General features: G+C 65.8%; 413 protein-coding genes and 3 pseudogenes (1 of these 416 running past the window's edge). 215 read left to right on the forward strand and 201 right to left on the reverse strand.

Annotation, left to right across the window (positions count from 1 at the left end; translation table 11 throughout):
* Nucleotides 1-333: 333 nt before the first annotated feature.
* Entirely contained in the window at nt 334-1320 is a 987-nt protein-coding gene (locus ASD71_RS06940) for a tripartite tricarboxylate transporter substrate binding protein (RefSeq protein ID WP_056561428.1), read from the reverse strand.
* Between the two features lie 275 nt (nt 1321-1595).
* Here ASD71_RS06940 and ASD71_RS28610 point away from each other — a divergent pair.
* From ASD71_RS28610 to ASD71_RS07040, 22 genes and pseudogenes are all read left to right on the forward strand, one after another.
* Nucleotides 1596-1718: pseudogene (locus tag ASD71_RS28610) on the forward strand (5-dehydro-4-deoxyglucarate dehydratase); the annotation flags it as partial.
* 108 nt (nt 1719-1826) lie between these two features.
* Nucleotides 1827-2575: pseudogene (locus ASD71_RS06945) on the forward strand (5-dehydro-4-deoxyglucarate dehydratase); the annotation flags it as partial.
* A gap of 1 nt (nt 2576) precedes the next feature.
* Nucleotides 2577-2864: pseudogene (locus ASD71_RS28185) on the forward strand (dihydrodipicolinate synthase family protein); the annotation flags it as partial.
* Nucleotides 2865-3128: 264 nt separating this feature from the next.
* Nucleotides 3129-3854, forward strand: a complete 726-nt coding sequence (locus ASD71_RS06950; protein WP_056561429.1) for a FadR/GntR family transcriptional regulator — start codon at nt 3129-3131, stop codon at nt 3852-3854.
* A gap of 391 nt (nt 3855-4245) precedes the next feature.
* A complete protein-coding gene (locus ASD71_RS06955; RefSeq protein WP_056561430.1) occupies nt 4246-5262 on the forward strand; it encodes an amino acid ABC transporter substrate-binding protein in 1017 nt (338 codons plus the stop codon).
* Nucleotides 5263-5359: 97 nt separating this feature from the next.
* Nucleotides 5360-6568, forward strand: a complete 1209-nt coding sequence (locus tag ASD71_RS06960; protein ID WP_056561431.1) for an aminotransferase class I/II-fold pyridoxal phosphate-dependent enzyme — start codon at nt 5360-5362, stop codon at nt 6566-6568.
* A 30-nt stretch (nt 6569-6598) separates the two neighbouring features.
* On the forward strand, nt 6599-7762 hold the full coding sequence (locus ASD71_RS06965; RefSeq protein WP_082578815.1) for an amino acid ABC transporter permease: 1164 nt from the start codon (nt 6599-6601) through the stop codon (nt 7760-7762).
* A 1-nt stretch (nt 7763) separates the two neighbouring features.
* Nucleotides 7764-8864: an amino acid ABC transporter permease gene (locus tag ASD71_RS06970; RefSeq protein WP_056561433.1), complete on the forward strand. Its 1101-nt coding sequence runs from the start codon at nt 7764-7766 to the stop codon at nt 8862-8864.
* A gap of 18 nt (nt 8865-8882) precedes the next feature.
* On the forward strand, nt 8883-9623 hold the full coding sequence (locus ASD71_RS06975) for an amino acid ABC transporter ATP-binding protein (protein ID WP_056561434.1): 741 nt from the start codon (nt 8883-8885) through the stop codon (nt 9621-9623).
* 462 nt (nt 9624-10085) lie between these two features.
* Nucleotides 10086-10955, forward strand: coding sequence for a VOC family protein (locus ASD71_RS06980; protein ID WP_056561435.1), 870 nt, complete (start codon nt 10086-10088; stop codon nt 10953-10955).
* Nucleotide 10956: 1 nt separating this feature from the next.
* Nucleotides 10957-12066 carry a M14 family metallopeptidase gene (locus ASD71_RS06985; protein ID WP_056561436.1) on the forward strand — a complete coding sequence of 370 codons (1110 nt, stop codon included), beginning with the start codon at nt 10957-10959 and terminating at the stop codon, nt 12064-12066.
* Nucleotides 12067-12101: 35 nt separating this feature from the next.
* Complete coding sequence (locus tag ASD71_RS06990; protein ID WP_056561437.1) at nt 12102-13115, forward strand: zinc-binding dehydrogenase; 1014 nt, start codon at nt 12102-12104, stop codon at nt 13113-13115.
* On the forward strand, nt 13112-13534 hold the full coding sequence (locus ASD71_RS06995) for a PaaI family thioesterase (protein ID WP_056561438.1): 423 nt from the start codon (nt 13112-13114) through the stop codon (nt 13532-13534). Before ASD71_RS06990 ends, ASD71_RS06995 begins: the two co-directional genes overlap by 4 nt.
* A 29-nt stretch (nt 13535-13563) precedes the next feature.
* A complete protein-coding gene (locus ASD71_RS07000; RefSeq protein WP_056561439.1) occupies nt 13564-15210 on the forward strand; it encodes an ABC transporter substrate-binding protein in 1647 nt (548 codons plus the stop codon).
* Nucleotides 15211-15217: 7 nt separating this feature from the next.
* Nucleotides 15218-16189: an ABC transporter permease gene (locus ASD71_RS07005; RefSeq protein WP_056561440.1), complete on the forward strand. Its 972-nt coding sequence runs from the start codon at nt 15218-15220 to the stop codon at nt 16187-16189.
* Nucleotide 16190: 1 nt separating this feature from the next.
* The gene (locus ASD71_RS07010; RefSeq protein ID WP_056561441.1) at nt 16191-17078 is read left to right on the forward strand and encodes an ABC transporter permease; all 888 of its coding nucleotides are present in this window, start codon (nt 16191-16193) and stop codon (nt 17076-17078) included.
* 26 nt (nt 17079-17104) lie between these two features.
* Nucleotides 17105-18646, forward strand: coding sequence for a class I adenylate-forming enzyme family protein (locus tag ASD71_RS07015; protein ID WP_056561442.1), 1542 nt, complete (start codon nt 17105-17107; stop codon nt 18644-18646).
* Nucleotides 18643-19416: an SDR family oxidoreductase gene (locus ASD71_RS07020; RefSeq protein ID WP_056561443.1), complete on the forward strand. Its 774-nt coding sequence runs from the start codon at nt 18643-18645 to the stop codon at nt 19414-19416. Before ASD71_RS07015 ends, ASD71_RS07020 begins: the two co-directional genes overlap by 4 nt.
* A 108-nt stretch (nt 19417-19524) precedes the next feature.
* The gene (locus ASD71_RS07025) at nt 19525-20082 is read left to right on the forward strand and encodes a carboxymuconolactone decarboxylase family protein (RefSeq protein WP_056561444.1); all 558 of its coding nucleotides are present in this window, start codon (nt 19525-19527) and stop codon (nt 20080-20082) included.
* A gap of 22 nt (nt 20083-20104) precedes the next feature.
* Nucleotides 20105-20902 (forward strand): ABC transporter ATP-binding protein, encoded by a 798-nt coding sequence (locus ASD71_RS07030; RefSeq protein ID WP_056566524.1) that lies wholly within the window; start codon nt 20105-20107, stop codon nt 20900-20902.
* Nucleotides 20899-21738 carry an ABC transporter permease gene (locus ASD71_RS07035; RefSeq protein WP_056561445.1) on the forward strand — a complete coding sequence of 280 codons (840 nt, stop codon included), beginning with the start codon at nt 20899-20901 and terminating at the stop codon, nt 21736-21738. The genes ASD71_RS07030 and ASD71_RS07035 overlap by 4 nt, the downstream gene beginning before the upstream one ends.
* A 26-nt stretch (nt 21739-21764) precedes the next feature.
* Entirely contained in the window at nt 21765-22769 is a 1005-nt protein-coding gene (locus ASD71_RS07040; protein WP_056561447.1) for an ABC transporter substrate-binding protein, read from the forward strand.
* A gap of 7 nt (nt 22770-22776) precedes the next feature.
* On the opposite strand, the gene ASD71_RS07045 is transcribed toward ASD71_RS07040, so the two are convergent.
* Both ASD71_RS07045 and ASD71_RS07050 read right to left on the reverse strand, forming a co-directional pair.
* The gene (locus tag ASD71_RS07045) at nt 22777-23865 is read right to left on the reverse strand and encodes a porin (RefSeq protein WP_056561449.1); all 1089 of its coding nucleotides are present in this window, start codon (nt 23863-23865) and stop codon (nt 22777-22779) included.
* Between the two features lie 8 nt (nt 23866-23873).
* On the reverse strand, nt 23874-25037 hold the full coding sequence (locus tag ASD71_RS07050) for a DUF1624 domain-containing protein (protein ID WP_056561451.1): 1164 nt from the start codon (nt 25035-25037) through the stop codon (nt 23874-23876).
* A gap of 163 nt (nt 25038-25200) precedes the next feature.
* Between ASD71_RS07050 and ASD71_RS07055 the strand changes: the two genes are divergently transcribed.
* Together ASD71_RS07055 and ASD71_RS07060 are read left to right on the forward strand one after the other, a co-directional pair.
* A complete protein-coding gene (locus ASD71_RS07055; RefSeq protein ID WP_156395095.1) occupies nt 25201-25512 on the forward strand; it encodes a hypothetical protein in 312 nt (103 codons plus the stop codon).
* Between the two features lie 132 nt (nt 25513-25644).
* Entirely contained in the window at nt 25645-27975 is a 2331-nt protein-coding gene (locus ASD71_RS07060) for a TonB-dependent siderophore receptor (protein WP_056561456.1), read from the forward strand.
* Here ASD71_RS07060 and ASD71_RS07065 read toward each other — a convergent pair.
* Entirely contained in the window at nt 27972-29273 is a 1302-nt protein-coding gene (locus ASD71_RS07065) for a HAMP domain-containing sensor histidine kinase (RefSeq protein WP_056561458.1), read from the reverse strand. The genes ASD71_RS07060 and ASD71_RS07065 overlap by 4 nt on opposite strands.
* Nucleotides 29266-29949, reverse strand: a complete 684-nt coding sequence (locus ASD71_RS07070; RefSeq protein ID WP_056561460.1) for a response regulator transcription factor — start codon at nt 29947-29949, stop codon at nt 29266-29268. The genes ASD71_RS07065 and ASD71_RS07070 overlap by 8 nt, the downstream gene beginning before the upstream one ends.
* 196 nt (nt 29950-30145) lie before the next feature.
* Here ASD71_RS07070 and ASD71_RS07075 point away from each other — a divergent pair, with 196 nt between their 5' ends.
* The 5 genes from ASD71_RS07075 (at nt 30146) to ASD71_RS07095 (ending at nt 35249) form a co-directional block, all read left to right on the forward strand.
* On the forward strand, nt 30146-31285 hold the full coding sequence (locus tag ASD71_RS07075) for an ABC transporter substrate-binding protein (RefSeq protein WP_056561462.1): 1140 nt from the start codon (nt 30146-30148) through the stop codon (nt 31283-31285).
* A gap of 6 nt (nt 31286-31291) precedes the next feature.
* Nucleotides 31292-32374: an iron ABC transporter permease gene (locus ASD71_RS07080; RefSeq protein ID WP_056561463.1), complete on the forward strand. Its 1083-nt coding sequence runs from the start codon at nt 31292-31294 to the stop codon at nt 32372-32374.
* 29 nt (nt 32375-32403) lie between these two features.
* Nucleotides 32404-32856: an azurin gene (gene azu, locus ASD71_RS07085; RefSeq protein WP_056561465.1), complete on the forward strand. Its 453-nt coding sequence runs from the start codon at nt 32404-32406 to the stop codon at nt 32854-32856.
* A 2-nt stretch (nt 32857-32858) separates the two neighbouring features.
* Nucleotides 32859-33650 (forward strand): ABC transporter ATP-binding protein, encoded by a 792-nt coding sequence (locus ASD71_RS07090; protein ID WP_056561467.1) that lies wholly within the window; start codon nt 32859-32861, stop codon nt 33648-33650.
* A 654-nt stretch (nt 33651-34304) separates the two neighbouring features.
* The gene (locus ASD71_RS07095; RefSeq protein WP_056561469.1) at nt 34305-35249 is read left to right on the forward strand and encodes a hypothetical protein; all 945 of its coding nucleotides are present in this window, start codon (nt 34305-34307) and stop codon (nt 35247-35249) included.
* Between the two features lie 64 nt (nt 35250-35313).
* On the opposite strand, the gene ilvA is transcribed toward ASD71_RS07095, so the two are convergent.
* Entirely contained in the window at nt 35314-36885 is a 1572-nt protein-coding gene (gene ilvA / locus ASD71_RS07100) for a threonine ammonia-lyase, biosynthetic (protein WP_082578816.1), read from the reverse strand.
* A 551-nt stretch (nt 36886-37436) separates the two neighbouring features.
* On the opposite strand from ilvA, the gene ASD71_RS07105 reads away from it, so the two are divergent.
* The 3 genes from ASD71_RS07105 (at nt 37437) to ASD71_RS07115 (ending at nt 40621) form a co-directional block, all read left to right on the forward strand.
* Nucleotides 37437-39665, forward strand: a complete 2229-nt coding sequence (locus tag ASD71_RS07105) for an NADP-dependent isocitrate dehydrogenase (protein WP_056561471.1) — start codon at nt 37437-37439, stop codon at nt 39663-39665.
* 289 nt (nt 39666-39954) lie between these two features.
* On the forward strand, nt 39955-40335 hold the full coding sequence (locus ASD71_RS07110; protein WP_056561473.1) for a type II toxin-antitoxin system RelE/ParE family toxin: 381 nt from the start codon (nt 39955-39957) through the stop codon (nt 40333-40335).
* Nucleotides 40319-40621 carry a DNA-binding transcriptional regulator gene (locus tag ASD71_RS07115; protein ID WP_056561475.1) on the forward strand — a complete coding sequence of 101 codons (303 nt, stop codon included), beginning with the start codon at nt 40319-40321 and terminating at the stop codon, nt 40619-40621. Before ASD71_RS07110 ends, ASD71_RS07115 begins: the two co-directional genes overlap by 17 nt.
* Nucleotides 40622-40646: 25 nt before the next feature.
* On the opposite strand, the gene fetB is transcribed toward ASD71_RS07115, so the two are convergent.
* The 5 genes from fetB to ASD71_RS07140 form a co-directional block, all read right to left on the reverse strand.
* Nucleotides 40647-41459, reverse strand: coding sequence for an iron export ABC transporter permease subunit FetB (gene fetB, locus ASD71_RS07120; protein ID WP_056561477.1), 813 nt, complete (start codon nt 41457-41459; stop codon nt 40647-40649).
* Entirely contained in the window at nt 41450-42094 is a 645-nt protein-coding gene (locus tag ASD71_RS07125; protein ID WP_056561479.1) for an ATP-binding cassette domain-containing protein, read from the reverse strand. The genes fetB and ASD71_RS07125 overlap by 10 nt, the downstream gene beginning before the upstream one ends.
* Nucleotides 42095-42158: 64 nt before the next feature.
* Nucleotides 42159-42911, reverse strand: coding sequence for an amino acid ABC transporter ATP-binding protein (locus ASD71_RS07130; protein WP_056561481.1), 753 nt, complete (start codon nt 42909-42911; stop codon nt 42159-42161).
* Nucleotides 42912-42942: 31 nt separating this feature from the next.
* Entirely contained in the window at nt 42943-43596 is a 654-nt protein-coding gene (locus ASD71_RS07135) for an amino acid ABC transporter permease (RefSeq protein WP_056561483.1), read from the reverse strand.
* 130 nt (nt 43597-43726) lie between these two features.
* The gene (locus ASD71_RS07140) at nt 43727-44518 is read right to left on the reverse strand and encodes an amino acid ABC transporter substrate-binding protein (RefSeq protein WP_056561484.1); all 792 of its coding nucleotides are present in this window, start codon (nt 44516-44518) and stop codon (nt 43727-43729) included.
* A gap of 266 nt (nt 44519-44784) precedes the next feature.
* On the opposite strand from ASD71_RS07140, the gene ASD71_RS27570 reads away from it, so the two are divergent.
* Complete coding sequence (locus ASD71_RS27570) at nt 44785-45069, forward strand: hypothetical protein (protein WP_082578817.1); 285 nt, start codon at nt 44785-44787, stop codon at nt 45067-45069.
* Nucleotides 45070-45424: 355 nt separating this feature from the next.
* Nucleotides 45425-46867, forward strand: a complete 1443-nt coding sequence (locus ASD71_RS07145) for a DUF1254 domain-containing protein (RefSeq protein ID WP_056561486.1) — start codon at nt 45425-45427, stop codon at nt 46865-46867.
* Here ASD71_RS07145 and ASD71_RS07150 read toward each other — a convergent pair.
* From ASD71_RS07150 to ASD71_RS07160, 3 genes are all read right to left on the reverse strand, one after another.
* Nucleotides 46860-47546, reverse strand: a complete 687-nt coding sequence (locus ASD71_RS07150) for a hypothetical protein (protein WP_056561489.1) — start codon at nt 47544-47546, stop codon at nt 46860-46862. The two genes, ASD71_RS07145 and ASD71_RS07150, sit on opposite strands and share 8 nt — an antisense overlap.
* A 1-nt stretch (nt 47547) precedes the next feature.
* The gene (locus ASD71_RS07155) at nt 47548-48354 is read right to left on the reverse strand and encodes a hypothetical protein (protein WP_235512035.1); all 807 of its coding nucleotides are present in this window, start codon (nt 48352-48354) and stop codon (nt 47548-47550) included.
* A gap of 127 nt (nt 48355-48481) precedes the next feature.
* Entirely contained in the window at nt 48482-49669 is a 1188-nt protein-coding gene (locus ASD71_RS07160) for an alpha-hydroxy acid oxidase (RefSeq protein ID WP_056561491.1), read from the reverse strand.
* A 157-nt stretch (nt 49670-49826) separates the two neighbouring features.
* Here ASD71_RS07160 and ASD71_RS07165 point away from each other — a divergent pair, with 157 nt between their 5' ends.
* From ASD71_RS07165 to ASD71_RS07180, 4 genes are all read left to right on the forward strand, one after another.
* Complete coding sequence (locus tag ASD71_RS07165; RefSeq protein WP_056561492.1) at nt 49827-50726, forward strand: LysR family transcriptional regulator; 900 nt, start codon at nt 49827-49829, stop codon at nt 50724-50726.
* Between the two features lie 132 nt (nt 50727-50858).
* A complete protein-coding gene (locus tag ASD71_RS07170; protein WP_056561493.1) occupies nt 50859-51527 on the forward strand; it encodes an RraA family protein in 669 nt (222 codons plus the stop codon).
* The gene (locus tag ASD71_RS07175; RefSeq protein ID WP_369818962.1) at nt 51521-52567 is read left to right on the forward strand and encodes a hydroxyacid dehydrogenase; all 1047 of its coding nucleotides are present in this window, start codon (nt 51521-51523) and stop codon (nt 52565-52567) included. The genes ASD71_RS07170 and ASD71_RS07175 overlap by 7 nt, the downstream gene beginning before the upstream one ends.
* 73 nt (nt 52568-52640) lie before the next feature.
* Nucleotides 52641-53630 (forward strand): tripartite tricarboxylate transporter substrate binding protein, encoded by a 990-nt coding sequence (locus tag ASD71_RS07180; RefSeq protein ID WP_056561496.1) that lies wholly within the window; start codon nt 52641-52643, stop codon nt 53628-53630.
* A 109-nt stretch (nt 53631-53739) separates the two neighbouring features.
* On the opposite strand, the gene argC is transcribed toward ASD71_RS07180, so the two are convergent.
* The gene (gene argC, locus ASD71_RS07185; RefSeq protein ID WP_056561498.1) at nt 53740-54666 is read right to left on the reverse strand and encodes an N-acetyl-gamma-glutamyl-phosphate reductase; all 927 of its coding nucleotides are present in this window, start codon (nt 54664-54666) and stop codon (nt 53740-53742) included.
* Nucleotides 54667-54856: 190 nt separating this feature from the next.
* Here argC and ASD71_RS07190 point away from each other — a divergent pair, with 190 nt between their 5' ends.
* Nucleotides 54857-55765: a LysR family transcriptional regulator gene (locus ASD71_RS07190; RefSeq protein WP_056561500.1), complete on the forward strand. Its 909-nt coding sequence runs from the start codon at nt 54857-54859 to the stop codon at nt 55763-55765.
* Between the two features lie 74 nt (nt 55766-55839).
* Here ASD71_RS07190 and ASD71_RS07195 read toward each other — a convergent pair whose 3' ends face one another.
* Nucleotides 55840-57645: a chloride channel protein gene (locus tag ASD71_RS07195; RefSeq protein ID WP_056561502.1), complete on the reverse strand. Its 1806-nt coding sequence runs from the start codon at nt 57643-57645 to the stop codon at nt 55840-55842.
* A gap of 84 nt (nt 57646-57729) precedes the next feature.
* Here ASD71_RS07195 and ASD71_RS07200 point away from each other — a divergent pair, with 84 nt between their 5' ends.
* From ASD71_RS07200 to ASD71_RS07220, 5 genes are all read left to right on the forward strand, one after another.
* The gene (locus tag ASD71_RS07200) at nt 57730-58182 is read left to right on the forward strand and encodes a MarR family winged helix-turn-helix transcriptional regulator (RefSeq protein ID WP_156395096.1); all 453 of its coding nucleotides are present in this window, start codon (nt 57730-57732) and stop codon (nt 58180-58182) included.
* Between the two features lie 119 nt (nt 58183-58301).
* Entirely contained in the window at nt 58302-59465 is a 1164-nt protein-coding gene (locus ASD71_RS07205) for an HPP family protein (RefSeq protein ID WP_056561505.1), read from the forward strand.
* 56 nt (nt 59466-59521) lie between these two features.
* Entirely contained in the window at nt 59522-60961 is a 1440-nt protein-coding gene (locus tag ASD71_RS07210; RefSeq protein ID WP_056561507.1) for a sensor histidine kinase, read from the forward strand.
* The gene (locus ASD71_RS07215; RefSeq protein WP_056561509.1) at nt 60958-61572 is read left to right on the forward strand and encodes a response regulator transcription factor; all 615 of its coding nucleotides are present in this window, start codon (nt 60958-60960) and stop codon (nt 61570-61572) included. The genes ASD71_RS07210 and ASD71_RS07215 overlap by 4 nt, the downstream gene beginning before the upstream one ends.
* Before the next feature lie 116 nt (nt 61573-61688).
* Complete coding sequence (locus ASD71_RS07220) at nt 61689-62177, forward strand: heme-binding protein (RefSeq protein ID WP_056566538.1); 489 nt, start codon at nt 61689-61691, stop codon at nt 62175-62177.
* Here the strand turns inward: ASD71_RS07220 and ASD71_RS07225 are convergent.
* From ASD71_RS07225 to ASD71_RS07250, 6 genes are all read right to left on the reverse strand, one after another.
* Entirely contained in the window at nt 62170-63324 is a 1155-nt protein-coding gene (locus ASD71_RS07225; RefSeq protein ID WP_056566541.1) for a YeeE/YedE family protein, read from the reverse strand. The genes ASD71_RS07220 and ASD71_RS07225 overlap by 8 nt on opposite strands.
* Nucleotides 63325-63360: 36 nt before the next feature.
* Nucleotides 63361-64287, reverse strand: a complete 927-nt coding sequence (locus ASD71_RS07230; protein ID WP_056561511.1) for a sulfurtransferase — start codon at nt 64285-64287, stop codon at nt 63361-63363.
* Between the two features lie 161 nt (nt 64288-64448).
* Entirely contained in the window at nt 64449-66014 is a 1566-nt protein-coding gene (locus tag ASD71_RS07235) for a hypothetical protein (protein WP_056561513.1), read from the reverse strand.
* 141 nt (nt 66015-66155) lie between these two features.
* A complete protein-coding gene (locus tag ASD71_RS07240) occupies nt 66156-66695 on the reverse strand; it encodes a DsbA family protein (protein ID WP_056561515.1) in 540 nt (179 codons plus the stop codon).
* Nucleotides 66692-67195, reverse strand: coding sequence for a redoxin domain-containing protein (locus ASD71_RS07245; protein WP_056561517.1), 504 nt, complete (start codon nt 67193-67195; stop codon nt 66692-66694). Before ASD71_RS07245 ends, ASD71_RS07240 begins: the two co-directional genes overlap by 4 nt.
* Before the next feature lie 64 nt (nt 67196-67259).
* Nucleotides 67260-67778, reverse strand: coding sequence for a Dps family protein (locus ASD71_RS07250; RefSeq protein WP_056561519.1), 519 nt, complete (start codon nt 67776-67778; stop codon nt 67260-67262).
* A gap of 226 nt (nt 67779-68004) precedes the next feature.
* On the opposite strand from ASD71_RS07250, the gene ASD71_RS07255 reads away from it, so the two are divergent.
* The 4 genes from ASD71_RS07255 (at nt 68005) to ASD71_RS07270 (ending at nt 72099) form a co-directional block, all read left to right on the forward strand.
* Nucleotides 68005-69972, forward strand: coding sequence for an ATP-binding protein (locus ASD71_RS07255; RefSeq protein WP_200949365.1), 1968 nt, complete (start codon nt 68005-68007; stop codon nt 69970-69972).
* A complete protein-coding gene (locus ASD71_RS07260) occupies nt 69969-70619 on the forward strand; it encodes a response regulator transcription factor (RefSeq protein ID WP_056561523.1) in 651 nt (216 codons plus the stop codon). The genes ASD71_RS07255 and ASD71_RS07260 overlap by 4 nt, the downstream gene beginning before the upstream one ends.
* Before the next feature lie 116 nt (nt 70620-70735).
* Nucleotides 70736-71116: a response regulator transcription factor gene (locus ASD71_RS07265; RefSeq protein ID WP_056561525.1), complete on the forward strand. Its 381-nt coding sequence runs from the start codon at nt 70736-70738 to the stop codon at nt 71114-71116.
* A 146-nt stretch (nt 71117-71262) separates the two neighbouring features.
* Nucleotides 71263-72099 carry an alpha/beta fold hydrolase gene (locus tag ASD71_RS07270; RefSeq protein ID WP_056561527.1) on the forward strand — a complete coding sequence of 279 codons (837 nt, stop codon included), beginning with the start codon at nt 71263-71265 and terminating at the stop codon, nt 72097-72099.
* A gap of 69 nt (nt 72100-72168) precedes the next feature.
* On the opposite strand, the gene ASD71_RS07275 is transcribed toward ASD71_RS07270, so the two are convergent.
* From ASD71_RS07275 to ASD71_RS07325, 11 genes are all read right to left on the reverse strand, one after another.
* Nucleotides 72169-74406: a rhodanese-like domain-containing protein gene (locus ASD71_RS07275; protein ID WP_056566543.1), complete on the reverse strand. Its 2238-nt coding sequence runs from the start codon at nt 74404-74406 to the stop codon at nt 72169-72171.
* Between the two features lie 113 nt (nt 74407-74519).
* Nucleotides 74520-75449, reverse strand: coding sequence for a CysB family HTH-type transcriptional regulator (locus tag ASD71_RS07280; protein WP_056561529.1), 930 nt, complete (start codon nt 75447-75449; stop codon nt 74520-74522).
* 10 nt (nt 75450-75459) lie between these two features.
* Nucleotides 75460-75810, reverse strand: a complete 351-nt coding sequence (locus tag ASD71_RS07285) for a VOC family protein (RefSeq protein WP_056561531.1) — start codon at nt 75808-75810, stop codon at nt 75460-75462.
* A 121-nt stretch (nt 75811-75931) separates the two neighbouring features.
* Nucleotides 75932-77146, reverse strand: a complete 1215-nt coding sequence (gene metC / locus ASD71_RS07290) for a cystathionine beta-lyase (protein ID WP_056561533.1) — start codon at nt 77144-77146, stop codon at nt 75932-75934.
* Nucleotides 77147-77233: 87 nt separating this feature from the next.
* Nucleotides 77234-78082: an amino acid ABC transporter ATP-binding protein gene (locus tag ASD71_RS07295; protein WP_056561535.1), complete on the reverse strand. Its 849-nt coding sequence runs from the start codon at nt 78080-78082 to the stop codon at nt 77234-77236.
* Nucleotides 78069-78887, reverse strand: a complete 819-nt coding sequence (locus ASD71_RS07300; protein WP_056561537.1) for an amino acid ABC transporter permease — start codon at nt 78885-78887, stop codon at nt 78069-78071. Before ASD71_RS07300 ends, ASD71_RS07295 begins: the two co-directional genes overlap by 14 nt.
* Nucleotides 78877-79614: an amino acid ABC transporter permease gene (locus tag ASD71_RS07305; RefSeq protein WP_056561539.1), complete on the reverse strand. Its 738-nt coding sequence runs from the start codon at nt 79612-79614 to the stop codon at nt 78877-78879. Before ASD71_RS07305 ends, ASD71_RS07300 begins: the two co-directional genes overlap by 11 nt.
* A 39-nt stretch (nt 79615-79653) precedes the next feature.
* The gene (locus ASD71_RS07310; protein WP_056561541.1) at nt 79654-80490 is read right to left on the reverse strand and encodes a transporter substrate-binding domain-containing protein; all 837 of its coding nucleotides are present in this window, start codon (nt 80488-80490) and stop codon (nt 79654-79656) included.
* 100 nt (nt 80491-80590) lie between these two features.
* On the reverse strand, nt 80591-81613 hold the full coding sequence (locus tag ASD71_RS07315) for a tripartite tricarboxylate transporter substrate binding protein (RefSeq protein ID WP_056561543.1): 1023 nt from the start codon (nt 81611-81613) through the stop codon (nt 80591-80593).
* Nucleotides 81610-82551: a TauD/TfdA family dioxygenase gene (locus tag ASD71_RS07320; protein WP_056561545.1), complete on the reverse strand. Its 942-nt coding sequence runs from the start codon at nt 82549-82551 to the stop codon at nt 81610-81612. Before ASD71_RS07320 ends, ASD71_RS07315 begins: the two co-directional genes overlap by 4 nt.
* Before the next feature lie 144 nt (nt 82552-82695).
* Nucleotides 82696-83529: a DUF4189 domain-containing protein gene (locus ASD71_RS07325; protein ID WP_235512036.1), complete on the reverse strand. Its 834-nt coding sequence runs from the start codon at nt 83527-83529 to the stop codon at nt 82696-82698.
* Nucleotides 83530-83832: 303 nt separating this feature from the next.
* Here ASD71_RS07325 and ASD71_RS07330 point away from each other — a divergent pair, with 303 nt between their 5' ends.
* Together ASD71_RS07330 and ASD71_RS07335 are read left to right on the forward strand one after the other, a co-directional pair.
* The gene (locus ASD71_RS07330; RefSeq protein WP_056561547.1) at nt 83833-84399 is read left to right on the forward strand and encodes a hypothetical protein; all 567 of its coding nucleotides are present in this window, start codon (nt 83833-83835) and stop codon (nt 84397-84399) included.
* Nucleotides 84400-84597: 198 nt separating this feature from the next.
* Nucleotides 84598-89988 (forward strand): autotransporter domain-containing protein, encoded by a 5391-nt coding sequence (locus tag ASD71_RS07335; protein WP_082578818.1) that lies wholly within the window; start codon nt 84598-84600, stop codon nt 89986-89988.
* Nucleotides 89989-90040: 52 nt separating this feature from the next.
* Here ASD71_RS07335 and ASD71_RS07340 read toward each other — a convergent pair whose 3' ends face one another.
* The 5 genes from ASD71_RS07340 to ASD71_RS07360 all read right to left on the reverse strand — a co-directional run bounded on the left by ASD71_RS07340 (nt 90041) and on the right by ASD71_RS07360 (nt 95615).
* Nucleotides 90041-91690 carry a PepSY domain-containing protein gene (locus tag ASD71_RS07340; protein ID WP_056561552.1) on the reverse strand — a complete coding sequence of 550 codons (1650 nt, stop codon included), beginning with the start codon at nt 91688-91690 and terminating at the stop codon, nt 90041-90043.
* A gap of 17 nt (nt 91691-91707) precedes the next feature.
* Complete coding sequence (locus ASD71_RS07345; protein WP_056561553.1) at nt 91708-91998, reverse strand: hypothetical protein; 291 nt, start codon at nt 91996-91998, stop codon at nt 91708-91710.
* Entirely contained in the window at nt 91985-92287 is a 303-nt protein-coding gene (locus ASD71_RS07350; protein WP_056561555.1) for a hypothetical protein, read from the reverse strand. The genes ASD71_RS07345 and ASD71_RS07350 overlap by 14 nt, the downstream gene beginning before the upstream one ends.
* Nucleotides 92288-92375: 88 nt before the next feature.
* Nucleotides 92376-94529 carry a TonB-dependent siderophore receptor gene (locus tag ASD71_RS07355; protein ID WP_056561557.1) on the reverse strand — a complete coding sequence of 718 codons (2154 nt, stop codon included), beginning with the start codon at nt 94527-94529 and terminating at the stop codon, nt 92376-92378.
* 198 nt (nt 94530-94727) lie between these two features.
* On the reverse strand, nt 94728-95615 hold the full coding sequence (locus tag ASD71_RS07360; protein WP_056561559.1) for a LysR family transcriptional regulator: 888 nt from the start codon (nt 95613-95615) through the stop codon (nt 94728-94730).
* Nucleotides 95616-95713: 98 nt separating this feature from the next.
* On the opposite strand from ASD71_RS07360, the gene ASD71_RS07365 reads away from it, so the two are divergent.
* The 3 genes from ASD71_RS07365 (at nt 95714) to ASD71_RS07375 (ending at nt 98981) form a co-directional block, all read left to right on the forward strand.
* Nucleotides 95714-96463 (forward strand): SDR family NAD(P)-dependent oxidoreductase, encoded by a 750-nt coding sequence (locus tag ASD71_RS07365; protein WP_056561561.1) that lies wholly within the window; start codon nt 95714-95716, stop codon nt 96461-96463.
* Nucleotides 96464-96736: 273 nt separating this feature from the next.
* Entirely contained in the window at nt 96737-98071 is a 1335-nt protein-coding gene (locus ASD71_RS07370) for an MFS transporter (protein ID WP_056561564.1), read from the forward strand.
* Nucleotides 98072-98240: 169 nt separating this feature from the next.
* Nucleotides 98241-98981 (forward strand): SDR family oxidoreductase, encoded by a 741-nt coding sequence (locus ASD71_RS07375; RefSeq protein ID WP_056561566.1) that lies wholly within the window; start codon nt 98241-98243, stop codon nt 98979-98981.
* Between the two features lie 23 nt (nt 98982-99004).
* On the opposite strand, the gene ASD71_RS07380 is transcribed toward ASD71_RS07375, so the two are convergent.
* Nucleotides 99005-100918: a radical SAM protein gene (locus tag ASD71_RS07380; RefSeq protein ID WP_056561568.1), complete on the reverse strand. Its 1914-nt coding sequence runs from the start codon at nt 100916-100918 to the stop codon at nt 99005-99007.
* Nucleotides 100919-100997: 79 nt separating this feature from the next.
* Nucleotides 100998-102203 carry a S9 family peptidase gene (locus tag ASD71_RS07385; protein WP_056561570.1) on the reverse strand — a complete coding sequence of 402 codons (1206 nt, stop codon included), beginning with the start codon at nt 102201-102203 and terminating at the stop codon, nt 100998-101000.
* 250 nt (nt 102204-102453) lie between these two features.
* Here ASD71_RS07385 and ASD71_RS07390 point away from each other — a divergent pair, with 250 nt between their 5' ends.
* Genes ASD71_RS07390 through ASD71_RS07400 form a run of 3 tightly spaced genes read left to right on the forward strand, consistent with a single transcriptional unit; the run spans nt 102454 to nt 105320 of the window.
* Nucleotides 102454-103107 carry a hydrolase gene (locus ASD71_RS07390; protein WP_056561572.1) on the forward strand — a complete coding sequence of 218 codons (654 nt, stop codon included), beginning with the start codon at nt 102454-102456 and terminating at the stop codon, nt 103105-103107.
* Between the two features lie 13 nt (nt 103108-103120).
* Nucleotides 103121-103420 carry a XapX domain-containing protein gene (locus ASD71_RS07395; RefSeq protein ID WP_056561574.1) on the forward strand — a complete coding sequence of 100 codons (300 nt, stop codon included), beginning with the start codon at nt 103121-103123 and terminating at the stop codon, nt 103418-103420.
* Nucleotides 103413-105320 (forward strand): amidohydrolase, encoded by a 1908-nt coding sequence (locus tag ASD71_RS07400; protein WP_056561577.1) that lies wholly within the window; start codon nt 103413-103415, stop codon nt 105318-105320. Before ASD71_RS07395 ends, ASD71_RS07400 begins: the two co-directional genes overlap by 8 nt.
* Before the next feature lie 71 nt (nt 105321-105391).
* Here the strand turns inward: ASD71_RS07400 and ASD71_RS07405 are convergent, their stop codons facing one another.
* The 4 genes from ASD71_RS07405 to ASD71_RS07420 form a co-directional block, all read right to left on the reverse strand.
* Complete coding sequence (locus ASD71_RS07405; RefSeq protein WP_056561579.1) at nt 105392-106402, reverse strand: tripartite tricarboxylate transporter substrate binding protein; 1011 nt, start codon at nt 106400-106402, stop codon at nt 105392-105394.
* 133 nt (nt 106403-106535) lie between these two features.
* Nucleotides 106536-107648, reverse strand: a complete 1113-nt coding sequence (locus ASD71_RS07410) for a cyclic nucleotide-binding domain-containing protein (RefSeq protein WP_056566548.1) — start codon at nt 107646-107648, stop codon at nt 106536-106538.
* A gap of 165 nt (nt 107649-107813) precedes the next feature.
* Nucleotides 107814-108740: an AraC family transcriptional regulator gene (locus ASD71_RS07415; RefSeq protein WP_056561580.1), complete on the reverse strand. Its 927-nt coding sequence runs from the start codon at nt 108738-108740 to the stop codon at nt 107814-107816.
* A gap of 129 nt (nt 108741-108869) precedes the next feature.
* Nucleotides 108870-109769 carry an alpha/beta fold hydrolase gene (locus ASD71_RS07420; protein WP_056561582.1) on the reverse strand — a complete coding sequence of 300 codons (900 nt, stop codon included), beginning with the start codon at nt 109767-109769 and terminating at the stop codon, nt 108870-108872.
* An 88-nt stretch (nt 109770-109857) separates the two neighbouring features.
* Between ASD71_RS07420 and ASD71_RS07425 the strand changes: the two genes are divergently transcribed.
* From ASD71_RS07425 to ASD71_RS07435, 3 genes are all read left to right on the forward strand, one after another.
* A complete protein-coding gene (locus ASD71_RS07425) occupies nt 109858-110244 on the forward strand; it encodes a MerR family transcriptional regulator (protein ID WP_056561585.1) in 387 nt (128 codons plus the stop codon).
* A gap of 50 nt (nt 110245-110294) precedes the next feature.
* On the forward strand, nt 110295-112043 hold the full coding sequence (locus ASD71_RS07430) for a SulP family inorganic anion transporter (RefSeq protein ID WP_056561586.1): 1749 nt from the start codon (nt 110295-110297) through the stop codon (nt 112041-112043).
* A gap of 62 nt (nt 112044-112105) precedes the next feature.
* On the forward strand, nt 112106-112699 hold the full coding sequence (locus tag ASD71_RS07435; RefSeq protein WP_056561588.1) for an HD family hydrolase: 594 nt from the start codon (nt 112106-112108) through the stop codon (nt 112697-112699).
* Here the strand turns inward: ASD71_RS07435 and ASD71_RS07440 are convergent.
* Nucleotides 112696-113664 carry a tripartite tricarboxylate transporter substrate binding protein gene (locus ASD71_RS07440; RefSeq protein WP_056561590.1) on the reverse strand — a complete coding sequence of 323 codons (969 nt, stop codon included), beginning with the start codon at nt 113662-113664 and terminating at the stop codon, nt 112696-112698. The genes ASD71_RS07435 and ASD71_RS07440 overlap by 4 nt on opposite strands.
* A gap of 14 nt (nt 113665-113678) precedes the next feature.
* A complete protein-coding gene (locus ASD71_RS07445) occupies nt 113679-114194 on the reverse strand; it encodes a GAF domain-containing protein (RefSeq protein ID WP_056561591.1) in 516 nt (171 codons plus the stop codon).
* A 97-nt stretch (nt 114195-114291) separates the two neighbouring features.
* On the opposite strand from ASD71_RS07445, the gene ASD71_RS07450 reads away from it, so the two are divergent.
* Nucleotides 114292-115257, forward strand: coding sequence for a LysR substrate-binding domain-containing protein (locus tag ASD71_RS07450; RefSeq protein WP_056561592.1), 966 nt, complete (start codon nt 114292-114294; stop codon nt 115255-115257).
* On the opposite strand, the gene ASD71_RS07455 is transcribed toward ASD71_RS07450, so the two are convergent.
* The 3 genes from ASD71_RS07455 to ASD71_RS07465 all read right to left on the reverse strand — a co-directional run bounded on the left by ASD71_RS07455 (nt 115250) and on the right by ASD71_RS07465 (nt 118211).
* A complete protein-coding gene (locus ASD71_RS07455) occupies nt 115250-116440 on the reverse strand; it encodes a Xaa-Pro peptidase family protein (RefSeq protein WP_056561594.1) in 1191 nt (396 codons plus the stop codon). The genes ASD71_RS07450 and ASD71_RS07455 overlap by 8 nt on opposite strands.
* 22 nt (nt 116441-116462) lie before the next feature.
* Complete coding sequence (locus tag ASD71_RS07460; RefSeq protein WP_056561595.1) at nt 116463-117446, reverse strand: tripartite tricarboxylate transporter substrate binding protein; 984 nt, start codon at nt 117444-117446, stop codon at nt 116463-116465.
* Between the two features lie 213 nt (nt 117447-117659).
* Nucleotides 117660-118211 (reverse strand): OmpA family protein, encoded by a 552-nt coding sequence (locus ASD71_RS07465; RefSeq protein ID WP_056561597.1) that lies wholly within the window; start codon nt 118209-118211, stop codon nt 117660-117662.
* Between the two features lie 150 nt (nt 118212-118361).
* On the opposite strand from ASD71_RS07465, the gene ASD71_RS07470 reads away from it, so the two are divergent.
* Nucleotides 118362-118799 carry an AraC family transcriptional regulator gene (locus tag ASD71_RS07470; protein WP_156395097.1) on the forward strand — a complete coding sequence of 146 codons (438 nt, stop codon included), beginning with the start codon at nt 118362-118364 and terminating at the stop codon, nt 118797-118799.
* A gap of 2 nt (nt 118800-118801) precedes the next feature.
* Here the strand turns inward: ASD71_RS07470 and ASD71_RS07475 are convergent, their stop codons facing one another.
* Complete coding sequence (locus ASD71_RS07475) at nt 118802-119323, reverse strand: LysR substrate-binding domain-containing protein (RefSeq protein ID WP_235512038.1); 522 nt, start codon at nt 119321-119323, stop codon at nt 118802-118804.
* A 165-nt stretch (nt 119324-119488) separates the two neighbouring features.
* Here ASD71_RS07475 and ASD71_RS07480 point away from each other — a divergent pair, with 165 nt between their 5' ends.
* Nucleotides 119489-120754: a sulfite oxidase gene (locus tag ASD71_RS07480; RefSeq protein WP_056561601.1), complete on the forward strand. Its 1266-nt coding sequence runs from the start codon at nt 119489-119491 to the stop codon at nt 120752-120754.
* Nucleotides 120755-120768: 14 nt separating this feature from the next.
* On the forward strand, nt 120769-121143 hold the full coding sequence (locus ASD71_RS07485; protein WP_235512039.1) for a cytochrome c: 375 nt from the start codon (nt 120769-120771) through the stop codon (nt 121141-121143).
* A 12-nt stretch (nt 121144-121155) separates the two neighbouring features.
* Here the strand turns inward: ASD71_RS07485 and ASD71_RS07490 are convergent, their stop codons facing one another.
* Nucleotides 121156-121533 carry a VOC family protein gene (locus ASD71_RS07490; RefSeq protein WP_056561603.1) on the reverse strand — a complete coding sequence of 126 codons (378 nt, stop codon included), beginning with the start codon at nt 121531-121533 and terminating at the stop codon, nt 121156-121158.
* 256 nt (nt 121534-121789) lie between these two features.
* Between ASD71_RS07490 and ASD71_RS07495 the strand changes: the two genes are divergently transcribed.
* Nucleotides 121790-122446, forward strand: coding sequence for a hypothetical protein (locus tag ASD71_RS07495; RefSeq protein ID WP_056561605.1), 657 nt, complete (start codon nt 121790-121792; stop codon nt 122444-122446).
* A gap of 6 nt (nt 122447-122452) precedes the next feature.
* Here the strand turns inward: ASD71_RS07495 and ASD71_RS07500 are convergent, their stop codons facing one another.
* On the reverse strand, nt 122453-122782 hold the full coding sequence (locus ASD71_RS07500) for a YciI family protein (RefSeq protein ID WP_056561607.1): 330 nt from the start codon (nt 122780-122782) through the stop codon (nt 122453-122455).
* Nucleotides 122783-122985: 203 nt separating this feature from the next.
* Here ASD71_RS07500 and ASD71_RS07505 point away from each other — a divergent pair, with 203 nt between their 5' ends.
* The gene (locus tag ASD71_RS07505; protein ID WP_056561609.1) at nt 122986-123591 is read left to right on the forward strand and encodes a hypothetical protein; all 606 of its coding nucleotides are present in this window, start codon (nt 122986-122988) and stop codon (nt 123589-123591) included.
* Nucleotides 123592-123596: 5 nt separating this feature from the next.
* Nucleotides 123597-124418 (forward strand): alpha/beta fold hydrolase, encoded by an 822-nt coding sequence (locus ASD71_RS07510; RefSeq protein WP_056561611.1) that lies wholly within the window; start codon nt 123597-123599, stop codon nt 124416-124418.
* Here the strand turns inward: ASD71_RS07510 and ASD71_RS07515 are convergent.
* The 3 genes from ASD71_RS07515 to ASD71_RS07525 are packed head-to-tail and all read right to left on the reverse strand — an operon-like array spanning nt 124393 to nt 128055.
* Nucleotides 124393-126099, reverse strand: a complete 1707-nt coding sequence (locus tag ASD71_RS07515; protein WP_056561613.1) for an ABC transporter ATP-binding protein — start codon at nt 126097-126099, stop codon at nt 124393-124395. The genes ASD71_RS07510 and ASD71_RS07515 overlap by 26 nt on opposite strands.
* Nucleotides 126096-127016 (reverse strand): ABC transporter permease, encoded by a 921-nt coding sequence (locus ASD71_RS07520; RefSeq protein ID WP_082578821.1) that lies wholly within the window; start codon nt 127014-127016, stop codon nt 126096-126098. The genes ASD71_RS07515 and ASD71_RS07520 overlap by 4 nt, the downstream gene beginning before the upstream one ends.
* 37 nt (nt 127017-127053) lie before the next feature.
* Nucleotides 127054-128055: an ABC transporter permease gene (locus ASD71_RS07525; protein WP_156395098.1), complete on the reverse strand. Its 1002-nt coding sequence runs from the start codon at nt 128053-128055 to the stop codon at nt 127054-127056.
* Nucleotides 128056-128316: 261 nt separating this feature from the next.
* On the opposite strand from ASD71_RS07525, the gene ASD71_RS07530 reads away from it, so the two are divergent.
* Together ASD71_RS07530 and ASD71_RS07535 are read left to right on the forward strand one after the other, a co-directional pair.
* Entirely contained in the window at nt 128317-129909 is a 1593-nt protein-coding gene (locus ASD71_RS07530; RefSeq protein WP_056561615.1) for an ABC transporter substrate-binding protein, read from the forward strand.
* 13 nt (nt 129910-129922) lie between these two features.
* On the forward strand, nt 129923-131440 hold the full coding sequence (locus ASD71_RS07535; RefSeq protein WP_056561617.1) for an amidase: 1518 nt from the start codon (nt 129923-129925) through the stop codon (nt 131438-131440).
* Between the two features lie 42 nt (nt 131441-131482).
* Here the strand turns inward: ASD71_RS07535 and ASD71_RS07540 are convergent, their stop codons facing one another.
* Entirely contained in the window at nt 131483-132034 is a 552-nt protein-coding gene (locus tag ASD71_RS07540) for a sugar O-acetyltransferase (protein WP_056561619.1), read from the reverse strand.
* 47 nt (nt 132035-132081) lie between these two features.
* Complete coding sequence (locus tag ASD71_RS07545; RefSeq protein WP_056566560.1) at nt 132082-133224, reverse strand: citrate synthase family protein; 1143 nt, start codon at nt 133222-133224, stop codon at nt 132082-132084.
* A gap of 130 nt (nt 133225-133354) precedes the next feature.
* Here ASD71_RS07545 and ASD71_RS07550 point away from each other — a divergent pair, with 130 nt between their 5' ends.
* The 4 genes from ASD71_RS07550 to ASD71_RS07565 all read left to right on the forward strand — a co-directional run bounded on the left by ASD71_RS07550 (nt 133355) and on the right by ASD71_RS07565 (nt 136914).
* Nucleotides 133355-134308, forward strand: a complete 954-nt coding sequence (locus ASD71_RS07550; RefSeq protein WP_056561621.1) for a 2-hydroxyacid dehydrogenase — start codon at nt 133355-133357, stop codon at nt 134306-134308.
* Nucleotides 134309-134334: 26 nt separating this feature from the next.
* Complete coding sequence (locus ASD71_RS07555; protein ID WP_056561623.1) at nt 134335-135033, forward strand: fumarylacetoacetate hydrolase family protein; 699 nt, start codon at nt 134335-134337, stop codon at nt 135031-135033.
* Between the two features lie 59 nt (nt 135034-135092).
* Nucleotides 135093-135857 carry an SDR family oxidoreductase gene (locus ASD71_RS07560; RefSeq protein ID WP_056561625.1) on the forward strand — a complete coding sequence of 255 codons (765 nt, stop codon included), beginning with the start codon at nt 135093-135095 and terminating at the stop codon, nt 135855-135857.
* 82 nt (nt 135858-135939) lie between these two features.
* Nucleotides 135940-136914, forward strand: coding sequence for a tripartite tricarboxylate transporter substrate binding protein (locus tag ASD71_RS07565; RefSeq protein WP_056561627.1), 975 nt, complete (start codon nt 135940-135942; stop codon nt 136912-136914).
* Between the two features lie 131 nt (nt 136915-137045).
* On the opposite strand, the gene ASD71_RS07570 is transcribed toward ASD71_RS07565, so the two are convergent.
* Entirely contained in the window at nt 137046-137789 is a 744-nt protein-coding gene (locus ASD71_RS07570) for an IclR family transcriptional regulator (RefSeq protein WP_056561630.1), read from the reverse strand.
* Nucleotides 137790-137882: 93 nt separating this feature from the next.
* Here ASD71_RS07570 and ASD71_RS07575 point away from each other — a divergent pair, with 93 nt between their 5' ends.
* The 4 genes from ASD71_RS07575 to ASD71_RS07590 all read left to right on the forward strand — a co-directional run bounded on the left by ASD71_RS07575 (nt 137883) and on the right by ASD71_RS07590 (nt 142062).
* Entirely contained in the window at nt 137883-138851 is a 969-nt protein-coding gene (locus ASD71_RS07575) for a tripartite tricarboxylate transporter substrate binding protein (protein WP_056561633.1), read from the forward strand.
* Nucleotides 138852-139020: 169 nt separating this feature from the next.
* Nucleotides 139021-139704 carry an RraA family protein gene (locus ASD71_RS07580; protein ID WP_056561635.1) on the forward strand — a complete coding sequence of 228 codons (684 nt, stop codon included), beginning with the start codon at nt 139021-139023 and terminating at the stop codon, nt 139702-139704.
* A complete protein-coding gene (locus ASD71_RS07585) occupies nt 139701-140648 on the forward strand; it encodes an NAD(P)-dependent oxidoreductase (RefSeq protein ID WP_056561637.1) in 948 nt (315 codons plus the stop codon). The genes ASD71_RS07580 and ASD71_RS07585 overlap by 4 nt, the downstream gene beginning before the upstream one ends.
* 484 nt (nt 140649-141132) lie before the next feature.
* Complete coding sequence (locus ASD71_RS07590; protein ID WP_235512040.1) at nt 141133-142062, forward strand: hypothetical protein; 930 nt, start codon at nt 141133-141135, stop codon at nt 142060-142062.
* Nucleotides 142063-142107: 45 nt separating this feature from the next.
* On the opposite strand, the gene ASD71_RS07595 is transcribed toward ASD71_RS07590, so the two are convergent.
* The 4 genes from ASD71_RS07595 to proP form a co-directional block, all read right to left on the reverse strand.
* Complete coding sequence (locus ASD71_RS07595; protein WP_056561642.1) at nt 142108-143271, reverse strand: diguanylate cyclase; 1164 nt, start codon at nt 143269-143271, stop codon at nt 142108-142110.
* A 244-nt stretch (nt 143272-143515) separates the two neighbouring features.
* On the reverse strand, nt 143516-143995 hold the full coding sequence (locus tag ASD71_RS07600) for a VOC family protein (RefSeq protein WP_056561644.1): 480 nt from the start codon (nt 143993-143995) through the stop codon (nt 143516-143518).
* 122 nt (nt 143996-144117) lie between these two features.
* Nucleotides 144118-144996: a PhzF family phenazine biosynthesis protein gene (locus ASD71_RS07605; protein WP_056561646.1), complete on the reverse strand. Its 879-nt coding sequence runs from the start codon at nt 144994-144996 to the stop codon at nt 144118-144120.
* A gap of 11 nt (nt 144997-145007) precedes the next feature.
* Entirely contained in the window at nt 145008-146540 is a 1533-nt protein-coding gene (gene proP / locus ASD71_RS07610) for a glycine betaine/L-proline transporter ProP (protein ID WP_056561648.1), read from the reverse strand.
* 136 nt (nt 146541-146676) lie between these two features.
* On the opposite strand from proP, the gene ASD71_RS07615 reads away from it, so the two are divergent.
* Nucleotides 146677-147135, forward strand: coding sequence for a MaoC family dehydratase (locus ASD71_RS07615; RefSeq protein WP_056561651.1), 459 nt, complete (start codon nt 146677-146679; stop codon nt 147133-147135).
* Nucleotides 147136-147186: 51 nt separating this feature from the next.
* Here the strand turns inward: ASD71_RS07615 and ASD71_RS07620 are convergent, their stop codons facing one another.
* Nucleotides 147187-147591: a RidA family protein gene (locus ASD71_RS07620; RefSeq protein WP_056561654.1), complete on the reverse strand. Its 405-nt coding sequence runs from the start codon at nt 147589-147591 to the stop codon at nt 147187-147189.
* Nucleotides 147592-147733: 142 nt separating this feature from the next.
* On the opposite strand from ASD71_RS07620, the gene ASD71_RS07625 reads away from it, so the two are divergent.
* The gene (locus ASD71_RS07625; RefSeq protein WP_056561656.1) at nt 147734-148651 is read left to right on the forward strand and encodes a LysR family transcriptional regulator; all 918 of its coding nucleotides are present in this window, start codon (nt 147734-147736) and stop codon (nt 148649-148651) included.
* Between the two features lie 26 nt (nt 148652-148677).
* On the opposite strand, the gene ASD71_RS07630 is transcribed toward ASD71_RS07625, so the two are convergent.
* Complete coding sequence (locus tag ASD71_RS07630; RefSeq protein ID WP_056561658.1) at nt 148678-149562, reverse strand: LysR family transcriptional regulator; 885 nt, start codon at nt 149560-149562, stop codon at nt 148678-148680.
* Between the two features lie 155 nt (nt 149563-149717).
* On the opposite strand from ASD71_RS07630, the gene ASD71_RS07635 reads away from it, so the two are divergent.
* Together ASD71_RS07635 and ASD71_RS07640 are read left to right on the forward strand one after the other, a co-directional pair.
* Nucleotides 149718-150698 (forward strand): tripartite tricarboxylate transporter substrate binding protein, encoded by a 981-nt coding sequence (locus tag ASD71_RS07635; RefSeq protein WP_056561660.1) that lies wholly within the window; start codon nt 149718-149720, stop codon nt 150696-150698.
* Nucleotides 150699-150762: 64 nt separating this feature from the next.
* Nucleotides 150763-151095, forward strand: a complete 333-nt coding sequence (locus tag ASD71_RS07640) for a cupin domain-containing protein (protein WP_056561661.1) — start codon at nt 150763-150765, stop codon at nt 151093-151095.
* A 53-nt stretch (nt 151096-151148) separates the two neighbouring features.
* Here the strand turns inward: ASD71_RS07640 and ASD71_RS07645 are convergent, their stop codons facing one another.
* Nucleotides 151149-151715: a type 1 glutamine amidotransferase domain-containing protein gene (locus tag ASD71_RS07645; RefSeq protein WP_056561663.1), complete on the reverse strand. Its 567-nt coding sequence runs from the start codon at nt 151713-151715 to the stop codon at nt 151149-151151.
* A gap of 286 nt (nt 151716-152001) precedes the next feature.
* On the opposite strand from ASD71_RS07645, the gene ASD71_RS27575 reads away from it, so the two are divergent.
* Nucleotides 152002-152217, forward strand: a complete 216-nt coding sequence (locus tag ASD71_RS27575; protein ID WP_235512041.1) for a hypothetical protein — start codon at nt 152002-152004, stop codon at nt 152215-152217.
* 19 nt (nt 152218-152236) lie between these two features.
* Here the strand turns inward: ASD71_RS27575 and ASD71_RS07655 are convergent, their stop codons facing one another.
* From ASD71_RS07655 to ASD71_RS07665, 3 genes are read right to left on the reverse strand one after another with little or no spacing between them, the layout of a single operon-like run.
* Nucleotides 152237-153559, reverse strand: a complete 1323-nt coding sequence (locus ASD71_RS07655) for a sorbosone dehydrogenase family protein (protein WP_056561668.1) — start codon at nt 153557-153559, stop codon at nt 152237-152239.
* The gene (locus ASD71_RS07660) at nt 153556-154059 is read right to left on the reverse strand and encodes a DUF2231 domain-containing protein (protein ID WP_235512042.1); all 504 of its coding nucleotides are present in this window, start codon (nt 154057-154059) and stop codon (nt 153556-153558) included. Before ASD71_RS07660 ends, ASD71_RS07655 begins: the two co-directional genes overlap by 4 nt.
* A 19-nt stretch (nt 154060-154078) precedes the next feature.
* Nucleotides 154079-155533: an efflux transporter outer membrane subunit gene (locus ASD71_RS07665; RefSeq protein ID WP_056561672.1), complete on the reverse strand. Its 1455-nt coding sequence runs from the start codon at nt 155531-155533 to the stop codon at nt 154079-154081.
* 88 nt (nt 155534-155621) lie between these two features.
* Here ASD71_RS07665 and ASD71_RS07670 point away from each other — a divergent pair, with 88 nt between their 5' ends.
* The 4 genes from ASD71_RS07670 to ASD71_RS07685 all read left to right on the forward strand — a co-directional run bounded on the left by ASD71_RS07670 (nt 155622) and on the right by ASD71_RS07685 (nt 161123).
* Entirely contained in the window at nt 155622-156239 is a 618-nt protein-coding gene (locus tag ASD71_RS07670) for a TetR/AcrR family transcriptional regulator (protein ID WP_056561675.1), read from the forward strand.
* 74 nt (nt 156240-156313) lie between these two features.
* Nucleotides 156314-157420 carry an efflux RND transporter periplasmic adaptor subunit gene (locus ASD71_RS07675; protein ID WP_056561677.1) on the forward strand — a complete coding sequence of 369 codons (1107 nt, stop codon included), beginning with the start codon at nt 156314-156316 and terminating at the stop codon, nt 157418-157420.
* Nucleotides 157420-160524, forward strand: a complete 3105-nt coding sequence (locus ASD71_RS07680) for an efflux RND transporter permease subunit (protein WP_056561679.1) — start codon at nt 157420-157422, stop codon at nt 160522-160524. The genes ASD71_RS07675 and ASD71_RS07680 overlap by 1 nt, the downstream gene beginning before the upstream one ends.
* On the forward strand, nt 160521-161123 hold the full coding sequence (locus tag ASD71_RS07685) for a PaaI family thioesterase (protein WP_369818943.1): 603 nt from the start codon (nt 160521-160523) through the stop codon (nt 161121-161123). The genes ASD71_RS07680 and ASD71_RS07685 overlap by 4 nt, the downstream gene beginning before the upstream one ends.
* 7 nt (nt 161124-161130) lie before the next feature.
* On the opposite strand, the gene ASD71_RS07690 is transcribed toward ASD71_RS07685, so the two are convergent.
* Nucleotides 161131-161838: an acetoacetate decarboxylase family protein gene (locus ASD71_RS07690; RefSeq protein ID WP_056561681.1), complete on the reverse strand. Its 708-nt coding sequence runs from the start codon at nt 161836-161838 to the stop codon at nt 161131-161133.
* Nucleotides 161839-161951: 113 nt separating this feature from the next.
* Here ASD71_RS07690 and ASD71_RS07695 point away from each other — a divergent pair, with 113 nt between their 5' ends.
* From ASD71_RS07695 to ASD71_RS07710, 4 genes are all read left to right on the forward strand, one after another.
* Nucleotides 161952-162356 (forward strand): DUF2946 family protein, encoded by a 405-nt coding sequence (locus tag ASD71_RS07695; RefSeq protein WP_056561683.1) that lies wholly within the window; start codon nt 161952-161954, stop codon nt 162354-162356.
* 181 nt (nt 162357-162537) lie between these two features.
* Nucleotides 162538-164649, forward strand: coding sequence for a TonB-dependent siderophore receptor (locus ASD71_RS07700; protein ID WP_056561685.1), 2112 nt, complete (start codon nt 162538-162540; stop codon nt 164647-164649).
* Between the two features lie 13 nt (nt 164650-164662).
* Nucleotides 164663-166177, forward strand: coding sequence for a PepSY domain-containing protein (locus ASD71_RS07705; protein ID WP_056561687.1), 1515 nt, complete (start codon nt 164663-164665; stop codon nt 166175-166177).
* A complete protein-coding gene (locus ASD71_RS07710) occupies nt 166174-166650 on the forward strand; it encodes a hypothetical protein (protein ID WP_056561689.1) in 477 nt (158 codons plus the stop codon). Before ASD71_RS07705 ends, ASD71_RS07710 begins: the two co-directional genes overlap by 4 nt.
* A 47-nt stretch (nt 166651-166697) precedes the next feature.
* On the opposite strand, the gene ASD71_RS07715 is transcribed toward ASD71_RS07710, so the two are convergent.
* The 4 genes from ASD71_RS07715 to ASD71_RS07730 form a co-directional block, all read right to left on the reverse strand.
* Nucleotides 166698-166895, reverse strand: a complete 198-nt coding sequence (locus tag ASD71_RS07715; protein ID WP_056561691.1) for a hypothetical protein — start codon at nt 166893-166895, stop codon at nt 166698-166700.
* The gene (locus ASD71_RS07720; RefSeq protein WP_056561692.1) at nt 166892-167152 is read right to left on the reverse strand and encodes a hypothetical protein; all 261 of its coding nucleotides are present in this window, start codon (nt 167150-167152) and stop codon (nt 166892-166894) included. Before ASD71_RS07720 ends, ASD71_RS07715 begins: the two co-directional genes overlap by 4 nt.
* Nucleotides 167153-167236: 84 nt before the next feature.
* Complete coding sequence (locus tag ASD71_RS07725; protein WP_056561693.1) at nt 167237-168085, reverse strand: c-type cytochrome; 849 nt, start codon at nt 168083-168085, stop codon at nt 167237-167239.
* Complete coding sequence (locus ASD71_RS07730; RefSeq protein WP_156395099.1) at nt 168082-168507, reverse strand: cytochrome c family protein; 426 nt, start codon at nt 168505-168507, stop codon at nt 168082-168084. The genes ASD71_RS07725 and ASD71_RS07730 overlap by 4 nt, the downstream gene beginning before the upstream one ends.
* 170 nt (nt 168508-168677) lie before the next feature.
* Here ASD71_RS07730 and ASD71_RS07735 point away from each other — a divergent pair, with 170 nt between their 5' ends.
* Genes ASD71_RS07735 through ASD71_RS07745 form a run of 3 tightly spaced genes read left to right on the forward strand, consistent with a single transcriptional unit; the run spans nt 168678 to nt 172516 of the window.
* Nucleotides 168678-169640: a c-type cytochrome gene (locus tag ASD71_RS07735; RefSeq protein WP_056566569.1), complete on the forward strand. Its 963-nt coding sequence runs from the start codon at nt 168678-168680 to the stop codon at nt 169638-169640.
* The gene (locus ASD71_RS07740) at nt 169637-172171 is read left to right on the forward strand and encodes a cbb3-type cytochrome c oxidase subunit I (protein WP_056561695.1); all 2535 of its coding nucleotides are present in this window, start codon (nt 169637-169639) and stop codon (nt 172169-172171) included. The genes ASD71_RS07735 and ASD71_RS07740 overlap by 4 nt, the downstream gene beginning before the upstream one ends.
* Before the next feature lie 3 nt (nt 172172-172174).
* Complete coding sequence (locus ASD71_RS07745) at nt 172175-172516, forward strand: hypothetical protein (protein WP_056561698.1); 342 nt, start codon at nt 172175-172177, stop codon at nt 172514-172516.
* Between the two features lie 32 nt (nt 172517-172548).
* Here the strand turns inward: ASD71_RS07745 and ASD71_RS07750 are convergent, their stop codons facing one another.
* Nucleotides 172549-173502: a cation diffusion facilitator family transporter gene (locus tag ASD71_RS07750; protein WP_056561700.1), complete on the reverse strand. Its 954-nt coding sequence runs from the start codon at nt 173500-173502 to the stop codon at nt 172549-172551.
* A gap of 168 nt (nt 173503-173670) precedes the next feature.
* Between ASD71_RS07750 and ASD71_RS07755 the strand changes: the two genes are divergently transcribed.
* Both ASD71_RS07755 and ASD71_RS07760 read left to right on the forward strand, forming a co-directional pair.
* Nucleotides 173671-174279: an NAD(P)H-dependent oxidoreductase gene (locus ASD71_RS07755; RefSeq protein WP_056561703.1), complete on the forward strand. Its 609-nt coding sequence runs from the start codon at nt 173671-173673 to the stop codon at nt 174277-174279.
* Between the two features lie 25 nt (nt 174280-174304).
* A complete protein-coding gene (locus ASD71_RS07760; protein WP_056566572.1) occupies nt 174305-174910 on the forward strand; it encodes a TetR/AcrR family transcriptional regulator in 606 nt (201 codons plus the stop codon).
* 47 nt (nt 174911-174957) lie between these two features.
* Here the strand turns inward: ASD71_RS07760 and ASD71_RS07765 are convergent, their stop codons facing one another.
* From ASD71_RS07765 to araD, 4 genes are all read right to left on the reverse strand, one after another.
* Nucleotides 174958-175650: an HAD-IA family hydrolase gene (locus tag ASD71_RS07765; protein ID WP_056561704.1), complete on the reverse strand. Its 693-nt coding sequence runs from the start codon at nt 175648-175650 to the stop codon at nt 174958-174960.
* 85 nt (nt 175651-175735) lie between these two features.
* On the reverse strand, nt 175736-176725 hold the full coding sequence (locus tag ASD71_RS07770) for a tripartite tricarboxylate transporter substrate binding protein (protein ID WP_056561705.1): 990 nt from the start codon (nt 176723-176725) through the stop codon (nt 175736-175738).
* 62 nt (nt 176726-176787) lie between these two features.
* Nucleotides 176788-177498 carry a ribonuclease activity regulator RraA gene (locus ASD71_RS07775; RefSeq protein WP_056561707.1) on the reverse strand — a complete coding sequence of 237 codons (711 nt, stop codon included), beginning with the start codon at nt 177496-177498 and terminating at the stop codon, nt 176788-176790.
* Nucleotides 177499-177550: 52 nt separating this feature from the next.
* Nucleotides 177551-179284: an L-arabinonate dehydratase gene (gene araD / locus ASD71_RS07780; RefSeq protein WP_056561709.1), complete on the reverse strand. Its 1734-nt coding sequence runs from the start codon at nt 179282-179284 to the stop codon at nt 177551-177553.
* 136 nt (nt 179285-179420) lie between these two features.
* Here araD and ASD71_RS07785 point away from each other — a divergent pair, with 136 nt between their 5' ends.
* Nucleotides 179421-180110 carry a GntR family transcriptional regulator gene (locus ASD71_RS07785; RefSeq protein WP_056561710.1) on the forward strand — a complete coding sequence of 230 codons (690 nt, stop codon included), beginning with the start codon at nt 179421-179423 and terminating at the stop codon, nt 180108-180110.
* Between the two features lie 88 nt (nt 180111-180198).
* Here the strand turns inward: ASD71_RS07785 and ASD71_RS07790 are convergent, their stop codons facing one another.
* Complete coding sequence (locus tag ASD71_RS07790) at nt 180199-181617, reverse strand: hypothetical protein (RefSeq protein WP_056561711.1); 1419 nt, start codon at nt 181615-181617, stop codon at nt 180199-180201.
* A gap of 150 nt (nt 181618-181767) precedes the next feature.
* Here ASD71_RS07790 and ASD71_RS07795 point away from each other — a divergent pair, with 150 nt between their 5' ends.
* Nucleotides 181768-182229 (forward strand): surface-adhesin E family protein, encoded by a 462-nt coding sequence (locus tag ASD71_RS07795; RefSeq protein ID WP_235512043.1) that lies wholly within the window; start codon nt 181768-181770, stop codon nt 182227-182229.
* A 3-nt stretch (nt 182230-182232) separates the two neighbouring features.
* Here the strand turns inward: ASD71_RS07795 and ASD71_RS07800 are convergent, their stop codons facing one another.
* The 5 genes from ASD71_RS07800 to ASD71_RS07820 are packed head-to-tail and all read right to left on the reverse strand — an operon-like array spanning nt 182233 to nt 186814.
* Nucleotides 182233-183090, reverse strand: coding sequence for an ABC transporter permease (locus ASD71_RS07800; protein WP_200949367.1), 858 nt, complete (start codon nt 183088-183090; stop codon nt 182233-182235).
* The gene (locus ASD71_RS07805) at nt 183087-184277 is read right to left on the reverse strand and encodes an ABC transporter substrate-binding protein (RefSeq protein ID WP_056561712.1); all 1191 of its coding nucleotides are present in this window, start codon (nt 184275-184277) and stop codon (nt 183087-183089) included. Before ASD71_RS07805 ends, ASD71_RS07800 begins: the two co-directional genes overlap by 4 nt.
* Nucleotides 184278-184320: 43 nt before the next feature.
* A complete protein-coding gene (locus tag ASD71_RS07810) occupies nt 184321-185118 on the reverse strand; it encodes an ABC transporter ATP-binding protein (RefSeq protein WP_056561714.1) in 798 nt (265 codons plus the stop codon).
* Nucleotides 185115-186260 carry an acyl-CoA dehydrogenase family protein gene (locus ASD71_RS07815; protein ID WP_082578826.1) on the reverse strand — a complete coding sequence of 382 codons (1146 nt, stop codon included), beginning with the start codon at nt 186258-186260 and terminating at the stop codon, nt 185115-185117. The genes ASD71_RS07810 and ASD71_RS07815 overlap by 4 nt, the downstream gene beginning before the upstream one ends.
* Complete coding sequence (locus ASD71_RS07820) at nt 186257-186814, reverse strand: carboxymuconolactone decarboxylase family protein (protein WP_056561716.1); 558 nt, start codon at nt 186812-186814, stop codon at nt 186257-186259. Before ASD71_RS07820 ends, ASD71_RS07815 begins: the two co-directional genes overlap by 4 nt.
* Before the next feature lie 134 nt (nt 186815-186948).
* On the opposite strand from ASD71_RS07820, the gene ASD71_RS07825 reads away from it, so the two are divergent.
* Nucleotides 186949-187878 carry an AraC family transcriptional regulator gene (locus ASD71_RS07825; protein ID WP_056561719.1) on the forward strand — a complete coding sequence of 310 codons (930 nt, stop codon included), beginning with the start codon at nt 186949-186951 and terminating at the stop codon, nt 187876-187878.
* Between the two features lie 37 nt (nt 187879-187915).
* Here ASD71_RS07825 and ASD71_RS07830 read toward each other — a convergent pair whose 3' ends face one another.
* On the reverse strand, nt 187916-189211 hold the full coding sequence (locus tag ASD71_RS07830; protein ID WP_056561721.1) for an O-acetylhomoserine aminocarboxypropyltransferase/cysteine synthase family protein: 1296 nt from the start codon (nt 189209-189211) through the stop codon (nt 187916-187918).
* Between the two features lie 35 nt (nt 189212-189246).
* Nucleotides 189247-190386: an aminotransferase class V-fold PLP-dependent enzyme gene (locus ASD71_RS07835; RefSeq protein WP_056561723.1), complete on the reverse strand. Its 1140-nt coding sequence runs from the start codon at nt 190384-190386 to the stop codon at nt 189247-189249.
* Between the two features lie 168 nt (nt 190387-190554).
* On the opposite strand from ASD71_RS07835, the gene ASD71_RS07840 reads away from it, so the two are divergent.
* Both ASD71_RS07840 and ASD71_RS07845 read left to right on the forward strand, forming a co-directional pair.
* On the forward strand, nt 190555-191577 hold the full coding sequence (locus ASD71_RS07840) for an amino acid ABC transporter substrate-binding protein (protein ID WP_056561724.1): 1023 nt from the start codon (nt 190555-190557) through the stop codon (nt 191575-191577).
* Nucleotides 191578-191611: 34 nt separating this feature from the next.
* A complete protein-coding gene (locus tag ASD71_RS07845; RefSeq protein WP_056561726.1) occupies nt 191612-193792 on the forward strand; it encodes an ABC transporter permease subunit in 2181 nt (726 codons plus the stop codon).
* A gap of 148 nt (nt 193793-193940) precedes the next feature.
* Here the strand turns inward: ASD71_RS07845 and ASD71_RS07850 are convergent, their stop codons facing one another.
* The 15 genes from ASD71_RS07850 to ASD71_RS07920 form a co-directional block, all read right to left on the reverse strand.
* Complete coding sequence (locus tag ASD71_RS07850) at nt 193941-194408, reverse strand: SCP2 domain-containing protein (protein ID WP_056561727.1); 468 nt, start codon at nt 194406-194408, stop codon at nt 193941-193943.
* Nucleotides 194405-195304 carry a U32 family peptidase gene (locus ASD71_RS07855; protein ID WP_369818944.1) on the reverse strand — a complete coding sequence of 300 codons (900 nt, stop codon included), beginning with the start codon at nt 195302-195304 and terminating at the stop codon, nt 194405-194407. Before ASD71_RS07855 ends, ASD71_RS07850 begins: the two co-directional genes overlap by 4 nt.
* Nucleotides 195295-196311, reverse strand: a complete 1017-nt coding sequence (locus ASD71_RS07860) for a peptidase U32 family protein (RefSeq protein ID WP_056561728.1) — start codon at nt 196309-196311, stop codon at nt 195295-195297. The genes ASD71_RS07855 and ASD71_RS07860 overlap by 10 nt, the downstream gene beginning before the upstream one ends.
* Before the next feature lie 82 nt (nt 196312-196393).
* Nucleotides 196394-197056: a response regulator transcription factor gene (locus ASD71_RS07865; protein ID WP_056561730.1), complete on the reverse strand. Its 663-nt coding sequence runs from the start codon at nt 197054-197056 to the stop codon at nt 196394-196396.
* 14 nt (nt 197057-197070) lie between these two features.
* Nucleotides 197071-199008: a type IV pili methyl-accepting chemotaxis transducer N-terminal domain-containing protein gene (locus tag ASD71_RS07870; protein WP_056561732.1), complete on the reverse strand. Its 1938-nt coding sequence runs from the start codon at nt 199006-199008 to the stop codon at nt 197071-197073.
* Between the two features lie 93 nt (nt 199009-199101).
* Nucleotides 199102-199599 (reverse strand): molybdopterin-guanine dinucleotide biosynthesis protein B, encoded by a 498-nt coding sequence (gene mobB, locus ASD71_RS07875; protein WP_056561734.1) that lies wholly within the window; start codon nt 199597-199599, stop codon nt 199102-199104.
* Nucleotides 199596-200261 carry a carbonic anhydrase gene (locus ASD71_RS07880; RefSeq protein WP_056561736.1) on the reverse strand — a complete coding sequence of 222 codons (666 nt, stop codon included), beginning with the start codon at nt 200259-200261 and terminating at the stop codon, nt 199596-199598. The genes mobB and ASD71_RS07880 overlap by 4 nt, the downstream gene beginning before the upstream one ends.
* A gap of 1 nt (nt 200262) precedes the next feature.
* Entirely contained in the window at nt 200263-201261 is a 999-nt protein-coding gene (gene moaA / locus ASD71_RS07885) for a GTP 3',8-cyclase MoaA (protein WP_056561738.1), read from the reverse strand.
* Nucleotides 201258-202019, reverse strand: coding sequence for a peptidylprolyl isomerase (locus ASD71_RS07890; protein WP_056561742.1), 762 nt, complete (start codon nt 202017-202019; stop codon nt 201258-201260). The genes moaA and ASD71_RS07890 overlap by 4 nt, the downstream gene beginning before the upstream one ends.
* Before the next feature lie 22 nt (nt 202020-202041).
* Nucleotides 202042-202725 (reverse strand): respiratory nitrate reductase subunit gamma, encoded by a 684-nt coding sequence (narI, locus tag ASD71_RS07895; protein WP_056561744.1) that lies wholly within the window; start codon nt 202723-202725, stop codon nt 202042-202044.
* A gap of 18 nt (nt 202726-202743) precedes the next feature.
* A complete protein-coding gene (gene narJ, locus ASD71_RS07900; RefSeq protein WP_056561748.1) occupies nt 202744-203391 on the reverse strand; it encodes a nitrate reductase molybdenum cofactor assembly chaperone in 648 nt (215 codons plus the stop codon).
* A gap of 15 nt (nt 203392-203406) precedes the next feature.
* Complete coding sequence (gene narH, locus ASD71_RS07905; protein WP_056561750.1) at nt 203407-204972, reverse strand: nitrate reductase subunit beta; 1566 nt, start codon at nt 204970-204972, stop codon at nt 203407-203409.
* Nucleotides 204969-208712: a nitrate reductase subunit alpha gene (locus tag ASD71_RS07910; RefSeq protein ID WP_056561752.1), complete on the reverse strand. Its 3744-nt coding sequence runs from the start codon at nt 208710-208712 to the stop codon at nt 204969-204971. The genes narH and ASD71_RS07910 overlap by 4 nt, the downstream gene beginning before the upstream one ends.
* Nucleotides 208713-208908: 196 nt before the next feature.
* Nucleotides 208909-210294, reverse strand: a complete 1386-nt coding sequence (locus ASD71_RS07915; protein ID WP_056561754.1) for a NarK family nitrate/nitrite MFS transporter — start codon at nt 210292-210294, stop codon at nt 208909-208911.
* A gap of 26 nt (nt 210295-210320) precedes the next feature.
* Entirely contained in the window at nt 210321-211580 is a 1260-nt protein-coding gene (locus ASD71_RS07920; protein ID WP_056561758.1) for a nitrate/nitrite transporter, read from the reverse strand.
* A gap of 242 nt (nt 211581-211822) precedes the next feature.
* Here ASD71_RS07920 and ASD71_RS07925 point away from each other — a divergent pair, with 242 nt between their 5' ends.
* Complete coding sequence (locus tag ASD71_RS07925) at nt 211823-213073, forward strand: NnrS family protein (protein WP_056561760.1); 1251 nt, start codon at nt 211823-211825, stop codon at nt 213071-213073.
* Between the two features lie 20 nt (nt 213074-213093).
* Here the strand turns inward: ASD71_RS07925 and ASD71_RS07930 are convergent, their stop codons facing one another.
* The gene (locus ASD71_RS07930) at nt 213094-214050 is read right to left on the reverse strand and encodes a hypothetical protein (protein WP_056561761.1); all 957 of its coding nucleotides are present in this window, start codon (nt 214048-214050) and stop codon (nt 213094-213096) included.
* A 152-nt stretch (nt 214051-214202) separates the two neighbouring features.
* On the opposite strand from ASD71_RS07930, the gene ASD71_RS07935 reads away from it, so the two are divergent.
* From ASD71_RS07935 to ASD71_RS07965, 7 genes are all read left to right on the forward strand, one after another.
* Complete coding sequence (locus ASD71_RS07935) at nt 214203-215390, forward strand: efflux RND transporter periplasmic adaptor subunit (protein WP_056561763.1); 1188 nt, start codon at nt 214203-214205, stop codon at nt 215388-215390.
* Nucleotides 215387-218467 (forward strand): multidrug efflux RND transporter permease subunit, encoded by a 3081-nt coding sequence (locus tag ASD71_RS07940; protein ID WP_056561766.1) that lies wholly within the window; start codon nt 215387-215389, stop codon nt 218465-218467. Before ASD71_RS07935 ends, ASD71_RS07940 begins: the two co-directional genes overlap by 4 nt.
* Nucleotides 218464-221526 carry an efflux RND transporter permease subunit gene (locus ASD71_RS07945; protein WP_056561768.1) on the forward strand — a complete coding sequence of 1021 codons (3063 nt, stop codon included), beginning with the start codon at nt 218464-218466 and terminating at the stop codon, nt 221524-221526. Before ASD71_RS07940 ends, ASD71_RS07945 begins: the two co-directional genes overlap by 4 nt.
* 268 nt (nt 221527-221794) lie before the next feature.
* The gene (locus ASD71_RS07950) at nt 221795-223354 is read left to right on the forward strand and encodes an efflux transporter outer membrane subunit (protein WP_056561772.1); all 1560 of its coding nucleotides are present in this window, start codon (nt 221795-221797) and stop codon (nt 223352-223354) included.
* Between the two features lie 160 nt (nt 223355-223514).
* Nucleotides 223515-224549, forward strand: a complete 1035-nt coding sequence (locus ASD71_RS07955; RefSeq protein WP_235512044.1) for an HlyD family secretion protein — start codon at nt 223515-223517, stop codon at nt 224547-224549.
* Entirely contained in the window at nt 224539-225612 is a 1074-nt protein-coding gene (locus tag ASD71_RS07960; protein ID WP_056561774.1) for a DUF2955 domain-containing protein, read from the forward strand. Before ASD71_RS07955 ends, ASD71_RS07960 begins: the two co-directional genes overlap by 11 nt.
* 42 nt (nt 225613-225654) lie before the next feature.
* Nucleotides 225655-226152 (forward strand): transporter suffix domain-containing protein, encoded by a 498-nt coding sequence (locus ASD71_RS07965; RefSeq protein ID WP_200949369.1) that lies wholly within the window; start codon nt 225655-225657, stop codon nt 226150-226152.
* A 9-nt stretch (nt 226153-226161) separates the two neighbouring features.
* On the opposite strand, the gene ASD71_RS07970 is transcribed toward ASD71_RS07965, so the two are convergent.
* A complete protein-coding gene (locus tag ASD71_RS07970; protein WP_056561775.1) occupies nt 226162-227088 on the reverse strand; it encodes a LysR family transcriptional regulator in 927 nt (308 codons plus the stop codon).
* Between the two features lie 113 nt (nt 227089-227201).
* Here ASD71_RS07970 and ASD71_RS07975 point away from each other — a divergent pair, with 113 nt between their 5' ends.
* Nucleotides 227202-228623 carry a M20 family metallopeptidase gene (locus tag ASD71_RS07975; RefSeq protein WP_056561776.1) on the forward strand — a complete coding sequence of 474 codons (1422 nt, stop codon included), beginning with the start codon at nt 227202-227204 and terminating at the stop codon, nt 228621-228623.
* Between the two features lie 17 nt (nt 228624-228640).
* Nucleotides 228641-229609, forward strand: coding sequence for a tripartite tricarboxylate transporter substrate binding protein (locus ASD71_RS07980; protein WP_056561779.1), 969 nt, complete (start codon nt 228641-228643; stop codon nt 229607-229609).
* Nucleotides 229610-229659: 50 nt separating this feature from the next.
* Here the strand turns inward: ASD71_RS07980 and ASD71_RS07985 are convergent, their stop codons facing one another.
* The 3 genes from ASD71_RS07985 to ASD71_RS07995 form a co-directional block, all read right to left on the reverse strand.
* Nucleotides 229660-230181 carry a YSC84-related protein gene (locus ASD71_RS07985; RefSeq protein ID WP_235512045.1) on the reverse strand — a complete coding sequence of 174 codons (522 nt, stop codon included), beginning with the start codon at nt 230179-230181 and terminating at the stop codon, nt 229660-229662.
* Nucleotides 230182-230356: 175 nt separating this feature from the next.
* Nucleotides 230357-232732 (reverse strand): catalase, encoded by a 2376-nt coding sequence (locus ASD71_RS07990; protein WP_056561781.1) that lies wholly within the window; start codon nt 232730-232732, stop codon nt 230357-230359.
* A gap of 12 nt (nt 232733-232744) precedes the next feature.
* Nucleotides 232745-233359, reverse strand: coding sequence for a hypothetical protein (locus ASD71_RS07995; protein WP_056561782.1), 615 nt, complete (start codon nt 233357-233359; stop codon nt 232745-232747).
* Between the two features lie 284 nt (nt 233360-233643).
* On the opposite strand from ASD71_RS07995, the gene ASD71_RS08000 reads away from it, so the two are divergent.
* From ASD71_RS08000 to ASD71_RS08015, 4 genes are all read left to right on the forward strand, one after another.
* Nucleotides 233644-233994, forward strand: coding sequence for a DUF3325 domain-containing protein (locus tag ASD71_RS08000; protein WP_056561784.1), 351 nt, complete (start codon nt 233644-233646; stop codon nt 233992-233994).
* Between the two features lie 176 nt (nt 233995-234170).
* Entirely contained in the window at nt 234171-236165 is a 1995-nt protein-coding gene (locus ASD71_RS08005) for a ribonucleoside triphosphate reductase (protein ID WP_056561786.1), read from the forward strand.
* Between the two features lie 94 nt (nt 236166-236259).
* Entirely contained in the window at nt 236260-236442 is a 183-nt protein-coding gene (nrdD, locus tag ASD71_RS08010; protein ID WP_056561790.1) for an anaerobic ribonucleoside-triphosphate reductase, read from the forward strand.
* Nucleotides 236408-237235: an anaerobic ribonucleoside-triphosphate reductase activating protein gene (locus ASD71_RS08015; protein ID WP_056561791.1), complete on the forward strand. Its 828-nt coding sequence runs from the start codon at nt 236408-236410 to the stop codon at nt 237233-237235. The genes nrdD and ASD71_RS08015 overlap by 35 nt, the downstream gene beginning before the upstream one ends.
* On the opposite strand, the gene ASD71_RS08020 is transcribed toward ASD71_RS08015, so the two are convergent.
* Nucleotides 237226-238644 carry a PLP-dependent aminotransferase family protein gene (locus ASD71_RS08020; RefSeq protein WP_056561795.1) on the reverse strand — a complete coding sequence of 473 codons (1419 nt, stop codon included), beginning with the start codon at nt 238642-238644 and terminating at the stop codon, nt 237226-237228. The genes ASD71_RS08015 and ASD71_RS08020 overlap by 10 nt on opposite strands.
* Nucleotides 238645-238774: 130 nt before the next feature.
* Here ASD71_RS08020 and ASD71_RS08025 point away from each other — a divergent pair, with 130 nt between their 5' ends.
* From ASD71_RS08025 to ASD71_RS08040, 4 genes are all read left to right on the forward strand, one after another.
* Nucleotides 238775-240064, forward strand: coding sequence for a hydroxymethylglutaryl-CoA reductase, degradative (locus ASD71_RS08025; protein ID WP_056566590.1), 1290 nt, complete (start codon nt 238775-238777; stop codon nt 240062-240064).
* Between the two features lie 69 nt (nt 240065-240133).
* Nucleotides 240134-240613, forward strand: a complete 480-nt coding sequence (locus ASD71_RS08030; RefSeq protein WP_056561796.1) for a hypothetical protein — start codon at nt 240134-240136, stop codon at nt 240611-240613.
* Nucleotides 240610-241995 (forward strand): tripartite tricarboxylate transporter permease, encoded by a 1386-nt coding sequence (locus tag ASD71_RS08035; RefSeq protein ID WP_056561799.1) that lies wholly within the window; start codon nt 240610-240612, stop codon nt 241993-241995. The genes ASD71_RS08030 and ASD71_RS08035 overlap by 4 nt, the downstream gene beginning before the upstream one ends.
* A 123-nt stretch (nt 241996-242118) precedes the next feature.
* Nucleotides 242119-243276, forward strand: coding sequence for a nitronate monooxygenase family protein (locus ASD71_RS08040; RefSeq protein ID WP_056561801.1), 1158 nt, complete (start codon nt 242119-242121; stop codon nt 243274-243276).
* Nucleotides 243277-243289: 13 nt separating this feature from the next.
* On the opposite strand, the gene ASD71_RS08045 is transcribed toward ASD71_RS08040, so the two are convergent.
* Nucleotides 243290-243958 (reverse strand): HAD family phosphatase, encoded by a 669-nt coding sequence (locus tag ASD71_RS08045; RefSeq protein ID WP_056561803.1) that lies wholly within the window; start codon nt 243956-243958, stop codon nt 243290-243292.
* A gap of 44 nt (nt 243959-244002) precedes the next feature.
* Nucleotides 244003-245205: a CynX/NimT family MFS transporter gene (locus tag ASD71_RS08050; RefSeq protein ID WP_056561804.1), complete on the reverse strand. Its 1203-nt coding sequence runs from the start codon at nt 245203-245205 to the stop codon at nt 244003-244005.
* Nucleotides 245206-245310: 105 nt separating this feature from the next.
* Between ASD71_RS08050 and ASD71_RS08055 the strand changes: the two genes are divergently transcribed.
* Complete coding sequence (locus ASD71_RS08055) at nt 245311-246222, forward strand: LysR family transcriptional regulator (protein ID WP_056561807.1); 912 nt, start codon at nt 245311-245313, stop codon at nt 246220-246222.
* Here ASD71_RS08055 and ASD71_RS08060 read toward each other — a convergent pair.
* Together ASD71_RS08060 and ASD71_RS08065 are read right to left on the reverse strand one after the other, a co-directional pair.
* Nucleotides 246213-247013 carry a DUF169 domain-containing protein gene (locus ASD71_RS08060; RefSeq protein WP_056561808.1) on the reverse strand — a complete coding sequence of 267 codons (801 nt, stop codon included), beginning with the start codon at nt 247011-247013 and terminating at the stop codon, nt 246213-246215. The genes ASD71_RS08055 and ASD71_RS08060 overlap by 10 nt on opposite strands.
* Nucleotides 247014-247056: 43 nt before the next feature.
* On the reverse strand, nt 247057-247974 hold the full coding sequence (locus tag ASD71_RS08065; RefSeq protein ID WP_056561812.1) for a LysR substrate-binding domain-containing protein: 918 nt from the start codon (nt 247972-247974) through the stop codon (nt 247057-247059).
* 143 nt (nt 247975-248117) lie between these two features.
* Between ASD71_RS08065 and ASD71_RS08070 the strand changes: the two genes are divergently transcribed.
* The 4 genes from ASD71_RS08070 to ASD71_RS08085 all read left to right on the forward strand — a co-directional run bounded on the left by ASD71_RS08070 (nt 248118) and on the right by ASD71_RS08085 (nt 251311).
* On the forward strand, nt 248118-248867 hold the full coding sequence (locus tag ASD71_RS08070) for an SDR family oxidoreductase (protein WP_056561814.1): 750 nt from the start codon (nt 248118-248120) through the stop codon (nt 248865-248867).
* 41 nt (nt 248868-248908) lie between these two features.
* Nucleotides 248909-249718 carry a nucleotidyltransferase domain-containing protein gene (locus ASD71_RS08075; RefSeq protein WP_056561817.1) on the forward strand — a complete coding sequence of 270 codons (810 nt, stop codon included), beginning with the start codon at nt 248909-248911 and terminating at the stop codon, nt 249716-249718.
* A gap of 370 nt (nt 249719-250088) precedes the next feature.
* Nucleotides 250089-250577, forward strand: a complete 489-nt coding sequence (locus ASD71_RS08080) for a DUF6882 domain-containing protein (RefSeq protein ID WP_056561820.1) — start codon at nt 250089-250091, stop codon at nt 250575-250577.
* Nucleotides 250574-251311 carry a site-2 protease family protein gene (locus ASD71_RS08085; RefSeq protein WP_056561821.1) on the forward strand — a complete coding sequence of 246 codons (738 nt, stop codon included), beginning with the start codon at nt 250574-250576 and terminating at the stop codon, nt 251309-251311. The genes ASD71_RS08080 and ASD71_RS08085 overlap by 4 nt, the downstream gene beginning before the upstream one ends.
* A gap of 196 nt (nt 251312-251507) precedes the next feature.
* Here the strand turns inward: ASD71_RS08085 and ASD71_RS08090 are convergent, their stop codons facing one another.
* The 6 genes from ASD71_RS08090 to ASD71_RS08115 all read right to left on the reverse strand — a co-directional run bounded on the left by ASD71_RS08090 (nt 251508) and on the right by ASD71_RS08115 (nt 259546).
* Nucleotides 251508-253493: a TRAP transporter large permease subunit gene (locus ASD71_RS08090; RefSeq protein ID WP_056561825.1), complete on the reverse strand. Its 1986-nt coding sequence runs from the start codon at nt 253491-253493 to the stop codon at nt 251508-251510.
* The gene (locus tag ASD71_RS08095) at nt 253490-254113 is read right to left on the reverse strand and encodes a TRAP transporter small permease subunit (RefSeq protein ID WP_056561827.1); all 624 of its coding nucleotides are present in this window, start codon (nt 254111-254113) and stop codon (nt 253490-253492) included. Before ASD71_RS08095 ends, ASD71_RS08090 begins: the two co-directional genes overlap by 4 nt.
* Nucleotides 254114-254236: 123 nt before the next feature.
* The gene (locus tag ASD71_RS08100; RefSeq protein ID WP_056561828.1) at nt 254237-255364 is read right to left on the reverse strand and encodes a TRAP transporter substrate-binding protein; all 1128 of its coding nucleotides are present in this window, start codon (nt 255362-255364) and stop codon (nt 254237-254239) included.
* Between the two features lie 267 nt (nt 255365-255631).
* A complete protein-coding gene (locus ASD71_RS08105) occupies nt 255632-257155 on the reverse strand; it encodes an amidase (protein ID WP_056561830.1) in 1524 nt (507 codons plus the stop codon).
* Between the two features lie 12 nt (nt 257156-257167).
* Entirely contained in the window at nt 257168-258148 is a 981-nt protein-coding gene (locus ASD71_RS08110) for a tripartite tricarboxylate transporter substrate binding protein (protein WP_056561832.1), read from the reverse strand.
* Nucleotides 258149-258196: 48 nt separating this feature from the next.
* On the reverse strand, nt 258197-259546 hold the full coding sequence (locus ASD71_RS08115) for a D-serine ammonia-lyase (protein WP_056561833.1): 1350 nt from the start codon (nt 259544-259546) through the stop codon (nt 258197-258199).
* Nucleotides 259547-259666: 120 nt separating this feature from the next.
* On the opposite strand from ASD71_RS08115, the gene ASD71_RS08120 reads away from it, so the two are divergent.
* The gene (locus ASD71_RS08120) at nt 259667-260596 is read left to right on the forward strand and encodes a LysR family transcriptional regulator (RefSeq protein WP_056566593.1); all 930 of its coding nucleotides are present in this window, start codon (nt 259667-259669) and stop codon (nt 260594-260596) included.
* 24 nt (nt 260597-260620) lie between these two features.
* Here ASD71_RS08120 and fhuE read toward each other — a convergent pair whose 3' ends face one another.
* The 4 genes from fhuE to ASD71_RS08140 all read right to left on the reverse strand — a co-directional run bounded on the left by fhuE (nt 260621) and on the right by ASD71_RS08140 (nt 265490).
* On the reverse strand, nt 260621-262816 hold the full coding sequence (gene fhuE, locus ASD71_RS08125) for a ferric-rhodotorulic acid/ferric-coprogen receptor FhuE (protein ID WP_056561834.1): 2196 nt from the start codon (nt 262814-262816) through the stop codon (nt 260621-260623).
* A gap of 103 nt (nt 262817-262919) precedes the next feature.
* A complete protein-coding gene (locus ASD71_RS08130; RefSeq protein WP_056566594.1) occupies nt 262920-263564 on the reverse strand; it encodes a hypothetical protein in 645 nt (214 codons plus the stop codon).
* Nucleotides 263565-263595: 31 nt separating this feature from the next.
* Complete coding sequence (locus ASD71_RS08135) at nt 263596-264825, reverse strand: winged helix-turn-helix transcriptional regulator (RefSeq protein WP_056561837.1); 1230 nt, start codon at nt 264823-264825, stop codon at nt 263596-263598.
* Nucleotides 264826-264902: 77 nt separating this feature from the next.
* Nucleotides 264903-265490, reverse strand: a complete 588-nt coding sequence (locus ASD71_RS08140; protein ID WP_056561840.1) for a M23 family metallopeptidase — start codon at nt 265488-265490, stop codon at nt 264903-264905.
* A gap of 174 nt (nt 265491-265664) precedes the next feature.
* On the opposite strand from ASD71_RS08140, the gene ASD71_RS08145 reads away from it, so the two are divergent.
* From ASD71_RS08145 to ASD71_RS08175, 7 genes are all read left to right on the forward strand, one after another.
* Nucleotides 265665-266531, forward strand: a complete 867-nt coding sequence (locus tag ASD71_RS08145) for a DUF3348 domain-containing protein (protein ID WP_056561841.1) — start codon at nt 265665-265667, stop codon at nt 266529-266531.
* Between the two features lie 10 nt (nt 266532-266541).
* Complete coding sequence (locus tag ASD71_RS08150) at nt 266542-269838, forward strand: DUF802 domain-containing protein (protein WP_056561842.1); 3297 nt, start codon at nt 266542-266544, stop codon at nt 269836-269838.
* Nucleotides 269835-270485 carry an OmpA family protein gene (locus ASD71_RS08155; RefSeq protein WP_056561849.1) on the forward strand — a complete coding sequence of 217 codons (651 nt, stop codon included), beginning with the start codon at nt 269835-269837 and terminating at the stop codon, nt 270483-270485. Before ASD71_RS08150 ends, ASD71_RS08155 begins: the two co-directional genes overlap by 4 nt.
* Nucleotides 270486-270504: 19 nt before the next feature.
* A complete protein-coding gene (locus tag ASD71_RS08160; RefSeq protein WP_200949370.1) occupies nt 270505-271251 on the forward strand; it encodes a DUF2894 domain-containing protein in 747 nt (248 codons plus the stop codon).
* A gap of 72 nt (nt 271252-271323) precedes the next feature.
* Nucleotides 271324-271569 carry a ParD-like family protein gene (locus ASD71_RS08165; RefSeq protein ID WP_056318213.1) on the forward strand — a complete coding sequence of 82 codons (246 nt, stop codon included), beginning with the start codon at nt 271324-271326 and terminating at the stop codon, nt 271567-271569.
* Complete coding sequence (map, locus tag ASD71_RS08170) at nt 271570-272361, forward strand: type I methionyl aminopeptidase (RefSeq protein WP_056561851.1); 792 nt, start codon at nt 271570-271572, stop codon at nt 272359-272361.
* Nucleotides 272362-272456: 95 nt separating this feature from the next.
* Nucleotides 272457-273677, forward strand: coding sequence for an MFS transporter (locus ASD71_RS08175; RefSeq protein ID WP_056561856.1), 1221 nt, complete (start codon nt 272457-272459; stop codon nt 273675-273677).
* A 6-nt stretch (nt 273678-273683) separates the two neighbouring features.
* Here ASD71_RS08175 and ASD71_RS08180 read toward each other — a convergent pair whose 3' ends face one another.
* Complete coding sequence (locus ASD71_RS08180) at nt 273684-274331, reverse strand: GntR family transcriptional regulator (protein WP_056561858.1); 648 nt, start codon at nt 274329-274331, stop codon at nt 273684-273686.
* A gap of 136 nt (nt 274332-274467) precedes the next feature.
* Here ASD71_RS08180 and ASD71_RS08185 point away from each other — a divergent pair, with 136 nt between their 5' ends.
* From ASD71_RS08185 to ASD71_RS08205, 5 genes are all read left to right on the forward strand, one after another.
* The gene (locus ASD71_RS08185) at nt 274468-274683 is read left to right on the forward strand and encodes a rubredoxin (protein WP_056561860.1); all 216 of its coding nucleotides are present in this window, start codon (nt 274468-274470) and stop codon (nt 274681-274683) included.
* A 20-nt stretch (nt 274684-274703) separates the two neighbouring features.
* Complete coding sequence (locus ASD71_RS08190; protein WP_056561863.1) at nt 274704-275453, forward strand: pirin family protein; 750 nt, start codon at nt 274704-274706, stop codon at nt 275451-275453.
* 89 nt (nt 275454-275542) lie between these two features.
* On the forward strand, nt 275543-276118 hold the full coding sequence (locus ASD71_RS08195; protein ID WP_056561864.1) for a tautomerase family protein: 576 nt from the start codon (nt 275543-275545) through the stop codon (nt 276116-276118).
* 2 nt (nt 276119-276120) lie between these two features.
* The gene (locus tag ASD71_RS08200) at nt 276121-276600 is read left to right on the forward strand and encodes a cupin domain-containing protein (RefSeq protein ID WP_056561866.1); all 480 of its coding nucleotides are present in this window, start codon (nt 276121-276123) and stop codon (nt 276598-276600) included.
* A gap of 122 nt (nt 276601-276722) precedes the next feature.
* A complete protein-coding gene (locus ASD71_RS08205; RefSeq protein ID WP_056561868.1) occupies nt 276723-277751 on the forward strand; it encodes an alpha/beta fold hydrolase in 1029 nt (342 codons plus the stop codon).
* Here the strand turns inward: ASD71_RS08205 and ASD71_RS08210 are convergent.
* From ASD71_RS08210 to ASD71_RS08235, 6 genes are all read right to left on the reverse strand, one after another.
* Complete coding sequence (locus tag ASD71_RS08210) at nt 277708-278529, reverse strand: carboxylesterase (RefSeq protein ID WP_056561869.1); 822 nt, start codon at nt 278527-278529, stop codon at nt 277708-277710. The two genes, ASD71_RS08205 and ASD71_RS08210, sit on opposite strands and share 44 nt — an antisense overlap.
* Entirely contained in the window at nt 278526-279683 is a 1158-nt protein-coding gene (locus ASD71_RS08215; protein WP_056561870.1) for a glycosyltransferase family 4 protein, read from the reverse strand. Before ASD71_RS08215 ends, ASD71_RS08210 begins: the two co-directional genes overlap by 4 nt.
* Nucleotides 279658-280614, reverse strand: coding sequence for a glycosyltransferase family 9 protein (locus ASD71_RS08220; RefSeq protein ID WP_056561871.1), 957 nt, complete (start codon nt 280612-280614; stop codon nt 279658-279660). The genes ASD71_RS08215 and ASD71_RS08220 overlap by 26 nt, the downstream gene beginning before the upstream one ends.
* A gap of 167 nt (nt 280615-280781) precedes the next feature.
* Nucleotides 280782-281996, reverse strand: coding sequence for a serine hydrolase (locus tag ASD71_RS08225; protein ID WP_235512046.1), 1215 nt, complete (start codon nt 281994-281996; stop codon nt 280782-280784).
* 15 nt (nt 281997-282011) lie between these two features.
* The gene (locus tag ASD71_RS08230) at nt 282012-283319 is read right to left on the reverse strand and encodes an ATP-binding protein (RefSeq protein WP_056561874.1); all 1308 of its coding nucleotides are present in this window, start codon (nt 283317-283319) and stop codon (nt 282012-282014) included.
* Complete coding sequence (locus tag ASD71_RS08235; RefSeq protein WP_056561876.1) at nt 283312-284013, reverse strand: winged helix-turn-helix domain-containing protein; 702 nt, start codon at nt 284011-284013, stop codon at nt 283312-283314. The genes ASD71_RS08230 and ASD71_RS08235 overlap by 8 nt, the downstream gene beginning before the upstream one ends.
* 354 nt (nt 284014-284367) lie before the next feature.
* On the opposite strand from ASD71_RS08235, the gene ASD71_RS08240 reads away from it, so the two are divergent.
* Complete coding sequence (locus tag ASD71_RS08240) at nt 284368-284733, forward strand: hypothetical protein (protein ID WP_235512047.1); 366 nt, start codon at nt 284368-284370, stop codon at nt 284731-284733.
* Between the two features lie 102 nt (nt 284734-284835).
* Here ASD71_RS08240 and alaE read toward each other — a convergent pair whose 3' ends face one another.
* The gene (alaE, locus tag ASD71_RS08245) at nt 284836-285315 is read right to left on the reverse strand and encodes an L-alanine exporter AlaE (protein ID WP_056561877.1); all 480 of its coding nucleotides are present in this window, start codon (nt 285313-285315) and stop codon (nt 284836-284838) included.
* Between the two features lie 107 nt (nt 285316-285422).
* Here alaE and ASD71_RS08250 point away from each other — a divergent pair, with 107 nt between their 5' ends.
* The gene (locus tag ASD71_RS08250; RefSeq protein WP_056561880.1) at nt 285423-286046 is read left to right on the forward strand and encodes a glutathione S-transferase family protein; all 624 of its coding nucleotides are present in this window, start codon (nt 285423-285425) and stop codon (nt 286044-286046) included.
* Between the two features lie 26 nt (nt 286047-286072).
* Here ASD71_RS08250 and sodC read toward each other — a convergent pair whose 3' ends face one another.
* The 4 genes from sodC to ASD71_RS08270 all read right to left on the reverse strand — a co-directional run bounded on the left by sodC (nt 286073) and on the right by ASD71_RS08270 (nt 290398).
* Nucleotides 286073-286597, reverse strand: a complete 525-nt coding sequence (sodC, locus tag ASD71_RS08255) for a superoxide dismutase family protein (protein WP_056561881.1) — start codon at nt 286595-286597, stop codon at nt 286073-286075.
* 172 nt (nt 286598-286769) lie between these two features.
* The gene (locus tag ASD71_RS08260) at nt 286770-288098 is read right to left on the reverse strand and encodes a DUF445 domain-containing protein (RefSeq protein WP_056561882.1); all 1329 of its coding nucleotides are present in this window, start codon (nt 288096-288098) and stop codon (nt 286770-286772) included.
* Nucleotides 288099-288176: 78 nt separating this feature from the next.
* On the reverse strand, nt 288177-289409 hold the full coding sequence (locus tag ASD71_RS08265) for an AI-2E family transporter (protein WP_082578828.1): 1233 nt from the start codon (nt 289407-289409) through the stop codon (nt 288177-288179).
* A 56-nt stretch (nt 289410-289465) separates the two neighbouring features.
* On the reverse strand, nt 289466-290398 hold the full coding sequence (locus tag ASD71_RS08270) for a LysR family transcriptional regulator (protein WP_056561883.1): 933 nt from the start codon (nt 290396-290398) through the stop codon (nt 289466-289468).
* Nucleotides 290399-290605: 207 nt separating this feature from the next.
* On the opposite strand from ASD71_RS08270, the gene ASD71_RS08275 reads away from it, so the two are divergent.
* The 7 genes from ASD71_RS08275 to ASD71_RS08305 all read left to right on the forward strand — a co-directional run bounded on the left by ASD71_RS08275 (nt 290606) and on the right by ASD71_RS08305 (nt 300117).
* Nucleotides 290606-292726: a 3-hydroxyacyl-CoA dehydrogenase NAD-binding domain-containing protein gene (locus ASD71_RS08275; protein ID WP_056561886.1), complete on the forward strand. Its 2121-nt coding sequence runs from the start codon at nt 290606-290608 to the stop codon at nt 292724-292726.
* Nucleotides 292727-292751: 25 nt separating this feature from the next.
* Nucleotides 292752-293933, forward strand: a complete 1182-nt coding sequence (locus ASD71_RS08280; RefSeq protein WP_056561888.1) for an acetyl-CoA C-acyltransferase — start codon at nt 292752-292754, stop codon at nt 293931-293933.
* 9 nt (nt 293934-293942) lie between these two features.
* The gene (locus tag ASD71_RS08285) at nt 293943-295139 is read left to right on the forward strand and encodes an acyl-CoA dehydrogenase family protein (RefSeq protein ID WP_056561890.1); all 1197 of its coding nucleotides are present in this window, start codon (nt 293943-293945) and stop codon (nt 295137-295139) included.
* Nucleotides 295140-295148: 9 nt separating this feature from the next.
* Complete coding sequence (locus ASD71_RS08290) at nt 295149-296282, forward strand: acyl-CoA dehydrogenase family protein (protein ID WP_056561892.1); 1134 nt, start codon at nt 295149-295151, stop codon at nt 296280-296282.
* A gap of 16 nt (nt 296283-296298) precedes the next feature.
* A complete protein-coding gene (locus ASD71_RS08295; RefSeq protein WP_056561894.1) occupies nt 296299-298227 on the forward strand; it encodes an acyl-CoA synthetase in 1929 nt (642 codons plus the stop codon).
* Nucleotides 298228-298277: 50 nt separating this feature from the next.
* Nucleotides 298278-299261: a tripartite tricarboxylate transporter substrate binding protein gene (locus tag ASD71_RS08300; protein WP_056561896.1), complete on the forward strand. Its 984-nt coding sequence runs from the start codon at nt 298278-298280 to the stop codon at nt 299259-299261.
* A 169-nt stretch (nt 299262-299430) separates the two neighbouring features.
* A complete protein-coding gene (locus ASD71_RS08305) occupies nt 299431-300117 on the forward strand; it encodes a GntR family transcriptional regulator (RefSeq protein WP_056561898.1) in 687 nt (228 codons plus the stop codon).
* A gap of 38 nt (nt 300118-300155) precedes the next feature.
* Here ASD71_RS08305 and ASD71_RS08310 read toward each other — a convergent pair whose 3' ends face one another.
* Nucleotides 300156-301028 carry a LysR family transcriptional regulator gene (locus ASD71_RS08310; RefSeq protein ID WP_056561899.1) on the reverse strand — a complete coding sequence of 291 codons (873 nt, stop codon included), beginning with the start codon at nt 301026-301028 and terminating at the stop codon, nt 300156-300158.
* 138 nt (nt 301029-301166) lie between these two features.
* On the opposite strand from ASD71_RS08310, the gene ASD71_RS08315 reads away from it, so the two are divergent.
* Nucleotides 301167-302687: an MFS transporter gene (locus ASD71_RS08315; RefSeq protein WP_056561900.1), complete on the forward strand. Its 1521-nt coding sequence runs from the start codon at nt 301167-301169 to the stop codon at nt 302685-302687.
* 2 nt (nt 302688-302689) lie between these two features.
* On the opposite strand, the gene ASD71_RS08320 is transcribed toward ASD71_RS08315, so the two are convergent.
* The 4 genes from ASD71_RS08320 to ASD71_RS08335 form a co-directional block, all read right to left on the reverse strand.
* Nucleotides 302690-303973, reverse strand: a complete 1284-nt coding sequence (locus ASD71_RS08320; protein WP_056561901.1) for a cystathionine gamma-synthase family protein — start codon at nt 303971-303973, stop codon at nt 302690-302692.
* 146 nt (nt 303974-304119) lie between these two features.
* The gene (locus tag ASD71_RS08325; RefSeq protein WP_056561902.1) at nt 304120-305109 is read right to left on the reverse strand and encodes a tripartite tricarboxylate transporter substrate binding protein; all 990 of its coding nucleotides are present in this window, start codon (nt 305107-305109) and stop codon (nt 304120-304122) included.
* Nucleotides 305110-305214: 105 nt separating this feature from the next.
* Nucleotides 305215-305634: an aconitase X swivel domain-containing protein gene (locus ASD71_RS08330; RefSeq protein WP_056561912.1), complete on the reverse strand. Its 420-nt coding sequence runs from the start codon at nt 305632-305634 to the stop codon at nt 305215-305217.
* A gap of 5 nt (nt 305635-305639) precedes the next feature.
* Nucleotides 305640-306881 (reverse strand): aconitase X catalytic domain-containing protein, encoded by a 1242-nt coding sequence (locus ASD71_RS08335; protein WP_056561920.1) that lies wholly within the window; start codon nt 306879-306881, stop codon nt 305640-305642.
* A gap of 130 nt (nt 306882-307011) precedes the next feature.
* On the opposite strand from ASD71_RS08335, the gene ASD71_RS08340 reads away from it, so the two are divergent.
* Entirely contained in the window at nt 307012-307938 is a 927-nt protein-coding gene (locus tag ASD71_RS08340; protein ID WP_369818948.1) for a LysR family transcriptional regulator, read from the forward strand.
* Between the two features lie 60 nt (nt 307939-307998).
* Here the strand turns inward: ASD71_RS08340 and ASD71_RS08345 are convergent, their stop codons facing one another.
* The 3 genes from ASD71_RS08345 to ASD71_RS08355 are packed head-to-tail and all read right to left on the reverse strand — an operon-like array spanning nt 307999 to nt 310664.
* A complete protein-coding gene (locus tag ASD71_RS08345) occupies nt 307999-309477 on the reverse strand; it encodes an aldehyde dehydrogenase (protein WP_056561921.1) in 1479 nt (492 codons plus the stop codon).
* 51 nt (nt 309478-309528) lie between these two features.
* On the reverse strand, nt 309529-310128 hold the full coding sequence (locus ASD71_RS08350; RefSeq protein WP_056561924.1) for a thiamine pyrophosphate-dependent enzyme: 600 nt from the start codon (nt 310126-310128) through the stop codon (nt 309529-309531).
* Nucleotides 310128-310664 (reverse strand): phosphonopyruvate decarboxylase, encoded by a 537-nt coding sequence (locus ASD71_RS08355; RefSeq protein WP_056561928.1) that lies wholly within the window; start codon nt 310662-310664, stop codon nt 310128-310130. The genes ASD71_RS08350 and ASD71_RS08355 overlap by 1 nt, the downstream gene beginning before the upstream one ends.
* Before the next feature lie 117 nt (nt 310665-310781).
* On the opposite strand from ASD71_RS08355, the gene ASD71_RS08360 reads away from it, so the two are divergent.
* The 4 genes from ASD71_RS08360 to ASD71_RS08375 all read left to right on the forward strand — a co-directional run bounded on the left by ASD71_RS08360 (nt 310782) and on the right by ASD71_RS08375 (nt 314558).
* Complete coding sequence (locus ASD71_RS08360; protein ID WP_056561931.1) at nt 310782-311714, forward strand: LysR substrate-binding domain-containing protein; 933 nt, start codon at nt 310782-310784, stop codon at nt 311712-311714.
* Between the two features lie 115 nt (nt 311715-311829).
* Nucleotides 311830-312525: an alpha/beta hydrolase gene (locus ASD71_RS08365; protein WP_056561933.1), complete on the forward strand. Its 696-nt coding sequence runs from the start codon at nt 311830-311832 to the stop codon at nt 312523-312525.
* Between the two features lie 69 nt (nt 312526-312594).
* Entirely contained in the window at nt 312595-313563 is a 969-nt protein-coding gene (locus tag ASD71_RS08370) for a tripartite tricarboxylate transporter substrate binding protein (RefSeq protein WP_056561934.1), read from the forward strand.
* A 38-nt stretch (nt 313564-313601) separates the two neighbouring features.
* Complete coding sequence (locus ASD71_RS08375; RefSeq protein ID WP_056561936.1) at nt 313602-314558, forward strand: tripartite tricarboxylate transporter substrate binding protein; 957 nt, start codon at nt 313602-313604, stop codon at nt 314556-314558.
* Nucleotides 314559-314597: 39 nt separating this feature from the next.
* Here the strand turns inward: ASD71_RS08375 and ASD71_RS08380 are convergent, their stop codons facing one another.
* Complete coding sequence (locus tag ASD71_RS08380; RefSeq protein WP_056561938.1) at nt 314598-315518, reverse strand: LysR substrate-binding domain-containing protein; 921 nt, start codon at nt 315516-315518, stop codon at nt 314598-314600.
* 129 nt (nt 315519-315647) lie between these two features.
* Between ASD71_RS08380 and ASD71_RS08385 the strand changes: the two genes are divergently transcribed.
* The 10 genes from ASD71_RS08385 to ASD71_RS08430 all read left to right on the forward strand — a co-directional run bounded on the left by ASD71_RS08385 (nt 315648) and on the right by ASD71_RS08430 (nt 325342).
* Entirely contained in the window at nt 315648-316307 is a 660-nt protein-coding gene (locus tag ASD71_RS08385) for an RraA family protein (RefSeq protein ID WP_056561941.1), read from the forward strand.
* Between the two features lie 40 nt (nt 316308-316347).
* Nucleotides 316348-317028: an RraA family protein gene (locus ASD71_RS08390; RefSeq protein WP_056561942.1), complete on the forward strand. Its 681-nt coding sequence runs from the start codon at nt 316348-316350 to the stop codon at nt 317026-317028.
* Between the two features lie 109 nt (nt 317029-317137).
* The gene (locus tag ASD71_RS08395; RefSeq protein ID WP_056561946.1) at nt 317138-318013 is read left to right on the forward strand and encodes an NAD(P)-binding domain-containing protein; all 876 of its coding nucleotides are present in this window, start codon (nt 317138-317140) and stop codon (nt 318011-318013) included.
* A 59-nt stretch (nt 318014-318072) separates the two neighbouring features.
* Nucleotides 318073-319038 (forward strand): tripartite tricarboxylate transporter substrate binding protein, encoded by a 966-nt coding sequence (locus ASD71_RS08400; RefSeq protein WP_056561949.1) that lies wholly within the window; start codon nt 318073-318075, stop codon nt 319036-319038.
* A 36-nt stretch (nt 319039-319074) separates the two neighbouring features.
* On the forward strand, nt 319075-319746 hold the full coding sequence (locus ASD71_RS08405) for an RraA family protein (protein ID WP_056561950.1): 672 nt from the start codon (nt 319075-319077) through the stop codon (nt 319744-319746).
* A 2-nt stretch (nt 319747-319748) separates the two neighbouring features.
* Complete coding sequence (locus ASD71_RS08410) at nt 319749-320801, forward strand: NAD(P)-dependent oxidoreductase (protein WP_056561951.1); 1053 nt, start codon at nt 319749-319751, stop codon at nt 320799-320801.
* Between the two features lie 96 nt (nt 320802-320897).
* Nucleotides 320898-321557: a GntR family transcriptional regulator gene (locus ASD71_RS08415; protein WP_056561953.1), complete on the forward strand. Its 660-nt coding sequence runs from the start codon at nt 320898-320900 to the stop codon at nt 321555-321557.
* Between the two features lie 313 nt (nt 321558-321870).
* Complete coding sequence (locus ASD71_RS08420; protein WP_056561956.1) at nt 321871-323346, forward strand: aldehyde dehydrogenase; 1476 nt, start codon at nt 321871-321873, stop codon at nt 323344-323346.
* A gap of 37 nt (nt 323347-323383) precedes the next feature.
* Nucleotides 323384-324415, forward strand: a complete 1032-nt coding sequence (locus tag ASD71_RS08425; protein ID WP_056561959.1) for a tripartite tricarboxylate transporter substrate binding protein — start codon at nt 323384-323386, stop codon at nt 324413-324415.
* 18 nt (nt 324416-324433) lie between these two features.
* The gene (locus tag ASD71_RS08430; RefSeq protein WP_056561961.1) at nt 324434-325342 is read left to right on the forward strand and encodes an NAD(P)-dependent oxidoreductase; all 909 of its coding nucleotides are present in this window, start codon (nt 324434-324436) and stop codon (nt 325340-325342) included.
* 532 nt (nt 325343-325874) lie between these two features.
* Here ASD71_RS08430 and ASD71_RS08435 read toward each other — a convergent pair.
* The 11 genes from ASD71_RS08435 to ASD71_RS08485 all read right to left on the reverse strand — a co-directional run bounded on the left by ASD71_RS08435 (nt 325875) and on the right by ASD71_RS08485 (nt 336916).
* Nucleotides 325875-326765, reverse strand: coding sequence for a LysR family transcriptional regulator (locus tag ASD71_RS08435; protein WP_056561963.1), 891 nt, complete (start codon nt 326763-326765; stop codon nt 325875-325877).
* A 143-nt stretch (nt 326766-326908) separates the two neighbouring features.
* On the reverse strand, nt 326909-328312 hold the full coding sequence (locus ASD71_RS08440) for an MmgE/PrpD family protein (RefSeq protein WP_056561965.1): 1404 nt from the start codon (nt 328310-328312) through the stop codon (nt 326909-326911).
* A 58-nt stretch (nt 328313-328370) separates the two neighbouring features.
* On the reverse strand, nt 328371-329174 hold the full coding sequence (locus ASD71_RS08445) for an N-acyl homoserine lactonase family protein (protein WP_056561968.1): 804 nt from the start codon (nt 329172-329174) through the stop codon (nt 328371-328373).
* Nucleotides 329175-329195: 21 nt separating this feature from the next.
* The gene (locus tag ASD71_RS08450; RefSeq protein ID WP_056561970.1) at nt 329196-329909 is read right to left on the reverse strand and encodes an ABC transporter ATP-binding protein; all 714 of its coding nucleotides are present in this window, start codon (nt 329907-329909) and stop codon (nt 329196-329198) included.
* Nucleotides 329896-330693 (reverse strand): ABC transporter ATP-binding protein, encoded by a 798-nt coding sequence (locus ASD71_RS08455; RefSeq protein WP_056561972.1) that lies wholly within the window; start codon nt 330691-330693, stop codon nt 329896-329898. Before ASD71_RS08455 ends, ASD71_RS08450 begins: the two co-directional genes overlap by 14 nt.
* Nucleotides 330690-331697, reverse strand: coding sequence for a branched-chain amino acid ABC transporter permease (locus ASD71_RS08460; protein ID WP_235512048.1), 1008 nt, complete (start codon nt 331695-331697; stop codon nt 330690-330692). The genes ASD71_RS08455 and ASD71_RS08460 overlap by 4 nt, the downstream gene beginning before the upstream one ends.
* A gap of 7 nt (nt 331698-331704) precedes the next feature.
* Entirely contained in the window at nt 331705-332568 is an 864-nt protein-coding gene (locus ASD71_RS08465) for a branched-chain amino acid ABC transporter permease (RefSeq protein ID WP_056561976.1), read from the reverse strand.
* A 20-nt stretch (nt 332569-332588) separates the two neighbouring features.
* Nucleotides 332589-333764: an ABC transporter substrate-binding protein gene (locus ASD71_RS08470; protein WP_156395100.1), complete on the reverse strand. Its 1176-nt coding sequence runs from the start codon at nt 333762-333764 to the stop codon at nt 332589-332591.
* An 84-nt stretch (nt 333765-333848) separates the two neighbouring features.
* Entirely contained in the window at nt 333849-334160 is a 312-nt protein-coding gene (locus tag ASD71_RS08475; protein ID WP_056561978.1) for a DUF4387 domain-containing protein, read from the reverse strand.
* A gap of 15 nt (nt 334161-334175) precedes the next feature.
* Entirely contained in the window at nt 334176-335540 is a 1365-nt protein-coding gene (locus ASD71_RS08480; RefSeq protein WP_235512049.1) for an acyclic terpene utilization AtuA family protein, read from the reverse strand.
* A gap of 11 nt (nt 335541-335551) precedes the next feature.
* Nucleotides 335552-336916 (reverse strand): LLM class flavin-dependent oxidoreductase, encoded by a 1365-nt coding sequence (locus ASD71_RS08485; RefSeq protein WP_082578829.1) that lies wholly within the window; start codon nt 336914-336916, stop codon nt 335552-335554.
* 106 nt (nt 336917-337022) lie between these two features.
* Between ASD71_RS08485 and ASD71_RS08490 the strand changes: the two genes are divergently transcribed.
* Nucleotides 337023-337958: a LysR family transcriptional regulator gene (locus ASD71_RS08490; protein WP_235512050.1), complete on the forward strand. Its 936-nt coding sequence runs from the start codon at nt 337023-337025 to the stop codon at nt 337956-337958.
* A gap of 158 nt (nt 337959-338116) precedes the next feature.
* The gene (locus ASD71_RS08495) at nt 338117-339190 is read left to right on the forward strand and encodes a flavin reductase (protein WP_056561984.1); all 1074 of its coding nucleotides are present in this window, start codon (nt 338117-338119) and stop codon (nt 339188-339190) included.
* A gap of 34 nt (nt 339191-339224) precedes the next feature.
* Here ASD71_RS08495 and ASD71_RS08500 read toward each other — a convergent pair whose 3' ends face one another.
* The 9 genes from ASD71_RS08500 to fes all read right to left on the reverse strand — a co-directional run bounded on the left by ASD71_RS08500 (nt 339225) and on the right by fes (nt 351174).
* The gene (locus ASD71_RS08500; RefSeq protein WP_056561986.1) at nt 339225-340238 is read right to left on the reverse strand and encodes a PleD family two-component system response regulator; all 1014 of its coding nucleotides are present in this window, start codon (nt 340236-340238) and stop codon (nt 339225-339227) included.
* Nucleotides 340239-340272: 34 nt separating this feature from the next.
* A complete protein-coding gene (locus ASD71_RS08505; RefSeq protein ID WP_056561987.1) occupies nt 340273-341283 on the reverse strand; it encodes a chemotaxis response regulator protein-glutamate methylesterase in 1011 nt (336 codons plus the stop codon).
* Nucleotides 341280-343610 (reverse strand): hybrid sensor histidine kinase/response regulator, encoded by a 2331-nt coding sequence (locus ASD71_RS08510; RefSeq protein ID WP_056561989.1) that lies wholly within the window; start codon nt 343608-343610, stop codon nt 341280-341282. The genes ASD71_RS08505 and ASD71_RS08510 overlap by 4 nt, the downstream gene beginning before the upstream one ends.
* Complete coding sequence (locus ASD71_RS08515) at nt 343607-344269, reverse strand: chemotaxis protein CheW (protein ID WP_056566616.1); 663 nt, start codon at nt 344267-344269, stop codon at nt 343607-343609. The genes ASD71_RS08510 and ASD71_RS08515 overlap by 4 nt, the downstream gene beginning before the upstream one ends.
* The gene (locus tag ASD71_RS08520; RefSeq protein ID WP_082578830.1) at nt 344262-345569 is read right to left on the reverse strand and encodes a protein-glutamate O-methyltransferase CheR; all 1308 of its coding nucleotides are present in this window, start codon (nt 345567-345569) and stop codon (nt 344262-344264) included. The genes ASD71_RS08515 and ASD71_RS08520 overlap by 8 nt, the downstream gene beginning before the upstream one ends.
* Nucleotides 345566-346108: a chemotaxis protein CheW gene (locus ASD71_RS08525; RefSeq protein ID WP_056561991.1), complete on the reverse strand. Its 543-nt coding sequence runs from the start codon at nt 346106-346108 to the stop codon at nt 345566-345568. The genes ASD71_RS08520 and ASD71_RS08525 overlap by 4 nt, the downstream gene beginning before the upstream one ends.
* An 8-nt stretch (nt 346109-346116) precedes the next feature.
* Entirely contained in the window at nt 346117-347736 is a 1620-nt protein-coding gene (locus ASD71_RS08530) for a methyl-accepting chemotaxis protein (protein WP_056561992.1), read from the reverse strand.
* A gap of 267 nt (nt 347737-348003) precedes the next feature.
* Nucleotides 348004-349467 carry an amidase gene (locus ASD71_RS08535; RefSeq protein ID WP_056561994.1) on the reverse strand — a complete coding sequence of 488 codons (1464 nt, stop codon included), beginning with the start codon at nt 349465-349467 and terminating at the stop codon, nt 348004-348006.
* A gap of 162 nt (nt 349468-349629) precedes the next feature.
* The gene (gene fes, locus ASD71_RS08540; RefSeq protein WP_235512051.1) at nt 349630-351174 is read right to left on the reverse strand and encodes an enterochelin esterase; all 1545 of its coding nucleotides are present in this window, start codon (nt 351172-351174) and stop codon (nt 349630-349632) included.
* A gap of 237 nt (nt 351175-351411) precedes the next feature.
* Between fes and ASD71_RS08545 the strand changes: the two genes are divergently transcribed.
* Nucleotides 351412-351891: a group III truncated hemoglobin gene (locus tag ASD71_RS08545; RefSeq protein WP_235512052.1), complete on the forward strand. Its 480-nt coding sequence runs from the start codon at nt 351412-351414 to the stop codon at nt 351889-351891.
* Nucleotides 351892-351924: 33 nt separating this feature from the next.
* Here the strand turns inward: ASD71_RS08545 and ASD71_RS08550 are convergent, their stop codons facing one another.
* From ASD71_RS08550 to ASD71_RS08575, 6 genes are all read right to left on the reverse strand, one after another.
* Nucleotides 351925-354195: an ATP-dependent DNA helicase gene (locus tag ASD71_RS08550; RefSeq protein ID WP_056561998.1), complete on the reverse strand. Its 2271-nt coding sequence runs from the start codon at nt 354193-354195 to the stop codon at nt 351925-351927.
* Nucleotides 354192-355838 (reverse strand): VRR-NUC domain-containing protein, encoded by a 1647-nt coding sequence (locus ASD71_RS08555; protein ID WP_056562000.1) that lies wholly within the window; start codon nt 355836-355838, stop codon nt 354192-354194. Before ASD71_RS08555 ends, ASD71_RS08550 begins: the two co-directional genes overlap by 4 nt.
* Before the next feature lie 37 nt (nt 355839-355875).
* Complete coding sequence (locus ASD71_RS08560; RefSeq protein ID WP_056562002.1) at nt 355876-356415, reverse strand: ATP-binding protein; 540 nt, start codon at nt 356413-356415, stop codon at nt 355876-355878.
* 308 nt (nt 356416-356723) lie between these two features.
* Nucleotides 356724-358043, reverse strand: a complete 1320-nt coding sequence (locus tag ASD71_RS08565) for a cytochrome c (RefSeq protein ID WP_056562004.1) — start codon at nt 358041-358043, stop codon at nt 356724-356726.
* Nucleotides 358044-358055: 12 nt separating this feature from the next.
* Nucleotides 358056-359831: a GMC family oxidoreductase gene (locus ASD71_RS08570; RefSeq protein ID WP_056562007.1), complete on the reverse strand. Its 1776-nt coding sequence runs from the start codon at nt 359829-359831 to the stop codon at nt 358056-358058.
* Between the two features lie 3 nt (nt 359832-359834).
* Nucleotides 359835-360548: a gluconate 2-dehydrogenase subunit 3 family protein gene (locus ASD71_RS08575; protein ID WP_056562009.1), complete on the reverse strand. Its 714-nt coding sequence runs from the start codon at nt 360546-360548 to the stop codon at nt 359835-359837.
* A 365-nt stretch (nt 360549-360913) separates the two neighbouring features.
* Between ASD71_RS08575 and ASD71_RS08580 the strand changes: the two genes are divergently transcribed.
* A complete protein-coding gene (locus tag ASD71_RS08580; protein ID WP_056562012.1) occupies nt 360914-361480 on the forward strand; it encodes a hypothetical protein in 567 nt (188 codons plus the stop codon).
* 72 nt (nt 361481-361552) lie between these two features.
* On the opposite strand, the gene ASD71_RS08585 is transcribed toward ASD71_RS08580, so the two are convergent.
* Nucleotides 361553-363325, reverse strand: coding sequence for a triacylglycerol lipase (locus ASD71_RS08585; protein ID WP_056562016.1), 1773 nt, complete (start codon nt 363323-363325; stop codon nt 361553-361555).
* A 627-nt stretch (nt 363326-363952) separates the two neighbouring features.
* Nucleotides 363953-364597, reverse strand: coding sequence for a TetR/AcrR family transcriptional regulator (locus tag ASD71_RS08590; protein ID WP_056562019.1), 645 nt, complete (start codon nt 364595-364597; stop codon nt 363953-363955).
* 125 nt (nt 364598-364722) lie between these two features.
* Between ASD71_RS08590 and ASD71_RS08595 the strand changes: the two genes are divergently transcribed.
* Together ASD71_RS08595 and ASD71_RS08600 are read left to right on the forward strand one after the other, a co-directional pair.
* On the forward strand, nt 364723-365763 hold the full coding sequence (locus ASD71_RS08595) for an MBL fold metallo-hydrolase (protein WP_082578831.1): 1041 nt from the start codon (nt 364723-364725) through the stop codon (nt 365761-365763).
* A 104-nt stretch (nt 365764-365867) separates the two neighbouring features.
* On the forward strand, nt 365868-367481 hold the full coding sequence (locus tag ASD71_RS08600; protein ID WP_056562022.1) for an NAD(P)/FAD-dependent oxidoreductase: 1614 nt from the start codon (nt 365868-365870) through the stop codon (nt 367479-367481).
* A gap of 62 nt (nt 367482-367543) precedes the next feature.
* Here ASD71_RS08600 and ASD71_RS08605 read toward each other — a convergent pair whose 3' ends face one another.
* Together ASD71_RS08605 and ASD71_RS08610 are read right to left on the reverse strand one after the other, a co-directional pair.
* Entirely contained in the window at nt 367544-368164 is a 621-nt protein-coding gene (locus ASD71_RS08605) for an imm11 family protein (RefSeq protein WP_235512179.1), read from the reverse strand.
* A gap of 55 nt (nt 368165-368219) precedes the next feature.
* The gene (locus tag ASD71_RS08610) at nt 368220-369032 is read right to left on the reverse strand and encodes an SDR family NAD(P)-dependent oxidoreductase (protein WP_056562028.1); all 813 of its coding nucleotides are present in this window, start codon (nt 369030-369032) and stop codon (nt 368220-368222) included.
* A 90-nt stretch (nt 369033-369122) separates the two neighbouring features.
* Between ASD71_RS08610 and ASD71_RS08615 the strand changes: the two genes are divergently transcribed.
* A complete protein-coding gene (locus ASD71_RS08615; protein WP_056562029.1) occupies nt 369123-369920 on the forward strand; it encodes an aminoglycoside adenylyltransferase family protein in 798 nt (265 codons plus the stop codon).
* Between the two features lie 179 nt (nt 369921-370099).
* Here ASD71_RS08615 and ASD71_RS08620 read toward each other — a convergent pair whose 3' ends face one another.
* Nucleotides 370100-371239, reverse strand: coding sequence for a hypothetical protein (locus tag ASD71_RS08620; protein ID WP_056562035.1), 1140 nt, complete (start codon nt 371237-371239; stop codon nt 370100-370102).
* A gap of 372 nt (nt 371240-371611) precedes the next feature.
* On the opposite strand from ASD71_RS08620, the gene ASD71_RS27930 reads away from it, so the two are divergent.
* Together ASD71_RS27930 and ASD71_RS27935 are read left to right on the forward strand one after the other, a co-directional pair.
* Nucleotides 371612-372544 (forward strand): DUF4011 domain-containing protein, encoded by a 933-nt coding sequence (locus ASD71_RS27930; protein ID WP_156395102.1) that lies wholly within the window; start codon nt 371612-371614, stop codon nt 372542-372544.
* Between the two features lie 318 nt (nt 372545-372862).
* Nucleotides 372863-374014 carry a DUF3320 domain-containing protein gene (locus ASD71_RS27935; protein WP_056562045.1) on the forward strand — a complete coding sequence of 384 codons (1152 nt, stop codon included), beginning with the start codon at nt 372863-372865 and terminating at the stop codon, nt 374012-374014.
* A gap of 169 nt (nt 374015-374183) precedes the next feature.
* On the opposite strand, the gene guaA is transcribed toward ASD71_RS27935, so the two are convergent.
* Together guaA and guaB are read right to left on the reverse strand one after the other, a co-directional pair.
* The gene (gene guaA / locus ASD71_RS08645) at nt 374184-375776 is read right to left on the reverse strand and encodes a glutamine-hydrolyzing GMP synthase (protein WP_056562047.1); all 1593 of its coding nucleotides are present in this window, start codon (nt 375774-375776) and stop codon (nt 374184-374186) included.
* 100 nt (nt 375777-375876) lie between these two features.
* Nucleotides 375877-377337 carry an IMP dehydrogenase gene (guaB, locus tag ASD71_RS08650; RefSeq protein WP_056562050.1) on the reverse strand — a complete coding sequence of 487 codons (1461 nt, stop codon included), beginning with the start codon at nt 377335-377337 and terminating at the stop codon, nt 375877-375879.
* A 277-nt stretch (nt 377338-377614) separates the two neighbouring features.
* Here guaB and ASD71_RS08655 point away from each other — a divergent pair, with 277 nt between their 5' ends.
* The 4 genes from ASD71_RS08655 to ASD71_RS08670 all read left to right on the forward strand — a co-directional run bounded on the left by ASD71_RS08655 (nt 377615) and on the right by ASD71_RS08670 (nt 380385).
* Complete coding sequence (locus ASD71_RS08655; RefSeq protein ID WP_056566632.1) at nt 377615-378988, forward strand: HdeD family acid-resistance protein; 1374 nt, start codon at nt 377615-377617, stop codon at nt 378986-378988.
* A gap of 100 nt (nt 378989-379088) precedes the next feature.
* A complete protein-coding gene (locus tag ASD71_RS08660) occupies nt 379089-379298 on the forward strand; it encodes a hypothetical protein (protein WP_056566634.1) in 210 nt (69 codons plus the stop codon).
* Nucleotides 379299-379383: 85 nt separating this feature from the next.
* Nucleotides 379384-379761, forward strand: coding sequence for a DCC1-like thiol-disulfide oxidoreductase family protein (locus ASD71_RS08665; protein WP_056562054.1), 378 nt, complete (start codon nt 379384-379386; stop codon nt 379759-379761).
* A gap of 123 nt (nt 379762-379884) precedes the next feature.
* Nucleotides 379885-380385 carry a hypothetical protein gene (locus ASD71_RS08670; RefSeq protein WP_056562058.1) on the forward strand — a complete coding sequence of 167 codons (501 nt, stop codon included), beginning with the start codon at nt 379885-379887 and terminating at the stop codon, nt 380383-380385.
* Here ASD71_RS08670 and ASD71_RS08675 read toward each other — a convergent pair.
* The 3 genes from ASD71_RS08675 to ASD71_RS08685 all read right to left on the reverse strand — a co-directional run bounded on the left by ASD71_RS08675 (nt 380375) and on the right by ASD71_RS08685 (nt 382462).
* Complete coding sequence (locus ASD71_RS08675) at nt 380375-380779, reverse strand: Imm1 family immunity protein (protein WP_056566636.1); 405 nt, start codon at nt 380777-380779, stop codon at nt 380375-380377. The two genes, ASD71_RS08670 and ASD71_RS08675, sit on opposite strands and share 11 nt — an antisense overlap.
* Nucleotides 380780-380912: 133 nt before the next feature.
* Nucleotides 380913-382010, reverse strand: a complete 1098-nt coding sequence (locus ASD71_RS08680) for a PHB depolymerase family esterase (protein ID WP_056562060.1) — start codon at nt 382008-382010, stop codon at nt 380913-380915.
* 29 nt (nt 382011-382039) lie between these two features.
* Nucleotides 382040-382462, reverse strand: a complete 423-nt coding sequence (locus ASD71_RS08685) for a hypothetical protein (RefSeq protein WP_056562063.1) — start codon at nt 382460-382462, stop codon at nt 382040-382042.
* Between the two features lie 188 nt (nt 382463-382650).
* On the opposite strand from ASD71_RS08685, the gene ASD71_RS08690 reads away from it, so the two are divergent.
* The gene (locus tag ASD71_RS08690) at nt 382651-383103 is read left to right on the forward strand and encodes a DUF4189 domain-containing protein (RefSeq protein WP_162253553.1); all 453 of its coding nucleotides are present in this window, start codon (nt 382651-382653) and stop codon (nt 383101-383103) included.
* 42 nt (nt 383104-383145) lie between these two features.
* Entirely contained in the window at nt 383146-383529 is a 384-nt protein-coding gene (locus ASD71_RS08695; protein ID WP_056562068.1) for a hypothetical protein, read from the forward strand.
* A gap of 13 nt (nt 383530-383542) precedes the next feature.
* Here the strand turns inward: ASD71_RS08695 and ASD71_RS08700 are convergent, their stop codons facing one another.
* On the reverse strand, nt 383543-384454 hold the full coding sequence (locus ASD71_RS08700) for a LysR family transcriptional regulator (RefSeq protein ID WP_056562071.1): 912 nt from the start codon (nt 384452-384454) through the stop codon (nt 383543-383545).
* 175 nt (nt 384455-384629) lie between these two features.
* Here ASD71_RS08700 and ASD71_RS08705 point away from each other — a divergent pair, with 175 nt between their 5' ends.
* Together ASD71_RS08705 and ASD71_RS08710 are read left to right on the forward strand one after the other, a co-directional pair.
* Nucleotides 384630-385625 (forward strand): tripartite tricarboxylate transporter substrate binding protein, encoded by a 996-nt coding sequence (locus ASD71_RS08705; protein ID WP_056562074.1) that lies wholly within the window; start codon nt 384630-384632, stop codon nt 385623-385625.
* Nucleotides 385626-385682: 57 nt separating this feature from the next.
* Nucleotides 385683-386648 carry a 2-hydroxyacid dehydrogenase gene (locus ASD71_RS08710; RefSeq protein ID WP_056562076.1) on the forward strand — a complete coding sequence of 322 codons (966 nt, stop codon included), beginning with the start codon at nt 385683-385685 and terminating at the stop codon, nt 386646-386648.
* Between the two features lie 83 nt (nt 386649-386731).
* Here ASD71_RS08710 and ASD71_RS08715 read toward each other — a convergent pair whose 3' ends face one another.
* Nucleotides 386732-387004, reverse strand: coding sequence for a hypothetical protein (locus ASD71_RS08715; protein ID WP_056562079.1), 273 nt, complete (start codon nt 387002-387004; stop codon nt 386732-386734).
* A 181-nt stretch (nt 387005-387185) separates the two neighbouring features.
* Between ASD71_RS08715 and ASD71_RS08720 the strand changes: the two genes are divergently transcribed.
* Complete coding sequence (locus ASD71_RS08720; protein ID WP_056566639.1) at nt 387186-387479, forward strand: hypothetical protein; 294 nt, start codon at nt 387186-387188, stop codon at nt 387477-387479.
* Between the two features lie 68 nt (nt 387480-387547).
* Nucleotides 387548-387814, forward strand: a complete 267-nt coding sequence (locus tag ASD71_RS08725; protein ID WP_235512063.1) for a hypothetical protein — start codon at nt 387548-387550, stop codon at nt 387812-387814.
* A 20-nt stretch (nt 387815-387834) separates the two neighbouring features.
* Here ASD71_RS08725 and ASD71_RS08730 read toward each other — a convergent pair whose 3' ends face one another.
* Complete coding sequence (locus ASD71_RS08730; RefSeq protein WP_056562085.1) at nt 387835-388884, reverse strand: cyclase family protein; 1050 nt, start codon at nt 388882-388884, stop codon at nt 387835-387837.
* Nucleotides 388885-388950: 66 nt separating this feature from the next.
* Here ASD71_RS08730 and ASD71_RS08735 point away from each other — a divergent pair, with 66 nt between their 5' ends.
* The 15 genes from ASD71_RS08735 to ASD71_RS27590 all read left to right on the forward strand — a co-directional run bounded on the left by ASD71_RS08735 (nt 388951) and on the right by ASD71_RS27590 (nt 404829).
* Nucleotides 388951-389727 carry an IclR family transcriptional regulator gene (locus tag ASD71_RS08735; protein ID WP_056562088.1) on the forward strand — a complete coding sequence of 259 codons (777 nt, stop codon included), beginning with the start codon at nt 388951-388953 and terminating at the stop codon, nt 389725-389727.
* The gene (locus ASD71_RS08740) at nt 389724-390701 is read left to right on the forward strand and encodes a tripartite tricarboxylate transporter substrate binding protein (RefSeq protein ID WP_056562091.1); all 978 of its coding nucleotides are present in this window, start codon (nt 389724-389726) and stop codon (nt 390699-390701) included. Before ASD71_RS08735 ends, ASD71_RS08740 begins: the two co-directional genes overlap by 4 nt.
* Before the next feature lie 185 nt (nt 390702-390886).
* Nucleotides 390887-391864 carry a LysR family transcriptional regulator gene (locus ASD71_RS08745; protein WP_056562094.1) on the forward strand — a complete coding sequence of 326 codons (978 nt, stop codon included), beginning with the start codon at nt 390887-390889 and terminating at the stop codon, nt 391862-391864.
* Nucleotides 391861-393342: an NAD(P)/FAD-dependent oxidoreductase gene (locus ASD71_RS08750; RefSeq protein WP_056562097.1), complete on the forward strand. Its 1482-nt coding sequence runs from the start codon at nt 391861-391863 to the stop codon at nt 393340-393342. Before ASD71_RS08745 ends, ASD71_RS08750 begins: the two co-directional genes overlap by 4 nt.
* Nucleotides 393339-394313 (forward strand): ABC transporter permease, encoded by a 975-nt coding sequence (locus tag ASD71_RS08755; RefSeq protein ID WP_056566643.1) that lies wholly within the window; start codon nt 393339-393341, stop codon nt 394311-394313. Before ASD71_RS08750 ends, ASD71_RS08755 begins: the two co-directional genes overlap by 4 nt.
* The gene (locus ASD71_RS08760; protein WP_056562100.1) at nt 394310-395227 is read left to right on the forward strand and encodes an ABC transporter permease; all 918 of its coding nucleotides are present in this window, start codon (nt 394310-394312) and stop codon (nt 395225-395227) included. Before ASD71_RS08755 ends, ASD71_RS08760 begins: the two co-directional genes overlap by 4 nt.
* A complete protein-coding gene (locus ASD71_RS08765) occupies nt 395224-396237 on the forward strand; it encodes an ABC transporter ATP-binding protein (protein ID WP_056562104.1) in 1014 nt (337 codons plus the stop codon). Before ASD71_RS08760 ends, ASD71_RS08765 begins: the two co-directional genes overlap by 4 nt.
* Complete coding sequence (locus tag ASD71_RS08770; protein WP_056562107.1) at nt 396234-397253, forward strand: ABC transporter ATP-binding protein; 1020 nt, start codon at nt 396234-396236, stop codon at nt 397251-397253. Before ASD71_RS08765 ends, ASD71_RS08770 begins: the two co-directional genes overlap by 4 nt.
* Before the next feature lie 74 nt (nt 397254-397327).
* Entirely contained in the window at nt 397328-398899 is a 1572-nt protein-coding gene (locus tag ASD71_RS08775; protein WP_056562110.1) for an ABC transporter substrate-binding protein, read from the forward strand.
* Between the two features lie 3 nt (nt 398900-398902).
* Nucleotides 398903-400249 carry an acyl-CoA thioesterase/bile acid-CoA:amino acid N-acyltransferase family protein gene (locus ASD71_RS08780; RefSeq protein WP_056562113.1) on the forward strand — a complete coding sequence of 449 codons (1347 nt, stop codon included), beginning with the start codon at nt 398903-398905 and terminating at the stop codon, nt 400247-400249.
* 24 nt (nt 400250-400273) lie between these two features.
* Nucleotides 400274-401443 carry a peroxidase-related enzyme gene (locus ASD71_RS27585; RefSeq protein ID WP_082578833.1) on the forward strand — a complete coding sequence of 390 codons (1170 nt, stop codon included), beginning with the start codon at nt 400274-400276 and terminating at the stop codon, nt 401441-401443.
* Nucleotides 401444-401760: 317 nt separating this feature from the next.
* Nucleotides 401761-402615 (forward strand): SAM-dependent methyltransferase, encoded by an 855-nt coding sequence (locus ASD71_RS08790; protein ID WP_056562116.1) that lies wholly within the window; start codon nt 401761-401763, stop codon nt 402613-402615.
* A gap of 17 nt (nt 402616-402632) precedes the next feature.
* On the forward strand, nt 402633-403187 hold the full coding sequence (locus ASD71_RS08795; RefSeq protein WP_082578834.1) for an SMI1/KNR4 family protein: 555 nt from the start codon (nt 402633-402635) through the stop codon (nt 403185-403187).
* A gap of 40 nt (nt 403188-403227) precedes the next feature.
* On the forward strand, nt 403228-403560 hold the full coding sequence (locus ASD71_RS08800) for a hypothetical protein (protein WP_056562123.1): 333 nt from the start codon (nt 403228-403230) through the stop codon (nt 403558-403560).
* 828 nt (nt 403561-404388) lie between these two features.
* The gene (locus ASD71_RS27590) at nt 404389-404829 is read left to right on the forward strand and encodes an autotransporter outer membrane beta-barrel domain-containing protein (protein ID WP_082578835.1); all 441 of its coding nucleotides are present in this window, start codon (nt 404389-404391) and stop codon (nt 404827-404829) included.
* Here the strand turns inward: ASD71_RS27590 and ASD71_RS08810 are convergent.
* From ASD71_RS08810 to ASD71_RS08820, 3 genes are all read right to left on the reverse strand, one after another.
* Complete coding sequence (locus tag ASD71_RS08810) at nt 404744-407950, reverse strand: autotransporter domain-containing protein (protein ID WP_056562129.1); 3207 nt, start codon at nt 407948-407950, stop codon at nt 404744-404746. The two genes, ASD71_RS27590 and ASD71_RS08810, sit on opposite strands and share 86 nt — an antisense overlap.
* Before the next feature lie 612 nt (nt 407951-408562).
* Nucleotides 408563-409270, reverse strand: a complete 708-nt coding sequence (locus ASD71_RS08815) for a hypothetical protein (protein WP_235512066.1) — start codon at nt 409268-409270, stop codon at nt 408563-408565.
* A 34-nt stretch (nt 409271-409304) separates the two neighbouring features.
* On the reverse strand, nt 409305-410054 hold the full coding sequence (locus ASD71_RS08820; RefSeq protein ID WP_056562134.1) for an SDR family oxidoreductase: 750 nt from the start codon (nt 410052-410054) through the stop codon (nt 409305-409307).
* A gap of 325 nt (nt 410055-410379) precedes the next feature.
* Between ASD71_RS08820 and ASD71_RS08825 the strand changes: the two genes are divergently transcribed.
* Complete coding sequence (locus ASD71_RS08825; RefSeq protein WP_235512068.1) at nt 410380-412305, forward strand: DUF4157 domain-containing protein; 1926 nt, start codon at nt 410380-410382, stop codon at nt 412303-412305.
* 45 nt (nt 412306-412350) lie between these two features.
* Entirely contained in the window at nt 412351-412773 is a 423-nt protein-coding gene (locus ASD71_RS08830; RefSeq protein WP_056562140.1) for a hypothetical protein, read from the forward strand.
* Between the two features lie 20 nt (nt 412774-412793).
* On the opposite strand, the gene ASD71_RS08835 is transcribed toward ASD71_RS08830, so the two are convergent.
* Complete coding sequence (locus tag ASD71_RS08835; protein WP_056562143.1) at nt 412794-413822, reverse strand: NADP-dependent oxidoreductase; 1029 nt, start codon at nt 413820-413822, stop codon at nt 412794-412796.
* 112 nt (nt 413823-413934) lie between these two features.
* Here ASD71_RS08835 and ASD71_RS08840 point away from each other — a divergent pair, with 112 nt between their 5' ends.
* The 3 genes from ASD71_RS08840 (at nt 413935) to ASD71_RS08850 (ending at nt 416514) form a co-directional block, all read left to right on the forward strand.
* Complete coding sequence (locus ASD71_RS08840; protein ID WP_056562146.1) at nt 413935-414834, forward strand: LysR family transcriptional regulator; 900 nt, start codon at nt 413935-413937, stop codon at nt 414832-414834.
* 158 nt (nt 414835-414992) lie between these two features.
* On the forward strand, nt 414993-415781 hold the full coding sequence (locus ASD71_RS08845; protein WP_056562150.1) for a DUF899 domain-containing protein: 789 nt from the start codon (nt 414993-414995) through the stop codon (nt 415779-415781).
* Between the two features lie 154 nt (nt 415782-415935).
* Nucleotides 415936-416514: a hypothetical protein gene (locus ASD71_RS08850; RefSeq protein WP_056562154.1), complete on the forward strand. Its 579-nt coding sequence runs from the start codon at nt 415936-415938 to the stop codon at nt 416512-416514.
* Nucleotides 416515-416517: 3 nt separating this feature from the next.
* Here the strand turns inward: ASD71_RS08850 and ASD71_RS08855 are convergent, their stop codons facing one another.
* A complete protein-coding gene (locus tag ASD71_RS08855; protein ID WP_235512070.1) occupies nt 416518-417564 on the reverse strand; it encodes a hypothetical protein in 1047 nt (348 codons plus the stop codon).
* A gap of 142 nt (nt 417565-417706) precedes the next feature.
* Here ASD71_RS08855 and ASD71_RS08860 point away from each other — a divergent pair, with 142 nt between their 5' ends.
* The 5 genes from ASD71_RS08860 (at nt 417707) to ASD71_RS08880 (ending at nt 421335) form a co-directional block, all read left to right on the forward strand.
* Nucleotides 417707-418300 carry a YSC84-related protein gene (locus ASD71_RS08860; RefSeq protein WP_056566652.1) on the forward strand — a complete coding sequence of 198 codons (594 nt, stop codon included), beginning with the start codon at nt 417707-417709 and terminating at the stop codon, nt 418298-418300.
* Between the two features lie 88 nt (nt 418301-418388).
* Nucleotides 418389-418871 (forward strand): nucleoside deaminase, encoded by a 483-nt coding sequence (locus ASD71_RS08865; protein WP_056562157.1) that lies wholly within the window; start codon nt 418389-418391, stop codon nt 418869-418871.
* A 195-nt stretch (nt 418872-419066) separates the two neighbouring features.
* Nucleotides 419067-419726: a hypothetical protein gene (locus ASD71_RS08870; RefSeq protein ID WP_056562160.1), complete on the forward strand. Its 660-nt coding sequence runs from the start codon at nt 419067-419069 to the stop codon at nt 419724-419726.
* Between the two features lie 23 nt (nt 419727-419749).
* A complete protein-coding gene (locus ASD71_RS08875) occupies nt 419750-420232 on the forward strand; it encodes a hypothetical protein (protein ID WP_056562163.1) in 483 nt (160 codons plus the stop codon).
* A gap of 269 nt (nt 420233-420501) precedes the next feature.
* Nucleotides 420502-421335 (forward strand): TetR/AcrR family transcriptional regulator, encoded by an 834-nt coding sequence (locus ASD71_RS08880; RefSeq protein ID WP_082578837.1) that lies wholly within the window; start codon nt 420502-420504, stop codon nt 421333-421335.
* Here ASD71_RS08880 and ASD71_RS08885 read toward each other — a convergent pair.
* From ASD71_RS08885 to ASD71_RS08900, 4 genes are all read right to left on the reverse strand, one after another.
* A complete protein-coding gene (locus tag ASD71_RS08885; RefSeq protein WP_162253554.1) occupies nt 421279-422145 on the reverse strand; it encodes an enoyl-CoA hydratase/isomerase family protein in 867 nt (288 codons plus the stop codon). The genes ASD71_RS08880 and ASD71_RS08885 overlap by 57 nt on opposite strands.
* Nucleotides 422146-422193: 48 nt before the next feature.
* A complete protein-coding gene (locus ASD71_RS08890) occupies nt 422194-422958 on the reverse strand; it encodes an SDR family NAD(P)-dependent oxidoreductase (RefSeq protein ID WP_056562168.1) in 765 nt (254 codons plus the stop codon).
* Nucleotides 422955-424601: an AMP-binding protein gene (locus tag ASD71_RS08895; protein ID WP_056562172.1), complete on the reverse strand. Its 1647-nt coding sequence runs from the start codon at nt 424599-424601 to the stop codon at nt 422955-422957. The genes ASD71_RS08890 and ASD71_RS08895 overlap by 4 nt, the downstream gene beginning before the upstream one ends.
* 65 nt (nt 424602-424666) lie before the next feature.
* Nucleotides 424667-426325, reverse strand: a complete 1659-nt coding sequence (locus ASD71_RS08900) for an MFS transporter (protein WP_056562176.1) — start codon at nt 426323-426325, stop codon at nt 424667-424669.
* 285 nt (nt 426326-426610) lie between these two features.
* Between ASD71_RS08900 and ASD71_RS08905 the strand changes: the two genes are divergently transcribed.
* From ASD71_RS08905 to ASD71_RS08915, 3 genes are all read left to right on the forward strand, one after another.
* On the forward strand, nt 426611-427912 hold the full coding sequence (locus ASD71_RS08905; RefSeq protein WP_056562178.1) for a UDP-N-acetylglucosamine 1-carboxyvinyltransferase: 1302 nt from the start codon (nt 426611-426613) through the stop codon (nt 427910-427912).
* A gap of 113 nt (nt 427913-428025) precedes the next feature.
* Nucleotides 428026-428262: a hypothetical protein gene (locus ASD71_RS08910; RefSeq protein ID WP_056562181.1), complete on the forward strand. Its 237-nt coding sequence runs from the start codon at nt 428026-428028 to the stop codon at nt 428260-428262.
* A 147-nt stretch (nt 428263-428409) separates the two neighbouring features.
* Entirely contained in the window at nt 428410-428994 is a 585-nt protein-coding gene (locus tag ASD71_RS08915; protein ID WP_056562184.1) for a YceI family protein, read from the forward strand.
* A gap of 286 nt (nt 428995-429280) precedes the next feature.
* Here ASD71_RS08915 and ASD71_RS08920 read toward each other — a convergent pair whose 3' ends face one another.
* The 5 genes from ASD71_RS08920 to ASD71_RS08940 all read right to left on the reverse strand — a co-directional run bounded on the left by ASD71_RS08920 (nt 429281) and on the right by ASD71_RS08940 (nt 434975).
* Nucleotides 429281-430576, reverse strand: a complete 1296-nt coding sequence (locus tag ASD71_RS08920; protein ID WP_056562187.1) for an acyl-CoA thioesterase/bile acid-CoA:amino acid N-acyltransferase family protein — start codon at nt 430574-430576, stop codon at nt 429281-429283.
* A 25-nt stretch (nt 430577-430601) separates the two neighbouring features.
* A complete protein-coding gene (locus ASD71_RS08925) occupies nt 430602-431591 on the reverse strand; it encodes a tripartite tricarboxylate transporter substrate binding protein (RefSeq protein WP_056562190.1) in 990 nt (329 codons plus the stop codon).
* Between the two features lie 177 nt (nt 431592-431768).
* Nucleotides 431769-432326, reverse strand: a complete 558-nt coding sequence (locus tag ASD71_RS08930; RefSeq protein ID WP_056562193.1) for a DUF1415 domain-containing protein — start codon at nt 432324-432326, stop codon at nt 431769-431771.
* 69 nt (nt 432327-432395) lie between these two features.
* Nucleotides 432396-433868, reverse strand: coding sequence for a M20 family metallopeptidase (locus tag ASD71_RS08935; protein ID WP_056562196.1), 1473 nt, complete (start codon nt 433866-433868; stop codon nt 432396-432398).
* Between the two features lie 189 nt (nt 433869-434057).
* On the reverse strand, nt 434058-434975 hold the full coding sequence (locus tag ASD71_RS08940; RefSeq protein WP_056562198.1) for a LysR family transcriptional regulator: 918 nt from the start codon (nt 434973-434975) through the stop codon (nt 434058-434060).
* A gap of 160 nt (nt 434976-435135) precedes the next feature.
* On the opposite strand from ASD71_RS08940, the gene ASD71_RS08945 reads away from it, so the two are divergent.
* Entirely contained in the window at nt 435136-436092 is a 957-nt protein-coding gene (locus ASD71_RS08945) for an alpha/beta fold hydrolase (RefSeq protein WP_056562201.1), read from the forward strand.
* Between the two features lie 19 nt (nt 436093-436111).
* Nucleotides 436112-437095 carry a tripartite tricarboxylate transporter substrate binding protein gene (locus ASD71_RS08950; protein ID WP_056562204.1) on the forward strand — a complete coding sequence of 328 codons (984 nt, stop codon included), beginning with the start codon at nt 436112-436114 and terminating at the stop codon, nt 437093-437095.
* 104 nt (nt 437096-437199) lie between these two features.
* On the opposite strand, the gene ASD71_RS08955 is transcribed toward ASD71_RS08950, so the two are convergent.
* A complete protein-coding gene (locus tag ASD71_RS08955) occupies nt 437200-438831 on the reverse strand; it encodes a methyl-accepting chemotaxis protein (RefSeq protein ID WP_056562207.1) in 1632 nt (543 codons plus the stop codon).
* A gap of 227 nt (nt 438832-439058) precedes the next feature.
* On the reverse strand, nt 439059-443108 hold the full coding sequence (gene purL / locus ASD71_RS08960; RefSeq protein ID WP_056562210.1) for a phosphoribosylformylglycinamidine synthase: 4050 nt from the start codon (nt 443106-443108) through the stop codon (nt 439059-439061).
* 361 nt (nt 443109-443469) lie between these two features.
* Between purL and ASD71_RS08965 the strand changes: the two genes are divergently transcribed.
* The 3 genes from ASD71_RS08965 to ASD71_RS08975 all read left to right on the forward strand — a co-directional run bounded on the left by ASD71_RS08965 (nt 443470) and on the right by ASD71_RS08975 (nt 446421).
* Entirely contained in the window at nt 443470-444012 is a 543-nt protein-coding gene (locus ASD71_RS08965; protein ID WP_056562215.1) for a TRAP transporter small permease, read from the forward strand.
* Nucleotides 444009-445307 carry a TRAP transporter large permease gene (locus tag ASD71_RS08970; RefSeq protein ID WP_056562218.1) on the forward strand — a complete coding sequence of 433 codons (1299 nt, stop codon included), beginning with the start codon at nt 444009-444011 and terminating at the stop codon, nt 445305-445307. Before ASD71_RS08965 ends, ASD71_RS08970 begins: the two co-directional genes overlap by 4 nt.
* A gap of 85 nt (nt 445308-445392) precedes the next feature.
* Nucleotides 445393-446421 carry a DctP family TRAP transporter solute-binding subunit gene (locus ASD71_RS08975; protein WP_056562221.1) on the forward strand — a complete coding sequence of 343 codons (1029 nt, stop codon included), beginning with the start codon at nt 445393-445395 and terminating at the stop codon, nt 446419-446421.
* Nucleotides 446422-446756: 335 nt separating this feature from the next.
* Here the strand turns inward: ASD71_RS08975 and greB are convergent, their stop codons facing one another.
* From greB to ASD71_RS08990, 3 genes are all read right to left on the reverse strand, one after another.
* Nucleotides 446757-447308 (reverse strand): transcription elongation factor GreB, encoded by a 552-nt coding sequence (gene greB / locus ASD71_RS08980; RefSeq protein ID WP_056562224.1) that lies wholly within the window; start codon nt 447306-447308, stop codon nt 446757-446759.
* A 67-nt stretch (nt 447309-447375) separates the two neighbouring features.
* Nucleotides 447376-448221: a 3',5'-nucleoside bisphosphate phosphatase gene (locus ASD71_RS08985; RefSeq protein ID WP_056562228.1), complete on the reverse strand. Its 846-nt coding sequence runs from the start codon at nt 448219-448221 to the stop codon at nt 447376-447378.
* A 69-nt stretch (nt 448222-448290) separates the two neighbouring features.
* Complete coding sequence (locus ASD71_RS08990) at nt 448291-449223, reverse strand: alpha/beta fold hydrolase (protein ID WP_056562232.1); 933 nt, start codon at nt 449221-449223, stop codon at nt 448291-448293.
* Between the two features lie 327 nt (nt 449224-449550).
* Here ASD71_RS08990 and cfa point away from each other — a divergent pair, with 327 nt between their 5' ends.
* Nucleotides 449551-450741, forward strand: coding sequence for a cyclopropane fatty acyl phospholipid synthase (gene cfa / locus ASD71_RS08995; protein WP_200949371.1), 1191 nt, complete (start codon nt 449551-449553; stop codon nt 450739-450741).
* A 68-nt stretch (nt 450742-450809) separates the two neighbouring features.
* Here cfa and ASD71_RS09000 read toward each other — a convergent pair whose 3' ends face one another.
* Nucleotides 450810-452432, reverse strand: coding sequence for a GMC family oxidoreductase (locus ASD71_RS09000; RefSeq protein WP_056562235.1), 1623 nt, complete (start codon nt 452430-452432; stop codon nt 450810-450812).
* 889 nt (nt 452433-453321) lie between these two features.
* On the opposite strand from ASD71_RS09000, the gene ASD71_RS09005 reads away from it, so the two are divergent.
* Complete coding sequence (locus ASD71_RS09005; protein WP_056562238.1) at nt 453322-454269, forward strand: LysR family transcriptional regulator; 948 nt, start codon at nt 453322-453324, stop codon at nt 454267-454269.
* 342 nt (nt 454270-454611) lie between these two features.
* A protein-coding gene (gene nirB / locus ASD71_RS09010) for a nitrite reductase large subunit NirB (RefSeq protein WP_056562240.1) crosses the window boundary here: on the forward strand, nt 454612-455129 show its start. 2044 nt of this gene lie beyond the right edge of the window; the window shows 518 of its 2562 coding nt (coding positions 1-518); it begins with the start codon at nt 454612-454614; the stop codon falls past the right edge of the window.

Consider the following 455129-nt stretch of genomic DNA (forward strand, 5'->3'; position numbering starts at 1 on the left):
GGAGATGCCCGGCAAGTWGTTGCAGCATCRCAACGGGTGTCAGACACCTACTGAGACGCCCATTGCAAGCCCCGATTCGCCGCATCAACGGGTATCCACGCATCTCCAAAGCGCCAAGGCGTGCCCAGGGGTGTCTTACACCCTCCCAAAAGGTGTCTGACACCCTAGGGAGATGCCCGGCAAGTTGTTGCCGCCTCGCAACGGGTGTCAGACACCTACTGAGACGCCCATTGCAAGCCCCGCCACCGTGCGCGAATCAAACGTGCCGCCCAATAAAAAAACCTGGCGCAAGGATCGACTCCCCGCGCCAGGCTCACATACCCAACTTCGCAATCACTGCGCCTTCAGCTTTCCATCGGCAATGATCTTGGCCCACTTGGCCTGCTCGGCCGTCTGGAATGCCGTGAACTCGGCGGGCGTGTTCGGCGTGTAGGCCAGGCCCAGTCCCTGCATCTTGGCGGCGACTTCGGGCTTGGCCACGATGTCGGCGATCGTCTTGTTCAGCTTTTCGACCACGGCCGGCGGGGTGTTGGCCGGCGCGTAGATCGCCTGCCAGCTGCTGACGTCGAAACCGGCCACGCCTGCTTCCTGCATGGTGGGCACGTCCGGCAGCACGGCGGTGCGCTTGGCGGACGTGACCGCCAGCGCGCGCACCTTGCCGCTTTGCACGTAGGGCAATGCGACCAGGGCGGTTTCGAACGAGCTGGGGATCTGGCCACCGATCAGGTCCGAAATGGCCGGCGCGCTGCCGCGGTACGGCACGTGCGTCAGGTGCGCGCCCGTCAGCTGCTTGAACACTTCGCCCGACAGATGCTGCGACGTGCCCTGCCCGGCCGAGCCGAAGGCGATCGTGTCGGGGTTGGTCTTGGCGGCCGCGACGACATCCTGCACGGACTTGTAGGGCTCGTTAGCGCCCACCAGCAGCACATTGGAAATGCTGCCCAACAGGATCACGGGCGAGAAATCCTTTGCGGCGTTGTAGTTGATGCTGGGCAGCAGCGACGGATTGATCGCGTGCGTGGCGATCGTGCCCAGCAGCAGCGTGTAACCGTCCGGCTTGGCGCGCGCCACGGCGTCCGCGCCCAGCACGCCGCCGGCGCCGCCCTTGTTTTCAACGACGACGGTCTGCTTGAGCGAAGTGCCCAATTCCTGCGCGATCAGACGGCCCAGGATGTCGGACGTGCCGCCCGCCGCAAACGGGACGACCAGCGTGATGGCCTTGCCGGAGGGCCAGTCATCGGCGGCGTGGACGGGTGCGGCAAACGCGGTGGCGACGGCCAGGACGGCCGACAGGCGGCTCAACAGGGGAAATACCTTCAAACTTGTCTCCTAGAGATTTGGAATTGTCGTGTTTCTTGTACGTTGTCGTACGACAATGAGCGCTGAGAATAGCGCGGGCCAGTTCTCCGTTCAACATAGGGAAATTCCTAGATTCGGAAGAAATGCATGGCTTGTTGTACGACAACATTTCTACCCTGCAACCGTTGTAAGGCCAACTTATATGTTGTACGATGACTGACATCGCGGATCGAATAACGCCGCGGCCACGGCATACCGCCTTTTCAATACCCATTCCTCATATTTGGAAGACAGCCATGACGACTCCCCAGGAACTCAAAGCCATCGTCTCGGAAGGATTGCTCTCCTTCCCCGTGACCGACTTCGACCAGAACGGCGATTTCAACGCCAAGAGCTATGCGGCTCGTCTGGAATGGCTGGCTCCCTAYGGCGCCACCGCCCTGTTCGCCGCCGGCGGCACCGGTGAATTCTTCTCGCTGGCCCCCGAGGAATACTCCGACGTCATCCGCACCGCCGTGCAAACCTGNCGGCGATTTCAACGCCAAGAGCTATGCGGCTCGTCTGGAATGGCTGCTCCCTATGGCGCCACCGCCCTGTTCGCCGCCGGCGGCACCGGTGAATTCTTCTCGCTGGCCCCCGAGGAATACTCCGACGTCATCCGCACCGCCGTGCAAACCTGCAAGGGCAAGGTGCCGATCCTGGCCGGCGCCGGCGGCCCCACCCGCACCGCCATCGCCTACGCCCAGGAAGCCGAGCGCCAAGGCGCCAARGGCGTCCTGCTGCTGCCCCACTACCTGACCGAAGCCTCGCAGGACGGCATCGCCGCCCACGTCGAGCAGGTCTGCAAGTCGGTCAACATCGGCGTCATCGTCTACAACCGCGCCCAATCGCGCCTGTCGGCCGACAGCCTGGCCCGYCTGGCAGACCGCTGCCCGAAYCTGGTCGGCTTCAAGGACGGCATCGGCGACATCGAATCGATGGTCCGCATCCGCCGCAAGATGGGCGACCGCTTCTCCTACCTGGGCGGCCTGCCCACCGCCGAAGTCTACGCAGCCGCCTACCGCGCGCTGGGCGTGCCGGTCTACTCGTCGGCCGTCTTCAACTTCGTGCCCAAGATGGCCATGGAGTTCTATCACGCGATTGCCGCCGGCGACAGCGACACCACCAACCGCCTGCTGGACGATTTCTTCCTGCCCTACCTGGAAATCCGCAACCGCAAGGCCGGCTATGCCGTCAGCATCGTCAAGGCCGGCGCCAAGCTGGTCGGCCACGACGCNCCGGTCTACTCGTCGGCCGTCTTCAACTTCGTGCCCAAGATGGCCATGGAGTTCTATCACGCGATTGCCGCCGGCGACAGCGACACCACCAACCGCCTCCTGGACGATTTCTTCCTGCCCTACCTGGAAATCCGCAACCGCAAGGCCGGCTATGCCGTCAGCATCGTCAAGGCCGGCGCCAAGCTGGTCGGCCACGACGCSGGCCCGGTGCGYGCGCCGCTGACCGACCTGACCGGCGAAGAAATGGAAATGCTCGCCGCCCTGATCAAGAAGTCCGGCGCCGAATAATCGGTTCGCACTGACCGCGTGCGCGACTAGCCGCCAGAACGCCCTCCGCTGGAGGGCGTTTTGCTTCTTGATGCAAAGAAAAGTTGGCGGAATTCATCCCGTATGTTGTCATATGGCCTCTGTGCTTCCTCGCGGCCGCGCGCATCTGGCGCGGCCGACGCCTTTGGGCCGGACACCCAATAGGCTTCAGAGGAACGCGTACACTTGCGGCTGCGCGCCAGGCCGCCAGCCTCGCCCGCAGCGATTTTCCCTATAAGAGAGACAATGCAAACTCCCGCCCGGCCTCCCCGCTCGCGCCTGACCGATTTCGTCATCGAGGAACTGACCAAGCGCCTTGACGGGCGCCAGTACCGCGCCGGCGACAAGCTGCCCTCCGAACACGCGCTATGCGACGAATTCGAGGTCAGCCGCACCGTCATCCGCGAAGCCGTGGCCTCCATGCGCCTGAGCGGCCGCCTGGTCAGCAAACCCGGCATTGGCGTTTTCGTTACCGAAGACCGCGAAAAGCCCATCGACTTTGTCGTGGAGCCCGCCACGGACCCGCGCTGGGCGCTGCACATCATGGAATTGCGGGCCGGCCTTGAAGTGGAAGCCTGTGGGCTGGCGGCGGAGCGCCGCAGCGCGGCGGACCTGGCCGGCATCGTCGAGGCCTTTGATGCCTTCAACCGCGCCACCCGCGACATGGAAGCCGCGGTCAAGGCGGATTACGAATTTCATCTGTCGATCGCCCGCGCGTCCAACAATCCGCACTTTCCGGCCCTGCTAAAGGCGGCGGTGCGCGACGTCATGCTCGATCTGAACATCAAGCACGGCGGCAAGACCCCTGAAGAACTGGAAACGTACGAGATCCGCAACGTACGTGAACACGAAGCCATCCTGACGGCCATCATGCGCCGCGACCCCGGCGCCGCGCGCGCCGCCATGGCCCGCCACCTGGGCGACAGTATCGCGCGCTACCGCAAGCTGCTGTCCCATCCCCCGGCGCTTTAACCCCCGCCTGCCTGCCCGCCCGTGATGCCAATTACGGGAATCCCCTTACTTGTTTACTTGTATGACGGCTGCCATCATACGTCCTATTGCATAACGTAATACGACGCGGCTTCAGCACCGCCTGCGTCTTCCGCGACCCGTAAGACCTGCCGTGCCAGTGCCGCCGATGAGCCCCATTCTTACCCTCCGCAGTACGTACCACCCCTACGCCACGCGCATTCACCGGCGCACCTACTGACCGGCCCCGCGCCGGCGCTCCACCCCCCCTCTTTCCGTACCCCGTCCGACTGCGCGACGCACCCTCTCCGGCTTGCCGGGGCGGACCCCGCACGCTTGGCCGTTTTCGACCCTTCCGCTTTTCAATCACTTTCGATCCCCAGGAGAAATCTCCATGCGCAAGTTTCTGAGCTCCGCCGTTGCGGCAACCCTGCTGTGCGTCGCATCCGGCGCGCAGGCCGGCGTGACCTTCGAGGCCGTCAAGAAAAAGGGCTTCCTGCAGTGCGGCTTTGCCGGCATTCCCGGTTTCTCGGTGCTCGACAGCAAAGGCGAATGGACCGGCCTGGACGTGGACATGTGCCGCGCGGTCGCGGCCGCCATGTTCGGCGATGCCTCCAAGGTGAAGGGCAATGTGCTGACCGCCCAGGCCAAGTTCACGGCGCTGCAGTCCGGCGAAATCGACATGCTGTCGCGCAACACCACGCAGACCCTGACTCGCGACACCACGCTGGGCCTGATTGGGGTGGGCGTGAACTTCTATGACGCCCAGGGCCTGATCGTGAAGAAGGCGATGAACGTCAAGAGCGTGAAGGAACTGGACGGCGCCACCATCTGCGTGCAGCCCGGCACCACCACCGAACTGAACCTGGCCGACTATTTCCGTAGCCGCGGCCTGACGTTCAAGCCCGTGCTGGTCGAGAACTACGACGAAAACTTCCGCCTGCTGGAATCGGGCCGTTGCGACGCCTACACCAACGACAAGTCCAATACCGCCGCCAACATGCGCACGCGTCTGGCCAAGCCCGACGACTGGGAAATCCTGACCGAGAACCTGTCCAAGGAACCCCTCGGCCCCATGGTCCGCCAGGGCGACGAGCAGTGGTTCAACATCGTGCGCTGGTCGCTGAACGCGATGCTGGAAGCCGAGGAATACGGCATCATGTCCAAGAACGTCGATGAAATGTTGAAGAGCACCAACCCGAACGTGCAGCGCATCCTGGGCGTGACGCCGGGCATGGGCAAGAACCTGGGTCTGGACGACAAGTGGGCCTACAACATCATCAAGCAGGTCGGCAATTACGGCGAAAGCTATGACCGCGCGATGGGCAAGGACAGCCCCCTCAAGCTGGAGCGCGGCCTGAACAAGCTGTGGACGCAAGGCGGCCTGATGTACGGCTGGCCGGTGCGCTAAGCACGGGTTTCGCGGCTCCGCCCTGTGCGGAGCCGCCCTTCATTTCCCCGGCCTGCGGGCCCTGCCCGCGCCAGAACACTCTTTACGCAGCAACACCATGAACAGCATCGTCAACGCCCGACTCAAACAGATCAAACCCTCGCCCAGCATGGCCGCCAAGATCGTCGTGGACGAACTCCGCCGCCAGGGCCGCGAGATCGCCGACTTCACGCTCGGCGAGCCCGACATGCCCACGCCCGCGCACATTGCGCGCGCCGGCCAGGACGCCATCGCGGGCGGCGACATCCGCTACACCAGCCCGAACGGCACCGTGGGCCTGCGCAAAGCGATCGCCAACAGCCTGGAGCAGGCCGTGGGCGTGCGCTACGGCATGGACCAGATCACCGTGGGCGCGGGCGCCAAGCAGATCATCGCCGCCGCACTGACCGCCAGCCTGGAGCCGGGTGACGAAGTGATCGTCTGCGCGCCGTACTGGGTTTCCTATCCGGACATGGTGCTGCTGGGCGAAGGCAAGCCGGTCGTCGTCACCGGCCCCGAGTCGCAGGGTTTCAAGCTTGACGCCGCCACGCTGGAAGCCGCGATCACGCCGCGCACGCGCTGGCTGATCCTGAATTCGCCGAGCAACCCCAGCGGCGCGGTCTACAGTGCCACCGAGCTGCGCGCGCTGACCGACGTGCTGCTGCGCCATCCCAACGTGTGGATCCTGAGCGACGAGATCTACGCTCCGTTCACCTACAGCGGCCAGGCCCACGCCTCGCCCGTGCAGGTCGAGCCCAAGCTGGTTGAGCGCACGCTCATCGTCAACGGCATGTCCAAGTCCTACGCGATGACCGGCTGGCGCGTCGGCTACGGCGCAGGCCCCGCCGACCTGATCAAGGCCATGAGCACCGTGATGTCGCAAAGCACCTCGTGCCCCAGCGCGATCTCGCAAGCGGCGGCTCAGGCAGCCCTGGAAGGCGACCAGTCCAGCGTCACGGAAATGGTCGAGATCTTCAAGAAGCGCCGCGACCTCATCGTGAGCCGCCTGAACGCCATCCCCGGCATTTCATGCGCCATGCCGGACGGCGCGTTCTACGTGTATGCCAACGTGCAGGGCCTGATCGGCAAGAAAGGTCCCGACGGTGAACTGAAGACGGACCTGGACGTGAGCCTCTTCTTCCTGCGCGAAGCGGGCGTGGCCGTGATCGACGGCGGTTCGTATGGCCTGTCGCCGTACGTGCGCTTCTCGTTCGCGACCTCCACCGAGGTGATCGAGCAAGGCATGGACCGCCTGACTGTCGCGGTCAGCGCCCTGATGGCGGGCTGAACCGTGGCGCAGCACACCGCTCAACACCCGGTGCAGCGGCCGCCGCGCCGGGTCTCCTGGAATGATCCGGCCACGCGGGCGCTGGTCTACCAGGCGCTGGCCCTGGCGCTCGTCGGGGCCGCCGTCTGGTTCCTGGTGCACAACACGCTGCACAACCTGTCGATGCGCAACATCGCGACGGGTTTCGGCTTTCTCAACCGCGAGGCGGGTTTTGCCATCGGCGAATCCGTCATCGCCTACGCACCCGCCGACACCTATGGCCGCGCCATCTTCGTCGGCGTCCTGAACACGCTGCGCGTGGGCCTGCTGGCCCTGGTCGCGGCCACCATTCTGGGCGTCTTCATCGGCATCGGGCGCCTGTCCAAGAACTGGCTCGTCAACAAGATCACCTCCGTGTACGTCGAGGTGATGCGCAACGTGCCGCTGCTGTTGCAGCTGTTCTTCTGGTACGCGCTCATTACCGAGAACATGCCGGGTCCCCGGCAGGCCCACAATCCGCTTCCGGGCGTCTTCATCTCCAACCGCGGCCTCAAGGTGCCGGGGCTGGAAGGCGCGTCGCTGGACTGGGTGCTGGGCGGACTGGGGCTGGCCATCGTGGCGATCATCGCCGTGGGGCATTGGGCCGCAAAACGCCAGGAAGCGACGGGGCAACCGTTCAAGCTGGGACGCACGGCCATCGGCCTGCTGGTCGCATTTCCGGTCATCGGCTGGCTCGCCAGCGGCGCATCGCTGACGCTGGACATGCCCGCGCTCAAGGGCTTCAACTTCGTTGGCGGCCTGACGCTCTCGCCGGAGTTCGTCGCCCTCTTTCTGGGGCTGACCGTCTACACCTCGGCCTTCATCGCCGAAGTCGTGCGCTCGGGCATTCAGGCCGTCAACAACGGTCAGTGGGAAGCCGCCGGTTCGCTGGGCCTGCCGCGCCGGCTGGTGCTGCGTCTGGTGATTCTGCCGCAGGCGCTGCGCGTCATCATTCCCCCGATGACGAGCCAGTACCTGAACCTGCTGAAGAACAGCTCGCTGGCGGTGGCCATTGGCTATCCGGACATCGTGTCGGTGGTGAACACCACCCTGAACCAGACGGGCCAGGCCATCGAGGGCATCCTGATCATCATGGGCGCCTACCTCACGGTCAGTCTGTCGATATCGATATTCATGAACTGGTACAACAAGCGCATCGCGCTGGTGGAGCGTTGAGATGAGCAGCACTACGCAAACCCTGGCCGCGGACGTCGCGCCGCCCGGCGCGCAAAGCGGCGCCTGGGCATGGATGCGATCCCGCCTGTTCTCCTCGCCGCTCAATATCCTGATCACCGTGCTCCTGGCATGGTGCCTCTTGATGGCCGTGCCGGCGCTGGTGGAATGGGCCTTCATCAAGGCGAGCTTCGACGCCACCAACGCGCAGGAATGCCGCGCCGCGGGCGGCGCCTGCTGGGCGTTCATCGTTGAAAAGCATCGGCTCATCCTCTTTGGCACCTATCCGTTCGACGAGCAATGGCGTCCGCTGATCGCCACCGGCATCCTGATCGCGGTGATCGTGGCCAGCGGCATGCGCCGTTTCTGGAACGGCAAACTCGCGCTCATCTGGACGCTGGGCCTGGCTGCCGTGTCCGTGCTGATGTGGGGCGGCGTGTTGGGCCTGACCTACGTCGAAAACGCCCGTTGGGGCGGCCTGCCGCTGACGTTGATTCTGGCGACCTTCGGCATTGCCTTCGCGTTTCCGATCGGCGTGCTGCTGGCGTTGGGACGCCGCTCGAAGATGCCGGCCATCAAGGCGCTGTGCGTCGTGTATATCGAGCTGATCCGCGGCGTGCCGCTCATCAGCCTGCTGTTCATGTCGTCGGTCATGCTGCCGCTCTTCCTGCCCGAAGGATTCACCATCGACAAGCTGCTGCGCGCGCAGATCGCGATCATCATGTTTGCCGCAGCCTACATCGCGGAAACCGTGCGCGGCGGCCTGCAGGCCATCCCGAAGGGGCAGTACGAGGGCGCGGATTCGCTGGGCCTTAACTACTGGCAGCAGATGCGCAAGATCATCCTGCCGCAGGCGCTCAAGATCGTGATCCCTCCGCTGGTGGGCATCTTCATCAGCCTGTTCAAGGACACGTCGCTGGTCGTGATCATCGGCATCTTCGATCTGACGCTGGCAGCCAAGGCGGCCCTGTCCGACGCGGCATGGCGAGGTTTCGGGGTGGAGGCCTATCTCTTCATCTCGCTCATCTACTTCGTCTTCTGCTATTCCATGTCCAAATACAGCCGCGCGCTCGAGCAGCGCCTGGCCACCGGGCACGCCCGGTAAACCCGAAGGAGAACAGGCATGTCCGATGCCATCATTCGTCTGCAGGACGTGAACAAGTGGTACGGCCAGTTCCACGTGCTGCGCAACATCAATCTGAACGTGGCCCAGGGCGAGCGCATTGTGGTGTGCGGCCCGTCGGGCTCGGGCAAGTCCACGATGATCCGGTGCATCAACCGACTGGAGGAACACCAGAAGGGCCAGATCATCGTCGACGGCACCGAGCTGACCAGCGACTTGAAGCACATCGAAATCATCCGCCGGGAAGTCGGCATGGTGTTCCAGCACTTCAATCTGTTCCCGCACCTGACGGTGCTGGAGAACCTGACGCTGGGCCCGATGTGGGTGCTCAAGCAATCGCGCGCCCAGGCCGAAGCCACGGCCATGAAATACCTGGAGCGCGTACGCATTCCGGATCAGGCCGCCAAGTTTCCCGGGCAGTTGTCCGGCGGGCAGCAGCAGCGCGTGGCGATCGCGCGGTCGCTTTGCATGAACCCCAAGGTCATGCTGTTCGACGAGCCCACGTCGGCGCTGGATCCGGAAATGGTCAAGGAAGTGCTGGACGTGATGGTGACGCTGGCGCAGGAAAGCGGCATGACGATGATCTGCGTGACGCACGAAATGGGCTTTGCCCGCAAGGTCGCCAACCGCGTGATCTTCATGGACCGCGGCGAGATCATCGAGGAAAACAATCCGGATGATTTCTTTGACCATCCGCAGAGCGAGCGGACGAAGCTGTTTCTGAGCCAGATCTTGCACTGAAACGCCGGAACATCGCCGAGCAGTTCTTCAAGCCGCCTTCTTGCAAGGCGGCTTTTTCGTTTGGGGGGATGGCTTGGCGGGGGCCGGTGTCTGACACCCTGTGACGGTCATCATCAACTTGCCACGGCAGGTTGGCGGGTGTCAGACACCTAGCTCGGCGGCACTGCGGCGGGTGTAAGACGCCTGCGGCAAGGTGTCTGACACCCGTATGAGATGGCCTTGAAGCTGCCGCGGCCGTTGGCCGGGTGTCTGACACCGTCTCCCCAATACACCGCACAAAGAACCAGATCAGGGCGCAGCGCGGGGCCATCCCCCCGGAATGCGTATTAGTGATTTGAATATGCCGCTGCAGCCCCGCCGCGGCGAATCAGAAATCAGATATCAACATGAGAATTCAATCGTTCTAGCGTGACGGCGCATCGGCCAGACTGCGTCTTTCTCTAAGCGCATACAGGAATACCGATGTCCCTTCCTTCAGTCACGGGCCTGGACCACTACATCATCCGGGTCAACGACCTGCAGGCGGCGACCGACCGCTACGTCAAGCTGGGATTCAGCCTGGCCCCGCAGGGCAGGCACCATCGCGGCACGCGTAATCAGACGATCATCCTGGACGCGAATTACCTTGAGCTGCTGACCTTCCCCGAAGACCTCAAGGCGCAGGCGCGCTTCGGCGGGTTTGACGACACGTACGAAGGCCCGGTAGCCACCGCCTTGCAAACCACCGACAGCACCGCGGTCCACGCGGAACTGGCGACGCTGGGCATCGACGCCGAACCGCCCATCAGCGGCGGGCGTCCCGTGCATCTGCCCGAAGGCAGCGAAGACGCCGCCTGGAACAACACCCAGTTTCCGGCAGGCCTGCTTGGTGTGCCCGACTTCTTCACGTGCGGTCACCTGACGCGCCATCTGGTGTACCGCCCCGAATGGCAGGACCATGCCAACGGCGCGCGCCGCATCGAGGCCTTGATCGTCGTGCATCCCCAGCCCCGTTCGCTGCGCGAAGGCTACGAACGCATCTTTGGCCCCATCGCCACCAGCGACCTGCCCGACGACGGCCTGCAGGTGCGGCGCGGCAGCCTGCGTATCGACTTCCTTGCGCCCGCCGCCTTTGAGCAGCGCTACCCGCAGGTACGAGTACCCACGAACCTGCCCGCCGCATCGCAAGGCGGATGGTTTGCCGGCTCGGTGATTGGTGTTCGGGATCTGGACCGGACACGCGCGCTGTTCGACGCCAACCAGGTGAAGTACCGGACGAATGCGCGTGGCGAACTGGTGGTGTCGCCGGACGACGCGGGCGGCGCGTTGCAGGTCTTCGTGCAGGAGGTGTGAGATGAGCCAGCCCCTGACCGATTACTGGGACTGCTTTGCCAACGACTATTCGTCCGCGCGCCAAGCCTTCGTCGACGACGCGGCCGCACGCGGGGCCGCGTTGTTCCGCTATGAACATCCCGCGCTGAAGGACCCGCAGGGCGATGCCTTGAGCGTGGACGTGGCCATCCTGGGCCGCCGCGATGCGCCGCGCACGCACCTGGCGATCAGCGGCACCCACGGTTTGGAAGGCGCAGCCGGGTCCGCGGTGCAGCGCGCATGGCTGGCCGCCGACGGCGCGCGGCCCCTGCCCGATGACGTGAACGTCGTCCTGGTGCACGCGCTGAACCCATATGGCTATGCCCACGACACCCGCACCACGGAAAACAATGTCGACCTGAATCGCAACTTCGTCGACCACACGCGCCCCTATCCCGCCAATCCGCACTACGCCACGCTGCATCCGCATCTGATTCCGGCGCAGTGGACCGAGTCCACGCAAGAGGCCGCGGCGCGGGCGCTGGATACGTTCAAGACCACGCACGGCGCGGATGTGCTGTTCAACGTGACCGCCAGCGGCCAGTACACGCATCCGGACGGGCTGGTCTTCGGCGGCCAGGGGCCGGAATGGTCCAACCGCACACTGCGCCGCATCGTCGACGAGCACCTCGCGGCCAGCGAGCGTGTCGCGTTCATCGACTGGCACACCGGCATTGGCGATTACGGCGAGCCCTTTTTCCTGTGCTTCAACGACGAAGACAGCGCGGAGCAAACGCTGGCCGCACGCTGGTGGGGAGCTGAACGCGTGCGCGGCCAGCGTCCGCACGGCTTGGCGCGCCCCGATTATCAAGGGCTGGTGTTCCGCGGCGTGCAGCAGGCGCTGGGCGATCGCCCGCTGGCCGGCGCGGTCGTCGAATTTGGCACGCGCGGCCTGCAGATGCGGTCCGCGCTGCGGCTGGATCAATGGCTGCGCTTCAAAGCACCGCAGGCTCCAGACGACGCGCGCGATGCGCAACTGCGCGCGGACCTGGTCGACGCATTCGTCCCCGTATCCAGCGTATGGCGGCGCAGCGTCGTGGTGCATGGCCTGCACATCACGCGCCAGGCCATCGACGGCGTCGCGGGCTGGTGACTTCTTTCCTCTAAATCCTCCTCTATCTGGCATTCATGAAAGCAATTGTTTTGCGTGAGCACGGCGGCAACGACAAGCTGCGCCTGGAACCCAACTTCCCCGATCCCGTTGCGGGTCCTGATGACGTGGTTATCCGCGTCAAGGCCTCGTCCCTGAACTATCACGACGTCTTTACCCGCCGCGGCATGCCCGGCATCAAGCTGCCCTTCCCCGTCATCATCGGCCTGGACGTGGCCGGCGAGATCGTGAAGACCGGCGAAAACGTGCGCGACTGGAAGGCCGGCGACCGCGTCCTGGTCGACCCGATCGACCGCGTGGACGGCGGCCTGGTCGGCGAGACCATCCACGGCGGACTGGCCGAGCTGTGCCGCGTGCCCGCGCACCAGCTCCTGCGCCTGCCCGACCAAGTCAGCTTCGAGCAGGCCGCCGCGCTGCCGGTGGCCTACGGCACCGCGCTGCGCATGATGAATCGCATCGGCCAGGTGCAGGCCGGCGAAAAGGTGCTGATCCTGGGCGCCAGCGGCGGCGTGGGCGTGTGCGCGGTGCAGCTCGCCAAGCTGGCAGGCGCCGAGGTCATCGCCTGCGCCGGCACCCCTGAAAAAGGCGAGGCCCTGCGCGCCCTGGGCGCCGACCACATCATCCTGTACACCGAGGAAGACTTCCTGAAGGCCGTGCAGGAACGGTTCGGCAAACCCTCGCGCCGGCGCGGCGGCAAGCCGGGCGGCGTCGACGTGGTGGTGAACTTCACGGGCGGCGACACGTGGGTCAAGTCCCTGCGCTGCCTGCGCCTGGGCGGACGCCTCTTGACCTGCGGCGCGACAGCGGGCTTCGATCCCAAGGAAGACCTGCGCTACATCTGGACGTTCGAGCTGCAGATCCGCGGCTCCAACGGCTGGGACCGCGACGACCTGCACGAGCTGCTGGCGCTGGTGCGCGACGGCCGCCTGCGCGTCGAAGTGGACCGTGTGTGGCCGCTGGAACAAGGCGCCGACGCGCTGGCCTCGCTGGAAGATCGCAAGATCGTCGGCAAAGTGCTGGTGGCGTCATGAGCGCGCTGCTGAATGCCGCCGACATCCAGGCCAAGTTCGACGGGTCGCCCTTCATTGCGTGGCTGGACCTGTCGGTGCGCGACGTCGACCACGAACAGGGTGAACTGACCGTGGTGGCGCCCTTCCGTCCGGAGTTCGAACGCGGCGCGCAGAGCGGCCAATGGCATGGCGGCCCGCTGGCCGCCGTGATCGACACGGTGGGCGACTTTGCCGTCGGCATGTTGCTTGGACGCGGTCTACCCACCATCAACTTCCGCGTCGACTATCTGCGCCCGGCCATCGATACGTCGCTGACGGCGGTGGCGCGCGTGCGCCGCAACGGCCGCAGCGTGGGCGTGGCCGACGTCGACCTCTACAACGACCAGGGCGCGCTGGTGGCCATCGGCCGCGCCACCTACGCGACGCTCAGCCAGGGCTGAGCCGCGCATTCAAGACAAGGATTACCGTCATGACACAAGCCACGCGCGCCGGACGGCGCGCCTTCCTGACCCGCTCCGCCGCCGGCGGCCTGGCTGCGGCCAGCCTGGGCGTCGCGCCCCGCACGCTGCTCGCCGCCACCGACCGCCCCGGTTCCGACGCGGGCCCCGCCCGCCGCGGCGGCACGCTCGTCGCCACGTGGGGCGGCCTGGAGCCGCAAGCCCTGTTCGTGCCGGGCGGCGGCGGCTCCAGCCCGTTTCAGACCTCCACCAAGATCCTGGAACGCCTGCTCAAGCTGGATGCCGACCTGAAGTTCCAGCCCGCGCTGGCCCTGTCCGTCACGCCGGCCGCGGACTTTCGCAGCTACACGATCAAACTGCGCGAAAACGTCACTTGGCACGACGGCACGCCGTTCACGTCGGCCGACGTGGTCTATAACGTACTGCAACACTGGAAGCCCATTTCCGCCGGCATTGCGCTCAAGTCGCTGACGGAAGCTACGGCGCCGGATCCGCACACGGTTGTGCTGACCTTCAACGCCCCGGTGCCCGAATTCTTCCTGAAGTCGACCCTGTCGGGCCAATACCAGCTGCTGGTGCCCAAGCACCTCTATGACGGCAAGGACCTCATCACCAATCCGCTGAACAACACGCCGGTGGGCACGGGCCCATGGAAGTACGGCAAATGGGTGCGCGGCAGCCATGTCGAATACCTGCGCAACGACAAATACTGGAACGCCACGCAGCCGAACCTGGACAAGCTGGTGATCCGCTGGTGGGCCGATCCGGCCTCGCGCGGTGCGGCGCTGGAAACCGGCGAACTGGGCCTGGCCTATTCCAACCCGGTGCCCGCGCGCGACATCGACCGGCTGGTCAAGACCGGCAAGGTCGTCGTGGACACGCGCGGCTACCAGAACACCGCCTGGACGGTCACCGCCGAGTTCAATCAGCGGCGCGACATCGTCAACCGCCGCCAGGTCCGCCAAGCCATCCTGCACGCCATCGACCGCCAGTTCATCGTCGACACCATCTACTACGGCCGCGGCAAGCCCGCGATTGCCCCCATCTTCAGCAGCAATCCGCTGTTTTTCACCGAGGACGTGCCCCGCTATGCCTTCGATCCCAAGAAGGCGGCGGCGCTGCTGGACGCCGCCGGCTTGCCGGTCAAGGACGGCAAGCGCTTTACCGTCAACCTGCTGGCCGCGGCCTGGTTCGAGGAAAACGCCAAGCTCGGCCAGTACCTGAAGCAGGCGCTGGAAGACGTGGGCATCGCGGTGAAGCTGGACTCCGTGGACCGCGCCACCGCGCTCAAACGCATCTATGGCGAATACGACTACGACATCGCGGTGTCCAACTTCACGTCGCCGCTGGAGCTGGTGCCCACCGTGACACAGTTCTTCACGACCGACGGCATCGTCAAAGGCGCCGCGTTCCGCAACGCCACGGGCTATTCCAGCCCCGAGATGGATGGCATCGTCGGCAAACTCGCCGTCGAAACCGATCCGCAGGCGCGCCGCAAGCTGGCCGCGCAGTTCGCCCGCCTGGCGTCCACCGACGTGCCGATCGTGCCGCTGGTGGAAATCCAGTCGTTCACGCTGGCCGGCAAGAACGTGCGCAACTTCACGACCGGCGCCAACGTCCAGGGCGAAGCCCTGGCCGACGTCTGGCTGCAGGCCTGAGGACGGCATGGCGATCCGCCTGATCTCGCGCCGGCTGCTTCAGGCCATCCCGCTGCTGCTGGGCGTGGTGGTCCTGAACTTTGCCCTGATCCAGTCCGTCCCGGGAACCTTCCTGGACGTCATGACGGCCGAGCAGCAGGTCACCGACCCGGCGCTGATCGAGCGCCTGCGCGTGACCTACGGGCTGGACGAGCCGCCGGCGGTCCAGCTGCTCAAGTACATCGGGTCGGTCGCGCAGCTGGACCTGGGTTACTCCTACCGGCACAACCTGCCGGTGCTGGACGTGATCCTGGCGCATCTGCCCGCCACGCTGGTGCTGATGCTGGCCAGCATCGCCATTGCCGTGCTGGTGGGCGTAGCGGCCGGCATCGTGTCGGCCGTCAAGGTCAACACGTGGTGGGACAGCGCCGTCTCCGCCTTCGCCGTGCTGTGCTTTGCGGCGCCAAGCTTCTGGCTGGGCATCATGCTGATCATCATGTTCTCGGTGAAGTTGGGCTGGTTTCCGGTGGGCGGCATGGTCACCATCGGGCTGGACGGCGGGCTGTGGCGCCAGGCGCTGGACATCCTGCACCACCTGGCGCTGCCCGCCGTGGCGCTGGGACTGTTCTATTCCGCCGCCTATGCCCGCGTGATGCGGGCCTCGATGCTGGAAGTCAGCCGCATGGACTACGTGCGCACGGCCTATGCCAAAGGCCTGACGCGCGTCGCCGTGGTCTTGCGGCACGTGCTGCGCAACGCGGTGCTGCCGATCGTCACCCTGCTGGGCCTGCAACTGGGCGCGGTGCTCGGCGGCAGCATCGTGATCGAGTCCGTGTTCAGTTGGCCCGGCATCGGCGCCGTGCTGTTCGACAGCGTCATGAGCCGCAACTATCCCGTCGTGCTGGGCATCCTGGTGCTCAGCTCCGTCGTGGTCATCATCGCCAACATCTTCGTGGATCTTGCCTATACGCGGCTTGACCCCCGCATCAAGGCCGCCTGACATGTCCGCTACTTCCGCTGCAACTGATCCTGCCGGCGCGCCGGCCGCGCGCCGCCCGGATGCGTTCGCCGTGCGCTTTGCCCGCAACCGCGGCGCCGTGGCGGGCGCGCTGGTCCTGCTGCTGGTCGCGCTGGTGGCCGCCAGCGCCGATTGGCTTTACCCCGTCAACCCGCTGCGCATCGTCGGCGCACCCGAGATCTGGCCACTCGAGTCCTGGCGTTATCCGCTGGGCACGGACTCCATGGGCCGCGACATCGCCGCACTCATCGCCCACGGCGCCCGCGCCACGCTGCTGATCGGCCTGGTGGCCGCCGCCACCGCCACGCTGATCGGCGTCACCGTCGGCGCGGCCGCCGCCTGGGCGGGCGGTTGGGTGGACGAGGCGCTGATGCGCCTGACCGAGCTGTTCCAGATCATCCCCAACGTGGTCTTCGTGCTGACCGTCGTGTCGGTGCTGGGCCCGCGAATCGAAAACATCACGCTCGCCGTCGGCCTGGTGTCCTGGCCCCCGATCGCCCGCCTGACCCGCGCCGAATTCCTGTCCTTTAAAGAACGCGAGTTCGTGCAGGCCTGCCGCGCCGTCGGCATGAGCCCGTGGCGCATCGCCGCCGCCGAGGTCCTGCCCAATGCGCTGCCGCCGGTCATCGTGATGTCCTCGCTGGTGGTGGCCGGGGCCATCCTTTACGAATCGGTGGTGTCCTTCCTGGGACTGGGCGATCCCAACATCGCCAGCTGGGGCCGGCTGGTGGGCGAAGGCCGCAGCCTGATCCGCTCGTCCTGGTACATCTGCGCCGTGCCCGGCGTAGCCATCATGCTTACCGTGCTGTCGCTGAACCTGGTCGGCGACGGCCTGAACGACGCGCTCAATCCCAAGCTGCAAAAGGGCTGAGCCGCCAACTTCTGGAAGTCTTTCTTATGACGCATTCCCCCCAAAATCTTGGCGACCTTGCCGATCCGCGCCTGCCGTCGGACCTGCCCGCGATCGTCGATCTGCGCCTGCCCGGCGCGCCGTGGCAACTGACCCACGGCGAGGCCGGCCGCCTGGCTGGCGGCGTGGCCGCATGGCTGACCGCGCGCGGCCTGCCGCCCGGCTCGCGCATCGCCATCGCGGCGCTGAACCGCGCCGAGTATCTGCTGGCGTACTTCGGCATCATGCGGGCCGGTTACGTGGCCGTACCCATCAACATCAAGCAGTCGCAGGAGAACATCGACTACGTGCTGCGCGATGCGGACATTGCGCTCGCCTTCGTGGACGGCCCGCGCCGCGCCGGGTTCGAGGCCACCGTGCCGGTGCTGGATTTTGACGACGCCGGCCCGCAGGGGTTTGCCGCGCAGATCGTTCCCGGCACGTTCAACAGCATCACGCCCGCGCCCGAAGATATTGCGCAGATGCTGTACACGTCAGGATCCACCGGCAAACCCAAGGGCGTGCCGCTGACCCATGCCGGCCAACTGTGGGCGCTGACCGCCACGTCCGGCCCCGCGAATCCGGACGCGCCGCAAGCGCGCTATCTGCTCGCGCAGCCGCTGTTCCACATGAACGGCCTGTTCATGTCCAAGCGCGCGTTTGCCAGCAACGGCCTGCTGGTGATCCAGCCCGGGTTCGAGGTGCAGGCCTACGCCGATGCATTGGCACGCTACCGCATCACCATCCTGACCGCCGTGCCCACGATGTTTGCGCGGCTGGTGAAGGACCCCGCCTCGCTGCAGGACCACGATCTGTCAGCGCTGGAGCGCGTGATGCTGGGCTCCGCGCCAATGACGACGGCCCTGTTCGACCGCATCCAGCGCGCGCTGCCCCACGTGCGCATCACGCACGGCTATGGCACGACGGAGGCCGGTCCCGCCGTGTTCGGGCCGCATCCCGATGGCTTGCCCACGCCACCCCTGTCGGTCGGCTATCCGTTGGACGCGGCGCAAGTCCGGTTGACGGGCGGCGCCGGACCGGACGAGGGCGTGCTTGAAATGAAGAACCCCGCCGTGCTGCGCGGCTATCACAACCTGCCGGAAAAGAGCGCTCAGGTGTTGAACGACGGCTGGTACTACAGCGGCGACGTGATGCGCCGCGACCGCGACGGATTCCACTACTTCGTGGGCCGCGCGGACGATATGTTCGTTTGCGCGGGCGAGAACATCTATCCCGTTGAAGTCGAGAAGTTGCTGGAGTCGCATCCCGACGTGCGACAGAGCTGCGTGGTTCCGCTGGCCGATGAAGAGCGCGGCCACATCCCGGTCGCCTTTGTCGTGCGGCGCGCCGGCAGCACGCTGGATGCCGACACGCTCAAGCAGCACGCCCTGGCCAACGGCCCGGCGTACCAGCACCCGCGCCGCATCCGCTTTCTGGACGACCTGCCGTGGGCCGGCACCAACAAGGTCGATCGCAACGCCCTGCTGCTGCAGGCGCGCGCGCTGGAAGCGCGGCAGGCATGGACACAACCCGAAAAGGAGGCCGCATGAGCGCCACACCGGATTCCCTGGCGGGTAAGACCGCCCTCGTCACGGGCGGCAGCCGCGGCATCGGCCGCGCCATCGCACTCGTGCTGGGCCGCCGCGGCGCGCACGTCGCCGTGCACTACCACGCGCGGGCGGATGCCGCCGAAGAAGTCGTCAGCCAGATCCAGGCGGCAGGCGGCCAAGCCTGGACGCTGCAAGCCGACTTGGCAGACCCGGAGGCGGCGGCGCGGCTGGCGCAGGATGCACGCGCCACTTTGCGCGAGCGTACCGGCTCCGAGGGCCTGGACATTCTGGTCAACAACGCGGGCGTGGGCCTGCGCGCCCGGCTGCCCGACGTGACGCCGCCGGACTTCGACCGTGTGCTGCAGGTGAATTTGAAGACGCCGTTCTTCCTGATCCAGCACTGCCTGCCGTTCCTGCGCGATGGCGGCCGCATCATCAATATCTCGTCGATGGGCACGCGCGCCGCCTATCCCGAAATGAGCGTCTACGCGCCGGCCAAGGCGGGCCTGGAGGCGCTGACGCTATTGCTGGCCAGCGATCTGGGCGCGCGCGGCATTACCGTGAATGCCGTGTTGCCCGGCGCCACCGCCACCGATCTGAACCAGCGTGCACGCGACCCGGAACTGAGCCGCGTCATCGCGCAGAGCATCGCACTGGGCCGCGTGGGCCAGCCGGACGACATCGCAGACATCGTCGCTTTCCTGGCGTCCAACGAGGGGCGCTGGGTCACCGGACAGCGCATCGACGCCACGGGAGGACAGCGGCTGTAGTGTCGGGCGATGCCGGCATGCCCATATACATATGTGATATCGGTATTTTTCACGCGGCCGCATGTCTCTTAGGATTCCAGCGTTCTTCTTCCCAACGCTGGAATTGCCTTGTCACGCCTTACTCCTTTGGATCCCGCCAAGCTGGATCCCGCGACCGCCCAACTCTTCAATCAGCTTCTGCAGGATTACGGCCCGTACGCGAACATGCTGAGCGCCTTCGCGCCCCGTCCGCCGGCCTTGAAGCATTTCTTCTCGTACCTGGTCCAGTCGCGCGAGGACGGGCTGATCTCGCCGCGTCACCTGGAAATCGCACTGCTGACCGCGTCCAAGGCGCACGCCTGCCATTACTGCGTCACGCTGCATACACCCAAGCTGGCGGCCCACGGCATCTCGCAGGATGCCATCGACCGTCTGCTGGAGCCGCAGGTGCCGGGCCTGGACGAGAAGGATCTGGTGGTCCGTGATTACGCCGTGCTGGTCACGCTCACGCCGGCGCAGGTCAGCGACGCCTTCTATGCGAAGCTGCAATCGTTCTTCAGCGAGGAGCAGATCGTCGAGCTGACCATCCGCATCGCGCTGTGCAGCTTCTTCAAGCGCTTCAACGAGGCACTGGAAGTTCCGCACGAAGACGTGGTGGCGCTGGAACTGGAGCATGGCGCGGCTTGACGCGGCGTGCAGTCGTTTCGCCATGAGCCCTACCCCGCCCCTGAAACTTGAGATCCGCAATCTCTCCAAGCGCTTCCACACCGACACCGGCCCGGTGCAGGTTCTGGACGACATCAGCCTGAACGCCGCCAGCGGCGAGTTCGTCAGCATCATCGGTCCGTCCGGCTGCGGCAAGTCCACGCTGTTCAACATCCTGACCGGCCTCCTGGAACACGACGCCGGCACCATCGCACTGGACGGCCGCCCGCTGCCCAACCTGCGCGGACGCGTCGGCTACATGCTGCAGCGCGACCTGCTGATGCCGTGGCGCACCGTGCTGGACAACGTCCTGGTCGGCCTGGAAATCCGCGGCGCGCCCAAGGCCGAGTCCGTGGAACGCGCACGCGAGTACCTCGACACCTTCGGCCTGCTGCCCTTCCAGGACAGCTATCCGAAGGCGTTATCCGGCGGCATGCGCCAGCGCGTGGCCCTGGCGCGCACGCTGCTGCCCGACCCCGACGTCCTGCTGCTGGACGAACCCTTTTCGGCACTGGATTACCAGACACGGCTGTTCCTTGAATCCATGCTGGCCGACACCGTCAGCAGGCAGGGCAAGACCGTGGTGCTGGTGACGCACGACATCGATGAGGCCATCGCGCTGTCCGAGCGCATCTTCGTGCTGAGCGCCCGGCCCGGCCGCCTGAAAAGCGAGCACCGGATCGAGCTGGGCACGCGCTCGCCGCTGCATGCGCGCCACGACAGCCGCTTTCCCGGCTACTTCGACCTGCTGTGCCAGGAACTCGACATACAGACCGCCCGCAAGGACGGCACCCACGCATGACCCAGACCTCCGCATCTCTTGCCCAGGGCGTCGCCACGCCCGCGCGCCCGCGTCCGGGCTTTCGCGTTCCCGTCCTGGCGACGCAGCTTCTCATTCTTGCCGTGCTGTTCGGCGCGTGGGAAGCCGCCGTGCGCACCGGCGCCGTCTCGGGCTTTCTGTTCGGATCTCCGGCCGGCGTGGTGCAGGCGGGGTGGAAGCTGATCGTGTCCGGCGAACTCTGGGAGCACGCCAACTACACGCTGTGGGCGTCGGCGGCCGGTTTCGTCGTCGGCACCGTGGTGGGCACCATCCCGGGCCTGGCGCTGTGGTATTCGCCCTATGGCGCGAAGGTGGTCGAACCTTTCCTGGTCGCGATCAACAGCGTGCCCAAGATCGCGTTCGCGCCGCTCGTGATCCTGTGGTTCGGCACGGGCCTGATTTCGAAGGTGGCACTGTCGATCTCGCTGACGTCCATCGTCGCGCTGCTGGCCGCCTTTCAGGCCGCCAAGGACGCGGACCCGGACATCCAGAAGATGCTCGTGTCGCTGGGCGCCACCAAACGGCAGATCTTCGCCAAGGTCGTCGTGCCGTCGGCCACGCCCGCCATCATCGCCACGTTCCGCATCAACATCGGCTTCGCGCTGGTGGGCACGGTCGTGGGCGAGTTCATCTCGTCCAAGTACGGCCTGGGCCACATCATCTTCGTCGCCTCGTCGCTCTATGACCTGAACACGGTCTGGGTCGGCATCTTCTCGCTGATGCTGCTGGGCTTTGTCCTGTATGCCGGCGTGGACATTGCCGAAAAGCGCCTGCTGCGCTGGAAAGACCAGACCTACGCCACTCAATTCAAACTGTGAAGCGCGCACTCTGCCGCTGAGAATCCATGAAAATCCGACCCTCCCTGCGCATCGCCGCTGCCGCGGCTGCCTCCCTGCTGTCCATCTCGGCCATGGCCGCCGACAAGGCCACCGATACGGCCAACGCCAAGGTCACCGACAAAGCCGTCGTCTCCGCCGCGTTCAAGTCCGTGTTCTACCTGCCGGTGTATTTCGCCGAGGAACACGGCTACTTCAAGGACGAAGGGCTGGACGTGCGCATCGACGTCGCGTCGTCCTCGACCAATGCGCTGGCCGCCGTCATCTCCCGGAGCGCCGACTTTTCCCTGCACGGCCCGGAATGGACCGCGATCTCCTTCGGCCGCGGCGCGCCCGTCAAGGTGGTGGGCGGCACGCTGAACCGCCTGGGCGTGTGGCTGACTTGCAAACCGGCCTTCGCCTTTGACGGCTTCAAAAGTCTGAAAGGCGCCACCATCGCCACGGGCGCCATGCCGACCACCAGTTCGTCCGCATTCATCAAGCTGGTCAAGAACGCCGGCCTGGACCCCAAGCGCGACGTGAACCTGCTGGAAGTGCCGCTGGGCAACGAGATCGGCCCGCTCAGTTCCGGCCAGGCCGATTGCGCGGTGCTGTACGAGCCGGGCGCCTCGCAGGCGCAGGCACAGGGCTTCAAGGTGGTTTCCGCGTTCTCGCGCGAGATCGGCCCGTACACGTTCTCGGCCATCTCCACGCGCCAGGACATCGCCCCGCAGGTCTCGCAGAAGTTTGTCTCCGGCATCGACCGCGCGCTCAAGGCCATCCGCACGGACCCGGCCGCCGCCGTGGCCAGCGGCCTGAAGCTTTTTCCCAACCTGGATCCCGCCGTCGTGCGTGCGTCGGTGCAACGTCTGATCGACGACGGGGTGTTCGCCGATTCCGTGGCCGTGCCCGAGCAGGCCTTGAAGGACGCGCTCCAGACCCAGATCGACCTGGGCAATCTGGACCGCATCCCCACGGATGGAAAATGGCTCGATCTCGGCTACGCGGATTCGATTGCCGGGAAGGCGTACTGACGCGCCGTCAGAAGCGGTGGCGCATGCCCACCGCGTACTGGGACTGATGCCAGGACGGATCGTCCCAGGCGCCCCGCATGTAGCCATAGATGGCATACACATTGGTGCGCTTGGACAGGTCGTACACGTAGCCAGCCGAATAGATCTGCTGGGAATGCGTGGCGCCATCGCGTTCAAGCGCGCCTCCGCCCGGCAGACTGCCCTGCCACGATGCCATCACGGTGCTCGCGCCCGTGCGCCAGGCGGCGCCCGCCATCACGCCATGCACCGTGCTGCCCGGAAAGTACACGCGCTGCCCGGGTGACGGCACCGCCGGGATGGTGGATCCGTTGCGCATCACTGACCAGCCGGCGTAAAGCGTGAACGCGTTCACCGTCGCACGGCCCGCGAGCGTGTAGGCGTACGGCCGGCGGTCGGCCCCGGCTCTGGTCATGGCGGCCGATTGCGCCGTCCCATCCGCCCAGCTCGCGCCCTCGTAGGTTGCGGCGATCGAATAGCCCGGCTGATCGAACACCACCGCGGCGCTGTACAGCTTGTTGGTGGATGCGGTCTGAAAGCCGCCGCCGCCGTCGTAGTCCAGGCTGGCGTCCACGCCCGCGCGCAGGCCGCCCACCGACGGGCTCCAGTACGCCACCGTGTTGTCGGCGCGATTGGCGTTGTACGGCAGCAGCGCTGTCTGGGCGCCGGTGATCAGGTACGACGCCAGGAACGCATCGTAGTCCGCCAGCGTGGCGGACGATACCGAGGTCTGCCGCCCCAGCCGCAGATCGCCAAAACCGCCCGACACGCCCACCCACGCCGCGCGTCCAAACAGGCGTCTGCCTTGCGCCGAGTTGCCGTTGGTGGCCAGAAAGCCGCTTTCCAGCAGGAAGTTCGCGCGCAGGCCGTTACCCAGGTCTTCGCTGCCGCGCAGGCCCCAGCGCGAACCGGACTGCACGCCCGACTGCATATTGATCGCCGTGCCGCGCTCCTGCGTGGAAAACCCCGCGATGCTCAGGTCGACGACGCCATACAGCGTCACCGCGTTCTGCTGTGCGTCGGCCGCCCATGGCGCCATCAATGCCGCGACGCCGGCGGCAAACTTGCGTGCTGCCATCGCTTGCCTCACAGGTACTTGAGCCAGGCGATATCGCGGCGCGCGGCCTTCAGGCGTCCGAACCAGCGCACGGGCCAGAACAATGCCGCGGCCAGCAGGATTGAAATCAGCCACACCGACGCCATGCCATCGACGCCGAAGTACTTGCCCTGGTTCAGGCCCCAGATGGCTTCGCCGCCCAGGTACAGGGCTTTCAACACGTACAAGTGCAGCAGGTAGAAGAACATCGGGGCGGCGCCAAACACGCACAGCGCGCGGACCCAACCGGCCGACTGCGCGCGCTCGATCAGCACCAGCAGGCACAGTCCCAACCCCAGCGTCAGCAGCAGGAACATCAGCGACGGCGGATATTTGGTGATGTTCACAAAGCTCATGACGGTATGCAGCGCGTCGTCCTGCACCGCCCACTTCTGCGACTGCCCGTAGCCGTTGAACGCCCGCAGGATCACAAAGCCCGCCACCGCCGCCAGCCCGGCCGACCACAGACGGCGCTGACGCACGGCCGCGTCCGAACCCGGCTGAAACCACGGTCCGGCCGCATACCCGAGCGCAATCACGCCGATCCACGGCAGCAACGGGTAGGACGTGCGCAGGCGCAGCGTGTCGCTCACCTCGATCCAGCCGCGATCATGCAGCACTGCCCACGGCACGTGCATCACGTGACCCGCGGCAAAGTGCACGGCATCCAGCGCGTTGTGGCCAGCGACCAGCACCACGCCAACGACAACCAGCGCCCAGCGCGGCAACCAAAGCAAGGCCGCCAGCGACAGCATGGACAGGCCGATCACCCAGATCACCTGCAGGTACACAACGGACGGCGGAAACTGAAAGGTCCACGCGAAGTTCACCACGATGACTTCGAGCGCGATCAGGAATGCGCCGCGCTTGGCCAGAAACGCGGCCGTGGCGCCGCGGTCGCCGGCCTTCGCGCCGTACAGCCAAGCCGACAGGCCCGTCAGAAAGATGAACACCGGCGCGCACAGATGCGCAAGCAGACGCGAGAAGAACAGGTCCGGCGGCGTGGCGGACACGTCCATCGGGTCGCCAACCTGGTGATGCAGGAAGAAGGTTTCGCGCACATGGTCGAGCAGCATGATGACGATGACCAGGCCGCGCAGAGCGTCAATGGAACGCAGCCGGGTGGCGGCGGGAGGGGAAATGAGAGAAGCCATGGAGGAATGCGGGAGATGCTTGAGATGCCCGCGGCACGCCGGGAGGCGCAGCGCGAAAAAAGCCAGAATAGTAATGTAATAACATTACTATTCCAAGACACAATTCTAGGAGACACCCCATGCCCGCCAGCCCCGCCCTCAACCGGCAAGTTTCGCCCCGTTGGTGCGCGAGGGAAATCTGCGCTACCGCGAGGAAATCCTGGACGGCATCGAGGCCGCGCCGGGGTCGATCGCCGATCTGTGCCAGGGCAAGCACATGGGTAAACGCCTGATCCAGCTGGAGGATGCTGAATGGCCAAGAAGGTTGCAACTGACGCCCGAAGGCCGCGCCATGATCGAGCGCATGCGGGTCAAGAGCGACGTCAGGAGCGAAGCGATTCTGCAAGGCCTCAATGCCGAACAGCGTCACCAGCTTGCCGACATGCTCGGCCTTGTCAAACGCAATCTGCTGGCCTTCGATACCTCGCGCACCTGATCGCGCACGGTCTCCCCGCGGCCCGCCCGCCTGCCTTTTTCTCAGTGCGCCCGATCGCCGCGTCTTAACAGGATCTTGAGACGCGCCTCCCTAGAATCCGGAACGATTCTCATTGAGGCACTCAAGATCGCCATGGCGCAACAACAAAAAGTTCACTCACAGGGCGCGTTGGCGCTGAAAACCCTGGGCATGGCGCTTGGCGCCGCCGCCTCCACGCAGGCTCACGGCCAGACGCCCCCGGCAGACAACGCGGTGCTGCTGGCGCCCGTCACCGTGCAGGCCGACGCCCCGCCCTTCAAGGCGGACCGCGTGCAGTCGGGCAAATTCACCGAGCCGCTGCTCGACACCCCGCAAAGCATCACCGTCGTCCCGCGCGCGGTGCTGGAAGAGCAGCAGGCCAAGAGCCTGCAGGACGTGCTGCGCAACGTGCCGGGCATCACGTTCAGTTCGGGCGAAGGCAATCTGGGCTGGGGCGACATGTTCACGATCCGCGGGTTTTCCGCGGAGCAAAGCATCACCGTGGACGGCATCCGCGACGCGGGCCTGTCCAGCCGCACCGACATCTTCAACCTGGAACAGGCAGAGGTCTTCAAGGGCACGGGCTCCATCGAATCCGGCATCTCGGCCGTGGGCGGCAGCGTCAACCTGGCCAGCAAGGAAGCGCGGCTGGGCTCGTTCTACAAGATGTCCGGCGGCCTAGGCACGGATCATTACCGGCGCATCACCGCGGACCTGAATCAGGAACTGACGGACAGCGCCGCCCTGCGCGTCAACCTCATGCGCCACCACAACGGCGTGGCCGAGCGCGACGTGACGGAGTTTGACCGATCTGGTGTCGCGGCGTCGCTGGCGATGGGCCTGGGTTCCCCCACCCGCGTCACCGTCAACTACCTGCATCAGGAAGACGACAACATCCCCGACGGCGGCGTGCCGATCCAGCGCGGCACCGGCGGCAAGCGCATGCCAAATGTGGCGCGCAACGCCTGGTACGGTGATCCGGGCCTGTACACGGAGCAGACCCGCACCGATCAGGCAACGATGAAGGTCGAACATGACTTCACCAAGGCGGCGCGCCTGACCAACATCAGCCGCTGGCAGCAGACCGACCGCATCGGCGTGCTTGCCCCGGCACGCTTCAATTCCACGTCGCGCACGTCGTACGGCTACGTGGGCGCCGGCCCGCTGGTGCAAAGCGCCGACGGCATTGCCTCGTACAGTGGCTTCACGCCGCTGCGCGATCCCTCGCCCTATGCCCAGTTGCGCGGCAACGACTTCGGCACGTCCAAGCGCTACACCATCCTGGCCAACCAGACCAACCTGAACCTGGACTTCCATACCGGCGGCATCAAGCATGCCGTGGTGACGGGCGTGGAGTTCTACAAGGAAACCTACGGTGACCATGCACGCACGATTCGCGCGCCGTCGATCAATCCGGTGATCGACCTGCGCGACACCGGCGGCACGAACATGGGCGGCGTGGACACCTTGAAGGGCGATTCCGGCAACAAGGCCGAAGTCTTCAACGCCGGCCTGTATGCCGCGGACACCGTGACGTTCAATCCGCAATGGATGCTGCAGGGCGCCTTGCGCTGTGACCGCTACCGCGTCACGCAGACGGCGGGCGCCGCCACGCAGCGCGTCACCGACGGCGCCTTCAGCGGCCGCATCGGTCTGACGTACAAGCCCGTGGAGAACGGCAGCGTCTACGTGTCGTACAGCCAGGCCGCGCAACCGTCCGCGATGGGCGCGTCCACGAACAACAACATCTACGGCGCCACCGGCTCCGACACCTACAAGCCGGCCGTCGCCCGCACGTGGGAACTGGGCACGAAATGGGACGTGGCCGGCGGCGACCTGTCGCTGACGGGCGCTCTTTTTCGCACAGAATTGACGGACTCATGGGAATACGGCGACGACGCCACCGACGTGGTGCGCGCCCTGCCCGCCAAGCGCGTGGATGGCATCGAGCTGGGCCTGTCGGGCAACATCACGCCCCGCTGGTCCGCCTTTGCCGGCGTCAGCGCCATGAAAAGCCGCATCACCAAGGGCGCGAACCAGGGCGAAGAGGCCAAGAACGTGCCGGACCTGACGTTCAACCTGTGGACCACGTACGCGGCCACGGAAGACCTGTCGCTGAGCTATGGCGCGCAGTACGTGGGCAAGCGGCGCTATACGGACAACAAGTACGTCGGCGGCAAGAACAACAACAGCTCCACCGTGTCCGGTCCCTACGGCACGCATCCGGTCTGGGTGCGCGACAACGAGAAGGCGCCTTCCTACTGGCTGCATTCCGTCGCGGCGCGCTACCGGCTGAACAAGAACGTGACGCTGGGCGTGAACGTGGACAACCTGTTCAACAAGTTCTATTACAGCCGCATCGGGGCATCGCTGGACGGCTTCCAGCTCTACGGCGTACCCGGCGCGGGACGCACGGCTCTCTTCACCGCAGACGTCGCCTTCTAAACCGCAAGGCCCGCCGCAGGCCCGGCCAGGTCCACACGGAACTGGCTGCCCTGCCCGGGCCGAGACTGCAGCGACACGCGCCAGCCCTGGTGCTCGCAGATGCGCTGCACCAGGGACAAGCCCAGCCCCAGGTTGCCGTCGTCCAGCTGATCGCCGCGTACGAAGGGGTTGAAGATGGAGGCGTGGCGTTCCACCGGAATGCCCGGACCGTTGTCGTTCACCTGCACGAAATCGGGTCCTGCCGTGACAACGATGCTGGCCTGCGGGCCGGCGTACTGCAGCGAATTGCGCATCAGGTTGGACAGCACCGCGCGCAGCAGCGGCGCGGGAAACAGCAAGGGCGCTTCCTGCGCACCGGATGCTTCCAGCGTCAACTGCATGCCGCGCCGCTGCGCCACCGGCGACCACGCGGCCAACTGGCCTCGTGCGGTGTCCGTCGCGCTTTCACGCGGGAACAGGCCTGCCGCGTCGCCGCCGCGCGCCAGCATCAGATAGGTGTCCAGCCGCTCGCCCATGTCAGCGGCAGCCGCCTCGATCCGGGCAAGACGGGCCTGTCCCGCCGCATCCAGCGCCTGCTCTTCGCGCAGCAGCTCGCAGGAACTGGAGATCACCATCAGCGGCGTGCGCAGTTCGTGCCCCACGTCGGCGGTGAAGAGCTGCTCGCGCCTGAGCGCCTGTTCGAGCTGGTTGTAGGTCGAGTCGAAGGCCGCCGCAAGCTGGCCGATCTCGTCCGGCGGATAGTCTTCGGCCAGCCGGGTCTGCGGCGGCTGCGCGCCGCGGGTATTGACCTGGGCGGCCAACCGCGCAAGCGGACGCAACAGGCGCCGCGTGGCCAGGATGCCCAGGACAAACGCCAGCGCCAGGCTGGCCGCCAGTCCGGTGACCGCGGTCCAATGCGAGGCCGACTGGTTCTGCTCGTACTCGGTGTAGTCGCGCAGCAGCATGTAGCGCTGGCCCTTGAAGTCGTCGACCATCACGTGCCACACGCGATCGTTGCGCTCGATCTTGTGGAAGCCCGGATTCAGCGGCCGCAGCCAATCGGGAAACTCCCCGCTTGCCGGATCGCCGTGAAAGAAGCGGTTGGGCCGGCCCGGGTCGATGCCCGCCAGAAAATCGCCCCGCACCCGCTCCACCGCCATGCCCATGTCGATGCGTTGAAGATGCGCCTCCAGCTTGCCGACGCTCCACACCGACAGCCAGGTCAACAGGCCTGCTACCAGCAGCGCCAGCGCCACATACGTCAGCACAAGGTGGCGCGCCAGCCCGCGCCGCGCCGCGCGCCTGCCCGGGCTAGTCATCGCTTGCGGCACGCAGCTGGTAGCCGATGCCGTGCACCGTGTGCAGCAGCGGCGTGTCGTAGGGCTTGTCGACCACATGGCGGATCTGGTGGATGTGGGTGCGCAGGCTGTCGCTGTCCGGCGGCGAGTCGCGCCACAGCGCCTCCTCCAGCCGGGCGCGATGGACCACCGCCGGGCTGGCACGCATCAGCAAGGTCAGCAATTGCAGCGGAGACGGCGGCAGGCGCAGCGCCAGGCCCGCCCGCGCAAGCGCCAACGTGCCGGTGTCCAGCGTCAAGTCGCCCACGCGCAGCACACGGGCCGCGCCCGCCCCGCTGGCGCGATGCAGCAGCGCCTTGACCCGCGCGGCCAGTTCGGCCAGCGCAAAGGGCTTGACCAGGTAATCGTCGGCGCCCGCGTCGAATCCCGTCAGGCGGTTGTCCAGCGTGTCTCGGGCCGTGACCATGATGACGGGGGTGTTGCACGCGGACTCGGTGCGCAGCCGGCGGCACAGCTCGTAACCGTCCAGCCGCGGCAGCATCAGGTCCAGCACGATCAGGTCGAACTCGCCCGACGCCGCCATCGCGTAACCGCGCTGGCCGTCTTCAGCGCAATCGACGATATAGCCGCGCCGCGTCAGGTGATGGGTGATGTTGGCAAGAATGTCGGGGTCGTCTTCGATGACGAGAACGCGCATGGCGGGACCGCTCGGCGAATAACAATCAATCTCACATTGTAGGGGTGCGCCCAAAGGTCCGGCAGCGGTGCGGCGCCCACGCCACAGGCGTGATGCGTCTTAACGAATTCTTGAGGACGGTTGTCGGACACTGCCCGGCGATAAGAATGGTTCGCGTTACCTGCACCCCGCGGTTGACGCACCTGAAGGATTCGCCATGCGCTCGATTGCCCTTTTCCGCGCGGCCGTGACCGCCGCCGCCCTGTTCTGCGCCCTGTTCTGCGCCCTGTCCGGCGCCCATGCCCGCGAGGTCACCGACCTGGCCGGCCGCGTTGTGACGGTGCCCGACCATCCGCAGCGCATCCTGCTGGGCGAAGGCCGCTTTGCATTTGCGATGGCGTTGCTGGACCGCCACGATCCGGTGGCGCGCGTCGTCGGCTGGCAGGGAGAGCTGAAGCAGCAAGATCCGTATTCCTGGAACCAGCTCGTCACGCGTTTTCCCAAGGCGGCCGACGTGCCCCTGATCGGCAAGACGTCGGAGGCCAGCGTCAGCCCGGAGAAAATCGTCTCGCTGCGGCCTGACGTGGCGATCTTCAGCGTCAGTGGCCATGGTCCCGGCCGGAACAACCCGATGATCCCGGCATTGCAGGAAGCCGGCATCCCGATCGTCTTCATCGACTTCCGCCAGCATCCCGTGCGGAACACGGTGCCCAGCATGCGCATCCTGGGCCAGGCACTGGATCGTGAAGCCGAGGCGGAAGGCTACATATCCTTCTACGAAGACCACCTTGCCCGCGTGCGCAAGGTCGTGGAGCCCGTGCCGCCCGCCCAGCGGCCGCGCGTCTTCGTGGAAATGCTGGCAGGCGTGTGGCCGGCCTGCTGCCACACCACAGGCAATGGCAGCTTCGGCGACCTGCTGGAAGCCGCGGGCGGCGTCAACGTCGCGGCGCCCGTGCTGCCCGGCGCCATCGGCGACGTGAGCCTGGAGTTCGTCATCGACGCCAAGCCCGACGTGTACATCGCCACCGGCAGCCGCTCCGAACCCGGCCGCCCGGGCCTGCTGGCCGGTCCCGGCGCCGATCCGAAGGTGTCCGCCGACAGCCTGGCCACGCTGCTGAACCGCGACGGCATCCGCGACCTGGACGCCGTGAAGCAGCACCGTGCCTTCGGCATCTGGCACGCGTTCTACAACTCGCCCTACAACGTTGCCGCCATCGAGGCGATGGCGAAGTGGCTGTATCCCGAACGCGCCGCCGCGCTGGATCCGCAAGGCACGCTGGACGCGCTGTACGGCCAGTTCCTGGATCTGGACAACGCGGGCGCCTTCTGGACATCCCCAGCCGCCCCGGCAAAGTAGCCCGACATGACCGGTTTCGCCCCCGCCGCCGTATCGCCCGCGGCGTCTGTTCCCGGCGATCCCATCGCCGCGTACCGGCGCGCGGTGCGCAAGCGCGTACTGCTGACCGCCGCGCTGGTGCTGGCCATCATGGCCAGCCTGCTGGCCGACATCGCGAGCGGACCCGCTTCGCTGTCCCTGCCCGAGCTGCTGCGCACGCTGCTGCATCCCGACGTGTCAGACACCGGCACACGCGTCATCGTCTGGCAATTCCGCTTGCCCTATGCGCTGATGGCGTTGCTGGTCGGCGTGGCACTGGGCTTGGGCGGCGCCGAGATGCAGACCATGCTCGACAATCCGCTCGCCAGCCCCTACACGCTGGGCGTCTCTGCCGCCGCGGCGTTCGGCGCGTCGCTTGCCATCACGCTGGACTGGCATCTGCCGGCGCTGCCCGCCGGCATGACCGTTTCCGTGTCGGCCTTCGCGTGCACCCTGCTGTCGGTACTGGTACTGGAACGCGTGGCGCGGTGGCGCGGCGGATCGACGCTGGGCGTGGTGCTGTTCGGCATCGCGCTGGTGTATTCGTTTCAGGCGCTGGTGATGCTGCTGCAGTTCGTCGCCAGCGAGGAGGCCTTGCAAGGCATCGTCTTCTGGACAATGGGCAGCCTGGCGCGCGCCACCTGGACCACCGTCGGCGTCATGGCGGCGGCGCTGGTTCTGGTCATTCCGTTTTCGATGCGCGACGCCTGGAAGCTCACCGCCGTGCGCCTGGGCGAGGAACGCGCGGCCAGCTTCGGCATCGACGTCAAGCGGCTGCGCCTCATCAGCCTGCTGCGCGTCAGCGCGCTGGCGGCGCTGGCCGTGTCGTTCGTCGGCACGATCGGCTTCGTCGGCCTGGTCGCGCCGCACATCGCGCGGCTGCTCTTGGGCGAAGACCACCGCTACTACCTGCCGGGCAGCGCGCTGGCCGGCGCGCTGATCCTGTCGCTGGCGTCCGTGGCGTCCAAGACCGTGCTGCCCGGCGCGCTCATCCCGGTCGGCATCGTGACCTCGCTGGTCGGCATTCCCTTCTTTCTCACCATCGTCGTGCGCGCCCTCAAGCGCGCCTGACGCCACAACCGCAACAAGGACACACCCCGATGAAATTCCGCCTGACGCTCACGCTCGCGGCTCTGATGATCGCCGGCACTGCCCATGCCGCCCCCGCTTGCTCGATCGACGTCGAAGGCCGTCCCGGCAAGCAGTTCGGCCCCGCCCACATCGTCGTGCCAGCGACCTGCCAGGAATTCACCGTGCGCCTCATCCACACGGGCAAGAACAGCAAGGAAAAGGCCGGCCACAACTGGGTGCTGACCAAGACCGAAGATATCGACGCCGTAATGGTCGACGGCATCAAGGCCGGCGCGAGCAGCGACTTCCTGGCGCCGGGCGACGGCCGCATCCTTGCCAAGACGCCCATGCTGGGCGGCGGCGAGACGGCCACCGTCACCTTCCCCGTCAGCCGCCTGCGCGCGGGTCAGTCGTACACCTACTACTGCTCGTTCCCCGCGCACGCGCAGCACATGCGCGGCACACTGGTGCTGCAACGCTGACAATGACGCAGCTACGCATCCAGGCGCTTTCCGCCGGCTACGGCGGGCGTGCGGTGCTGCGCAACGCCAGCGCCGGCCCCATGCCCGAAGGCGCCGTCACCGCGCTGCTGGGGCCGAACGGCAGCGGCAAATCGACGCTGCTCAAGACGCTGGCCGGCCTGCATCCGGTGATGCAAGGCGCAATCTTGCTGGACGGCGAGGACCTGGCAAACGCCAGCCCGGCCCGCCGCGCCGAATGCGCCATGTACATGCCGCAGGCCTTGCCCAAGGGCGTGCACATGACCGTCTTCGAATCCGTGCTGGTGGCCGCGCGCTCCGGCCGCCACGGACAACCCGGCCATGCGTTGATGGAAAACGCCATGGCTGTCATCAACGAGCTGGGCATCGCGCCGCTCGCCAGCCGCCATCTGGACGAGCTGTCCGGCGGGCAGAAGCAGTTGGCGTCGCTGGCCCAGGCGCTGGTGCGGCGTCCGCGCCTGTTGCTGCTCGATGAACCGCTGTCCGCGCTGGACCTGAATTACCAATTTCACGTCATGGACGTGCTGCGCCGCCAGACGCGCCTGCACCGCCTGATCACGTTGGTGGTGCTGCACGACCTGAACATCGCGCTGCGTCACGCCGACCATGCGTTGCTGCTGCACGCAGGCGCGATCGAAGCCGAGGGCCTGCCCCGCGATGTGGTAACCCCGGACACCTTGCGCCGTGTATACCGCGTGCGGGCGCGCGTCGAACATTGCCCGCAGGGCCAGGCGCAGATCCACGTGGATGGACTGGCCGATCGCTCAGCATCGTAGGTCATCGTAGGTGTCTGACACCCTTGCCGCAGCCCTGCATGGTGCCGACCGTCTCACGCGGGTGTCAGACACCGGGCCAACATGCGCCGGCCGTCATCCTCGCGTCGTAGGTGTCTGACACCCTTGCCGCAGCCCTGCATGGTGCCGACCGTCTCACGCGGGTGTCAGACACCGGGCCAACATCGTAGGTGTCTGACACCCTTGCCGCAGCCCTGCATGGTGCCGACCGTCTCACGCGGGTGTCAGACACCGGGCCAACATGCGCCGGCCGTCATCATCGCRTCGTAGGTGTCTGACACCCTTGCCGCAGCCCTGCATGGTGCCGACCGTCTCACGCGGGTGTCAGACACCGGGCCAACATGCGCCGGCCYTCATCATCGCGTCGTAGGTGTCTGACACCCTTGCCGCAGCCCTGCATGGTGCCGWCCGTCTCACRCGGGTGTCAGACACCGGGCCAACGCGCGCCGGCCTTCATCCTCGCGTCGTAGGTGTCTGACACCCTTGCCGCAGCCCTGCATGGTGCCGACCGTCTCACRCGGGTGTCAGACACCGGGCCAACGCGCGCCGGCCGTCATCATCGGTGTCAGACACCCGGTGACTCGGCGCAGACGCACCGGTATATAGTCACCCCTTGTGCCATTCAGGGAGTCCGCCGTGCCCAGCCGCCGCGCCCTCGCGTTTCTGCTCAGCCTGTTTGCCGCGCCCTCCGGCGCCGCCGTGGTCTACGACAATCACGGCCTCGTCGTCGACGTGGCGACCGGCAGCCGCAGCGACTGGAACACCGGTCAGCGCCAGACCACGCGCGCCACCACTATCACCTTCCAGGGCAAGGCCTTGTGCGGCACCGACGTCGGCGCGCTGTTTTATCCGAACAGCACAGCGCCGCAATCCCGCGCATTCTTCTGCCCCGGGCCGGTCGCCGTTCTGGAAACCGACGCAGTACTGGCGTTCTTCACCAGTTCCAGCGCCAGCACCGTGCTTGTGCACTTGCAGGTCGTGAACGGCGCGCTGCGCGTGCAGCGACTGCCGCTTTCCGATAAGCCAGACCGCGACCGCATCCACACCACGCGGTTCGAGGACGCGCGCCTGCCCGGCTGGACGCGCGTGAACTCGGCCTGGAACGAAACCGTGATGATCCGCCATGCGCCGCTCAAGGCGCTGAACCTTGGCCCTGGGAAACTGCTGGACGTCTCCGGCGACGTGGCCTATCTGGCGATCCCCCCAGGCCGGGAGGTCGTCGTGCTGCAGCCGGCCACCCGCGTAAAGGACGCGCACGGCGACCTGCAATACGTCCCCGAAGTCACCAAATTCGTGGACGCGCCGCTCGCATTTCGGGCGGTGCGGCTGAGCGATGGGCGCGAGCTGGCGCGGCTGGATTTCGACGACACTTGCGTGGGTCTGCCTGCCCTGCAGTTCGAACGGTCCGATGCGAAGACCGTTTCCAGCGCATCGCCGGCGGTCGCGTTCGACGATGTGCCGGCGTGGCGTGCAAGCGCATTGGAATTGACCCAGACGCAGGGCCGCGCGACGCTGCGTTTGAAACCGGGCGTGCAATTGCCGCGCAAGCCGGGATGCAACGCCGGCAAAGCGCCTGGTTAGATCCAGGGTTAGACGCCGGGTTGGACGCCCGGCAGATAGTCCGATTGAATGCCCATCCAAACGTTCAGATCAGGAACTGGCGATAAGCCTCGTTATCCGTTTCCTCGGCGTGCGCATAACCGAGCTGCCGCAAGAACCCATCCAGCGCCGCATCATCGGCCACCGGCGCCTGAATGCCCACCAGCGCCGAGCTGAAGTCCGTGCCCTGGTTGCGGTAATGGAACAGGCTGATGTTCCAGTTGGGCGCCATCGCCGACAGGAACTTCATCAACGCGCCCGGGCGCTCAGGAAACTCGAAGCGGAACAGCCGCTCGCCGCCCGCCAGCGGCGAACGTCCGCCCACCATGTAGCGGATGTGCTGCTTGGACACCTCGTTGTTCGTCAGGTCGCTGGCCGAGAATCCTTCCGCCTGCAATGCGGCCAGGATATCGGCAGACTCGCCGCGCCGCGCGATCTGCACGCTGACAAAGATGCGAGCAGTGCGCGCGTCGGCGATGCGGTAGTTGAACTCCGTCACGCTGCGCTGTCCGATCACCCGGCAGAACCGGCGAAAGCTGCCGCGCTCTTCGGGGATGGTCACCGCGAACACCGCCTCGCGCGCCTCGCCCACTTCAGCGCGGTCCGCCACGAAACGCATGCGGTCGAAGTTCATGTTCGCGCCCGACGTGATCGCTACCAACGACTGCCCGCGCGCGCCTTCGCGGTCCACGTACTTCTTCAGCCCCGCCACCGCCAACGCACCCGCGGGCTCCAGCACGCTGCGGGTATCCAGGAACACGTCCTTGATCGCCGCGCAGACCGCGTCCGTGTCCACGAGGATCACTTCGTCCAGGTATTCGCGGCACAGGCGGAAGGTCTCCTCGCCCACCAGCTTGACCGCCGTGCCGTCCGAGAACAGGCCAACATCAGCCAGGATCACCCGCTCGCCCACGCGCAGCGATTGCGCCATTGCGCAAGAATCCTCGGTCTGTACGCCGATGACCTTCACGCCGGGATGCACCGCCTTCACATAGGTCGACACGCCCGCCGCCAGACTGCCGCCGCCGATCGGCACAAAAATCGCATGCAGCGGCTCGGGGTGCTGACGCAGGATCTCCATGCCGACCGTTCCCTGCCCCGCGATCACGTAGGGATCGTCGAATGCGGGCACGAACGTCAGCCCCTGCTCCTGCGCCAGCGTCTGCGCATGGGCATAGGCGTCGCTGTACGAATCGCCAGCCTGCACCACCGTCACGGTCGGTCCGCCGTGGGCGCGCACCGCGTCCACTTTCACCTGCGGCGCCGTCTGCGGGACCACGATGATCGCCCGCACGCCCAGCTTGGCCGCCGAAATCGCGACGCCCTGCGCATGGTTGCCGGCCGACGCCGTAATGACCCCGCGCTCCAGCGCAGCGCGCGGCGTGTTGCGCATCTTGTTGTAGGCGCCGCGCACCTTGAACGAGAACACCGGCTGGTTGTCTTCGCGCTTGAAATGAACGGTGTTGCCCAGCCGGGCGGACAGCCCACGCGCAAGATCCAGCTCGGTTTCACGGGCAATGTCGTACACCCGGGCGGTCAGGATCTGCCGGAGGTACTCCATCGGCGTGGCGGCGCCGGCCTGGAATTCCGAGGGTGCGTGGGGAGAGGTTGCGGACATGGTTTCTCTGCTTGGGTTGCTTGCCCGGCAGAGGCGGCCACAAAAAACCCGCCTCGTGGGGCGGGTGGCTGTGACTGTTGCGGTCGCGCGCTAACCCACCATTCCAGGAATGATGGTAATAATCAGCGAAATGCGGACGGCGCGGAAATTCATGGGGCGTACTTTCCTCTCATCGCGCGGCTTTGTCAAACGCCGATTGCGGACACGTTGAGGCCGAATTCTGCCTGCCCGCGCAATGCGTCCCCCAAAAACCGTCATAAGCATATTGCGGCGCCATCAAGAAATAGAACCATTTCCCGGCGCAATGCGTAGCACGGTATTACAATGGAAGGTTCGTGGCGGTCGCACCTTCCAAGGCGGACCCGGAAACGGCCTTTTCATCGGCCGGCCGGTCCAGCCAAACAATAGGGCGGGCGGCAGTCATGTTGGAGGGACGCTCTGCCTGCGCGTCCTTCCATACGAACCCACTCTCGACAACATCTACCGGCGTACGCCGCATAGCATGTTCGGGTTTGCGCGTTAATCGCCTGAGCCGAACAGATTCAAGGATCATGTCTCTTACTCCGAAGATTATCTATACCCTCACCGACGAAGCTCCGGCACTGGCAACCCGTTCGCTGCTGCCCATCGTCCAGGCATTCGCCAAACCCGCAGGCATCACGGTCGAGACCCGCGACATTTCGCTGGCAGGCCGCATCATCGCCCTGTTCCCGGATTACCTCGAAGACAGCCAGAAGCTGTCGGACGCCCTGGCTGAGCTGGGCGCCCTCGCGGTCAAGCCCGAAGCCAACATCATCAAGCTGCCCAACATCAGCGCCTCGATGCCCCAACTGAAGGCGGCCATCAAGGAACTGCAAGACCAGGGCTACAAGCTGCCGGACTACCCGGACGCCCCCGCCAACGACACCGAACGTGACGTCAAGGCCCGCTACGACAAGGTCAAGGGCAGCGCCGTCAACCCGGTCCTGCGCGAAGGCAACTCCGACCGCCGCGCCCCGCTGTCGGTCAAGAACTACGCCCGCAAGCACCCGCACAAGATGGGCGCCTGGACGGCCGACTCCAAGTCGCACGTCGCGCACATGAGCGAAGGCGACTTCTACGGCACCGAGAAGTCGGCCCTCATCGCCGAAGCCGGCGACGTCAAGATCGAACTGACCGCCGCTGACGGCGCCAAGACCGTCCTGAAGGAAAAGACCCCGGTCAAGGCCGGCGAGATCATCGACGCCGCCGTGCTGTCGACCGCCAAGCTCAAGTCCTTCCTGCAGGCCCAGATCGACGACGCGCGCGCCAACGGCGTGCTGTTCTCGGTCCACCTGAAGGCCACCATGATGAAGGTCTCCGATCCCGTCATCTTCGGCCACGTGGTCTCCGTGTTCTACAAGGACGTCCTGGCCAAGCACGCCGACGCCCTCAAGCAGGCCGGCTTCGATCCCAACAACGGCATTGGCGACCTGTACGCCAAGATCCAGGCGCTGCCCGCCGACCAGCAGGCCGCCATCACCGCCGACATCGACGCCGCCTACAAGACGCTGCCGCAGCTGGCCATGGTGAACTCCGACAAGGGCATCACCAACCTGCACGTGCCCAGCGACGTCATCGTCGACGCGTCCATGCCCGCCATGATCCGCGACTCCGGCAAGATGTGGAACGCCGAAGGCAAGCTGCAGGACACCAAGGCCGTCATTCCCGACCGCAGCTACGCCGGCGTCTACCAGGCCGTCATCGACGACTGCAAGCGCAATGGCGCCTTCAATCCGGTCACGATGGGCAGCGTGCCCAACGTCGGCCTGATGGCTCAGGCTGCCGAAGAATACGGTTCGCACAACAAGACCTTCGTCATCCCGGCCGCCGGCACCGTGCGTGTCACCGACGCCGCCGGCGCCGTGCTGCTGGAACAGGCCGTCGAAGCCGGCGACCTCTGGCGCATGTGCCAGACCAAGGACGCCGCAATCCAGGACTGGGTCAAGCTGGCCGTCACGCGCGCCCGCGCCACCAAGACGCCCGCCGTCTTCTGGCTGGACGAAAAGCGCGCCCACGACGCCCAGGTCATCGCCAAGGTCAAGCAGTACCTGAAAGACCACGACACCAGCGGCCTGGACCTGCGCATCCTCGACCCCGTCGAAGCCACCAAGTTCTCGGTCAAGCGCATTCGTGAAGGCCTGGACACCATCTCGGTCACCGGCAACGTGCTTCGCGACTACCTGACCGACCTGTTCCCCATCATGGAACTGGGCACCAGCGCCAAGATGCTGTCGATCGTGCCGCTGGTCGCCGGCGGCGGCCTGTTTGAAACGGGCGCGGGCGGTTCGGCCCCCAAGCACGTGCAGCAGTTCCTGGAAGAAGGTTTCCTGCGCTGGGATTCGCTGGGCGAATTCATGGCGCTGGCCGAGTCCCTCGACCACCTGGGCCGCACGTACAAGAACCCCACCGCCCAGATCCTGGCCAAGACGCTGGATCTGGCCACGGCCAAGTTCCTGGACGAAAACAAGTCGCCCGAGCGCAAGGTCGGCGGCCTGGATAACCGCGGCAGCCACTTCTACCTGGCGATGTACTGGGCCCAAGCCCTGGCCGCCCAGACCGAAGACCGCGCCCTGGCCACCCAGTTCGCCCCTGCCGCGATCGCGTTCTCCGAAGGCGAAAACAAGATCCTGGACGAACTGAAGGCAGCCCAAGGCAAGCCCCTGGACATCGGCGGCTACTACCAGCCGAACGAAGCCAAGGCCAGCCAAGCCATGCGCCCCAGCGCCACGCTGAACAAGGTGCTGGCCTCGATCGGCTAAGCCCCCTGCCCTTGCTGGCTGGCGTTAGCCGGTTGGCGGGCATGTGAAAAAACCGGCAGTCCCGATGGGGCTGCCGGTTTTTTTTTGTGGTGGGTTGTGGAGGGGGCTTAATAAGTTTTCTGACCCCCTGCAACATCCGCGACTGCTAGCTATCGCCAAAATCCGACTGGCTTACGGTCTGCCAGACCACCTCCTTCGCCTCTTCCGAACGTATGTTCTAGCGAACGCTCGCGTGAAGAATACGCGACATGAACATACCCGTTACGGGTATACTTTGGAGTGTTCGTCCATGGTGGTTTTGAAGCGAAAGGATTTTTCTCGGTGGCAAGCTGGAGAAAGGCTCTCCGACGCCACGCTGTGCAGCGCAGTCCGTGAAATGGAATCCGGTCTTATCGACGCGGATCTGGGCGGCCACCTTTATAAGATGCGTATTGCCCGTCCAGGGAAAGGCAAACGCGACGGATACCGCACGGTGTTGTCCGCGTGTATTGGGAGCCGATACGTGTTCCTGCACGGGTACCCGAAAAACGACAAGGCCAACATCACCGCCGCTGAGAAAAAAGCCCTGCAATTCGCCGGCAAGGTCTTTCTCAGCCTGACGGAATCCGCCCTTTTCAAAGCGCTGCAGGCAGGCGTGTTGTTGGAGGTGAACTGTGACCAAACTCATTGAATCTTTGCGCGACGATCTCGCCGCACTTTACCGGGCCGGGGCTATAGACAAAGTCACGATGCGCGATTTTGACGCGATCTGTCCGGCGCCCGTCCGCCACTTCAGTCCGGGCGACATCAAGCGACTCCGTGAAGACCTACGGTTTAGCCAACCTGTCTTCGCCCTGCATCTGCACACCAGCGCTTCGACCGTCCGGAAGTGGGAGCAAGGCGACACGCGTCCGACCGGCCCAGCCCTTAAACTCCTGAACATCCTGGCGGACAAAGGCTTGCAAGCCATCCTTTGATGCGCTTGATGCGCCTGACGCGCCGTTACCGACGAGGCGCAGATCCTGGCATCAGCCTGTCCAGCCGCAGCCTCCCCCGCTCATCCGTCAGGCGGCGCATCGCACCATAAGCCGCGCCCATCGCCGCCATGCCGCTCGCGCCGCACAGCAGAAACATCAACAGGATCTGATACTTGGCCGCGTCAACAGGGTCCATGCCCGCAATGATCTGCCCGGTCATGATGCCGGGCAACGTAATGATCCCTGCCGCCGACATCTGGTTGATGCTGGGCACGATGCCGCGCCGCACCGATTCGCGCAGCAGCGACGAAAACGCCTGATGAACTGTCGCGCCCAGCGCCAGGCGAGCCTCGATGCCCAGCCTTTCGCGGCGCACACCCGATAGCATCCCATCCAGCGCCAGGCTGGCCGCATTCAAGACGCTGCCCAGCACGATCCCAACCAAGGCAATCGTGTAGCGCGGATCAAACCAAGGGTCCGGACGCAGCGCCGTATTCAGGATGAAAAGGGCCGTGACGAGCGTGGTGCTGACCACCGCCAACGTCCCGACCCATCCATTGCCATGCCCAGTCAACCGCGCCTTCGGCCGGGCCGCTACCTCGCGCGCGGCCAGCGCCATCATCACCGCCACCACCAGCGCCGTCAGCCACGGCGCGGCATGGGCGAACACGATGCGCAGGATCTGACCGACCAGCAGTAATTGCACCACCGTACGCACCGCCGCCCACAACACCTGCCGTTGCAGGTTCAGACGCAGCGCGAAGGAAATGCCGGCGCTCAGCAGCACTAGCAGCGACGCGATCACCAGATCCAGCGCCTGCAGCTTGATCACGTCCATAACGGCTCCATGTGACCTTGCGCCATCCGCCAACGCCGTCGCGCCAGCCGTTCGGCCTGCTCGGCGCTGTGCGTAACGAGCAAAATGCCTGCCCCGGCCGCCAGAACACGCGACAGTTCCGCCTCGACCAGCGCCGTCGCTCCCTGATCCAGCGCGGCGGTGGGCTCATCCAGCAGCAGCACGCGCGGGTTCTGCAACAACGCCCGCACCAGACCCATGCGCTGACGCTCGCCCGTAGACAGTTGATGGACCAATGCGTCCAACTTGGCTTCCGCCAGCCCCAGACGCTCCATGATGGCGATCGCGCCAGCGCGGTCCGCGAAGTGCGCGGACACGTGGTCATCCCACCACCCCGCCTCCGCCTGGCAGTACACCACCAGACGCCGCCACTCGAAACCGCGCATGGCCGAACGGCGACGCCCGTCGAGCTCTGCTTCGCCATGCCCCGGGTCCAGATCCGCAATCTGGCGCAGCAGCAGCGACTTGCCCGATCCCGATGCACCGACCACAGCCGCGCACTCGCCCGCGGCCAGATCCAGGCTCACGGGCGTCAGGCGCTCGCTGTACAGGCCTCGAAGCCTGAGCAACGGCGGCGCATCAGAAACTGCTTTCAGGGAAACCGGCGCGGATTGCATGGGTAGGCATCATATAGAAAAGCCCGCGGCGAGGCGGGCTTTGCAGTGCGTGTGGCGGCTCGGATCAGAGCATATGCGCCAGGAACTCGCGGCTGCGCGCATGCTGGGGCGCGGCAAAAAACTCGGCCGACGGCGCTTCTTCAACGATGCGGCCATCGTCCATGAAAATGACCCGGTGCGCCACTTCGCGCGCAAACCCCATTTCATGTGTCACGACCAGCATCGTCATGCGCTCGTCGGCCAGCTGCTTCATGGTGCGCAGCACTTCGCCCGTCAGCTCCGGGTCCAGCGCCGACGTCGGCTCGTCGAACAGCATGATGTCCGGCTCCATCGCCAGCGCGCGGGCAATGGCCACGCGCTGCTTCTGGCCACCAGACAGGCGCGTCGGATAGTTGTCGCGCTTGTTCGACAGGCCCACCTTGCGGAGCAGCTCTTCGGCCTTCGGCACGATCTCGGCGCGCGACATGCCCTTCACGGTAATCGGCGCCTCGATGATGTTCTGCAGGACCGTCATGTGCGGGAACAGGTTGAACGACTGAAACACCATGCCCATTTTGCGGCAGATGCGGCGCACGTCCCCGTCGCTGGCGTACTGGCTGCGACCACCCGGCACGGCGGCAGCCATGGTCTCGCCTTCGATCTCGATGCTGCCTTCGTCGATGGTCTCAAGATGATTCAGGCAGCGCAGGAACGTGCTCTTGCCCGAGCCCGACGGGCCGATCACCGCGACCACCTCGCCCTGCTCGAGCGTCAGCGACACATCGTCCAGCACGCGATTCGCGCCGAACGATTTGACGATGTGGCGGGCTTCGATCATCACCGGACGCGCGCCGAGTCCGGCCGGAGAATTACTGGTCATATTTTGCATAGCGCTTTTCCATGTGCTGGAAGAACCACGTCAGGAGCAGCGTCATCAACAGGTAGAAGGCGGCGGCGACGAGGAACGGCGTGGTCGTGAAATCGCGCTGCACGATTCCCCGCGCGGTGCGCAGGATGTCGTTGAGCGCCAGCACGTAAATCAGCGAGGTGTCCTTGACCAGCGTGATGGTCTCATTGCTCATGGGCGGCAACACGCGCTGCACCATCTGCGGCAGCACGATGCGGCGCAGCGTCTGCAGGTACGTCATGCCCAGCACCTTGCTGCCTTCGTACTGGCCCCGATCCACCGACTGGATGCCCGCCCGGAAGATCTCAGCGAAATACGCCGCGTAATTCAGCGCAAACGCCACCACTGCGGCCGGAAAATCCGGTAACCGGATGCCGATCACCGGCACGAACGGCAACGCGAAGTAGATGAACAGCATCTGAAGCATCAACGGCGTGCCGCGCATCAGCCAGATATAGCCATTGACCGCGCGGCTCAGCAGCGGCCACTTCGAGATGCGCGCCAGGGCCAACACCAGCCCCAGCGGCACGGCCAGCGCCAGCGTGATGAAAAACAGCGTCAAGGTCACTTTCGCGCCTTGCGCCAAGGGCCCCAGAAGGGAGAGTACGTAGTCCATGCAGTGGGTTCGCGCCGCGAGGGCAAGAGAGAATCATGGGCAAGCCCGCCTGGCCTTGCGGCACTGCGGCGGGCTGCGAACTGCAACGGCAAAGGCGCCCCGGCCGGCTAGGCCGCGGGCGCCTTTGCGCTTACTTGATGATGTTGGCGCCGAACCACTGGGTGGCGATACGGCCGGCGGTGCCGTCCTGTTTCATCGAATCCAGCGTCTTGTCCAGCTTGGCCAGCAACTCGGTGTCGTCCTTGCGCACGCCCACGCCGTAGTCTTCCGTACCGAAGTTCTCTTCCAGCACACGGTACTCGCCCGCACGCTTGCTGATCAGGTAACGGCCCACGACTTCGTCCACGACGATGGCGTCCAGACGACCAGCGGCCAGATCCATCAGCGCGGTAACGTTGTCGCCGAACTTCTTAACTTCCTTGATCTGCGCGGCAACCGGGTCCTTGGCTATCGCGTCGGTGGCACTGCTGCCGTCCTGCGCGCCGATAACCTTGCCAGCCAGGTCATTCTTGACCTTCACCGGCGACGTATTGCCCACGATGATGATCTGGTGGTTGGCCATGTAGGGCGCGGTGAAGCTGATGTTCTTCTTGCGCTCTTCGGTAATGGTCAGACCGTTCCACAGCACGTCGACGCGCTTGCCGTTCAATTCGGCTTCCTTGGCGCTCCAGTCGATCGGCTTGAACTCCACTTCGATGCCCAGACGCTTGCTGGCCTCCTTGGCCATGTCGATGTCGAAGCCAACGATCTGGTTGCTGGCGTCGCGGAATCCCATGGGCGGGAAATTGTCGTCCAGGCCAACGACGACCTTCTTCGGCGTGGCCGGCGCTTGGGCGCCAGCGGCGGGCGCGTTGTCGCTGGGACCGCAGGCCGTGAGCAAAGCGGTTGCGGACACAAGAAGTACAGCAGTCAGTTTTTTCATCGTTGTGAGGGCGCGAGGCGCAGGTTTGAAGAAAGCCGGAAAGGCGGGTATTAAGCCGCGAGGCGGTATTTTAGCGTTGTTGGGGGGATTTGCTGGCGGGGTTGCGTTCCCAAGCTGTCCAGCTACTGGGGACTGGCGGCTACGTGGCGTATTCGGGTGCCAGCGCCCCAAATGCCGGGGACCGTCGACTTTGCATTAAAACAACGCTGTGATGAAAGAACGTATAGTCAAGCTCACGGGCGATGCCAAGTCAGGGACGGAATACGATGAAACATGACCTTAACGATTCGGATATCGAACGATGGCTCAACGAAGGCGGCGTTCAGTTGCCCATTTCAACGGAGGTTTTGGATCCGGGCGTGCTTGATGAGGCGGAAAGACGAGTAATTGCTTGCCTTGGAGCCGCCGTCATAAGCTCTTGGAGCCTCTTTCCCACCGATATAAGACGAACGATCCTGCAAGCAGCGCTCAGCGCATCGACGTATGACGCATCTATGCTGAAACAGAACGTGGCAGGCTTTTTGCGCGGTCGGCAAGGCCCGCTGCGATAAAAGGCATACAGGTGTCACCGAACGCCGACGGGCAATATTTGTCGCTGGACATCGAGGTCGACGACGCGCTTTAGATGCCTGCCTATGGCGACACCCTGCTGTGTTATGCATCATTGCTAGCCAAAAGAACTTCTCCAGACGTCGACTCACGGACCTTCCTGAGGACGTCGCATTACGTGCGACCGGCCGCGCTTTGCCATACCCCCCCCTCGAAATCAGAAACCTTATCCGGAACGCTTTACCGGGTGTTTTCTACTCATATCGTCCTGTTGGCGATTCCGATAGAGTGTCGTTTCCATGACCAGTACTTTTCGTGCGGGCGTCGGAAAGCTCGCTCTGACAGGTGAGGCGCTCAATGACCACAAGACGAGAGTTTCTAGGCTCCAGTGCACTTGTAGCGCTCACTGGCGCGACGCTTGGTCCGGGCCGGGCACGGGCACAGGCAAGCGCGGATCGCCCTGGGTTCTTCGGGGCGAAGGACATCGCGGAGGCGGGGTTCATTTACGGCCTGCCTATCGTGATGAACTACGCCGTCATGCATGAGTACGCGGTGGATCGCGGCTCGGGGCAATTCAAGGCGCCTTTCAACCATATCAAGAACGAACCCAACGTATTCACCTACAAAGACACGGCGATTGTCACGCCCAATAGCGACACGCCGTATTCCTTCGTGTGGATGGACTTGCGGGCAGAGCCGGTGGTGCTTTCCGTGCCGGCGATCGACCCGAAGCGCTATTACTCGGTCATGCTCTGCGACGGCAATACCTACAACTACGGCTATATCGGCACTCGCACCACCGGAAACGAGGCGGGCGACTACATGGTGGTCGGACCAGACTGGAAAGGTGCCGTCCCGGCAGGCATCAAGCGGATGTTTCGGTCCAGCACACAGTTTTCGCTCGCTGGCTACCGCACCCAACTTTTTGGTCCAGACGATCTCGACGGCGTGAAGGCGGTCCAGGCTGGTTACCAGGTGCGAATGCTTTCGGCGTACCTGAACCAGGCGTCGCCACCGGCCGCAACAGCTATCAGCTTTCCCATGATCAACAAAGAGTTGGCGAAGACCAACTTCTTCGAATTTCTGGACTTTGCGCTGCAGTTCGCGCCTCCACAAGCCAACGAGCTTGCAGTCCGCGCGGAACTCGCACGCATCGGCGTGGGGGCAGGCAAGACCTTCAACTTCAGCGATTTGCCGCTGGACCAAAAACTGGAGATCGGTCTTGGCATGAAAGAAGGCCAGCGCAAAGTGGACGAAGCCGTCGCCAGCACCGGAAAGGCGATCAATGGCTGGCGGCTAAGCGGACTGCCGGGCAACAGCGAGCACTACAACGGCGACTGGCTCAAACGCGCCGTCGCGGCTCAGGCAGGCATTTATGGAAATGACCCGGACGAGGCGACTTACCCGTTCACCCGCGTAGACGCAAATGGTCAGACGCTGGACTGCAGCAAGCACAATTACACCCTCACGTTTCCGGCCGGCGCGTTGCCGCCGGTTAATTCGTTCTGGTCGCTGACTATGTACGACGGCAAGTCGCAGCTACTGGTCAGGAACCCGATCGACCGCTACCTAATCAACTCGCCCATGCTGCCTGCGATGAAGGTTGACGCGGACGGGTCATTGACACTCTACATCCAGCACAAGACGCCGGGCGGCGACAGGCAAGCCAACTGGCTCCCCGCTCCCGATGGGCCGGTCTACCTGGTAATGCGGCTGTACTGGCCAAAGGTCAATCCACCCTCGGTCCTGCCAGCCGGGGAAGGGACGTGGCAGCCGCCTGGGGTGCAACGCGTCATCTAGGTTCCGGAGAAGACAGTGCGTCAATGCCAGAGAAAAAGGCGCACTGCCCCGGAAACCCAGGCCGCGCATCACACGCCTTCAGGCATCCTGCCTTTCCTTCTCGAAACCCAGCCGCAACCGACATCCCAAACCCATACGTCGGCGTCGTCACATCAAACCGGCTCTCGCACACCTTCTTCGTGCTGTAAGCAAACGTCATCCCTTCGCGCCGCCCATTGACCGCAAACGACACCTGGAAGCTATTCAAACTGCTCCACCCTGCCCTAGGCAAAACCACGAACCGGTAATGCGTAGCATCCAGGCGCTCACCAAAGATTTTCAGTTGCGCAGACGTCGTGCGTGTCGTAGGCGAGGGGTACGGCAAGGCCAGCAGCGTGCGCGGGTCACCTACCACGCCCAAGTCGAAGCCCACACCCTTCTGATAGAACGGAACGTCGATACTGGGATAGCCGGAATACTCCACCCGCTTCACCGTCGACCCGTACTCCAGCGTCCGAGGCTCGTAGTCCGGCGCCCTTGCAAACGCCACATCCAGCGTCAACACCACCTCCGCCGGATTGGCATCTTCGGTGCGGATATGTTTTTCATATACGTCGGCGTTGCTTGCGCAGCCGGCAAGGGCCGCCGTGCACAGGAGCGTCAGCCACCGCAACCCACTCACCGCGGAAATCGGCGTCATTTCATTGCTCCTTTCTCGGTTGAACCGGCAGCGCAACGGGCTTTAACCCCTGCCCGATAAATTGCCAGTTGCCCTGCCCTTCCTGCCATCGGAAATGCCGGTTGATCCATTCCGCCTTCAGGTTGCCGTAGAGCCGCCGCTGGTCGATGTGTTTGCCTTCGTCGAGCGCCTTGCGCGCACGCGCGGCGCTTTGATCCCACGCTGATTTGAAGGCATCGCGCTGCATTGCCCGGGTGAACGGGACGCTGGCGTAGGGACCCTCGTCCGCCAAGCTCAGGCGGATCTCGTTGTCGAGCAGCACGGCGCCGTGGCGATTGTCTGGCGACACCGACACCAGCAGCGGGGTCGACTGCTGGCGCTCCTTGGGCTGCAGGTGTTCAAACCACAGGACCTTTCCCGTCGACGTCACCAGGGCCCGCGAACCGGCGGTGAACAGCAGCAAGTCCTGACGTCCGGGCTGCGCCAGACCCATGTCCGGGTCGCGCACATCGACGGAGGGACTCAACACCCGCGCGAGCGGCGTGTCGTTCTGCACCGCGATCAGGATGGTGCCCACGCCCATGAAATCGTTCGAGACCGCCAAAAGGATCGGCTGGCCGCCCTGGGTCGGACCCAGCGCCCTGACGTGCGCGAACTTGTACGCGTTCAGAGGCCGGTATGGCTTGCCGCGGAATTTGAGCTGGTGAAGGGTCGAACCCGGATCGCCTTCCAATTCAAAGTCGCCGCCCAGCGGCTGGACGGCGTTCGCCGAGGACGCCATGACGCTTGCTGGCTCCGCCTGCGCGTGGGTCAGCGTCGGCAGCACCATGAATAGCGACAGCCCTAGTGCGAAAGTCGTGCATACCCGCGCAATGCGCGGACCCGGCGGAACAGTTTTCGTAGGAGGCAGCAAAACGGCATCGGCGGCGGCGCCGCATGAAAGTGGTGCCGGCATTCTAGGTCAAATGCACTATCCGCCGCAGATCGCCGCCCGCGCGCTGCAGAAATCCCGCGCTCAACTCCTTTAAATCAACCACCCCCAACAGTCCCATGTTGCGCCGAACTTCTTCGGTGATCAGAGCGATTGCGTGCGCCACGCCGCGTTGGCCCGCGACCGTCGCGGCGTAGTTGAACGGACGGCCGACGAATACGCAGCGCGCGCCCAGCGCCATCGCCTTCAATACGTCCGTGCCTCTCCGCACGCCGCTATCCAGCATCACTTCCATCGGGCCCGCGGCATCCATGATGGCAGGCAAGGCGTGCAGGGGCGACACACTGCCGTCCAGTTGGCGCCCGCCGTGGTTGGAGACGATGATCGCGTCCATGCCCAACGTGCGGGCGGCGCGCGCATCGTCCGGATGAAGAATCCCCTTCAGCACCATGAGCCCTTTCCAGCGACGGCGAATGGCCGACACATGCTGCCAATTCAGGTGGCCTCGATCGGAGAAGTCCCGCAGCACACTGGACGACATGATGGGCGCGCCGCGCGTGGCGTAGTTGTTCTCGAAGTGCGGCATGCCGTGGCGTGCCAGCGTGCGCAGGAAAGTGCCGAACAGCCAGCGCGGATGTGTCAGCCCTTGCCACGCCAGGCCAACGCTCGGCCGCAGCGGTGTGGAAAAGCCGGCCCGCACATTGTTCTCGCGGTTGGCGGCGACGGGCGTGTCGACCGTCAGGACCAGCGTGTTGACGCCGGCGGCCGCCACACGGTCGATGAGCGCGGCGATCTGCGCATCGTCGCCGGGAAGGTACGCCTGAAACCAGGTGTCCGGCGCCGCCTCCATCACGGTCTCCAGGCGGATGAGCGACGAGCCGCTCATGATGCAGGGCACCCCGGCCTCGGCTGCCGCGCGCGCCAGGACGACATCGCCGCGGTAGCTCGAGATTGCCGAAATACCCATGGGAGCCACGCCCACGGGGGCCGCATAATCGCGGCCGAGCACCGTGCACCGCGTGGTGCGAGCGGACACGTCCACCAGTACCTTCGGCCGAAAGGCGAATTCAGCAAACGCGTCGCGATTGGCGCGTTCCGATTGGCCGTCCTCCACGGCGCCCGACACGTACGCGTAAATGGGCGCGGGCAGAAGCGATTTGGCCGCGGCTTCAAAGTCGTGCAGGCTGAGCATGCGGCGCAGGGGATCGGACATGTCGGGCTCCTCCGGCGGCCACCCGGCGAGCGGCCGTCTCTTGTTGTCGGTATCGGCGGGGACTATAGGCGGCCCTGTCGTTTGAATAAAGTGACTTTATCGATAGTCTTCCATACACTTTTATTCACTCTCGATACGGATCCAGGCGACTGCCCCCATGACGCTCAAGCAACTCGAGGCCTTCTACTGGGCCGCCACGTGCAAGAATTTTGCCATCGCCGCGAATCGCCTCAATATTTCGGTTTCATCGCTGTCCAAGCGTATTGGCGAACTGGAATCGTCCATCGGGGCTGAGTTGTTCAGCCGCAGCGCGCGCAGCGCGACATTGACAGCCTTGGGCGAACAACTGGTGCCGCACGCCAAGGACCTGCTACGCAACGCCGACCAGTTCATGCAGCAGGCCAGCAACAACCTGAGCTATTCGGGCCGATGCCGGTTTGGCGCGGGCGAGCTGACGTCACTGACCTGGATGGCCAGGCTCATCGAAGTCATCCAGCTGGACCACCCCAACCTGCTAGTCGAGCCGTTCGTCGGCGTCGGGGAACTGGTCGAGCGCGGCTTGGAGGAAGGCGAACTCGACTTCGCTGTGATCGCCGGCCCCTCGTCCCGTCCGTCCATTGCATCGCGCATCATCGGCAGTGCGCAATTCGAATGGGTCGCTGCGCCGGGCGCCGTGCCTAACCCCGCCCAGATCACGCCGGCCGACCTGCCGAGCCTCACCCTGATCACGCTCCCGCAAAGCTCGGGCGCAATCCGCATTCTCGATGACTGGCTGACCGAACAGCGGGTATCGCCCGGCCGCAACCAGTGCTGCAATGGTTGGGGCGGGATCGCGGCCATGCTGCAGCAAGGCCTGGGGCTGGGCTTCCTGCCCTCGGCCTGGGCTCGCATCCTGATCGAACGAGGCCACTTGCAGGCCCTGCCGGCGTTCCCGCCTTTGCGCCCGCTCACCTACACGTTCCAGTGGCGCCGGGACGATACCCGGCCGATGCTTGAGACCCTGCGCGTGCATGCCGAGGCGTGCCTGGATTTCCACGCGCCCGCCGGCATGATCTGACAGCGAGAAACATTGTCCGCACCACAGGACAGTTTCTGAAAAGCGTTATATCCATCGTCAAATTATTCGCTTTATCTCCTGAATTTGCGGGCGTAGAGTCGCCTCAAACAATCACTCTGGAGACGAGGCGACATGCCGGATTTTGGATTCACCTTGCATGACTGCCCACCCGGTCCCAGCCGCGAGACGCTTGCGGCCTATCAAGACCTGGCGGTGGCAAACATCAGCGACGCGATGAGCCGCAGCACTGGCACGTCGTCCCTGCGGCCGATGCACCGGACCCGGCGGATCCTGGGACGTGCCTTCACCGTGCGCACCCGGCCCGGCGACAACCTGATGGTTCACAAGGCCATTGATACCGCACAGCCCGGCGATGTGATCGTTGTTGACGCGGGCGGCGACATGAGCAACGCCATCATCGGAGAAATCATGGTGGGCTGGGCTGCCAAGCGCGGCTTGGGCGGCTTCGTGATCGACGGCGCCATCCGCGACAGCGAAACCATCGGCGAGGGAGATTTTCCCGTCTATGCCCGCGGTGTCGCGCACCGTGGTCCGTACAAGGACGGCCCCGGCGCCATCAACGTGCCGGTGACCGTGGACGGCATGGTCGTGCTGCCAGGCGACCTGCTGGTGGGCGACGCCGACGGATTGCTGTCGATCCGCCCGGACGAGGCGCCAGCGATTGCGGCACGGGTACGCGCCATTGCCGAATCCGAGGCGCAGGTCTTGAAGGATATCGAGCGGGGCACGCTGGACCGCAGCTGGGTCGACGCGGTCCTCAAGACGCGGGGCGTATTGTGAGCGCTGCCACGCCACGGGGCCCCGCCCGCCTGTGCCGTCTGGACCTGTGGCTCAATCCGGTATTCGACGAAATCATTGGCGCCACGCCAGGCATCGCTTTGTCGGTGCTGCCGGCAAAAGGCGACGACGGGCGCACGCTCGCCGGCTTGAGATCGGCCCACGCCTACCACGTGTCCGCGGCGAAGGACGAGCTGCCGCGCCAATGGTTTGTCAACGCGGCATTGATCGCACAGTGCCCCGACCTCGTGTGTGTGTCATCGGGCGGTGCCGGCTACGACACGATTGACGTGGCGGCTTGCACGGCGGCCGGCATCGCGGTCGTGAATCAGGCCGGCGGCAACGCGGAGTCCGTGGCTGAGCACACGTACGCCCTGTTGCTGGCCGTGCAACGCCGGGTTGTCGAATCGCACAACCGCCTGCGCCATGCCAGCGGATTCTCCCGCGAAGATCTGATGGGCCACGAAATCCACGGCGGCGTCATCGGCCTGGTGGGCATCGGCAAAATCGGCACCTGCGTCGCGCGCATCGCGCAAGGCTTCGGCTTGCGTGTCATTGCCCACGATCCGCTGCTGGACGCCGCGACCATCCGCAGCCGCGGCGCCGAACCCGTTGGGCTGGACGAGTTGCTGTCGGAATCGGACATCGTGTCGCTGCATTGCCCGCTCGACGCGTCCACGCGAGGATTGTTCGACGCCAAGGCCTTTGCGGCAATGAAGCCGGGCGCGGTGTTCATTTCGACGGCGCGCGGAGGCATTCACGACGAGAGCGCATTGCACGACGCACTGCTTAGCGGGCATCTGCGGGGCGCGGGGCTCGACGTCTGGGAACAGGAACCGCCCGATCGTTCGGCCCCGCTGCTCGCGTTGGACAACGTGGTCGCCACCTTCCACACCGCAGGCGTCACGCACGAGGCGCGCCGCAGTGTCGCCCGTTCATCGGCGACGCAGCTTGCCGCGATGCTGCGTGGCGAGCGGCCGCCGCAACTTGTGAATCCGGAGGTCTGGCCCCTGGCCGCCAAACGTATCGCCACGCTGACATAACAACGCGGCAGACGCGCCGGCCCAGGCACAAGGGCCGGCGCGGTGACCGTCAGAACCCCTGAGGGAGACAACCATGCAACAACAAAACAAACGCCGCACGCTGCGCACCCTGGCCACCCTGCTTGCAGGCGCCGCATTGTTCTCCGGCGCCGTGCAGGCTGCCGGATATCCGGACCGTCCGATCAACCTGATCGTGTCATACGGCCCGGGCGGCGGCACCGATCTGGTCGCGCGGATGATGGCGCCCTACCTGCAAAAGCACCTGGGCGGCGACGCACGCATCGTCGTGCTGAACCGGCCCGGTGCGGGCGGCGCGATCGGCTTCGCGGAACTGGCGCGGGCGCAGCCGGACGGCTACACCATCGGCTTCATCAACACGCCCAACCTGTTGACGATTCCCATCGAGCGCAAGACCGCCTTCACCTGGCAGAGCTTTGACCTGCTGGGCAATCTGATCGATGACCCCGGCGCCTTCACGGTCCTGAACGACAACCCGATCAAGAACCTTGCGGACCTGTCCGCCTTCGCAAAGAAGAATCCGGGCAAGGTCACCGTCGGCACCACGGGCACGGGTTCGGACGACCACCTGGCCATGCTTCGGTTCGAGCGCGCGTCGGGCACGAAGCTAAGCCACATCCCGTACAAGGGCGCCGGTGAAGTGCGCGGCGCGCTGGCAAGCGGCGAGATCACCATCGGCGCCATCAACGTGGGCGAGGCGCTTCAGTACCAGAAAGGCGGCACGCCGCTGCGCTTCCTGGGGCAGATGGGCAACACGCGCTCGACCGCGCTGCCGGACGTACCGACGTTCAAAGAACAGGGATTCGATTTCGAATTGGCTTCGCTGCGCGGACTGGCCGCACCCAAGGGGTTACCGGACGACGTGCGCACGAAGCTCGTTACCGCGGTCAAGCGCACGGTCGACGACCCGGAATTCCAGGCCAAGGCCCGCGAAATGTTCGCGCCGCTGCGTTACTTGCCGCCCGCGGAATACGCCAAGGAACTGAAGGCGGGCGAAACGCAGTTCCAGCAGCTCTGGAAAGAAGCGCCCTGGCTGGACAAGTGATACCGCGTGTCAAGGCCAAGCGGCCTTGACACGGCTGCCGCGATTGGCGGCCTGTTCGCATCAGATCAATGGCGCGGCGCCCGATATCCCGCCGCCGCGCCGTCCGGCATCAGCGCATCGCCGCCAGCATCAAATCCAGATTCTGAACCGCCGCGCCCGAGGCGCCCTTGCCCAGGTTGTCGAACACCGCCGTCAGCAGCACCTGGCCGTGTTGCACATTGCCGTAGACTCCCAACCGAAGATCGTTGGTGCCGTTCAGCGCCTCGGGATCCAGATTCGAGGCGGCGTCATCGCGCGGCACGACCTGCACATGCGCCGCGCCGGCGTAGTGCTGTTGCAGGCACGCGTGCAACTGCTCGGCATCCACGCCGGCTGGCAGCAGGCGCAGGTGCAGCGGGATGGTCAGGACAATGCCCTGGCGGAATGCGCCGTATGACGGCACGAATACCGGACGCTGCGTGAGGCCGGCGTGCCCTTCGATTTCGGGCGTGTGCTTGTGCGCCAGCCCAAGGCCGTAGACCTGGAACGCGGGACCGCGCGGGCCGTCGGCGCTTTCGTACGCGTCCACGCTGGCGCGGCCGCCGCCCGAGTAACCGGACACCGCGTTGATGACCGCGGGATAGTCGGCGGGCACGAGTCCGGCCTGGACCAGCGGACGCAGCAGCGCGATGGCGCCGGTGGGATAGCAGCCGGGGTTGCTGACCCGCAGCGCGTGGGCAATGCGATCGGCCTGGCCGGCGCTCATTTCCGGAAAACCGTACACCCAGCCGGCATCCGTACGGTGCGCGGAGCTGGCGTCGATGATGCGCACCTTGGGATTGACGACGGACGCGGCCGCCTGGCGCGCGGGTTCGTCGGGCAGACAAAGGATCGCGATGTCGCTGGAATTGATCGCGTCAGCGCGGCGCTGCGGGTTCTTGCGGTCGGACTCGGGCAGCGTCAGCAGCCGCAGGCCGCTGCGGCCGTTGAGCCGTTCATGGATCTGCAGACCGGTCGTGCCCTGGTCGCCGTCGATGAAAACAAGAGGTTGGGTCATGATGCTGTCCGGGTGGTTCGGCGTTGCCTGATTCGTTCAGGAATGGACCTTATCTTCGATCTGACGGCGAGATAAGAAAAGTCGAATATCATGATCGGTTGATTCAGGTTTTCTGAATGATTCCGACGCGTTTTCGGCGCGGGCGCTTTGGAACACCACATCCGCAACTGATATCCAACCGGAAACTCTCATGCGCGAAATCAGCCTGGACCGTCTTCGCACCCTGGTCGCCATTGCCGACCTCGGGTCGTTCGCCGACGCCGCGCGCGCCTTGCATCTGGCGCCCCCCACGGTCAGCCTGCACGTGTCGGACCTCGAAATCCGCGTCGGCGCACCGCTTCTTACGCGCAAACGCGGTCAGGTCCGGCCCACGGCCATCGGAGAAACATTGCTGGAACGTGCGCGCCGCTTGCTCGCGGAGGCGGACCAGGCGCTGGACGACGTGCAGCGGCAGGTGCAGGGGTTGGCGGGACGCGTGCGGCTTGGCGCGTCCACCGGGGCCATCGCCCACCTGCTGCCGCAGGCGCTGGAAACGCTGGGACGCGACCACCCCGGCATTGACGTGCAGGTGGCGGTACTGACGTCCCAGGAAACCCTGCGGCGGCTGGCCGATGGCTCGCTGGACGTGGGACTTGTGGCGCTGCCCCAGCCTCCCCTTGACGGTCTGGTTCTGCGTCCGTGGCGCCGCGACCCGGTGATGGCCTTTCTGCCCGCGGCATGGAAAGCGCCGGCGCGCCTCACCCCCGCGTGGCTGGCCGAAAGGCCGCTGATTCTGAACGACGCCAGCACGCGGCTGTCGCGCCTGACCGGAGAATGGTTCGCGGCCGCCGGACTCAATCCTCGCGCGCGCATTCAATTGAACTACAACGACGCCATCAAGAGCTTGGTGGCCGCGGGTTATGGCGCGACACTGCTGCCGCATGAGGCCACCGCGCCGCAACCCGACCCCCGCGTCATCATGCGGCCCGTGAGGCCCGCGCTGTGGCGTCCGCTGGGCATCGCGCATCGCGCGGGGCAAGTGGAAGCGGCCACGCAGCACGTGCTGGACGTGTTGTGGGCGCTGCGCGCATCGGGCGGTAAAAGCTTTGCGGCGGCCTAGTCAAACTGGCGTCTGATCCTGCCGGCCGGCATGGCAGCCCGGCGTGGCGGACCAATAAAGCCCGCCGGGCATCATCACCCCGTCTTCCCCAGCCTCCCGGCCGCCGCCGGCGCCCGGCGGAAGAACGCCGCCCGCTGGCTTTCCTCGCGCAACCGGCGCGCGCGCGACCTGAACAAATCCTTGCGGCCCACGATCCCCAGCAGCCGGCCGCTATCCCGATCGACGATAGGCACCCGCCCCGCCCCGGACAAGGCCATCCGGTCCGCGATCTGACTGGCCAGTTCGTCGGCATGCCCGTACACCAGCTCGCGCCCATCCAGCGCTTGCGCCAGCGTCCGCTCGTCAGGCTCGCCTTGCAGCGCCCACGCCAAGGTGTCGGCGCGCGTGACCTCGCCGATCACGATGCCCTCGCCGTCCAGCACCGGATAACTCGTATGGACCGGCTGCGCGGTGGTGAAATGCGCGACGGCGTGCGCCACCGTCATCGTGTCCGGCAGCGTCTGCACGGGCGATGTCATCACGTCTGCGACGCGCAGCAGGTCGAAGGGATCCACGCGGTATTCGCGGCTGATATGGTGGCCCCGGCGCGCGATCTTCTCGGTCAGAATCGAACGCTTGAGCAATAGCACCGTCACGCCGTAGGCAAAGACGCAGGCCGCCAGCACTGGCAGCAGCGCGTGCATGTTGCCGGTCAGCTCCACGGCAAACAACGTGGCCGTCAGCGGCGCGCGCATGGTGCCGCCCATCATCGCCGCCATGCCCACCAACGCCCAGAAGCCGGGATCGGCCTGCGGCAGCGCGGGAGACGCCAGTGCGCCCAGCGCGCCACCGAAGATCAGCAGCGGAGCCAGCACGCCGCCAGAGGTGCCGGAGCCCAGCGCGATCGACCAGATGGCGACCTTGACCACCAGCAGCACCAGCACGGCCTGAAAGGCGAGATCGCCCGCCAGCATGTGTCGAATGTTGTCGTAGCCCACCCCGAGCGCCGCGGGCTCGATCAGCCCGCCAATACCGATGACCAGACCGCCGATGGCCGGCCACCACATCCAGTGGATGGGCAGCTTCTCGAACAGGTCTTCGGCCGCGTACACCAGCGAGGTCAGCACACCGGACCCCAGGCCCGCCAGCACCCCCACGGCGGCGCAGGCCACCAGATGCCACGGCGTGAAGGCCAGCGTGCCGGCATACGCAAAGATCGGGCCGGGTTCCATGATGAAGGCGCGCGTCGCGGCCGCCACCAGCGCCGCCACGGCCACGGGCAGGAAGCTGCGCGGCTTCCACTCGAACAGCAGCAGCTCGACCGCCAGCAGCACCGCGGCCAGCGGCGTGCCGAAGATCGCGGTCATGCCGGCCGCCGCGCCGGCGACGAGCAGCGTCTTGCGTTCGCCGTCGTCCAGGTGGATGGTCTGCGCCAACAGCGAGCCGATCGCGCCGCCGGTCATGATGATGGGCCCTTCGGCGCCGAACGGGCCGCCGGTGCCGATGGACACGGCCGACGACACGGGCTTTAACACGGCCACCTTCGGCTGGATGCGGCTCTTGCCGATCAGGATGGCTTCCATGGCTTCAGGGATGCCGTGGCCACGAATCTTCTCGGAACCGTAGCGCGCCATGAGGCCGATGATGAGGCAGCCGACGACCGGAATGAACACAGAGCCGAGTCCGAGCCGCCCTGTCGTGATAGGCAGGTCGGCAAACGAAAACAGGCCGTGATAGGCCAGATTGGTGCACAGTGCGATGAGGCGGAGCAGAAGCCAGGCGGCAGCCACGCTAGCCAGTCCGACCGGTATGGCGAGGCCCATCAAGAGGACGACGCGACGGTCGGTAGTGAAGTCGCCAAGCCGCAGTCCGGGCTTGGCGGAAGAGGAAATGGGGGGCATGGTCAGGGAGTGGGTTGGAAGAATTCGCACGAAGTTTGCGAAAAGTCATATATATCGTAGCACGACATATATTAGAATCGCCCGGTGAACGCCTCCACGACTCCCACTCGCCTGTCCCCCGCCGACTACGAACTGCTCGCGGATTTCCGCTATGCGCTGCGAAAATTCGCGGCGTTCAGCGAAAGCGCAGCCGCGGGCCTGGACCTGATGCCGCAGCAGCATCAGGCGCTACTTGCCATCAAGGGCACGCGCAAAAACGCGCCCGGACGGCGCGGACTCTATGTCGGCGAAATCGCCGAACGCCTGCTGATCCGGCCGCACACCGCCGCCGAACTGGTGGGTCGACTGGCGCGATTGGATCTCGTCAGCCGCGAAGCCGACCCCGAAGACGGACGCCGCGTCGAGGTCGTGCTGACAGCCAAGGCCGAACGCATGCTGGAAGACCTGTCCGCTTCGCACCTCGAAGAACTGCACGCCATGCGCCCCCTATTGACGCGGCTGTTGACGCGCATGGGCGCCGAGCCCGGCAAGGACTGACCCACCGGCTTTTCATCCAAGATTTGGTCTGCGCGGCATAAGCTCATGCCGCCAGGAAATAAGCCTCGTGATAAATTGTCGCCCCGCGACATATCAATGCGTCGCGAGGAGAGACTGTCTTGGGTGTGTCAATCAAGCGCTGGCTGGGGTCGTTCGCGCCAGCGCCCGTGGGCGTCAATGGACGCGAAAAACTTTACGGTGCGGTAGGCGCCCTGCTCGGTCTGTTCTGCACCGAGTGGGTGGGACGCCACGCGCTGGGCGCGGACAATCCGTGGTTCATCGCCCCAATGGGCGCATCGGCCGTGCTGCTGTTTGCCGCGCCGGCCAGCCCGCTCGCCCAGCCCTGGTCGCTGATGGCCGGCAACCTGGTGTCTGCGCTGATCGGCGTCTTCTGCGCCCAATTCATTCCTGTTCCCGGCATCGCCGCGGCCGTCGCCGTGGCGCTTGCGATTGGCGCGATGTTCTCCCTGCGCTGCCTGCACCCGCCCAGCGGCGCCGTGGCGCTGACCGCCGTGCTGGGCGGTCCTGCCGTTGCCAAGCTGGGTTATGCCTTTGCGATGTGGCCCGTGGCGTTGAACTCCGTCATCCTGCTGTGCATCGCCGTGGTCTTCAACGGCGCGCTGAAACGCAACTACCCCCGCCGCCATGCGGAGCCGGCCGCCGGCCACAACACGCGCGATCTGGTCCCCAGCGCGCGGCTGGGCTTTTCGCGCACCGACCTGGATGAGGCGCTGACCCAGCGCGGTGAGCTGCTGGACATCAGCAAGGAAGACCTGGAAGAGATCGTGCTGGCTGCCGAGCTGCGCGCCAGCGTGCGCCGCTTTGGCGAGGTGCGCTGCGCCGACATCATGTCGCGCGACGTGGTGACGGTAATGGAAAAGGATCCGCTGGACTATGCGGTCCGCCTGTTCGACAAGCACCGTGTCCAGGCCCTGCCCGTGCTGGATTCGGCGGGCCGCTACGCCGGCATGATCGCCCAGGGCGACGTGCTGGCCAGGAAGAGCCGCCTGACGCCGGTTGCCACGGATGCCGAATCGGCGCCGGACCTGCTGGTGGCCGATTGCATGCGCAGCGAAGTGCCGTTTGCCACGCCCGGATTGCCCGTGATCGAGCTGGCGCGTCCGATGTCGGACAGCCTGCATTGTGTGCCGGTGCTGGACGAGGCGCGCCATTTGCAAGGTCTGGTGACGCAGTCGGACCTGGTGGCCGCGTTGTATCAGATGGCGGTGTCCGCCAACTCGCAGCCAGCGGACGGCGCCGGGCCACACAAGCTGGCCGCCTGACCCTCCGTAGCCCTACGGATTCCGGTGCGCGTTACCCGCAAGGCATAATTGCCGGCGTGAATCCCCTCTCGCGCACGCGCGCTTTCATCTGCTGGCTGGTGCTTTTCTGTCTGGGCGCAATCTGGATCGCGCGGCAGGAATACGTGGACCAGTACGAGCGCTTCTTCCAGAGCACCAGCATCGCCCAGCGCATGCTTAGCCAGAAGACGGTGCAGCATGAAGCCGTCCTGGCCACGCTGGCCGCGTTGTCGCATCCCCCCGCCCCCGAACGCCTCTTTCCCAGCCTGCAGCCCGCGATGCCGCAGTTGCTGGGCTTGGGCCACCTGCCCGGCGGCGTCTGGGCGGGCAGCCTGCCCGATCCCGCTGGCCTGTCCCAAGCGGTGGAGCGCGCGCGGCAACTGGGTCGCCCCGTGACCATCGCCGTGGACGACGCGCGCTACTGGTTGGTGTCGCCTTCCGGGTGGAGCCTGCTGATCGACGCGCGCCAGCTCGTGCCGGCCGCCGACTTTCCGCCGGGCCTGGGCAACCTGACCCTGGCCGTGGACCGCAATCCGCTGCCTTTGCTCGACAAACAGCCCCACGACGCGTTGCCCGGCTGGACCCTGGCGCTGCAAAAGCCGCTGGGCGCGGCCAGCCAGCCGTTTCAGATGCGCAGCACCCGCACGCTCACCCCCGGATTCTGGCCATGGACCGCCTGGCTGGCCTGGGCCGCGGCGAGCGGCCTGCTGATGGCTGGCGCCGCCGCCTGGCAACGCTCGCGCGCGGAAGCGCGCCGGCAACAGGAACAGGTGCGTCTGGCGGCCATGGCGCGCCTGAGCACACTGGGCGAAATGGCTGCAGGCATCGCGCACGAACTCAACCAGCCGCTGACCGCCATCCTGGCGCAAACCCGCGCCGCCGCACGCCTGTTGGATGACGAGGACGAGCGTCCAGTCGTGCGCCACGCGCTGCTTGCCAGCGCCGAGCAAGCCAAGCGTGCGGCCGACATCATCAGCCGCATGCGAGCGCTGGTGCAGCCCAGTTCGCCCGCGCGGCGCGAAGCCATCGACCCCGACGCGCTGGTGGCGTCGCTTCGCTTTTTGCGCGAGCCCGAGCTTGCCAGACAGGGCATCCGCCTGACCTGGACCAACGCCAGCCCCGGCGCGCGGCCCCTGGGCGATCGCGTGGCCCTCGAACAGATCCTGCACAACCTCGTGCAGAACGCGGCTGACGCGCTGGACGGCGCTTCGGGTGCGCGCCAGATTGCACTGGAAGGCCGCGCGGCCGACGGCAGCTACCAGTTCAGCGTCAGCGACACCGGCCCGGGCATTGCGGCGGACGCAATGCCGCGCCTGTTCGCCCCGTTCTTCACCACCCGCGACCAGGGCATGGGCCTGGGCTTGGCGCTGTGCGATACGCTCGCTGGTTCGATGGATGGCCGCATTGCCGCGCGCAACCTCAGCCCCGCTGGCGCATGCTTTACCGTCAGCCTGCCGCAGGCCGGAGCCGCCGCATGAATCCCAACGATCATTCCCCGCTGGTCTACCTGGTGGACGACGACGACGCGGTCCGCGACGGGCTTGGGCTGCTGCTGCGCAGCGTCGGCCTGCGCAGCGCGGGCTTTGCGGACCCGATGGCGTTTCTTGCCGCGCTGGCGCAACCGGTGATCGGTTGCGTGGTGCTGGATATCCGCATGCCGGGCATCAGCGGACTGGACGCGCTGGCCCAGCTGGCCGAACGGTCCGACCTGCCCGTGGTCATGCTGACCGGCCACGCCAACGTAGACCTGTGCCGCCGTGCCTTCAAAGGCGGCGCCATGGAGTTCCTGCAAAAGCCGGTCGACGACGACGTCTTTCTCGATGCCGTCCAGGCGGCCGTGCGCACGCACATCGCCAGCCGCGAGCGCCTTGCCGTCACACAGGCGGCGGCGGACCGCCTGGCGCGCCTGTCGGGTCGCGAGCACGAGGTGCTGGAGCGCATCGTGCGCGGCATGAGCAACAAGGAGATCGCGCGCGAGTTCGACCTGTCGCCGCGCACGGTCGAGACCTACCGCGCCAACGTCTTTGCAAAGCTGGAAGCCGAGTCGCTGGCGCAACTCATCCGCCAGTATGCGACCCTGCTCGATTGAAGCGTCGCCTCCGTAACGCTACGGAGGCGCTCGCGTAGTCGGGCGTATACCGCGCCCGCGGCCTTTTGGCCACACTGTCTGCTCCTACCGCAACACCCCCGAAAAGGATGCAGACCATGAAGAAACTGTCGCTTGCCGCCCTGCTCTCCACGCTGGCTTTCGCCGGCGCCGCCAACGCTGCCGTGTTGAGCGAGAACAACCTGTCGATGGCCGATGCGCAAAAGCTCGCGACGGCCACCGTCGCTGCCTGCCAGGCCAAGGGCTACAACGTCAGCGCGTCGGTCGTGGACCGCGCCGGTCTGCTCAAGGCCTTTGCGCGCGCCGACAACGCCGGCCCGCACACCATCGAAGCCAGCCGCGCCAAGGCCTTCACCGCGGTCTCGGCCAAGACTCCCACGCTGACCATGATGGAAAACGCGCAGAAGAACCCCGGCGCGGCCAACCTGACCGACATTCCGGGCTTCCTGCTGCTGGGCGGCGGCGTGCCCGTCAAGGCCGGCAACAGCGTGATCGGCGCCATCGGCGTGGCCGGCGCACCGGGCGGCAACCTGGACGCGCAATGCGCCGACGCGGTGCTGGAAGAGAACGCCGCGCTGTTCAAGTAAGCACGGGCGCAACTGCGGGCGACCTTGCCACCCGCAGCCCCGCCCAGATGCCGGCCAGGCAGGCGGCGCCGAACACCCATCCCGACGCCGCGCCGGCCATCACGCCGGACAACAGCGTCCCGACGGTGCAGCCCAGCGCCGTCATGCCGCCCCAGCCCATCAGCATGCCGCCCGCGAAGTTGCGGGCGATGTCCTTCATGGATGGCAAGCGAGGCCGGAAAGCGCCCGCCGCCAATGCCGCTGCCCACGCACCCGCCACCAATGCCATCACGAAGACGCCGTTGTTGGACAGCAACGCGCGTTTGACCACGGTGGCGCAGCCCGCAAAGGTGTCCAGCCCTTCAAGCCTGTCCGGCAGCCACCCCGACGCCGCCGCGGCCGTGCGGGCAAGGCTCCCCAGTTCCGCCGTGACGCCCAGCGGCGCGATGCGCAAGTAGGCGATAACGCCGATGAAGCCGATCAGAAGACCGCCCACCGCCGGCGGCCAGCGGTCCTGAAGCACGGCGCGCCAAAGCGGTACGGCCAATTGCGGGGCGGATGTCGCGGGCGACGACGCGCGCCGCCCCGCGCGGCTCAATCCCCATGCCAGCGCCACCAGCGCGCCGCACTGAACCAGCACACTCCCCCCGTAGCCCAGGTGCCGAGGCAGCCAGACCACGGGCGCACCCTGGATCAGCGACAGATACAGCGCATTCCACGACGCGAATCCCAGCACAAATCCCAACGCCGCGCCCAGCAAGGCGAAGGGCGACGCGAGCGCACCCTCGCCCAGCCGGTAGAAATGCGCGCTGATGCACGACCCCGAGATCCGCATGCCGATGCCGAAGACGAACGCGCCCGCCACCAGCGCCAGACTGACCGGCCCGATGTGCGCGCCGGGCGGCAGGCGATCCGCCGACGGGATGGGCAGGAAGGCGCCGAACACGGCCGCGTAGCCCAGCACGCCGGTGCCTAGCGCGATCAGCACCGCGTACAGGCCCGCGGTCTCGCGGCGTTCGATGAAGTCCCGCGCGATGCAGTAGAAGCAAAAGCGCGACCGCTGCAGCACGACACCGAACGCCGCGCCCAGCAAGAGCGAAAGCGACAGGCTGCGTCCGCCCTCGGGCTGCGACGATACGAACCATGCCGCCAGAAAAATGGCCGCCATCACCGCGGCGGCCGATACAAAGCGCAAGGCGTTCACTCAGGTCTTGCCCCACACGGTGCCCGCCGGATTGCTGATGGGCGAGCCGACGCTGTTGCCGTATTCCGTCCAGGATCCGTCATAGTTGCGCACGTCGTAGCCCAGCAGCTTGCTCAGCGCAAACCACGAATGGCTGGAGCGCTCGCCGATGCGGCAATACGTGATGATGGGCTTGGTGCCATCCACGCCCGCCGCCTGATAGATCGCCTTGAGCTCGTCCGCGGACTTGAACGTGCCGTCCTCGGCCACCAGCTTGCTCCAGGTGACGTTCACCGCGCCCGGCACGTGGCCCGCGCGCACGGCCAGCTCCGGCACGCCATTAGGCGCGAAGATCTTGCCGTTGTATTCGTCCGCCGACCGGATGTCGACGAGCACGCCGTCCTTCTCCTTGCGTGCGACGGCCAGCACGTCCTGCAGACGCGCGCGCAACGCGGGGTTCGCCTCCTTGACCTTGACCGTGCCGGCCGCGTGGACCTTCACGCTGTTTGACAGGGGCCGCCCTTCGGACTCCCACTTCTTGCGGCCGCCATCCAGGATCTTGACGTTGTCGACGCCATAGATGTCGAATATCCAGGCGCCCCATGCGGCGAACCAATTGTTGTTGTCGCCGTACAGAATCGTCGTGGTGTCCGCGTTGATGCCGGAGCGGGCCAGCAGCGCCTGGAACTGCGGCGGCGGCGCGATGTCGCGGTTGACGGTGTCGACCAGGTCGGTGTGCCAACTGGCGTTGGCCGCGCCCGGGATGTGGCCGCGTTCGTACAGGCCCGGATTGACGCTGACCTCCACCACCCGCACCTTCGGGTCATTGAGGTTCTTTTCCAGCCAGTCCGTCGAGACCAGATACTTGGCGTGCTGCGCAACGGCTGGCGCCGCGGCCAGGGTTGCCGCTGCGGCAAAGGCGCCGGCCAGCAGAGTGCGTAGGGACATCGGATTCTCCTGAAATGGGCTGCTGACGAGCCCTTGGAATCCGGACGATATCGGGTCGCTTCCCAGCCGGGAACGACATTGTTTTTATATTCTGATTACCGATTCAGGTGATTGTCAGGTCATGCATCGGGCAAGACAGCCGGCCTTGCCCGATTCACCGCTCAGTCCTGCCGCTCCCGCGCCACCGCGCGGGACAGGGCCAGGTGCTTGCTCAGCAGCATCGCATCTGCGGCCGCCGGGTCACGGCGCTGCAGGCGCTCGCTCTCCGAAGGCTCCAGCTCCGCGGCGCGCACCAGCGACAACAGGTCGCGCGTCCGGGTTTCGATCACGGGAGTCAAGGTGTCTTCGATCAGCTCGCCCTTCACGTACGCCTGCACCCGCGTCGACAGATTCCGCGTATGCGTGAAGGTCGCTTCCGCCAGCCCGCCCAGTTCGTACCGGATACCGGTCTGACTGATGACCTCGTCCTTGATCTGGAAGAACTTGTAGTTCTGCGAGTCCTTGTCGTTGGACAGCTCCAGCTTCTGCTGCGGCGTGAATGCGATATGGAAGCTGGCGGTCAGATTGGCGCGCTGCTCCTGCTTGACGGCCAGGTCGAATAACGGCCGGCCGCTGACGTTGCTGTTCTGCGAGACCTGATAGGTGAACTGGTCGACTTCGCTGGTCTTGTACGGATTGCTCGCGTCCATGGTCTGCGAGATCGAGGCCGAGAAGTCGGCCACGCCCGACAGCAGGCTGCGGTACGTGTAGCCGGCCGCCACGATGCGCGGCGACTGGCTGGACGGGGCGGCGCCCGCTTCATAGCTTTGGTGCAGTTCAGCGAATGCGTCCTTGAACAAGGACATCAAGGCCTCATCGCCTCGGCCCCGGCTGCGCGCGGCATCGAACTGCTGCAGATAATCGCTGACGGCCGCGGCGCGCTGCTGCGCGTTGCCAAAGAGCGCGGCCTTGCTCACGTCGACGTCGACCTTCACCACGCCGTCGGCGTTCTTGATGGTCAGCGACCGCTGCTTGCTGTCCGCGGAAAAGTCGATGGACTGCGAGACGACGCCATCCGTCGTGGTCGTGGCTTGCAGCGACACCGACGACAGCACCGCGGAATCGAACTTGGCCAGGCTGGACCACGCCATGCGCGGCGGCACCGATGCCAGGCCGTCCACCGTGTCCTGGAACGCCTTGGACAGACCGGCGATGGCCTTGCGCTCGGTCTCGGACAGCTCGCCCTCGGCCACGTCGATCTGCACCCCAATGCCATCCGCGGAGTTGGTCAGGCTGACCTGGACTTTCACGCCGCTGGCCGTCGTGATGCGCAGCGTGTAGGCATCCTCGGCCTGCGCGGCCGATCCTGCCTGCACCGTGCCCAGGGCGTCGATCTGCCCGGCGCCCGGCGACATCCTTGCAGACTGCGAATAATTACCGCCGTCGGTCTGGAACCTGTCCAGCAGCGCCGCGGCCACGCCTTCGAGACGCCCGGCAAGCGTGCGGGCGGAAAGCGTGTCGGCGATGACGGAGGACACCTTGTCCGCCGCCTGGCGCTCCCAGACCACGCCCGCTGCCGCAGGCTGCGACGTGTAGGTCAGCGCGGGGGACGTGCCCTGGCCGAGCGTGACCGTCGTGGATGCGGGCACGGCCGCATTGTCGGCCTTGTCGCCGGCGCGGGTCACGCCGGTGGCGGGCGGCGCCAGACCGATCGTGGTCACGGGGCCGATGGAGGCAACGGATGTCATGGCGTCTCTTCCTCTTGGAGGCCGCGGGCAAGCCTGCCCCCCCGGCCGGGTTTCCTTCGAGAAATGTAACGGCAGCAAATCGCCAGACTTAAGCCCATGGCGTGAACGGGTAGCGGCCGGACGATGCCTGCCGCTACCCGTTCACGCATGCACCGCCGCGCCGCGCGCCGCTTGCGTCAGTGCATCGATGAGGCTGTCCGCGTCCCGCGGACCGTCATACCGCAGGCCGTTGATGAAGAGCGTGGGCGTGCCGTTCACGCCGCTGCGCACGCCGCCGCTGAAGTCCACTTCGATCTTGGAATCGAACGCCCCGCCGAACGCACGCTGCAGCACTTGCGGCGACAGGCCTATTTCCTCGCCGTAGGCGAACAGATCGCTCTCCTTCAACGCGTTCTGGCGCTCGTAGAGCATGTCGTGCGCCTGCCAGAACTTGCCTGCCTGTGCGGCGGCCTCGGCAAACTCCGCCGCCGCGACCGCATCCGGATGCAGTTCCGAAATGGGGAAGTTGCGGAACACGAAGCGCAACCGGTCGCCCAGCGCCTGCTGCACCGCCTTCAGCACGGGATAGGCCTCGCCGCAATACGGACACTCGTAATCGCCATACTCCACCAGCGTCACGGGCGCGGTGTCCGGCCCTGCGGCGTGGTCCTGTGCATTCACGGGAATGAAAAGGCGGCTCATGATTGCACTCCTTGCAAGGCGGGGGCCAGCTTGTCGAGCGCGTCCAGGATGCCGTCGGCGCCCGGGTTGATGCCCAGCGGCGACACATAGCTCCACCGGATGACGCCGTCGGCGTCGATGACGAACAGCGCCCGATCGGCGATGCCCTCCTGTTCGCGGTACACGCCGTAGCGCCGGGCGACCTCGCCCTTGGGCTCGAAGTCCGCCAGCAGGGGGAAATGCAGCTTGCGGTCCGCGGCGAACGCGGCGTGACACCAGACCCCGTCCACCGAAATACCGACCAACTGCGCGCCGGCCTTGTGGAACTCAGGAAGGATCTGGTTGTAAAGCGCCATCTGGTCGCCACAGACAGGACTCCAGTCCGCGGGATAGAACGCCAGGATCAGCGGCCGGCCGCGCAATTCTTCCAGCGCGACCGTCTGGTCCGGCGTGGCGGGCAAGGCGAAGGACGGAGCGGTCGTGCCGGCAGGCAGGACGGCCGCGGGATAGTCGTATGACATGAAACGTCTCCTGGACGCGCCGCGCGCGGCGCTGGGGTCAGGACAGCAATTGACCGGGTTCGGCTCAGCGTGCGGCGCGGGTCGATTCGTACAGGAACCAGGTGCGGCGCTCGGCCTCGTCGATCCAGTTTTCGATCAGGCTGGTCGAGGCGACGTCATTGTGTTCCTCGCACACAGCGTGGGTGGCGCGCAGGAAGCCCGTCAGGCGGCGGTTGTCGTCGGCCAGTTCGGCCAGCATGTCTTCGGGCGTCACGTAGTCGGCGTCGTTGTCCAAGAGACGCTGCAGGCGCTGGATGTGGCCGATCGAACGCAGCGTCGTGCCGCCCACCTTGCGGGCGCGCTCGGCGATGACATCGGTCGCGGCATAGATTTCGTCGCCCTGCTCGTCCAGCATCAGGTGGTAGTCGCGAAAATGCGGACCCGACATATGCCAGTGAAAGTTCTTGGTCTTCAGGTACAGCGCGAACATGTCGGCCAGCAGACCCGTGAGGGCCGCGGCGATGTCGACCCTGGCCTCGGCGCCCAGGTCGGTGGGCGTGCGCAGGGGAGCGGTGATGCGGGTTTGAAGCGAAAGATCGTTCATGGAATTTCTCCGGGTTGGCTTCACGATTCGGGCGTTGATTCCCGATGGAAACCAGAATAGCCACGGCGATCCGCCAGCAAAATCGGCTGATCGTTTTCTCGGGTCATACCAAGGTTTACCCAGGAAATACGCGTGTCTTCTTCCAAAGATCGCTGATAATGTGCGGGTCTCATTGCGTGCCCCCGGATTTCTGCCCGGCTTGCGCGCCCTTACCCAGAGGTGGATCTTGCTCACGTCGACACTCGGCCGCGCACCTGGCCAGCCGCCGCAGCAGTCGCGTCCCGGCGCCCCGGAGACCGCGGGCCCGCATCGCATGCAGTTCCTGTTTCGCGCGGCCGCCCTGCTGCTGGCGCTGATCATTGCGGTGGTCGATACGTTCACCGACTTCGACGGCGCGGTGGCCGTGCTGTATGTCGTGGTGGTGCTGCTTGCGGCACGCACGTTCCGGCGCCTGGACATCATCGTGGCGGGCACCGGCGGCATCGTGCTCACCATCGCGGCCTATCTGAATTCCCACGGTCTGAATCATGTGGGCTCGCCCACGGTCCGGGCGCTGGTCAGCCTGGCAGCCATCGGCATCACCGCGCTGCTCGCGCTACAAAACCAGAGCGCCACCCGCAGGCTCGCGGCGCAAGCGCGCCTGCTCAATCTGTCGCACGACATGATCTTCGTGCGCGACCATCAGGGCGTGATCAACTTCTGGAACCGCACCGCCGAGGACGCCTACGGCTGGCCCGCCAGCATGGCGCTGGGGCGCGTTGCCGATGACCTGCTGCAGACCCGCTACCCGGACCGGCGCGAGGCCATCGAGGCCGAGCTCCTGACGACCGGCAGCTGGGACGGCACGCTGGAACAAAAGACCCAGGCCGGCGCCACGCTGGTGCTGGAAAGCCGCTGGGTGCTGCAGCGGGATCATCATGGCCGCGTCACCGGGGTCATGGAAACGCACCGCGATGTCACCGATCGCAAGGCCGCCTACACCGCGCTGGTCAGCAGCGAACGACGCTACCGCCGCATGTTCGACGCCAGCCGCATCGGTGTCATCCAGGAAGACTGGCGCGCCGTGCGCACCGAGTTGACCGCCCTGGGGTTGATGGACGGTCCCGCGCTCACCGCCCACCTTGCCCAGCATCCCGAATTCATCGGCCAGGTCCGCAAGCTGACCGCGGTCGATGACATGAATCCCGCGTTTCTGGCCATGGTGGGCCGGCCGGGCGCGGCGCCCGAACCCTACTCCGTGGACGACATCCTGTGCGAGGACGACCGCATGTTCGCGCGATCCCTGACGGCATTCGCCCAGGGCGACGCCTTCCACGAGGGCGAGACCGAAGTCGTGCACGCGGACGGCTCGCGCGTGCCGGTGCTGTTCACGATCACCTTCCCGCCCGCCGATGACCTGGACGGCTCCGTGCTGGTCTTCGTGGTGGACATCACTGAACGCAGGCAGGCGCAGGACGCGCTGCTGCTGGCGCAGACGGAACTGGCGCACGCGGCGCGTGTCGCCACGCTGGGCGAGCTGACCGCATCCATTGCGCACGAAGTCAATCAGCCCCTGATGGCCGTCGTCACCAGCGGCGACGCGGGCATGCGCTGGCTGCGCCGTCCCCAGCCCGATCTGCATGAGGTCGAGCTGGCGATGGAACGCATCATTTCCGAAGGCCGGCGCGCCAGCGAGATCGTCAAGCGCATTCGCGCGTTCCTCAGCAAGGCGCCGGTGCAGCAGGCAGCGCTGGATATCGGCGCTGTCATCGAGGAAGCCACGCGCCTGGTGGCGCACGAGCTCACGCGCGAGCGCGTCGCGCTGCAGGTGGACATCGAGCCGGGCCTGCCGCTCATCATGGGCGACCGGATCCAGCTTCAGCAGGTGCTGGTCAACCTGATGGTCAACGCCAGCCAGGCCATGTCCGGCCAGTCTCAGGCACGCCAGTTGTCAGTCAGCGCGCGGCGCCACGACGACGACGGTCTGGTCGCCGTCACCGTGGGCGATACCGGTCCGGGCATCGCACCTGACGACCTGGAACGCCTGTTCGACCCTTTCTTCACCACCAAACCGCAAGGCATGGGCATGGGCCTGCCGATCTGCCGCACCTCGGCGCAGGCCCATGGCGGCAGCCTTACCGTCGATAACACGCCAGGCGCGGGCGCGGCCTTCACGCTGACGCTCGCCACCACGCAGGGGAATCTTTCCGCATGAACAACCGTACCGCCCCCGGCGCATCGCCCGCCGCTGCGCAATCGCAGGTGATCGTCGTCGACGACGAAGCCAGCGTGCGCGCGTCGCTCGACAGCCTGTTCCGCTCGATCGGCCTGCGCACCACCCTGTGCGCGTCGCCCGCCGAACTGCTGCAGACCCAGATCCCCGACGCGCCCGGCTGCATCGTGCTGGACGTGCGCCTGCCGGGCATCAGCGGACTGGACTTCCAGGACCAGCTCATCCGCCAAGGCATCGACCTGCCGATCGTGTTCATCACCGGCCACGGCGACATCCCCATGACCGTGCGCGCCATGAAAGCCGGCGCGGTCGACTTCCTGTCCAAGCCTTTTCGCGAACAGGACATGCTGGATGCGGTTTCGGCCGCCATCGAACGCGACACCCAGCGCCGTTCCCGCGATGCGGCCATGGACGGCCTGCGCGCCCGCTACGAGACCCTCACCCCGCGCGAACGCGAGGTCATGGCGCACGTGGTGTCGGGCCTGATGAACAAACAGGTGGCGGGCCTGATCGGCCTGAGCGAGATCACCGTCAAGATTCACCGAGGCCACGTCATGCGCAAGATGGGGGTCCGATCGCTTGCCGATCTGGTCCGCCACGCCGAGGCGCTGGGCATTTCCGCGCCCTGACCCGTTGATGGGACAAACCTCCGTATGATTTTCGAGGCCGTCGCAAAGGTTCATAAAGGAACCTGCCGGGCATCGGATGCGTATCGTGATCCGACAGGCCCGAAGGATTTTCTTACATGAACCACACTCCCACTATCGCGGTGGTCGACGACGACGATGGAGTCAGGATCGCGCTGTGCAGTCTGCTTCGCTCCCTCGGTTACGAGGTCCGGCCCTACGGCTCGGGACCCGAATTCCTGAACGCCCCGCGCGGCAGCGACCCGGACTGCATGATCACCGATGTGCAGATGTCGCCCATGACGGGCGATCAGCTCCAGGCCGAGCTGATCGCGGCCGGGCGACGCTTTCCCCTGATCTTCATGACGGCCTTCCCCACCGAGGCGGCGCGGCAGCGGCTGCTGGCCCTGGGCGCCTGTGCGTACCTGGACAAGCCGGTGGACGGCGAAGCCATGGCGCGATGCGTGGCCCACGCGCTGCAAGGCGCCCAGTCCGCGTGATCGCAGGTGGTGGCGTATTGGACACATCCGCCACGAAACCCTGCATATACCTTTGTATGACGCGCCAAGCCCAGCGTAGGATGTCCCGGCGGCGCATAAGGCCCTAGTCTATCTCTGCGGTCCAACTAACCCCCGGAGAATCCGACATGAGCACGATCACCACCCCCGACGGCGTTGAAATCTTCTTCAAGGACTGGGGCCCCAAGACGGCCCAGCCCATCATGTTCCACCATGGCTGGCCGCTGTCCAGCGATGACTGGGATGCACAGATGCTGTTCTTCCTCGCCCAGGGCTATCGCGTGATTGCACACGACCGGCGCGGCCACGGCCGCTCGACCCAGGTCAGCGACGGCCACGACATGGACCATTACGCCGCGGACGCCGCCGCCGTGGTTCAACATCTGGACCTGCGCAACGCCGTGCACATCGGCCACTCGACAGGCGGCGGCGAAGTCGCCCGCTACGTCGCCCGCCATGGCGAGCCGCAGGGCCGCGTCGCCAAGGCCGTGCTGGTCAGCGCCGTCCCGCCGCTGATGGTCAAGACCGAGTCCAATCCGGGCGGCACGCCCATCGAAGTGTTCGACGGCTTCCGCAAGGCGCTGGCCGACAACCGCGCGCAGTTCTTCCTGGACGTCGCCTCGGGCCCGTTCTACGGCTTCAACCGCGACGGCGCCAAGGTCTCGCAGGGCGTGATCAACAACTGGTGGCGCCAGGGCATGATCGGCGGCGCCAAGGCGCACTACGAAGGCATCAAGGCCTTCTCCGAAACCGACCAGACCGAAGACCTGAAGGCCATCAGCGTTCCGACGCTGGTCCTGCATGGCGACGACGACCAGATCGTGCCGATCGACGACGCGTCGCGCCTGTCGGTCAAGCTGCTCAAGAACGGCACGCTGAAGGTGTACCCGGGCTTCCCGCACGGCATGCTGACGACGCATGCGGACGTGATCAACGCGGACCTGCTGGCGTTCATCAAGGGCTGATCCCGCAAGCGCGAATTGAAAAAGGAAGGCAGTTGCCTTCCTTTTTTTTCGCCTGGCGGGCGGTTCGCGTTATGCCTGCGGGATCAACCTGATGCCGGCCGTGCCGTCGCGCTCCAGTTGCGCAACCAGCCCAAGTTCCCAATCCAGGTAATCACGGAACCCCTGGTCTCGCGCCGACAGATCGTCGTAAAGATAGGGACTGATGGCCTGATCGTCGTCCCCGGTCAGCACGCCGTCGGCGCCCGTAGCCAGCGCCAATCCCTGTTCCTTCCACCCGCGGGTTCCCGCCAGCAGGTACTGCACCGGGCGCCCGGTCTGATGCGCGAGTTCGGCCGCCACCACGCTGGCAACCACGCCATCCGAAGACGTCAGTACGATGGCGCGCGAATCATCCGCCGGTAGAAACTCGGCCAGCCGATCCGGCGCGGCGAATCGCGCGCCCGGCACGTGCCCGCGCTCATATGCGAGCCGCGACTCCACGTCGAACACGACGGCCTGCCCGGCATCCAGCGCGGCAAGGAGCGCCACGACGCGCAGACCCGCGGCCGGCGGGCGGTGGTGCAGCACGCGCACCGGCTCCGCGCCGCGCTGCTGCGGTGCCAACGCGGGCGGCTCATACAGATAGACCTCCACGGCACCCAGTTGTGCCAGCCACGCCCCGGTAGTCAGCGCACGCACGCCATCCCAGTCCGCAAGCACCACCCGCGCGCCCCGGGTCGCCAGGTATTCGTCGGTGGCCTGCACAAGCTGGCCGCCCGGCGCCCAGCGCCAGCCCTCAAGGTGCCCCGCCTCATACTCCTCGCGCGTACGGACGTCGAACTTGTAAAGCGTCCGAGTCCCCTGCTCCGTCTCGAATTCCTGAAGCGTCGCCGCGTCGATGTGACGGATGCCGGCACGCCGCGCCACGTCGCGCGCCTGCTCGCGCGCGGCGGTCAGAGCCTGCGGGCCGGGCTCCGGCAGCGCGGCGTGGCGGCCATGCGCAAGTTCCCGCCCCGACAGCAGCCATTCCATCGTGCCGTTGCGCAGGGACGCGACACGGTTGGGAATGCCGGCATCGATCAACGTCTGCGCGCCCACGATGCTGCGCGTGCGCCCGGCACAGTTCACCACCACGAAGGTGCCGGGGTCGGGCGCGAGCTCGCGAATACGGTAGACCAGTTCCGCACCCGGCAGGCTGTGTGAAAACGGCAGCGTGAAGTTATGGAATTCCTCGGGCGTGCGGCTGTCCACCACGACGATATCGTCGCCCCGCGCCACCCGCGCATGCAGGTCGTCCACGTCGATCCACGGCGTGTGCTTCTCGTGCTCGATCGCCTCACCGAACGCCTTGCTGAGCACGTTGGTGCCCGAGAACACCTCGCGGCCCTCCTGCTCCCAACCGTCCGTGCCGCCCGCCAGCACGGAAATGTCCGACCAGCCCAGCCGTGTCAACTTGGCGGCTGCCTGGTGCGCCAGGGTCTCGTCGTCGTCGACCAGGACAATGCGCGTGTCACGGCGCGGCACCAGCCGGTCTGCCAACAGTTCCAGGCGCCACAGGGGCGCCGATGCCGCATGCAGCAGATGACGGCGGGCGTAGCGGCCGGACTCGCGCACGTCCAGCACGGCGATCTCCTGCCGTTCCCGCAAGGCATCCTGCAAGGCCTGCGCGGACAGCCGGGCATGGTAGATCGCGGCCGGCGGTGAGAACGTGCGGTAGGCGCCGCCCGTGGTGCTCTCGAACACCACACGGCCGTGCAGGCGGTCCAGCGCCAGGCCATAGAAATGCAGGTGCGCGCCCGGCTCGTTGCCGATCAGCTCGATCGTGTGGACGTCGGCGGGCCCAAGCGCGATCGAGCTGCCCGGGCCCACGTCCACCCGCCGCACGTGGCTGAGCGTATCGCGCTGAGGATCCGCGCTCTCCGAACGCGCAAAGACCTCATTGCGCTCGTTGCCCCTGACGCCCGCGATGATGGCCCAGGTGGTGTGGTCGTGGGGGGGCTGCGCCTTGCCAGGGTTGCCCAGCGACAGGTAAAGCGCGTAGCCGCCGTCGATGTCTTCAGCCAGCCGGTAGATCGACGTCGGGCGACCCGGCACCACGGCAAACGTTTCCGGGTCGAAGAGCTCGCGCCGCAGACCAAACGCCTGCAGCCTCTGGGCGACTTCCTCCAGTTGCGCCGGCGTGGCGTCAACCGGGTTTGGGATCAGCCGCCTGGCCTCGGCGATGAAGCCGCGCACGGCGTGTGCGCGTTCAGCGTGTTTGGGATCGGCCTGCGTGCGTTCGGGCTGACTGCTTTGCGCCGCAACTGCGGCATGCGATGAGTTGTCCATGGTCTGATCCAGCATCGGTGAAGGATGAGTGGCCCAGCCTAAAGTGCGGGACCCGCACCGGACAACGTAAAAATCTGTCTATGGATATGCAGCGCGCGCTGCTCGCCCGCGCATCAGCCCTCGCCCTTGAGCTCGCGCTCCACGACCTCGCGCGTCAACGTGGGCACGAACATCTCGATGAAATGAAAGGCGTACCCGCGCAGCCAGGCGCCCCGGCGGATCGCCAGGCGCGTGAGGTTGATCTCGAACAGATGCCGCGCGTCGATGGCGCGCAGCCGGCTGTCACGTTCGGCGTCCCAAGCCACTGCTGCCACGATGCCCACACCCAGCTCAAGCTCGACGTACGTCTTGATCACGTCGGCGTCCATCGCAGTCATGACGATGTCGGGGGTGATGCCGGCCCGCGCGAAGGCCTCGTCGATGTGCGCCCGCCCCGTGTAGCCGCGCCCGTACGTAATGATGGGATAACGCGATAGCTGCGACAGCGTGACACCGTCGTGCTGGCGCTCCAGCGGATGGCCGCGCGGCACGATGACGCTGTGGCTCCACCGGTAGCACGGCAGGTTCACCAGGCCCGGATAATCGGCCACGGCCTCGGTCGCCACCCCAATGTCGGCCTCGCCTTCAAGCAGCATCTCCGACACCTGTTTGGGCGAACCCTGGTGCAGATGCAGGACCACTTCCGGGTAGCGTTGACGGAATTCCTTGATGACGGGTGGCAAGGCATAGCGCGCCTGAGAATGCGTGGCGGCAATCGACAGCACGCCCGTCCGGCTGTCCGCGTATTCCGCGCCTGCGTGGCGGATGTTGTCCGCGCATTGCAGGATCTGCTCGACCAGCGGCAGGATCAGCTCGCCGGGCGGCGTCAGACCAATCAGCCGCTTGCCCGACCGCACGAAGATGTCGACCCCGACTTCTTCTTCCAGTTCGCGGATCTGACGGCTTACGCCGGGCTGTGAAGTGTGCAGGCTTTCGGAAACGTCGGTCAGGTTGAAGTCGCAGCGCACGGCCTCGCGCACCGATCGCAATTGCTGGAAGTTCATGCTGCGCGCCTCAGTCCAGGATGGCCAATTGATTGCCCGACGGATCCTTCACGTACATGACGCGCGGCAGCACATCGGGCAGCGAGCAGACGGGATGATGGCCCGCCAGGCGGAGCCGCGACAGGATGTCGTCGTAAGCGCTGGCCTTGATGGCCAGGTAGTCGGGTTTGATGGCGCGGCTGACAGCCTCGACCGGCGACAACGACAACGTCGCATCACCAAGAGCGAAACGCAGGCGATCATCGCCGGCGCCCGCCACCTCCTGCAGTCCGATGACCCGCTGGTAGAACTCGCGGACCGCCTCCTGCCGATGCGACAGAAAGGGAAGTTGTACCGATTCGATGGAAAGAATAGAAGACATGCCCTGCCGCCAGCGATGGAACAGGGCAAATGATAGTACCCGGAGGTACAACCGGACAAAGAGGTTGTAATTGCTTCTACATAGCCATAAGCCTTAAAGCGCGCACCTCATTTGCATATGCTCAGGCACTGCGGCGCAAGGCGTCGCGCGTGGCGTCAAAGGCGTGTTCAAGATCATCGATCAGGTCCAGCGGGCTCTCCAGGCCCACATGCAGCCGCACCACTGATCCGCCCGCCTCCCCTTCCCGCCCGTACCGGTGTTCGGCAAGCCGTTCGGGCGCGGCCTCTAGCGCCAGGCTTTCGTACCCGCCCCAGGAAGCGCCGATGGAGAAATAGGAAAGCGAGTCGATGAAGCGCGCGGCGGTTGCCGGATCCGGATGCGCGAAGGCGAACGACACCAGCCCGCTCGCACCGCTGAAGTCTCGCCGCCACAGCGCATGGCCCGGGTCCTCTGGTAGCGCGGGATAGTAGACCCTGGCCACGCCGGGATGTCCGGCCAGATGCTCGGCCACGCGCAGCGCGTTCTGATGATGGCGCGCGAGCCGCACGTCCAGCGTACGGATTCCGCGCAGCGTCAGGTACGCATCGTCGGCGCCGACGGACAGGCCCAGCGCATCGTAAGCCGCGCCGATACGCGCGGCCAGGTCGGCGCTATCGACCGTCACCACGCCCATCATTACGTCGGAATGACCCGCCAGATACTTGGTCGCGGCCTGAATGGAGATGTGCGCGCCCAGCGCCAGCGGCTGGCAATACAAGCCTCCGCTCCAGGTGTTGTCCACCGCGACCAGCACGTCATGACGGCGCGCTTGCGCCGCAAGCGCCGGAAGGTCCAGCACTTCGTAAAGCAGCGAGCCGGGAGATTCCAGATAAAGCAGGCGGGTATTGGGACGGATGCGCGATTCAAGGTCGTCATGCGTGGCCGAGAAGTACTCGACCTCGATGCCATAGCGCTGCAGCAGGGACTTGTCGACCTTACGTACCGGCGAGTAGACGCTGTCCGACACCAGCGCGTGGTCGCCTGGTGCCAGCGTGGCCAGCAGGACCAGAACGATGGCCGACAGGCCGGACGGCGCCAGCACCGTGCGATAGCCGCCTTCCAGCGATTCCACGGCCGCTTCCAGCGCCTGATGCGTGTCCATGCCATGCCGCCCATATGTGGCGTCGCGCTCGCCCGCCGCGCGCCGCCGCTGCAATGCGGCCTGCGCGGCAGTGTCCGCGAACCGGACCGTGCTGGTGCGCACCACCGGCACGTTTACCGGGCCCGAACTGCCCTTCAATGCTGGCGAGCCGGCGTGCACGAGCCGAGTCTCCACGTGCGCGTGACGGCGGCTCATGCGCGCACCGCCATGCGCTTGGGCCGTTGCAGCCGGGCCTGGCCTTCGACCAGGGAAATGAGGTGATTCATGCTCGACTCCAGAAGTTCACACTGCCAGACGCAGGGGATCAAATCGCAGGTACTCGGTAATCGGGTCGGGTTGGCTGACGCGCGCCACGGCCCCCGCCGAGCGTCGTAGAAAGGCCCGCGTGCGATCGCTGTCCGGCGATCCGAAAATCCGCGACGGCGGCCCCGACTCGACGATGCGCCCAGCCTCGGTGAAGTACACGGTATCGCTGACCTCCTCGGCGAATCGCATCTCGTGCGTCACCAGCACGCAGGTCAGCCCGTCGTCGACCAGATCACTGATTACCGTCAACACCTCGCCCACCATCTCCGGGTCCAGCGCAGACGTCACCTCGTCGAACAGAATCAGTTCCGGCCGCAGCGCCAGCGCCCGTGCAATCGCCACCCGCTGCTGCTGCCCACCTGACAGTTCTCCCGGATAGGCGCTCTCCTTATGGTCCATGCGCACCTTTGCCAACAGCTCGCGCGCTTGCGCCACGGCCTGGCCGCGGGGCTGCCCGGCCACCTTGATTGGAGAGATCACCAGGTTCTCCAGCACGCTCAGGTGCGGGAACAGGTTGTATTGCTGAAACACGAAACCCACCCGCTTGCGCAATCCGATGAACTGCGCCTCGGTCGTCAGGGCATCCACACGGACGCCGTCCACGTCGATGGCGCCGCGCTGTGGCCGCAACAGGCCGGTGATGCAGCGAAGAATGGTCGATTTTCCCGACCCGGACGGGCCGATGATGGATACAGCCTCGCCGCGCCCGACATCGACGTCGATTCCTTTCAGGACTTCGGCGTCGCCAAAGGCGAGATGGACGTCGCGCAGGCTCACGAGCGGCGCCCGCGAAGCCGGCTTCGCGGCGGTTTCAATGATGCGCATGGCGACGCTCCAGGTGGCGCGTCCAACGCGCGATGGGATAGCAATAGGCGAAGAAAAGCGCCAGCAGCGTGAAATAGATCAGAATCGTGAAATCGGTGCGATTCACCGTATTGCTGGCGATGGTGGCGGTGTCGACTAGGTCGTGGACGCCGACCAGCGAGGCCAGCGATGTGCTCATGGTGATGCTGGCATACAGGTTCATCCACGACGGCAGCATGCGCCGCACGCATTGCGGCAGCACGATCATCCGGAATATCTGCCCGCGCCTGAACGCAAGCGATTGCGCGGCTTCCCACTGCGCGATGGGGATCGACTGAATGGCCCCGCGGAATATCTCCGCCACGATGGCGCTGGCCGGCAACCCCAATCCGATGACGACCTTGATCCAGTCGGGAAACGGCACGCGCCAGGAAGCAAGGCTTAGCTCGAACGGAAAGACATACGTCGTGAAGTACACCAGCACCAGAATCGGCGCATTGCGAAAGGCCAGGACGTAGCCGCGCGCGAGCCGCCGCAGCAACGATGACGGCGACAACGACAACGCACCCACGAACAGCCCGAGCACCGTGCCCAGGGCCATCGCCAGAACGCTGAGCTGGATGTTCATTCCCAGGCCCCGCAGCAAGGCCGGCGCCCAATGCCAAAGCAGCTTCACCGCCGCCGGCGTGGTGGCGGTCGCCGTCCAGGTCACGCCCAGCACGGCCAGCGCCAGCAGCAGCACAAACCAGGGATCGCGCAGCGGCGCCATCAGAACGCCCGGGCACGCCTCACGCTGCGGCTTCTTCCACGCGAGCTCATTGGCCATAGCCGGGCATCCTCAAACGATTTTCCAGCCAGCGCCCGCCCGCCCCCACCAGCCATGTCAAAAGGCCGAAGTACAGCAGGATCAGCAAAAGCAGCTCAAGCACGTTGTCGCGGTACGACCAGATCATGATGGACTCATAGGTCACATCTCCCACGGCAATCGCCGAGGCGATCGCCGTCATCTTCACCAGATCGACCAGGTTGTTGACCAGCGCGGGCAGCGCAAAGCGCAGCGCAAGCGGCAATTGCACCTGCGTCAATATCTGACGGCTGGAGAATGCAAGCGAGCGCGCGGCCTCCAGCGTGACCGCCGGCACGGCCTCGATGCCCGCGCGCAGCGCTTCCGCATGGAACACGCCTTTGTGCAGGGCCACCACGACCACAACCCAAGCGAAGGGCGAAATCGGGCTTGCCCCGCCCAGCTTCTGCGTGATGAGCATGTTCAGCACCAGAAAGGCGCAGTACAACTGCACCAGCGTGGGCGTATTGCGGGTGACTTCCACGAAGGCCTGCAGGAGCCGGGCCAACCATGCGCGGCGGCTCGTCAACCCCGCGGCGATCAGCACGCCGGACAGGAGGCTGACGGGTATGGTCCACGCGCAGAGCTGCAGCGTCACCAGCAGACCGTGCGCGAAGGCGGACCGCTCCGCCGGCTCCAGCACGAAGGTGTAGTTCAGGCCCAGCGGCCGGAAAAAGCTCACCCACGCCTGCAATACCGTTTCGATCATGCGCCCGCCTCCCTTTGCTGCGTCGATGCGTCGCGGCGCTCAGCTGCCCTGCTTGAACTTGGCATTGAGTTCCTGGAGCAGCGGCTGGGGCGGCTCGATGCCCAGGCGCTTCTCCGTGCCGATCAGCCAGCCGGTGCGATGCCAGTCCTGGATCACCTCGTCGACGGCGGCGATCGTGTCCGTCTCGCCCTTGCGTGTCCATACGACGGAGTTGGCAGGCAGCACCTCGGTCGCGATGGGTGCGTGATACTCCGCCCACTCCGTGTTGCTGCGCAGCAGCGGCCGGATCAGCGTCGAATCATGCACCGCCGCCACGCATTGGGCGCCCCGTAGCGCCAGCAGCGAATCCGAAGAACTCTTGTAGCCCTTGATCACGGCGCCGTAGTCGGCCGCAAGCGGACGGGCGAAGCTGCTGCCTTGCGATACGCACACGGGCTTGCCGCGCAGGTCTTCCCACTTGGCGATGCCGCTGGTCTTCAATGTAGCGGCGGCGCCTCCCACCCTGAAGAAAGGCGTGGGCGCATATCCCAGGATCTCGGCGCGCTCGGGGTTCAGTTCCATCGAGGCGATCAGCAGATCGACCTTGCCGGAGATCAGGAATTGGGTGCGCGTGGCGGTCTGAACCTGCACCAGCTCGGCCTTGACGCCGAGGCCCTTGGCGAGCTGCCGCGCCAGCTCCGGATTCCAGCCCACCAGTTGCTGGGTTGCCGGATCCACCGATCCGAATACGCCACCGTTGGCCAGCACGCCGATCGTGACCGTGCCGCGCTCCTTGATCTTGTCGAGCGTCGCATCGGCGTGCGCGGCGCCGGCGGCAAGCGCCAGCGCCAGGGTGAATGCAGTCCGGGCCGCGCCCGGTGTCTTGTGAATGGCCATATCGGAAGTTATCAGCAGTAGAAGAATCTCCATGCTGAATGCCGCACGGCGGCAAGACAATGAATGCTTTCAGATATGGATATGCGGCGCGTCGCAGGCGCTATTTGAGCTTCACGTCCGCCGTCGCGATGACCTTGCGATAGGTTGCGATGTCCTCGCGCACTGTCTGGTCCACCGCTTCCGGCGTCGTGGCTGCAATGGTGAACCCCAGGTTCTCCAGCAGCGTCGCGGTATCGGGTTCGCGCAGCACGGCCACGACGTCGCGGTTGATGCGGTCCACGATGGCCCGTGGCGTCGACGCCGGCACCGCAAAACCCTGCCAGCTCTCCACCACGTAGTCCGGCAGGCCGGACTCCTGGATCGTCGGCACATCCGGCAAGGCCTTCGAGCGGTACGGCGTGGTGACGGCCAACGCCACCAGCTTCCCATTACGCACGTTCTCGGTCGCCGCGGCCAGCGTGATCAGCATCGCGTCCACATGACCGCCCAGCACGTCCAGCGTTGCAGGACCGCCACCGGGATACGGGATCTGGTTGGTCTTGGCGCCGATCCGCTCGTTGAGCAGTTCGACGGCCAGATGCTGCAGGCTGCCGGTGCCACCGGGCAACGCTAGCGAGATTTCGCCGGGCCGTCGTTTGACCAGCGCCACGAACTCCTGGAAGGTCTTGACGCCGAGCCCGGGCCGCACGACGAGCAACTGCGGGTTGACGACCGCCTTTGTCACCCCCTGCAGATCGCGCACCGGATCATAAGGCAGCTTGCCGGGCTGCAACGCATTCAGCGACAACGCATCGCCGCCAAGCAGCAATGTGTAGCCGTCGCCCTTTGCATGCGCCACGGCCGCGTTGCCGATGGCGCTGCTGGCGCCCGGTTGGTTCTCGACGACGACGCTCTGCTGCCATTTCTCGCCCAGCTTCTGCGCCACGGTGCGCGCCAGCTTGTCCGCGCTGCCGCCCGCCGACACGGGCACGATTATCTTTACCGGGCGGTTCGGATAGCGGTTGACGTCCTCGCCCGGCAGTGGCGCCGAGCCCGCGAAGTTGCTCAACAGTCCTGCACCCAGCACAACTCCGGCAACCAACCCCAAGCCCGCGCGCACGGCCGATTTGCGTTTGATGCTCATGCCGTTGCTCCCGCCTGCGCGCCGCGCTCGACGCCGAACGCGCCAAACGGCTTGCCCAGCACAGCGGTCGAATGCCGCCCATCGATGCCCACGGGCACCTCGCCTTCCAGCGTGATGCGATAGAGCACCCGTTCCGCGTCCAGGTAAGCGAAATCTCCCGGCCCCTGATGCGCGGTCGCGCGGTTGTCCCAGAACGCGATGCTGCCCGGCTCCCAGCGGAAACGCGCCGTGTATTCGGGCCGCGTGATCTCGTCGAAAAACAGGTTCAGCAGATGGCGGCTTTCCTCTTCGGTGACGTCCTTGATGCGGCGGGTGAATCCCGGGTTCACGAACAAGGCGCGCTCGCCCGTTTCAGGAATCACACGCACCACGGGATGCTCAGACACCAGCGGGCTGGCTTGAACGCGCTGCGCATAGACCGTCTGATTATCGAAGTCGCCGTTGTAGCCACCGAACTGATGCCGCGCCCACAGGCCGTCGGCCAGTGCGCGCACCGCCGGAGACAGATGCTCATAGGCCGCCACGAGGTTCGTGAAAATCGTGTCGCCGCCATAAGCCGGAACCTGATGTCCCGCACGCAGGATCGACCCGGCCGGCGGATTGACCACGCCCGTCACATCGGTGTGCCAGCGCTCGCCGCGGCGCCCGGTGATTGACTTGGACGAGATGGTCCGGATCTGCGGAAAGCCCTCCGGCGGATTTGCGTCATACGGGTGCGCGGACGTCGGACGTCCGAACCGCGAGGCAAACGCCAGGTGCTGCGCATGGTCGATGTGCTGGTCCCGAAAGAACACGACCTTCCACCGCAGCAGCGCGGCCTTGATCTGTTCGACTTCATGCGCCGTCAGCGGCTGCGTCAGGTCCACACCGTGGATCTCCGCGCCCGTGAAGACGGAAAGCGGCCGGATATCCAGCCGGGTACGTTCGATTGTGGTCATGTGCTGCACCGTTCCGTGTTGTGTAAAAACAGAATAGGTGCGCCTGGCAACCCCAACAAATACCGATACGCAATGTGAAAATAATGGGAGCAAAAACAAAAACGGGCCCATCGGCCCGTTCTCTAGTTCACGCCCGCCGGCAGATCAGCTCGGCTTTTCATCCTCGCCGGCGTAGCCGTCAACGTACGGGCGGCCGGAGCAACGCACCATCGCCACGCAGGCCGGGCTGCCGGTCTTGGCGGTGCAGGTGGCGCGCGATTCATCTCGAGCCGTCTTCGGATCGGGATTGAGCACAGTGAAGCGGGTGCCGCGCCCCTCGGCGCCCTTGGGCCAAGCCATGCCCACGCAGCTATCGGTGTAGGTCAGCACCTTGCGGCAGCCCTTGCAGTCTTCCCAACTCAGCAGCTGGGACAGCGCATCGTTCTCGTTGGGGTAGCCGTCTGCATAGACGAGTCCGCCGTCTTCGCCTTCGGCAATGGCGCCCCAGTATCCCCGCTGGTCCAGCTTGGAAGACAGGCGCTCCAAATCGGCGGGCGTGGCCTTCACGGGGGCCTGCATGTCGGCGGCGCTGTAACCCGGGCCCACGCATACCGGCATGGTCGTCAGTTGGCATTTGCCGTCGGGGCTGGCGGCCGTGCAGCGCCGGATCGCCTTCTTGGCTGCCATTTCGGGCGACACGCTGTTGCCCGGGTACAGATTCTGAACGGAGTTGCGCGCGTACACGATGCAGCTGTCGGAGAACCAGCTCAACACCTTGCACCCGTTGCCGCCGGCCTTGCGACACTCGGCCAGCGCAGCGGCTTCGGCGGCCTTGCCATCGGTTTCGGGCAACACCCAGAAGATCCGGGAGTGCTTGCCGTCGGTGGCGATGCCGCCGTAGAGCTTTTCGGCGGCGTGCGCCGAGGGAAAGGCCAGCCCCGCCACTAGGGCTAAGGCGGCAAATGCGGCGCGGATCAGGAATTGAAAGCGAGCGGGCATGATCGTCGTGAAGTCCAGTGGATTGGGCGGGAACGATGTTAGCCCAGGGTTCCAGGGTTCCGTCCCTCTATGAAGCCAACCTGTCGGCATATTAGGTAACAAATTTCACAGGTCGGCTTGCGAACTCCGGCCCCTTTTTTCGGTAAAAATGTCGCACTTTCTGGCGCCGGCCGTCCTAGTCTTGGCCGCGCATTTTGCCGCCACGGGCGCCAATCACCGGCAGCCCCGTCACGAACAGAAACAATCCGCGCCGTGTCCTCGCCTGTCGAGGGACCTGCCACCCGGGAGCCTGGACAACACACCATGAAGCCGACACAGCATTCCAACCAAAACCGCGGAAAGTTCCTTCTGTTGACCGGCCTGCTCGTCACGCTGGGACTGACCGGATGCGCGCCGATGCCCACGGGCGGCAGCTCCACGATGCCCTCGCTCAGCCAGGTCTTCAAATCGGGCCTGTCGTTTTCGCCCAGCGTGAACGTGGCCAAGAACATGGAGGGCCGCTCCATCAACGACGCAATCGCGGCGCTGGGCGAGCCGTCCAAGATCCGGGCGGTCGGCAACACGATGGAACTGGAATGGTCGGACTACCAGTCCGCCCCCTACACCGAGTGGGTGGTGGACAGCACCAGCCAGCAGGTCGTGGGCATGATCCCCGCCACCAACACCACGGCGGCCACGCCGGTGTTCCAGAACAGCAGCACCGGCCACTACGCCAACCGAACGCGCATCTATGAATGCAAGGTGCTGATGCGGATGCAGGACAGCGTCATTACCGACACCAGCGTCGACGGCAACGTATGCCCGGAGTTCATTGGCGCGCTGCGCAAGTGGGCGGGCGAGGCCGAGGCGAAGAATTACGTGGTGAATTGAGAAAGGGGCGCGCAAGGCGCCTTTTTTGCCTCCTCAACACGCAAGACTAAGTACTTTTACTCACTCGCGGTTACTATTCCGAAACTAATTCACACAGGTTTCGCGAATCCGCGCATGTGCGCGTTGGCGTGAAGCTGCCAGCGCGCCGGCCGCCTGCCCGACGGCCCGCCGTATCAGGCGCATCGAGGAGGACTTGTCTTGAATCACATCTACCGGCTCGTATGGAACCGCAAGTTGCGGGTATGGCAAGCGGCATCGGAATTCGCCTCGCAGTCTCGGGCAGGCCGCTCTTCCTCGTCGGGCGCCCTGTCCCGTGTCTCGCCCCCCAAGGCGCTCTGCCTCGCGCTGACGATCGGCCTGTCGGTGCTGAGTTCGGCAGTTCAAGCCGCGTGCGTACAGACGGGTGTGGACGTGACATGCTCCGGCGAGCCCAACCCGATTTTTCCCAACTTTTCCAGCCCCGACGACAATCTCATCGTCCAGGTGGCATCGGGCGCCGGCGTGTCTCGCCCAACAGGCTCCGGCGGTTGGTCGATGTCTCTCACCGGCAGCAATGCGACGGTTTCCAATAGCGGCACCATTGACCCCGCCCTGCTCAGCAATCCCATCGCCGCTGTTGCAGGCGGCTTGCAGATCGGCAATGCGACCACCCAGTCCATTTCTTTCGTCAATTCGGCAACGGGCCGGCTCGGCGGAAGCACGGGGCCGGGAGGCGTCCTGCCAAGCCTGCAAGGTATGGCGCTGTCCGTCCAGAACGGGGTGGGCGGAGTCAGCGCCCTGACCAATGAAGGCAGCATCGCAAGCGTGCCCCTCATAGGGGTCTCAGTCGCGTCGCCGGACATTCCCGTTGTTGCCGCGACCGGTGGCGGTCAAGTGCGCTTCGTGAACACTGGCGCAATCACCGGCCGCATAGGTTTCGAACAGTCCCGCTCTCCTGGAACAGGCCATAGCTTCGTCAATGCCGGAACCATCGTGGGCGGCGTATCGCTAGGCCTGGGCGGAAACAATACTTTCACCGCAGTATCCGGTTCTTCGGTGACACGCGGCGCCGGCGCCGCCACTCTGGACCTGACCGCGGCCTCCGACCCGGATCTGCGCTTTGCACCACCCGGAGAAGTCGATGGCGGCGCGGGTGGAGGCAATACGCTGGTGCTGCAGAACGTGATGCCGTCGGCGGGCACGGGCAGCGGCACGGGCGGTGCAGTCACCGGCATTTCCGGCGGCGCCTACATCAACTTCCAGAATTTGCGCGTCAACAGCGGCTCCTGGTATCTGACGGACGGTCCTCTGGCCAATGGCGGAAACGTCGAATTGAACGGCGGCGCGGTCCACATTGCCAACAACGCCGTGCTGGGCACGGGCACGGTCAGCGCGAATGGCGGGGCCATTGGCACGACCGCCGACTTGACACTGGCCAATAACTTCGTGCTCGGCGCGCAAGGTCTGACCTTGCAGAGCGGCAACCTGCTAACACTGACTGGCGTCGTGTCCGGTGCGGGCGCACTGACGCTGTCCGGGTCCAGCACGGTCACCCTGAGCGGAAGCAACAACTATTCGGGCGGCACCTCCGTCGGGATTTCTCAGACGCTCGTGGGCACCACCAACAGCCTGCAAGGCAACATCACCGCCAATGGCCTGTTGAGGTTCTCGCAGGCTAACAACGGCACTTACGCGGGCAACATTTCGGGTACTGGCTCCCTGTCCAAACAAGGCGCTGGCACGGTAACCCTGACCGGCGCCCATACCTATGCGGGCGCCACCAATGTCACAGCGGGCACCCTCGCACTCGGTGCGACGGGCAGCCTCCCGGCAAGCCTGGTGTCCGTGCAATCCGGCGCCATGCTGGACCTGAGCGCTGCCGGCAGCCAAACGTTGGGCGCGTTGCAAGGAACCGGCGGCAGCGTCCAGTTGGGTGCGAATCCGCTGACGCTGAATGGCGCCTCGCCCGCCAGCTATTCCGGTGTCATCTGGGGACCCGGCGCGGTGATCAAGACGGGTTCCGAACAGCAGACCCTGAACGGCTCGAATACGTTCGCGGGCGGCCTGACCGTAAACGGCGGCGTCCTGGCGCTTGGGACAACCGGCAGACTGGCGGCCAACTCGGCGGTCACCGTCAATACGGGCGGCACATTCGACGTGTCCGCCTCCTCGCCTCCGACGATTGGATCCCTGGGAGGCAACGGCGGCAGGGTTGCGATTGGCGCCAACATGCTGGGCGTCGGTAGCGGCGCCTACGCGGGCGTCATAGAAGGCACGGGAGGCATCGTCAAGTCGACCGCCGGCACCCTGGCGCTCAACGGCGCCAATACCTACACCGGCTCCACACTGGTGACGGCCGGCGCGCTGCGCATCGGCGGCGACACCTCTCACTCGGCAGCCAGTGTCAGCAGCAACATCAGCGTGGACAGCGGCGCCTCGCTGGGCGGTGCCGGCGTCGTCAACGGCAATGTCGGCGTCGCGGCCGGCGGCAGCCTCGCCCCCGGCGAACCCGGCGGCATATTTACCATCAATGGCAACCTGACCATGAATCAGGGCAGCCAGGCCGACTTCGCCTTCGGGGCGCCGGGAATCGGCTCCTCGCGCGGCGTTGGGCGCAGCGTGACTGTCGTCGGCAACCTGAATCTCCACGGCGTGCAACTGAATGCCCTGGATGGCGGCGGCTTTGGCCTGGGCCTGTACCGGCTGTTCGACTACACGGGAACCCTGTCCACGACGAACGGCGGAATACTGCCTGGCGCGGCGGGTCAGACGATCCAGACCCTGACCACCAGCAAGCAGATCAACCTGATCAATACCGCCAGCCTGGAACTCAATCTCTGGAACGCCAACGGCTTGGCCAGCCCCTCCAGGCTGGGCGGCGGTTCCGGGGTCTGGTCGCGCACCAACGCAAACTGGACCGACGCCAACGGTAGCCTGACCGCTTCGCGCCAGCCAGCCGATGCCTTCGCCATTTTCGGCGGTGATGCGGGCACGGTCACGGTGGACGCGACGGCGGGCGCGATTACGGCGAAGGGCATCCAGTTCGCCGGCGACGGGTATCACCTGATCGGCGACCAGCTGGAAGTGGCCGGCGCCATGACGGGCGCGCTGGGCGAAGTGCGCGTGGGCGACGGCAGCCTGCCCTCCATGGCCTGGACGGCCACCATCGACAACGTGCTGACCGGCGCGGGCATCAACAAGACGGGATATGGCACGCTGGTGCTCAACGGCGCCAACGTCTACACCCAGGCCACCCGCCTGAGCGCGGGCACGTTGTCCGTGTCCAATGACGCCAGCCTCGGTGCGCCGCTTGTCCCGATGGAGTTCCGGGGCGGCACGCTGCGGGTGACCGGCACGACCTTCCACAACACCGACCGGGTCATCAGCCTGGACGGCGCCGGCGGCGGGTTTGATATTGCCGATGCGGGCAACACCTTCACGATCGATCAAGACCTTCCCGGCAACGGCACGCTGTCCAAGCTTGGCGCGGGCACCTTGGTGCTGACCGGCAACAACACCTATGGCGGGGGCACGGCCGTACGGGCCGGCACCTTGCAGGTGGGCGATGGCGCGGTCTCGGGCAGCATTGCCGGCATTGCCCAGATCGAAAGCGGCGGCACGCTGGCCTTCAAGCGCAGCGACCGCGTGGTCTTCGGCGGCGACATCGTCGGGGCGGGTGCATTGCGCCAGTCCGGTACGGGCACGCTGGTGCTGACCGGCCAGAACGCGCTCAGCGGCGTCACCACCATCGACGCGGGCACGCTGCAGATTGGCGATGGCGGCACCGCCGGCTCTATCGCGGGCAATATCGTCAACAACGCCGGCCTGGTCTTCAACCGCGCGGACGATCTCAGTTACGCAGGCGCGCTGTCGGGCGCGGGCGCGACCAGCAAACTGGGTGCGGGCACCCTGGCGCTCTCAGGCGACAGCAGCGCCTACACCGGCACGACGCAGTTGTCGGCGGGCACGCTGCAGGTCGACGGCAAGCTGGGCGGCCGCGTGCAAGCTGCGGCGGGCACGACGCTGACCGGGACGGGCACGCTGAATGCCGTCACCGTCGGCTCGGGCGCCACGCTGGCGCCGGGCAATGCCGCGGCGCCTTATGGTCAGATGGCCTTGACCGGCGACCTGAACTTCAAGCCGGGCGCGGCCTACCGTGTCGCCACGGATGCCAGTGGCCTCAGCAGCAGCGTGCGCGCTGCCGGCACCGCAACGTTGGCGGGCACGGTGGTGCAGCTTGCGCAGAACGGCAACTATGCGCCGTCCACCACGTACGCCATCCTGAATGCGGACAGCGGGGTCCGCGGCCAATTCGACGCCGTCTCCAGCAACCTCGCCTTCCTGACGCCCTCGCTGTCGTACGGCGCCAACCAGGTCAATCTGGTCGTGGACCTCAAGCAAGTGCCCGTCGATAACGGCAACGGCGGAGGCAATGGCGGCGGCGACGGCGGCACGCGTCCCATCGAGTTCGCCGACGCGGCCGTCTCGGGCAATCAACGCGCCGTGGCGCGGGCGCTGCAAAGCCTGCCCGCCAACAGCGCGCTCTTCCGGCATGTGCTGAACCTGCCGAATGGCGCTCCCGAGTCCGCCTTCAATGCCCTGTCCGGTGAAGCGCACGCCAGCACGATGTCCGGCCTGCAGTACACAGCCGCCACCTTCACGCAGGCGCCGCTGACGCGCTTGCGCGCCAACCTGAACGCCGGCTGGATGCCCGGCACGCCGACCGCGCAGCTTGGCCTGGGCGACGCGTCCGCCCTGCCCCGCTCGGCCGCACAGCCGTTGTGGACGCAGGTGTTCGGAAACTGGACCACGCTGGACGGCAACGGCAACGCCGCAAAGACCACGCAGTCGGATGCCGGTGTCACCATCGGCGGCGATCACGCCATCGGCGGCGGCTGGCGTCTGGGCGGCGCGCTGGGCTACACCGACAGCCGCAGCCGCCTCGCCGACCGCGCTTCCAGTTCGGAAGCCGACAGCTACAGCGTCACCGTCTACGGCGGCAAGGCATTCGAGGCCGGCGCGGGCAAGCTCAACCTGAGCCTGGGCGCGGCGTACACCTGGCACGATGTCAGCACCCAACGCAGCACGGCCGGCGCGGGATTGGACCAGACGCTGAAAGCCAGCTACGGCGCAAGCACGGGCCAGGTTTTCACGGAGGTCGGCTATGCCGTGCCGTTGAATGACCGCGTGACGCTGGAACCCTTCGTCGCCGCCAACTACAGCGACCTGCGCACGCGTGGCTTCTCGGAATCGGGCGGTGATGCGGCGCTGCGCGGCGAAAGCAGTAGCAACAAGGTCACCACCACGACGCTGGGCCTGCATGCGCTGACCACGTTCGAGAGCGCCGGTGCTCTCGGCCACGTGCACGGAACGCTCGGCTGGCGCCATGCGTTTGGCGACCTGGACCCGGCCAGCACGCTGTCCTTCGTGCAGGGCAGCGAATCGTTCACGGCCACCGGCGCGCCCATCGCCCGCGACGCGGCGGTGATCGAGCTGGGCGTGGGAATCGAGGTCAGCAAGCGCACCACCGTCGGCGTGGTGTACGGCGGCCAGTTTGGTCAAGGCAACCGTCAGAACTCGGGGACGTTGGACGTGCGATATCGGTTCTGACGGCTGGCGGTCAGCGGCGGACAGAAAACCCTGGGCAGCCAGGCCCTGGGTTTCAGCCCTGGGTTTCAGCCGCGGAGTCAGCCCCGGAACGCAGGCGCCGCAGCGCCCACGCGCTGTCCGCCTCGCCGCGCCCCAACCGCCGGCGCGTGACGACCGCCATCCACGCGAACCCCAACGCCATGGCCAGCGCCGTCGCATCCACACCCAGCGTTGCGGCCGACGTGTGCGCCCACAAGCCGGTTGACGGCGCCACCGCGCCCAACAGCGAGGTCAGGGGAATCGCCAATGTGAACGCGGCCGCCAGCCACAGCAGATGCACCGCCGCCTTCGCCCCGCCACGCAGGAACGACCAGGCGATGGCCGCGAAAAACGCCGCGTAGTACAGCCCCTTGATCCACGCGTTCAAGTCGGCGACATGACCGTGCAGACCTTTGGCGGCGACCATCATGAGCGACATGCCGCACACGCTGCCCAGGCACACGCCTACCGTCGCGGACGCCATCAACCGAGTATCGAGCCGCTGCACCGGCACCGCGCCGGTCCGCCGATCCGCGCGCTTGCGGCGCGATTCGATCCAGAGCAGGTTGCCGCTGTAGAACAGCCACGCGCCCGCCAGCCCCAGCACGAAGTACAGCCACTGCACCGCCGCGCCGCCGAAGGACGCCATGTGCAACGCAAAAAAGCTGCTGACCCACAGGTTGGCCGCATCCTGGCGGCCCGGCAGGTAGTCGGTGTTGAGCACCTTGCCGCTGTACGGGTCCATCGCCACGAAACCGCCGCGGGCGCGCGGCGACACCGCGGCCGGGTCCTTGCCCCAGATACGGACGATGGCGCGAGGCGCCGTCACCTGCGTGTACTGCAACGCACTGGGCTCGAACGTTGGCGATACCTTGCGCGCATGCTGCAGCAACGCCTTCGGCGTCAGCATGACCGAAGGATCGCGCGGCGCAGCGTCGGGCGTGGCTCCACCCCCGCGCTGGAATACCGATTCCAGCTTGCCGGCGTACATCAGCCGGTCCTGAATGTCGTAGATCCCGTCGTGAAAGGCGAACACGACAGAGCTGAGCGCCATCACGATATGGAACGGCAGCGAGACAATGCCCACCACGTTGTGCGCGTCCAGCCACATGCGTTTGCGGTTCTTGCCCACCCGCAGCGCGAAGAAATCCTTGACCAGCGAAGGAAGCAGGACGATGACGCCGGACACCAGCGCGATCCCGTACAACGACGCGACGATGCCCATGAACCAGCGGTTGGGATCGCTGTCAGCCGGCAGACCCACCACGCGATGCAGCACGTCGATGAAATTGCCCAGCCCGCTGGGCGCGGCCTCGCCGATCTGCACGGCCCCGCCCGCGTCCAGGCGCGCGACATAATGCCGCACGGAGGATTCGTCATGATCGTCGGCTTGCGGGTCGCGCACTTCCCAGGCCATGCGCGCGGGCACGTTTTCGGTGGGCTGCAGATGGATGGTGAAGCCCTTGGCCACGTCGGGCCGCGCCGCCAGCGTCCTGGTGATCAGGTCGGGCGCGGTATCAAGCGGCGACATCGCCACGTCTGGCCGCGGCGACGCCCAGCGCGCGATTGGTTCCTTGAACAAGGTCAGCGCGCCCGCGTAAAACGCGATGAAAAGCGCCATGCCGGTCAGGATGCCGGTCCAGGTGTGCACGGATTTGTAGATGCGGATGTAGTCGGCTCGCATGATGGCGATCCTCCTGCTTAAAGCGCGCCGGCCGCGTACAGCCCGCCATAGAGCGCCAGGCAGGTCCCGCCCAGCCAGCACCAGGCGCGCAGACCGCTGCCGAAGAAGTAAACGGTGGACGCGATGCCCAGCCACACGGGCGGCACCAGCCACATGGCAAGCTGCGAGCGGGTCGCAAGCGGCACCGAGGTCGTCAACGCGGCCAGCAGCGCGCTGGCGCCCAGGGCGATTGCGAATCCCAACAACGCGCCGGCCAGACTCTTTGAGACCCAGTCTCGCTGAATGGGCGCGGGCTTAGCGGGCTTCATCGCGTTCTCCCCGCTGCATGCCCCCGCCGTATATCCGGCGCAGTACAGCCAGATACGGAATCAGGCAGACAAACAGCATCAGCGCCGTACAGAACACGAACACCGCGGTCACCACGGTGAATCCGTAAAGACACCCCGAGCCGCCCAACGTCAGCAGCGCGATGCCCGCCGTGCGGGCGGGTGCGGCGGCCCAAGGCGCGCTTGCCCACTGCTGGTTGGGCGAAGCGCGATAAATGCAGAAGCAGCCGGCGCACAAGGCAATCAGGCTGGCAAGAATGAGGACTGGCATGGTCGCCCCGGGATGAATGGTGTTTGGGCCCGCCGTGCGCCAGGATCGGTGGATCCGGCGGCGCGGCGGACGCCTCGCAAGCCGCGTGTCAGAACGTGATCGCGGCGGACGCCATGACGCTGCGGGCCGGTCCCAGCGTCGCAATCGGCGTGGTGTCGCTGAAGATGCCCGCGTAGTAATACTTGTTGAACACGTTGTTGACGTTCAGACGCAGTACCACGTCGCGGCCGTTGATCTGCGTCGCATAGCGCGCGCCAAGGTCAACCTGGCCCCAGCCGGGAATCTCGATGTTGTTGGCCGAATCCGCGTACTGGCGCGACGTCGCCTGGATGCGTCCGGTCAGCGTCAGGCCGGGCACCCACGGCGTATCCCATTCCACCCCGGTGTTGACCTGCCAGCGCGGCGCGCCGACGGCGGTATTGCCGTCGTAGCGGCCATACGAGGTCTTGACCTGCGTGCCCTGCGTGTACGTGACACCGCCCAGCACGCGCACGCCTTGAGCGATCTCGCCAAACGTATTCCACTCCACGCCGCGCACGCGCTTTTCGCCGCCGTCCGCATACGTGGGCCGTGCCGTCGAACCTTCGGTCACGAGCATCGGCTTGTCGATCTCAAAAAGCGCCAGCGTGTTGGTAAAGGTGCCGGCGTTCCATTTGACGCCCAGTTCCTTCTGCTTGGTTTTGTATGGAGCGAAGACTTCACCAAAGTTGGTCGCGGTCGTGTCGGTGACGCTGTCGCCCTTGCTGAGGCCCTCGACGTAATTGGCGTAGAACGAGAGGTCGGGTCCCCACGGCTTGACGACGACAGCCACGGCCGGCGTCACGGCGTCTTCGTCGTAGCGCGCCGTGGTCTTGCCTGTCTTGTCGAAGTTGCTGGTCTTCACGCGCTGGTTGCGCACACCGCCAGTCACGCGAAGCTTGTCGTCCAGGAACGACATGGTGTCGACCAGCGCCAGGCTGGTCAGCGTGTTCTCGCTGGTCTTGGGCGGGCTGCCCGGCAGCGCCGGCATGACCGGCGTGACGGGGTTGTAGATGTTGGACCGGAATACCGAAGCGGGACCGGTGGCCGATCCGTCCTCGAGCTTCAGGTAGGACGCCTGCAGCACGAGTTCATGGCCCACGCTGCCCGTCTTGAAGCGGGTGCGCAGGCCGCCCTCGGCGGTGGTGGCGTCGGTGTAGGCGCGCTGGCCCACGATCTGGCCAGTGAAGTCGCCGTTGGGCTGGATCTGCCGGGCATGCGTCCCGTTGATGAGGCCGGACTGGTCGCTGTCGCGCCGGCCCACGCCCGCAAACGCCGAGACGTGCTCGTTGAAGCGGTACTCTGCCTGGCCCATGATGGCGTTGCTCTGGATGCTGCCGTACGCGGTGCTGAACTGGTTGATACGGGGATCGGGCGCCACCGGCACCACCGGACTCGCAAACCAGAACATCGCTGGTGTGCCACCCGTGAACGATTCCTGGCTGTGGTACGCGTCGATGGATGCCGTCAGCGCGCTGCCGCGGTAATCCAGGCCCGCCGAGAGGAATTCGCGCTTTCTGGATTGGCCGTCCAGCGTGGTGGCGCCGTCGCTGAACGAACCGTTTACGCGCGCGCCCCATTCGTTGCTGGCGCCAAAACGCCGGCCGGCGTCGATGGTCGTGCCCAGTTGCCCATCGGACAGCCAGTCCACGCCGAACGTAGCCGTGGGCGTGTCGGTCGCGCGCTTGGTGACCAGATTGACCGTTCCGCCGACCGCGCCGCTGGGCGCCATGCCGCTGAACAGCGCGTTGGGCCCCTTCAGCACCTCAACCCGCTCGACGAACTCCACGGGCGTGCGGCCCATGGGCGCCAGGCCGTACAGGCCGTTGATGGCCACATCGTTCTGGTTGACGTCGAAGCCCCGGATGCGGAAGTTCTCGTAGGCGTGGCCACTGGAGGTCGTGAAACGCACCGACGGATCGTTCGCCATCACATCAGCCAGCGTGCGCGCCTGCTGGTTCTTGATGAGTTCGGACGTATAGCTGGTGACGTTGAACGGCGTGTCCATGACGGACTGGTTTCCCATGAGGCCGAGCCGCGCGCCTTCGGCGACCTGCCCCCCGGCATAGACCGGCGGCAGATCCGCGTCGCCCACCGCGCCGGCAGTCACGGTGACCGGCTGCAGCGTAGTCGCCTGCCGCGCGTCCTGCGCGTACGTTGCGTGCAGCGGCAACAACAGGGTCAGCGCCACGCAAGGCGCGATTCGCGCCGCACGCGAATCCATCGAAATCAATTTTTCCTCAGACACTTTCCACGCCCTCAAGTTCAATGCAAATGAGAATGATAGGCGCTTATCTTACGAAAAATATCGTTAACACGGCAGTGGTCAACCCGTCGCTCGCGCAGAATTTGCGCTGGCGCAAACGATTCGATATGGACCTGTTTTAATTCCGCCACACATCCTGCGCTCGATCGGGCAACGCTACGCCAGCGACTGCAATTGCTCCGCCATGAAGTCGATGAACAGCCGCGCCCGCACGGGCGCGTGGCGGCCGAAGGCGTGCAGCACAGACACCGGTACACGGGGCAGATGCACCTCGGGCAGCACTTCGGCCAGCCGTCCGGCCGCAATATCTTCCGCCACAGCCAGCCGCAGGATCTGGATGATGCCCAGGCCACCCAACGCGGCAGCGCGCAGGGCCGTGCCGTCGTCGGTGTCGAAAACGCCCTCCGGGCGAATGACCTCCCCCGATACGAACGAGATGGGAAAAGGGCTTCCGGCCAGCAGGTAACGCACGTGCGCGTGACCGGACAGATCCCCGATGGTGCGGGGCGTGCCGCACCGCTTCAGATATGCGGGCGATGCCACCAGCGTCAGCCGCAGTTGCGCCAGTTGCCGCACATTGAGTTCCGAGTCCGCCACACGGCCCGCGCGAATCGCAAGGTCGAATCCCTCGCGGATCAGATCCACATGCCGGTCGGCAAGGCTCATTTCCAGCTTCAGATCCGGATGCGCAGGCAGAAAGCGGTTGACGATGGGCGTCATCAGCAAGCGCCCCAGGTCACCGGGCGCCGTAATCCTTAGGCGACCTTGCGCGGTGGCTGCCGGCTGCATGACCTCGCTGGCGTCGTCCAGCGCACGCAGAAGCGGCGCCACCCGCTCGTAGTAGGCCGCCCCCTCGGGCGTCAGCGACAGCACGCGCGTCGACCGCTGAAACAGCCGGATGCCGAAACGCCGTTCCAGCCGTGCGATGGCCTTCGACACGGCAGAAGGCGACGTGCCGAGGATCCGGCCGGCACTGCTGAAGGAGCCGGATTCGACAGCGGTAGCGAAGGCGACCAGTGCTGACGCGTCAGGCAGCATGTCCATTGATGACCTCCAGGAATAGGTGCTTGTACATAGAACGACTATTTAACGCTTATTGGAATAGATAGAGTGGGCTTTCCTTCATCCTTCTGGAAAAAACCATGACCCATCTACAGGGGAAAGTCGCTCTCGTCACCGGCGGCAACAGCGGCATCGGACTGGCGTCCGCCCTCGCCTTCGCGCAGGCCGGCGCGCAGGTTGTCATCCTGGGCCGCCGGCAGGACGCGGTGGACGCGGCCGTGCGCGCCATTGGCCATGCCGCGCTGGGCATCACGGGGGACGTGGCCGACCTGGACACGCACGACCGCGTGGCCGCCGAGGTGCAGCAACGCTTCGGCGGCCTGGACATCTACCTGGCCAACGCGGGCGTCGCCATCCTGGAACCCTCGGCGCAGGTGTCCGTCGAGCACTACGACCGACAGTTCTCCACGAATACGCGCGGCGTGTTCTTCGGCGTGACCCGAGCCCTGCCCGTGATGAACGACGGCGCGTCCATCATCCTGGTCAGCTCGATTGCCAGCGCCAAGGTGCTGGAAGGCCATGCCGTCTATGCGGGAAGCAAGGCCGCCATCGAAGCCATGGCCCGCAGTTGGGCGCTGGAACTGAAGGCGCGGCGCATCCGCGTCAACGTCATCAGCCCCGGTCCGGTGGATACGCCCATCCTGGAAAAGCTGGGGCTGCCCGCTGATCAGCGCGCGGGCCTAGCCGACGCCATGGCCGCCGCCATTCCGCTGGGCAGGATGGGCCGCCCCGACGAACTGGCGCGTGCCGCGCTGTATCTGGCCAGTGACGAGAGCAGCTTTGTCACGGGCGTCAACCTGCGGCTGGACGGCGGGATGGCGCTGACCTAATGCGCTGCCGCGCCGGGCGGGCGGCGCGTCGCAGAGCGGCTGGTTCTCAAAGCCCCCAGACGATGTAAATTTGTCCAGCCAGGGCTCCCCTCAATCAGCGCTACAATCCGCGCCGGATTCCCGCCGTGCGTGCCCCGCGCCGCCCGGCCCGCGCCCAAGCGCATGGCATTTGCCCCCCCAAGCCAGGCGAACCATGACGCACTCCCCCAAACCCCATTGATCGTTTGTCCGGTCGCACCGGATGCTTTTGCTGTTCTGGAAATCGAGGATTTCATGTCTCGGCAGTTGTTGGGCCTGGTGCTCGGGCCCCTACTTGGCTTGTTCGTTGTCTGCATCGGCAACGCTTTCATCTCTTCCCTTACGACCTTGCAGTTGGACGCCGCCGGCGAATCGGCCACGGTGGTCGGCATCATTTCGTCGTCGTATTTCATCGGTTTGACGCTGGGCGCGATCTTCAATGACCGCCTGATCCTGCGCATCGGCCATATCCGCGCCTACAGCAGCTTTGCGTCGCTGATCGCCGTGACGGTGCTTCTGCAGGGCCTGATCTTCGATCGTGAAGCGTGGTTCGTGCTGCGCCTGATCAACGGCTGGGCAAGCGTCGGCGTGTTTCTGGTGGTCGAAAGCTGGCTGCTGCTGGCGGGCGATGCCAAGATGCGCGGCCGTCTGCTGGCGCTCTACATGATCGCGCTGTATGGCTCGGGCATGCTGGGCCAGTTGGAACTGGGCGCGATCACGCGGCTGGGCGACATGGCGCCGTTCATGGTGGCCGGCCTGCTGGCGTCGCTATCCGTGCTGCCGATGGTGATCATTCCGCGCGTCTCGCCGCTGGTGGAACGCGTCGAGCCGCTGCTGCCGCAGCATCTGGCGCGCATGACGCCCACGGGCGTGATGGGCTGCTTTGGTTCGGGCGTGGCGATTGCCGCCGTCTACACGCTATTGCCGCTGTATCTGCAGCGCATCGGCCTGGACGTTGCCGAGGTCGGCAAGATGATGGGCGCCGTCATCCTGGGCGCCATGGTGCTGCAGTATCCGGTCGGACGCTGGTCGGATTTGCGCGACCGGCAAGTCGTGCTGATCGCGCTGGCCGTCTTTTGCGCCGTGCTCAGCCTGCTGATCCTGATGCTGCCGCCTGGCTCGTCCCTGTTGATGCCGTTGCTGTTCCTGCTGGGCGGCGGCGTCTTCGCGATTTATCCGGTCGCCGTCAGCCACGCGGCCGACCGCGCGCCGGCCGACGCGCTGGTGCGCATGATCCAGGGACTGCTGCTGATCAACTCGCTGGGATCGGCGCTGAGTCCGCTGGCGATCTCGCCGGTGATGGCGAAGTTCGGCGAAGCGGGCCTGTTCTGGTGCTTTGCGCTGCTGAATCTGGCACTGGTGACGTTCTTCGTCTGGCGCCGTAACGAACGGCCCGCGCCCGCCCCGGTCGCGCCCTTCGCGGCGGCCGCGCAGATGTCGCCGGTGGGCGTGGAGCTGCGCGTGACCGATGACCTCATCCAGGGCGCGCTGGATCACGAGATGACCGAAGATCTGACCAACGCGGTCCACGGCGCCGAGGCAGCCGAGCCGGTGCTGTCCACCGTGCCGGACGCGCCGCCGACGGCCTGACGGGCAGTATCAAACGGCTAACAACCGCTCGCCTGTGCGCGAAAAAAGCGGGCAATCGTACCGGCATGTATCGGCGATTCCCGCCGCACACAGTGCGACATGAAATCGGGCGTGCGCCGGCACGGGTTCAGCAGGATGATGCAAGCACCCTTTAAACCCGGTGCACATCATGGAAAACATCCCTCCCCTTGAATCCCCCGCCGCGCTCGTATTCGGCGGCTCCCGCGGCATCGGCGCCGCCATTGCCGCGAGGCTGGCGGAAGCCGGCTACGCGGTGGCGCTCACCTATGCCAGCCGCGCGGACAGCGCCAACGCGGTCGTCGCGTCCATCGAGGCCAGCGGCGGCCGCGCGCTGGCCATTGAAGCCGACAGCGCCGACCCGCAAGCCATCGCATGCGCGGTGAATACCGCCGTGCAGCTGTTCGGGCCGTTGAGCGTTGCGGTCGTCAACGCCGGTATCTACCGCGCCAACCCGATCGGCGCGGTCCCGCTCGACGAACTGGACCAGATGCTTGCGGTGAACGTGCGCGGCGTGTTCCTGGCCATCCAGGCGTCGGCCGCCAACATGCGCGACGGCGGACGGATCATCACCATCGGCAGCAACACCGCCGTCCGGACCGGCTCGCCCGGCAGCAGCGTCTACGCCATGACCAAGGCCGCCGTCGCCACGCTAGTCAGCGGCGCGGCGTTGGACCTTGCGCCGCGCGGCATCACCGTCAACAACATCCAGCCGGGTCCCATCCAGACGGACCTGACGGCGGACTGGACGGCGCAGCTCATTCCCCGCATCCCGCTTGGGCGCATGGGTAAATCGAGCGAAATCGCGGGCCTCGCGGCATTTCTGGCCGGGGCCGACGCTGGGTACATCACGGGCGCCAGCCTGACGGCGGATGGCGGCTTCGTGCTGTAACCACGCGAGGCGCGCCTGGGCCGTTATCCCCGCTGGCTCAGCGCGCGCGCAATGCGATTGCGCGCCACCGTCGTGCGCGGCACCTTGAACGGGAACCAGCTGCGCACGTCCTCTTCCAGGCCGATGCCGTGCATGAAGTTGTAGATGGCCTTCTTCAAGCCCTTGCCCAGCGCGTCGTGATCCACGCCCGTGGGGTCGTGAAAACCCACGTCGTTCTTGGCGAACGTGACGTCGGGCAAGGGCTTGAGCTTGATGCCATACTCGTCGGGGTTCAGGCCCACGGGCGAATGCACCGTACAGGCGAAGCGGTGAAAGAACCCGCTCTGGATGCAGTCGTTTTCAAATAGCTGGCGCACATATTCCAGCGCGTCGACGGTGTCCTGCACGGTTTGCGTGGGAAAGCCGTACATCAGGTAGGCGTGCACCAGCACGCCGGCATCGCTGAACGCGCGCGTCACGCGCGCCACCTGGTCGATCGACACGCCCTTCTTCATCAGGTTCAGCAACCGGTCGGACGCCACCTCCAGTCCGCCGGACACCGCAATGCAGCCGCTGTCGGCCAGCAGTTCGCACAGTTCCGGGCTGAAGGTCTTTTCGAAGCGGATGTTGCCCCACCACGAAATGCCGGCGTTGCGCTCGATCAGCTCGGCCGCCAGGGCCTTCAACGCCTTGGGCGGCGCGGCTTCGTCGACAAAGTGAAAGCCGGTCTGCCCGGTTTCAGCCACGATGGCCTCGATGCGATCGGCCAGCACGGACGCCGACGCGCCCTCGTAACGGCCGATATAGTCCAGTCCAACGTCGCAGAAGCTGCACTTCTTCCAGTAGCAGCCGTGGGCGACAGTCAACTTGTTCCAACGGCCGTCGCTCCACAGCCGGTTCATCGGGTTCAGCATGTCCAACAGCGACAGGTAGCGGTCCAGCGGCAGGCCGTCCCATGTGGGCGTGCCCACCTCGGCGAACGCGACGTCGGGTTCAACCAGGTTGATGTACCGCACCGCGCCGCTGTCGGCATCGCGCACAAAGGTGCGCACCAGGCGCTGGCGCGACCGCTTGCCCTGCACATGCTCAAGCAGCGCAAGCAAGGGCCGCTCGCCGGCGTCCAGCGTGACGAAATCGAAGTAATCGAACACGCGCGGGTCTTTCAGTTCGCGCAGCTCGGTGTTGACGAAGCCGCCGCCCAGCACCGTGACGATGGTGGGATCCTGCGCCTTGATGGCCTGCGCAATGCGAAAGGCCGCGTACACCGCGCCCGGAAACGGCACCGACAGCAGGACCATCGTCGGCTTGTGGCGCGCCAGTGCAGCGTCCGTAAGCTCGCGCAGCGTTTCGTCCACCAGGTTCATCGGCGCGGCCAGCGCCTCTGCCAGCGGGTCGAACGTCGGCTGGCTGCCCGCCAGAGATTCGGCATAGCGCACGAATTCAAAACGCGGGTCGATGGCGTCACGCAGCACGTCGGCCAGGTCGTTCAGATACAGCGTGGCCAGGTGCTTGGCCCGGTCCTGCAGGCCCAGCGCGCCAAACGCCCACCCCAGCGGATCGCCGCCGTCCTCGTCCAGGTAGACGTCCAGCGAGCTGAATCGCGGCCCCTCGGGCAGATAGTTGCGCCCGGCAATGCGGTGCGCCAGCGTGGGATCGCGGCCTTGCAGAAAGCCGATCACCGGCCCGATGGTGGCCAGATAGCGCGCCTGCATGGCGACGAAGGCCTGGACCGGTTGCGTGTGTTTTTCAAGGGGCAGCGCGTCGATACGCTGCGCCACGGCGCGCAGGCCGTTGGCCGACAGCAGGCGCAGCACCAGGGCAAGCGCCAGATCCTCCTGGAACGCGGTGACCTCGCGCGAACGCAGGAAGCCGGTGAGGTAGGCGGTGGACGGGTACGGGGTATTCAGCTGTGTCATCGGTGGAATCACCGACAGCACGCGCAAAGGCAAGGTCGACATGAGGCACGGCAAGACTGCCGTCTAAAAAGCGGGGATCGGTGCAATTATAGGCAGCGCGGAGGGCGCGGCCCGACCCGCCCTACAGCACGCCGTCCAGCCAGTCCAGCACGCGGCGGTTCAACAGCGACCGGTTGGCGGATTCGCAATGGTCCCCCGCGCCCTCTTGCGCCGTGAAACGCAGCAGCGTCTTGGGGCAGCGCAACGCGTCGAAGAACTGCTGGGTGCCGGCCGCCAACGGGTCGTTTTCGGCCAGCGCCATGAGCATCGGGCACGTGATCTGGTCGACGCGGCCCTCCAGGGTGAAAGGCTCGACCGCACGCAGGTAGTCTCGCAGATTGTCCACGCCGTGCACCCAGAAGCCGCGCCGCATCACCTTCCACGTCAAAGCGGGGCTGGCCATGACGAATTGCTGCAAGCGGTCCACCACCGGTTGCTCCAGCTCCCCCAGATTCGCCGCGCTTTCCGTGCTGACGCCCAGCTTGACTGCCAACGGCCGGAACGGGCCCGCGAGGCTCCATTGACCCGGGTCCGCTATGCAGGCCGCCAACCGAGGTTCGCCGGACGCCGCACGCGGCGCCAGATGGCCGCCCAGGCTCCAGCCGCTGAGCGCAATGCGCTTTGCGTCCACGATGGGCAGCGTCACGGCGTAGTCCACCACAGCACCGACCACCGTCTCCCAATCAGGCCGCATTGTCACGCCCTGTTCGTAAAGCATGCCGCCCTGCCCAGGCCCGTCGAACACAAGGGCGTGATAGCCCCTGCGCGACGCGGCGACGGCGCTCGCAAAATACATATCGGTCACCGTGGCGTCATAACCGTTGGTGAAGATGACAAGTGGCCTGACAGCGGTCTCGTGACCGGCGGCCGGAATCAGATATGCCGGCATGCGCGCGCCGTCCAACGGGATGCCCGCCGGCTTGACCGGATGCTCGGACAACGCGAGGCCGCGGTCGAAAGCCGCGATCTGTTTACGAAAGGCCGCCAGCAACCGCGCATCCGTCGGAGCGCCATACAGCGGCCGGTACGCCGTGCAATAGAAGGCGCTGGCACGCAGGTACAGTTCACGCGCGCTGGCAACACGGTTGCGGCGTTCGGCGTCTTGCGCCTCGGCGGCCAGCCGATCACCCGCCGCCATCCAGGCCTCGAAGAATGCGGTGTCGTCCCCGTCCCCCACCACCCGCCCCACGGCCAGAATCTCCCCCAGATCCGCCGCGCCATACGGCATGTAAGCGACCGGCCGCAAGCCAAAGTCGTCGTGCATTTCGTTCTGAAAAGCCAGGCCCATGGGGTTCTCCGAGAAGGAATGATGCGACGCGCCGGGACTCGAGCAGCGTACCCCAGCGCCTCTCTCGTGGCGATACACCGTTTCGCCAGTTCGTTTCGTCGATTCGTCCCGCCAATACGCACCGCCTTTGTCCAAGTGAGCGCCCGCCGCAATCACAATCTTCAAACCGGCGGACTATCGTTCAATACGGCCCGCCGGGCGGCTGGCACATTGCCGGGGTCCCACACCCTGGCAACCGAAGGAATCACTCGTGCCTGTCATTGCGACCCCCACCCCCGGCGCCAAGCTGCTGTCCCCGCACGATCACACGCTGATCATGATCGACTTCCAGTCGCAGATGGCGTTCGCGACCCACTCCATTGACGCCGTCACGCTGCGCAGCAACGCCGCGCTGGTGGCCCATGCCGCCGCCGGCTTCGGTGTGTCCACGATCCTGACGACAGTTGCCGAAAAAAGCTTTTCCGGCCCCATGTTCGAAGAAGTCACCACGCCGTTCCCCGGCCGGCCGCTCCTGGACCGCACGTCCATGAACACCTGGGAAGACGCCGCCGTCATCAAGCAGATCAATGAAATCGGCAAGAAGCGCATCGTGCTGGCCGGTCTGTGGACCAGCGTATGCATCGTCGGCCCGGCCCTGTCGGCGCTGGACCAGGGCTTCGAGGTTTATGTGATCACCGACGCCTGCGGCGACGTGTCCGCCGAAGCCCATAACCGTGCCATTGAGCGTATCGTTCAGGCTGGCGGCCAGCCGATCACCGCGTTGCAGTATCTGCTGGAATTGCAGCGCGACTGGGCCCGCATCGACACCTACGACATGACGACCGGCATTGCCCGCAAGTTCGGCGGTGCCTATGGCCTGGGCATCATCTACGCCAAGTCCATGTTCAACGCCCACGAAGGCTGACAGGAGCGCACCAATGAAGGTCTACCTCGTTTCCTTGGGACTCGGCCTGTTGGTCGGTATCATCTACGCCCTGTTCAATGTGCGATCGCCCGCGCCACCAGTGATCGCGCTGGTTGGCTTGCTGGGCATCCTGGCGGGGGAGCAGATTCCCCCGCTGGTCAAGCGCCTGCTGGCGGACGAGCCCACCCGCACGTCCTTCATTCATGAACAGGTAAAACCGCACATGTTCGGCGAACTGCCCAGCTGCCCCAAGGCGTCCGCCGACACCGCCCAACAACCCGCCGATGCATGTGGAGACAAGCGCAATGGCTGACACCCTGGGTCCCGCGCGCCAAGGCGCCCCCGACCTCATCCTGCATCAGGGCCGTTTCACGACCCTGGACCCCGCCAACCCCATTGCCGACGCGGTCGCCATCAAGGACGGCCGTTTCACGCGCGTGGGCGCCGCCAGCGACATCCTCCCCCTGGCAGGCCCGGCCACCCGCGTCATCGCGCTGGGCGGACGCGGCGTGCTGCCCGGCCTGATCGACAATCACCTGCACATCATCCGTGGCGGGCTGAACTACAACATGGAACTGCGCTGGGATGGCGTGACCAGCCTGGCCGACGCCATGGCCATGCTGCGCCGCCAGGTCGCCATCACGCCCGCGCCCCAGTGGGTCCGCGTGGTCGGCGGCTTCACCGAACATCAGTTCGCGGAAAAGCGCCTGCCCACCATTGAGGAACTGAACGCGGTGGCGCCCGATACGCCCGTGTTCATCCTGCACCTGTACGACCGCGCCCTGCTCAACGCTGCCGCCCTTCGCGCCGTCGGCTACGACAAGAACACGCCCGCGCCCCCCGGCGGCGAGATCGTGCGGGATTCGGCGGGCAATCCGACCGGGCTGCTCCTTGCCAAGCCCAACGCGTCGATCCTGTACGCCACGTTGGCCAAGGGTCCCAAGCTGCCATTCGAATACCAGGTCAATTCCACGCGCCACTTCATGCGCGATCTGAACCGCTTGGGCGTTACTGGCGCCATCGATGCAGGCGGTGGTAACCAGAACTACCCCGAGGACTACCAGGTCATTCAGCAACTGGCCGACGCCGATCAGTTGACGATCCGCCTGGCCTACAACCTCTTCACCCAGAAGCCCAAGCAGGAAAAGGAAGACTTCCTGAACTGGACGGCCACCTCGCAGTACAAGCAAGGCACCGACTACTTCCGCCACAACGGCGCGGGTGAAATGCTGGTATTTTCGGCGGCCGACTTCGAAGACTTCCGCCAGCCGCGCCCCGAGATGGGTCCCGAAATGGAAGGCGATCTCGAGGAAGTGGTGCGCATCCTGGCGCAGAACCGCTGGCCCTGGCGCATGCACGCCACGTACGACGAAACCATCTCGCGCTCGCTGGACGTCTTCGAGCGCGTGAACAAGGACGTGCCGCTGGCCGGACTGAACTGGTTCTTCGACCACGCCGAGACGATCTCCGAACGCTCCATCGACCGCATCGCCGCGCTGGGCGGCGGCGTGGCCGTGCAGCACCGCATGGCCTACCAGGGCGAATACTTCGTCGAACGCTACGGCCCTGGCGCCGCCGAGGCCACGCCGCCCGTCAAGCGCATGCTTGAAAAAGGCGTCAACGTGTCGGCCGGCACCGACGCCACCCGCGTCGCCTCGTACAACCCGTGGGTCTCGCTGTCGTGGCTGATCACGGGCAAAACGGTGGGCGGCCTGCGCCTGACCCCGCAGCGCAACTGCCTGGACCGCGACGCCGCCCTGCGGATGTGGACCGAGAACGTCACCTGGTTTTCGAACGAGCAAGGCAAAAAGGGCCGCATCGCCGCGGGTCAGCTGGCCGACCTGATCGTGCCCGATCGCGACTTTTTCTCGTGCCCGGAATCCGAGATCGCCGACACCAGCAGCCTGCTGACCGTCGTGGGCGGCAAGGTGGTCTGGGGCGCGGGCGACTTCGCCGCGCACGACGAGTCCGCGCCGCCGCCGGCCATGCCCGACTGGTCGCCCACGCGCCTGTTCGGCGGCTACGGCGCCTGGGGCGACAGCGAAGGCAAGCCGCTGCAGGCCACCCTGCGCGAAGCGGCGGCCGCCTGCGCGTGCGCCAACGACTGCAACGTCCACGGCCACCAGCACGCTGGCGCGTGGACCAGCAAGCTGCCCGTCTCCGACCTGAAAGGGTTCTGGGGCGCGCTGGGCTGCGCCTGCTGGGCCGTCTGACGACTCGCGCGGCCGGGGCAGGACCTCGGCCGCGTCGATGGTTCAGGACGCCCGGGGCACGCTTCTTTCAGCTAATTGACGGTGATGCCGCCCTCGCGGATGACCTTTGCCCACTGCTCGATCTCGGCGTTCAGACGCGCCTTTGACGCTTCCACGTCTAGCGCGTCCGCGTAAACGCCTTGCTCCAGCAACTGGTTCTTGGCATCGTCCTTGGCCAGCGCCGTCGTCAGCGCCTTGTTGATCTTGGCCACGATCGGAGCCGGCGTGCCTGCCGGCGCCATCACACCAAAGAGCGAACTGACGTTGAAGCCGCTGAAACCTTGCTCTTCGGCGGTGGGAATGTCCGGCAGCATCGAGATGCGCTGGGGCGTAAGCACGGCCAACGGACGCAACTGGCCGGACTTGATGAAAGAGATTGCGGCGGGAACCGTCTCGGTCATCGTCTCGACCTGGCCCCCGACCAGGTCAGTCATGGCCGGCCCGCTGCCGCGATAGGCCACGTGCACGATGTTGACACCTGCGATCTGCTTGAACAGCTCCATGGCCATGCGCTGCGGCGCGCCTGCGCCCGACGAGGCGAAGTTGAGCTTCCCTGGATTGGCCTTGGCGTAGGTCACCAGCTCGGACAGCGATTTGATCGGCAATTTGGGATTGACCACGGCCACCAGCGGCACGAAGCCGACCACGCCGGCGGGCGCGAAATCCTTGCGCAGGTCGTACGCGATGGAGTCTTTCTCCAGGGTAGCCATGACCGAGTGCGAGGTCAGCGCCCCCATCAGGAGGGTATAGCCATCGGGCTGAGCGCGAGCCACCTCGGCAGCGCCGATATTGCCCCCAGCCCCGCCCCGGTTCTCAATTACAACCTGGCCGCCGATCTCTTCGCTCAAGCGCTGCCCCACGATGCGCCCGATCACGTCGGTCGCGCCTCCCGGCGGGTAAGGAATGATCAGGCGGATGGGTTTGCTGGGGTAGTTGTCGGCGGCCTGCGCGGATGCAATGCCGGGGACCGCAAACGCAGCGGCCGCGATGAAGGCGGCCGCGACGGCGTGGACGCGCTTGCGCGCGGCGGGCTTACAGATCATGGTTGTCTCCCGATGCGTTCTTATGGCTGGAAAGCTTTAAACGCATATTCGCAAACTCTCGCGGGCGCAAAGAGAAAAAACTTTATGGTCTGTCCACAAAATCCTTGCGGGTCTTAGGGCATTTGGATGAGGCTCAATGCGCCGACGCATCCAAGAACCGATGCACCACCCGAACCGCAGCCGCGCCCTCGGCAATGCTCGCCAACACGTGTTTCACCGACCCCGCACGCGCCGCCCCCACCGCAAACACGCCCGGCTGCGAGCTTTCATAGGCGCGCGCCTGCATCGATCCCGCCGCGGCGCGTCCCGTATGGATATAGCCCTGGTCGTCCGTGTCCAGCCAGCCGTCCAGCCACGCGGTGTTCGCTTGATCGGGAATCGTATCCGCATCGCCCGCCTGCCTGCCGGTCGCGACGATCAGGCTGCGCGCCTCGATCAGCCGGCCGTCGTCCAGCCACACCCGATAGGGGTAACAGCCGCCGTCGAAGCGGCTGACGGAGCGCAGGGGCAGCACGTGCGCGCCAAAGCGCTTGCTCTGGTCTTCGGCGCGGTGCAGCAGCGGGCCTTCGCACAATCCGGTGATCGTGCCTGGAAACCCCTTCAGCATGTCCAGCCCTGGTGCGTCGCCACAGGACAGCGAGCCGCCCACCAGCAGCGTCTGCAGTCCCTCGGAGGCGGCGTAGGCGGCGGCGGCCAATCCCGCCGGACCGCCCCCGATTACCGCCAGGTCCATGACGGAATCTTCCTGTTCGCCGCGCTTCACCGACCGCAGAATGGCGCCCCCATACGGACGTTGCCGCAGGTACCCGATACGCCGCAGCATGAACGCGCGCAGAATGATTTCCGCCAGTGGCCGTTCCGTCAGGATCAGCGCTTCAAGCGCTGCGCGGCTCAGCCGCAGCAGGCGGCTTGGGGTGTTGGCCCGCACCGTGACCGCATTCGGCCGGTCGGTGAAGAGGTCCAGGCTGCCCGTGAATTCGCCGTCTCGGTGAATGAGCAAGCTGCGCATCGTGCCGCCAGCCTCTGCTTCCAGCACTTCCGCAAAGCCCTGCAGCAGGATGTAGAACGCGGCTTCGCGATCACCGCTATTCAGCAGAACACGGCCGGGCTCGGCCGACATTTCTTCGCCATAGGGCGCAGCGCGCTCGATCAGCGCGCGCGGCAGCATCGGGAACGCCTGCGCATGCAGCGCGGCAAGATCGGCTGGAGGGTTGGCCGGCGAGGCGCCGGCGGCAAGAACACGCATGGAACGCTTTCGGAACATCCGGGATGGTGGACGATATTCCATCAAGATAGCGCCGCGGCGCGGGGCGTGTCTTGCCCACTTGCGTCCTGCTTTGTATGAAAGCGCACCGGTCGCGTCCGCGGCAACGAGCTGCGCCATGCAGGCTGCCGGCAGCTAAGCGCTACTTCAAGCCCCGTGTTCCCTACGCCACGCCCCCGGCGCCACTCCCACCACGCTGGTGAACACGCGCGTCATATGCGCTTGGTCGGCAAAGCCGCACAAGAGCGCGACGTCGGTGATGGACCGGCCCGGAGACCGTAGCAGTTCCTGAGCCTTTAGCACCCGCTGCTCCAGCAGCCAACGATGCGGAGTCGTGCCGACCGTCTGGCGGAACGCCTTGATGAAGTAGCTGCGCGACAGATTGCAGGCCTCGGCGATGTCCGCAATGGAAGCGTCCTCGCGCAGCGAGGCCAGCAGCATGTCCTTGGCGCGCGCTTCCAGTTTGCGGGACAGCACACGGGCCCCGCCCGAGTCCGCCCAGCCGCTGGTCGCCCCGGCCCCGTATTGCGTCAGCAGGTGCGTGCCGAGGGCCAGACTCAAATGGTCAATGAAGAGTCCACTCGTCTGCGAGGGATCGGCCACCACGCCCGCCAGCACCTGCGACAGATGGCCCAGCACCGGATCCGGCTGCCCATTGCGCGGCAGCAGGCTGCTGACACGCGGGCCGCCCTTCTCGTCGTTGATGCGTTCGATGAACGCGCGGGACATTTCGACCAGCAGGAAATCGAACCCGCCTTGCAGGTCGGCCCGGTAATCATCGGTGAAGTCGCGGATGTAGATCGAGCCGGCATCAAAATCGTGCGTCGACGCGTGATTGCCCTGCAAGATGCGGCGGCGGTGGCCGCCACGCAGCGCCATGCCCACGAGAAAGCCACGATCGGACGCAGGCGTTTCCACGCTGCCGAACTGAGCGGTCTCGGTGCGCTTGCGGTAGAACGTCAATCCGCCCCCGTGGAACTCCTGGTTCACAGCCAGCTTGCTGGCCGAGCAGCCCAGCGTGTCGGTGGACCGCGCAGGCATGGGTTCGGGTATCAGGAGCTGGGAGGCGGGCATTGAAGCTGTCCAAATCGGGGCAAACGCATTTCGGGCTCGAAGATAGCAGGCGATGCTGCTTTGCAACAAGCAACATTTCGCAAGCGCGGCCATTGCGAGCGCAACCCGCCCCCAGGGCTATCCGGCCCCTTAGCGAGTCACGACGCTGTCAACAAACGCAGCCAGCTCCCGGTTGAACCTGTCCGCCTCCTCCATGAACGGCGCGTGCCCGGATGCCGCATAGACCGTACTGCGCACGTGGGGGTTCAGTTCCCTTGCCCGCGCGATTGACGGCGCGGGCTGCACCAACGCGTCCTTCGCACCGTAGATCAGCAGCACGGGCTTGCGCGCCGAGCCAAGGCCGCGCGCCGCCGCGACCGTCATCGATTGCACCGCGGCCTGCATGTCGAAGGACGCCACGGCGGCATTGGCCAGGAGTCGTTGGAACGTGACGCCATCGGGCGGTTGCGCAAAGCACAGACCGATGAATTCACGCTCCGCGTCCAGGTGGGTTTTCAGATCGGGCGACACCATGTCTCGGTAAAGCGCTGGATGCGGCGCGATCTGCTTGGGGTCCAGCTCGATCACGCCGCCTACATAGACGGCGCCTGCAATCTGCGCATCGCCATATGCGGCAAGGTAGTTGGTTGTCACGGCGGCGCCCAGGGACCATCCGACGACCACGGGATCGCGCACGCCGGTCGCTTTGATCACTGCAGCCAGATCGTCCGCCCAGCGCCGGCCGTCCGTATACGCCGCCGCATCCACCGGCTTGCCCGACTGGCCGTGGCCCCGCAGGTCGTAGGCGATCAGCCGATAGCCTTGCAGCGCCGGACTGGAAAGCTGAGCCTCCCAATTAAGGTGGCTGCCCAGCAGCCCGTGCACGAAGACGACCGGCGGACCATCGGACTTGCCGGCCTCCTGGACGGCGAGTGTCACGCCATCGGGCGACGTGACGGTGTATTGCCGGGACTGCGAGTGCGCAGCCGCCGAGGCCGCGACGAACAAGACGACTGCCGCCACGTGGCGAAAGAAGGTTCTGCATTGCATACTGATGCATCCGAAAGATTGAAGGAGCGCCAGTTTCAACCCTCACACCTATGTCAAGGTCAAGCGCCCATCTGCTAATCTTTCCCGCATGAAAACGCCCGTGCCTCCAACACCCATGTCGATCGGCGAGCTCGCCCGCAAAACGGGCGCTAGCCTGCGTTCGCTGCGGCACTACGACGACCACGGTCTCTTGGCATCGGCCCGGGCGGACAATGGATACCGCACCTTTCCCGCCGCCGCCGTCACACAGGTCAGGCAGATACAGCGCCTGATCGCTTCCGGCTTCACGCTGGCGGAAATCCGCGGGTTTCCCGACTGCATGCGGCTGATCGAAGGCGCGGCGGCCTGTCCGGAGACGTCCGAGGTGCAGCGCCGGCGGTTGGCATCCGTCGAGCGCCAGATCGCCGACCTCGAGCGCCGCCGCGCCCGGCTGCGCGAGATGCTTGAAGATACCGGCACCCCTTCCCCGCGATGATGCGCGGCGAAGTCCCCCACCCGTAGCGCACGCTTTCATACCGGGATTCCATGGCTACCTCGACGCCCCGCTCCCCCGCCAAGCATGCGCCCAACTGGTTGCGCTGGCTGCCCGGCCTGGCGCTGTTGAAGTCCTATCAGGCCGCATGGCTACCCAAGGACATCGCCGCTGGCCTTGTCCTGACCACCATGCTCGTGCCGGTCGGAATCGCCTATGCCGAAGCCTCGGGGGTTCCGGGCGTCTACGGGCTATATGCCACCATCATTCCCATGCTGGCCTACGCGCTGTTCGGCCCGAGCCGCATCCTGGTGCTGGGCCCGGATTCTGCCTTGGCCGCGCCCATTCTGGCGGTCGTGCTCAGCGTGTCCAACGGCGATCCCATGCGTGCCATCGCCGCGGCCAGCATGATGGCCGTCGTCTCGGGACTGTTCTGCATCGTGCTGGGCCTGATGCGGCTGGGCTTCATCACCGAGCTGCTGTCCAAGCCCATCCGCTATGGCTACATGAACGGCATCGCGCTGACCGTGCTGGTCAGCCAGTTGCCCAAGCTGTTCGACATCTCCATCGACGACGCCGGCCCCCTGCAGGAAATGCAGCAACTCGCGCTGGCCGTGGCCGATGGTCAGACCCATTGGCCAAGCTTCGCGGTCGGCGCCGCAAGCCTGGTAGTGATTCTGCTGCTCAAGCGCTTCGACCGCGTACCGGGCATCCTGATTGCCGTGATCCTCGCCACGCTGGCGGTCAAGCTGTTCGGCCTGGACGCCCAAGGCGTAAAAGTGCTGGGCGAGATTCCGCAAGGTTTGCCCACCCTTGCCTGGCCCTGGCTCAGTAATGCCGATCTCGTCAAGATCGTGCTGGGCGGCTGCGCGGTGGCGCTGATTGCCTTCGCCGACACCAGCGTGCTGTCGCGGACCTATGCCGCGCGCACGCACACGCGCGTGGACCCGAACCAGGAGATGGTGGGACTGGGCGTGGCGAATCTGGCGGCGGGCTTTTTCCAGGGTTTTCCGATCAGCAGCAGCGCGTCGCGCACACCGGTGGCCGAAGCGGCCGGCTCGCGCACGCAGCTCACCGGCGTCGTTGGCGCACTGGCCGTGGGCGCGCTGCTGATTGCCGCGCCAAACCTGCTGCGCCACCTGCCCAACAGCGCGCTGGCCGCCGTCGTGATCGCCGCCGCCATCGGCCTTTTCGAATTCAAGGACTTGCGGCGCATCTACCGCATTCAGCAATGGGAATTCTGGCTTTCCATGCTGTGCTTTGCCGCGGTCGCGGTGTTTGGCGCGATTCCCGGCATCTGCCTGGCGGTGGTCATCGCCGTCATTGAATTCCTGTGGGACGGCTGGCGGCCGCATTTTGCGGTACTGGGACGCGTGCCCAACCTTCGCGGTTATCACGACCTGAAGCGGTACCCGAATGCCGCGCTGATCGACGGCCTGGTGCTGTTTCGTTGGGATGCGCCGCTGTTCTTCGCCAACGCCGAACTCTTTCAGCAGCGCTTGCTCGAAGCCGTGGAGGCATCGCCCACGCCCGTGCGGCGCGTGGTCGTGGCAGCCGAACCCGTCACCAGCGTCGACGTCACGTCCGCCGACATGCTGCGCGAACTGTGCGAAACGCTATCGCGCGAAGGCATCGCGCTGCATTTCGCGGAGATGAAGGATCCCGTGCGGGATAAGCTCAAACGCTTTGAACTGTCGCGGTTGTTCAGCGACGACCATTTTCATCCGACCGTCGGCAGCGCGGTGGACGACTATTTTGGGCGTGAAGACCCTTCTCCAAGCAACACGGAGCGCCACTCATGACGCAAGATGCCGGGCGAAATGCGCTGAATAGCGCCTCGCCGCGCCCAGAAGGACCAAAGCATATGTTGAACCCCGTGCAAACCGGCAGACTCGAACAGCAGCTCGCATTCCTGCGCGAGATCGACCGGCTCAAGACGGTCGTGCGCCAGTCACCGTTGCTGGACAAGAGCCGCAAGGAAAACGCCGCCGAGCACTCCTGGCACCTCGCCATGTACGCGCTTGTTTTAAGCGAATACGCCAGCGGCGCCGTCGACACGACGCGCGTCATGCAGATGCTGCTGTTGCACGACATTGTCGAAATCGACGTCGGGGATGTCCCCATCCACGGCACAACCGGCCACGACATTCAGGCCGCCAAGGAATCCGAAGCCGCGGCGCGGCTGTTCGGCCTGCTGCCCGCGCCGCAAGGCGATGCCTTCCTGGCGCTCTGGCACGAGTTCGAACGGGCCGAAACCGACGACGCCAGATTTGCCAAGGCGCTGGACCGCTTTCAGCCCTTGCTGATCAACGTCTTCACGGAAGGCGGGACGTGGACCGAGAGCGGCGTGTCGTTGGAACAGGTCTTTGCACGATACGGGCCCGCCATCCAGCGCGGCGCGCCGCAGCTGTGGTCGGTGTGCGAGGCATGGGTGACGCGGCATTTTTCAGCGCATTAGTTCGGCTTCAGGTCAATGTCTCGAACGACTTGCCCCAGCCGCGTGTAGTCGGCCCGCGCACGTTCCAGCGCCTGCGCCGGCGTGTTGCCGACGATCACCCAACCCAGTTCCTTGAGCTTGCGCTGGACATCGGGTTCTTCAAGCGTGGTCGCCAAAGCCTTCTGCACCGTGTCGATGGCAGCTTGCGGCGTGCCTTTGGGCGCCGCAAGTCCGAACCATCCCGCGGGCACCAAACCCGTGATGCCCAATTCCTTGGCCGTGGGCACCTTGGGGTAGCCCTCGAACCGGTAGTCGCTGGTCACGAACAGCGCGGTCGTCTTGCCCGACGTGACATACGGAATCTGCGAGGCGGCGTTGTCCATCATCGAGTCCACATGGCCGCCCAGGATGTCGTTGACTGCCGGCGCCGCGCCCTTATAGCCAATGATGCTGAGGTTGACGGCCGCCAGCCGCGCGAACGCCGCCTGCGTCAGATGGGCCTGCGTGCCCAGTCCTGCGTTGGCCGACGTCAGGCCGCCTGGCTTCTGCGCGCTAAGCGTCTTGAACGACGCGTAATCCTGCGCCGGAAAGTCCTTGCCGACGACAAACACAAACGGCACTTCCACCGCGATGGAGATCTGCGCCAAGTCCTCGACGGGGTTGTAGCGCAGCTTGTAGATGTGAGGATTGACTGCGATGGTGCCGCTTGCGCTGAGCAGCAGCGTGTAGCCGTCGGGTGCGGCCCGCACGACATGCTCGGTCGCGATGGAGCCGCCCGCGCCCGGCTTGCTGTCCACGATGACTGGCTGCCCCAGTTTCTTGGACATGGCGTCGGCCAACAGGCGCGTCAAGGTGTCCGATGCCGAACCCGGCGCATACGGATAGACGATCGTGATGGGCTTGGCCGGATAGGCATCCGCCGCTTGGGCAGACGCCATTCCCAGCGACAACAGCAATGCGGCAATCGTGACGCTTGAGCGTTTCATGGTTTTCCCCCTGTTTATCGGGCTGTGTGAATGATCTTTTGTATGACGGGAATGGCAAGCGCCGCATACCAGCCAAGCTCGGAAAACATTGCTTCCCGATACCATCCGGCCTGATGCAGCAGGTTCAAGGAAGCGATGGTCTGACCGTCCCAACGCACGGGCACGTTGACCGCGCTTTCGCAATCCAGGGCAAAGATGCGCTCATGATCGGGAAACGCCGCCTTGCAGGCACTGCGATCCGCGCAAATCCGGGGCCGGCCCTGCTCCACGACCTGGGCATAGAAGTCGCTGTCCGTGCGGATGGGCTTGGCGCCGTCGGTCGGGTAGGCATCGGGTTCACTCGAATAGAACCGGCGGCTCAGTCCTGCCTGCCGGTCAAGGACCAACACGGTGAACAGCCGGTAGCCAACGCGCGCCGACAGCGCCGCCGCCAGGGCGTCCAGGCCGCATTCCGGCTGCGGGTTCCGCATCAAGGCCGTTGCCACGCTGTCCAGCGCCAGCGCCTGGGAAGTCAAATCACTTGAACGCATCACCGCAGGAATCCCGTTGAATCTTGGAAAGGCATTTTGGGGCGTGCCCCCATATCCCGCCAATGAATAAAGCTGAGATATCCATTACCATTTCCGCATGGATACCGCCCCCACCGACCTTTCCTGGACCCGCCGGCTCAAGCTACGCCATCTGCAGGTCCTCGCCGCCCTGGAAAGCGCCGGCACCGTTACCGCGGCCGCCAAGGCCATGCACATGACGCAGCCGGCGCTGTCGCATTGGTTGAGCGACATGGAAGACCTGGTCGGCACACCGCTTTTTGTACGAGGTCGCACCCTGGAGTTGACCGAGGCCGGACGCGCGCTGTGGCGCTACGCCTGCCGCGTGCTGGGCGACACCGCCCGCACCGGCGAGGAGATCGAAGCGGTAAAGGGTGGCGTGGCGGGCCACCTGCATATCGGAACGATTCTTTCCGCGGCCCCTGTCCTGCTGCCGCGCGCCATCGCGGCGTTGCATCAGCGTGCACCCAATGTTCAGATCGAACTGGTCGAAGGTCTGCTGGAACCTTTGATCGAGCGCGTCGAACGCCGCGAAGTCGATCTCATCATCGGCCCCCTCGACGTGCGCGCCAGCCGATCCGGGCTGTGCACCGAATGGCTGATGACCGACTCGTTCAGCGTCGTCGCCCGGCGCGGCCATCCGCTTGCGCAATTGGCGGCGCCCAAATGGGAAGACACCGGCGGCTATCCCTGGGTCCTGCCTCCGCCCGGCACGCTGTCGCGCGCGCGGCTGGATCAGGCGGTCGCCGATGCCGGCATGCCGCCCCCCAAGCCGGCCGTGGAAACCAGTTCGCTGGTGGCATTGCTGTCGATGCTCCAGGATCGCGACTACATCGCCACGCTGGCCAGTTCGGTTGCGCACATGTATGAACAGCTCAACCTCATCCGCATACTGCGCATGCCGTCGCGCCTGGAATTCGGGCCCATCGGAATGTTGTGGGCAGCGGACTCGCCCAGCATCGTCCTGCCCGCCTTGCGGGAGACGCTCCGTGACGAAGCCCGAAGCCTCCTCTCCATCGCAGGCGCAAGCCCCGCTGCTACTTGACCGTCGCGTATTCCAGGGTCTTGGGCGTATTGGTCAGCACGCGCGGCGTGTCGCCCACGACGACCGTGTCGTCCAGCCGGAAGCCGCCGATACCGTAGGCGTAGATGCCCGGCTCGGCCGAATACACCTCATTGGGCAACAGCGGCCTCTGGCAAAACGCCATGTCTTCGGGGTACTCGTGATGGATGATGCCCACGGCGTGTCCGGTCCGATGCCGGATGAAATCAGCGAACCCGGCTTTCTCGATCTCGGCCTGCGCCGCCGCGTCGATCATGCAGACAGGATTACCCGTGCGTGCGGCAGCAATGGCGGCTTCGTTCGCCGCCTTTGCCGCCGACCACAACCGGACCTGCTCGGCCGAGGGCGTGCCGCAGAACCAGGTGCGCTCGTTCTCGATGGTCAGGCCATTGAGCCGGGGAATGACGATGTTGACCAGCACATCCCCTTCCTTGATGCGCGCGCCGCACGACGCGCCGTCGCCATGCGGCGAGGCAGAGGCCGGGCCGCTCAGGGTCCAGCACCGGATCACCTCGAAATGCTCGCCCGGAAAACGCTTGGCGGCTTCCTGCACAAACAGCGAGGCCATCGCGAAGTCCAGTTCTTGCACCAGGCGGCCCGGCTGGATGTTCTCGCGGTAGCGGTCTTGAATCCAATCCGAAATGGACGCCGCGGCCGCCATCACGGCCAGCTCCTCTTCGTGCTTCTGCCAGCGCAATGACCGGCACTCCGGCGTAGCCGGCCGCAACACGATCTCGGGCAGGATGCGGGCAACCTGCGCCAGCACCGGGCTGCCGCCTTCGACCGCAACCCGCGAGCGCGCCAGCCCCGCTCCCTTCAGCCTTGCGGCCACCAGCTCGGGTAGCTGTCCGATCAGCGGCAGCCGGTTCGTCACGCGCGGATGCTCGGCGTAGTAGCTGATGTCGGTGATCCACACCTTGCCCTGCTCCTGCGAAAACCGCATATGGTGCGTGGACAGCTCGTTCATGACGAGGAAAGGATCGCCGCTACGCGGCACCACCGCAAAGATCGGACGCTCCCACGGCAGCACGTCCGTGTGGAAGTTGGTCGCAAACTGGAAAAAGTCGGCCGATGTGAAGACGATGGCGTCGACGGCCAGTTCGTCCATCAGCGTGTTCATCTTGTCCAGCCGGTAGCGCCAGACAGCATTGGTGAGTTTGGGCATGGTGATTCCTTGTGAGTCGGGGTCAGTCGTTGCTCAGGCCAAGCTGGCGGATCAACGGTCCCCAGGTGGCGCTGTCGCGCTGCGTCCATTGCGCAACCGTTTCCGGCGCGGAAGGCAGCGGCTCCAACTGCAATTCCTGCAGGCGCGCCTTGACCGCGGGGTCGTCGAAAAAGCGGCGGGTTTCGGCGTTGAGCCGATCAATGGCGTGGGCAGGCGTGCCCTTGGGCGCGACCAGCGCATACCAGCCGGGCAGCGGGAAGTCGGACATGCCAAGTTCGCCCAGCGTCGGCACATCCGGCACGCTCGCCGCACGCGTGGCGCCCACGACGGCCAGCGGGACAACCTTGCCGGCCTTGGCCTGCACCTCGCCGGTGTTCAGGACGTCAGCCATCAACTGCGTCTGGTTCGCCATGACGCTGGTCAGGCCGGCGGCCGCTCCGTTGTACGGCACGTGCGTAAGCGCCATGCCCATGCGCTTGGCCAGCATCTCCACGACCAGATGCGTGGAGTTGCCCTTGCCCGCCGAGGCAAAGTTCAACGCACCCGGATTGGCCTTGGCCTGCTGGACCAGTTCGTCCAGCGAGCGGATGCCCGTCTGCGTGCCGGCGACCAGCAGAAACGGTGTGTTGACCAGCAGGCTGATGCCATCAAAATCCCGCGCGGGCTGGTATGGCAGGTCCTTGTACATATGCGGGTTGAAGGCCAGATACGAGATCCCGCTGACCAGCACCGTGTATCCATCCGCCGGCTGCTTGGCGACGTAACTCGACGCCAGGATGCCATTGGCGCCGGGACGGTTCTCCACGACCACGGGCGTCTTCAATTGGCGCGACAGATAATCGGCCCACAATCGTCCGATGACATCCGTGCCGCCTCCCGCCGCCTGCGGCACCACCAGTTTGATCGGCCGCGCCGGATAATCCGCGGCAACTGCCGCCGTGCTTGCAAGCAACGCGCACGCAACCCCTGCCACCCGGCAGACGCGCGCCAGAAAACTTCCCTGCATGTTTGTATTTCCCCTTGATCCAACAAATGCGCCGTCGGGTGACGGCATGGCATAAAGCCAGTCGGATTATGGGGAGATTGGGCATTAGCGCCCAATGAATAAACCTGAGGGTTCCATAAGCGTAATTGCATGGCAGCTGCACGCGGAAGGCGTCCTTCGGATTGCGCGGGCGCCTTCCGCCATGGAGTCCGACCGTGCGGCCGGGGCGCCTGCCTAGGGCCTGCCCGCCGCTGTGATCACGATCTCCACGCGCCGGTTCTTGGCCCGGCCTTCCGGGGTCGAGTTGCTGGCGACCGGCCGCGCCTCGCCGAACCCTTCAGCGGAAATCGTATTTGGCGATACGCCCTTGGCGATCAGATAACGCGCCACGTTGTCCGCTCGCGCGGATGACAGTTCGAGATTGGAGGGAAACTGCCGCTTCAATGCCGGCCCGATGGGTTCGTTGTCGGTGAACCCTTCTACGACGACCTGCTTGCCCTGCAGATTGGAAAGCGTGGGCACGATCTTGGCCAGCGTATGTTCGCCTTTGGAACTGAGACTCCACCCGCCTTCGGGAAACAGAATCTCGTTCACCATGGTGACCTTCAGTTCGTTCTGCAACTGCGTAATCTGCACTTGGTCGCCGCTCAGTTCGGCCGAGAGCTGTTTGTTGAGCGCGGAATATTCCGCTGCCAGCTGCGCCTCTTTGTCGTAGGTCTGCTTGGTCACGCAACCCGAAACCGCCAATACTACGCACAGCGCCAAGATGGTTTTGTGTAGTGTCATTGCGATTCTCCGTCAGGTTTGTAAGCCAAATAAAAAGAGGCCTCGCCTCTCGTTGGCTTAGGTAATATCCGAAGGCACATCACTCCGATTTCTGCCAGGCAGGAAGCGCGCTAGCAGATTCTCGCAACTACACGCGAAGAATAAGCACAAGTGAATGACGCCACCACTCATATGACGCCAACGCCGGGGCCGCAGGGCACGGATGCCGGGGAGTGTGTGCCGGCGGCGGAATCAGACACTGGCGCGGACTGCGAGTATCTGGCCACCGTCATCTCGCACATCCGCATCCAGATGCAGGCTGGCGCCGTCTCCATCGACAGCACGGCCAAGGCGATGGGCACTAGCGTGCGCACCCTGCAACGCGTACTGCGTCGCGAAGGCGGCGTCAGCTTTCGTGAGCTATCCAATATCGCGCGTCTGCGTCGCGCTGAAGACCTGCTACGGGGCAGCGCGGTTTCCATCACGCAGATCGCCATGGATTCTGGTTATTCCACACCGGCTAATTTTTCCCGGGCATTCAGGAAAGCAAGTGGCGTCGCGCCGCACACGTACCGACAGGAGGCGCAGGCGGCGCGTGTCAGCCCGTGACGCTAGCATCCCGCCAGCGCCTGCCGGCTGATGTCCAGCACCCACTGAACGAAAGCCTTCACCGCCGCTGTCGCCCGCACCTGCGGATAGACAATCGAAATCTGCACCGGCTCGCACCGCGCATCCGCCAATACCTCGCGCAAGCGGCCGCTGCGCAGATACGGAGACGCCGCGAGCGCCGACAGTTGAATCAGGCCCAGCCCCTCCAGGCCGCAATGCAGATAGGCCTCGGTCTCGTTGACCGAATAGCAGCTTGGCAAGGCCATTGGCACATTTTCACCGTCAACACGGAACCGCCAGTCCAGCGGCCGGCCGGTGGCGTTGGACAGATAGTTGACCACCCGATGCGCGTGCAACGCTTCTACCGATTTCGGCTCGCCGAAGCGGCCCAGGTATTGGGGCGATGCGCAGGTCACCCATGCAAGGTGGCCAAGGCTGCGCGCCACCAGCGTCGAATCCGTCAGCTCGCCGCTGCGAATGGCGCAGTCGAGGACGAAATCCGTTCTCTGCGGCGTTGAACCCAATATCCGAAACTCTTATATCTGAAAGGACCGTAAACCTATAGTTCTTTAGAACCCGTTGACATAAAGAGGGGCATTGCCGATGATGCGGAAGGCCGCAAGCGCTGGGCCGCCATAAGCACAACACCGCGCTCGCCCTGCGGGACGCGGCAACCAGAGAGGCAAGCCATGGAGACAACCCCACGCAACCCCGCACGGCGCCGCCTGCTGGCTGGCAGCGCCAGCGCCCTGGCCGCGGCCGGTCTGAGCGCCAGCGGCATCGCGCGCGCCAGCGATGCGCCCGCCAAGCCCGCCGCCGCGCCTGCAACTGCGCCCGCAGCCAAGCCCGCGGCCGCATCCACGGCCAAGCCCCTGCCGGCGTACGCGGCCTGGAAGGACGCCGACAGCGTCATCGTGCACAGCGCCAACACCATCGAGACGCGCCGCAGCGCTTTTGGCGACGGCATCATCACGCCGTCGCGCCAGCTCTATGTCCGCAACAACCTGCCGCCGCCGGACGCGGCCATCCTGAACGACCGGGACGGCTGGAAGGTCGAGATCCAGGGCGTCAAGCAACCGCGCACGCTGACCGTGGGCGACCTGAAGACACTGGGCGTGGAATCGATCGCCACGGTGCTGCAGTGCTCCGGCAACGGCCGCGGCTTCTTTCCGCACAAGCCCAGCGGCACGCCGTGGGAAGTGGGCGCGGCAGGCTGCGTGATGTGGACGGGGGTGCCGGTGCGCACGCTCGTGGAATACCTGGGCGGCCTTGATGGCACGCCCGCCTTCATGACCGGCACCGGCGGCGAGGTGCTGCCCGAAGGCCTGGATCCGAAATCGCTGCTGGTCGAACGCTCGGTGCCGCGCGAGGCCATGCAGGACGCCATGCTGGCCTGGGAGATGAACGGCGAGCCGTTGTCACTCGCCCACGGCGGCCCGTTGCGGCTGATCGTGCCGGGCTATACCGGCGTGAACAACGTCAAGTACATCAAGCGGCTGGCGTTCACCGCCGAGCAAAGCCCCGCAAAGATCCAGAAGACCGGCTACCGCCTGACGCCGATGGACGCCAAGCCCAGCCCTGATCAGCCGTCGGTTTGGGCCATGGAGCCCAAATCGTGGATCAACGCGCCGGGCGCAAACGGCCAGCCCGTGAAGGCTGGACGCGTCGTGGTGCGCGGTGTGGCGTTTGGGGGCATGCACGCGGTCAAGCGTGTGGATGTGTCGATTGACGGGGGCAAAACCTGGAAAGCGGCCGCGCTAATCGGACCGGATCTCGGCAAGTACGCGTGGCGCCAGTTCGCGCTGCCGGTGGAACTGACAGCGGGCCAGCACATGCTGGTCAGCCGCGTCGAAGACACGCAGGGCAACGTGCAGGTGGAGAATCGTTTCGAGAACGCGCCGGGCTACATCAACAGCAGTTGGCGCGACCACGGTCTGGCCATCAATGTGTCTTGAGGATGGCGGAATCGATGCAAAACCGTGAAGCAAAGCAGCAAATTGCATCCCGCCGCCCCGTCGGGTGGCGGGTCCGCACCGCGTTCGCCGCGGGCGCTTGCCTGCTTGCGGGCGCTGCAGCATGGGCGGCGGAACCGCCCAATGCCGAGGCGGGCCGCGCCTTGTTCCTGAAGTCGACAACCCCGGCCTGTGCCGTCTGCCACACGCTGGCCGATGCCGGCGCGGCCGGGACCATCGGACCGAACCTGGATGAACTGAAACCCGACGCCAACCGCGTCACGCAGGCCGTGCGCAACGGGATCGGCGTCATGCCGGCGTTCGAGGCCTTGAGCGATGCGGACGTGCAGGCGTTGGCGCAGTATGTGTCGGGCGCGACCGGGGCACAGTAGCCGGTGCGCGTGTCAGATCACCTGACCCACATCGATACGATTGCCGTCCGGATCCTCGAACACGAACGCCCGCAGGCCGTAATCCTTGTCCTGCAGGCTTTTCACGATCCGTAAGCCGTACTGCTGGCACACGGCAAACAGCGCGTCGACGTCATCGACCATCAGGTGAGCCACATTGAATTTGGCGGCTTGATGGCCGGGCTGCAAGGTCAGATGCAGCTCGCCTTGATCGCGCTTCAAGATCATGAAGCCGACGGGACTGCCGTTCTCGAAGGTTTTGCTAAAGCCCAGGACGCCGGTGTAGAAATCGTGGGCACGACGCATGTCCTTGACGGGCAGCATGGCTGCAATCCGGCCGAAGCGGACATCGTGGTTGACGTTTTTGGTCATGTTGGAGACTCAGGTTGCGAAGCCGCACTCACCTCCAGACGGTGCTGGTCAACATTCACGCGCTTCATTGTTTGGAACAGCAGGACGGTGCCCACGACGTGCAATCTATCCGTATCACGCGGCCTGCGCAACCGCGGCGCCTGCGCAGCAAGGGACGCCGCCGCTGCCATGGTAGGCTCTTTGACTGCCAGACTCTGCCAGCCAGACTCTTCCGACCAGATAGGCTGGCCACCCTCTTCCGACGAAGCGATCCCTCATGATGCTCCGACCGTTCACTCTGCTGCTTGCCGCCCTGGCGTTATCGCCCGCCCTCCAAGCTGAACCCGCTGTGAAAGGGTCCGCCTGGACGCCACCTGGACCCACCGCATGCCGCGTTTCGGGCTGGACGACCAATGACAAGCCCGCGATCCTGGTGCGCGCGTCACCCTCCGCCAGCGCCAAGCAGGTCGGCGCGCTGCCCACCACGCGCGGCGACAGTCCCGATCCCGAGGTCGACCTCTACAGCGTCACCTTCGACGTGACCGAGGCGCGTGACGGCTGGCTGAAGATCAGGAACGCCAGCGACGCCATGAGCGGCAGCGACCGCAGCCCGCCGCGGCCCGTCTATCAAGGCGAAGGCTGGATCGCCGCCGGGGACGCCCAGGTCGGCATTCAATCGGCGCGGGGATACGCCCGCCCGGACGCCGGCAGCGAACGTTTGCTGGACCTGGGCAGCGACTGGCTGACCGAACGTGCCACGTTGCGCGGCATCGTGGCGTGCGATAGCGAATGGCTGCTGCTGGATTACGAGATGCGCCACAGCGCCACATGGGAACTGCTGGCCGAGAAGGACCGCACGCGCGGACGCGCGTGGTTTCGCGGCGTGTGCGCATCGTCCGAGACGACCTGCGATATGCGATCGGTCGACCAGTAACGCGTGCTACCGCCGCTCGAGCGTCCACACCTCCACGACGCCATGCGCCACCGCACATGGCGTGCGGGACACTTTCTCGATGGCCTCGGCCAAATCAGCTGCCTCGATGACGGCAAAGCCCGCGAGCGGCAGCGGCGCGTTCAGGTACGGCCCCTGCACCGTTTCGACGCCCGCCGCGTCCGGATTGCGCACTTGCACCGGCGTCCCCGCCACGCCCATCAGCACGCCCGCGTTCTGCAGGGCGGCATCGTGCGCATGGGCGGCATCGCGAATGGCTTTGTCCGTGCTGTCATAGCCCTGCTGATCGCCATAACCGATCGTGATGAACATGGGCATGGTCTTCTCCTGTGACGTGTACGGCGCGCTGCGCCCGTCCCGAAGGTTTTAACACTGCGCCAATGCGTGCATGTCCGGCCCCCGGCACTGTCGCACGCACTGTGCGGCCCGTTCGGCATTAACCGCCCCCGGGTCTGATTCAGCCTTGACACGCTACCGACCAACTAGTAGATTGGTCCATCGCTTAGCCCAGCCAGACGCCCATGCTCCCTTCCTCAATCGCCCCGACAAGCGCGGTCAGAACCGACGAAGCCGGGGACGCGTACCGCACCGAACGCGTGGGCGCTCAACTGCGCGCAGATCGCGTCGCACGCACGCCGCCGACACCGTTCCATCGCATCTACGCCACACGCGCGCCGGCCCTGCCGACCAGTGCCGCGCAACGCCCCCGGGCTCCCGCGGATCACAACCTGGCGCCGTCTGCGGACCTGCTGCATGACGATTACACGGCGCACTGCCTGAAGCTTGCCGTGCAGGCGTTTCACGCGCAGTTGGCAAGGCTGGACGCGCGGACGGCAGCGGCAAGTCAAGCCGTGAAAGACGAACAGACGCGGCTTGAGGCGCGCGCCGAGGCGGAGCATGATCTGGGCACGATCGACGCGCTGCTGCCGCTGCAGGCGTATCGATATGCCGTCGGCATCCCGACCGTGCTCGCGCCCGCGCTGCCGGCCGTGACAGGCACGCCGCCGCCGATGGTCGCGCCGGTTACCGCGGCCGCCAAGGCACGAAGCGCAGCGGCACACGCCGACGTCGCCGACTACACGCCCCGCAAGCCGCGCAAGCCCATCCCTGACGATCTGTCGCAATAGCCGCCATGCTCGAACTCCCCCACACCTCCCGCATCGAAGGCAACGCCATCCGCTGGGGCAAGCTCGGCAACGGTCCCGCGCTGGTCGCCATCCACGGCACACCGTTTTCATCGCAGGTGTGGCGCAGGATCATTCCGCTGCTCGCGGACCGCAGAACCGTCTATTACTTTGATTTGGCGGGCTACGGTGCGTCCGAGATGCGGGACGGCCAGGATGTGTCGCTGGGGGTGCAGAACCGGTTATTGGCGGCGCTGTTCAAGGAATGGGATCTGGACCGCCCCGATGTACTGGCGCACGATTTTGGCGGTGCGACGGCGCTGCGCGCTTATTACCTGAACGGGCTGCGCTACGCGTCGCTGACCATCTTCGATGCGGTGGCGCTGGCGCCATGGGGATCCCCCTTCGTGCAGCATGTCCGTCAGCACGAGGCCGCGTTTTCCGGCATGCCGGATTACATGCACCGCGCGCTGTTGAAGGCCTATCTGCAGACCGCGGCACACAACCCGTTGTCGGATGAAGCGCTGGACGTGTACAGCCGCCCATGGCTGGGCCCCGTCGGCCAGCCGGCGTTCTACCGGCAGATCGCGCAAATGGATCAGAAGTACACGGACGAGGTGCAGGGCTTGTACGGTCGCATGGATTGCCCGGTGCAAGTGCTGTGGGGCGAACAGGACGCGTGGATCCCGCACGAGCGCGGCGAGACGCTGGCAGCATTGATTTCGGACCGGCCGCTGATATCCGTGCCGAATGCCGGCCATCTTGTGCAGGAAGACCGGCCCGAAGCCATTGTGGCCGCCGTGTTCAGGCAGCTTGGAGCAGCGATTTAGTGTAAGGATGGCTCGGGCTATCCCAAACCTGCTTTCGCGCGCCCGCTTCCACGATTCTGCCTTCACGCATGACCAGAATTCGATCCGCGATGTAGCGGATTACCGCCAAGTCATGCGAGATGAACAGATAGGACAGCCCAAAAGCTTCTTTCAGTTCCGCCAGCAGATTCAGAATCTGCGATTGGATGGACACATCCAGCGCTGACACGGGTTCGTCCAGAATCAGGAACGATGGTCGCAGGATCAAGGCGCGCGCGATGCCGATGCGCTGACGCTGTCCACCCGAGAATTCGTGCGGGTGGCGATGGCTGGCGGACGCGGGCAGGCCAACACGATCAAGCGTCTCGAAGATGCGCGCGGCGCGTTCTGCCTTGCGCGACACGCCGTGCAGCGATAGCACCGCATCCAGGATGTCGAAGACAGTCCGCCGTGGGTTAAGCGAGCCGTAGGGATCCTGAAACACCATCTGCATCCGGCTGCGCCACGGCTTGACCTGCCTTTCCGACATCGCGGTAAGGTCCGCACCATCAAACACGATGCGGCCGGCCGACTGTGGAATCAGCCGCAGCAACGTGCGCGACAACGTTGACTTGCCGCACCCCGACTCTCCCACCAGCCCTATCGTCTCGCCCCGGCTCAGCTCGAATGACACGTCTTCGACCGCATGGAACATGCTGCCATCGCGTTTGCGGTATGACGTGCGCAGGCCCTCGACCTTCAACAAGGGCGCGGGTGCAACGTCACGATGCCCGCCACATGCGGACAGCGCAGGCGTGACCAACGTGATAGCGCGCGCACCGGTGTCCGCGTCGACGCCGTGGCGGATCTCCGGCAGCCGCGTTTGACGGTAGTGCACGTCCTTGCCCGCGTGCAGCGATGCGCCAACCAGCCCTGCCGTGTAGGGATGTTTGGGCAGCTCGAATATCGTGCCGGCGCGCCCCTCTTCCACCTTTTCGCCATCAAGCATCACCAACACCCGGTCTGCCCATCGGGACACCAGGCCCAGATCGTGCGTGATGAGAATCAGCGCCATCGACAGATCGCGACGCAGCGTGTCCAGCAACTCCAGAATGTGCGCCTGCACGGTCACGTCCAGCGCGGTGGTGGGTTCGTCGGCGATGAGCAGTTTGGGCGAGCAGGCAACCGCCATGGCGATCATGACGCGCTGGCGCTGCCCGCCGGACAGGTTGTGCGGATAATCGTCGTGCCGCCGGCCGGGTTCCGGAATTCTTACCAAATCCAGCAGCTCGATGGCGCGGGCACGCGCCGCCGCCGCGGACAGCCCGTGATGGCGGCGCAGGGTCTCGCCGACCTGTGCGCCTACGGTGTGCACCGGATTCAACGAGGTCATCGGCTCTTGGAAAATCATCGACAGGTCGCGCCCACGGATCGTGCGTAGCGACGCTTCGGGCAGGCCGACAAGGTTGCGCCCTTGCAGCAGGATATCTCCGCTTACTGAAGCCTGCGGGGCAAGCAACCCCGACAGCGCTAGAGCGGTCGAGGACTTCCCGCAGCCGGATTCGCCGACGATCGCCAGCGTTTCTCCCTGCGCGACCGAAAAGGACAGTTGCTTGACGGCGTGATGGCTGCCGCGGCGACCGCGGAAATGAACATCAAGCCCGCGCACTTCCAGCAGTGCGGCGGCGTCGCGGGGCGTGGCAGTTCGAAGTGTGGAAATCATGCGCGTGCCGCCAGTCTGGGATTGAATGCGTCGTTGATCGCGTCGCCCACCAGATTCAGCGCCAGCACCGTCAGCACGATGGCCACGCCTGGCACTGCGGACAGATACCACGCGGTGCGCAGCATTTCGCGCCCCTCCCCGATCATGCTGCCCCACGACACGGCGTTGGGATCGCCCAGCCCCAGGAACGACAGCGCCGATTCCATGAGGATTGCGGTCGCCACGAGCACGGACGTCGTCACGATGACCGGCGGCAAGGCATTGGGCAGGATCTCGCGGAAGATGACCCAGGCGTTGCCGAACCCCTGGCTGCGCGCCGCCAGTACGAATTCGGATTCGCGCAGCGAGCGGAACTCGGCGCGCACCAGCCGCGCGGTCACGGGCCAGCATGCCGATCCAATCGCTAGCAGGATGAGCCAGACAGACGGCTGGCCTATCGTCACGATGACGATGACGAACAGGAACGTCGGCACGGTCTGCACCAACTCTGTAAAGCGAACCAAAACGTCGTCGACCCACCCGCCGTAATAGCCCGAAATCGCGCCGACCAGAATACCGATCGTCAGGCTGATGACGGCCGCGACGGCGCCAACCGACAGCGAGACGCGTGCGCCATGTGCCAGACCCGCAGCAACGTCACGCCCCAGCGAATCCGTTCCAAGCAGAAAGGCGGCGTCCTGGCCGGGCCACACAAGGGCCGGCCCGACCATGTCCTGCGGATCACCGGGAAACAGCACCGGCGCGAAAACTGCGACCAGCACCGCGGAAAGCAGGATAGCGAGGCCGGCCAATGCTGCGGGATCGCGCAGAAATCCCCCCCAGGCGGCGCGCCATCTGCCCGGATCACGGGCGGATGCGGAGAGGTGGGTATTCTGGCGCAGAGGGCCAGTGCGAGATTGTGCGATCGCGTCGTTCATCGTGTCGTTTCGAGAAAATGCAGGCTAATGGCCCGCGTCAGCGAACCTGGATTCGCGGGTCCAGCGCGGCCTGCAGCAAGTCCACCACCATGTTGACCACGATCACCAGCAAGGAGGAGCAGAACAGGATGCCCAACAGCACCGGATAGTCGCGCGCAAGAATCGATTCCAGCACCAGACTGCCCAGGCCTGGCCAATTGAATACGGTCTCGATCACCGTCGCGCCGCCCAGCAACGCGCCGAAGTGCATGCCGATCAGCGTCGTGACCGGAATCAATGCATTGCGCAGCACATGGCGCACCGTGATGACCGCCGGCGACAAGCCTTTGGATCTAGCCGTACGCACGAAATCCTGCTTGCTGACTTCCAGCATCGCTGCGCGGGTCAGCCGCGAAAACACCGCTAGATACAGACCCGCCGTCGTCAGCATCGGCAGCAGCAGATGCCGCGCCTTGTCGGCCACCGCGTCCCAACCCGTCAGCCCCGCACCGATGGTGTGGCTGCCACTGGTCGGCAGCCAACCCAGCGTGACCGCGAACAGCACGATCGCCGTCAAGCCCAGCCAGAACGTCGGCGTGGAGTACAACAGCAGGACCAGCACGGAGATCAGCTTGTCCTGCCAGCGCCCGGCATACAGGGACATCAGCACGCCCAGCACCACGCCGGTTAGCGTAGCCAGCAACAGCGCCGCCCCCATCAGCAGCAAGGTATTACCGAGGCGATCAAGAATGAGTGTGGTGACGGGCAGGTTGTGGCGGGCCGACATGCCCAGATCGAAATGAGCAAGGTGCGACAGATAGTTGCTCAACCGCTCACCCATCGACAGGTGCAGGCCGAAGTGGTGTTGCAGTTGCGCCAAGCTCTCGGCCGTGGCCCCGCCGGATTCCGCCGCCACGACGTCCGCGGCGTTGCCCGGCACCCATTCCAGCAACAGGAAGTTAAGAACGATGATGCCCAGCACGGTCGGAATGGCCTGGAGGGCATTCCTGCGAAACACGGCCAGCAGTCTGGACAGCTGGGCGCCGTTGAAGTTGCTCATAGCGATGCACAGGTTCGCAGCCGCCTGCCGCAAACGTGTCTGTTGAATCCGAATAATCGTCAAGCTCGGCATTGTCGCGATCGGCTTGCGACGCTGGCAACGAAGAATATCGAATTAGCAAACGCGGCGGCCGAGTATCGGGATAAGTAAATAAGACGCCAATCGTTGTTGTGCGTGGCAAAGCGGTTCAACATTTCGCCCTCTCAATTCTTTAAATATCGAGCGCCGGCGCAAGCGCGGCATTCGTAAAAAAGGGCAGATATGCAGTCGAAGATAATGCGCCGGTTGGCGATGATGCTGGCGTGGATTCCCGCCGCGGCAAGCGTGGCAGCGCACGCGCAAAACGCACAGCAGCCGCAGCCTGGAGGCACGCTCACATTCCTGATGGCGCAGGAACCCACCGCGCTGGTGTCGCTGGTCAATCCGAAGGTCGAAAACCGCAACGTCAGTGCAAAGGTCACAGAAGGTCTGCTGCGCTATGACCTGCAGTTCAAACCGCAACCGCTCCTGGCCACCGAATGGAACATCACCGAGGACGGCCTGCGTTACACGTTCAAACTGCGCACCGGCGTCAAGTTTCACAACGGAACGGACTTCACCTCGGCCGACGTCAAGTACTCGATCCTGAAGCAGCGCGAGATCGGCCCGCGCGGCCGAATCACGTTCGCCAACGTCCAGGATGTTGAAACCCCCGACCCGCACACGGCGATCATCGTGCTGAGCAAGCCTGCGCCCTATTTGCTGAAGGCGCTGTCGTCCGCGGAGACTCCCATCGTCTCGCAGCAGCGTTATGGCGACGCGGATCCGCTGGTGCACGACAACAACAAGCACCCGATCGGCACAGGTCCGTTCAAGTTCAAGGAATGGTCCAAAGGCAGCTATGTCGTGCTGGAAAAGAACCCCGATTACTGGCGCAAAGGGCATCCCTACCTCGACCGCGTGATCTATCGCTTCATCAAAAACACGGCATCGATATCGGCGGCCATCGAAACCGGCGAAGCCAACGCGGCGTTGAACGTGGCCGTGTCTGACCTGGATCGCCTGTCGGGCAACCCCAAGCTTGCCATCGACGACACCTACGACGAGTTCCTGAGCAACGTGTTGTTTCTGGAGTTCAACCTGGACAATCCGATCCTGGCGAATCCGAAGGTGCGTCACGCGCTGGCGCATGCCATCGACCGGAATTTCATTGCCAACACCGTCTACTACAAGCGCGCCCGCGTCGTGAATTCGCCGATTCCGTCCATTCTTGCCCAGTATTACGACGACAGCGCCTTCAACTATCCCGTTGACCTTGTGCGCGCCAACACCCTGCTCGACGAAGCCGGCTATCCGCGCAAGGGCAGTGATGGCCGCTTCTCACTGCGCCTGGCGTTCATGCCGTCGGCCGACTTCAAGCGCACGTCCGAGTACATCCGCGCGGCGTTGAACCGCGTGGGCGTAAAGGTGGAGATTGTCGATGGCGACCTGCCCACGTTCATCAACCGGCTCTACAAGGAACGCAGTTTCGATCTGAGTGTGAATGGTTTGGGACGCCTGTTTGATCCCACGGTGGGCGTGCAGCGCTTTTACTGGTCCGACGGAATCAAGAATCCCTTGCCCTTCGTCAACGCGGCGCATTACAACAATCCGCGTGTGGACGACCTATTCCGCGCCGCCGCCGTCGAAACCGACGATACGCGCCGCGCCGCGACCTTCAAGGAGATCCAGGGCATCGTCGGCAAGGACCTTCCCACGCTTCCGCTGGTGACCGTGCCGTCAACCCTGCAGGTCTATCAGAAGCGTGTCCACAACCTGAACAACAGCGTGGACCTGACCGCCGGAGACTTTTCCGACACGTGGCTGGAACATTGAGAGGAGCCGAACCGTGAGCCAACAGCAACTCCCCTCTTTCGCCTACTTGGAAGCGCTGGCGTTCGCGCCTGCGCGTGAGCAGGCGCGTGCCCTCGCAACGGGCGAAGTCACCGCCATCGAACTGCTGGACCATGTGCTTGCGCGCATCGACCGGTACAACCCGCAACTGAACGCGGTCATCGCACGCGACGATGAAGGAGCTCGCCAGGCCGCACGCGCGGCCGACGCCGCCCTGGCTCGCGGCGAGCGCAAGCCTTTGCTGGGCGTGCCGATCACAGTGAAGGAAAACTTCCACGTCGCGGGCCTCGCGACGTGCGTGGGCAATCCCGACTACGCGCACAACGTCGATACCGACGACGCGCCGGCCGTCAGCGCGCTGCGCGAAGCCGGCGCCGTGCTGATCGGCAAGACGAACGTTCCGCTCTCGCTTGCCGATCTGCAGACCTACAACGCGGTCTATGGCGTCACACGCAACCCCTGGAATCTGCACCGCTCGCCAGGCGGCTCTTCAGGCGGGTCCGCCGCTGCCATCGCGGCCGGATTCGGCGCATTGGAGCTAGGCACTGACATTGGCGGGTCGATTCGCGTGCCAGCGCATTTCACGGGCGTCTTCGGCCACAAGCCGACATTCGGCTTGGTCTACAACGGCGGCACCGGCGCGCCCTCCGGCAGGCAGACGTTGCGCGATTTGACCGTGGCCGGACCGCTGGCGCGCAGCGCCGAGGACCTTGAACTGGCGTTGCAACTGCTGCTTAACCGGGATCCCCTGGCAAGCAAGGCATGGCGGGCGACATTGCCTGCCGCGCGGCACGACGACCTGCGCAAGTTCCGGGTGCTGCTGTTGACAGCCTGGCCCGGGCAGCGTCAGTCCCGGTCCGAACGACTGGTCGAAACGCGGCTGCGACAGGGACTGGAAGCCGCGGGCGTGACCGTGACGCTTCCTGAAGAGGCCGCTGGGTTGCTGCCCGATCTGAATGCCGCGCATGTCGTGTATCGCAGCCTGCTGGGCGCGTCGTTGCCACGGCCAACGGGTGCGGCAGCGCAGCCGGCTGACACGGAAAGCGAAGAGACTGCCGTGACCGCATGGAAGCGCGGCCCGTATCTCTCACACGCGGAGTGGCTGCACAAGCACGAGCAACGGCTGAGATTGCGCCAGCAATGGGAGGCATTCTTCGAGCACTTCGATGTGGTGCTAAGTCCGGTGCTGTCGGCCACGGCCTTTGCGCACGACCATTCGGAACCCAAGGATGCGCGCAGTTTTCCGGTCGCGTTTGACGAGGGTGTGACGCAGCTTCGCTTCGCGGATCTGTTCAACTGGGCCGGTCTGCCGGTCCTGCCTGGCTTGCCGGCCACCAGTTTTCCGCTGGGCCTGGACGACGACAACCTGCCCATCGGCGCCCAGGCCGTCGGGCCTTATCTGGAAGACCTGACGCCTATCCGCTTCGCCGCCCTGTTCACGGCGCAGCGAGGGGGATTCCAGGCGCCGCCGGGTTTCGCTGACGACGCGCAGCCCGAACGCACAGGCGCCTAGACTGCGCGGGGTTTTCCGACGAGCAGCGGTTCGGCCAATCGCTTAGCCACGCACCCGCGCCGGATTTCCCACCACCTTCGCGCCCGCGGGCACGTCGCGCGTGACCACGCTACCCGCGCCGATGATGGCGTCGTCCCCCACCGTGACCCCCGGCAGGATGATCGCGCCGCCGCCGATCCACACCTGCTTGCCGATGTGCACGGGACGGCCGAACTCCAGCATCGCGCGACGCTGCTCGGCGTCGTGCGGATGGTCCGCCGTGTAGATCTGCACGGCCGGGCCGATCTGCGTGCCTTCGCCAATGGTGACTTGCACGACGTCGAGGATCACGCAATTGAAGTTCATGAAGACGTTCGCGCCCAGCGAGATGTTGTAGCCGTAGTCGCAATGAAACGGCGGGCGGATCAGCGCACCCTCGCCCACGCTGGCAAGGCGTTCGCGCAACAGCGCGTGCCATTGCTCGGGGGGCTCGCCCAGCAAGGCGTTGTACCGCTTCATCCAGGCGCTCGCGGCAAGCTGGTCCGCCTGGATCTCGTCGTCGGCGGCCGTGTAGAGCTCTCCTGCCAGCATCCTCTGCTTCTGCGTACGTGTCATGGCTGATCTCCTGTCCGGATCAGCCAGCATACCGAAGATCGCTGGCGCTATGCCGCCTGCGGCACGACGCCCACGTATCGGCCGCGCGGTCGGATGACCTGCGCCACGCTGAGCTGCTCCAGGCAATGCGCCAGCAGGCCAATACTGCGCGCGGTGGCAAACAGCCCGAACGCCGCGTCGTCCGGCAACCCGCAGTGCGCCGCCAGCGCGGCCAGCGCCACGTCGATGTTGGGATGCAGGCCGGTCAGTTGCGTGGCCTTATCGATGAAACGCGTGATGACCTCGGCCGGCTCAAACTGGGCTAGCAACGCCGCCGCGCGCGGATCCCCATCGGGATACAGATGATGGCCGAAGCCCGCCAGCGGCAGCCCCGTGGACAGGTAGTGCGCGATCACCTGATCTTCACCCTGGCGCGCCACGTCATCGAACAGCGCCCTGACGCGGCCGGAGGCGTCGCCGTGCAACGGTCCGGACAAGGTGGTCAGACCCGACAGCAGGCACGCCGGCAACGATGCGCCGGTAGAGGCCGCAATGCGCGCGGCAAACGCCGAGCTGGTCAGTTCGTGGTCTACCAGAAGAACCATGGCGGTACGCAGCAGCTCCGCAGCCTGCGGCGACAGCTTCCAGCTTTGCGCAAACCGCAGATGCAGCGGCCGCTTGCCGGGCTGCGCGCCAAACGCGTTGGCCAGTTGGCCGACCAGGCTCTGGCATTCGGTGTGCAGAACGCGGGTCATGCGGCCATGCGTGGAGTGCCCCGTCGCAGCCAACGCCGCCAGCGACGTGAAGGCAGCCACGCGGCCTGGCGATGCCACACGCGCCGTGCATGAAAAATCCGCCTGCTGGTCCGAATTCCACAGCAGTTGGGCGGCCTCTTCCAGGCTGGCTGAACCGGCCAGCGTGACCGCGTCCTGGCCGCGGTAGTACAGGCGTTGACGGTGAAAGGTGGAGATGGCCGTGGGGATGCTGGGCTCGGCGCCGAACAGCGTGTTGGTGGCCAGCGTTTCGTGCTTGCGGCCGGCCTGCTTGCGCTTGGCCAACGCCGCGACGTCTTCGGCGCGATAGAGGCTGCGGCGCGTGTCGGCCGGGTCCGGCATGACCTCCAGCTTGCCGCGGCTGACGTAGGCGTAGATGGTCTGCGGCCGCACGCCAAGCTGGCTGCACGCTTCGGCCATCGAAATCCAGGTACCCATGATCTTCTGTAGCAAAGTTTATATGTTGATTTTATAGATCAATATTGCTTTACAAATCAATCATTAAATACCATGGAATCAATGTTCAACGCGGACCCGCAGCCGGTCCCCCCACCAGAGCCGAACCGACATGAAGCCTCAGGTCCTGCAACTCAACCCCATCCTGATCCCGGCGGTCAATGACGAGCTTGCCTCGCTGTACCAGGTGCACAAGTTCTTCGAGATCTCCGATCAAACGGCCTGGCTGCGCGAGCACGGCGCTCACATCGAAGCCGTCATCACCGGCGGCCACACCGGCATCTCGCGCGAGATGCTGGAACAGCTTCCCGGTGTGAAGGTGGTGGCGGTCAACGGCGTGGGCACCGACGCGGTGGACCTGGCCTATTGCCGCGGCCGCGGCCTGCCCGTCACCGCCACGCTGGGCGCATTGACCGAGGACGTCGCCGACCTGGCGATCGGCCTGCTGATAGCAGCCTGCCGCAATATCTGCGCGGGCGATCGATTCGTGCGGGAAGGCTTGTGGGAGCAGTTCCCCTCGCCCAGCGCCATTCCGCTGGCGCGCCGCTTCAGCGGCATGCGCGTGGGTATTGTGGGCATGGGCCGCGTGGGCCGCGCCGTCGCCACGCGGGCGGCGGCCTTCGGCTGCCAGATTCGGTACACGGACCTGCGCGCCATGGACGACGTGCCGCATGAATTCGTGCCGGACCTGATCGCGCTGGCGCGCGCCTCGGACGCGCTGGTACTGTGCGCCGCCGCCGACAAGGCCGAGGGCATCGTCAATGCCGCCGTGCTGGACGCATTGGGCCCCCAGGGCTTCCTGATCAACGTGGCGCGCGGCCGGCTGGTCAACGAGGCCGACCTGACCGAAGCGCTGGTTGCCGGCCGCATTGCGGGCGCGGGGCTGGATGTGTTTGTCGACGAGCCCCGTGTGCCGCAAGCACTGCGCCAGTCGGATCGCACCACGCTGCAGGCGCACCGCGCCAGCGCCACGTGGGAAACGCGCGCGGCGATGGGCCAGATGGTGCTGGACAGCATTTCGCAGGCCCTGGCCGGCGAGCGTCCGTCGATGAGCCTGACGACCTGAGCCGCCAGCGCACCTTGACGACCGCCATGACAGACCTTGCCTTTCCCGCCCTTGCGCCGGCCACGTTGCCCATCGCCGGCAGCGCGGCCCGCTTTCCGGTCGCGCGCGTGTTCTGCATCGGCCGCAACTATCGCTGGCTGCCCGACGAACCGCGTCCAACGGAGATGCCGGCGTGGTTCATGAAGCCGGCCAGCGCCGTGTTCCCGGCCAGCGGCTCGTTGCCCTATCCCGCGGACACGGCGGACTACTGCCATGAGATCGAACTGGTCGTCGCGATTGGCCGTGGCGGCAAGGACATCGCACCGGATGACGTCGAGGCCCTGCATATCTGGGGCTACGCCGCGGGGCTGGACATGACCCGGCGCGATCTGCAGCAGCAGGCCAAGCGCGCGGGCGGTCCGTGGGAGCCCGCCAAAGCCTTCGATCATTCCGCGCCGTGCACCGCCATCGTTCCTGCTGACGCGTGCGGTCACCCCCGCGAGGGCGCGCTGTGGCTATCCGTGAACGGAGTGGACCGCCAGCGCGCCGACGTCTCCGGCCTGCTGTGGTCGGTGCCCGAGCTGGTGGCGATGCTATCGCGATCCGTGGCCCTGGCGCCCGGCGATCTCATCTACACCGGCACGCCCGCGGGCGTCGGCCCGTTGGCGCCTGGCGACGTCGTCAGCGCGGGCGTGGCCGGTATCGGGGACCTCACCATGACCGTTGCCGCGCCCCGCGACGCCTGACATTGCACCCCAATGCTTCCCACATCAATCGCCATCCAATCCGCCCGAGGAGCCATCCCTTGAACGACAGCACCACCCAGAAAATTGCCTTGGTCACCGGCGCCGGCAGCGGCGTCGGCCGCGTTACCGCCATCGCCTTGCTGAACGACGGTTGGACCGTCGTGCTGGCCGGCCGCCGCGCCGATCCCTTGCAGTCGCTGCAAGCCGAGGCCACCGCGCGCGGCCAGACCGCGCTGGCCGTGCCCACCGACGTCACCCGCCCGGAAAGCGTCGAAGCGCTGTTCAACACCATCGAAAGCCGCTTCGGCAGGCTGGACCTGCTGTTCAACAACGCTGGCGTCAACGCGCCCGCCGTGCCGATGGACGAACTGCCGCTGGAAAAGTGGTTCAACGCCATCAACACCAATGTGACGGGCGTCTATCTCTGCGCGCGCGCCGCCTTCGGGCTGATGCGCCGCCAGACGCCGCAGGGCGGCCGCATCATCAACAACGGTTCCATTTCCGCGCACACGCCGCGCCCCTTCACCGCGCCCTACACCGCCAGCAAGCACGCCGTGACCGGTCTGACCAAGTCGCTGGCGCTGGACGGCCGCGCCTACAACATCGTGGCCGGGCAGATCGACATCGGCAACGCGATGACGGAGCTGTCCGAGCGCATGACGCGCGGTGTGCTGCAGGCCAATGGCACGGTCGCGCCGGAACCCATGATGGACGCCGTCCACGTCGCGAAAGCGGTGCGCCACATGGCGTCGCTGCCGCTGGACGCCAACGTCCTGACCATGACCGTCATGGCCAGCGCCATGCCCTTTACCGGGCGCGGCTGAGGCCTTATCCGCGCCCCGGGGTGCAACACATCCGGGGCGCCTCACAGAGTTGACTGAAGTTGACCACCCCGAGGAGACAAGCATGACCTTCACCACGCTGGCCAAGACCCTGGCCTTTTCGGCAGCCCTTGCCGCCGTGCCCGGCCTGGCCGCGGCGCAGAACTACCCCACCCGTCCCATCAGCATCATCGTGCCCGCCCCGCCGGGCGGCGGCATCGACATGATTGCGCGCGTTGTCGGCGAAAAGCTCTCGCAATCGCTGGGCCAGCCCGTCATCGTCGACAACCGGCCGGGCGCCTCCAACAACCTGGGCACGGCGCTGCTCGCCAACGCCAAGCCCGACGGCTACACCATCGGCATCGTGGGCGGCAGCCATAACATCAACAAGTACCTGTTCAAGAACCTGGGCTGGGATCCGCAAAAGAGCTTCGAGCCCATCGTCTACACCCATGAAATCCCGCTGGTGTTCTCGGTCTATCCGAAGATTCCGCCCAAGACGCTGCCGGAACTGGTGGACTGGATGAAGGCGCATCCGGACGAAGCCAAGGTCGCCACGTCCGGCCGCGGCAGCGCGCAGGAGATGGCCGCCGAGATGTTCCGCATGGTCAGCGGCGCGCCCATGCTGCTGATCCCGTACAAGGGCTCGTCCGCCGCGCACCCCGACCTGCTGGCCGGCCGCACGGTGCTGTACATCGACACGCTGAGCGCGATGCAGGAACAGGTCAAGGCCGGCAACGTGCGCGCCGTCGCGGTCTCGACCGCCAATCGCACCAAGGCCCTGCCCGACGTGCCGACCGCGCAGGAGCAAGGCCTGAAAGGCTACGACGCCAACACCAACGGCGGCTTCCTTGCGCCGGTGGGCACGCCGAAGGAGATCGTCGCCAAGCTCAATGCCGAGATCAACGCGGTGCTCAAGCAGCCGGCCGTGCGCGCCAAGCTGGAAGCCGCGGGCATCGAAGTCCAGGGCGGCACGCCGCAGGATTACGCGGCGGTGATCCAGTCGGACCTGGACAAGTGGGGCAAGGTGGTGAAGGAAGCGAAGATCGAGGCGGAGTGATATTCGCCACGCATGCAAAGGGACGCGGCGCAGCCGCTGCCCTTTGCGTGCGCAGCGGCGCGGTCCGATGGAGCCCGGATCGCGTCCTTTTCGCTTTGTTTCTCAGGCTCGCAACGAGGGCCTGGCCAGCACTACGCCGTCCGCCGCAATCCCATGAGCGACCGCGACAGGCGGCTTGCCGCGGCAAGCACGGGCTCCTTGAGGTCGAGCAGCACAGTCTCGGTCAGGCGCGAGATCGGCCCCGAGATGCAGATGGCGCCCTGGAGCGTCCAATTGATGCCGTAAACCGGCGCCGAAATGCTGGAGACCTCGGCATCGCGCTCTCCCAGCGAAATCATGTAGCCCGCGCGGCGCACGGATTCATAGGGCTCGCCCGGCTCGCCGGCAAACGCGAGCAGCACCCGCCCCGGGCTGCCCAGCTCTAGCGGCAGCGCCGCCCCCACCCGCACGTGATGCCGGATTGACTTGGGGCCTTCGACCCGCGCCATGCATATGCGCTGCTTGCCTTCGCGCACGTAGAACGTGGCGCTTTCTCCGGTGGCAGCCGACAGCTCGCGCAGCACCGGCTGCACGATCTCCGCAATGTTGAACGTGGCCTGGTAACAGGCGCCCAGCCATCCGGCCGCGCGCGCCAGCCGCCACGTGCCGTCCTCACGTTGCGCCAGATAGTCGTCCATGGCCAGGGTGCGCGCCAGACGCAGCACGGTTGATCGATGGCACCCGGTCCGCCGGCTGAGTTCCGCCAGCGACAGGTGCGTGTCGTCCACGCCGAACGCCGCAAGGATGCTCATGGCGCGGCGCACCGCCACCACGCCTTCTTCGGCCGGGGCGTCATCGGGGTTTCCGGCCGGATTCCGGGTCGACTCATCGTTCATTGTACGCAACGTGTTCCGCTATACGAACCTGCATTGTATTGAGCGGAACACGGATTCACAATGCTCTCACCAAAACAAATATTGGAGACAACCATGAAGCAGATCGCCCGCGTGCTGTTCGGCCTGACCTTGTTGTGCATCACCAGCCTGAGCGCCGCGCAGGACTATCCCAACAAACCCATCCGTCTGATCGTCCCCTTCCCGCCGGGCGGCGGCACCGATGTGCTGGCGCGAGAGGCGGCGATCAAAGTGGCGGCCAATACCGGCTGGAACATCGTCACGGAGAACCGCCCAGGCTCGGGCGGCAACATCGGGGTGGACACGGTCTCCAAGGCTGCACCGGACGGCTACACGCTGGTGCTGGGCCAGACCAGCAACCTGGCGATCAATCCGACCCTGTACGCCAAGCTGCCCTACGACCCCGAAAAGGACCTTTCCGCCATCGGCCTGGTCGCGGACGCGCCGCTGGTGATTGTCGTGCCGGCAACCTCACCGCTGAAGTCCTTCGAGGACATGATCGCCGCCGCCAAAGCCAAGCCCGGCGCGTTGAACTTTGCAAGCTCGGGCAACGGGACCGTGGCGCATCTGGCCGCCGTGCAACTGCAGAACGCCGCCGGCATCCAGCTCACTCACGTTCCGTACAAAGGGGCGGCGCAGGCTTCCAATGACCTGATCGGCGGGCAGATCGACATGTACCTGTCGTCGGTGCCCACGCTGATCGGCCACGTGCGCAACGGCAAGATGCGGGCGCTGGCGGTGACATCGTCGCAGCGCGTGCCTGATATGCCCGACGTGCCCACCATCGCAGAGCGCGGGATTCCTGGCTTCGAGGCGGTGACCTGGTTTGGCCTGGCAGCGCCCGCCGGCACACCCGCCGACATCGTGCAGCGATTGAACGCGGAGTTCAACAAGGCCTTGCAGGCCAAGGACCTCAGCCTGAAGTACCAGGAGCAAGGCGCGCGCGTGCTGACCAGTTCGCCCGACGCGTTCGCCAAGCTGATCCGCGACGACCGCATCCGCTGGGGCAAGATCGTCAAGGACTCGGGCGCGAAGGTCGAGTGATCGCCATGCCTGCCCGCTATCCGTATTCCAGCGGCGCGTCGCGCCCCGCAATTGCCGTGCCGGCCGGCGCGTGCGCAAGGCTGTCGCCGCCGGACGCCCATCCGCGACGCCGGCATCAAGCCCGCCTGACCGCCCCCGCATCCCTTTTCTATCTTTGACAGGAACACGCATGAGCACTCCGGACATCATCAAGGACTTTCCCCGCGTCAGCGCCGACATCGTGCGCCGCGCCGCGGAACTCCAACCCGCCATCCTGGCCGACGTCGCCGGCCGGCGCGGCGCGCTCAGCGGCCGCATCCGCCCGCTGCATCCCGGCATGAAGGTCGCCGGCACTGCATTGACGGTCGAGGTGCGCCCCGGCGACAACCTCATGATCCACGCCGCGATTTCGCTGGCCAAGCCGGGCGACGTGCTGGTGATCGACGGCAAGGGCGACCTCAGCGCCGCGCTGATGGGCACCATCATGATGAACGCCTGCCGCAAGCTGGGCATCGCGGGCGTGGTGATGGACGGCGCCGCGCGCGACACCGTCGAAATTATTGAAATGGACTACCCGGTGTTTGCCGCCGGCGCCAATCCCAACGGCCCCACCAAGAACGTGCCTGGCCGCATCGGCCATCCAGCATCCGTGGGCGGCGTGACCGTGCATCCGGGCGACTTCATCATCGGCGACGCGGACGGCGTGGTGGTGGTCGAGCGCGAGAGGATCGAAGGCCTGCTGCCCGCCGCCGAAAAGAAGGTGCGCGACGAAGCCGCGCGCATCGCCGCCATCCAGGCGGGCGACACGGAAGCGAAGTGGCTGAGCGCCGCGCTGCACGCCGCCGGCGTCCTGAAGGGAGGAGAGTCGCTGTGAATGCCGCCGCCACGGGCAAGCCCGCGCTGGTCGTGACTGCGGCGGATCTGGCGCCGGAGGCGCTGGCGCTGCTGCAGGACTTTTCACTCGTCTTCGCCGGCAAGACCCCTACCGAAGACGACATCGTGGCGCTGTGCCGCGAACACAACCCAGTCGCCATCATCGTGCGCTACAGCAAGGTGGGCGCCGCGGCGATGGACGCCGCCCCGGCGCTGCGCGTGATCTCCAAGCACGGCAGCGGCACCGACACCATCGATAAGGCGGCCGCCGCCGCGCGCGGCATCCAGGTCGTTGCCGCCGTGGGTGTGAACGCCGCTGCCGTCGCCGAACAGGCGCTGGCGCTGCTGCTGGCCTGCGCCAAGTCCGTGGTCGGGCTGGACGAGCGCATGCGCGCAGGCCACTGGGACAAGTCCACGCACAAGAGCCTGGAATTGGGCGGCAAGACCATAGGCTTGATCGGCCTGGGCGCCATCGGCCGGCGCATGGCGGCGATGGCGCATGGGATGGACATGCAGGTGATCGGTTTCGACCCGTACGCCAAGGATCTGCCGGACCACATCCGCGCTGCGGAATTGAATGCGATCTGGCGCGAGGCCGATGTGGTGTCGCTGCACTGCCCGCTGACCGACGACAACCGCGGCATGGTCAATGGGCAGACGCTGGCGCAGTGCAAGCCCGGCGTGATCGTCGTAAACACGGCGCGCGGCGGCCTGGTGGACGAGGACGCGCTGCTGGCCGCCGTGCGTTCGGGCCACGTACGGGCCGCGGGTCTGGACAGCTTTGCCGTCGAACCCATGTCGGCAGGCCACCCGTTCCAAACCGAGCCACGCATCATCCTCAGCCCGCACATCGGCGGCGTGACCAGCGCCGCCTACGTGAACATGGGCGTGGCCGCCGCGCGCAACGTGCTGGACGTGCTGGCGCGCGCCGGGTCGGCCGCCTGAGGATTCGCCCAGTCCGCAACGACGCAGAACCTGGGCCTTTACGGCTCAATCACCGCGGCGAGGACGGGCGCAGCCTGTTCTGCTGACGCGGGCGCGCCGCGGCTGCAAACGCGCTTTGCCGTAACCCTGAATATTGCCAAGGTAACAGGGCGTTAAATGCCGTTTCAGCCTATCCCCCGGCGTGCAGCTTAAGAAAATGCCGGGATTTCGGGTCCTGGTGCAAACGCGGCCGAAAATCGGTCGGCGACGGCTTCGTTACACGGCAGCCGCCCCGGTAACACTTGTCTTGACACCCTTTGCGCCCCCCTTCTATGGTCGAGGCCGCCAACGATTTGGCATCCGAAATCCCCTTGCAGCCCCGTCTTGCGGCGCCTGAGCGCGCCCCAATCACTGGCGCGCGCCGGCAGCAGCTGGCGATGGCTGCACATCGCGACAGAGAGAGAAGAAGGACATGGCGTCTACACGCAAGTCAGAAGGAAAAGGTTTGCGGTCGGGCAACGCGGCGGCCGCCGCGCTGCTGGTGACGGCAATCACGGCCGCCTTCGGGGCGATGAGCCCGACGCCGGGCAACGCCGCGCAGGAGAAGGCCACGCCGGCTGCCGCAGCACCGGCTGCCGCAGCCCCTGCCCCCGTCACGTCATCCAACAACGCGCCTGCCACTGCGCGCGTTGCGCCGCCCGACGCCGCAGCGGTCCTCTACGCCATCCATCAGGTGGACAGCAAGGGCGAACCGTCTGCCAACGTCGCCAACGGCAGCATCGCCACCTATTGGTTCGGACACGCGTTTGAACTGGAAGGCGCGCCGTACTACACCGGCTTCGTCTGGGAAACCGCCGAACGCTACGGCAAGCCGGGCGAAGATGACGTCGGCCCCATGACGCCCGTGAACCTGGCCGAAGCCACTTTCATCCGCGATCCGGCATCGCCGGAGAGCCCCTGGAAATTCCGTGGCATGGAACCGACGATCGGCGAGTTCGGCGCCTACGAAAGGCCGCCCGAAGTCGACACGCAGCGCAAGCCGCTGGAGTACCGCACGGCATCGGGCAAGCTGATGCTGGCCGTGCCCACAGAGACGTTCGACAACGGCATCACGATCAGCGGCTACACCCTGCTTGTCTTCACGCCCCCGGAAAAGCGCCAGGACGAAATGGGCAACGTGTGGGCCTATGTGGGCAACGTGATTGCGGGCGAGGACAATGGTCCCGCCTGCGCGGACGGCGACGTCATGCCGTGTACGCGCAGCGATGGCGAACTGGTCTTCAGCGCCACCGGCACCGCCGATCTGCCGCGCGTGACGGTGCAGTTCACGGGCAACACCATCTCGGGTCCCGGCAAGACCCGCAAGCTGGGCCCCGGCGACGCCGTCATTTACGCGTACGACACCGCGCGCAAGCAATACGTCGCGCAGCAGTAAGCACACCCGCCATAGCAACAGCGGCAGGTCGCCGACTGCCGCCGATCAAGCCGCGGCCGGCACCTTTGCCCCGGCCACTTCCAGCCGATTGCCGCCCAGCGATTTGGCGCGGTAGAGCGCCTGGTCTGCAACGGCCAGCGCGTCCATGATGGTGGGCACGTCGCCATTGAAACGCGCTAATCCGATGCTGACCGTCGCGGCGATGCCGATGTTGTCCATCCGGTTCGAGACGGTCACCGCAAAGCGCTCGGCCATGGCCTTGCCCAGCGTGTGTGCGCCCTTTGCATCGTCGCCCCAAAGCAGCGCGGCGAATTCCTCGCCGCCGATGCGCGCCAGAATGGTGTCGTGACCCAGCACCTCGCGCGCGGTTTCGGCGAAGGACTTGAGCACCTGATCGCCCGCCGGGTGCCCATAGCGGTCGTTCACGGATTTGAAATGATCCAGGTCGAACGCCAGCACGGCCACCGCGCCGCGGCCCTCCTTGCCGTTCAAAACGCGGGCGCCCTGCTCGAAGAACCAGCGCCGGTTGCCCAGGCGGGTCAGGTAGTCGGTCTGCGATTCAAGCAGTAGCTGGCGGTGCGTCTCATCGCGGATGAGCTTGAGCAGCGTCATCGGCAGCACCACGGAGTACAGCACGCCCTCGTAGATGGTGAGCTTGCCGGCCAGCGCCAGGACGGGCTGCGTGGCAACCCACGGCAGAATGAACGCCCGGGCGGCATAAAGGGCCGTGTGCACGCCAGCAACCGCGACGACGATATGCCGCGACCGCCGCGGCTTGAGCGCCTGGCAGCGATACAGCTCCCAGGCCGTCAATCCGCTGACGATCGCAATAGGCACCGAGCTGACGTAAGTCCACATCACGTCCAGCCAGCGCACGCCGCCGATCACCCAGACCAGCCCCATGCCGATCAGCACGCAGAGCGACGTGCGCACGTAGCGCCGTCCGCTCAACGCGGCCACGCCGTTGAGCACGAGCAGATAGCCGCCGAGGATGACGAGGTTGCTGAGGGCCGCGCCGCTGACGCCGGGAAGATCGCGACGATACAAGGCCGCCGCGCAACCAAGGGCCAGCGTGGCGAAGCCTGAAGCCAGGATGCGTAATTCCTTGCTGCGTGTGGGGTTGGCCCGCTGTTCCCAGAACATGAGGCCGGCGCTGACTAGCAGTGTTCCGACTGCCAGCAGGTAAAGAGTGAGAAGATCGACGTACATCTCGAAAGTCAGGAGATTTCGCCGAAAACTCGCGGCGACTGCGGGATTTTACGGTGAAAACGTTGGATTTCACCTTTTCAGGAGGCGCTTTTGCGCCGGTCCGGGCGGCGCCCAACCGCGCGCCATCCGGCCCCGAAATTTTGTCCCATGGACAGATCATTTGATGATCTGCCCCCCATACCGTCTCACTTCCGATCGCCGGAACTTGTGGGGCCGTCAGAAGGCACTCGCACACCGTTCGGCATCACCCCCGGCGGGCCGCCTCGATGGTCGCGATGTCGATCTTCTTCATCGTCATCATGGCCTCGAACGCGCGCTTGGCCGCGGCTTGATCCAGGTCCGTGACCGCGGCAAGAAGCGCCCTGGGCGTGATCTGCCAGGACAGTCCCCATTTATCCTTGCACCAGCCGCAATCGCTCTCCTGGCCGCCGTTCGACACGATCGCGTCCCACAGGCGGTCGGTCTCGGCCTGATCGTCGGTCGCGACCTGAAAGGAAAACGATTCGTTGTGCTGGAAGGCGTCGCCGCCATTGAGCCCGACGCATGGGATGCCCATGACCGTGAAGTCCACCATCAGGATGTCGCCCTGCTGGCCCGAGGGATAGTCGCCGGGCGCGCGGTGTACTGTGCCCACCTTGCTGTCCGGGAACGTCTTTGCATAAAAGGTCGCCGCTTCCAGGGCGTCGCCGTCGTACCACAGGCAAACGGTGTTTTTGCTGGCCATCTTGCTCCTCCTTCGCAGGAAAGTGATGCGCTCAAACCTTGCTGCAATGCGCGACGTTCAAGCATAGACCACGCTGCGCCCGCAGAAAACCGGGCACGCATCGCGGTCATGCCGGCCCCGTTTCAAACCGCGATGCGCCCGTCGATGCAGGTCACGGACTGCCCGCCCACGCGAATGGCGCCGCCCGCTTCGAACGAAATGCTCAGCCTGCCCGACCGCCCGACCACGGCGCCCTGCGTGCTGAGGTACTCCGTCCCGAACTGCGTCACCTGTCCCGCGTCCCGGATAAACGCCGCCACCGAACCATTGCCGCTGCCGCATACCGGGTCTTCGTTGGCGCCCAGGCTGGGCGCAAAAGCCCGGACCTCGATGGCGGCTTCCGCGCCTTCGCCATACGCGCCGTACACGACGATGCCGGCTGCGTTGTTGCGGCGGTCGAAGTCGGCCATGCGCGCAAAGTCCGGCCGCAGCGTCAGCACCGCCTGCGCGCTGGGCAATTGCGCAATCGCCCACACCGGGCCCACGTTGACCAGCTTGGGGGCCGGATCGTGCAACACCGCCGAGCCCAGTATTGCTTCCATTTCATCGACCAGCTCCGCGCCAAGCTCGGCCAGGCTGGGTTCCGGCAGCGTGAAGGCGATGAGCGGGCTGCGGCCGGCCGCGTCCGTGACCGACAGATCAATCAGGCCCGCCGCGCATTCCTGCACGAGCTTGCCGCCGCGCGGCGCGACGATGCCGGCTTCGAGCAGCGCATGGGCGGTGCCCAGCGTGGGATGCCCTGCGAAGGGCAGCTCGGCCTGCGGCGTGAAGATGCGCACCAGGTAATCGGCGCCGGGCTGCGTGGGGGGCAGCACGAAGGTGGTCTCCGACAAATTCGTCCAGTTGGCGATGCGCCGCATCTGCTCGTCCGACAGGCCCTGCCCTTGCAGCACCACCGCGACAGGATTGCCGCGATAGGGTTCGCTGGTGAATACATCCACTTGTTTGAATGGCACGCTCATGTCCCGCTCCTTTATTCAATATCCGGATGACTGTCGGCCAGCCGTTGGCGGCGCGCCCGCAGCGCCTCGAGTTTTTCCTCCAGCGCCGCGATCTCGGCATCGACGTCCTGCACGCTCTGCTCGATGTGTTCGTAGGCCTGCTGCAGCAACACCTTTGCCTCCTTGCGGCTGGAGGCCGTGGGCGTTTCGCCGCGCAGCGGCCGATTGGCCGTTTCGGGCAGGAAGAACGACGTGATGAGCCCGATGACCGACGCCACCATCAGGTAGTACGCGGGCATCATCAGGTTCTCGGTCTCTTCCACCAGCCACGCAGCCACCGTGGGCGTCAGGCCGGCAAAGATGATGGCCACGTTGAACGAGCTGGCCAGCGCGCTGTAGCGGATGCGCGTGGGAAACAGCGCGGGCAGCGTGGCCGCCATGATGCCGATCAGGCAGTTCAGGAAGATCGCGATCAGCAGCAGCCCGAGAAAGATCAGCGCCGTGTTGTCGCTGGCGATAAGGAAGAACGAGGGCATCGCCGTGACCAGCAGGCCCAGACTGCCAGCCAGCAGGAAAGGCTTGCGGCCGATCTTGTCGCTGATGAAGCCCACCACCGGCTGCACGAACAGCATGCCCACCATCACGACGACGATGATGAGCACGCCGTGACCTTCCGTATAACCCAGGCTGCCGGACAGATACGTTGGCATGTAGGTAAGCAGCATGTAGTAAGTGACGTTGGTCACCAGCACCATGCCGATGCTGACCAGCAACGCGCGGCGGTACTTGCTGAAGATCTCGCGGAACGACACCGTCGGCTTTTCCTGCACGGCGTCGCGGTCTTCTTTTTCCATCCGTTCAAGCTGCTGCGTGAAGGCCGGCGTTTCCTCGGCCGCATGGCGCAGATACAAGCCCAGCAGGCCCAGGGGTCCGGCCACGAAGAACGGAATGCGCCAGCCCCAGTCAAGGAACGTCTGCTCGCCCAGCATGGTTTGCAGCAGCACGACCATGCCCGCGCCCACGACGAATCCGGCGATCGAGCCGAAGTCCAGCCAGCTTCCCAGGAAGCCGCGCTGCCTGTCGGGCGCGTACTCGGCCACGAACACGGCCGCGCCGGTGTATTCGCCCCCCACTGAAAAGCCCTGCGCCAGTTTGCACGCCAAGAGAAGAATCGGCGCCCACAGGCCGATCGTGGCATACGCGGGAATGAGGCCAATGCAGAACGTGCTGATGGCCATGATGATGATGGTGAGCGACAGCACCTTCTGGCGCCCGAAGCGATCGCCCATGATGCCGAAGAACACGCCGCCTAGCGGCCGCACGAGGAAAGGCACGGAAAACGTGCCCAGCGCGGCGATGGTCTGCACGGCGGGCGAGGCGTCGGGAAAGAACACCTTGCCCAGCGCAAAGGCGACAAAGCCATAGACGCCGAAATCAAACCATTCCATCGCATTGCCAAGCGCCGCGGCCGTCACGGCCTTCTTGAGCTTGGTGTTGTCGATGACCGTGATGTCGCCGATCTCCAGTGGACGGATCTCTTGCGACGACGTGGGGGTTTCTGCCATGGTGCGACATCCATAAAACGGGACATGCCGATTATGGACCCGATTTTGGCGACGGTCATCGCCCCCCGGCATTGCGGGAGTGGCGGGCGCGCGCCCATAATGCCCCACCAGTCAGACGCCCGCCGGAGCCCCCCCCGTGACCGATACCCACAAGCCGCCGCTGATCTATCTTGAAGACCTGTCCGTCGGAGACGTCTTCGTCAGCAAGACCCACGCCCTGGACGCGGCGCAGATCATCGCCTTTGCCTCGCAATTCGACCCGCAGCCCTTTCACCTGGATCCGGACGCGGCGCGCGATACGCTGTTCCAGGGCCTGGCGGCCAGCGGCTGGCATACGGCGGCGCTGACCATGAAGCTGCTGGTCGAGAGCTTTCCCGTGGCGCGCGGCGTGATCGGCGCAGGCGCTGAAGTGATCTGGCCGCAGCCCACCCGTCCAGACGACGTGGTCAAGGTGACGAGCATGGTGCTGAGCATCACGCCGTCTCGCTCCAAGCCCGACCGCGCCATCGTGGTCGTGGAATCGGTCACGTCGAACCAGCGGGACGAAGCCCTTCAGAAGTTGACGAGCAAGGTCGTCGTGTTCCGCCGGTCATGAGCGGATCATCGGCCCGTCATGATCCGGCCCACGGTCCGGCCGGCCGCACGCTCACGCCGCCACGCCCTCCGGCAATTTGACGATGACCTTGATCTCGAACTGGAATCCATAGAGCCAGGTCACGCCCACTGCCGTGATGTTCGGATACGGCGCCTCGCCCCAGAACTCGGGCACCACTTCCCACATGGTCTCGAACTGCGACTGCGGATCGACCATGAAGACCGTCACGTCGACCACGTCGTCGAACGAGGCGCCCGCCGCGTTCAGGATGGCGTTCAGGTTCTGGAATGCCAGGCGCACCTGCTGACGCAGATCGGGCTCGGGCGAGCCGTCATCGCGGCTGCCGACCTGGCCGGACACGAACAGAAAGCCATTGGAACGCACGGCCGGCGAGTAACGGTTGCGCTCGTAAAGCGCGTGGCGATGAGGAGGAAAAACGACGTCACGGTTGTTCATGGGGTTCTCCAAGAGGTGGGGCTTCAGACCGCCCGCGTTGACATAGGCAAACTGTAAAAGCGCCCGCCGCACGGATAAACGGCCAACTTCATCCATCACTATTTGTAGAATCCAAACAATCCCGATCCCATCCGGAGCAGCCATGGACCGATTTGACGCAATGACCGCGTTTGCGCGCGTGGTGGAGACCGGCAGCTTCACCAAGGCGGCCGAAACCCTGCACATGAGCAAGACCAGCGTCACGCAACTCGTGCAGCAGCTCGAAGCGCGCCTGCGCGTGCGTCTGTTGAACCGCACCACGCGCAAGGTCAATGTCACGGCCGACGGCGCGGCGTATTACGAGCGCGTGATCAAGCTGCTGGCCGACATGGACGACGCCGAGACCAGCCTGTCCAGCGCCGCTGAAGCGCCGCGCGGCCGCCTGCGCGTGGACGTGCCCAGTCCGCTGGCGCGCATGGTGCTGGTGCCGGCCCTGCCCGCCTTCCACACGCGCTATCCCGACATCCAGCTCGACATGGGCGTCAGCGACCGCATCGTCGACCTGATCGGTGAAAACGTCGACTGCGTCGTGCGCGGCGGCGAGCTGACCGACCAATCCTTGATGGCCCGCCGCGTCGGCGACCTGCGTTTGGGCGTGTATGCCGCGCCCTCGTACCTGAAGCTGGCCGGCAAGCCCGCGCACCCGCGCGAGCTTGAGGACACGCACCATCGCATCGTCGGTTTCCTGTGGCAACGCACGGGACGCGCACTGCCCTACGCCATGCGCCGCGGCAACGAAGTCGTCAACGTGCATGGCCGCTACGTGCTGGCCGTGGACGACGGCAATGCGTACCTGGCGGCCGGCCTGGCCGGAATGGGCGTGATGTGGCTGCCGGATTACATGTCCGCGCCGCATCTTGCACAAGGCGAATTGGTGCCGGTCTTCGAAGACTGGCGGATGGATCCGATGCCCATGTATGTGGCGTTTCCGCCCAACCGCCACGTCAGCGCCAAATTGCGCGCATTCATCGACTGGATCATCGAACTGGTGGGCGCGTATTCGCCTGCGGGCGGACGATAGCGCGGGAGCCCCCAGCGCCGACGTCCCTATTCCTTTGCGAGTTCCCCCGCCAGTTCCAGCGCCCGCGCCAGGAACACCGATGCATCGTCCTTGCGATAGCTGACGATCACGGGCGACACGAAGGCGTCGGCTTCGATCCGCACGTGCGCGACGTCCTGACGTTGCAGGCGTTGCACGGACGCGGGCACCACCGTAACGCCCAGTCCGGCCGCGACCAGCCCGATGGCGGTCTGCAGTTCGTTGGCTTCTTGCGCCACCTGCAGTGAATGGCCGGCGGCACGAAAAAGGCCCAGTACGTGATCCGCGTAGTTGGGCCGCGGACGCGCCGGATACAGGACGAAGGGCTCGCGCGCCAGCCGGTCGACCGAGACGCTGCCCTGGCCCGCCAGCGGGTGATGCAGCGGCACGGCGGCCAACAAGGGTTCGGTCATCAGCACGCGGCGCTCGATAGCCGGGTCGTCCAGCAGGATGCGGCCGATACCCAGGTCGATGCGGCCAGCCTTCAGCGCTTCGAGCTGCGGCAAGGTGTTCATTTCCATCAGGCCCACTTCGACCCGTTCGTCCGCGCTACGCAGCAGGCGGATCAGTTCCGGCACGAAACCGTATAGCGTGGACGGCACGAAGCCGATGCCGAACCATCGCCGCTCCGTCTGGCCCAACCGGCGCGTGCCTTCCAGCACTTCATCCAGCCGCGCGGTCAACAGGCGCGATTGCTCCAGCAGAAATCGGCCCGCCTCGGTCAGGCGTAGTGCGCGCGTGGTGCGCTCGAACAGCAGCACGCCCAGCTCTTCCTCCAGCTGCTTGATCTGGCGGCTGAGCGGCGGCTGCGCGATGTGCAGCCGCGCGGCCGCCTGCGTGAAACTGCCGGCCTCGGCCACGGCCTGGAAATAGCGCAAGTGCCTGAGCTCCATGACGATTAAGACCCTGAAGGTATGAATTGAAACCCATATAGTCTTGGACGCCTTGAAAAAAGGCAAGCGATACTGCCTCCATCGTTCAGGCGCGGTCGGCCAGAGTATGAATCGGGTCCGCATCGCCGCCAATGTCAAAAAACACGGAGACCTCCATGCGCCCTGTATTCAAACCCTTCGCCCGCGCGTTGCTGGCCGCGTCGCTACTGGCTGGCGCGGCGGCGGCGCATGCCGATGCCTATCCCGACCACCCGGTGAAGTGGATCGTGCCCTTCCCGCCCGGCGGTGCGATGGACAGCATCGCGCGCACGCTGGGCGAATCTCTGGGCAAGCAGCTCAACACGTCGTTCATCGTGGAAAACCGCGCGGGCGCGGGCGGCAATATCGGCGCGGCCGCCGTGGCGCGCGCCAAGCCGGACGGTTACACCATCCTGATCGTCGCCAACGGCATGGCCGTCAATCCCGCGCTGTACCAGGACCTGAACTACGACCCCATCAAGGATTTCGCGCCGATCTCGCTGCTGGCCGTGGTGCCGAACGTACTGGTCACCAACCCGGCACGCACCGGCGCGACCAGCGTACAGGACGTGATCGCCAAGGCGAAGGCGCAGCCCAAGCACTACACGTACGCCTCGGCGGGCGTCGGCACGTCGATCCATCTGGCCGGCGAGATGTTCGTGTCGATGACGGGTGTGGACATGCTGCACGTGCCGTACAAGGGCAGCGGCCCGGCCGTCTCCGACCTGTTGGGCGGGCAGGTCGACTACATGTTCGACAGCATCACGTCCGCCAAGCCGCACATTGCCAGCGGCAAGCTGCGCGCGCTGGGCGTCACCACGACCAAGCGCTCGGCTGCCCTGCCCGACGTGCCGACCCTGCAGGAAGCAGGCGTGCCGGGCTATGAGCTGATGCCGTGGTTCGCCGCCTTTGCGCCCGCGGGCACGCCGCCGGACGTGGTGGCCAAGCTGAACGACGCCATGCGCTCGGCGCTGGCAGACCCCAAGGTCAAGGCGACGCTCGATTCGATCGGGGCCGAGCCGATCGGCAGCACGCCGGATGCGCTGCGCGACCACCTGGCCAAGGAGACGGCGCAATGGAAGGACCTGGTCAAGGAACGCGGCATCAAGATCAACTGATCGGCCGCGTGGCGCCGGCCTGGGGTATCGTGGGATCCTCCCCTCCCAGCGAAGGAAGTTCATCATGGCCCTGAAACACGCGGATCCCGGACAAGTCATCGATCTGAAGCCCTATGGCGCGGCGCTCGCGCAGAAGCAGTCGGTCGCGCTTTTCAAGTCCGAGGATCTTGAGGTCATGCGCCTGGTGCTGCTGGCCGGCAAGACCATGCCTTCACACGACGTCGAGGGAGAGATCACCCTTCAGTGCCTGGAGGGCAGCGTGGAAGTCTCGACCGAGGGCGCCACGCACATCCTGGATGCCGGCCGCCTGATGTACCTGCCCGCCCGCGCGCCGCATTCGCTTTTTGCGCTGGAGAACGCGTCGGTACTGGTGACGGTGGCATTGAAACGCCCGTAGCGTTAACCGCCGCGGGCGCCTTCTTTTTCCCTGTGTAGTTGCCGCCTGCCAGCCTATCCGCGCGAACGCCTTTCGACCGCCTTTCGCAGCACACCGATGAAGGCCTCATTGAACGCGGGAATATCGTCGGGCTTGCGGCTGGACACCAATACGCCGTCGACGACGGCCTCCTCATCCACCCACTCAACGCCTGCATTGCGCAGGTCGTCCTGCAGCGACGGCCAACTGGTCATCCTGCGTCCCTTGACGACGCCAGCAGAAATCAACAGCCACGCGCCGTGGCAGATGACCGCGACCGGCTTGCCCGCATCAAAGCACGCGCGCACCAGCTCCTGCGCCTTCGGCTGCATCCGGATTTCATCGGCATTGACCACGCCGCCGGGCAAGAGCAAGGCGTCAAAGACGTCCGGCTCCGACGCCGCCTGCAGAAACGTAAGGTCCACGGGAAACCGATCGCCTGGCTTGTCGTGATGAAAGCCCAGGATCGGGTCGGTGCGGGCGGACACCAGGACCGTGCGGGCACCCTCCTCGTGCAGACGGTGGCGCGGGCCGGTGAGCTCGACCTGCTCGAATCCATCGACGGCCAGAATGGCGATGTTGACGTCTTGAAGTGTTGCCATGTTTGCTCCTGTTTAGTGCCCCCGGTATGGACAGGCGGGATCAGAACTCCGGGGCGCGACGCACACGGGCAGCAAGTGCCATGCCGCGTCGGCGGCGGGTGCGCGTATGATTGCGACCCGGCAAGGCGCACATCCCGCCCCGCCGACCTGAAGATTCGATCAGGTTCCATTCGTCGCGAGGCTGGATATGCGTTTGGTGCTGTGGTTGACGTTGTTGTTTTTTTCAGCGGCGGCTAGCGCTGCCAATTACCCGTGCTCCGGAAAGAAGGGCGGCGTGGAGCGCTGCATGGGCGAACAGTTTCTTTGCCGCGATGGGTCCATCAGCGCGTCAAAGCGAATCTGCTCCAGTCCGGACAGCGGCGCCTCGTCTCTCACGTCGAAGACGCCGGCCGCCAGCTCGACCGGTTCCTGCAATTGCCGCGACGGCCAGTATTGCACCGGCCCGCGCGGCGGCACGTTCTGCTATTCGGACAGCGGCAAGAAGTCCTATCTCAGAAAGTAGGCGCTGCGCTCGCTGATCGCTAAGGCCGCGCCGCAGCGACCGGCTTGGGCGCCTGCGCAGGCTGCGCGGGGGTGACTCGCCAGATCGTGTTCGACAGGTCATCGGCAACGATGAGCGCGCCTTGCGGGTCCACCGTTACGCCCACCGGGCGGCCGCGCGTCGTGCCGTCGCTGTCGCGAAAGCCCGCGACGAAGTCCACGGGCGGGCCGGACGGCCGTCCATCCGTGAACGGAACGAAGACCACCTTGTAGCCCACCGGATCCTTGCGGTTCCAGCTTCCGTGCTCGCCGACGAAGACGCCGTTCGCAAAACGATCGCCCATCGACGCGGCCGAGAAGTCGACGCCCAGCGCCGCGACGTGCGAGCCCAGGCTGTAATCCGGTGCGATGGCCGACGCGACCTTGGCCGGATCCTGCGGCCGGACGCGATCGTCCACGTTCTTGCCCCAGTAGCTGTAGGGCCAGCCGTAGAAGGCGCCTTCCTTGACCGTCGTCAGATAGTCGGGCACCAGGTCGGGACCTATCTCATCGCGTTCGTTGACCACGGCCCACAGTTGGCCGGTGTCGGGCTGGATCGTGAGCGCGGTCGGATTGCGCAGCCCCGTGGCGTAGGTCTTGTATTCGCCGGTGCTGGCATTCACGCGCCAGACCCGTGCGCGGTCAACTTCAGCCGTCATGCCGCGTTCGGTGATGTTGCTGTTGGAACCAATGCCCACGTACAGATACTGCCCATCGGCGCTGGCGGTCAGCGCCTTGGTCCAGTGATGGTTGATCTCCGACGGCAGCGGCGTGACGACTTCGGGCGGTCCGCTCGCCTTGGTCTGCCCAGGTTGGTACTCGAACCGCACCAGGGCGTCCTGATTGGCGACATAAAGCTGGTTCCCGATCAGCGCGAGGCCGTACGGCGCGTTGAGGTTTTCAGCAAAGACCGAGGCCTCATACGTGCCGTCGCCTTCCGGGTCGCGCAGGAGCGTCAGCCGGTTTCCGCCCTTGACCGGGCTGGTGCCCCGGGCCTTGATGACGGCCGCAATCACGTCCTTGGGCTTGAGATCGGGGGCACTGCCGCCGCGGCCTTCGGCCACCAGAATATCGCCATTGGGCAGCACGAGCGTCTGCCGGGGAATCTTCAGATCGGTGGCGATGGCCGAAATCTTGTAGCCCTCGGGAACGGTGGGCAGCTTATCGCCCCAGGGGGAAGGCTTCGCGATGACCATATCGGGCAGCAGGCCACGTTCGGGCTTGGGCAGATCGGGGGAAGGCCCATATTGGCCTCCGGCCTGCGCGCTGCACACCCCAGCCATCACCAGCAGCGGCAGCCCGGCAATCAGTCGTAGATGCTTCATAGCGGCCCCCGGATGTGCGGCGTGCGAAAACCCAGCCAGAGCGCCAGCAGCGACAGCGCAGCGCCCACCGCAGACAGAATCAACGCGGTGGGCATGCTTGCCCACGCGTCGCGGGCGTGCAGAAGCGCGTTGAAAAGACCCACCAGCCAGGCCGCCAGCAGCACCACGGCATAGGGCACGATGCCGCGCGCGCGTTGCGTGGCCCGGAAAAGATCAACGATGGCAAACAGCAGCGCTATCGCGCCGAACAGCAGGCCCCCGACCAACAGCCAGGAGGCGAAATTGTTCCATTGGATGTGAAAAGTCTGCGCATAGGCAGCATCCGCGAGTGCCGCGCCGAGAAACAAGGGAAACATTCCGGCCAGGAACACCGCAGGCATGGGGCGCACGGTAAGGGCGTACCGATTTTCGATGAGTGGGGTCACTGGATCGCCTCGTGAGTTGCGGGCCGGATCAGAGGCCCGTGGAGGTCGGCGCAGCAAGTGGTGTTCCTGCGCCATTTACAAGGCGATTCGCAGCTCAGCGCTTGGCGATCTGCGCCGGCGCATCCGGACGCCAGCCGCCCCCCAGCGCCTTGTATGCAGCTACCGCTGCGCGCGCCGCTTCAACTTGGGCCTGCGCCCGGGCGTCCGATGCCTGCAAGAGCGACGTGTCTGCATACAGCACGTCGAGCAGACTGGCGGCGCCGCGCTTGTAGGCTGCAAACGATGACGCGCGCGCATGCGTCAGCGCGTCTTCGCCTCGGGTCAGCACTACGGACTGTTCGGCGCGGTGGACCAGTGCGGAAAACGCGTTCTCGACATCTTCCGTCGCCTGCAGGACTGCCAGGCGATACGCCGCCAGCGCCTCGGCCTCCTGGCCCTTCGCCACTTCTATCTGCGCGTTGATGCGGCCAAAGTCGAAAAGTCGCCAGCGCAGACCGAGTACGCCCGCGGATTGGCTTGCACCGGCAGAGAACAGATTGCCACTCGATACGTTCGTAGCGCTACCCAGCAAGCCGCTCAACGAGAACTTCGGATAGAACTCGGAGACGGCCTCGCCAATCCGGGCGTTGGCGGCCGCCAACCGGCGTTCGGCCGCGATCAGGTCGGGCCGGCGTTGGAGCAGATTCGCCGGAGAGCCCATGTTCTCGATTCGGGGTACGGCGGGTATCGGCGCATGCGCCGCCAATTCAGTGCGATGCGTGCCGGGCACCGCCCCCAGCACGACGTCCAGCGCGTTCATGGCCGCATCGAGTCCACTTTGCAGGACCGGAATGGTTGCCTCTACTTGCGACAGCGCGCCATCCGCCTGACGCACCTGGTATTCCGCAGCCAGCCCGCGTTCATGCAGCAGCGCTACCTTGGCGACAAGCTCCTGCTGCGTCCTGACCTGCCGCTGAGCGATTTCCAGCCGCGCTTGGAGGCCACGGATCGCAATATAGGTATCCGCGGTTTGCGCGGCTACCGCGAGCTGGGTTGCCGTCGCCGCCGCATCCGAGGCCTGAAGTCCGGCAATTGCCGCCTCGCGGCCACGCCGCAGGCCCCCAAACATGTCGATTTCCCAGCTGGCCTCGAGATTCGCTTCGTATTGATTGCCCCAGCGGTTGTAATCGGGCGTGCTGCTGGCCACTTGCCCCAGCGGCGTCTCGAGCGACTGATGCGACCGCGCAGCCAGGCCGCGCACGGAGGCCGATGGCAGCAAGGCCGCGTTCGCCGCGCCCAACCCCGCACGCGCCTGCGTCACGCGCGCCGCCGCCTGCGCCAGATCCAGGTTCTGCGCGATCGCCAATGACACGTAGCGTGCCAGCATCGGATCGTCGAACTGAAGCCACCACGTATCCAGGTCTTGCACGGCCCCCGATCCCGCGTGCCGGGTTGGAGACTGCGTGTAGTGGTCGGGAAGCGGCGTCTCGGGCCGGTGGTAATCAGGACCTGCCACACACCCGGCCAACATGGTGGCGCCGAGCAAGACAAGAGAATGACGGGCACGCATGCGAATCCTTCAAGCGTAAATTTATGGTGACTATAATACGTTTTGGTCACTTGTTGTCAACAAAAATCCCGCAGGTTAAGCTGCACGCATGACGAAAGCATCATCCCCCGCCCTTCAGCCGCGAGGCCCCTCCGATCACGACGTCCGCGATCAGATCGTCGAAGCCGCCACCGAGTACTTCGGCCTGTACGGTTTCGACAAGACCACGGTTTCCGACCTAGCCAAGGCCATCGGGTTCTCCAAGGCCTATATCTACAAGTTCTTCGACTCCAAACAGGCGATCGGCGAGGTCATCTGCGCCAACCGCCTGAACACGATCATGGTCGCGGTGGACGCGGCCGTCGCCGACGCGCGGTCCGCGCCGGACCGGCTGCGCCGCATGTTCAAGGCGCTGGTGGATGCTGGCAGCCAGCTCTTCTTCCACGACAGCAAGCTTTACGACATTGCGCGAACCTCGGCCAGCGAGTCTTGGCCATCCGCGCAGGCCTATGAGGCGCACATCAAGGGCCTCATCCTGCAGGTGATCCGTGAAGGCCGGGAAGCTGGCGACTTCGAACGCAAGACGCCCCTGGACGAAACGGCCGACGCCATCTACCTCGTCATGCGGCCGTATATCAATCCCCTGCTCCTGCAGCACAACCTGGCGAATGGCGCGGAAGCCACGGTGCAACTGTCCAGCCTGATACTGCGCAGCTTGGCGCCGTAAATATTTTGTAGTGACCATTGACCTTATTGGTCACTTGTATAGAATGGGGACCTTCTTTGTGAGGATGGTTTCCCATGTTTCGGCGCCAGCTTGCCCCGTTTGCCTTTTGCCTGTTGCCTTTCGCCCTCTCGGCATGCGGCGATAGCCCTCCATCAGATCCCCGCCTCGATCTCCCGCTTGTCCGCGTCGGCGTGGCGCAAAACGCATCCGCGTCGGCGCGGTCCTTCACGGGAGTCGTGGCGGCGCGCGTTCAAAGCGATCTGGGATTCCGCGTGTCGGGCAAGGTCTTGGAGCGCCTCGTCGATACTGGTCAAACCGTGACCCGCGGCCAGCCGCTCATGCGGCTGGATCCGGAGGACCTGGGCCTGCAAGCCCGTGCGCAGCAAGAGGCGGTTGCCGCGGCGCATGCTCGCGCCAAGCAGGCCATCGACGACGACGCCCGCTATCGCGGCCTCGTTGCGGAAGGCGCCGTGTCAGCGTCTGCCTATGCGCAGATCAAGGCCGCGGCCGATACGGCGCGCGCGGAACTGAAGGCGGCCAAAGCGCGGGCCAACGTCGCGAAGAACGCGTCTAGCTATGCGGTGCTGGTGGCAGACGCGGACGGCGTCCTCGTGGAAACGCTGGCCGAACCCGGCCAGGTCGTTGCCGCCGGGCAGCCCGTCGTGCGGCTTGCGCGCGCCGGCCAGCGCGAAGCCATCGTGCACCTGCCCGAGACACTACGGCCGTCAGTGGGTTCCGCAGCCCTGGCGACGTTGTACGGCGACCGTCATTCCCCCGCGCCCGCCATATTGCGGCAACTGTCCCATGCGGCGGATCGCGTCACGCGGACGTTCGAGGCCAGATACGTGCTGGAAGGCGCGCTGGCCCCTGCGCCGTTGGGGGCCACTGTCACGATCGACATTCAGCAGTCGCCGCACGGCACGCCCATGCTGCAGGTGCCGATTGGCGCGGTATTCGACACCGGAGCAGGTCCGGGCGTCTGGGTGGTGGTGGACGGCACGCCGGCCCAGGTGGCGCGGCGGCCCGTCCAGGTGCACGGCCTGAGCGACGATGTGGCGCGTGTCGCCGGCGACCTCAAGGCCGGCGAACGTGTCGTGTCCCTGGGCGCGCATCTGCTGCATGAAGGCGAGCAAGTCCGGCTCGAGGAGAAGAATGCTGCCGCCATCGTGGGAGTGCGTTGATGAGCGAAGGCCGCTTCAACCTGTCCGCACTCGCCGTGCGCGAACGCTCAATCACGCTGTTCCTGATTCTTCTCGTCTCGGTTGCCGGGATCCTCGCGTTTTTCCAACTGGGCCGTGCCGAGGATCCACCCTTCACCATCAAGCAAATGACCGTCGTGACGGCATGGCCCGGCGCGACCGCGCAGGAAATGCAGGATCAGGTTGCCGAACCGCTGGAAAAGCGGCTGCAGGAACTGCGGTGGTATGACCGAACCGAAACCTTCACGCGGCCGGGCCTGGCGTTCACCATGGTGTCCCTGCTGGACAGCACGCCGCCCAAGGAGGTGCAGGAAGCGTTCTATCAGGCACGCAAAAAGCTCGCCGACGAAACGAAGCGCCTGCCTTCCGGCGTCATCGGGCCGATGGTTAATGACGAGTACGCGGACGTCACTTTTGCCCTGTATGCGCTCAAGGCGAAGGGCGAGCCTCAGCGCCTGCTGGCGCGCGACGCCGAGGTCATGCGCCAACAACTGCTTCACGTGCCCGGCGTCAAGAAGGTGAACATCATCGGCGAGCAGCCCGAGCGCATCTTCGTGTCGTTCTCCCATGACCGTCTGGCTACGCTCGGCGTCGATCCGCAAGCCATTTTTGCGGCGCTCAATGCTCAGAACGTCCTTACGCCTGCGGGGTCGATCGAAACCAAGGGGCCCCAGGTGTTCCTGCGTGTGGACGGCGCGTTCGACAGCCTGGACAAGATCCGCCAGACGCCCGTCAGTGGCCAGGGACGTACGCTGAAGCTGGCGGACGTGGCGACCGTAGAACGCGGCTACGAAGATCCAGCCACTTTCCTGGTGCGCAGCAACGGCGAGCCTGCGCTGCTCTTGGGCGTGGTCATGCGTGACGAATGGAATGGGCTTGAGCTGGGCAGCGCGCTCGAAAAGGAGGTCGGCAAGATCAATGCCGCATTACCGCTCGGCATAAGCCTGGCCAAGGTGACGGACCAGGCGGTCAACATCAGCGCGGCCGTCGACGAATTCATGGTCAAGTTCTTCGTCGCACTGCTGGTCGTGATGCTAGTGTGCTTTATCAGCATGGGATGGCGCGTCGGCGTCGTGGTGGCCGCCGCCGTACCCCTGACCCTGGCAGCGGTGTTCGTCATCATGGCGGCCTCGGGCAAGAACTTCGACCGCATCACGCTTGGCTCGTTGATCCTGGCGCTAGGCCTGCTGGTGGACGACGCCATCATCGCCATCGAAATGATGGTGGTCAAGATGGAAGAAGGCTACAGCCGGATCGCGGCGTCGGCGTATGCGTGGAGCCACACGGCCGCCCCCATGCTGTCGGGCACGCTGGTCACCGCGGTCGGCTTCATGCCGAACGGTTTCGCGCTTTCGACCGCGGGGGAGTACACCAGCAACATGTTCTGGATCGTCGGCATTGCGCTGATCGCGTCATGGGTAGTGGCGGTGTTCTTCACGCCGTATCTGGGCGTGAAGATGCTGCCGGACATAAAGAAGATTGAAGGCGGACACCACGCCATCTACAACACCCGCCATTACAACCGCTTCCGGCGCCTGCTGCGGCACGTCATCGGCCGCAAATGGCTGGTCGCGGGAACGGTGGTCGCGGTCTTTGCGCTTGCCGTGGTGGGCATGGGCCTGGTCAACAAGCAGTTCTTTCCCACTTCGGATCGGCCCGAAGTGCTCGTTGAAGTGCAGATGCCATACGGCACGTCCATCGCACAGACAAGCCAGGCCACAGCGTCAGTCGAAGCATGGCTCGCCCGGCAGCCGGAGGCCAGGATCGTCACCGCCTACATCGGCCAAGGTGCGCCGCGCTTCTTTCTGGCCATGGCGCCCGAGCTGCCGGACCCGTCATTCGCCAAGATCGTGATCCTGACGGGGGATGACAAGGAACGCGAAGCGCTCAAGTTCCGGCTGCGCCAGGCTATCGCCGACGGCTTGGCGCCGCAGGCGCAGGTCCGCGTCACCCAGATCGTGTTCGGCCCGCCCTCGCCGTTCCCGGTCGCCTACCGCGTCATGGGGCCTGACGCCGGCAAGCTTCGCACGATTGCCGCACGCGTCCAGTCGATCATGCAGGCGGATCCCATGATGCGCACCGTGAACACCGACTGGGGCGCGCGTGTTCCCGCCCTGCACTTCACGCTGGACCAGGACAGGCTTCAGGCGGTGGGATTGACCTCCAGCTCGGTGGCCTTGCAGTTGCAATTCCTGTTGAGTGGCGTGCCCCTCACCAACGTTCGCGAAGACATCCGCTCGGTGGAGGTGGTCGGCCGAGCCGCCGGTGACATCCGTCTAGATCCGGCCAAGATCGCCGGCCTGACGCTCGTGGGGACCGAAGGCCAACGCGTGCCCCTGTCGCAGGTCGGAACGATTGATGTCCGCATGGAGGATCCGATCCTGCGGCGCCGCGACCGCACGCCGGTGATTACGGTGCGCGGCGACATCGCGGAAGAACTTCAGCCGCCTGACGTTTCCACCGCGATCTTCAAGCAGCTGCAGCCGGTCATCAATGACCTGCCAGCGGGATATCGCATCGAACAGGCCGGCTCCATCGAAGAATCCGCCAAGGCCAGCGCCGCCATGCTGCCGCTATTTCCCATCATGATCGCCGTCACCCTGCTCATCATCATCCTGCAGGTGCGATCCATCGCCGCCATGGTGATGGTGTTTGCGACCAGCCCGCTCGGCCTGATCGGTGTCGTGCCGACACTGCTTCTGTTTCAGCAGCCGTTCGGTATCAATGCGCTGGTCGGACTGATTGCCCTGTCCGGAATCCTGATGCGCAACACGCTGATCCTGATCGGCCAGATCCACCATAACGAACAGGAAGGCCTGGCGCCCTTCGACGCGGTGGTCGAGGCGACGGTGCAGCGAGCGCGGCCGGTGATCCTGACGGCGCTGGCCGCGATACTGGCTTTCATCCCGTTGACGCATTCGGTGTTCTGGGGAACGCTGGCCTACACGCTGATCGGCGGCACGTTCGCCGGGACCATCATCACGCTGGTGTTCCTGCCGGCCATGTACGCTATCTGGTTCAAGATCCGTCCGGCCGCCGCGCGGGACGCCGCTGAACCCATTGTTTCCCGGGCTATGACCAGTTGATCCACACCACCTCCGGCGTGGCGGCTGCCCGCCGGGGGCTTCACGACGAGGGGGTTCGTATGTACAGGAATCAACAGACTGGCTGGGCGGCTCAGCGCCAGGCCGCACTTGCGAGGATGCTTGCAGGCGGGGGCAAGCCCGATTTCGCCCGTCCAGATCAGATCGTCGGCATGACGGGCTTACAGATCCTGCACGCCATGATGGCCGGCGAGCTGCCCTACCCGCCGATGAACGACACCACGAACATGACGCTCGTGGAAGCGGACTCGGGCTGGGCCGTATTTCTCGGCATCCCCGAGCTGCGGCATTGCAATCCGTTCGGCACCGTCCATGGCGGCTGGTTCTCGACTCTGCTGGATTCGGCATTGGGTTGTGCGATCCAGAGTGCGCTCCCGGAGGGCCGGAGCTACACGACGGTCGAACTCAGCGTCAACATCGTACGCGCGGCTGCGCCGTCCACTGGGGCGCTTCGCGCCGCCGCGACGCTGATACACAGCGGCATGCAGATCGCCACGGCGCAGGCGCGGGTGGAGGACGAAAACGGCAAGCTGTATGCGCACGCCACCACCACCTGCGTTGTATTTGACCGGCGTGCATAGCGCATCGCTACACCCCAAACGACATCGACATCCGTTCCAACCACGCGCTGGCCACCGGCTGGCGCCGCGCAAGAAACCCCAGCGGACCGTCTTCAGCCAGGCGCCAGTGCGCCGTCCCGAAACGTAGCGTTCCCCGAAGCGTGCAGCGCGTGCGGATCAGCCCTGCCGGCCCGTCCTGCACGGTCCACACCGCGAAGCGTAGCGGTACGGCGAGGCGCGGGCCGGGGCGGAAATGCACGCTGGCCGCGGGCCGCCCTTCCGCAATAAGCGACGCCTGCGTCAGCGCAGCAGGCTCACCGGGCGCGCCCAACGCACGCAGCGGCTCGAAATGGCCAATGCGCTTCGGGATCCCCCACAATTTGCGGCCCCCCTCGGCGGCCGCCTCGTCGTCCACCCAGATCGGGCCCACGGTACACGTGGGTGCGAGCAATCCCGTGTGACGTACCGCCGTCGCAAAAAGCAGCTCGTTATAGACGAGCGTGCCGCCAGGTTCATAAGCCGTCCAGACGGTCGTGCAGATGGCATGGCGTCCCAACGTGACCACGCGGGCATCGCCGGGCGCCTGCTGCGGCAGATCGGCCAGCGGCACCCGCCACGCGCTGATGAGCGCATGGCCGTGCAGGTTCCAGGGGGCCTGCGGATACGGCGAAGGCGCATCGGAATGTGAGGTGTCGGCAGCCATGCCGGGCGGAATGCCGTTCGAAGGAGGAATCATGCTGGCGAACTCCTGTGAGGCGGTATCGGCCGATAGTAAGCGCCCTGCGACCGAACGCCGCATGCCTTTCCATTCGGACGGAATGCGTAAGGTTCTGTAATAGAATCCTGCCCATGTCGATTCACCGGGACTCTGCGTTTCAGCCCCGCGGCCTGCCTTGGCGCTTGCTCGTCTGCCTGGCAATGGCCGCTTTCGTGCTGCGCGCTTTCATCCCGACCGGCTACATGGCGGGGCCGTCCACGACCTCGCTGATGCTGACGCTGTGCGAAGCCGGCGGCACGATGAACGTGACGTTCGACTTGCCGGGAGAGCAGGATTCGAAGCACGTTGCTGGTGAGGCCTGCGCCTTTGGCGCCCTCGCCTCGCACGCGATCTTGCCGGACACGGGGCTTGCGCCCGTGCTGTCAGCGCGCGCCGCTTACGCCGCGCCCGAAATCCCCGTCTACCGGGCCACGCCGCCGCTTCCGGCCCTGGGGCCGCCCCTCGGATCACGCGCCCCGCCTTCCCTGTCTTCCTGATCCGCCGCGCACGCGCCTGAGGCCGTGCACGGCAGCGAAGAGCGGGAGCCCCCGTAAGCCATCACCACGGCGCCAGCGCATGGGCGCCGCCTGCTCGGCCATCCCCTCTTCGCCCGCGCTTTGCCGACCGGCCTTTCATGCCGGCGGCAGATCATGTCGAAGACAAAGAAGAGGGGTCACCTTGACCATCGTTCGCTCGCACGCGTGCCTCGGCACGACGCTGATCCTGGCCGCGTTCAACGCCGCCGCCCAAACCGCTCCTGCCACCCTCGCCCCCATCACCGTGGTCGGCGGCACGGAAACCGCGCTTACCACCGAGGCATCCACCGGCTCCAATCTCGGCCTCACACCCATGCAGACGCCCGCGAGCGTCGACATCATTTCGCGGGAACAGATCGAGTCCCGCGGCGACGCCAGCGTGATCGAAGCGATCACCCGCGCACCCGGCTTTTCGGCCGCTCCCCACCCCGGCAACGGCAACAGCGCCCTGTCGGTGCGCGGCTTCACCGACAGCACGTCGGTCATGCGGCTGTACGACGGACTGCGCCAATATGGCGGCGTCGGCCTGACGTTTCCGTTCGACACGTGGTCGGTCGAGCGCATCGAGGTGCTGCGCGGACCCGCCTCCGTCATCTACGGCGACGGCGCGATCGGCGGCGTCGTCAACGTGATCCCCAAGCGCCCCACCCGCGGGCCGATCCAGAACGAAGTGCAGGCCACGATCGGCACGCAGGACACGGCACGGCTGGGCCTGGGCAGCGGCGGCGCGCTCAGCGATACGTTGTCGTATCGCCTGGATGTCAGCGGCAACTACACGGACGGCTATGTCGACCGGGGCCAGTCGGGCGACGCGACGTTCTCGGGCGCGCTGCGCTGGGACGCCACGCCCGACCTGAACATGACGCTGAGCTATGCGTACGGCTATCAGCGCCCGATGCGGTACTTCGGCACGCCGATGATCAACGGCGAGCAGGACGACGGCGTGCGCAAACAGAACTACAACGTCGCCGACAGCTTCATGCGCTTTCGTGACCAGTGGACGCAACTGGACACCGTCTGGACGCCGAACGATGCGACCACGGTGCGCGCGCGCCTTTACCACGTGCAGAGCGACCGTGACTGGCGCAATGCCGAACGCTACGTCTACAACCCCGCGACCAGCCTGATCGACCGATCGGACAACACGCAGATCACGCATGACCAGACCCAGACGGGCCTGACGACGAGCGCCGTCTTCAAGGGCACGCTGGGGGGCCTGGACAACACGGTGTCCGTGGGTTTCGACGTCAACCACGCCACGTTCAAACACATCAACAACACGTACACGGGCAGTTCGGGATCGGTGGATCCGTATGACCCGGATCACGGCCAGTACCAGAGCGACGTCCCGTTCATTCCGCGTTACCGCAACAAGGCCGACCAGTTCGCCCTGTTCATGGAAGACCGCCTGGCGCTGACCAGCAAGTGGTCCCTCATCGGCGGCCTGCGCTACGACCACGCGAAGGTTACGCGCGACGATCTGGTCACCGATCAGCGCGCCCTGTCCAAGACGTTTTCCGACGTGGGCTGGCGCATCGGCACCGTGTATGACGTGACTCCGGATCTGGCCGTCTATGCGCAATACGCGGAAGCCGCCGACCCAGTCAGCGGGCTGTTGATGATCAGCCCGTCCAACGCGTCGTTCGATCTGTCGCGCGGCAAGCAGATCGAGATCGGCTTGAAGCAGAATTTCATGGATGGCCGCGGCGAGTGGACCTTGGCGGCGTACGAGATCCGCAAGACCAACCTGCTGTCGCGCGACGCCGACGATCCCAGCCTGCGGGTGCAGGTGGGCGAGCAATCGTCGCGCGGGCTGGAGACGTCGCTGTCGCTGGCGGTCGCGCCCGGCTGGACCATCGACGCCAATGCCACCGTGCTGCGCGCCAGGTACGACGACTTCTCCGAGTCCGTCGGCGGCGCGGCCGTGTCGCGCGCGGGCAATGTCCCGCCCAATGTGCCGCAACGCCTGGCGAACCTGTGGCTGAGCTGGAACTTCCAGCCGGGCTGGACCGCGATGGGCGGCATGCGCTACGTGGGCAAGCGCTATGCGGACAGCGCCAACTCCATCGAACTGCCGTCCTACACCACGACCGACCTGGCGCTGCGCTGGGACGTGAACAAGGACACCGCCATCACGGCCCGGGGCTTCAACATCTTCGACCGCGCGTACTTCACGACCGCCTACTACACCAACACCCAATGGATGTATGGGCCAAGCCGCCGGTTCGAGCTGACGCTGAACCACCGTTTCTGAGCGAGGCGCGACCATGGACGTCAAGGCGCGCCTGCGCAGGCTGACCTACCTGGCGCATCGCTGGCTGGGGGTGGGCGGCTGCCTGCTGATGCTGGCGTGGTTTCTCAGCGGCATCGTCATGCTGTATGTCGGCTACCCGAAGCTGACGCCCGAAGAGCGATTCGTCAGCCTGCCCGTGCTGGCGGCGGACGTTTTGCGCCCGTTGGACGCGGCGCAGGCCGGCGGCACGCTTGCCGTGCTGACGTCGGTGCGCGGTGAGCCGACCTACATCGTGCCAACCCCGGACGGCCCGCGCGCCTGGTCCGCCCGAACCGGGCAGGCCGATGGCGCGGTGACGGCGGACATGGCCATCGCCGCGGCGCACGCATTCTGGCCCGCGGGCACGCCCCGGCATGCGGGCCTGATCGACGAGGACCGCTGGACACATTCACGCGGGCTGGACCGCCATCGCCCGCTGCATAAAGTGCGCGTGGAGGGCGACGCGGCAGGCACGCTGTATGTGTCGTCAGCGACGGGCGAAGTCGTGCTGGACGCGCCGATCGCGCAGCAGCGCTGGAACTACGTTGGCGCGTGGCTGCACTGGCTGTACATGGCGCGCGACCGCTCCGTCGATCCGGTATGGAGCTGGATGGTGATCATCCTGTCGGCCGTCTGCACCGTGCTGGCGGTCAGCGGCACGGTCGTCGGCGTGTGGCGCTGGCGCTTTCGCGGCCGCTACAAAACGGGCGCGCGCACGCCGTACCGCGAATCCTGGATGCGCTGGCACCACATCATCGGGGTCGCCTTCAGCGCATTTGTCTGCACGTGGATCTTCAGCGGGCTGATGTCGATGAATCCGGGCGGGCTATTCGCCGGTTCCGATCCCGGCCCTGATCGGCATGCCATGGCGGGCGCGCAACGCGCCGCGCCGATTACGGATCCGCGGCCGGTGCTGCAGGCCTTGCACGACACGGGATTTCATCCGGTCCAGCTCGAATGGCGGCGGATGGCGGGCCAGCCGTACGTGCTGGCGCGCGACGCGATGGCAGGCAGCCGCATCGTTCGCCGGGAGGATGGCGCATTGATCGTGCAGCCGGAGTGGCAGCCTGAAGCAGTCCTTGACGCTGCGCGCGCGCTGTTTCCCGGCGCAACCGTTCAAGCGACGTTGCTGGATCACTACGATGCCTACTACTACGCGCGCCACGCCGAAGCGATGAACGGCGGCGCTCCGCGTGGGCTACCGGTCCTTCGTCTGGATTTCGACACCCCGGCCGGCGACCGCGTCTACGTGGATCTGCGCACCGGCGAACCGGTGCTCAGCCTGTCCCGCGCGCAGCGGGTCGGACGCTGGCTCTTCTACTTTTTGCATAGCTGGGATACGCCCGCTTTGCTGAATGCCGGCGTGGGTCGGGACCTGGCGCTTATCCTGTTGAGCCTGGGCGGCCTGGCCGTGTCCGCGACGGGCATCGTGCTGGGCGCGCGGCGGCTGGGCTGGGCGCGCGGCGCGCCGGTAGAATCGCGCCATCCCCGATCGCAAGGCACAAGATGACGCTTCCTCCCGAACCTTATTCCCCCCGCCGCATTGCCACGCTGGGCGTGTGGCGCGAGGCAGGTCATTCGATCAAGGCGTACGGCATCCATCGAGACCCGGACGTTGCCCGTCCGATCCTGTCCGAGCCCGTCACGGCGTCAGTCCGCGCCACCGTGCGCGACGTACTGGACGAACACGCTGACGGTCCGCGCACCCATGGTCTTGGTTACTGCATTGCGCACGTGGGCGAGGAAGCCGTGTGGCTGCTCGTGGACTGGTGGATCTCCGGCGGCATCGTGTGCCAGCGCATGCTGTCGGCGCCGCTGGCCCGGCCGGACGCGTTTGCGCCGGTCAACGCGCCCGCGCTGGCTTGTGTATGGGAACTGGCCGTGATCGCGCATGAACGCGACGCGTGGGTGCGGCACATGCTTACCGCACGCCCGGACGCGGACGGATATCTGCACGACGTGCTGGCCGCCGGGCGATATTGACGCGGGGCGCGCAGTACCGACGCGGCCCCCACGTTATTGATGCGGCGTCAATCCGAGTGAGGTCGAGGCGACGTATCCATAGACGCGTCGACGTCGGAGACCGTCTCGCCCGGGTAGGCGACGCTGGCGGCTGCCGCGGCGTCGTCGCGTGTCGCATAGGACCCCTCGTCCTCTTGAACGCCCAGCAAGGCGATGCCACGAAAACCCCAGTGGCCATCCGCGCGCTGAAAGACTTCAACGATCATTTCTCTTCCTCATCGCGGTCCGGGGCGGGACGCGTGTCGTTGCTGCCAGGCAGCCTGCCACTACGCGCCTCGGCTTCTTCCTGGGCCACGGCCTGATCGAAGCCCGGCTGATCATGGCTGCGCGCGCGCGGCGGGTGGTCCACGTCTGGCACGGGCTCCGGGGTCGTGGCATGGCCGGATGGCCGTAGCGCGCCTTTGTTAACGTCGGGCTGGCCGGGGATGGATTCTCGGGCACTGTCGGACTTGGGTTGCGTCATGGAAAAGCTCCGGGGCATCAAGGTGATTGGCAGGCGAGCAAGTGCCGTTCCTGCACGCGGAACCCTTTGACGGAGACAAGCGGTTCACGGCCCCTCGGTCAATGTGCGCAGGAACGCGGCGATGTCCTTTGCATCCTGTACGCTGACTCCCAGGTCGGGCATGGCCGTGCCCGTTTTGACGTCTGTCGGATTGCGCAGCCAGCGCTCCATATTGGCGGGCGTATTGGGCAGGACGCCCGCGATGTATGGCCGGTCGCCCATCTGGTCCAGCGCCGGGCCCACGTAGTTCCACGCTCCGGGCACGCCCGGAATCGCATGGCAGGTCACGCAAAGATATTGCTGCAGCGCATCGCGGCCGGCCCGGGCGTCTCCTACCCGGGCCGCGGGCTGGACCTTTTCAAGCGGTGTGGCGGGCGGTTGGTCATCCTCCCCGCGCCGATAATCGTCGGCGGACAAACCCGGCAACACGCGCAGGAACGCCACCACGTCCCATATTTCGTCGTCGGTCAGGCGGTATTGCCAAGCCGGCATGCCGGTCATCTTGATGCCCTGCCGGGTAACCCAGAAGATCTCGGCCGCCGTTCGCATCCGCGCGGTAGCAACCAGCGCGGCGGGCGCCGGGCTCAGCCCCAGCGCGTACGGCTGCGGCGCCACCCCCGGTCCCCCGTGGCATTGGGCGCAGTGGGCGCGGTACAGGCGCGAGCCGTTCTGGATGCGTTCGGCCGTGTCCAGTTCAGGCGCCACGATGTCGGCCGACCGCATCTTCACGGCCCGCGTCAACGCGACATCAAGCAGATGGTGCACCGGCGTGGTGTGCGGCGACGTGGCGGTCACGTCGTACGCGCCGAAGTACACAACAGCGCCACCCACCGCCCCGGCGGTCGCGGCGGCGGCAACAAGCGTGACCGCGGCCGTGCGCTTCCAGCGCTTCATGGCGCCCTCGCCTTGCGGTCTGCACGCCGCACCAGATAGGCGGCGATATCCTCGGCGTCTGCGTGCTGCAAGCCCGTGCGGGGCATGGCCGTCCGGGGATTCACGGCGGGCGGATCCATCAGCCAGCGCACCAGGTTTTCGGGGGTGTTGGGCAGCAGCCCGGCCACGTACGCCTGCCGCGCCATGTTGCCCAAAGGCGGGCCAACACGGGACGGAGGACCGCTGACGCCGGGGACGGTGTGACAGGCGGTGCAGCCGCGCTCGGCGATCAGCCGGCGGCCACGGTCGGGATCGGCCCCTTCGCGCAAGCCGCCCGCCGCATCCGCTGGAAAGAGCGGCCGCTTGTCGTCCTGGCAGGCGCCAAGCAGCAACATCGCAGCCAGGGCCGGTAGCAGGCGGTTGGGTCGGGCAATCCGGCGCAAGGCCGTCTCCTCTATCGCGCTGTCTGCGCAGAATCTCGAGGCGCCAGCAACTCTTGTGCCCGCAAGACAATCGCGCACGCGGGCACGAAAAATGCTGACGAAGCCTCTCGCGGGCCGGCGGTCCGTTGGCCGGACTGGCCATCGCGCGCCGGATCATCCATTACAAGAACATGGCGAAAATCCTACTTATCGCGCTCGCCGCCGCGTTGCCCGTTGCCGCGTCGGCTCAACCCAGCGGCGAGGACGCTGCGCGGATCGCCGAGATCGGCTGGGTGTTGTACGTGGGCGCGGCGGCGATCTTCGCCGCGGTGGCCGCGGTGCTGGCGCTGGCGATGTTCGGTCCCGCGACGCTGCGCCGCCGGCTTTCGCGGACCGGGCTCATCGTCGGCGCGGGCATCGCGTTTCCCGTCGCGGCGCTGACTGCCCTGCTGATCTACGTGCTGACACCTTCCCCGTCGGCGGCCCGGGACGCGGCATCGTTTGCCGCGCGCATTGAAGTCACCGGCGAATTGTGGTGGTGGCGCGTGCGCTATCTGGATGCGTCGGGGGGCTTGCTCTTCGAGACCGCCAACGAGATCCGCATTCCCACGGGAAAGCCGGTGCAATTCCTGCTCAAGTCCGACAACGTGATCCACAGTTTCTGGATTCCCGAACTAGGCGGCAAGCTCGACATGATCCCCGGCCGCGTGAACCGGATGCGCGCGCTGGCCAGGACCCCCGGCACGTTTCGCGGCCATTGCGCCGAGTATTGCGGCGCGCAACACGCCCAGATGCTTTTTGACGTGCAGGCGGTGGACGCGGGCGCATTCGAGGCCTGGGTGCAGGCGCAACGCCAGCCGGCACGCGCGCCCGGACCCGAGCTCAAGCCAGCGGCCGAGCTATTCACGCAAGCGTGCGCGCAATGCCACACGGTGCGCGGCTCGGCGGCACTCGGCACGCTGGGACCGGACCTCACCCATGTGGGCAGCCGCCCCTCCCTTGCGGCGGGCATATTGCCGAACAACGTAGGCGCGATGGGCGGATGGATTGCCGGCAGCCAGCAGATCAAACCTGGCAATGGCATGCCCTCCTTCGACCAATGGCCGGGCGAGGATCTGCGCGCCGTGGCCCGTTACCTGGAAAGCCTGAAGTGACGCGCCAGACATCCCCGACCGAGCTTCCCAACGCGCTGCCGCGGCCCGAAGGCGAACTCGAGCAGCTCGAACGCGCCTGGAAGCGTCCCACGGGATGGCGGGCGCTCACGGTGGTCAACAACACGTCCATCGGCCTGCTGTACATCGGCACCGCACTGCTCTTTTTCATCCTGGCCGGCGTACTGGGGTTGATGATGCGAACCCAGCTCGCCGCGCCAGACAACAACCTGATCGGCCACGAGCTTTACAACCAGCTCTTCACCATGCACGGCACGGTGATGATGTTCCTGTTCGCGGTGCCGGCCGTCGAGGCGGTAGCCGTACTGCTGCTTCCCAACATGCTGGGCGCGCGCGACCTGCCGTTTCCGCGACTGTCGGCCTACGCCTATTGGGCCTATGCAATCGGCGGGCTGGTGTTCTTCTGCAGCCTCTTCGTGGGGCTCGCGCCCGACGGCGGCTGGTTCATGTACCCGCCGCTGACCAGCACCAAATACTCGCCCGCGGTGAACGCCGACCTGTGGCTGCTGGGCATCGGCTTCATCGAGATCTCGGCGATTGCCGGCGCCATCGAGCTGGCCATCGGCATCCTGCGCACGCGCGCCCCCGGCATGACGCTGGACAAGATCCCGGTGTTCGCCTGGGTGATGCTGGTGTTCTGCGGCATGGTAATCATCGCGTTTCCCGCGGTCATCGTGGCCACTGCGCTGCTGGAGCTGGAGCGCGCGTTCGACATGCCGTTCTTCATTGCCGATCGCGGCGGCGATCCGCTGCTGTGGCAGCACTTGTTCTGGTTCTTTGGCCACCCGGAGGTCTACATCATCTTCCTGCCCGCCGCCGGCATGGTGTCGATGATGATCCCCGCGATGACCGGCACGCCGCTGGTCGGTTATCGCCTGGTGGTGCTGGCGGTAGTGTCCACCGGATTTCTGAGTTTCGGGCTGTGGGTGCATCACATGTTTGCCACGGGCATTCCGCAGTTGTCGCTCAGCTTCGCGTCGGCCGCGAGCATGGCGGTGTCGGTGCCGACTGCCATCCAGATATTCGCCTGGATCGCCACCATTGCCGCCGCCGTCCGGCTGCGCCCGCTCAAGACGCCTACGCTGTTCATCCTGGGATTCTTCTTTGTGTTCGTCATTGGCGGCCTGACCGGCGTGATGGTGGCCGTCATTCCGTTCGACCTTCAGGCGCACGACACCTACTTTGTGGTTGCGCACCTGCATTACGTACTGTTCGGCGGGATGGTGTTTCCGCTGTTCGCGGCGTTCTACTACTGGACGCCCTTCATCAGCGCGCGGCGGCTATCCGAGCGGCTGGGCCGCTGGGCCTTCTGGCTGATGTTCGTGGGCTTTAACGTCGCCTTCTTTCCGATGCACTTCACGGGGCTGGCCGGCATGCCGCGCCGCGTCTACACCTACGCCGAAAGCCAGGGCCTCGGTCCGCTGAACCTGCTGTCGACCGTGGGCGCCTACCTGATCGCCGCGGGGGTGCTCGTTTTCTTGATCGACCTGGCGCGCAACTTCCGGCCGACCATCGACAACAATGCGGGCAATGTCTGGGACGCCGGCACGCTGGAGTGGCTGCCCAGCGGCAGCTACGGGCTGCGCAGCGTGCCCACGGTGACCAGCCGCGAGCCGCTGTGGGATCAGCCCGGCCTCGAACGGCAGGTCGCCGACGGCCAGCATTACCTGCCCAATTCGCCGGCCGGCCTGCGCACCACGCTGGTGACCAGCGCGCTGGAAGCCCGCCCTGATTACGTGCTGCCGTTGCCCGGCCCCGCGTGGTCGCCGCTGCTTGCCGCCGTGGGCACCGCCGGTTTCTTCCTGCTGCTGACCTTCAAGCTGATGACGCTGGCGGCGGCGTTTGGCGTGCTGGCCGTTGTGGCGCTCTGGCGCTGGCTGTGGGACGCGGATACCAGCCCGGACTACCCACCGGTGGACATCGGCGGCGGCCTGCGGCTGCCCATGATGTGTTCGGGCAGCGTGTCGCATGCGTCGTGGGCGATGGTGATGCTGCTGATCGTGTGCGCCAGCATCTTCGGATCGTTGCTGTTCAGCTACCTGTTCCTCTGGACCACGAATCCGCAGGCCTGGCCCGCGGCCAGTGTGCTGCCCTCACCGGGCTGGCCAATGCTGTCGGCCGTCATGCTGCTGGCTGGCGCGGGCCTTGCCGCGGCCGCCGCGCGGCTGATGACGCAAGACCGGCAATCGGCGCTGCGCGGATGCGTCGCCGGCGCGGCGCTGTTGCTGGCCGCGGCGCCCGCGCTGGACCTGATCGTGCACTGGCAGGCCGGCCTGCGTCCCCAAGCCACCGCCTACACGGCAGCAACGTATGCCGTCGCGGGCCTGCAGGCGCTGTTTGGCGGCCTTTCCGTCGTGATGGCCATATTTACAGTGGCGCGATCAATGGCGGGAAGACTCAGCCCCACGCGCCGCGCGGCGTTCGACACCACCCGGGCGATGATGAATTACACCGTGGCGCAAGGGCTGATCGCGCTGGCGCTGCTGCACGCCTTTCCGCGGCTGACGGGATAAGCCATGAGAACGCGCTTCTCGGTCGAACTGCTGTATCTCATCGCCGGCCCGCTGATCTGGCTGGCGCACTTTCTGTTCATCTACATCGTCAACGCGCTGGCCTGCGCCCGGTCGGCGTTGACCGGCCTGTGGCTCGGGCTGCCGGTGTCGTCGTGGATCATCGTAGCCGGCAGCGCGGCGGCCCTGGCCGGCATGGCGCTGGCCGCCTGGCGCCAGCGTGCGCGGGTGCGCGCGCAGGGCGCGCCGCCCTTTCATGCCTGGCTTTGCGCCGCGCTGTGCGGGCTGTCGGCCGTGGCGGTGGTCTGGGAAACGCTACCGGTTTTCCTGATGGCAGCGTGTCTCTGACCGGATGCACCACGTACCGCGGCGGCGGCAGGCTATTCCGCCCACTCCGGGTCGCCAGTGAACACCACTGTCAGCCAGCGATCGGGGCTGTCGGCGCCAAGCGCCTCCCCGATCTCGTCGCGCAGGCTGTCCCACTCGCCGATGCCGCGCGCGGGCGTGTCGGCCGGCACGATGAAATACAGTTCGATTTCCTTCGATCGGCCAACCTTAGCGACGTACGCGCGATACGACGCGAAGCCATGGCGCTGCACAAAGGCCTGCGCCACCGAGTCCACGTGCAGTTTCAGGTCGGCAGGCGTGACCAGCAGCATCTCGGACAACGCCTGGCGGATGACCGATAGCGGCAAGGGGATGATCACGGCGCACACCACCGCCAGCACGGCCGGGTCGATGTAGGGCGAAATCCATTCCCAGCGGGTGCCCTGCACCCCGAACCCGATGCAGAACGCCACCAGCAGCGCGGCTGTGATGCTGGCCGACATGATCCAGCCCTTCAGGTCCATGTGCAGGAATGCCGACCGGATCCGGCGGTTGGCGCGCGCCTCGGCCAGCGCGATCGCCACGCACGCGGTGAGGGTCAGCACGGCATAGACAAGCGCCAGGCCGAATTCCAGATCGCGCCCCCCTTTCAGCAGGCTGCTGACCGCATTGATGAGCGCGTAGACCGCCACGCCGCTTAGCAGGATGCCGTTCAGCGCGAGCACCATGGGTTCCAGGTGCCAGAAGCCCATCGTGAAGCGCTCGCGCAGCTTGCGCGGCAGTTGCCGGGACGTGGCGTAGGAGGTGATGAGCCGCACGACCACCAGCGACAGCGCGCTCATGCTGGCGTCGACCAGCGAATAGACCCCATCGAAGACGATGGAAAACGATCCCGAGGCCACGCCAAAGCCGATGCCGATGACGGCGATGCAAAGTGTGACCGCGATGGATATCCGCAACACGCCCTGCTCCGAGCGCAGGTCGAACAATGCCGTTCGCGAGGTCATGGATCCTCCGATGGGGACTGATCTGGCGACACGATAACCGCATCGACCCCTGGGCGGTGCATGGCGCGGCGAGGCGGATCCGACATGAAGCATCAGGTTTATCTGGCACAACCTACTAAACGTAGGCTACGATTGGTAGGTTATCCCATTGAATCGAAGGAAATCGCCATGCACGCGCTCATCGTTGTTGCTCACCCCGATGCGAAGTCCCTCACGCACGCCATCGCCCACCATGTCGCGAACGGGGTCGCGCAACAGGGCTCAGAAACAGGACCGCTGCATTCATACGAGGTGGCGGACCTGGCCGCCGAAGGCTTCGACCCCCGCTTCACCCAGGCCGACGTGGACCTGCACCTGACCCGGTCTAACCCGCCCGCTGACGTGACCGCCGAACACGCGCGCCTGGATCGGGCCGACGCGCTGGTGCTGGTCTATCCCGTGCACTGGTGGTCGTTTCCCGCCTTGTTGAAAGGCTGGATCGACCGCGTCTTCACCAATGGCTGGGCCTATGACGCCAACCCCGACGGCAAGGTGGTCAAACGCTTGCAGCGGCTGCAGGTGCATCTGGTCGCCAGCGGCGGCGCCGATATGCGCACGTATGCGCGGCACGGTTACTTCGGCGCGATGAAGACGCAAATTGATCACGGTATCTTCGGCTACTGCGGCGCGCGCGTGGCAACATCCGATCTGCTGGTGGCGTCCGACGCCGGATACCCCGAAGCGCACCTGACCGCCGCGCAGGCCATCGGCCAGCGGATCTTTGCCCCGCAATCGTGATTGCCCGACCTCGAAGAGACCCTTGATGACGTCCCAACCCGCCCCCCGCCGCCGGCTGTCCAAGGACGCGCGGCAACGCCAGCTCATCGACGTGTCGTGGGCGCTGATCCGCGACGAAGGCACTGACGCGTTGACGCTGGGCCGTCTAGCTGAGCAGGCCGGCGTCTCCAAGCCCGTCGTCTACGACCACTTCGGCACCCGCAACGGGCTGCTGGCGGCGCTGTACCAGGATTTCGACCAGCGCCAGACCGGAATCATCGACGCCGCCATCGCCGCCAGCAAACCCACGCTGAAAGACAAGGCAGACGTCATCGCCACCCGGTACGTGGAATGCGTGTCGGCGCAGGGGCGTGAAATCCCCGGCGTGCTCGCGGCGTTGAATGGCTCCCCGGAACTGGCCGCCGTGAAGACGCAGTATCAGCACGCGTTCATCAGGAAATGCCGGGACATCCTGGCGCCGTTCGCTGGCCCGCATGGCGTTTCCCTGGCCAGTCTGTGGGGCATGCTGGGCGCGGCCGACGCGCTGTCGCAGGCGGCGGTCGCAGGCGAGATCACGCAGCAAGCCGCCCGGGACGAGCTCTTCCGGATCATTGTGGACATGGTGAAACACGCGCTCCCCCCGGACAAATAGGGTTCCGCTGGGCCTATCTTGCCGCCGCAAGCCGTCAGCACGCCCGCCTATGGACGGTCGATCAACGCGGCGCAGGCGTCCGCCAGATCGTCGAAGCAATGCAGGAGCACATCCGGCGCAAGGTCGACGGCGGGGATTTCCGTATACCCAAAGTCGACCAGCACCAGCGGCGTGCCGGCCCCGCGCGCGGCGCCCGCATCGGTGTCGGCATCCCCCACCATGACTGTGCGAGCCAGATTGCCACCCACGGCCTGCACGGCCTCGATCAAGTGTGCGGGATTGGGCTTGGCCGCCGACACCGCGTCGATGCCTACCACGCCGTCGAACAACCCCGCCATGTGCAACTTGGTCAACAGGCTGCGCGACAGACCCGTGGGCTTGTTGGTGCACACAACCAGCGTGGCGCCCGCCGACCGAAGCGTTTTCAGGGCGTCTATTACCCCAGGAAAAGGCCGAGTGTCATCGGCGATATGGTCACTGTAGTAGGCAATGAAGCCGCCAAACAGCGCGGCCGCGCGCGCCGCCGGCTCGGGCTCGCCAGCGCTTTTCAGACCGAATTCCAACAACCACCGTGCGCCTCGGCTGACGAAAGGCCGGCCCCGTTCGTAGGGCAAGGGCTCGTAGCCGTGCGCGACCAATACGGCATTTACCGACCCGATCAGGTCGGGGGCCGACTCGACCAGCGTTCCGTCGAGATCGAAGGCAATGGTGGCCCCTGCCAGGGCAGTCAAATCGGTCATGGTCGGCTCCGCTTTGGGTCTGGCGGTCGACCAGACCCAAAAACATAGCTTAGCGCTGCGCGGCCTTGCTCACACTAGCGTCGTGTCACTCGACCGACGCACCCGACTTCTTCACGACTTCCGCCCAGCGCGGGATCTCGGTGGCCATCAGATCCCGAAGCTCATCCGGCGTGCTGCCAACCAGTTCCATGCCCATCGTCTTGCCCAGTTTTTCCTGCACGTCGGGCTCTTTCAGGATCCGGGCAATCTCGGCGGCCAGCTTGTCCAGGATCGGCTTGGGCGTGCCTTTGGGCGCGTACACCGCCTGCCAGGACGCCATCTGGAAGCCCGGCACGCCGGCTTCCTGCATGGTCGGGATCTCCGGCGCGAGCGCGATGCGGTCCTTGGTGGTGACGGCCAGCAGCTTGAGCTTGCCGGTCTGCAGCAGCGGCAGCGCCGCGGTCATCTGGTCGAACATGAACGTCACCGCGCCGGACGAGACGTCCACCATGGCGGGCGGCGTGCCCTTGTAAGGCACGTGCGTGAGCGGCACGCCGATCATGCCGGCGAACAGTTCGCCGGCCAGGTGCGTCGAGGTGCCCGCCCCCGAGGACGCGAACGTGCGCTTGGTGGGGTCGCGCTTGAGCAGCGCGATCAGGTCGGCCACCGAGTTCACGCCCAGGTTCGGATCCACCAGCAGCACGTTAGGCAGGAACGCAATCAACGACACCGGCTCAAAGTCCTTCACCGGGTCGTACTTCAGGATCTTGTACAGGCTGGCGTTGATGGCATGGGTGCTGATCGTGCCGCCGAACAAGGTGTAGCCATCGGGCGGCGCCTTGGCGACGTAAGTCGCGCCGATGCCGCCGGCGGCGCCCGGCTTGTTTTCGACAACGACGTTCTGTTTCAGGCGGTCGCCCAGCTTCTGGGCCAGCACCCGGCCCACCACGTCGGTCGAACCGCCCACGGTGAACGGCACCACATAGGAAATGGGCTTTTGCGTGGGCCAGTCGGCGGCGCTGGCGGGCAACGCCAGCGTACCGAAGACCGCGCCGGCCAGAAGCGCGGCCAGCGCGCCACGTCGTTGCGTGTTCATGATTTGTCTCCTGCCTTGTTTTATAGGTATGTGTGGGGTGCCGGTCGTGCCGGCGGCTAGGCTCAGCGGCCCTGTTCTTTGCGCCAGGCGGCGAATTTGTCCTTCGTGCCCGGATCGGTCGGCGGGTACAGGCCCAGGATGGACGCGCCGCCTTGCACCTGGCTGGTCACGAAGTCTTCGAAGGCGGTCATTTCGACGGCCTCAAGGGCGATCTCGTCTGCCAGATGGGCCGGAATGACGACCACGCCTTCACGGTCGCCCACGACGATATCGCCCGGCCACACGGCCACGTCGCCGCAGCCGATGGGCGCATTGATGTCCAGCGCCTGGTGCAGGGTCAGGTTGGTGGGAGCGGACGGACGCTGGTGATAAGCGGGAAAGCCCATCTCGGCGATTTCCGGCGAATCGCGAAAGCCGCCGTCGGTCACCACGCCTGCCACGCCGCGCTTCATCAGGCGGGTGACCAGGATCGAGCCTGCGGAGGCGGCGCGCGCATCCTTGCGGCTGTCGATGACGAAGACCGCGCCTTCCGGGCAGGTCTCCACTGCGGCGCGCTGCGGGTGCGCACGATCTTCGAACACCTTGATCGTGTTCAGGTCTTCGCGCGCGGGGATGTAGCGCAGCGTGAAGGCCGGGCCAACCATGTTGGGCAGGTTGGCGTTCAGCGGGCGCACGTCCTGGATGAACTGGTTGCGCAGGCCGCGCTTGAAAAGCGCCGTGCACAGGGTGGCGGTGCTGACACCGGCCAACCTGGCGCGGGTTTCGGGATTCATTTGGGACACGATGGCTCCGGGTATTTGATCGTGGATCTAAAGAGGACGGGAATCAGAAGATGGCGGGTTCAGGCACGGGCGCGCCAAACTCCGTTTCCAGGAAATCGAGGTCGCAGCCGTCGTTGGCCTGCAGGATGTGCTTGGAATACATCCAGCCGTAGCCGCGCTCGTAGCGCTTGGGCGGCGGCGTCCAGGCGGCGCGGCGTGCGGCCAGTTCCTCGTCGCTGATGTTCAGATTGATGGTGCGGGCGGGCACGTCCACGGTGATCGTGTCGCCGGTCTTGACCAGCGCCAGCGGGCCGCCGATGTAGCTTTCGGGCGCCACGTGCAGGATGCAGGCGCCGTAGCTGGTGCCGCTCATGCGCGCATCGGACAGGCGCAGCATGTCGCGCACGCCCTGCTTGACCAGCTTGGTCGGGATCGGCAGCATGCCCCACTCCGGCATGCCCGGACCGCCCTGCGGGCCGGCATTGCGCAGGATCATGATGTGGTCGGCGGTGACGTCCAGGTTTTCGTCCTCGACGGCAGCCTTCATGCTGGGATAGTCGTCAAAGACCAGCGCGGGGCCGGTGTGGCGCAGGTATTGCGGGGCGCATGCGCTCGGTTTGATGACGCAGCCGTCGGGCGCGATATTGCCGCGCAGCACGGCCAGTGCGCCCTCGTCGTAGATCGCCTCGTCCAGTTTGCGGATCACGTCGTCGTTGTAGACCTCGGCGCCGGCGATGTTCTCGCCCAGCGTCTTGCCGGTGACCGTCATGGCCGACAGGTCCAGGTGGCGGCCCTGCAACCGCGACATCAGCGCCGGCAGGCCGCCCGCGTAATAGAAGTCTTCCATCAGGTAGGTGTCGCCGCTAGGCCGGATGTTGGCGATGACGGGCACCTTGCGGCTGGCCGCGTCGAAGTCGTCCAGGCCCACGGCGCAGCCCGCCCGGCGCGACATGGCGACCAGGTGGATGATGGCGTTGGTGGAACAGCCCATCGCCATGGCGACGTTGATGGCGTTCTTGAAGGACGCCACGCTCAAGATGCGCTGCGGCGTCAGGTCGTCCCAGACCATCTCGACCACACGCCGGCCGCACTCGGCGGACATGCGCATGTGATTGACGTCCGCAGCAGGGATGGACGAGGCGCCCGGCAGCGTCATGCCAATGGCCTCGGCAATGGCGGTCATGGTGCTGGCGGTGCCCATCGTCATGCAGGTGCCGTAGCTGCGGGCGATGCCGCCTTCCACTTCGGTCCATTGTTCCTGCGTGATCTTGCCGGCGCGGCGTTCGTCCCAGAGCTTCCAGGCGTCCGACCCGGAACCCAGGATCTTGCCCTTCCAGTTGCCGCGCAGCATGGGACCGGCCGGCACGTACACGCACGGCAGGCCGGCGCTGATGGCGCCCATGATGAGTCCCGGCGTGGTCTTGTCGCAGCCGCCCATCAGGACGGCGCCGTCCACCGGGTGGCTGCGCAGCAGTTCCTCGGTCTCCATGGCCAGGAAGTTGCGGTACAGCATCGTGGTCGGCTTGACGAAGGATTCCGACACCGAGATCGCGGGCAGTTCCACCGGAAAGCCGCCCGCCTGGAACACGCCGCGCTTCACGTCTTCGACGCGCTGCTTGAAGTGGCTGTGACAGGGGTTCAGGTCGGACCAGGTGTTGATGATGGCAATGACGGGGCGCCCCGCCCAATCGTCCGGGCCGTAGCCCATCTGCATCATGCGGGAACGGTGGCCAAAGGAGCGCAGATCGTCCTTGGCCATCCAGGCAGCGCTGCGCAAGCTTTCGTAGGTGCGTTTCATGGGATACGAGGGGATGCGGAGTGAGAGTCAAAGCATTTAAACACTAATACATTAGTGCGTCAGCTAGGTGAAAACCCGCTACACTGCGGCATTCGTTATCAGCCCTTCCCCACGCGGGATTCGACACGCTTACCTGATGCAAAGCCAGAAGCTCAGACTGGATCGCTCCCGCCACGCGGCACCCCAGGTTTTTGAACACCTGCGGCGCCAGATCATTTCGCTGGAACTCGTTCCCGGCGCGCCGCTGTCGCGCGTCACCCTGGCCGAGTGCTACGGCCTGAGCCAGACCCCCATCCGCGACGCGCTCATGCGGCTCGCCGAGGAAGCCCTGGTCGAAATCTATCCGCAGCACACCACGGTGGTCAGCCGGGTCGACATTGCCGCCGCGCGGCAGGCGCATTTCCTGCGCCGCTCGCTGGAACTGGAGATCGTCCATCTGCTGGCGCAGCGGCCCGATCCGTTATTGCTCCAGCGCCTGCAATCCTCCATCGACCTGCAGCGCGCCGCCCACGCCAGCGGCGAATACCAGCAGTTCATCAACGCGGATCAGGCGTTTCACCGCGACATGCACGAAGCCGCGGGCGTGGCCAGCCTGTGGGAGATGGCGCAGCGCTACAGCGGCCACCTGGACCGGTTGCGCCGACTGCATCTGCCCGAAGCCGGCAAGGCGGAACGCATCCTGGACGACCATCAACGGCTGTTGGACGCCATCGCCGCGCAGGATCCGGCCCGGGCGCAGCAGGTGCTGCGCGAGCACCTGTCCGGCACGCTCAGCCAGGTGGCTGAAATCTGCAAGCGTTATCCCGATTACGTGGTGGCCGATTAGCCTAGTGCGCGCCGTGCACAAGCCGTGAACCAACGGCTGATTGGCGGACGGCTGATCGCCTAGACGGGGGCCTATCGCAAAGGCGGGCTCAATCCAGCGGATACCGCTGAATGACGGTCTTGCCGCTGCGTTCGGCAAGCGACAGCAAGGCGTCGCCGGTCTGGTCCAGGCCCAGCAGCCCGCGCTCCTGCTCGTGCGACAGCTGGAACGGCCGCCAGGACCTGCCCTTGTCGCGGCTGTAGAAGTAGGTCTTCGTGTATTCGTTGCCCGAGAACAGTTGTTCGGCGTAGGTCTTGATGACCCACGCATTGCGGCCGAACCACGCCTGTCCGATCCACGACTTGGCGCCGCGCACATCGGGCGAGCGCGACCGCTTCACCCAGGACATGCCGCTCTTGTCCAACTGGTAGATGGTGTCGCCCTCGGTTTCGAAGACGGGCTGATCGCGTGTCAGCAGCGCGTGGGCGTCCTGGGCAGGCACCCGGGCGACGTCCGGCGTGATGCGGAACGCCGGCGACGCGCCTTCCTGGAATTGCACCTCGAAGCGGCGCGTCTCGATCAGCTCGGGCGCGTCCTGGCCTTCGGGCCGCACGCGGGTGCGCCAGCTCCAGCCCACCGCGCGCGTGTCGTCCAGCGGATAGAGCGACCAGCCATAGCCAAGTTGCTCCGGGCCATAAGCCTTGCGGTCCCGCTCCGCCGTCTCGGCAAACTTGCGCTCAAATGCCGCCGAATCCGGCCACACCTGCTCTTTCAGCCGCGTCGCCGACCACCGCTTGGCGCCATCGCAGCTATACAGCAGACGCACGCCGGTCTCGTGGTTTTCCAGGGCAATCGCCAACCGGTCGGTGAGAAAGGCTGTGTGCAGCTGCGGCACGCCCAGCGTCACGTCGGGATCGTAGGTCCAGGTGACGCCCAGGTCGTCGGAGCGCAGCGCATCCCAGGCAGCGGGCTGGTCGCCTTCGCCCGGACTGCGCAGGGTGCTGGTGACCAGATACAGCGGCTCGCCGCCGGGCGCGCCGATCAGGGTGACGCCGGTATCGCCGCTGACGGAGGCCAGCAGCTCGAACACGCCGGTGCCCCGTCCTCCATAAATGAGGTTGCGTGCATCGGAGGTGGAACGGCCAGTCTGCAGCATGGTCAGGGCCAGATCGCCGTGGCCATGCGCCATGGCGGTGATGGCGCCGGTCTGCGCGAGCTGGATGCGCTGCTTCTGCAGCCGATCTTTCAAGGCCGGGATCTGCGTGTCGAGCACGGGCGCCTGCGCCAGGCCGTCAATGTCCTTGGCGGTGACCAGAAGCTGGCCGGTCAGCAATTGGCGTTCGCCGTAACGCTGGATGGCAACGCGCGAGTATGACGCCAGCGCCGGGCCGTTGAGTTCGCCGACGACCTCGCTGCGCGGCAGCGGATCGCCCATCGGGATGATCTGATAGATGCCCCGCGCCAGCACGGCGGCCGAGAGGACCGCCAAGCCGGCGGCCACGAGTCTGATGGTCTTGGGTCCAGGCATCCCGGGCATAATGCCAGCCCCCCACGCCGCCAGCCACATTTATCGAACGGACAGAACTATAGCGCGTTGCGCCTGGTTCTCTATACTGGCGTAACGCACGCTCACGTCTTACCGGACGCGCGCCCCTACCCCGACACCACGGAATCGCCCATGACCGCAAGGCCTCCTTCTGCCCTCCTCGCCCTGGCCCTGTTTGTCGCGGCGAGCGCCGGCACGCTGGCGCATGGCGCCGCCGCCAACGATCCAGCCTGGGTTCCGGTCGACCCGCAGACGATGCCCGGCGTGTTCTACGACAGCAATTCCATCCGCACCGTGTCCGAAAGCCCCACGGTACGGGCGGTGACGGTGGCCTGGTTCTACGCCCAGCCCCGCATCTCCGAGGCCAATGGCCAACCCTATGGCTCGGTGACCCAGCCCATCACGCTGAACTGCGGCGCCAACACCTATACGGTCACCGAGGTCTTGCACCACGCCGGCAACGACGCCACCGGGGCAATCGTCGAATCCATCCCCGTGGCGGGCATCCGCAACGCGCCCGTGACGCGCGACCCGGTGCAGCGGCGTCTGCGGGACCTGGTGTGCGAGGCAAACGGCAAAAGCGCGCGCAAGTAGCCGCTACTGCCCTCGCCAGTACCGGTACAACGCCCGGGCGCCGGCATCCAGCAAAAAGCCCAGCACGCCGATCATCAGCACCATCGCCATCAGTTCCGAATAGGCCAGCCGGTCGCGCGTGTCCAGAATGAAATACCCCATGCCGGCCGACACCCCCAGCATTTCGCATGGGACCAGGACGATCCACAGGATGCCGATCGCCAGCCGCACGCCGGTCAGGATATGGCCCATCACGCCGGGCAGGATGACGCTGCGCAGCGTCTCCCAGCGGGTCGCGGCCACGCTTTGCGCCAGTTGCAGCCACCGCGGATCAAGCTGCTGCACGCCAGCAGCTGTGTTCAGCACGATCGGCCAGACCGCCGCGAATGCCAGCAGGAAATAGACGGGATCGTCGCCCACGCCAAACACCATGACCGCGATCGGCATCCACGACAGCGGCGAGATCATGCGCAGGAATTGCATGGCGGGCGATGCGGCCGCTTCCAGCCGGCGCCAGCTTCCGATCGCCAGGCCCAGCGGCACGCCGATCGCCAAGGCCAGTCCCAATCCCACCGCGATCCGCCGCAGGCTGACCAGGATGTGGGCAGGCAAATCCGAGCTGGTGAGCAATTCGCCAAGGCTGACGAACGTGGGCCCGGGCGCAAAGCGCCGCGCCATGCCGCCCGTCGGCGCCAGGACCTCCGTGCCCAGCCACCACAGCACCAGCAGCAGGCCCAACCCGCTCAGGCCGAGCGCGTAGCGCGCGCACAGGCCCAGGCCCGCGGCCGTCTTGGGCCGGTAATGCGCCGCGGACCGCCGCGGGGCTTCGGGCGGTGCCTGCGCGTCGTGCGGTGCCTGCGCCACCGACTCGCGTCCCGTCACGCCTGCACCATCTCGGTCCGGCTGTAGGCATCGGGAAAGCCGAAGCGCGTCAGGCCCCCGGCCGATTCGATTGCCCGTCGGACAAAGCGATCGTCCACCAGCTCGGCCGCCGCGCGCGCCGGATCCAGGTCAGCCAGGAAGCCGCGGTCCGCCTCGATCAGCGTGTCGCGCAGCCGCCGCACCAGTTCCTCGGTGTAACTGGGAAACGGATACGGTTGGAAGTCGATGCGGCGTTCATCCCAATCGGCGTGCCGGATCGCGCCGCTGGCCAGATACTGCTCGCGGTCCTCGGGCGGCGGCGCCAGCACCTTGGTCAGCGCCGGCAGCGTATGCGGGGTGTAGCGGTTGATCCCTTCCTTGGACAGCAGCCGCGCTGTCTCGGCCCGGTTGTCGCGGATCCAGAGCTGCGCCTGCACGATGGCGTCCACCACCTTCTGCGACCATTCCGGCCGCTGCGTCAGGTCGCGCTCGTGCATGAAGACGACGCAGCAGGCGTGGTTGCGCCAGATGTCGCCCGTAAAGCGCAGCACCTTGCCCACGCCCAGGGTTTCAGCCGCCGCGTTGAACGGCTCGGCCACGATGTAGCCGGCGATGCGCTGCTGCGCCAGGGCGGGCGGCATGTCCGCGGGCGCCATGACGACCAGGTTCACTTCATTGGCGGCCGGCGCGCCGTCCTTGCGCGACACCGGCGTCAGGCCGTTCTCGCGCAGCAGGTACTGCAGCATGACATTGTGGATGGAGTACCAGAACGGAATCGCCACCGTCTTGCCGCCCAGGTCCTTCACGGCATTGACGGCGGGCGCGACGGTCAGGCCGGAGCCGCCCACGTGGTTCCAGGCCACCACCTTGGCGGGCACCTTGCTGCCAAAGCGCGCCCACACCGTCATCGGCGACAACAGGTGCACCACGTTCACCTGACCCGAGATGAAGGCTTCAATCACCTGCGCCCAACTGCGCAGCAGCACGGGCTTTTCGGCCTTGACGCCCGCCTTGTCGAAGAGCCCATTGTTATGCGCCACCAGCAGCGGCGCGGCGTCGGTGATCGGCAGATAGCCGATGCGCACGGGTGCATCGGGCTCGGACTGTGCCCGGGCGTTGAAGGCCGACAGCAGGGATGCAGCGCCGCCGGCGGTCAGCAGGGCCGAGAGTTTCAACCAGTCGCGACGCGACATGTGTTCAAGGCACATCAGAAAGCTCCTAGCGGGGTTGGTCAGACTGGGTCGTGGTTAGTCAGGCAAGCACGGCATCGCCGCGCGTGGCCCGCAGCGCGGCGCGCAAGCGGGTAAGGATCTCCAGGCGCAGCGCGCCCATTTCCGGCAGCAGGTCGGCGCGCGGCTGCGGCAGGTCCACCTGCCACACACCCAGGATGCGGCCGGGCGCGCCGCCCAGTAGCACGATGCGGTCGGCCAGCAGCAGCGCTTCGTCGATGTCATGCGTGATCAGGACGGCCGCCGTCTGGAAGTCGGCCACCACCTTGCGCAGCAGCTCCTGCATTTCGCCGCGCGTGACCTCGTCCAGCGCGCCAAAGGGTTCGTCCAGCAGCAGCACCGACGGCTGACGCGCCAGGCACCGCGCCAGCGCCGTGCGCTGCGCCATGCCGCCCGACAACTGGGCCGGCCGCAGATGGCGCGCGTGCGCCAGTCCCACTTCGTCGATGGCCTGCGCCACGCGGGCGCGGCGCTGCGCATCCGTCAGCGCCGGCTGATGCTTGAAATCCAGTCCGAAGGCGACATTGCGCTCCAGCGACAGCCAGGGCAACAAGCTCGGATCCTGAAACGCCACCGCCACACGCGGATGCACGCCCGTGAGCGGCGCGCCCTCCATCAGCAGCGTGCCCTCGGTGGCAGGCTGCAGGCCGGCCAGAACACGCAGCAGGCTGGATTTACCGGCGCCGCTGGCGCCCAGCACGGCCACCACTTCGCCGCGCGCCAGGTCCAGGCCGACGCCTTCAAAGACGGCGGCGTTCGCACCGGGGTAGCGCAGCGCCAGATTCCGGGCCTGTAGCACCGGCAGCGGCGCCGCCGTCATGAGGCAGCCTGCGCGGCAAGCCGGGCCTGGCGCTTGGCCAGTTCGGTCTTCAACTGCACCAGGCTCGGCGTCACGATGGGCAGAAACGCCGCTTCGCGCCAGCGCCGCGCAAAGCCTGCGCCCCCGGGTTTCAGGTAGGCCGCGCCGCCGCTGGCTTGCAGCTCAAGCTGCACCGCCGCATTGGCGGCGTCGGCCAGCGCGATGCGAATCTCGAACAAGGCCCACGGCTCGGTCACGAAGCGCTGGCTGCGCACGCCGGCAATAAGGCTGGCCGTCAATTCCTCGAGTTGCGCGGACAGCGCCTTCAAGGGCTGGCCCAGGATGCCGCGCGACGCCTGCCCCTGCCCCGCTTGCCCGGCTGCCTGCAACGCCCTGCGCGCCAGGCCTATCGACAGGCCGCATTGAAGGCCGGCGAAGGCAGGACGCGCGCCCGGCAGATATTGCCGCGCGTCGGGGTGGATCAGCCATTCGGGACCGATGCGCACGCCGCGCACGTCCAGCGCGGCGGTGTTGCTGGACTGCAGGGCCAGCAGCGACAGGTCCGCGCTGCGCTCCAGTCCGGCGATATCGTGCGGCAGCGCGACAACCGCCGGCGTGCCGTCGGGCGCGGTGACCGCCGCCGCAACGAGAAAGCCCTGCGGACGCAGATTCGTCACCCAGGGCATGCGGCCGTCCAGCGCCCATTGCCCGTCATCGCCCTGCGCCGCAATCTGCAGCGATTCGATGCCGCTCAGGAACTTCATGGCGTTGGATAGCGCGGTAGCGCCCGCCAACTCGCCGGCCAGCAGCGGCGCCAGCCAGCGCTCGGTCAGCGCCGCATTGGGGCTGGTCAGCAAGTATTCGATGAAGACGCGCTGCCCCCACGCGACAAACGCGCTGGCAACCGACAGTTCGGCTACCTGCGACACCGCTTCGATCGCATCGCCGATATCGGTGCCGGCCAGGCCGCCCTTCGACTCGGGCACGCCAATGCGGAACAAACCCGCCGACGCCAGCCGCGGCAGCACCGTGGCGGCGTCAAGGCTGCCCTCGTCCAGCGCGTCGGCATGCTGCGTGAGCCAATCCCGCAGGTCTTGCGGCAGGATCGCGCCGCCGGCCGGTGCTCCGTCGTCGTGCTGCCGGGTTGCGGTTTGCGCCGTCATTGCGCGCCGCTCCAGGCGTATTCGCTGAGCTGTTCGTTCAAGGGGGTCTGCGCCAGGTTGTTGGCGAAGTTGCAGATCGTGGCCAGGCCCACGCCCAGGATCACCTCAAGCGCGTTGCCCTCGGTGTAGCCCGCGTCGCGCAAGGCCTTGAGTTCCGCGTCGTCGACACGGCCGCGCGTGCGGATCACGGCCTGCGTGAATGCCGCCAGCGCCTGCAACCGCGCGTCGGGCAGCGTGCCCTGCGCGCGCAGCGCGTCCACGACTTCGGGTGACAGCTTGGCCTTGTTGCGCGCCAGCGCGGTGTGACCCGCCACGCAGAAGGTGCAGCCGTGCAGCGTGCCGGCCACCAGTTGAACGACCTCGCGCTCCTGCAGCGTCAGGCCGGCGCGCGCATTGATCTGCGACAGCGTCTGATAGGCCTCGAGCGCAGCGGGTGCGCCCGCCAGCACGCCCAGCAGGTTGGACAGATATCCCGAGCCCTTCTCGGCCGCGGCCAACGCCGGGCGGGTGGGTTCGGGCGCGCTTTGCGCGGTGTGCACGGTCAGACGGGCCATGAATATCTCCGTAGGGCTAGCGAATGAAAACATCATTGTGCGTGCAGCGCCCCGCAAGCGACAATGCACGAGGATCGCAACTTGATGCTCGATCTTATCGACTTTCAGCTATGCGCATATAACCGAATCGCACCTTGACCCCAGATTCCTCCCTTACCGATCAAGCCGCCGTGGACGCGGTGCTGCTGTCCAGCCTGGAGGTGCAATCCAGTCTTTATCACCTGGGCCAGTATTGCGGCAACTGGACCGCCAGCACCAGCGGACGCGCCCGCGCCAGTTTCCACCTGATCCTGCACGGCCGCTGCCGGGCAGACATCGCATCGGGCCAGGAATCGCACACGCTGGCGGCGGGCGATGGCATCTTCTTCCTGCGCGACGTCGCCCACGTGTTGACGCCCCTGCAGCCGTCCGCCACCGCCAGCGCGGCGTGCGGCCCGATGCAGCCGCTGTCGCCCCGTCAGCCCGACGGCACGGGCCTTGCCTGCGGGTTCTTCCAATTTCGCCCGGGGCTGGCCGACCTGCTGGCCGACACACTGCCCGACTATCTGCTGCTGCGCGCGGACGACGAACGCTTTCGCGCCGCGCGCGGCGTGTTCAATCTGATCCTGGACGAGACCACGCGCGCGCCGTCTGCCTCGCCCGTCGTGCTGGAGCGCCTGACGGATCTGCTGATCTTCTTCATGCTGCGCCACCTGGCCATTCAAGACCGGCAGGCGCATGGTCTTTTCGTGCTGGCGCGCGATCCGGCCATGGCCGGTCTGCTGCAGGCCATCCTGGCTGAGCCCGCCGCGCCCTGGAGCATGCAGGACATGGCGGATCGCGTTCATATGTCCAAGGCCACCTTCCACCGCCGCTTCACGTTGCAAAGCGGCACGACGCCGGCGCAGCTATTGCAGTTGCTGCGCATGCGCGTGGCGCGGCGGCTCCTGGACCAGGGCATGGGCATACAGGAGGCCGCCGAACGCGTGGGCTATCAATCCCAGGCCGCATTCAGCCGGGTGTTCCAGCGCACGGAAGGCGTGGCGCCGTCCGCCTTGCGGCGGCGCCGTCCCACATCGGTCTGACCGGTTTCCAGCCCGGTGCGGGCGTCGCGCCGGGCGCTTACACCTGTGCCAGCGCTTGTTCCAGATCGGCGATCAGATCGTCGATGTGCTCGATGCCGATGGACAGGCGCACCGTTTCCTCGCGCACGCCAGCCTTCTTCAATTCTTCTGCATTGAGCTGGCGGTGCGTGGTGGACGCCGGATGCGTGGCCAGCGACTTGGAATCACCGATGTTGACCAGGCGCGTGAACAGCTGCAGCGCATCCTGGAAGCGCGCGCCGGCATCGCGGCCGCCCTTCACGCCAAACGTGAAAAGGCCTGGCACCTTGCCGCCCAGGTACTTCTTGGCCAGCGCATGGTCCGGGTGATTCGGCAGGCCCGCGTAATTCACCCATTCGACCTTCGGATGCTCGCGCAGGTAGCTGGCGATCTTGACCGCGTTCTCCACGATGCGGTCCACGCGCAGCGCCAGCGTCTCGATGCCTTGCAGGATCTGGAACGAGTTGAACGGCGAGATCGCCGCGCCGGTGTTACGCAACGGCACGACGCGGGCGCGGCCAATGTAGGCGGCCGGGCCGAAGGCTTCGGTGTACACCACGCCGTGGTAGCTGACGTCCGGCTCGTTCAGGCGCTTGAAGCGGGTCTTGTGCTCGGCCCACGGGAACTTGCCCGAGTCGATAATGGCGCCGCCCAGGCTGGTGCCGTGCCCGCCCAGATACTTGGTGAGCGATTGCACCACGATGTCGGCGCCGTGCTCGATGGGACGCAACAGGTACGGCGACGGCACGGTGTTGTCGACGATCAGCGGCAGGCCGTGGCGATGCGCCAGCTCGGCGAGCGCGGCGATGTCCGTGATGTTGCCGAGCGGGTTGCCGACCGACTCCGCGAAGATCGCCTTGGTGCGGTCGTCAATCTGCGCTTCGAAAGCGGCCAGATCGGACGGGTCGGCAAAGCGCGTCGTGATGCCGTACTGCGGCAGCGTGTGCGCGAACAGGTTGTAGGTGCCGCCGTACAGCGTGCTGGACGAAATGATGTTGTCGCCCGCCTCGGCGATGGTCAGGATCGCGTATGTGACGGCGGACTGGCCCGAGGCCAGCGCCAGCGCGGCAATGCCGCCTTCCAGGGCCGCCACGCGCTGCTCCAGCACGTCGGTGGTCGGGTTCATGATGCGGGTGTAGATGTTGCCAGCGACCTTCAGGTCGAAGAGGTCCGCGCCGTGCTGCGTGTCATCGAACGCGTAAGCCACCGTCTGGTAGATGGGCACCGCCACTGCGCGCGTGGTCGGATCAGGGCGGTAGCCGCCGTGGACGGCCACGGTTTCCAGACGCCAGTTGGGCTTCTTCGATTCAGTCATCAGTCTCTCCGGTAATACGTGATTGAAAATTCAGATCAGGCCGCAAATGCGCGCACGGCGCGCACGATGCGTTCGATGTCTTCATGGTTGTTATAGGCGCCTACGGACAGCCGCACGTAACCATACTCCACGACGCTCGCCACGACACCGGCCTGCGTCAAATGCGCCAGCGCGGCAGCGGGGTCGGTCACGCGCAGCGCCGTCGTCGTGCTGCGCACGTCATCGCCCGGCGGCGACACGACCTGCGCGCCAAGGCTGCGCAGTCCCTCGCTCAGCGCCTGCGACAGTTCGAGCACCCAGGGCTCGATGCGCTCGGGCCGGGCCTGTTCGATCAGGTCCAGCGCGCCCGTCCAGCCGGCGATGCCGGGGTAGTTCAGGTTGCCGGTTTCCAGCCGCCGCGCGTCGCTGGTGTCCGACACCGCCGCCTGCCATTGCAGACCGGACTTGTCCAATGTGGTCACGCCAGACGGGCCGATGTAGAACGGGTCCAGCGCATCGAGCAGCCGTGACGACACGTGCAGCAGCCCCACGCCCAGCGGACCCAGCATGCCCTTGTGCGCACCGCATGCAAAGGCGTCGACGTGCCAGTCGTCCACCTGCGCGCGCAGCAGGCCGGCGCCCTGGATCCCGTCCACAACCAGCCAGATGCCGCGCTCCGCGCAGCGGCGCCCTAATTCCTGGATGTCGATACGCAGGCCCGTGCCGTACTGCACCCACGACACCGCGATCAATCGCGTGCGGGCGTCCACGTGCTGCCAGAGGTCATCGACCGTGAAGCGATGCGCGCGCGCCTGCGCCACGCGCACCTGCACGCCTCGGCGCCGCAAATTCAGCCACGGCAAGGCGTTTGACGGATGTTCCTGATCGTCGACGATCAGGTTGTCTCCCTCCTTCCACGCCAGTCCCTGCGCGACCGTGTTCAATCCCTCGGTGGTGTTCTTGGTGAACGCCAGCCGGTGCGCGTCGCCGCCGATCAGCCGGGCCAGCCGCACGCGCAAGGCGTCGGCATCACGCAGCCATTGCGGCTTGTCGCTGCGAGCATGCGTGATGCCGTCGAAGAAGTCCGCCACCGCGGCCGACACGCGCGGGGACAGGGGGCTGGTGTACGCGATGTTGGCGTACGCCTTGTCGCGCGTGATGGGAAACAACTGTCTGAATTCGTCCTGCCAAGTCATGCGCAACCCACTCCGCCAGACCATCTGGCATGCGGGCATTCTAGGTATATGACGCGCATCTGGATAAGGCTTAGTTTTCATATTGATATGAGTATTAAGTCGCTCGGCAAACCGTGGCCCACCCATAGAATTCGTGCCTCTCTTGCACACAACAATCATGGGAACAGCATGCGTTTGATTCATCTATTCAAGGCCGCGGGCGTGGCCGCCGCGTTCGCGCTGGCCGGTGCATCGCAAGCCGGCACGGTTGACACCATCAAGAAGCGCGGCGAACTGGTGTGCGGCGTCAGCCAAGGCTCGGCAGGCTTGTCGATTGCCGACAAGCAAGGCCGCTGGACCGGCCTTGACGCCGACCTGTGCCGCGCGCTGGCCGCCGCCGTGCTCGGCGATCCGGAAAAGACCCGCTTCGTGCCGCTGAGCTCGCAGCAACGCTTTCCGGCGCTGCAGTCCGGCGAGATCGACGTGCTGAACCGCAACACCACCATCACCTCGGGCCGCGACGCCGGGCTGGGCATCGCGTCCGCCGGCATCGTGTTCTACGACGGCCAAGGCTTCCTCGTGCCGCGCAAGCTGGGCGTCAAGAGCGCCACCGAACTGGAAGGCGCGCAGGTCTGCGTGCAGCCCGGCACGGTGAATGAACAGAACCTGGTCGACTACTTCAAGAAGAACAAGCTCAGCTATCGCCCGGTCGTCATCGAGAACCTGGTCGAACTTGAACAGGCCTTCTACGCCGGACGCTGCGACGTCTACCTGTCGGATGCCTCCACGCTGGCCGCCAGCCGCGCCGCACGCGCCAGCAAGCCGGACGACTTCGTCATCCTGCCCGAGCGCATCAACAAGTCGCCGCTCGGCCCCTTCGTGCGCCAGGACGATCCGAACTGGGCCGCCATCGTGCGCTGGACGGTCAACGCGCTGGTCGCCGCCGAAGAGCTGGGCATCACCGCCAAGAACGCCGATAGCCAGGCGCAAAGCACCGACGCGCAGGTGCGCCGCCTGCTTGGCGTGGACCCCGGCATCGGCAAAAGCTTCGGCCTGGACGAAACCTGGGCCAAGCAGGCGATCAAGGCCGTGGGCAACTACGGCGAGGTGTGGGACCGCAACCTGGGCGCCGCCACGCCGCTCAAGCTGGAACGCGGCTTGAATGCGCAATGGAACAAGGGCGGCCTGCTGTACTCGCCGCCGTTCCAGTGATGCGTATCGCTCGACTTCTGCCGCACGGCTTGCCATGACCGCCACCACGCTCCCGTTCCCGTTGACTGCCCCGTGGCGCCGCTGGCTGCCAGCGCTGGCGTGGATCCTGGGACTGGGCAGCTTGGCCGCCATTCTGGTGCTGCACATCGAATCGGTGCAGGCGGCGCGCGGTATCCACGGCGGATTCGGCTTTCTCTTTCAACCGGCGGGATTCCGCATCTCCGAAAGCCTGCTCAATGTCACGCCGGAAGATCCCTACTGGATGTCCCTCGCGACAGGACTGGTCAATACGCTGACCGTCGCCGTGGTGGCGATTCCGCTGGCGACCATCCTGGGCGTGGGCCTGGGATTGCTGGGGTTGTCGTCCAACTTGCTGGCGGCGCGAACTGCCGCCCTTGTCATCGCCCCGCTGCGCAACACCCCCGTGCTGTTGCAGCTGTTCGTCTGGTATGGACTACTGCTGCGACTGCCCGACCTGCGCCAGGCCTGGTCGCCGCTGCCTTCCGTGCTGCTGTCCAATCGCGGCTTGGCCTTGCCCGCGCTGCATGGCTGGTTGCCCTATGCGGGTGTGGCCCTGGCCGCGCTGGCGCTGGGCTGGCGCGCGCGCCGCCGCTGGTCCGGTTCGGCGCAGGCCCCCGCATTCGCTGCCGCATCAACTGCGGTGTTAGCCGCCGCCGCGATCGCGTGGACGCTATTGCCGTCCATGCAGATCGACCTGCCCGTCAAGCGCGGGCTCGGCTTGCACGGCGGCTGGCAACCCAGCATCGAGTTCGCCGCCTTGACCATCGCCCTCGTGGTCTTTCACGCCGCCTACATTGCCGACATCGTGCGCGGCGCGGTCCGTGCCGTGCCCGTGGGACTGGTCGAAGCGGGCCAGGCCATGGGCCTGACGCCACTCAAGGTGCTGAGGCTGGTGATCGCGCCCTACGCCACGCGCGTCGCACTGCCGCCCTACGCCAACCAATGCCTGGCGCTCGTCAAGAACAGCACGCTCGCCATCGCAATCGGCTACCAGGAACTGATGGCCGTCATCAACACCGCCATCACGCAAACTGGGTTGGCGCTGGAAGGCATTACGCTTGCGGTGGCCATTTACCTGACGCTGGCGCTTTGCCTGGGCGGCGGGCTGTCGGCCTGGAATGCGCGCCATACGCGGCACGGCCCAGGCGATACGCACGGGGCGCGGCTGGGTGACCGCGCGTTCTGGAATGGAGCCGGCGGCAAGGCCAGAACGCTGAGCGGCCAAGCGGTGTCGGCCGTCCTGACATTGCTGCTGGTGGCCGTGGCCTGGTCGCTGCTGGACTGGGCCGTGCTCCGTGCCGTGTGGTCGGGCGACCCGATGACCTGCGCAGATATGACGGGAGCCTGCTGGGCCGCCGTCAGCGAAAACCTGCCGCTGTTGTTCTACGGCACCATGTCCGAAGCGCACCGGGGTCCCGCGCTGGTGGCGTGCCTGGCGCTCTTGGCCGCCATTGCCGTCGCCCTGGGCGCACGCCGCGCGCCGCCGCACCTGCGCATTGCCCTGTTAACCACACTGTTTGGCATTGCCGCGGCCGCGCTGACCGGCTGGCCGTGGGGCGGCGACTTCATCGGCCCTCAACGCTGGGGCGGATTGCTCGTCACGTTGATCCTGGCAATCGCGGCGCTGGTCGCGGCCGTGCCGCTTGCCTTTGCGCTCGCCCTGCTTCGCCGGTCCGGCAGCCCTGCCGGATCATTGGCCGCCGCCGGTCTGATCGAAGCGGCGCGCGGCGTGCCGCTGGTGACGCAGCTGCTGTTCGCGTCCTTTGTGCTGCCCATGCTGCTGGGCGGCGGTGTGTCGAAGTTCAGCATGGCGTTGACTGCGCTGACCCTGCATACCGCGTGTGTGCTGGCCGAAGTACTGCGCGGCGCACTGCAGGCGATTCCTCCTGGGCAAATGATGGCGGCACGCGCATTGGGAATGCGTCCCGCGCTTGCCTATGCGTGCGTGATCTGGCCGCAGGCCCGCCGCATTGCCGCACCCGCCGCGCTGGGCGTCTTTGTCGGCGCGATCAAGGACACGTCGCTCGTCAGCATCATTGGCGTGTTTGACGTGCTGGGCGCTGCCAAGGCGGTGGTTGCGGGAACCGATTGGCGGCCCTATCACGTCGAGGTCTATCTGGCGGTGGCGCTGTTGTATCTGTCCGCCAGTCTGGCGTTGTCGCGGGTTGCGCGCCGCATGGAAGGGCGCAGCTGAAATTGGCGGAAGGCCGGACACGAACCGTATGCCCGGCATCAAAGCATTCCGAACGCGGGCCGCATGTAAGTCCTTTCGGGCGCGGTTTAGGAGTTGCGCCAAGGACGAGGTGCCGACCCTGACGGAAGAACCGGAATCGCCAAAAGAATCAGCCGCCCGCCCCGCTCCCGATTCCGCCATTTACCGGGCTGATGCGCTGCAGCCATGCCGGTCGAGGCGCCGCGTCCAGCCAGTTCTTGACGATCAATCCCAGCTCCGTATCGCCGGCGATACGCAAGCGGCGCTGAAAGAACAAGGTATCGGCATCGGTTTCCGCGCGCATCAGCGCCAGGAAGTCGGCCAGTTTTGCACCCAGTTCCAGTTCGGCGGCGCCAGCTTGCGGCCCCTTGTTCCACAGCGGCCGGAACGCGCCGTCGCGCACCACGAAGCTGCTGCGCAACCCCAGGTCTTCGACGGTGATGGCAAACGTGCGTCCGTTCAGCTCTGCCGGCGGCTCCAGCCACTTGAACCGGCGGGCAAGTTCAAGTCCCGCGACAAAATGCAGGGACACGAAGGGTCCCGGCACGCACTTGCCCAGCTTGGCCAGCATGGGCGGTAGATTCAGGGCTGCGCTCATGCGGCGGCCTCCTGCAGGCCGATGCCGGCCTGCCCGTAGTAGTAACCATTGCAGCGGCCGATTCCCGCGGGCGGCGACACCGGCTCGGGCTTGACGCCTTGGCGCGTAGCGTCCAGTGCCGCAATCGCTTCCAGCGTGCCCGCTGATTGCGGGCTGATGCGCAGGACGTCGACGCCCATGCCCACCAATTCGGGCGCTTCGGCCAACAAGTCCAGGCACGCCGCCGATTGGACCTGGATGCCATTGATGCCCAAGAATTCGCGGGATTCTCGGGTGCGCATGTCCAGGCCGTCGGGATGCTCGATGCAGCGGAAGCCACAGTCGTCTTTCTTCAGGCGGAAGTGCCGCGCCGTGAAGCAGCGCGCCGAAAACGCCAGCGCCATCCTGCCCCACACCATGACTTCCGCCTGCATGCCGGGGGGACGCTCGCGCAGCAACTGTTCCAACGTGGGTCCGTCCATTTCGAGCGGGGCGACAAAACGCACGGCGCCGCGGCTGGCCAGCCAGGTCAGCGTGCCGCCGTGATAGGCGTTGACGTGCGGGCCAGCAACAAAGCCGCGGCCGCTCAGATGGCGTACCGCGCCCAGTTCGCCGGCCTCGACCATGAAATCCTGCTGCTCGCACAGCTTTTTAAGGGCGCTGGCCTCGGCGCCGGTCTCGATCAATGTGCGGCCCGACAGCACGACCGTCTTGCCCACCGCGCGCAGATCACGCGCCAGTTCAAGCCAATCGTCGGCGCGCAGCTCATGACGCCGGCTACAGACCGTCTCGCCGATGTAAACGATGTCCGCGGGGCTTTCCGCGACGGCGGCGTAAAAATCCATGGCGCGCTGGCGCGGCCAGTAATACAGCAAGGGGCCGACGGAAATCTGGAATGGGATGGAGGTCATTTCCATGGACGTTCGAAAGCGCCTTGTGTGACTTGTGAACCCTCGGCATGGCGCGCCAGCATGGCGTTCCATTCGGGGCGCGGAGAAAAGCGCGACGCGTCCGCGTGCACGCTGTCCAGCGCCGCGCGCAGCGTGGACACCACCTGCGTGACATACGCCGGACTACGCTGGCGCCCTTCGATCTTGATGGCGGACACGCCCATCTCGGCCAGCTCGGGCAACAGGCCGATGGCGTTCAGGCTGGTGGGTTCTTCAAGCGCGTGGTCGGCTTGCCCGTCCACTTCGAACCGGCCCTTGCACAGCGTGGGGTACGCAGCCGGTTCGCCGGGTTCGTAGCGGTCGATGAGAATGCCGGACAGGCGCGCATCCATGCGGCCGTCTTCTTCGACCCAGCGCACCGCGTGCGCGGGCGAACAGACGCCCTTGTTGTTGGGAGAATCGCCGGTGGCGTATGACGACAGCAGGCAGCGCCCTTCGGCCATGACGCACAGGCTGCCAAAACCAAAGACCTCGACCTCGACACTGACGTTGGCGCAAATGCGCGCGATTTCCGTCAATGTCAGCACGCGTGGCAACACCACGCGGCGGATGCCGAACTGTTCCTTCATGAGCTCGATGGCGTCAGTATGGGTGGCCGACCCCTGCACCGACAGATGCAGGCGCAGATCGGGATAGCGGTCGCTGGCGTAGGCCAGGAGGCCCGGATCGGCCATGATGACGGCGTCGGCGCCAAGGTCATGGGCGGCGTCGACGGCAGCCCGCCATTCCGCCATACGACCTGCCTGCACAAACGTGTTGATGGCGAACAGCACATGCCGGTTGTGGCGATGCGCCAGTTCGACGCCCGCGCGGATGTCCGCTTCGGTGAAATTGAGCCCGGCAAAGTTGCGGGCATTGGTGGCGTTCTTGAGCCCGAGATAGACGGTGTCGGCGCCCGCTTCAATCGCCGCTTTCAAGGCGGCCAGACTGCCTGCCGGGGCCACGAGCTCTATGGGAGAGGTTCGAGTTTGCATGACGGCCAGTCTATGGGCCGCCCGTCCCCCGGGCCTTGTCGAAAATCAAACGGCGCGGCGCGCGCGGCGCCTTTTTTTAGGACTATTCCTCGGTGTACAAGCCGCGTTCCACGGCATACACCGCGACCTGCACGCGACTGGTCAGATTGAGCTTTTTCAGCACGTTCTGCACATGGATCTTGACGGTGCTTTCGCTGACATCCAGTTCGCGCGCAATGACCTTGTTGCTGGCCCCGCGTGCCAGCCACTGCACGATCTGCGTTTCGCGCGCGGTGAGGCGGTGGCGCTCGGCCGTGCCGGGCGGCGGCGGCGTCTGGCTGGCCTGTCCGCGAAACTGTTCGACCAGCTTGGCCGTCATGCTGTCCGCAATGACGGCTTCGCCGTTGGCGGCGCGGCGGATGGCGGCCACCAGCGCGTCCGCGTCGATGTTCTTGACGAGATAACCGCGCGCGCCGTCGCGCAGCGCCTGGCCAAGCTCGTCGGCTTCTTCTGACACGGTCAGGATGATGACCGCGCAGTTGGGTAGATCTTGCGTCAGGAGTTGCAGCGTTTCCAGCCCCGACAGGCCGGGCAGGTTCAGGTCCAGCAGGACGACGTCAGGTTTGAGTTCCTGGGCGCGCTTCAGGCCTTCGACGCCGTCCCCCGCCTCGGCCACGACCTCGAAGTCGGGCTGGCGCTGCAACAGCAGGCGGACACCGGAGCGGAACAGGGTGTGGTCGTCGATGAGCAGGATTCGGATGGTCATGATGGGCGAGGATGTCAGGCGGCCTGGCGCTCGGCGCCAGGCAAGGTGAGCGCCACGCGCGTGCCGGCGCCGGGCTGCGATTCGAGTTTTATCACGGCGCGCATCCGGGCGGCGCGCTCGCGCATGATGTGCAGGCCAACATGGGATTCGCCCCGGTCGGCAACGTCGGCCGGGTCGTACCCCTGGCCGTCGTCAGCGATCAGCAGGGTGAAGTCCCGGCCATTTTCCACGGCGATGCGCACGCGGCTGGCCTCGGAATGCTTGCGCACATTGGACAGCGCTTCCTGCAGGATGAACAGCACCTGCAACTGCTGCTCGGGCTGCAGCTGCGCGCCTTCACCCTGGCTGAAGGTCAGTTCGGTTTCAATGGAGGTCTGGCGGCGGAAACGGGCAACCGTGTCTTCAATGGCGGCCTGCAGGTCGCCCTGCGACAGCTTGCTGCGGAAGTTGGTCAGGAGCTCGCGCACGTCCTGGTAGCTTTCGTCCACGCCGGTGCGCAGGAGCGGCAGGATTTCGCTGACCTCTTCTTCGTCGCCGCGCTTGATGGCGGCATCCAGCATCTGCAGTTGCAGGTTCAGGAAGTTCAGTCCTTGCGCCAGGCTGTCGTGCAGACCCTGGGCCACCAGCCCGCGCTCTTGCACCACGGCCAGCTGGCGCGCCTGCGCGCTCAGGCGCCGGTTGTCCAGCGCCACGCCCAGGTGCTGGCCCAGCGTTTCCAGGAGCTGCGACTCCGACGCCAGCAAGCGGCGCTGCGTGCGGAAATGCAGCGAATACGAGCCGAGGACTTCGTCGCGCGTCACGATGCGGAACACCGCCACGCTGGCAAAGCCGTCCCGCTGGCAGTTCAGGTCCAGGTCCGGCGGCGACTGGCGGAAATCCTGGATGACGATGACGCCGGCCTGACGGGTGGCGACGCCGCAATAGCAGTCGTCGACCTTCATGCAGTGTTCGGATTCGACCAGTTCGTCGGACAGCCCCACCGACACCACGAGGTTGAGCTTTTCGTTGTTGGGATCCAGCGCGCGGATGCTGCCCGCGTCCGCATCGAACTGCAGCATGACCCGGCGCAGGAAGCCATCGCACATGGCCTCGATCTCGTTGGGCTGGTTCAGGAACGCGGCCATGTCGTATAGCGCCCCGATGTCGCGGTTCTGCGCGGCAAGCTGCGCCGTCTTCTGTTCGACCCGCTGCTCCAGGCTGGTGTACAGGTCTTGAAGCTCGTCCGCCATGCGGTTGTAGCCGCGGGCCAGCACGCCGAACTCGTCCTGGCTTTCCACGGGCAGGCGGGTGCTGAACTCGCGGTCGGCCATGCGCTGCAGGCCGTCGCGCAGCCGCAGCACGGGCGAAATGATCCACAAGTACAGCAGGTAGATCATGGCCAGCGTGCCCGCGCTGGCAATCGCCGCAAGCACGCCCTGCGACAGGCGCAGCGACGTGGTCTTGCCGGCGTTGTCCTGTTCGATCATGCGGACCAGTGTATCGGCGCGGGCCACGAACTCGGGCAGCGTTTCCAGGTAACTTGAAGCGTCCGGCTGGCCGATGGAACGCAGGGCCGCGGGCTTCATGATGTCGCGCCAGTACGCGGCCACGTCGTGCCACTGGGCGCGGATGGCGTTGTCGTTGGGAATGAAAAGCGGCCGCGCGGGATTGCCCCGTGCCAGCCGCGCAATGGTCTCGTCCAGGATGGTGACCTGTTCCGTGGTGCGCACTTCGCGGCCGGCTTGCGGCCGCATCAGTTCGACGGCGACGCGATTGGCCCGCATCCGCAGGCTGCCGGTGTCGTTGATGGCGGCGCCCGCGCCTTCCAGTTGCCAGGACAGCCACAACGTCCAGCTCACCATGGACAGCACGACGATCAGCGCCAGCAAGGAACTGGCCACGATGCGCGTGGACAGGCGGTGCCGGGGCGACGGCAGCGCGTCGGATTGGGCGGCGGTATCTGTGGACTTCATGAATATCGAGGCAGGAAGCGCATTTCGGATGTCAGTGTAGTCGCTTCCCGCCGCCTTCCCGGCGTGCACGTGCCCGTTCTGTCACGCCCACAATCAAACCAGACCAAGGGTGCGGCACAGAAAGTCCGCAACCTTTGCAGGTTCGTTCAGCGGCAGGCAGGGCAATGCGATGTCAAGCGGCGCGTCGGTCACGACCGCCAGGAAGGTGGGGTCTTCGATGTGCAGTGGCGGCTTGCCGAGCGCCGGGCGGTAGACCTCGATGCGCGGAATCGCCGCCTGCTTGAAACCTTCGACCAGCACGAGATCGGCAGGCGACAGCCGCGCCAGTTGCGCCTCCAGGGTGGGTTCCGGCGTGTCGCGCAGTTCATGCACGATGGCGTACCGGAACGGTGAGGCGATCATGACTTCCTGCGCGCCGGCGGTGCGAAAGCGCGCGCTGTCCTTGCCCGGCGGCTCCATTTCAAAGTCGTGATGGCTGTGTTTGATGACGCTCACGCGCAGGCCGCACGCGCCAAGCAGCGGCAACATCGCTTCGATCAGAGTGGTTTTGCCGCTGCCAGAGCGGCCGGCGATACCGAATACGGGAGTCATACGAGGGCGGGTTCCGTCAGCAAGGGACATACGATGGGCAGAAACGTGTCCGCCCGCGGGGAGTATGCCAGCAAAGCGCCCGCCACCAGGTCAAAGTACCAGCCGTGCAGCGACAGGCTGCCCGCGTCGACCGCCCGCCGCACGAACGGCAGGTCTTCCAGATTGCGCAGCGAGATCAGGATGGAGGCCTGTTCGCACGCGCGCCGGCGCTCTTCTTTCGAGGCATCCGGCAGTTGCCGCAGCACCTGCTCGCGCGCCGGTTCGGCGATGTCCATCCAGCGCCCCAGATAGTCGGTTTCGCCATCGCGGCGAATGCCGCGTTCCATCAGGGCGCGGATGCCGCCGCATTGCGCGTGGCCCAGCACGATGATGCGGCTGACCTGCAATTGCTCGACCGCGAACTGGATGGCCGCCAGCACGCCCTGCAGTCCACGGTCCTTGCTGCACGGCGGCACCAGATTGGCCACATTGCGTACGGTGAAGATGTCGCCGGGGTCGCAGCCCAGCAACATGGCCGGATCCACCCGCGAATCGCAGCAGCCGATCAAGAGCGTGCTGGGATGCTGGCCGTCGCGCAGGTTGCGGTACAGCGATGGCGCGTCTTCGTAGTATTGCTGCTGAAAGCGCTGGAAGCCGCCGACGAGTCGTTCAAGGTCTTGCATGTCAGCCTCCCGTTTGCGCCATGAAGCGCACGATGCGTTCGGGGCGGGCGTTGAAGTCATGGCGTTCCGGCTTGGCCGCGATGCCCGCCCGGATGGCCTGGATGAGGTCGGCGTCGCTGGCGCCCGCGCGCAGCAGGTGTCCGAGGGGCACCTGGTCTTCCTGACCCAGGCACAAATACAAGGTGCCGTCCACACCCAGCCGCACGCGGTTGCAGGTGGCACAGAAATGGCGCGACATGGGCGTGATGACGCCCAGCACGGGCGCGCCCTGCCCGCTTGTCCAGTAACGCGCCGGGCCGTTGCGCGATTCCGCCAGCGACGGCACCAGACCGGCGTCGGCCGCCAGGCGCGCGCCCATCGCATTCAGGTCGGTATGTGCGAACCCGCGGCCGCATTCGCCCATGGGCATCGGTTCGATCAGCCGCAGCACGAAGCCCTGCTCCACCGCATAGGACAGCAGGCGGCGGACTTCGGATTCGGGCGTGGCGGCATGCACCACGCTGTTCAATTTGATCGGCGAAAATCCGGCTTGGCGCGCCGCCGCCAGGCCGGCCAGCACCGAATCCAGACAGTCTCGCCCGGTGATCTGCGAGAACGCCGGAGCGTCCAGCGTGTCCAGGCTGATATTCAGACGGCTCACGCCGGCCGCGCGCAGCGACTGCGCATGGCGCACAAGCTGGGTGGCATTGGTGGAGACGGACAGGTCGCGCAGTCCGGGCATGGCGGCGATGGTGGCTGCCAGCCCGGCCACGCCCTTGCGTAATAGCGGTTCGCCGCCGGTGAGCCTGACCTTGGCCACGCCCAGGCCGACGAACAGCCCAACCAACCGGGCCATTTCGTCGTGGGACATCCAGTTGCCCGGCGTCTCGAAGCCCTTGAAGTCCTTGGGCAGGCAGTAGCTGCACCGCAGGTCGCAGCGATCGGTCACCGAGACCCGCAGATAGTCGATGCGGCGGCCAAAGCCGTCCGCCAATACGGCAGGGGCTGGCTCGTCCATCATGCGGCGCTCCCGGCGAAGACGCGTTCGGGTTCCCCATCGTCCAGGTCGATGCCGGAGATCTTGGCCCGCCCCACCAGCAGCTTGGTGTATTGCCGCCAGGCGGTGTCGCGGCTCATGGTGGTGAGCGCCGTGGCAATCTGCTTTTCCACGTGCTCGTACGGCAGCAGCCGGCCTTCGACGCGGCGTGTGACGCGCACGATGTGCAAGCCATGCCGCGTCTGCAGCAATTGCGGCAGCAGCCCGCCCGAAGGCAATGCAAACACCGCGCGTTCGAACTCCGGCACGGTGTCGCCGCGCCCGAGCTGACCCAGGTTGCCGCCCACGGCGGCAGATGGACAATTGGACTGCTCGCGGGCGACCTCGGCAAACCGCGAGGGGTCGGCCAGCAGCTCGGTCAGCACCACGTTGGCATGCGCCTTCAGCATGTCCAGGTTCACGTCGGGCGTGACCTGGAACAGGATGTGGTCGGCCTCGACCAGTTCACCCACCATGAAGCGTTCGGGGTGCATCTGGTAGAAGCGCCGGCACGCCGGGTCGTCGGCTTCAGGCGCGGGGGCCTGGCTGGCGAGCAACGCGCCGATGGCGCTTTCCTCGTCGGACACATCCAGGCCTTGCCGGCCGGCCTCGTCCAGCAGGACGCGCCGGAGCACCAGGGCCGTGACGGCCTCGCGCATGGGATTGCCGGCCTCGGCGTGCAAGGGAAGTTCACGTTCCAGATCCGCGTCGTTCAGTTCGACGCCATTGACGATGACAGGCATGTTCGGCTCCTAGGAGGGTGGATCAGCGCGGACGGACGAGCTGCCAGGCGCGACCCAGGTAGCCGATCGACGCGAAGCCGCTCCACACGTGCACCAGGCGGGTGAACGGGAAGATCACGAAGAGCGTGAGGCCCATGAACAGGTGCGCCTTGAAGAGCAGCGGCACGCCGGCGATGTAGCTGGCGGCGTCGCCCTGGAACGTGACGATGTGCTGCGCCCAGGTCATCAGGTGCACCATCATTTCGCCGTCCATGTGACCGGCCGACAGCACGATCGTGGACAGGCCCAGCAGCAGGGTCACCAGGATCCAGAGCAGCAGGATCTTGTCGCCCGGCCGGGTGGCGTGCGCGATACGCGGATCGGTCAGGCGACGATGAATCAGGATCAGAAGGCCGATCAGGCACAGTCCGCCCATCACGCCGCCGGCCACCATGGCGACCATCTGTTTGAGCGAGTGCGAGACGCCCAGCGTGTCCCACACGACGACGGGCGTGAGCAGGCCCGCCATGTGCCCGAAGAACAGGCCGATGATGCCGATGTGAAAGAGGATGTTGCCCAGCCGCAACTGGCCGCGGTGCAGCAGTTGCGAGCTGTCGGACTTCCAGGTGTATTGCTCGCGTTCAAAGCGCGCCAGGCTGCCGAGCAGGAAGATGGTCAGCGCGATGTACGGATAGATGCCGAAAAGAAACTGGTTCAGGGAGTTCATGATGCGTCGTCCTGGGCATTAATGAGTCGCGGCGGGACGGGGATGGAAGTGCACGGGCTGTGCACCGCCCCCCGAAAACGGCCGCAGCAGCGGTTCCACGCCGTCGGGGCCGGCTCCGAAGGCCTCCATCGCCTCGTCCATGTCGCGCACCGGCGCCTCGGTCTGCACGCGGGGGACCACGCGGGACTGGGCGCGCAGCACGGCGAAGACGCAGGCGTAGGAGCTTTCGCTCTTGGCCAGCCGCGCGCCGATGGCCGCCAGCACGTGGATGGCTTCGTCCAGCAGGTCCTGGGCCGTGCCGGGGTCGATGACCCCCAGGAACTCCAGGAACAGCGGCACGTGGTCCGGCAATTCCGAGACCATCGGCTCGAAGCCGTGATCGCGGTAAGTCTGCAACAGGTCCACCATGGCTTGTCCGCGGTCGCGGCTTTCGCCGTGCACGTGCTCGAACAGGTGCAGGGAATGCGAGCGGTTGCGGTCAAAAGTGGCGACGTAGTTCTCCTGCAGGGGAATCAGGTCGTTCGAGGCCAGGTAGCTCACCAGGGGCTGCAGGGTCTCCTCGGCGTCCGGATAGGCCGCCAGGGCCTCTTCCAGTTCACCCAGATAGTCCAGCAGCTCGGGCTCGGGGTAGCACAGCATGGCGGAAAGCAGTCGGTACAGGCTCATGATGTTTTCCTTTCCTCAGGCCGAAACGGCCTTCTTGCGCGACTTGGGCATTTCGATGAAGATTTCGCTGCCTTGCGGCTTGCGGCCGAACAGGGTGCCTTCCGACACGCCACCCGAGCAGCCGTTGCCGAAAGTGAAGCCGCAGCTGCCCTTCTCGTTGAAGCTGTCCTCGACCACTTCCTTGTGGCTGCTGGGCACGACGAAGCGATCTTCGTAGTTGGCGATGGCCATGATGCGGTACATGTCCTGCACCGTTTCCTCGGTCAGGCCCACCTGATCCAGCAGGGCTGTGTCACGTTCGCCGTGGACGGTCTCGGACCGCTTGAAGGCGCGCATGGCCAGCATGCGTTCCAGGGCCTGCAGCACCGGCGCTTCCTTGCCCGCGGTCAGCAGGTTGGCCAGGTAGCGAACGGGGATGCGCAAGGTCGACACGTCCGGGATCATGCCGCTCTTGCCCACGGTGCGCTGCGGCATCTTGCCCGATTCAGCGGCCGTCTGGATGGGCGACAGCGGCGGGATGTACCAGACCATCGGCAGCGTGCGGTATTCCGGGTGCAGCGGGAAGGCGACCTTCCATTCAACAGCCATCTTGTAGACGGGCGAGTTGCGCGCGGCTTCCAGCCACGATTCGGGAATGCCCTGCTCGCGCGCGGCGGCGATCACCTCGGGCGAATGCGGGTCCAGAAACAGGTCAAGCTGCGATTGGTACAGATCCTGCTCGTTCGCGGTGGACGCGGCGTTTTCGATCTGGTCGGCGTCGTACAGCAGCACGCCCAGGTAGCGGATACGGCCCACGCAGGTTTCCGAGCACACGGTCGGCTGGCCGGCCTCGATGCGCGGATAGCAGAACGTGCACTTCTCGGCCTTGCCGCTGTTCCAGTTGTAGTAGATCTTCTTGTACGGGCAGCCCGAGATGCACATGCGCCAGCCGCGGCACTTGTCCTGGTCGACCAGGACGATGCCGTCGTCTTCGCGCTTGTAGATGGAGCCGGACGGGCAGCTGGCGACACAGGCCGGGTTCAGGCAGTGTTCGCACAGGCGCGGCAGGTACATCATGAAGGTGTTCTCGAAGGTCGAGTACATCTCCTTTTGCACGCCTTCAAACAGGGCGTCACGGCTGCGCGAGCTGAATTCGCCGCCCAAGTCGTCTTCCCAGTTGGGGCCCCAATGGATCTTGTCCATTTTCTTGCCCGTCAGGACCGACACCGGACGCGCGGTGGGCGGCGTTTCCGACAGCGGCGCGTTCTTCAGGTGTTCGTAATCGAAGGTGAACGGCTCGTAGTAGTCGTCGATGGCGGGCAGGTTCGGGTTGGCGAACAGGTTGGCCAGGATGCGCAGCTTGCCGCCTTGACGCGGTTCCAGCTTGCCGGCGGCCGTGCGGCTCCAGCCGCCCTTCCACTTTTCCTGGTTTTCCCATTCCTTCGGATAGCCGATGCCGGGCTTGGTTTCCACGTTGTTGAACCAGGCATACTCGACACCGTCGCGGCTGGTCCAGACGTTCTTGCAGGTGACCGAGCAAGTGTGGCAGCCAATGCACTTGTCCAGGTTCAGCACCATGCCGATTTGGGCGCGTATCCTCATGATTGCTTCTCTTCTTGTTGCAGTTCTTCGACGAGCGGGCCTTCCAGCCAGTCCACCTTTTTCATCTTGCGCACGACCACGAATTCGTCGCGGTTGGCGCCCACGGTGCCGTAGTAGTTGAAACCGTAGGCCTGCTGGGCATAGCCGCCGATCATGTGCGTGGGCTTGAGCACCGTGCGCGTAACCGAGTTGTGGATGCCGCCGCGCTTGCCGCTGGTTTCAGCGCCCGGCACGTTCACGATCTTTTCCTGCGCGTGGTACATCAGGCACATGCCGACCGGAACGCGCTGGCTCACGACCACCCGGGCGGTCAACGTGCCGTTGACGTTGAAGACTTCGACCCAATCGTTGTCGACCAGACCGGCCTGCTTGGCCTCGGCTTCGGACACCCACACGTGGGGACCGCCGCGGCTCAGGGTCAGCATGCGCAGGTTGTCCGAATAGGTGCTGTGGATGCCCCACTTCTGGTGCGGCGTGATCCAGTTCAGGACCAGTTCCTTTTCGCCGTTCGGGTACTTGCCCAGCATGGGCGCAACCGTCTTGGTGTCGATGGCGGGCTTGTACACGCACGAGCCTTCGCCAAAGTCCAGCATCCAGCGGTGGTCCTGGTAGAACTGCTGGCGGCCCGTCAGGGTGCGCCATGGGATCAGTTCATGGACGTTGGTATAGCCGGCGTTGTAGCTGACTTCTTCGCTTTCCAGGCCAGACCAGGTGGGCGCCGAGATGATCTTGCGCGGCTGCGCCTGAATGTCGCGGAAGCGGATCTTGTCGTGCTCGCGGCCGACGGCCAGATGCGTGTGGTCGCGGCCGGTGATCTTGCCCAGCGCTTCCCACGCCTTGACCGACACGTGACCGTTGGTTTCGGGCGCGAAGGTCAGGATCATTTCGGCCGCGTCGATGGCGGTGTCCAGGCGCGGACGGCCCTGGCTGACGCCGGTCTCGGTGACGCTGTCGTTGATGCCGGCCAGCTCGTGGACCTCGTGCTGGGTATTCCAGTTGATGCCCTTGCCGCCGTTCCCCAGCTTGTCCAGCAACGGACCCACCGACGTGAACTTGCGGTAGATGTCGTTGTAGTCGCGTTCGACCACCGTCATGGACGGCGCCGTCTTGCCGGGGATCAGGTCGCACTCGCCCAGCTTCCAGTCCTTGGGTTCAAAGGCCTGGCCGAGCTCTCCCGGGGTGTCGTGCATCAGCGGGGTCAGGACCAGATCGCGGCGCTTGCCGAGGTACGGGCCGCCGATGTCGCTGAACTTCTTGGCCAGCAGCTTGTAGATTTCCCAGTCGGTCTTGCTTTCCCAGAGCGGCTGAACAGCTTCGCTGAGCGGGTGGATGAAAGGGTGCATGTCGGACGTGTTGAGGTCGTCCTTTTCGTACCAGGTGGCCGTGGGCAGCACGATGTCGCCATACAGGCACGTCGTGCTCATGCGGAAGTCCAGCACGGTAAGCAGGTCCAGCTTGCCTTCGGCCGCGTCGTCCTCGTAGGTGACTTCGGTGGGCTTGATGGCGTCGGCTTCGTCGCCGAACACGGCGTTCTGCGTGCCCAGCAGGTACTTCAGGAAGTATTCGTGGCCCTTGCCGCTGGAGCCAAGGATGTTGGAGCGCCACACGAACATGTTGCGCGGGAAGTTGGCGGGATCGTCCGGGTTTTCGCAGGACATGCGCAGTTCCCCCGACTTCATCAGTTCAACCGCGTGGGCGACGGGATCCTTGCCCAGGCTGTCGGCCTGCGCCACCACATCCAGCGGATTGGTGCGCAACTGCGGCGCCGACGGCAGCCAGCCCATGCGCTCGGCGCGGGCGTTCAGGTCGATCATGCTGAGTTCGCCGTACTTGGCGCGGTCCGCGGTGGGGCCGAGCACTTCCTGCACGTTCAGCTTTTCGTGGCGCCATTGGCTGGTGTGGGCATAGAAGAACGAGGTGCCGTTCATCTGGCGCGGCGGGCGGACCCAGTCCGAGGCGAAAGCCAGGGGCGCCCAACCGAACTGCGGGCGCAGCTTTTCCTGGCCCACATAGTGCGCCCAGCCGCCGCCGCTCTTGCCGACGCAACCGCACATCATCAGCATGTTGATGATGCCGCGGTAAATCATGTCCATGTGGTACCAGTGGTTCAGGCCGGCGCCGACGATGACCATGGACTTGCCTTCGGTGTCGTGCGCGTTCTGGGCGAATTCGCGCGCCACCTGGATGACCTGCGCGCGCGGCACGCTGGTGTGCTTTTCCTGCCAGGCGGGCGTGTAGGGAACGTCGTCGTCGTACGAGGATGCGACGTTGCCGCCGCCCAGGCCGCGGTCAAGGCCGTAGTTGGCCATCTGCAGGTCATACACGGTAGCGACCAGCGCCTCGGTGCCGTCCGCCAGGCGGATGCGGCGGGCGGGCACGTTGCGCACCAGGAGTTCGTCGTGTTCGCTGCCGAAGTACGGGAAGCCCACGCCGACCACCTCGTCCGACTGGCCCAGCAGGGTCAGCGTCGGGACGATCTCGCGGCCCGAGCCGCCGTCCTTGGATTCGAGGTTCCAGCGGCCGACCTTTTCGCCGTCGTTGACAGCGCCCTCGCCCCAGCGGAAACCGATGCTGCCGTTGGGCGCCACCAGATCGCCGGTGGACTCGTCCAGCACCAGCGTCTTCCAGTCGGGGTTGTTCTGTTCGCCGAGCCCGTTGTCGAGCTGCGAGGCGCGCAGGAAGTGATCAGGCGCGTAGAAGCCGTCGCGCTCCTTGAGCTGCACCAGCATCGGCATGTCGGTGTAGCGGCGCACGTAGTCCTTGAAGTAGGCCGACTTGCCCGAAAGGTGGAATTCCTTGAGGATGACGTGGCCCATGGCCATGGCGAGCGCGGCGTCAGTGCCCTGCTTGGGGGCCAGCCAGATGTCGCCGAACTTGACCATTTCGCCGAAGTCGCTGGACACGGCCACGGTCTTGGTGCCTTTGTAGCGGACTTCGGTGTAGAAGTGCGCGTCCGGGGTGCGGGTTTGCGGGACGTTCGAGCCCCAGACCATCAGGTAGGTGGAGTTGTACCAGTCGGCCGATTCGGGCACGTCGGTTTGTTCGCCCCAGATCTGGGGGCTGGCGGGGGGAAGATCGCAGTACCAGTCGTAGAAGCTGAGGCAGGCGCCGCCCAGAAGACTCAGGTAGCGGGCGCCGGCAGCGTAGCTGACCATGGACATGGCGGGAATCGGCGAGAACCCGATCACACGGTCCGGACCGTACTTCTTGATGGTGAGCGCGTTGGCGGCGGCAATGATTTCCGTGGCGGTGTCCCAATCGGCGCGGACGAAGCCGCCCAGGCCGCGCACCGACTTGTAGCGCTTGGCGCGCTTGGGATCCTGGCTGATCCATTCCCAAGCTGCGATGGGGTCCATGGTCTTGCGGGCTTCGCGCCACATTTCGATCAGGCGGCCGCGGATCATGGGGTACTTCACGCGCTGCGCCGAGTACACATACCAGCTGTACGAGGCGCCGCGGGGACAGCCGCGCGGCTCATGATTGGGCAGATCGGGACGGGTGCGGGGGTAGTCGGTCTGCTGGGTTTCCCAGGTGATCAGACCGTTCTTGACATAGACCTTCCAGGAGCAGGAGCCGGTGCAGTTCACGCCGTGGGTGGAACGCACCACCTTGTCGTGCTGCCAGCGGGCGCGGTAGGCGTTCTCCCACTTGCGGTCCTCGTTGACGGTTTCGCCGTGACCGTTCGCGAAGGTGGACTTCACCCGCGACATGAACTTCAACCGGTCCAGAAAATGACTCATTGTGTTTCTCCAAGAACGCCGGCCTGGCCGGCGCGTACTGCGATCAATGCTGTTGAAGCAACTTTAGGTCTGGGCTGTCTGGCGGACCATTCGCCGGTGGCACAACCCGGGTTCGGCAGAGTGACTAGTTACCGGGGTAGGCCGAACTAGTCGTGCCGCGCCGGCGGGGCTGCACACCCAGCCGGCGATCAGGCCATCAGCAAGGCACGGGCGCGTTGCGGCGCGCGTAGTACCACCAGGTGATCACCATGCAGGTGGCGTAAAAGCCGATGAAGCAAAACAGCGCGGTCTGGACGCTGCCCGTCATGTCGAGCGACGTGCCGAAGCTGCGCGGGATGAAGAAGCCGCCGTAGGCCCCGATGGCGCCGGAAAAGCCCAGCACCGCGGCCGATTCCTTGGCCGCTTCCGCCATGGCCTGCTTTTGCGCGGCCGGGCCCTTGCCCTGCGCGGCCTGCGTGCGTTCACGCAGGAAGATCACGGGGATCATGCGGAACGTCGAGCCATTGCCCAGGCCGGTCAGCGCGAACAGCACGATGAACATGGCGAGGAACCCATTGAAGTCGCCCAGGCGGCCTTCGCCCGGCAGGAACACCATGACGCCCGCCACGGCGGCGATCATGGCCGCGAAGGTGAACAGCGTGACCCGGGCGCCGCCCAGCTTGTCGGACACCCAGCCGCCCAGCGGACGCGTCAGCGACCCGACCAGCGGTCCCAGGAAGGCGTACGCCATGGGGTTGACCGTGGGGAACAGCGTCTTGGTCAGCATCGCGAAGCCCGCCGAGAAGCCGATGAACGACCCGAACGTGCCCACGTACAGCCAGCACATCAGCCAGTTGTGCTTGCGCTTGAAGATGACGGCCTGATCGGCGAACGAAGCGCGCGCATCGGCGATGTCGTTCATGCCGAACCACGCGGCGATGGACGCCAGCGCGATTGGGATCACCCAGATGAAGCCCGCGTTCTGCAGCCACAGGTTCTGCTGCGCGCCATTGGGGTTGATGACTTGGGGCTCGCCGCCGGCGGCGCCGAAGACGCCCATCGTGATGACGACCGGCACGACGAACTGCACCAGCGACACGCCCAGGTTGCCGATCCCGGCATTCAGGCCGGTGGCCAGGCCCTTCTTTTCCTTGGGAAAGAAGAAGCTGATGTTGGCCATGCTGGAGCTGAAGTTGCCGCCGCCCAGGCCGCAGAGCAGCGCCAGGATCAGAAGCGTCGGAAACGAGGTGGTCGGGTCGCGCAGCGCAAAGCCCATGCCCAGCGCCGGAATCAGCAGCGAGGCGGTGGAAATAGCCGTCCACTTGCGTCCGCCGAAGACGGGCACGAGGAACGAGTAGAAGATGCGCAGCGTGGCGCCCGACAGCGCGGGCAGCGCCGTCAGCCAGAAGAGCTGGTTCTTGGACAGCATGAAGCCGGCGCGGTCCAGGTTGACCACGACCACGCTCCACAGCATCCAGATGCTGAACGCCAGCATCAGCGCCGGGATCGAAATCCACAGGTTGCGGTTGGCGACGCGCGCGCCGGTCTGTTTCCAGAAGCCGGGATTATCCGGCTCCCAGCGCGCAAGGACTTGAGTGGACATGAGGTTCTCTCAGGATGGTGGGTGGGTCAGGCGGCTTGCTGCCGCGCGATGGCCGCGCTTTCGGGCCGGAAACTGAAGTGCATGAAAATGAGCGAGACGCAGACCGTGCCGTACAGCAGCATGAAGGCGCTGGAGCGGATGCCGGTCAGGTCGAGCAGGACGCCGAACATGATGGGAAGAATGAAGCCGCCCAGGCCGCCAGCCAGCCCGACGATGCCGGACACGGCGCCGATGTTGTCGCTGAACTCGTCAGAAATGAATTTGAAGACGGAGGCCTTGCCGATCGCCATGGCGATGCCGACGATGAACAGCAGGATGGTGAAGGTGACCGGGCCAAGCGCGATGCCGAAGGAACGCGGGCCGCCGGCGGTCATGACGGTGAACTCGGTTTGCGGGTAGCTCAGGAGGAAGAACGCGACCCAGCAGACCCACATCACCCACCACGTCGTCTTGTAGGCGCCGTAGCGGTCGGAGATCCAGCCGCCCAACGCGCGCAGCACGCCGCCAGGCAGCGAGAAACAAGCGGCCAAGAGCGCGGCCAGCTTCATGTCGAAGCCGTATTCGCCGATGTAGTACTTGGTCATCCACAGCGCCAGGGCCACGTAGCCGCCGAACACGACCGAGTAGTACTGGCAGTAGCGCCAGACGCGCGGGTCCTTGAGCATGGCGAACTGGGCGGACAACGATGCCCCGCCCGCGACGCGGTGCGAGGGATCGGACGACGAGAACATCCAGAACAGGATCGCGGTGACCAGCAGCGCCACGGCGTACACCTGCGGCACGATGACCCAGGACCCGGCGGCTGCCGCGATCAGGGCGGGCGCCACGAACTTGGTGATGGCCGAGCCCGAGTTGCCAGCGCCGAAGACGCCCATGGCCAGGCCTTGCTTGTTGCGCGGGAACCAGCGCGCCACGTAGGGCGTGCCCACCGAGAACGAGCCGCCCGTCAGGCCGACGAACAGCGCCAGCACCAGGAACTGCCAGTACTCCGTGGCGTACGACAGCAGCCAGATCGGCACCACCGCCAGCAGCATCAGCACGAAGAACACGGGGCGGCCGCCGTAGCGGTCGGTCCAGATGCCCAGCGGCACCCGCACGAGGGAGCCGGTCAGGACCGGCATGGCGGCCAGCAGGCCGAATTGCGTTTCAGACAGGCCGAGCTGGGTCTTTATGGGAATACCCAGGACGGCGAAGATCATCCACACCGCGAAACAGATGGTGAAGGCAAACGTACTGGATATCAGGACCCGCATCGGCGCGCCGGCCGAGGATTGATGTGCTGCCATGGTTGGTCTCGCTTTTTGCTGACAAATACATATGTGGGTAGCCTAAGGAGGCCACCCTTCCCTCACCATTCCCCAGCCGACCAAAGGGCCATTTCCGAAGTGCCTAGTCATGCGGGTGTTCCGGACAGCCTTGCGTTGGATCAAGCTGGCGAGTCGCGCCCAGATGCGGCCAGAGTTAATATGTATTTCAAATACACGTTCAAACCCGCAACGCGGCGCACCCTGCGCGCACTGGCCACACCATGAGCACTCTGCTTTCCATTGAAGAACCCGCAAAGAAGCCGCGCCCCGCGCCGCCCGAATGGCGCGCGTTCACCGAAATGGGTTTCCGCCCGCTATACCTCGCGGGCTGTTTTTGGGCCCTCGTGTCCGTGTTGCTGTGGGTGCATGCGCCGGCGCGCCTGACCGGCGTGCTGAACGGCATGTTCTGGCATGCGCATGAAATGCTCTGGGGCTTTGTCGCCACCATTGCCGTGGGTTTCCTGCTGACGGCAGGCGCCAACTGGACGGGCAAGAACCCGCTGCGCGGCAACCCCCTTGCGGCCTTGTGCGGGCTATGGATCGTGGCGCGTGTGGGCTATCTGGTGCCAGGGCGTCCGGCCTTTGCCGTTGCAGCGGCTGCCGACCTGCTCTTTTTCCTGTGGGCGGCCGGGGCGCTGGGACGCGCCGTCGCCGTCACCCGCAACCAGCGCAACTACGGCGTTCCCTTGCTGCTGCTGGCGCTGGGCGCGACCAACGGGCTGTATCTGTGGGCGACCGTCCAGGGCGACTACGTCACGCTGATGCGCTTTTTCAACGCCGGCCTGCTATCGATGGCCGTGCTGACCCTGCTGATCGCACGGCGGGTCATGCCCTTCTTCGCCAAGCGCGCCGTCGCTGGCCTGGACATTCCGCCCCACACCAAGAGCGGCCATTGGCAGCTTGGGCTTGGCGTTGTCGCCATCACCTGCCTGCTGGCCGGGGTGCAGCAGGTCGCCGCGGCGGCACTGGCGGCCAGCGGCGTGATCGCGCTGGTGCAGTGGGTGTCCTGGAAGCCGTGGGCCGTGCGCCGCGTGCCGCTTCTGTGGATTCTCTATGCCGGTTATCTGGGCCTGGGCATCGGGCTGCTGGTGGGCGCGGCCCAGTTGGCGGGTTTCGTCGTCCGGCAGGCATGGCCGGCCCACGTCATTGGCGTGGCGGGGTTTTCGGTGCTGATTCTGGGCATGGTGACGCGCACCGCGCTCGGCCACCTGGGCCGGCCGCTGCACACGGACCGCAGCATGGTCGTGAGCTACGCGCTGATGATCCTGGCGGCGTTGCTGCGGCTGGCGGCGCTGTTGCCAACGGCCGCCACGCTGGGCCTGCTGCATGCGTCGGCCACGGCGTGGGCGCTGGCCTTGGGACTGTACCTGTGGCGGTTCTTCCCGATGATGATCCGCCCCCGCGCTGACGCGGCGGCCAAGCAGGCGGCGCCGGTCATGCGGGTGATGCCGGTGTCGCGCCCCAAAAGCTGAGACGCGTCACGACCGCTGCATCAGGAACGATCTTCGCGCCGCTCCATCGCGGCGACTTCGCGGCGCATGGCCTTGAGCCACGCCTTGAGCAGCGATTCATCCGAGAACTGCATGACCTCGTGCTCCAGTTCCTGGATGTACTCCTGGATATCCTTGAGGTCGTCGTCCAGTTCGCCCATCACCGCGTCCGGTTCGAACGTGGCGAACGGGTCCAGTTCGTAGCGCAGCTTGAAGCCTTCCTCGGCGAACTGCACCTGGCTCAGCACGTCGTCGAGCTGGGTGGCGAGCACCGTGTTGGTCTCTTGCAGCCGATCATCCGGGATGCCGGCCGCGGCCTGCACTTCGGCACGCAGGGCGGGGTCCTGGGCGGACTGAGCCTGGCGCGCGCGTTCGGCTTCTTGCAAGGCCTGCCACGCGACGGGGTTCGTCACGGCCGGAATCTTGACGACGCGCGCGTATTCCAGCAGTTCTTCGGCGTCTTCGTCGTCGTACTGGTCCTGGATGATCTGCAGCAGTTGCATGGGCGACATCGAGGCCAGGTCGGCAACGTCCAGATCCAGCGCATCGGCCAGTTCCTGGCCCGCGCTTTCGGTCAGTTCAGCCAGGTTGGCGTCGTAGTCCGACCCACGGTGTTTCTTGTAGAGCGTCTTGAGGCGCGCGGTGTCGCAACCGGCAGGCAGATCGCTCTTGGTTGCCAGCACCAGCAGCTCTTCCGAAAACTCCGTGACCAGTTCGGAGACGAATTCGCGCTCGGCCTTGGACAGGCCCATTTCCTTGTACGCATGGTCAAAGCACAGCACCAGCTTGTAACGAAGCTGGTTGAGCTTTTCTTCGAGCGGCCGCAACGTCTCGGTGTACTTGCGCTGGTAATCGGCTTCAATCGACTGCCATTGCGCCAACCGGGCCCGTTCGGCCGCCAGCCGTTCCTGCTGGCGTTCGCATAATTCACGCTGACTTTCGAAGGATTCTTTGCTCATGACCCACTCCTCTTGCAAACCGGGGTATTGAAAACAGCCGCCACTCTAAACGATACGCGCAAACCCTTCTTGAAAATCAGCGTCAATAACGCTAATCATTATTATTAATATAGAATCTCGGCTGTCCGCTATCCCCTTGCCTGGCAGCCCTGATGTCCCTGCGCTTCCTTGCGGGCCCCACCCCCTCACGCAAACGCCTGATCCTGATCGCGGCCGCCCTGGCGCTGGCCCTGCTGATCGGTGCGGCGGTCTGGCTGGCGGGCAATAAAGGCCCGGCCGCTCCTCCTCCCCCCAACTATGGGAAGCTTCCCGTCGCGGTGAGCGTCGCCGCCGCGCGCACCGGCCCGTTGCAGCGCGACTTGCACGCGCTGGGCACCATCACGCCGCTGGCGCAGGTGACCGTGCGCAGCCAGGTCGATGGCGAGCTGATCAAGCTGCACTACACCGAAGGCCAGGCCGTGGCGCAAGGCCAGTTGCTTGCCGAGATCGACCCGCGTCCCTTCCAGACCGCGCTGGCGTCCGCCGAAGGCGAATTGGCGCAGACGCAGGCGTTGCTGGACAACGCCGAAGCGGACCTGCGGCGCTATCGCAAGCTGGCGCGGCAAGAAGCCGTGGCGGGCCAGCAGCTTGATACCGCCGAGGCGCAGGTGCGGATGTACACCGCACAGCGCCAGAAGAACCAGGCGCAGGTCGCCGACGCCCGCCGCCTGCTTAGCCACACACGCATCGTGGCGCCGCACGCCGGTCGTGTGGGCTTGCGGCGCGTGGATGCCGGCAACCACGTGCGCGCCGCGGACGCCGACGGGCTGACCACGCTGGTGCAGATGGCGCCCACGTCGGCCCTGTTCAGCATCCCGGAGACCCGCCTGGACATCCTGCGCCAGGCGCAGGCGAAAACGCCCGTGCTGCGCGTGCAGGCCTGGGACGCCGATGAACGCCGCATTCTGGCCGAAGGCACGCTCGAGGCGCTGGACAACCGCATCCAGGCGGCCAGCGGCACGGTGCGGCTGCGCGCCCGCTTCGACAATGCCGACGAGTCGCTGTTTCCCAACCAGTTCGTGAACATCCGGCTGGCCGTCGTGCAGCAGGATGATGTCGTGACCATACCCACCGCCGCGGTGCAATTCGGCTCCGAAGGGTCGTTCGTATTCGTCATCGGCGACGACAATCGGGCGACCCGCCGCGTGCTGGAACTGGGTCCGGCGAACGCGGGCCGCATCGTGGTGCTGGCGGGCCTGGCCGCCGACGAGCGCGTCGTGGTCGAAGGCGTGGACCGGCTGCACGATGGACGCGACGTGCAGATCGTCGACGCGCCACGCCAGGACAAGGAACCCGCATGAGCCTGTCACGCCCCTTCATTCTGCGCCCGGTCGCCACGTCCTTTCTCATGATCGCGCTGCTGCTGTCGGGCATCCTGGCCTGGCGCCTGCTGCCCGTGGCGGCGCTGCCGCAGGTCGACTATCCCATCATCCAGGTCACCACGCAGTATCCCGGCGCCAGTCCCAACGTCACGGCGCGCGCGGTCACCGCGCCGCTGGAACGGCGCTTCGGGCAGATACCGGGTCTGAAGCAGATGTCGTCCACCAGCGGCAGCGGCATCTCGGTCATCACGCTGCAGTTTGCGCTGGACGTGCCGCTGGGCGTGGCCGAACAAGAGGTGCAGGCGGCCATCAGCGCCAGCGATTCGCTGCTGCCCAACGAACTGCCCACCCCGCCCGTCTATCGCAAGGTCAACCCGGCGGACGTGCCGATCCTGACGCTGGCCGTCACATCGGATTCCCTGCCGCTGCCCAAGGTCTACGATCTGGTGGACACGCGCATGACGCAGCGGCTATCGCAGTTGTCGGGCGTGGGCATGGTCAGCCTGGCGGGCGGACAGCGCCCGGCCGTACGCGTGCAGGTCAATCCGATGGCGCTGGCCGCGCGCGGCCTGCAGTTGTCGGACGTGCAGGAGGCGATCGCCAAGGCCAATTCCAATCAGCCCAAGGGCAGTTTTGACGGCCCCGTGCGGTCCGTCATCATGGACGCCAACGACCAGTTGCAAAGCGCCGAGGAGTACCGCGAGCTGATCGTCGCCTGGAAAAATGGCGCGCCGGTGCGGCTGGGTCAGATTGCGACGGTGGAGGACGGCGCCGAGGACCGCTACCTGGCCGCGTGGGTCGACAAGCAGCCCGCCGTGCTGGTGAACATCCAGCGCCAGCCCGGGGCCAACGTCATTGCCGTGGCCGATCAGGTCAAGGCGCTGCTGCCGCAACTGACCGCCAGCCTGCCCGCCGCCGCGCAAGTGCGCATCCTGACCGACCGCACCGAGAGCATCCGCGCCTCGGTGCGCGGCGTGCAATGGGAACTGGCGTTTGCCGTGGGGCTGGTGGTGCTGGTGACCTTCCTGTTCCTGCGTAACCTGCCCGCCACGCTGATTCCCAGCCTGGCCGTGCCGCTGTCCCTGATCGGCACCTTCGGCTTCATGTACCTGGCCGGTTTTTCCACCAACAACCTGACCTTGATGGCGCTGACCATTGGCGCGGGCTTCGTGGTCGACGACGCCATCGTCATGCTGGAGAACATCGCACGCTACCGCGAACAAGGCCACAGCCCGATGGCGGCCGCGCTCAAGGGTGCGGGGCAGATCGGCTTCACGCTGGTGTCGCTGACCCTGTCGCTGATCGCGGTGCTGATTCCGCTGCTGTTCATGGAAGACGTGGTGGGCCGGCTGTTCCGAGAGTTCGCCATTACGTTGGCCGTCGCCATTTTGATATCGCTGGCCGTCTCGCTGACGCTGACGCCCATGATGTGCGCACGCCTGCTGCCGGCGCACGAGCCGTCGCGTCCCGGCCTGCTGGATCGCTTGCAGGTGCGCTACGCCGGCTGGCTGGACGTGACCCTGCGCCACCAGCGGCTGACGCTGCTGGCGATGCTGGCGACCGTGGTGCTGACCGGGCTGCTGTATCTGGCGGTGCCCAAAGGATTCTTTCCGGCGCAGGACGGCGGCGTGCTGCAAGGCGTGACGCAGTCCGCGCAGAGCACGTCGTTTGACGCCATGTCGCGCCGCCAGCAGGCGGTGGCGGAAAGCCTGCTGGCCGATCCCGACGTCGCCACCCTGTCGTCCTTCATCGGCATCGACGGCATGAACGCCACGCTGAACACGGGCCGTCTGCTGATCAACCTGAAGCCCTGGAACGAACGCAGCGCGCCGCTAGCGGACATCATGGCGCGGCTGGACGCCCGAGCGCGCGACGTGAACGGCATCTCGCTCTATTTGCAACCCGTGCAGGAGCTGAACATCGAAGACCGCGTCAGCCGCGGCCAGTATCAATTCAGCCTGACCTCACCCGACAGCGCGCTGCTGTCGCGCTGGACCACCGCGCTGATGCAGCGGCTGGCCCAGGCGCCCCAGTTGGCCGACGTGTCTTCCGATTTGCAGGGCGGCGGCCGGCAGGCCTATCTGGAGGTCTCGCGCGACGCCGCCGCGCGCCTGGGCGTCACGATGGACGATGTGGCGCAGGCGCTGTACAACGCGTTCGGCCAGCGTCAGGTCGCCACGCTGTTCACGCAGTCCAACCAGTACCGTGTGGTGCTGGAAGTGGACCGGACGATGGCGACCAGTCCCGAGGCTCTGGAACGCATCCACCTGCAGACGGAAAACGGGCAGGCCATTCCTTTGTCGGCCTTGGCCAGCGTCAGCGAGCGGGCTGCGCCGCTGGCCGTGAATCACCTGTCGCAGTTCCCCGCAGTGAACCTGTCCTTCAACCTGCCGCCGGGCGGATCGCTGGGCGAAGCCATTGCCGCCATTGAAGCCGCCAAGCAGGACATCGGCATGCCCGAGAGCGTCGAACTGCGGCTGCAAGGCGCGGCGTCTGCCTTCGAGGCGTCGCTGTCCAACACGTTGTGGCTAATGCTGGCCGCGGTGGTGACCATGTACCTGGTGCTGGGCATGCTGTACGAAAGCGCCATCCACCCGATCACCATCCTGTCCACCTTGCCCTCGGCCACCGTCGGCGCGCTGCTGGCGCTGCTGATCACCGGCCGGCCGCTGGACCTGATCGCCGTCATCGGCATCATTCTGCTGATCGGGCTGGTCAAGAAGAACGGCATCATGATGGTCGATTTTGCGCTGGAGGCCGAGCGCACGCGCGGCCTGGACCCGCAGGCCGCCATCCGCGAGGCCGCGCTGCTGCGCCTGCGCCCCATCCTGATGACCACGCTGGCCGCGCTATTTGGCGCGCTGCCGCTGATGCTGGCGACAGGCTCCGGCGCCGAACTGCGCCAGCCGCTCGGTTGGGTCATGGTCGGCGGGCTGCTCGTCAGCCAGGTGCTGACGCTGTTCACCACGCCCGCCGTGTACCTGTTCTTTCACCGTCTGGGCCACCGGCGCGCTGAGGCCGCGCCGGCACCCAACGCCGAAGGCCCGGTGAAATGATCCGGGCGTTGCTGCACCGGCCGGTCGCCTGCATTTTTCTGGCGCTGGCGCTGACGCTGCTGGGGGCCGTGGCGTGGCGCCTGCTGCCGGTGGCGCCGTTGCCGCAGGTGGACTTTCCGACCATCGAAGTACGCGCCGACCTGCCAGGCGCCAGCCCCGAAAGCATGGCCAGCACCGTCGCCGCGCCGCTGGAGCGGGCGCTGGGCAGCATCGCGGGCGTCAGTTCCATGAGCTCGTCCAGCAACCAGGGCTCGACGCGCGTGCAGCTTCAGTTTGACCTGGACCGCAACATCGACGAAGCCGCCCGCGACGTGCAGGCCGCCATCAACGCCGCACGCGCTGAACTGCCGGCGGGCATGCCGGGCAACCCCAGCTATCGCAAGGTCAATCCGTCGCAGGCGCCCATCATGGCGCTGGCGCTCAGTTCCGCCACGCGGCCCGCTGGCCAGCTCTACGACCTCGGTTCCACCGTGCTGGCGCAGAAGCTCTCGCAGATCAGTGGTGTGGGCGAAGTGACGATGGGCGGCAGCTCGCTGCCGGCCGTGCGCGTTCAGGTCAATCCGAACGCGCTGGCGCATTATGGCGTGGCGCTGGACGACGTGCGCGAGGCGATTTCAAACGCCGCCCCGATGGGCCCGCAAGGGCAGCTCGATTCGGCCGGTCAGCGCTGGGAAGTCGGAACCCCCGAGCAGCCGCGCCGCGCGCAGGACTACGACAGCCTCATCGTGCGGTACCAGGACGGCGGCGTGATCCGGCTGTCGCAGGTGGCGCGCGTCAGCGACTCGGTCGAGAACCGCTACAGCAGCGGCTTTCACAACCGCAATCCGGCGGTGGTGCTGACCATCAGCCGGCAGCCGGGCTCGAACATCATCGAAACCATCGACGCCATCAACCAGGCCCTGCCGGGCCTGCGCCAGCTGATGCCGGCCGACGTCGACCTGACGGTCGCGCTGGACCGCTCACCGGGCATCAAGGCGACCCTGCGTGAAGCGCACATCACGCTGGCGCTGGCCGCCGGGCTGGTCATCCTGGTGGTGTGGCTGTTCCTCGGCAATGCCCGTGCGGCCGCGATTCCCAGCGTGGCGATTCCGGTCTGCCTGATCGCCACTTTTGCCGTCATGTACGCGTGGGGGTTTTCGCTGAACAACCTGTCGCTGATGGCGCTGATCGTGGCTGCCGGGCTGGTGGTGGACGACGCCATCGTCGTGCTGGAAAACATCTCTCGCCACCTGGAGCGCGGCCTCACGCCAGTCAAGGCCGCGCTGCGCGGCGTGCGTGAGGTCGGCTTTACGCTGGTGGCCATGACCGTCGCGCTGAGCGTCGTGTTCGTGTCGATCCTGTTCATGGGCGGCCTGGTGGAGCGGCTGTTCCGCGAGTTCTCGATCACGCTGGTGGCCGCCACCGTCATCTCGTTGATCGTGTCGGTGGCCATCATTCCGGCGCTGTGCGCGCGCTGGCTGCGGCCCGTCAGCCACGTCGCGGCCAAGCCGTCGCGCATGCAGGCGGTGTTTGCCCGTATCCACGACTGGTATGGCGTGTCGCTGTCGCGCGTGCTTGGCCACGCGCGCCTGACGTTGCTGCTGCTGGCCGGTGTCGTCGGGCTGAACGTCTATCTGTATGTCCAGGCGCCCAAGGGCTTTCTGCCGGTGCAGGACACCGGCCAGCTCATGGGCTTTGTACGCGGCGACGACGGATTTTCCTTTCAGGTCATGCAGCCCAAGATCGACCAGTACCGACAACTTGTGCTCAAGCACCCGGCCGTCGACGACGTCATCGGCTACAACGGCGGCGGCTTGGGCATCAGCAACTCGCTGTTCCTCATCCGCTTGAAACCCGCCGCCGAACGCAAGGAGTCGTCCACCGAGGTCATCAACTGGATGCGCACGAACGCGCCTGCGGTGCCGGGCGGCATGTTCTTTCTGAACGTGGACCAGGACCTGCGCATGCCCGGCGGCTTTGGCAATTCCGGCGACCATGAACTGGCGATCATGGCCAGCGACGTGCCGGCGCTGCGGGAATGGGCGCGCAAGATCTCGAAGGCGATGCAGGAGATCCCCGAGCTGCGCGATGTCGACGCACAAGGCGACGGCGCGACGCAGCAGGTCGTGATCGACATCGACCGCAGCGCGGCGCAGCGCCTGGGCGTGGACATGGACACCATCAGCAGCGTGCTGAGCAATTCGTTCAGCCAGCGCCAGGTGGCCACGTTGTACGACGCGATGAACCAGTACCGCGTCGTGCTGGAACTGGACCCCCGCTACACCGAAGATCCTGAAGTGCTGGAACAGGTGCACGTGGTGGCCGCCGATGGCACCCGCGTGCCGCTGACCGCGTTCGCCACCTACGACAACGGCCTGGTCAACGACCGTGTCTACCACGACGGCCTGTTCGCCGCGGTGTGGGTTGGATTCTCGCTAGCGCCGGGCGTGTCGCTGGAACAGGGCCTGGCCGCCATCGACGCCGCGACCGCCAAGCTGATGGTGCCCTCGTCTATCCAGACCCGCCTGGGCGGCGATGCGCGCAACTTCCAGCAAAGCCTGCAGGACCAGCCCTGGCTGATCCTGGGGGTGCTGGTCGCCATCTATCTGGTGTTGGGCATTTTGTACGAAAGCCCCCTGCACCCGCTGACGATCCTGTCCACGCTGCCATCGGCCGGTGTCGGCGCGCTGCTGGCGCTGCGGCTGGCAGGCATCGAGTTCACGCTGATCGCGCTGCTGGGACTGTTTCTGCTGGTGGGAATCGTCATGAAGAACGCCATCCTGATGATCGACTTCGCCCTCAGCCTGGAGCGGCGTGAAAACCTGACGCCCGAGCAGGCCATCCACCGCGCCGCCATGCTGCGCCTGCGGCCCATCGTCATGACCAACCTGGCGGGGCTCCTGGGCGCCCTGCCCCTGGTGCTCGGCATGGGCGAAGGGTCGGAACTGCGCCGCCCGCTGGGCGTCGCCATCGTCGGCGGGTTGATGATCAGTCAGTTTTTGACGCTGTATACGACGCCGATCGTCTATCTGGCGCTGGAGCGCTTGCGCCAGCTGGGCTGGCGCCGCCGCACCGCCTGACCGGCGCGGTCTGCCGGGCTGGGCACCCCCCCGTATCTTCCCGCTAGCCGGAAAATAAAAAGCTCAATAGAATCAGTTGGCACGCTGACGCAACCCGCCCGATCCGGTCCGGCGATTTTTCCCGCCGCCGGGGACTGCGCTGCTGCCCGCGATGCCGGCGCGACCGCAACGACACTGTCGCCGCCGAGCTTTCCAGCCTTCGCGGTGCGGGCACCATCGGGCCGTCACCGGGGACTTGCAGTTTGGCCTCTGACAGACCTGGTGCCCAATGTGGCCGGTGACTTGTTTGAATCGACTGCTGCTGACCGGCGTGCTGTGCCTGGGCGGTTGCGTGCAGGTGGGCCCCGACTTCGAGCCTCAGCGTGTCGACTGGTCCAGCCAGTGGGACACGCCGGCGCTGCAACAGGCCACCGTGGAAGGCTTCCAGCCGGACGCCCGGCAGTGGTGGCGCATCTTTGACGACCCCGTTCTTGAATCCCTGATCGCGCAAGCCGACACGCACAATCCCGGCGTGCAGGTGGCCGGCCTGCAGATCATGGAGGCGCGCGCCCAGTTGGGCATCGCCCGCAGCGGGCTGTATCCGCAATCCCAGATCGTCGGCGCGGACGCGCTTTACCAGCATCGGTCGTCACGTTCCTCGGAAGGCAATCCGCGTCCCAGCAGTTTCTGGCAATACAGCGCGGGCTTCAGCATCGGCTGGGAGCTGGATTTCTGGGGCCGCTTCAGCCGCGCCATCGAGTCGGCGGACGCCGCCTACTTCGCGACCGAGGCCAATCGCGAAGACGTATTGGTGCTGCTGCACGCGCAGGTCGCCGAAAGCTATTACGCGCTGCGCACGGCCGAGGCGCGGCTGCGCATTGCCCGCGACAATGCGGCCATCCAGAAGCGCAGCTACGAAATCACCGAGCGCCTCTTCAACAGCGGCGAGACCGACGAACTGGACCTGCAGCAGGCGCGCACGCAATACCTCGGCACGCTCAGCACCATCCCCGAATTCGAAAGCCAGATCGCGCGCACCCGCAACGCGCTGGCGGTGCTGGTAGGCAAGCCGCCCGGCCCGATGCCCGAACTGCCCAACCTGGCGGCCCGGGAGGCCGTGATCCCGCTGATTGACCGGGCCGTGCTGCAGGACGTGCCGGCCAACCTGCTGCTGCGGCGTCCCGACATCCGGGCTGCCGAGCTGCGGATCGCGGCGCAGTCCGCGCAGGTGGGCGTGGCCAAGGCGGACCTCTACCCCTCGTTGACACTGCTGGGCAGCATCGCCTGGACCGCCACATCGCTGGCCGGCACGTCGGGCGGCGCGGCGCTGTTTGCCGGTCCCAGCCTGACCTGGAACGTGTTCGACCACGGCCGGATCACCAACACGGTGCGGCTGCAGGACGCGCGGCTGCAGCAGCTCATCGTCATCTACCAGGACGCCGTGCGCCAGGCCGCGCGCGAAGCCGACGACGCCGCGACGGGACTGATCAAGGCGTTGGAGCGCGACGGCATCCTCTACGACTCCGCGCTGGCGGCCAAGCGCTCGTTGACGCTGGCGACCGCGCTGTACCGCGAGGGCTATTCCGACTTTCAACGGGTGCTGGACGCCCAGCGCGCGCTGGCGACGCAGCAGGACACCTATCTGGTGAACCGGGGCAACGCCGTGCGTGACCTGATCGCGCTGTACAAGGCGGTGGGCGGCGGCTGGTACAGCGACCAGCCGGTCATCGATCCCGCCACGCGAGACCAGATGCAGCGGCGCACCAACTGGGGCGACCTGCTGTCCGAAGCCGGGCGGCCTGCCCCGGTGTCCGCGATTTCCAAGACCACGAGGCGACCCGATGACTAGCCCCAGGCCTGCGGCACCGACGGCCAGCGCCGCGTCCGCGGCGAGCGCTGCCACGCCGGCCCGTACTGCGCCGTCCGAGCCACCTCCCCCGTCGCCCCCACCGCCGGCCGCCCCGCCGCCCCCCGCGGATCCCGCCAAAAAGGGTGTCCGCTGGGTCCTCGTGGTGATCGTCATCAGCCTCGTCTGGTATCTGCTTGCGGACCGCTACACGCCGTACACGCAGCAGGCGCGGGTGGAGGCCTTCGTGGTGCCGGTGGCGTCCGAGGTGGCGGGCCGGGTGACGCAGGTTCATGTGCGCAACAACCAGGATGTGAAGTCGGGCGCCGTGCTGTTCGACATCGACCCCGAACACTACCGCATTGCGCTTGACCGCGCCCGGGCCGACCTGGACGCCACGCGCCGCCAGATCGGCGCCGGTACAGCCGGCATCGACTCGGCGCAGGCGTCCCTGCGCGCGGCGCAAGCCAACGAAGTCCGCGCGCGCCAGGACAGCACCCGCCTCGAGCGCCTATACCGCGATGACCGCGGCACGATCTCGCTGCGCCGTCTGGAGATTGCGCGGGCCAATCTGGCGCAGGCGGTCAGCCAGGTCGCGGCCGCGCGGGCCGAAGTGCAGCGGGCGCGCGAGCAGGAAGGCGGCAGCGAGGAAGACAACGCCAAGCTGCGCAGCGCCGCCGCCGCAGTCGAAAAGGCCGAACTGGACCTGGCCAACACGAAGGTGCGCGCGCCCGCCGCCGGCCTGGTCACCGACCTGCGCACCGACGCCGGCCAATTCGCGGCGGCGGGCAAGCCCGTGATGACGTTGATCGCCATTCACGACGTATGGATCAACGCGGAAATGACCGAGAACAACCTGGGGTACGTCGATCCCGGCACCCCGGTTGCGATCATCCTGGACGCGCTGCCCGGGCGGGTGTTCGAAGGCCGCGTGCGCAGCGTGGGCTATGGCGTGAACGTCGGCACGCCCACGCAGCCCGGCAGCCTGCCGACCGTGCAGAACAGCCGCGACTGGCTGCGGCCCGCCCAACGCTTTCCGGTCGCCATTGACCTCGATCCCGGACAGCTCCCCTCCCTGCGCGGCATCCGGGTGGGGGGACAGGCCGAAGTGATGGCGTTTCCGCATCCCGGCAATCCGCTCAACCCCCTCGGCCGTTTGTATCTGCGGCTGATGAGCTGGCTTTCCTATGCCTACTGACGCCACTCCCGCCCCGCGCGACCCCCGCAGCCAGCGCGCCCTGCGCCTGGGCGTGGGAACGGCGCTCTGCCTGGCCATCAGCTTTGGTCTGGACATGCCGATCCCGATGATCGCGCCGGTGCTCGGGGTGTTCCTGCTAGTGCAGATGAACCGGCCGCTATCGCCGAAGGCCGGACTGGGCCTGGCGCTGGTGGCGCTGTTCACCACGGGCAGCGGCCTGCTGCTGATCCCGCTGCTGCGGTACTACCCCGGCGGCGGCGTGCTGATTGTCGGCCTGTGCCTGTTCCTGGCGTTCCGCCACGGGCTACGCGGCGGCAACAACCTGGTGTCGACGTTCCTGATCATCGGCGTGACCATGATTTCGGCGGCCGGCACCCTAGACTTCGGCCTGGCGGTGACGGTGATCGAGGCGCTGGTCAAGGCCCTGCTGCTGGCCGCGCTGGTGCTGGGCGTCTGCCACGCCCTGTTTCCCGAACCGCCCGGCCAGCCGGCGCCGCCGCCCCCGCCTGTCCTGCCCGCCGCCGAGGCCAGCCGCATGGCTCTGCGCGCGGCGCTGGTCGTGCTGCCGGCCTTTCTGCTGGCGATGACCGATCCGCTGGGCTACATGCCCATCATCCTGAAGGCGGTCAGCCTGGGCCGCCAAAGCTGCGTCACGGCGGCGCATGGCGCGGCGCGCGAGATACTGGGTTCGACGCTGCTGGCCGGCCTGCTTGCGGTGGCATTCTGGCTTGCCCTGCGACCATTCCCCAGCCTGTGGATGTACTTCCTGTGGATGCTGCTGTTCGCGCTGGTGATGGCCCGCAAGCTGTATCGGCTAAGTCCCACGCCGCATCCGCCCAGCTTCTGGCTGAACACCCTGATCACGCTGATCATCCTCCTGGGCCAGTCGGTGCAGGACAGCGTGGCGGGCAAGGACGTCTACACCGCCTTCGCCGTGCGCATGGGCCTGTTCATCGCCGTCACCCTGTATGCCTGCCTGATGCTGCAGTTGCTGGAACCCCGGCCGCGCGCACCGCGCAAGCCGGGGGTCTTTTCCTTGCGCCGCCGGTTCACGAACCTTTGACCCACATGCCTTGAATCCTTACCCTCTGCAAAGGAGCCCGCCATGACTGTCCAAGACATGCCTAATCAACCCCCGCCAGCGATGGGTTGGCGCTTCAAGTGCGGGATCGGAATCTTCATCCTGGCCTTCGCGCTGTGGTTCCTGATCCCCATCGGCGCCGCGATGGACATTCCCGGATCGCGCATCGCGGCGCTGACCGGCGCCATTTTCATTGCCAACAAGGTGCTGCTCATTACCTGCATCGCCGTCATGGGCAAGGAGGGCTTCCAGCAGCTCAAGGCCATCATCGGCGGTCACGCCAAAAAGCTGGCGCCCGTGCAGAAGGTGGGCCCCGTGCGCCATGCCATCGGCATGGTGATGTTCATCCTGCCGCTGCTGACATCGATGCTGGAGCCTTATGTCGACCAGATCTGGCCCGGCCTGCGGCCGCGCCTGTGGCAGGCGCAGTTGCTGGGCGACGTCATGCTGGTGGCGAGCTTTTTCGTGCTGGGCGGCGATTTCTGGAACAAGCTGCGCGCGCTGTTCGTGCGGTCGGTCTAGCAACGTCCGTCACGCGCCGCCTTTGTCCAGATCCGGAGCGCGCGGCGCCGCAGTGAGCCGCGCCGCCATGAACTCCAGAAACTCCTTGGCCAAGGGCGGCAAGGTGCGCCCTTGCAGCGTCACTGCCTGGATGCTGCGCTGGCGCATCTCCGGGTTGCTGAACGGCACCGCAGCCAACGCGGTGCCCTGCGGATCGCCCAATAGTGTCAGATAGCCCGTCAGCGCCACGATCCGGCTGCCGGGCAGCATTGGCAGGAAGGCCGCCGAATTATTGGATACATATGCAGGCTCGATGTGGAGGCCCGCGTTCGCGCACGCGCTATCGAAAAGCTGCCGTACGGTCGTGCCGGTATCTCCGACCGATACAGGCACCTCCGTCAGGTCACGCAGGCTGATCGATCGGCGGGAGGCTAGCGGATGCAGGCGGCACATCACCGCGTACACCGGCGCCCGGGTCAGCAATTCGGTTTTCAGGCGATCGTCCTGCGCCATCGTGTAGTGCAGAGCGATTTGCGACATGCCTTCGAGGATTCGGCGGATGACCTCCTCCGGCCGGTCCACCTGAAGATGAAAGCGCGTCTCGGGCCAGATCTGCTTGAAGTCGGCCATGCACATGGGCAGAAAACGGTGCGCAAATCCCTCACTGCAGGCCAGCCGGATCGTGACATCGCCCAGCGCGCTGCGCCGCCGGATTTCTTTGGTGACACGTTCGGCCTCCAGCGCGGCGGCTCGCGCGTATGCGGCGAGCTGTAGGCCGGCTTCACTGAGCGCCATGCCGCGCGCCTGCCGCTCGAACAGAACGATGCCCAGGCTGTCTTCCAGCTTGGCGATCTGCCGGCTGACGGCAGAAGCCGCCACGTGCAGAGCGGCCGCCGCGCCTGCAATTGAACCGCAGCGTGCGACTTCCAGGAAATATCGAAGTCCGAGAGAGATCATGGATGGCTCCAGGATGAAATGCCTTTATGGCAACGCACAAGTGCTAAATATCTAATTGTGGCATGCGAAGAACCGTAATACTTTTGCTTTTCCATACCGCCCCGAGAACCGCCATGACTCGCGAACAAGCCATTCTCCACGCTGTAGAAGCGTATGACAGCGGCGTCCTTCAGGACACCCTCGCGCGCCGCATCGCGTACCCCACCGAAAGCGAAGTCTCCACCCAGGCCCCGGCGCAGCATGCCTACCTGAGCATCGAGTTGGTCCCGCGACTGTCGGCACTGGGCTTTTCCTGCGAGGTGCATCCCAACCCCGCCGGGGTGGACCTGCCGATCCTGGTGGCGCGCCGCATCGAGGCTGCTGAGTCGCCGACCGTCCTGATGTACGGTCACGGCGACGTGGTGCGAGGCAACGCCGCCAAATGGGAAGCCGGGCGAGACCCCTGGCGCCTGCAGGTCGAAGGCGACCGCTGGTACGGGCGCGGCACGGCCGACAACAAAGGCCAGCACTCCATCAACCTGGAGGCGCTGTCGCGCGTCATCGCCGCCCGCGGCGGCGTGCTGGGGTTCAATACGATCTGGCTCATCGAAACCGGCGAGGAAGCGGGCTCGCCCGGCCTGGCCGCGTTCTGCAAGACGCACCGCAATCTCCTGGCCGCCGACGTCTTCATCGCCAGCGACGGGCCGCGCCTGAACGCCGCACGGCCCACGCTGTTCATGGGCTCGCGCGGCGCCGTCAATTTCGAACTCAAGGTACGGGCTCGGGGACGCGGCTATCATTCCGGCAACTGGGGCGGACTACTCTCCAACCCCGCCATCCGCCTGACGCATGCGATCAGTTCGCTGGTGGACGCGAACGGCCGCATTGCCGTGCCCGGGCTGCGGCCCCCGCCCATCCCCACGGCGGTCGCCCTCGCTCTTGCAGACCTCGAAGTCGGCGGTGGCAAAGACGATCCGGACATCAACGCATGGTGGGGCGAACCCGGCTTGACCTCGCCCGAAAAGGTGTTTGGCTGGAACAGTCTTGACGTCCTGACTTTCGGGGCTGGCGACCCCGCCAAGCCCGTGAACGCCATCCCGCCGGAAGCCGTGGCGTGGTGCCAGTTGCGCTTCGTCGTGGGCACCGACTGGCGCGCCCTGCAAGAACACGTGGTCGAACACCTGCATCAGGGCGGCTTCGACGACGTCGAGGTTCGTATCGGCATGCAAGCGGGCGCGACGCGCCTGTCGCCCGACACCCCGTGGGTGCGCTGGGCCGCCGCCTCGCTGGAGCGCACCACCGGCAAACGGGCCGCCCTCTTGCCCAACCTGGGCGGCTCCCTGCCCAACGACATTTTTGCCGACCAGCTTGGCCTGCCCACCCTGTGGGTGCCTCACTCCTATCCCGCTTGCGCACAGCACGCGCCCAACGAACATCTGCTGGGAAGCGTCGCCCGGGAAGGCCTGGCAATCATGGCCGGCCTCTTCTGGGACCTGGGAACCCAAGGCGCCGACTTGCTCGAACAAGCCTGCTGCCAATCCTCTACCTACGCCTGATCCGACCGAGCCCCACCATGACCGCCAGATTTCGCATCGCCCTGTTGGCGTTGACACTTGCCGCCGCTAATGCCCACGCCGCGTATCCGGAGCAGGCCATCAAGATCGTCGTGCCGTTCACGCCGGGCGGGGCCACCGACGCGGTGGCGCGCCTGCTCGCCACCCAGCTGGCGGGCAAGTTCGGCCAACCCGTCATTGTCGAAAACCGCCCTGGCGCCTCCACCCTCATCGGCGCCGAGGCCGTCGCCCGCGCAACGCCCGACGGCTACACGCTCATGCTGTCGGGCAGCACCACGTACAGCGTCCTGCCTGCGCTCAAACCATCGCTACCCTTCGACCCCGTTCGTAGCTTCGAGCACATCGGCATCGTCGCCATGGCGCCCGTCGTGCTGCTGGCGCAAAATGCGCTGCCCGCGGCCACGCCTCACGAAGCGGCCGAACTCGCGCGACAGGAAGGCGCCAAAGGTGGACTGATGTACGGCACGTTCGGCCCAGGATCCGCCCCCCACCTGACCGGCGAAATGTTCGCGCAGGCAGCCGGAGCCAGGATGACGCCGGTGCCGTACAAGGGCAGTGCGCAGCTCATCACCGCGCTGATCGGCGGCGAGATCGCGCTGGCAGTGGACACGGTTTCGGCGTCGGCGGCCCAGGTGCGCGCCGGCAAAATCCGCGCACTGGCAGTCACCGGCGAGCATCGCATGCCGCAACTGCCTGACGTGCCAACGTTCGCCGAGGCGGGCATGCCGGACGTGTCGTTCGTCGGGTGGTACGGATTGGTCGCGCCGGCGAACACGCCCACTCCGGTCATGCACACGTTGAACCGGGTAATGGCGGAAATCATGCAGGACGAACAGGTGCGAAAGCGCGTATCGGAGCTGTCGCTAAATCCCGTCTTCCTGCCGGGTCAGGCTTTCCGCAACCAGATTACGATAGAGATCGCCACATTCGGCGCCGTCGCGCAGCGCGCCGGTATTACCCTAGACTGACTGCCGGCGATACGCCGGCCGACGTGCCGCCCGCATTCGATGCAAACGAGTCAGTTCGGATTCATTTGGCTGATCTTGGATCCCTGCAGTCCCATTCCCGCCATCAGACCCTGCTCGCCGAACGGCACCGCGTACACGTCCTGCGTCAAGGTCGTGGTCGTGATGCTGGCGGCGTAGCCCTGGTCCACCACAACCAGGCTGGGGCCTGCCCCCAGCGACCAGCCGTCGCTCTGGTTCAGATACGCCAGCGCTGGCTCGTTCATGAAGAACAACGCGTACGAAAACTGCTGCGCGCCCGCCTGCAATCCGAACGACAGCGCCGAAATCGAATAAAAGCCTTCCACCTGTCCCCGCCGGATCAACGCCCCCGAGCCGCGCTCGCCGCCCACCAGAAAGCCGCCCTTGATGATGTTTGGAAACACCAGCACGGCGACGGCCTTCTCGCCAAGTGTGCGCATGCGCGGATCCTGGGCATAAAGCTGCTCCAGCGCCGCCATCGCATCGGCGCTGATCTCCGCCGCCGAGGCGGCCCGCGCGGGTGGCGAAAAGCTGATCAGGGCGGAAAAAGTCAAAAGGCTGGCGCAAAGCCAGCCAAGGAATCTCACAGGAAACACGGACGCGCGGTTCATACGGCCTCCCCAGTTAAGAAGGGCGAGCGCCGATTGCGCTCGCCCGACCTGCCGGCTCAGTATTCGCAGCCGCCCCGCACGTGTCAATGATCCGTTCTTACCCGTGCGGGCGCGTCTCTCATACCTTCGGTGGCGTGGTCTCCCGCTCCGGATGGCGGTGTTTACCCAGTGCGGCGATGAACGCCTTTGGATCTTCCCCGCCCAGCAGCAGGCCGCCGTCGTTCGGATCCGGATCGATGCCCGCTGCGGCGTACACCTGCACGCCATCACCGATGCCCATCAGCGTCTTGCCGTGCCGGTAGGCATCGCGCAGGAACTCCAGCGCCCGCCCGTCGGCCGCCAGACTTGCCGCGGCGTCCGCGCCGCCTGCCACCACCACCCCGTCGAACACGCCGGACGGATGATTGTCCAGCGACGCATCCGCATCGAACGCGCCGCCCTGGGCGGTCTGGACGGGACCGATGCGCTGACCCACAAGCCGTACGACCGCGCCCGCCTGAATCAGCGCGTCAGCCACGGCGGACAGGGCCTTGCCGTCCACCCCTTCGGCCGCCAGGATCGCGACCTTGCGCGTGACCACGCTGCCATCGCCCGGCCGCGCGGTCAGCGATAGCGACGGCGATACCTGCACCTCGGGCTTGGGCGGATTCTTCGTGGCGCGCGGCAGCGGGTCCGGCAGCGCCATGCCAAGCTGATCGGCGACCCCTTGCGCCAGCTCGTCCGACACGTTGCGCAGGGACGCCACCATGCGCTGGCGGATCTGCGGCACGGTCACCTTGCTGAGCTCGAAGGCGAAGGCGTCGACGATGTGCTTGCGCTCCCAGGCGGTCTGGCTGTCGTAGAACAGCGTGGCCTGGTTGTAGTGCTCGGCAAACTTCTCGGGATGCCCGCGCAGCTCGTCGCTCGTCACCGGCTCCGGGAACGACACAAAGCCGTCCATGCCCGCCTGGAACGGACAGCCGCCGGCCAGGGAATTGGGCTCATAGGCCACCCGGCCGCGATGGATGGTCTGCCGATGCATGCCGTCGCGCTGGTTGTTGTGCACCGGCGCCAGCGGCGAGTTGATGGGAATCTCGTGGAAGTTCGGGCCGCCCAGGCGAGAGATCTGCGTGTCGACGTAGGAATGGATGCGGCCCGCCAGCAAAGGGTCATTGGTGAAGTCCACGCCGGGCACCACGTGCGCGGCGCAGAACGCCACCTGCTCGGTCTCGGCAAAGAAGTTGTCGGGGTTGCGGTCCAGCACCATGCGGCCGACGGGCACGACCGGCACCAATTCCTCGGGCACGATCTTCGTGGCGTCCAGCACGTCGAAGCTGAAGCCGTCCGCCTGATCGTCGGTGAAGACCTGCACGCCCAGTTCCCATTCGGGACCATGACCCGCGTCGATCGCTTCCCACAGGTCGCGGCGGTGATAGTCCGGATCCGCGCCCGAGACCTTGACCGCCTCGTTCCACACCTGCGAATGCGTGCCCAGGATCGGATTCCAGTGGAATTTCACTAGCCGCGATTCGCCCTGCGCGTTGACGAAGCGGAACGTATGCACGCCAAAGCCCTGCATCATGCGGTAACTGCGCGGAATGCCCCGGTCCGACATCGCCCACATCAGCATGTGCGTGGACTCGGGCATGAGCGACACGAAGTCCCAGAAGGTGTCGTGCGCGGACGCCGCCTGCGGCATGCCATGGTGCGGTTCGGGCTTGACGGCGTGGACCAGGTCGGGGAATTTCATCGCGTCCTGGATGAAGAACACCGGCATGTTGTTGCCCACCAGGTCCCAGTTGCCTTCGTCCGTGTAGAACTTCACGGCAAAGCCGCGCACGTCGCGCGCCGTGTCCTTGGACCCGCGTTCACCGGCCACCGTCGAAAACCGCACGAAGACCGGGGTGCGTTTGCCGGCCTCGGCGAACAACGACGCGGCGGTCAGGTCGGTCAGCGGCTTGTAGCACTCGAAATAGCCGTGGGCAGCCGAGCCGCGCGCGTGCACGATACGCTCGGGGATGCGCTCGTGGTCGAAGTGCGTGATCTTCTCGCGAAGGATGAAATCCTTCAGCAGCGCCGGCCCGCGCAGCCCTGCCTTCAGCGAATGCTGGTTGTCGCTGACGCGCACGCCCTGGTTGGTGGTGAGTTCCTGGCCGCCGCCATCCGCGCGCACGCGCGGCAACGTGCCGTCTACCTGGTTCACGCCAGGCGTGGCGGCGTCGCCCGTCTTGTCCGACACTTCCTTCTCGGACAGCGAGCTCGCGCCGACGGCGGGATCCACCGTGCCCACGTGCGCGCCCGCGAAGGGACAGCGCGCTGCCTGCTCGCCATACTCCGCTTCCTTGTTGGCGTTATGGGGGAAGGCGCCCGTCGTGGCGCCGACCGCGGCCGCGCGTTGCAGCGCGGGATGCGTGGGCTTGCCGGCCGGTCCGTTGGCCGGACCGCTGTCCGTATTCATGTACGCGGTGTCGAGCGCACCGCCCGAGCCGGCCTTTGCTGGCTTCTTGCTTGCCATGGTTCTTTCTCCTTAATGGGTCAGCATCGTGTCGCGCGCCTGCTCGGCGCGGGACGCACCGATGGCGGTTTCCACTTTCTTTACCTCTTCGGGCGGCGGCAGCACGGCCGGGAAGCCCAGCGATTCGATCCACAACTCCCGCGACCAGCCCTGCGTGTGATACAGGTGATGGTCTTCGTCTGTTGCCACGGCGTCGTAGGCCTGCTTCAGAATCCTGGCTTCTTCGCCCGACTGCTGCTCGGCAACCAGCCCGATCAACGACCAGTTCGCGTGGTCCTTGGTCTCGGCCAGCACCACGCATTCGGTCGCCACCAGCTGGGCCGCGTCCGGGTCGCCGGCATTGATGGCCATCTTCATTGCCCGCACCAGCGATTCGCCCAGGTGCCGCACCACCTCACGACCCGGCGACTTGGCCTGCGGATCGAGCTTCAGCTGTTCGAACACCGTCAGCAGCACGCGGCGATGGGTGCGGGTTTCTTCCAGATAGCCCAGCCATTCCTTCTTCAGATCTTCGTTGATGGCGCAGCTGACCGCGGTCTCGTAAATGGCAAGGCCGCCGATCTCGGTTTCCAGCGCCTGGTAAAGCAGCTCCTTGATCTGGCGGGCGTTTCCGGTTTTGCGTTTCATGGTTGGGCTCCTTGTCGTAGGTCATCAACGATGCGCACGGCTGCAATCGTTTCCGATGGACGGGCGTTCACAGCAAATCGCGTTCCTGATGCCCAGGCTGCCGTTCTGGGGCTGGCGCCTGCCGCACTCTCCGGGCGGGCGGCGGAGGCGCCGTGCAGAAAATACAAAGCCCCGCGCGCCGGACGCCTTGCCTATTCCCGTAGAATCGGGGGCATTACCCACAACAGCGCAAGGGCGTCGCGCCCCCCGGCAGGCACAGCGACCCGCGCAAGAAGCGCAGCCGTATGACGATGAACGACCTCTGCGCCATCGCGATGGCCCTGCTGCTGACCTATGCCGGCATGGCCTGCCTGGCCCTCGCCACCCCTCGCCACTATCACCAGGTCTGGACTCGCGACCCGCACGCCGGCCACACGCGCGTCCTGCGCGGCGCCGGTGTCCTGCTGATGGGCCTGGCGATCCTTCCCTGCGTCGGCCTGTGGGGCGACGTGCTGGGCATGGCGGTCTGGCTGGGCTGGCTGTCCGCCGGTGCGCTGCTGTGGTTCGGCATGCTGTCCTGGGCCCCGCGCCCCGCCGTGGGCACGGCGGCGGTGGCGGTGGCGATTTCCCTGTTGGGCGTGGGCATCGGCTTCTGATCCGGCCGGGCCGGCCGCGGGCGCCAGGTGCGACCGATCGCCGCATTGCGCAATTTCACGCCGGTTTTCGGCCATTTGATGCGGGTCAACCGGTATCCATATCCGGCAAGACCGGCGCGGTTTCAGCACCATATGTGGTGATAGAGTCTTCGCACTCCACTACATATGGTGCCAACATGGACATCCAACACATCCTCAAGCGCGACGGCCGCGTCGTTCCATTCGATAGCGAGAAGATCGCGCAAGCCATGGCGGCGGCGGGTCAAAGCACCGGGGAGTTGGACCTGCAAGGCGCTCGCGCGCTGACCGGCACGGTCATCGCAAAGCTGGAGGGCAACGTGTGCCCCGGCGTCGAAACCATCCAGAACCGCGTCGAAGATGCCCTGGTCCAGGCAGGCCACTGGCGCACGGCGCGCGCCTACATCGTTCATCGCGAGCAGCACGCCCGCCTGCGTTCGCTGCGCCACACGCTGGTCGACGTCGAAAGCGCCATGGAAGAGTACCTGGAACAGCGCGATTGGCGCGTCAACGCCAACGCCAACCAGGGCTACAGCCTGGGCGGCCTCATCCTGAACGTCGCCGGCAAGGTCACAGCCAATTACTGGCTGTCCAACGTTTTCACGCCAGAAGCCGGCCAGGCCCACCGCGAAGGCGACATCCACATCCACGATCTGGACATGCTCAGCGGCTACTGCGCCGGCTGGTCGCTACGCCAGTTGCTGACAGAAGGCTTCAACGGCATCCCCGGCAAGGTCGAATCCACGCCTCCAAAGCACATGTCGGCCGCCATCGGCCAGATCGTCAACTTCCTGGGCACGCTGCAGAACGAATGGGCCGGCGCGCAGGCGTTCAGTTCATTCGACACCTACATGGCGCCCTTCATCCGCCGCGACGCAATGACCTACGCGGACGTCAAGCAATCGATCCAGGAACTCATCTTCAACCTGAACGTGCCCAGCCGCTGGGGCACACAGACGCCCTTCACCAACCTCACGTTCGACTGGACCTGCCCGGCCGACCTGAAGGATCAGATCCCTTACGTGGGCGGCGAGGAAATGCCGTTTTCCTACGGCGACCTGCAAGCCGAGATGGACATGATCAATCGCGCGTACATCGAGGTCATGATGGCCGGCGACGCGAAGGGCCGCGTATTCACCTTCCCCATTCCCACCTACAACATCACTCCCGATTTCGACTGGGACCATCCCAACACCGAGCGCCTCTTTGAAATGACGGCACGCTACGGGTTGCCGTACTTCCAGAACTTCCTGAACTCGGACCTGGAGCCGCACATGGTGCGCTCCATGTGCTGCCGCCTGCAGCTCGACCTGCGCGAACTCCTGAAGCGCGGCAACGGCCTATTCGGTTCTGCCGAGCAGACCGGATCGGTCGGCGTGGTGACCGTGAACTGCGCCCGTCTGGGCCATACCTGCCGCGGCGACGAGGAGCGGCTGATGGCGCGCCTGGACCACCTGCTGGCGCTGGGCCGCGACGTGCTGGAAACCAAGCGCAAGGTGGTGCAACGCTACATAGACCAGGGCCTTTACCCCTACACCCGCCGTTACCTGGGCACGCTGCGCAATCACTTCAGCACGCTGGGCGTGAACGGCATCAACGAGATGATCCGCAACTTCACGGACGACGCCGACGACGTGACCACGCCCGCCGGCCATGCCTTTGCCGTCCGGCTGCTGGACCGCGTGCGCCAGCGCATGACCGAATTCCAGGAAGAAACCGGCCACCTCTACAACCTGGAGGCCACGCCGGCCGAAGGCACCACGTACCGGTTCGCCCGCGAAGACCGCAAGCGCTATCCCGGCATCCTGCAAGCGGGCACGGACGCCCAGCCCTACTACACGAACTCCAGCCAGTTGCCGGTGGGCTACACGGATGATCCCTTCCACGCGTTGCAACTGCAGGAAACGCTGCAAAGCAAGTACACGGGCGGCACGGTGCTGCACCTGTACATGAACGAAGCCGTCTCCACGGCCGAGGCCTGCAAGCAGCTCGTGCGCCGCGCGCTCAGCAACTTCCGCCTGCCTTACATCACGGTCACGCCCACGTTCTCCATCTGCCCGAATCACGGCTACCTGGCCGGGCACCACGAGTTCTGCCCCAAGTGCGACGCGGAACTGCTGGCCAAGCAATCGGCATGCTGCACCCCGGCGTAGCGTTGCCGGAACCCGGGGCGGCGCGCGACCTTCCGGCGCGCACCGTCCTTCACCCGCCGGGCGAGCGTCCGGCATCACTTTCCGAGGAAAACCTATGCAAACCTTGACCGCCCCCGTCGCCACGTCCGCTCCCGCCGTCCAACTGGACGACAGCCAGCGCGTGCGCTGCGAAGTCTGGACCCGGGTGATGGGCTACCACCGCCCGGTTTCTTCCTTCAACACCGGCAAACAGGGCGAATTCAATGAGCGCCGCTTCTTCGTCGAACGCAGTGCCTGAAGGCGGTTCGGCCCAAGGCAACTCGCAGGCCGGCGGCGCCGGCCGGCCCGCCGCGCAGGCCATCCGCCTGCTGGCCGACCGGCCGGGCTACGCCCCGCCGCCGCAGCCCGTCATCCAGCCCCTGCCCCGGCACTCGCCCGCGGTCGGCGGGCTGGTGCCCTTTTCCACCGTCGACTGGCCCGGCCAGTTGGCGGCGGTGGTCTTCATTTCGGGCTGCCCGTGGCGCTGCCACTATTGCCACAACACCGAACTGCAAACGCGCGCCGCCCGCTATGACTGGCGCGAAGTCCGTGGCTTCCTCGAAACCCGCAAGGGCCTGCTGGATGCCGTCGTATTTTCCGGCGGCGAACCGCTGAGCGAGCCGCGCCTGCCCGCCATGATCCGCGACGTCAGGCGTATGGGGTACCGCGTGGGCCTGCACACCGCGGGCATCTACCCGCTACGGCTCGCAGACGTGCTGCGCCATCTGGACTGGGTGGGCATGGACATCAAGGCGGACGCCAAGGGTTACGACGACATCACGGGCCGGCGCGATTCCCAGCGTCCTGCGCTCGCGTGCCTGACGCAGTTGCTGTCCGCCGGCCTGGACTTCGAATGCCGCATCACCTGGCATCCCGACTGGCTGGACGAAGCACGCCTGATGGCACTGGCGCGGGAACTGGCCCGCCGCGGCGTGCGCCGCTTCGCGGTGCAGGCCGCGCGCGCCGCCCCCGGCGCGCCGGTCGCGCGGGCCCTCAGCAACCAGGCGCAGGCCGAGCTGCGCCAGGCCTTTCAGGAATTCGCCTATCGCTGATCCAGATGCGCAGCCAGGGTGGCGTGGAACCGCGGCGACACCACGGCCCCCACATTGCAGCGGGACCACGGCGACACCGCCGTGGGATCCACGCTGAACACGCGACCCGGCGCCATGATGACCTTCTCGGGCATCAGCGCCGCGGCCAGCGTCAGCGAATCAGCCACGCCAGGAAACGCGGACCACAGGTACAGCGAACTGGTCGGACGCGTGAACACCTGCGCGCCCAACGAATCCAGCACTTGCAACGCCTGTCCCGTGGCGGCCTCCAGCCGCTGGCGCAAGCGCACCAGATGCCGCTCGTAGTGGCCTTCCCGCAGCATCACGTCCACCATGCGCTCGCAATATTCAGAGCTGCTGACATGCACCAGGGCCTTTAAGTCGGCCAGGTCGCTCGCCAGCGCGGCGTTGCACGCGATGAAGCCCACGCGCAACGCCGCCGAGAAAGACTTCGAGAAGCTTCCGATATAGATGGTGCGCTCAAGCTGATCCAGTGCCGACAGCCTGACCGACGACGTGGGCTTGAAGTCCGCCAGCGGATCGTTCTCGACCACCATCAGGTTGTAGCGCTCTGACAGTTGCAGGATCTTGTAGGCCTTGGCCGGCGACATGTCCGAGCCGGTGGGATTGTGCGCGATCGACTGCGTAAAGAAGAGCCGTGGCTTTTCGCGCTGCAGCAACGATTCCAGCGCAACAACGTCCGGCCCGTCAGGCAGGCGCGGCACGCCCAGCATCCGCACCCCGGCCAGCTTCAGCTTGCCAAAGAGCGGGTAATACCCCGGGTTGTCCACCAGCACTGTCGACCCCGGTGGCAGGAAGTAGCGGATCACCAGGTCCATCGCCTCGTTGGCGCCATGCGTCAGCACCAACTGCGATGGCACGGCGCTGATGCCCACGTCGCCCAGCTTGCGGACCAGGCTTTCGCGCAGCGGCGCATAGCCAAAGCGGCTGCCGTATCGGAACAACGCGCCCAGTCCCGTGCGCACCACCTTCTGGTGATAGCGGTCCATGCGCATGTCCGCCAGCCACTCCACCGGCGGAAAGCCGTCGCCCACGGCGACCGCATCCGGTTGGGTCTTGAGCTGCTCTCGCATCAACCACACGATATCCATCGCCCGGCTCAACTGCCCCGGTTCTTCGTCCGCGGCCGGGCGCGTGTGATCGACGTCCAGTACATAGAAACCCGAGCCGCGCCGTGGCTCGACCAGTCCGCGCGCCACCAGCATTTCAAACGCCACCACCACCGTGTTCTTCGCATAGCGGTGCAGTTGCGCCAGCTCGCGCAGAGACGGCAGCTTGTCGCCCGCACGGTAGACGCCGTCGGCGATCTGCTGGCCGATCAGACTGGCCAGGCTCTCGGCAATGGGCGCTGCGCGCTGCGGCCTGCCCGGCGGATTGGCGTCTTCCACGTTGGGATCCCCGTCTTGTCGTTGCCAAAATTGGTGCAGTGCAATGGTACTGTTTGCCCAAACTGTACCTCTGAATAGCGGTACAGTTTACCTAGAATCAGGCCACTCGATTCTTATACGGAGACACGCCATCGTGGCCGATTCACGCCTGCCCAACTTCCGGGCCCTCACCCCCGCCCAACGCCTGGCCGCCATTGCCGACGCTGCCTCGCTCACCGCCGAAGAACACCAGTTGCTGGCCGAGCCCGGCGCGCTGAGTCTTGCCCGCGCCGACGGCATGATCGAAAACGTCCTGGGGACGTTCGAGCTGCCCCTGGGCGTGGCGGGCAACTTCCAGGTCAACGGCCGCGACGTGCTCGTGCCGATGGCAGTGGAAGAACCGTCCGTGGTGGCCGCCGCCTCGTTCATGGCCAAGCTGGCGCGCGAAGGCGGCGGCTTCGAGACGTCCAGCACCCGCCCCCTCATGCGCGCGCAGGTTCAGGTCCTGGGCTTGACCGATCCGCATGGCGCGCGCCTTGCCCTGCTGCGCGAGCGTGACCGCATCCTGACGCTGGCAAACAGCCGCGACAAGGTGCTGATCGAACTGGGCGGCGGCTGCCAGGACATCGAGGTCCACGTGTTCCCGGACACGCCGCGCGGCCCGATGATCGTGATGCACCTGATCGTCGACGTGCGCGATGCCATGGGCGCCAACACCGTCAACACCATGGCCGAAGCCGTGGCCCCGCTGGTCGAGGAAATCGTCGGCGGCTCGGTCCGCCTGCGCATCCTGTCCAATCTGGCCGACCTGCGGCTGGCCCGCGCCCGCGTGCGCCTGACGCCGCAGACGCTGGACACCAAGGAGCGCAGCGGCGCCGAGATCATCGAAGGCGTGCTGGACGCGTACACGTTTGCCGCCATCGACCCGTACCGCGCCGCGACGCACAACAAGGGCATCATGAACGGCATCGATCCGGTCATCGTGGCCACCGGCAATGATTGGCGCGCGGTCGAGGCCGGCGCGCACGCCTACGCCGCCCGCTCGGGCCGCTACACGTCGCTGACTCACTGGGAAAAGGACACGTCGGGCGCGCTGGTCGGCAGCATCGAGATGCCCATGCCCGTGGGCCTGGTCGGCGGCGCCACCAAGACCCATCCGCTGGCGCGGCTGGCCCTGAAGATCATGGACGTGCGTTCGGCACAGGAACTGGCTGAAGTCGCCGTGGCCGTCGGCCTGGCGCAGAATCTGGGCGCGCTGCGGGCGCTGGCCACCGAAGGCATCCAGCGCGGCCACATGGCGCTGCACGCCCGCAACATCGCGCTGGTGGCCGGCGCCACGGGCGCGGAGATCGACGAGGTCGCCAAGCGCATGGCCGCGGAGAAGGACGTCCGCACCGACCGCGCGCTGGCCTTGCTGGAGGAACTGCGCGCGTCCCGATAACCCGCACGGCGAATACACGAGGCGGCGCCGGTCCACCCGCGCGCCGTCCGATAAACACAGGAGAGAGACATGAAACAAAGCCCTCAGGCGCCGTCCGCGCACCTGGCTGAAGTCTGGAGCGACACCGTGGATCTCAGGCATCTGGCCTGGGCCATCGGCATCGGCATCACGGTCAGCGTGGCCGGCTTCTTTGCCGCCAGCCGCTGGCTGCGCGGCGTGGTGGCCTCGCCGGAACTTGCGCACGCCTACGCCATGCTGGCCGGGCTGGCCGGTTGCGTGCTGGCAGGCGTGATCTGCGCCCGCCTATTCCCACCCAAACGCGAGGTCGTCGAGCACAGCGCCACGCATGACCCCGCCTGGCGCGCCGAAGTGCTGGCCGAGCTGGCCGAACAGCCCGGCGGCCTGGGCACGCTGGCGGACCTGCCCGACGCTGTGGTGCGCGAGCTGAAGGAACTGGACCTGTACGACCTGTTCGCGCAGCCGGCGGCCCCCGCGTCTGCCGTTGCCGCCGAACCCCGGCGCGGCGCCGCCAAGGAGGCGCTGGCATGAGCCCCGAACTGCTTGAACAAATCATGGTGGCCGCCGGCATGGGCCTGTTGGGCGCGGTCGTGTTTGCCGCCATCGGTCTCGTGTCCGGCACCGACGAAACCACGACGCTCGCGCCGCTGACCCTGCTGGTGGTGCTGCTGGGCGTGCCGCCCGCCGGTGTCTTCACGTTCTTTCTCGCAGGCGCCGTCGCCAAGCACATGACGCACGCCGTGCCGACCGCGCTGCTGGGCATCCCGGGCGACACGCTGGCCACGCCGCTGCTGCAGGACGCGAACATGCTGCGCAAGCTGGGCGTGCCGCACATCGCGCTGCGCAAGATGGTGTCCGGCGCCATCGTCGCCGCGTTTGTCGCGGTGCCGCTGGCGGTGCTGTTCGCCGTGCTGCTCGCCCCGTTCGGCGCCGCCATCACCAAATCCGCACCCTGGATCTTCCTGGCGGCCGCATTGCTGATCGCGTATTTTTCGGCGGGACGCTGGGCAGCCGTGGCGCTGCTGGTGCCGTTCGTCATGGTCATCATTGCGCTGCAAAGCCTGACGGCCAAATACGGCGTGAAGCTCAGCATCAGCTACTTTCTGGGCATCGCGATCGGCCCGCTGATCGCCGACCTGTTCACCGTGCTGTCGCCCCAAGGCCGCGGCAAGATGATGCGCGACAAGGTCCGCACGTTCTCGCTGGCGCCTGATGTCAAGGGCTGGTCGGGGTACTTTCCGAACCCGCTGAAAGTCATGGACCGCGTGCAGACGCGCTGGACGCTTGCCACGGCGGCCGTGTCCAGCGCCACCTTCGTGTTCAGCCCGGTCGCCATGACTGTCGTGCTGGGCGAACTGGTGGGCTCGCGCGTCAAGCATGCCTATCACCGGCTGACCACGGTGCTCAGCGCGCGCAACGGCGTGACCGAGGCCACCTACATTGCCGAGGCGCTGATTCCGCTGATCGCCTTCGGCCTGCCCCTGAGCCCCGTGGCGGCGGGACCCGCGGCGCCGCTCTTTAACGCGCCGCCGCGCTTCACGGTGGATGCGGCGACGGGCCAGACGCACAACCTGCACAACCTGCTGAACCACTGGGAATTTCTGGGCTACGGCATGCTGGCGGTGCTGCTGGCGGCGGTGGTGTCCTATCCCTTCGCCATGAACTTCGCGCGCCGCGCTGCGCTCTTCGTGTCGCGCCGCGTCAGCCACGAAGCCATCATTGCCACGTTTGTCGGCCTGATCATCGTGATCAGCGTCTGGGAAGGCCAATTCCTGGGCCTGCTCGTCATCCTGACCATGGGCCTCATCGGCGGCCTGCTGTCGCGCCTGTTCGGCTTCAATACCGGCGTGCAGTTCATGGGCTACTACACCGCCGTGCTGTCCGTGCCGGCGATCATCAAGCTGGCTACATAAAGCGTGACGGATGGGCGGGGGGAATAGCCCCCGCCCATTGCCGCGCCACTTGATTCTTCGCAAGGCGGCGCTCCCCACCTTGCTCTAGCCTCTGCTCTCTTGACCAGAGGAAAGACTCATATCATGACGTGGTTCAAATCACTCACCCTCGCCGGACGCGAGTTGCTGCCCATCGTGCAGGGCGGCATGGGCGTTGGCGTATCCGCCCATCGCCTGGCCGGCGCGGTTGCCAGCCAGAACGCCGTGGGCACCATTGCCAGCGTCGATTTGCGCCATCACCACGCCGATCTCGTGGAAAGAACTGAAAAATGCAATGACCGCGACACGATCGACACCGCCAACCGCGAAGCCCTGCATCGCGAAGTCCGCGCCGCGCTCGACACCGCGCAGGGCCGCGGCCTGGTGGCGGTCAACGTCATGAAAGCCGTGCGCGACCATCCCGCGCTGGTGCGCCAAGCCTGCGAAAGCGGCGCCGAAGCCATCGTCATGGGTGCTGGCCTGCCGCTCGACCTGCCCGAAATGACGGCGGACTTTCCCAAAGTGGCGCTCGTGCCCATTCTTTCCGAGGCCCGCGGCGTCGCCGCCGTGCTGAAAAAATGGATGAAAAAAGGACGACTGGCCGACGCCGTCGTCATCGAACACCCGGGTTACGCGGGCGGCCACCTGGGCGCGGCGCGGATTGACGACCTGCACAGCGAACGCTTCGACTTCAAAAAGGTGCTGGCCGATTGCCACGCCCTTTTCACTGAACTGCAACTGGGCCGCGATGCGCCTCGCCTGATTGTCGCGGGCGGCGTCGGCAGCCATGAACAGGTCCGCCACTGGCTCACCAACGGCGCCGATGGCGTGCAGGTCGGCACCGCGTTCGCCGTCACCCACGAAGGCGACGCCCACGAAAACTTCAAGCGCGTCCTGATCGACGCCGACCCCGCCGAACTGGCGGAATTCACCAGCGTGGCCGGTCTGCCCGCACGTGCAGTCGCCACGCCGTGGCTGACGCGCTACCTGCGCCAGGAAGGCACGCTGCAAGCCAACACCCGCGCCGATCCGCGCCGCTGCAGCCAGCGCATGGACTGCCTGACGCAATGCGGCCTGCGCGACGGCATCGCCAAGTTCGGCCAATTCTGCATCGACTTGAAGCTGGCGGCCGCCATGCGCGGCGAAGTCAGCCGCGGTCTGTTCTTCCGAGGCGCCTCCAAACTGCCGTTCGGCAATGCCATGCGTTCCGTGCGCGAACTGATGGATTACCTGCTGCACGGCGAAATGCCCGCAGCGGCATAAGCCCGACGTCCCCTCAGATGATCTCCGGCAGGCGCCGCAGATCATCGATCACTTCAAAGGCGCCCTCATCCAGCAACCGCTGCCGCTGCTGCGGTCCGTTGTGCGAGGCGCCCACAAACCCCACCGCCCGCATGCGCGCCGCACGGGCAGCGCGCACACCTGGCACGCTGTCCTCCACTACGACGCAATCCAGCACCGCGGCCCGCATCTGCCGCGCCGCGTACAGAAAAACGTCCGGCGCGGGCTTGCCTTTGGCCACCTGCGCCGTGCTGAACACATGGGGCGCGAACGTCTCCCACAAACCCACCATCTTGAGCGCGGCCTCCAGCTTGGCCGGCATGCTGCTGGACGCGACGCACAGGTCCAACCCACGTTCCTTCAATACCTCAAGCGTCTCGTGCACGTGCGGCAAGGGGCGCAGTTCGGTGCGGAACGTGCGTTCCAGCCGGTCGGCATATTGGCGCGCGAAGCCCTCGGGCAACGAGCAGGCGTGCTCCGCCTGCAACGTGCGCCACATGTCCGCATCCGGGATGCCGGCAAAACGCAGTGCGGCCTCTTCGGGCGTGATGGCGATGCCGTGTTCGGCCAGGGCGCTGGATTGAGCGCGCGCGGCGATGATTTCGCTGTCGATCAGAACGCCATCGCAATCAAAGATGACCAGGCGCGGGGCGGACGTGTGCATGTAACCTCCAACGTGTTTGTCCGCTCCATGATAGGCCAGCCGCGTTACTGCACCGCTGCCCCGACCCGCCGCAGCCGCCAGGCGACGGCCACGCCCGCCAGGCCCGCCGCCGCCACGATGAACGACGCTGAGGTCCAGCCAAAGCGGTCGATGGCGCCACCCACCGCCACCGGCCCGATGACTTGCCCCAGATTGCTGCCCTGCATGACCAGCCCCACCGACGCCGCGGTCAGGGCCGGACGCGGGGCCACCAGCGGCGCGGTGCCAAGCAGCGTCGCCGGGATCAACCCGCCCACGGCCGAGAACAGCACGCACAGCAGAAAGGTGGTCATGGCGGGCAGCGCCGAGCCGAAGATCAGCAGCGACACGACCGCCATCACCGCGCTGGCGCAGGCGATCAAGGTGGACCGCTGCCACCCGCGCGCAAGCAGCACGCCCGCGCCCAGATTGCCCACCACGTTGGCGGCGCTGGCGATGGCGCTGTACAGGCCGGCCGCCGCCAGCGTCAGCCCCAGTTGTTCCATGAGCAGCACCGGCAGGAATGTGAACAGCGCGAAGAACATCACGCTGTAGAGGGTGAACGACAGCGCCAGCAGCATCGGTCCGGCGGCGCCCATGGTGTCAACCGTGTCCTGGCGCAGTCCATGCCACGACAGGGCAGCGCCGCGAGGCGTGGGCGGCGCCAGCACCACGATGCCGGCAAGCGCCACGCCCGCGGCAATGCCCGCGCACCACCAATAGGCGTGCCAGTCGTCGAACGCCTGCGAGGCGAGCATCGCGATTGCCATCCCGGCCGGCATATAGCAGCTCCAAAGCGCAAAGGCGAAATCGCGCCTGCCGCCCGATACGAGGCGTTGCAGCGCGGCGGGACCGGCCACTGTGATCATCAGGAAGCCCAACCCTTCGATGACGCGCGAGCCGAGCAGCACGCCATATCCCGGGGCCAACGCGCCCACCGCCGTGCCCGCCGCCGTCGCCGCCAGCCCCAGGATCAGCATGAGCCGGGCGCCAAAGCGCGCGATCACCCCGCCCGCCGCGATGCCGCCCACCATGCCCAGCACCGAAAACACCGCCGTCAGCGTGCCGATGGACGCGAGGTCCAGCCCCATGTCCTTGCGCAGCAACGGCGCGGCGATGATGACCTTGCCCACTTGCAGCGCCGCCACGACGCCCGCGCCCACGATGGCCAGCACCGCGCCCCAATGCTGGTGCCCGACGGCGCCTTGCGCCCCTTCAACCTTGTCCATCCCGCCCTCGCTCTCGCCTGGATTCCGGCATCATGCCGCGCAAAACCGATCCTGCGAAGTGATAACCTTTTGACGTTCTTGATCGAACCAATAGATCAATCGCCCATGATCGATGCGCTCACCCTCGACCAACTGCGCGTATTCGCCGCCGTTGCGGATACCGGCAGCTTCCGCGCCGCCGCCCGCCGGCTGTCGCGCGTGCAGTCCGCAGTCAGCCACGCCATCGCCAACATGGAGGCGCAACTGGGCGTGCCGCTTTTCGACCGCACCGGCCATCGTCCCGTCATGACGCCGCAGGGCCAGGCCCTGCTTGCCAACGCTCGCGACATCCTGCTGCGGGTCGATGCGATGCGCGCCCGTGCGCAGGGTCTGGGCGAAGGCGTGGAGCTGGAACTCTCGCTGGTGGTGGATACGCTCTTTCCGATCGAACGCGCCGGCGCGGCGCTGAACCACATGCGCGCGGCGTATCCCTCGGTGGCGATGCGCGTGTCGGTGCTGCCGCTGGGCGGGCCGGTCGAAGCGTTGCTGGCCGGCACGCACACGCTGGGCATTCTTGCGGGCGAACATTTCCGGCATCCGCGCATCGTGGTGCAGGCGCTTGGCGCCATTCAGATGGTGGCCGTCGTCGGCGTTTCGCATCCCCTGGCGCAGACCGCGCGCGCTGGCCGGGCGCTTAATGCGGCGGACCTGGCGGATCACCTGCAGATCGTGCAATCCGATCCCTCGCCGCTGTCGGAAGGCCGCGACTTTGCCGTACTGTCGCCGCAGACCTGCCGCGTCAGCGGCCAGGACACCAAGCACGCGCTGATCCTGGCCGGCTTGGGCTGGGGCCGGCTGCCGCTCTGGCAGGTGGAGCGCGACCTGGCCGAGGGCCGCCTGCTGCGCGTGCCCGCCACCAGCCTGGGCCGCGACAGCCAGATCACCACCGAAACCTATCTGGCGCACCGCATCGACCGGCCGCTGGGGCCCGCCGCGCGCACGCTGGCCGCGGCGCTGCACGGCGGCGTTCACCCCTGAGCCTTGGGCGGTTGCGCGTAGCTCACACCCATGCCCGCGCGCACGTCGTTCTGGATGCCATAGGGCGCGATGGGATAGCGCAGGCCATTGGCCGCCAGCGCCTTCATGCCCTCGATGGCAATCGGCAGATAACGCGGTGGCAGCGCCATGAGCATCTCATCGTCGGGCACGCCGCCATAGCGGCGTTCGGCGAAACAGGGCAAGGACAGGCTTGGCTCGCCGGTGGCAAGCGCCCTGCCCCAGGAATCCGCGCAGGCCGTTTCGCCCACGACGCTCCAGTCAAAGCGCCGGTAGTTTTTCCATTGCAGGCCGTTGATCAGGATGATCATCTGGCCGGGGGTCGCATACACCAGGCAGATGTCCGGCGGGTCCAGGCGCCCGTTCGCCAGCGGCGACACGACCATGGCGCGGAACCTGCCCGCCGGAACACAGCTCAGCGCCTCCTGGCGGGCCCGGGCATCGGCTTCGGTGGCGTGCCAGACGCCCACATATTCCTTGCCGCGTTTCCATTCTTCGTCCTGCGGCCCCAGGCCGATGACGGCGCGGCATTGCGCACCGACCAGATCATCGCCCGTAATACCGACCGTCCAGCCAAGCCGCGCCGCCATGCCCACGATCTGGTCCGTGGTGTGCGTGGCCTTGGGCCGGCGCAGGCCCTTCACGCCCGCCATGTCGGCTTCGCGCTCGTAGAGCTTCATGCCGATGACGGTGGTCTTCAGCCGAAGCAGCCGGTTCAGATCGTCAACCAGCGATGCCCAGTCGAGCGGGGTTTCCTGCCTTGTCTCTTCCATGTTCGTCCTTTGGACTGTTGTAGGCGGACAAGACTACAACGCGTCAGGCGAACCCGTCGATGCCTCGCATCAGCGCCGCGGCCATGCGCGGCTGGCGCAACTGGTCCAGCCACCAGCGCAGCGCCCGTCCGTCGTGATTGCCGCGCCACGCGAGGTACAGCAGGTTGGGCTCGCGCGGCGTCTCGGTGGCGATTTCCACCAATTCACCCCGCGCCAGCAGCGACGCCGCGCGATGCCGCGGCACCCAGCCCACGCCCAGGCCTTCGCGTTGCGCCAGGATCTTGGCGCGCATGCTGGGCACGGCCAGCGTGGCCTGCCCGCCAACCTTGCCGTAACCGCGTGCCGACGAGCCGCGCGCCGTGTCGGCAACGACAACGGCGCGATGCTGCTGAATCTGGTCCTGGCGCAGCGGCGCCTTGGCCTTGGCCAGCGGATGCCCAGGAGACACGGCAAAGAGCCATTCCATCTCGCCCAACGCCGCCCATTGCAGGTTCGGCATGGTCTGCGGCTCGTTGGTCGCGCCCACGATCAGGTCTGCCCGCCCCTCGCGCAGCGCTTCCCACGTGCCGCCCAGCACCTCGTGCGTGAAGCGCAGCCTGACGCCCGAATCCAGCTCGTCGAAGGCCTGAATCAGCGGCGCCATCAGTTCGAATTCCAGGATCTCGTCGCTGACGATATGCAGACGGTCTTCCCAGCCGCTGGCCACCTGCCGCACGCGCTGCGTCAGCCGGCTGACATCCTGCGCCAGCCGCGCGGCTTCGTCCGCCAGCAGTTGGCCGGCGGGCGTGAGCTGCAGCCGGTAGCCGCGGCGGTCGAACAACAGGGCATCGAAGCGTTCCTCCAACTGCCGCGCGGCGTGGGACACGGAAGACGGGGCCTTGCCCAGCCGGGCAGCCGCCCGGGACAGGCTGCCGCTGTCGCGGATGGCTTCCAGCAGCGCCAGTTCATTGGGAGTCAGCATGGCGGAGTCCACCGATCGGGTTAAACATTCCAGACCAAACATGTTCGATCTTGTCGAACGTGTTCGTGCGTCAGATCGTACGACAAACGACCCCGCAAGGCGCAACATGGCTACACCTCACCTCCACACCAAAGGAATCTGTCATGAACCGTTTTGAACAAAAGACCGTCCTGGTCACCGGTGGCACCAGCGGCATCGGCCTCGCCGCCGCCCAAGCTTTCGCCGCCGAAGGCGCCCGCGTCATCGTCACCGGACGCGACACCGCGGCGCTGGAAAAGACCCGCGCCAGCCTGGGCGGCAACGCGCTGGCCATCCAGAACACCGCCGGCGCACCTGGTGCGGCCGCCGCGCTGGCCGACGCCCTGACATCGGCGGGCGTGCGCCTGGACGCCGTTTTCGTCAATGCGGGCATCGCCAAGTTCGCCACGCTGGCCGACGCCACCGAAGACCTGTGGGACCAGACGTTCGACACCAACGTCAAGGGCGTGTTTTTTCAGCTGCAAGCGCTGGACTCCTTGCTCAACGCGGGCGCGTCCATCGTGCTCAACGGGTCCATCAACGCCCATATTGGCATGCCGGCATCGTCGATCTACGCGGCCAGCAAGGCGGCGCTGATTTCGCTGGCAAAAACGCTGTCGGCCGAATGGCTGCCGCGCGGCATCCGGGTCAATGTCGTCAGCCCCGGGCCCGTCGCCACGCCGATCTACGGCAAGCTTGGTCTGGACGCCGACACGCTGGAAAAGACCGCCGCCAGCATCCAGGCGCAAATTCCGCTGGGCCGCTTCGGCACGCCGCAAGAGATCGCCGCGACCGTCCTGCACCTGGCCGCGCGCGAATCGGCCTTCATCGTGGGCACGGAGATCATTGCCGACGGCGGCATGAGCCAGCTTTGAGGCGCGATCCGGCCGATGCCGGGCAGTGCTAGGATGCGCACATGACTTCCATCCTGCATGCCCACCCCATCGACCCCGCCGTCCGCGAACGCGTCATGGCGACGCTGCAAGACATCGAGCGGCGCCACGACGTGCGCGTACTGCTCGCCTGCGAATCCGGCAGCCGCGGCTGGGGCTTTGCCTCGCCCGACAGCGACTACGACGTGCGCTTTCTTTACGTGCACAAGCTGGACTGGTATCTGCGCGTGGCGCCGCAACGCGACGTGATCGAGCTGCCCATCGACGACGAACTGGACGTCTCGGGCTGGGAGCTGCGCAAGTCCCTGCAACTCTTGCGCGGCTCGAACCCCACGCTTTTCGAGTGGCTGGATTCGCCCATCATCTATCGCCAGGACGACACGGTCAGCGCGTGGCTGCGGCATTTCCGCAGCGCGTACTTTTCCAACACCAAGGGCCGCTGGCATTACGTGTCGATGGCGGGCCGCAACTTCCGTGAATTCCTGCAGGGCGAGACGGTGCGCTTGAAGAAGTACCTGTACGTGCTGCGCCCCGTGCTGGCCGCCCAATGGATCGACAGCGGCCGTGGCGTGCCCCCGATGCGCTTCGCCGATCTGGCCGACGTCATCATCACCGACGCCGCCCTGCGCGCCGAAGTCAACGAACTGCTGGCCATCAAGATGGCGGCCGGCGAGGCCGAGCACGGCCCGCGCTTCCCGCTGATCCACGCGTATCTGGAATCGACCCTGGCCGAACTGGAAAATGCGCCCTTTTTCGATCGGCCCGACGGCCAGACCGAGACGCTGGACCGGTTTTTGTATGAGGTCGTCACGGGTGCGCCGCTGACGTATTGAGGTGCTGCAACGGGGGGCTGACACCCGGACGGGAAGATCGTCAATTTGGCGAAGGTGTCTGACACGCGGACGGAAAGGTCGTCAATTTGGCGAAGGTGTCTGACACGCGGACGGGAAGGTCGTCAATTTGGCGAAGGTGTCTGACACCCGTGGAATTGACCACCAGCTTGAGACGGCGTCTCAGGGGTGTCAGACACCTTTTCAAGTTTGAGACGGCGCTTCATCGGTGTCTGACACCGTTTCGCATGATTGGGCCGTTGATCCTCCAACCACTGGTGTCCTTCGCGTTGGCGCGCCTGCCATCCTGCCCGTGCGCGGACGCGATTGACGTATCATCGTCGGCCCCTTCTCTTTGATGGAACGATCCCGCATGTCCGACACCACCACGCCCTTCGACGTCCAGACTTATATCGCCCAAAGCTTGGAAGGCATGCAGGCCGCCACGGCGGCCCATTGCGCGACCTGGCATCTGGACGAGGCCGAGCAATGGTCGGTGGACATGGATAGCGGCCTGATCGTGTTCCAGCTTCCGGGTGGCATCGTCGCCACCGCGCCGGTGCAGATCATCGGCACGTCCAACAGCGAAGACGGCAGTTTCCTGTGGGGCTGGGATCATCCGTCCGTGCCGCCAGAGCTCGCCGAGCACGCGCAACTGGCGCTGGCCTTCGGGCGCGCGCATGGTCTGCAGGCCTACACCACGCGCAAGGTCGATTGCGACGATGCCCAGGCCTGGGCGTTCACCGCCGTCGCAATGCGTCTGGGTGAAGCCTCCGGCACGTATCGCGCGCAGGCGTCTGAAACGGCGCATGTGTGGATGACGTTCGGGAAAGTGTCGCTGTCGAAGGCAGAAAGCGAATGACGGTGGCATTCGGGGCCATCGGCCTGTTGCTGGCCGTTGCTCTGTGCGCACTGGTGCATGTGACGGTGATGGCTTTCGCGGGACGCGCGTTGGGCGTGGCGCTGGACGAGCTGTCGTTCGGGCTGGGGCCGCGCCTGTTGCGGCTGGGCAGGGTCAGTATTCGGCTGCTGCCTGTCGGCGGCGCGGTCCGCTTCCAGACGGCGGGCGCTACGATGCTGGCGGATGGCACGATGCCGGCAGACGTCGCAACGCCGACGGCCGCCACGATGCCGGCGGACGAAGCGGACGTTGACCCGCGACACCTGGAAGCGCAGCCGCTCTGGGCGCAACTGTTCATCGGCGCGTCCGGCTGCTTCGCGCTGATCGCGCTGGCGTGCGCGCTGCTGGGCGGCATGGCGGGCGTGCATGCGCTGGCGGATGGATTTGCGAACATCGTCAGTGGCGCGCTGTCGCCACTGCACACGGCGCAGGCGCTGCTGGCCCGTGTCGATTCCGCCGCGCACGGTCTGCCCTTCCCCATGTTGCTGGGCCTGACCGCCGCCACGACGGCCGCGCTTAACCTGCTGCCGTTGCCGGGCGCGAACGGCGGCTATCTGCTGGGCGCGCTGGGGAAAAGCGCCGGCTTGGGCAAGCACTGGCCGGCTTCCCTCACGCAGATCCTGCTGCTGGCTTATGTTGCGCTCGCGGCGTCCTGGCTCGTCGCGGCGGTGGTTTATCTCAGCAGCGGAGTCTGACCTCAAGTCGAAGCAGGTGTCTGACACCCCGGCGAGATGAAGCAGGTGTCTGACACCCCGGCAAGATGGCCGTCAACTTGAGACGGCATCTCATGGGTGTCAGACACCTTCTCCAACTTGAGACGGCATCTCATGGGTGTCAGACACCTTCTCCAACTTGCGACGACATCCCACGGGTGTCAGCCCCCTTCGCGCCTTACCGGTACAGCACCGTCGGCAGCCACATGCCGATCGCCGGGAACATGTACAGCAGGAAGATCGCGACCACCTGGATTCCCATGAACGGCATCATGCCCATGAAGATCTGGTTCAGCGTCACGTGTGGCGGTGATACGCCCTTCAGGTAGAAGGCCGACATGGCCACCGGCGGGGAAAGGAACGCGGTCTGCAGGTTCAGCGCCACCAAGAGGCCGAAGAACAGCGGGTCGATGCCGAACGTGTTGAGCAGCGGCACGAAGATCGGCATGAAGATCACGATGATCTCGGTCCACTCCAGCGGCCAGCCGAGCAGGAAGATGATGATCTGCGCCAGCAGCAGGAACTGGATCGGCGTCAGGCCCAGCGACAGCACCCATTCCTCGATGATGCGCTGGCCGCCCAGCAGCGCGAACGCCGCTGAAAAAATCGACGACCCCACGAATAGCCAGCACACCATGGCGGTGGTCTTGGCCGTCAGGAACACCGATTCGCGCAGCACCGGCAAGTTCAGCCTGCGATACGCCAGCGCCAGCAGCGCGCCGCCCATCGCGCCCATGGCGGCGGCCTCGCTGGGCGTGGCCAGGCCGAAGCCGATCGATCCCAGCACGGCCGCAATCATCACCGCCAGCGGGAAGAACGACGCCATCAGCATCTTGAAGATTTCCAGCCGCGCCCACGTCAGCGCTGCATAGAAGACCGCCAGTATCGCCGCGCACACGCCTGCGAAGATCCAGAAGCCGGTGGGCGTGGGCTTGCGGGCGTCGGCCTCCGGTGCGGCCTGCTGCGCAGGCGCGGCCGCGCCAGCCGGCGGCTGGGCAGCAGGCGTGCCCGGCGGTTCGCTCAAGCCCGACGCGGCGGGCGCGCTCCCCGGCGGTTCGGCGAGTTCGTTGGACGGCGGTTCGGGCAGATCGTTTGACGGCGGCTCGGCCAAACCGTCTACGGGTGGTTCGCTCAATCCGGATCCGGAATCGAAACCGCCAGAACCCAATTGCAGTTCGGCCGGAATCTCGTATTGCACGGCGGGCTTGGTCAGCGCGTGATGCACCACCGCCAGCATCAGCACCGTCACCAGGAGCGGCGCCAACGCCATCGCCATGTTGCGCGTCAGATAGCCAAAAGACACCGCGCTGTTGCGCCGGCCCTTGAACATGGCGGCCAGCATGCCCGATACGGCGCGTGTGTAGGGACCCGCGGCAAGCGCCGCCGTGCCGGGCGACAGCGGCACGCCACGCTCGCTCTCGGGCAGCGGCGGCGCCATGTCGGGACGCAGCTTCGCCACGAGGATGACGTACAGCATGTACAGAATCGCCAGCATGATGCCGGGAAACAGCGCGCCGGCATACAGCTGCACCACCGACACGCCCGTCGTGGCGCCATACACGATCAGCATCACCGATGGCGGCAGCAGGATGCCCAGGCACCCGCCCGCCGTAATGGAACCCGCCGTCAGGCGCACGCTGTAGCCCGCCTTAAGCATGGCCGGCATCGCCAGCAGGCCCATCAATGTGACCACCGCCCCGACGATGCCCGTCGCGGTCGCGAAGATCGCGCAAGTCGCCAGTGTGGCCACCGCCAGCGCGCCTGGCAGCCGCGCCAACGCCAGATGCATCGACCGGAAGAGCTTTTCGATCAGGTTGGCGCGTTCGACCAGATAGCCCATGAACACGAAAAGCGGAATCGAGATCAGCGAATCGTTGGTCATGGTGGCGTACGTGCGCTGCACCATCAGATCCAGCGTTTGGCCCAGGGACCGCCCCGGGTCCGAACTCTGCATGTAATACGCCAGGAACGTGAACAGCACGCCCATGCCCATCAACGTGAACGCCGTGGGAAAGCCCAGCATGATCGCCACCACGATCAAGGCCAGCATCAGCAGCCCGATGTGACCGGTGGTGAGGTTGTCCCACGGCGTGAGGAACGCGATCATCAGGAGCACCAGCGCGATGCACGACAGGCCGAACCACAATGCCTTGTGGATTTTCATCGCAGGGACTCCCCGGATTTGACGTAGCGATCAAGCTTGGCGATGTCTTCGTCCTTCACGTGCACCATCTCCTTGAGCTTGTCGACGTCCACTTCCTCGACGTCCTCTTCACGCGACGGCCAGGCGCCGTGCTTCAGGCACAGAATGCAGCGCATGACCTCGGCCACGCCCTGCAGCAAGAGGACCGCGCCCGCGGCAGGAATGAAGGCCTTGAATGGATAGATCGGGGGCCCGTTGGCCATCAGCGACGAATGCTCTCGGATGGCGATGGAATAACCGGCGTAGTACCAGCCGGCCCACACCAGCGCGATGACGCCCGGAAAGAAAAAGACGATGAAGAGCAGCAAGTCCAGTCCGCCCTGCACGCGCGGCGGCAGAAAGCCGTACAGGATGTCCCCGCGCACGTGCCCGTTTTTGGCCAGCGTATACGCCCCGGCCATCATGAACAGAATGCCGTAGTACATCATCTGCAGGTCGAACGCCCAGGCGCTGGGCTGGTTCAGGATGTAGCGCGCCGCGACTTCCCAGCACACATGCAGCGTCAGCATGACGATCAACCAGGCAAAGGTCTTGCCCACGAAGGTGGAGATGCGATCTATGAAACGTATGATTCGGATCATCGAAGGTCCTGGAGTCGGACCCGTTCATGCCGCCGCAAACCTGCCGGCAACGCGCACGGGCCCTGGACGCATGGCGAAACGCCGCGCGCCGGCAGGGGCGCGCGGGTGCGGCGCAAGTCGGCGTCAGGCCTGCTTGGAGCTGCGCGAGAAGTAGTGGTTGTAGGCCATGCGATGATTGACCGTCGTGTCGCCGTGCCAGCGGCCCACGCGCTCGGCGAACGTGCGCTGCGAGTCCAACACCTTCTTGAAGAGCGGATTCTCGGCGGACCGCTTGGCGATCATGTCGTCCCAGATCTTGAGCTGCTGTTGCAGGATCGCGTCCGGCGTCTTGTAGAACTTGACGTTGTGTTCCTTCTGCAGCTTGATGTAGTCCTGCGAATAGCGGTTCGCCGCCTTCCAGGACATATCCGCGCTGGACGCCTGGGCCGCGTAGCTCAGGATGTGCTTCAAGTTGTCCGGCAAGGCGTCGTACTTTGCCTTGTTGAACATCACCTCGAATTGTTCCGCGCTCTGGTGAAAGCTCTGCAGCATGCAGATCTTGGAGACGTCCTGGAACCCCAGCGCCAGATCGGAAGACGCGTTGTTGAATTCCGCGCCGTCCAGCAGCCCCCGGTCCAGCGCCGGCACGATTTCACCGCCCGGCAGCGCGTTCACGGCCGCGCCCATTGCGGTGTACATGTCGATCGCCAGGCCCACCGTGCGGAACTTTACGCCCTTGACGTCCTCGACCTTGGTAACGGGCCGCTTGAACCAGCCAAACGGCTGGGTCGGCATCGGCCCGTACATCAGGGACTGTACGTTCACACCCATGGCCTTCTGGATCTCGACCAGCAGCTCCTTGCCGCCGCCGTATTCGTGCCAGGCCAGCAGCATATTGGCGTCCATCCCGAAGGACGGACCCGAGCCCCACAGCGCCACGGCCGTGTTCTTGCCGTACCAGTAGGCCACCACGCCGTGGCCGCCATCCAGCGTCCCGGCCGACACCGCATCCAGCAGGTCGAACGCCTTGACTACGGCGCCCGCGGGCAGCACTTCGATCTTCAACTGGCCGCCGGCCATCTCGTTGACCTTGTTGGCGTAGTCGCGAGCGAATTCGTGAAAGATGTCGGTCGCGGGCCAGGTGCTTTGAAAGCGGAAGGAGATGGGCGCGTTCTGCGCCTTGGCGATGGCGGGAAATCCTAGCGCCGCGACCCCCGCGGCGGCTGCGCCAGAGATGAATTTGCGGCGGCGGGGCTTTGTAACGTGTTGCATGGCTTGTTGTCTCCTGGGGTGGACTACATGGACCAGCGTGTTGTTACTACGGCTGCAAGGGTGTGGCACAGATTGGCTGCGGCGAGCCATCCGATGCCGATTGATGCGTCTGATGCGCAACTTTGGAGTGATTAAACCTGCCTGACAAACGGCTGACAATCAGCTTTTAGTCAGGAATTACCCTAGAAAACGGACTAGCCTGAAATAGCAAAAGGCCAGCGCGCCGCTTGGCGCGGCGTGCTGGCCCGATGCGGTGAAAGACGGTCGCTATACCGCCGACACGGAACCTGCTTCTCCCCCGCCCTGCAACTGTGGTGGCGAAGTCACGATCGACGTCAGCGCCGGTTCGGCGGGACGCAATGCCGCCAGATCCGGCCTTGGGCGCCGCAGCACGTCCGAGCCCGCAAACGCCTGTTCCATCGCCTGCGCCGCGGCCAGCACTTCACGGTCGCCGCGAAAGCGCCCCACGATCTGCAGTCCGAACGGCATGCCATGCGCATCGCGTCCGCACGGCAACGTCAGCGCCGGGTGCGTGGTCAGCGTGACCACGTACGTCAGTGCCAGCCAGCGGTAGTAGTTCTCCTGCGCGACGCCGTTGATCTTGTCCGCGTACAGCTGCGTCCATGGAAACGGCGAGACCGGCGTGGTGGGCGAAAGGATGAGGTCGTAATCGTCATAGGCGCGCTGGAACCGCTTGATCAGACGCGTCTGCTCGGCCTGCGCCCACGCGCAGTCCTTCAGGCTCATCGCCGCGCCCATCTCGAAGTTGGCGCGGGTGTTGGGACCGAGGCTGGACGGGTCTTTCTCGTAGGCGTCGCGCATGCCCGCCACGAAGGCTTCCGCGCGCAGCACGTCAAAGCACCGATGGGCCTCGCCCACATCCAGGTCGATCGGATCGCAGGCGGCAAACAGATGCCGCATCGCGGCGATCTTTTCGCGGAAGGTGGCACGAATGCCATCGTCCACGTCGCACGCGCCGAAGTCTTCGGTGTAGGCCACGCGCAGCGAACCCAGGTCCGCGACGCCGGGATTCAGGAATTGCAGCGGGTCCAGCGGATAGCTGAGCGGATCGCCGGCGTGCATGCCCGCGGAAGCGGCCATCTGCAGGCAGGCGTCCGCCACCGTGCGGCCCATGGGCCCGACCACCGAGATCGGCGTCCAGCCCAGCGGTTTGCGCACGCTGGGCACGATGCCCGGGGACGGCCGGAATCCGACCACGCCGCACTTGGACGCGGGAATACGCAGCGAGCCTCCCGTGTCCGAGCCCGTGCATACCGGCAGCATGTCGGCAGCCAGCGCCGCGGCGGAACCGCCCGACGAGCCGCCGGCGTTCAGGTTCGGATTGAACGGGTTGCCGGTCGCACCCCACACCGTGTTGCGCGAGTTGGCGCCCGCGCCCATTTCGGGCACGTTGGTCTTGGCGGCGACGATGGCGCCGGCGCGGCGCAGGCGCGCCACCAGCTCGATGTCCTCGTCGGGCACGTGGCCGCGATACAAGGGCGAACCGTACGTGGTCAACACACCAGCCGTGGGTTCCAGATCCTTCACCCCCATCGGCAGACCGTGCAACAGGCCCAGCGGTTCGCCCGCCATCACGGCGCGCTCGGCGGCGCGCGCCTCCGAGCGCGCCCGCTCGTAGGCGGTGGCGGTGACGGCGTTGATATACGGGTTCACGGCCTGGATCCGCGCGATGCAGGCCTCCAGCAGTTCCACCGGCGAAAGCTGGCGGGCGCCGATCATGCGCCGCAGCTCGACCGCCGTCAGGGATACCAGGGTGTCGTCCAATGCCATCGTCGTCTTCCTTCAGTCGATCTTGATGTTGGCCCGCTGCGCGACTTCACGCATGACGGGCAGTTCCTGCTGGATCAGCGCTTCGCCCTCGGCAGCGCTGGCGAAAGCGGCTTCGAAACCTTGCGCCTCCAGGCTCTTGACCACTTCGGGCGATTCGACGGTGGCCTTCAGCGCCTTCTCCAGCCGCGTCTTCACGTCGGCCGGCAGGCCGCGCGGCGCGGCGACCATCAGCCACGTATCCATGGCGACCGAGGGGTAGCCCTGTTCCGCGAACGTCGGCACGTCGGGCAAGAACGCGGAGCGCTTGGGAGCGGACACCGCCAGCACGCGCACCTTGCCCTGCTTGCTTTGCGGCAGCGCCGCGGCCACGGTGTCGACCGAAAACGGAATCTGTCCGCCGATCAGGTCCGTCATTGCGGGCGAGCTGCCCTTGTACGGCACGTGCGTCATCTTCAACTTGGCCGCCGACGTGAACGCCTCGCCCACGAAATGCGCCGTGGTGCCGGTGCCGAACGAGCCGTACGGCGGCTGGTCGTGGGCCGGATCCTTCACATAGGCCACGAATTCCTTCAGGTCCTTGACCGGCACTTTGGGGTTGGCGAGCAGCGCGAGCCCCGTGCGGCCGACGATGCCGATGGGTTCAAAGCTCTTGACCGGGTCGTACGGCAGGTTGTTCTGGATGGCCGGGTTGACCGTGAACGTCGTGCCGGAGCTGACCAGCAGCGTGTAGCCGTCCGGCGCGGCCTTGGCGACGAAGCTGGCGCCAATCACCGTACCCGCGCCAGCGCGGTTTTCCACCACGACCGTGCGGCCCAATTCCTGTCCCAGTTTCTGCGCCACCACGCGGCCCAGCACATCGGTGGCGCCACCCGGCGGGAAGGGCACGACCAGCGTGAGCGGCCGGCTGGGATAGGCGTCCTGGGCCACCGCGGGCGCGACGGCGCCGACGGTGCTGGCAAAAGCGAGACTGACTGCAAGAAACGAGGTTTTCATGGCGGTGCTCGAAGGGAAGTGGTGGAAAAGCGGCGCGTCTGTCGGCGCCTAGTTGCCGGCCGCGAGCGATCGCCCGCGGCTCAGGAATCGGTCATATTCTTCGTCGGGTACGAACAGCCCACCGGTGGTCCAGGCCAGGTGCGTGGCGCGCGGCAGATGCGCGTCAAGGCCCTGCGCGCGCAGCCATGCCCGGCCGGCTTCGGTGCCGCACAGGTGCCGCGGCCCGCTGAACCCGGCCGCGGCGGACGGTTCGATGCGCAGGCCCTCGCTGTCCTTCAGGCGCGCCAGGTCCGCGTACAGCGTGTCGTCTTCCACGGTGTAGACGCCGCCCAGATGCGCGCCCACGGCCGCATAGGCCAGTTCGGATGCCGTCGGGACGGCCAGGCCGTCGGCCTCGGTCACGTTGGTCAAGCCCACGTCGTACACCGACGCGGACGCCGGGGCGCCCGGCAGTTCGCCCCGGCCGGCCATCATGCGCACCAGGAAACACGGCGACTGCACCGGCTCGGCAAAGAAGCAATGCACGTGCGGGCCGAAGAGTTGCTTCAGGCCGAAGGCGATTCCGCCCGGCGCCCCGCCCACGCCACAAGGCAGGTAGACGAACAAGGGATGCTCGGCATCGACACGCACGCCCGCATCGGCCAGTTGCGTGCGCAGGTGCAGCGCGGCGGCGGCGTAGCCCAGGAACAGCGACGCCGAACGCTCGTCGTCGACGAAATAGCCAAAGGGATCGGCTTCGACCTGCGCGCGGCCCGCGGCCACCGCCTTTTCGTAGTCGCCCGCGTGCTCGACGACCTCGACTCCGCGTGCACGCAGTCGTGCCTTCTTCCATTCCTTGGCATCGGCGGACATATGCACGGCCGACCGGAACCCCAGCGCCGATGCAATCACGCCGATGGACAGGCCCAGGTTGCCGGTGGAGCCCACGGCAACTTGATAGCGGCCGAAAACGGCCCGGGCTTCGGGGCCGGCCAGTTTCCGGTAGTCGTCGCCCGGGCACAGCAGGCCTTCCCGCAGCGCCAACGATTCGGCAAATTCCAGCACTTCGTGGATGCCGCCCCGCGCCTTGATCGAACCGGCCACCGGCAGCGCATGGTCTGCCTTGATCCACAAGCGTCCGTCATGGTGCGGCAGGCCGATGGCCGCCTGCATGGCGGCGGCGGGCAAAAGCGGCGACTCGATCACGCCGCGCGTCTCGGCCAATTCCGGAAACAGTTCGGCCAGCAGCGGGGCGAATCGCGCAAAGCGCTCCTGCGCGGACAGCACTTGATCCATCAGGAAGTGCGCGCCCGGCCCGCCAGCGGTGGCGGTCGTGACAGTCCCGGTCCACAGCACCGGCTTTGCCTGCCGCAGGGAATCCAGAACGGGAGAATGGGAGGAAGCGTCGGGTTGAAACATGGCTGTGGCAGCAAATGGAAAGTGCAAATAATGCCCACATCCTAGAGGTGGCCAGCGCTTTGCAGCAATATCAATGGTTAGAATTCTTCTTTGCGTTTTCCGCAAACCTTGGAACTGACCATGAACCCTCGCGTCCTGCAGGAGATTTCCCTGCGATATTTCCTGGAAGTCGTGCGCACCGGCTCGGTCAGCGAGGCCGCGGGCAGGCTGGACGTCGCCCCCTCGGCCGTCAGCCGGCAGATCGCCCGTATCGAACGTGAATTGGGCACCTTGCTGTTCGAGCGCCGCGCGCGCGGCATGGTCCCGAACGCCGCGGGCGAACTGCTGGCCGCGCACGCCAAACGCATGCAGCAGGACGTGGAGCGCGTGGCCGGCGACATCCTGGCGCTGCGCGGGCTGCGCCAGGGCCATGTGCGCATCGTCAGCACCGAGGGTTATGCGTCAGAGTTCGTGCCGGCGGCCATCGCGGCCTTCCGGCAGCACTATGCGGGGATCCGGTTCTCGCTGGACGTTTGCTCGCAACAAGAGATCCCCCAGCGCATCCGTGATGGGTCGGCGGATATTGGCGTTACCCTCAGCCTCACGTCGCAGCGCGACATCCGGGTGGAAGCGCGCGTGCCGGCGCCGGTGCGCGCGATCCTCGCGGCCGACCATCCGCTGGCCGACCGGCGCGAGATGGCGCTGGCGCAATTGATGGCGTATCCGCTGGCCCTGCCCAGCCCCGATTCCACCCTGCGCCAGTTGATCGACATCAGTTGCAGCCGCCAGCAACTACATTGCGAGCCGGCATTCACCAGCCGCAGCATCGACGCCCTGGTCGGCTTTGCCAGCGCGGGCGGCGGCGTCGCCTTCTGCGGGGAACTCGCCATCCGCAACCGCCTGCAATGGGGAAGAATCGTCGCCGTGCCGCTCCGCGACCGCGAAATGAACGAACGCCACTTCGAGGTGCAGACGCTGGCCGGCCGCATCATGCCGGAGGCCGCCAAGGCCTTCATCGCCAGCATCGCGGAGACCGCGCGGGCGGCCTCCGGACCGGTCGGGCCCGCGTAATGCCGGGCCACGTAATGCCCGCGATCAATACTGGTAGCGCATCGTCAGCATCGCGCTGCGTCCCGCGGCCCACGCGCCCTGGCTGTAAAAGCCGATCTGGCTGTAGTACTTGCGGTCGAACACGTTGTTCACGTTCACCTGCGCCGACAGGCTGCGGTTGAAGCGGTAACGCGCCATCAGGTTGGTGATGGCGTAGCTGCCCTGGCCCACGCGCTCGTCGCCGTTGGGGCCGCTGGCGATGGTGTAGACGTGGCTCTGCCAGTTCACGCCGCCGCCCACCGTCAGGCGGTTCCAGTCGCCCGGCAACTGATACGTGGTGAAGACGCGCACCAGGCTGCGCGGCTGGTCGGTCTGGATCGCGTTGCCCTCGCCGTCGCTGGCGGTCCAGTGGGACCATCCCGCAGCCACGTTCCAGCCCGGCGTGACTTCACCCGACACTTCCAAGTCGAAGCCGCGGCTGCGCGTGCCTTGTGCGGCCGTGTAAGCCTGATTGGTCGTGCCCGGCACCATCTGGCCCGGGTCGGCCTGCGCCACGTTGTCCTGGTCGATCTGGAAAACGGCGGCGCTGGCGTTCAGGCGGCCCTCCAGCCATTCGCCTTTGATGCCGGCCTCGTACGACTTGCCTTCCAGCGGATCGAGCCAATTGCCGTTGCGGTCCTGGTAGGTCTGCGGATTGAAGATGCTTGTGTAGCTGACGTAGGCCGTGTAGGTGTCGTTGATGTCGTACAGCAGGCCGGCGTAGGGCGTGAAGGCGTTCTTGTCGAACTCCGTGCGGCCTTCCCCGCCAAAGCCGATCGAGTTGGTCTTCCAGGTGCTGTAGCGCCCGCCGACGATGAGTTTCAGCGGATCGGCAAGGTTCAGGCGCAGCGCGCCGTACCAGCCCGTCTGCGTGGTGGTGTAGCGGTTGGCAATGGTGGAATCGTTCCAGTCGGGTTCGGGATACGAGCCGTTCCACTCCAGGAAGTTGCCCACGCCTGCCGCATTGATGGCCGAGCGGTAGTTGAAGTCGCCCTTCTGCCGGTTGAAGCTGGCGCCCACCACGGCTTCGTGGCGGCGGCCAAACAGCGTGAACGGTCCATTCGCCTTCAGATCCAGCGCATTCTGCTTGCGGTCGCCCAGGTACCAGGCGGGCGACGCGCCCATGCCCAGGCCGGTCTCGCGATCCGGCCAGCCGTACAGGTACAGCAGCTTGCCGTCCATTTCATTCTTGGAATACGAGCCCACCGCCTGCACGCGCCAGTCGTTGTCGAAACGATATTCCAGGCTGGCGAAGGCGCCCTGCGTGGTGCTGCCCCACGAGCTCCACCGCGCGCCGGTGTTCAGCGACCGCCGCCAATCGGTGCGGCCGCCGTCGGCGTACCAAAGCGGAAAGCCGCCCCAACTACTGCCCTGCGGCTCGTTGTCCTGGTAGTTGTAGCCCACGCTGAGCGTGGTGCGCGAGGTCAGGTCGGCGTCCACCACGCCGTAGAAGACCTTTTTCTTGTTCTGGTAGTAGTCCAGGAACGACCGGTTGTCCTGGTACGCCGAGACGATGCGGCCGCGCACGGTGCCTTCGGCATTGAGCGGCGTCGACAGGTCGGCCGTCACGCGATAGGTGTCCCAGTTGCCCACGCCCGCGCTCAGGTCCGCCTTGAACTCACGGCTGTCGGCGTGCTTGCGCACCAGGTTGATGGAGGCGGACGGATTGCCTGCGCCCGTCATCAGGCCCGTCGCGCCGCGCACGACTTCCACGCGGTCATAGATGATGGGATCGACGGAAGACTCGCCCGCCGCATAGCCCACATCGAAGGACGTGGGCACGCCGTCGTACATGTAATTGCTGATGCTGAAGCCGCGCGAGTTGAACGTGTAGCGCTCACTGTCGAAGTTCTGCACCGAAATGCCGGGCGTGCTGCCCATGACGTCGGCCAGCGACCGCATGTCCTCGTCGTCCATGCGCTGACGCGTCATCACGGTCACCGACTGCGGCGTCTCGCGCAGCGACAGCGACAGCCCCGTGCTGGCTGCGGTGGAACGCGGCGTATAGGACCCCGTCCCCTCGGTGGTGTTCGGATTGGCGTTGTCGCCCACCACCTGCACCGAGGGCAGCGTCGACACGCTGGCGTCCTGCGCGGCAACTGCCCCGGAAGCCAACGCCAGGAAAACCGCCGCAGACGTGCGGCGCAGCACGAAACGTGGGTGAACGATTGAGCCGCGTCCGGCGCGTCTTTCTGCTTGCATTGGAGCTTCCTACCGAGTGAGTCTAAGGGGGACAAATCGGTACGAAGTTTAAATGCAAATCCTTCTCATCTCCATCTACTGTTGTTTTTTTCCACTGTTCGCGTCAACCCGAGGCCTTGCCCGGCCGCTGCACCGCGCGCACCTTGCCGCTCTCGCCGCCGCCGCAATAGAACCGGGCGCCGCCGTCGGACTCCAGGCCCGACACGCCCACGCCCGCCGGCATCTCGACCGCTTCCAGCACTTCGCCCGTGCGCGGTTCAAGACGCCGCAATTCGCTTTCTTCGGCTTCCCACGTGCCGTGCCATAGCTCGCCGTCCACCCACGTAACGCCCGTCACGTAGCGATTGGAATCGATGGTGCGCAGCACGTTGCCGGTCTCGGGATCGACCTGGTGGATCTTGCGGTCGCGGTAGGCGCCGACCCACAGGCTGCCTTCCGCCCAGGCAAGGCCAGACACGCCCTCGCCGCCCGGCGCCGGAATGGTGGACAGCACGTTCCCGCTTTGCGGATCGACCTTCTGGATCCGGCCATCGGCGATCTGATAGAGGTGCGTGCCGTCAAAGGCCGTGCCGGCATTGGCCGTGATGTCGAGAGAGCGCGACGTCTGTCCGGTGACCGGGTCCAGGGCAACGAGGCTGTCGCCCGTGGCGAACCACACCTGCTTGCCGTCGTACGTCAGCCCATGGACGGCCTCGACGCCCGGGAATGGGCCATATTCGCGGAGGATTTCGGCTTGTGATCGTTTCATGATGGCTTCCTGTTGTAGGCATGCATCCATGCTACTGGCCGGGCAAAATCGCCGGGAGTAACAAGCTTGTCGCGAATCCGGGCACCGGCGGCAGCATCCAGCGCCGCGCGCGTCCCTGGCCGAAGGCCTGCACCTTGCCGGCCTCGGCCAGCGCCTCCAGTGCGCGCTGCACGGTGCGCTGGCTGGAGCCCAGCACCAGCGCCAGCGCCGAACTCGACCAGCCTTCACCATCGGCCAGAAAGGCCAGCAGCGCGCCCTGCTCCGGATCCGCTTCTTCGCCAGCAGGCGCCAGCACCGTGACGCCGCCCGTGCCGGCCGGCGTGAGCGTATAGCCGTGCGGAGTGGACTGGATGCCGGCCAGCGGGTGGATCGCGGTGCGAAGACGGCCCATTTCGACGCGCAGGCGCGCGCGGTGCGTCTCGTCGAAATAGCGCGTGCGAAATGCCTGGGCGATAAGCGCATCGCGCGTGACGTCCTGCGGCCAGGCCTGCGCCAGCGCCCGCACCAACGCAAACAGCACGGGACGGCCAGCCAGCGCGACCGTCGTTTGCGCACCGCGCACGGCGTACCGGCAGGCGTCCACCACCAGCGTTCCCGACGCCAGCAAGGCCTCAACTTCGTCCAGCGACACCGTGCATTCGCCAGCCTGTCCCATGCGCCGGGCGGCCGGCGCGTCCAGCGCCCGCACCGCGTGGTCCACTTCCGCCATCAGCGCCGGAATCCCGGCTTGCTCGGCGCAGCGTCCCGCGCGCGTCAGCGCGGACCGGGCCTTTGCTGCCTGCTGGCGGCGTAGTGCGATGCCCGCGACGATCAACTCTTGAATGGCCTGCGACGCCCAAGGCAGTGCGGCCGGATCCACCTCGGCCAGCGTGCGCTCGGCGTCTTCCAGCCGTCCCAGCAGCAATTGGCGGCGCGCCGTCAAATGGCGGGCATGTGCCGCGTTGACCACGTCGCCCTGCGCCTGCAGCGTGGCGCGCGCGGCGTCCAGCGCCTTGTCCGGGTTGCCGAGATCGCGCGAAGCCAGCGCGATTTCCGCCTCGGCGACCACGCAGCGCGCCCGCGCGACCGCCTGCCGGAGACCAAACGTCCGCGCGGCGCTTCGCAGCAGCGCCCTGGCGCGTGGCAGATCGCCCAATTGCGCGAAGGCGATGCCGCGCAGGGCCAGCGCGGGCGCGTCGCTGCGCAGCGCCACGTGGTTCAACGCGCCCAGCGGGTCTCCCGCCGCCAGCGCACGGGCCGCCGTTTCAATCAGAAAGTCCATGGAAGATGCGCCACCGCCTGCCCCGCTTTTCTTGACCAGGGAACAAATCTACACCGCGCGGCAGGCTGATTGCAGGGCTATTGCGCGGCCGACACCGGCAGAGAGGATCCGCCGGCCGCGCTGGGCGCCATCAAAAGCGGATACGGATTGAGCGCCCCGCCCCCCGCATAGATGCCGTAGTGCAGATGCGGCGGCGTGCCTTTGGCGTTGCCGGTATTGCCCACGAAACCCAGCACGTCGCCCGGCGCGACGAGCTGGCCGCGGCGGATATCCGCGTAGCCGTCCAGGTGCGCGTAATAGTGCATCTGCCGGCCCGGCCCCATCACCCACACCACCTGGCCGCCCAGCGTGTTCTCACCGATGCGCGTGACCACGCCTTCGGTGGCAGACAACACCGGCGTACCGCGCTTGGCGAAGATGTCGATGCCCTGGTGCGTGCGTCCTCCCGACCGCGCCGCGCCCCAGGTGTCCGCCAGCCGCCGCGGCGCGATGCCCTGCACCGGCACGGGCAGGGACAGCGGCGCGTCCTGCCAGGACAGCCGCGCCATGTGCCAGGGCGCGCGCGCCGCCTCGGGCAGACGCGGCCAGGCCCAGACAGCCATGGCGGCAAGCGCGGCAAGGATGAAAAGTCGTCGGGCAAATCGCCAGGGGGTGCGGGCATCCATGCAACGTTCGACGGCCAGGCAGGGTCAGGGTTCCACGCCACCTGGCGGCGACACAGTATTGCAGCGCCTGTGATGCGACCCCATTTTGTGGCGGCAGCTACCGCCCGGGCCGTCCCGACAGGCCCTCTCAGGCCGTCGCAGCGTGTAAACTCCCCCCTTTTTGACTCTGGTGGTATGTTGCAAGCCCCCCAGCGCACAGGTTTAAGCGGCCCGACGCTCATTCGCTTGCTGACTCGCCTGACGGACGCGGAAGTCCAGCAGTCCAGGCAGTCGCTATCCGACCATCTGAGCCAATGGCTTGGCTGGACGGACGCGATCGCCCTGTCGGCGGCGTTGAATACTAGTCCGCCGGTCATTGCGCCCGGCGCCCGCCTGTTCAGCAGCGCCGAAGAACGCGAATGCGTGCGCGTGCGCACCACCCTGGCCGACGCGATCGCCAGCGACACGGCGGCCACGGCCGCCAAGCGCGTCGCCCCGGCGCGGGCGCCCGCCAAGAAACTGGCTGCCGCCCTGGCCGAGGACGAGTTCGATTATTCGAGTTTTCGCCAGCGGTATCTGTCGTTGCAGCACACGATGGAGACCAGCATCGGCAATCTGCGCAGCCGGCTGCGCGGAATGGTCGCGGCGCGCAATGGCGAATGGACGCGCCTGGCCGTGGTGGACGCGATCATGGACCGCGCGTTGCTGCCCAAGGAGCGGGCCCTGCTAGGCGCGATTCCGAAGTTGCTGCAGACGCACTTCGACCGGCTGCGCAAGGCCGAGGAAGCGGCGCAGGCGGCAGCCCAAGCCCAGGAGGCGGACGAGGCGCCGGCCGAAGCCGGGTCTGCCGCGCCGCAAGGCGCCGACGCAGACGCGGCGGGCGATGCAGCCAAGCCCGCCCCTGAGGCCGCGCCGGCCCGCGAGACGCAGCCGGCGGCCGCGGTTACCCCCGGCGCCTGGCTGGACACGTTCCGCGCCGACATGCGCGCCGTGCTGCTGGCCGAATTGGATGTTCGTTTACAACCGGTCGAAGGGCTGCTCGCCGCCCTTCGCACCAGCTAATTAGGACACTATGTCCAAGAATCTGATCAATATCGTGGTTTTTCTGGCCGGACTGGCCGTTGTGGGCTGGATCGGTGCGGGTTACGCGGGCACGAACCCGCTGGCGCTGGCCGTGACGCTGCTGATCGGTGTCTGTTATCTGGCTGGCGCGCTTGAGCTGCTGCGCTACCAGCAGGCAACATCCGCGCTCACGCGCGCCGTGTCGGACCTGAAGGAAGCGCCGGGCAGCCTAGGCGCCTGGCTGGACAAGCTGCCGGCTGGTCTGCGCAACGCGGCGCGCCTGCGCATCGAAGGCGAGCGCGTGGGCCTGCCCGGTCCGTCGCTGGCGCCCTACCTCGTCGGCCTGCTGGTCCTATTGGGCATGCTGGGCACGTTCCTGGGCATGGTCGTGACGCTGCGCGGCACCGGCCTCGCCCTTGAAAGCTCCACCGATCTGGCCGCGATCCGCGCGTCGCTGGCCGCGCCCGTCAAGGGGCTGGGCTTTGCATTCGGCACCTCGATTGCCGGCGTGGCCGCGTCCGCCATGCTGGGCCTTTTGGCCGCGCTGTGCCGCCGCGACCGCGTCCACGCGGCGCAACTGCTGGACACCAAGGCGGCCACCACGCTGCGCGTGTACTCGCAAAGCTACCAGCGCGAAGAATCGTTCAAGCTGCTCCAGCGCCAGGCCGAGGTCATGCAACGCCAGGCCGAAGCCATGCCCGCCATTGTCGGGCAGCTTGAATCCATGATGAAGAGCATGGAGCAGCAGAATCAGGCGTTAAATGAACGCCAGATCGCCAGCCAGACCGCCTTCCAGGGCAAGGCCGAAGCCGCCTACGCTCGCCTCGCGTCCGTGATGGAACAGTCCATGAAGGACAGCGTCGCGCAAAGCGCCCGCTCCGCCGGCGAGGCCCTGCAGCCCGTCGTGCAAGCCACCATGGACAGCTTGTCCCGCGAGACCGCCACGCTGCAGGACACCGTCTCGCAGGCCGTCCGCCAGCAACTGGAAGGCCTGACCGCCGGCCTGCAAGCCGCGACGACCGACGTTGCCGGCATCTGGAGCCAGGCGGTGGCCGGCCAGCAGCGCGCCAGCGAGGCCATGGCCGAAGACCTGCGCGCCTCGCTCGACCGCTTCGCCCACACCTTCGAAGAGCGCTCCGCCAATCTGCTGGACAGCGTGTCGACGCGCCTGGAGGCGTCGTCCGGCAATATGTCGCAAGCCTGGACCGACGCGCTGTCGCGCCAGCAGCAAGCCGGCGAAAAGCTGGCCGGCGACAACCTGCAGGCGCTCACCGCCGCGGCAGCCAGCTTCGAACAGCATTCCGCGTCGCTGCTGCGCACCCTGAACGCCTCGCACGCCGCGCTGCAAACCGATCTTGCCTCGCGCGATCAGCAACGTCTGGCCGCCTGGACCGAAACGCTGGGCGCGATGGGCGCCACGCTGCGCCAGGAATGGGAACAGTCCGGCGCGCAGGCTGCCGCCCGCCAGCAGGACATCAACGACACCTTGGCGCAGACCGTGCGCGACGTCTCCGAACAGGCTGCGGCGCAAGCGGCGCTGCTGGCAGGCGTGTCGGCCCGCATGGAGGCTGCCGCCAACGGCGTGGCGGACCAATGGACCCGCGCCCTCGCCCGCCAGGAAGAATCCAGCGGCAAGCTGGCCGCCGGCAACCAGGCCGCACTCGAAGCCGCCACCGCGGCTTTCGAGCAGCATGCTACATCGCTGCTGCGCACGCTGGACCAGTCGCACACCGAACTGCAGGCCGCGCTGGCCGCGCGCGACGAAGACCGCCTTGCCGCCTGGAGCAACACGCTGGGCGCCATGACCGCCAAGCTGGGCCAGGAATGGGAACAGGCCGGCGCGAACACCGTGGCCCGCCAGCAGGAAATCAACGACGCGCTCGCCGAGACCGCGCGCGGCATCGCCGGCCAGACCGACGCGCAGGCCCGCTTGCTGCAGGACGTGTCCTCGCGTCTGGAAACGGCGGCCGGCAGCGTCACGCAAGCCTGGCTGCACGCGCAGACCCAACAGGAAGACCTGGGCAAGCAACTGGCCGCCGACAACCAGCGCGCGCTGGAAACCGCCGCGGCCACCTTCGGCCAGCATGCCGACGCGTTGCTGCGCACCCTGGACCAGTCGCACGCCGACCTGCAAACCGCGCTGGCTTCGCGCGATGAGGAACGTCTGGCTGCCTGGACCGGCTCGCTGATGGCGATGTCCGCCAAGCTGGGCGAGGAATGGGAACAGGCCGGCACGCAAGCCGCTCTGCGCCAGCTCGAAATCAGCGACGCGCTCACCCAGACCGCCCGCGACATCTCGGCCCAGACGCAGCAACAGGCCGCCCTGCTGGAAAGCGTATCCACGCGTCTGGAAACGGCCGCGGGCGGCGTCACGCAGGCCTGGATCGACGCCCAGGCGCGTCAAGAAGCAACCGGCCAGCGACTTGCCAGCGACAATCGCCAGGCGCTGGAAGCCGCGTCCGCCGCCTTCGGCACGCAAGCCGCCGAACTGCTGCAGACGCTGGAACAATCGCACACCGCCCTGCAAACGGCGCTGGCGGCCAACGACGAGGAACGCCTTGCCGCCTGGACCGCCAAGCTGGCGGCCATGGCCGATGCGCTGCGAACCGAATGGCAGCAGGCAGGCGCGCACACCGCCGGCCTGCAGCAGGAAATCTGCGACACCCTGAGCCTCACCGCGCAGGACATCACCGCGCAGACGCAGGCCCATGCCAGCGAGACCATCGCCGAGATCGGCCGTCTGGTTCAAGCGGCCTCCGAGGCGCCCCGCGCCGCCGCAGAGGTCATCGGCGAACTGCGCCAGAAGCTCTCGGACACCATGGTCCGCGACAACGACATGCTGCAGGAACGCAACCGCCTGCTGGAAACGCTGAGCACGCTGCTGGACGCCGTCAACCACACCGCCGCCGAGCAGCGCACGGCCGTGGACGCGCTGGTCGCGTCGTCGGCCGACATGCTGGAGCGCGTGGGCGCGCAGTTCACCGCGCAGGTCGAGTCCGAAACCGGCAAGCTGTCCGACGTGGCGTCGCTGGTCACCAGCGGCGCCGTCGAAGTCGCCAGCCTGGGCGAATCCTTCGGCGCGGCGGTGCAGGCCTTCGGCGAATCGAACGACAAGCTCACCGCGCATCTGCAACGCATCGAGGCCGCGCTGGACAAATCCATCGCGCGCGGCGACGAGCAGCTTTCCTACTACGTGGCGCAGGCCCGTGAAGTCGTCGACCTGAGCCTGATGTCGCAGAAGCAGATCATCGAAAACCTGCAACAGCTGGCCACCCAGCGCGCCACCGCCGGAGCGGAAACGGCATGAGCGAGGATATCGACGGCGGCGTGGAAGCAACGGCGCCCGCCTGGGCCGTCTTCGGCGATCTGATGTCCGTGCTGCTGGGCGCCTTCGTCCTCATCCTGGTCAGCGTCGTCGCGGTGCAGTTGCAGCTGTCGACGCGGCTGGAAGAAGAGGTCAAGCAGCGCCAGGAAGAAACCCACCGCCGCGAGACGTTGGAGCAGGCGCTGGCGGGCCCCCTGGCCGCCGGCCGGGTAACGCTTATCAACGGCCGTATCGGCATCAGCGGCAGCGTGCTCTTCGCGCTGAACTCCGACCAGCTCCAGCCCGAGGGCCGCGAAATCCTGAAAAGCCTGATCGAGCCGCTGTCCGCCTACCTGAATACCCACAACGAAATCCTGATGGTCAGCGGGTTCACCGACGACCAGCAGGTGCGCGAAGGCAATCGCCGCTTCGCGGACAACTGGGACCTTTCCGCCCAGCGCGCGCTCACCGTGACCCGCGCCCTGATCGACGAAGGCGTGCCGTCCTCCACGGTGTTTGCCGCCGCGTTTGGCGCCGAGCAACCCGTGGCGTCGAACGCCGACGAGGAAGGCCGCGCCAAGAACCGCCGCGTGGAAATCACGCCCATCCCCAAGCCATCCAACGACACGGGTAAGCCCGGTGAGCAGTGACGGCAGCCGCGCAGAGGTGATGAACGCGCGCGCGGTGCTGGACGCCTGGCGCGCCAGCGGCGCGGACCGCGTGAACCCGCTGCGCTTTCACCTGATCGACGCGCTCGACCGCCGCGCGGCCGCGTACGAGGGCGCGGCGCGTCAGCGGCTGGACGAGCGGGTCGCTGGTCTGATCGCGGCGTACGAGGGGGAGTTGAAGGGCGCGGAGAATGCGGCTGCAGTTGCAGGGGCTGAGGCTGATGCAGATGCCCCGCAAGACGCCTTGTCGGGCGGGTCGCTGGCCGAGCTGATCGCTTATCTGGGCAATCCCCGTGGCAATTCCCTGGCCGCCGGTAGCCCTGCCCAAGACGCCCTGCCGGGCGAAACCTCCCACGATTCCCGTGACCCGCTAGGCCTGCGCGCCGCCTACCCCGAACTGCCGTTGCTCGACGAATTCCGGGCGCTCTGGTCGCGCTTCAGCGCCGACCGCCAGGTGCGCCAGTCGCAGGAACAGGTCCACAAGAACGCCGGCCCGCTCAATTCCAATCAGCTTGTGCACCGCGCGCTATCCCTGATGCGCGAAATGTCGCCCGGCTATCTGCAGCAGTTCCTGTCGTACACCGACGCGCTGATGTGGATGGAACAGATGACCGCCGCGGCCGCCCCCGCGCCCAAGGAAGCGCCGCGCGCTGGCGCCGCCAAGAAGTCCGCGCGCGCCAAGCCCAGGAAGGAGCCCAAAGAACCTAAGGAACCCAAGGAAGACAAAAAACCCGAGGAATCCGCCTGAGGGTGATTTGCACGCGGCGACGCCCCGCAGTACGATACGTTCCATATACAAAACATATACGGAACATCCACTATGGGTATCGTCAAGATTTCCGAGCAAATGCATGAGAACTTGCGCGTCGCCAGCGGCGCCCTCAGCCGCTCGATCAACTCCCAGGCCGAACACTGGATGCGCATCGGCATGCTCTCCGAGCTGTATCCCGAATTGCGCCACGCCGATATCTGCCAATTGCTGATTCGCATCGACCAGGCAGAAGGCTTCACCATCGCGTCCCTCTCGCAAGGGTTGCCGCAACCCGCGCAGCAGGAGGCCGCGTAAATGGCCAAGAAGGTTTCCATCAAATCGGCCGCCGACATCGAAATGGCCCGCAAGGCGGGCGCCATGGCGGCCGAAGTCCTGCACATGATCGGCGAACACGTCCGCCCGGGCGTCACGACGGATGAGCTTGACCGCGTCTGCCACGACTACATCGTCAACGTGCTCAAGGCCACGCCCGCCAACGTCGGCTACCACGGCTTTCCCAAGACCATCTGCGCGTCGGTCAACCACGTCATCTGCCACGGCATCCCGTCGGCCAAGGTGCTCAAGAACGGCGACATCCTGAACATCGACGTGGCCGTCATCAAGGACGGCTGGTTCGGAGACACCAGCCGCATGTACTACGTCGGCCAGCCCAGCCCGCTTGCGCGCCGCCTGGTCAACACTACGTACGAGGCCATGCGCGCCGGCATCATGGCCGTCAAGCCCGGCGCCACGCTGGGCGACATCGGCCACGCCATCCAGACCGTAGCGCACCGCGAGCACTTCAGCATCGTGCGCGAGTACTGCGGCCACGGCATCGGCCAGATCTATCACGACGACCCGCAGGTGCTGCACTACGGCCGCCCCGGCGAAGGCATGGTGCTGCAGCCCGGCATGATGTTCACGATCGAGCCCATGATCAACGCCGGCAAGCCCCAGACCAAGCAGCTTCCCGACGGCTGGACGGTCGTCACCAAGGACCGATCGCTGTCCGCGCAGTGGGAGCACATGGTCGTCGTCACCGAGACCGGCTACGACGTGCTGACCACCTGGCCCGACGGCTTCGGCGACTACCCGCCCATTCCCTGACAGGGACGCGTCCTAGCAAGGACCGGAGTGCAGGGCCGCAGGGGTACGATCATGATCGTGCCCTTGCTGTTTTTGCGGCGCCCGCCGTCTCGTCCATGCCCGCCCTGCCCTCCGCTTTCCGCCGACTTGCGGCGTCGAACCTCGCCGCGCAGTTCTCCGAGCAGATCGCGCTCGCCGCCGCGCCGCTGTATGCCGTGCTGGCCCTGGGCGCCACCGCTGCGCAAACCGGCTATCTGCAGACCGCGCAGACGTTGCCGTTCCTTTTGTTGTCCCTGCCCGCCGGCGTGCTGGCGGACCGGATGTCGCGCCGGTCACTGATGACCGCCGCCGAAACCGTGCGCGCGGCAAGCCTGATCGGCCTGCTGGCGCTGCTGTGGATGGGCGGTCTCAGCTTGCAATGGCTGGCCGCGCTGGGCTTCATCGGCGCGGTGGGCACCGTCGCCTACAACGTTGCGGCGCCTGCCCTCGTGCCCAAGCTGGTCCCGGTCACGGAACTGGCCAACGCCAACCGTTGGCTTGAGCTGGCGCGCAGCGCAGCCTTCTCCGCCGGCCCCGCCGCAGGCGGCGCGTTGGTCGGCTGGATGGGGGCTTCGACCGCCTATGTGCTCGCGACCACGCTGTCGCTCCTGGCCGCCGTGCTCCTGGCCGGCCTGCCGCAGGACACGCCCAAGCCCGCTCCGCGCCGCCATCCCATCTCGGAACTGCGCGAAGGCGCCGTCTTCGTCGCCACCCATCCCCTGCTGCGGCCGGTCCTATTGACCGCGCTCTTCTTCAACACCGCCTGGTTCGTCCTGCTGGCCGTCTACGTCGCCTACGCCGTCGACCGCCTGGGCTTGTCCGCGGCGGGCGTCGGCGTCACGCTGGGCGTTTACGGCGCGGGGATGCTGGCCGGCGCCCTCGCCGCCCCGTGGCTCGCCCGCCGCCTGCCGTTCGGCGCCGTGATCGGCGCGGGACCGCTGTCTGCCTTGCTGGCCAGCTTCATCCTGCTGTCGACGCTGGTCTTTCCGTCAGGCGCGTGGGCAGCGGTGGGATTCTTTTTCTTCGGCGCCGGGCCCATCCTGTGGACCATCACCACCACCACGCTTCGCCAATCGGTTACGCCCAATGCCCTGCTGGGACGGGTCTCGTCCGTCATCGTGACCGCGAATTTTGGCGCGCGGCCCATCGGCGCGCTGATCGGCGCGACGTTGGCGGCGCGGTTTGGCGTGGAGGCGTGTCTGTGGATGTCGACCGTCGGGTTTTTCATCCAGTTCGCCGTGCTATTCACGTCGCCGGTGCTGCGGCTGCAACGGCAGCCGGAGGTGGTGATGTCTTGAGTGGGACTACGCCAATTCCCGCAGCGCCGCCGTCATCAACGGTTTCCACGATTCAATATGCCGGGTGATCAACGCCGCGATGGCTTCAGTTTTCCGAGTCGCCGCAAGCTCGATCATTTCATAATGCTCGGAAACGGACGCGCGCTGCCGCTCTAAACCTTCGGGCGAGCTGATGCCATACAGCCGCATGTCTGCCCGCAACCCCATGATCATTCGCGTCAGCAACGGGTTCTCGGCGCGCGCGACCAACGCCTCATGAAACCGGCGGTCCGTTTCGATGTAGTCCGTCACGCTGCCTGACTTCACCGCAGCGGCGACGTCGTCGGCCAGCCGGACGAGCGGCTCCGTATCGGTCAACCCTTTCCGCGCGAGGGTGACCAGTGCCCCCACCTCGAGCATGATCCGAACGTCAAACTGATTTTCCAGGTCTTTGGGCGTGGCCGCTTCCACGCGAAACCCCCGATTGCGCAATGGGGAGACCAATCCCGTGCGGCTCAGCTCCAGCAACGCCTCGCGCACGGGGGTCGTGGACATGCCCATCTCGGTCGCCACCGCCGGCACGGAATAAATGGTGCCCGGCGCCGCTTCGCCCGACACGATGCGCGAGCGCAATTGCGCCAGCACCGTCTCTCTTAAATTGGTGACGCTTTCCATCGTGACTGCCCTCCGACAAATCGAACCGTCACTATATCAAATCGCTTGCGGTAGCGCGTGACGCGTTATATAAATGCGTCACGCGCTACCTAGCGCTCGCCCGGGGCCGAGGCAAATTGGCCCATTGGAGACATCGATGGATGAACCTTTGACGCGCCACGTCTGCCTTGGCTGTGGCTTTCTGTATGACGAAGCCCTGGGGCTGCCCGAACACGGCATTCCTCCCGGAACCCGATGGGCCGACATCCCCCACGATTGGGTCTGCCCCGATTGCGGCACCCCCAAGAGCCGTTTCGAAATGGTCGAACTCCCGTACGCCAGCGCCGACGTCGCCGCGCACGCCCTCGTCTGAACGCCTGCCGAGAACTCATCATGAACAATGACTTTGTGCTGCGCGCACACGACCGCGGCTTTGAAAAATTCCTGTCGACGGGCGAAGCGTCTAGCTATATCGCCGGCCACCCCGAAGGCATGGTGACCCGCCATTCCAGCTTCAACTTTGGCGCCTACCAAAGCGGCGTTCCCGGATTCGGCCGGATCCGCGTCTTTGGCGAAGAAGTATTCAGCGGCACCGGCAGCGGCTACAACATGCACCGCCATCATGACTTCATCATTTGCGCATTCGTCCTGGCGGGCACGCTGACGCACGTGAACACGGTGGGCAATATCGACCAGCTCGGACCGAACGACTTCTACGCGTTCTCTGCCGGCTCTGGCGGCAAGCATTCCGAATTGAATCTGGCCAGCACCGATATGCAAGTGCTGTACCTCTGGGTCCTGCCCGACCGCCTGCTGACGCCGCCTTCCTATACGCGCAGTCATTTCGATGCGAGCACGCGCCGCAATCAGCTTACGCAACTGGTGGGCAATGCCGATGGCGCACTACGGATCAGCCAGGACGTGTCCGTTTCAAGGTTGGTGGCGGATCAGGCAATGCATCTGCAATACAAGCCCAAATCGAACCGTCATGGCGTGTATGTGTTCATGCTGGATGGAGAAGCCAGCGTCGACGACATCACCCTGGCGCGCCGCGATAGCCGAGGCGTTTGGGGAGACCGCCCCGTCACGATTCAGACGGACGGTGAAGGCGCCGACCTCCTCATTATTGAAACCATCCAATAGCGCCGCCCCGGATCAACCTGCGTTGCAAGCGGCGCCGGTATTGCCCGCGCCGCTTGCCGCCGGGTGAAGGGAAAGGCAAGGAGAATGTCATGCCAGTGATTCAGTTGTATTACGCAAAGGGGATGCTCGACCCCGTCAGCAAGAACGAAATGGGCAAGCGGCTGACGGAAGTGCTGTTGACGATGGAAGGCGGCGCCCGCACCCCGGGCGGTTTGGCTTTCGCATCCGTGCTGTTCACCGAAGTTCCCGCCGAAGACTGGTGGGTCGGCGGTAAGATCGACGACACGCCCATCCGCACCCACGGCCGCCTGCTCGCCCGCGTCAGCATTCCTGAAGGCTACATGAGCCAGCAGCACAAGTCCGAGGTCCACGCGTCAGTGCACGCAGCCATGATGGAAAGCCTGGGCGCCACGCGCGAAGACGGCAGCGGCGCATTGGTCATCATCGAGGAAGTTTCGGAAGGCAACTGGGGCGCGGGCGGACACACCATCAGCCTCGCCGCCATCGCAAACACCGTCGGGCTCGCCAAGGACGGCGAGCGTTTCAAGTGGGTCGAAGCCTACTTCCAGGCCAAGGCCAGACAATATGCAGCGTCGCTTTATCCGCCGGGCACCGGCGGCCTGCTGCCGGCACTGTCCGCCGCGCCCGCGACGCAGGGAGAATGACGATGGCCTTCGAGTTCATTCGTTCCACCAAACAGGAATCGCCCATCCTGATCCCGCAGATCGGCCTGACGCTGCGTGTGCGCGTCCCGCCGGAATCCACCAACGGCGAACTCACCAGCATCGAAACCGAAAACGCGCCGGGCTTTGGCCCGCCACTGCACCGGCACCGGGAAACCGAGGTGTTTTACGTGCTGGAAGGCCGATATCTCTTTGAAGTCGACGGCAAACGGTTCACGGCCGGTGAGGGCGACGTCGTCAGCGTGCCCGGAGGCGCGGCGCATGCATTCGTCAACATCACCGACCGGCCGGCGCGGCAGTTCATCCAGATACTGCCGGGCATGGACGCGAAGGCTTTCTTTCTGGGGTTGGGCGAGGTCATGCGCGAGGGAAAACTCGATCACGACGCGTTGAACGCGTTCGGGCAGAAGTGGCATGTGGAGTTTCTTGGACCGCCGCTGCACGCGGAGCAAGCGGGCGTTTGAGGACTGACGCCGCTTGGAGCCTTTGGGTCTCGTTCAAGCCAGTGCGGAACCCAGGCCCCATTTTTGCTGTCCCTGTTGTACAGCGCCGGCAGCGGGCCGGCGCCATAACAGGAGTCACTTGAATGACACGATCCCAACATCTCCGCCTGGGCGCGCTGTGCGCCGGCGTCGCACTCGCCGGCAGCGTCATGGCAGCGGGCGCCCCCAAGGTGCCCGACTATGGTCCGAACCTGGAGCGGTTTGAGTATCCACACGAGGTCAAACGGTTCACGCTCGACACGCAAGGCCAGAAGCTCTCGATGGCCTACATGGACGTGGCCGCCGCCAAGCCCAACGGCAAGACTGTCGTGCTCATGCACGGCAAGAACTTCTGCGGCGCCACCTGGGACGCCAGCATCGCCGCCCTGAGTCAAGCCGGATACCGCGTCGTCGTGCCCGACCAGATCGGCTTCTGCAAATCCGACAAACCGCAGGCCTACCAGTTTTCGTTTCACCAACTGGCCGCCAACACGCACGCCCTGCTCGATCATTTGAAAGTCGACCGCGCCAGCATCGTGGGCCACTCCATGGGCGGCATGCTCGCCGCTCGGTACGCGCTGATGTACGGCCCGCAAACCGATGCCCTGGTGCTCGTCAACCCCATCGGCCTCGAAGACTGGAAACAGAAAGGCGTACCCTACCGCAGCATCGACGAGTGGTATCAGCGCGAGCTCAAGGCCAACTTCGAGGGCATGAAGAAGTACCAGCTCGGCACCTACTACGCCGGCCAATGGCGCGACGACTACGACAAGTGGGTCCTCATGGCCGCCGGCATGCTGCAAGGCGAAGGCCGCGAACGCGTTGCGTGGAATCAGGCGCTGACCTACGACATGCTCTACACGCAGCCCGTCGTGCACGAGTTTGGTCAGATCGCCGTGCCCACCACGCTGCTCATCGGCGAAAAGGACAATACCGCCCCCGGCAAGGACGCCGCGGCGCCCGAGGTGGCAAAACAGCTCGGCAATTATCCAGAGCTGGGCCCGAAGGCGACCAATGCCATCCCAAATGCAAAGCTTGTCACCTGGCCTGAGCTTGGCCACTCCCCGCAGGTGCAGGATCCGAAGCGTTTCAATGAAGCGTTGCTGAGAGCGCTGCCGGCGGCGAAGGGTTAAGGCACGTGTTGCTGACGAACGCCGCCACCCGCGAGACCACATCGCCGCACCCACGGCCCATGGTGACCACGTGACGGCGATCTGTCAGCAACTGCAGCTGCACATTCGTATTGCGCGCCCCCTTCACAATCTTGAACGCGTTGGATACCGGCGCAACGTCATCATGCCGTGCATGAACGACAAGGCAGGGAGCCCGCAGCGTGTCCATGCGGCGCGATACCGAGGCCGCCAGTTTACGCATCTCGGAAAGCGACCACCAGGGGATGCCCGGCAAGCCCGCCACGCGCTCCGGCCGCTGAGGCGCCCGATGCCGGCCTATGCCGAGCGACCTCGAGATTAGCAGCCGTAAGGCCACCCTCACCCGTTGCGGAACCGTCCGGCCGTCATGACGGAACACGGGAGACAGCGCCAGAACACCGGCCACGTGGAACGGTCGTTCCTGCGCCAGCGCGAGCGCCAGCACGGCCCCCGTGGAAACGCCGCCGATGACCACGCGATCAACCCGGCACGCCAGCACGTCCGCGCCACGCCGAGCGCTGGACAACCAATCCAGCCAGCCTGCGCCCGCCAGATCCTGCAGCGAGCCGCAGTGTCCCGCCAGCTTGACGGCGAGCACCGTGTAGCCGTGACGATTCAGGCCGCGCGCCAGCTCGTGCAGCTCGCTTGGCATGCCACCCAGGCGGTGAATCAGGAGGATGCCCGTACGGCCGGGCTCGCCATTACCAACAAGAAAATGCTCGCCAGCCGCCACCTTGCACACCGCGTCGATCGTGTTCATGCCGGCGCCTCCCCGCGCTGGCGGCCTTCAGGCGGCAAGCTGGCGCCCATGGCCCGGCGATACGCCTCGAGCGTGCGTAGCATCTTTTCTCCCAGACGCAGATGCGTATCCGCAAACGCCCGCGCGTTGGCGACGATGGTCTGGGTATGCCATGGCCGGCATCGGATTTGCATGATGCAGTCGGCATAGCCCGCAATGTCACCAGGCGCGGCCAGCCATCCCGTCCGGCCGGGCACGACGATTTCCGGCAAGCCGCCCACATTGCTGGCAACGACAGGCCGGGCCACTGCGAACGACTCGGGCACGATACGCGACCACGCTTCCGTCGCCGATGGCACCAGCACCACGTCTGCCGCACGGATCATGTCGCGTACATCGCTGCGGTGACCCGTAAACACCACATATTCCGCAATACCCAGATCCACTGCCAGGCGGTACAGCGCATAGGCGTAGGGTTGGGTGCGTGCGGTCGCCGTGCCCACGACTAGGGCCACCGCCGGCACCCCTCTGATGCGCAGGCGTTGCACCACGTGAAGCAGATCAGCCTGGCCTTTTTCTGGCCGCAGCATCCCGACGGTGGCGACGACGAAAGCGGCTCTGGGCGCAGGAACCCCCAGGGCGCGACGGATGTGCAGGCTTGCATCGGGTGCGTCATCGGGCCGGAAGAACTCATCCCCGGCCCACTCCCCGACTACGCTGATCCGGTCTTCCGGGGCCAGCCCGGCCGCCAGCAGCTCCTCTTTGCCGACGTCGCTCGTTGCAATGACGTGATCGCAGCCGATCGCCCATTCCAGCCGGCGGCGCAGCGATGAGCGCATGGGTTTGGCGAAATGACGCGTCCGTACGACGGCGCACAGGTCCCGGCAAAGCGCGGCCGTCTTTGCGTCGGCCCGGCTATGGCAATCGATGACCTCGATGCGCAAGGTCCGGATGGCTCGGCGCAGCGCCAGGACGGTCCGGGGCGAATACGCGGGATTGAAATCCATGTCCACGGTCGTCAGCTTGCGCTCGCGCGCGGCCTGGCTGACGGCGCTGTCCGAGGGCGAGGCGATGGCCACTTCGTAGCCACGGTCGTGCAGCCAGCTTGCCTGCTCCAGCGTGCGGAACTCCAGGCCGCCGAGGCTGCGCTCAGCCAGCGTATGCAGAATGCGCATGATGCTCCAGTACATCGAGACAGGCCGTCAGCACCTCGCCGGGCGTGATCGAATTGATGCCGTTTTGCGGGTGTCGCGGAACCACGAAAGCCGACCCGCGCCGGCGCCAGAACCACTCGGGATTCGCCTCGTTGAAAATTCCGACATAGGGCACGCAGGCGCCTTGCGCGATATGCGACGGGCCGCAGTCATTGGCAACCACGAGGCGCGCGCGCAGCACGACGGCGCTCAATTCCGAAATCGGCCGGCAATAAGCAATGGAAAAGTCGGGCCGCTGCATCGCCTGCAAGGCATCGCGCTCCACCGTTTCCTGCTGCCCCAGCACAAACAGAAAGCGGGTGCCGGCGCCCATCAGCGGCTTCAGCCTGTCGGCCAGCCTCACGTAGTTGGAAAGGTTCCACCGCTTGAAAGCGCCCGCGCCGCCCCCGGGAATCATCACCACATCGGCGCCCTGCGCCGTGCGCAGGTGCGGCCGCGCGACGGCATGGAAACACGCCCGAGCCGCGACTTCGAGGTCGAACGGCCGATACGCGGCCAACACACGCAGATTGGCCTGGCCGATGTACTCGGAAACGTCCTTGCGGTGGCAATGCGTCCAGGCCAGGTCGCTGATCCGGGCGTTGCGAAACCCCAGCCGGATCGACGGAGGGCGCAGCAGATTGACCACGCCGAAGCGTTCGCTGCTGTGATGCAGGCTCACTGACATGCGCGTCTCTTTCCGCAGGCTGCGCAGGTAATCGAAGAACGTAGCCGCGCGCACGAACTCATCGACCCAGGGCAACGCCCGGTAGAAGGCGCCCACATCGTCACGCGCAACCACCCTGACCCGGCGCGACGGCCACCATGTCTTGAGCTGATACAGCGTCGGCATCGCGACGATCTGGTCGCCGAGCTGCGGCTGGCTTCTGACATACACAACGATTTCCGACACCTGCGGCCTCCATGCTTATCGCGCGGCCGGTCGGCCGCTTGCGGGCAATGTATCGGCAGGCGGCCGGCAGAATTCCGGCGTCCTTTGAACAATTGTGAAGAAGCTTGCACTGACCTTTGAACAACTACACAGGTTGTCCGCGGCGCATTGCGATAGCCGCCCAGTGGCTACATGCCATGCCTGGCCTGGCGCATCAGGCGCATTGTCAGCGTCGCAACCGTGCCGACCAGCGCATCGCCCGAATCCGCATTGCTCATGACCATGACGGCAAGTCTGTCCTGCGGGGAAAATACCCACCGCGAATGAAACGCTTCCGTCGCGCCGCTATGTTCACGCAGCGATGCCGAGCTCACCAACTCGTCGCCACAAGGCGTCGCCAGCCAAGACAAGGCAAGGCGGCAATCCAGATCCATGCCCCTGCCCGCCACGGTTTCCAGATCCTGTAACGTCTGCGCAGATCGTTGCGACAGCACCCGCTTTACGCCGGACCCGGTACCGCCGCGGCCCTGCCCGAGCATCATGCTCGAAAAGCGCGCCATCTCAGAAGCGCTCATCCACAAACCATCTGCCGCCTCGTTCGGTTGCGGTGCTTCCGTCCATGGCCGGCCGCGCCGGTAGCCGGCCGCCTGCTGTCCCACCATGCGCTGGTGTGGCTGAAACCCCGCGCGGGGCATGTTCAAGGGCCGAAGAATCGTGCGGCGCACATAGGCGTCGAAGGGTTCCCGCGCCGCATGCGCCACCATGTCGCCCAGCAAGGCATACGCCATGTCGGCACGGGCTCGGCCCATCGTGTCTTCCAACGTCGCTGGATGCACGCCCAGAAGCGTGCGGGCGGTGAACGGCGCAGCATCCATCCACTGCGCGGCGCTACGGCGCGGTTCAACGCGCCAGTTTTCCGACGCGTCGCCGGCCGGCCGGTCCAGCGACAGCAACCCGTCGTCTGCGGCGCGAAGCACGGCCGCCGCCGTGACGACCTTGCTGATGGCGCCCACGCGATACAGCGTGTCGCCGCTCGCCCGTCGATGACGTGCTGCATCCGCGTACCCGAAGCCCGTGCTCCAGACGATGCGCTGATCGTCCACGACGGCGATCGAGAGACCCGGCACCTTGGACAGGCCCATTTCGTAAGGGATGCGCTCGGTCAGGTAGTTGACCACCGCCGCATAGTCCCCTTTCGCGATCGTTGCTGGCTCGGCGGGCGGCAGCCCTTGGCAACCGCCCACGGCAAGGAAAAGCGATCCGACGGCAACCAGACGGGCGAGCGAGGACATGGATGACGGCAACCCTGTGAAAGAGAAATGCCGTAATGCTATCGATGCGCCACCGCGCGATCTTTCGCGCTTTGTAGGGAGTTTGTGAAGATCTTTGCGCGTGCGTTGCATACGCGCCGGGTCATGTCACGCGGTGTGCCACTGGATTACGAAGCGGGCGCCGCCCAGCGGGCTGTCGGACACCAGCGCCTCGCCGTTGTGCCATCGCGCCACACGGCGCACGATGGCCAATCCCAGGCCGGTTCCCCCGGTGCCGCGCGCGCGGCTTTCATCGAGCCGGATGAAGGGGTCGAACACACGCTCGCGATCGGCGGGCGGCACGCCGGGTCCATCATCATCCACCGTCAGCACGTAACGCCGGGGCTCGGGACTGGCCAGTCCGACGTGAACCTTTCCACCCGCATGCCGAATGGCGTTCTGCAGCAGGTTGAGCAAGGCGCGCGTCATGTAACGCGGATACAGCCGAACTTCGCCCGCATCGCAGTGCGTCACCTCGCAATGCACGCCCGACAGCTCGGCCTCAAACGACGCATGCTGCACAACGGAATCGAGCCAGCCGCGGGCATCCTGGGGCTGTAGCGGCATATCGTCGCTCTTGTGCTCCAGGCGGGCGTACATCAGTAACTCCGACGCCATGCTGTCCAGCTCGGCGACATCGTTCTTCATTTCCTCGACAAGACGCCGGCGCGCGACGGGATCGTTCTCTTGATCGATCATGTCCAGTTCGAACGACAACCGAGCGATGGGCGTGCGCAGTTCGTGCGATACCGCGTTGGTCAGCTCGCGCTGATTGCTGACCAGCGCACTGATGCGATCGGCCATCTGGTTGAACGTGTCGCCCAGCCCTCGGATGCTGGAAAACCGCGACAGCTCGGCGCGCACACGCAAGTCGCCCTGGCCCATCCGCTGCGCGGCGGTCTTCAGCGCTTCCAGATCCCGCCAGACCGGCAGCGCCCACACCAGCATGAACGCGCACAACAGCACGCCCAATGCGGCGTAGATCGCAACGATCACCCACGTGCCGACCAGCGGCTCGGGCGGCAGCTTGACCATCAGCCACTGCGCGCCCGGGCCGGGTATGGCGGCCACGAAGCTCATCTGCTCGTCGCGCAGGAAGAATCCGCCGGCGTCGATGGTGCGGCGTTCCGCGTCGGTCAGCGCAAATTCCGCCGCGTTGTAGTCGGCCGGATTCAGGACTTTCAGCGCCAGGCCGTAATGGGGCGCCAGCGTGTTGCGCACGTAGTCGGGGCGCGCCTCGGGCGGCACGTGAGCCAGTTCCTGCTTCAGGCTGTGCAACTGGCCACGTACGGCTTCACGCGTGTAATTGGTCGTCTCGGACTCAAAAAGATAGTTTGCGGCCCGGTCGACCACTTCGTTCGACAGCACGAACCCGATGGCCAGCACCACAAAGATGCGCAGAACGAATTTAAGCATCGCGCAGCTCGTGGACCTTGGGTGAGAACAGGTAGCCCTTGCCCCAAATGGTCTTGATGCGGGCGGGGTCCCGCGGATCGTCGTCCAGCTTGCGGCGCAATTTGCTGATGCATACATCAACGGTGCGATCGAGCCCATTGAACTCGATGCCGCGCACCGCGTTGAGCAGATCATCGCGTGTCAGCACCTGGCCTGCCTGGCTAGCCAAGGCCCACAGCATTTCAAATTCCAGCGTCGTCAGGTCGACCTCGGCGCCGGCCAGCACGACCGCCCGGGTCTGGCGGTCAATCGACAGCGGACCGAAAACCAGGTGTTCCGGCTGCATTTCAGCCTGGTTGTGACGACGCATCAAGGCGCGGATTCGCGCCAGCAGAACACGCGGCTCCACGGGCTTGATGACGTAATCGTCCGCACCGGATTCCAGGCCCAGGATTTGATCCACGTCGTCTTCGCGGGCGGTCAGCATCAGGATCGGCGCGGACGAGAAAGCGCGCAAATCCCGGCAAACCTGCAGGCCGTCTCGACCCGGCAGCATCAGGTCAAGGATGGTGATCGCCGGCTCGTGACGGCGAAATGCATCCACCGCATGATCACCACGATAGGCCTGAACAACGTTGAAACCGTGCTGTTCCAGAAACTGCGCGATCAAACGCGCCAGCTTCGCATCGTCTTCGACTAACAAGGCCTTGGTCATGGTGTGCAGACAGAGTTTCATGCACCGGCGCAGTGCATTTTCGCGGGAAGCATACACCGAAAGAAATCCGGTTCGTGCGGGTCTGGTCGATGGCGATTATCCGGAGGAGCATGTGTTGAATACACCGCAGACCTCAACTGGGGCCGACCATCGCGGCCATACAATCTGTCGGAATTGTTACCAAACTCCCGCTTACCTCTCTGTTACATTGGCGCCTCAAAAATCATTACAAGCGAGGCCAGCCTCACCGCCCGGCAGCCGCCGTGCATGACGCGAGCGCGCACAAAATCAATAAACAATGTGCCGCGTTCAAGCGCCTCAGTCTCAATGTCGAACTCCGGGGTAACAACCAAAATGAGAAAAATTGCACTGCTTGTGGTTTTGCCTGCGCTGCTGGCGGGTTGCACTTCCGCGCAAATGAGCATGATTACCGGCAAGCGGAATAAAACCTATAACGACGTCAATGCGGCCTGGGTCGGCAGCACGGAAGAGCAGCTGGTTTCCAAGTGGGGACCGCCGAAGAAAAGCTACACGCTTGAAAGCGGTGCACGAATCATCTCGTACGAAGACATCTGGGGTCCGATGTCCGCCTATCACGTATGCGTCGAGAAATTCATGATCGAAAAGGGCGTCGTGACGAAGTGGGGGCTGTCGGATTGCCCGGCGCGCATGTCGGGCACGATGCCGGCGGAAACGCCGATTCCGCAACCGACGATGTAAAGCCAGCGTCGCAACGTCAATACCGCCGCCTCGGCAAGTGCCCGGCAAACTGCAAACCGGGGGTTCGTCGAGCGGCATTCACGACAAGCCGACATCCATGACTTATTCGTTGAGCGACATCGGCCGCGCGCCGCCCGGCGGCAGGGCGAACAAGCGCCTGATCGCATTCAGAAACGCGCCATAAGGCCGGCCCAATACCAGCATCATCACGGCTGCGCCCAATATGCCTCGCACCAGACCGTCGGCCGATGCGCCGCTGATCGCGATGATCGCGGCGTAAATGGGCACCTGAAAACTCATCAGCGCCACGCTATCCCAAATCAGCCGGGACACGCGCGTGTCCTTCGCGCGCCGCATTATCCAATCGCGCCATAGGCCATAAGGCCGGCCCACCGGAATCATCAACGCGCCTCCGATCAGCCGCGCGTGGAATACCTGTTCCCAAGTCATTCCCGCGATCCAGCGCTCATTGATGATGCCTGTGGTCGTAAAGAACAGGATCAGCGCAACGGTATCGGCAATATAGGAGCGCGTGGATAGCGGCAATCTGGCCTTGTCCGTCACGTGCTGTTCCCACGGCATCTGTTCTGCTTGCCGGCACCCGAATCTGTATATGGCGGCACGTTCCCGGGCCCGCTAGACTGCGACGACCTTCGATTCCGGAAGACGCCCTCCCCGCGGTAGCCAACATGCTGAAAATATTGGGAAAAGCCTCGTCCATCGACGTGCGCAAAGTGCTGTGGACGTGCGCTGAACTGAACCTGCCGTTCGATCGCGAGGATTGGGGCAGCGGTTTCCGGCCCACGTCGGAACCGGAGTTCGTGGCGCGCAATCCAAACGCGATGGTGCCGGTCATTCAGGATGGCGACTTCGTGCTGTGGGAGTCCAACACCATCATTCGCTATCTGGCGGGTCAGTATCAGGGGCACCACCTTTATCCGGCCGAGCCGAAGCTCCGGGCACGGGTGGATCAGTGGATGGATTGGCAGGCGACGGACCTGAACCGGTCCTGGAGCTACGCCTTCATGGCGTTGGCGCGGCAGTCGCCGGCGCATCGGGACGAGGGCGCCATCGAGGCATCGTGCCGCGATTGGGCGCGGTTCATGGGAATCCTCGACCAGCGGCTGGCCGCCACCGGCGCTTATGTGGCCGGCGACGCGTTCACGCTGGCCGACATTCCGGTGGGGCTGTCCGTGAACCGCTGGTTCGAGACGCCGTTCGACAAGCCGGCGCTGCCCGCCGTCGCCGCGTACTACGACAAGTTGGCGCAGCGCGACGGCTACCGGCAGTATGGGCGCAACGGCACGGCTTGAAGAAAGCGCCCGCGGGCGCACTCCCCCTACTTCACCACGCCGCAAACGATGCGTCCGCCTCCGCCGCCCAGCGGCTCGGGCTTGTCGCTGTAGTTGTCGCCGCCGGCGTGGATCATCAGCGCCCGGCCCTTCACATCAGCCAGCTTCAGGTGCGGGGCGAGCACGGTTTTCGTCGCACTGCCGTCGGCCGCGACTGTCAGGAACGGCAGGTCGCCCTGATGTCCATCGGTGGCCATCGGTCCCTTGTGCGCCTTGGTGGCCTTGGGATCCAGATGCCCGCCCGCGCCGCCACCCGGCGCGGTCTTGCCGCTTACCGGGCCGGGCTCGCACGAGCCTTTCTCGTGGACATGAAAGCCGCGCTCACCGGGGGGCAGGCCTTTGAGGTGGGGCGTGAATTGCAGCCCTTCCTTGGTGTCTTTCAGGGTGATGGTGCCGGCGCTCTTGCCGACGCCATCTGGCGTCAGGAACGACATCGAGACGTCTTCGGCCAGCGCCGCGCTGGACGCGCCCGCCAATGCCAGCGCCGTGACAAGCATCGAGAATTTCTTCATGAATTGCCTCCTGGAAAGATGCCCGCAAGCTGCGGGCGGCCATCGGTACAAGGCGCGCCTCGCGCAGCCGGCGGCGCAGATGAAGATAGCACCGGGGCCGGGCGGTCCGCCAGAAAACTTCGTTCCTGATACAAGCTTGTGACACGGTGTGGGCAGCGGCCCAAGACCATGCCTAGCCGTTCACCATCAGGACCACCGCATGCAGCAGCACGCCGATCAGGCCGCCAACCAGCGTGCCGTTGAAGCGGATGTATTGCAGATCTCGACCCACGCTCAGTTCCAGTTCGTCGACCAGATGACGCTCGTCCCAGTTCTTGACGGTGCGCGAGATGTGCTCGGTGACGCCAACACGCAGCCGTCCTGTCAGGCGCCGCGCGCCGCCCAGGATGTGGTTGTTGATGGCTTCGCGCAGGCCAGGGTCCTCACCCAGTTTGCGGGCCAGCGCCAGCAGCGCGCTTTCCAGATGCGCGGCCAGCGCGGAGTGTTCATCCGCCAGGTCGCGCCGCAGTGCCGCATGGATGTCGTCCCACAGGCCCTGAACGTATTCCTGGACCTTGGGATGGTCGATGGCGCGCTGCTTCAAGGCTTCGACCTGGCTGGCCAGCGCGGGATCGGTCTTCAGGCGTTCGATGTAGTTCATCACCCATGCCTCGTAGTCGCGGCGCACGGGGTGGTCGGGCTCGGACAGGACGTCGCGCAACTCTTCGACTAGGGCGCGCGCCAGGCGGTCGGCCAGATTGTCAGCGATGTTGTCGACCGACTTGACCACGTCGACCGCGGCGATGATGCGCGGCCATTCCTTACGGGCGAACTTCACGAGCAGGGTCGAGGCGCGTTCCTTGACGTCTTCCTCGGCCAGGTAGCCGCCCAGGCGTTCCATCGCCGCGTCCAGCAATTCCTGGTGCCGCCCGTCGCGGGTCAGGAGGCCCAGCACCTCGCCGGCGGTGGCGGCCGCATCCCAGCGGCGCAGATTGCTGACGACGAACTCCTGGATGACGCCGCGCACGGCCCGATCGTCCAGCAGGTCAAGCGTCTGCAGTGCGACACGGCGCGCCCCATCGCTCAGGGCGTGCGCCTGCGCGGGCCGGGCCAGCCAGCGGCTGAGCCGCGCGGCCGGGTCGAAGACGCGCAGCTTTTCGATCAGGGTGTCGGGATCCAGAAAATGATCGCGCACGAAGATCGCCAGGCTGTCGCCGATGCGGTCCTTGTTGCTGGGAATGATGGCGGTGTGGGGGATGGGCAGGCCCATCGGGCGCCGGAACAGCGCCACGACCGCGAACCAGTCGGCCAGCGCGCCAACGGTGGCCGCCTCGCAGAACGCCCGCACCCACGCCCACGCGCCCTGCCCGCCCATGACGTGACTGGTGATGAAGCCGCTGACCATGGCGACCAGCAGCGCCAGCGCCCCGATCTTCATGCGGCGCAGTTGCGTGCGCCGTGCATCGGCATCCGGCCCGGTGCGCGCGCCGGCGATTCGTTGGGAATGGGAGGTATCGGTCATGAAGGATCCGGTGGTGCAAGCCCCGAGCATACCAATCGAAAGCGGCCCGGCCATTGTGGCCGGACACCGCCACCCGCCCTACTCGCTCAAGAACTCCGACACTGCCTCCAGCCCTTCGATGTGATCGGCCACCACTTTTACGATGAAGGCAATGGGCACGGACAGCAGCGTTCCCCAGATGCCCCACAGCCACGTGAAGAGCAGCAGCAGGATGAACACAGCCACGGCGTTCATCCGCGCGATGCGCCCGGACATCCAGGTGGTGATGACCACCCCCATCAGCAGCGCAATCCCAACCGAACTCATGGAGATAGCCAGCGCCGGGCCGAGCTCCCCAAATTGGACTAGCCCCGCGATGCCGGTGCCCACCGCCGTCATCAGCGGACCGAAATACGGAATGATGTGCAGCGCGCCCGCCACCACCGCCCAGGTCGCGGCGTTTTCCAGCCCGAGCAAGCGGAAGGCGAGCCAGGACAACAGCCCCAGAGCCACATTGGTGACCAGCATCATCGCCATGTACATGTGGATCGAGTTGTTGATCTGGTCCAGCATGTGCACGCTGATTTTCTTCTGCGACAGCGTTTTGCCGGCCATCTTCACGAACTTGCGCTTGAACGCGTTGCCCGACAGCAGCAGGAAGAAGACCAGGAACACGCACATGGTGGCCTGTCCGACGAAGGTGGCCAGGCCCTTGGAACCCCACAGCAGAATGTCGCTCAGGCCGCCGTCCGACTTGGCAACGACGACGCGCCCGCCGGGCTTCGGCGCGCCGGACTCCTGCAGGATGCTTGCTGCGTTGCGCAATTTTTCCATCAGGGAGCCGTCGCCGCTCAGGAGCCCGCCCAGCGTGCGGGACAGCTTGCTCGATATCTCGGGGAGCGCGTTGATCATGTCGGCGACCTGATCCTGCGTCACGTAGATCACGCCCACGATCCCGACGGCGATGGCCGACATCACGAGGACGGTACCAAGGGAGCGAGGTACTCGATATCGCTCCAGCAGGGTCACGACAGGATCCAAGGTGTAGGCGACCACGATCGCCATGACCACCGGAACGATGAATTCCTGCGCTGCCTTCAATCCGAACAAGACGGCCAGGACGGTCAGCGTCACCAGACAGAAGCCGCTGACGCGCACGAGCGGCGTGGGCGCCGGCGGCTTGATGAGGCCAGCGTCCTGCGCCGTTACTTTCTCTTCGGCAGGTTCGGTCTTTTCCCCCGCCAGATCGGTCCCTTTGTCGGCGGCCTGGGCCGCTACGGGTTCTGGGCCTTCCCGCTGCGGCGAAGTGACCACGGGCGTTGCGCTCTCCATCTTTCCCCTCACATCCAATTTGCGAAGGCCGTCCGCAAGTTGCGTGCCCGGCGGGTTCAGCCGCTGCTGATTGCCAGCAGGCCCGGCTCGCCATCGTGCCGCCGCTGCGCCCGCTCCAGGATGAATTCAATGATCATCGCAAGCGCCCGCGGATGGTGGCGATTGGGCATGTACAGCATATACATGCCGCGCCCAAAAATGCTTAAGCGCCAATCGGTCAGCGCGGGCACGAGTTCGCCGCGCGCGATGTCCTCGTGCACCACGTAGTCCGGGACCACCCCGACACCGAGGCCCGCACGGATGGCGTCGCGCAGGAACGCATAGTTGCGGGAAATGACGGTGGGTTCCAGCACCACATGCTGGCGGGGCTGGCCGCCGTAGTACGCGGACAGGCGCAGCGGCCGGCCGATCACGGCGGCGCTGATCACCGGCGTTCCGGCCAGGTCTTCGGGCCGCTGGGGAAGCCCGTGGCTGTCGGCGTAGTCCCGTGACGCGCAGGCCACGTAGCGGACCTGGCCCAGTTCGCGCGCGACCAGGTGCTGCGGCGGTTCGGACATGATGCGCACGGCAATGTCGACCTCGTCGCGCAGCAGGTCCTCGACGCTGTTCTCAAACAGTACGTCCAGCACGATGTCGGGATACGTCTTCTTGAACTCCAGCAGCCAGGGGGTCATCACGAATTGCCCGTAGCCGCTGGGCACGCTAAGGCGCACCTTGCCCTGCGGCGTCTTGCCCAGCGTTTCGACTGATTCGCGCGCGGAGGCCAGTTCGTCCTGGATACTGCGCCCGTGCTTGTACAGCTTCAGCCCGATCTCAGTGGGTTCCACGCGCCGCGTCGTGCGCCGCACGAGCTGCATGCCGACCGAACGCTCGAGTTGGCTCAGGTGATAGCTGACGTTGGCTCGCGTCATTTTCAGACGGCGCGCGGCCTCGCTGAGGTTGCCTGCGTCCAGGATTTCGACAAGCAAGATGAGGGATTTGGTGTCCATGGCGGCGCTCCTTGCCGAGCATTGTCAAATTTTCTTGTCCGGAGTGTCAATTATCGATGCCATTGTCAAGACATCTTTGCTGCGAAAGAATAAAGCCATAAGAGACGGGCCACCCCCTGGCCCGCCAGGCTCCGTTCGCGCAAGGCGTCGGCGCACCGGCAGGCCGGCGCGGCGCGCGAGCAGGAAGCATCATTGGAGACACTGTCCATGACAGACAGCGCAAGCACCGGCGCGGCCCAGACGCGCCGCTACGAAGACATACTGGTCGTCGTCATCGACCACCCCCCCGTGAATGCACTGAGCGCCACCGTGCGCCGTGACTTGTCCGATGCCATCGCGCAGGCGCAGACGGACACGCGGGTCCGCGCGATTCTGCTGTTGGGCGCGGGCAAGAACTTCATCGCGGGCGCGGATATCCGAGAGTTCGGCAAGCCGCCGCAGCCGCCCCTGCTGCCCGACCTTTGCAATCAGATCGAAGCCAGCGCCAAGCCTGTCGTCGCGGCGCTGCACGGCGCAACGCTGGGCGGCGGTTTGGAGATTGCCCTGGCGGCGCACTATCGCGTGGCGCTGGCCAGCGCCAAGCTGGGCCTGCCGGAAGTGAACCTGGGCCTCTTGCCCGGCGCGGGTGGCACGCAGCGCGCGCCCCGCCTGATGGGCGCTCAGGCCGCGCTGGACCTGATGCTGACCGGCAAGCACTTGCCCGCCGACGCCGCCTTGGCCTCGGGGCTGGTCGACGTGCTTTCCTCTGAGGAGGATCCGCTGGACGCGGGCCTTGCCTACACGCGCGAACTGCTGGCGCTGAATGCCGGCCCGCGCCGCACGCGTGACGCGGCCGAGGCCCTGGCAGACCGGCCGGCGCAACTGGCGGTAGTGAATGCCGCCGCCGAACGCGTCGCCGCCACCACGCGTGGCCTCTATTCGCCCGCCAAGATCGTGGACGCGGTGCGCGCGGCCATCGAACAGCCCTTTGACGAAGGTCTGCGCATCGAGCGCGCACTGTTCCTGCAATGTCTGGACAGCCCGCAGCGCGCCGCGCTGGTTCACGCGTTTTTTGCCGAGCGCGAAACCGCAAAGATCCCCGAACTGAAGGAAGCGCGCTCGCGCCGCCTTGATCGCGTGGGCATCATCGGCGGCGGCACGATGGGCGCGGGCATTGCCGTGGCGGTGCTGGATGCGGGACTGCCGGTAGTGATGGTGGAGCAGGACGAGGCCGCGCTGGCGCGGGGCCGCGCGCGCGTCGAACAGGTGTACGACCTGCTGGTAAACAAAGGCCGGATCACCGCCGACGAACGGGCCGCACGCCTGGCGCGCTACACCGGCGCCACCAGCTACGACGCGCTGGGCGAAGCGGATCTCATCATCGAAGCCGTCTTTGAGGACATGGCTGTGAAGCAGGCGGTCTTCGCGCAACTGGACCGCGTCGCCAAGCCCGGCGCCGTGCTGGCCACCAACACCTCTTACCTTGACGTGGACCGGATCGCCGAAGCGACGCGCGGACCGGCCGACGTGCTGGGACTGCACTTCTTCTCGCCGGCCAACATCATGAAGCTCATGGAGGTCGTGGTGGGCCGCCACACCGCGCCGGACACCGTGGCAACCGGCTTCGAGCTGGCGCGCCGGCTGCGCAAGATTCCCGTGCGCGCGGGCGTATGCGACGGCTTCATCGGCAACCGCATCCTGGCCGTGCACCGGCAGGCGGCTGACATGATGATGGAAGACGGCGCCTCGCCTTATGACATCGACGCCGCCGTGCGCGCGTTCGGCTATCCGATGGGCCCCTACCAGATGGCCGATCTGGCCGGCGGCGATATTGGCTGGGCGACGCGCAAGCGCCGCGCCGCCACGCGCGACCCGGCGTTGCGCTATGTGCAGATTCCGGACCGCCTCTGCGAGCGCGGCTGGTTTGGTCAGAAGACCGGCCGCGGCTTTTATCTGTACCCCGACGGCGCGCGCCAGGGCACGCCCGACCCGGAAGTGCTTGCCATCATCGACGAAGAACGCCGCCGTGCCGGCATCACGCCCCGCCCGTTTACGCAGGATGACATCCTGCGCCGCTACCTGGCCGCGATGGTCAACGAAGCGGCAAACGTGCTGCACCAGGGCATCGCGCTGCGCCCGTCCGACATCGACGTCGTGTTCCTGTCCGGCTACGGCTTTCCGCGCCACCGCGGCGGTCCGATGCACTACGCCGACACCGTAGGACTGCCCAGCATTCTTGCCGACATCCGCAACTATGCGCAGGAAGATCCTGCGTTCTGGAAGCCGTCGCCGCTACTCGTGCAACTGGCCGAGTCCGGCCGCACCTTCGGCAGCCTGAACGCCGCCTGATCCGAATACATCCCGAGGAACCCACATGCGTGAAGCCGTCATCGTTTCCACTGCCCGCACCCCCATCACCAAGGCGGGGCGCGGCGAATTCAACCTGATCGCCGGACCCACGCTGGCCGCGCACGCCGTGCGCGCCGCCGTGGATCGCGCCGGTATTGACCCCGCGCTGATCGAAGATGCGTTCATCGGCTGCGGCTATCCGGAAGGCGCCACCGGACGCAACATCGGCCGCCAGGCCGTGATCCGCGCGGAACTCCCGGTCAGCGTGGGCGGCGCGACGATCAACCGCTATTGCGCATCCGGCCTGCAGGCGATCGCGTCGGCCGCGAGCCGCATCGTGATGGACGGCGCACCGGCCGTGATCGCGGGCGGCGTGGAGCTGGTGTCGCAGATCCGCACCCGCGACGACGGCGTCAGCGGCATGGACCCGTGGATCGTCGCCAACAAGCCCGAACTCTATCTGCCCATGATCGAGACCGCCGACATCGTGGCCGCCCGCTACGGCATCAGCCGCGAAGCGCAGGACCGCTTTGCCGCGCAAAGCCAGGCGCGCACCGAGGCCGCGCAGGCCGCCGGCCACTACCGCGAGGAGATCATTCCGGTCACCACCACCATGTCCGTCACGGACCGCGCCACCGGCGCCGTCACCGAACGCGAAGTGACGGTGGACAAGGACACCTGCAACCGTCCCGGCACGACTTACGAGGCGCTGGCCGGCCTTGCGCCCGTACGGGGTGAAGGCCAGTTCGTCACGGCGGGCAATGCCTCGCAACTATCGGACGGCGCGGCCGCCTGCGTGCTGATGGAAGCGGGCGAGGCGCAGCGCGCCGGCATCCGCCCGCTGGGTGCGTTCCGGGGCCTTGCCATCGCCGGCTGCGAGCCGGACGAAATGGGCATTGGCCCCGTCTATGCCGTGCCAAAGCTGCTGGCGCGCCACGGTCTGAAGGTGCAGGACATCGACCTGTGGGAACTGAACGAGGCGTTTGCGTCGCAGGCGCTGTATTGCCAGGAAAAGCTGGGCATCCCCATGGATCGCCTGAACGTGGACGGCGGCTCCATTGCGCTGGGCCACCCGTTCGGCGTCACCGGCGCGCGGCTGGCTGGCCACGTCCTGATTGAAGGCCGCCGCCGCGGCGCCCGCTACGCCGTCGTCACGATGTGCATCGGTGGCGGCATGGGCGCGGCCGGCCTGTTTGAAATCTACTGAGAGACCCGCATGGATCTGGAATTCACCCCTGAAGAAGTCGCCTTCCGCGACGAGGTGCGCGCCTTTCTGGACGCCAAGCTGCCCCGGCGTCTGGCGGACAAGGTTGGCGAAGGCAAGCTGCTGACGCGCGACGACATGGCCGAATGGCACGCGATCCTGAACGCGCAAGGCTGGCTGGCCACGCACTGGCCCGAGGAATACGGCGGCACCGGCTGGACGGCCGCCCAGAAATACCTTTTTGACAACGAATGCGCGCTGGCCAACGCGCCGCGCATCGTGCCGTTCGGTCTAAGCATGCTGGGACCCGTGCTGATCAAGTACGGCTCCGAGGCGCAGCGCCGCTACTGGTTGCCGCGCATTCTGGACGGCTCGGACTGGTGGTGCCAGGGCTACTCCGAACCCGGCGCGGGCTCGGACCTGGCATCGCTCAAGACCACGGCCGTGCGCGACGGCGACAGCTACGTCGTGAACGGTCAGAAGACGTGGACCACGCTCGGCCAGTACGCCAACATGATCTTCTGCCTGGTGCGGACCTCTCAGGAAGGCCGGCGCCAGGAGGGCATCAGCTTTCTCTTGATCGACATGAACAGCCCGGGCATCGAAGTGCGCCCCATCATCACGCTGGATGGCGAGCACGAAGTCAACGAGGTGTTCTTCTCGGACGTGCGCGTGCCCGTCGAGAACCTGGTGGGCGAAGAAAACCGCGGCTGGACGTGCGCCAAGTATCTGCTGACCTATGAGCGCACCAACATCGCGGGCGTGGGTCAGTCCACGGCCGCGCTGGAACGTCTGAAGGCGGTCGCCGCGCGCCAGAAGCGGCATGGCCGCCCGCTGACCGAGGACCCCGATTTCGCCGCGCGGCTGGCGCGCGTCGAGATCGAACTGGCCAACATGCGCACGACCAACCTGCGCGTGGTGGCGGCCGTGGCCGGCGGCGGCGCGCCTGGCGCGGAGAGTTCGATGCTGAAGATCCGCGGCACGCAGATCCGCCAGGAGATCAGCGCCTTGAACCGCCGCGCCATGGGCCCGTATGCGCGGCCCTTTGTGCCCGAGGCGCTGCACGACGGCTACGACGCGCCGCCCATCGGCCCGGACGGCGCCAACAGCGCCGCCGCGCAGTACTTCAACAACCGCAAGCTGTCGATCTTCGGCGGCTCCAATGAAATCCAGAAGAACATCATCTCGAAGATGATCCTGGGACTGTAAGGGCTGGCCATGAATTTCGAACACACCGAAGACCGGCGCATGCTCTCGGACATGCTGCGCCGCTTTGTCGCCGAGCAGTATGACTTTGCCACCCGCATGCGGCACGCCGAATCGCCGCAGGGGTACAGCGCCGAGTTCTGGCAACGCTACGCGGAGCTGGGTGCCATCGGCGCGCTGTTTACCGAAGCGGATGGCGGGCTGGGCGGCGCGGGCTTCGACATTTCTGTCGTCTTTGAAGCGCTGGGCCGCGGTCTGGTCGTCGAACCCTTCCTGGACGCGGTGATGGTGGGCAGCGCCATCGCCGCAGCGGGCACGCCCGAACAACGCGAGGCATTGGAAGGCCTGATCGCCGGCAGCCTGACCGCTGCACTGGCCCACGCCGAGCCGCAATCCGGCTACGACCTCAACCAGGTGCAGGCGCGCGCGCAGCGCAGCGCCGACGGATGGGTGCTTAACGGAGCCAAGGCCGTCGTTTACGCGGGCGAACACGCCGATATCTTCCTGGTGTCGGCGCGCACGTCGGGCGCCGACGATGACGAGGCCGGCATCAGCCTCTTTCTAATGACCAAGGCGACGCCCGGCCTGAGTCTGCGGGGCTATGGCCTGATCGACGGCGGACGCGCCGCGGAGCTGGTGCTGGACAACGTGCAGCTCGGACCCGGCGCATTGCTGGGCGACGCGGACGCCGGCCACGCGCTGCTGGAACGCGCCGTGGGCCGCGGCATCCTGGCCCTGTGCGCGGAGGCCGTGGGCGCCATGGACTGCGCGCGCGACGCCACGCTGGAATACCTGCGCACGCGCCGCCAGTTCGGCGCGCCGCTCGGCAGCTTCCAGGCCTTGCAGCATCGCATGGCCGACGTGCTCCTGGAGATCGAGCAGGCGCGCTCGGCCGTCATCAACGCGGCCGCCGCCGTCGACCTGCCCGACCGCGTCGCGCGCGAGCGCGCGCTGTCGGCCGCCAAGGTCACCATCGGGCGCATCGGCACGCTGGTGGCCGAGGAGTGCATCCAGCTGCATGGCGGCATTGGCATGACCTGGGAGCTGCCGCTGGCGCACTACGCCAAGCGCCTGGTCATGATCGACCATCAGCTGGGCGACGAAGACCACCACCTGCGCCGCTACATTGCGCTGGGACAGGCATGAGCGCGGACGCACGGCCATGATCGAATCCCGTTCCGCCACCCTCTCCCGCCCCTTCTCCGCGCCCTTCCCCGTGCGCTCCGCGCAGGACGTCCAGCGGCTGCAGGCACGGCCGCTGGAAGAAACGCTGACGGTGCAGAGCACCTACGAGATCTTCTGCAATTCCGCGGCCGCGTTCGGCGACCGGCGCGCGCTGACCTTCCTGCGCAGCGCGGATCCTGCCGACGCAGCCATCAGCTGGACCTACCGCGACCTGCTGGCCGGCATCCACCAGACCGCCAACCTGCTGCACGGCCTGGGCATCCGCGAAGGGGACGCCGTGGGCGTGCTGCTGCCCGGCTGCCTGGAATACCACCTGGCCCTGTGGGGCGGCGAGGCAGCGGGCATCGTGCAGCCGCTCAATCCGCTGCTGACCGAAGACAAGCTGGCGTCGCTGATGGCGACGGCCGGCGCCAAGGCGCTGATCGCGTATGGGTCCGACGTGGAGTGCGGCTCGTGGTCCAAGGCACTGCGCCTGATGGACCGTGTGCCAACGCTGAAAACGCTGCTTCGCGTGGCGCCGTGGCAGGAAGCCGCAGCGGATCGCCCCACGCTGCCGGACTTCGCGCTGGACTTCAACGCCGCCCGAGCGGCCCAGCCGCCGGACCGGCTGGTCAGCGAACGCGTCATCCGCGCAAGCGATGTGGCGGCGTATTTCCACACGGGCGGCACCACGGGCGCGCCCAAGCTGGCCATCCATACTCACGCCAACCAGGTGTTTACCGCGTGGGCCGCCGTGCAACTGCAAAATGCGGGTCCGGGCGACGTGGTCATCAACGGCTATCCGCTCTTTCACGTGGCGGGCGTGCTGCCGGCATCGCTGGCGGCGCTGTCCGCGGGCGTGGAAACCGTCATCCCGACCACCCTGCTCCTACGCAACCGCGACGTGCTGCGCAATTACTGGCGCCTTGTCGAAAAGCACCGCGCCACGTCGCTGCAGGGCGTGCCGACGATATTGGCCGCGCTGGCCGAGGTGCCGCTGGCCGGCGCCGACATTTCGTCGCTCCGTTACTGCCGCACGGGCGCCGCCCCCCTGCCCGCCGAGCTGGCCGCGCGCTTCAAGCGCCTGTTCGGCCTTCACGTCAGCGAAAGCCTGGGCATGACCGAGATGGCGGGCATCACGTCGATCTCGCCCCCCGGCTGCGAATTCCCGGTCAACTGCGTGGGGTTTCCGCTGCCGTATGTGCAGATCCGCATCGTCAGCCTGGACATGCCCGCCGGCCAGCCCGCGCGCGATCTGCCTCCTGGCACGCCGGGCATGGTGCTGATCAAGGCGCCCAACGTCATCCCCGGCTTTCTGGATCCCGACGACACCGCGCGCGCCTTCACGGAAGACGGCTGGCTCATCAGCGGCGACGTGGGCCTCATGGATGCCGAAGGCCGCCTGCATCTGCAGGGCCGCGCCAAGGACCTGATCATCCGCGGCGGCCACAACATCGACCCCAAGACCATTGAGGACGCGCTTGCCAGGCACCCGGCCGTGCAGCTTTGCGCGGCGGTCGGCGCCCCCGACGCCTACGCTGGCGAGTTGCCCATTGCCTTCGTCACCCTGGCCGAAGGCAGCGAGGCAACGGAAGCCGAATTGGTGGCCTACGCCGCTGCGCACGTGGACGAGGGCCCGGCGCGGCCCAAGCGGGTCGTCGTGCTGGACACCATGCCGATGACCAACGTGGGCAAGATCTACAAACCCGATTTGCGCCGCCTGGCGACCGCCGTGGCGGTCGAGGCCGTGGTGGCGCGCACCCTGCAAGCGGCTGGCCGCGCGCAAGACGATCCCGTCTTCCGCGTGCTGGCCGATGCGCAACCGGATGTCGCCGTAGAAGCCGGCGCCGGTGCGCCCGCGCCGCTGAAAGCCCAGTTGCGCGAAGCGCTGTCCCGGCTGCCCGTCAAAGTCGACTTGCGCGACTGACTGGCTGCCTATAACAACCATCAGGCAACACCCACCAGGAGACAAACAACATGACCCGACTGCCTCTGCGACGCGCTGTCCTCGCCGCCCTGACGCTCACCCTGGCAAGCGCCGCCTTGCCCTTTTCCGCCAGTGCCCAGACTGACTTTCCCACCAAACCCATCACCCTGATCGTGCCCTTCCCGGCCGGCGGCTCCACCGACCGCCACCTGCGGATCGTGGCGCAGGACGCCTCCAAACACCTGGGCCAGCCCGTCATCGTGGAAAACCGTCCGGGCGCCGGCGGCACGCTAGGCACCGCGACCATGGCCAAGACTGCCAAACCGGACGGCTACACCATCGCCCTGTACACGCTGGCGATGCTGCGCATGCCCTACATGCAGAAAAGCAGCTGGGACCCGATCAACGATTTCACCTTCATCCTGGGCCTGTCGGGCTACACCTTCGGCTTCACGGTGCGCTCGGATTCGCCGTACAAGACCTTCAACGAATACATCGAGGCGGCGCGCAAGGCGCCCGGCAAGATCGATTACGGCTCGACCGGCATCGGCTCGTCGCCGCACCTGATCATCGAAGAGATCGCCATCAACGCCAACGTCAAGCTCAACCACGTGCCGTTCAAGGGCAACGCCGACATGCAGCAGGCGCTGCTGGGCGGCCACGTCATGGCGCAGAGCGACGCCACCGGCTGGGACCAGTTCGTCGATTCCGGCAAGATGCGGCTGCTGGTCACCTTTGGCGAAAAGCGCACCACGCGCTGGCCCGATGTGCCGACCGCGCAAGAGCTGGGCTACAAGGTCGTCTCCACGTCACCGTACGGCCTGGCGGGACCCAAGGGCATGGACCCGGCGGTCGTGAAGATCCTGCATGACGCGTTCAAGAAGGCGCTGTTCGACCAGGCCAGCATGGACGTCATGAAACAGCTCAATCAGGAACCCGCCTACCGCAGCAGCGAGGACTACAAGGCGTGGGCGCAGGCTACCTTCGTCAAGGAAAAGGCGCTGATTGAAAACCTGGGGCTGATGGCCAAATAGCGGGACAAGCGCCGGGAGAACAAGGGGCGGCAGGCAAGGCGCGGCCGCTCGGGCCCGCACACCGCGTGCAGACAGAATTTGTATGCAAGAAATGTCTCCCGCCCCGGCCGCCTTTTGTTAGACTGGCTGCCCGACGGTTTCCCGCAACCGGCAGACCCTGCCGCGCCTCATGATCCAGGACGTCCAGCCAGACCCCAGCGCCGACGACATCGCCAAGGAAGTATCCGCCGCCATCGTGGCGCACAAGCTTCCGCCCGGCACCCGGCTGCGCGAAGAAGCCCTGGCCCGGGTTTACAAGGTCAGCCGCACCAAGATCCGTGCCGCGCTCCTGATGCTGTCCAAGGACAAGCTCATCAACATCATTCCGGACAAGGGCGCCTTCGTCAGCAAGCCCGATGCGAACGAGGCGCGCGAGGTCTATGCCGTGCGCCGCATCCTGGAAGCGGCGTTGGCCCGTGAATTCGTGACCTGCGCCAAGACCGCCGACTTCCGCCGCATCGATGCGCATCTGGCCGAGGAACGACAGGCCCTGGAAAGCGGCGACGTGCAGGCGCGTAACCGGTTGCTCAGCCAGTTCCACATCCTGCTTGCCGAAACCGTGGGCAATTCCGTGCTGACAGGCATGCTGCGCGAGCTGTCCGCCCGCAGCGCGGTGATCACCGTGCTGTACCAAAGCTCCCACGACGCCAATTGCTCGTCACGCGAGCACCACGCCTTCATCGAGGCGGCGCGCATCGGCGAGGCCGATCGCGCCTGCGCATTGATGGACGAACACCTGGAACACGTGCTGACCGCGCTGGATTTCAGCGGCGACCGGCAGACAGGCAGCGATCTGGTTGCCGCGCTGCTGAGCTGAGGCGCGGCCAGTCTGACGCAGTTTTCAACCCCGCGCCGCTATCCCGCCCGCAGCAGTTGCTCCATGCGCTGCTGCAACCAGCGCTCCGTCTCGTTCAACACGGCCCCTTGCAGCCACAACGTGCGCACGGACAGCATCGGCAACGCCAGTTCCGCGCACGGCACCGGCGTCAGCGTGGTGCTGAAGCTCTCGTATTGCGCGATGTTCAGCGGGAGGATCGCAAAGCCCAGCCCGTCGGCCACCATGCCCGCGATGCTGTAGAAGCTGTCGGTACGCCACACCGTGGGACTGAGCACCATGTCCTCCACACCCTCCATCTGCATGACGAGCTGGCGGTGACGCGCCAGGTCCTCGCGCGCTACCTGCGGCAGCGCAGCCAGCGGATGGCCCGACGCCACGAAGATCCCTTGCGCCACGTTGCCCAGCGAACGATGCGCAAAGTCGCTGCCAGGGTCGCCCCGGTCGAAGTGGAAGGCGATACTGGCCCGGCCCTGCCGCACGTAATCGGCGACCTCGGTCGCGGTGCCGTTCAATTGGGTCAGCTCAAGCGCCGGGAAGCGCTCGGCCAATTCCAGCGCCAGCGCGCCCAGCACCAGATACGGCAAGGCCTCGTCGAGCGCAATCGACAGGCGCGCCTCCTGGCCACCGGCAAACGCCAGCGCACGCTGCGACAGCCCGCCGGCCTGGCGCAGCAACTCTTTCGCTTCCCGCAGCATTACCTCCCCGGCCGCCGTCAGCACGGCGTTGCGGCGCGACCGGTCAAAGAGCTCCACGCCCAGATCCGCCTCCAGCAGTCCCACCGCCGTGCTGACCGCCGACTGGGCGCGGCCGATGCGGCGCCCCGCCGCCGAGAACGACCCAGCCTCTGCCGCCGCCACGAATTGCCGTAGTTGGTCCAAGGTCCATTGCATGGTGTGCTCCTTTCAACCCATCTATTTTATAGATGCAATCAAACTTTTTATGGCGGATATATAGATGGATAATGCCAGCCCGTGATCCCGAACGCGTACGCCGCGCCCGGAATTACGGTCTTCAAAAGGAGTAGAACCATGCAGCGGACTCATTCGAACGCTGTTGCCGCGGCCACCCCCGGCCGCTGGCTCGTGCTGGCCATCGTGTCCAGCGCCTTGCTGCTGATCGTCGTCGACATGACGGTCCTTTACACCGCCTTGCCGCGGCTTACCCACGAACTGGGCGTCACGGCGTCCGCCAAGCTGTGGATCGTGAACGTGTACGCGCTGGTCGTGTCCGGCCTGCTGCTGGGCATGGGCACGCTGGGCGACCGGCTGGGCCATAAGCGCCTTTTCATGATGGGGCTGGCCGTGTTCGGCGCGGCGTCGCTGGCCGCCGCCTACTCGCCCGGTGCGGTCGTCCTGATCGCGGCCCGTGCGCTGCTCGGCGTGGGCGCAGCGATGATGATGCCCGCCACGCTGTCCATCCTGCGCCTGGCATTTGCCGACGAGCGTGAGCGCGCCGTGGCCATCGGCGTCTGGGCGTCGGTCGCATCGGGCGGCGCGGCGCTCGGCCCCGTCGTGGGCGGCCTGCTGCTGGAGCATTTCTGGTGGGGCTCGGTGTTTCTCATCAACGTTCCCATCGTGCTGCTGGCCCTGCCGCTGGCCTGGCGCTTCATCGCGGCCAGCCGGCCTGACGCGTCGCGTCCGTGGGATCTGACTGGCTCGCTGCAGGTGATGGCGGGCATGATCCTGTGCGCCTATGCGCTCAAGGAACTGGGCCGCGCGTCGCCGTCCTGGCTGCACGCGATGGTGGCCTGCGCGGCGGGCGCGGCCATGCTCGCCCTCTTTGTGCGCCGCCAGCGGCGTCGGCCCTATCCGCTGATCGACTTCGCCATCTTCCGAAACGCCTCCTTCAGTTCGGCCGTCGCCGCCGCGCTGTTTGCCGCGGCCGCGCTGCTGGGCATGGAACTGGTGTTCAGCCAGCGGCTGCAACTGGTGCTGGGCATGTCGCCGATACAGTCCGCCCTCTTCATCCTGCCTCTGCCGCTGGCCGCCTTTGTCGCCGGGCCGCTCGCGGGCCTTCTGCTCGGACGCGTGGGCAGCCGGCGCATGCTTTTCCTGTCGCTGCTGGTGTCGGGTGCGGGCATGGCCGGCTACCTGCTGACCTACGATGCGGCGGTCATCCCGCAGATGATCAGCCTGTGCGTGCTGGGCCTGGGTATCGGCGCAACCATGACCGCCGCCTCCAGCACCATCATGCAAAGCGCCACGCCGGAGCGCGCCGGCATGGCGGCGTCGATCGAGGAAGTTTCGTATGAACTGGGCGGCGCGCTGGGCGTGACGCTGATGGGCTCGATTCTGTCGGGCGTGTACGCGCAGTCGCTATCCGTGCCAGCGGGCGTGGCGGCCACCGGCGCGGCGCGCGACAGCCTGGACGAGGCGCTCGTCGTCGCCGAAAGCCTGCCCGCGGACCTGGCGGCCACGCTGACCGAGATGGCCCGCGGCGCCTTCGAGACGGGCTACGCGGCGGTGATCGCCACCGCCACGATCATGCTGCTGGGCACCGCCGCCTTCGTGCTGCTGAACCGCGCCCGCAGGGCGGTGCAACCCGGCTGACGTCACCCATTGCGGAACGCGTGGTCCATGTCCGCGATCAGGTCTTCCTCGTGCTCCAGGCCGATCGACACCCGGATCAGGCCTTCGGATACGCCCGCGGCATCGCGCTCTTCCGCGGGCACCCCGGAATGCGTGGTCGACGCCGGATGACACACCAGCGTCTCGGTGCCGCCCAGGCTGACGGCCGAACGGAACAGATGCAGCGCATTGATGAATCGGAACGCGCGCTCGCGGCCCCCGTCCAGCACGAAGGCAAACGTCGAACCGGGTCCGGTGCATTGGCGCTTGTACACCTCTTGGTAGGCGCGATCCGCGATCAGTTCCGGGTGGAACACCTGCACCTTTTCGTGCGGATTGCCCGCCAGCCATTCGGCAACCCGGGTGGCCGTGCGCGCCGCCTGCTTCATGCGCAGGACCACCGTTTCCATCGACCGCGTGATCATCCAGCACGAATGCGGATCCAGTTGCGACCCGAACGCGCTGCGGATGGCGCGCACCTTCTTGATGAGTTCCTTGCTGCCGGTGACCGCCCCCGCCACCAGATCGCTGTGTCCGCCGACGTACTTGGTCAGCGAGTACACGGACAGGTCCACCCCGTGCTCCGCCGGCTTCTGGAAGATCGGGCCGAGCAACGTGTTGTCGCACACCGAGATCGGCCGGTAGCCGTGGCGCGTCTCGAACGCATCCAGCTCGTTCTTCATGGCTTCGAAATCGAACAGCGCGTTGGTCGGATTGGCGGGCGTCTCGACATAAAAGAGCTTGACCGGCCCCTTGGCCGCCGCCGCTTCAAGCGCCGCGCGCATGCTGCGCGGCGAGAGCCCGTCCGCCACGGGATGCGAACCCACGCCCCACTCCGGAAAGATCTTGCCGATCAGCGTTTCGGTGCCGCCATAGAGGGGCACCGATTGCACCAGCTGCTCGCCGGGGCGCAGAAACGCCATCAGCACCGCGCTGATCGCGGACATGCCACTTGAAGTCACGGCGGCGTCCTGAGAGCCGTCAAGCAGCGACAGCCGGTCTTCCACGATCTCCAGGTTTGGATGGTTGAACCGGCTGTACACCAGCCCCGCCGTCTCGCCCTGCGGCAAGGGCTTGCGGCCGGACACCAGATCAAAGAACGCGGCGCCGTCCTCGGCCGTGCGGAACGCGAACGTGGACGTCAGAAACACCGGCGGCTTGACCGCCCCCTCGGACAGATAGGGATCGTAGCCGTAGGACATCATCTGGGTTTCGGCATGCAAGGGGCGGCCGAAGATGTCCTTCTTGTGATAGCTCGAGTAAGTCATGGAGTGCCTCTTTCTGGTATTCCAGCCGACCGGGCGGGCGCGTCACATATCTCCCAGACAATAACGCCGTGGCGCGGGCGAGATATTGCAGGTTGTGACGTGCGCGCGCCGGCAGCAGCGGAATTGCGCAGAGGCGGCGCCCGGCGTCAGTCCACCGTCGCCCCGGACAGCTTGACCAGCTTGGCCCACTTGTCGATTTCCTGGTCCAGGAAAGCCTTGAACTGCGCCGGCGATTGGCTCGTGGGCGCGGAACCCTGATCCAGCAGCACCTTGCGGAAGGCTGGGTCTTGCGTCACCGACTTCAAGGCCTGAGCGAGCTTATCCACGACGGCGGGCGGCGTGCCGGCAGGCACGAACACACCGTTCCACAGCGACACATCGAACCCGGGCAGCGATTCGCCCACGGCCGGCACATCGGGCAGACGCGGCGAACGCTCCGGGGTGGTCACGCCCAATGCGCGCAGCTTGCCGCTTTCCAGGTAAGACAGCACTTCCACCAGCGGCGAAAACACGGCCTGCACCTGGCCGCCCATCAGATCCACGTTCGCCGGCGCCCCGCCCTTGTACGCCACATGGACCATGTCGCCCTTGGCCATCGCGTTGAATAGCGCGCCGGACAGATGCGAGGCCGACCCGTTGCCCGCGGAACCGTAGTTCACCGGGGCGTCCTTCTTCTGTACGAGCGCGATGAACTCCGTGAGCGACTTGGCCGGCACGTTGTTGTTCACAGTCAGGACATTCGGAATCGACGCGATCTGCGAGACGGGAATCAGGTCACGGCGCAGGTCGAAACCCATGTTCTTGTACAGCGACACATTGGTGGCGATCGTGCTGGTGGCCAGCAGCAGTGTGTAGCCGTCAGGCGTTGCGCGCGCCGCCACGCTCGATCCCAGGTTGCTCCCCGCCCCCGCCCGGTTCTCCACGACCACCTGTTGCTTGAGTTGCCGGGACAGATTCTCGGCGAGGAGCCGCGCGGTCGCATCCGTGCTGCCGCCGGCCGCAAAGGGAACGATCATCGTGATGGCCTTGCGGGTGGGCCAGTCGGCGCCCGCGTCGGGCTGAGCGGCGTGCGCGGCCGGGGCGCCCGCGCCAAGACAAGCGCCCAAGGCAAGGGCGATGATTGCGCGTGAAGTCATGGTTGTCTCCTTGATTGATACGTGCGCGGCCTATCCGGGCGTCGCGTCGTACGCGCAACTACCCGAAGGCCGGTGAAGGGAGCGGCTGGCGCCGCGAGCGAACTGCTATTGCGGTGTAACGACAACGGTGCCTGCGTCGGCATCCACGTCCAGCCAGTCGCCCGTGGCGATGGCCTTGGTCGGGTCTTCGTCCAGCCCGGCCACGACGGGGATGGCGCCGATGATCGCGCCGATCGTCGTGATCGGTTCCGGCGTCACCTGCACGAACGCCAGCGGCGCCGTGCCGCGCGAGACCATGTCGTAGATCTTGTAAGAGCCGCCGGTCGATCCCTTGCCGGTCAGAAAGACCAGCACCTTGCCGGCGATGTTCACGCCTTCCAGCTCGTGTCCGGGTTCGGTGACGATACCCGTCATGTTGTCGACGCCGCCGTTGAAGCTGATCGCCTCTCCCGTCACCACGGCCTGTCCGCTGGTCTTGCCCTTGACGATCTTGCGCCCCGTCAGGACGCGTTTGGCTTGGATCATGGCGCTTACCTCCAGACGCCGCTGACGGCGGCCTGCATGACGCGATTGAGATTGCCGTAATGCGTGGGCAGGCCGAACTGGCCGGGCGCGTAGAACGCCATCTTGGCGGAGTTGGTGGTCAGCGTGCGATAGCCCTTGGCTGGCGCGATCACGCGGCTGCGGGCCAGGAACGGGCACGTTTCGCGCACGACCGTCCCGCCGGCGTCCTTGATCGTCTGGATGTATCCCATGCGATCGGCCATGGCGTACATGGCGCCGGCCGTGGTGACCCACAGCGCGACGTCCGGATGCACCCGTTTGCCCTCCAGCGCCTCGGCCACCTCGCGGATCTCCTGCACCGACGCATTCGGACAGCCCACGAGGATCCAGTCCACGTGATCCGATTGCTCCTTGTTCAGCGCAGCCTCGGCCTTTTTCTTCTCGGCGTCGTCAAACACCAGCACCTTTTCGGGCTCGTCGCCACCGAATGCAGCCTCAAGCGTGGGCGCTTCGGGCGTGACGCCGACAGCATGGAACATGCTCACCGCGCCCGAAGCCGCCAGCGCGGCGCTCAGCGCTTTCAACTGCTCCAGCGTGGGATCGGAGGGAATGCCCGTGAACACCGGCGTGTCCTGCCCGGCGATGCGGCCGGCAAAGTAGCCCAGCGTGCCGTAGTCGGTCATGTCGTCGAGCGAGGTCTCGACCTTGACCAGCAGTTTTCCGTAGCGGTTCTCCGTCAGGTGAAACCCGTACTCCGGCGTGCGTCCCGTCAGCGCGGTGGCCAAGCCGCTGGGGCCTCCTTCGCGATTGGTGCGGGCGCCGCACACCGAGTTGGCGTACACCACCGCAGACGACTCGCCCCACGCCATGTGCTCGCCGAATCGCGGACTGTTGCCCACCAGGTAGGGAATACAGGTATTGCAGGTGTTGGCGCCCATGCCGGCATAGGCGTCCGTCAGGCGGGTTTGCAGCGCGCTGTCCGACTCCGGAATGCCGATCTCGCGCCACTGCACCGGATCGACCGCCGTCGGGTTCGTGGTCACCCGGGTGACCAACGTGCCGCCCTGCCGCTTGATGTCTTCGACAAAGCGCGTGCCGGCCTCTTCCGCGACGAGGACCGACGAACCGGCCATGTGGACATTGCTGACCTGCAGCAGGCGTTTGGCGCCAAAACTCTCACCCAGGGCCACCAGGATTTCCATGGCCTTTTGCACGGCAGGCCCCTTGCCGCCCGCCAGCATGACCGACTCTTCTTCCGTGAGAAACATATGCACGCCTCCAATGCGTTCGAATCCTCAGGCACAAATTCTGATCGCGGCGTTAAATCAAAAAAAGCGATAAATTGGAATCCGATCAGATTCCTCAATTAGATGTTTTCCGGCCACAAAGGAGGCGCCGTTGATCACGTTCAAGCAGCTCGAAGCCGTGTATTGGGTCGTTCAGCTCGGCGGGTTTGCACCGGCGGCCAACCGGCTGCACACCACGCAGTCCGCGGTATCCAAGCGCGTGCAGGAACTGGAGGCGCTCTTCGACACGCCGCTTTTCGACCGCACGTTGCGCACGGCCCGGCTGACGGAGAAAGGCGAAGAGATGTTCCTGCTGGCCAAACGGCTGCTGGAACAGCGCGATGCAGCCATCGAGCAGTTCCAACGGCCGGACGTCATGGAGCGCCATGTGCGCATCGGCATCACGGAACTGACGGCCATGACCTGGTTGCCAAGACTGGTAAGCGCCATCCAGGCGCGCTACCCCCGGGTCATCATCGAGCCCCATGTCGATACCAGCGCCATCCTGCGCGACAAGCTGCTGGCCGACGAGGTGGACCTGATGATCGTGCCGGACGTGTTCGACGACCAGCGCCTCGTCTCGCGGCGGGTCGGTCAGGTCGTCAATTCGTGGATGTGCAAGCCGGGGCTGGCGCCTCGGCGGCGGCTCAAGGTGGATGATCTCGTCAAGCACCGGCTGCTGACGCAGGACGAACGCTCCGGCACCGGCCAGCTCTACAACCGCTGGTTTCGCTCGGTGGGGGTGCAGCCCGAGCAGACCGTGCTGAGCAACAGTCTGGTGGCGTTGATCGGTCTGGCGATCTCAGGCATGGGCATCAGCTACCTGCCCAAGACCTTTCTGGCGCCCATGGTTGAGTCGGGCGCGCTCGAGATCCTGACGGTGACGCCCGCCTTGCCGCCTGCGGCCTATGCGGCGGTCTTTCGCGGCGACCGCCCCAGCAGCCTGATTTCCGCCATCGCGGCGCTGGCACAGGAACAGTGCGATTTCGGCAAGATCTTCCAATCGGATGCGCAAGCGACGCGCGTGGCTGGTACGTAGCAGGCGGCAGGGTCGGGAAACAGCGCAAGCGAGGCGCGGCCCGTGGCCGCCCATGCCGGCTCAACGCAGCACGAACGGATTGCTGGCGGTCGCCCCGCTGTTGAGCCAGACGCTCTTGACCTGCAGAAACTCCTTGACGGCGTCCATGCCGTTCTCGCGCCCCAACCCCGAATCCTTGTAGCCGCCAAAGGGCGCCATGAAGCTGACCGCACGGTAGGTATTCACCCATACCGTACCGGCCTTCAACCGCTCCGACATCCGGATCGCACGGGCGATGTCCTGCGTCCACACGGCGGCGGCCAGACCGAAACGGACGTCATTGGCGATCCGCAGCGCCTCGGCTTCGTCCTTGAAGCGGATGATGGACAGCACCGGTCCGAACACTTCTTCCTGGGCGATGCGCATGTCGTTGCGCACGTCGCCGAAGATGGTCGGTTCCACGAACCACCCCTTGCCGCATTCCGGCCGTTGCGCGGCCTTGCCGCCCAGCAGCAGGGTTGCCCCCTCGTCCCGCGCGATGCCTATGTAATCCAGCACCTTCTGGTATTGGGGCGGCGTCGTGACCGGCCCGACCTGCGTGGCCGGATCCATCGGATCCCCCATGCGAGCGGCGCCCGCCAGCGCCAGCAGCTTTTCGACAAAGCGATCGTAGATGCTGTCCTGAAGCAACAGGCGCGAGCCGGCAATGCAGGTCTGCCCGCTTGCCGCGAAGATGCCCGAAATTGCGCCGAACACGGCCTGTTCCAGGTCCGCGTCCTCGAACACGATGTTGGGCGACTTGCCGCCCAATTCCAGCGAGGTGTGTTTGAGCAGCCGCGCGGCCTGCTCGTTGATCAGGCGGCCGGTCTGGTCCGACCCGGTAAAGGTGACCTTCTGCACAAGCGGATGCTGGACCAGCGCGGCCCCCACCTCGTGCCCGTAGCCCGTCACCACGTTCATCACGCCGGGTGGAAAGCCAGCCTCGTCGAACAGTTCCGCGAACTCCAGCGTCGATGCGGAGGTGAACTCCGACGGTTTCACGACCACCGTGCAGCCCGCCGCCAGCGCCGGCGCGATCTTCCAGCCCAGCAGCAGCAAGGGCGAATTCCACGGCGTGATCGCCGCCACCACACCCAGCGGTTCAAGTCGCGTGTAGGTGAAATACCCTTTCTTGTCCAAGGGCAGCGTCGACCCGTGGATCTTGTCTGCCAGCCCGCCGTAATAGCGGAACCATTGCGGCAGGTACGTCAGCTGTCCCAGCATCTCGGCGAACAGCTTGCCGTTGTCCCGGACTTCCGTCTCCGCGAGCTTGCGCGCATCGCGTTCGATGAGATCGGCCAGCCGATACAGCAACCTGCCGCGCTCGGTGGCGGTCAGTTCTGCCCACGGCCCCTCCGAAAAAGCGAAATGGGCGGCCTGCACCGCCACATCGACGTCTTCCGCGGCCCCGCGCGCAACCCGCGCCCAGGCCTCGCCGGTGTAGGGGTTCTGCGTCTCGAACCATTCGCCCGAGATGGCAGGGGCCGGCGCACCCGCAATCCGCATTGAGTAAGTCTTCATCACAGCCTCCTGGACTGAATGCAGCGTGGCAGCGCAAGGGGCTGCCTCTGCTCAGAACGTCGAAAATCCCAGGGCGGCCCGGAATCGGTTCTTGACGTACACACCGTCGCGCGGCGGCAGCGCGCGCGGCGGTTCGTCCGGATTGATGAACACCTGGGCAAAGGCGACGCCACGCCGCGCCATCACGCGCTCGGCGACCTCGCCCGCCCTGTCCGTTTCCCTGACGGCAAACGCGTCCTTGATGCCGAACCCCTGCGCCACGGCCACCAGGTCCGTTCCCAGGCTGGTATGGCTGCGCTGCATGCCGGTCTCGCCGAAATGGCCGTTGTCCAGCACGACGATGGTCAGGTTTTTGGGCTGCTTGGCGCCGACGGTTCCCAGCGTGCCCACACCCATCAACTGTTCGCCGTCACCCGTGATGACAAGGACCGGCCGCTCCGGCTGCGCAAGGGCCAGGCCCAGGCCCAACGCCACGGCGCCGCCCATGGCGCCCCATAGATAGAAATTCTGGTCCCGGTCGCCCGCGGCGAAAACGTCATAGGACGGCGAGCCCAGGCCCGACACGATCAGCGCGTCGGGCGAAGCCGCGATCAGTTGCGACACGAAGGCGCGGCGGTCCACGGCGCCCGAAGCATTCAAGGTGGTCGACATCAGTTGCGCTCCCACTTCTTACGTCCAATCAAAGTTTGCGACAGCAGGACGGCAACCTGCTCGCCGGCCAGAAATGCGGAGTCGGCAGCGGCACTGACGATCTCTCCGACCTCGCCGGGGTTCGACGCCCGCAGCACGGTGATGCCCATCAGTTCGAGCGCCTGCTGGGTGGTCTTGCCCATTGGCCCCTGCCACGGATTGAATTCCGCGTACTCGCCCCGCATCGTCACCAGCGTGAGAAAGGGAAAATTGCAGCTGCGCAGCAGCGAGAACATGTTCACGCAATTGCCCACGCCGCTGCTTTGCATCAGCAAGGCGGCGCGCTGGCCGCCCAGCCACGCGCCGCTGACGACGGCGACGCCCTCTTCTTCGGTGGTCAGGACCACATCGGTGATGTCGGGATCAAGTTGCGCTTGCCGGATGGCATAAGAATGGCCGGCGTCCGGCACGTAGGCGATCTGGCGGATGCCGCCGGCTTTGAGCGCGTCGAACGCGGCTTGCTGCCAGGCAGGCGCCTCGGTGGTGGGTGTAGTCATGGTCGATTTCCCGGTGGCTGAGTGCTGCGAGGCATCTTATATCGCTATAGAATCGCCAACTAAATAGAATTTCTTGATGGAATTCATCACCCTTGCGCATACCCCGGGAGCCCGCAGATGGACTTGAAGCAACTGAAGGCGTTCGTGACCGTGGCCGAGACGGGCAGCGTGACCAGCGCGGCTCGCCTGCTGAACATCGTGCAGCCGGCGGTCTCACGGCAATTGAAGCTGCTGGAGGACGATATCGGCACGCCGCTCTTCACGCGCGGCCGCCTCGGGATGGAACTGACCGACGCCGGCAAGACGCTCGAGGATTACGCCCGCCGAGCCCTGAACGAACTGGACCGCGCCCGCGCCGAGATCCGGCCGTCCAGCGGCACGGTGGGCGGCATCGTCACGGTGGGCCTGCTGCCCAGCACCGCCGACATGCTGTCCAGCGCGCTGCTGTCCGCCGTGGCGGCCCACTATCCCGGCATCCGGTTGCGGCTGACGGCGGGGTATGCCGGGCATCTGCAATCCTGGCTCGAAACCGGGGACGTGGACATCGCGCTGCTGTATGAGTCCAAGCCGAATCCCGCGCTGAAGTTCCGCACCATGCTGGAAGAAAGCCTGTGGTTCGTGGGCCCGCCGGACAGCGGGCTCGACACCCGCACGCCGGTCCGCATGGCCGACATCATCGGCCGGCCGCTCGTGCTGCCGGGCGCGCCGCATGGCCTGCGCTCGCTCGTCGAGCAGGCCGCGCGCACGCAAGAGACCGAGCTGCACATCGTGGCCGAGACCAATGCGATGAGCGTGCAGAAGCGCCTGGTGCTGGACGGCCACGGCTACACCATCCTTCCCTCGATCGCCGTGGCCGACGACGTGGATCGCGCGATCCTGGCCGCTGCCCCGGTTGTGGATCCGCTGCTGGTGCGGCGCATCGTGCTGGCGCAACCCGCGACTCGCCCGATCGCCAACTCCGTGCATTGCGTCATGAACGAATTGATCCAATGCGCCCGCGATGCGGTCCGCAATGCACGCTGGCCGTCAGCCCGCTGGTTGGCCAAGTAGTCCGCGCACCGGCCGCGCCATCTCCCGCCGTGATGAATTCCATCACGAAATTCTATTTATTCGCCATTTTCATAACGGATTAAGCTGGGACAACTGACAGCGCTATCTGGCCGACATGTCCCACCTGATTGATACCGAATTCCCCGCCAGCGCAAGGACGGAAACACGGCTCATCGCCGGTCCGGCCGGTCCGCTGGAATTGCTGATTGACCGCCCCGCCACGCCGCGCGTTGGGGTGGCCATCATTACGCATCCGCAACCGCTGTTGGGCGGCACGCCGCGCCACAAGATTCCGCACAGACTGGCGCACGGCGTGCGGGATGCAGGATGGCTTGCGATACGGCCCAGCTTTCGGGGGGTGGGCGCCAGCACCGGCGTGTACGACCACGGCTTGGGCGAATCCGAAGACATTCTTGCCGTCGTGCATGCCGTGCGTGCCGAGTCCCCCGATACGCCACTGGCGCTCATTGGCTTTTCCTTCGGCGCTTACGCCCTGGCTCACGCGATTCGCGCGCTGACGGACCAGGACGCCGCGCCAGCCGCCGCCATCCTGGCCGGGCTGCCGGTTGGCGCCGTCGAGGGCGACCGGGTTTACGACACGCCGCCTTTGCCCGCCAGCGTGGTGCTGATCCATGGCGAATCGGACACGCAGGCGCCCCTGCCGCCCCTGCTGGCATGGGCCCGCCCCACTTCCCACCCCATCATCGTCATCCCCGGCGCGGATCACTTTTTCAGCCATTCGCAGGACCTGTTGCTGTCCCTCGTCCTCGCGCATCTTCCCAAGGAGGCCGCCAAGGCTCGTACAGATTGATCGCGGCGCCTTTTCACACCTCCCCAACACGCCATTGAGCAAGAGGGAGGGATCAACAAGGAGACAAACATGCGCTTTCCCATCAAGCGTTGGGCGTGCGGCGCCCTGGCATCCGCGTTCAGCGCGGCCGTCATGGCGGCCGCGCCGTATCCGGACAAGCCGATACGCCTTATCGTGCCGTGGCCCGCGGGCGGCTCGGCGGACACCATCGGTCGATCGCTGGGCGATGCCTTGGGCAAGCGCCTGAATGCGACGGTCGTGGTCGAAAACGTGGCGGGCGCTTCCGGCACCATCGCAACCACCCAGTTCGTCCGGTCCGCGCCGGACGGCTACACCCTGCAGCTGGCCAGCAGTTCGGCCAACGTCTCGGCGCCCAATCTGTATGCCAAGGTGCATTTCGACCCGATCAAGGACTTCACGCCGATCGGTGAAGTCGCGCTGGTGCCCAGCGTGCTCATCGTCCCCGAAAACTCGCCGTTCAAACGTCCGGCCGACATCGTGGCGGCAGCGCGCAAGCAACCCGGCAAACTGACCTATGGGTCCGGCGGCACTGGCAACTCGGGGCATCTGTCCGGCGAACTCTTTCGCGCGATCAACAAGATCGAAGTCACGCATGTGCCGTACAAGGGCAACAACCCTGCCTTGACCGACCTGATGGGAGGACGGCTGGACTACATGTTCGACAACGGCGCGATCGGGCACATCCAAAGCCAGCGCGTACGCGCGTTGGCGGTTGCCTCAGACGCCCGGCTCAAGGCCATTCCCGACGTGCCGACGTTCGAGGAACTGGGCATGGCGGGCATGCAACTGACCACGTGGTTCGGCCTGGCGGCGCCGGCCGGCACACCCGCGCCCGTCGTTGACAAACTGAGCCACGCGCTGAATGGCGTCATGTCCGACCCCGCCTATTCGCAACGGCTCATCGCCATGGGGGCTGAATTGCGGCAAAGCACGCCAGCGGCGTTCACGGCTTTCTGGGCAGAGGAACTGGACCGCTACCGCCAGCTCATCCAATCCGCAGGCATCCAGGTCAATTGACGCGCACGGGCGCACGACAGCCATTCAAGGAGACAGGCATGAAGGCAAATGCATTTCAGCGGATTCTCGTGGCCGGGGCGCTGGCCCTGGCGGCCAGCGTGGCGCATGCCGCGTGGCCCGACGATCGTCCGATCGAACTGGTGGTGGGATTCGCGCCTGGCGGCGGGACGGACGTCATGGCGCGGCTGGTGGCCCAGCATATGGAAAAGCGCCTGGGCGGCAAGGCCCGGATCATCGTCATCAACAAGCCGGGCGCGGGCGGAGAAATCGCGGTGCGCTACGTTGCCGCCGCCAGGCCGGACGGTTACACGCTGGGCATGATCAACGCGCCCGGCTTCGTGTACCTGCCCGTCAGCAAGGGCGCGAAGTACAAGCCCGAAGACATCCGGCTCATCGCCCGGCTGGTCGACGACCCGCTGCTCTTCATCAAGCGACGCGGATCCAGCGCGCCGGATGACCTGCCGGCGCTCGTGGCAAAGCTGAAGCAGTCGCCCGAATCCCTGTCGTTCGGCCACAGCGGCGACGGCACGACCGGACATCTGGCTCTGATGGACATGGAGCGCAGCCAGAACGTGCGCGGCACCAGCGTGCCGTTCAAGGGCGGCGGCGACATCCGTCTGGGGATTCTGGGCGATCACATCGACTACGGCTTGATCACCGTGAGCGAGGTGCCGGAACTGGCCGACCCGAAAGGCCCCTTCGAGGCTATCGCCATCGCCAGCGACAAGCGCCACAACGCCATCCCCACCGCGGCGGAATCCGGGGTGACGCTGCGCTATTCGTCCGAGCGCGGCATGGGCGGCCCGGCGACCTTGCCGGACGCCATCCGCGACAAGCTGGAACAGGCGCTTCAGGACACGCTCAAAGACCCTGCCTTCCTGGCCGCATCCGGGCGCGACGCAGCCGTGCTGGCCTTTCAGCCGGGCGAGGAATGGAGGGCCAGCCTGGCCCGGCAGACACGCGCATTCCAGCAGGAGGCCGCCGCGAAAAAGTAGGCGTCTGATGCCAGGCCGCGCTTGCCGCGCTGCCTGGCATCACTCTTCCGGACGCCGCTTTCGATACGTCTTTTCAAGCCATTGCACGGCCACCTCGACCAGCGGGTGAAAGCGCGCGGCATTCCACGCCAGCGCGGCAGTGACCACCATGACCTTTTCCTTCAATGGCCGGATGACGACGTTGGCGGGCGCCAGCTTCTTCATCGACGCCGGCACCAGCGCCACGCCCTGGCCGCATCCCACATAGGCGACCTGCGAGGCCACCGACCGCACCTCGTGCAGCACGCGGGGCGTGAAGCCGTGAGAGCGGCAGATCGCGGTGAGCATGTCGAAATACACGGGGCTGACCTGCCGGGACGACATCACAAGCTGCTCCGCCGCCAACGACTGAAGGCGCACGCGGGGCAGCGCCGCCAGCTTATGGTCCTTGGGCAACGCCACCGCCAGCCGGTCCTCGGTCAACGACAGCGTCGAGATGTCGTCGCCGACATCGCCGTCGATGCGCACGAATGCCATGTCCAGTTCCCCCGACAGCAGCGCCGGCACTGCTTCGACACTGTCGATTTCCCGCACGAAGACCGTCAGGCTCGGGTGCGCCCGCTTCAGCTCATTGAGCAGCGGCGGAACGGTGTCCAGCATTGCCGAGGTGATCGCGCCCACATGCAGCACGCCCGACTGGCCCGTCGCGACCTCGCGTACGACGCGCTCCAGGTGTTCGACCTGACCGGCGAACTGGCGCACCGCGGGCAGGATCGCCGCGCCCGCCGCCGAAAGCTGAGTGCCCCGGCGCGAGCGTTCGAAAAGCTGGAGTTTCAGCGACTGTTCCAGCACCTTGATCTGCTCGGTCAGCGGGGGTTGCGACATGCCCAGGCGCGCCGCCGCCCGTCCGAAATGCCGTTCCTCGGCCACCGCCAGAAACATCCAGAGCTGCCGTATCAGCCTGAAGTCGATTGTGCTCATGCCATGCCCTCGTTGCCGGTCGCGCGATGCCGCGCTGATCCTGAAACCGTATCACAGAGATACTTGAAAACGATTTTATCTATCAAGACCCGGTTCTGATAATGAAGCCTTCACTCAGGAGGTTTCCCCATGTCCCAAGCATCCACGCTCGACCGCCTTGCCTCGCTGGATACCAATACCGTCTCGGACGCCCTGGATTTTCTGGGACTGCCCGGCGCCACCTACGGCCTGCGGCCGCTGTGGGACTGTCCGAAGATCGTGGGCCGCGCCAGCACCATCCAACTGGGTCCCAAAACGGACGCCAAGCCGGCCGTGCATCTGATCTCGCCCGTCATCGACGCCGTGCAGACCGGCGACCGCGTGCTGGTGATCGCCGGCGGCGCCGAGGGCATTTCCTGCTGGGGCGACATCCTGGCCAATGCGGCGCGCGCCAAGCACGTGCGCGGTTCGGTCATCGACGGTCTGAGCCGCGACATTGAAGGCAGCGAATCGATCGGCTATCCCGTCTATGGACGCGGCGTGACCATGATCAGCGCTCGCAACCGGGTGATCCAGATCGACGCCGGCAAGCCCGTGCAGATGGCCGGCGTCACGGTGCATGAAGACGATTACGTCATCGCGGACCGCTGCGGCGCGGTGTTCGTGCCCGCGGCCCGCATCGAAGCGGTACTGGACCTGGGCGAGCGTATCGCGAAGCGGCAGGATGGGATGGTCGCCGCCGTGCGCGCGGGCCGCTCGGTCGCCGAGGTCATGCACGACAAGGAATTCGACGCCATCCACGCGAACTGATCCGACGCACCCTCACTGCCCACTCACCAAAGGAACGACGATGACGAACCCCAAGAAAGCTGCAGCAATCGACCAGGAGCTGGTCGCCCTTTTTGAAGGACTGGATACGCCGGGCGTGTCGGACGCCATGGACAAACTGGGTCTGCACGGCCAGGCGCTCGGCATCATGCCGCTGGACGACTATGCCCGCCCGGTTGTCGGCCCCGCCTTCACGGTCAAGTACGTTCCCGCCGCGACGCCCGCTGGCACCGTCGGCGATTTCATCGATGACGTGGCCGAAGGCGACATCGTGGTGATCGACAACGATGGCCGAACCGACTGCACGGTGTGGGGCGACATCATGACGCAATACGCCGGCCTGCGCGGCCTCGCCGGCACCGTGATTGACGGCGTGTGCCGCGACGTGGGCAAGGCGCTGAGCGACGGCTATCCGGTCTTCAGCGCCGGCCGCTTCATGCGCACCGGCAAGGACCGGGTCGAGGTGGAGTCGGTGAACACCACCGTTGCGGTAGGCACCGTACGCGTGGCCGCGCGCGACATCGTGGTGGCCGACGCCAACGGCGTGGTGATCGTGCCGCGCGAGCGCGCCCGTGAAGTGGCCGAGACCGCGCGCAAGATCGAATCCGTGGAAGCCGCGATCCGCGAGCGGATCAATCAGGGCGCGACCATCCGCGAAGCCCGCGCCGCACTGGGCTATCACCTGCTGCAACGCAAGTCTTAATTGTTTTTTTAGTGTACTTAATCAGGGCGAAACTTAGGGTAAACGCCCCCTTTCACTGCCGAAATTACCGATCTATAAAGACACATTGTTTTTTTAATGTGTTTTTAAGATGAAAATTGCACTGATTGGATGTGGCGAAGTCGGACATTGCTATGCCCGCGCCTGGACGGCCGCCGGACATCGCATCGTGGGCATCTGCGACCTGCGTTCGGACGCCGACATGGCGGACCGCGCAACGGCCGCAGGGGCAGTCTTGCATGCCGAACCGGGCGCCTGGCTCGCGGAAGCGGACGTCGTTGTCTCCGCCGTCTACGGCTATAACGCGGCCGACGTTGCCACCCAGACGCTTCCCTACATGCGCGCCGACGCGGTTTACGCGGACTTCACCACCGCCAGCGCCCCCGACATGCAGAAAGCGGCGGCTGCCGCTGCCGCACGCGCCATTCCCTTCATGGACGTGGCCATCATGGGCGCCATCGCCCTGCTGGCGGAAAAAACCCCGCTGCTGTGCGCCGGCGACGGCGCGGCGGTGGTGACCGAGCTGGGCGAAAGCGCCGGCGCGCCGGTCCGCATCATCGAAGGCAAGCCGGGCGACGCCGTGCGCCTGAAGCTCTTGCGCAGCGTGATGACCAAGGGCATGGAAAGCCTGGCCGTCGAATGCCTGGTGGCGGCCGAGCGCATGGGTCTGCGCGAGTCGCTTTACGAAGTGCTGGCCGACATCGACCGCACGCCGCTGACGGCATTCATGGACTCGTTCGTGCGCTCGCACGTGCTGCATGCGCCGCGCCGGCTGGCCGAGGTCCGCGAAGCGCGCGACCAGATCCATGAAGCTGGCCTGGAGCCGCTGGTCCTTGATGGCGTCGAACAGCTCTTTGCCCGGTCCACCCGCGGCATCGAGGCCGCGCGCACCAAGGGCGAAGCCCCGGCGCCCGACACGGTCGAGGCGCGCCTTGCCTGGCTGACCACGCTGGCCCGCCAATCCTGACATCCCCACCGCGCCACAGAGCGCGGACTGAATCTGCATAACACTTTGCGAGGAAGACAATGAAACTGTTCAAGCAACTGCTGGCCGCCACGCTCGTGCTGGGCTGCGCCACTGCCCACGCCGCCGACCTGGGCAAGGCGCCGATCACGCTGATTTCGCCGTTCCCGCCCGGCGGCGGCACCGACACGCTGACGCGGATGATCGGCAGCGCCATCAGCCAGGACGCCGGCTGGAACATCGTGGTGGAAAACAAGCCCGGCGCTGGCGGCAACCTCGCGCTGGACGCCACGGCGCGCGCCCAACCCGACGGCCACACGCTGGTCATGGCGCAAACCGACAACGTCGTGCTGAACCCCTGGCTCTACAGCAAGCTCAGCTACGACACCTTCAAGGACTTCAAGCCGGTCGGCCCCGTGGCGTCTTCGCCCAGCGTCTTCGTCGTGGTGCCCGATTCGCCGTTCAAGACCATCGGAGACGTCGTCAAGGCCGCGCAGGCGCGTCCTAACCAGGTTTCGCTCGGCATTCCCGGCATCGGCGGCACGGGCGATCTGACCGGCTACTTGTGGCGCAAGGCGGCAAACATGGAACTGATGCATGTGCCGTACCGCGGCTGGAGCCAGGCCTTCCCCGATCTGGCCAGCGGCCGCATCGACATTTATGTTGGCTCCGTCGCGTCGCTGCTTCCGCAGATCCGCGGCGGCAAGGTGCGCGCGCTGGGCGTCGTCGCGAGCGAGCGTTCGCCCGCCCTGCCCGACGTGCCGACCTTTCCGGAAAGCGGTTTTCCGACCATCAACCAGTCGATCTGGTGGGGCCTGATGGCGCCGGGCAAGACGCCGGACGACGTGGTCGCCGCGCTGAACAGCGCGCTGCAGAAGGTGCAGTCGAATCCCGAATTGATCAAGAAGCTTGAAGACGCCGGCTACAGCGTCCTCAAGGGCTCGCCCGACGATCTGGCACGCCGCCATCGCGCGGACCACGACGCCTTCGGCAAGGTCGTGCAGGAAGCCGGCATCCCCAAGCAGTGAGCCCGACTCAACCCTATACAGCTATCAGGAGCAGTGATGACAGGTTTTGAAATCCACGCCCGCCAGCGCGCGGTCAGCAAGGAACTGGTCGATAAATTCCGCCAGGTGCCGGTCGCCAACGTCAGCGACTGCATGTCGCGCATGACGGCCGGCGGCGCGCGCCTGCGGCCCATGCACGACGGCACGCCGCTGGCCGGCCCCGCGCTGACCGTGCGCACGCGTCCCGGCGACAACCTGCTGGTGCACAAGGCGCTGAGCCTGGCGCAGCCGGGCGACGTCATCGTGGTCGATGCCGGCGGCGACCTGACCAACGCGATCATCGGCGAGATCATGACGACCTACGCCGAGTCGCGCGGCATCGCGGGCATCATCATCAACGGCGCCATCCGCGACTGCGGCACCATTCGCCGCAGCGCGTTTCCCGTCTATGCGGCCGGCGTCACGCACCGCGGCCCGTACAAGGACGGCCCCGGCGAGATCAACTGCGTGGTCGCGCTGGACGGCATGACTATCGCCCCGGGCGATCTGATCCTGGGCGACGACGACGGGCTGCTTGCAGTGCCGTTCGATCAGGCGCAGGCCATTTTTGAGGCCGCAGCGGCCAAGCACGACGTGGAAACCAAGATGCTGGCGGACATTGCCGCCGGCACGCTGGATACGTCGTGGGTCGATGCCCGTCTGCGCGCATTGGGCTGCACGGGAGTCTGACCATGAGCGATGCGGCAGTCAGCAGGCCCCAGTTGCGCGTCGCGCGTCTGGATCTGTGGATCGATCCGGTGTTCGACGAGACCATTGCACGGGACGATACGCTGGACCTGCGCGTGCTGCCGGCCGGCGGCGATGCCGTGACAGCCGCCGGCCTGGCCGGCGCGCACGCGTACCACGTCAGCGCGGCGAAGGACGAGGTTCCGGCCCGCTGGCAGGTGTCGGCGGACCTGCTGGCCCATTGCCCGCAGTTGCTGTGCGTGTCTTCGGGCGGCGCAGGCTACGACACGGTGGACGTGGCCGCCTGCACCCGCGCGGGCGTGGCCGTCGTCAACCAGGCCGGCGCCAATGCCGCATCGGTCGCCGAAATGACATTTGCCCTGCTGCTGTCGCTGGTCAAACGGCTGGGCGAATCGGAAGCCGCGCTGCGCGCCGGCACCGCCGTCAGCCGCGAGGCCCTGATGGGCCACGAGATCGAGGGCCGCGTCATCGGCATCGTGGGCATCGGCGAGATCGGACGCAGGGTGGCGCGGATTGCGACGGGCTTCGGCTTGCAGGTCATTGCGTATGACCCGCTGCTGACGGACGCGCAGATCGCCGAACGCGGGGCGGCGCCGGTCACGTTCGACGCGCTGTTGGAACAGGCGGACATTGTCAGCCTGCACTGTCCGCTGAACACCGTCACGCGGGGGATGGTCAATGCCGCCGCCTTGCGCCGGATGAAGCGCGGCGCGCTGTTCGTCTCCACCGCGCGCGGCGGCATCCATGATGAAGACGCCCTGCTTGCGGCGCTGGAATCGGGCCATATTGCGGGTGCTGGCCTGGACGTGTGGCAGGTGGAACCGCCGCCTCCGCGCAGCGGCCTCTTGCAGCGTCCGGACGTGGCCGCCGCCTTTCACACGGGCGGCGTCACGCACGAAGGCCGGCGCAAGGTGGCGCAGGGTTCGGCCACGCAGATCATGGACATGCTCGCCGGACGCAAGCCGGCGCGGCTGCTCAATCCCGAGGTCTGGCCGCGCTTTCTGGCGCGGCTGGCGGAGCACGGCGTAAACGTGTAGAACCCGCGGGCGCGGCGGCCGATGCCTTGGCATCCATGGCCCCGCGCGCCGTTGTTATAGTCCCAGCTTCGAAATCCGAGAAGGGCAAGCCGCGTCATGTCGAGCGCCAGTGATTACGTGTACGGAGAGTTGCGCCGTCGCCTGATGGCCGGATCGTTCCTGCCCGGCGAGCCGCTGCGCGAGGAACATATCGCCACGCAGCTCTCCGTCAGCCGCACGCCCGTGCGCAACGCCATCGAACGCTTGATCGCGGATGGCCTGGTCACCCGCGAAGGTCGGCGCGGCGCGGTCGTGCTGGGCTGGCAGGATCGCGACATCGACGAAGCCTTCGAGTTGCGCATGCTGCTCGAGCCCTATTCCGCCAAGACCGCCGCCGAGCGTGCCACGCCCGAACAGATCGACGAACTGGAACGCATCAACCACTGCATGCTCGACGCCGTCAACTCCGGCGCGCCCGACCACGTCGCCCAAGTCCAGCACTACAACAACCTGTTCCACCACGCCCTGCTCGAAGCCGCGCAATCGGCGCGGGTGCGGTCCCTGGTCGAGAACCTGCTGGACATGCCGATCATCATCGGCTCGTTCTACTTCTACGGCCGCGACGACATGCTGCGCAGCGTGGACCACCATCGCCAGATCATCGCCGCCATCCGCGCGCGCGATCCCGAATGCGCCGAGATCGCCGTGCGCTTTCATCTGGCAACGACCCATCTTCTGTTTCGGTCGCATCGGCGGGACGGGAAGACGGGCGGGTAGGCATGAGCATCAGCGCTGGCCGGTGTCTGACACCCTTGGGAGATGGGCGTCGCATCGGGCAGATGTGCAAAGGGTGTCAGACACCTTGCGCCGGATAATCCCTCCCGCCTGATAGATCCGCCCCCGCGCCCGGCCCACCCCGGGGGCGGCGCCATCACACGCCACGATTCGCTATCACTGAATTCGCAATTCCGTATTGGACGCGTGCAACGCGCGGCCCCAGACTTTGCGCATGGCACGAAGCGGCACCCGCCGGACTTACCGGCTCCGCTTCGCAAGAAGAATCCCCTCATGCCAATCGGAGACCGTGTCCATGCAGCGTTATGGCTTGTTCATCAATGGTCAGAGCACCCCGCCCGCGCAGGGACGCATGATCGCCACCCACAACCCGTACACGGGCGACGTCTGGGCTGAAATCCCCGACGCCTGCGCGCAGGACGTCGACCGCGCCGTCAAGGCGGCGGAACACGCCTTTGAACAGACGTGGCGCCATACGCCCGGCATCAAGCGCGCCCAGTGCATGCTGCGCCTGGCGGAACTGATCGAACAGAACGCCGACCGGATGGCGCGCATCGAATCCACCGACAACGGCAAGATCATCCGCGAAACCCGGCCGCAGATGGTCTGGGTCGGACGCCAGCTGCGCTACTACGCCGGGTACGCCGACAAGCTTTATGGTCAGCAGGTGCCGCTGGACCAGCCGGACACGCTGGACTACCTGAGCCTGGAACCCTTTGGAGTCGCGGCCCTGATCACGGCCTGGAACTCGCCGCTGGCGCTGCTGGCCAACAAGCTGGCGCCGGCGCTGGCCGCCGGCAATTGCGTGGTGGTCAAGCCCAGCGAACACGCGTCCGCCTCGACGCTGGAGTTCGCCAGCCTCGTGCAGGCTGCCGGCTTTCCGGACGGGGTGTTCAATGTGGTCACGGGCGGCGCCGACACGGGCCGCGCGCTCGTCGAGCACCCCGGCGTCGCACTCGTCAGCTTTACCGGCAGCCCCGGGGTGGGCGCCGAGATCGCCTCGATGGCGGGCCGGCGCCTGACGCCCGTGAAACTGGAACTGGGCGGCAAGTCGCCCAACATCATCTTCGAGGACGCGGACCTCGACAAGGCGATCGTGGGTGCGCTGGCCGGCATCTTCGGCGCGACGGGCCAGACCTGCGTGGCGGGGTCAAGGTTGCTGGTGCAGCGCAGCGTGATGGACAGGGTTCTGCCGCCGCTGATCGACCGGGCGCGCAAGATCCGGCTGGGCAATCCGCTGGATACGTCGACCGAGATGGGCACCGTTGCCAACCGGCCGCAATTCGATCGCATCCTGGCCATCATCGACCGCGCGCAAGGCGCCGGCGCCAAGCTGGCTTGCGGCGGCAAACGGGCCGAAGGTCCGGGCTTGGAGCATGGCTACTTCATCGAGCCGACCATTTTCTCGGGGGTCGACAATGACAGCGACCTGGCGCAGGAAGAAGTCTTTGGGCCGGTGTTGGCTGTCATTCCCTTCGATACGGAGGAGGACGCCATCTGTATGGCTAACGGCACCCGTTATGGCCTGGCGGCCGGCCTTTGGACACGGGACCTGAACCGCGCCATGCGGGTGTCGCGCGCCATGCGCGCGGGCTCGGTCTGGGTAAACACCTACCGCGCCATCGCGGCCCAGGCGCCCTTTGGCGGTTTCAAGCAATCGGGCATCGGCCGCGAGCGCGGCGAAGCCGGGCTGCGCGAGTTCCTGACCACCCGCAACGTCATGATCGATTTTTCCGAAGCGGTCCGAGACCCCTTCGCCATTCGGACCTGAGCCGTTCGAGCCAGGCCAATCTGCCAAAGGAAGAGACATGAACGCACGAAAACTGGAGCCTCGGCCCGCGAGGCGCCGCGTCCTGCGCGCCGCCTTGACGGCGCTCGTGGCCGCGGCCGCCCTGCCCCTGTCGCACGCGGCGCATGCGACGGCCCCGTGGCCGACGCAGCCTATCCGCATGGTGGTGCCGTTTCCGCCAGGGGGTTCCGTGGATACGGTGGCACGCACGTTGGGCCAGGCTTTGCAGGAGGCGCTGGGCCAGCCCGTGATCATCGAGAACAAGCCGGGCGCCAGCAGCGTGCTAGGCGCCCGTTATGTGAAACAGGCGGATCCGGACGGCTATACGCTGCTGCTGAACGCGTCGCTGCAGGTCGCCAATCCGCTGCTGCTCGATACGGTGACCTACGACGCGCTCCGGGATTTCGCGCCAATCACCGAGATCGGCGCCCAGCCGCAGCTTGTACTGGTCCGCAAGGATAGTCCGTACCAGTCGCTCAAGGATCTGGTGGCAGGCGCAAAGGCCAAGCCGGGTGAACTGACCTGGGCCATCGCGGCGTACGGGGCGGCGGGCCATCTGGCGTGCGAGCTGGTCAACGAGCAGGCGGGCGTGAAGATGGAAGTGATTCCGTATCGCGGCGGCGGTCCGGCGCTGGTCGATCTGATGGGCGGCCAGGTGACGGCGATGACCGAGCCGATGGCGTCGGCCTACCCGCACGTGAAGGACGGCAAGCTGCGTGCGCTGGCGGTAACGAGCAGCCAGCGCGTGGCGGCGATTCCGGACATTCCGACGGTGGCCGAGGCGGGTTACGCGGGATTCGACATGCCGAGCTGGTATGGCATTTGGGCGCCGGCGGGCACGCCGCAGGCGGTGATCGACAAGGTGTATGCCGCGACGCAGCAAGCGTTGCAGAACCCGGCGGTCAAGGCAAAGTTCGAGGCGCTGTCGTTCATCCCGGTGGGGTCCAGCCCGCAGGACTTCGCAGCCTTTCAGGCCAACGAATACAAGACCTACGAGAAAGTCATCAAAGCTATCAAGGCTCGGGGCGCGAATGCCGCGCCGCGCACCTGAACAACAAGGAGACATGGCATGGAACAGAACGGATCGGAGATTCTGGGGTTCATCGGGCTTGGCGTGATGGGCGGGCCGATGTGCGCCAATCTGCTGAAGAAAAGCGGTCGCAAGTTGGTGGCGTACGACTCGGTGCAGGCGGCTGCCGATGAGTCGAAATCGCATGGCGCGGAGATTGCCGACGGCGTGGCGCGGGTGGCGGAGAAGGCGGACGTCGTTTTCCTGTCGCTGCCGTCCATTGATCAGGTCGAATCGGTGTGCGAGGCAATCCTGGCGGCGCCGCGCCGGCCGTCCCTGATCGTGGACATGAGCACGAGCAATGTGTCGCGCACCCGGGCGCTGGCGGAGCGGCTGAAGGCGGAAGGCATTGCGTTTCTGGATGCGCCGGTGGCCCGCACCAAGCAGGCTGCTGTGGAAGGGAAGCTGTTCATCAGCGTGGGTGGCGCCGAGTCGGACTTTGCGCGGGTCGTTTCCTATCTGAATTGCATGGGCAGCGATGTGCTGCATTGCGGGGAGGTGGGCAGCGGGCAGATCGTGAAGATCCTGAACAACTACATGGTCTTCATGACGGTCAATGCGCTGTCCGAAGCGATCACGATCGGCCGCCAGGCTGGGATGGAAGCGGAGAAGCTGCTGTCGCTGTTGTCTCAGGGGTCGGCTGACAGTTTTGTGCTGAGAAACCATGGGATGAAGTCGTTGGCCAAGGACGACTTTCCGGAGAAGACCTTTCCGATGACGTACGCCATCAAGGATTGCTCGTTGGCGCTGGATTTGGCCAAGGAAGGCGGGTTCAGTCCGCGGATCGGGGCGTATACGCACGACATGATGTGCCGGGCGCGGGATGCGGGGTTTGCGTTGAACTATCACCCTGCTGTCATTCAGTTGATCGATGGGCGTGTGAAGGTTGAATTGCCTGAGCGGGTTTGAAGTGGTGGATGCTGTCCGATTGCGCGGTCGGAGATATCGGAATCGGGGTTGCGGCTGGCTTAGGGGGGTGTTCTKTTGACGCCCGGCGYGGCGGCGGCCTGGGGCGCGCGGGGCTACGATTGCGGTCCGGAGCCTTCGCTCCGGACTGCCCCTTCGTCATCTTCGTCCAGGCCTCTCGGCCTTCCCTTCAGATTCCCTCGGGCGCATCTACACGCCCCGCGCACCCCAGGCCGCCGCCACACCGGGCTCTGGTGGTTTGAACTTCACGGGCGCTGGGGAGGGATGAGTTCTTGAGGTTCTTGTTGGCGTCGGTGTCGGTTTGAAGCAGCTTGCGGGGCCCGCCCCACATTGGCCGCGCGGGCGGCCTCGTGGGGCTTACGCGGTATCTTGCGTCCACGGGCCTGCGCTGCGCGCTCGTGGTGTGTAGGACTGATTCAGGTGTCTGACACCCTCATGCACTGATGCTTGAATTTGCGGATGGTGCTGCCGGGTGTCTGACACCGGCCACAGCACGCCCCCCCCCGCGCAGGCCTCAAGCGTCCAGCGCCATGCGCTTTGCCACATGCCCCACGACCCGCCGGGTCAAATCCGTGGCGTGCTTTTCGCTCCAGATGATTTCCATGCACACCTGTCCCGCGCTCTGCGGCAGTTCGCGGAACACCACGCCCGCAAAGCCCGTGGTGGCATAGGAGGCGGGCGCGATCGACACGCCCAGGCCAAGCCGGACCATCTGGAAGATCGTGAGCGGACTGCGGGCCATGTGGCGGATGTCGGGACTGAAGCCGGCCTCGTGGCAGCAGGCGACGATGGCGTCGTAGATCGCGGGCCCATGCTCGCGATGCAGCGCGACCATGGGTTCGTCCGACAACATGGATAGTTGAAAGCCTTCTTTCTGCGCCAAGGGATGCCGGCTGGGCAGCACGGCGACCAAGGGCTCGCGGTGGATGAGCTGGCGCCGTACCTCGGTGCGCTCCGGGCGGGCATGGACAATGCCGGCGTCGAGCAGGCCCAGCGATACCGCCCTGACCTGCTCAGCCGACACCATGTCCACCAGCGACAGCGTCACGCCCGGGAATTCCGCGGCGACCTGGCGCTGGATGACGGAGACCAGGTGAAACAGTGCGGAAGTCGCGACGCCCACCCTCAGCACGCCGGAGTCGTCGTTGCCGGCGCGCACGGCGGCGTTGACCGCGGTGCGCATCTGGTCGAGCAGGATGCGGGTCTCTCGCAGGAAGGCCTGCCCAGCAGGCGTCAGCCGAACCTCGCGGCGGGTGCGCTGGAAGAGCTGCACGCCCATTTCCTCTTCAAGCGATTTGACGTGCTGCGAGAGCGGCGGCTGCGAGATGTTCAGCTTTTCGGCGGCTCGCCGGAAGCTGAGCTCTTCGGCAACCGTCACAAAGTAGCGCAGTTGGCGCATGTCCATGGCGTGACATCTTCTTGTTGGGGTCAGCGTTGCGAATCGCCCGCGGGCGCGGCGCCGCCGGCGGCGGGCCGCCATTGGACGGCTGGCTAGCATACTGCGGCCGGCCGTCCTTGCCCATCCCGCCGATGTCCCAGGCGCGGTGGTCAGGCCAGCAGTTTCGTCAGGTCACGGACCGGGGTGGACGGCTCTGCCGACAGGAAGGCGTCCAGGATCAGCGTGGTGCGCACGTCCGGCAGCGTGAGGCCGGCATTGGCGCGGAACTTGTCGACAATGTCGGTCTGGCGCAGCGCGCGTTCACCGCTGCCCAGGTTGATGGGCACTTCTTCGCGCAGTTGCGTGCCATCGTGCAGCGTGACCGTCACCGCGCCGGAAAAGTATTTCGGGAACGCCGTGGCTTCCTGTGCGCGGCAGGTGGTGCGTCCCGCAAGCGACAGCAGCGCGGGATCCGACAACCGGGCGGGCGCCAGTTCCTGCAGCGTGAAGCGGCCCAGCGCCAGGCAGGCGGCCACGACGAACTGCACGCTGAATTTGGCGTCGTAGTCGCTGCGCGGCCGGGTCTTGATGTGCGCGGGCTCGGCGACGATGGGCAGCGTGGGCGCAGGCAGCTCGCAGGCGACCGAGCGGATGCGCCCGGCGTCCTGGATGGTGGCCTGGAGCCGCAGCGCCGCTTCGGCGCAGCCGTGGATGAAATGGCAGACGGGGTACGGCTTGATCGAGGTTTCCAGCAGCGTCCATTCGTGGCCGAGTGCGCTGATGACGGAATCGGCGTCGACCTGGTCGGCGCGGGCCTGCATGTGGGTCTCGTAAAGGCCAAACTGCCCTTCATAGGGCCGGCGCGGGCCAAAGAAGCCGGCCTGCGCCATCTGCGCACCGGTGATGCCGGCAAAGGCGCCCCAGCCTGGATGCAGGCGTTTGGTCCAGGCGCCGTCTTCCAGGAACACCTGGACGCCGGACGCGGTGCTGGCCGCGATGCCCTGCGCGGCCACGAGTTGTTCCTCGGTCAGGCCCAGCAGCTTGCCGGCGACCAGCGCCGAACTGAAGTGCGACACGACGCCGGTGGCGTGGTAGCCGCCCTGATGGAAGCCGCCTTTGACGGACCGGCCCAGGCGGATCGCCGCCTCCATGCCGATCGCGTAGGCGCTCAGCAACTCGCCCCAGCGCAGGTCGCGGGTCTCGGCGAGCGCCAGCGCGGCGGGCAGGCACGCCACCGAGGGATGCACGATGGCGCCGGGGTGCGTGTCGTCGAAATCCAGCCCGTGCATGAGGTAGCCGTTGGCCATGGCCGCGTCGCGGGCCTGCAAGGCCGGGCCGCCGCCGATGACGGTGGCATCGCCGGGTGCGCCGGCCGCGCGGATGCCGGCCAGGCCGGGTCCGGCGAAGTCGAACTGATGCGCGGCGAGGCCCAGCCCGATGGCGTCGATGATGTGGAGCAGCGATTTTTCGCGCACCGCCGCCGGAAGCGATTCCAGCGTCAGGCCGCGCGCGAAGCGGGCCAGGCCCAGCGCCAGGCTGGATGACGGGGCGCGCAGATTGGAGGTTGCATGCATGATGACCAGGGTTCCAATGTGAGAGTCGGTGCGCCCGGCGGGCGCGCCGCTTGGGTGTTCAATCCAGGGGGCTTTCGTGCAGCACGGCGACCGGCACGGGCAGGTCGCCTGGCAGACGGGGATAGCGTTTGAGCACCTGGGGATCGTGGCCCGGCACGAAGTGGCTGACCGATCCCGCCAGCTTCAAGAGGCGCTTGTGCCCGGCCAGCATCTGTTCCACATCCACCACCACTGGAAACGGCAGCTTCAGCGTCGCGTTGTCGTAGTAATGCGCGGCGTCCGAGGCCAGCACTACCCACCCGCGCGCCGTATGCACCCGCACCGCCTGCAGCCCTTTGGTATGGCCGCCGATGCGCAGCAGTTCGATGCCGGGTTGCAGCACGTCGTCGCCATCGTGGAACTCGACGCGGTCTTCGTACAGCCGGTGCACAAACTCGCAGACATCCTCGACCGAGAACGCGCGGCGCAGCACGGGCTGGCACATGCACGGGCCCGTCGCAAACGCCGCTTCGGCCTCCTGCAGGTGAAACCGCGCATTGGGCAGCTTGTCCAGGTTGCCGGCGTGATCCCAATGCAGGTGCGTCAGGATCACGTCCCGGATCTGTTCGGGCCGCACGCCAAGATGGCGCAGCGCGTCGATGGGGCAGCAGTCCAGCGGCCGGCCGCGCTGCGTCGCGCCGCGCTCGCCAAAGCCGGTGTCCACCAGAATCGCGGTGTCGTCCAGCTTGATCAGCCACACGTAAAAGTCCATCTCCACGGTGCCATCGTGCGCGTCGTGCAGGATGAAATTGTGCGAGGCCGGACGGGTCATGCTCGCGTATCGCAGCGCATAGACTTCATAGCAGGGTAAGTTGTCGGTCATGGCCGGGCGCCTCCTACGCCCTTATACGCCAAGATACGCTTGCCTTACGAAATCGTCTTCAAGCAGTTCCTGGCCCGTACCGGTGCGCACGACTTCGCCGCGCTCCAGCACGTAGGCCCGGTGCGACAGCCGCATGGCCAGCCGGGCGTTCTGCTCGACCAGCACGATGGACAGTCCCGATTCCCGGTTCAGCCGTTCGACGGCTTGGGCAATTTCCGCGATCACCTTGGGCGCGAGGCCCAACGACGGCTCGTCCAGCAGCAGCAGTTTCGGCTGGGCCATGAGCGCCCGGCCGATCGCCACCATCTGCTGCTCGCCGCCCGACAGCGACCCGGCCATCTGCGCGCGCCGCTCCTGCACGCGCGGAAACAGTCCATAGATCATGTCGAGCGTGCGCCGCCGTGTGGCCGCGCAACGCGTGGTGTACGCGCCCAGTTCCAGGTTGTCCATGACCGTCATCCGCGGAAACAGGCGCCGGCCCTCGGGCGACAGCGCGATGCCGCGCGCCACGCGGCCCGCTGCGGGCATGGCGGCGATGGACTGGCCATCCCAGCGCAGGTCGCCGCGCGCCAGCGTCTTCAGTCCCATCATCGCCTTGAGCGTCGTGGACTTGCCGGCGCCGTTGGATCCCACGAGCGCCACGATCTCGCCGTCGCCGACCTGCAGCGACACGTCGTGCACGGCCTCCAGTTGGCCGTAGCGCACGGCAATGGATTGGGCTTCAAGCATGGGCATAGTCGGGGGCTCCCAGATAGGCTTCGATCACGGCAGGGTTGGACTGGATCTCTTGCGGGGTGCCTTCCGCGATCTTGCGCCCCTGCACCAGCACATAGATGCGATGGCACAGTTCCATCACCACGGCCATGTGGTGTTCGACGAACAGCACGGAAATACCGCGATGCGTGCGCAGCCGCTGCAGCAGCCGGCCCAGTTCGGCGCACTCTTCGCCATTCAGGCCGGCGGCGGGCTCGTCCAGCAGCAGGATCTTGGGATTGGTCGCAAAGCCGATCGCCACGCCCAGCAGTTTCTGGTGGCCGTAGGCCAGCCCGCCCGCCGCCACGTCCCGGTACGGCCCCAGCCCGGACAACTCCAGAATCTCGTCCACCTCGCGCGCCACGCGCTGCAATGCGGCCTTGCGGGCGCGGGTGGTGACGGTGTGCGTCCACACGGAGCCGGGCAGCGTCGACAGCGCGCCGCGCAGCAGGTTCTGCGCCACCGTGGCGCCCTGGTAGACCGAGGTCGACTGGAACGTACGGGCCAGGCCGCGCCGCACCACCGCGCTGGGCGCCTTGCCCGTGATGTCCGCGCCCTCCAGCACCACCTGGCCCGCCGTGGGAATCAGCGTGCCGCTGATCAGGTTGAAGGCGGTGCTCTTGCCGGCGCCGTTCGGGCCGATCAATCCCACCACCTCGTCCCGCGCCACATGCAGGTCCAGGCCGCTGACCGCCTGCAGGCCGCCGAATCGCTTGGACAGGCCCTTGACCTCAAGCAGGGGCCGCGAAGTCGTTGACGTCGTCATGGCTGCTTCCTCCATTTACGCGGCAGGCGCATGCCGGCCAGCCCTTGCGGCAGGAACCGCAACATCAGAATCAATGCCACGCCGTACAGGATGTCCTGCGATTCCACCGCGCCGCGGAAGAACTCGGGCAGCGGCGTCATGACCAGCGCGCCCACCAGCCCGCCCAGCAGGTATCTGCGCCCGCCGACCACCATCATGATGATGAGTGCGACCGACAGGTGCATGTTGAACGACTCGGGCGAGATGTAGCCGACGTAATGCGCCAGCAGCGCGCCCCCCAGCCCGGCGAAGACGCTGGCAAGCGTGAACGCGAACAGCTGCGTCCGGCGCACGCCGATGCCGCTGGACTCGGCCAGCGCCGGGTTCTCGCCGACAGCGTCCACTGCCTCGCCTGCCGGCGACGCGTAAAACCCGCGGAAGAACGCCAGCACGGCAATGGCGATTACCGCCGCCAGCGCATAGAACGCCGGTTTGTCCAGGAAGACGTAACCGGCGATGGCGGCCGGGGGAATGTTGGTGATGCCGTTGGCGCCGCCCGTGACATCGCCGAATTCCAGCAGCACCAGGCGCAACAGTTCGCCGAAGGCAAAGGTCACCAGCACGAAGTACACGCCCTGCAATCGCAGCACGATGCGCCCGAGCAGATAGGCGGCCAGACCTGCGGCGGCCATTGCCGCCACGATCCCGACGGCGAACGGGAGCCCCAGGCCCTTGACGCAGAACACCGACGCATAGGCCCCGATGCCGGCCAGTGCGCCGTGGCACAGCGAGATCTGCCCTGCCCTGGCCAGTACCGACAGCGATGTCACGACGATGGTGTTGATGCAGATGAAGATGGCCAGGTGATAGGTGAAGGCCTGATTCAGCAGGAACGGGATGCAGACCAGTCCCGCGAGGCCCACCAGGCCCACCACCCCCAGCGGTTGCGGCGCGGCAGCCCCTCGGATCAGGGATTGCGATTCGGTCTGGCCCGGCGGTATCGACGGCAACACGGCTTTGCTCATATCCATCTCACGCCTCCGCCTTGCCCAGCAGCCCGGCGGGCCGCAATACCAGGATGCCCATCACCAGCGCGAAGATCAGGATTTCCGCGAGGCTGTTGCTCATGAAGGAACTGGCCAGGCTTTCCGACACGCCCAGCAGCAGGCTAGCCGCCGCCGCGCCCGGCACGCTGCCCAGCCCGCCAAGAATCACGACGATGAAGGCCTTGAGCAGCGGCGTGCTGCCGATGAAGGGCGAGACCGAAAACAGCGGCGCCATCAGCGCCCCCGCGATCGCCGCCAGCCCCACGCCGATGCTGAAGCCCAGCGGGTACATCAGCTTGGCCCGCACGCCCTGCGCCGTCGCGATCTCCATGTCCTGCACCGCAGCACGCAACGCCTTGCCCTGCCGCGTATGGATGAGAAACCCATACAGCACCGCCAGCACGATCACCGAGCAGACCGCGACGTACAGCCGCGACGCCGGGATGATCACCGTGCCAAGGTGGAACACGCCCTCGGCGACCTGCGGCATGATCTGCGAGTCTGGTCCGAACACCACCAGCGCCACCGACTGCAGGATCATCCCCACGCCGATGGTTGCAATCATGCCGTTGAGCTCATCGTGGCGGAAGGGCTTGAGCACGGCCCACTCCACGAGCCAGCCCAGGGCCGCTGTCACGACGAAGGCGCCCAGCAACGCCACGAGGAACGGCGCCTGCCAGTGGCTCATCAGAACGTAGGTCGCGAACGCCCCGACCATGTAGAACTGGCCGTGCGCAAAGTTGACGACCCGCATCACGCCGAACACCAGCGTGAACCCCACCGCCATCAGCAGGTAAAGCAGGCCGATGATGACGCCATTGACCAGCGCCTGGGCTAACAAGTTGGACATGGAAATCCCCTTTCGCCGGCTTATTTCTGGATATCGACGCACCTGTCGATATCGCAACGCGCCACGGTGACTTCCTGGCCATTACGGACCTCGGAGATGAAGAACGGCGAGGCGACCTGATGGTCGATGCCATAGCGCGCCTTGCCGCTCCAGTTCACGATGCCCTGGATGCCCTTGTAGTCCTTCAGCTTGGCAAGCTCATCCCGCACCTTGGTGCTGTCAGCCACGGTGCCCGCGTTCTGCATGGCCTTGAACAGCATGTGCGTGCCGTCGTAGAAGGCCGGGCTGAATCCGTTCATGTTCTTCTTGTATTTGTCCTGGTAGCGCTGGGCGTAATGCGCCACCTCCTTGTTTTCCGGATCCTGCAGCGACGTGACCATCATGCCCTCGGTCGCCGTCTTGCCCGCCACCGCCACGATCTCGGGCGTGGCCGGTCCGCCATTGCGCACGATCGGCCCCTTGAAACCCAGCTCCCGCGCCTGCCGCACGATCATTCCCGCGGTAGCCGGCGAGTTGCCGTCCAGTTCGATGGCGTCGATGCCCGAACTGATCATCCGGGTCAGCAGCGGCACCATGTCCACCCGCTGGCGTTCGAAGAATTCCTTGCTCGACAGCGCGGCGCCCGCCTTTTCGTAGGCCTTGGCCAGGTCGTTGGAAATCTGCTGCCCGGACTCGTCGTTGGGAAAGAGGCCGCCGACTTTCTTCAGATTGAAGCGCTTGACCAGCCACGCGATGATCGGCGGCGCCGTCTCCTCGGTCGTCAGATTGGGACGGAAGGAGTACGGCTTTTCCGGGCTGAGCGCCTTGTTGGTGAAGCCCAGCGTCATGATGATGACCTTCTCGCGCTCGGTGACCGGCTGCACGGCCAGCGCCGGCGCGGACCCCATCGGGCCGATGATGTACTTGACCTTGTCGTCGCTGACCAGGCGGTTGGCCGCCGTGACCGCGTCGGCCGACTGGTACTTGTCGTCATAGGGGATGACGCTGATCTTGTACTTCTTGCCGCCGACCTCCAAGCCACCCTGCGCGTTGATGTCGTCGGCCGCGAGTTCGGCGCCGTACAGCAGCGCCTGGCCCCACGCGGCGCCTGCGCCCGACAGCGTCACCAGTGCGCCGATCTTCAGCGTGTCCTGCGCCATGGCCGCGGCGGGCAGCGTTAACGCCAGGGGCAGCACCACCTTGCAAATTCGATTCATGTCTCTCTCCTGTCTTTTTTGTGTAGTCAGTGCGTGAACATCAGGTGTCGTGCGCTGGGGACGGCCGCGGACGGCCGTCCGGCGTCACAGGGGAATTTCGATATCCAGCAGCGGCGCGTGCTGCTGCGCGCCGTACACGTCCACGTCGCCCACCGCGCCCGAAGCCACAGGCCGCGGCAACGTCGCCTTCCACGCCAGCGCGGGCGGGTATTCGGTGAACAGCACATCCTGCTCACGCACGCCGTACAGGCGTGCAATCAGCGCGGCGCTGACGACGCCGGTGGCGCGCACGCGCTCGAACAACGCCGGGTCATCGAACATGATGTCCAGCGTGATGGAAAACGGCCCGGCGTTCTTGCTCTTGCAGGCCTTGGCAATGTCTTTCAGTCTGGCCACGTCGGCTCTCCCCGCTCAGACGGTTTCGTATTCGATGGGAAACAGGCTGAGCGGATCAGCCACTTCGATCACGTGCTGCATGAAGAATTCGTAGATCGGACCGCGCTCGATATCCGACGGCGAGAACGGAAAGGCCATGTTTCCCTCGCGGCACATGCGCCCCGGAAAGTCCGAATGCAGCAGCGTCACGCGGGCCAGCGACAGCGCCGCATTGGCGATCTCCTGCGTCCTGCCCACGACTTCCGCCACGATGGCGAGTTCTTGCGGCAGGAAACCGGGGTTCGGTTCCCAGGCCCCCATCACGCCGTTTGCCCCGTAGACCCGCAGCACCAGCTTCCAGTCCTGGGGGTCCAGTCCAAGGGCCGTGACTTTCGTCGCCGTGGATGTGCGCACGAAGTCCAGGAAGCTGTCGGCCTGACCGATCAGGCCCGGGTCGCGCGTGGCGGCAAAGGCCACCGCGCTGTAGCCCGCCCGCTTCACGCCTTCCAGCTTGATCGTGTAGCGTTGAGGCTCCCACTTCATGCCCGTGATCCGCACACGGCGGTCTGACACCGGCCGGATCTCGCAATCGCGGGTGTCAACGCAGCCGCCGGGCTCATAGCGCAGTACGGGGCTGGCGTTCTCGTGCAGCGCCTGCACCGCCACCGACAGCGGCGTGCAGCGCAATTCTGGATTGAGCGGCTCGGCCTCCACATAGTCCTCGCCCACCGTGACCATCAGGCAATCGTGCTTCTTGGGGATCGCGGCGTTGCACGCGCACTCCAGCATCTTGCCGGCATACCAGGCGGGCGCCTCGGGCAGACCGTGGTGCATCGCCAGCGCCACCCAAGGCGCCGGGTCCGTGCCCCGCCCACCCAGGATCACCTGCGCCCCCTCGGCCAAAGCCTGCCGATACGGCTCCGGACCCATCATGCCGACGATGCGCACCGCGTCGTCGACCTCTTGCGCCGTCAATGCGTCCGCCGTGCCTAGCGCCCGAATGCGGTCCTCGGCGATGGCTTGACGAATCACGGCCGGGTCCTGCTCGGCGTGAATCAGCGCCATCTTGAAATGCAGGCCATGTTCGCGGGCGATCTCGCGCACGATGTCGGCGCAGGCCTGCAGGTGCGGCTCGCCTCCAGCGCCCCCGCACGTGCCCACCATCATCGGGATGCCGTTGCCAATGGCCGCGCGCAGCAGCAGCGACAGGTCGCGCTTCATGGCCAGGCGGGAATTCAATGTCTTGCCGGATCCCAGGTAATGCGGACCGGGATCGCTGGAACCGCCGTCCACACCGACCATGTGGGGCTTGAGCTCCATGGCCGCCTTGATCGAGGCCTCCGGAAACCCGTAACCCAGAATGCCGCTGGCCGACATCATGCGCACGCTTTGAGTGGTCATGTCCGTGGTCCTTAGCGGCTGCCGGCCTTCCAGTCGCCCGCGCGCGGCCGCGAGAGGCCCAGGTTGCCGCGCAGCGTGCCGCTGGCGTACTCCTTGCGCACCAAGCCGCGTTTCTGCAGGTGCGGAATGACAAGCCGCACGATCTCCTCGTACGTGCCGGGCACCGCAGTCGCCGACAACACGAAGCCATCGCACCCCTTGCTGAACCACTCTTCCATCATGTCCGCCACCTGCTCGCCGGTGCCGCAGAAGACGGGGCCGTCGTTCAGCGTGCCGCGGCCCGACGCCTCGACGAAGTCGCGCACCGACGGATTCTTCTTGCCGCTCACCTGGACGACCTTGTCTCGCAGGCTCTGCCAGGACATCGCGGCCAGCTCCGCGTCGGTGAAGGGCTGGTCGTAGGGCCGGCCGGAAAAGTCGATGTTGGCCGTCTCGCCGATCATCGTCAGGCCGTCGATGGGCCGCGACAGGCCGGCGATCATCTCGCGCTTTTCGCGGGCCAGGCTTTCGGTTTCGGCGGCGATGATCTTGACCTCGGCGGCCACCTTCAGGTCGTCGGGATTGCGGCCGGCCTTGGCCACGCCGTCCTTGAGTGCCTGATACTGTTTGATGCCGCCTTCCAGCGTGGGGTACTTGGCGAACACCACTTCAGCCCAGCGCGCCGCGAACGCCAGCCCGCGCCCGCTCTGGCCGGCCTGCAGGATCACCGGGTTGCCCTGCGGCGAACGCGGTACGGTCAGCGGGCCGCGCGACCGGAAGAAGCGCCCTTCGTGGTCCAAGCGCCGCACCTTGTCCGGATCGGCGAAGAAGCCTTCGGCCTTGTCGGCGACGATGATGTCGTCTTCCCAGGTGTCCCAATGGCCCATGACCACTTCCATGAATTCATCTGCGCGGTCGTAGCGCAGGTCATGCTCCAGGTGTTCGGTGTGGCCGAAGTTGGCGGCTTCCGAATCGTTCATCGAGGTGACCACGTTCCAGGCCACGCGGCCCTTGGTCATGAGGTCCAGCGTCGCGAACAGGCGGGCCACGTGGAACGGTTCGTAGTAGGTCGTGGAGTACGTGGCGCCCAGTCCAAGGTGGCGGGTGGCCATCGCCATTGCCATCAGCACCGCCGTGGGTTCGAGCTTCACGGCGCGCACGCCGTGGCGCACGGTCTCGTGGTGATTGCCGTTGTAGATATCCGGCATCGCCAGGCGGTCGTCAAAGAACGCCATGTCGAAGCAGCCGTCTTCCAGCGTCCTCGCGATGCGCTGGTAGTACTCCGGCGTCAGATAGTCGGTCATGCTCGACGGATTTCTCCACGAGCCGACATAATTGGAGCAATTCTGGGCTTGCAGGAAGGCCACCAGGGCCATTTGACGGGCGGTTGTGCTCATTGCTTTTCCGGTTTCCGGTGGGTTCGTGAAGAGGTCGAAGTGGGCTCAGTATTGGTGTCGACTCGGATATGCACAATTTCCGCGGCGTGATACATCTATAACCACCATGAATCAATCCAACGACCCGTCCGCCCTCACCCGGCTCGAACTCTCCGAGCTGGAAACCTTTCTCTGGGTCGTGCGCGAAGGCAGCTTCAGCGAAGCCGCGCGCAAGCTGCATCTGTCCCAGCCCGCCGTCACCAATCGCGTCAAACGGCTTGAAGACAAGCTGCGCACCAAGCTGCTGCAGCGGACCACGCGCCAGGTCAGCGCGACGCCCGAGGGCATCCGCCTGCGGGACGCAGCCGAAGCCGCCTTGGCGGGGCTGCGCGACGTCATGCGCCAGTTCCAGCTCAGCGCCGAAACCGGCCGCCACCGCATCGTGGTGGCGTGTACGCCGATGCTGGCTGCGACGGTGCTGCCGCGTCTGATCCACGACTACCAGCAGCGCTATCCGGACATCCAGGTCGTGCTGCGGGACCTGCCCTATGCGCTGGTGGTGCAGGCGATCACACAGGACGCGGCGGACTTCGCCGTGGCGGCGCTGGACACCAAGCAGCGCGGGTTGCAGTTCCAGTCATTGGCCGAGGAAAAGGTCATGCTCGTCGTGCCCGCCGGCCATCCGCTCGCCGCGCATGCCAGCGTCACGCTGTCGATGATCGCGCCCTACCGGATCATGTTCCTGGACCGCTACCTGTCGCTGCGCAAGCACCTGACGGAAGAATTCGCCAAGCAGGGGCTGAGCTTCGAGCACACCACGGCGTCGACCCTGCCCACGCTGCTCGGCATGATCGACGCCGGCAATTGCGTCACCTTCCTGCCGCGCACCATGGTCCAGCGCAACGCGCAGTCGTCGCGCGTGCTGATCGAGATCCAGGACCTGGACGCCACCCGCCACTGGGGCTGCATCCTGTCGCGCCGGGCCGAGCTGTCCGCCGCCGCGCAAGCCTTCAAGGACTACCTGCGCAAGCACTTTCGCGAGCAGCTTGCCGAACCGGTCTGAGTCCGTCATTCATAACGGTACGTAATAGACGCATACCGGAACACAATTTGTGGCCGGTTCCCCGCCGCTCCTAGACTTGGCGCCATGCCAGGCGGGAAGCGGCGGCGCGGGTTGCATGCCTTGCCGCGGGCCTGGCGCCCACGAAACAGGATGCGAGCATGACACCCTTCGACAGCAAGGAATTCCGCCGCGCGCTTGGCGCGTTTCCCACCGGCGTCACGGTGATCACTACCTGCGATGCCGCAGGCAAGCCCTACGGCGTTACCGCCAATTCGTTCAGCTCGGTGTCGCTGGACCCGCCGCTGATCCTGTGGAGCCAGTCCACCACCTCCAGCAGCTACCCGGCGTTTCGCGACTGTCCGCGCTTTGTCGTGAACATCCTGGCTGACCATCAGGTCCACGTCTCGAACCAGTTTGCGAAGTCGGGCGCCGACAAGTTCCGCGAAGTCCCCGTCATGACCGGCCTGGGCGGCGTGCCCATCATCGACGACTGCGCGGCGCATCTGGAATGCGTGAAGGTCGCCGCCTATCCCGGCGGCGACCACGTCGTCTACCTGGGCCAGGTGGAAAAGATCTTTCGCAGCGGCCACCATTCGCTCGCGTTTGGCGACGGCAAGTACCTGCGCACCTTCGCACACGACCTGGGCGAAGTCGGCAGCCAGACCGGCGCGTCGGGCCTCGGCACCCTGAAGGCGCAGCGGATCGCGATGGCGGCGTTGCCGGCCATCTGCGAACACATCGGCCAGCGCACGGTCGGCATCGCGGTGTGGGGCAACCAGGGCGCCACCATCGTGGGCTGGGAACCGTCCGCGCATCCCGTCAGTCCTTACCTGCAAGCGGGCGTGGTCGTGAGCCTCACGCAATCGGCCACCGGCATCGCCTTTGCCGCGTTCATGCCGCCAGCGCAAACGCAGGCGGCCATCGACGAGGAACTTCGGGCGAGGGCTCGCAGCGGCCAGCCCGACAACGGCCAGTTCGCGCAGCGCATTGCCGAGGCCCGGCAGCACGGCTTGGCGCGGGCCGTGGGCACGGCCGCCTCGCCCCGCCACCAGGTCACGGTCAACGCATTCAGCGCGCCCGTCTATGACGCGGCCGGCCACATGGTGATGGCGATCTCCACGACCTGCGAGGCCGAACGCCTGCCCGCGGACTGGGACGGCGACGTGCCTGCGGCGCTGCTCGCGGCGGCGCGCGACCTGTCGAATCGATTGGGAGGTGTCATCGACGTGTAGCAACCCGCCCCTAGCGTGGCGGCGGGCAGGCGCATCAGAGCTGTCCGGGCACCACCCGGTTGCGCCCCTGCCGCTTCGCTTCATACAGGCCCCGATCGGCGGCCTGGATCAGCTCGGTGCACGGCTGACCCGCTTGCGGGACCGCCGTGGCCAATCCGATGCTTACCGTCAGCCACGGGCCAAAGCCCGCGTCGCGCTGGGGAATCTGCATGGCTTCCACGGCGCGGCGCAGCTTTTCGGCGGCAAGCCGCGCGCTGCCGCCGGGCGTGCCGGGCAACACCAGCGCAAATTCCTCGCCGCCAAAGCGCGCCGCCAGGTCGGTGGAGCGGTCGCAACTGGCGAAGATGGTGTTGGCGACGCGCTTTAGCGCCTCGTCGCCCGCGATGTGGCCATAGGTGTCGTTGTAGGACTTGAAGTGGTCCACGTCGATCATGAGCATGCTGATCTCGCGGCCGTCGCGTCCCGCGCGCTGCCATTCGGCATTCAGGTATTCATCGAAATAGCGCCGGTTGCCCAGGCCGGTCAGACCGTCCGAATTGGTCAGCCGGCGCAACTCCATATTGCTTTCCAGCAGTTGCTGCTGGCTCTGGCGCAGCGCCTGGTAGGCCTCGTCGCGCTGCACCAGCGCCATGTAGGAACGCGAGTGGTAGCGGATGCGCGCAATCAGCTCGATGGAATCCGGCAGCTTGACCAGGTAGTCGTTGGCGCCCGCCGCGAAGGCCGCGCTCTTGATGGCGGGATCTTCCTTGGTGGACAGCACGATGATCGGGATGTCACGCGCGACGGGATGGGCCCGGTACTCACGGACCAGGCTCAGGCCGTCCACGCCGGGCAGCACCAGGTCCTGCAGGATGACCGTGGGGCGGGTCTGGATCGCGACGCTCAACGCCTTGTAGGGATCCGAGCAGTAGTGAAAATCGATGTTGCCCTCGGGCACCAGCGCCCGCCGGATGGCTTCTCCAACCATGACCTGGTCGTCGACAAGCAACACCATCGCCCCGTGCGAATTGAGATCCGCGGAGACCGTGTCGTCAGGGGATGGGAGCATAGTAAGTCCTTGATGTCCAACGATGTGCCGCGGCTCAGGCGAAAGCCTGGATGACGCGGGACGCAATTTGTTCGAGCGGCCGGATTTCCACCGCGGCCTGCATGGCTGCGGCTGCCTTCGGCATGCCATAGACGGCGCTGGTGGCCTGGTCTTGTGCGATGGTGAGGCAACCGCGCTCGCGCAGCGCCTTCAGGCCGCGCGCGCCGTCCTGGCCCATGCCGGTCAGCAGCACGCCGACCGCCGCACCGCGCCAGTGCTGCGCGACGCTGTGAAAGAAGACGTCGATCGAAGGCCGATACAGGCTTTCGCGCGGGCAGTCCGTGTACCGGAGGGTACCATCGTCGCACAGCGCGAGATGGTCATCCGTGCCCGCCAGCAGGATCTGGCCGGGCAGCGGCCGTTCGCCTTCCCGCGCCAGCCTGACCGGCAGCGGCACCTGGTCATTGAGCCAATCCGCCATGCCCGCAGCGAATGACGCGTCCACATGCTGCACCAGCACGATGCCGGCCGGAAAATCCAGCGGAAGATCCCGCAGCAACTGGGCCAGCGTCGCCGGGCCGCCGGCCGACGCGCCCACCGCCAGCAGCCGGCGCGCGCCTGCGGGCGCCGCGGGCTTGCTGACCGGCGTCAGCGCCGGACGGTTGCCGTAACGGCCGATCAGCCAGCCGATGTTGCGGATCTTGCGCAGCAGCGGCGCCGCCGCCGTGCGCATGTCGGCGGCGCCGACCACCGGCGTGTCCACCGCATCCAGCGCGCCGTGGCCCATGGCGTCAAAGACCCGCGATGTGTGGCCCGCCACGTCGGACGTCACGACAACGATGGCGCAGGGGGCTTCGGCCATAATGCGGCGCGTGGCCTCGACGCCATCCATGACGGGCATGATGAGGTCCATCAGCACGACATCGGGACGGTCACGGGCGCATTGCTGGACGGCCTCCAGGCCGTCGGAAGCCGTCCATGCGACCTCCAGGCCGGGTTCCAATGCAATGACTCGCCGCAGGACTTCGACGGCGAGGGGCATATCGTTGACGATCCCGATTCTCACGTCCGTGCCTTCCCGATGAGGTCTTCAACGGCGTCGAGCAGCGCATCATCATGGAAGCTGCCCTTGGCCAGATAGTAGTCCGCGCCGGCATCCAGCCCGCGCTGCCTGTCCTCTTCCCGGTCCTTGTACGACACCACCATGACGGGCAGGGTCTGCAGCTTGGGATCCGCCTTGATCCGCGACACCAGCTCGATGCCGTCCATGCGCGGCATGTCGACGTCGGTCACGATCAGGTCGAAGTCCTCGGTGCGGAGCATGTTCCAGCCGTCCATGCCGTCCACGGCGACCGCGACATCGAATCCGCGGTTCAGCAGGAGCTTGCGCTCAAGCTCGCGAACCGTCAATGAATCGTCCACCACAAGCACGCGCTTGCGGCGGCGCGCGGCGGCCGCGCCCGACCCGCCGTCGACCCGCGACAGCCGCCCGCCCTCGATCAGCTTCTGGACGGACACCAGCATGTCCTCGACGTCCAGGATCAATAGCGGCGTGCCGTCATCCATGAGCGAGCCCGCCATCACGTCCTGAACCTTGCCCAGGCGGGGATCCAGCGGCTGCACGACCAGCGTGCGCTCGCCCACGTAGCGGTCCACGGCAATGCCGTAGAGCCGGTCGTGGTCACCCACCACCACCACGGACAAGGTATCGGCGGCCGGCGCGGCCTCGCCGGCGCGCAGGATCTGCCGCGCCGACACCAGGCCGATCTGCCGGTCCTGGAAGCGGAAATGCTGCTGGCCTTCCAGCTGCTCGATCTCCTTGGCGTCCACCTGCAACGCATGGCTGACATAAGCCAGCGGGAACGCGTAGATCTCGTTCTGCACTTCGACCAGCAGGCTGCGCACTACCGACAGCGACAGCGGCATCTCCAGCACGAAACGCGTGCCCCGGCCCTGCTGCTGGTAGACCCGCACCGCGCCGCGCAACTGGCGGACCATGGTCTGGACCACGTCCAGCCCCACGCCGCGGCCAGAAATCTCGGTCACCTCGTCGCGCGTGCTGAAGCCCGACAGGAACAGGAATTCCAGCAGTTCGGCTTCGCTCAGGCGCGACGCGGTCTCGGCGTTGGTGAGCTTGCGTTCGACGACTTCTTCGCGCAGGTGGTCCAGCGAAATGCCGGAGCCGTCGTCAGCCAGCTCAACCAGCAGCATGCCCGCCGAATGGCGCGCCGAGAGCGTGATCAGGCCCTCGGCCGGCTTGCCGGCGCGTTCGCGGACCTCGGGCGCCTCGATGCCGTGATCCACCGCGTTGCGCAGCAGGTGCATGAGCGGCGCATCCAGCTTTTCGAGGATGTCCCGATCCACCTGCGTGTTTTCGCCCTCGATCTCAAGGCGAACCTGCTTGCCCAGCGAACGGCCCAGATCCCGCACCATGCGCGGCATGCCGCCCACGCCATCGCCAAAGGGCCGCATGCGGCAGGCGAGCGCAGTGTCATACAGGCGCCGCGTCAGGTGATTCATGCGCCAGCCAAATTCGTCGACTTCGCTGGTGCGTTGCGTCAGTTCACGCTGGCACTGTTCAAGGATGCGCTGGGCATCGTCCAGCGCGGCCTGGCCGCGCGCATCCAGTTGCTGCTCGGCCAGCACGGCCCGCAGGCCGTCCAGCGCGTGCGCCGCGCCCGATTGCATCCGCCGCAGCCGCAGCATGGCGGTGCTGAAAGGCCCCACCCATTGCGACTCGACCAGCGTCTCGCTGGACAGGCCGAGCAGCCGGTTCAGCGTGTCGGCGGTAACGCGCAGCACCCGCTCGCCCTCGCCCACGCTGCCGTCCGAACTGCGGCGCGATGGCAGCGCGGCGGGCGCGGGAGACTTTGCAGCGGGGGCCGGCGCGGCGACGGCGGGCTCGTCTTCGATCCGCACGATCGGGGGCAGGTAGTCGGACGGCCGCCCCGTGCGCGGCGCCGGGGCCGGCGTCGCGGCGGGCGTGCCGGGCGCTTTGGATAAGTTCGGGAGATTGGGCGCGCTGCTCAGCCTCGCCACCAGATCGCCGATCTCGGCGTCCAGTTCGACGCCGGGCGTGGCGACGCGTTGCAGCAAATCGGTGCCCAGCAGCAAGGCATCGATGTCGGCGGCTTGCAGGCGCAGGCGGCCTTCCTGCGCCGCCACCAGGCAGTCTTCCATGGCGTGCGCGATGCGCACCGCCGGATGCAGGTCCACGATGCGCGCCGCCCCCTTGAGCGAATGCGCGGCGCGCATGCAGGCTTCGAGGTGCGGCGCGGACGTGGGGTTCTTTTCCAGGGCGAGCAGCCCGTCGTTCAGCACCTGCACCTGGGTGCGGGTTTCGAGCTGGAACAGTTCGAGGAGCGACGCGTCGCGCATCTGATCGGGATTCACGCGAGGCTCCGTTCCAGTGCCTGCATCAGCAGGGTTTCGTCCAGCACGCCGACGGCGCGGCCGCCGCAGCGCGCCACGCCGCGCGAATACTTCAGGCTTGCGCCCTGCACCGTCGACGGCAGCGGCTCCAGCGCGTCCAGGTCCACCTCGTGCATGCCCTCGACCTCGTCCACGGGCAGCACCACGGCGCGGCCCGCGCCGCCGAATATCAGCATGCGCGCGGTGGCGGGACGCTCACGCGACTGCGGCGCCGCCGCGTCCAGCCCCAACAGGCGCTGCAACGACACGCACACCGTCAGCGTGCCGCGCACGTTGGTCACGCCCAGCACCGCCGGATCGCGCCGGTGCGGCAGGCTGATGATGCCCCGCGTGCCGGCCACCTCGTCCAGCGACCGGGTCGGCAGGCCCATCCATTCGCGGTGCAGCCGGAACACCAGCAGCGACGACAGATTGTCCGAATGCTGCGGCGGCGCGGCTTCGTCGGCCTCTTGCATGGCGGGCGGCAGGCGGTCAAGGATGCGCTTGGCCGCCTCGGCATACACCGGGCAGTTGCGGCAATGCACGTGCTCGGCAAGCTGCGGACAGCTTTTGTCGCCACGTATGCCAATGCGGTTCCAGCAGTCGTCCACGCCGGACAGCGCTTCAATAGCGTCAGTCACGTCGTGCCTCCCCGCGCGCCGCGCGCGCTTGCAGGCGGCGCGCGCCCTCGTGATCGCCATCGGAGGCCACCAGCGCGGCCAGGTGCAGCAAGGCCTCGCGGTGGTTCGGGTCCAGGTACAACGCCTTGCGGTACGCTGCCTGCGCCTGCCGCGACTGCCCTTCGGCGTCCAGCAGCAGCCCCTGCAGATGCAGCGCGTCGGCACTGGCGCCATGGATGTCGATGTGCGACTGGCACTGCGCCATCGCTTCGCGCACCCGGCCCAGGTCGGCCAGGGCGGCTATCTCGCGCAGCGACGTCTGCGCGGCCTGCCCCGTTGCGGCGGTGCGCGGTGCGAGTTGCGGTGCGGATGGCGGGTCGGCAATTGCCGCATGCGGCAACGGCAGCCGGGGCGCGGGCGCCTGCGCGACCGGGCGGCGCGGCGGCGTCCAGGCATGCACGATAGGTCCCTGGCTGGACAGCGGCGTGCGCGCGGCGGCCGGCATCTCTGCCGGCGCAGGCGCGGGTTTTGCGCGGAAAGCAAAAGACCGCGCCAGCGGCACGGAAGGCAGGCGGCGTCCGGTCAGAAGACTGGTTTCGGCAGGCCCGACGAACAACACGCCGTCGTCCCGCGCGAACCGGCGCAGCACCTGCACGGCCCGTTCCTGCGTCGCCATGTCGAAGTAGATCAACAGGTTGCGGCAGAACACGAAGTCATACGGCGCGGCGCCCGCCAGGAGGTTCGGATCGAACAGATTGCCGGACTGAAAACGCACCTGCCCGCGCACGCGCGCAGCCAGTTGATGGCCGTCCGGCACCTCTGAAAAATGGTGGTCGCGGAACGCCAAGTCGCCCCCGCGGAACGAATTGCGTCCGTAGACGGCGCGCTGCGCGAATTCGACCATGCGCACGCTGATATCCACCGCGTCCACATGGAACCGGTGCGGCGGCACGCCTGCATCCAGCAGCGCCATCGCGATGGAGTACGGCTCTTCTCCGCTGGAGCACGGCACACTCAGCACACGCAGCACGCGGGCGTCGCAGCCCGGCGCAAACAGGCGGTCGCGCGCCAGCTTCGCCATGGCGGCCTGGGATTCCGGATACCGGAAGAACCAGGTCTCGGGCACGATCACGGCCTCGATGAGCTGCTGCATCTCGTCGGGCCAGGCCTGCACGCGCATCAGATAGTCCTGCTCATCGTCCACGCCCGCCGCGTGCATGCGGTGCCGCACCGCGCGCTCGACGGCCGCCTGGCCGATGGACCCGCTGTCCAGTCCCATGCGGCGCTTGAGCAGGCCGCTGAATTCCTCGACCAGACTCATGGCTGCGCCTCGGCTGTCGACGCGTCATTGCCGGACGGAAACAGCAGCGCCCGCACGAAAGCGGGCAACAGGTCATTCACGGATACCGCCTGCACCATGCCTTGCGCGTCGTTCAGGACCGGACCGAGATAGCGCGCCTCGGCATTGTCCAGCGCATGCGGCTGAAACGCTGCCGGGTCATAGTGGACGGTTTCCGTGGCCTGTTCCAGGATCAGCCCAAGCAGGCGCTCGGCGTCTCCGTGATCGGGCCGGTAGCGCACCAGCGCAAGTCGCGTGCTGGTGACGGCGGCAAACGCACCCGCGCCTGCCAGCGCGCTCATGTCGATGACCGGCACGGCAATGCCGCGGCGCTCCATCATGCCGGCCACCCAGTGCGGCGCGCCCGGCACCTGCTTGAGGACTCGCAGCCCCAGCACTTCGGCGATATCCCCGGCATCCAGCGCATAGCGATCCGCGCCAATTCTGAAAAGCAGATACAGCCGGCGCGCGGGGCCGGCATGGCCCGCGGCGGTGCGTGCGCGGACGGCAGGAGCAGTCATGGAAACGATCACACCTTGAAGCGCGACACGCCGCTGCGCAGGTCGTTGGCCACCAGCGTCAGCTCTTCAATGGCAAGGCTGGACTGCCGCAGCGACTCCACCGTCTGCTGTGCCGCGTCGCTGAGCTGCTGCAGGGCCTGGTTGATCTGTTCGGCCCCGGTGGCCTGCGCCTGCATGCCCTCGTTGACCATCTGCACGCGCGGCGCCAGCGTCTGCACCTGCTGGATGATCTGCGACAACTGGTCGCCCACCTGCTGCATGTCGGCCATGCCGCGGCGCACTTCCTCGGAAAACTTGTCCATGCCCATGACGCCGGCCGACACCGACGACTGGATCTCACGCACCATCTGTTCGATGTCGTAGGTCGCCACCGCCGTCTGGTCGGCAAGGCGTCGGATCTCGGTGGCCACCACCACGAAGCCGCGGCCGTACTCGCCCGCCTTCTCGGCTTCGATCGCCGCGTTCAGCGACAAGAGGTTGGTCTGGTCCGCCACCTTGGTGATGGTCGTCACGACCTGCGTGATATTGCCGGCCTTTTCATTCAGCACCGCAAGCTTGGCGTTGACCGAGCCCGCCGCACCCACCACGTTGCGCATGGTGTCTTCCATGCGCGCCAGGCCGACCTGTCCGCTGCCGGCCAGCGTGGCGGTCTGTTCGGCCGCGCTGGAAACTTCGGTCATGGTGCGCACCAGTTCGCGGGACGTTGCAGAGATCTCGCGCGACGTGGCGCCGATTTCGGTGGTGGTGGCGGCCACTTCCGACGCGGTGGCCTGCTGCTGCTTGGACGTCGCGGCGATTTCCGTCACCGACGTGGCCACCTGCACGGCCGATCGCTGCGTCCGGGCGACCAGACCGGTCAGCTCGTCGACCATGCCGTTGAATCCCGTTTCGATGGCGTTGAACTCGTCGTTGCGCGCCAGCTTCAGCCGGCGGGTCAGGTCGCCGCTTCCCGTGGCTTCCAGGGTCTTCACGATGTCGCGCATGGGGTTGACGATGGCGCGCAGGAGCAGGAACCCGCACACGATGGACGCGGCGATGGCCATCGCCAAGGACACCAGCATGCCGGTCTCGGCGGCGTCCACCGACTCCTTGATGCTGACCGCGGCGTCGTCGGCCTGCCGCTTGTTTTCGGCAACCATCTTGGCCAGGGTATCGCGCCCCCGGTAAAACGACGGCCGCAGCTCGGACACGATGCGCGTTTGCGCGCGGTTCGGATCCGCCAGCATCGCGGGCGTCAGGATCTCGGCCCGGATGCGTTTGTACGCCTGCAGCTCCTTTTCGAATTCGTCGAACAGTTGCTGGTCGTCCTGCCGGGAGATGGTGCGCCGGTAGAACTCGATGTGCTCGTCAAGCTGCACATCATTGCGTGGCAGCGTCTCCAGCGCGGCGCGGCGCTCCGCCTCGGAGGACGCGTTGAAGGCGTCCTGCACCACCACAAACCCGCCGAACCACGACGCCCGGATCGACGTGCTGTAGTAGATGCCGGGCACGGCGTCGTTGTTGATCATTTCGGCTTGGGCTTCGACATGCAGTAGCCGCCGGTAGTCCACCACCACCATCAGCGTCATGATGGCGAGAACCGCCAGGAAACTGACCAGGATGCGCTGGCGGAGCGTCACATTCTTCATACCGGGAGACCTTTGTACTGTATCGACTCGTCGACGCCCTGGCGGGACGCCCCTGGGTTACTCCCGCGCCGGCCTACCCGCAGCCGGAGGTTTAGGCGGGAATGTGGGAAATTTCGACAATTATTACAAAGGTGCCGTGTCACAGCCATGAAAAACGCGGGAAAACGCAAAACATGGCTAGCTTGTCGGAAAAATGCAAAGGTCTATTACACAAAATCAATCGAAATTTGTGAGCATCGGTACGTGACGGTCATTGCGTAACGGTCATTACGCGACGCCCCACAGCGCCGCCGGCGGCCGCTCCTGCACCCAGTCGCGCGCCTTTTCATAGGCGTGAGCCAGTTGCAGCACGGCAAGGTCGCCCCGGGGCGGACCAATCAACTGCATGCCCATCGGCAGCCCTTCGGCGTTAAAGCCCACCGGCACGCTGATAACAGGGCAACCAGCCAGCGTCCACGGGGTCACTGTCTCCATCCAGCGGTGATAGGTATCCATCGGCCGGCCCGCGATCGCCTTGGGCCAATCCAGGTTCACATCGAACGGAAACACCTGCGCCGACGGCACCGCCAGGTAGTCGACGTCTTCAAACATGCGCAGCACGGTCTGGTACCACGCGCTGCGTTCCTCGGTCGCCTGATAGATCTGGCGGGCGGTCACGCCTTCCAGCCCTTCGACCTCCCAGATCAGCGCCGGCTTGACCAGCTTGCGGGTCTCGGGGTTGTTGACCAGGGCGTGGAACTGCCCGCCCACCATCAGGTGGCGGTGCGCCAGCCAGATGCGCCACAGCCGGTCGCCCGCGAAAGGCACCTGGTAGTCGTCGACCTGGCAGCCGGCTGTCACCAGGTCCTTCAGGGCCGCTTCGCAAAGGTCCAGGATGCCGGGCTCCATCGCCAGGTAGCCGCCCCAATCGCCCAGCCAGCCCACGCGCTTGCCGGACAAGTCCGCGTCCAGCGGCTGCGCGAACAGCGCCGGATCGTCCGTCAGCGACAGCGGCGCGCGCTTGTCGTGGCCGGCGATCACCGACAGCAGCAACGCCACGTCGCGCGGCGTGCGCCCCATGGGGCCTTCGTAGGAAAGCTGCTTCAGGAAGACCTCGGGCGACGGGCCGGAAGGCACGCGGCCGGCCGAGGGCCGCATGCCATACACGTTGCAGAACGCCGCCGGATTGCGCAACGAGCCGCCGAAGTCGCTGCCATCAGCCACGGGCAGCATGCGCGCTGCCAGCGCCGCCGCCGCCCCGCCGCTGCTGCCGCCGGCGGTCTTGGTCACGTCATAAGGATTGCCGGTGGCGCCATAGACCCTGTTGTAGGTGTGCGAGCCCAGGCCGAATTCCGGCACATTGCTGCGGCCGATGAAGATCGCACCGGCGGCGCGCATGCGCTCGACCAGAATCGAATCGTGCGCCGTCACCACGTCTTTGTAGACCAGCGAGCCCATCGAGGTGACCATGCCGCGCACAGCGGTCAAGTCCTTGGGCGCTTGCGGAATGCCGTGCAGCCAGCCCTGCCATTGCCCCGCGGCCAACTGCGCATCCCGCGCATCGGCCTCGCGCAGCAGCTCGTCGCTGTCGCGGCGCGCGACGATGGCGTTCAGCTTGGGATTGACCCGGTCGATATGCGCCAGATAGGCCTGCATCACTTCGCGGCAGGACACCCGGCGGCTGCGGATGGCGTCCGACAGCGCGTGCGCGGGCATGGCCACGATGTCATTGAGCGGGGCGGGGGTAGGCATGGGCGTTCGTCTCCTTGGCGCGCGCCGCGGATCCGCCGGGCGCGCGTATTGTCATTGGGCGCAGCGCGGCCGCCAGCCGCGCGCATCGCGACAATACTACGCAAATCGGCTGCCCCGCGCGCAGGGAACGACGGCTGCATGCAGCGCGGGCCGGCGCCCCGTCTACTGCCGCGCCAGGCCGTTCTTGCCGATCAGTTCCAGCAACCCGTCCGACAAGGTCCCACGCCAGCTCAGGTAATCGTGGCCGCCCGCCACCTCGCGATGGGTCACGAGATAACCCTTGGCCCGCAGCACGTCGCGCAGATGGCGGTTGGTCTCCAGGATGCCGGGCTGGCCGCCGCGCCCCGATTCGAACAGGCCCGCGCCCAGGAAGAACCGCACCGGCAGCGTGCGCACCGCCACGAATTGCCGCGTCAGCCACTGGTCTTCCTCGCCGGGCGGCGACCACCAGTACGACCCGGACTGGCTGAGCACGTTGCCGAAGACCTCGGGATGGCGCAGCGCCGCATACGAGGACGCAAGACCGCCATAGCTCGACCCGCCGATCACCGTGCGCGCCGCCGGCGCCGCAATGCCCTGCTTGCGCGCCCACGGCATGAGCTCGCGCGCCAGGAATTCGGCAAAATCCGGATTGGGCGGCAGCTCGCGGCCGCGCGAATCCGCGGTCGGGTTGTCGATCAGCAGCGCCGCCGTGGGCGGAATGGCGCCGGCCGCGATCATGTTGTCCAGGATGGTCGGCGTGGGCACGCGCCCCAGATAGGCGCCCGCGTCGAACAGCACCAGCACGTGGTTGTCCGCACCATCTGGCTTCCAGCCCGCCGGCCGGTACAGGTGAATCGTGCGCGTATTGCCCAGGATGTCGCTGCGCAGCTCCAGCGCCTCGACGCTGCCGGCGGGCACGTCCGCGCGCGGCTCGACCCACGGCTGCGGCGGCGCGTCCGCCAGTTCCATCACCGAATAGGTCTGGAACGCGTCGATGCCGCGCTCGGGATAGACCTTGGGATTGTTGGGGTCGGCCTGCGCCGTGGCAAGGATCGCGCGGCGCCGCGCCATGCCGGTCCCCGGGAGTTCCGGCACATCGGGCGCCAGCCGGTACGACAGGCGCGCCGTCTTCGGCACCAGGAAGCTCACGTACCAGACGTCGGTCTCGCCCAATCGCGACAACTGCGCGTGATCCGTCGACGGTCCGCCGAACAGGCGCACGTTGCGCTCCGCGCCCTGCCACAGAAAGGTCACGCGATCATGCGTGGCGGTTGCGGGCTCGATCAGCGGCGTGCCCTGGCGCTTCATCTCGTCCCAGAATGCGGCCGTCGTGCCGCCCTGTGCCAGCGTCTGCGCGAGCGCAGCCAGGCGCGGACTATCCAGCGTAGGCGCCGGCGCATGCTGCCCGGACAGCGGCAGGCGTTCGGTCACGGACCATTCATACGCGCCCTGCCCCTGCGCCCGTACCGTGTACGTTCCATCCGCCGGCCCCACCAGCATCAAAACGCCGGCCGGCTTTTCACGGTCGCTCAGCCGGCGCACGTGCCGCCCTTGCGGGTCCAGCAAATCCAGCGTAACACCGCTGTCCGCCGACCACGTCCCCGCGACGAACTCGCCCTTCTGCATGGGCAGCGGCTTGTCGGCGTGGGCCTGCGGCGTCACCGCGCCTTGCGCGGACTGTGCCGCCGCCAGGCCGGGCGCCGTCGCGGCCAGCGCGGCGGTCATTGCCGCTTTCAACGCAAGGGCCAATACCGCCGAAGTCAGGCCATTGCGCCGCCCGTTCATCTGTCGCATATCCATCCTGCCTTAATAAGAATGGATATCATTATTGCCTAAAACGGATGCTGATCCCGCCGGCGCACGCGTCCGAATAAATTCCGTCGCGTCGCTTGAGCCATATCAACCCGTGGGCTTCCGCCCTCGCCCTAAGATCGCCTCCTGCCCCCCCGCCCGGAGACCATCTTGACCACGCACGACATCGCCACCGACACCGACACCGCCGACATCTGCACCGAGGCCGAAATCCAGGACCTGGTCCACACCTTCTACGCCAAGGCGCGCGCCGACGACGCGCTCGGCCCCATCTTCAACGGCATGGTTCACGATTGGGACGAGCATCTGGCCACGCTCTCAGACTTCTGGTCCGCCGTCATCCTGGGCACACGCCGCTTTACCGGCATGCCCATGCCCAAGCACGCGGCCATGCCCAACCTGAAAGCCGAGCTCTTCGAACGCTGGCTGGTTCTGTTCAACGAGACAACCGACGCGCTGCCCAACCGCGCCTTGGCCGACGCCGCGCAGGAAATGGCCAAGCGCATGGCGCGCAGCCTTTGGTACGGTTATCAGTTGTCGCGCGATCCCAACCAGCCGCTGACCGAACTGCGTTCGCCGGCGCACCCCGAACTGCACTCCGATCTGCACCCCGAACCGCGCATCGCTTAGCGCCTCGCGCGCCTCGCTTCTCGCCTCGCACGTTCAGTCCACCCGCCACCACCCGGGCAGCAACCCGCGCACCTTGGCGCGCCGATAGCGGTCATCGATGAGGTGCACGGTGCCTTCATCGTGTTCGGTCCGGATGACCCGGCCCGCCGCCTGCACCACCTTCTGCATGCCCGGGTACAGATACGTGTAGTCGTAGCCGTTCTCTTCGCCATAGCGCAAGTCCATGGCGCGCTTCATGTTTTCGTTCACGGGGTTGACCTGCGGCAGCCCCAGCGTCGCGATGAACGCGCCGATCAGCCGCTTGCCCGGCAGGTCCACGCCTTCCGAAAACGCGCCGCCCAGCACCGCGAATCCCACGCCCTGCCCCGTTTCGCTGAACCGCGCCAGGAAGGCCGCACGTCCCGGCTCGTCCATGCCCGGAGTCTGCAGCCAGATTGGCACCTGGGGATGGCGCTCGCGCATCAGGTCGGCCACGCGCTTCATGTAGTCAAAGCTGCTTAGAAAGCCCAGGTAATTGCCCGGCCGCTCGGCGTACTGCCGGGCAATCAGGTCCGCGATGGGCGCCAGCGAACGCTCGCGATCGCGAAAGCGCGTCGACACGTTGCCCACGACGCGCACGGCAAGCTGCCCCGCCTGAAACGGCGCGGCCACGTCGATCCAGGGCGTGTCCTTCGGCAGGCCCAGCGTGTCCCGGTAAAACTGCTGCGGACTCAGCGTGCCGGAGAACAGCACCGTCGCGTGCGCCGTCGCGTAGCGCGCGGCCAGATACGGCGCGGGAATCACATTACGCACGCACAGCGTCGACGGCGGGGTCTTGGCGCTGCTGACGCCCGCCTCGCCCAGCGTGACGTCAAACAACGCATGCGAGCCAAACTGCTCGGCCAGCCGCATGAAATGCAGCGCCTCGAAATAGAACCCCAGCAACGGATCGTCCTGCGGCAGCGGCGTCTGGCCGATGAACTCGGTGATGGCCGCCACCGCCTTCTGCACCGCCGTCAGCACGCCGGCCGGCGCGGCGTCATACGCCTGATAGCGTTCAGTCTGCTTCTTGTTCAGCGCGTTCCACGACCGGTGCAGTCCGTCCAGCGACTTTTTAAGCGCCTTCGGCGCCGCATATCGCGCGGCGGTCAGCCGGTTTTGGTCGAGCTCGCCTGTGTACATGCGGCGCGCGCGGTCCACCAGGTTGTGCGCTTCGTCGACCAGCACGGCCACCTTCCATTGATGCGCCTGCGTCAGCGCATGCAACATGGCCGTGGCGTCGTAGTAATAGTTGTAGTCGCCCACCACCACGTCGCTCCAGCGGATCAGCTCCTGCGACAGGTAATACGGACACACGTCGTGTTCCAGCGCGGTGGCGCGCACGGCCGGCGCGTCCAGCCGCGTGTGTTCCAGCGCCGCGGCGCGGGCCTGCGGCAGGCGGTCGTAAAAGCCGCGCGCCAGCGGGCACGAATCGCCGTGGCAGGCCAGGTCCGGATGCACGCAGCTTTTATCGCGCGCCTGCAGATCCAGGATCCGCAAGCCCGGCTTGGCGGGCTGCGCATTGATGGTTTCCAGCGCTTCAACCGCCAACCCGCGGCCCGACCCCTTTGCCGCCAGGAAAAACACCTTGTCCAGGCCCGTGCCCGGACTGGCCTTGAGCAGCGGAAAAATCGTGCCCAACGTCTTGCCGATGCCGGTGGGAGCCTGTGCCATCAGGCAGCGGCCATCGCGGGCCGTGCGGTACACGGCCACCGCCAGATCGCGCTGGCCCGCACGAAACTCCCCATGCGGAAACGCCAGCATCTCAAGCGCCGCGTCGCGCGCCTGGCGGTGCGCCAATTCCGCCTTGGCCCACGCAAGAAAGCGCTCGCATTGCAGTTGGAAGAACGCAGCCAGATCCGCGGCCTCGTGCGTTTCCACCAGCACGGTCTCTTCCTCGGTCGCCACGTTGTAGTAGACCAGCGCCACCCGCACGTTCGCCAGGCTGCGGGCCTGGCACAGCAGATGGCCGTACACCTTAGCCTGCGCCCAATGCACCACGCGATGATTCTCGCGCACGCTGTCGAACTGTCCGCGATAGGTCTTGATCTCTTCGAGCTGGTTGGCCGCCGGGTCGTACCCATCGGCCCGCCCGCGCACCAGCAGGTCGCCAAACACGCCGGACAACGAGACTTCGGTTTCGTAATCCGGCCCGCGCCGCCCTGTCACCATCGCGTGTCCGGCCATGCCTTCCAGGCCGCTGGGCGCGGGCGTGAAACGCAGGTCCAGATCACCGGCCCGTGCCGTGAACTCGCACAACGCCCGCACCGCCACCGCGTAACTCATGCAGCCTCCTGCAACCAGCTCACGTGGCACACGCGCACCGGCATCCCGTGCGCCACGCAATACTGCAGCCAGCGGATCTGGTTGTCCTGCAGCTTGTCGCCCGGCCCCTTCACCTCGATCAATTCATAGCGGCGCTCGGCGGGCCAGAAGCGCACCAGATCCGGCAGGCCGGTCCGGTTGCCCTTCACGTCGCGCAGCAGCCGCGTAAAGAAGAGCTTCAGATGCGCGGCCGGCAGGCAGTCCAGCGCCTGCGCCAGCAACGTGTCGGACAAGGCGCCCCAGAACACAAACGGCGACTGCAAGCCCGCCTTGTCGGCGTACCGTTGCAGGATGACGTCGCGATAGGCGGGCGTATCCAGTTGCGCCAGGCAGGCATCGAAGTGCGCCTGCCGCCGCGCGTGAAAATCCGGCGCTTCCAGGTCGGCGGGCCCCCGTTGGAACGGATGAAAGAACGCGCCCGGCAGCGGCGCAAACACGGCCGGCCAGCAAAGCAACCCGAACAGCGAATTGATCAGCGCGTTTTCGACGTAATGCACCGGCGCGTCATCGTGATGCAGGTGATCGCGCGTTACGTATTCCACCGCGGACGGTCGCGCCGGGCGGGCTAGCGCCAGTTCCGTGCGGGGCAGGATGGGCGCCGCCGCACGTGCCGCCGCGCCCTGCCCCAGCCCGCGCCGCAAGCGCGGCATCATGCGCGCCACGCGTTGGGACTCTTCTTCGCTTTCGGGCGCGTCGGCGGCCGTCAAGGCCAGCGCCATCGCGTCCTCGAACCGCTGCATCCGTTCATACACCCGGATGCGCCGATGCCGCGCGCCCGGATAGCCACAGGCCGCGTACACGCGCTGGGCGGCGTCCCAGTCCTGCGCGCGTTCGCAGGCTTGTCCAATACGCAACAACACCTTGGCGCGGCGCTTTTCCAACCAGGCGTTGCCGCTGACGCACGCCTGTGCCGCGCGCAGCAGGTCGTCCACGGCCGCGCCCTCGTCCAGCGCCCGGCGGCACGCGTGCAGCGCCAGATAGCAGTCCACGTCCGCCCGCGTCTGGAATGCCCGCGACGCCGCATCGAACGGCACGGTCTCGTACTGGAACACGCCCAGGTCTGCCAGCACGAATTCCGACCAATCCTGATGCAGATTGCCGAAGAACATGAGGCGCAGCCGTTCGCAGCGGTCCGCCACCATCACGCGCCAGACGGCTTCCAAGAAATCGGGCGCCCAGCCGCAGAACGGCCGGGCGTCGGGCAATTCTGCCCGCAGCGTCTCCAGCATGTCGGCCTTGCGCGCGCCCGGCTTGGCTGCCGCCTGCGATGCGAACACGCGGCACAGCTCGGGCTTGGTCAATAGCGCAAACAGTTCATTCAGCGACATCGGCGCCCGCGTGTCCAGCCACCCCAGCGCTTCCAGCGCCGCGGCCGCTTCTTGGACGGCCGGGATCTCTTCGTACACCAGCCGGCTGGCACGAAACCACGGCCCGCGCCGCATCAGCATGCGCACCATCAACGCCTGCGACGCCTGCGGCAACGCTGCGAAATCCGCCAGAAAGCGGCAATCGTCTTCGTCCAGCAGGTCGGCGTAGCGGTCCGAGACCCACGCCAGCGCGCGCTGGAAATTGTGCAGATAGTAGTAACGGTGCGGGGGCAACATCGGCGGCAGCCGGGTGGACTGTTTATTTATCCAGTAATCATAGCAGGCCGGCCTGTCCGGATTCTGTCCAAGCGTGACGCACGATGGTCAGCCCCTCTGCCTGATCCGGCTCCACGAAATATGCCGTGATGGCGTCGTACTCGGCCTCGCTGGTGGTAAAGGGGTGCTCGCCCGATGCATTGCGCGCGCGCAGCCGAGCCTTGCAGACCGCGTCGGGCACGTCCAGATAATGCAGCGTGTGGGCGCACCCAGCCTCCTTGGCCACGTCGCGCAGCCACTCGCGGCTGCGGCGCGTGTTGGCCGGAAAGTCCAGCACCACCGACAGCCCCGCCGCCACCAGCGCCACGACATGGCTGCCCATGGCGTCGCGCAGGCGGCTGGCGCAGCGCCCGTAGTCCGTCACGTCCACGATTTCGCCCGGATACAGCGCCGCCAGCCAGCGGTCTTCGCTAAGCAGCAGGGCCCGGGGCTGCGCCGCCAATCGGGCAGCCAGCGTGGATTTGCCCGCGCCGATCTTGCCGCACAGGAAATGCAGCATGGGTTCGGCAGTGTCGTGGACGGTTGCAGGGGAAGGCATGGAAAGCTCCTGTCAGAAGAAAAACCAGGAGGCGGAAACGACAAACCCGCCTCTTGGCGGGTTTGTGTAGCGATGTCCGGTAAACGCGCTAACCCACCATCAAACCGATGGTGGCAATAATCAGGGCGGAAGGCGCGTGGGTCCGAGACATGTTGCGCAGCTTGCTCCGATGCTTGCGGCTTGTCAAACCCGCATCCCGCATTGCATGAAAAGCGCGCATGAAAAACGGCGCCGGAAAGCCTCAGGCTCTCCGGCGCCGTTTGCCTCCCGCCCATACCCCGGCGGGAGTCGATCACGACATCGTCACATCACTGCGCGCGCACCGGCTGCGGCGCGGCGCCGATGTCCTTGCGCACCTTGGCCACGTCGGACGCGCTGACTGCCGCGCCCTTGTTGCCCCAGCTCGACCGAACGAAGCTCACCACGTCGGCGACTTCCTTGTCGGTCATGCGCCAGTCGAAACCCGGCATCGCGTACGCGGTGGGGGCCGACGCCGTGCCCGGCATCTGGGCGCCCTTGAGCACGATGTGGATCAACGACGCCGGATCAGCCGAGTTGACCGTCGAGCTCAGCGCGAGCTGCGGGAACGTCTCGGTGTAGCCCTTGCCCGTGCTGCGATGGCAAGCCGCGCAGTTGTTCAGGAAGGCCATGGCGCCGTCGCTCTTGTCCTTGCCGGTGCGCAGCGCATTCGCCACGGACTCGTCATAGGCCAGCGGCTTGGTGGCGTCCTTGTTCACCGGCGGCAGACTCTTCAGGTACACCGCGATGGCATTCAGGTCGTCGTCGGTCAGGTGCTGCGTGCTTTCCTCGACCACTTGCGCCATGCCGCCGAACGCCGCCGAATGACCGTTGCGGCCGGACTTCAGGAAGGTCGTGATGTCTTCCTTGGTCCAGGCGCCCAGGCCGTCGGTCGCGTCGCCGCGCAGGTTCTTGGCCAGCCAGCCTTCGACCACGCCGCCCGACAGGAAGGCCGAGCCGTCCGCGTCGGTCAGCGCCTTTTCCTGCAAGGCCACGCCGCGCGGCGTGTGGCAGGTGCTGCAATGGCCCAGGCCCTCAACGAGGTATCGGCCGCGCAGCAGCGCCTGCTTGTCGGCGCCGCTGGCGTCGATGGTGACCGGCGCCGTGACGACGTCGGGCGCAAACACCCAACGCCACACCGTCAACGGCCAGCGCATCGACATCGGCCAGACAATGTCCGTGTCCTTGTTTTCCTGCTTCACGGGCTCGACGCCGTGCATGAAGTAGGCGTACAGGGCCTTCACATCGTCGGGGGTGACGTTGGCGTAGGCGGTGTAAGGCATGGCCGGATACAACGAATGTCCGTCCTTGGCCACGCCGTGGCGCACGGCCCGGTCGAAGTCCTCGTACGAATAATTGCCGATGCCCGTTTCCTTATCCGGCGTGATGTTCGTCGAATAGATCATGCCCAGCGGCGAATCGATACCCAACCCACCGGCAAAGGGCTTGCCGCCCGACGCCGTGTGGCAGGCGATACAGTCGCCGGCGCGCGACAGGTACTCGCCCTGCTTGATCATCTGCGCGTCGGTCGATGCGGGCGTGCCGCCGGCCGCGAACGCGGCGCTGGCAACCAGGGCCGAGAGGGCCGCAACAATGGAGTGCTTGATCATTGTTCCGTCTCCTTAAGCCTGAACCAGCGGGCCGGGGTTCTTCAGGTACTGCTCGCGGATCGCCTGGGCAGACCAGTAGGCCAGCGCGCCGACCAGACCGGTCGGGTTGTAGCCCATGTTCTGCGGGAACACGCAGGCGCCCATCACAAACACGTTCGGCACGTCCCAGCTTTGCAGGTACTTGTTGACCACGCTTTCCTTGGGGTTGGAGCCCATGATGGCGCCGCCCGTGTTGTGCGTGCTCTGGTAGACGCGCGTGTCGTAGCGCGCGCCCTTCTTGCGCACGGCTACGAAGTGCTTTTCAGGATTCATGGCCTTGGCCACGGTCTCCATGCGCTTGCCCATGTAGCCCAGCATGTCGAACTCGTTGTCGTGCCAGTCGAACGTCATGCGCAGGAGCGGCTGGCCATAGGCGTCCTTGTAGGTCGGATCGAGGGACAGGTAGGCGTCGCGGTACGACATCACCGAGCCGGAAATGCCGATCGTCATGAAGCGCTGATAGGCGTCCTGCACGCCCGCCTTCCAGGCCGTGCCCCACGTCGGGGTGCCCGGCGTCGTCGGCGTCTGCTTGATGGGACGGCCGCCGTAGCGCACGTGGCGGATGCTGGCGCCGCCCACAAAGCCCAGCGGGCCGTGGTCGAACTGGTCGCCGTTCAGGTCGTCCATGCCCACACCGCCCGCGCCGGTGCCGACGAAGGGGTTCAGTTGCGTGCCCTTGGGCAGCAGCACGTTGACCGCGCCGTTCATCTGGTACGCGTAGTTCTTGCCGACCACGCCTTCGTTGGTCTTCGGGTCATACGGCTTGCCGATGCCCGACAGCAGCAGAAGACGCACGTTGTGCATCTGGTACGCCGACAGGATCACCAGATCCGCGGGCTGATCGACCTCGTTGCCGTCTGCGTCGATGTACGTCACGCCCACTGCCTTCTTGCCGGTCGAATCCAGATTGACCTTGATGACCTGCGCACGCGTGCGCAGCTCGAAATTCGGCTTCTTCAGCAGCACCGGCAGAATGGTGGTCTGCGGCGAGGCCTTCGAATACATGTAGCAGCCGTAGTTCTCGCAGAAGCCACAGAAATTGCAGGGGCCAAGGCGCACGCCGTACGGGTTGGTGTACGGGCCCGATGCGTTGGCGGCCGGCGTGGGATACGGATTGAAGCCGACTTCGCGCGCGGCCTTGTCGAACAGCGAGGCGCCGTAGGTCGTGGCCAGCGGCGGCAGCGGGAATTCCTTGCTGCGCTTGCCTTCCAGCGGATTACCGCCTTCGACGATCTTGCCGTTCAGGTTGCCGGCCTTGCCCGACGTACCGCACACGTGTTCGAACTTCGAGAAATACGGCTCCAGCTCGTCGTACGTCACGCCGAAATCCTGGATCGTCATGCCTTCCGGAATGAACTTCTTGCCATAGCGCGTTTCGTAGCGCGTGCGCAGTTCCAGCTCTTCGGGCAGCACGCGGTAGTGCATGCCGTTCCAGTGAAAGCCCGCGCCGCCCACGCCCGTGCCCAACAGGAACGAGCCATTCTGGCGGTACGGCACGGCCACGTCGTCCACGCCGTGGCGGATCGTCACGGTTTCCTTGGACAGGTCCTGGAACAGATAACCGCGCACCGAATATTTCAGTTCGTCGATCACCTTGGGGTACTCGGCGTCCTTGGGCGTGTCCTGCATGCCGCCGCGCTCCAGCGCCAGCACTTGCAGGCCCGCTTCGGTCAGCTCCTGGCCCAGGATCGCGCCGGTCCAGCCGAATCCGACCAGCACCGCATCAACTTTGTCTTTCTTGATCGCCATGATTTAACCCTTCTCCCCAGAGATCGACACGGGGCCATAGGGGTACTTCACGTTGGGCTGGTCGACCCAGTCCATGAAATCGGCGCGCGCGCCGGGAAAGCCCACCATCTTCCAGCCCACCATGTTCTTGTTGCCGCCGTAAATCGGATCGGCAAAGAAACCTTCCTTGGTGTTGGCCAGCAGGAAGCTGAAGAACGTCTTGGACGGCACGGATTCGAACGCGATCTTGCCCGACTGCAGATCCTTCAGGATCTGTTCCTGCAGGGCCTTGTCCAGTTCGGCGTATGCCTTGCCGTGCGTCTTCACGCACCAGGCATCACAGGCCTCGATGCCGTTGCGATAGACCTGGCGGGGATTCTGGTCGAGCTGGTAGCCCAGTTCCGGCACCTGGTCGGTGTGGAACGGCCCGTCCATGTACCACAGCTTGCCGTGGCCAAAGGGCGTTTCCATCTGACGGTCGATGAACTCGGGCACGCCGGCCACGATCGCGCCAGGGCCGTACTCGTCGGCGGGAATCAGGTGATCCACCGCGGCAACGATGAAGGCCCATTCGGCCTTGGTGAAATAGGTGGGTTCGTAGGGCTTGGCCGACTTTGCGGCATTGCCGTCGGCGGCGTTGGTACAGCCGACGGTCAGGCCGCCGATCGCCAGCGTCGACGCTGGCACAATGGCCATCGTTTGCAGAAACCGCCGGCGCGGCTGTGCGTCATCAGTCATGGACATCTCCGTGATTACTCCAAGTTGTCCTAGCGCGCTACCGAACATGAAACCTGGAAACACGAACTGCCCGAGCTAGTGACAACACGCTCTTTTCTTGCTCAAAATCAACACTGCTCTTTGAAAAGGGACGTAAGAGCAGGTGTCGGCATTATGCGCTTCTGATCCGCTCGTTCGACCGTATCAGATGGAATTTCTTGACGTGGGAAAGTCTTTTGCATTAAGGACAACGTAAGAAGCCCGCGAATGCGGGCTTTTCTGACAACAAGGTGAATGGATTCGGTATATTTGCGCGGCAATGCGCGTGCATGAACGCCGAGGCAACGGTCCTGTCGGCGGCCCCTGCAACCCATGACAGATCCCACATGAGCGACAACACAAAGACCTGGCGCAGTTCGACGATCACCCGAAGCTGGAGTTCCACAACGGACCTCACGCCCGAGCAGCGCGCGCAAATCGAAGCCCTGCTGGACGGCGGAATGGATGGCGTGGCGGTCAGTGAATCGTGGCGCTATTCAGGCACCGAAAACGGCGAGACGTTCAACGTCCAGATCGACGATGGCGCCGTCACCGTGAACGGACGCCGCTACGCAAGCCTGGACGAAGTGCCCCGCGCAGAGCGCGAACGCATCGAGGCCCTGCGCAATGGCCAGGCCATGACGGGCCTGTGGGACATGCTGCGCGGCGCGGGCTTGGACAGCAAGGACTTGAGCGGCCTGATGCCCGATCGGCAGGCCCGGCCCGTGTTCACCATCGAGACCGAATCACCCGACGCGGCGGCGATCCCGTCGCCACGCGCTTCGACTGAAGGTTTTGAGGCCGGCCCGGCGCCAGGCGCCGTTCCCGCACGCGGCGGCCTGCGCAAGACACTTATGATCGGCATCGTGATCGGATTGGCGCTGTGGGTGGCACAGGCGCTGAAGCTTTTCTGAGGGGCGTGGGGATGGCGCAGCGGCGACGAATCACCATGCGCCCGGTTTACCGCGACGGATCGAGACCATTCACTAGAATTTGGTCAAGGCAAACCAGATTAAACCGATATACGCCGACAGCGTGAGCGTCTTGAGCCACTCGCTTATGTCAAGCTGCACAATTAGCCAACCACCACCGATCAGGATCGCGGCGATCAACAGCCAGAGGAACGGCGCACAGACTGCACCAGCCGCAACCCAACGAGCGTGCTCCCTCTGCACCGGAAGTTTGGGAGAAAGCACGAAGCTGCCATCGAGCACGAATTCGGCGATTGAATCCCAGCTATTTTCGTCCAGCGCAGCGCTGTGCCCGCCTGAGACATATCGATTGGGTGGCGGTAGCTGATATAGACCCGGTTCCTGCTTGCTAAAACCATAGTGACCCGCGCCGCCCACGTCCTGCCACTGTATCCGCTGCATCGCATTCGGAAAGAACGCGACCACCCAATCTGCGCTGGCCGTGAAACTGAGAACCTTTTCCACCCTGGCATTGCGGATCAACGACGGCCAGTCCTGGTCAGTCCGTAAGACACTCCCGGCCAGGACAACATGCTTGAAGGACACAGCAGGGTAGTCCTTCATGGCCTTCGCCAGTAGATAGGTGCCATGACTGTGGCCGATGTAAGAGAGACGAGCGTTTGGAAACCGCGCCTTGGCCTCTGTGACTCGGTCCATCAACCATTCGACCTTGGCCTGTCTAGCGCCAGGCCGCAAGAACGACAAAAGCGGAAAGTACCCATAGGTGGACGTTTCCAGAGCAACCTTCCTGGAGTTCTTGGAGCTGGCCGCGTGAGCGGCAACCCGTTGACCAATTTTCTCCGTCCAATACCCTAGGTCCCGAATGCCGTGCATCACAAAAACGACGTCGCTGACTTCCGGATCCGAAGGCGGAATCTCCGCAATCGCCAAAGGCACCATCCCTGATTCGCCTCGTTGGTCCAAAAGCGCACGCTGGAATACCTTCTTGCGCTCCGCGCCCACCGCCCCATGCTCGCGGCCCATGAACACAACCGAAGCATGACCTGAGCGGGGAACCTCCAAGTAGCTGAAATCACTACCGGTCACAGGATCGATGTTCGCGCTTGGCGGCACGAGATCATCCTGCGTTCCCAACAACTGGACAACGTGCGCGAGCGGCCGACCTTGAGCTTGCATGCGCTCTCGCAACGCCAGCCACTGCAGACGTAACTGGGTAATGAAAGGGGCACCCTGATGCGCCGACATCACGATGAAGGGCCGCCCCCCAAACGCCTGTATCAACCGCCCCGCGACGAGCCCGACGCTCATCGCAACACCGCGGTGCAGCGACATGTGATGCGACACGCGCCAGCCACGATTCATACCTGCCAACAGTACGATCATGTGGATCGCCATTCCCCAGGGTCTAGCGCACGCCAGAGACTTTGCAGCATCGCGACCCAAGGCCTGAGCCAACCCGCCCTCGAACGGCGCCTCTTGGATTTCTCCCATCGCAACCACGTACAGTTTGCGTGCGTAGAGGCTGCCCATGCTGTGGCCCACCAACAAGACCTTTTCGTAGGGCCGCCCCTCAGACTGCTTCAAGTTCCAAATGTGGTCCATCTGAAGCACAACTTTTGCCAGAACGGCCGTCGGATCCTCTCGAGACAAGACTCTGAATGGCAAATCGGGGACGAACACGTCGGTATCTGCGCCATCTGGTGTTTCCCGCAATGCTGCTATCAACGAATGCATCGTGGCGGAGGTCTCACTAAGACCGTGGAAAAAAACGGCCAAATAACGGCTGCCTCCTGACCGGTTGATGCAGGCGCTATCACTCGCCATCATGGATCCTCCGTTTTAGAAGCCGCCTCCGCACCGCGCTCGGACAGACAGCCGCACCCGCTCCTTGGCCACATCGAACTGCAACAGCACACATGCCGTCCATGGTTTCCCGCAGGCGCGCGACACAAACCGGGATACTAAGACTGCAGGCAAGGCTTCGCATCCTCCAATTCGAGTATGTCGGGGAAGCCGATTTGGCCCAAAAAACCTGAACATGAGAGTAACGGCCGCATATTGACTGCTCATGACCGCCATCGCCAGACAAGCGTGATGCGAATGGACACAGCGGATCGTTAGCGAACGCGTCGCGCAGGCCGCACATGACGCCTTTGCCAACTGCCGTCGGCACCACCATAGGTCCGCTTTGGTGGTGGCGCACGCAGAAGACTGTTTACCCAGCTTCATGATGCCTGACGGTGTATTCATGGACGCACATCGACGCGGTCCCCTCGGCGTCAGCGACCGCCACCAAGGTCTTACGCTGACGACACGCAGCATCGAACGCAACCAGGCGCAAACTGCGGCCACCACCTTTCTCCACTTACCGCATGGAGCCAGGTGCGCAACGCATCTTGTTCTGCTGCTTGCTGGGCGAGTTCTTGTGTGCGAGCAGCCCCGCTCCGCGTGAGTTCAATCGCCGCTCGCGTAATACCCTAGGAACATTCCCACGGCCGAATCCGCCACGCTTTCGCGTTCTGCCTTTTTCAATGGCGGCTGCCCCAGCGTGACCTGCGGCCAGAACGCAAAGCCCTTCACCAGCCCTTCCAGTTGGTGGCCCGCAAAGCCCGGGTCGACTGCTTTCAGGCGTCCATCGGCGATCGCCGCCTGAATCCACGCCGTCACCCCACTGCCCTTCTCGTCCATCCTGCACACGATGTCCTGCGCACGGTCCGGCGAATGAATGATTTCCGCCATGGCGACGCGCGCCAGATCAATGAAGCTGGCGTCGCCCAGCAACTCCAACTTCTGCATCAACAACTGACGCAATTGCTGCGCCAGCGGAAGATCGGGCCGGTAGGCCATGTCGACGCTCGCAGCACTGCTGGCCCACAACTGCTCCAGCATCAGCGCGAACAGCGCTTCCTTGCTCGGGAAATGGTTGTAGACCGTGCGTTTGGACACGCCCGCGGCCTGGGCAATGCGGTCCATGCTGGTCGCCTCAAACCCGGCAGTGCGAAATTCCTCCACCGCGGCGCGCACGATGTCCTCGCGCTTGCGGTCGGTCAGGCGCGTGGACGGACGTTGCTTAGCGGAATCAGAGGCTGTTGTCGGCATGGGCGAAATTCTACACCGGGCGGTATACTTTTTCGATTTTGGAAACTACACTGTGCAGTGTAATTTTTGGCGCGATCAGCTTCCGGCCGACGCGCCATTTCCAAACCTCATGGGAAAAACCCGCCGTGACCGCCCTCACCGCCTGCAACCGCCGCGCCTTGCCCCTTTATCCGCAATCCCCCCAGCAGCGCGACGGACGTTTCAGCAATCCGCGTCCGCGCCCCGCCATGGGCTTCTGGAAGGGCGTCAAGCTCGCCTGGACTGTCCTCTTTGCCAAGCCACGCGGCACGGTTCCCGAGATCGCCATCCCCGTGCGCACCCTGGACCGCGCAGCCCTGGAAGCCGCGCCGGACCGCAGCCTTTACCGGCTTGGACACTCCACCATCCTCATGAAACTGCGCGGCCGCTTCTGGCTGACCGACCCGGTCTTCTCAGAACGCGCTTCGCCCGTGCAATGGGCCGGCCCCGCGCGCTTTCATGCGCCGCCCATCAGCATCGACGACCTGCCTCCAATCGCAGGCGTCATCCTGTCCCACAACCATTACGACCACCTGGACCGCGCCGCCGTCGCAAAGCTTGCGGACAAGACCACCCGCTTTATCGCGCCGCTGGGCGTCGGCGACCAACTGGTGGCCTGGGGCATCGACCCCGCCCGCGTCGAGCAACTGGACTGGTGGCAGTCCACCGAGGTCGACGGCCTGCGCCTGACCGCCACACCCGCCCAGCACTTCTCCGGCCGCGGCCTCACCGACAGCGACCGCAGCCTGTGGGCCTCGTGGGTCATCCAGGACGCCGACCTGCGGGTCTTTTTCAGCGGCGACAGCGGCTACTTCGACGGCTTCAAGGCCATCGGCGACGCCTTTGGCCCGTTCGACCTGACCCTCATGGAAACCGGCGCGTACGACGAGCGCTGGGCCTTCGTCCACATGCAGCCCGAAGAAACCCTTCAGGCGCACCTGGACCTGCGCGGCGGCTGGCTGCTGCCAATCCACAACGGCACGTTCGACCTGGCGCTGCATCCGTGGGAGCAGCCGTTCGAACGCATCTCGGCACTGGCGCGGGAACGGGGCGTCGATCTGGCCACACCGGTCATGGGAGAGCGCGTCGATATCGAGGCGCCGCAAGCCGGCACGGCATGGTGGCGCGGCGGCCAAGCGCAGCCGTAAACGCGGGCATGCCCGGCCGCACAAGCCGGGCCAGCCGACGGCGGCGGTCCAGTACAATTCGCGTTTGGCGACGTTGTGATCGCCCATCTGTCTGGACCCCAAGCATGTTGCGTCTGTCTGAAATCAAGCTGCCGTTGAACCACACGCCCGAGGAACTGCCCGCGGCAATCCTCAAGAAGCTGGGCATTCCCGCCAGCGACCTGAACGGCTACACCATCTTCCTGCGCAGCTACGACGCGCGCAAAAAGCACAACATCCTGCTCATCTACACGCTGGATGTCGACGTCGCCAACGAAGCCGCGCTGCTCCAGCGCTTTCACGACGACCGCAACGTCAAGCCGTCTCCGGACACCGAGTACAAGTTCGTCGCCCAGGCACCCTCCACGCTCAACAAGCGCCCCATCGTCATCGGCACCGGCCCCTGTGGTCTCTTCGCCGGCCTGGTCCTGGCGCAAATGGGCTTCAAGCCCATCATCCTGGAACGCGGCAAGGCCGTGCGCGAGCGCACCAAGGACACGTGGGGCCTCTGGCGCAAGCGCATCCTGAACCCGGACTCCAACGTCCAGTTCGGCGAAGGCGGCGCGGGCACGTTCTCGGACGGCAAGCTCTATAGCCAGATCAAGGACCCCAAGCACTACGGCGAAAAGGTCCTCAAGGAATTCGTCCTGGCCGGCGCGCCCGAGGAAATCCTCTACGTCAGCAAGCCCCACATCGGCACGTTCCGCCTGGTCGGCATGGTCGAAGTCATGCGCGACACCATCACCAAGCTGGGCGGCGAAGTCCGCTTCTCCAGCCGGGTTGAAACGCTGCACCGCGAGAACGGCAACGTCACCGGCGTCACGCTGGCAAACGGCGAGCACATCGAAGCCGATCATGTCGCCCTTGCCATCGGCCACAGCGCGCGCGACACGTTCCAGATGCTGCTCGACCAGGGCGTGTACATGGAAGCCAAGCCCTTCTCCATCGGCTTCCGGATCGAACACCCGCAGTCCCTGATCGACCGCGCGCGCTTCGGCCCCAACGCCGGCCACCCGATCCTGGGCGCCGCCGATTACAAACTGGTCCATCACGCCAGCAACGGCCGCTCCGTTTACAGCTTCTGTATGTGCCCGGGCGGCACGGTCGTCGCGGCCACGTCCGAACCCAACCGCGTCGTCACCAACGGCATGAGCCAGTATTCGCGCAACGAACGCAATGCCAACGCCGGCATCGTTGTGGGGATTTCGCCTGAGGTCGACTATCCGGAGCACGTGCTGGCCGGTGTCGACTTTCAGCGCAAGTGGGAATCGCAGGCTTTCGAGCTGGGCGGACGCAACTACAGCGCGCCGGGGCAGTTGGTTGGCGACTTTCTGCAAGGAAAAGCCTCGTCGGAATTCGGTTCCGTGCAGCCGTCCTATACGCCCGGCGTCCACCTGACCGACCTGGCCACCGCCCTGCCCGACTTCGCCATCACCGCCATTCGCGAGGCATTGCCGGCCTTCGACAAGACCATCAAGGGCTTCAACATGCCCGATGCCGTGCTGACGGGCGTGGAAACGCGGACGTCTTCACCTATCCGCATCAAGCGCGATAACGAGACGCTGGAAAGCATCAACACGCAGGGCTTGTTTCCCGCGGGTGAAGGCGCCGGTTATGCGGGCGGGATTTTGTCGGCGGGGGTGGATGGGATCAAGATTGCCGAGGCCGTGGCGCTGAGCATCATGGGCCGTCAGGGATAAGGGATCAGGGATAAACGCAGATCAGCCTGACGCCCAGCGCATTCGTCGGGCGTCAGGGGCGATCACAAATCCGCCGCGTCCCGCAGATCCACCCCATCCAGGTCCGCAGCGCATAGCGCGTCGTACATCACCCGGTCGCAAACCGGGTCGATCGACATCTGCGTCTGGCAAAAAATGTGCGCATCGCCGATGCGTTCCTCTCGAAAGACGAGATTGGCGCCGCCCAGGATGCTGTAGTACAGCTCGTCTTCGCCGGTCAGGAAATTCCGGTCGTACTTTTTCTTGACCCGCGACGCTTCCACATCCAGCGCGTCGAGCGTGCGCATCACGTTGCAGAAATAATATTGGGGCCCCGGCGAGCCGTCGGCCTGCGTGTAGTCGCAAGCGCTGAATACAAAGGCCTCGGGATCGACCGATTCGAATACCTGCTTCAACGGCTCCGAGACGATCCAGATGCCGGACCACTGCTCGAATTGCCGAGGCGCCCCGCCCTGTTCCGGCACATGGACGATGTGCGGCCGTTCGCAGTACTGCGAAGGATCGCCGTCGGGCGGGTCCATCGTGTACATCCCGGGCCGAATCAGCTTTTCCTCGTTGGCGATTACAAGGCCCGGGCCAATGCCGTCGCGCCAAATGCCCGCGCCGAGGACGAAGTATTTTCCCTTCTGCGATTCAAACGTCATCACGTGAGCATTCTCCGGGACAGATCCAAGGCTCACCATCGTAACGCCAACGCGCTTATTCAGACGGCCGCGTCTGCGTCAGCCCCGTGGGCGGCCCATCAATTGCCGTCCACCCCGCATCCACCGCCAGGCTGCTGCCCGAGATATAGCTCGCGGCATCCGACGCCAGAAATGCCACCGCAGCGCCCACCTCGGACGGCTGTCCCCACCGGTTCAGCACGGTGTGGCCAGCGTAGGTGTTGTAGATCTCGGGACGTTCCTTCAGCGGCTCGGTCAGACGGGTCTCGATGATGCTCGGCATCACCGCATTGACGCGCACGCCATAGCCGCCGACCTCGGCCGCAAACGCTTTCACCATCTGTTCGATGCCGGCCTTCGTGGCCGCGTAAATGCCCAGCCCGGGCTCGATCGTCACGGCGCGCATCGACGAACACAGGATCATGCTGCCCGCGCCCTGCTTCATCATCGGCCGGCCGAAGTGGCGCATGAAGTGAAACGCGCCGCGCAGGTTCAGGTTCACCACCTGGTCGAACTCGTCTTCCGTGTAATCGACGATCAACTTGCGGATGTTCAGCGCCGGCGTCGCAACCGCGATGTCGATCCTTTTTTGCTCGTCCAGAACTCTAGCGGCCAACTGCGCGATGGACTCGCCGCTGGCGGCATCGGTCTGCATCCAGCCGGCCGCGCCGCCGCCGTCGATGATCTGCTGCGCGGTGGCCTGCGCGCCGTTCTCATCGCGGTCAGCGCACATCACGTAGGCGCCCATCGCACCCAGCGCGTGCGCGGATGCTTGGCCAATGCCGAAAGCCGCACCGAGTACGACCGCGATCTTGCCTTGAAGACTGAATAGTTGGGGGTAGTTGGTCATGAAGCTTCGATGAAGATTGTTATGGATACGAGTCGCACGCCGTAACGATCCGGCTGGCGCAAGGCCCCGACGCTTGGCTATTATCCTTGCATGATCCAAGCCCCGCCCCTTGCAATCGCGACGCAGCTCGAGGACGCCAGACGCCTCATCGAACGCCATCTCGGAACCCGCCTTGCCGCCATCCATCTGTTCGGCTCCGCCGTCGACGGCGGGTTGCAACCTCACAGCGATATCGACCTGCTCGTCACCGTGACTGAGTCGCCCGACGCGGGCACGCTCCGTGCGTTGGCGATAGAACTGCTGACGGTCTCCGCGCCACCGGGCCAGTCGCCCAGTTTGCGCGCACTTGAAGTCACCGTGATGACGCTTCAGCATGTCGTGCCTTGGCGCCACCCGGCCCGCCGCGAACTGCAGTTTGGCGAATGGCTACGCGAGGATTTGCTGGCGGGCATCGTGGAGCCGCCCATGCAAGACCACGACCTCGCCATCGTTCTGACAAAGGTGTTGGGCCACAGCATCCCGGTCGTCGGCCCGCCCGCCGACCAGCTTTTTGAAGCCGTGCCGCGCCAAGATCTGACGCGTGCGCTGCTCGACACGGTTGCCCAGTGGAACCAGCCGGAGGACTGGGCGGACGACGAGCGGAACATCATCCTGGCGCTGGCGCGCATCTGGTACACGGCTGTGACGAGAGAAATCGCTTCGAAGGCGGACGCGGCGGCGTGGCTGCTGGCGCGGATCGAACCGCAGTATCGGCCGATCCTCAGTCACGCGCGGGCGATTTATCTTGGGCAGGCGCCGGACGATTTGGCGCAGCGGCATGCGATTGAAACCGAGGCGTTCATCCTTCACGCACGCCGAATCATCGAGGGTCTTTGCCCCGCCCACTGACGGCGAAACCGGCGCATGACATTCATTGCGCCTTGCGTCATCGGGAGTCCAGCTGGCCGCTGGCATTACTGCTGAAGCGCAGGGCGGGTGCAAGCAACACGGCGTGCCGCCTGCCCCCTATGCTTGGTGCGGCGACTGCCAAACCTGCACATCAAGTCGCAGATTCGGAAGTCGGCCGGTTACTGCTGCGACGAACCGATCTGCAGAATCGAAGCGTCGCGCTGCATATAGCGGTTCATGATCTGGCTAAGAATCGGGTTGCCCGCATTCTCAGCTTTCGGAGCAGTCAGGCCGACGACTGCCGCGCATAGCTTGCCCGCCTGAACGGTCCGACCCTTCACATCGGCCCGCACCGCCGCCGCCATGCCCTGCTTCCACGCAGCGCCAACACCATCGACCGCCTGCTGGGCGACGGCGCAATCTGCGTACGTCAGAGCAATCACAACCGCCGGCACATCCTTGACCTGCACATCCGCAATGATGCCCGCAAAGTAAGGCGGAATGCCGCGCCCGCTGGACGCCGCGGCCGCCTGAAGCTTCTGCTTCGCGCTATCCAGATCGCCGGGCGAACCCGACAACACCTTCGCCGGATCTACCCCTTGCAGACCAAACACCGGCGAGATGACGGCCGCTTGCACGATCTTCCCCCCATCCGCAGGCACGGCTTCCTTCAACCCGGCCACGGCGGCCGCCACGATCTCGCTGTCCGCAACGGACGGCGCGGTCTGAGACAGCGTCTTCATTCCCGTCGGCCCTGCCGCCTGCACCAACGCCGTATCAAGCGGCAAGACAAACGTCGGCATGCCCATCGTGCCCCGCCATGGCTGCTGCCCGGTGGCCTTGGTCAGATCGGGCTTATTGGGCTCACCGTTCGCCATCAGGCCGGCCACATCGCCACTTACCGGTTTGAACTCGGCCTGCATCAAGCGATCCACAAACTTCGTCGTGGCTTGTTTGTCCTTCAGCCCCCAGTAGGTGACATTGCTGGGCGACTGGCCAAATCCGGCGAAGTAGGACAACTCGTCGAAAGGGATATGCGCGCTATCGGACCACTTATCCAGACCGTGGCCAATGGATTGAAGCGGAGTGATCGCCTGGGCAATGGACAAACGACGCATGGCGTCAGCTGTGGGCCCGGACTTTTCAAGGCCACGCCACGCCTGCACGTCCAGGAAAGATATCTGTATCGCTTCAGGGGCGCTCAGCACCACCTGCGGTACTTGCTTCAAGGCCTGCTGCAAGGTTTGCGTGCTGTCCGGTGCAGCCAACGACGTACCACTAATAGTCATCAAACCAAGTGCAAGGGCCTTTAAGCGCATCCGATATCTCCTGTTGGTTGTTACCTAAATGAGATCGGGCAGTATATCAATGGTCTGGCACCAATAAAAAAGCCTACGTTTGCACAGCCTTGCAAGAGACACTCACTTCCCTAGAAATCGAGATCAGGCCAAATTCGCCTGCCATCGATCGGTGAAAAGCGTTGTCGCGAATCTGCTACCAACCCCGGAATAGATCACGATAAAAACGGATCCTGCCCGTTAATGAACGTTACCCATTGTAGTATTTAGGTTCCCGGCGGCGTTATTGCTCCGCCCCTTACGTGCGAATGGACCACCGGCATGGGTTTGGTTCATGTTTCCGAAACAGAGCGCGCTTGATGCGAGCCATATCATCCTGAGCCGAACACCGTTATGTCAGTAATTGATGGAACCACCGCAGACATCCATACGAAGTTGCTGCAAAGCCGCCAAGAATTATTAGACATTGGGCTCCGCAATAACCTGATCAGCGCCAGAAAAACAAGCAAAACAATTACTGTTCAGTCGGCAGTGGCAGAGTCCCTACTAGTTGCTTTGGTGGATAACCAAAAGACACTCACGTTCCGCGCAACTGGAACCAGCCGACACAGCGCTCAAGACGCCGCAGATTCTCAAGCCCAGACGGCGGCGGCAGCGGCTGCTCCGCGTGGCGGCTCCAGCGACGAGGCTACCGACAGCAATGTTGAACTTCTAGAATCGAAGCCGTCCAACAGCTCCCCCGCACTTGCAGACGCACAACCCTTCCCGAACCACCAATCCAAAGCGGTTGGTCATCGCGCTCACGAACTGCAAGTGGCCAGCACCGAAGATTCGCTTTCTCTTCAACTCTTGAAAATTCGCGCTGACGCGCAGGCGTTCGTTGAAGAGCAAGGCGCAAATCTTCTGTTCCTTGCTATCGGATTTCTTCATTGGTACGAGAGCGATTCTTCAAAAGACCCGAGGCGCGCGCCCCTGGTATTGGTACCGTGCAACTTAGTGCGTAAATCTGCCCAAGAGACGTTCCACCTGGAGCCTACCGGTGATGACATTCAAGTGAATATGTCACTAGCCGCCAAGCTCCGGACTGATTTCGGCATCACCTTGCCAACACCCGATGCCGAGGCCGAATCGGATGCCGCTGCATGGCTGGAATATTTCGGAGCCGTAGAGCGCGTTGTGGCCCGTCAGCCGCGCTGGCGCGTGTGCGCCAATGAAGTGATGCTCGGGTTCTTTTCTTTCGGCAAGTTTCTCATGTACAAGGACCTGGATCCCGAAACATGGCCTAAGGAAAAGCAACCAAGCGACCACCCGTGGTTCGCCGCCTGATCGGCGAGGGATTCGCAGGAGACTCCGCGGCGTATCACGAGGACGTGCACATTGACGAGGTGATCACACCGGGTGAAGTGCATTTCGTCAAGGATGCGGACAGCAGTCAAACTCAGGCCATTCTCGAGGTGCGTGAGGGGCGCAATCTCGTGATTCAAGGACCTCCCGGGACAGGAAAATCTCAGACTATCAGCAACTAGTTGAGCTGGCGGATATGGCCGCAATGAATCCGGTCGCATCGCGAAGGAATTCGGACCGCTGAATCGAGACGGTGGACATCGTCGGCTTAACGTACTTATTACACGTGCCAAAATGGCCATGACTGTGTTTAGCAACTTCCGTGCTGACGAGCTCGAACTTGACGCAGGCGCCAAACATGGCGTGCGCGCATTGAAGAATTTGCTCAAGTACGCCGAAACGCGTGAACTGGAATGCAGCGTAGAAACCGGGAAAGCGACGGATTCCCCATTTGAAGACCAGGTTATGCGCGCCCTTCAGGAACGGGGCTACAGCGTCGAACCCCAGGTTGGCACCGCCGGTTACTTCATCGACCTTGCTGTGCGCGACCCTGAGCTTCCTGGGCGCTACTTGCTGGCAATAGAGTGCGATGGCGCGGCTTATCACAGTGCGAAATCAGCTCGAGACCGAGATCGCCTTCGCCAAGGAGTCCTCGAGGGCCTGGGATGGCGCTTCCATCGTATTTGGAGTACGGACTGGTTCCGAAATGCGGGACACGAGACGGACCGCGTCATAGACGCAATCAAAGCGGCCCAAGCGTCGTTCGAAGCAGCGGCTGAATCTGCCCAATTGCCTAAGGCGTCGTCGCCCGAGCGGACTGAAGCGTCTGCAAGGATTGAACTCGATCGAGAAGCTGCTGACCTGTCAGAAGCGAGCCTCCGCGCCACTCGGTACGTCTCGGTCGAACTGCCCGTGCAAAAGGACGGCAACGACATCGCATCCGCGCCGCTGAACACCCTTCGTGAATTGGTAACGGCCGTTGTTGATGGTGAGGCGCCTGTAAGCGTAGAGATCATCGGTCGTCGGCTCATGGCTGCATTCGGCGTCAGCAGGGCCGGGGCGAGAGTTGTTGCCCGCATCAAGGATGCGGTGGATGCCTCGATGACCGAGCATGCTTATGTGCTGCAGGACGAAGGATTTATCATTCGGCCCGAGCAGTTGGATGGAAGCGTCCCAATTACGGTCCGAGATAGATCATCATTGCCGACAGCTGAGCGGAAGATTGAACTGATTGCTCCTGAGGAAATTCGAGCTGCTTTGGTTCAGACGACATTGCTTGCGTTTTCAATATCGTCCGCACACCTGATCGCTGAAGTGGCTCGGCAGCTAGGATTTAACCGCGCAAGTGCGAATATCACGGCCCGGATCGAAGCACAGTTAGGTGTGCTTTTGGCAAGACAGACGCTAAGCCCCATCGACGACGGACGAATAGCCATTGCACAACCGGGATGAACTCGGGGTGTTTTTCTCCAGGCCTGCCTATCGCGCGATGATCAAAAACATATGGGTAGAGTTAGGCCTTCAGTCATGTACCGAAGCTCCAAAGGTTAATCGCAGGATGCAATAGAAAAAAAGGCGCCGAAGCGCCTTTTTTGCCATTGCAAAACCCGCTACCGCAGGATCACTCCCACTCAATCGTCGCCGGCGGCTTGCTCGACACGTCGTACACGACCCGATTGATCCCGCGCACTTCATTGATGATCCGCGACGAAACGCGAGCCAACAACGGATGCGGCAGCGGTGCCCAATCAGCGGTCATGAAGTCAAACGTCTGCACCGCACGCAGCGCCACGACATACTCATACGTACGCCCGTCGCCCATCACGCCCACCGACTTCACCGGCAGGAAAACCGCAAACGCCTGCGAGGTCAGCTCGTACCAGGTCAGGCCGCTGGCCTCGTCCTTGGTATTACGCAGCTCTTCAATGAAGATCGCATCGGCACGGCGCAGCAGTTCGGCGTATTCGTGCTTCACTTCGCCCAGGATGCGCACGCCCAGACCCGGACCGGGGAACGGGTGGCGGTAGACCATCTGCGGCGGCAGGCCCAGTGCCACGCCCAGTTCGCGGACTTCGTCCTTGAAGAGTTCGCGCAGGGGTTCCAGCAGTTGCAGGTTCAGCGTGTCGGGCAGGCCGCCCACGTTGTGGTGCGACTTGATCGACGTGGCCTTGCCCGTCTTGGCGCCGGCGGATTCGATGACGTCGGGGTAGATCGTGCCCTGGGCCAGCCACTTGGCGCTCTGTTGCTTGCCGGCCTGTTCCTGGAACACTTCGACAAATTCGCGGCCGATGATCTTGCGCTTGGCTTCGGGGTCGGCGACGCCGGCCAGTTTGCCCATGAACTGCGCGGTGGCGTCGACGTGAATGATCTTCACGCCCATGTTTTCGGCAAAGGTCTGCATGACCTGTTTGCCTTCGTCCAGACGCAGCAGGCCATGGTCGACGAAGACGCAGGTGAGCTGGTCGCCGATGGCCTTGTGGATCAGTGCGGCGGCAACCGAGGAGTCCACGCCGCCAGACAGGCCCAGGATGACTTCGTCCGTGCCGACCTGCTCGCGGATGCGGGCGACGGCTTCAGAGACGTAGTCGGGCATGTTCCAGTCGCCCGTGCATTCGCAGATCTCGTTCACGAAGCGGGCCAGCATGGCCTTGCCCTGGACGGTGTGCGTGACTTCGGGGTGGAACTGGACGGCGTAGAAGCGGCGGTCTTCGTCGGCCATGCCGGCGATGGGGCAGGACGGCGTGGACGCCATCAGCTTGAAGCCCGGGGGCAGTTCGGTGACCTTGTCGCCGTGGCTCATCCAGACCTTGAGCATGCCGTGGCCTTCGGGCGTGCTGAAGTCTTCCAGGCCTTCCAGCAGCTTGGTATGGCCGTGGGCGCGGACTTCGGCGTAGCCGAACTCGCGGTGGTCGGAGAAGCTGACCACGCCGCCCAGTTGCTGCGCCATGGACTGCATGCCGTAACAGATGCCCAGCACGGGAACGCCCAGCTCGAACACGGCGTGCGGCACGCGCATGGAGCCTTCTTCGTAGGCCGAAGCGTGACTGCCGGACAGGATGATGCCTTTCAGACCCTGCGCCTTCTGTTCGCGCACGAAGGCGTCGTCGACGTCGCCAGGGTGGACTTCGGAATAGACGCCGGCTTCGCGAACGCGGCGGGCGATCAGCTGGGTGACTTGCGAACCGTAGTCGAGGATAAGAATGCGCTGGTGCATGGAGACTCTACCCGTTGGAAATAAAACCGCACCGGCAGACCCGCTGTTCTTTGCGGATCTGCCGGTGCGTGATGCATGACATTGTAGTTGACTGTGCGGATCAGTCGGCGCGGTAGTTGGGCGCTTCCTTGGTGATCTGCACGTCGTGCACGTGGGACTCGCGCACACCCGCGGAGGTGATCTCCACGAACTCGGTCTTGGTGCGCATGTCGTCGATGGTGGCCGCGCCGCAGTAGCCCATGGAGGCGCGGATGCCGCCGACCAGTTGGTAAATGATGGCGAGCACGCTGCCCTTGTAGGGGACGCGGCCTTCGATGCCTTCGGGGACCAGCTTGTCGGCGTTGTTGGCCGGATCCTGGAAGTAGCGGTCGGCCGAGCCTTCCGTCATGGCGCCCAGGCTGCCCATGCCGCGGTACGACTTGTACGACCGGCCCTGGAACAGCACGACTTCGCCGGGCGCTTCTTCGGTGCCGGCGAACATGCCGCCCATCATGCACGAGAACGCGCCGGCGGCCAGCGCCTTGGCGACGTCGCCCGAGTAGCGGATGCCGCCGTCGGCGATGAGCGGAACGCCCGTGCCTTCCAGCGCCTTGGCGACTTCGGAGATGGCGTGGATTTGCGGCACGCCGACGCCGGCCACGATACGCGTGGTGCAGATGGAGCCGGGGCCGATGCCGACCTTGACGCCGTCGGCGCCATGTTCGACCAGCGCGCGCGCGGCGGCAGCGGTGGCGATGTTGCCGCCGATGACTTCAACCTTGGGGTAGTTCTGCTTGACCCAGCGCACGCCTTCGAGCACGCCCTTGGAGTGGCCGTGCGCGGTATCGACGATGAGCACGTCGACGCCAGCAGCAACCAGCTTTTCCACGCGTTCTTCGGTGTTGCCGCCCACGCCCACGGCCGCGCCAACGCGCAGCTGGCCTTGGCCGTCCTTGCTGGCCATCGGGTGTTCGGTGTTCTTGACGATGTCCTTGACGGTGGCCAGGCCACGCAGTTCAAAGCCGTCGTTCACGATCAGCACGCGTTCCAGACGGTGCTTGTGCATCAGGGCCTGCGCTTCTTCGAGCGTGGCGCCTTCCTTCATGGTGACCAGGCGTTCCTGCGGCGTCATGATGTTGCGCAGGGGCTGATCCAGGTTTTCTTCGAAGCGCAGATCGCGGTTGGTGACGATGCCGACCAGCTTGCGGCCTTCGACGACCGGCAGGCCCGAGATGCCATGCTGGCGCTGCAACGCAATGGCGTCGCGCACTTTCATCTGGGGGGTGACGGTGACCGGATCGATCACGATGCCGAATTCGTGGCGCTTGACGCGAGCCACTTCACGCGCTTGGGCGTCGGCGGAGAGATTCTTGTGGATGATCCCGATGCCGCCTTCTTGCGCCATGGCGATGGCCAGACGCGATTCGGTGACGGTGTCCATGGCGGCGGACACGAGCGGGATATTCAGGCTGATGTTGCGAGTCAGGCGCGTGGCCAGGGAGGTGTCGCGCGGCAACACCTCGGAATACGCAGGCACCAACAACACATCGTCGAAGGTGAGCGCTTTTTGAACGAGACGCATGGGTAACTCCGGGCGCAAAGCAAGATTATACGCCGCCAGCATGTTTTGACTAGGTGTTAACCATAGGTCTGGGTAGATATTTATGACACTTGATCGGGCCCCAATTTGCGGACTGCGAACTTTTGCCTGGACTGCATACCGATTCGTGTCGAGCCTGGCCGGAGGGTGTGCGCCGCCATGCGCTGAATCTGGCGTGGCCACCCGGCACGCATTGACGCGCGCGCCCGCCTGCTTTTATGTTCGTGTACACGTTATCGACTTTGCGGGGATCACCGCCATGCCGCAGTTGGTCTTGCTTCTGTTGGGCGTCCCTTACCTGCGGCAGCGCTGGCGCGCGCTGGCCATCGCGGGCGCGGTGTTCCTCGTGGCCGGTATCGTCGTGTTCATCGATGCCCTGGACGGCGCCCCCTACTTTCCGCTCAACGCCTTTGCCGTTCTCTTCATCATCGAAGGTCTGGGCACGCTGCTGATCGCTTCCAGCGGCGTCGGGGGGCAGCGCGTGCTGCGCTATGCGAAAGGTCTGTTTGTCCTCGTGGCGGGCGGGCTGATTCTGGCGGGGCATCATCACGGACACTTTGTCCTGTCGATGATCTTCGGCGCGCTGTTCTTAGTGGATGGGTTGCTGCAATGCATCGCCGGGTACGTCGTGCGCTACGAGCGCTGGCGCTACGCGCTTGCCGGCGGCGTGGCGGAAATCCTGCTGGCGATCTTCTTCTTCCAGCCCTATCCCACGAATTACGTCGGCACCGTGCCGTATTGCCTTGGCCTGTTCCTGGGCATCGCCGGCGCGAAGCTGCTGTGGCTGGCACGCCGCGTCCGGCATCTGGCTTCCAACCCCGCCTTTGCCGCCACGCAGTCGGTGGGCTTCGCGCCTGCCGGGCCGGAACAGGCCACGCCTCAAATCTGGGACGGCCCGCCCGCCGATTCCGAGCGCGCGCTGACCGTCCATGTCTGGACGCCATCGGGCTCCGCCAAGGCGCAGACCCGCAGCTATCCGCTGGTGGACCGCTACATCGCAGCAGTCGACGTCAACGGCGTCATCTCCACGGGCCACGCGGCGCTGGAGTCGCCTGAGGGCGTCTACATCAGCCTGTACCCAAAGGAAGAAATCGACCGGTCGCCCGACGACTTCGGCGCGCTGCTTCGCGCCACGGCCGACAACGACATTCCCGGGGTCTATCAACCCGACTACGCCACCGAGTCGAACGCCTGGTGCCCGTCGAACGTGCGCGTGCGGATCCGCAACTACGACGCGGACAAGCTGGCGGCCTTCTGGCAGGAGTACCGCAAGAACGCCACCTACAACCTCACCCACCGCAACTGCTCAAGCACCGTTTCGCGGGCGCTGGACGCCGCGCTTGACGGAGTTGTGGGGCGCCTGCATGGCGGTGAGGCCGGCTGGCGGGTGCTGATCCGGCTGTTGCTGACGCCTGAGCTTTGGGTGGCCGCGCAAATCCGCAAGCGTGCGCTCACGATGGCTTGGACCCCGGGCCTGACTCTGGATTACGCCCGGGCCATGAGCATGCTGGCGGACCCGCGGCCATTCGGGTGGTGGAAGATGTCGCAGCGCGCGTTGCGCCGGATCGCCGAATTGCGCGCTGGATGGCGGAACCAGGACCGGGAATCGCCGGCCCGCCGGCCGCGGACCTGATCCGCGCGCTCGCTGTTGCAATTGAAGCCTGGAGAATCGCCAGACGCGGGCGTAACGTGAAAACGCGGCATATGCCGCGTTGCCTTTGCAGGTACGCATCATGACGCCCACAACTTCCCGCCCCGATCCCCATCCCGCGGCCCCTGCCGCCGCGCCCGACACGCATGCGCCGCCGCCTGCGGACAAAGCGCGCGCAAAGTCCGATCACCAGCACGAAGAGGCCCGGCGCAAGACGCTGGTCGGCTCACAGCACAAGGAAAACACGCGCGCCGTGGCGGCGCCGCGCTATCACGGACATCGGGGCGGCTGAAGGCGCCGTTCCCCTGTTTGCCGCCCGCGGACCGCCCGAACGGATTTTTGCGGTATGTTTCTGCAAACACCGACGGATCCCGACGATGCAGTCCGACGAAAACTACCTCCTTTATGACGGCGATTGCCCGTTCTGCTCGAACTACGTGCGGATGATGCGGCTGCGCAAGGCCGCAGGGCCCATCGCCATGCTGAACATGCGCGACCATCCCGACCTGGCCGCGCACCATCGCGCGCAAGGCTACGACTTGAACCAGGGCATGCTCTTGCACCTGGACGGCCGCGACTACTGGGGCGCGGACGCCATCCACCGGCTGGCCTTGCTCAGCACCGGCAGCGATGTGTTCAACCGCCTGAACGCCACCATCTTCAGCAATGCTTGCCTGTCAAAGGCGCTGTATCCCTTCATGCGCACCGGCCGCAGCCTGACGCTGACGTTGCTGGGCAAGAAAAAGATGCCTTGACGCACGTGCGGCGCGATTCCCGCACAATGCGGGCGGCGAGGCGCACGCCTGCGGAACGCACGTCCGCAAGCTGCAGGCCGGCCACCCGAAAGCCTCTACACCCCAACAACCGGAACTGACCTGATGATCTACATCTTTGGCGCCCTACTTCTTGCGTCTACGCTGGCCGCTGCCGTCTACCGCCGCATGCAGCGCAGACCTGAAGACTCCGGCCGCGCCATGTCGCGCGACATGCTGTCGGGCGCTGCGATCTTCGCATTCATGGGACCGGCCGTCGCCATGGCGCTTATCGCCGTGACCCTATCCATCGGAGCCCAGGATCCGGAACTGCTCCTGTTCGGTCTCTATGGGCTGCCGTGGGCGTATCTGTTTGGCGGCGTGCCGGCGCTCTTTTGCGGGATGACGGCGGGCGCGCTCAAGCCGGTCGCGCCGTCCTGGCTGGCCGTCCTGCGCATGGGACTCATTGGCGCGGCCTATGCCTTTGTCTTTTTGCTGACGTTCGGCAGCCGCGACAGGTCGTTGGCAGCGCTGGGATTTCCGCTGTTCATGGGCGCCCTGCCCGCCGCAGTCGCCGGTCTGCTGTGCGCGCGGGTGTTCTACGGCAAGCCGGTAGCTATTCGCTAGCCCAATTCAAGTCCGGCGACGCGGCGCCGTGCGCGTGAAAGTACAACAGCGCGGACGCCGCCTTGGAACGGTCCACGCACTGGAACTGCGGGTAACTGCCTGATTGGCCGCCCGCCACCAGGTCCTGGTCATGATCTTCGGATTTGGCGGGGTCGATCAGCGTGTGGATCCGCGTGTCGCCGCCGGATGAGATGAACACGACATAGGCGCCGTCGCCGCCACCGCCGATCGACATGACCGTGTCGTCGTCAATCACGAAGGCGGTCGAACTGAAGACCGCGCCATCCAGCCTGTCCAGGGCGGCGAGCAGGTCGCCCTCGGTCGGGGATTCATGCGCGCGGGTCTGTTCCTGGTCGCCTTGACGCATGTCTTCGATGATTCTGACGATTTTCACGGTGCTCCATTCGCCGGCTAGCGGCGCGTTGAGGTGGGGTCGCATGCAAGGGGGGTCGCATGCAAGGGAATCACGGCCGATACTACATCGGCCATGATCCACGCCGCCATGACCGCGCTTGAACGTGAACGAATCACCGAGCGCGCGACGTGCGCGCGAAGAAGAATCGCAGCATCTCGGCCGTCGCATCCGGCCCGGTCCGATCCGTGTAGGACCCTTGATCCGATCCGCCTGCCCAGGCATGGCCGGCGCCGTGGACATCCCAGCGTTCGGCAACGATGTTGCCCGCGGCGTCGCGGTACACGTGGCGGGTGCTGTCGCGCTTGCCGCCGGCGCCCGCCACGCGAACGGTTTCGACACGCACGCCGGGCCTCACGCTGGCCGCGATCACGCTGTCGGCATTGGCGGGATGCACGGTGGCGTCGCGGTCGCCATGAAAGACGATGACAGGCACGCCGTTGCTGGCCGGAGCGGCGGTTTTCAGGCCCACGCCCTTCATGGCGGACAGCGCTGACGGCAGATCCGACGCCGCGCCCGCAGCCAGCCCCGAATGCACGCCTGCCGCCGCATACAGCTCAGGATAGGCGCCCGCCAGAATTGCTGCCATGGCCCCGCCCGCCGACAGGCCCGCGACATACACGCGCGTGGGATCAATGTTGTGGGCGGCGATGACCTCGCGCGTCATGCCGGCCAGGATAGATGGCTCGCCCCGGCCTTGCTGCTGGTGGTTGTGCTTGAACCAGTTCCAGCACTTCTGCGGATTCGCGTCGCGCGATTGGATGGGATACAGCACATGAAAGCCCTGCTCGCGCGCGGCCGCATTCATGGCGGTGCCCGCCGCGAAATCGTCGGCGTCCTGCGTGCAGCCGTGCAGCATGACGACCAGCGGACGCGGCGCGCCATCCGGGTTGGGCGGCACATACAGCTTGTAGCCGCGCTGCCCGGACGAATTGCGGAATGTTCCCGCCGTGAACGTATCGCCCGCAACGGCGGGTTTCGGGACGGGCTGCGCAGCGTCGCCGGCAACGTGCGGCGTCGCGTCGGAGGCCCGGGCAGGATCCGGAACCTCCCAGGCTTCAACGTCGATGACGTCGGCATCGTCCTGCCGGCGCGGCGCGGCGGCCAGCCCGCCCCGCAGGGCGGCCTGGATGGCGGCAGTTGCCGCCGATAGATCGCCGGCCTGGGTGAGCTGGGTAGCCCGGTGCATGAGGTGCTGAAAGTCAGGGTGCATGAGGTGACCTTTTTTTTGCGCCGCGAGGATCAGCGGATGCGCTGACGCAGGGCGGCTTTGACGGCGGGGCTGGCATGCAGCGCCCCCAGTACCGTCAGGGATTCGATCGTGGCGAGCGCAAGCTCGGGCGTGACGTCGGAGGCGATGGTTGCCAGGCCCAGCACCCGGATCTGAAGCATTTCGCCCGCGGCCTGGACCGCAAGCAAATCCTGGGCGGTGTAGTGCTGGATGCCGAGCACAAGCGTCTTGCGGCTGACGGCCTGGCGCACGGCGTCGCCGTGGGTGGCAAGTTGATTGCGGATGGCCGTGCGGATGAGATCCGTGCGGTTGGCGTAGAACCCTTCCTGGACGAGCAAATCAATCTGACCCAGGTCGACATAACCCAGGTTGATGGTGATTTTTTCGTCCGCAGGCTTGGGCGTGGAGGCGAGTTGAGAGGTGCGAGGCGGCATGGATCGAATCATAAACCATCCACTTGGATGGTCTATGGATGTTTCAACTTGATAGATCTGCCTTGTCAGCGGGTGCTGGTCTTAGGGTGCCGGTCTTATTGACGCTGGCAAGGCGGACTGAGCTCCGCTACCGTCGTCGTGAACCCCAGGGGATTTCCATGGCGCCACGCCTTGCATCGGGATTGCTCATGTCAATTGCCTGCTCCGCGGCGGCCATCGCCCAGCCGGTTCCGCCCGACCTGTACGGCGCCTTGATCGTCTCTTCAACCTATCGCTACTACGCCTCGATCCTGTATGGCACCGACGCCGCGGCCCGCCGCAGCGCGCTCACCGCTTGCCGGGAAGATGAGCCCCGGGCCACCTGCGCGGTGTATGCCAGCTTCAGGAACCAATGCGTGGCGGTGGCCGCGAACGGCGCGCAGCACATCGTCGCCATCGGCGACAAGGCGTGGGACCGACAGCGGACCGGCGATTACAGCCTGGGGTTATGCCGCGACCAGACGGGTTCCGGGTGCAGACTGGTGCTTAGCGCGTGCTCGACCCAGGCGCAGCAGTTGGAGGACCAAAGCGTCCGCGCCGGCCCGGACGGGGGGATAAGGACGGATTTCCAGGCCCATTACGCCGCCCCGCTTGTCCAATGAACTACAGTCTGTCGGGCAACATTCACCCGAAAGGAAAGCATCATGGAAAATCCGTTTGGCGATTCCGACGAGCCGTCCAGCGACCATCGGCAGTATCTGGTCCTGATCGCGGCATCCAAAGACAACGCCGCGCTCGCGCAAAAAATCCTGGAAAACATCAAGACGCACGTGGATGAGCGCGCCGCGCCTTTGTGGATCGACGCGAAGGGAATCGGCGTGCTGGTGACGACGGAACTGGTCGCCTCCGAGATCTGGCGCGAGATGTTCCAGAAGGCTCCGGGCCAGGATTATGGCGACACGCGCAACCTGCTCATTCTGGAAATCGGCAAGGATTGGGCCGCCCGCCGGGACGACAAGATCGAACACTGGTTGGCCAGCCACGTCGGCGCGCCGCTGTCTGCGCCGAACCGCCCCAAGCGCCGCTAGATAGAAGTCTGGCTCACGCCTGTCCTCGGCTTCCGGCAGTTTCCGGGCTGTTCCGCTTGGCCACGCGCTGCAGAAACGCATCCAGTGCCGGGTTGTCGTGCTGCGCGTGCCAGGCGAGGTACATGTCCGCGTAGAGATCGCGCTGGCCGATCGGCCGGAACACGACACCTTCAAAACGCAGCTCGCGCGCGGAATCCGGCACGAGGCCCACGCCCAGCCCGGCCCGCACCAGCGCCAGCAACGTGTGCGTCTGCCCGGCGCGCTGCACATACTGCGGCTGCACATCCGCCAGGCCGAAAGCGCCCACGATGCGGTCGTAGAAGTACTTACCTTCCCGAGGCGAATACAGCACAAACGGCTGCCCCTGCAGCAGACGCAGCGGCACCGTGGCGTGCTCGCACAAGGGCGAATCGGCGGGCAGCGCCAGCACCAGCGGTTCGCGTTCAAGCAGGCGCGACTCGATACCTGCCTGCTGCGGCACGCTGCGCGCCAGAATGGCGTCCAGTTCGTGGGCCAGCAACAGGCGGCTCAACTCGGTCGTCACGGTTTCGCGCAACTGGATCTCCACGCCCGGCAGCAGCTTGCGCGCATGCATGATCAGCGACGGCATCAGGCGATACGAGGCCACGGCCGTAAAGCCCAGTTTGATGTGGCCGGCTTCGCCCCCGGATGTACGGCGCGCGGTGGCGGCGGCCTGCGCCGAAAACTCCAGCAGGTGGCGGGCATCGCGCAGAAAGCGCCGGCCCGCGGCGCTCAGTACGACCTGCCGGCTGTTGCGCTCGAACAGGGTCACGCCCAGGTCCTGCTCCAGCAACTGGATCTGGCGCGACAGCGGCGGCTGCGTCATGCACAGGCGTTCGGCGGCGCGGCCGAAGTGCAATTCCTCGGCAACCGCAATGAAACACTCGAGCTGACGAAATTCCATCGATTCAATCCTTGAATTGATTGATGCTATTTATAGCTCGAACGGCTATCCATGGACAGGCATCCCTATACTCGGCTGCAGGGCTGGATTCCGGCCCGCGAAGCATCAGGAGCCTTACCCCGCAGCACCATTTTTTGCGGCCCCGCCGCCATCAACGCCATAAAAGAGAAAATCCATGGAGACAAAGAACACCGCCCGGATCCGCGTCCGGCTCCTCGCCGCGGCGCTGGCCCTGGCCGCCACCGCCGCGGTGCCGCACGCGGCCAGCGCCGCAGGCTATCCGGAACGCCCGATCAATCTCATCGTCCCCTTCTCGCCTGGCGGCGGCACCGACATCTCGGCGCGCCTGCTGGCTGCGGCCCTGGGTGAAAAATTCTCGTCGTCGGTGGTGGTGGACAACCGCCCGGGCGCCGGCGGCCAGATCGCCGCCGACCTCGTGGCCCGTTCGCAGCCCGATGGCTACACGCTGCTGTTCGCAAACTCGGGCATGCTGGCGATCAACCCCTGGATCTACAAGCTGCATTCAGACCCGGTCAAGGCGTTTGCGCCCGTGTCGCTGTTTTCGGACCTGCCGTTCGTGCTGGTGGTGCCCGCCAGCCTGCCGGCCAAGAACGTCGCGGAACTGGTCACGCTGACCAAATCCCAGCCCGGCAAGCACACGTTTGCCAGTTCGGGCACGGGCGGCGCCCCCCACCTGTCCGGCGAAATCTTCCAGGAAGCCACCGGCGTGGATCTGGTGCACGTGCCCTACAAGGGCGGCGGCCCGGCGATGACCGATCTGATGGCCGGCCGCGTCGACATGCTTTTCGCGTCCGTCCTGGAGACCATGCCGTACGTCACGGCCGGCAAGCTGCGCGCGCTGGCCGTAACGGGCGCGGCGCGCTCGCCCGCCATGCCGGACGTGCCCACCATTGACGAAGCTGGCGTGAAGAACGCGCAGAGCGGCTCGTGGACGGCGGTGCTGGCGCCGGCCGGCACGCCGCAGGCCGTGATCGACAAGCTGTCCGAGGCAATCCGCGCCGTGGCCGCCGATCCCGCAGTCAAGGCCAAGCTCGAATCGCAGGGCGCCGTAGCCCACGGTTCGACGCCGAAGGAGCTGCAGGATCTGGCCGCTAGCGAGCGCGAACGTTATGGGCAGATAATCAAGTCCCGCAATATCCAGACCAACTGATTCCGGTCCCGGCCCGCCTCGGCGGGCCTTTCCTTCTTACTTATATAAGCCGTATCCATGACTGCATCCCTTCCCGCTTCCGCCGCCGATCTGCTGATGGTCGGCCCCCTGCTGCCCGATCTGGTGGCCGACCTGGAATCGCGCTACCGCGTTCATCGCCTCTGGGAGGCCCAGGACCCGGCGCTGCTGCTGCGCGAACATGGCGCCGCCATTCGCGGCATCGCCACCAGCGGCCGCTTTGGCGCGACGAAGGAATTGATCGACGCCTTGCCCGCGTTGGAAGGCATCTTCAGTTTTGGCGTGGGTTACGACACCATCGACATCGCGGCGGCCGAGGCGCGCAATGTCGTGGTCACCAACACGCCGGGCGTGCTCGACGCCTGCGTTGCCGACACGGCATTGGCGCTGATGCTGGCCGTCTCGCGCCGCATCGCGGAGGCTGATCGCTTCGTGCGCGCCGGCCGCTGGCCCACCGAAGGATTTGGCCTGGGTTCGCGCATGACCGGCAAGCGCTGCGGCATCGTCGGGCTGGGCAACATCGGCCTGCAGATCGCCCGCCGCGCGCAGGCCTTCGACATGGATATCCTGTACACCAACCGCAAGCCGCGCCCCGACGCGCCCGAGGGCTACCGCTATTGCCCGGACATCGTCGAGCTGGCCTCGCAGTGCGACTTTCTGGTGCTGGCCGTGCCGGGCGGCGGCGCGACGCGGCACATGGTGAACGCGCAGGTGCTGGATGCGCTGGGCGCCGAGGGCTGGCTGATCAATATCGCGCGCGGCACAGTGGTCGATGAAGCCGCGCTGGTGGCGGCGCTGCAAAACAAGCGCATCGCCGGCGCCGGCCTGGACGTGTTCGAACACGAACCCGCCACGCCCCCGGAATTGAACGCCATGGACAACGTGGTGATGCTGCCGCACATCGCCAGCGGCACCCACGAAACGCGCCGCGCCATGGCGGACCTGATGCGCGCGAACCTGGATTCGTGGTTCCGTGAAGGCCAGGTGCATACGCGCGTGGTGTAAGGCGGGCCGCTGACTACAGATGCAAGGGCGGCCTGCCGGATTGACCGGCAGGCCGTTTTTCAAACGGCTCATCTGACCGTTCTTCAGGCGGCCTCCACCGCCGGCGGATCAATCCTCTGCTGCGAGACGGACGTGGTGCGATCGCAGCGCGTCCAACCCGACGCAAGGTTGCGCCGGTCGTGCAGGTAATCCCAGTTGGCGCCGCACTCGCCGCAGGTGAACGCCTCGTGCGTGACGCCGCGTTGCGCCATCGGCAACGACCGGACATAGCCCAGGCTGATCAGATTGCCATGCCCCGGCGCCCCCGCCTGGTCCACGGTGATGGCCGCGCATTGGCCGCACAGCATTGTTTCCATCCCCTTTCATTTTGCTTTCAGGGGATGGTACGGACGAAAGTACGAGCAAGGTTCAACAATTCTCACATTCGGTATTGCAGAGTTACCTGGCTCCCGTTCACGGGGCGCCATTGCTGAAAACACCGACGCCTGTCTTCAATCCTGGCGGACTATACTGGATAAATAAACAGTGTATTCCACCATGCCGTTCAAAAACCCGCTCTCTCACGCCGACCTGCGCTTCATCCGCGAACGTCAGCCCTGGAACCCCGATGTGATCGCCCTGCTCTGGGAGGTCAAGCGGCTGCGTTCGATCCTGCTTCGCGCCTATCAGCTATCCGGCGACTTCAAGCGCCCGGCCGGAATTACCGGCGAGCTCTACGACGACTTCATGCGCGACCTGCAACACGAACCGTGCGTGCTGGAGCGCGACGATATGAAGGACGCGCTAATGGAACCCTCCAACCGGCTGCGCAAAGGGATGGCGCCTAGATAGCGCTGGAGCGGCGGCGCGCGCGGGAGTATCGTCAAGACGCAATCCTGGCCCTGCAACGGAGGCGTCCCATGCCTGAAAAACCAGAAATAGACATCGAGGCCGGCGCATCACAGATGGGCAACCTGGTGCAGTTCCTGCTGTGGATCGCCGCGCGGCCGCGCACCTATGCCGAGACCATGGAGGCATGGCGCACCAATTGCCCCCGGCTGTCCGCATGGGAAGACGCCACGACGAATGGCCTCGTCGATATGTCACCAGGCGAAAGCACGGTACGCGGCGAGGCCGTGGTGGTGCTGACCGAAAAGGGGCGGGACTTGCTCGCTAGCCCAAGATAAGGCAAGACCCGGAGCCCCTTTTACACGGTTGCCACAGGTGTGGCCGGCGATCCGACCGCGCCCGGCAGGTTCAAGGGCGGGGCCGTCAGCAGGAAGCGGTTACGGCCGTTGGCTTCAAGCCAGCGCGCGAGTTTGCCCAGGTACCACATCTCGCCAATTGGCATGCCGAGCTTGAAGATGCAATGGTGGTGCAGCGGCAGCGCCGCGCAGCAGGCGTTGGGTTTCTGGGTGGGATAGATCTCCAGCGCGTGGTTGTCGGACGCCATGGCCGCGACTTTCGCGTCCGTGATCCACTGCAGCAGTTTCTCGTCGCTGCCGTCCAACCCGGCGCAGATCTCATGCAGCGTATGTGGGTCGGGCTCGCGTTGCTTCTCCAGCAAGGCGTCGCCGAACTCCGTATGAAAGAGCACGATGTCGCCCTGCTCGATCTCGATCTTGTCCGTCTCAAGGATGCGCATCAGGTCGTCATAACCCACCGATTTCTGCGCGCGGCCGTAGTGCCTGGCCAGATCCACCATGACGCCGCGGCTTTGCAGGCAGGATTCCGCCAGATGCGTGATGTCCAGCTTCTTGGCGTTGGAGGCGGCTCCTTGGCGCAAGTCTGTCTTCGCGAAACCGTCAAGCACGTCGTAGTCCACCGGTCCGACCACATGTTCGTTGGGCCGGAAGCCGTTGTAGTAGACGCGTTCCGGCAGACCGTCGCCATTGGCGTCGAATAGCGCGCCCACGTGCGCCAGCGAATCCCATTGAGTCGAATACTGCAAGCTCATTTCGACGATGTCGTCGCTGAGCACATCCACACATCCCGGCCGCAACCGGCCGAGCGGGAAATTCATGTATTGGTCGCCGTCTCTTTCGGTGGGGCGCAGCTTGGGCGGATGGCGCCGGACATTGACGCCGTTGCCGCCCGGATAGTCCAGCGGCAGCGACAGGCAGAAACTCAGGCCCGCCTTCACTTCGCTTATGCCCTTCAGCACGTTTGCGGGAGTGATGTAATTCAGGCAACCACGCTGATCGTCAGGACCGAAGTCCCCCCAGTTCGATCCTTCGGGACGGCTCAACCATCTCATGCGTCGCAACTCCTTGGCGTTGAAAGCGGATTGACGTAAATTTATCATGTATAGGATACTAGCATCATGGATGTGAAAACAGCAGCTCGAGTTCTGGATGTGCTGAACCTCTTTGCCGAGGAGCAGAAGCCATTGCTGTACAGCGAGATCGCCGCACAGATGCAGATTCCCCTGTCCAGTTGCCATGGCCTGCTCAAGACCATGGTGGCGCGCGGCTATCTGTATGAAATCGGCAAGAAGCACGGCTATTACCCGACCCAAAAGCTGATCCACGTCGCCACCCTGATCTGCCGCAACGATCCGCTGAATGACGTGATCGAACCCGTACTGGAGCGGGTGCGCGACCTGACCGGTGAAACCGCCCTGCTGGCCAAGCTGGCAGACGACAAGGTCGTGTACCTGATCGTGGCGGAATCCAAGCAGACGATCCGTTTCTCGCACCAGCCTGGCGGCTTCAAGGCTGTCCACGCGACCAGTTCGGGCAAGGCGCTGCTCTCCGTGCTGTCGCCTGAAGAACGCCAGAAATGGTTCAAGGCTTATGGCGGATTCACCGCTTTCACTGACAGCACCATCACGACTCGCGCCGCTTTCGATAGCGATCTGCGGGCGGGCGTGGCGCGCGGCTGGCAGCGCTCGGTCGGCGAGAACGTCGAAGACGTGATGTCCATCTCCCTCGGATTCCGGGCATACGAACAACCCTTTGCCATCGTGGTGGCCGGCCCCCTGGGCCGCATGCTCAAGAACGAAGCCACCACTGGAAAACAGCTGGAAGAGGTCAAGGCACTGTTGCACGCCGCCCTGCCCTCGGCCAACCTCACCTTTGTAGGAGAAGACAGTAGATGAATAAGCGCAGCTTTCTTACCGCGGCCTGCTCGGCCCTCGTCGCCACCCTGCCTGTCGGCGGGGCCCTCGCCCACGGCAGCTATCCCGACAAGCCGATACGCGTGATCATGCCGTGGGCGGCGGGCGGTCCGACCGACGTCGTCGGCCGCGTCGTCGCCGTGCAGATGGGCGAGATCCTGGGCCAGCCGCTGGTCATAGAAACCCGCGCGGGCGCCAGTGGCACCATTGGCGCCGCTCAAGTCGCCAAGGCGCCGGCAGACGGTTACACGCTGTTGATGAACCCGTCGGTCCAAGGCATCTATCCTGCCCAGTTCAAAAGCCTGAGCTTCGATCCGATCAAAGATTTCCGGATGGTGGGTGTGCTGGGCACGGTACCGATGGTGGCCGTCGTTCCGCCCACGTCCAAGTTCAAGACTTTCGCCGACCTTATTGACCATGCGCGCGCGCAGCCCGGCACGCTGACCTTCGCGTCGCCCGGTGTCGCCACCCTGCCCCATCTGGCGGGAGAGTTGATCAATTCGTCCACCAAGTCGTCCATCTCGCATGTGGGCTACCGCGGCAGCAGCCCGGCCTTGACCGACGTTGCAGGCGGCCATGTCGATCTGATGTACGCACCGCTTGCTCCCGCCCTGCCTCTGATCCAGAGCGGCAAGGTCGTTCCGCTGGCCGTCACAACGAAGGCCCGGCTGGCGGACCTGCCCAACGTGCCCACCATCGCCGAAAGCGTCCTCCCCGATTTCGACATCGTCACGTGGTACGGCATGTGGGTACCCAAGGACACGCCCGAACCCATCATCGCCAAACTGAACGCGGTCATGGTGCAGGCCTCGAAGTCGCCCAAGGTGGTCGAGGCGCTGAAATCACAGGGCACGCTGCCCAGCACGATGAGCTACCAGGAAGCCGAGACCTTCAATCTGGCCGAAAGCGCGCGCTGGATCAAAGTGATGAAGGACGCCAACATTCAGCCCGAGTAAGGGTCAAGCTCACACGGAGCCGCGTAGGCGGCTCCCCTCCGGATTTACCCTAACCCCTTGAAATAACTCGCGGTAATTAAATATGCGAGGTCATTCGCATTTAGGGAATTTACTTATGCCTTTTTAGTATTTGTAAGGCGCATACTCGAGCGGCCAGAATTCGTCCTTGGCATAAATCAAGACCAATGGAACTCCGTCAACTCGAGGCCTTCGCGGCCGTCATGTCCACCGGCAGCGTCACCGCGGCCGGACGGCTGCTGGGACGCTCGCAGCCGGCGATCAGCCGGTTGCTGCAGGAACTGGAGGCCGAAATCGGCTATCCCCTGTTCGCGCGCAGCGGTCCTCGCGTGACGCCGACCGAACAGGGGTTCCTGCTATATGACGACGTTGAACGCGCACTGACCAGCCTGCAGCAGATTCGTGGCCGGGCCGATGAAATCGCGCGCGGCCAGGCGCAGCCGCTCCTGGTGACCGCCACGTCGGCCCTGGCCGCCGGTCTGGTGCCGGCCGCGCTCAAGCGCATTGAAGACCGGCTCGGGACCGCGCGCGTGCAGTTGCGCAGCGCCTCGCCCGAACGCGTGGTGCACGCCGTGTTGTCGGGCGCCGCGCAACTGGGCGTGACCAGCCTGCCGCTGGAACACCGCGGTCTGACCGTGCATTGGATTGCACAATCCCCCTGCGTGGCCGCCCTGCCCGAAGACGATCCCGTCGCGCAGCATGCCGTGGTGCCGGTGTCGGCCCTTGCTGGACGCCGCTTCATCACCATGGCCAATCCCTACCGTCTGCGCCGCCGCCTTGACGCCGCACTGGCGCACAACGTGCAGGCGCTGGGCACCATCGAAACCAATTCGTCCGTCAATGCCTTGGCCGCGGTCCGCGCCGGGCTTGGCGTATCGGTGCTGGAACCCGTGACCGCCTACGGCTCGCCGATGGCGGGCGTGGCGATCCGGCCCATCGACCTGGACATCCCCTTCTTTTTTGGGGTCATCACCCCGCAGTCGCAAACGCTGACGCCGGCCTGCCAGGCCATGGCGGATGCGCTAGCCGACGCCGCCGCGGACCTGCTGCCCGGCTTCGTGCTGCACGACGCCTGCGAGCATTCGGCGCTGTTGCAGTCGATCTACGGCGATGACGCCCCTGTTATGGAAACACCCGCATCATGAATCAGCCCATCGCCACCCCGCCGCAAGGCCTGCCCGCCCTGGAGGCGCGCCTTCGGCAAGACCTGTCCTGGCTGGAACTCCCCGCCAAGAACTGGGTGACGCCCCGGCAGGTCGACGGCCAGCAGGTGCTGGACGTGGCCATCGTCGGCGGCGGCATGGGCGGTCTGGCGGCGGCCGCGTCGCTCAAGCATCTGGGCATTGATGCGCCGATCTTCGATCAGGCGCCCGAAGGCTACGAAGGCCCGTGGGCCACGACGGCGCGCATGGAAACGCTGCGCTCGCCCAAGCAACTGACGGGTCCCGCGCTGGGCCTGCCCGCGCTGACCTTCCGCGCCTGGTTCGAAGCGCAATTCGGCCTGGACGCCTGGGAAGCGCTGGACAAGATTCCCCGCCTGCAATGGATGGAATACCTGCGCTGGTACCGCCGCGTGCTGAACCTGGACGTGCGCAACGAACACCGCATCCTGTCCGTGCAGCCGCGCGCCGACAAGCTGGTGGAACTGGACATCCAATCGCCCGCTGGACGCCGCACCCTCCTGGCCCGCCGCGTTGTGCTGGCCACTGGCCGCGACGGCCTGGGCGGCGCGTATGTGCCCGACTTTGCCAAGAAACTGCCGCGCGACCGCTGGGCGCATTCGTCCGACGTGATGGACTACAACACGCTGGCCGGCAAGCGCGTGGGCGTCGTGGGCGCCGGCGCTTCCGCCATGGACAGCGCGGCGACCGCGCTGGAAGCCGGCGCGGCCAGTGTCGATCTGCTGATCCGCCGCAACGACATCCCCCGCATCAACAAGGGCAAGGGCGCGGGCAATCCCGGCCTGACCCACGGCCACCTGACGCTGCCCGACGAATGGAAGTGGAAGATCCGCCACTACATCAACGCCGCGCAGGTGCCGCCGCCGCGCGGCAGCACGCTGCGCGTGTCGCGCCATCCGAATGCCTTCTTCAACCTGGGCTGCGGCGTGCTGGACCTGGCGCTGATCGACAACGAGATCCACGTCACCACGCCCAAGGGCGTGTTCGTACTGGACTTCCTGATCTTCTCCACGGGCTTTCGCATCGACTGGACCGTGCGCCCGGAATTCGCGCCGCTCGCGCCTCACGTGCGCGCCTGGGGCGACCGCTACACGCCGCCCGCCGGCGAGGAAGACCAGGAACTGCATGACTCGCCCGACCTGGGCGCCGTCTTCGAATTGCAGGAAAAAGTGCCCGGCGCCTGCCCCGGCCTGGATCGCGTCCACTGCTTCTCGTACCCCGCCGCGCTGACGCAGGGCACGATCTCGGGCGATATCCCCGCCATCAGCGAAGGCGCCAAGCGCCTGGCGCAAGGCATCGCCGGCCTCTTCTACCGCGAAGATGTCGCCACGCACTACGCCAACATGGAAGCGTTTGCCGAGCCCGAAGTGTTTGGCGATGAATGGACCCCGGCCCCATCGCCGGCCCCGGCTACGGCCACGCAGGCGGAGACCGCGCAATGACCGCATGGCTGCTACGCCGCGTGGCGCAGGCCGCCGTGGTCGTGTTCCTGATGACGCTGATCGTCTTCGTGGGGCTGCACGCCATCGGCAACCCCGTCGACATCCTGATCGGCCAGGACGTGGACCAGGTGGACCGCGCGCGCATCATCGCCGAACTCGGCCTGGACAAGCCCCTGTGGCAGCAGTACCTGGCCTTCCTGAACGGCGCGCTGCACGGCAACCTGGGCAACAGCTTCGTCTACAACATCCCGGCGATCGAACTGGTGATCCAGCGCCTGCCGGCCACGCTTGAACTGGCGATCACTGCTCTGTCGTTTGCCGTCATCGTCGGTCTGCCGCTGGGCCTGTTTGCCGGCCTGTACCCCGACAGCCGCGCGTCCAAGATGATCATGGCGGGCAGCATCGTCGGCTTCTCGCTGCCCACCTTCTGGGTGGCGTTGATGCTCATCATGGCGTTCAGCGTGTCGCTCGGCTGGCTGCCGGCCAGCGGCCGCGGCCAGACGGTGGAGTTTCTGGGCTTCCAGTGGTCGTGGCTGACGGCCGACGGCTGGCGCCATCTGATCCTGCCGGCGTTCAACCTGTCGCTCTTCAAGATCTCGCTGGTGATCCGCCTGACTCGCGCCGGCGTGCGCGACGTGATGCCGCTGGACTTCGTGAAGTTCGCGCGCGCCAAGGGCCTGTCGCCCTTCCGCGTGGTCTGTGTGCACGTGCTGCGCAACACCATGATCCCGCTGGTGACGGTGCTTGGCCTTGAGCTGGGTTCGACCATCGCATTTGCCGTCATCACCGAAAGCATCTTTGCCTGGCCCGGCGCCGGCAAGCTGATCCTGGACAGCCTGAACGCGCTGGACCGCCCCGTGATCGTGGCCTACCTGATCGTGGTGGTGTGCCTGTTCGTGACGCTGAACCTGATCGTCGACATTCTGTACAAAGTGCTGGACCCCCGGGTGCGGCTGGAGGCCACGGCATGAGTTCCGTATCCAATACCGCGCAGGCGCCTGCCCTGCGCCGCGAGTCGCCGTGGCGCCGCAACCTGGCTGAGTTCCTGTCGTCCAAGACGGCGGTGCTGGGCCTGGTGGTGGCCACGCTGCTGATCCTGGCCGCCGTGCTGGCGCCCTGGATCTCACCGCAGAACCCATATGACCTGCTGCAGATCGACGTGCTGGACTCGCGCCTGCCGCCCGGCACCATGAATGGCCTGGAGACCTTCCACTACTGGCTGGGCACTGACGGCCAGGGCCGCGATCTGCTGTCCGGCATCCTGTACGGCCTGCGCATCAGCCTGATGGTGGGCGTGGGCTCGGCGCTGATCGCCGGCGTCATCGGCACGCTGCTGGGCCTGTTGGCCGCTTACGCCGGCGGCAAGGTCGACGCCTTCATCATGCGTCTCGTGGACCTGATCCTGTCGTTCCCGTCGATCCTGGTGGCCATGATGATCCTGGCGTATCTGGGCAAGGGCGTGGGCAACGTGGTGCTGACGCTGGTGATCCTGGAATGGGCCTACTACGCCCGCACCGCGCGCGGCCAGGCCCTGGTCGAGCGCCGCCGCGAATACGTCGAAGCCGCCCGCTGCCTGGACATTCCCAACTGGCGGATCATGTTGAAGCACATCCTGCCCAACTGCCTGCCGCCGCTGATCGTCATCGGCACGCTGCAGATCGCGCGTGCCATCACGCTGGAAGCGACGCTGAGCTTCCTGGGCCTGGGCGTGCCGGTGACCGAACCGTCGCTGGGCCTGCTGATCTCCAACGGCTTCCAATACATGCTGTCCGGCGAATACTGGATCAGCTTCTACCCCGGCATCGCGCTCTTGATCACCATCGTGGCGATCAACCTGGTGGGCGACCGCCTGCGCGACGTGCTGAACCCGAGGACCCACAAATGACCGACCGCTCCGCCTCGGCTGGCGCGCCGGCCACGCTTGAAGTGCGCAACCTGCGCACCCAGTTCCATACCCGCGCGGGCGTGCTGCCCGCCGTGGATGGCGTCTCCTTCACGCTGGAACGCGGCAAGATCCTGGGCCTGGTCGGTGAATCCGGCTCGGGCAAGTCCGTCACGGGCTTCTCCATCATGGGGCTGGTCGACGCGCCGGGCCGCATTGCCGGCGGCGAGGTCCTGTTTCAGGGCCGCGACCTGACCAAGCTGCCCGCGCGCGAACTGCGCAAGCTCCAGGGCAATCGCATCGCCATGATCTTCCAGGATCCGATGATGACGCTGAACCCCGTGCTGCGGGTGGACGTGCAAATGATCGAGACCGTGCGCGCCCACACCAGGATGAGCAAGGCCGAAGCCCGCATCCTGGCGCGCGACACGCTGGGCATGATGGGCATCCCCAGCCCCGAGGAACGCCTGCTGGCCTATCCGCATCAATTGTCCGGCGGCATGCGCCAGCGTGTGGCCATTGCCATCGCCATGCTGCACCGCCCGGACCTCATCATTGCCGACGAACCGACGACCGCGCTGGACGTCACCATCCAGGCGCAGATCCTGTCCGAAGTGCAGAAGCTGGCACAGCAGCACGGCACCAGCCTCATCTGGATCACGCACGATCTGTCCGTGGTGGCGGGCCTGGCCGACGACGTCGCCGTCATGTACGCCGGCCGCATCGTCGAACACGGCAAGGTCGACGACGTGCTGGACCGTCCGCAGCATCCGTACACCGTGGGCCTGATCGACAGCCTGCCCAGCAACAATCAGCGCGGCCAGCGCCTGCGCCAGATTCCCGGCATGACGCCGAACCTGCTGCACCTGCCGGCCGGCTGTGCGTTCTCGGCGCGTTGCTCGCGCGCCACCGCCGCCTGCGGCCAGCAACCCGGCATCACCCAAGCCTTACCCGAACACAACGTGCGCTGCTTCCATCCTTCCATCCAGATCCACCGCGAGGTGGCGGCATGAGCGCAACCGCCCACGCCCCCACCCCGCTGATCGACCTGCGCCAGGTCAGCAAGCGCTTTGGCGAACGCAAGATCGGCGCCGCCGGCCGCGCAATGCAATCGCTGGGCCTGTCCAAGCCGCCCGCCATCACGCGCGCCGTTGACCACGTGGACCTGATCGTGAACCCGGGCGAAGTCGTCGGCCTGGTCGGCGAATCCGGCTGCGGCAAGTCCACGCTGGGCCGCATCGCGGCCGGCCTGCTGACGCCATCCGGCGGCGAAGTCCGCATCAACGGCAAGCGCCCCGCCGACATGAGCGCCGCCGAGGCCCACGCCTCGCGCCTGAAAGTGCAGATGATCTTCCAGGATCCCTACGCCAGCCTAAATCCGCGCCTGCGCGTGGACGAGATCGTGGGCGAGGCGGCACGCATCCATGGCCTGGTCGGCAATGGCGACTTCGACGACTACGTCAGCACGCAACTCGAACGCGCCGGGCTGGACCCCGCCCTGCGCCAGCGCTACCCGCACCAGTTCAGCGGCGGCCAGCGCCAGCGCATCGGCATCGCCCGCGCGCTGGCCGTGCAGCCGTCCATGCTGGTCTGCGACGAAGCCGTGGCCGCGCTGGACGTGTCGATCCAGGCGCAGATCCTGAACCTGTTCATGGACCTGCGTGAAGACCTGAATCTGACGTATCTCTTCATCAGCCACGACCTGGGCGTGGTCGAGCACCTGTCCGACCGCGTCGTCATCATGTATCTGGGCCGTGTCGTGGAAACGGCGACGGTCGAAGAAGTCTTCCAGCGTCCCAACCACCCGTACACCCAGGCGCTGCTGGCCGAGATCCCCACCCTGAAGTCGCGCCACAAGATCTTTACCGCGATCAAGGGCGAGATCCCCAGCCCGCTCAACCCGCCCACCGGCTGCCATTTCCATCCGCGATGTCCGCATGCGATGCCGCGCTGCAAGACCGAGGTTCCCACCCTGAAGGGAATCGCCATCAACCACCTGAGCGCCTGTCACCTGAACGACATGGCCTGACGATCAATGACTGCGGCACGACCGCCGCGGTCAATGGACCCACTCCGTTCCCCCTCTACCAAGGATCCCGGACAATGAAACGCCTGATTCTCTCGACCCTCACCGCCGCCATCCTGGGCGCCTCGGCCGCTGCCTCCGCAGACAATCTGTCGATCGGCTTTGCCGACCCGCTGTCGTCGCTGGACCCCCAGCTGAACAACCACGCCGGCGACCGCTCGGTGGCCCTGCACTTCTGGGACCTCCTGATCGAGAACAAGTGGAACAAGCTGCAGCCGGGTCTGGCCGTGAGCTGGAAGCCGCTGGACAACACCACGTGGGAATTCAAGCTGCGTGAAGGCGTCAAGTGGCAGGACGGCACGCCGTTCACCGCCGACGACCTGATCTACTCCTACACCCGCGCCCGCGGCGTGCCCGGCAGCGTCGCCACCTACGCCGGCTACCTGCGCACCATCGACACGATGACCGCCAAGGATCCGCTCACGCTCATCGTCAAAACCAAGGCGCCCAACCCCGACCTGCCGCTGAACCTGGCGTCCATCCACGTCGTCAGCAAGCACGTCGGCGAAAAGTCGTCGACCGAAGACTACAACTCGGGCAAGGCCGTCGTCGGCACCGGTCCCTACAAGTTCGTCTCGTACACCCCCGGCGACCGCGTCCTGATGGAACGCAACGACGCCTACTGGGGCGACAAGCAGATCTGGGAAAAGGTCAACTACCGCTACATCAACAATGCCGCCGCCCGCACCGCCGCCCTCTTGGCCGGCGACGTGGACGTGATCGACAAGGTCTCGGTGTCCGACCTGGCCAAGCTGCAAAAGGCCTCGAACATCTCGGTCTACCCGTACGACGGCCTGCGCGTCATGCTGCTGCAACCCAGCTTCAACCCCGCGCCCAACCAGTACATCACCGACAACAACGGCAAGCCGCTGGACAAGAACCCGCTACTGGACGTGCGCGTGCGCCAGGCGCTGAACCTGGCCATCAACCGCAAGGCCATCGCCGACCGCATCCTGCAAGGCGCCGCCACCGAAGCCAACCAGTGGATGCCCAAGGGCACCTTCGGCTACAACCCCGAAATCAAGGACATCCCCAACGACGTCGCCCAAGCCAAGAAGCTGCTGGCCGAAGCGGGCTTTCCGGAGGGCTTCAAGCTGACCATGCACGTCCCCAACGACCGCTACCCGCAAGGCCCGGAAACGGCCCAGGCGGTCGCGCAGTTCTGGACCCGCGTGGGCGTGAAGACGCAAGTGGAAGTCGTGCCGTGGGCCGTGTACTCGGGCCGCGCCAACAAGAACGAATTCGCCGTCAGCATGCTGGCGTGGGGCAACGGCACGGGTGAAGCCAGCTACGCGCTGGTCAACATCCTGGCCACCGTCGACGCCAAGAAGGGTCTGGGCGCCTCCAACTGGGGCCACTACACCAACGCCAAGGTCGACACCGCGCTGGAGCAATCCACCTCGGAATTCGACGTGGCCAAGCGCGAAGCCATCCTGCGCGACTCCGTCAAGCTCGTGTCCGATGACGTCGGCATCATCCCGCTGTTCCACTACAAGAACATCTGGGCAACGAAGAAGGGCCTGAAGGTCACGCCGATGACCAGCGACCGCACGGCCGCCATGATGGTCACCAAGGTCTCGGACAAGTAAGCCATGGCGCCGACCCTGACCATCACCCCCGCGGACGCCCTCATCGACGTCCCGCGCCAGATCCGCGTCGAACACGTGGCGCCCGGCGCGACCGTCGAGATCACCGCCCTCACCCGCCGCAACGGCGTGGTCTGGCAAGCCCAGGCCGCCTACACGGCGGGCGAGGACGGCGTGGTCGACCTGACCCGCGACGCGCCCGTCTCGGGCGACTACACCGGCTTGTCCCCGATGGGGCTGGTCTGGGCGCAGTCCCCCGACGACGGCAAGAGCCGTGAATACTTCAACCACCCGGTGACCGACGCGCTGGTCACCGACGTGGTGGCCCGCGCCGAAGGCGCAGAAGCCCGCGCCACGTTCACGCAGCGCCTGGCGTCCGACGGCGTCACACGCGTCGAAGTCCGCGAGGAAGGCCTGGTCGGCACCCTGTACCTGCCCGCCGGCAGCGCCCCGGGATCGCATCCCGCCGTCATGATCCTGAACGGGTCCGGCGGCGGCATCAACGAACCGCGTGCCGCCCTGTACGCCTCGCGCGGCTACGCGGCCTTTGCGCTGGCGTACTTCAAGGCGCCGGGCCTGTCGGACTACATTTCCAACACCCCGCTCGAATACTTCCAGACCGGCCTGCGCTGGCTGCGCAAGAAGGTCCAGCCCAAACACGACTTCGTCGCCATCAGCGGCCAGTCGCGCGGCGGAGAACTGGTGCTGCTGTTGGGCGCCACCTTCCCCAAGGAAGTGTCGGCCGTCGTGGCCTATGTGCCCGGCGCCGTCGTCCACAGCGGCCAGAACGCCTGCGACCCCAAGATCGGCCGCGAAGGCCCCACGTGGCTGCTGGGCGGCAAACCCATTCCCCACGTCTGGGAAAACAACCGCACCGCCACCTGGGCCCCGTTCGATGAAGGCCCCGCGCCGCATCGCCACGAAAAGGCCATCCTGACCGCGTTGCAGGACCCCGACGCCGTCGCCCGCGCCCGCATCCGCGTCGAAGACATCGAAGGCCCGGTCATGCTGCTGTCCGGCACCGACGACGGCTCGTGGCCGTCCAGCCTGTATTCGAAGATGGTGCAGGACAAGCTGGCCGACGTGCAGCACCCGTACCCAGTCAAGTGGCTGGATTACGAGAACGGCGGCCACTCCATCCTGTTCCCCTACGTGCCCACCACGCAGCTCGTATACGCCCACCCCGTGTCGGGAAAGATCAGCACCAGCGGCGGCAATCCCAAGGACAACGCTCGCGCCGACCAGGAGTCCTGGGAAGGCGTGACGTCGTTCCTGGATGCGGCGGTGAAGGCCAAGGGCGCGGCGGCTGGGAAGCCGGCTTCGACTGCGAACGACGCGCGCAACGCCGGCTGAACGAAACTTTAGGAGACCTCATCCATGGCACAACAACCCATCGTCTACGACATCAACAAAGACATCGTCGACCAGCTCGTGGGCCTGACGCCCGGCACGCAGACCTTTGACGTGCGCCACAAGCGCGACAAGGTCGCCGCCGCCACGCAAGGCAGCTACGACGCCCTGTTTGACCCAGCCCTGCCCGGCCTGTCGCAGGCCGACCGGCTGCTGGTCGCGCTGTATGCGACGCGCATCACCCCGTCGCCGCTGCTGGCTGCGCACTACCGCGCCCGCGCCGTGGAAGCGGGCGCCGCGGCAGCGGACATCGCCGTCGCCGAATCGGGCAAACCGGCTGACGCCGCCAACCCGCAACTGGCCGCCGTGCTGGAATACACGCGCAAGCTGATTGAAAAGCCTGTTGAAGGCGACGAGGCCGCGTTGAAGACGCTGCCGGCTGCGGGGGTTTCCACGCCTGCTGTCGTGACTCTGTCGCAGCTCATTGCTTTCCTGTCGTATCAGACGCGGCTGGTGGCTGGGCTGGTGGCGATGAAGGCGGCTGAAGGTCAGCCTGCCGGTGCTGCTGCCGCCGATGCCACGGCCGTGGTCAATCCCGGCACCACCGAACCCGGCGCCGTCATCAAGGCCCACGGTTTCACGAACGAAGTCCTGGAATGGAAGGCCTGGCTCGACGTCGTCAACGTCGACACCGCCACGCCCGAGCAGATCGCCGTTCTGGAAGAAAGCCACCCCAAGGCCAAGGTCTCGGATTACTACCTGTTCCTGGTCCACCAGCCGGAAATCCTGCGCCAACGCTCCACGGCCTTCAACGCCATCATGTACGCCCCGGGCGGCATGTCGCGCGCCGAACGCGAACTTGGCGCCACCGTCGTGTCGCGTGTGAACGGCTGCGTGTACTGCGCATCGGTGCATGCGCAGCGGTTCGAACAACTGGCCAAGCGCAATGATGTGATTGAACAGGTGTTTGAGAATCCGATCACGGCTGGCACGACCAAGCGTGAACAGGCGATTGGGAAGTTCTCGATCCAGATCACCGAAGCCCAGGCGGACGTGAATGCGGACAGCATCCAGGCGTTGAAGGACGTCGGGCTGAATGACGGCGAGATCCTGGATCTGCTGCATTCGGACGCGATCTTTGCGTGGGCGAATCGCTTGATGCTGAATCTGGGTGAGCCCGTCCTCGTGACGGTCTGAGACGCTCCTTTGATCTGGGTGTCAGACACCGCCCGTTGCTCCGGGTGTCTGACACCCTGCGCTGACCCAGGTGTCTGACACCCCTGCGCTGACCGAAGTGTCCGCCCCCTGCGCTGACCGAGGTGGCCGCCCCTCTACGCTGACCGAGGTGTCTGACACCCCTACGAGATCGCGGCCGCATTGCGAGCCCGTTCCCAGGGTGTCAGACACCGGCCCCCACCGTCCCAAATTCACCCGGTGTCAGTCACGCGGGGAGTTACACTGTCCCTTCCCGCACTCCACGCGCCCCGCCCCTGCGGGGCGCTTTGCCTTTCCCCATGTCAGAAAAAACCCACGACATCCGCCCCGGCCAGTCGATCGAACTGCTCAAGGCCCTGCACATCCTGACCCGCGACGGCAAGATGAACCAGGACAGCCGCCGCAAGCTCAAGCAGGTCTACCACCTGTTCCAGTTCATCGAGCCGCTGCTCAAGGATGTTCAAGAACAACGCGGCGCCGTTACCTTGGCCGACCATGGCGCGGGCAAGTCGTATCTGGGGTTCATCCTGTACGACCTGTTCTTCAAAGAGCAGCCCGAGGCGCTGAAGAACGGCTCGCACATCTACGGCATCGAAACGCGGGAAGAACTGGTGAAGTCGTCAGAGGAACTGGCCAAGCGGCTGGGGTTTGGCGGCATGTCGTTCCTGAACCTGTCGGTGGCTGAGTCGATTACCTCCGGCAAACTCCCCGCATCGATCGACGTCGTCACCGCCCTGCACGCCTGCAACACCGCTACCGACGACGCGATTCATTTTGCGTTGGAGAAAAAGGCCAAGTACATCGTGGTCGTGCCTTGCTGCCAAGCGGAAGTGGCGTCGGTGCTGCGAAAGAACAAGGCGAAGGCGCTGGCCGATCCGCTGGCCGAGATCTGGCGGCATCCGTTGCATACGCGCGAGTTTGGTAGCCAGATTACAAATGTGCTGCGGTGCCTGCAGCTTGAGGCGCATGGGTATCAGGTCAGCGTAACCGAGCTGGTTGGCTGGGAGCATTCGATGAAGAATGAGCTGATCATTGCGCAGTACAAGAATCTGCCGACCCGCAAGCCTGCGGAGCGGTTGACTGAAATGCTTGATCGGATTGGGTTGCAGGAGTTGAAGGATCGGTTTTTCTTGCCGCAAGTTGCCCAACACTGAAAAGACCGCCTGCAGCAATGAATTTTCCTCAATACCTTGATCGGGTTCGCACGGTCTGCAACGCGCACGGACACGCGCTAAACCTTAACCCGGGTGCGGCGGAATCGGCACTGGAAGCAGTAGAGGCGGAAATTGGCTTAGCCATCGCAGCGGACGCCAGGCAGGCTTGGCTTCTGGCCAATGGCGCCGAGCGCGATGCGCCAGTATTCATGCGGCCGGGCTATCTGACGGCCTATGATTATCTGCCGCTGGAAAAGGCGGTTGCGGGAAGAGCCCGCATGGCGGACCGAGCGCCGCGCTATGCCGGATACGAAGAACCAGAACCGCGGGATGCGCGCATCAGAGGCGGCTGGTTTCAGCCGGGCTGGCTACCCTTCGCCAGTTTTGGTGGCGCCACGCTGTTGTTGATGGTCGACCACTCGCCAAGCGAGTCCGGCACGCCGGGACAGATCATCGCTTTCACCCATGACCCGGACCAGATCACCTGGGTGGCGCCGAGCTTTGAGGCGCTGCTGACGGGGTCGATTGCCGAGATCGAGGCCGATCCGGAGGAGTTTCTCGGGGAGTATTAAGGCGGAGTATTAATAGCCCCGACGAGACAAAGCGCGCGAAATGCTGATGATCCTTATCTTCCCCCTTGTATTCGTCGGCGTACTGGCATTCTGGCTGGCAAGTGTTGTGAAGGGACGCTCGGTAACAGGAGCGCCGCCTGCGCTTACCGCTGCCCTCGTGGCATTGGTAGTTTGCTATGCCTTGGGACTGATACTGATATCAATAGACCCTTGGTTTGACGACAACGGCGTACCAGAATTCATCTCCTGGAAATACCGTTGGGCATGGGCGGCATCGGTCGCGGGCTGGCTCGCAATCGTTGTCTTGCCGGCGCTTCTCGGACTTCGCGCGTTCTTCCTTCCGCGCACTAGGCGTCAGGATAAGCACCAGTAAGCAGCGATTTCATGCTCATGGCAATCGGCCGGAACACGATGCACGACCACACGCCGAGCCAGACTACGCTTGGCCTTCCGCCAACTCATTCATCTGGTCCTGAGCCATCCCCATGGCTACTGGCGGAAAGACGATGCACCACGCATTGAACCATCCCGTGGACCGGCGGCGTGAGGAAGGACGCTGCTCCCGGGCCTCAAATGGCGCTTCATCGAACGACCTGCCCCGAACTGATGCCAGCAGTAGCAGTGCGACCCCCATCGCGGCTATGCCAACAAGTGCCCAATCGCCATCAGATTGAAATTGGAGGAAGATGGACGAAGCTGCATAGTAAATTGCGGAGGTGCTCACCATTTCGCATGTACTCCACACCGCGAAAGCGCTCGCAAACGCGTGTCGGTCGGGCACGGCGCGAGCGTCCAGCGCACGGAGGCAGTTTCTGCTTGCATGAATACCGCCGGGTCAGAAATTGAGAAGATGCCAAAAAAGTGGCCGTGACTTTCGTCACGGCCCTAGATAACGGCTAACTGCGTCACCCTACCTATGCCCCAACTTTCAACGCCATTTAGCCGCCGCTGCTTTATCCAGATTACTGGCCGCAGATCCTCGTGAAATCTGAAGCAGCCGTTCTACAGCGAGCGCTCGCTGGGGACGGAATATGGATTTATCAGCGTTTCACCTGCAGCACATCGCATGCTGCAGGCGTATGAAACCACCGCGTCAATCATTACGGAAATAAGACTACTTCGAATCTTTTGGGAAAATTGGCTGACTGGCCATTAGGAGTGATCGGCTTGGGCTGATTAATCGGCAAGCGCGCTATTCAGAATGAGAGCATTTGGAAATTCTCCATTTCTGTTGGACAGTCCGTTCTCCGTGGAGCCGTATGCGGGCTTGGCCTGGGCGAACCTTCGCAGCCGCGCGCTCCAGGAATGCGATGGCAGCGCCGCGCTTTCGGGCGCCAGTCAGAGCGACCAGTCCACCAGCACCACGCTCGGTGTGCGTGGCCGCCAGGCGCTGACGCCGGACAAGTTCGAGGGTGCGCTCACCGCCGGCGCTGGCTGGCGCCATGCATTTGGCGACCTGAACCCCACGACGAAGATGGCTTTCGACGCGGGCGACGCGTTCACGGTTGCCGGCGTCCCCCGTAACGCGGCGCTGCTTGAAGCCGGCTTGGAATCCTTTAGAAGAGTGCCCGCAGCGAGGCGCTTACCGTACGGTCTGTTGCCCCGCTGCCGAATTGCCCGTCGATCGCCACGCTTGCCGTGACGCGCGACGTGACCTGCAGGTCCAGCCCCGCACCGATCACCACGGCGTCCTTGCCTAGCGGCACGCCGCTGATGGTAAAGACATCACCGCCCTGGAAAGACACATTGGACTGCGGCGTGATGTCGCCGTAGGCGCGGCGCCATCCCACCAGGCCGCGCAGCGTTGCATCAACGGGGCCTGCGCCGATTTGCGTCGATCCCCGCAACCCTAGCGTGGAGAATGTTGTGGCGGTGTTGTCGCCGCGGCTGCGCAAAGCGGCCAAGCCGCCGGTTTCAGTAAAGCCGTCGGTGTGCAGATTGACGTAAGCCAGGTTGACGAAGGGTTCCAACGTTGCCCGGTCATCGCCCAGGCGATAGCCCAGTTCGGCAAAGGCCTGCGCGGTGTTGGCGCGATAGTCCGCCTTCATGCGCCCGCCCACCGCGGCAACGTTCACGTCACGCGCGGAATCGATGTCGTGCCACGTGTAGACGCCGCCCAGCCGTAAGGCGAGCCGATCCCATTGCGTGCCGCCATAGACGCCCAGATGGTAGTCGTCCGTGTCGCTGCGAGCATTCTGATCGTCGACCTTGTAGCGGCCACGGCTATAGCCCGCCAGCACCCCCACGCGCCACGAGCCCGTGGGCACGTCCACGCCCATCACGAAGCCCGCCGAATCGCGGTCAATGCGGCCGGCATTGCCATTTCCGTTGGTGTGGCCCCAGCCGCCCCAAGATTGACCCCAAGCGACTCGGCCGTTGGCGCAGGTGTCGCCGTTCGATCGCCCGTCACGCTCGCGCGGCTGGCCGGCGCCTTCGGTGCAAAAAGCGTTGCGCAACCGATCAATGGCCAGATCGCGCGAATAACGACTGTCGTACAACAGTGCCCCCTTGGCCGAGGCCAGGGCCGAGCCAGACAGCTGATCCAGCGCACTGCGCGCCGCCTCGAAGCTGGGCGAATTGAGCAGCGCGTCGGAGACCGCAGTGCCCGTTGCTCCGCCGACGGTGGCGCTCTGGTTGGGCGTCTCGGCAGCGTCCTGCACGTTGCCGGTTTGCGTCACCGTCAGGTAGGCGCCGTTCTGGTCGTAGCGATCAGCCAGGGTCAGAAACGGAGAAATCACCGTGTCTCCGCTGACCGCATAGGTCCCGGACAATCCGCCCGTCGCGGCAAGCACCTGGTAGGACGTGCCCACCTTGTAGAGTTCGGAACCGGCCCTGACCACGGACATGGCCGCGCCGTTGTCCAGCGTGGCGGTCCCGTCGACCGTGATCCGATCCGACGCGCCGCCGCCGATCTCAACGATGTACGTGGAGCCGGCTTGCTGCAAGTAGTTGCCGTTGATATGCAGCGCGCCGATGGAATTGCCCGGGGCAATGGCGCCGCCCGACTGTACGGTAGTCGCCCCCACGGTGCCGCTACCGCCCAATGTGGCGCCCGCGCCCACGGTGACTGCGGAGTTGGCGAAGACGCCGTTGATGATCAATGCGCCGGCTTGCACGCGCGTGGCGCCCGACATGGCGCCGCCGCCGTTGAGCACGACGCGGCCGATTCCTTGCTTGGTCAGCGTGCCGGAGCCGTCGATGACCCGGCCATCGACCACGTCAAGTTCCTGAGTCAGTACCAGCGCGCCGTCATTGCGGATGTCGCCGCTGCCCAGATTGGCGAACGACGCCACCACCGTTCCGCTAGCGATATCTGTGCCGCCGGCATACGTGTTGGCGCCGGTCAGCGTCAGCGTCCCCGCGCCGGTCTTGGTCAGCTTGCCCTCGCCGCCGATCGCGCCGGTGCTTTGCAGATCGGCGTCGGTCTGCAGGACGCCGCCGTCCGCGCCCAATTGGATATCGCGGGCCGTGCTCATGATTGTCGTCGTGTGCAAGGCGCCACCATCCAACGTCACCCTGCCATTGCTTGCGCCCAGGCTGGCATCGCTGGCTATCGACAACGCGCCATTCCGGATGGTCCAGCTCGTGGTTTCCGACGTGTCGCCTGTGAGCGTCCAGGCACTTGCGCCGTCCTTCTCGAACACGCCGAAACCCTGATAGGCGGCGGCGCTGCCGGCCGCCCCAAGATCGGCGACGTTGAAGGTGGCGTCATTGTTTCCGCCCAGGCGCAAGGTGTCGGCGCGGCTGAATGCCACGGCGTCACCGTTGAGCACCGACCCGGCTTGCAGCTCCAGTGTGTTGACGCCGCCGATGAACGACACGGCCGCGGCTTGCACGCGGGCTGGCGCACCAGCCCCGGACCACGCGCCGCTCAAGGCGCCCGTGATGGTGCCTGCGTTGATGACTGTGACGTCGACGCCCTTGACGCCCGCGCCGCCTGCGCCCGTCTGGCCGCCGACCACGCGCCCTGCGCCGCCCACGCCCCCGGTGATGGTGCCGCCGGCCAGATTCACGACCGTGCCGCCGTGCGTCAGTTGCACGCCGGCGCCGCCGCCTCCGCCGCCGTTCGCCGTGATCGAGCTCCCGGCGCCGCCCACGCCACCCACGATGGCGCCGCCATTGACCACGCTTGCGCCGGCCTTGAGCAGCATACCCATCGCACCGCCACCTGCTCCACCGGTCAGCGTCGCACTGCCGCCAGCGCCGCCGATCACGGTGGCAGCGGTTGCCACATTGACCTGGGAATTGGAAAAGATGCCAGCGCCGCCGCCGCCGCTGCCGGCATTGCCCTGTGCGCGTCCAGCGCCGCCACGCACCGTGACCCCGCTCAGCACGGTCAAGTCCGCCGACGCTGACACGCCTACGCCGCCGCCTCCACCGCCGCCCGCGGTGCTGACGTTGTTCTGCGGATTGCCGCCCGCACCGCCCGTTCCTCCGGTCACGTTGGTGCCGATGGTAGAGGCGCTGGCGATGGTTTGGCCCGTGGTCCCGGTTGTGCCGGCCACGCCGGGACCCTGCCCCAGGCCCGTACCGGTATCGCCCGGACCACGTGCGCCGCCCGCGGCGCCATTGCCGGTGTCAAGGTCCACCGCACCGCCGCCGCCGGCCGAACCGGCATTGCTGCCGATGCCGATGCTTCCCGGGCGGCCCGTGGCCTCGGCCGCCGTGCCGTCGATACCCCCCGCGCCACCTGCGACCTGCGTCGGACCCGAGCCCACCGGACTGCCATAGCCGCCATCGGCTCGCGCCGCCGGGGTCGCCACGACTGCACTGATTGTGGTCGCTACCAGAACCGCCAATGTCTCGGGACGCAAACGCCTTTTTTGGTTTTCTTGTTGACGTTTGTGATGCGACATTCGCGCGCCCCTTTGTTCGGCTTGTGAAGGCTGCGAAGTGTAATAGGGCAGAATTTCGGCGTTGCGAATAACCTTTCGGGCTGGTCAGGCGTTCGGTGTTTCACGATGATGTGCGGTATGCCGCGCATGCGAATTCGCGGCACGGCAAACGCAGAACCTTCTCATCGCCCTGCCTGACGCGACCTGCATCAATTCCCGGAGCTCCGGCGCAACCGATCGGAAGATTCCTTATTCAAGCGCTTCGCTTCGTCTTCCGCGTAGTCTTCCTCGCCCGATTCGTATTGCCCTTCATAGATGCAACTGCTGCGCAGCAGTCCACACTCGCCGACTACTGAGCATCCCGAACTGAGCGCGGCCAAAAACAACACGACACCGCACCGGCCTAATGTTTGAACCGACATATCGCTCCTTATCTTTACTTCGGTTTGAATTGAAAGAACCGATAGCTTAGAGGGGATATGCCAGCCTACTGTGCCTAGCGGTGTATCAAGTTGTCTCGAGCTTGGCGGCATCCAGCAGTCAAAGATGCCGATGGCTGCAGCCCATGACCTGCCCCGTCAGTTCCCCAATCAAGCCAGCCAGCCCTTGCGCACTCTCGCGATCCAGCCCTTCGCATTGCACCATCCGGAATCCCATCGCAAAGGTGTAGTGCCAATCGAGCTCAAGGATGCGGTAACTGCGTCCGCTTTGCTCGCAATGCCATTGGACGGCCGGATTCTCGTAGGCTTCGCCGATGAAGTCGATGTGCGAATCGGCGGGCATCGGCGTGGCCGGCTCGTTCGATCCCGGCACGCTCGGCGCGGAGAGATTTTCGCCGACCATGACGCGGGGATTTGGCCCGTCGAAGGCCAGCAGCATGATGGGGAAGTTTTTGGGATCGGCGTCGTAGTCTTCTCGAACGAGGTCGCTCAGGTAGGGTCTGGCCGACGGGCCGAGGCAGTAATGAACGCTATGCCATGACGCGTCGTCTGCGTCAAAACTGTTGTTGTTGGTGGCGCGGTAGGGAATGGTGTCGCCCTGTGCTGGCAAGACGTAACTCCCTTCCAGCAGCTGCGCTTCCAACGCGGGCCAATTGGGCGGCGGCAGATGGACGTCACGGGGGAAGATGAATTGGTGGTGTTCAGACATGAGCGGGAAATCCGAAAGCCGTGAAGGTTTGGCGAGCTCGCTTGATGACGGACGCGCATTGAAGCGATGATGCTGGAGTATTACAGAAACAGGTGTCATGCAGTTTGACGATCAAGCCGCCCGCATCGGCCCTTCACTTCACCGCAGAGTTTCCCCCGTCAGCGAACATCGCGGACCCTGTGACGAAACTCGCCATCGGGCTCGCCAAAAACAACGCGGCAGATGCAATCTCCTCGGGCCGTGCGATTCGCTTCATGGCATGCAGCCCAGCCGCCCATTCCTTCTGCTCAGCATTCCCGGCCATTGCCGTATCCACGCCGCCCGGCATCAGCGCGTTGGCGCGGATGCCTTGGTCGCCATAGTCCGCGGCGATGCCCTTGACGAGTCCCATCAAACCGGCTTTGGCCGCGCCATAGGCGGCCATGCCCGGCAGACCGACGCTGGTGCCAACGAAACTTGAGGTGAAGATGATTGCGCCACCCCCGCGCGCCAGCATGGCAGGGATCTGATGGACGCTGCCTAGAAAGGCGGCGTGAAGATTGACGGCGATGGTCGCTTGCCAGTCGGCGAAGCTGATATCCGCCAGCGGCCCGACCGGCCCAGTGGCGCCGGCGTTGTTGAAGGCGATATCCAGCCCGCCGAACGCTGCTTGCGCTTCGGCAATCAAGCGCTCATGCGTGCCGGGCTGGCTGGCGTCGCCCGCAACGATACGCACCTCACCGCCTTGCGAGCGAATCCGAGCCGCCACGTCTTCGAGCGCTTCGTCGCCTCTGGCGTTCAATACGACGTTGGCGCCTTCGGCACTGAATAACAATGCCGCGGCGCGGCCGATTCCAGACGATGCGCCGGTAATCAGGGCGACCTTTCCTTGCAAGAGGTTCATGATGGATCTCCGATTTGGATGGATTTCCGTGATTCTCGGCAGGGACCGCCAGAGCGGATATCCGGTTATTGCGGTTTATGTATTGCGCGGTGTCTGACACCCGGGTCAGAGCGCCGCAAACTTGCCAAGGCATCTCCTGGGTGTCAGACACCCGAACCTGTCTTACACGCCCCGCCGGTGTCTGACACCCGGGTCAGCGCCGCTGCAAACTTGCCAAGGCGTCTCCTGGGTGTCAGACACCCGAATTCTGTCGGACGAAGCCCGCCCCGTATTCAGCACGCCTGCAAAGGAGGACAATATTCGGCGACACGGACGGAGCGGAACCATGCGCACTTTCGTAAACCAGCCAAAGGCGGCAGTTCACAATGCCTCGACCGCCAGCCGCGGACGCGGGGCAGCCGGAAATCGTGCGCCCTTGCGCACCACCGAAGACAAGGCCCCGGGCGAGACGAAACGCCCGCTTTCGCGCCCTGCTCACGTGTTCAACGCGATCGCCGTGCTCCCCCCCGCTGCGGCCCTTGCGATAAGCCGCCCAGGTGATGCGTCGGAGCACGAAGCACACCGGATGTCCGAACACGTGATGCGAATGCCGCCGCCACAGGGCGATCAGCCGCGTGGCGTGATGTTGCAGGCCTCGGATCCAACACTGGTGCGATCGCCGCCTCCCCTGCGGCCGGCGGACCCGCGCGGCGCGGCGTCGCTGGATGGATCGCCTGTCGTCAGCGATGTGCTGTCCTCCCCAGGTCATCCCCTCGACGCGCTGACCCGCACATTCATGGAATCGCGCTTCCAGCGAGATTTCAGCCACGTCAGGCTGCACGCCGATGCACAGGCCATCGCTTCCGCCAACGCCGTTGAAGCCCGCGCCTATACCGTCGGCCATCACATCGTTCTGAATGCCGGCCAATACGCGCCCGGCACGTCGGCGGGGCGCGCGCTGTTGGCGCATGAACTCGCGCACGTGGTTCAGCAATCGATGTCGGCCACCCACGGCCGTCGCCTGATCCAGCGCGAAACCAGTGGGCCGACCTACGGGAATTTGTTCAGGGACGCGCCCGCCCCAGGATCCTGGCGTGACGTAGTCAGACTCAAGGAAGTCAACGGCACATGGCGGGAGGTGGGCGGCCGCCATCCGGGGACGGCAAGCGGCAAGTACGACTTTGTCGTCAAGGACGGCGAGATATTTGCCGTCAAGGCCAAAACCACGCCGGGCGCGTTCGGACATACCGAGGCGGCTCAAGGCGGTCGGGTCAGTTGGGCGGGAGAGGTGAGATTCAACAAGAAGGGGCAGCTCCTTTCCTGGAATGACGGCTCGGGCCATTACCGGTCGTTGTCAAGCATGCGAAGCCCCGCCGTCAATGCGGGGCTTCCCAGCGAGAAGGAAATCCCGGGAGTTTCGGAAAAGAAGCAGCTATTCGTACAGCACGAGCAAACTGCACCGCGGCCTCGTCCTAGAGATTCGCTGCCGCAACTCCCCGTCGAACAACCCGCCACCAAGCCGCGTGTCCCCGGCGAACAGCCCAAGGTTCCCGCCGGCCCACCCCGGATGGAGGAATTCGAGCAACGCTTCGGCAAAAAGGCCGCGACGGCTCCGGCCACCACCACCGCCGCCCTGGCCGAGGAAGCCGGTTCGGTCCTGAAAGTCCAAGGCCGTGCTGCCTCGGCGCTTAGCAAGATTGGCAGCGCCGCAGGCTGGGTCGCAGACTTTCTCATGCCCGGCCCGCAAGACGCGATCATGCTGATGGTCCAGTTTGCGATGACCTACGCCGAAGCGCAGGAAGCGGCGCGAGCCGAAGGGATGCGCACGGGCTTCGGCCATGGCCTAGCCGCCGGATTGCTGCGATTGAGCCGCGGCTGGATACGCGACAACTTGGCGCCCAAGGTCATCGGCCGCAGCGTCGCGAGCGAGGTGGCAGCCACCACCGGGTATCGCGAGAAAGGCGTGGTGCAGGGCCTGGTGGCGGGCATTTCATTCGCCGAGCGGCTCAATGCCGATCAGCGCAAGGCCCTGCTGAAGGAAGCCACGCGCGCGATGCGGGCCAAGGGCGATGAGGTGACGTTGCGCGCACGCTGGGAACGCGGCTACACCGCCTACGACATCATCGACCTGTCCGTCGCGCTGGCGCCGCGCATTGATGAAATTCTGGAGGAGGCGCGCAAGAACGAGGAATTGCGCCAAGCGGCCGAGGAGTGGGAAAAGCTAAAGAAGTATGGGCCGCTTTTGCCACTGGCCCCGTTGTTCGAGCAGTAGCCCGTGTGGCATAGTCGCTGTGCCCTGCCCCACCGTTTTCGTCTCATGCGCAACCCGCCCGACCCCTTCGCCCCGCCTCGCAAACAGCGTGCCGCAAAATCCAATTCGCTGCTGTGGATTCTTGAACCGCTGGAACGCGACGCAAGCTACACGCATCGCAAGATGTTCGGCGCCGACGCCGCGTACCTGGACGGCTTGCTGTATCTGATCGTCGCTGACCGCGACGACCCGTGGAACGGGGTCATGGTCTGCACGTCGCAGGAACGCCACGCGGCGCTGCTGGCGGACATTCCCGAGCTCTTGCCGCACCCGGTGCTGGGCAAGTGGCTGTATCTGCCGCAGTCGAGCGAATCCTTCGAATCGACCGCGGCGACGCTAGCGGCATTGGCCGTGGCGCGCGATCCGCGCCTGGGGGTGGCGCCCAAGCCAAAGGCGCGGCGCAGCAAGGCGCGCACGATCGGCCAATAGCACGCCATACCGCCAGTGCGTCAGTCCCCCACCCGCACCACCAGCTTCCCGAAGTTCTTCCCCTCGAGCAGACCGATCAACGCTTCGGGCGCATTTTCCAGACCGTCGACCACATCCTCGCGCCAGCGCAGCTTGCCCTCGCGGATCCACTGCCCGGCCACGTGCAGGAACTCGTCTTCCTGTTCCTTCGGAAAGTCGAACACGATGAATCCCTTCATGGTGATACGGCGGGAAAGGATCTCGCGCATGGTGGCGGGCAGGCGGTCCGGGCCGCTGCGGTCGGCGGGGCCGTCGTTGTAGTTGGCAATCAGGCCGCACACCGGCACGCGGGCAAAGTCGTTCAGCAGGGGCAGCACGGCGTCCCACACGTGGCCGCTGACGTTTTCAAAATAGACGTCGATGCCGTCGGGGCAGGCCTCGGCCAGCTTCTGCGCGAAATCCGGCGCGTGGTGGTCCACAACCACGTCAAAGCCCAGCTCTTCCTTCACAAAAGCGCATTTCTCCGGACCACCCGCGATGCCCACGACGCGCGCGCCCTTGATGCGCGCAATCTGCCCGACGACCGAACCCACGGCGCCGCTCGCGGCCGCGACGACGACGGTTTCGCCCGGCTTGGGCTGGCCGATGTTCAGCAGCCCGACGTAGGCCGTGAGGCCGGGCATGCCCAGCACGCCGAGCGCGGTCGAGGGCGGCGCGTTGGCCGGATCGAGACGGCGCAGGCCAGTGCCGTCTGACAGCGCGTAGCGTTGCCAGCCCGCAGACGACAGCACGATGTCGCCTTCGTGCCAGTCGGGATGACGCGACGTATGAACGCGGGCCACGGTGCCGCCCACCATCACGTCGCCGATCTCCATGGGGGTAGCGTAGGATTTTTCGTCGCTGACGCGCCAGCGCATGTACGGGTCCAGCGACAGGGTCTGGACTTCCAGCAGCACCTGGCCATCGGCCGGTTCGGGAATAGGCGCGCGTTCGACGCGGAAATCGCTGGCCTTGGGGCGGCCAACGGGCCGGGATGCAAGGACGACGCGCTGATTTTGGGGTTGGTTCATGGTGGATGGCTCCTTGAATTGAGTCGGACATTTCGCGACAAGGGTCATCCTAGGCACGCGGCAGGGTTACAGCTAGACTGATATCTCGTAAACCAGATTTCAGGTATTGATAATGTCAGCCGATTTCGACCCCGCCCTGCTCCGCACCTTTGTCGCCGTCTGCCGCTACGGCAGCCTGAGCCGCGCAGCGGACCAAGCCGGCCGCGCGCAGTCAGCGCTTAGCACGCAGATCCGCCGGCTGGAGGAAATGGTGGGCAAGCGGCTGCTGCATCGCACCGGCCGCGGCATGGCGCCCACCACCGAGGGCGAAGTGCTGCTTAGCTACGCCAACCGCATCCTCGCGCTGGGTGAGGCCGCTGCGGCGCGGCTACGCGAACGCGCGGTGGCGGGCAGCGTGCGCATCGGGCTGTCCGAGGACGTGGCGGTGGCCGCATTGCCGGCGGCGCTAGGCCGGTTGCGGCGCTCGTGTCCCAACCTGCATCTGGATGTCGTCATCGACGACGGCGAGCGGCTGGCCGCGCGCTGGCAGGATGGCACACTGGACGTGGCGGTGGGCGCCTGCGTGGGGTTCGTCGACGAACCCATCGAATCGTGGACGGTAGATCTGCATTGGGCATGCGGCATCGACGAAACCCTGGACCCGGACCAGCCGCTGGATGTGATCGTGTACGCGGAGCCGTGCTCGTGGCGCCGGCTGGCCTTTGAGGCGCTGACGGCGTCAGGACGGGATTTCCGGGTTTCGCTGACCAGCCACAACGTGGGGGCCACGATCGCGGCTGTCGAGAATGGCTTGGGCGTTGCCTTGCTGACGACCGAGTGCCTGAGGCCCGACACCATGCGCGTGATTTCCATCGGCGATGAAGGCGCGCTGCCGCTGAGCGCGCAATTCGGCCTCTATGCGGCGCACCGCCTGAACGAAAGCGGCCAGGCTGCTGTATCGCTGCTGCGCGACAGCCTGCGGGGTTGGACCGCGAAGGCCATGCCGCGGGAGGCGGCGCTGATCCCTGCCTGACGCGGAACGGCTAGACCGCGCTGATTGTGCGGCACGCATCTGGCGCACTTTCGCGCCAGATTTGTTACGCCTGCGCCGCCCCTCCCGGTGCCACACTGTTCCCACACCCCGCGCCGCCCCTGCGCCCTCGGGATCAAAGCCACCAGGAGGATCAAGCCATGTCCACGCCCCCCGCATCCGCCGGCAATGGCGCCCGGCCCGCCATGCAAACGCCCCCGGTCGTATCCGCTGAAGACTGGGAAGCCGCCCGCCAACAACTGCTCGTCAGGGAAAAGGCCCACACCCGCGCGCGCGACGCGTTGGCTGCGGAGCGCCGCCGCATGCCCTGGACGGCAGTCGAGAAGGAATACGTCTTTGAAGGCCCGGCGGGCAAGACCACATTGCGCGACCTGTTCGACGGCCGCCGGCAGTTGATCGTCTACCGCGCGTTTCATGAACCAGGCGTGTTCGGCTGGCCGGACCACGCATGCCGCGGCTGCTCGATGGTGGCGGACCAGGTGGCGCACCTGGCGCATCTGAACGCACGCGACACGACGCTGGTTTTCGTGTCCCGTGCGCCGCAGCCGGACATTGAACGGCTGAAGGCGCGCATGGGTTGGACGATGCCGTGGTTCACGCTGACCGACGGTTTCGATGCGGACTTTGGCGTGGACGAATGGCACGGCACCAACGTGTTCTTTCGCGACGGCAAACGCATCTATCGCACGTACTTTCTGAACAACCGTGGCGACGAGCAGATGGGCGGCACGTGGAACTACCTGGACATCACGCCCCTGGGACGGCAGGAGACCTGGGAAGATTCGCCAAAGGGCTATCCGCAAACGCCGCCGTACAAATGGTGGAACTGGCACGACAGCTACGTGCAGGACGCGCCGCCCGATCAGAAGTGGGTAGAGGTGTCCGACGCGGGCGAGAAGGCGTTCCGGAATCACTGCGATCCGAAGTAGGCAGGAATCGCGGAAAGGCGTGTGTTATAGCGCGTGCTTTTTACGCGTGCTCTAGGGCCTGTTTAAAATTGGCGCTCGCAAATTCTGCAGCGCGCGCCATGAAAACAGACCAAGGCCCCCACTCACGCCGTCAACGTTTCTCCAGTCAGCCGGCATGAGCAGTGAACTGGCTGACTGGAAACGCGCCTTCCTGCCTTGCCGCATTCCCGCGATTGCCGCGCTCGTACTCGGCGGCATCGCCATCTACTGCTTCAACGCGGCGAAAGACATTCGCCTGCCTTACGACCCCGCGAAACTGAACACGATCAGTCTGCGGGTGGACAAGGTGGCAAGCTGCGACACCAAGGCGAAAATTCGCGGGCGGTGGGAGTCCTACGGTGCGCTCTGCGTGTATTCGGGCAACTATCCCTACATGGTCTTCAAGTTTTTTGAAGCGACCTACAAGGTTCCATACACCGAGGGCGAGCACGTGCAATTCATGGTGCTGGAAGACGACGCGCAGCTGACCGACAGCACGATTGCACTGCAGTACAACATGGCCATTCCCGTCCGGGTCTACGGCGTGCGCAAGAACGGTGAAACGCTGGTCGATGCCAAGCTGGTTCACGACGCCAACTACGCCCGCAAAATGAAGTTCAACATGAACGGCTGGATCGCGCTGATTCTGGCGGTCGGGGCGGCCGTCATCACGTTCAAGCGCGCCCGGAAGATCCTGAACGAAGGTATGTGGTGAATCTCAGGCGCGCTGGCCGGCGTCGTTGAACACGCGGGACCACGCGTGCAACAACGTAAGCGCGTCGTCATCGGACACATACTGCGGCGCGGCACGTGCCATGGCCGCAAACAGCAGCGCGTCGCACGCCGCTTGCCACATCGGATTCAACACCTGCTCGGTCTCGCCGTCTTCCTCGATCAACGTAAACGCGTTGCCGCCGTCCAGTTGCTCGGCGCGCTGCCGCAATTGGCTGTGAATCAGCAGAAAGCCGGAATGAACCGGCGACCGAGCCTTGTCGCTCCGCCGGGTGGCGGCCAGCGCGCCGCGCCAATCGCCCTCTTCATCCGCTGCCGGCTCGCCGTCCTGCTGCGACCAGCGCATCCAGGCGCGGCTATAGGCCATCCAGGCCCTCTCCGGCAGATGGTCCGCCAACGCCTGCGCGTCCGTGCGTGACAGCGTGCTGATCTGCGCGATGATCTCCAGCACCACCTCGCCCTTCGGACCAAACAGCGCCGACAAGGGCAACGCTTCCAGCAATTCGATGGCACTGGCGCGCCAATAGCCGGGCTGCGCAACCAGATCGGACATATCGCCCTGCTTCTCGACGCGCACGCGCCAAAGCTTCCCGGGCCAGCGGCTGCCGATGACGATGGACTCGAGCGACTCGTCCACCACGATCCACGGCGGAACGGGCTTGATCAGCGCCACGCGGCCGGCGGTCCTCATCAATTTGAATGCGGGGTCGGGCAGGTCGAACCAATATCCGGCGGGCATCGCTTGCCGCACCGCGGCCAGGCCGCTCTCCGTCACATCGCCCCCGCAATGCCGGCATACGCGCGCCTCGCGCAGAATGCGCTCGCCGCAATGCAGGCATTCGATATGCGCGGAAAGGAGCGGCTGGCTGGCGAGCGGCGACCGGTTCGGAATGCGCTTGAGGAAAATGCCGGCGACCGGCGCACTGATCAGGCCGGCAAGCAACGCCCACCCGATGCCATTGCGCCCGCGCTTTCGCGCCATGAAGCCGACCACGATGGCGAGCGCAATCCAGAGAAAGATGATGAATAGCATGGCGCGATGTTAAACCGGGGATGCGCGCCTTTTTTTCAAGGCATTCGTCCTTCGACGTCGCCTCCCCACGCGAGCCGGGGTAATCTCCCGCCAGGAGATGATTTGATGTGCATCGTTGGTCACCCACAAAAAGGAAGCGCAAATGCTTGATATCACTTCAAAATTCCGCAGAACCGCCGTCGCCGCCGTCACGCTGGGCATGGCGGGTTTTCTTTTTGCGGGCTGCACCACGACGGACTCGCGCGCCACGGCAAGCGCCGCCGAAAAGCGCCAGGAACTGGACGCCGCCACCGCGGCCACGTTGTCCAAGCTGTATGAATCCTCGCCGCAATCCCGGCAACTGGTGGAACGCGCCCGCGGCGTGCTGGTGTTTCCGGCAGTGCTGAGCGCCAGCTTCATCGTGGGCGCACAGCACGGGACGGGCGTGCTTCAGGTCAGCGGCCAGGACAAGGGCTACTACAGCGTCACGGGCGGATCCATCGGCCTGCAAGCGGGCGCGCAGTCCAAGGCGATGGTGCTGCTTTTCATGACGGATGACGCATTGGCCAAGTTCCGCGCCAGCAGCGGCTGGACCGTTGGCGCCGACGCCACCGTCGCCGTGGCCAACGTGGGCGTCAACGGCAGCATCGATTCCAACACCGCGCAGCAACCCATCGTGGGCTTCGTGATGAACAACGGCGGCCTGATGGCAGGCGTGTCGGTGGATGGCAGCAAGATTTCGCCGCTGCTGCTGTAGCTGTAGCTGTAGCTGTAGCTGTAGCTGTAGCCGCCATGCCGGCGCGGGCGGATCCGCGCCGGCCTCAATCTTTACAAGGAGATCACGCGTGATTACCGAAGAGGACAAGAAGCACCTGGCACGCTGCGTCGAGCTGGCCCGGCAGGCCCTTGATGCCGGAGACCAGCCGTTTGGATCAGTACTGGTGTCCGGCGACGGGCGGGTGCTGTTTGAAGACCACAATCACGTCTCCAGCGGCGACCGCACGCGGCATCCGGAATTCGAGATTGCCCGCTGGGCCGCCAACAACGTGCCGGAAGCGGAGCGCGCCGCCTGCACGGTATACACGTCCGGCGAGCACTGTTCGATGTGTTCGGCGGCGCACGGCTGGGTGGGACTCGGCCGGATCGTCTACGCCGTGTCGTCCGAACAGTACGGTGAATGGATGCGCGGATGGGGTGTGCCGCCCTCGGCGGTGCGGCCCCTGCCCATCTCCGAAGTGGTCAACGGCATAGAGGTCGAAGGACCCGTGCCCGAGTTCGTCGAGCAGGTGCGCGCGCTTCACGAGGAGAACGTCCGACGCAGGGCTTGACGGCGTTCAGTACGCGGGGCGGTGAAGCATTCTGTTTTCCGTCTAACGATTGGATACAGCTACGCTAAAACCCGCAATTATTTGCGCGCAAGGGCGTGATAAGTTGGCGCCCGTGCCGTAATCGGGGTCAGGGTCGACGACCGGTCCCATCAAGACGAAAGCCGGCGCATCCCCTCTCCTCTCTTGATACAGACCATGCAAACTCACGTTGCCCGCGCCTCGGGAATCAAACGCAAGTCCGGAAACCTGCTGCTTGCGCTGGGCCTGGCCTTCGCCGCCTCCGCGCCCGCCTTCGCAGCGCAAGATCCTGGCGCCGCCATCCTGCCGCCGCGCGCCAACTCCGGCAATCAGGCGCCTGCCCCGCAGCAAGCCCCGGCCCAGCAGGCCCCCGCACAGCGCGCTCCGGTTCAACAGGCGCCCGCGCAACAGGCTCCTGCCCAGCAAGCGCCCGCGCAGCAAGCCGGCGGCGCCCTCGCGCCGGTGCAGAAGACCCAGATCAATGATCAGGCCGCCTACGAACGGCTCCTGAACAACAGCGGCGTCACGCTGCAATGGCTGTGGTCCGCCAAACGCGGCAAGATGAACGCCATCGACGACAACGATGTGGTTCGCCTGGAAGGCACGCAGGCCAACCATGAAGGCACCTTGAAGGTCAAAGGCGAGGTCGTCTCCATTGGCCGCGACAGCTTCGTGCTGCGCGGCACGATCCTGATCCTGGACGCGCCGGACAAGGGCCGCCGTTGCGAGCGCACCGGCGACTACGAGTTCAAGGCAACCGGCAAGCGCAAGTACTGGCGCCTGCAGCAGATGGAAGCGTGCGGCGGTCTGACCGATTACGTCGATATCTACTACTGACCTTTTAGAAGCGACCCGCCCCCATGCCCCCCACCGCAATCAAATGGCTCGTCAGTATCGTCTTCGGATTGCTGATCGGTAGCGCCAGCTTTGGCATCACCAATCCGCTGCTCCTGGCGGTGTTCGGCCTGTTTCCGGACGGGGGGGCAGCTTCTGAGCCGCTGGATTCCGGGTCGCTGGACCGCGTCTCGCTGATAAGTGTGATCCTGTATGGCATGGTCGCGGTGATTGCCGCCGTGGCGCTGGCGCGCATTGCCAACCTGCGCCGTCTGTTCGGCTGGGGCTGCGCGACGCTGGGGGTGATGTTGCTGCTGACAGCGGCCATCGCCATGTTGCAGATCGATCCTGCGATGCACACCGGCGGCGGCGCGGGCGCGCGGGATGCCAATACGGCGCTGTTCTTTACCCTGCTGATCTTTGGCTTGCCGTATATCGGCGGCGGTCTGGTGCTGACGATCGGCGGCGCGGTGCTGATTCGGAAGAATCGGGATAAGCCCGCCGCCTGAACGCGCCAAATACCGCTTAAACCACCGGCAGCTTCAACACCTGCTCCGTCTCGTCAACACATCCCGAATGTGTCGTCGATGCTTGCCAGTGCGGCCCGAGGTAGGCTGTTGTGGTAGACCACGCTGTCGCCGGCGTGAGCCATCAGAGGGTCGCCACGCGACGCTCGGAACAGCGCTATGACGTGCCCGCCCCAAGTTCCCTGTCGAAGCGCAAATTGTGCAAAAATTGAAACTCGTTTTTTGCCATTTACACAGGGAGCGCGAAACCAATGGCTGATGAGCGGCATTCCGCTGTTGGCGGTCGGATCAGCATCTATCGCCGGCCGAACAGCAGGTTCTGGCAATGCCAAGGCACGTTTGACGGCAAGAGCCAGCGTGTCAGCACCAAGACTGACGATCTGACCCAGGCCCGGCATTTTGCGGAGAACTGGTATCTGGCCAAGACAGACGACGCATCAATTGCAGTGGGACAAACCACGGCTTCGCGTACTACTCCCCGCGCCGACCGCCCGACCTACAACTTGCCGCAGCACGACAAGCGTGCGCGATTTCTGGCGGCCGCCATTGATCTGGTCGCAAGCGTGGGCTTTCGCGAAACACAGGTCAACGCCATCGCCGAGCGCGCGGGGATGTCGCCGGCAACGCTATACCGATACTTCAAGTCGCGCGAAAGCCTGCTGGTCGAGGTCGTAGCGCACGTTTCGCAGCACGAGGTCAATGTGGTGGCCGGCGTTGCGATGGGCGACGACACCCCGGCAAATCTGTTGAAGGAGTGCGCATACACCTTCGGCAGCCGCGCCATCCGCGCCAAACAGCTCGGCTATGCCTTGGTCGCGGAGCCTGTCGATTCGGCCATCGAGATCGAGCGGCTCAAGTACCGCAGCAAACTGATGCGCGTGTTCGAAACGATCATCGAACGCGGCATCCGTGGCGGGGAGTTTGCCGACCAGAACCCGGACGTCTCGTCGGCGTGCATCGTCGGATCGCTGTTTGAAGCGCTAGTGGGTCCGCTTGCGCGTAACAACGACGTTCATGAGCGCCTGCGCCTAGATCGCGTCAGGGACATTGCGGATTTCTGCGTGCGGGGCGTTTCGCGGCGATGACGAGTGCGTGCGGCCGACGAACTGCGCCAGTCCCGTCTGCATGGCTGGCGTGCCGGCGTGCAACTCAAGTGTCCTGATTTCATTTTCCAACGCGTCCGCCTTGCTAAGCGTGTAGGACGCGACGAGCAACGACTTGGCCCTTGCAAGGGTGTCCCGATGCGCGACGGACATCTCTTGCGCAAGCGCGAGGGCGGAACGCGTCAAATCCTCTGCGGGTACGACGGAATGCAGAATGCCCCAATCCACCGCCTGCACCGCCGTGATGGATTGGCCAGACAGGATCATCCACTTGGCTCTTTGCACCCCGATGGTCCTGGGCAGCCGGACGCTGCTGCCCCCGCCTGGCAGCAACTCGCGCAAGGCGTGCGCATCGCCAATGGTGGCGTCTTTCGACGCGATCACTGCGTCGCAGCACAGCAACAACTCCAGCCCCCCCGCACGCACGGCGCCGTGAGCCATGCCCACGACAGGCAGCCGGGAGGTCTCGAATCGCCGGCACACCTCTCGGAAACGGTCCAGCAGGGTGCGGACAGCCGTGCGTCCGCCTTCCAGCAGTTCTCCGAGATCGGCGCCCGCGCAGAAATTGCGGCCGGATCCGGAGAAAATGATCGCCTTTACGTCCGGCGCCGACTCTGCCGCGTCGATTGCGGCCAGCACCTCATCCAGCAGACCGGAACTGACAGCATTTGCCTTTTCGGGCCGGTTCAGCGTGATCCACGCCATGCCAGCCTTCACGATGCAAATGGGCGTCAGACGATGCCCCGTGCCATTCAATTCTGCGTCGTTCATCACATCACCTTGGTTTTTCATCGGCATTCACCTTGCAGCGGCCCTGCGCGCCGCGCTCGCATCGGCTCGTCATGGCGCAAACCGGGTTCCGCCGTCAAGCCGATAGCACGTCCCATTGACGTACGGATTGGCGAGAATGGACTGCACCATGGCAGCAAACTCCGCCGGCAGGCCGCAGCGCTTCGGATAGAGAAAGCCTTTCTCCATGGCCTCCATGCCCTTTTGCGGCACGTTCATGGTGAGCTCGGTTTCGAAAACGCCCGGTGCGATAGCCATGCAGCGGATCCCGTACTCGGCCAGGTCACGCGCGATCGGCAGCGTCATTCCGGCGATCGCGGCCTTGCTGGCGCTGTAGGCGGCTTGTCCTTTCAGTCCGTCGAAAGCGGCGATCGAACTGGTGTTGACGATCACGCCGCGCTGCCCATCGGCGTCGGGGTGGTTATGGATCATCCTTTCGGCCGCCAGTCGCAACACGTTGAATGATCCCGTCAGGTTGATGGCCAGGACCCGGTTCCAGACATCCAGATCGTGTGCCACGCCGCGCGAGACCGTTTTGGCGGCCGATGGCACGCCGGCGCAATTGACAACGAATCGAAGGTCTCCGAAAGCTGCCGCGCCCGCGTCCACGCAGGCTTTCACCTCCTGCGCATTGCACACGTCGGCGTGAAGGGCCACATGCTCGCCGGGCAATTCCGATCGGGTGCGTTCCAGCCCTTCGTCGTTCATATCGAGCAGGACAAGCCTGGCGCCCTGCCTGGCTAACAACTCCGCAGTCGCCCGCCCCAGTCCGGAGGCGGCGCCGGTCACAATTCCAGCCGCGCCAGCAATGTTCATGCCTTGACCTCCACACTGCCGCGCAGCTCGTTGCGCAGCACGAATCGTTGGGTTTTTCCGGACGGGGTCTTGGGCAGTTCGTCGCGGTAGTGAATGCGGCGCGGATAGGCGTGCGCCGCGTAATCGGCACGCACCTTCTGCCTGAGCGCCTCGGACAGTTCTTCGGTGGCGGCGTAGCCGTGGTTCAGCACCACGACGGCTTCGAGGACCTCGCCCCTGATCGCGTCGGGGACCGCAACGACCGCCACGTCCCGCACCGCCGGATGCGAGGCGATGACAGACTCCACGTCAAAGGGGCCGATGCGATAGCCCGCCATGATGATCACGTCATCATCCCGCGACGAAAAGCGGAAGTAGCCCTCGCCGTCATACGAGGCCAAGTCTCCGGTCAGATACCACCGCCCGCAGGGCGTCAGCCGGTCGGCGTTCTTTTCAGGAGTGCGGGCATAGCCGTCAAACCACGCCAACGGACTGTCGGAGAGCCGCGCGGCCAGCAGCCCGGGCTGGTTTGGCCCCAACTCTTCATGCGTCGCCGGGTCGATGACCGTCATGTCCCAGCCCGGCAGCGCGCGGCCCATGGAGCCCGGCTTTATCGGCATTGCAAGATCGGGATGGTGATGATTGTTAAGCAGCATCCCGGCTTCGGTCTGCCCGAAGTGATCATGCACCTGCGCGCCCAGACCGGCTGGCGCCCACAGATTGACGTCTGGCGTAAGCGGCTCACCCGCGCTGGATGCGCAACGCAAGGCGACATGACCATCCGGCACGCCATGCGCCTTCAAGCTGCGGTACACCGTGGGCGCCGCGGTGAAGTTGGTGACGCCTTGGCGCGTGAGGACAGCCAAGGTCCCGTCGGGCGTGAACTTCTCGACGTGCATGATGGACTCCACGCCGGTCGACAGCGAAACCAGCACGCCAAAATAAAGGCCATAAGCCCAGCCCGGATCGGCTGCATTCCAGAAGATATCGTCCGAAACGAGTCCGAGACCAAATTCCCCATAGGCCTGAAAGCCCGCGACTGCCCGCAGCGGCACCACGACCCCCTTGGGCTTGCCGGTGGTACCGGACGTGTAGACCTCGATGACGGCCCCATCGCCCGACGTGACGTGGGCAGGGAAGCTGGCTTCGCCGCTCATCTCGATGTCGGCAAGGGTCAGCTCGCTACCCGTCGCGGCCCCCGCCACGGCCAGCGCAAGCCCGGGAAGCTCGCGCACCAACGCATCGAGCTTGGGCTTCTGAGCCGCGTCGCAAACCACGAGCTTTGCCCCGCTGCTTGCCAGCCTCATCTCAATGGCCTCCTTGGCAAACGCCGTGAAGAGCGGCACATACACCGCGCCCAGCCGCCAGATGGCAAGTAGCGTGACGAGGTAATCCTCTCCCTTGGACATCAGCGACGCAATGCGATCACCGACGCCGTAGCCACGTCTTTTCAAACCCGACGCGAGCCTTTCGGAGCGCTCGCGCAGCTGGCCATAGGTAAGGACAACTGCTTCGCCGTTGCTTGTGACGATGCGATAGGCGATGGCCTGCGGATCGTGGCGGTCGCACAGCAGATAACTCGCGCACGCATCCTCGCCTCCGTAGGCGTCGATAAGGCTCGCAAGCCGTTGTCTTATCGCCGGGCTGTATTCCCCTGCCTTCATGGTTGTCTCCTTTCGTATGTCTTTTCATGCGTGCGCCAAAATCCAGGCGCGCGCGGCCACCTCTATCACCCGCGAGAGATATCAGTCCCTTTGGTTTCGCGCGCAAAGATCAGGCTGAGCACGGTGCAGGCCACCGCAATGCCGACCGGGTAATACAGGCCCGCGTAGATGTTTCCGGTGGCCGCCACGATCGCGAAGGCGGTCGCCGGCAGAAAGCCGCCAAACCATGCTGCGCTCAGGTGATACGGAAACGACATGGCGGTGTAGCGGATGCGCGACGGGAACATCTCCAGTAGCGACGTCGTGGACGGTGCAAAGGTGATGGTGCCGAAGCTGAGGAGCACCATCAGCAGCAAAACAATGACCGGCGCATTGACGTCCTGCGGGTTGGCCGTGCCAAGCGGATAGCCTTTGTCGACCAGCGCTGCGCGCAACTCGGCATCGAACCGCTGCTTCTCTTGCGCCGCGTTCGGGGCATCCGCCTGATACGACACGATCACCTTGTCGCCCACCCGGATTTCGGCAAGGGCCGTGTTCGTGCTGGCAAGGCTTGTGTAGTTCAGCCCGAGCCCCGTCATGGCGTTGGTTGCTACGTCGCAGGACGACGTGAATTTTTTCGTGCCCAGCAGGTTGAACTGCACGGAGCAATCCGCAGGGTTGGAAGCGACGGAGATGGGCGCGGCGCGTTGGGCGCGTTCCAGTGCGGGGTTGGCAAAGTGCGTCAGCCCTTGAAATATCGGAATGGTCAACACAGCCGCGAGCACGTAGCCGCCGATGTAGACCGGGCGTCTGCCAATACGGTCCGAAAGATTGGCAAAGACGATGTAGAGCGGCGCCGTGAGCAGCGTCGCAACGATCAACATGAAATTCGCCGTCAGCGTTTCAACCTTGAGCACCTTGGTCAGGAAGAACAGCGAATAAAACTGCCCCGTGTACCAAAGCACTGCTTGCGCGGGCAGGATGCACAATGCACCGATCAGAATGAGGCGCACGTTTTTCCAGGTGCCGAACGTTTCGGCAAGGGGAGACTTCGACGCCCGGCCTTCGGCCTTCATCTTCTTGAATTCGGGAGACTCGTCCAGCTTCAGGCGGATCCACAACGAGATCAGAAGCAGCGCGATGGAAATGATGAACGGAATCCGCCAGCCCCACGCGCCGAACGCTTCCTGCCCCATCGTGAGCCGAAGCGGAATGATGACGGCCACGGCAAGCAGGAAGCCGACCGCGGCCGTCAGGATCACCCACGCCGTCCAGGTTGCGCGCTTGTTCGCCGGGGCATGTTCGGCCACATAAATCATCGCGCCGCCGAATTCCCCCCCGAGTGCCAGGCCCTGGATCATGCGCATCACGACAAAGCCTATGGGAGCGATGAGGCCGGCAGTCTCGTACGAGGGCAGCACGCCGATCAGGAACGTCGAACCGCCCATCAGCACGATGGTGACCAGAAACGTGTACTTGCGTCCCACCAAGTCGCCCAACCGGCCAAAGACAATGGCGCCGAACGGACGAAGCATGAATCCCGCCGCGAACCCTAGCAGCGTGAAGATGAATCCCGCCGTGGGATTTACGCCAGAAAAGAACACGCGGGCGATCTCTGCCGCCAGCAGCCCGATCAAAAAGAAATCGTAGAACTCGAACACCGTGCCCAGGGATGCAGCGACGATGACGCGCTTGTCCCTTTTTGACATGGACGATGAACGCGGTGCAGTTGCGGTAGCTTCCATTTCCCCTCCTCCTGTGTGAAGGCCTTCATCTGGTAATGCTGAGGATTCACCCGTATTGCGCAGCGGATTTGCCGTGCGAACGCACTTCCGCTTTATGTGCAGGAATAATATTTTCAATTATCGTATTTGTCCATATATGTGAAAACCCTCATATCGGGGCGAAACTCGGAAGCAAGCGCGGTGCGAATCCTCAAGCGGCACCGCCCATCCGGCCCCAGTGGTCTGGACGTTCGCCAGTACAATTCCCGCGCTTTCCCCTATTTCTTTCCCGGCAGTCCCATCCCCATGTCCAACCTCATCGTCCACGGCGGCACGCCTTTGCGCGGCCGCGTCGTCCCTTCGGCCAACAAAAACGCGGTGCTGCCGATCCTGTGCGCCACGCTGCTGACCGATCAGCCGTTGACACTGCATGGGGTGCCGGACATCACCGATGTGCGCAAGATCCTGGACATCTTCCGCACGCTGGGCAGCGACGTCCGGCTGGACGATGCGACGCGCACGCTGGCGCTGCATCACAAGAACACGGTCTTCGATGCGGCGAACCACCGTCTGCCCGAGGAGATGCGTTCGTCGATCATGCTGGTGCCGCCGCTGCTGGCGCGCTTTGGCGTGGCGCGGCTGGAAGACAACGTCAAGGGATGCACGCTGGGGGTGCGCGAGATCGATCCGCACGTGGACATCTTCCGATCGTTCGGCGGCCAGGTGGAACGCGCCAGCGGGTCATTGCTGGTGCGCGCGAGCGGTCCGCTCAAGCCCACGCATCATTGGCTGGACTATGCGTCCGTGACCACGACCGAAAACTTCGTGTTGTGCGCGGCCGCAGCTGAAGGCGAGTCGTCGTTGACGAATGCAGCGTCCGAGCCGCACGTGCAGGAGTTCTGCCGGTTCATGGCGATGATGGGCGCCGATATCGACGGCATCGGCACCTCGCGGCTGGTGGTGCGCGGCGGCAAGCGACTGGGCGGCGGCGAATTCACATTTGAAGAAGACTTCCACGAGATCACGACGTTTCTCGCGCTGGGCGCGATCACGGGCGGCGACGTGGTGGTGCGCAACCGCACGCCGGGCAATTTCCCGCTGATCGACCGCACGTTCGCCAAGTTCGGCGTGCGGATCGAGCACAAGGACGGCTGGTCGCGCGCGCTGCGCGACGGCCCGCTGAAGGTGCAGACGCCGTTCACCAGCAACGTGCTGACCAAGGTCGAGGCGGCGCCCTGGCCGTACTTTCCGGTGGACCTGCTGCCGATCTTCATTGCGCTGGGCGTGTGCGCCGAGGGCAATGCGATGTTCTGGAACAAGGTCTACGACGGCGCGCTGGGCTGGACGGGCGAGCTGTCCAAGTTCGGCGCGCACGTGTTCTCGTCGGACCCGCATCGCGTGGTGACGTTTGGCGGCAATCCGCTGACGCCGGGCGTGGTCGAAAGCCCCTACATCATCCGCGTGGCGATCGCGCTGTTCATGGTGGCCAGCAGCATCAAGGGCCGCTCCGAGATCCGCAACGCCACGCCGATCCGCCGTGCCCACCCGCGCTTTGTCGAGAACCTGCGCAGCCTGGGCGTGCAGGTCGAGTGGGCGAACGACGAATAAAGCGAAGACGAATCGACCGAAGTCGAATCATCCGCATTCGATTCAACCGCAGTTGATTCAAACGGCGCCGGCCCATCGAGTTGGCCCGCCAGTGCAATATGTCACGCCAGGCCATGAACTATGTGCCGGCGGAACTGGAGCGGCGCGGCTATCTGCTGCGACGGCCCGGCGCCGCGTCGAATTCGACAGCGTTGCAACTCACGCATAAGGGCCGGCAGATGTACGTGCCGATGCGCAGTTGCGTGACCGCCGTCGAACAGGAATGGAAGGAACACCTGGGCGAACAGCGCTTTAACGCGTTGCGCGAGACCTTGCAGGATCTGTCGGCGTGGCTGGGCAAAGTGGATTGATGCCATCGGACGGTGCGCGGTGCGGGACCGCGACTTTTTGATTTAAGCCACGCTGCTGACACGGAACTGAATGTTATTGTCTTGTCTTTCCGGCACGCGGGCGGCCCGCCGCAAGCGTGACTTGAACGCCATACCCAAGGAGCCGCAATGAAGTTGATCCCGTCCCTGTTGCTGGGCGCAAGTGCGCTGTCGATGACCTTCGCCGCGAATGCCGCGCCTGTCACTTATGACTTGGACCCGTCGCACACGTACCCCAGCTTCGAGGCCGATCACTTCGGCGGGTTGTCGACGTGGCGCGGCAAGTTCAACCAGTCCAGCGGCGTGGTCGTGCTGGATCGCGAGGCCCGCACCGGTACGCTGGAAGTCACCGTGGACATCAAGTCGGTGGACTTCGGCCACGACGAGATGAATCAGCACGCGGTCGCACCCGACATCTTCGATGCCGCTAAATACCCCACCGCCACGTTCAAGGGCAAGTTCACCAAGTTTGACGGCGATAAGCCGGAAGAAGCCACGGGCGACCTGACGCTGCGCGGCGTCACGCGCCAGGTGAAGCTTGATATCGACGACTTCAAGTGCATCGATCACCCGATGGTCAAGCGCGAGGTCTGCGGCGCCGACGCTTCCACGGAGTTCAGCCGTAAGGATTTCGGCATGAATTTCGGGCTGGACATGGGCTTCAAACCCGAGGTCAAGCTGAAGATCCAGGTCGAGGCGATTCGCCGGCAGTGAGGCTGGCGCGAGCATTGCAGGGGACCGGCGTTGCCGGTCCCTTTTTTATTGGGCGTGAGCCGTCTTCGCTTGGCACACGGTGTCAGACACCCTGTGCTTCGCTTGGCACGGTGTCAGACACCCTTGTGGCGCCTGATCCACTTGGTGGTCACTTCTGACGGGTGTCAGACACCTTGACGCAAATCGAGGTGTCAGACACCCGCAGAGCCGCTGTCACATGCTGACGACCCTCTTGCCCGGGTGTCTGACACCGGCCCGGCTGAGCCGCCGGCCCGCGCGGGATATCCTACCCTTGCCCAGTCCGCGCCTGCGCCAGGAAATCCAGCACCGCCCGGTACGATCCCTCGTTCCCGGCCGCGTTGGCCGACGGCGTGCCGCCCGCATCCAGCAGCAACCCCGACATCGCGTGCGGCTTGTTGATCAGTGTGGCGGGCAGGCAGGGATAGTGAACGTGGTGGCCTGCCCCGGCGCAGACGTAATGGTGCGTGGGCAGATCAAACGCCTGGCGCTGGCGCACCACCATTTCGGAATACGCGGTGCTGGGCCAGAAGCCGTCGTCCGATGCACTGACCAGCATGACCGGACCGGGATAGCTTTCGACGGGGATGCGCGCGCGCTCGAAGGCCGAGGCATCGCGCGTGGCGCTCAGGAACGCCAGGGTTTGACGGTACGGCGGCTCGCTGGCATAGGCGGCGTTCCAGTCGGCCGTGGCGTTGTCTTGCCACAAATGCGGCAAGGGCTCGCCATGCCGGGTCCAGACCTGCGCATCTCGTCCCGTGCCCGGCGCCCCGGCGCTGACCACGCCATGCGTCACGGGCGACGGCACGTACGCGACGACGGCGCTGACCAGGTCGGGAAAATGCGAGGCGACGAGCAATGAGGTTTCGCCGCCCCGGCTGATGCCCGACACCGCCACGAAGCCGTCGCGCGGCTGCAGCGATTTTCGGATCCATTTCAGCGCGGCTTCGAAGTATTCGAGCGGCATGTCGTTCAGGTACTTCGGACGGCCGTCGTAATTGAAAATGGCCAGCGCCAGGCACTGGTAGCCGCGGGCGGCAAACAGCGCGGCGCGCGGCGCGTTCACGCCGCCAGACGAGCCGTTCATGTACACCACGACGGGATGCGGGCCCGGGCCGGCCGGCACGTAAAGTTCGCCGGACAGCGTCATGCCGTCCACCTCTTCGCGCACGGACCGGTGCGTGACGCCGTCGGCCAGAAATTCCTGGACCAGCGTCGCCTCGGCCGACAGTGCACCATTCGTGGCGTGAAGGTGCACGGTCAGCGCGTCGGTGCGGTCGGGCGGAAATACCACGCGGTCCATGTCCTGGCACACCATGGACCAGACAATGCCCATGGCGGAAGGCTCGGCGTAGGAACCCGACACGGGGCTGTCACGCCGCAGGTCCAGCCGGCCGTCGTGGCCGGCCACGAACACGGCCTCCGAACGCCACGCCGCGCCGCACATCTGCATGCTGGCCGTGACGGTGATGAAGGCATAGGCCGGAAAGCCTTCGATGTGGATGTCGCGCTCGACGTCGATCAGCGCGCGTTCGGGCGTTACGGTGATACGAGGCTGCGTCACAGTCGTCTCCTTGCCGCTCGCGGCCTCATGCCTTCAGATCGGTCTTGGGAACGCCGTTGGCCTTGATGACCTGCGCCCACATGGCGGATTCGTCGGCGATGACCTTGTCCAGGTCGGCGGACGACGTGAATTCCACGGCCACGCCCTGATCGGCGAATTGCTGCACCAGGCTGGGGTCGCGCGTGCCTTCGCGCACGGCGTGTTCCAGCGTCTTCACGACGTCGGCGGGCATGGCGGCGGGGCCCGAGATCATCATGCGGGTGTAGAGCTCGAAATCGTCGACGCCCGCTTCCTTCATCGTCGGCACATCGGGCAGGCTGGACAGCCGCTTGTCTGCGGTGACAGCCAGCACCTTCAGCTTGCCGGACTTGATGTTGGGCAGCGCCGAGGTCGGGAAATCGAACGTGCTTTGCACGGTGCCCGCCATCAGGTCCAGCAGCGCCGGACCGCTGCCTTTATAGGGCACGTCCTGGAACTGGGTGCCGGTCTTCGATTGGAAATGCAGCAGCGCCAGATGATTGATGACGCCGCGGCCGGCATGCGCGCAGGTGATGTCGTTGGGCTTTTTCTTGGCCAGGGCAATGAATTCCTGCACGGTGTTCACACCCAGATCGGGATGCACGATCAGCAACATGGGAGATTTGCCCATGGAGCCCAATTGCTTGAAGTCCGACGGCTGGTACGGCAGGTTGTTGTAGAGCAAGGGGTTGAGGATCATGCCGTTGGTGCCGGCAAAACCCAGCGTGTAGCCGTCGGGCTCGGCGCGCGCCACCGCGACGGTGGCAATGATGGCCTGCCCGCCCGGACGGTTTTCAACGACGACGTTCTGCTTGAGGGTCTTGCCCATGCGATCGGCCAGTGCGCGCGCGGCGATGTCGGTCAGCCCGCCGGGCGCAAAGCCGACCAGCAGGCGTACGGGACGCGTCGGAAAGGCGTTCTGCTGGGCCCAGGCCGGGCGCGAGATCAACGGCAAGGCGGCAAGCGCGCCCAGGGCATGACGGCGGGTGAATCGCATACGGCTCTCCAGACAAAGGCAAAGGCCAACGCGCGGCCGTTGCGGGCCGCGAGGCAAGACAATGAAAAGGGGAAGGACGCACAGGCCGCTGCCGAACGGCGACGGTCACAATGATCGTATGTTGTATGCAATACAACCGATGGGCTATCTAGGGATATCCCGGTGGACGTCAGCCCGTCAGGCCTTGGTCATCAGCTTCTTCCAGCCTTCCAGACCGAGTTTATTCATCGTGTCGATGTTCTTCTCGTAGATTTCTGCGGCATCCGGGAACGACTCCACCGCGCGGTCGATGCTGTCTTCGCGCAGCAGGTGCAGGATGGGATACGGCGAGCGGTTGGTGAAGTTCTCGATGTCGTCCGGCTGCGTGTCGGCGAATTGGAACTGCGGATGAAAGGTGGCGACTTGCAGTTCGCCTACCAGACGCATGCGCTTGAGCAGGCGGTCGGACAGGTCTTCGAAGTCGTTGAACTCCATGAAGTCGTCCAGCGCGTCGGGGATGATGAGCAGCGTGGTGTCGATCTTGTCGGGATCGGTTTCAGCCAGCAGCGCCAGCTCGTCTTGCAGGTCGGTCAGCACGCCCTCGGCGTCCGTGGCGTCGCTGACGGCAAAGCGGATCTGGTCCTTGACCTGCACCGCCTTGGCGAAAGGACAGAGGTTCAGGCCGATCACCGCCTGGTTCAGCCAGTGGCGGGTTTCTGCGACCACGTTGGCGTAGGCATCGGAAGTGGAAATCATGGAATCAGTCCTGGAAATAGAAAGAGCGCAAGGCCGACGGCCCCGCGCTCTGCATGGCACGCGTGTGCGTCAGGCTGCCGGCATGGCGGCCATGGTCTGGGCCACGGCGGCGGTCAGCTTCTTGCCGTACGGCACGTGCAGGAATTCGTTGGGGCCGTGGGCGTTGGACTTGGGACCCAGCACGCCGCAGACCATGAACTGCGCCTGCGGGAAGCCCTTTTGCAGGATGCTCATCAGCGGAATGGTGCCGCCCTGGCCGATATAGCCGCACGGCGAGCCGTAATACTGCTGCGAAGCGGCGTCCAAAGCTTGGGTCAACCACGGCACGGTGGCGGGCGCGTTCCAGCCGGTGGCGGCGCCTTCGTTGGCCTTGAAGATGACCTTGGCGTTGTAGGGCGCGTCGGCTTCGAGCAGTTCTTTGATTTCCTGCGACGCGGCCACGGCGTCCACCAGCGGCGGCAGACGCAGCGACAGCTTGAACGCGGTGCGCGGGCGCAGCACGTTGCCGGCGCTGGACAGCGGCGGCAGGCCTTCTGCGCCGGTCACGGACAGCGTCGGACGCCACGTGCGGTTCAGCAGCGCCTGTTCGGGTTCGGTGGTCATCGGCAGCACGAAGCCGCCATCAGCGCCGCAGCTCCAGGGGAAACGGCGCCACACTTCGTCGCCCAGAATGCGCGCGGTGGCGCTGACCTGTTCGATGCGTTCGGCGGGGATTTCGCAGTGCAGGCTTTGCGGCAGCAGGCGGCCGGTGCCGCTGTCTTCCAGGCGGTCCAGCAGGTGACGCAGGATGCGGAACGAGGACGGCACGACGCCGCTGGAGTCGCCCGAGTGCACGCCTTCGTCCAGGACCTGGACTTCAAGCGTGCCCGACACCATCCCGCGCAGCGACGTGGTCATCCAGAGCTGGTCGTAGTTGCCGGCGCCGGAGTCCAGGCACACGACCAGGGCCACGTTGCCCAGGCGATCGCGCAGCGCGTCCACATACGGCAGCAGGTCGTAGCTGCCGGATTCTTCACAGGTCTCGACGATGCCGACGCAGCGCGGACGCGGAATGCCTTGCTTGTCCAGCGCCATGATGGCGGTGAGCGAAGCGTACACGGCGTAGCCATCGTCGGCGCCGCCGCGGCCGTAGAGCTTGCCGTCTTCGTACTTGGGCGTCCACGGACCGAGACCGGCACGCCAGCCCGAGAATTCAGGCTGCTTGTCCAGGTGGCCATAGAGCAACACGGTGTCGCCGTTGTCGCTGCGGGTGGCGGGCGCGTCAAAGAAGATGACCGGCGTGCGGCCCGGCAGGCGCACCACTTCGAGCTTCAGGCCAGAGACTTTTTGCGCTTCGACCCACTGCGCCGCATCGCGCACCACGCGCTCGATGAACGCGTTCTTTTCCCAGTCGGCGTCAAAGGCCGGACTCTTGGCGGGAATGGCGATGTAGTCGGTCAGCGCGGGAATGATCTCGTTGTCCCACTTGTCGTCCACAAAGTCTTGTAGGGCTTTGGGGTCAAGGGTGGGCGGCAATGCGTCTTCGGGGATGCGTGCGTTCATGGCGCTGGCTTCCTGTGTGCGGGAAAGGGGCAAACCGCTATTTTATGCCTGCGCGGGTGGGATGTTTTGGTGGGGGTGGCTTTTTTATGACGGTGTCAGACACCCCGTGGGCGGGTGGCGGGACCTTGAAGGCTGTCTTGGCGGGGTGTCAGACACCTGAACTGGTCTGACTTTTGCCGCCAATGGGCGCTACTTGGCGGCGTAGGCCTCGATGCGGGTCCAGACCTCGCGGGCCAGGGGCTTGGCGTTGCTGACCGACTGGTACAGGCGGATTTCCATGTGGATGTCGTTGCGGGCGCCGTCGGCGCGGACCAGGCGGCCGTCGCGCAGGTCGGACTCGACCAGCGTATGCGGCAGCCAGGCCAGACCAAATCCCTGGCGCGCCATGGCGTGCAACGCGTCGGCCAGGTCGGACTCGTAGGTGGTCTGCAAGAGCGGCACCTCGCACAGGCCGCGCAGCTTGTCGTGCAGGATGCGGCCCAGCGACATGCTGTCGGCGTAAGCCAGAAACGGCACGGGCGGGTCGGACGCCAGCTTGGGCACGGCATGGCGAGGATGGTGGCCGCCAGGCGCGACCGGGGCGCTGACGGCCACCAGCTTGTCAGCGCCCACGCGCCGGTACCGGTAATTGGGATTGTCGATCTTGGCGTACAGCGGCTCGTGGGCGTGGCACAGCAGGAAATCGACCTCGCCGTCCTCCAGCATGTCCACGCCGTAATTCAGCGTCGTGGTGATCACCTTCAATTGAAAGGCAGGCAGACTGCGCTGCACGCCCGCCATCAGCCCGGGCAGCACGGAGTGCGCCAGCGTCTTGCCTGACGCGATGGTGATCTTGCGAGCGCGTTCCTGCTCGGGCTTTTGCAGCGTTTCTCGCGTCTCGTGCAGGATGTCCAGCACGTCGATGGCGGCGGCCAGCACGCTGCGGCCCGCGGCGTTCAGCGTGGACACCTGGTGCCCGCGCTGGACCAGCGGCACGCCCGCCCATTCCTCAAGCGCCTTGATGCGGCGCCCGAACGCCGGGTGCGTCACGTTGCGCGACTCCGCGGCCTGATACAGGTTGCGCGACTTCGACAGCGCGACGAAGTCTTCCAGCCATTTGATGTCCATACGTCTCGTCCTTCCCTGCCCGCCCCATGTCTGCCCGGGGCTGGGCGCGTGTTTGCCAGCGGCTCATCGTCTGTGCCGCTTCGGCACAACGAGTGCGCATTTTGCACAAGACAGAAACACCTTGCAACTAATATCCCCGCATCCACTCCTGGAAAACCCTATGCCCGACACGCCTGTCCAGCTCAAGTCCATCCGCAGCCACTACCTCGGCGGCGTCGAAGTCGTCGCCGGCGGCCTGCCGATGCAGCAGCAAAAAGTGGTCGGCAACGCGTCGCCCCGGCTGATCGACATGAACGGCGGCTACAGCGCCGGCCAGCTGTATGTGCAGGAATACCGGCTGGCGCAGCCGACCCAGCCCTACCCCGTCCTGCTGTGGCACGGCGGCGGCATGACGGGCGCGCAGTGGGAAAGCACGCCGGACGGGCGCGACGGCTGGTTGTGGCGTCTGCTGCAGGCCGGCTACGACGTCTTCGTGTCCGACGCGCCGGAACGCGGCCGTGCAGCCTGGGCGATGTTTCCCGAGATCTACGACTCGGCCCCGATCTTCCGCTCCAAGGAAGAAGCGTGGCGGCTGTTCCGCATCGGCCCGGCTTCGGGCTATGCGCGGGCCGGCGAGCCGCGCCATCCGTATCCCGGGCAGCAGTTTCCCGTCGACGCGTTCGACACCTTTTCCAAGCAGTTCGTCCCGCGCTGGCTGACGCACGGCGACATGGCGCTGGAGGCCTATCGCGCGCTGCTCGACTTCGTGGGCCCCTGCATCCTGGTGGGACACAGCCAGGGCGGCGGCTTTGCCACGCAGCTCGCCCAGGAGTATGCCGCGACCGTGCGCGCCGTCGTGGCGGTCGAGCCCACCGGCACCCCGGCCCAGGCCACCAGCGAGTTGCCTCCGCAACTCCTGGTCTGGGGCGATCACTTCAACGCGGACGACACCTGGCAGCGCTATCGCGCCCAGACGGACGCCTATTGGAACGCCCTGCGCGCGGCCGGCCAACGCGCCGACGTGCTGGACCTGCCCGCTGCCGGCATCGCCGGCAACTCGCACTTCTGCATGCTGGATCGCAACAGCGACCACATTGCCGGATTGATCGTCGATTGGCTCGATCGCAGCCTCGACTAACCTTCTCGTGGAGATACAGATGACCCTGAAGAAAACCACCATCGCCCTGGCGCTCTTGACCGGCGCCACGCTGGCGGCTGGCGCTTCGGCCCAGCAGTCCGACTACCCGAGCAAGCCCATCCGCATGATCGTGCCGTTCGCCCCGGGCGGCACCGCCGACATCATCGGCCGCGTCTTCGCCGCGCAACTGGGCACCGAACTCGGCGTCACGGTGGTGGTCGAGAACAAGGCCGGCGCCGGCGGTTCGATCGGCACGCGCTACGTCGCCGACGCCGCGCCCGACGGCTACACCATCCTCCTGGCCTCCTCCAGCACGCACGGCACCAACCCCGCTGTCTACAAGAACCTGACGTACGACGCGTCGCAGGACTTCACGGCCATCACGCAACTGGTCACCGTGCCGGGCGTGCTGAGCGTCACCAAGGACTTCCCCGCCGCCGACCTGAACGCGCTGATCGCGCAATCGAAGGCCAATCCGGACAAGTACACGTACGCGTCGTCCGGCGCCGGCGGCCTGGGCAACCTGGCAATGGAACTGATGAAGTCGATGACGGGTTCGCACCTGATGCACATCGCCTACCGCGGCGCGGGCCCGGCCTTCACCGACGTAATCAGCGGCCAGGTGTCGATGATCTGGGAACCGGTGCCGGCCTCCCTGCCCTACATCAAGAGCGGCCAGATCCGTCCGATCGCCATTGCCGCCGACGTGCGTTCGCCGGAACTGCCCGACACGCCGACGTTCAAGGAAGCCGGCCTGGCGCGCTACGAAGCCAACGCGTGGAACGGCCTGCTGGCGCCCAAGAACCTGCCCGAAGCTGTGAAGACCAAGCTGCACGACGCCTCGGTCAAGGCGCTGAACACGCCCGAAGTGAAAGCCAAGATGGCCAGCCTGGGCGGCACCGTGGTGGCCGGTTCGTCGGACGCCTTCCAGCAAGTGATCGCCAGCGACGTGAAGAAGTGGAAGAACGTCGCCAACGACGCCAAGATCCAGCTCGACCAGTAATGCAAAAGGCCCCGGCGCGTTGCGTCGGGGCCTTGCGTGATACATGCAAGTCGGCCTTTTTCGGGGCCGGCTTTTTTGTTGGAGCGTAACCTCGCCGGGCGGAATCAGGCGCCGATGAGCGCCGGCTCGCCGCCGCGGTTGTCCAGCGCGGGGGCTTCGGCATCGATCACCCGGCCGGATTGCAGTTTGAACACCGCAACCGCGTCGCGCAGGCGCTGGGCCTGCGTTTCCAGCGATGCCGCCGAGGCCGCGGCCTCTTCGACCAGCGCCGCGTTCTGCTGCGTCACGCTGTCCATCTGCGACACGGCCTGATTCACCTGCTCGATGCCCTGCGACTGCTCTTCAGACGCGCTGGAGATCTCGTTGATGATGTCCGCCACGCGGCGCACCGACGTCACGATCTCCTGCATGGTGGCGCCGGCGGCCTCGACCTGGTCCGAGCCCACCGACACCTTCTGCACAGAGTCGTCGATCAGGCCTTTGATCTCCTTGGCGGCAGCCGCGCTGCGCTGCGCCAGCGCGCGCACTTCGCTGGCCACCACGGCGAACCCCTTGCCCTGCTCGCCGGCGCGCGCGGCCTCGACCGCGGCGTTCAGCGCCAGGATGTTGGTCTGGAAGGCGATGCCGTCGATCACGCCAACGATGTCGGAGATGCGGTGCGAGCTGTCGGCAATGCCGCGCATCGTGCCCACCACGTCGCCGACGGCCTGGCCGCCGCGCGTGGCCACTTCCGACGCCGCCATCGCCAGTTGCGCCGCGTTGCGCGAGCTGTCGGCGTTGTTCTTCACGGTGGAGGACAGTTCGTCCATGCTGGCGGCGGTTTCTTCCAGCGACGCGGCCTGCTGCTCGGTGCGCGAGGACAGGTCGATGTTGCCGGCCGCGATTTCGCGCGAGCCGGTGTGGATTTCTTCAACGCCCAGACGGACGGCCGACACCGTGCGCGCCAGGCTGTCCTGCATGCGCTTGACGGCGCCGTACAGGATGCCGATCTCGTTGTTGCCGCGCTGCTCAATGCGGTTGGTCAGGTCGCCGCTGGCGATGCGGTCGAACAGACGTCCGGCTTCATGCAGCGGACGGAAGACGGCGCGGCCGAAGACCACATACAGACCCACGACCAGTGCGGCCACCACGACCAGCAGACAGATCAGGAAGATGATCGCGGTATTGATGCGCGCGGCGGAATCGCGCGCCACGCGCTGGCCGACTTCGTCGGCAAAGTCCACGTATTGCTGGTTGGCCTGGGTGAATTTGGTGCCCAGCGGACTCACCTTTTCCTGATTGACGCGGCCAGCTTCCTTGGCGTCGCCGGCGCGAATGGCGGCGATCATGGGGCCAATGGCCTCGCGCACGTAGACGTCATAGGCAGCCAGCGCGGCCTCGAACAGGGGCTTACCCTGCGGCGACGTTTCCGGCAGCTTGCGCGCGGCTTCGATCTGACTGGTGGCCTTGGTGACGTAGCTGTCCATGCGCTGCATGTTGCTGGCCGTCGAGTCCAGGCTCTTGCCTTCCAGCAGCGCGCTGTGCGCCGCCAGCAGCACCACGCGGGCGCGCAGCAGGTCCGAGGCCGCGTCGTCCAGCGAATTGGCACGGACCAGATTGGTGTCCAGCATCACCTCGATCGAGGTGCGGTTGGACGTCAGTTGCTGGTAGACCGCGATGCCGGTCACCAGAAAGAGTGCAAAGAAGACGGCCAAGGCGGTCGTCAGGATTGCGCGGATACTTAAATTCTTGAACATTGAAAGCCACTCCGGGGGTTGCGTAACGCTTTCCCCTTAACGGCGCAATGCAATGAAAAGTTAAATATTTCACCGGGTTACACGTGATCGGGCGGCCCAGGCGCTGCAAGAAAACAGAGCGCGGGCCGCGGTTCGATAATCGGGCGCCGGGCTTTCAACGCAAAACCGCCGCGGACGTGCCGCGGCGGTTTTGGTGGCATAAGTTTCCGGGGCTTAGCCCCCGACGCTTACTTTAACCAGGCTCGCGCGTTGCGGAAGATGCGCATCCACGGGCTGTACGCGCCGCCCTTGTCCGCATTGCCCCATTTCTCGGGCGCCCACGACATCATGACGTTGCGGGTCACGCGTTCCGGGTGCGGCATCATGACCGTGAAGCGGCCATCGGCGGTGGTGACCGACGTCAGGCCGTTGGGGCTGCCGTTCGGGTTGAACGGATAGGCTTCGGTGGCTTGGCCGTAGTTGTCGATGAAGCGTGCGCCGGCCAGCACGCGGCTGGCGTCGCCCTGCTGGGAGAAGTCGGCAAAACCTTCGCCGTGGGCTACGGCGACCGGCACGCGGGCGCCTTCCATGCCGGCAAAGAAGATGGACGGCGACTTGGCGATTTCAACCATCGACAGGCGGGCTTCGTACTTTTCGGACTGGTTGCGCGTGAAGCGCGGCCAGTGCTCGGCGCCCGGGATCATGGGCGCCAGCGCGGCCATCATCTGGCAACCGTTGCACACGCCCAGCGCAAAGGTGTCGGGACGCGCGAAGTACGCGGCGAACTGGTCCGACAGCTTGCTGTTGAAACGGATGGTGCGCGCCCAGCCTTCGCCGGCGCCCAGCACGTCGCCGTAGCTGAAGCCGCCGACGGCGACCAGGCCCTGCATCTCGGCCAGGTCCAGGCGGCCGGACAAGAGGTCGGTCATGTGGACGTCGATGGCCTCGAAGCCCGAGGTGTCGAAGGCCCAGGCCATTTCGACCTGGCTGTTGCAGCCCTGCTCGCGCAGGATGGCAACGCGCGGACGCTTGCCGGTGTTGATGAACGGCGCCGCCACGTCCTCTTGCGGGTCGAACGCAACGGTCGGGCTCATGCCCGGGTCCTTGGTGTCGTTCCAGACGTCCAGTTCAGCCTGTGCGCACGCGGGGTTGTCGCGGCGCGCCATGATGCGGTGCGAGACTTCGGACCACGCGCGGCCCAGATCGGCGCGCGGCTGGCCCCAGACCTTGCGGCCGTCGCGGTAGAACTCGACTTCGTCGGCGCCGTTCAGGCCGCCGATGACGTGCGAGTGGGCCGACAGGCCCGCGCCGCGCAGCACCTGCATGACGGCATCGCGCTGCGAGGCCGGCACCTGAATGACCGCGCCCGCTTCTTCCGAGAACAGGGCCTTCAGCGTCAGTTCGTCGCGCTGCACCGCGACCTGTTCCGGACGGATCTTGTAGTCGCCCCAATCGGCCGACTGCGGATCGAAGGTCAGCATGTCCAGGTTGACCGAGATGCCCGTGCGGCCGGCAAAGGCCATTTCGACCAGCGTGGCGAACAGGCCGCCGTCGGAACGGTCGTGATAAGACAGGATGGTGCCGGCTTCGGCCAGCGTGCGAATGGTGACGAAGAACGCGCGCAGGTCTTGCGGCGCGTCGATGTCCGGCACGGTCTGGCCGACCTGGTTGTAGGTCTGCGCCAGGATCGAGCCGCCCATGCGGTGACGGCCGCGGCCCAGGTCGATCAGGATGAGGACGCTGTCGCCCGCGTCGGTGCGCAATTGCGGCGTCAGGCTGGCGCGCACGTCGGCAACGGGTGCGAACGCCGTGATGATCAGCGACACCGGCGCGACGACCTGGCGCTGCTCGCCGTCCTGTTCCCAGGAGGTTTTCATGGACAACGAGTCCTTGCCGACCGGAATCGACAGGCCGGTGGCCTGGCACAGTTCGCTTACGGCGGACACGGTGTCGTACAGCGCGGCGTCTTGACCGGCCACGCCGCAGGCGGCCATCCAGTTGGCCGACAGCTTGATGTCTTCAAGGCGCGCGACGTCGGCGGCGGCCAGGTTGGTCAGGGCTTCGGCGACGGCCATGCGGCCCGAGGCCGGGGCGTCCAGCATGGCGATGGGGGTGCGTTCGCCCATCGACATGGCTTCGCCGCGGAAGCCTTCGTAGTCGGCCAGCGTGACCGCGCAGTCGGCGACGGGAACCTGCCACGGACCGACCATCTGGTCGCGGCTGGACAGACCGCCAACGGTGCGGTCGCCGATGGTGATGAGGAACGACTTGTTGGCCACGGTGGGGTGGCGCAGCACGCGGTAGGCGGCTTCGGTCAGGTCGATGCCGGCCAGATCCAGGGGCTCGGACACGCCAGGCAGGCGCGTCACGTCGCGCGTCATGCGCGGCGGCTTGCCCAGGATGACGTCGATGGGCACGTCCACGGGCCGCACTTCGGCGTCGCCTTGCGGGCGGATCGTGTCCAGGCCGGGCAGGCCTTCGCCGTCCACCACGCGCAGTTGGCGCTCTTCGGTGGCCACGCCCACCACCGCGTACGGGCAGCGTTCGCGGCGGGCGATGGCGTCGAAGCGTTCGAGGTCTTGCGGGAGGATCGACAGGACGTAGCGTTCCTGCGATTCATTGCTCCAGATTTCGGCGGGCGACAGACCCGATTCTTCGAGGGGCACGCGCTTCAGGTCAAAGATGGCGCCGCGGCCGGCGTCGTTGACCAGTTCAGGAAACGCGTTGGACAGGCCGCCCGCGCCCACGTCGTGGATCGCGATGATGGGGTTGTTCTCGGCCTGCTGCCAGCAGCGGTCGATGACTTCCTGGGCGCGGCGTTCGATTTCCGGGTTGCCGCGCTGGACGGAGTCGAAGTCCAGTTCAGCCGAGTTGCTGCCCATGCTGATGCTGGAGGCGGCGCCGCCGCCCATGCCGATGCGGAAACCGGGACCGCCCAATTGAATCAGCAGCGCGCCAGGGGGAATCACATCCTTGTGCGTGAGGCCGGCGTCGATGCTGCCCAGGCCGCCCGCGATCATGATGGGTTTGTGGTAGCCCCAGCGCGTGCCGCCGGCGGTCTGCTCGAACGAGCGGAAGTAGCCCAGCAGGTTGGGACGGCCGAATTCGTTGTTGAACGCGGCGCCGCCGATGGGGCCGTCGATCATGATGGACAGCGGCGAGGCGATGCGGTCCGGCAGGCCGTGGTGATCGGCTTCCCAGGGTTGCAGCGCGTCGTCAAAGCGCAGGTGCGACACGGTGAAGCCCGTGAGGCCCGCCTTGGGCTTGGAGCCGCGGCCGGTGGCGCCTTCGTCGCGGATTTCGCCGCCGTTGCCGGTGGACGCACCGGGGAACGGGGCAATTGCGGTCGGGTGATTGTGCGTTTCCACCTTCATGAGCGTGTGCACGGTGGTGTCGCGGCGGATGTACTTGGCGCTGTCAGTGCCCTGACCTGCCAGGCCCGGCACGCCAGCCTGGAAGCGCTGCGCGGGGCCGCCTTCCATGATGGCGGCGTTGTCCGAATAGGCGACGACGGTGCCTTGCGGCTGTGCCTTGTGCGTGGCGCGGATCATGCCGAACAGCGTGTTGGGCTGCGACTGGCCGTCGATGACCCATTCGGCGTTGAAGATCTTGTGGCGGCAGTGTTCGCTGTTGGCCTGCGCGAACATCATCAGCTCGACGTCGGTGGGATCGCGGCCCAGGTCGGTGAAGGACTTGGCCAGGTATTCGATCTCGTCGTCGGACAGGGCCAGGCCCAGCGTGGTGTTGGCTTCGACCAGGGCATCCGCGCCGCGCGTCTGGACGTCGACCGTGCGCATCGGCTTGCCCGCCAGCGGCTGGAACAGGGCCTGGCCGTCGAAGCTGGCGTCGACCACGGTTTCGGTCATGCGGTCGTGCAGGCAGTCGGCCGCGCGCGCCAGCATGGCTTCGTCGAGCGACTTGGCGCCGAGCAGGCCGCGTTCAGGGGTGATGACATAGCGCACGCCGCGTTCGATGCGATGCACGGACGACAGGCCGCAGTTGTGGGCGATGTCGGTGGCCTTGCTGGCCCAGGGGGAAATCGTACCCAGGCGCGGAATCACCAGCAGGGACACACTCTTGGCGGGCGCGTCACCCGTGGCCGGCGTGCCGTAGTCGAGCAGTTGCGTAAGTTGCTGCTGCTGTTCGGCCGTCAGGGCGGCGTCGGTGCTGACGAAGTGCTCGTAGCGGGCGGATATGTCGGCCACCGGCAGGCCGGCTTCCTTCAATTGCGCCAGAAGGCGATCACGTCGAAAGGAGGACAGGACGGAGGAACCAGGCAGATGCTGAACTAGGGACACGATGCGGGCGCCGTATAAAGAGGGGTGCAAAGAAGGGATTTTACCTGTTTAAGGGGTTTTCCCGGAGCCGAAGTTCGCGGCGGGTTCCGGCGATCCGATTCGGCCATTGTTACAAAAGAATTCCGCGCGTCTCGCACTACCATGGTGCATAGCAATATCGACGGCGTCACGGGATGGAAGGCGGTACTTTTGCCCTCCCTGGCGCGTTGCCGTGCGAGTCGTTTGATGCAGCGCAGCATGTTGCTTCGGCCCCGCATTGCGGGAAAACACGAAGACCTGCCCCGGCACTGCGACGGTAGGATGCAGCGACCCTTCCAACAAGAAAAGCGCCTCTCCCCGCGCCCGCTGGCCGCTGCCTCACATGTCCCGCCCAGAAGCCCCCGCCGAGCCCGTAGAACCCATCATCCCCGTAGAAGCAGATCCCGCCGTGAAGGTGCCGCTGGCCGTCGAGGACTGGCTGGCCGTGATCCTGCTGGCGACGCTGGCCATCATCACCTTCTTGAATGTGCTGGTGCGCTATTTCACCGATCAGTCGTTCGCCTGGACGGAAGAGATTTCCGTGTTCCTGCTGATCGTGCTGACGATGGCCGGCGGCAGCGTGGCATTCGTGCGCAACCATCACATCCGCATCGAGATCCTGGCGGACTCGGGCTCGCCGCGGCGCCAGCGCATCATGGCGCTGATCTCGAACGGCTGCGTGCTGGGATTCTTCGTGCTGCTGACCGTGCTGTCGGTCAAGCTGGTGTATGACGAATATATCTACGAGGAAACGTCGCCGGCCATCGGCGTGCCGACCTGGTGGTATTCGATCTGGCTGCCAGTGATGGCGGCTGCGATTTCGCTTCGCACGCTTGGCACGCTGCGCCGCATTGCGCGCGCCCCGGGCCAGGAAGCCCAGCGATGATCGCCGCCATCCTCTTTACCGTCTTCATCGTCCTGATGATCATCGGCGTGCCCGTTGGGGTGGCGCTGGGCATCGGCGGCACGGTTGCGATCGTGCTGACCAACCTGGACACGCCCTGGTATGGCCTGCTGACGGTGCCGCAGAACTTCTATGCCGGCCTGGCCAAGTACCCGCTGCTGGCGATTCCGATGTTCGTGCTGGTGGGCTCCATCTTCGACCGCTCGGGTGTGGCCAAGCGGCTGGTGGATTTTGCGATCGCCATCGTCGGACGCGGTCCGGGCATGCTGCCGCTGGTGTCGATCGCGGTGGCGATGTTTTTGGGCGGCATCTCGGGCTCGGGACCAGCGTGCGCCGCGGCCGTGGGCGCAGTGATGATTACCGCCATGTCGCGCGCCGGCTATCCGGGGTCGTTCTCGGCGTCCGTGGTGGCCGCTGGCGCCGCCACCGACATCCTGATCCCGCCGTCCGTCGCATTCATCATCTATTCCGTGCTGGTGCCGGGCGCGTCGGTGCCCGCGCTGTTTGCCGCCGGCATGATCCCCGGCATCCTGGCTGGCTTTGCGCTGATCATTCCCGCCGTGTGGCTAAGCCGCAAGTACAAGATGGGCGCGCTGGAAGCGCACCTGCCCCGCCCGCCATTCTGGAAGAGCCTGCGCGAGGCGTCGTGGGGACTGGCGGCGCCGGTGCTGATCCTGGGCGGCATGCGGATGGGCTGGTTTACGCCGACCGAGGCCGCCGTCGTCGCGGTGTTCTATGGCCTGTTCGTGGGCGGCTTCATCCACCGCACCATCAAGTTCCGCGACCTGTACAAAATTCTGCGCGAAGCCGCCGAACTGTCCGCCGTGATCATGCTGGTGGTGACGCTGGCCGGGATCTTCGCGTGGGCGCTGTCCACGCTGAGCGTGATCGACCCGATCACGCATGCCATCGTCAATTCTGGCCTGGGTGAATGGGGCGTGCTGGCGCTGCTGATCCTGCTGCTGATGACCGTGGGCATGTTCCTGGACGGCATCTCGATCTTTCTGATTTTCGTGCCGCTACTCATGCCGATCGCCAATGCCTACGGCTGGGATCCGGTGTGGTTTGGCGTGATTCTGACTTTGAAGGTGGCGCTGGGCCAGTTCACCCCGCCGCTGGCCGTGAACCTGATGGTGTCATGCCGCATCGCGCGCGTGCCGATGGAATCGACCGTGCGCTGGGTGGTGTGGCTGCTGGGCGCGATGTTCATGGTGCTGGTCGCGGTGCTGGTGTTTCCCGAACTGGCGCTGTGGCTGCCGCGCAAGCTGGGTTATTGAGAGAGGCTGGACGGGGCCGGCCCGGCAAGGGTTCTCGGCCATGGATGACAACAACAGAAAGACTCGCAGAGAGAGGAGACGCAACATGAAATTCCGCAACCTGATCGGCGCGGCGCTGTGCGCGGCAGCCGTGGTGGGCATGTCGCCCGCGCATGCGCAGAACTACAAGCCCGAGTACAAGCTCTCCATCGTCGTGGGCACCACGTTCCCGTGGGGCCAGGGCGCCGAGATCTGGTCGAACCTGGTGCGCGAGCGCACCGAAGGCCGCATCAACATCAAGGTCTACCCCGGCACCTCGCTGGTCCAGGGCGATCAGACCCGCGAGTTCACCGCCATCCGCCAGGGCGTGATCGACATGGCCGTGGGATCGACCATCAATTGGTCGCCGCAGGTCAAGCAGTTGAACCTGTTCTCCCTGCCCTTCCTGATGCCCGACTACGCCGCCATCGACGCGCTGGTGCAGGGCGACGTGGGCAAGGACATGTTCAAGCTCATCGAGAAGGCCGGCGTGGTGCCGCTGGCCTGGGGCGAGAACGGCTACCGCCAGGTCAGCAACTCCAAGCGCGAGATCAAGCGGCCCGAGGACATGAAGGGCATGAAGCTGCGCGTGGTGGGATCGCCGCTATACATCGACACGTTCACCGCGCTGGGCGCCAATCCCACGCAAATGAGCTGGGCGGACGCGCAGCCCGCGCTGGCCAGCGGCGCGGTCGACGGCCAGGAGAATCCCCTGTCGATCTACACGGGTTCCAAACTCTACACCGTGGGCCAGAAATACCTGACGTTGTGGAATTACGTGGCCGATCCGCTGATCTTCGTGGTCAACCGCGAAGTCTGGAATTCCTGGTCGGAAAAGGACCGCGACATCGTGCGCCAGGCCGCGCTGGACGCCGGCAAGCAGCAGATCGTGATCGCGCGCAAGGGCGTCACGCCGGAAGACCCGTCGCTGCTCAAGGAAATCGCCGGCCATGGCGTGACCGTGACGACGCTGTCGCAGGCCGATCACGACGCCTTCGTGAAGGCGACCAAGCCGGTCTATGAAAAGTGGAAGAAGCAAATCGGCGAGGACCTGGTCAGCAAGGCCGAAAAGTCGATCGCAGAACGCAAGAAGTAAACCGCGGAAAGTTCGCAGCAAGCCCCAGGGGAACCGGCGGCGCAAGCCGCCAACCGAGGCAGGGACGCTAGAATCCCGCCCACCAAACGGGCGCCGGCCACAACCGGCGCCCGTTATCTTTTTGGGTGTCTGACACCCAACAGGCATTCGTGCAGACTTGAGACCATGCTCCATGGGTGTCAGACACCTAGGCCGGCTTGATACGGCATAGGCGTAAAACACCCGGGCAGACTTGACGCAGCGTAGGTGTCTGACACCCCCGACGCATCCGCGCCGACTTGAGACCGTCTACCCGGGTGTCTGACACCGGGGACGATCGGTGACAGTCACCCGCCCTATTCCGGATAGCTGACTTCCAGAATATCCAGCTCATCAATGCCAGCCGGCGTGCGCAGCACCACCGTGTCGCCTTCCCGCGCCTTGATCAAAGCGCGGGCCACCGGCGAGATCCAGCTGATCTTGCCGGCCAGGGGTTCGGCTTCGTCCACGCCGACGATGGTGACGGTGTGTTCCTCGCCAGCCTTGTCCACGTAGACGACCGTTGCGCCGAAGAAGGCCTGGTCGCGGTTGGGTTGGGCCGTGGGGTCCACGACTTCGGCGATGTCCAGCCGCTTGGTCAGAAAGCGCATGCGCCGGTCAATCTCGCGCAGGCGCTTCTTGCCGTAGAGGTAATCGCCGTTTTCCGAGCGGTCGCCGTTGGACGCGGCCCATGACACCACCTGCACGACCGCCGGACGCTCCACGTTCATGAGCTGCGTGAGTTCGACGCGCAGGCGCTCGTAGCCCTCGGGCGTCATGTAGTTCTTGGTGCCCGCCGGCAGCGCCTGGGCCTGCGGCAGATCGTCGTCGTCCTCGTGGTCGGACTCTTTAACAAAGGCTTTGTTCATGGCGGTTGCATCGCGATGGCGCGATCACTATCGAAGCTTGCAGAATGAGCGGCGCGTGCCGCCCGCGTCAGAACCAGTCGTGCCAGACCGGCTTCAGGTCGGAAGGCAGCGGCGGCAGTTGGCCCAGGTCCATCCGGCTTTCCTTGGGACTGTGGAAGTCCGAGCCGCGCGAGGCCAGAAAGCCGTAGCGGCGCGCCACGTCGGCGTACTGGCGGGCTTCTTCCACGGTGTGGCTGCCCGTGTTGACCTCGATGCCCACACCGCCCAGCTGCAGGAACTCGTCGAACAGCGCGGCAAACTGCAGCGGCGTGTACTTGTAGCGGCCCGGGTGGGCGATGACGGCTTGGCCGCCCGCGCCGCGGATCCAGCCCACGGCGTCGGCCAGCGTGGCCCATTTCATGGGTACATGGCCCGGGCAGTCGTCGCCCAAATGCTTGTTGAAGACGGTTTGCACGTCGGGGCAATAACCGGCTTGCACCAGGTATCGCGCAAAGTGCGTGCGGCTGATCAGTTCGGGGTTGCCGGCAAACGGCAGTGCGCCTTCGTAGGCGCCTGGCATGCCCATGTCCGCCAGGCGGTCGCCGATGCGCTTGGCGCGCTCGGCGCGTCCAGAACGGGTCTTACGCAGGCCTTCGACCAGCGCCGCATTGGTGGGATCAAACCGTAGGCCGACGATGTGCACGGTCAGGCCGGCCCACGTGACGGAGACTTCAACGCCAGTGGCAAAGCGCATGCCCAGTTCCTGGGCAGCCGCGGAGGCTTCGGCAATGCCGCCCACCTCGTCGTGGTCGGTCAGCGCCCAGACATCGACGCCATTGGCGAACGCCCGCTGCGCCACGTCCCGGGGCGCGAGCGCGCCGTCCGAAACGGTGGAATGGCAATGCAGGTCGATGTTCAGGGTGGGCGATTTCATGCGGCTATTGTAGAGAAGGCCCGGCAGCGCGCCTAGCGCGGTGCCGTCCCCACATTGCCGCCCGTCCGGTCACGCCAGCAGAAAATCCGCGACCGGATTCACTTGATCATCCGCGATGAGCGTAGGGGCATGGCCCACGCCCGGCACTTCAAGCGCCTGGGCGCGCGGATTGCGCTGGCGCATTTCGTCCACGGTGGCCCGCGTCAGCAGGTCGGACAGTTCGCCGCGCACAATCAGCACCGGGCAATCGAGCGCGTCGTACGACCGCCACAGGATCTGCTCGCCCGCAGCCAGTTCTTCGGGCGTCTGGGCCGCCAGCGCCTGGGCGATGGCCAGGTCGTAATGCTTGACCCACTTGCCGCCCTGCTGCGGGTACAGGTATTTGGCCAGCTCGGCCCACTGGAGGTCGGTGTGCGGACCAAAGGTTTCCGAATTGGCGCGCATCGTCGCGACGGCCTCTTCGAAGGTGGCGAACTCGCCGGGCGCCCCCACATACTGGCCGATGCGCGACAAGGCGCCGTTCTCCAGCCGCGGGCCCACGTCGTTGAGCACCAGTTTGTCCAGGCGCAGCCCCTGGTCGGGCGGCAGCATCCCGGCATGCGGGCGCATCGCCAGCATGGCCTTGGCGAACGCGGCGGCGCCTGACAACGCCATGCCGATCAACCCGCCCATCGACGTGCCGACCCACGACAGGCTGGCCGGGCGCAGGCGCGCGATGAGCGTCACCATGTCGGACACGTACTGGGGCACCGTATAGAACGCCGGGTTGACCAGCCAATCCGACCGGCCCCGCCCGACCACGTCGGGGCAGACCACGCGGTAGGTGCCCGCCAGCCGCCGCGCCAGCGCGTCAAAGTCGCGCCCGCTGCGGGTCAGACCGTGGACGCAGAGCAGCACGCGGTCATTGGCGGGATCGCCCCATTCCCAATAGGCCATGCGGTGCAGGCCCGCCGGGTTGGCGCACGTGACGAATTCCAAACGGGGTTCCAGGCTGGCATCCACTTCGATAGGCTCCACGATCGGCGCGCGCCGGCAGGGCCGCGCCACTTTGGCCGCTATCTTATCGGTTATGCAACGCCGGTGCGGCCTGCTCTGGACTATCGCGCCCGTCGTGGCTACGATCCTTGCATCCTCTGTGCGCCGGGTACGCGCCGCCTGCCCACCTGCCGCGCGACCGCTTCCAACCCGGCACACCCCGCCCGCCGGACATTGCCGGAGGCTATGGGCGCGATCTAATCATTAAATTGGAGTTGCACACCTTTCAAGGCGCACAGTAAAAAGCTTCAGGCATTGCCAGATCAGTCATCCCAAAATTGATATGGAGTCCGTATGCAGCAAAGCAGTCCCGTCACCCCGCTGACCGAGCAGCCTGCCGGTCAAACCAGCGTCATTTCGCCTCCCCCCGCCCCCCCGAAAATCCTGCAGGACCTGATGGCGCGCGCCGACGTGCAGATCAACGGCTCGCGGCCCTGGGACATGCAGGTGCATGACAAGCATATGTACGAGCGAGTGTTCGCCAGCTGGTCGTTGGGGCTGGGCGAGTCGTACATGGACGGCGAGTGGGACTGCGACCAATTGGACGAGCTCTTCACGCGCCTGCTGCGCGCCGACATGGGATCGGCGGCGCTGGGCGTGGCACGCATCAAGCTGATCGCCGAGCACCTGCGCCACAAGTTGTTCAATCTTCAGTCCAAGCATCGGGCGTTTGAGGTCGGCGAGCAGCATTACGACGCCGGCAACGATGTGTTCGAGGCCATGCTGGACAGCCGGATGATCTACTCCTGCGCGTATTGGGAACACGCCCAGACGCTGGAGGAGGCGCAGGTCGCCAAGCTGGACATGATCTGCCGCAAGCTGCAATTGAAGGAGGGCGAGACGCTGCTGGACATCGGCTGCGGCTGGGGCGGATTGGCTAAGTTCGCGGCCGAGCGCTACGGCGTCAAAGTGACGGGCGTGACCGTATCCAAGGAGCAACTGGCCCTGGCGCAGGAACGCGTGAAGGGCCTGCCCGTGGAGCTGCTGCTGCAGGACTACCGCGATCTTCAGGGCCGTTTCGACAAGGTGGTGTCGGTCGGCATGTTCGAGCACGTCGGCCCCAAGAACTACGACACCTACTTCACGAACGTGCAGCGGCTGATGGCGCCCGAGGGCATTTTCCTGCTGCACACGATCGGTATCGCCGCCACCAGCCAGAGCACCGATCCGTGGATCGACCGTTACGTGTTTCCCAACGGCAAGCTGCCATCGGCGCGCGAAGTCGCGGCGGCCGTGGAAGGACGCTTCATCGTCGAGGACTGGCATAACTTCGGGGCCGACTACGACCGCACGCTGATGGCGTGGTGGGACCGCTTCGAGCGCGCCTGGCCCACGCTGGAGTCGCGCTACGGCACCCGGTTCTACCGGATGTGGAAGTACTACCTGATGTGCTGCGCGGGCTTTTTCCGGTCGCGTGAAGGACAGCTTTGGCAGGTGATACTGACGCATCCGCAGCGGCACGAGACCTACCGGTCGCTGCGCTGAGGCGCCGCGTCCGCGCCTGAATCGGCAAGCCGCCCCTGATCGGGCGGCTTGTTTTCATGGACGCACGGCTACTGACCCGCCCCCGCCTCTTCCCGGATCATGTCCGCCGCCCGTTCCGCAATCATGATCGTCGGCGAGTTGGTGTTGCCCGACGTAATGCGCGGCATGATCGAGGCGTCGGCAATCCGCAGGCCTTGCAGCCCGTGCACGCGCAGCCGCGCGTCCACCACCGCGCCGCTGTCGGCGTCCTGCCCCATCGCGCAGGTGCCCACCGGATGGAAGATGGTCGTGCCGATCTTGCCGGCCGCCTGGCGCAATTCTTCTTCTGTCTGGAAGGCCGGACCCGGCAACCATTCATCCGGCCGGTAGCGCTGCAAGGCCGGCGCGGCGGCGATGCGGCGCACCAGACGGATCGAATCGGCGGCGACGCGCAGGTCGTCGTCGGTGCTCAGGTAGTTGGGGCGGATGACAGGCGCCTCGCAGCCCTTTTGACCCGCCGGCCCTTGCGCGTGAACGCTGCCGCGCGACGTGGGACGCAGGTTGCAGACGCTGGCGGTGAAGGCGTCGAAACCGTGCAGCGGCTCGCCGAACGCGCCCAGCGACAACGGCTGCACGTGGAACTCGACGTTGGCGCGTTCCTGGCCAGGGTCGGATTTGGCAAACGCCCCCAGCTGCGACGGCGCCATGCTCATCGGACCGCTGCGGCTGACCAGGTATTCCAGCCCGATGCCCGCGCGGCCCAGCCACGTGGACGCGATGCGGTTCAGCGTCTTGACGCCGTTCACCTTGATGATGACGCGCAATTGCAGGTGGTCCTGCAGGTTCTCGCCGACGCCCGGCAAGGCGTGGCGCAGCGTGATACCGGCTTCGCGCAGGCGCGCGGGCTCGCCGATGCCGGAGACTTCCAGCAGGTGCGGCGAATTGACGGCGCCGGCGGCCAGCACCACTTCGCGCCGCGCGCGCAGCGACTGAGAACGGCCGCCATGGTTGACGCGCACGCCGACGCAGCGATTACCGTCGAAATCGAGTCGTTCGGCCAGCGCGCCGGTCATCACATGCAGGTTCGGGCGTTTGCGCACCGGCCGCAGAAACGCCTTGGACGTATTCCAGCGCCAGCCACTGCGCTGGTTGACCTCGAAGTAGCCGCTGCCGAAGTTGTCGCCGCGGTTGAAGTCCTGCACGCGCGGAATCCCTTCCTGTTCGGCCGCCGAGGCGAAGGCTTCCAGGATGTCCCAGCGCAGGCGCTGCGACTCCACACGCCATTCGCCGCCCGCGCCGTGGAACTCGTCGGCGCCGCGGTGGTAGTCCTCGCTGCGCTTGAAGACTGGCAACACCTGGTCCCAGCTCCAGGCCGCGTCGCCCGAGAGCGCGGCCCAGTCTTCGTAGTCCTGCTTCTGGCCGCGCATGTAGATCATGCCGTTGATCGACGAGCATCCGCCCAGCACGCGGCCGCGCGGATAGATGAGCGAGCGCCCGCCCAGCCCCGACTCCTCGGCGGTGCGGTACATCCAGTCCGTACGCGGGTTGCCGATGCAGTGCAGGTAACCGACCGGGATATGAATCCAGTGATAGTTGTCGCGCCCGCCGGCTTCCAGCAGCAGCACCTGCACGGCGGGATCGCGGCTCAGACGGTTGGCCAGCACGCAGCCAGCCGAGCCCGCGCCCACGATGATGTAGTCGTATGTCTCCATAAGCTCTTCTTATCAGGTCGCGGGCCCGAAACGGACGCCGGCACGGTGAGCCGCCCCGGCTACGGCATAGGATGCGCGCCGGGAATCTGGCAAGACTCTCGCTCAGGACAGGGCGGCTGTCCAATGAAATGTTGAAAAGGGGATTATTAGCGTCTCTAATAATGCTCAGCTGATTTCTGACTCGGGGCGAGGTGTCTGACACCCGTGCGAGACAGTCGTCAAGCCGAAACGCCCGCGCAAGGGTGTCAGACACCGGCGGCATGCCAAGAAAGGCACCAATGGCTTCGTAGGACGAAATAAGGTGTCTGACACCCGTGCGAGACAGTCGTCAAGCCGAAACGCCCGCGCAAGGGTGTCAGACACCGGCGGCATGCCAAGAATGGCACCCATCGCTTCGTAGGACGAAATAAGGTGTCTGACACCCGTGCGAGACGGTCGTCAAGTCGGAATGCCCGCGCAGGGGTGTCAGACACCGGCGGCAGGCCAAGAAAGGCACCCATGGCTGCGTAGGACGAAATAAGGTGTCTGACACCCGTGCGAGACGGTCGTCAAGCCGGCACGCCTGCGCAAGGGTGTCAGACACCGGGGGCAGGCCAAGAAACGCACCCATGGCTGCGTAGGACGAAATAAGGTGTCTGACACCCGTGCGAGACAGTCGTCAAGCCGGCACGCCCGCGCAAGGGTGTCAGACACCGGGGGCATGCCAAGAAAGGCACCCATGGCTTCGTAGGACGAAATAAGGTGTCTGACACCCGTGCGAGACAGTCGTCAAGCCGGCACGCCCGCGCAAGGGTGTCAGACACCGGCAGCATGCCAAGAAAGGCACCCATGGCTGCGTAGGACGAAATAAGGTGTCTGACGCCCTCCAACTCGATTTCCAGGAGCATGCATGGACCTGAAGCACATCCGCACGTTTGCCGCCGTCGCGCGGGAAGGTAATTTGACGCGCGCGGCCGAGCATTTGCATTTGACGCAGCCTGCGCTGAGCCTGCAGCTCAAGAACTTCCAGGAGTCGCTGGACCTGACGCTGTTCTCGCGCACGGCGCTAGGGTTGGCGCCCAACGCGGACGGGCGGGCGTTGTTGCCTGCGGCGCAGCGGGTGCTGGACGCGCTGGATGACTTCCAACGCGCCATCGGTGCGTTGCGCGATACCGTGCAGGGCGAATTGCGCATCGGGACGATCCTGGACCCGGAATTCTTGCGGCTGGGCGCCACGCTGCAATATCTGGTCGAGCATTATCCGAAGATCCGCCCCACCCTGCGGCACGGGATGTCGGGATCGGTCGGCCGGCAGGTGCGCACTGGGGAGTTGGACGTGGGTTTCTTTCTGGGACCGCAACCCCGCGACGAGGATGCGCGGGGCGGCCCGTCGCGGGACGGCCAGCCGCGGAACACCCCTCCCCGCGGCAGCCAGCCATCCGGCCTGCACGCGCAGCCGCTCGCGTCCTTTTCCTATTACGTCGTTGCCCCAAAAAGCTGGAACGCGCAGGTCGCCGGCCGTGGCTGGGCTGAGATCGCGGCGCTGCCCTGGATATGGACCCCGCCCGATTCGGTCCATCATCGCCTGCTGTCCGACAAATTCGACGCCCTGGGCATTGCCCCGCACGCGGTGGCCGAGGTGGATCAGGAGGCTTCGATGCTGGATCTGGTGCGCTCGGGCGTGGGCCTGTCCCTCGCCCGCGATGCCATCGCGCTGCGCGAATCGCAGTCCAGCGGATTGCAGCTCGTAAAAGGCCTGTCGATCCAGGCAGAGCTGTCGTTCATCACCCAGGCCGCGCGGCGTGACGACCCGTTGGTGGCGGCGGCTTTCGCAGCGGTGCAGGCGGCGTTCGCCTGAATAGGCTTTCAGCCACCACCACCCAACTATGTTGCGCTGCGCCAAATGGGTGCAGGCCGCACGCAGAAATGCACCGATACGAAGCATGGGCGCGATCACCCGCAATCCGGCCGCTTCACCTCATCGCGCCTTCAAGGCCCCCTCCTTCCCTATGAATCGCAAGGGAATTTCCCCCAGAACATCGCGCTTCGACATACCTGGCACGGACTTTGCTTAATTGCCTATGTGCGGGTGCAAACCCGGCAAGACAACGTGAGCAGTACCGGCAATGGCGCCCCGACCGAAAGGTCCAGGGCGCCGTTTGCCTTTTGAAATCCGAAAATCCAAGCCTGGGGAAATCCCATGAATGCAGCGGCCACATCCGATTCCTTGCAGACGCTGGTTGTCATCGGCAACGGCATGGTGGGTCATCATTGCGTCGAGCAATTGATCGCCCGCGGCGCCCTCGAGCGCTATCGCATCACCATCTTCGGCGAGGAAACCCGCCGCGCCTATGACCGCGTCCATCTGTCCGAATACCTGAATGGGCGCGACGCCGAGTCGATGGCGCTGGGCGAGGCTTCGCTTTACGAGCAGGACGGCGTGTCGCTGCGACTGGGCGAGCCCGTGCTGGACATCGACCGCCACGCCCGGGAAGTCATCACCGCCAAGGGCCGCTTTGCCTACGACAAGCTGGTGCTGGCGACGGGCTCGTATCCCTTCGTGCCGCCCATCGCGGGCGCCGAGGGCAATTCGCGCCTGGTGTACCGCAGCATCGACGACCTGGACCTGATCCGCGAGGCAGCCAGCGGCGCGCGGCGCGGCGTGGTCGTGGGCGGCGGGCTCTTGGGACTGGAAGCGGCCAACGCGCTCAAGTCGCT

This window comes from Achromobacter sp. Root565 (genome assembly GCF_001427425.1).
Taxonomy (GTDB): domain Bacteria; phylum Pseudomonadota; class Gammaproteobacteria; order Burkholderiales; family Burkholderiaceae_B; genus Achromobacter; species Achromobacter spanius_D.

What these genes read in the sequence shown, in the direction of transcription:
- ASD71_RS07925 (WP_056561760.1), top strand. Translation starts at nt 211,823, where the DNA reads ATGAGCACTCTGCTTTCCATTGAAGAACCCGCAAAGAAGCCGCGCCCC.
- ASD71_RS07835 (WP_056561723.1), bottom strand. Translation starts at nt 190,386, where the DNA reads ATGACTTGGCAGGACGAATTCAGACAGTTGTTTCCCATCACGCGCGAC.
- ASD71_RS08150 (WP_056561842.1), top strand. Translation starts at nt 266,542, where the DNA reads ATGTCCAAGAATCTGATCAATATCGTGGTTTTTCTGGCCGGACTGGCC.
- ASD71_RS08105 (WP_056561830.1), bottom strand. Translation starts at nt 257,155, where the DNA reads ATGGCATTGGACGACACCCTGGTATCCCTGACGGCGGTCGAGCTGCGG.
- ASD71_RS07820 (WP_056561716.1), bottom strand. Translation starts at nt 186,814, where the DNA reads ATGGCCCGTCTGACCGTGCACACCGCGCAAAGCGCGCCCGAACCCACC.
- ASD71_RS08665 (WP_056562054.1), top strand. Translation starts at nt 379,384, where the DNA reads ATGCAGTCCGACGAAAACTACCTCCTTTATGACGGCGATTGCCCGTTC.
- ASD71_RS08005 (WP_056561786.1), top strand. Translation starts at nt 234,171, where the DNA reads ATGGACATCCAACACATCCTCAAGCGCGACGGCCGCGTCGTTCCATTC.
- ASD71_RS07015 (WP_056561442.1), top strand. Translation starts at nt 17,105, where the DNA reads ATGACGCATTCCCCCCAAAATCTTGGCGACCTTGCCGATCCGCGCCTG.
- ASD71_RS07660 (WP_235512042.1), bottom strand. Translation starts at nt 154,059, where the DNA reads ATGGCGCAGGAACACCACTTGCTGCGCCGACCTCCACGGGCCTCTGAT.
- ASD71_RS27930 (WP_156395102.1), top strand. Translation starts at nt 371,612, where the DNA reads ATGTCAGTAATTGATGGAACCACCGCAGACATCCATACGAAGTTGCTG.
- ASD71_RS08310 (WP_056561899.1), bottom strand. Translation starts at nt 301,028, where the DNA reads ATGCAATGGACCTTGGACCAACTACGGCAATTCGTGGCGGCGGCAGAG.
- ASD71_RS07670 (WP_056561675.1), top strand. Translation starts at nt 155,622, where the DNA reads ATGACGAAAGCATCATCCCCCGCCCTTCAGCCGCGAGGCCCCTCCGAT.
- ASD71_RS08180 (WP_056561858.1), bottom strand. Translation starts at nt 274,331, where the DNA reads ATGGAAAGCGTCACCAATTTAAGAGAGACGGTGCTGGCGCAATTGCGC.
- ASD71_RS08430 (WP_056561961.1), top strand. Translation starts at nt 324,434, where the DNA reads ATGGAACAGAACGGATCGGAGATTCTGGGGTTCATCGGGCTTGGCGTG.
- ASD71_RS08360 (WP_056561931.1), top strand. Translation starts at nt 310,782, where the DNA reads ATGGACTTGAAGCAACTGAAGGCGTTCGTGACCGTGGCCGAGACGGGC.
- ASD71_RS08875 (WP_056562163.1), top strand. Translation starts at nt 419,750, where the DNA reads ATGCCCCCCACCGCAATCAAATGGCTCGTCAGTATCGTCTTCGGATTG.
- ASD71_RS08660 (WP_056566634.1), top strand. Translation starts at nt 379,089, where the DNA reads ATGACGCCCACAACTTCCCGCCCCGATCCCCATCCCGCGGCCCCTGCC.
- ASD71_RS07805 (WP_056561712.1), bottom strand. Translation starts at nt 184,277, where the DNA reads ATGTGCCTTGAACACATGTCGCGTCGCGACTGGTTGAAACTCTCGGCC.
- ASD71_RS08840 (WP_056562146.1), top strand. Translation starts at nt 413,935, where the DNA reads ATGTCAGCCGATTTCGACCCCGCCCTGCTCCGCACCTTTGTCGCCGTC.
- ASD71_RS08080 (WP_056561820.1), top strand. Translation starts at nt 250,089, where the DNA reads ATGTCCGACACCACCACGCCCTTCGACGTCCAGACTTATATCGCCCAA.
- ASD71_RS08175 (WP_056561856.1), top strand. Translation starts at nt 272,457, where the DNA reads ATGCCCGCCCTGCCCTCCGCTTTCCGCCGACTTGCGGCGTCGAACCTC.
- ASD71_RS08790 (WP_056562116.1), top strand. Translation starts at nt 401,761, where the DNA reads ATGTCAGAAAAAACCCACGACATCCGCCCCGGCCAGTCGATCGAACTG.
- ASD71_RS07545 (WP_056566560.1), bottom strand. Translation starts at nt 133,224, where the DNA reads ATGGGTACCTGGATTTCGATGGCCGAAGCGTGCAGCCAGCTTGGCGTG.
- ASD71_RS07760 (WP_056566572.1), top strand. Translation starts at nt 174,305, where the DNA reads ATGACGTCCCAACCCGCCCCCCGCCGCCGGCTGTCCAAGGACGCGCGG.
- ASD71_RS08895 (WP_056562172.1), bottom strand. Translation starts at nt 424,601, where the DNA reads ATGAAGGCAGGGGAATACAGCCCGGCGATAAGACAACGGCTTGCGAGC.
- ASD71_RS07270 (WP_056561527.1), top strand. Translation starts at nt 71,263, where the DNA reads ATGAGCACGATCACCACCCCCGACGGCGTTGAAATCTTCTTCAAGGAC.
- ASD71_RS07320 (WP_056561545.1), bottom strand. Translation starts at nt 82,551, where the DNA reads ATGACCACAATCGAACGTACCCGGCTGGATATCCGGCCGCTTTCCGTC.
- ASD71_RS08455 (WP_056561972.1), bottom strand. Translation starts at nt 330,693, where the DNA reads ATGACGACGTCAACGACTTCGCGGCCCCTGCTTGAGGTCAAGGGCCTG.
- ASD71_RS07440 (WP_056561590.1), bottom strand. Translation starts at nt 113,664, where the DNA reads ATGAAACGCTCAAGCGTCACGATTGCCGCATTGCTGTTGTCGCTGGGA.
- ASD71_RS08280 (WP_056561888.1), top strand. Translation starts at nt 292,752, where the DNA reads ATGCGTGAAGCCGTCATCGTTTCCACTGCCCGCACCCCCATCACCAAG.
- ASD71_RS08440 (WP_056561965.1), bottom strand. Translation starts at nt 328,312, where the DNA reads ATGCATGCAACCTCCAATCTGCGCGCCCCGTCATCCAGCCTGGCGCTG.
- ASD71_RS08745 (WP_056562094.1), top strand. Translation starts at nt 390,887, where the DNA reads ATGGAACTCCGTCAACTCGAGGCCTTCGCGGCCGTCATGTCCACCGGC.
- sodC (WP_056561881.1), bottom strand. Translation starts at nt 286,597, where the DNA reads ATGAAGAAATTCTCGATGCTTGTCACGGCGCTGGCATTGGCGGGCGCG.
- fhuE (WP_056561834.1), bottom strand. Translation starts at nt 262,816, where the DNA reads ATGCAAGCAGAAAGACGCGCCGGACGCGGCTCAATCGTTCACCCACGT.
- ASD71_RS08935 (WP_056562196.1), bottom strand. Translation starts at nt 433,868, where the DNA reads ATGAACGCACGCATCCCCGAAGACGCATTGCCGCCCACCCTTGACCCC.
- ASD71_RS07950 (WP_056561772.1), top strand. Translation starts at nt 221,795, where the DNA reads ATGTGGCCGGTGACTTGTTTGAATCGACTGCTGCTGACCGGCGTGCTG.
- ASD71_RS08965 (WP_056562215.1), top strand. Translation starts at nt 443,470, where the DNA reads ATGTCCCGCCCAGAAGCCCCCGCCGAGCCCGTAGAACCCATCATCCCC.
- ASD71_RS08375 (WP_056561936.1), top strand. Translation starts at nt 313,602, where the DNA reads ATGAAGGCAAATGCATTTCAGCGGATTCTCGTGGCCGGGGCGCTGGCC.
- ASD71_RS08155 (WP_056561849.1), top strand. Translation starts at nt 269,835, where the DNA reads ATGAGCGAGGATATCGACGGCGGCGTGGAAGCAACGGCGCCCGCCTGG.
- ASD71_RS07630 (WP_056561658.1), bottom strand. Translation starts at nt 149,562, where the DNA reads ATGGAGCTCAGGCACTTGCGCTATTTCCAGGCCGTGGCCGAGGCCGGC.
- ASD71_RS08260 (WP_056561882.1), bottom strand. Translation starts at nt 288,098, where the DNA reads ATGACCGATACCTCCCATTCCCAACGAATCGCCGGCGCGCGCACCGGG.
- ASD71_RS07090 (WP_056561467.1), top strand. Translation starts at nt 32,859, where the DNA reads ATGACGCAGCTACGCATCCAGGCGCTTTCCGCCGGCTACGGCGGGCGT.
- ASD71_RS08325 (WP_056561902.1), bottom strand. Translation starts at nt 305,109, where the DNA reads ATGACTTCACGCGCAATCATCGCCCTTGCCTTGGGCGCTTGTCTTGGC.
- ASD71_RS27575 (WP_235512041.1), top strand. Translation starts at nt 152,002, where the DNA reads ATGGGCGAACAGTTTCTTTGCCGCGATGGGTCCATCAGCGCGTCAAAG.
- ASD71_RS27585 (WP_082578833.1), top strand. Translation starts at nt 400,274, where the DNA reads ATGGCACAACAACCCATCGTCTACGACATCAACAAAGACATCGTCGAC.
- ASD71_RS08855 (WP_235512070.1), bottom strand. Translation starts at nt 417,564, where the DNA reads ATGCTATTCATCATCTTTCTCTGGATTGCGCTCGCCATCGTGGTCGGC.
- ASD71_RS07810 (WP_056561714.1), bottom strand. Translation starts at nt 185,118, where the DNA reads ATGACGGCGGCGCCGCTGCCGGTGCTACAGGCCCGGAATCTGGCGCTG.
- ASD71_RS07445 (WP_056561591.1), bottom strand. Translation starts at nt 114,194, where the DNA reads ATGCGTTCAAGTGATTTGACTTCCCAGGCGCTGGCGCTGGACAGCGTG.
- fetB (WP_056561477.1), bottom strand. Translation starts at nt 41,459, where the DNA reads ATGGACGTGATCAAGCTGCAGGCGCTGGATCTGGTGATCGCGTCGCTG.
- ASD71_RS08690 (WP_162253553.1), top strand. Translation starts at nt 382,651, where the DNA reads ATGTCAATTGCCTGCTCCGCGGCGGCCATCGCCCAGCCGGTTCCGCCC.
- ASD71_RS07870 (WP_056561732.1), bottom strand. Translation starts at nt 199,008, where the DNA reads ATGAAGTCCACAGATACCGCCGCCCAATCCGACGCGCTGCCGTCGCCC.
- ASD71_RS08335 (WP_056561920.1), bottom strand. Translation starts at nt 306,881, where the DNA reads ATGTTTCTCACGGAAGAAGAGTCGGTCATGCTGGCGGGCGGCAAGGGG.
- ASD71_RS08815 (WP_235512066.1), bottom strand. Translation starts at nt 409,270, where the DNA reads ATGACACCTGTTTCTGTAATACTCCAGCATCATCGCTTCAATGCGCGT.
- ASD71_RS08160 (WP_200949370.1), top strand. Translation starts at nt 270,505, where the DNA reads ATGAACGCGCGCGCGGTGCTGGACGCCTGGCGCGCCAGCGGCGCGGAC.
- ASD71_RS08900 (WP_056562176.1), bottom strand. Translation starts at nt 426,325, where the DNA reads ATGGAAGCTACCGCAACTGCACCGCGTTCATCGTCCATGTCAAAAAGG.
- ASD71_RS07140 (WP_056561484.1), bottom strand. Translation starts at nt 44,518, where the DNA reads ATGAAAAAACTGACTGCTGTACTTCTTGTGTCCGCAACCGCTTTGCTC.
- ASD71_RS07070 (WP_056561460.1), bottom strand. Translation starts at nt 29,949, where the DNA reads ATGCGCGTTCTCGTCATCGAAGACGACCCCGACATTCTTGCCAACATC.
- guaB (WP_056562050.1), bottom strand. Translation starts at nt 377,337, where the DNA reads ATGCGTCTCGTTCAAAAAGCGCTCACCTTCGACGATGTGTTGTTGGTG.
- ASD71_RS08205 (WP_056561868.1), top strand. Translation starts at nt 276,723, where the DNA reads ATGACACGATCCCAACATCTCCGCCTGGGCGCGCTGTGCGCCGGCGTC.
- ASD71_RS08925 (WP_056562190.1), bottom strand. Translation starts at nt 431,591, where the DNA reads ATGCGATTCACCCGCCGTCATGCCCTGGGCGCGCTTGCCGCCTTGCCG.
- ASD71_RS07720 (WP_056561692.1), bottom strand. Translation starts at nt 167,152, where the DNA reads ATGACGCAACCCAAGTCCGACAGTGCCCGAGAATCCATCCCCGGCCAG.
- ASD71_RS08730 (WP_056562085.1), bottom strand. Translation starts at nt 388,884, where the DNA reads ATGAGATGGTTGAGCCGTCCCGAAGGATCGAACTGGGGGGACTTCGGT.
- ASD71_RS07310 (WP_056561541.1), bottom strand. Translation starts at nt 80,490, where the DNA reads ATGGCCATTCACAAGACACCGGGCGCGGCCCGGACTGCATTCACCCTG.
- ASD71_RS08570 (WP_056562007.1), bottom strand. Translation starts at nt 359,831, where the DNA reads ATGGCGATCAAGAAAGACAAAGTTGATGCGGTGCTGGTCGGATTCGGC.
- ASD71_RS07665 (WP_056561672.1), bottom strand. Translation starts at nt 155,533, where the DNA reads ATGCGTGCCCGTCATTCTCTTGTCTTGCTCGGCGCCACCATGTTGGCC.
- ASD71_RS08275 (WP_056561886.1), top strand. Translation starts at nt 290,606, where the DNA reads ATGACAGACAGCGCAAGCACCGGCGCGGCCCAGACGCGCCGCTACGAA.
- ASD71_RS08655 (WP_056566632.1), top strand. Translation starts at nt 377,615, where the DNA reads ATGCCGCAGTTGGTCTTGCTTCTGTTGGGCGTCCCTTACCTGCGGCAG.
- ASD71_RS07880 (WP_056561736.1), bottom strand. Translation starts at nt 200,261, where the DNA reads ATGCAAGACCTTGAACGACTCGTCGGCGGCTTCCAGCGCTTTCAGCAG.
- ASD71_RS08225 (WP_235512046.1), bottom strand. Translation starts at nt 281,996, where the DNA reads ATGCAACGCACGCGCAAAGATCTTCACAAACTCCCTACAAAGCGCGAA.
- map (WP_056561851.1), top strand. Translation starts at nt 271,570, where the DNA reads ATGGCCAAGAAGGTTTCCATCAAATCGGCCGCCGACATCGAAATGGCC.
- ASD71_RS07170 (WP_056561493.1), top strand. Translation starts at nt 50,859, where the DNA reads ATGCCGGATTTTGGATTCACCTTGCATGACTGCCCACCCGGTCCCAGC.
- ASD71_RS08200 (WP_056561866.1), top strand. Translation starts at nt 276,121, where the DNA reads ATGGCCTTCGAGTTCATTCGTTCCACCAAACAGGAATCGCCCATCCTG.
- ASD71_RS07005 (WP_056561440.1), top strand. Translation starts at nt 15,218, where the DNA reads ATGGCGATCCGCCTGATCTCGCGCCGGCTGCTTCAGGCCATCCCGCTG.
- ASD71_RS07010 (WP_056561441.1), top strand. Translation starts at nt 16,191, where the DNA reads ATGTCCGCTACTTCCGCTGCAACTGATCCTGCCGGCGCGCCGGCCGCG.
- ASD71_RS08305 (WP_056561898.1), top strand. Translation starts at nt 299,431, where the DNA reads ATGATCCAGGACGTCCAGCCAGACCCCAGCGCCGACGACATCGCCAAG.
- ASD71_RS07680 (WP_056561679.1), top strand. Translation starts at nt 157,420, where the DNA reads ATGAGCGAAGGCCGCTTCAACCTGTCCGCACTCGCCGTGCGCGAACGC.
- ASD71_RS07570 (WP_056561630.1), bottom strand. Translation starts at nt 137,789, where the DNA reads ATGAACGATGAGTCGACCCGGAATCCGGCCGGAAACCCCGATGACGCC.
- ASD71_RS07765 (WP_056561704.1), bottom strand. Translation starts at nt 175,650, where the DNA reads ATGACCGATTTGACTGCCCTGGCAGGGGCCACCATTGCCTTCGATCTC.
- ASD71_RS08085 (WP_056561821.1), top strand. Translation starts at nt 250,574, where the DNA reads ATGACGGTGGCATTCGGGGCCATCGGCCTGTTGCTGGCCGTTGCTCTG.
- ilvA (WP_082578816.1), bottom strand. Translation starts at nt 36,885, where the DNA reads ATGTCCGCAACCTCTCCCCACGCACCCTCGGAATTCCAGGCCGGCGCC.
- ASD71_RS08880 (WP_082578837.1), top strand. Translation starts at nt 420,502, where the DNA reads ATGGCTGATGAGCGGCATTCCGCTGTTGGCGGTCGGATCAGCATCTAT.
- ASD71_RS07020 (WP_056561443.1), top strand. Translation starts at nt 18,643, where the DNA reads ATGAGCGCCACACCGGATTCCCTGGCGGGTAAGACCGCCCTCGTCACG.
- ASD71_RS08425 (WP_056561959.1), top strand. Translation starts at nt 323,384, where the DNA reads ATGAACGCACGAAAACTGGAGCCTCGGCCCGCGAGGCGCCGCGTCCTG.
- ASD71_RS07280 (WP_056561529.1), bottom strand. Translation starts at nt 75,449, where the DNA reads ATGAACTTCCAGCAATTGCGATCGGTGCGCGAGGCCGTGCGCTGCGAC.
- ASD71_RS07465 (WP_056561597.1), bottom strand. Translation starts at nt 118,211, where the DNA reads ATGACACTACACAAAACCATCTTGGCGCTGTGCGTAGTATTGGCGGTT.
- ASD71_RS08365 (WP_056561933.1), top strand. Translation starts at nt 311,830, where the DNA reads ATGTCCCACCTGATTGATACCGAATTCCCCGCCAGCGCAAGGACGGAA.
- ASD71_RS07510 (WP_056561611.1), top strand. Translation starts at nt 123,597, where the DNA reads ATGCTCGAACTCCCCCACACCTCCCGCATCGAAGGCAACGCCATCCGC.
- ASD71_RS07235 (WP_056561513.1), bottom strand. Translation starts at nt 66,014, where the DNA reads ATGACATCCGTTGCCTCCATCGGCCCCGTGACCACGATCGGTCTGGCG.
- ASD71_RS07530 (WP_056561615.1), top strand. Translation starts at nt 128,317, where the DNA reads ATGCAGTCGAAGATAATGCGCCGGTTGGCGATGATGCTGGCGTGGATT.
- ASD71_RS07850 (WP_056561727.1), bottom strand. Translation starts at nt 194,408, where the DNA reads ATGAGCGCAGCCCTGAATCTACCGCCCATGCTGGCCAAGCTGGGCAAG.
- ASD71_RS07505 (WP_056561609.1), top strand. Translation starts at nt 122,986, where the DNA reads ATGCTCCCTTCCTCAATCGCCCCGACAAGCGCGGTCAGAACCGACGAA.
- nrdD (WP_056561790.1), top strand. Translation starts at nt 236,260, where the DNA reads ATGCAAACCTTGACCGCCCCCGTCGCCACGTCCGCTCCCGCCGTCCAA.
- ASD71_RS08075 (WP_056561817.1), top strand. Translation starts at nt 248,909, where the DNA reads ATGACTTCCATCCTGCATGCCCACCCCATCGACCCCGCCGTCCGCGAA.
- ASD71_RS08415 (WP_056561953.1), top strand. Translation starts at nt 320,898, where the DNA reads ATGTCGAGCGCCAGTGATTACGTGTACGGAGAGTTGCGCCGTCGCCTG.
- ASD71_RS08720 (WP_056566639.1), top strand. Translation starts at nt 387,186, where the DNA reads ATGCCGTTCAAAAACCCGCTCTCTCACGCCGACCTGCGCTTCATCCGC.
- ASD71_RS08750 (WP_056562097.1), top strand. Translation starts at nt 391,861, where the DNA reads ATGAATCAGCCCATCGCCACCCCGCCGCAAGGCCTGCCCGCCCTGGAG.
- ASD71_RS08060 (WP_056561808.1), bottom strand. Translation starts at nt 247,013, where the DNA reads ATGGAAGAGACAAGGCAGGAAACCCCGCTCGACTGGGCATCGCTGGTT.
- ASD71_RS07380 (WP_056561568.1), bottom strand. Translation starts at nt 100,918, where the DNA reads ATGTCGACCTTGCCTTTGCGCGTGCTGTCGGTGATTCCACCGATGACA.
- fes (WP_235512051.1), bottom strand. Translation starts at nt 351,174, where the DNA reads ATGACCGCCGCGCTGGCCGCGACGGCGCCCGGCCTGGCGGCGGCACAG.
- ASD71_RS08345 (WP_056561921.1), bottom strand. Translation starts at nt 309,477, where the DNA reads ATGAAGACTTACTCAATGCGGATTGCGGGTGCGCCGGCCCCTGCCATC.
- ASD71_RS08140 (WP_056561840.1), bottom strand. Translation starts at nt 265,490, where the DNA reads ATGGATGCCCGCACCCCCTGGCGATTTGCCCGACGACTTTTCATCCTT.
- mobB (WP_056561734.1), bottom strand. Translation starts at nt 199,599, where the DNA reads ATGACTCCCGTATTCGGTATCGCCGGCCGCTCTGGCAGCGGCAAAACC.
- ASD71_RS08460 (WP_235512048.1), bottom strand. Translation starts at nt 331,697, where the DNA reads ATGAGCAAAGCCGTGTTGCCGTCGATACCGCCGGGCCAGACCGAATCG.
- ASD71_RS08040 (WP_056561801.1), top strand. Translation starts at nt 242,119, where the DNA reads ATGACGTGGTTCAAATCACTCACCCTCGCCGGACGCGAGTTGCTGCCC.
- ASD71_RS08555 (WP_056562000.1), bottom strand. Translation starts at nt 355,838, where the DNA reads ATGTTGCCCCCGCACCGTTACTACTATCTGCACAATTTCCAGCGCGCG.
- ASD71_RS07495 (WP_056561605.1), top strand. Translation starts at nt 121,790, where the DNA reads ATGATGCTCCGACCGTTCACTCTGCTGCTTGCCGCCCTGGCGTTATCG.
- ASD71_RS07110 (WP_056561473.1), top strand. Translation starts at nt 39,955, where the DNA reads ATGGTGGTTTTGAAGCGAAAGGATTTTTCTCGGTGGCAAGCTGGAGAA.
- ASD71_RS07245 (WP_056561517.1), bottom strand. Translation starts at nt 67,195, where the DNA reads ATGTCATACGACTATCCCGCGGCCGTCCTGCCTGCCGGCACGACCGCT.
- ASD71_RS08890 (WP_056562168.1), bottom strand. Translation starts at nt 422,958, where the DNA reads ATGAACATTGCTGGCGCGGCTGGAATTGTGACCGGCGCCGCCTCCGGA.
- ASD71_RS07300 (WP_056561537.1), bottom strand. Translation starts at nt 78,887, where the DNA reads ATGGCCAATGAGCTCGCGTGGAAGAAGCCGCAGCGTGAGGCGTGCCCG.
- ASD71_RS07965 (WP_200949369.1), top strand. Translation starts at nt 225,655, where the DNA reads ATGACTGTCCAAGACATGCCTAATCAACCCCCGCCAGCGATGGGTTGG.
- ASD71_RS07420 (WP_056561582.1), bottom strand. Translation starts at nt 109,769, where the DNA reads ATGCAATGCAGAACCTTCTTTCGCCACGTGGCGGCAGTCGTCTTGTTC.
- ASD71_RS07150 (WP_056561489.1), bottom strand. Translation starts at nt 47,546, where the DNA reads ATGACGCCGATTTCCGCGGTGAGTGGGTTGCGGTGGCTGACGCTCCTG.
- ASD71_RS07135 (WP_056561483.1), bottom strand. Translation starts at nt 43,596, where the DNA reads ATGGACTACGTACTCTCCCTTCTGGGGCCCTTGGCGCAAGGCGCGAAA.
- ASD71_RS07180 (WP_056561496.1), top strand. Translation starts at nt 52,641, where the DNA reads ATGCAACAACAAAACAAACGCCGCACGCTGCGCACCCTGGCCACCCTG.
- ASD71_RS07155 (WP_235512035.1), bottom strand. Translation starts at nt 48,354, where the DNA reads ATGGTGCTGCCGACGCTGACCCACGCGCAGGCGGAGCCAGCAAGCGTC.
- ASD71_RS06980 (WP_056561435.1), top strand. Translation starts at nt 10,086, where the DNA reads ATGTCCCTTCCTTCAGTCACGGGCCTGGACCACTACATCATCCGGGTC.
- ASD71_RS08370 (WP_056561934.1), top strand. Translation starts at nt 312,595, where the DNA reads ATGCGCTTTCCCATCAAGCGTTGGGCGTGCGGCGCCCTGGCATCCGCG.
- ASD71_RS07240 (WP_056561515.1), bottom strand. Translation starts at nt 66,695, where the DNA reads ATGAGCCGCCTTTTCATTCCCGTGAATGCACAGGACCACGCCGCAGGG.
- ASD71_RS08765 (WP_056562104.1), top strand. Translation starts at nt 395,224, where the DNA reads ATGACCGACCGCTCCGCCTCGGCTGGCGCGCCGGCCACGCTTGAAGTG.
- ASD71_RS07215 (WP_056561509.1), top strand. Translation starts at nt 60,958, where the DNA reads ATGAATCCCAACGATCATTCCCCGCTGGTCTACCTGGTGGACGACGAC.
- narI (WP_056561744.1), bottom strand. Translation starts at nt 202,725, where the DNA reads ATGAACTCCCTGAACCAGTTTCTTTTCGGCATCTATCCGTACATCGCG.
- ASD71_RS07105 (WP_056561471.1), top strand. Translation starts at nt 37,437, where the DNA reads ATGTCTCTTACTCCGAAGATTATCTATACCCTCACCGACGAAGCTCCG.
- ASD71_RS07975 (WP_056561776.1), top strand. Translation starts at nt 227,202, where the DNA reads ATGACTCGCGAACAAGCCATTCTCCACGCTGTAGAAGCGTATGACAGC.
- ASD71_RS07165 (WP_056561492.1), top strand. Translation starts at nt 49,827, where the DNA reads ATGACGCTCAAGCAACTCGAGGCCTTCTACTGGGCCGCCACGTGCAAG.
- araD (WP_056561709.1), bottom strand. Translation starts at nt 179,284, where the DNA reads ATGAAACGCACCTACGAAAGCTTGCGCAGCGCTGCCTGGATGGCCAAG.
- ASD71_RS07580 (WP_056561635.1), top strand. Translation starts at nt 139,021, where the DNA reads ATGAGCACTCCGGACATCATCAAGGACTTTCCCCGCGTCAGCGCCGAC.
- ASD71_RS08525 (WP_056561991.1), bottom strand. Translation starts at nt 346,108, where the DNA reads ATGACTGCTCCTGCCGTCCGCGCACGCACCGCCGCGGGCCATGCCGGC.
- ASD71_RS07265 (WP_056561525.1), top strand. Translation starts at nt 70,736, where the DNA reads ATGAACCACACTCCCACTATCGCGGTGGTCGACGACGACGATGGAGTC.
- ASD71_RS07970 (WP_056561775.1), bottom strand. Translation starts at nt 227,088, where the DNA reads ATGATCTCTCTCGGACTTCGATATTTCCTGGAAGTCGCACGCTGCGGT.
- ASD71_RS08165 (WP_056318213.1), top strand. Translation starts at nt 271,324, where the DNA reads ATGGGTATCGTCAAGATTTCCGAGCAAATGCATGAGAACTTGCGCGTC.
- ASD71_RS08715 (WP_056562079.1), bottom strand. Translation starts at nt 387,004, where the DNA reads ATGGAAACAATGCTGTGCGGCCAATGCGCGGCCATCACCGTGGACCAG.
- ASD71_RS08355 (WP_056561928.1), bottom strand. Translation starts at nt 310,664, where the DNA reads ATGACTACACCCACCACCGAGGCGCCTGCCTGGCAGCAAGCCGCGTTC.
- ASD71_RS07600 (WP_056561644.1), bottom strand. Translation starts at nt 143,995, where the DNA reads ATGGCCAGCAAAAACACCGTTTGCCTGTGGTACGACGGCGACGCCCTG.
- ASD71_RS08295 (WP_056561894.1), top strand. Translation starts at nt 296,299, where the DNA reads ATGATCGAATCCCGTTCCGCCACCCTCTCCCGCCCCTTCTCCGCGCCC.
- ASD71_RS08710 (WP_056562076.1), top strand. Translation starts at nt 385,683, where the DNA reads ATGACTGCATCCCTTCCCGCTTCCGCCGCCGATCTGCTGATGGTCGGC.
- ASD71_RS07410 (WP_056566548.1), bottom strand. Translation starts at nt 107,648, where the DNA reads ATGCGTGTTCTTGCCGCCGGCGCCTCGCCGGCCAACCCTCCAGCCGAT.
- ASD71_RS07770 (WP_056561705.1), bottom strand. Translation starts at nt 176,725, where the DNA reads ATGAACACGCAACGACGTGGCGCGCTGGCCGCGCTTCTGGCCGGCGCG.
- ASD71_RS27590 (WP_082578835.1), top strand. Translation starts at nt 404,389, where the DNA reads ATGAGAGCATTTGGAAATTCTCCATTTCTGTTGGACAGTCCGTTCTCC.
- ASD71_RS07045 (WP_056561449.1), bottom strand. Translation starts at nt 23,865, where the DNA reads ATGGCAGCACGCAAGTTTGCCGCCGGCGTCGCGGCATTGATGGCGCCA.
- ASD71_RS08065 (WP_056561812.1), bottom strand. Translation starts at nt 247,974, where the DNA reads ATGCTGACTCCCAATGAACTGGCGCTGCTGGAAGCCATCCGCGACAGC.
- ASD71_RS07160 (WP_056561491.1), bottom strand. Translation starts at nt 49,669, where the DNA reads ATGTCCGATCCCCTGCGCCGCATGCTCAGCCTGCACGACTTTGAAGCC.
- metC (WP_056561533.1), bottom strand. Translation starts at nt 77,146, where the DNA reads ATGAGCCGCCGTCACGCGCACGTGGAGACTCGGCTCGTGCACGCCGGC.
- ASD71_RS07030 (WP_056566524.1), top strand. Translation starts at nt 20,105, where the DNA reads ATGAGCCCTACCCCGCCCCTGAAACTTGAGATCCGCAATCTCTCCAAG.
- ASD71_RS07655 (WP_056561668.1), bottom strand. Translation starts at nt 153,559, where the DNA reads ATGAAGCATCTACGACTGATTGCCGGGCTGCCGCTGCTGGTGATGGCT.
- ASD71_RS06975 (WP_056561434.1), top strand. Translation starts at nt 8,883, where the DNA reads ATGTCCGATGCCATCATTCGTCTGCAGGACGTGAACAAGTGGTACGGC.
- ASD71_RS08385 (WP_056561941.1), top strand. Translation starts at nt 315,648, where the DNA reads ATGTCCCAAGCATCCACGCTCGACCGCCTTGCCTCGCTGGATACCAAT.
- ASD71_RS08860 (WP_056566652.1), top strand. Translation starts at nt 417,707, where the DNA reads ATGCTTGATATCACTTCAAAATTCCGCAGAACCGCCGTCGCCGCCGTC.
- ASD71_RS08145 (WP_056561841.1), top strand. Translation starts at nt 265,665, where the DNA reads ATGTTGCAAGCCCCCCAGCGCACAGGTTTAAGCGGCCCGACGCTCATT.
- ASD71_RS08850 (WP_056562154.1), top strand. Translation starts at nt 415,936, where the DNA reads ATGAGCAGTGAACTGGCTGACTGGAAACGCGCCTTCCTGCCTTGCCGC.
- ASD71_RS07190 (WP_056561500.1), top strand. Translation starts at nt 54,857, where the DNA reads ATGCGCGAAATCAGCCTGGACCGTCTTCGCACCCTGGTCGCCATTGCC.
- ASD71_RS08600 (WP_056562022.1), top strand. Translation starts at nt 365,868, where the DNA reads ATGTTGCGTCTGTCTGAAATCAAGCTGCCGTTGAACCACACGCCCGAG.
- ASD71_RS08470 (WP_156395100.1), bottom strand. Translation starts at nt 333,764, where the DNA reads ATGAATCGAATTTGCAAGGTGGTGCTGCCCCTGGCGTTAACGCTGCCC.
- ASD71_RS07755 (WP_056561703.1), top strand. Translation starts at nt 173,671, where the DNA reads ATGCACGCGCTCATCGTTGTTGCTCACCCCGATGCGAAGTCCCTCACG.
- ASD71_RS08735 (WP_056562088.1), top strand. Translation starts at nt 388,951, where the DNA reads ATGGATGTGAAAACAGCAGCTCGAGTTCTGGATGTGCTGAACCTCTTT.
- ASD71_RS07575 (WP_056561633.1), top strand. Translation starts at nt 137,883, where the DNA reads ATGAAGCAGATCGCCCGCGTGCTGTTCGGCCTGACCTTGTTGTGCATC.
- ASD71_RS07620 (WP_056561654.1), bottom strand. Translation starts at nt 147,591, where the DNA reads ATGAACAACCGTGACGTCGTTTTTCCTCCTCATCGCCACGCGCTTTAC.
- ASD71_RS07840 (WP_056561724.1), top strand. Translation starts at nt 190,555, where the DNA reads ATGCGTTTGATTCATCTATTCAAGGCCGCGGGCGTGGCCGCCGCGTTC.
- ASD71_RS08530 (WP_056561992.1), bottom strand. Translation starts at nt 347,736, where the DNA reads ATGAAGAATGTGACGCTCCGCCAGCGCATCCTGGTCAGTTTCCTGGCG.
- ASD71_RS06955 (WP_056561430.1), top strand. Translation starts at nt 4,246, where the DNA reads ATGCGCAAGTTTCTGAGCTCCGCCGTTGCGGCAACCCTGCTGTGCGTC.
- ASD71_RS07540 (WP_056561619.1), bottom strand. Translation starts at nt 132,034, where the DNA reads ATGACACGTACGCAGAAGCAGAGGATGCTGGCAGGAGAGCTCTACACG.
- ASD71_RS08485 (WP_082578829.1), bottom strand. Translation starts at nt 336,916, where the DNA reads ATGAGCACAACCGCCCGTCAAATGGCCCTGGTGGCCTTCCTGCAAGCC.
- ASD71_RS07065 (WP_056561458.1), bottom strand. Translation starts at nt 29,273, where the DNA reads ATGACTAGCCCGGGCAGGCGCGCGGCGCGGCGCGGGCTGGCGCGCCAC.
- ASD71_RS08210 (WP_056561869.1), bottom strand. Translation starts at nt 278,529, where the DNA reads ATGAACACGATCGACGCGGTGTGCAAGGTGGCGGCTGGCGAGCATTTT.
- ASD71_RS07910 (WP_056561752.1), bottom strand. Translation starts at nt 208,712, where the DNA reads ATGAGTCATTTTCTGGACCGGTTGAAGTTCATGTCGCGGGTGAAGTCC.
- ASD71_RS07735 (WP_056566569.1), top strand. Translation starts at nt 168,678, where the DNA reads ATGGCGAAAATCCTACTTATCGCGCTCGCCGCCGCGTTGCCCGTTGCC.
- ASD71_RS07520 (WP_082578821.1), bottom strand. Translation starts at nt 127,016, where the DNA reads ATGAACGACGCGATCGCACAATCTCGCACTGGCCCTCTGCGCCAGAAT.
- ASD71_RS08755 (WP_056566643.1), top strand. Translation starts at nt 393,339, where the DNA reads ATGACCGCATGGCTGCTACGCCGCGTGGCGCAGGCCGCCGTGGTCGTG.
- ASD71_RS07645 (WP_056561663.1), bottom strand. Translation starts at nt 151,715, where the DNA reads ATGGCAACACTTCAAGACGTCAACATCGCCATTCTGGCCGTCGATGGA.
- ASD71_RS07230 (WP_056561511.1), bottom strand. Translation starts at nt 64,287, where the DNA reads ATGTCCCTACGCACTCTGCTGGCCGGCGCCTTTGCCGCAGCGGCAACC.
- ASD71_RS08950 (WP_056562204.1), top strand. Translation starts at nt 436,112, where the DNA reads ATGACCCTGAAGAAAACCACCATCGCCCTGGCGCTCTTGACCGGCGCC.
- ASD71_RS08215 (WP_056561870.1), bottom strand. Translation starts at nt 279,683, where the DNA reads ATGCGCATTCTGCATACGCTGGCTGAGCGCAGCCTCGGCGGCCTGGAG.
- ASD71_RS08350 (WP_056561924.1), bottom strand. Translation starts at nt 310,128, where the DNA reads ATGTCGACCACCTTGAATGCTTCGGGCGCCGTGGACCGCCGCGCCTTC.
- ASD71_RS07890 (WP_056561742.1), bottom strand. Translation starts at nt 202,019, where the DNA reads ATGCCTGTCATCGTCAATGGCGTCGAACTGAACGACGCGGATCTGGAA.
- ASD71_RS07785 (WP_056561710.1), top strand. Translation starts at nt 179,421, where the DNA reads ATGCAAAGCCAGAAGCTCAGACTGGATCGCTCCCGCCACGCGGCACCC.
- ASD71_RS09005 (WP_056562238.1), top strand. Translation starts at nt 453,322, where the DNA reads ATGGACCTGAAGCACATCCGCACGTTTGCCGCCGTCGCGCGGGAAGGT.
- ASD71_RS07920 (WP_056561758.1), bottom strand. Translation starts at nt 211,580, where the DNA reads ATGGCAGCACATCAATCCTCGGCCGGCGCGCCGATGCGGGTCCTGATA.
- narH (WP_056561750.1), bottom strand. Translation starts at nt 204,972, where the DNA reads ATGAGGATACGCGCCCAAATCGGCATGGTGCTGAACCTGGACAAGTGC.
- ASD71_RS08940 (WP_056562198.1), bottom strand. Translation starts at nt 434,975, where the DNA reads ATGGACATCAAATGGCTGGAAGACTTCGTCGCGCTGTCGAAGTCGCGC.
- ASD71_RS07040 (WP_056561447.1), top strand. Translation starts at nt 21,765, where the DNA reads ATGAAAATCCGACCCTCCCTGCGCATCGCCGCTGCCGCGGCTGCCTCC.
- ASD71_RS07595 (WP_056561642.1), bottom strand. Translation starts at nt 143,271, where the DNA reads ATGTACGTCGATCTTCTCACTCTTTACCTGCTGGCAGTCGGAACACTG.
- ASD71_RS06960 (WP_056561431.1), top strand. Translation starts at nt 5,360, where the DNA reads ATGAACAGCATCGTCAACGCCCGACTCAAACAGATCAAACCCTCGCCC.
- ASD71_RS06985 (WP_056561436.1), top strand. Translation starts at nt 10,957, where the DNA reads ATGAGCCAGCCCCTGACCGATTACTGGGACTGCTTTGCCAACGACTAT.
- ASD71_RS08610 (WP_056562028.1), bottom strand. Translation starts at nt 369,032, where the DNA reads ATGACCAACTACCCCCAACTATTCAGTCTTCAAGGCAAGATCGCGGTC.
- ASD71_RS07725 (WP_056561693.1), bottom strand. Translation starts at nt 168,085, where the DNA reads ATGAAGCGCTGGAAGCGCACGGCCGCGGTCACGCTTGTTGCCGCCGCC.
- ASD71_RS07350 (WP_056561555.1), bottom strand. Translation starts at nt 92,287, where the DNA reads ATGCCAGTCCTCATTCTTGCCAGCCTGATTGCCTTGTGCGCCGGCTGC.
- ASD71_RS08915 (WP_056562184.1), top strand. Translation starts at nt 428,410, where the DNA reads ATGAAGTTGATCCCGTCCCTGTTGCTGGGCGCAAGTGCGCTGTCGATG.
- ASD71_RS08795 (WP_082578834.1), top strand. Translation starts at nt 402,633, where the DNA reads ATGAATTTTCCTCAATACCTTGATCGGGTTCGCACGGTCTGCAACGCG.
- guaA (WP_056562047.1), bottom strand. Translation starts at nt 375,776, where the DNA reads ATGCACCAGCGCATTCTTATCCTCGACTACGGTTCGCAAGTCACCCAG.
- ASD71_RS08740 (WP_056562091.1), top strand. Translation starts at nt 389,724, where the DNA reads ATGAATAAGCGCAGCTTTCTTACCGCGGCCTGCTCGGCCCTCGTCGCC.
- ASD71_RS08825 (WP_235512068.1), top strand. Translation starts at nt 410,380, where the DNA reads ATGCGCACTTTCGTAAACCAGCCAAAGGCGGCAGTTCACAATGCCTCG.
- ASD71_RS08240 (WP_235512047.1), top strand. Translation starts at nt 284,368, where the DNA reads ATGAGAAAAATTGCACTGCTTGTGGTTTTGCCTGCGCTGCTGGCGGGT.
- ASD71_RS07915 (WP_056561754.1), bottom strand. Translation starts at nt 210,294, where the DNA reads ATGTCCACTCAAGTCCTTGCGCGCTGGGAGCCGGATAATCCCGGCTTC.
- ASD71_RS08945 (WP_056562201.1), top strand. Translation starts at nt 435,136, where the DNA reads ATGCCCGACACGCCTGTCCAGCTCAAGTCCATCCGCAGCCACTACCTC.
- ASD71_RS07550 (WP_056561621.1), top strand. Translation starts at nt 133,355, where the DNA reads ATGAAGCCTCAGGTCCTGCAACTCAACCCCATCCTGATCCCGGCGGTC.
- ASD71_RS08055 (WP_056561807.1), top strand. Translation starts at nt 245,311, where the DNA reads ATGATCGATGCGCTCACCCTCGACCAACTGCGCGTATTCGCCGCCGTT.
- ASD71_RS07710 (WP_056561689.1), top strand. Translation starts at nt 166,174, where the DNA reads ATGACGCTTCCTCCCGAACCTTATTCCCCCCGCCGCATTGCCACGCTG.
- ASD71_RS08930 (WP_056562193.1), bottom strand. Translation starts at nt 432,326, where the DNA reads ATGATTTCCACTTCCGATGCCTACGCCAACGTGGTCGCAGAAACCCGC.
- ASD71_RS07490 (WP_056561603.1), bottom strand. Translation starts at nt 121,533, where the DNA reads ATGACCAAAAACGTCAACCACGATGTCCGCTTCGGCCGGATTGCAGCC.
- ASD71_RS08760 (WP_056562100.1), top strand. Translation starts at nt 394,310, where the DNA reads ATGAGTTCCGTATCCAATACCGCGCAGGCGCCTGCCCTGCGCCGCGAG.
- ASD71_RS08820 (WP_056562134.1), bottom strand. Translation starts at nt 410,054, where the DNA reads ATGAACCTCTTGCAAGGAAAGGTCGCCCTGATTACCGGCGCATCGTCT.
- ASD71_RS08315 (WP_056561900.1), top strand. Translation starts at nt 301,167, where the DNA reads ATGCAGCGGACTCATTCGAACGCTGTTGCCGCGGCCACCCCCGGCCGC.
- ASD71_RS08870 (WP_056562160.1), top strand. Translation starts at nt 419,067, where the DNA reads ATGCAAACTCACGTTGCCCGCGCCTCGGGAATCAAACGCAAGTCCGGA.
- ASD71_RS08450 (WP_056561970.1), bottom strand. Translation starts at nt 329,909, where the DNA reads ATGCCCATGCTTGAAGCCCAATCCATTGCCGTGCGCTACGGCCAACTG.
- ASD71_RS07775 (WP_056561707.1), bottom strand. Translation starts at nt 177,498, where the DNA reads ATGAATCCCGAAACCCGCGCCAGGTTGGCCGGTGTCAGCACCGCCACC.
- ASD71_RS07750 (WP_056561700.1), bottom strand. Translation starts at nt 173,502, where the DNA reads ATGACCTCGCGAACGGCATTGTTCGACCTGCGCTCGGAGCAGGGCGTG.
- ASD71_RS07450 (WP_056561592.1), top strand. Translation starts at nt 114,292, where the DNA reads ATGGATACCGCCCCCACCGACCTTTCCTGGACCCGCCGGCTCAAGCTA.
- ASD71_RS07345 (WP_056561553.1), bottom strand. Translation starts at nt 91,998, where the DNA reads ATGAAGCCCGCTAAGCCCGCGCCCATTCAGCGAGACTGGGTCTCAAAG.
- ASD71_RS07860 (WP_056561728.1), bottom strand. Translation starts at nt 196,311, where the DNA reads ATGCAAACTCGAACCTCTCCCATAGAGCTCGTGGCCCCGGCAGGCAGT.
- ASD71_RS08100 (WP_056561828.1), bottom strand. Translation starts at nt 255,364, where the DNA reads ATGCAACACGTTACAAAGCCCCGCCGCCGCAAATTCATCTCTGGCGCA.
- ASD71_RS07930 (WP_056561761.1), bottom strand. Translation starts at nt 214,050, where the DNA reads ATGAGCAAAGAATCCTTCGAAAGTCAGCGTGAATTATGCGAACGCCAG.
- ASD71_RS08465 (WP_056561976.1), bottom strand. Translation starts at nt 332,568, where the DNA reads ATGTCCAACTTGTTAGCCCAGGCGCTGGTCAATGGCGTCATCATCGGC.
- ASD71_RS07430 (WP_056561586.1), top strand. Translation starts at nt 110,295, where the DNA reads ATGGCTACCTCGACGCCCCGCTCCCCCGCCAAGCATGCGCCCAACTGG.
- ASD71_RS08700 (WP_056562071.1), bottom strand. Translation starts at nt 384,454, where the DNA reads ATGGAATTTCGTCAGCTCGAGTGTTTCATTGCGGTTGCCGAGGAATTG.
- ASD71_RS07640 (WP_056561661.1), top strand. Translation starts at nt 150,763, where the DNA reads ATGGCCCTGAAACACGCGGATCCCGGACAAGTCATCGATCTGAAGCCC.
- ASD71_RS07935 (WP_056561763.1), top strand. Translation starts at nt 214,203, where the DNA reads ATGTCCCTGCGCTTCCTTGCGGGCCCCACCCCCTCACGCAAACGCCTG.
- ASD71_RS07000 (WP_056561439.1), top strand. Translation starts at nt 13,564, where the DNA reads ATGACACAAGCCACGCGCGCCGGACGGCGCGCCTTCCTGACCCGCTCC.
- ASD71_RS08535 (WP_056561994.1), bottom strand. Translation starts at nt 349,467, where the DNA reads ATGCCTACCCCCGCCCCGCTCAATGACATCGTGGCCATGCCCGCGCAC.
- ASD71_RS07605 (WP_056561646.1), bottom strand. Translation starts at nt 144,996, where the DNA reads ATGAGCGTGCCATTCAAACAAGTGGATGTATTCACCAGCGAACCCTAT.
- ASD71_RS07405 (WP_056561579.1), bottom strand. Translation starts at nt 106,402, where the DNA reads ATGATCTGTAAGCCCGCCGCGCGCAAGCGCGTCCACGCCGTCGCGGCC.
- ASD71_RS07625 (WP_056561656.1), top strand. Translation starts at nt 147,734, where the DNA reads ATGGACCGATTTGACGCAATGACCGCGTTTGCGCGCGTGGTGGAGACC.
- ASD71_RS06995 (WP_056561438.1), top strand. Translation starts at nt 13,112, where the DNA reads ATGAGCGCGCTGCTGAATGCCGCCGACATCCAGGCCAAGTTCGACGGG.
- ASD71_RS07815 (WP_082578826.1), bottom strand. Translation starts at nt 186,260, where the DNA reads ATGACGGCGCAAACCGCAACCCGGCAGCACGACGACGGAGCACCGGCC.
- ASD71_RS08390 (WP_056561942.1), top strand. Translation starts at nt 316,348, where the DNA reads ATGACGAACCCCAAGAAAGCTGCAGCAATCGACCAGGAGCTGGTCGCC.
- ASD71_RS06990 (WP_056561437.1), top strand. Translation starts at nt 12,102, where the DNA reads ATGAAAGCAATTGTTTTGCGTGAGCACGGCGGCAACGACAAGCTGCGC.
- ASD71_RS08575 (WP_056562009.1), bottom strand. Translation starts at nt 360,548, where the DNA reads ATGACTGATGACGCACAGCCGCGCCGGCGGTTTCTGCAAACGATGGCC.
- ASD71_RS08320 (WP_056561901.1), bottom strand. Translation starts at nt 303,973, where the DNA reads ATGACTTACTCGAGCTATCACAAGAAGGACATCTTCGGCCGCCCCTTG.
- ASD71_RS07050 (WP_056561451.1), bottom strand. Translation starts at nt 25,037, where the DNA reads ATGGCTTCTCTCATTTCCCCTCCCGCCGCCACCCGGCTGCGTTCCATT.
- ASD71_RS07565 (WP_056561627.1), top strand. Translation starts at nt 135,940, where the DNA reads ATGACCTTCACCACGCTGGCCAAGACCCTGGCCTTTTCGGCAGCCCTT.
- ASD71_RS08380 (WP_056561938.1), bottom strand. Translation starts at nt 315,518, where the DNA reads ATGAGCACAATCGACTTCAGGCTGATACGGCAGCTCTGGATGTTTCTG.
- ASD71_RS08500 (WP_056561986.1), bottom strand. Translation starts at nt 340,238, where the DNA reads ATGCTCCCATCCCCTGACGACACGGTCTCCGCGGATCTCAATTCGCAC.
- ASD71_RS07400 (WP_056561577.1), top strand. Translation starts at nt 103,413, where the DNA reads ATGGCTGACACCCTGGGTCCCGCGCGCCAAGGCGCCCCCGACCTCATC.
- ASD71_RS08300 (WP_056561896.1), top strand. Translation starts at nt 298,278, where the DNA reads ATGACCCGACTGCCTCTGCGACGCGCTGTCCTCGCCGCCCTGACGCTC.
- ASD71_RS07340 (WP_056561552.1), bottom strand. Translation starts at nt 91,690, where the DNA reads ATGCGAGCCGACTACATCCGCATCTACAAATCCGTGCACACCTGGACC.
- ASD71_RS07455 (WP_056561594.1), bottom strand. Translation starts at nt 116,440, where the DNA reads ATGCCCAAACTCACCAATGCTGTCTGGCGCTACCGGCTGGACAAGATG.
- ASD71_RS08905 (WP_056562178.1), top strand. Translation starts at nt 426,611, where the DNA reads ATGTCCAACCTCATCGTCCACGGCGGCACGCCTTTGCGCGGCCGCGTC.
- ASD71_RS08560 (WP_056562002.1), bottom strand. Translation starts at nt 356,415, where the DNA reads ATGCCTTCCCCTGCAACCGTCCACGACACTGCCGAACCCATGCTGCAT.
- ASD71_RS08050 (WP_056561804.1), bottom strand. Translation starts at nt 245,205, where the DNA reads ATGGACAAGGTTGAAGGGGCGCAAGGCGCCGTCGGGCACCAGCATTGG.
- ASD71_RS08680 (WP_056562060.1), bottom strand. Translation starts at nt 382,010, where the DNA reads ATGCACCCTGACTTTCAGCACCTCATGCACCGGGCTACCCAGCTCACC.
- ASD71_RS07500 (WP_056561607.1), bottom strand. Translation starts at nt 122,782, where the DNA reads ATGCCCATGTTCATCACGATCGGTTATGGCGATCAGCAGGGCTATGAC.
- ASD71_RS07795 (WP_235512043.1), top strand. Translation starts at nt 181,768, where the DNA reads ATGACCGCAAGGCCTCCTTCTGCCCTCCTCGCCCTGGCCCTGTTTGTC.
- ASD71_RS08265 (WP_082578828.1), bottom strand. Translation starts at nt 289,409, where the DNA reads ATGGAGAGCGCAACGCCCGTGGTCACTTCGCCGCAGCGGGAAGGCCCA.
- ASD71_RS08775 (WP_056562110.1), top strand. Translation starts at nt 397,328, where the DNA reads ATGAAACGCCTGATTCTCTCGACCCTCACCGCCGCCATCCTGGGCGCC.
- proP (WP_056561648.1), bottom strand. Translation starts at nt 146,540, where the DNA reads ATGGCAGAAACCCCCACGTCGTCGCAAGAGATCCGTCCACTGGAGATC.
- ASD71_RS07355 (WP_056561557.1), bottom strand. Translation starts at nt 94,529, where the DNA reads ATGGATTCGCGTGCGGCGCGAATCGCGCCTTGCGTGGCGCTGACCCTG.
- ASD71_RS07865 (WP_056561730.1), bottom strand. Translation starts at nt 197,056, where the DNA reads ATGACCATCCGAATCCTGCTCATCGACGACCACACCCTGTTCCGCTCC.
- ASD71_RS08000 (WP_056561784.1), top strand. Translation starts at nt 233,644, where the DNA reads ATGACGATGAACGACCTCTGCGCCATCGCGATGGCCCTGCTGCTGACC.
- ASD71_RS07330 (WP_056561547.1), top strand. Translation starts at nt 83,833, where the DNA reads ATGAAGCCGACACAGCATTCCAACCAAAACCGCGGAAAGTTCCTTCTG.
- argC (WP_056561498.1), bottom strand. Translation starts at nt 54,666, where the DNA reads ATGACCCAACCTCTTGTTTTCATCGACGGCGACCAGGGCACGACCGGT.
- ASD71_RS07195 (WP_056561502.1), bottom strand. Translation starts at nt 57,645, where the DNA reads ATGCCCCCCATTTCCTCTTCCGCCAAGCCCGGACTGCGGCTTGGCGAC.
- ASD71_RS08435 (WP_056561963.1), bottom strand. Translation starts at nt 326,765, where the DNA reads ATGGACATGCGCCAACTGCGCTACTTTGTGACGGTTGCCGAAGAGCTC.
- ASD71_RS08095 (WP_056561827.1), bottom strand. Translation starts at nt 254,113, where the DNA reads ATGATCCGAATCATACGTTTCATAGATCGCATCTCCACCTTCGTGGGC.
- ASD71_RS27570 (WP_082578817.1), top strand. Translation starts at nt 44,785, where the DNA reads ATGAAACATGACCTTAACGATTCGGATATCGAACGATGGCTCAACGAA.
- ASD71_RS08030 (WP_056561796.1), top strand. Translation starts at nt 240,134, where the DNA reads ATGAAACAAAGCCCTCAGGCGCCGTCCGCGCACCTGGCTGAAGTCTGG.
- ASD71_RS07960 (WP_056561774.1), top strand. Translation starts at nt 224,539, where the DNA reads ATGCCTACTGACGCCACTCCCGCCCCGCGCGACCCCCGCAGCCAGCGC.
- moaA (WP_056561738.1), bottom strand. Translation starts at nt 201,261, where the DNA reads ATGATGGACGAGCCAGCCCCTGCCGTATTGGCGGACGGCTTTGGCCGC.
- ASD71_RS08550 (WP_056561998.1), bottom strand. Translation starts at nt 354,195, where the DNA reads ATGAGTTACGCGGTGGCGGTGCGGGCGTTGTGCGAGTTCACGGCACGG.
- ASD71_RS07460 (WP_056561595.1), bottom strand. Translation starts at nt 117,446, where the DNA reads ATGCAGGGAAGTTTTCTGGCGCGCGTCTGCCGGGTGGCAGGGGTTGCG.
- azu (WP_056561465.1), top strand. Translation starts at nt 32,404, where the DNA reads ATGAAATTCCGCCTGACGCTCACGCTCGCGGCTCTGATGATCGCCGGC.
- ASD71_RS08885 (WP_162253554.1), bottom strand. Translation starts at nt 422,145, where the DNA reads ATGAAAAACCAAGGTGATGTGATGAACGACGCAGAATTGAATGGCACG.
- ASD71_RS07275 (WP_056566543.1), bottom strand. Translation starts at nt 74,406, where the DNA reads ATGGACAACTCATCGCATGCCGCAGTTGCGGCGCAAAGCAGTCAGCCC.
- ASD71_RS08330 (WP_056561912.1), bottom strand. Translation starts at nt 305,634, where the DNA reads ATGATCCAAGCCAAACGCGTCCTGACGGGGCGCAAGATCGTCAAGGGC.
- ASD71_RS07295 (WP_056561535.1), bottom strand. Translation starts at nt 78,082, where the DNA reads ATGCGCATCATTGAAACCGCCGCGAAGCCGGCTTCGCGGGCGCCGCTC.
- ASD71_RS08490 (WP_235512050.1), top strand. Translation starts at nt 337,023, where the DNA reads ATGAATCAATCCAACGACCCGTCCGCCCTCACCCGGCTCGAACTCTCC.
- ASD71_RS07315 (WP_056561543.1), bottom strand. Translation starts at nt 81,613, where the DNA reads ATGAGCATCAAACGCAAATCGGCCGTGCGCGCGGGCTTGGGGTTGGTT.
- ASD71_RS08580 (WP_056562012.1), top strand. Translation starts at nt 360,914, where the DNA reads ATGAGCGACAACACAAAGACCTGGCGCAGTTCGACGATCACCCGAAGC.
- ASD71_RS07125 (WP_056561479.1), bottom strand. Translation starts at nt 42,094, where the DNA reads ATGCAATCCGCGCCGGTTTCCCTGAAAGCAGTTTCTGATGCGCCGCCG.
- ASD71_RS07675 (WP_056561677.1), top strand. Translation starts at nt 156,314, where the DNA reads ATGTTTCGGCGCCAGCTTGCCCCGTTTGCCTTTTGCCTGTTGCCTTTC.
- ASD71_RS06950 (WP_056561429.1), top strand. Translation starts at nt 3,129, where the DNA reads ATGCAAACTCCCGCCCGGCCTCCCCGCTCGCGCCTGACCGATTTCGTC.
- ASD71_RS07940 (WP_056561766.1), top strand. Translation starts at nt 215,387, where the DNA reads ATGAGCCTGTCACGCCCCTTCATTCTGCGCCCGGTCGCCACGTCCTTT.
- ASD71_RS07260 (WP_056561523.1), top strand. Translation starts at nt 69,969, where the DNA reads ATGAACAACCGTACCGCCCCCGGCGCATCGCCCGCCGCTGCGCAATCG.
- ASD71_RS07945 (WP_056561768.1), top strand. Translation starts at nt 218,464, where the DNA reads ATGATCCGGGCGTTGCTGCACCGGCCGGTCGCCTGCATTTTTCTGGCG.
- ASD71_RS08685 (WP_056562063.1), bottom strand. Translation starts at nt 382,462, where the DNA reads ATGCCGCCTCGCACCTCTCAACTCGCCTCCACGCCCAAGCCTGCGGAC.
- ASD71_RS08405 (WP_056561950.1), top strand. Translation starts at nt 319,075, where the DNA reads ATGACAGGTTTTGAAATCCACGCCCGCCAGCGCGCGGTCAGCAAGGAA.
- ASD71_RS07485 (WP_235512039.1), top strand. Translation starts at nt 120,769, where the DNA reads ATGCAAAACCGTGAAGCAAAGCAGCAAATTGCATCCCGCCGCCCCGTC.
- ASD71_RS08420 (WP_056561956.1), top strand. Translation starts at nt 321,871, where the DNA reads ATGCAGCGTTATGGCTTGTTCATCAATGGTCAGAGCACCCCGCCCGCG.
- ASD71_RS08400 (WP_056561949.1), top strand. Translation starts at nt 318,073, where the DNA reads ATGAAACTGTTCAAGCAACTGCTGGCCGCCACGCTCGTGCTGGGCTGC.
- ASD71_RS08235 (WP_056561876.1), bottom strand. Translation starts at nt 284,013, where the DNA reads ATGACCAAGGCCTTGTTAGTCGAAGACGATGCGAAGCTGGCGCGTTTG.
- ASD71_RS08195 (WP_056561864.1), top strand. Translation starts at nt 275,543, where the DNA reads ATGCCAGTGATTCAGTTGTATTACGCAAAGGGGATGCTCGACCCCGTC.
- ASD71_RS07635 (WP_056561660.1), top strand. Translation starts at nt 149,718, where the DNA reads ATGCGCCCTGTATTCAAACCCTTCGCCCGCGCGTTGCTGGCCGCGTCG.
- ASD71_RS08190 (WP_056561863.1), top strand. Translation starts at nt 274,704, where the DNA reads ATGAACAATGACTTTGTGCTGCGCGCACACGACCGCGGCTTTGAAAAA.
- ASD71_RS08800 (WP_056562123.1), top strand. Translation starts at nt 403,228, where the DNA reads ATGCTGATGATCCTTATCTTCCCCCTTGTATTCGTCGGCGTACTGGCA.
- ASD71_RS08115 (WP_056561833.1), bottom strand. Translation starts at nt 259,546, where the DNA reads ATGTTTCAACCCGACGCTTCCTCCCATTCTCCCGTTCTGGATTCCCTG.
- ASD71_RS07515 (WP_056561613.1), bottom strand. Translation starts at nt 126,099, where the DNA reads ATGATTTCCACACTTCGAACTGCCACGCCCCGCGACGCCGCCGCACTG.
- ASD71_RS07715 (WP_056561691.1), bottom strand. Translation starts at nt 166,895, where the DNA reads ATGATCGTTGAAGTCTTTCAGCGCGCGGATGGCCACTGGGGTTTTCGT.
- ASD71_RS07145 (WP_056561486.1), top strand. Translation starts at nt 45,425, where the DNA reads ATGACCACAAGACGAGAGTTTCTAGGCTCCAGTGCACTTGTAGCGCTC.
- ASD71_RS07325 (WP_235512036.1), bottom strand. Translation starts at nt 83,529, where the DNA reads ATGCCCGCTCGCTTTCAATTCCTGATCCGCGCCGCATTTGCCGCCTTA.
- ASD71_RS08705 (WP_056562074.1), top strand. Translation starts at nt 384,630, where the DNA reads ATGGAGACAAAGAACACCGCCCGGATCCGCGTCCGGCTCCTCGCCGCG.
- ASD71_RS08070 (WP_056561814.1), top strand. Translation starts at nt 248,118, where the DNA reads ATGAACCGTTTTGAACAAAAGACCGTCCTGGTCACCGGTGGCACCAGC.
- ASD71_RS07375 (WP_056561566.1), top strand. Translation starts at nt 98,241, where the DNA reads ATGGAAAACATCCCTCCCCTTGAATCCCCCGCCGCGCTCGTATTCGGC.
- ASD71_RS08130 (WP_056566594.1), bottom strand. Translation starts at nt 263,564, where the DNA reads ATGAAACGATCACAAGCCGAAATCCTCCGCGAATATGGCCCATTCCCG.
- ASD71_RS08845 (WP_056562150.1), top strand. Translation starts at nt 414,993, where the DNA reads ATGTCCACGCCCCCCGCATCCGCCGGCAATGGCGCCCGGCCCGCCATG.
- ASD71_RS08565 (WP_056562004.1), bottom strand. Translation starts at nt 358,043, where the DNA reads ATGATCAAGCACTCCATTGTTGCGGCCCTCTCGGCCCTGGTTGCCAGC.
- ASD71_RS08290 (WP_056561892.1), top strand. Translation starts at nt 295,149, where the DNA reads ATGAATTTCGAACACACCGAAGACCGGCGCATGCTCTCGGACATGCTG.
- ASD71_RS07035 (WP_056561445.1), top strand. Translation starts at nt 20,899, where the DNA reads ATGACCCAGACCTCCGCATCTCTTGCCCAGGGCGTCGCCACGCCCGCG.
- ASD71_RS08585 (WP_056562016.1), bottom strand. Translation starts at nt 363,325, where the DNA reads ATGATGGCGAGTGATAGCGCCTGCATCAACCGGTCAGGAGGCAGCCGT.
- ASD71_RS07525 (WP_156395098.1), bottom strand. Translation starts at nt 128,055, where the DNA reads ATGAGCAACTTCAACGGCGCCCAGCTGTCCAGACTGCTGGCCGTGTTT.
- ASD71_RS07745 (WP_056561698.1), top strand. Translation starts at nt 172,175, where the DNA reads ATGAGAACGCGCTTCTCGGTCGAACTGCTGTATCTCATCGCCGGCCCG.
- ASD71_RS07130 (WP_056561481.1), bottom strand. Translation starts at nt 42,911, where the DNA reads ATGATCGAAGCCCGCCACATCGTCAAATCGTTCGGCGCGAATCGCGTG.
- ASD71_RS07285 (WP_056561531.1), bottom strand. Translation starts at nt 75,810, where the DNA reads ATGTCTTCTATTCTTTCCATCGAATCGGTACAACTTCCCTTTCTGTCG.
- ASD71_RS08045 (WP_056561803.1), bottom strand. Translation starts at nt 243,958, where the DNA reads ATGCACACGTCCGCCCCGCGCCTGGTCATCTTTGATTGCGATGGCGTT.
- ASD71_RS07425 (WP_056561585.1), top strand. Translation starts at nt 109,858, where the DNA reads ATGAAAACGCCCGTGCCTCCAACACCCATGTCGATCGGCGAGCTCGCC.
- ASD71_RS08970 (WP_056562218.1), top strand. Translation starts at nt 444,009, where the DNA reads ATGATCGCCGCCATCCTCTTTACCGTCTTCATCGTCCTGATGATCATC.
- ASD71_RS07370 (WP_056561564.1), top strand. Translation starts at nt 96,737, where the DNA reads ATGTCTCGGCAGTTGTTGGGCCTGGTGCTCGGGCCCCTACTTGGCTTG.
- ASD71_RS07435 (WP_056561588.1), top strand. Translation starts at nt 112,106, where the DNA reads ATGTTGAACCCCGTGCAAACCGGCAGACTCGAACAGCAGCTCGCATTC.
- ASD71_RS07305 (WP_056561539.1), bottom strand. Translation starts at nt 79,614, where the DNA reads ATGATCGAAACGGTATTGCAGGCGTGGGTGAGCTTTTTCCGGCCGCTG.
- ASD71_RS07075 (WP_056561462.1), top strand. Translation starts at nt 30,146, where the DNA reads ATGCGCTCGATTGCCCTTTTCCGCGCGGCCGTGACCGCCGCCGCCCTG.
- ASD71_RS08495 (WP_056561984.1), top strand. Translation starts at nt 338,117, where the DNA reads ATGACACCCTTCGACAGCAAGGAATTCCGCCGCGCGCTTGGCGCGTTT.
- ASD71_RS07395 (WP_056561574.1), top strand. Translation starts at nt 103,121, where the DNA reads ATGAAGGTCTACCTCGTTTCCTTGGGACTCGGCCTGTTGGTCGGTATC.
- ASD71_RS07995 (WP_056561782.1), bottom strand. Translation starts at nt 233,359, where the DNA reads ATGAAACGCAAAACCGGAAACGCCCGCCAGATCAAGGAGCTGCTTTAC.
- ASD71_RS08285 (WP_056561890.1), top strand. Translation starts at nt 293,943, where the DNA reads ATGGATCTGGAATTCACCCCTGAAGAAGTCGCCTTCCGCGACGAGGTG.
- ASD71_RS08835 (WP_056562143.1), bottom strand. Translation starts at nt 413,822, where the DNA reads ATGAACCAACCCCAAAATCAGCGCGTCGTCCTTGCATCCCGGCCCGTT.
- cfa (WP_200949371.1), top strand. Translation starts at nt 449,551, where the DNA reads ATGCAGCAAAGCAGTCCCGTCACCCCGCTGACCGAGCAGCCTGCCGGT.
- ASD71_RS07990 (WP_056561781.1), bottom strand. Translation starts at nt 232,732, where the DNA reads ATGGCAAGCAAGAAGCCAGCAAAGGCCGGCTCGGGCGGTGCGCTCGAC.
- ASD71_RS07385 (WP_056561570.1), bottom strand. Translation starts at nt 102,203, where the DNA reads ATGGGCCTGGCTTTTCAGAACGAAATGCACGACGACTTTGGCTTGCGG.
- ASD71_RS08410 (WP_056561951.1), top strand. Translation starts at nt 319,749, where the DNA reads ATGAGCGATGCGGCAGTCAGCAGGCCCCAGTTGCGCGTCGCGCGTCTG.
- ASD71_RS07690 (WP_056561681.1), bottom strand. Translation starts at nt 161,838, where the DNA reads ATGATTCCTCCTTCGAACGGCATTCCGCCCGGCATGGCTGCCGACACC.
- ASD71_RS08695 (WP_056562068.1), top strand. Translation starts at nt 383,146, where the DNA reads ATGGAAAATCCGTTTGGCGATTCCGACGAGCCGTCCAGCGACCATCGG.
- ASD71_RS08135 (WP_056561837.1), bottom strand. Translation starts at nt 264,825, where the DNA reads ATGGACTTTCTGATTGAAACGGCGGCCCGTGCGCTGGCGGCGGGAGAC.
- ASD71_RS08590 (WP_056562019.1), bottom strand. Translation starts at nt 364,597, where the DNA reads ATGCCGACAACAGCCTCTGATTCCGCTAAGCAACGTCCGTCCACGCGC.
- ASD71_RS09000 (WP_056562235.1), bottom strand. Translation starts at nt 452,432, where the DNA reads ATGGAGACATACGACTACATCATCGTGGGCGCGGGCTCGGCTGGCTGC.
- ASD71_RS08270 (WP_056561883.1), bottom strand. Translation starts at nt 290,398, where the DNA reads ATGGACACCAAATCCCTCATCTTGCTTGTCGAAATCCTGGACGCAGGC.
- alaE (WP_056561877.1), bottom strand. Translation starts at nt 285,315, where the DNA reads ATGCCGTGGGAACAGCACGTGACGGACAAGGCCAGATTGCCGCTATCC.
- ASD71_RS07480 (WP_056561601.1), top strand. Translation starts at nt 119,489, where the DNA reads ATGGAGACAACCCCACGCAACCCCGCACGGCGCCGCCTGCTGGCTGGC.
- ASD71_RS08620 (WP_056562035.1), bottom strand. Translation starts at nt 371,239, where the DNA reads ATGCGCTTAAAGGCCCTTGCACTTGGTTTGATGACTATTAGTGGTACG.
- ASD71_RS08780 (WP_056562113.1), top strand. Translation starts at nt 398,903, where the DNA reads ATGGCGCCGACCCTGACCATCACCCCCGCGGACGCCCTCATCGACGTC.
- ASD71_RS08110 (WP_056561832.1), bottom strand. Translation starts at nt 258,148, where the DNA reads ATGAAAACCTCGTTTCTTGCAGTCAGTCTCGCTTTTGCCAGCACCGTC.
- ASD71_RS08185 (WP_056561860.1), top strand. Translation starts at nt 274,468, where the DNA reads ATGGATGAACCTTTGACGCGCCACGTCTGCCTTGGCTGTGGCTTTCTG.
- ASD71_RS08605 (WP_235512179.1), bottom strand. Translation starts at nt 368,164, where the DNA reads ATGACGTTTGAATCGCAGAAGGGAAAATACTTCGTCCTCGGCGCGGGC.
- ASD71_RS08035 (WP_056561799.1), top strand. Translation starts at nt 240,610, where the DNA reads ATGAGCCCCGAACTGCTTGAACAAATCATGGTGGCCGCCGGCATGGGC.
- ASD71_RS08975 (WP_056562221.1), top strand. Translation starts at nt 445,393, where the DNA reads ATGAAATTCCGCAACCTGATCGGCGCGGCGCTGTGCGCGGCAGCCGTG.
- ASD71_RS07080 (WP_056561463.1), top strand. Translation starts at nt 31,292, where the DNA reads ATGACCGGTTTCGCCCCCGCCGCCGTATCGCCCGCGGCGTCTGTTCCC.
- ASD71_RS08015 (WP_056561791.1), top strand. Translation starts at nt 236,408, where the DNA reads ATGAGCGCCGCTTCTTCGTCGAACGCAGTGCCTGAAGGCGGTTCGGCC.
- ASD71_RS08250 (WP_056561880.1), top strand. Translation starts at nt 285,423, where the DNA reads ATGCTGAAAATATTGGGAAAAGCCTCGTCCATCGACGTGCGCAAAGTG.
- ASD71_RS07855 (WP_369818944.1), bottom strand. Translation starts at nt 195,304, where the DNA reads ATGGAAATGACCTCCATCCCATTCCAGATTTCCGTCGGCCCCTTGCTG.
- ASD71_RS07790 (WP_056561711.1), bottom strand. Translation starts at nt 181,617, where the DNA reads ATGCCTGGACCCAAGACCATCAGACTCGTGGCCGCCGGCTTGGCGGTC.
- ASD71_RS07830 (WP_056561721.1), bottom strand. Translation starts at nt 189,211, where the DNA reads ATGACTGAATCGAAGAAGCCCAACTGGCGTCTGGAAACCGTGGCCGTC.
- ASD71_RS07555 (WP_056561623.1), top strand. Translation starts at nt 134,335, where the DNA reads ATGACAGACCTTGCCTTTCCCGCCCTTGCGCCGGCCACGTTGCCCATC.
- ASD71_RS08445 (WP_056561968.1), bottom strand. Translation starts at nt 329,174, where the DNA reads ATGACCGACAACTTACCCTGCTATGAAGTCTATGCGCTGCGATACGCG.
- ASD71_RS07220 (WP_056566538.1), top strand. Translation starts at nt 61,689, where the DNA reads ATGAAGAAACTGTCGCTTGCCGCCCTGCTCTCCACGCTGGCTTTCGCC.
- ASD71_RS08480 (WP_235512049.1), bottom strand. Translation starts at nt 335,540, where the DNA reads ATGACCACTCAAAGCGTGCGCATGATGTCGGCCAGCGGCATTCTGGGT.
- ASD71_RS08955 (WP_056562207.1), bottom strand. Translation starts at nt 438,831, where the DNA reads ATGTTCAAGAATTTAAGTATCCGCGCAATCCTGACGACCGCCTTGGCC.
- ASD71_RS07845 (WP_056561726.1), top strand. Translation starts at nt 191,612, where the DNA reads ATGACCGCCACCACGCTCCCGTTCCCGTTGACTGCCCCGTGGCGCCGC.
- ASD71_RS07360 (WP_056561559.1), bottom strand. Translation starts at nt 95,615, where the DNA reads ATGGACATGCTGCCTGACGCGTCAGCACTGGTCGCCTTCGCTACCGCT.
- ASD71_RS07695 (WP_056561683.1), top strand. Translation starts at nt 161,952, where the DNA reads ATGTCGATTCACCGGGACTCTGCGTTTCAGCCCCGCGGCCTGCCTTGG.
- ASD71_RS07705 (WP_056561687.1), top strand. Translation starts at nt 164,663, where the DNA reads ATGGACGTCAAGGCGCGCCTGCGCAGGCTGACCTACCTGGCGCATCGC.
- ASD71_RS08910 (WP_056562181.1), top strand. Translation starts at nt 428,026, where the DNA reads ATGAACTATGTGCCGGCGGAACTGGAGCGGCGCGGCTATCTGCTGCGA.
- ASD71_RS08615 (WP_056562029.1), top strand. Translation starts at nt 369,123, where the DNA reads ATGATCCAAGCCCCGCCCCTTGCAATCGCGACGCAGCTCGAGGACGCC.
- ASD71_RS08830 (WP_056562140.1), top strand. Translation starts at nt 412,351, where the DNA reads ATGCGCAACCCGCCCGACCCCTTCGCCCCGCCTCGCAAACAGCGTGCC.
- ASD71_RS08120 (WP_056566593.1), top strand. Translation starts at nt 259,667, where the DNA reads ATGAACCCTCGCGTCCTGCAGGAGATTTCCCTGCGATATTTCCTGGAA.
- greB (WP_056562224.1), bottom strand. Translation starts at nt 447,308, where the DNA reads ATGAACAAAGCCTTTGTTAAAGAGTCCGACCACGAGGACGACGACGAT.
- ASD71_RS08520 (WP_082578830.1), bottom strand. Translation starts at nt 345,569, where the DNA reads ATGAGTCTGGTCGAGGAATTCAGCGGCCTGCTCAAGCGCCGCATGGGA.
- ASD71_RS06970 (WP_056561433.1), top strand. Translation starts at nt 7,764, where the DNA reads ATGAGCAGCACTACGCAAACCCTGGCCGCGGACGTCGCGCCGCCCGGC.
- ASD71_RS08985 (WP_056562228.1), bottom strand. Translation starts at nt 448,221, where the DNA reads ATGAAATCGCCCACCCTGAACATCGACCTGCATTGCCATTCCACCGTT.
- ASD71_RS08770 (WP_056562107.1), top strand. Translation starts at nt 396,234, where the DNA reads ATGAGCGCAACCGCCCACGCCCCCACCCCGCTGATCGACCTGCGCCAG.
- ASD71_RS07225 (WP_056566541.1), bottom strand. Translation starts at nt 63,324, where the DNA reads ATGGCGGCCATTTTTCTGGCGGCATGGTTCGTATCGTCGCAGCCCGAG.
- ASD71_RS07365 (WP_056561561.1), top strand. Translation starts at nt 95,714, where the DNA reads ATGACCCATCTACAGGGGAAAGTCGCTCTCGTCACCGGCGGCAACAGC.
- ASD71_RS07415 (WP_056561580.1), bottom strand. Translation starts at nt 108,740, where the DNA reads ATGCCCGCCTCCCAGCTCCTGATACCCGAACCCATGCCTGCGCGGTCC.
- ASD71_RS08230 (WP_056561874.1), bottom strand. Translation starts at nt 283,319, where the DNA reads ATGCTTAAATTCGTTCTGCGCATCTTTGTGGTGCTGGCCATCGGGTTC.
- narJ (WP_056561748.1), bottom strand. Translation starts at nt 203,391, where the DNA reads ATGAGCCTGTACCGACTGCTTTCCGCCATGCTGTGCTACCCCGAGCCC.
- ASD71_RS07250 (WP_056561519.1), bottom strand. Translation starts at nt 67,778, where the DNA reads ATGAACGATCTTTCGCTTCAAACCCGCATCACCGCTCCCCTGCGCACG.
- ASD71_RS07980 (WP_056561779.1), top strand. Translation starts at nt 228,641, where the DNA reads ATGACCGCCAGATTTCGCATCGCCCTGTTGGCGTTGACACTTGCCGCC.
- ASD71_RS08395 (WP_056561946.1), top strand. Translation starts at nt 317,138, where the DNA reads ATGAAAATTGCACTGATTGGATGTGGCGAAGTCGGACATTGCTATGCC.
- ASD71_RS27935 (WP_056562045.1), top strand. Translation starts at nt 372,863, where the DNA reads ATGACTGTGTTTAGCAACTTCCGTGCTGACGAGCTCGAACTTGACGCA.
- ASD71_RS07060 (WP_056561456.1), top strand. Translation starts at nt 25,645, where the DNA reads ATGGCGCAACAACAAAAAGTTCACTCACAGGGCGCGTTGGCGCTGAAA.
- ASD71_RS08725 (WP_235512063.1), top strand. Translation starts at nt 387,548, where the DNA reads ATGCCTGAAAAACCAGAAATAGACATCGAGGCCGGCGCATCACAGATG.
- ASD71_RS08090 (WP_056561825.1), bottom strand. Translation starts at nt 253,493, where the DNA reads ATGAAAATCCACAAGGCATTGTGGTTCGGCCTGTCGTGCATCGCGCTG.
- ASD71_RS08670 (WP_056562058.1), top strand. Translation starts at nt 379,885, where the DNA reads ATGATCTACATCTTTGGCGCCCTACTTCTTGCGTCTACGCTGGCCGCT.